Origin of the sequence: Enterovirga aerilata, from assembly GCF_013044135.1 — a bacterium.
In the GTDB taxonomy this organism is placed as follows: domain Bacteria; phylum Pseudomonadota; class Alphaproteobacteria; order Rhizobiales; family Beijerinckiaceae; genus Enterovirga; species Enterovirga aerilata.
Map to the genome: position 1 here is coordinate 1 of NZ_JABEPP010000004.1, position 395330 is coordinate 395330.

Below are 395330 nucleotides of genomic sequence, written 5' to 3' on the forward strand. Positions count from 1 at the left end.
GAGAACACTAGCCATGCTGCACTGGCGCCCGGGCCGTATTACCCGGAGGGCGGCGCTGGTCCGGCTCCCCGAGTGCGGGTTCGCGAAACCCGCCCGCAGGCGCCGCGTCAGCCGGCTCGGGCTCTCGCCCATTCCGGCCCAGTCAAGCTCTTCCGCTCTGTTGACGCCTCGCGAGAGCGCCCCTCGGCGAAGAGGACGAAGCCGATCTAGACTATATTCCTAACAATGTCAAGCCGCCTGTCATCCCCGGCGGCCCGCAGGGCCGGGAAGCCCTCGGCGTCATCCCCGGCGCCTGCGCAGCAGGCGGGAAGGGGATCCAGACACCCTAGCCAAAGCGCGACGCCTCTGGATTCCCTTCCCCTCCGCAGCGCTGACGCGCCGCTCCGGCCGGGAATGACAGTGGAGGCGGTCCGGTGTCATCCCCGGCGGGCGCGCAGCGCCCGGGAAGGGGATCCAGAAACCCACCTGACAGAAAAGCCCGTGGATTCCCGTCCCCTCCGGCGGCTCCGCCGCTCCGGCCGGGAATGACAGTGGAGAGGCTGGAGCCTCGGCGCCCCAGCGGACCGCAAGGCCGGGAAGCCCTCGGCGTCATCCCCGGCGCCTGCGCAGCAGGCGGGAAGGGGATCCAGCACACCTCCCACACGGACAACGCCCCTGGATTCCCTTCCCCTCCGGCGGCTCTGCCGCCTCCGGCCGGGAATGACAGTGAGCCTCACGGTCCCGCCGGTTCGTCATCGCGGGCGCAGCGAAGCAATCCGGCCCCTGCTGAACCAAAGACTGGATTGCCGCGTCGCCTTCTCCTCGCAAGGCAGGGCGAGCGCGCAGACTGGATGGTCGGGTCGAGCCCGACCATGACGGAGGGGCGTCTCTGCGCGCTTGCCTGCGCAGTGCTTCCCTCCTCTCCGGCCAGGAATGATGGTGGGAAGCCTTGCACGAGGCAGGCCCCCGCCTCGCGCGCGGCTCGGTTCAGGGGATCGCGTTAACCGACCGTTCGGCAACTGCCGAAGATTTCGACGGAGCCGGTGATTGCGGCGGGTTAGTTTCGCGCCAAGCCCAAAGAGTTAAGCCTTAGCCATCATGCTCGGGGAGCGAGAGACGCCGAGGCGGTTCAGGCGCGCCGCAACGCGCCTCGGCTGGTGAGTTGGGGACGGGTGCAGGCCGTGGTGGAAACCGCCCAGGACGGGAGGCCGAGCCGGACGATCGGCGGCAAGCTCAACCGGCTCGTCCTCCTTTCGGTCGGGGTCGCCCTGATCGTCGGAACGGCGCTCTCCTGCTGGGGCGAGGCGCAGAGGTTCCTCCGGTCGAAGCGCGACGTGATGCTCGCGACCGCGCAGGTCTTCGCCTCGGCCAGTTCCAGGGCCGTGGCCGGCTCCGACCGGGTCGCCGTCCTTCAGGCGATCCGCGCCGTCGCGCGCGTCCCGGGGCTCATCTATGTGGAGGTGCGCGGGAGGGACGGCCACCCGCTCGCCCAGATCGGCTCGGGCGAACGCCTGAACGCGGACCTCGTCCTTGCGGCCGCGGAGGACGCCTCGCCCCTTGCGCTGCTCGGGTCGCGGACCATGACCCTGACCGTGCCCGTGATCGACGGCGGCGTGGCCGTCGGCGAGATCGAGCTGGTGGGCGAGACGCGCGGGCTCGCCGGGCAGTTCTGGCGGACGATGCTCTATGCCGGCCTGAGCGCGGCTGCCGCGCTCGCGATCGGCCTCCTCTTCTCGGTGCGCCTCCAGCGCTCGATCACGGTGCCGCTCGGCCAGCTCACGGAGGCGATGCGCAGGGTGGGGCGCACGCGCGACTATTCGGTACCCGTCGAGGTCGCGAGCGACGACGAGACGGGGGTCCTGGCGGCGCGCTTCAACGGGATGATGGCCGAGATCCGGGAGGCGGTCGACCGGCTCCTGGCGCGCGAAAAGGAGATCGTCGAACGCCTCAGCCTGGCGGGCGAGTTGCGCGACGACCAGACCGGCCAGCACGTGCTGCGCGTGTCGGAGATCAGCCGGATCATCGCCACCGAGCTCGGGCTGCCGGCGGCCTTCGTGGACGACCTGTGCCGCGCCTCGCCGATGCACGACGTGGGCAAGATCGCCATCCCGGACTCGATCCTGCACAAGCCCGGGCCGCTCACCCCGGAGGAGCGCCGCATCATGGAAGGGCACGCCCGGTGCGGCTACGAGATCCTGAAGAGCAGCAGTTCGGAGCTCGTGCAGCTCGCCGCCGAGATCGCGATCTCGCATCACGAGCGGTGGGACGGAGCCGGCTATCCGAACAGGCTCGCCGGGGAGGCGATCCCGGTTTCCGGCCGCATCACGGCGGTGGCGGATGTCTGCGACGCCCTCCTGTCGGAGCGCCCGTACAAGAAGCCTTGGAGCTTCGAGCGCGTCCGCGATCTCCTGCGGCAGGAGGCGGGGGCGCATTTCGACCCGGCCTGCGTGGAGGCGCTGCTGGCGCGCTGGCCGGAGCTGGAGAGGATCTACGAGGGCCGCGCCCCGGTCGCGCAGGCGGCATAGCCCGCGGCCGCGAGCCGGGCACGTTCTGGCTCGACCCAATGGGGCTCGCGCGCGGCGAGCTGGATCCGCGAACGCGGGAGACCGCGCTCCACCATCCGCGCTGCCGCGTGTCGCGGCAGCATGAGGCCTTTCACGAGCCTGCTCGGCGAACCGAAGGCTGGATGGTCGGGCCAAGCCCGACCATGACAAGAGCCGCTCACGAATCCATCTTCAGCGCCGCGATGAACGCCTCCTGCGGGATCTCGACGCGGCCGAATTGGCGCATGCGCTTTTTGCCCTCCTTCTGCTTGTCGAGGAGCTTGCGCTTGCGCGTGGCGTCGCCGCCGTAGCACTTCGCGGTCACGTCCTTGCGCAGCGCCCGGATCGTCTCGCGGGCGATGATCTTGCCGCCGATCGCCGCCTGGACCGGGATCTGGAAGAGGTGCGGCGGGATGAGGTCCTTCAGCTTCTCGCACATCGCCCGCCCGCGGCTCTCGGCGCGGTCGCGGTGGACGAGCATCGAGAGCGCGTCGACCGGCTCGGCATTGACCAGGATCGACATCTTCACGAGGTCGCCCTCGCGATAATCCGTGATGTGGTAGTCGAAGGAGGCGTAGCCCTTCGAGATCGATTTCAGCCGGTCGTAGAAGTCGAACACGACCTCGTTCAGCGGCAGGTCGTAGACCACCATGGCGCGCTTGCCGACATAGTTCAGGTCGATCTGCACGCCGCGCCGGTCCTGGCAGAGCTTCAGGACGCCGCCGAGATACTCGTCCGGCGTGAGGATGGTGGCGCGGATCCAGGGCTCCTCGATCGCCTCGATCTTCATCACGTCCGGCATGTCGGCCGGGTTGTGCAGCTCCTTCACCGAGCCGTCCCGCATCTTCAGATGATAGACGACGGAGGGTGCGGTCGAGATCAGGTCGAGGTTGAACTCGCGCTCGAGCCGCTCCTGGATGATCTCGAGGTGGAGAAGCCCGAGAAAGCCGCAGCGGAAGCCGAAGCCGAGCGCCGCGCTCGTCTCCATCTCGTAGGAGAAGCTCGCGTCGTTCAGGCGCAGCTTGCCCATCGCGGCGCGCAGATTCTCGAACTCGGCCGCGTCGACCGGGAACAGGCCACAGAACACGACCGGCTGCACCGGCTTGAAGCCCGGCAGGGGCTCCTTGGCCGGCTTCTTGTCCTCGGTGATCGTGTCGCCGACGGCGGTGTCGGCCACCTCCTTGATGGAGGCGGTCAGGAAGCCGACCTCGCCCGGCCCGAGCTCGGCCACGTCCTGCATCTTCGGGCGGAAGACGCCGATCTTGTCGACCCCGTAGACGGCGCCGGTGCCCATCATCTTGATGGTCATGCCCTTGCGGAGCCTGCCGTCGACGATGCGGACGAGCACGACCACGCCGAGATAGGCGTCGTACCAGGAATCGACGAGCAGCGCCTTGAGGGGCGCCGTCTCGTCGCCCTTGGGCGGCGGCAGGCGGGTCACGATCGCCTCCAGCACCTCGTCGATGCCGAACCCGGTCTTGGCCGAGATCATCACGGCGTCCGAGGCGTCGAGCCCGATCACCTCCTCGATCTGCTCCTTCACCCGGTCGGGCTCGGCCGCCGGCAGGTCGATCTTGTTGAGGACGGGGACGATCTCGTGGTTCGCGTCGAGAGCCTGGTACACGTTGGCGAGCGTCTGCGCCTCGACGCCCTGGGAGGCGTCGACGACGAGCAGGGATCCCTCGCAGGCCGCCAGCGAGCGCGAGACCTCGTAGGCGAAATCGACATGGCCGGGCGTGTCCATCAGGTTGAGGATGTAGTCCCGCCCGTCCTTCGCCCTGTATTCGAGCCGGACGGTCTGCGCCTTGATGGTGATCCCGCGCTCCTTCTCGATCTCCATGTTGTCGAGGACCTGCTCGGTCATCTCGCGGGCGGAGAGGGCGCCGGTCTGCTGGATGAGGCGGTCCGCGAGCGTCGACTTGCCGTGGTCGATATGCGCCACGATCGAGAAGTTGCGGATGTTGTCGATCGGATGGCTGGTCATGAGGCGCTCTGGCGATGGCCAGGATCGCGCGCCGGCCACGCCGGGGCTCACTGGATCGCGGAAATCGGATCGAGCGCAGATAGCAGCGCCCGCCCCTTCCGCCAAGGGAAGCCGTCCTGCCGGGCGGCTGTCACATCGGCGCAATCGGAGGCTGTCACAGCCTCGGGCGTACCGACCCCGAATCACAGGGCGCGACGTGCAGGTTCAGAACCGGCGGTATCGGACCGTCTTCATCTCGGACGTCCATCTCGGGACCCGGGGCTGCCAGAGCGGCCTGCTGCTCGACTTCCTCCGCGAGGTCGAGAGCGACACCATCTACCTCGTGGGCGACATCGTCGACGCCTGGCGCCTCAAGCAGGGCTGGTATTGGCCGCAGGAGCACAACGACGTCGTCCAGAAGCTCCTGCGCAAGGTCAGGAAGCATGTCCGGCTCGTCTACATCCCGGGCAATCACGACGAGTTCCTGAAGGACTATCTCGGCACCCATTTCGGCGGGGTCGAGGTCGTGTCCCACGCCGTCCACGTCGCGGCCGACGGACGGCGCTATCTCGTGGTGCACGGGGACGATTTCGACGTCGTGGTCCGGCACGCGAAGTGGCTCGCGCTCCTCGGCGACTGGGCCTACGAGACGGCGCTCTGTGTCTCGAGCTGGATCAACCTCGTCCGCCGCCATCTCGGCCTGACCTACTGGTCGCTGTCGCAATGGGCGAAGCTGAAGGTGAAGAACGCCGTCAGCTTCATCGGCGATTACGAGGCCGCGCTCGTGAACGAGGCGAAGCGGCACGGCGTGGACGGCATCATCTGCGGCCATATCCACCATGCGGTGATCCACGACCGGCTCGGCATCCGCTACATGAATTGCGGCGACTGGGTGGAGAGCTGCACCGCGCTCGCCGAGACCTATGACGGCGAGTTCGAGCTGATCCGCTGGACGGCGCTCACGCCCCGCCGCGCGGCCCCGGAGCTGCGCCCGGAGGTCGCCACGGCAGCCGCCGCCTGAAGCGTGCCGATGCGTCTCCTGGTCGCGACGGATGCCGCACCGCCGCAGGTGAACGGCGTCGTGCGCTCGCTGGAGCAGACCGCGGCGGCGCTCGCCCGCATCGGCGTGGAGACCGTCTTCCTCGCGCCCGACCGCTTCCCGGCGGTCCCGCTCCCGAGCTATCCCGAGATCCGCCTGGCCCTGGTGCGCCCGGGGCAGGTCGCGCGCATCGTGGCGGCGGGCCGCTTCGACGCGATCCACGTCGCGACCGAAGGGCCGGTCGGGCTCGCGGCGCGACGGTTCTGCCTGCGCGAAGGCCTCGCCTTCACGACCAGCTACCATACGCGCTTTCCGGAATACCTCCGGGCGCGCGCTCCCATCCCGCTCTCCTGGAGCCATGCCTGGCTGCGCCGCTTCCACAATGCGGGAGCGGCCACCATGGTCTCGACGGAGAGCCTGCGGACGGAACTCGCCGGGCGCGGCTTCCGGCGGCTGAAGCTCTGGACGCGCGGCGTCGACACGGAGCTGTTCCGGCCGCGGCCGCCGGCCCTGGATCTTCCGCGCCCGATCTTCCTCTCGGTCGGCCGGCTGGCGGTGGAGAAGAACCTCGCGGCCTTCCTGCGGCTGGACCTGCCGGGCACGAAGGTGGTCGTCGGCGACGGGCCGCAGCGGGCGGGGCTCGAGGCCGCCTTCCCGGACGCCGTCTTCCTGGGCATACGGACGGGAGCCGAGCTCGCCGCGATCTACGCCTCCGCCGACGTCTTCGTGTTCCCCAGCCTGACGGACACCTACGGCATCGTGCTCCTGGAGGCGCTGGCCTCGGGCCTGCCGGTCGCGGCCTTCCCGGTGTCCGGCCCGAAGGACGTGGTCGGCGGCGCGCCCGTCGCGGCGCTCGGCCCGGACCTGCGCGAGGCGGCGCTCGCCGCGCTCGCCATCCCGCGCGAGCGCTGCCGCGCCTTCGCGCTCGCGCGGTCCTGGGAGCGGAGCGCGCGCGAGTTCCTGGCGCATGTCGCGCCGCTCTCCCGGCCCGTATCCCTGCCGCCGCGCCTCGTGCTACGGTCCGCCGGCTAGGCGAGCACCATGTCGGACCCGCGTGAGTTGGAGCTGAAGCTGGAGGTCGGGCCGCGCGGGCTCGCGCGCCTGAAATCCCGCGGCCTCAAGCAGCTGGGGGAGGCGAGCGCCCGCGAGCGCCTCGCCAGCGTCTATTTCGACACGGCGGACCGGCGCCTGCGCGAGAAGGGCCTGAGCCTGCGCGTGCGCTCCGTCGGCGGGCGCCATCTCCAGACCGTGAAGGGGATCGCGGACGGGCCCGGGATCGGCCTCTTCGAGCGTTCCGAATGGGAGAGCGAGGTCGCCGGTCCCAGGCCGGATCTCGCCGCCGCCGCCCGCACGCCCGTGCAGGAGGCGCTGGCCGAAAAGGGCGCGGGCGGCCTTCGCCCGGTCTTCGCCGCCGAGGTCGAGCGCACGATCTGGCTCGTCGAGAGCGAGGGCTCGACGATCGAGGTCGCGCTCGACGAGGGGACGATCGCGGCGGAGGGCGCGAGCCGGCAGGTCGCCGAGCTCGAGCTGGAGCTGAAGCGCGGCAGCGCCGCCGATCTCTTCGCGCTGGCCCGCCGGCTCGACGAGGCGGGCGCGCTCCGGCTCGGGGTGCTCACGAAATCCGAGCAGGGGTACCGGCTCGCCGAGGGCGAGGCGCAAGGCTTCCACAAGGCCGAGGCCGTGAAGCTGAAGCGCGGAACCCCGACCGCGGCGGCTTTCGCCGCGATCGTGCGGGCCTGCCTGCGCCATTTCCGCCTCAACGAGTCGGGAGTGGTCGAGGCCCGCCTGCCCGAGGCGCTGCACCAGGCCCGCGTGGCCATGCGGCGGCTCCGCTCGGCGCTGTCGCTCTTCAAGGAGCTGCTCGGCGATCCCGAATCGGACGAGATCAGGAAGCGGCTGCGCACGCTCTCGGGCCATCTCGGCCATGCCCGCAACCTCGACGTCTATCTCGCCCGCACCGGGACGGATGCCGCGGAGGGGCGGCCCGCCGACCCGGCCTGGATCGCCAGGCTCAGGGCCGAGCGCGAGGAGGCCTATGACCGGATCGCCAAGGTTCTGGCCTCCAAGAGGTTCCGGCGCCTGATGCTCGACCTTCTCGCCTGGGTGGAGGACGGCGCCTGGCGCAGGCCGGCCGATCCGGACGCCCGGGCCCGGTTGAAGCGGCCGATCGAGGTCTCCGCGGCCGCGATCCTCGACAAGCGGCGGCGCCGCGTGCGCCGGCGCGGCCGCGATCTCGCCGAGCTCGATCCGGAGATGCGCCACGAGGTCCGCATCGAGGCGAAGAAGCTCCGCTATGCGGCGGAATTCTTCTCGGGGCTCGTCGAGCACAAGGCGGGGAGGAAGGGGCTGAAGCGGTTCCTCTCGGCGCTGGAGGAGCTGCAGGAGGCCCTGGGCGACCTGAACGACCTGGAGACCGCCAGGACGCTCCACGCCGATGCGGAGGCGCGCGCGGAGGAGGGCGGCGCCCCGTCCCCGGACGACGAGGCCGGGCGGGAGGCGGAGCTGCTCGAGCGTGCCGTCGCGGCGCACCGGGCCTTCTCCGACGCGAAGCCCTTCTGGCGCGACTTCGCCTGAGCCGCGATATGAGGCTGCCGGCCTCGGCCGCGATCCAGCTTCCCTCGCCATGAACTACCGCCACGCCTTCCACGCCGGCAACTTCGCGGACGTGATGAAGCACGCGCTGCTCGCCCGCATCCTCGTGCATCTGCGCGGGAAGGAGACGCCGTTCCGGGTCGTCGACACGCATGCCGGGATCGGCCGCTACGACCTGGCAGGCCCGCAGGCCGAGCGCACCCTCGAATGGCGCGCCGGCATCGGCCGGATGGAGGAGCCGTTCGGGCCGGAGGTCGAGCCGCTCCTGGCGCCCTACCGGGAGGTGATCGGGGCGACACGGGCGCGCTACGGCGAGACGGTCTATCCCGGCTCCCCGGCGATCGTGCGCGAGCTGCTTCGCCCCGCCGACCGCGCCGTCTTCGTGGAAAAGCATCCGGAGGACGGGGCGGTCCTCGCCGAGCGCTTCAACGCCGTCCACAACATCAAGGTGATGCTGATGGACGGCTGGATCGCGCTGCGCGGCCTGATCCCGCCGAAGGAGCGGCGCGGCCTCGTGCTGATCGATCCGCCCTTCGAGGAGCCCGGCGAACTCGCCCGGGCTGCGTCGCGCCTGCGCGACGCCATGCGGCGCTGGCCGACGGGCATCTTCGCCGTCTGGTACCCGATCAAGGACATGGCCGAGATCGAGTCCTTCGTGGCCGCCGCATCCGGGGCGCAGGCGCGCGACCTGCTCAGGCTCGAGCTCCTGGTCGATCGCCCGGACGGGCTGCGGCTGGCCGGGAGCGGCCTCCTCGTCGCGAACCCGCCCTGGACGCTCGCCGGCGAGGCGGGCCTTCTGCTCCCGGCCTTGGCGGAACGGCTCGCGCGGCGTGACTACGGCGCGTTTCGGTGCGAGAGGCTGGAGCGCGAGCCTCCGCGCGAGACGCGCGGGCCGCATGTCCCGGGAGGATCCTGACCGATGCTGACCCTGCGCTTCTCGCCTGCCTCGCCCTATGCCCGCAAGGTGAGGATCGCGGCCGAGCTCGTAGGCCTCACGGACCGGATCACGCTCCTGCCGACCCAGACCGGCGACCCGAAAAGCGGCCTCACCGACGTCAATCCGCTGGGAAAGATCCCGACGCTCACCCTGGAGAACGGCGAGACCCTCTTCGATTCCCGCGTCATCGTCGACTATCTCGACCATCTCGGCGGCGGCCGGCTCGTCCCGCCGGGGGAGGAGCGCTTCCGGGTGCTGCGCCACCAGGCCCTCGCCGACGGGATCCTCGATGCCGCCCTGCTGCTCGTCTACGAAGGCCGCTACCGTCCCCCGGAGCACCACGTGCGGAGCTGGACGGACATGCAGGCCGGCAAGATCTCGCGCGCCCTCGACCATTGCGAGGCGGCGCTGTCCCGCCCTGCCGAGACGGTGCATATCGGACATGTCGCGCAGGCCTGCGTCCTGGGCTATCTCGACCTGCGCTTCGCGGGAGAATGGCGGAGGAGCTATCCGGCGCTGGTGGCCTGGCTCGAGGATTTCGCCGCCCGCGTTCCCGTCTACGATGCCACCCGCCCTCCAGCGGGCGCCTGACCGGATGGAAGCCTCGTCGTGAAGGGCCGTCCGCTCCTGGCGGTGGCGGCGGCTGCCGCCTCCTCGCTGGCGCTCGCGGCATGCCTGGAGGTGGGTCTCGCCTCCTCGGTCGCCTTCCCGCCGGACGTTCCGGGCCTCGATGCGGGCCAGCCCTGGCTCCGCCTGCCGGTCGATGCCTGGGTGACGGAGGGCGGCATCGAGCCTGTCGCGATCGCGGCCTGTTTCGCGTCGTCCTGCTCGCCTCCCGCGGCCGTCGGCCTGTTCCGGGCGCGCGGAACGGCCGCCGAACGCCTCGCGGCCGCGGCGGCCGAGCCGCAGCGGCTCGTCCGTGCGCTGCTGGAAGGCAGGCCGCGCCCGCGCAGTCTCGGCTCGGCCCCGCGGCCGAAGATCACGGCCGCGGCGGAGCCCCTGCGCGAGGCCGGATGGCGCGGCTTCACGCTCCACATGGCCCGGCAGGACGGCTCCCGCCCGGCTTATGCGGCCGTCCTGACCCGGATGGCGGGCGGGGCAGCGACGGCCGTCGTGGTGGTCGCAGCCGCGCCGGATGCGGCGCAGCGCCTCGCCCGCGAGGTCGCCGCGCGGCAGGGTTGATCGCAGGGTTGATCGCCGACCTTGCGCAAGGGCAGCCCGTGCGACTAGAAGGGGCGGCGCGCCGCAATAGCTCAGCTGGTAGAGCATCTCATTCGTAATGAGAGGGTCGGGGGTTCGAATCCCTCTTGCGGCACCACTCTCGCAGGCGGGATCGCGACGACCGTGGAGAGCGGGTCATCCTCCGTGCTGCCGCCCGGCTGGTCCGGCGACGAAAGGCGGATCGCGAAGATCTTCACGTTCGCGAGCTTCCCGCAGGCCATCGCCTTCATGGTCGAGGTGGCCTTCTTCTGCGAGGCGGCGAACCATCATCCGGACTGGACGAACACCTATCGCCGCGTCTCGGTCGAGCTCACGACGCATGATGCCGGTCGCGTGACGGAAAAGGACCTCAGGCTCGCGCGCCACATGGACGAGGTGCATGGGAGGCTGACGGGGCGCTGAGGCCCCTTCACATTGACATCGCGGCCGTTCCTCCGCATAAGCCCGCGCGAGCAGAGGGTGCCCTTGCGGCGCCCCGCCCGTCTTTTCGGACACAGTCGCAACACCACATAGCGGTCGGGAGCCCACCCGGACACGCGACCGGAGATGACACGTGAAGAGGACCTATCAACCCTCGAAGCTCGTCCGCAAGCGGCGGCACGGGTTCCGGGCCCGCATGGCGACGGTGGGGGGCCGCAAGGTCATCGCAGCGCGCCGGGCGCGCGGCCGCAAGCGCCTCTCGGCCTGAGATCGCGGGCCGCCCCCATGCGCGCCCGGCCTGAGGCGGCGCTGGGACGCCTGACCAAGCGACCCGAATTCCTGGCGGCGGCCACGGGCCGCCGCTTCCACACCGAGCGGATGAGCCTGCAGGGGCTGCGCCGCCCGGAACGGGACGGTGCGGCCGGCCTGAGAGTCGGGTTCACGGTCACCAAGCGCGTCGGGCATGCGACCGAGCGCAATCGCATCCGGCGGCGGCTGCGCAGCGCGGTGGCCGAGGCCGGCCTAGCCTTCGCGGCCGAGCCCGCCGACATCGTCGTGATCGGACGTCGCGACGCGCTGTCCGCTCCCTACGCCACCCTGATCGAGGACCTGTCGCGCGGCCTGGCGGCCGTCACGCGACCCGGGGCGCCGGGCCGTGGCCGCGGCCACGGTGCCAGGCCCGCTCGAGAGGCCGCCCCCGAGCGGACCTGACACCATGCGTGAAGACAACAAGAACCTGCTGCTCGCCATCGCCCTGTCGGTCGCCGTCCTGATCGGCTGGAACTATTTCTACGGCGTGCCGATGGTGGAGCGGCAGAAGCAGGCTGCCACCAGCCAGACCGCGCCGGGCCAGAACCCGCAGGTCCCGAGCCCGTCGCCGCGCGAGGGCCAGCCCTCGGCCCCGGCGCCCTCGACGGTCCCGTCCGTGCCGGGCACGCCCGTGGTCGAGACCCGGGAGGCGGCGCTCGCCCGCTCGCCGCGCATCGGCATCGACACGCCCTCGCTCGCCGGCTCCATCGCCCTGAAGGGCGGGCGCATCGACGACGTATCCCTCAAGAACTACCGCGAGACGGTCGACCCGAACTCGCCGCGCATCGTGCTCCTCTCGCCTTCGGGCAGCCCGACCCCCTACTACGCCGAGTTCGGCTGGGTCGGCCCCGGCGCGCCGAACCAGGACACGGTCTGGACGGCCGATGCGCAGACGCTCACGCCGGCCCGGCCGGTCACGCTGACCTGGGACAACGGCGCGGGACTGGTCTTCCGCCGGGTGATCTCGGTGGACGAGAAGTTCATGTTCTCGGTCCAGGACACGGTCGAGAACCGCGGCGCCGCAGCCGTGACGCTCTATCCCTACTCGCTCGTCTCCCGGCACGGAAAGCCGCCGACCCAGGGCTACTACGTCCTGCACGAGGGCCTGATCGGCGTCGTCGGCGACAGCGGGCTCCAGGAATGGGGCTACGCGGCGCTCGACAAGGAGGCCGTCATCCCGGGTCAGACGACCCGCGGCAAGATCTGGAACGCCGCGACCGGCGGCTTCCTCGGCATTACGGACAAGTACTGGGCCGCCGCCGTCATCCCGGAGCAGAGCCAGCCCTACCAGGGCAGCTTCACATCCCGCCAGGAGGGGAGCGGCTTCATCTACCAGGCGAACGCGCTCTCCGACGCGAGGACGGTCACGCCCGGCGCCACGGCCCAGCTCACCCAGCACCTCTTCGCGGGGGCCAAGGAGGTCGCGCAGGTCGACGCCTACGAGGCCTCGCTCGGCATTAAGAGGTTCGACCTCCTGATCGACTGGGGCTGGTTCTACTTCATCACCAAGCCGATGTTCAAAGCGCTGGACTTCTTCTTCCGGATGTTCGGCAATTTCGGCGTGTCGATCCTGCTCGTCACCCTCATCCTGAAGCTGTTCTTCGTGCCCTTGGCCAACCGGAGCTACGTCTCCATGGCGAAGATGAAGGCGGTGCAGCCCGAGATGATGGCGATCCGCGAGCGCTACAAGGACGATCGCGTCAAGCAGCAGCAGGAGATGATGGCGCTCTACAAGCGCGAGAAGATCAATCCGGTCGCCGGCTGCTGGCCGATCCTGATCCAGATCCCGGTCTTCTTCGCGCTCTACAAGGTGCTCTTCGTCACCATCGAGATGCGGCACGCGCCGTTCTTCGGCTGGATCAAGGACCTCGCGGCGCCCGACCCGACCTCGATCTTCAACCTGTTCGGTCTCCTGCCCTACGAGGTGCCGCAGTTCCTGCATATCGGCGTGTGGCCCATCATCATGGGCATCACGATGTTCCTGCAGATGAAGATGAATCCGGAGCCGCCGGACCCGGTCCAGAAGGCCATGTTCTCCTGGATGCCGGTGATCTTCACCTTCATGCTGGCGAGCTTCCCGGCGGGGCTGGTGATCTACTGGGCCTGGAACAACGCGCTCTCCGTGCTGCAGCAGGGCATCATCATGCGGCGCAACGGCGTGAAGATCGAGCTGTGGGACAACCTTCGCGCGACCTTCGCGAAGAAGCCGGCGACAGCCAAGGGGTAGCCGGATCGCTGTCGTCGCCGGGCTTGTCCCGGCGACCCCGATGTGAGCAGCCTCCCCCTCTCCAATCCAGGTGGCCGGGCAGCCCGGCCAAGACGCAGGCGTGACCGAGCCCACCGATACCGACGACTTCGCCGAGGCCGGCCGAAAGCTCTTCGCCGGCGCGGCCGACTTCGTCTGGGCGGCATCGCGCATCGACAACCTTCCCCCGATGGAGGGGGTCGAGATCGCCTTCGCCGGCCGCTCCAATGTCGGCAAGTCGAGCCTCGTCAACGCGCTCACCGGGCGCCGGACGCTGGCCCGCACCTCGCACACGCCCGGCCGGACGCAGGAGCTGAACTTCTTCGACATCGGCGGCCGGCTGCGGCTCGTCGACATGCCCGGCTACGGCTTCGCGGCGGCCGGCAAGGAGAAGGTCGAGGCCTGGACCAGGCTGATCCATGCCTATCTGCGCGGCCGCGCCAATCTCGCCCGGGTCTATGTCCTGATCGATGCCCGGCACGGCCTCAAGGCGAACGATGCCGGCGTCCTCGACGGGCTCGATACGGCCGCGGTCTCCTACCAGATCGTCCTCACCAAGGCGGACGAGCTGAAGGGCGGGGCGCTGGAGCGGCGCGTCGGCGAGACCGAGGAGGCGATCCGGCGCCGGCCCGCCGCCTTCCCGGCCGTGCAGCCGACCTCGAGCCGGACGGGCCTCGGCATCCCGGAACTGCGCGCCTCGATCGCCCGGCTCCTGGCCGAGCGGGGAGAGGCCCCGTGAGGGGCGGGCCGGAGCGCGCTCTCGTCGGCCTGGGCGCGCTGGCGGGCTGCCTCGGCGTCGCCCTCTCGGCGGCCGCCTCGCATGTGACCGGGGGCGGCACGCTGGAGATCTCGGCGCGCTTCCTCCTCGTCCATGCGCCGGCCCTGATCGGGGTCGCGGCCGGGGCCGCGACGGGCCTGCTCCACCGCGCGGCCGCGCTCGCGGCAGGCGCAATCCTCGTGCTCGGGCTCGCGCTCTTCTCGGGCGATCTCGCCGCGCGCGCCCTGCGCGGGGCCGCGCTGCTGCCGATGGCGGCGCCCGCGGGAGGCATCCTGATGATGGCGGGATGGCTGCTCGCCGCGCTCTCGGCCGTCATAGGTGGACGGAGGGCAGCGTGAAGCTTGCCCTTTCCCCGAGCTCGGCAATATAAGGCGGGAGACCTCGGCCGATCCCGCGCCGACCCGCCATCGCGCCACCGCGCCTTCTCGACCTGAACAGCTCGCTCGTCCGAGATGGCCCTCCAGACGCCGCGTCGGGTGACGCATTCGGCCTGTCGCAGCAGGGAGTACCGACATGGCGGAACATCGCTTCAACGTTGGCCAGCGCGTTCGCGTGAAGACCCGCTTCCTCGACCGCTCCGGCGAGGGCGTCTACGAGGTGGTCCGCCAGCTCCCGGCGACCCCGAACGGCGACTACCATTACCGCATCAAGAGCCCGAACGGGCAGGAAAGGGCGGTTGCGGAGACGGAGCTCGCCCCGGCCGGCTGACGCGCCGGATGGCCGCTCCCGCGAACCGCTTCGCCAGGGTGGCGGCGCCCGATCCGGACGCCGTCACGGTCACGATCCGCCAGGGCTCGGACGGCGTGATGCTGGGCGAGGTCGAGGGACCCGCATCTTCCGCGCCGGGCGGGCTGCCGCCGCTGAGCTTCGGCCGGGACGGCTCGCTCGGGGCGCACCAGGCGCTCGCGGTCGGCTGCCAGCTCGCCAACGAGCTCGGCCGGGAGGTCGTGGTGATCGACGAGGGCGGAAACTGGCGCCCCGCCTGGGGCCGGCTTGAGCCCGCGTGAGCCCGCCGGTTCCGTAGCCTTGCCAGGACGGCCCTCCCCATCCATGTCCCGGCTCGCGCCGCCCCTGCCCGACGGCCTCGACCTCGCCGAGCCGGGCACAGAGCCGGCGCCGCTCCGGCGCGGCATGTCCGTGCGCGGGCATCTCGGCATCTTCACCGCCGTCCTGGCGGCCCCGATCCTCATCTTCGTCGGTTTCCTGCTTTGGCAGATCGCGGCCCGCGAGCGCGCGCGGCTGGAGGACGAGGCGGGGCAGATCGCCCGCAGCGTCGCGATCGCGGTCGACCGCGACATCACCGGCCTTCTCGCCTCGCTCGACGTGCTGTCGCTCTCGGCGAACCTGCAGAGCGGAAACCTGCAGGCCTTCTACGAGCAGGCCAGGGAGGTCTCCGACCGGCAGGGCATCATGCCTGTCCTGTCCGACATGGCGGGGCAGCAGCTCGTCAATGTGCGGGTGCCATGGGGCACGCCGCTCCCGAAATCGGGGCTTCCGGTCGATCAGGCGGCCATCGCGGCCGGGCGCGCCTTCGTGACGGACGTCTTTCCCGGCCAGGTGTCCGGGCAGCCGGTCTTCGCGGTCGCCACGGCCGTCCGGCGGGACGGGCAGCCGCGCTACGTCCTGAACTTCAGCCTCGGGCTCGACCGGCTCCAGCGGGTGATCGGCCAGGTGGACGCGCCGCCCGGCTACACCGTCGCGATCGTGGACCGGAACGGGATCATCATGGCCCGGAACGTCCGGCCGGAGGAATTCGTCGGCAAGCTTGCCACGCGGGACCTGCGCGAGCTCACCACCGGCCAGCAGGGAACCTGGTCCGGCACGACGGCGGACGGGACGCCCGTCTTCGGCGCCTATGCCCGCTCCGGGCTGACAGGCTTCCGCGCGGCGGTGGGCATCCGATATTCCGAGCTGAACGAGCCGCTCTGGCGGTCCCTGTCGCTCTTCGCCGCGATCGGCCTCGCCATCCTGGCGCTCTCCGTCGTGCTCGGCGTCCTGTTCGGGCAGAGGATCACGGCCCCGATCCGGGCGCTGGCCGAGCGGGCCGCCGCGCTCGGCCGCGGCGAGCCGGTGCAGCCGCTCGAAACGACCCTCGCCGAAGCGAACCAGGTCGGCGCCGAGCTCGCCAGGGCCTCGGCCTCGCTGCGCGAGCGGGAGGCGGATCTGCGCGAGGCCAACGAGGAGGCGCAGCGCTTCGCCTATATCGTGAGCCACGACCTGCGCTCGCCCCTCGTCAACATCATGGGGTTCACGTCCGAGCTCGAGGCTCTGCGGCACGACGCCTTCCGCCGGCTCGAGGCCCTGCGCGGACCGGATGCGCCGGCGGCCGAGGTGAAGCAGGACAAGCAGCTCGGCGAGGATTTCGACGAGGCGATCGGCTTCATCCGCACCTCGATCGCCAAGATGGACCGGCTGATCAACGCGATCCTCAAGCTCTCGCGCGAGGGGCGCCGCGAATTCCGGCCGGAGCGCGTCGATATGACCGCCCTCATCGAGGCGATCAAAGCTAACGCCACCACGCAGGCGGAGGCCGCGAACGCCACCATCACCACCTCGCGCCTGCCGCCGATCGCCAGCGACCGGCTCGCGCTGGAGCAGATCTTCTCCAACCTCATCGAGAACGCGGTCAAATACCTGCGGCCCGGCGTTCCGGGGGTCGTCGAGGTGAGCGGCCGCGTGCAGGGCCCGAACGTGATCTACGAGGTGCGCGACAACGGCCGCGGCATCGACCCGAAGGACCGGGAGCGGATCTTCGAGCTGTTCCGCCGGGCGGGCACGCAGGACAAGCCGGGCGAGGGGATCGGGCTCGCCCATGTCCGGGCCCTGGTGCGGCGGCTCGGCGGCAACATAACCTTGACCTCGGAGCCGGGTCGAGGTTCGACTTTTTCGGTCGTCTTGCCTAAGCGGTGGTCGGCCGAGACGCGAAGGAAGGCAGCATGACGATGCCGGTGACCATCATCATGGTCGAGGATGACGAGGGCCATGCCCGGCTCATCGAGAAGAACATCCGCCGGGCGGGCGTGACCAACGAGATCGTCCCGTTCGCGGACGGAACGAGCGCGCTCGCCCACCTGCTCGGCCCCGACGGGAGCGGGCGCGAGAACGCGGGCAGGCCGCTCCTCATCCTGCTCGACCTGAACCTGCCCGATATGACGGGCGTCGACATCCTGAAGGTCGTCAAGGAGAACGAACATCTCAGGCGCGCGCCGGTCGTGATCCTGACGACGACGGACGACCAGCGCGAGATCCAGCGCTGCTACGATCTCGGCTGCAACGTCTACATCACCAAGCCCGTGAATTACGAAGGCTTCGCCAACGCGATCCGGCAGCTCGGCCTGTTCTTCTCCGTCATCCAGGTGCCCGAGGCGGCATGACCGACCGGCCGCTCCGCATTCTGTATGTCGACGACGATCCAGGCCTTGCACGTCTCGTCCAGAAGGGCCTGGAGCGGCGCGGCTGCGCCGTGGAGACGGCGCATGACGGCGAGAGCGGGCTGCGGCGCATCGAGGAGGGCGGCATCGACGTCGTCGCGCTCGACCATTACATGCCCGGCCAGGACGGGCTGGAGACGCTCGCCCGCATCCGCGCGCTGACCGACCCGCCGCCCGTCGTCTACGTGACCGGAACGCAGGAGAGCAGCGTCGCGGTGGCGGCGCTCAAGGCCGGCGCCTCCGACTACGTCGTCAAGACGATCGGCGAGGAGTTCATCCCGCTCCTTCTGGCGGCTATCGAGCAGGCGATGCATGCGGTCCGGCTCCGCCGCGCCAAGGAGGCGGCCGAGGCCGAGGTGAGGGCGGCCCGCGACCGCTTCGAGGCGCTCGCGGCCGAGCGCGCGCTCCTCATGCGGGAGGTCAATCACCGGGTCGGCAACTCGCTCCAGATCATCGCGGCGCTGCTGCACCTCCAGGCCTCCGCCAGCCAGAACGAGGACGTGAAATCGGCCCTCGCGGGTGCGAACCGGCGCGTGATGGCGGTCGCCCAGGTGCATCGCCGGCTCTACACGTCCGACGACGTGCAGACGGTCGCGCTCGACCAGTACCTGAAGGGTCTCGTGGAGGACCTGCGCAGCTCGGCAGAGGACGGCGAGGCGCACCGCATCTCGCTGCAGGCCGAGCCCGTCGAGGTCGATCCCGACAAGGCGGTCGCGGTGGGCGTCGTGGTCACCGAGCTCGTCCTCAATGCGATGAAATATGCCTATCCGGACGGGAAGGGGCCGATCCGGGTCAAGCTGCACAACGAGCCGTCGGGCCGCATCCTCCTCGTCGTCGAGGATGACGGGGTCGGGCGCGATGCCGTGCCCGCCGAGCCGCGCTCGCCGAAGGGCCTCGGCCGCATGATCGTCAAGGCGATGGCGACCAAGCTCGATGCGGAATGGGGCCAGGACGAGAGCCACCGGGGCATGCGCGTGACCTTCGGCTTCTCCGGCCAGTCGCGGCCGCGCCAGCACGCGGCCTGAACCTCGGCCCGCAGCACGCGCTCCAGCGGAGATTCGTCCATGACCGATAAGCTGCCCTCCGCACCCGTGCGGGCCGAGGTGCTCGTCCAGGCGCTGCCCCACATGCAGCGCTACGACCAGGAGATCGTGGTCATCAAGTATGGCGGCCACGCGATGGGCGACCCGGCCGCCGCGGAGGATTTCGCCGAGGACATCGTGCTCCTGGAGCAGTCCGGCGTGAAGCCGATCGTGGTCCATGGCGGCGGGCCGCAGATCGGCCGCATGCTCGACAAGCTCGGCATCAAGTCGACCTTCGAGGGCGGGCTGCGCGTCACGGACGAGGCCACCGTCGAGGTCGTCGAGATGGTCCTCGCCGGCTCCATCAACAAGCAGATCGTCGGCTGGATCTCGGGCGAGGGCGGCCGCGCGATCGGGCTCTGCGGCAAGGACGGCAACATGGTCACGGCCCGCAAGGCCGTGCGCACGGCGGTCGACCCCGCCTCGAACGAGGAGCGCGAGCTCGATCTCGGCTTCGTGGGCGAGCCGGAGGTGGTGGACCGGGCCGTGCTCGACGCGGTGCTGAAGGCGGAGCTCATCCCGGTCATCGCGCCGGTCGCGGCCGGAGCGGACGGCCAGACCTACAACGTCAACGCCGACACCTTCGCGGGCGCCATCGCGGGCGCCATGAACGCCAAGCGCTTCCTCCTCCTGACCGACGTGCCGGGCGTGCTCGACAAGGACAGGAACCTCATCCCGGAGCTGACCGTGGAGGATTGCCGCCGGCTGATCGCGGATGGCACCATCACGGGCGGCATGATCCCCAAGATCGAGACCTGCATCTACGCCATCGAGCGCGGCGTCGAGGCCGTGGTCATCCTGGACGGCAAGGTCCCGCACGCCGTGCTGCTGGAGCTCTTCACCGATTACGGCGCGGGCACGCTGGTGCGCGCCTGATCGGCGCAGCACTTCCTTAAGCGCAGCCGCGCTCCTATCTGAGACCGGACGGGGCCGGACGGCCCCCTTTTCGTCTCGCGATGGGCGCTTCGTCTTCTCCTCATCTGTCCGCGCCGGGCGCGCGCGGCTTTGCGCATGTCGAGACCTGGATCTTCGATCTCGACAACACACTCTACCCGCATGAGGCGCGCGTCTGGCCGCAGGTGGACGAGCGCATCACGCTCTACCTGATGCAGCATTTCGAGACCGACGGCCTGTCGGCCCGGGCGCTGCAGAAGCATTACTACCACCGCTACGGCACCACCCTGCGCGGCCTCATGGAGGAGGAGGGGATCGACGCGGCCGACTTCCTCGACTTCGCGCACGACATCGATCATTCGGCGATCGAGCTGAACCCGCTCCTCGGCGACGCGATCGAGAAGCTGCCGGGCCGCAAGCTCATCCTGACGAACGGCTCGCGGAAACACGCCCAGACCGTCGCCATGAAGCTCGGCATCTACGACCATTTCGAGGACGTCTTCGACATCGAGGCGGCGGGGTTCACGCCCAAGCCCGACCGGCGCGCCTACGAGCTCTTCCTGGCCAGGCACGGCGTCGCGCCGGCGCGCGCCGCGATGTTCGAGGACATCGCCAAGAACCTCGTCGTCCCGCACGAGCTCGGCATGACGACCTGCCTCGTCCTGCCCAAGACGGTCGATCCGTTCCGCGACGCCTTCGAGCAGGAGGCGGTCGAGGCGCCGCATATCGATCACGTCACGACCGACCTCGCGGGCTTCCTGTCCGGGCCGGTCTGCGGAAGCCTGTAGTGACGCGGGGCCGATTTCTCGGGCTAGGCGAACGGCCTCAGGCGAAACCCGAACTCTGGTCCGGCAGCGGCTTGTCGCCGCCCTCCAGAGCCGTCACGCGGGCCGCCAGCGCCTCGTTCTCGGCCCGCAGGGCCAGGACCATGTCGCGCAGGACCTCGACCTCCTCCCGGCTCGCGACGTCCATGTCGCGGAGCATGCGCTCGATCTGAGCCTTGACGGCGCTCTCGACCTCGCGGCGGACGCCCTGGGCGGCACCGGTCGCATCCGTGACGAGGCGCGCGAAATCGTCCATCAGGCGGCTTGATCCGGCCATGCTCGGTGTCTCCTTCTCCGCCGGCTCGGCCGGCCTCGATCCTAGATGCGCAGCGAGGGCGGCCTGCGCAACCGCCGCGCGGGGTTGACGCCCGGCACCGGCGCGGGAGACATCCCGCCCGCGGGCGACTCGCACCGGACCAGACATGCCGCTCCTCGCGATCCCCTTTCCTCATATCGATCCCGTCGCCATCGCGGTCGGGCCGTTCGCGATCCGCTGGTACGCGCTGTCCTACGTGGCCGGCATCGTGCTCGGCTGGTGGTATTCCCGCCGCCTCGCCGCCGACGCGGCCCTCTGGGGCGACATCCGTCGCCCGACCCGGGCCGACATGGACGACCAGATCGTCTGGATCGCGCTCGGCATCGTGCTGGGAGGGCGCCTTGGCTACGTGCTCTTCTACAACCTCGCCAGCTACCTCGAGCGCCCCGCCGAGATCTTCACGGTCTGGCGCGGCGGCATGTCGTTTCACGGCGGGTTTCTCGGCACGATCCTGGCCATCGTTCTCTTCGCCCGGGCGCGCGGCCTGAATCCACTGGCCATGCTGGACGTCGCCGCGGTCGTGGCCCCGATCGGGCTGTTCACGGGTCGGATCGCCAACTTCGTCAACGGCGAGCTGTGGGGCCGTCCCGCGCCCGACCTGCCTTGGGCGGTGGTGTTCCCGATGGGCGGCGATATCCCCCGCCATCCCAGCCAGCTCTACGAGGCCTTCGCCGAGGGGCTGCTTCTTCTCGCCCTCATGGCGGTCGTGGTGCGCCGGTTCGGCTTCCGCAGGCCGGGCCTGGTCGGGGGGATCTTCGTCGTGGGCTACGCTCTTGCGCGGATCGCCTGCGAGTTCTTCCGCGAGCCCGACGCGCAGCTCGGCTTCCTCCTCGGGGGCATCACCATGGGCCAGCTTCTGTCCGTCCCCATGGCGGCCGCGGGCCTCGCCGTGATCGTCGCTGCCGCGCGCGGCTGGACGCGTCCGCGCCATCGGGGAGCCGAGGCGCCCGCGTGACCGGGCTCGAGCGCGAGATCCGGGAGCTGATCGCGGCCGAAGGCCCGATCACGGTCGAGCGCTACATGGCGCTGGCGCTCGGCCATCCCCGCCTCGGCTACTACGTGACGCGCGATCCGCTCGGGGCCGCAGGCGATTTCACGACGGCGCCCGAGATCAGCCAGATGTTCGGCGAGCTGATCGGGCTCTGGGCGGCGGAGACCTGGTCCCTCCTGGGCCGGCCAGCACCGCTCCGGCTCGTCGAGCTCGGCCCCGGACGGGGCACGCTGATGAGCGATGCGCTGCGGGCCGCGGGCGTCCTGCCCGGCTTCCGCGAGGCCCTCACGGTGCATCTCGTCGAGACGAGCCCGGCCTTGCGCGAGGCCCAGGCCCGTACGCTCCAGCCCGCCGGCGTCGCGGTGACCTGGCACCTGCAGCTCGCCGAGGTTCCACCCGGCCCGGCCATCGTCATCGCGAACGAGTTCTTCGACGCGCTTCCGATCCGGCAGTTCGTCCGCGCCCGGACCGGCTGGCACGAGCGGATGGTCGGTCTCGGGCCGGACGGCGCGCTCTCCTTCGGGCTTGCGCCCGACCCGGACCCGCGTCTCGCCGCGCCCGGCCAGCCCGGCGACGTCCTGGAGGTCGGAGAAGCCGGACTTGCGATCGCGGCGGAGATCGGGGCGCGGCTCGCCCGGGGCGGCGGCGCTGCACTCGTGATCGATTACGGCCACCACCGGTCCGGACCGGGCGAAACGCTCCAGTCGGTCAGGCACCACGCCTTCGCGGACCCGCTCGCCGAGCCCGGCGAGGCCGACCTGACCGCGCATGTGGATTTCGAAGCCCTCGCCCGCGCAGCCGCGCGGGCGGGCGCATCCGTGCACGGCCCCGAGAGCCAGGGCGACTTCCTGCGGGCGCTCGGGATCGAGGCCAGGGCCGAGCGGCTGCGTCGGGGCGCCTCCGCGGAGCAGGCCGCCGAGATCGGGGCCGCCCTCCGGCGCCTGACCGGCCCGGGCCCGGACGGGATGGGCGACCTGTTCAAGGCGGTCGCATTCGCCCAGCCGGGCGTGACGCAGCTTCCGGGATTTGCGCCGCCTGCCGCAAGCGTCCGCGCGGCTCAGGAGCTCGAACAGACATGAAGATCGAGGCCCCGGACCTTTCGGCTCTCCCGGGCATCCGGCACGCCTTCTTCACGCGGGAGGGCGGAGCGTCTGCCGGCATCTACGCCTCGCTGAACGGCGGGGTCGGGTCGGCAGATGATCCACGGGCCGTCGCCGAGAACCGTGCCCGGATGGCGGCGGCGCTCGGGGTGGCGCCCGACCGGCTGGTGAGCCTCCACCAGATCCACTCGGCCGACATCGTGACGGTCGAAAAGCCGTGGCGGCCGGAGGAGCGGCCCAAGGCGGACGGCATGGCGACCCGGACGCCCGGCATTGCCATCGCGGTCGCAAGCGCCGATTGCGGTCCCGTGCTCTTCGCCGACGCGGAAGCGGGCGTCGTCGGCGCAGCCCATTCCGGCTGGAAGGGCGCCTTCACGGGCGTGCTGGAGGCGACCGTCGCGCGCATGGAGGAGCTCGGCGCCTCGCGCGCGCGGATCGTCGCCGTGCTCGGGCCGACGATCGGCCCCCAGGCCTACGAGGTCGGGCCGGAATTCGCGGCCCGCTTCGTGGAGGCGGACGGATCGTACCGGCGCTTCTTCCGCCCGAGCGGGCGCGAGGGGCACGCCTATTTCGACCTTCCGGCCTTCATCCTGCACCGGCTGGAAGCAGCGGCAATCGGGAAGGCCGCTTCGCTCGGGCTCTGCACCTATACGGACGGGACACGGTTCTACAGTTATCGCCGCGCCACCCACCGCGGCGAGCCGGATTACGGCCGGCTGATCTCGGCGATCGCCCTCGTCCCGCAAGACTAGGCAGCCCTGCCCCAGATTGCAGCCGGCAACAATGAAACCCGAAGCGTGGCCGTGGCGTTGTGCTGCCATCTTGACGACCGGCACGGTCGCACCACTCACTCGGGAATACTTCGACATGCGTCAAGCGCTTCTCGCGATGGCCGGCCTCGCCATCGGCTTTGCTGCCGCTACCCAGCCCGCCGCCGCCCAGTCGAGCTGGTGGTCCGATCCGATGAACAATCGTGAGATCGAGTATCTCGACGAGGGATACCGGCCGCAGGCTTCGCCGATCCCGCGGCAGCGCGTCGAGTTCTCGACGCAATACGCGCCCGGCACGATCGTGATCTCCACGAGCGAGCGCAGGCTCTACTACGTGACCCGCCCCGGCGAGGCGATCGAGTACGGGGTCGGCGTCGGCCGGCCCGGCTTCGAATGGACCGGCGTCAAGCGCGTCACGGCCAAGAAGGAATGGCCGAGCTGGACGCCGCCGGCCGAAATGCTGCGCCGCCGCCCCGACCTGCCCCGCTACATGTCGGGCGGGCCCGACAACCCGCTCGGTGCCAGGGCGCTCTATCTCGGCTCCTCCCTGTATCGCATCCACGGCTCCAACGAGCCGGAGACGATCGGCCAGGCCGTCTCCTCAGGCTGCATCCGGATGACCAACGAGGACGTCATCGACCTCTACAACCGCGTGAAGGTGGGCGCGAAGGTCGTCGTGCTCGACTGACGCTCCATTCTCGCGCAGGAGAAGCGGCCCGGAGAGTTCTCCGGGCCGCTTTGCGTATACGGCCTGCGCCGGTGCTTCCGGCAGGGAGTTCCCGCAGCGGGCCGAAGGTTCTAAGTCGGAGCGGCGGGCTCCTATGGCGCCGCTCGATCGCATCCGGAAGGAAGCAACTCGCATGGCCTTGAAGCAGAATGTCGAGCAGGCGCTCGAGCCGACGATCGGGGTCGGCGGACTGCCGCGCGCCGCCTTCGAGGCCGGACTTGCAGGCGCGACCTCGGCCCTGCGGCGGCTTCGCGAGGATCTCGAGACCGGCCGCCTCGCGCTCCTGCAGCTCCCCGGATCCGAGTCGGACCTCGCCGAAATCGAGGCGGCGGCGGCCGGCCTGAAGCAGGGTGCGTCCGACATCGTGCTGCTCGGCACCGGTGGGTCCAGCCTCGGCGGGCAGACCTTGGCCCAGCTCGCCGATTGGAACGTGCCCGGGCTCGGCCGTCTCGCCGAGGGGCCGCGCCTCCATTTCATGGACAATCTCGACCCGATCACCTTCGCGCGGCTGCTGGAGCGGCTGCCGCTTCCGGATACCCGCTTCGTGGCGATCTCCAAATCCGGCGGGACGGGCGAGACCCTGATGCAGGCGATGGCCGTCCTGTCGGCGCTCGATCGCGCGGGCCTGCGGGGCCGCGCCGGCGAGCTGCTTCTCGGCCTCTCCGAGCCCAGGAAGCCGAACGGCAGGAACGCCCTTCGCGACCTTCTCGAGCCGGAGGGCGTGCGCTTCCTGGAGCACCATACCGGGGTGGGCGGCCGCTACTCGGCCCTGACCAATGTCGGACTGCTTCCGGCCGCGATCCTGGGGCTCGATATCCGGGCGATCCGTTCCGGTGCCGCCGAGGCGCTGGCCCCGATCCGCGCCGGCGCCTCCGTCAACGACACGCCCGCCGCGGTCGGAGCGGCGCTCGCCATTGCGGCAGCGCTCGAACAGCGGGGCATCCACGTGATGATGGCCTATGCCGACAGGCTGGAGCGGCTTACGCGCTGGTGGGTCCAGCTCTGGGCGGAGAGCCTCGGCAAGGACGGCCGCGGCTCGCAGCCCGTCGCCGCGATCGGGCCGGTGGACCAGCATAGCCAGCTCCAGCTCTACCTCGCCGGCCCGAACGACAAGGTCTTCACCGTCGTGACGACCGGGGTCGCCGGCGAGGGTCCGGCGATCGATCCGGAGCTGGCTCGGCGGGCCGGCGAGCCGGGCTTCGCCGGCCGGCATATCGGCGATCTCGTCGCCGCCCAGGGTCGCGCCACGGCCGACACCCTCGCCCGCAACCGCCGCCCGGTCCGCCGGATCGAGGTCGACAGCCTCGATGCGCGCACCATGGGCGAGCTCATGATGCATTTCATGCTGGAGACGATCCTTACGGGCTACGGGATCGGCGTGGATCCCTTCGACCAGCCTGCCGTGGAGGAAGGCAAGATCCTGGCGAAGCAGTACCTGGCCGAGAGCCGGGCCTGATCTCCCCCGCATGGCGATGAGCGCCGTCCGCCGGCTCGATCCCGTCCTGGTCGATCGCATCGCGGCCGGCGAGGTGGTCGAGCGGCCGGCCGCCGTCGTCAAAGAGCTGGTGGAGAACGCGATCGATGCGGGCGCGCGCTCGATCGAGGTCACAATCGAGGCAGGGGGGCGCCGCCTCGTCCGGGTCGTCGACGACGGACGGGGTATGAGTCCCGAGGACCTCGACCTCGCGGTCGAGCGCCACGCGACCTCCAAGCTCCCCGACGGCGATCTCGCGACGATCCGCACGCTCGGCTTCCGCGGGGAGGCGCTGCCCTCCATCGGGGCGGTCGCGCATCTCGCCATCCTGAGCCGCCGGCCGGAGGATCCGATCGGCGCTTCGATCACGGTCGATGCCGGCCGGAAGGGCGCGGTGCGGCCCGCGCCCGCCTCCCCAGGCACCCGGATCGAGGTGACCGATCTCTTCGCCGCGACCCCGGCCCGGCTCAAGTTCCTGAAGTCCGACCGCGCCGAGGCGCTTGCCGCGGCCGAGATCGTCCGCCGTCTCGCGATCGCGCATCCGGAGATCCGGCTCTCGCTCAAGGGCGACGGCCTCTCCGCCCTCGCCTTTCCGCCCGAGCCGGCGACGCCGGAGGGCTTCCTCCGCCGGGCGGCCCGGGTGCTCGGGCAGGATTTCGCCGAGAATTCAGCCGCGCTCCGGGCGGAACGCGAGAACCTCGTCCTTGCCGGCCATGTCGGGCTGCCGACCTTCCACCGCGGGGCGGCGACGCATATCCATTTCGTCGTGAACGGCCGGCCGGTGCGCGACAAGCTGCTGCTCGGCGCGGTGCGCGGCGCCTACGCGGACACGATGGCCAGCGACCGCCATCCCGTCCTGGCGCTGGCGCTCGATTGCGATCCGCGCCTCGTCGACGTGAACGTTCATCCGGCCAAGACGGAGGTGCGGTTCCGCGATCCCGGCCTCGTCCGGGCGCTGGTGATCTCGGCCATCCGCGACGCACTCGCCCGCGCCGGCCACCGCGCCGCGACGACCGGCGGCCTGCGCACGCTGGACAGCCTGCGCGCCGGGTACCTGCCAGGCTGGACGCCCTCGCCTCCCCGGCACGCGCCGCAGCCGCCGGCCGAGAGCTGGCAGGCCCCGCTCGATTCTCGCGCGAACGGCTTCGGCGAGGCCGCGCAGGCAAGCTTCGCGTCCTTTCAGCCGAGCGCGGATGCACGCGCCCCGGCGCCCGCGGTCGAGGAACCGGACGCACCGCTCGGGGCAGCGCGCGCGCAGCTGCACGAGACCTATATCGTCGCCCAGACGCGGGACGGCATCGTCATCGTGGACCAGCACGCCGCGCATGAGCGGCTCGTCTACGAGCGGCTCAAGGCGGAGCGCGCCGGCAGCGGCATCGCGCGCCAGGGTCTGCTGATCCCGGAGGTGGTCGAGCTCGATCCGGTGGATGCGGCCCGCATCGCCGGCGAGGCGGAGGAGCTGCTCGGGCTGGGCCTCGCCGTCGAGCCCTTCGGGCCGGGCGCCGTGCTCGTGCGCGAGGTGCCGGCGGCACTCGCGGGGAGCTCGGCCGCCGCGCTCCTGCGCGACGTGGCCGACGCGCTCGCGGAAGGTGGAGCCAGCGGCACGCCCGTCGCCGAGCGGCTGGACGCCATCCTGTCCCGCATGTCGTGCCACGGCTCGATACGCGCCGGGCGGCGGCTCAGCCCGCCGGAGATGAACGCCCTGCTGCGCCAGATGGAAGCGACGCCGCTGTCCGGGCAGTGCAACCACGGGCGCCCGACCTATGTCGAGCTGAAGCTCGCCGACATCGAGCGCCTCTTCGGCAGGCGCTAGCTCTCCGGCTCCAGGGCAGCCCGGGCGATCGCATAGGGAAAGCCCGCCCGGCAGAGCGAGGCGAGATCCCTGTCCCGGGCTTTCGGATCGGGCCGGGTGCGCCACGGGCCGAGCCGCCTGCGCTCGGCATAACGCCGGGCCAAGGCGAGCTCGTCCGGGCTGTGCCCGGCCAGCGCCGCCGCGATCGTTTCCTCGCCGACCCCCTTCCCCCTCAGCTTACTGCGCACGGCGCGCAGGGAGGCGCCCCGACGCAGGAGGGAGCCGACCTTCGCCTCCGCATAGCTCCGGTCGTCCAGGAAGCCGCCCTGCGCGAGCCGTTGGATCACCTCGGCTATCGTCGAGGCCACCTCGCCGGCGACCGGTTCGCCCGGCCCGAGGCGGCGTCGCACCTTGTCGGTCAGCACCCGCCTCAGGTTCTCGGACGAGGAGGCGTACCGCTCCAGGTAATGCAGCGCGGCGCGTTCGAGACAGAGGCGGGTGACGGGACGCGGACGGTCGGATCTGCTGAGCTGAGTCACAGGCCCTTATGGCTCGGGGGAGAGCCGGGGTCACGCCCGCCCAAGCTCCGCCTTGTCGAGCCGGGCCGGGCGGGCCTATGTGGCCGCGCCATGTCCACCTTCCTGATCGATCACGCCTTCCTGCCATCCGGCTTCGCACGCGACGTCAGGGTCGAAGTCGAAGGCGGCTTGATCACGTCCGTCGAGCCGGACCGGCCGACGGGGGCGGCCGAGCGCCTCCGGGGCATCGCCGTCCCGGGGATGCCGAACCTCCACAGCCATGCCTTCCAGCGCGGGATGGCCGGGCTCGCCGAGCGGCGCGGGCCGGCTAACGACACGTTCTGGACCTGGCGCGAGGTCATGTACCGCTTCCTCGGCCGGCTCTCGCCCGAAGATGTCGAGGCGGTTGCGGCCCATGCCTATGCCGAGATGCTGGAGGGCGGATACACGCTCGTCGGGGAGTTCCACTACCTCCACCACGATACCGAGGGGCGGCCCTATTCCGACATCGCCGAGCTCGCCGGCCGGATCGCCGCTGCGGCCGCCGAGGCGGGGATCGGCCTCACGCTGCTGCCCTGCTTCTACGCGCAGGGCGGCTTCGGCGGGCGGCCTCCCGTCGAAGGGCAGCGGCGCTTCATCAACGACCCGGGTTCCTTCGCCCGCCTCCTGGACGGCGCACGGCGCCATCTCGAGCGGGTGCCGGGAGCCCGCATGGGCGTCGCGCCGCATTCTCTCAGGGCCGTCACGCCGGAAGCGCTGGAGACCGTGGTCGGGCTCGCGCCCGACGGACCGGTCCACATCCATGCGGCGGAGCAATGGCTGGAGGTCGAGGATTGCGTCGCCTGGTCCGGGCGGCGGCCGGTCGAGTGGCTCCTGGAGAATGCCGAGCTCGACCAGCGCTGGTGCCTGATCCACGCCACGCACATGACGGCCGACGAGACCGTCCGGCTTGCGGCCTCGGGCGCGGTGGCAGGGCTCTGTCCGCTGACCGAGGCCTCGCTCGGCGACGGCACCTTCGAGGGGCCGCGCTTCCTCCTCGGCGGCGGCGCCTTCGGGATCGGAACGGATTCGAACATCCAGATCGACGTCGCGGCAGAGCTCAGGCAGCTCGAATACAGCCAGCGCCTCCACCATCGGGGGCGGAACGTCATGACGCTGGAGGAGGGCGAATCGACGGGGCGGCGGCTCTTCACGGCGGCGCTGGCGGGCGGCGCACGGGCCATGGCGCAGCCGATGGGTGCGATCGAGCCGGGCCGCCGGGCCGATTTCGTGGTGCTCGATGCCGAGCACCCGGCGCTGGCGGCGGCGGGGCCGGAGAGCTGGCTCGATTGCTGGATCTTCTCCGCCGGGCGCGACCTGGTGAAGGACGTGATTGCAGGGGGGGAGCGCGTCGTCACCGACCGCCGTCACCATCGGCGCGACGCGATCGCCGCCCGCTACCGCGCCGCCCTCGCCCGGCTGGTGGGCGGGGTCTGAAGACCGGCAGCTGCGAGCTCTCTGCGCGACGGCCGTCCGCGAACCCTACCGCAGCCGCGCGATCGCCAGCGCGAGACCCTGCGCACGCGGCACGATGGTGTCGACCTCCAGATACTCCTCCGGCGAATGCGCCCGGCCGCCGACCGGCCCGATGGCGCAGATCGTCGGGCAGCCGACCGCCGAGGTGAAGCCGGAATCGGCGCAGCCGCCGGCGAACTCGCCCTCGACAGGGCGGCCGACCTCGCCCATGGCGGCCCGGTAGGCTTCGAACAGCTCGCGCGAGGCCGGGTCCTGCACCAGCGGCAGGAACTCGCCCTTGACGGCGAGCGTCGCGCTCGTCCCGGGCACGTTCGCGGTCGCGACGATCTCCTCGATCCGGACCAGGGACGCCCCCCGCTGCGGCGGCTCGACGTAGCGCAGGTCGATGCCGAGCTTGGCATAGGGCGCGACGGTGTTGACCGACTGGCCGCCCGAGACCAGCCCCACATTCAGCGTCACCCCGTGCTCCAGGTCCGTGATCTCCTTGAGCTGCAGGATCTTGTAGGCGGCCTCGTTGATCGCGCTCACCCCCTCGGAGAAGTTGCCCCCCGAATGCGCGGCCTTGCCGAAGATCTCGCATTCCATGAACACGCCGCCCTTGCGGCCGGTCACGACATTGCCGGACGGACGGCCGGGCTCGGCATTGAAGACGGCGCGGGCGCCGCGCGCGGTCTCCTCGATGATGTCGCGGCAGGCGGGCGAGCCGATCTCCTCGTCCGACGTGATGAGCTGCACGAGCGGCGCGGGCGCGCCGCCGAAGCGGTGATAGGCCGCGAGCACGAAGGCGTTCATGACCAGCCCGGCCTTCATGTCGGCGACGCCCGGCCCGTAGGCGCGCCCGTCCTCGATCCGGAACGGGCGCCGCGCCGCCTCGCCCTTCGGGAACACCGTGTCGCGATGGCCGAGAAGCACGATCGGCTTGTTGCCGCCCCCCGCACCCGCGACCTCGGCCGTGATCGCATCGCCGTAGGTCTCCCGCGGATGCACGGCGGTGCGGATGCCCTCGCGCTCGAAGAAGCGCAGGAAGCGCGCGCCGACGGCATCGACCCCCGGCTTGTCGTAGCTGCCGGAATCGAGGTTCACGACCTCCTGGAGGAGGCCCAGCATCGCGCCCTTCTGCTCGGCGAGCCAGGCGAGGATCTGCCGTTCGGATTCGGCCATGGAGGTCTCCGACAGGAACCGGGGAGGCGGTCAGACCGGCTTGTGCAGGCGCAGGACCTTGAAGAAGCCGCCCGGGAAGACGGGCTCGAGCGGCAGCGGTTCGAGCCCGCGCGAACGGGCCCAGCTCTCGATCCGGGAGGCCTTGAAATCGGAGCTCCAGCCGATCCTGGCGCAGAGCGGCGCGACGACGCGCTCGACGGTCGCGATCGGACCGGTATCCTGCCCGAAATGGTTCACGAGCACGATCTCGCCGCCTGGCCGGAGCACCCGCGCCATCTCGTCGAGCGCGCGTTCCGGATCGGGCACGAGCGTGATCAGGAACTGCGCCGTGACGCCGTCGAAGGACCTGTCCGGGAAGGTGAGGTGGCAGGCATCCATCACGTCCAGGCTTTTCACGTGGCGCAGGCCGCGGCGGGCCACCTTCTCGCGGGCGCGCTGCAGCATGTCCTCGGAGAGGTCGATGCCATGCACCTCCGAATTCGGCGAGTAGTAGCCGAGCGAGAGCCCCGTCCCGACGCCCACCTCCAGGATGCGCGGCCCGCAGGCCTCGACGGCGCGAACGGCCGCGCGCGCCGCCGGCTCGGTGAGCTTGTCGTAGACGATGTCGTAGACAGGCGCCCAGCGCTGATACGCCTTGCGCATCAGCGCTGTCGTCGGTTGTGCCCCCATGACCTCCCGTCCTTCTACGCCGCTGCCGCGACCGTGCCCGCCTCGGGCCGCATGATCGTCCCGCCGCCGAGCACGCGGGCGCGCAGGCCGTCGTCCTCGTAGAACACGCAGGCCTGTCCGGGCGAGACCCCCTCCTCGGGATCGAGCAGCTCCACCCCGATCCCGTCTGCAAGCGAACGCAGGACGGCGGGGCGGGCCGGCCGGGTGGAGCGCACCTTCGCGGCCACGGGAAGGCCCTCGGGTCCGATCTCGCCGAGCGGCAGGTCGCCGAGCCAGTTCACGTCCCGCAGCCGGACGAAGCGCGTCGCGAGCGCCTCGCGCGGGCCCACGACCACGCGTCCGCGCGCCGCGTCGAGCCGCACCACGTAGAGCGGCTCACCGCCGGCGACCCCGAGCCCGCGGCGCTGACCCACGGTAAAGTGTGCGACCCCGCGATGCCGTCCGAGCACCCGCCCGTCCAGGTGGACGATCTCGCCCTCCCGGGCGGCCTCGGGCCGGAGCTTCTCGAGCACGTCGGCATAGCGGCCCTGTGGCACGAAGCAGATGTCCTGGCTGTCAGGCTTGTCGGCGACCGGGAGGCCGAACTCGCGCGCGAGGCGGCGCGTCTCCGCCTTCGGCATGTCGCCGAGCGGAAAGCGCAGCATCGCGAGCTGCTCCGGCGTCGTGGCGTACAGGAAGTAGCTCTGGTCGCGGCCCGGATCGGCGGCCCGGACGAGCACGCGCCGGCCATCGGGCCCCGGGTGGCTCGCGACGTAATGGCCGGTCGCGAGCGCATGGGCGCCGAGATCGAGCGCGGTCCCGAGCAGGTCTCGGAACTTGACCGTGCGGTTGCAGTCCACGCAGGGGATCGGCGTCTCGCCCGCCACATAGCTCTCGGCGAAGCGGTCGATCACGGCGCGGCGGAAGCGCTCCTCGTAATCCAGCACGTAATGCGGGATGCCGATCGTCTCGGCGGCGCGGCGCGCATCCCGGATATCGGCGCCCGCGCAGCAGGCGCCCTTGCGGCCGGTCGCGGCGCCGTGGTCGTAGAGCTGCAACGTGACGCCGACGACGTCGTAACCCTCGCGCTTGAGGAGCGCGGCGACCACGGACGAGTCCACGCCGCCCGACATCGCGACGACGACGCGCGTCTCCGCGGGCGAGCCCGGCAGGTCGAGTGAGTTCAGCATATCCGCAGCGGCTTCAGGGCAGGGCATCATTATAGGGAGCCTCGGGAAGGGCGGCAAACATTGCCGAGCCGGAGGTGCCTTCCTGCCGGGACGCGAGCGATCCGGCCGTCTCGCCGGACGCGATAGATGCGGCGATTCAGAAACTTAGTCCGCCAGGGCGGCTGGCCCGCCGCTTGCGCCGGCCGCCTCCGGAACGGAACCCAGATGCCGAGCGTACCCAACTCGCGCAGCGTCGCCGCGCAGAGCCTCGCGGCGATGCCGCGAAACGAGCCCGCCAGCCGCGACCGGACGCAGCGGGCGAGCTTCAGCCTGCCCGAGCTCCTGAAGGAGAGCCCGACCGTCAAGGCTGCACGGCCAGTCGCTGCGACGGCGAGAGCCGGAACGCGGGCGCTCGATGACAGGCGGGAACCCGGGCGCGAAAGGGCCCGAACGGATACGGCCCGCGACAACGAGCGGGCTGGCCGGAACCGCGGGACGGACCGCGCCGGCGAGTCCCGGCCGCGCCCGGCGGAGCGATCGCGCGACGAGGCGCGACGGACCGCGCCCCGGGACGAGCCGCGCGACCTCTCCGGAGCGGGACGGAGTGACCGCGAAGGCGTCGACGATGCGGCAGCGGCCGAGACCGGTAAAGGCGAGCTCGAAGCGGCCGTGACGGGTGCCGAGACCGCGTCTGCCGCCGAAGGCGAAAGCCTGCCCGGTCTCGGCCAGGCCGGTCTGCTGGCTCTCAGCCTGCCGGCGCCCGCGGCCGGAGCGGAGGAAGGGCTCGCGTCCGGCGCGGCCCAGGGCGGAGCGGAGGGGGTCGAAGCGGCGGCCAAGCGGCGCGGAGGAGGCCCCCGGGACGGGGAAACCGCTTCCGCAAGCCATGCAGAGGGCCAGACCGAAGCGACCGCCGACGGGGCACCCGGCCGGGGTGGTGCTGCGGTCCCGGCCCTGGCGGCGATGGCCGGGAACGGCGGCCGCTCCAGACAAGCCAACGAGGCAGAGGCCGCGCCGGGGGATGCCGGGCCCGCGGACAAGGCCGCCGGGCCGGACGCCGCGTCCGCGAAGCCCGCCTTCGCCGACCTGCTCACGCAGGCGAATGCCGGCGAGCACAAGGCGGGCGCCGTCGCCCGGCACGCGGTCGTAAGCGACGTCGCGGTCGGCCGCGTGCCGATCGAGATCGGCCTGAAGGCCCTCGAAGGAACGAACCGTTTCGAGATCCGCCTCACGCCCGAGGAGCTCGGCCGCGTGGACGTGAGGCTCGATATCGGGGAAGGCGGCGAGGTCCGGGCGCACCTGATCGTGGAGCGGCCGGAGGCGCTGGCACTGCTGACGCGCGACCGGAGCCAGCTCGAACAGGCCCTCGAACAGGCGGGCCTGAAGCCGTCGGCCGAGGGCGTCGCCTTCTCGCTGCGGGACGGCGCGGCCGGACAGGACGGCCATGGCGGCCGGGACGGCCGGGCCGAAGCGCACCACCCCGCGGAGGCTCCCGCGGCACGAGATGACGCCGTGACCGCCGCCACGCCCGCCGGGGTGCCGCAAAGGCTCCTGGCGAGGCTCGGCGCGCTGGACCTGAGGATCTGAGGAGAGACCCATGGCAAGCGTCTCGGGCAGCTATTCGGCCCTGACCTCAACTCAGGCGACGAGCGCGGGCTCTGCCTCGAAGGAGATCGCCGGCAACTTCCAGGACTTTCTCCTTCTGCTCACCACCCAGCTCAAGAACCAGAGCCCGCTCGACCCGCTCGACACGAACCAGTTCACGCAGCAGCTCGTGCAGTTCGCGGGGGTGGAGCAGCAGCTGAAGAGCAACGACACGCTCGGCTCGATCCTCACGGCCATGCAGGCGACCTCCACGTCGAGCGCGGCGGGCTATGTCGGCATGAAGATCACGGCCGACGGCAGCACCGCCGCCCTCGCAAACGGCGCCGCAAGCTGGACGGTGACGCCGGCCAAGGACACGAAGAGCGCCACGGTCACGATCTCGGACCAGAACGGCGCGGCGGTCGCGACGAAAACCCTCGCGCTCAAGGCGGGCGCACAGACCTTCACCTGGGACGGGAGGGACGCGAGCGGCTCCGCCCTCCCGGACGGCATCTATGCCATCACCGTCCGGGCCGTCGACGCCTCGGGGCAGAGCGTCGCCGTCTCGACCGAACTCTCCGGCGTCGTCTCGGCCGTCAACGTGTCGAGCGGCTCGCCGGTCCTCACCGTGGGCACGAGCACGATCCCGCTCTCGAAGGTGAGGACCATCGCCTACCAGTAAGAGCCGGCCCGCCTGCGAGCGAATGTGGCAATTGGATGATTCGCTTCAGCAAATCTTAAGCGCGGCTGTCTAGGTTCAGCCTGAGTGGTCAGCGTAAGTGTATGTGAGCGTAAGATGACCGAGCCTTTACGACCGCGCGTCAAGTATGTGATCGGTCCAGACGGTTCCCCGCTGACCATCGCTGATCTTCCCCCGTCCAATACGCGCCGTTGGGTCATCCGCCGCAAGGCCGAGGTCGTGGCCGCCGTCCGCGGCGGGCTCCTGAGCCTGGAAGAGGCGTGCAGCCGCTACACGCTCACGGTCGAGGAATTCCTCTCCTGGCAGCAATCGATCGACGAGCACGGGCTGGCGGGCCTGCGCACGACGCGCATCCAGCACTATCGCCAGTAGGCAAGCAGCCCGGATCGGAGGCTGCTTAACCCGACGCTAACCACGAACCGGGAAATCTTTGCCGGGTGAGGGCCGCTCCGACGGCCCGGCAGGGTTTCCGTGGGTTCAACGTGGGCGGCGTCATAGAGCTCCTGACCAGGTTCGGTCCGGCCAGGCTGGCGGCGATGGGCGCCGTCACGCTGGCGCTGATCGGCTTTTTCGCATTCGTCATCCTGCGCGTCTCGCAGCCCGCCATGGGCGTGCTGTTCACCGATCTCGCGGGCGGCGACACCGGCAGCATCATCCGCGACCTCGACGCGCGCGGCATCCGCTACGAGACTCGCGACGACGGCCAGACCATCCTGGTGCCCAGGTCCGATATCGCGAAGATCCGCATGGAGCTCGCCGGCAAGGGCCTCCCGTCGGGCGGGGGCGTCGGCTACGAGATCTTCGACAAGGGCGACGCCTTCTCGACCACCAGCTTCGTCCAGAACATCAACCACCTTCGCGCCCTCGAAGGCGAGCTCGCACGCACGATCCGGACGATCGGACGCGTCCAGAGCGCCCGCGTGCACCTTGCCCTGCCGGAGCGGCGGCTCTTCGCGCGGGACAAGGAGGCGGCGCGCGCCTCCATCGTGCTGAAGCTGCGCGGCGAGCTCGCGGCCGACCAGGTCCAGGCCATCCGCCATCTCGTCGCCTCGGCGGTCGAGGGTCTGACGCCGGAGAACATCTCCATCATCGACGAACGCGGCCGCCTTCTCGCGAACGGGAGCGGCGGAGCGGATGCGCTCGGCACGGCGGCCACGGAAGAGAAGCGGGTCGCGCTCGAGCGCCGGCTCCGCGCCCAGGTCGAGGAGATCGTGGCGGGTGTGGTCGGGGTCGGGCGCTCCCGCGTCCAGGTCGCGGCCGAGTTCGATTTCTCCCGGATCGAGAGCCGGCTGGAGAGCTTCGATCCCGAAAGCCGCGTCGTGCGCTCGACCCAGACGCGCGGCGAGAACGCGTCCACCGCGAATGCCGAGAACCAGGTCAGCGTCGGCAACGAGCTGCCGGGCGCCCGTGACGCTCAGCCGGCGGCCCAGCCGGCGCCGAAGGACGTCTCCAGCAAGAACGAGGAGACGATCAACTACGAGATCTCGCGCACCACCCGGACGGAGATCCAGCAGGCGGGCCGCCTGAAGCGCCTCTCGGTGGCGGTGCTGGTCGACGGCGTGTATGGGCGCGGCCCCGGCGGCGAGACGGCCTATCAGCCGCGCGGCAAGGAGGAACTCGAGCGGATCGCGGCGCTCGTGCGCACGGCGGTCGGCTTCGACGGCAGCCGCGGCGACCAGGTCGAGGTGGTGAACCTGCCCTTCGCGGAGGGGCCGCAGATCGCCGAGGGCGAGAAGGCCTCGCTCCTGGCCTCCCTGCTCAACCCGACCAAGGAGGACATCCTGCACTGGGTGGAGCTCGGCATCATCTCGCTCCTGGTGCTCGTCGTCCTCCTGCTCGTCGTCCGGCCGATGGTGAAGCAGATCGTCGCGCCCGCCGCGGCGCTCCTCGCGCCCCCCCCGAGCCTGGCGCTCGCGGGCGACGGCGCGGATCTCGCGGCGCTGCCCCAGCCCGGGCAGGCGGAGAGCTACGGCAAGCTCGCGATCAACAGCCTGCAGAATGCGGAGCAGGTGGTGCGCATCAACGACCTCGCTGAAGGCAATCCGAAGCAGGCCGCCGCCGTGCTCCGCAGCTGGATGGCGCAGGGCTGATGTCGACCGCCCGCAAGTTCCTGTTCGGGGACGACCTCCGGGGGCCAAGTGCCGAGGAGGTCGCCGCGCGCGAGGCGGCCGATCGCGCCGCCCGCGACGAGGCGCTCCGGCGCGCCTTCGCGGACGGCGTGGAGGAGGGGCGGCGTCAGGCCGCCGCCGAGACGGAGCGCCGCCTGGCCCTCGCGATGGAGAGGCTTGCCGCCGAGGCCTCCGCGCGCTTCGCGGCGCTCGACATCGCCGTGACGCATATCGAGGACGAGGCGCTCGCCTATTTCGAGGCGCTCGCCCGCAAGCTCGCCGGCTCCGCCCTCGCCGCCCAGCCGCTCGCGGCCGTGGCGGATGCGGGCGCGGCAGCCTTCCGCCACCTGCGCGGCGTGCCGCATCTCGTTGCGCGCGTGGGGGCGCCGCTGGTGGAGGATGCCGAGGCGATGCTGCGTCGGATCGGCCGCGAACACGGCTTCGAGGGCCGCATCATCGTGATCGGCGACGAGGATTTCGGGCCGGGCGACGTCCGGCTGGAATGGGCGGACGGGGGCGTCGCGCGGGATCGCGCCGCCTTCGATCGGGCGATCGATGCCGCACTCGCGGCCGCGAGCGCGGCGCCCGCTGACCAGAGACACGAGAACGGGCCGGCAATGCCATGACAGCCTCATCCGACGTCCCCCTGCCGCAGCTCGGGGAGGGCGATCTCGCCTTCGGGTCCGGCGGGCGGCCCTCCGACGGCCCGGTCCCGCGCGACCCGGCCGACCTCGCGCAGATCCTGCACGTCCCGGTGACCCTGTCGGCCGTGCTCGGCCATGTCCGGGTTCCGGTCGGAGACCTCCTGTCGATCGGTCCCGGCGCGATCCTGGAGCTCGATCGCAAGGTCGGCGAGGCGATCGACATTCTGGTCAACGACCGGCTCGTCGCCCGCGGCGAGGTCGTCCTGGTCGAGGATCGCCTCGGCGTCACCATGACCGAGATCGTCAGGCCGGGCGCCTGAGCCCGATCGTCAACGGATAACCGCCCATCATGCGCCTTCTCATCATCGGCCGCCTCTCCGGCGAGCTCATCACGGCCTCCAAGATCGCGATCAGCCGCGGCGCCTCCGTCAGCCATGCGGACGGGATCGCGCAGGGGCTCGCCTTCCTGCGCACGCGCGGCGCGGACCTCGTCATGATGGAGGTCGCGCTTCCGATCCGGGAGCTGGTCGAGGCGCTGGACGCCGAGCGCATCCGCACGCCGGTCGTCGCCTGCGGCACCGGCACCGACGCGCGTGCGGCCGTCGCCGCCATCCAGGCGGGCGCCAAGGAATACATCCCGCTCCCTCCCGATCCGGAGATGATCGCAGCCGTGATCGAGGCGGTCGCGGCGGACACCCGCTCCTTCGTCTGGCGCGACCCGGCGATGGAGAAGGTGGTCAAGCTCGCCGAGCAGATCGCCCGTTCGGAAGCCTCCGTGCTGATTACGGGCGAGAGCGGCACGGGCAAGGAGGTCCTGGCCCGCCACATCCATGCGAAGTCGGGCCGGCGAGACAGGCCCTTCGTGTCGGTGAATTGTGCGGCGATCCCGGACAACCTGCTCGAATCCGAGCTCTTCGGCCACGAGAAGGGCGCCTTCACGGGCGCCGTCGCCCGGCGCATCGGCAAGTTCGAGGAGGCGCATGGTGGGACGCTCCTCCTCGACGAGATCTCCGAGATGGACGTCCGGCTCCAGGCGAAGCTGCTGCGCGCCCTGCAGGAGCGGGTGATCGACCGGGTCGGCGGCTCCCAGCCCGTCAAGGTCGACATCCGGGTGATCGCGACCTCGAACCGCAACCTCGCCGATGAGGTCCGCAAGGGCACCTTCCGGGAGGATCTGCTCTATCGTCTGAACGTCGTGAACCTGCGCATCCCGGCCCTCCGGGACAGGCCGGCCGACATCCTCGAGCTGGCGGCATTCTTCGGCAAGCGCTACGCCGAGCTGAACGGCCTCCCGGCCCGGGCGCTGTCGCTCGAAGCGAAGCGCCTCGTGGCCCGCAATGCCTGGCGCGGCAATGTTCGCGAGCTCGAGAACACCATGCACCGCGCGGTGCTGCTGGCCGCCGGCGAGCTGATCGAGGCGGAGGATATCCGCTCGCCGGATGGCGAAGCGCTCGGCGCCCCGCCCTCTCCGGCCGATCGCGCCGTCCAGACCGCCGAGGCGGTCACGCGCGGGCTCGTCGGCCGCACGGTCGCCGATGTCGAGCGCGACCTCATCCTGGACACGCTCGACCATTGCCTGGGCAACCGGACCCATGCGGCCCGGATCCTCGGCATCTCGATCCGGACGCTCCGCAACAAGCTGTCCGAATACATGGGCGCCGGCATCGCGGTGGCGGAGCCCGGCGCGACGCGCGCCGCCGTATAGGGCAGTCCCGCTACGAGTTGGTCCGGCCGACATGGCCGGGATCGACACCGCCCTGCGGCGTCGTCTCGTTCTCCACGTCGCCCTCGACGGTGGAATCGCCCGCGATGATATCCACGTCCTCGCCGGCCATCGTGGTTCCCTTGGACTGGCCGATGCCGGGATTGCCCTTCAGGTCGGCGTCCGACGGGATGCGGGTCTTCGGATGAGCGTTGCTCGTCATTGCCATCTCCTGGTTCGGGGTTCGGGGAGTGAACGGACGGGATCGGCGACCGTTCCTGCCCGTTCTGCCCCCGGAACGGGCGCGCGGGCCGGCCGTTAACCCGGCGAGCGGGCGCGCAGTCGCGCGCCCGGACGCATGCTCGGGAGGATGAGATGGCGGGATCTGGCCGCTGGGGAGACGAGCGCGAGCGCCATCGCGGCCATGGCGGGCGCGAACGCGGCCGGGACGATTGGGACCGTGGCGGGCCGGACCCCGATCGCTTTTCGCGCTACGACCGTGAGAGCTTCGCACGAGGGGAAGGGCTCGGCCGCGGCAGCCGCTACTATCCGGGCGGGCATGACTACTACAGCTACGGGCGTGACCGGGACAGCATGGGCCGCCGCGACGAGCCCGGCCGGGACTGGGATTCAGACTACCGCTCCGGCTACGGCCGCGGGCATGGCGGGTCGCCAAGCGGCGGCCGGCGGGAGGATACTTGGGGGGCCGGCCGGGTCTCGTATCGGGGCGGAGGACGCTCCGTGGGCGAGATGGCTTTCGGCCGTGACCAGAGCGGCCGGGACGATCCCGGGGATTTCGGCCGGGCGCGGGAGCGCGGCTGGCTGGACCGGGCCGGGGAGACGGTCGCGTCCTGGTTCGGCGGGGAGGATGACGAGGAGCGCATCCGCCGGCTGGACCTGCGCGACCGCGCCGGCGAGCATCGCGGACGCGGCCCGAAGAGCTATCAGCGGTCCGACGAGCGCATCCTGGAGGACGTGAACGACCGCCTGACGGACGATCCGCATCTCGACGCGTCCGACATAGAGGTCAGCGTGAGCGGACGCGAGGTCACGCTGACCGGGACGGTTGCGAACCGATTCGACAAGCGCCGGGCCGAGGATCTCGCCGACAGCGTGTCGGGCGTGATCCACGTCCAGAACAACTTGCGGGTCCGCGCCTCGGCCGGCGCCGCTGGCTGGTCGGACGAGCGGATATCGGGCGGAGCGGACGTCGCGGGCATGGGCCGGACGGACAAGACGACGGTCTGACGACCGGACGCTCTCCGGCGTGAGTCACCCTCCCCCGGAGGCGGGAGTTGCGGGCGCCAGACGATGCCGGCACCTGCACGCGGATCCCGAAGAGGCTCTCCCTCCGGCCGTTCCCGCCTTTCGGGCAGTGCTGGCCGGAAAAGCCGACCCGCACCGGCGATGTTCCGGAAGAGCGCGTGTGCTTCGAGTTGGTTCAGCCGCGGATCGTCCTCGCCTGGGCGACCAGCTTCAGGCGAGCGGCGGCTCGTCCGTCGCCGCCCGCCGCATGCTGCCCGGACGGGCGGTCGACAGCGGCCTGCGTGGGGCGGGAGCCCGTCGTTTCGCCGACGCGGAACAACCCGATCAATCCGGCGAGCTCGGCCGCCTCGGAGGCAAGCGCGCGGCTGGCGGCCGTCGATTGCTCGACCATGGCGGCGTTCTGCTGCGTGATCTGGTCCATCTGGTTGACCGCGGTGTTCACTTCCGCGAGGCCCATGGCCTGCTCCCTCGCGGAAGAGGAGATGGCAGTCACGATCTCCGTGATCTCGGCGACCTGCTCCGAGATCCGGGTCAGCGCCTTGCCTGCCTGACCCACGAGATCCACGCCGTCCGAGACTTGGCCCGTCGATGCCGAGATGAGCGCCTTGATCTCCTTTGCGGCCTCTGCCGAGCGCTGCGCTAGGGTTCGCACCTCGGACGCGACGACCGCGAAGCCTCTGCCCGCTTCTCCGGCGCGCGCCGCTTCCACACCCGCGTTCAGGGCCAGGAGGTTCGTCTGGAACGCGATCTCGTCGATGACGCCGATGATGCTCGATATCTGACCGGCCGAACGCTCGATCGCGCTCATGGCGCCCACGGCGTCCCGGACGACCTGTCCCGACTTCTCCGCATCCAGCTTGGCCGCCCGCACGATCTCTCGGGCGTGCGAGGCCGAATCCGCCGTCCGGTTCACCGTCGCCGTGATCTGGTCGAGGGCGGCGGCAGTTTCCTCCAGACTCGCGGCCTGCTGCTCCGTCCGTCTCGACAGGTCGTCGGAGGCCGAGGCGATCTCTGCGCTCGTCGACTGAATGGCCGCAGAGCCCTGAACGATGCGGGACAGGGTTGAGCGCAGGGTCTCGTTCGCGAGGTTGAAGTCCAGCCGAAGCTGTTCGAAGGCCGGTCCGAACGGCCGGTCGATGCCGCGCTCGATGTCGTTCTCGGCCAGCCGCGACAGCCCGGCGCCGATCTCCTTCAGGTCCGTGATGTCGGTGGCGAACTTCACGACCTTCATGACCTTCCCGTTCAGGTCGAAGATCGGGTTGTACGAAGCCTGGATCCAGACCTCCCTGCCGCCCTTGCCGAGGCGCCTGAAGGACGATGCGATGGCCTCGCCACGGTTCAGCTTCGCCCAGAACTCGGCATATTCGGAGGATCGGCCATAGGCCGGATCGACGAACATCCGGTGGTGCTGGCCACGTAGCTCTTCCAGACCATAGTCCATCAGATCGAGGAAGTTCCTGTTCGCGGTGATGATCTCGCCCGCCGGCGTGAATTCGATCACCGCCTGTACGAGCGAGAGCGCATTCAGCTTCGCTTCGTACTCGGCATTCCTAAGCTTCTGATCGGTGACCACGGTGGCCATCTTGACGACCTTCCGGACGCGGCCCCGGCGGTCAAGTACCGGATTGTACGAGGCTTGGATCCAGACCTCGCGTCCGTTCTTGCCCAAGCGCCTGTACTCGCGGGCGTCGTACTCACCCCGGCCAAGCTTCTCCCAGAATTGCCGGTAGTCAGCACTCTCGGCATAACTCGGGTCGACGAAGATCCTGTGGTGCTTGCCCTCGATCTCCGCCGGCTCGTAACCCATCGCGGCGCAAAAACTCTCGTTCGCCCGAAGGATCCTGCCTGTCGGCTCGAACTCGATGAGAGCAACCGCCCGTCCCAGCGCAGCAAGGACCGCCTCGGCTTCAAGCGCGCGCTTCATCTGCGAAATCACGATCTCGCTCCCACGTCGGAATGAAGCGGCCCAATGGAGGCGGCCGAGCCGCCGCGAACGAATCGCTCTAGACCTCACCATTCAGCCCTGCACCCCGTTAACCGAATGTCACCCCGGATAGGTCGTCAGCCCGAGCTGAATTGCATCTTTTCTCCCTGGATTGTCCATAATTTTCATTCATTTGCTGCATCATTTCGACAACGGACTGAGTTATATTTTGGCATAATTCAACGTTATATAATATGATCTTATCATATTCCGAATTTATTTATAATCACAACTTATCGTTAACCATATACAGCACAACAATTCGGCGTATGATTTTTTCGTGAGCCGATGATGCTGCTGAATTCCGCCTGTATCGCCGCTTTCCTGCCATCGCTCAGGATGAGTTCAGGCCTTCGACTTCGCCTGCTGGCGGGTGCCGCCGTAACCTCTGCAGCATTGGCGCAGGGGGGATACACACCGGCTGCCGCACAGAGCGCCCCGGTCGTGAGCCTGTGCTCCGGCGTGGCGGTCAACCTTCCGGTGCTGACCCCGGTCGTGAACTCCGCCAGCGGCCTTCTGGGAGGTCTTCTGGCGCCGCTGGATCCGATCCTGGATGGGCTTGTCGGCAACATCAACACGAACCTCGTGAGCGTTCTGAGCGGTCAGCCCCTTTCGGTCTCGGCCATCGACGCGAACGGCAACCTCATCAGCCTGCCGACGAGCGGATGCTCCGTATCGGTCACGAGCCCGAACGGCATCACGCTCGGCGGCGGCCAGATCGACGGGCTGGGCGGCAACGGCAATCCGAGGGCGAGCGCCGGGGACACGAGCGCGATCGCAATCGGAAACGGCGCGTCCACACCGACCGGCATCGTCGACGCCGTCGCCTTCGGAACGGGGGCCAGTGCAACGACCGCCGGTTCGGTCGCGCTGGGAGCGAACTCTGTGGCCGACCGCCTGAACGGTGCATCCGAGCTCTTCACCGGCACAGGTCTGCGCACGACGCTGGGCGTCGTCTCCGTCGGGTCGGCAGGCAATGAGCGCCAGATCACCAACCTGGCTGGCGGGACCGCAGACACGGATGCGGTGAACGTCCGGCAGCTCCGGTCCGTCGGCAACACCCTGGCCGGCGCGTTGGGGTCCGGCGCGGGCTTCAGCGCCCTCGGAGCTTTCACGTCTCCGAGCTACGTCGTCGGAAACAATACCTACACCGATGTCGGCTCCGCGATCGCGGCTCTCCAGGTCGGCACCACTCCGATCGGGCCTGGGCTCGTCGTGCAGGACACTCCCACATCGCCGATCACGGTGGGCGCAGCGACGGGCGGAGACACGGTCGACATCAACGGAACGGGCGGACCCCGGCGCCTGACCGGTGTCGCAGCCGGAACGGTCGCGAGCGGATCGACCGACGCGGTCACCGGCGGGCAGCTCAACGCCACGAACCAGGGCGTACTCGGCACGACCGCAGCGCTCGGAGGCGGCGCTTCGTTCTCGGCATCGACCGGGGGGTTCACCGGGCCGTCCTATGTGGTCGGCAACAACAGCTACTCGGATGTCGGCTCGGCCATCGCCGCGCTCCAGGTCGGCGCCAACCCGATCGGGCCCGGGCTCGTCGTGCAGGACACTCCCACATCGCCGATCACGGTGGGCGCCGCAACGGCGGGCACGGTCGTCAACATCGCCGGGACTGCCGGTCCTCGCGTGCTGACCGGCGTCGCCGGCGGCTCGATCGCGGCGGGATCGACGGACGCCGTCAACGGCGATCAAGTCTACGGCCTCTCCCGGACGACCGTTCGATACGATGTGGACCCGTCGACGGGCGGGCCGACGAATACGATCACGCTCGCCGGCGCCGACCCGAACACGCCGGTGCTGATCCGGAACGTTGCGCCGGGCACGAACACGACCGATGCGGCGAATGTCGGCCAAGTCAGGACGGCGGTTTCGGACCTGCGGACCTACGTGGACCAGCAGATCTCGAACCTTGCGGGCAACACGTCCACGGCGGTCAACCTCCTCGGGCAGGAGCTTCGCGAGGTGAGACGCGAAGCTCGCCAGGCCGCCGCCATCGGCCTCGCCGCGGGATCCCTCAGGTTCGATTCCACGCCCGGGAAGCTGAGCATCGCGGCCGGCGGAGGCGCTTGGCAGGGCGAAGCCGGCGCCGCCTTCGGCTTGGGCTACACGTCTCAGAACGGCCTCGCGCGGGTCAATGTCTCCGCAACAACCTCCGACGGCAAATGGGGCGTCGGCGGCGGCTTCAGCCTCACCCTGAACTGAGGCCGTCATGCGGCTCGTCCGATCGTCGGCCTTCGGGCTCGCGGCCGCGATGCTCTGCTCGGCCGCCCAGGTGGCGAGCGGGGCAGAACAGACCTACCGCATCAAGCCCTTCGACAATGCGCCGGGGGCCCAGAACGGCGAGATCCGCCGCTCCATCCAGCCCTTCGGGGGCTGGACCCTGATCTGCGACGAACAGGTCAGGCAGAGAACGAGGGTCTGCAACGTCTCGCAGGTCGTCGTGGATAGCTCGGGCGAGATGGCCTTCAGCTGGACCCTCGCCGGCACCAGGTCAGGCGAAGCCGTCATGATCGTCAGGATGCCTCGTGCCAACGAGACGCGACAATGGGTCGGGCTGAAGCTGGAGGGGGTGGCGAAAGCGGTCGATGTCCCCCTCACGTCTTGCGACGAGCGCGTGTGCCTCGGCTTCCTCGGCGTGAACCGGGAAATCACTCAGGCGCTGCGCAGAGGCGACCCCGCCGAGGTGATCTTTACCCAGAATGGGCGCTTCAGAACCATCCCGACGTCGACCGCCGGGCTGTCGGCAGCCCTGCGGTCGGTGCGATAGGCCGGGTGGCGCCGCCCCGAGCATCCACGCATGGTTTTAAATCAACGGTTGCATTCGCGAGCCGCCTGGATGATCATGCAGATTCTAATGCACCTCAGGACAATTCCGCTTGGACAGGAACGTTGCTCAAGTCTTAGACAATGTGACAGCTGACACGTCAGGTACACCGCAACCTTATATGCCTGACGATATATCGGATACCTTACCATGGATCCGTTTTGTTGGGAAAGACGTCATATGGTCTGACGGAATATACGCCCTTTTGGGTCTGAACAAAGCTGGCTTCGAGCCGTCTCTATCTCTTTTTATGAGCTTTGTTCACCCTGATGACCTTGCCGTCCGACAACTGTTGGTAGCGGGCGAGAGTCCACTGCCGGCCCGCGACGGGACATTCCGAATCGTTCGCCGGGACGGCACGATACGTTTGGTGTCTCTTGTCCGCCTGGAGAACTCTGCCGATCATCAGCCCGGCCTCGTCTGCATCTTCGACCACAATCGCAGGCTCGAAGAGATGCCTTCGGCTACCGCTCACGATCATTTGAACTGGTCCGACAGCAGCGGCGGGAGCGGGTTCCTGATGCTGCTGGATCGCAACGACCTCGCCCTGCCGTCGATCTCCCGGGGCATCCTCGGTGCCGGCTCCAGCGAGCGGATCGGAATCGAGACGATCATCCGGCACGTGCACGAGGAAGATCGAGAGCTTGCAAGGAGCGTGCTCGAAGGCAGCACCCTGGCTCGGCTGCCCGTCCGGGTGCGCTTTCATCGACTCGACGGAGGGCACGAGCGCAATCTCGAGATCGGACCGTTCAAGCCGATCGTGCCGCACTGCCCTCGGCTCGGCATCTGGGGGGCTCTGCGCGACGTTACCGTCGAGGTTCAGCGGGACGAGGAGCTACGGCGTTGCCGCAGCCAGCTCCGTGCGGTCCTGGAGAACGTGCCTGACGGTATAGCCCTGATCGAAAGCAATGGCCGGATCTGCGAGATAAATCAGGCAGCCCAGGCCATCCTCGACCTCGAGGTCGGCGACAGGCTGCTCGAAAGACATCCCGGTCTGAACCGTGATCCGCTGTTTCTCGGCATCGAGAAGGTGTTGGCGGGCGGCGGGCGCATCGAAGAAGAGCGTTTCGTCCCCGGCCTGTCGATGTGGCTGACCTACTCTGTCTCGCCAGTCGGCGCCTGCGCTCTGCTCGTCGTGCAGCGCCGGGACGACGTCTATCGGCTGAAGGCCGCAGTCGACGATATGTCGTCGCGCTGCAACACTGCCTTCGACCTGGGCCATGTCGGGCTCTGGGAGTTCGATGTGATGTCCAGGCGCTTGTGGCTCGCGCAATCGGCGCGGGAATTTCTGGGCGTCACGTCGCTGACGGTCGATGATTTCATGGCCCGGGTGCATGAGGAGGACGTCGCTCGGGTCAATCTGGCCCGCGAGACGGCGGTCTCGCGTCGCGGACCCATCGAGGTGGATTTCCGCTACACGACGGCGGACGGACGGGTGCGGCGGCTTCGTTGGCGAGGCGGATTCGTTCCGGGGCTGCACGATGGGGTGCTGCGTATGGCCGGGGTCGTCCTCGACCTGGATGATTTCGGAGCCGGCAGCGCGGGTGACGATCGGCCGACGGTGTCGGACGACGGTGTCGTGGGAGCTCAAATCAGGGCCGCGCGGGGGGCTCTGCGGTGGTCCGTTCGCGAGCTGGCGAGCCGCTCGGATGTTTCGGTTGCCACGATCAATCGCTTCGAGGCCGAGCGGCCCGCCTTCGACACCCGGGCTTCCAGCGTGGAGGCGCTTGTCTCGACCTTGAAGGCAAGAGGCATCGGCTTCCATCGCGGTCCGACCGGCAAGCCTGCAATCGAGATCGATCCGACAGGGCGCGGCAGCGAACGGCGGTGATCCTGACCGAGCCAGGGTCCGGACCGGGAAGGTCGCCATCAGGTGGCGAACGGCTCTCGTCTCATGATGAAGATCCCGTGTCCGTCCGTCGCGGCCAGTGCTCCGACCCGGGCAGCAGCATCGATGAGCGCGGTCCTTGCGGCGGAAACGTTCTCCAGAGTGGGTTCCCGCAGCGCCTCGTCGAGAGCCGAGCGGGCGACGCGCCATTCCCGGCAGGGACATCCGTCGTTCTTGAGGTTCTCGATCCCATACCGGTGTAGGGCCGCCAGCCCGTCGTGAACGTCCCGGATCAGCCGCATGCCGAGATCCGGTTGTCCGTTGAACAGCCACACGGCCACGGGCTCGGGGAACGGAATTCGCGGCACACGCATCTCGGTTACGACCGCCTCGTCAGGTGGGAGGCCGCGCGGCCCGCTCTACGGTGTCGAAGGCTACCTCTCGCTCCCATCGTCGCAGACACTTTCGAGGTGATGTGCCTCGTTATACTCCCAATCGGGTCCGATGTTTGCCGCGCTGTCGGTTTGAGGCACTCGATTCCTAACAGTTGACTGACGAGAACGAATGGGCCCGTTCGGATCTCGGCCGTGCCACGGATTCGATGATTGTGAGATGAACTGCCCCTGACGGATGCTGAATTCGTGGCGCGTCGGCAGATCGGTGACCTGAAGTTGCAGGCTTGATCACAGAGACCAGGGTCTGCCGGCCGCGCCCTTCGCAAGTTCAGGTGGGCCGCGCCGGGCCGCAGGTGGCCGAGCCGACGGGTATCTGCGTCAGCTCTCGCGGAAGACGAGTCGCACCTGGTCGGTGAGCGGCCTCAGGAGGTAGGACAGGATGGTCCGCTCGCTGGTCCGGATGAACACGTTCACCGGCATCCCTGGCACGAGCTGCACGTCGCCGAGCTTCCGTGCCTCGCCGGGAGCGAGTGCGATGCGCACGAGAAAGAAGCTGATGCCGGTCCGCTTGTCTTCCGTGATGTCCGCCCCGATGCGGATGACCTCGCCACGGAGTTCCGGGGTAGTCCTCTGGTTCAGGCCGGGAAAGCGCAGGACCGCGGCCTGCCCGGGCCGGACCTGATCGATGTCCTCGGGAGCGATCCGGGCGTCGACCACCAGCGAATCCGCATTCGGCACGATGAGCATGATCTGTTCGCCGGCACTCACCACGCCGCCCGGCGTATGCACCGCGAGCTCGTGCACGATGCCCGCCTGCGGCGCCCGGATGTCGACGCGCCGAAGCTGGTCCTCGGCCGTGACCTTCTGCTCCACCACGGTGGACAGCTTGGCGCGGATCTCCGCCAGCTCCGCCGCGACTTCGCTGCGATGGTTCTGGTCGAGCTGGATGATCTGAAGTTCCGTCTCCGAGATCTTCCCGCGGGCCTGTGCGGCCGCGGCAACGAGCCGGCCGCGTTCGCCTTTGAGGCGGGCCTGCTCGCGTTCGAGCGCGGTCACCCGGGTGATCTGGACGAGCTGCTTCTGCCAGAGCTCCCGAACCCCTTGCCACTCCCGGGCGACCAGCTCCAGCTCCTGCGCCTTTGCAGCGCTCTGCTCCTCGAGCCCCGATATTTCCTCTCGCAGCTGCGCGATCTGCTCCCTGAGCTGCCCCTTCTGCCCCGCCAGCGCATCCCGCCGGAGGCGGAACAGCCGCGCTTCTCCCGTGAGGATGCGCGCGAGGTCCGGCTCCTGCAGCGCCGTCGCCGTGAGGTCTTCCGGCATTCTGACCTCCTCGAGGCCGTCGCGCTCGGCTTCCAGGCGGGCGCGGCGGGCCGAGAGCTCCCAGACGGTCTTGGTAACGGCGTCGAGATTCGCCTTCGCGGTCGTCGCATCGAGGCGCATCAGGAGCTCTCCGGCCCGCACCGGGCGGCCGTTCTGGACCAGGAGCTCGCTCACCACGCCGCCCGTCGGATGCTGGACCTTCTTGACGCTCGACTCGACCACCAGCGAGCCCGCGGCGATGATCGCGCCCGACAACTCGACGGCCGCGCCGGCGATGGCGGCACCGCAGAGCAGGACGACCGCGCCGACCATCAGGGCGAGATGCCGGGTGACGGACTGCATGGTGGTTGTGGTAGGTGCGTCCATCAGGCGCTCCTTGCAGCGGGAGAAGGCTCGGCGGGCGCGGGAACCGTCGCCGGGCGGGCCGGCCCGAGCAGGCGCGGCAGGATCTCTTCCCGCGGCCCGAAGGCCTGGACCTGGCCCTCGTTCAGGACCAGGATCTTGTCCACGGCCGCAAGCGCGCTCGGCCGGTGCGCGATCACGACGGCGATCCCACCGCGGGCGCGGACGGAGTGGATCGCGGCCGTCAAGGCGCGCTCCCCTTCCGCGTCGAGGTTCGAGTTCGGCTCGTCAAGCACGACCAGGAAGGGCTCGCCATAAAGGGCACGCGCCAGCCCGATACGCTGCTTCTGGCCGCCCGACAGGCGCGCTCCGCTCTCGCCGACCGGCGTGTCGTAGCCGTTCGGCAGGCGCAGAATGACCTCGTGGACGCCGGCGACCTGAGCCGCCGCGATGAGCGCCCCATGATCGGGGTGATCTGCGAAACGGGCGATGTTCTGCGCGACCGTCCCGCGCAGGAGCTCGACGTCCTGCGGCATGTAGCCGATGAAGGACCCGAGCGCGTCGGGCTCCCATTGGTCGAGCGTCGCCCCATCGAGACGCACCACACCGCGCGCCGGGCGCCATAAGCCGACCAACGCCCGGGCGAGGGACGACTTGCCGGACCCGCTCGGCCAGATGACGCCCAACGCGCTCCCTGCCTCGATGGCGAAGCTGACATTGTGGACGATCAGCGTATCGGTGCCGGGCGGCGCCAGCGACACCGAGGCCAGCCGAAGGCTGCGGGAGGGGACAGGCAGAGGTGTCGGATCCTGAGTGGCGGGGGGATTGGCGAACCAGTCCCGGAGTCTGGACCAGCCCTGACGCGCGCTCACGAAGCTGCGCCAATTCGCGATGACCTGGTCGAGCGGCGCGAGGGCCCTGCTGCAGATGATCGTTGCGGCGAGCATCACGCCCGGCGTCGCTTCTCCCTTGATGACGAGGAAAGCCCCGAGCGCCAGGATACCCGATTGCAGAGCCGTCCGGAGAAACCGCGACAGACCGGCAGCCGCGCCCGCGACGTCGCCTCCGGCCTCGCTGCGGTCGAGGTAAGCCTGATTGTCCCGTCCCCAGAGCCGCGTCGTGCGATGCCGCATCCCGAGGGCGTGAACGAGTTCCGCGTTCCTGCAGACCGCATCGGCCGTGACCTGCCGGGTCGCGGCGGCCGCCACCATCGCTTCGGCCGGACCGCGGCTCAGCTTGTCCGTCGTGACCGTCACCGCAGCGAGCAGCAAGGCTCCCAGCAGCACCGCGATCCCGATCAGCGGGTGGAAGGCGAAGCAGACCGCCAGATAGAGCGGCATCCATGGCAGATCGAAGATCGCAACGGTCCCGCCGCCCGACAGGAACGACCTGCAGGTATCGAGATCCCGCAGAGCCTGCAGGCTCGACGAAGGTTCGCGCTTCTCCGCCGAAGCCTCCACGACCTTCCGGAACAGCCGGGCCGCCAGCCGTTCGTCGACGACCCTGGCCACCCTGCCGAGCGTCCGAGACCTCAGGATCTCGAGCGCGGCCTGGATCGCATAGAGCACCAGGGCGATCAGCCCCAGCGCCACCAGCGTCGGAACGCTCCGGCTCGGCAGTACGCGGTCATAGACCTGAAGCATGAAAAGCGGGCCGGTCAGCATCAGGAGGTTGATCAGCCCGCTGACGGCCGCGACGGCCACGATCACGTTTCTGCACGGCCGAAGTATCTCGGCGAGACTGATCTCGTGCGAAGGCCCGCGGCCGGTTTTTTGGGTCATGGAGGGCTTTGTCGGTGACGGCGCGGCCGGCCGTGGACACTGTGGTGAGAGCTCCGGGGCGAATCGCCCCGGAGCGGCATCGTCAGATCGCAAGCCCGCTCAGCAGCGAACCGGACCGGACATCTGCGTGCGGATCGGAATGCCCGAGATCCGCGATCGCGATGTCGAGCACGCCGAGGTCGAGGGACAGATCGCCATCGGCCGCGGGCGCGTCGACCGGTGCCGGGAGCGGCGCCGTGTCGAGCAGCCTGCCGACGAGCGAGTCCGCGCCGGTCCCGTCCAGGGCCGCGAAGGCGAGCTGATCGCCGCCCGTGATGGCATCGACGTCGAGCAGCGTCGGCTGCGCAGTGTCGAGCGCGTTGACCTCGATCGGAGAGGGCGAGCCGTCGCCCGCCGACAGCAGGTTCCCTGTGAGGATCGACGGTGCGCCGCCGCTGCCCACATCGGCCGTGACGAGAGGTTGCGTCTCGCCGCCCGTGCCGCCGCCTGGCACTCCGCCGAGAACGTCGCCCAGCGTGTCCACGGTGCCTCTCACGAGGTCGATGAGGATGGGCGAGCCTCCGTCGCCGCCGGGAAGCGCGCCGGTCAGCCCGTCCAAGGCGCCCGTCGCGCCGCCATCCACGACCTCCTGCACCAGACCCGTCACGGGCGTCGCAACGTCGCCCACACCGTCCAGCGTGCCGATCGCCGTGGAGACGAGCCCGCCCGCGGCGTCCAGCGTGTCCCCCAGGTTCTCGACGACCGGATCGAGGCTCGCCCCGAGATCGGCGCCCGATAGGACCGCCCCGGGCACCGCGATGACGGACGTGAGGAGGTTCGAGTCTCCGTCGGGGCCGTTCGTCCCGAGATGGCCGATCCCGACCGACTCGATCGTGTCCGTCAGGCTCCCGACCAGGCCACCCGCACCGGCGCCCGCGCCGATCCCGGCCAGCGTGTCGGTCAGGTCCAGACTGACGTCGTTGACGATCCCGGTGATCGACCCGAGCCCGATTCCGGTGCCGAGGGACAGGGACCCGAGCGAGTCGGCGACGTCGCCGGTCGCGTCGAGCACGCCGCCCGTCGCACCGAGGACCGACCCGAGCCCGCCGACCGACACCGCGGAGCCGAGCTCGCCCAGGACATCACCCGTATCGTCCAGGACATTCCCGACGCTGGTGAAGACCGGGTTGAGGGCGTTCCCGAGAGGCGCCCCTGACAGGATGGTCCCGGGGGCCGCAACGACGCTGCCGAGGAGGCTCGGACCGCTGCCGCCAGACGTCAGTCCCGTGTCGTCGAGGAGAGTCGACAGCGCCCCGCCGATCCCGCCAAGCCCCGCGCCGGCCACCACCTGGCCGATGGTTCCGCTTACGCCGCCGACCGCACCGGTCGCGATGTCGGTCACGCCGCCGAGCGAGACGCCCTGTCCGGGATTGATGCCGCCACCGCCCGCGACATCGCCGATGATCCCGCCGGTACCCGGCGAATCTCCCGATGCGACATCCCGGACCACCTCGGTGACCCCCTCGATCAGCCCGCCGCCGGCCGAGGGCTGGCCCGATCCGCCGGCGTCGCTGACCTCGGTCGTGGGCTGGCTGCCGCCCGTGTTGGATCCGCCGGCAGCCCCGGGCGGGGTCGTGCCGCCAGCATTGCCGGCATTGGCGGTCGGAGCTGGCTCGGCGGGAGCGCCCGTCGTGCCCGCATCGCTCCCCGCGGCGGGGGGCGGAGCGCTCGCCATGTCGGTGGAAGACTGGTTCTGGCTGCCGTCCTGGGGTTCGCTGGCGGCCGTTTCCGTCTGGGACGGCGTGGTGCCGGGCCCGGTCGACTGATCGCCCGCCGAGGGCTGATCCGGCGGCGGGACGTCCGATCCGCCGTAGAATTCGGTCTGACGACCCGGTCGATCGTAATAGACCTTGCCGCTACCGTTATCAGCGTAGCTGACGTAGGTACCGTCGGAATAACTCTCTGCCATCGTTCCTCTCTCGATAGAGACTTCGCAGCGACAAGTCTTTCCCGGAGAAGTTGTTTTCGATGGCTAAAATGCCCCCATGTATGTGGCTAACGGTGGGTAACCAAGCTACCTCGAAGGCGAGCAAAATCGAAGAACGCGCCTCGGCACGAGAGATTGCCGCGACGGCCCGCGGAGGGGTGTGCAGGTGGAAGCGCAGCACGCGATGCCGGCGCGACATGCGAGCACCGCAGACCGCGCCGATCACGGACCTGATCTGCCTCGCAATCAGCCCGAATCTTGCCCAGGACAGCCGGCGCGACCAGCGAAAAAACGTACCCCCGGGGGGGTTGGGGGCCCATACCCTGAATCCCGCGCCGCGGGCCGGGCGGCGCCAGCTACAGGCCGATCTCCCGGCCTGCACGCGCTCGCTCAGGTCATTCCGAGCGCCTGCATGTACAGCTCCAGGATGGCTTCCTCCTCCTGGCGCTCGGCATGATCCTTCTTGCGGATCCGGAGAATGGAGCGGACCGCCTTCGCGTCGAAGCCGCGGCCCTTCAGCTCGGCGAACACGTCCTTGATGTCGCCCGCGATGCCGGCCTTCTCTTCCTCGAGCCGCTCGATGCGCTCGATGAACTGCTTCAGCTCCTCGGCTGCGACACCGGTATCCGCGACGTCTGCGGCCATGATCCTCCAACTCCTCACATCCGGCAGATCGGCCGGTCAACGATTCGGAAAGCGAGGAAGCGGCCTGCCCGGCCGGTCCCGCGGCGTCAAGGTTTCGCAACGCGCCACCCTGCCCGCACGTTCTGTGCTAGGGTGGCTCGATGCTCGACCACCCGACCCGCGACGCCGGCTTCGCCGTCTATGTGCATTGGCCGTTCTGCCTCGCGAAATGCCCCTATTGCGACTTCAACAGCCATGTCCGGCAGACAGGGGTCGACGAGCCGCGTTTCGCGGCCGCATTCGCGCGCGAGATCGCGCATGCGGCCTCGCTCACCCCGGGGCGCCGGGTCACGAGCATCTTTCTCGGCGGCGGCACGCCCTCCCTGATGAGGCCGGAGACGGTCGGGGCGGTGCTCGACGCGGTCGGCGGAGCCTGGGAGGTCGCTCCGGACGCCGAGGTGACGCTGGAGGCCAATCCGACGAGCGTGGAGGCCGAGCGCTTCCGCGGCTACCGCGCCGCCGGCGTCAACCGCCTCTCGATCGGCGTCCAGGCGCTGAACGATGCCGACCTCAGCCGGCTCGGCCGCATGCATTCGGCCGCGGAGGCGCTCGCCGCGGTGGCGGTCGCGCGAAAGACCTTCGAGCGGTACTCGTTCGATCTGATCTATGCCCGCCCGAACCAGAAGCCGGAGGCCTGGGCGGAGGAGCTGCGGCAGGCGATCAGCCACGCGGCCGAGCACCTGTCGCTCTACCAGCTCACGATCGAGCCCGGGACCTGGTTCGAGAAGCTTCATGCCGCAGGCCGGCTCGTCGTGCCGGACGCCGAAACGGGGCGGGTTCTCTACGACCTGACGCAGGAGATCTGCGACGCCGCCGGCATGCCCGCCTACGAGATATCCAACCACGCCCGGCCCGGCGCCGAATCGCGGCACAACCTCGTGTATTGGCGCTACGGGGAATATGTCGGCGTGGGGCCCGGCGCGCACGGCCGGATCGTCGCGCCGGAGGGCCGGGTCGCGACCGCGACGGAGCGCAGCCCGGAGGAGTGGCTCGAACGGGTGGAGCGGCACGGCCATGGTCTGACGGAGTTCACGACCCTCTCGGCCGAGGAGGCCGCGGACGAGTTCCTCCTGATGGGCCTGCGCCTGCGCGAGGGGATCGATCCCGAGCGCTTCCGCGCCTTCGCGGGCCGCCGGCTCGACGCCCGCCGCATCTCGGACCTCGTCGGGGACGGCCTCCTTGCCGGCCATCTCGGCTCGCGCCTGGCGGTCACGCCGGCCGGCTTCCCGGTGCTGGACGCTGTGGTGGCCGACCTCGCGGCCTGACCGGCACGACGCGGGCCGCCACTGCCGCACCGCGTCCTCCCGAACCAAACCGTCCCCCGCGCGTAGACCGGGACAAGCCTGATCCGCACGAGGGCGGCCATGGACCCGGAGCTCGACCGATTGATCCGCGAGGAGATGCTGGCGAAGTCGCTCCAGGTGAGCCTGAGGCTCGCGACGCTCGCGGAACAGCTCGCGACATCGCTCGAAAGGGCAGCCGCAAGTTTCGAGCGGCTGGCAAACGCCCCCGCCGAGGCCGCGGCGCGCCGCGAAGCGTTCCGGCGGGCGGAATGCCCGGGCCGCTTCGAATAGCTATCCGAAGGCCTTGGGAGCCGGGCTGATCACGGCCGTCCCCTCGCCCCGCACCTCGTTCACGGCCAGCGCACGCTCGTTCGTTCCGTCCGGTCGGAACCGGAAGACGCCATCGACCCCGGCGAAACCGGTCGGAGCCAGGAGCGCCGCCTCCGAGTAGCGCGGCGTTCCCTGCATCCTGGCGAGCGCGGCCGCGAGCGACACGGCGTCATAGGCGAGCGTCGCGATGCGGGTCGGCTCGGCGTTGAACCGGGCGCGGTAGCGGCCCGCGAAAGCCGTGAAGCCCGCAATCTCCGGGGAGGCGAACCAGCCGCCCTGGATCGCCGCGACGCCGGCCGCTCGCGGATCGTTCCACAGCCCCGTCCCGAGCGGCTTCACGCGCCCGGGGCTGAAGCCCGCGGACTGGAGCGCGGAGCCGATCGCCGGCAGGTCGTCGCCGGGCGCCGGGATCAGGATGGCGTCGATCTGGCCGGAGAAGAGCGGCGCCAGGCGGGTCACGGCCGCGGCCGGCTGGCCCGGCGCATACCGCTCGAGCCCCGCGACCCGGATCCCGCGCCGCGCCGCAGCCTCCCGGAACGCGCCTTCGACGACGCTGCCGTAGGTCGTGTCGGGAACGAGCGCCGCGAAGGACCTCCGGCCCTGGGCGGCGGCGTAGTCGATGACGCGATCGACCTCGTTCTGCGGCAGGAAGCTCAGCAGATAGACGCCCCGGGAGGCGACCCCGGCATCCGTCGAGAAGCCGATCACCGGCCGTCCCTGCGCCTTGGCGACCGTACCGGCGGCCGCCACCGCGGAGGCGAAAAGCGGCCCGAGGATCAGCTCGGCCCCCTCGGCGAGCGCGGCCGTCGCCGCCTCCCGGGCCCCGTCGGCCGTCCCGCGATCGTCCTTCACCAGGATCGTGAGGTCAGGGTTCTGGAACTCGGCCATGGCGAGATCGGCCGCGTTGCGCAGCGAGGTCGCGGCCGAGGCGGCCTGCCCGGAAGCGCCGAGCGGCAGGATGAGTGCGACCTTCACGGCGCCGGTCCCGATCGTGGGTCCGGCGGAGGGCGCGGGAGCAGCCGGCGGATCGGCCAGCGGGTCGATCGCGGCGCTGGGGCGTCCGCGGCCCGGATCCATCACGCCGCCGCACGAGGCGAGGCCCGCGGCCGAGCCGCCGAGAAGCCCGGTCAGCACGATTCGGCGAGAGATCGGCTCGGTCACGGGAAGCCTCGTCGGAAAGCTCTCCTCCCCGTGGCCCGGGACGGAGGCCGCTCACTATCGCCAAGCATGGACAACAAAGGATGAAACTCCCGGCCGTTCCGTTCAACCGCGCCTCATGGCACAGATGGGCGATGGCGCAGGTGATCGACAACCGGACGCGGCGACCGGGAACCGGAGGACTGCCCTCCCCCGGCCGGGGCCCCGCGACCTTCACGGCCTTCGGCCTGGCGGCGGAAGCCGAGCCGCTGCCGCCGGGCCTCTATGTCGTCGCGACCCCCATCGGCAATCTGGGCGACATCTCGCTCCGGGCGCTGCAGACGCTCGCTGCCGCCGACGCGGTCCTGGCCGAGGACACGCGCGTGACCCGAACCCTTCTCGCCCATTACGGGATCACGACCCCGCTCGTCAGCTATCACGAACATTCCAACGACGCTGTGCGCGAGCGCATGATCCTGCGCATCCGCGAGGGGCAGGCACTCGCGCTCGTCTCCGATGCCGGCACGCCGCTGGTGTCAGATCCCGGATACAGGCTGGTCGAGGCCGCCATCGCGGAGGGCCTCCGCGTCGTCCCGCTCCCGGGCGCGTCGGCGGCGCTCGCCGCGCTCGTCGTCTCGGGCCTGCCGACCGACCGCTTCTTCTTCGAAGGCTTCCTTCCGGCGAAATCGGGCGCGCGAAGGACCCGGCTGGCGGAGCTCGCCTCTATTCCGGGCACGCTCGTGCTCTACGAGGCGCCGCACCGCCTCGCCGAATCGCTCGCCGACGCCGCCGCCGTCCTCGGGCCGCGGAACGCGGCCGTCGCGCGCGAGCTGACCAAGCTCTACGAGACCGTCAGGCGCGGCGCGCTCACCGATCTCGCCGAGGCCTACGCGGCCGAGCCGCAGCCCAAGGGCGAGATCGTGCTCCTGATCGCACCCGCGACCGCGGCGACGCGCGAGGCCGAGACACGTGCGACCGTCGACGGCAAACTGCGGGACGCCCTGCGCCAGCACAGCCTCAAGGACGCGGCGGCGCTCGTCGCCGGCGAGACCGGGCTGCCGAAGCGCGACGTCTATGCCCGAGCGCTCGCGCTGTCGAAGGAGGCGCCGGGGTGAGGACGGCCGCCGGTCGCCGCGTCTTCACCTACGGGCGCGGGCGCGGCGCCGAGCGCGTCGCTCTCCTCTGGCTGCTGGCGAAGGGCTACCGGCCTCTCGCGCGCCGCTTCTCGGCTGCGGGCGGCGAGATCGACCTCGTCGTCAGGCGGGGCGGCACCATCGCCTTCGTCGAGGTCAAGGCGCGGGGCAGCATGGAGGCGGCGCTCGCCTCCATCGACACCGCGAAGCGCCGCCGTTTCGGCCGCGCCGCCCGCGCCTGGCTCAGCCGCAATCCCGGCTTATCCGGCCTGACCTTCCGGGCCGACGCGGTCTTCATCGCGCCCGGAGCTTTTCCCCGGCACATGCCCGCCGCGTTCGAGCTCGATTTCGGCGGCTAACCCTGCGGCAGCCCGAGATGGGCGCGGAAACGGTTCTTGACGTGGACCGCATCGCGCGAGGGCAGCGATCGCGGCGGGTTCTCCTGCGATATCCGGATCACGAGGAGCCTCGGCCCGGCCGACGGCTCCGCGAGTGAGCGCCGCGCCGCCGCGATCTCGTCCATGCTGCGGACGGCCCGCGCCGCCGCGAAGCCGCACGCCTCCGCCACCTTCACGAGATCGATCGCAGCCGTGTGGCTCGCCTGCATGCCGGTCTCGCCATATTGCTGGTTGTCCAGCACCGCGAGGGTCAGGTTCCGAGGCCGCGCAACCCCGATCGTGGCGAGGGCGCCGAGCCCCATCAGCTGCTCGCCATCCCCCGTGATCACGAGTACCGGCCTGCCGGGCTGCGCCTGGGCGAGGCCGAGCCCGACCAGGGCGGCACCGCCCATCGCGCCCCAGAGATAGAAGTTGCCGTCGTGATCGCCGGCCGCGTGGACGTCGTAGGTCGGCGAGCCGAGCCCCGTCACGACCAGCAAGTGCTCGCGATCGGCGAGAAGCGCCGCGACCGCGTCGCGGCGGGCGAGGGTTCCGGGTCCGGTCATGCCTTCACCACTTCTTGCGGCCGAGAAGGCGTTGTCCGAGCAGCACCGCGACCTGCCCGTCGGCCTCGAAGGCGAGCGCCGCGGCGGCTTCGACGGTCTCGACGAGATCCTCGGGCGCCTCGGCCCGCATCACCCGCACTCCCATCGCCTCGAGCGTCGGCTGCGTCGCCCGGCTCATCGGCACCTGCCAGGGGTTGAACTCCGCCCACTCGCCCCGCATCGTCACCAGCATCAGCAGCGGAAAGCGCCCGATCGCCGGCAGCGACAGCATGTTGATGCAGTTCCCGACCCCGCTCGACTGCATCAGCAGGACGGAGCGCTGGCCGCCGAGCCAGGCGCCCGCCGCGATCGCGATGCCCTCCTCCTCGGTCGTCAGCACGTTGCAGATGACAGCGGGATCGGCCTCGAGAAGCTTGATGAGGGCGGTGTGGCCCGCATCCGGCACATAGGACATGTGCCCGATACCGGCCGCCTTGAGCGTGCGGTAGAGCCGAACCGGCCAGCCATTCTCTGCCGGAGCGGCTGTCCCGCTCTCTCCGGCCCCCGACGGAGCATCCACGCCCGTTCTCCCGCTTTGCTGCGCCTCCCTACAACCGGCAGCCCCGCGGAGAAACCCTCTCCGCTGGCGCGGGACGTCCGAGCCGCTATGGTCCGGCGCGACTGACCGGAGCATCCCATGACCCTCACCGTCGCGGTCCAGATGGACCCGATCCAGACGATCAAGATCGCGGGCGATTCGACCTTCGGGCTGCTGCTCGAGGCGGAGCGGCGCGGGCACAGGCTGCTCCATTACGGCCCGGAGCGGCTCTCCATGCGCGACGGCCGGGTCACGGCGCGCGTGGAGGAGCTCCGCGTCCGCGACGAGGAGGGCAACCACGCGACGCTTAGCGAGCCCTTCCGGATGAACCTCGCGGAGGCCGATGTCGTGCTGATGCGGCAGGATCCGCCCTTCGACATCGCCTATATCACGGCGACCCATCTCCTCGAGCGCATCCACCCGAAGACGCTGGTCGTGAACGACCCGGCCTCTGTCCGCAACGCGCCGGAGAAGCTCTTCGTCACCCACTTTCCGCAGCTCATGCCGCCGACGCTCATCAGCCGCGACAAGGCCGAGATCGAGGAGTTCCGGCGCGAGCACGGAGCCGTGGTCATGAAGCCGCTGCACGGCCATGGCGGCGCGGCCGTGATCCGCATCCTGCCGGACGATCCGAATTTCGGCTCGGTCTTCGACCTCTTCTCCGTGACCTTCAAGGAACCCTGGGTGATCCAGCGGTTCCTGCCGCGCATCACGGAGGGTGACAAGCGCATCGTGCTGGTCGAGGGCGAGCCGCTCGGCGCCGTGAACCGCGTCCCGGCCGCGAACGATCTCCGCTCCAACATGGTGCGGGGCGGCGCCGCGAACGCGACGGAGCTGACGGAGCGCGAGCGCGAGATCTGCGCGACGATCGGGCCGGAGCTGAGGGCGCGCGGGCTCGTCTTCGTCGGGATCGACGTGATCGACGGCAACCTCACGGAGATCAACGTCACGTCCCCGACCGGCATCCGGGCCATCCGGCGGCTCGGCGGGCCGGACATCGCGTCCGCGATCTGGGATGCGATCGAGGGGCGGCTCGGGCGGAGCTGAGGCGCGATTCCGCCGGGAGACGCCCTCAGCCGGCGGCCTGGCGCGCCCCGAAGGCCATCTTCAGGAGGTCCTGCTGGATCGAGACCGGGCTCGAGGCGCGCGGGGCGGGCGCCTCCTCGGCCTGGGCGATCAGCGCGTCGAGATGAACGAGGCGGGCGTGAAGACGCAGCGACAGCGCGACCAGCTCGCGGAAGCGCTCGGGCATCTCGTCGAAATCCCGCTGGCTGACGGTCGTCTCCTGCACGGCCAGGCGCACCCGGTCCTTCTCGCGCCGGGCCTGGGCCGGCGTGATCTCGCCCTCGGCGACCGCACGCTGCACCAGGAGCCATGAGGCGATCTGCATCAGCCGCGTCGTGAGCCGCATGCTCTCGCTGGCATAGGTGAGGGTGGCGTTGCGGCGGAGCAGGGCCGATTCGCTGCGGCCGGGACCGTCGAGATACTCGGCCGTGTCCTCGACCAGCGCCATGCCCTCTCGGAACAGGGCTTTGAAGGCGTCCGACTTGACGAAGCTCGTCCCGAAGCGGACGAGCCCGCGATCGGCCTCGAACGAGAACTCTGGCTGGCTCAACACGTAACGCCCCTCCTCGTGACGGAACCCTGCCCCGTTCCGGGTCGTTCGGGGCGGCTCCATCGGCGAAGAGCAACTCTAGCGCCGTCAACTCCGAGGCGCCTCGTTCACTCTCTGTCAAGGTTAACAGGGTGGGGGCGCGAAAGAAAAGCCGCCCTTGCGAGCGGCTTGAAAGTGGTAACAGGGAGGCATCAAACAGAGTGGCAGGCCACTCGAGATCCAGCAAAACTGGACGGCTCTGGTTATGAAGCGGAAAGCTTAAAGGGCGGTTAAGGCCCGGGACACGCTGGCCCAGAACGGAACGGGTGGTACAGGGCCCGTCGGTTCAGGTCCTGAAAAAGGCGCTCGCCGCCTCGCGCGAGGCGGCCTTCCGGCGCGCCTCCTCCTCGATCCGCGCGATCTCGGCCCTGAGAAGCTCGACGCGCTCCTTCAGCTCGTGCTCGGAGAGGCTCGCCAGGTCGCAGCCGATCTCGTGCGCGACCTGTTTCCTCGGGGCAAGACCGAACTCGTCCTCGCGCATGCTGCCCTCCCCGCTTCGCCGAAGGCTCGATTGCGCCGACCCTCGCCTTGCCTATATGAAGGAGCGACTTCCGTCACAATCAGGAACGATGCGCTCCGGTCGAGCCGCAGCCGGAGCACGAGGGAAATCCGGCTGCCGGGGACCCGCCGACCGTCCGAGGAGAACAAGATGTCGCAAGCACCGCTGATGCCGAAGGCGACCGCCGTGTGGCTGGTTGAGAACACCTCGCTTACCTTCGAGCAGATCGCCGAGTTCTGCCACCTGCACCCCCTGGAGGTGAAGGGCATCGCGGATGGCGAGGTCGCGCAGGGCATCAAGGGGGCCGACCCGATCACGGGCGGGCAGCTCACGCGCGAGGAGATCGATCGGGCGGCGGCCGATCCGAGCTATAGGCTCAAGATGGCGCCCCCTAAGGTGAAGCTGCCGGAGATCAAGCCGACCCGGCGCGGCCCCCGGTACACGCCGGTCTCGCGCCGCCACGACCGGCCGAACGCGATCCTCTGGCTCATCCGCAACCATCCGGAGCTGAAGGACGCGCAGATCATCCGCCTCGTCGGGACGACCAAGAGCACGATCCAGCAGATCCGCGAGCGCACCCACTGGAATTCGGCCAGCCTGCAGCCGATGGACCCGGTCACGCTCGGGCTATGCTCGCAGATCGACCTGGATTTCGAGGTGCAGCGCGCGGCCAAGGACCGGCCCGCCACGGAGCCGGCGGAATCAGGCCAGACGCTGTTGCCGGCCGAGGTCACGACCGCACCTGAGACGCGCACCGACCCCTTTGCCGACATGTCCCGCAAGACGAGCCCTGAGGAGGAGAAGATCGACGTCGATTCGGTCTTCGCCAAGCTCAAGCAGCTCAAGCGTACCGAGGACGAGGACGCCTGAGCGGAGCGCCGGACCATGGAACTGCGCCGCCTCGGCCGCTCGCCCCTGCAGGTGCCGCCGCTCTGCTTCGGCTGCAACATCTTCGGCTGGACGGCGGACGAGGCGACCTCGTTCACCCTGCTCGACGCCCTTCTCGATCACGGCGTCAATTTCCTCGACACGGCGGACGTCTATTCGCGCTGGGCGCCGGGGCATCAGGGCGGCGAATCGGAGACGATCATCGGGCGCTGGATGAAGGCCCGCGGCAACCGGGACCGCATCATCCTGGCCACCAAGGTCGGGATGGACATGGGCGAGGGCCGGGTCGGCCTGAAGGCCGGCTATATCGCGCAGGCCGTCGAGGCGTCCCTGAAGCGGCTTCAGACCGATTACATCGACCTCTACCAGTCCCATAAGGACGACCCGGACACGCCGCAGGAGGAGACCCTCGGCGCCTATGCGAAGCTGATCCAGGCCGGGAAGGTCCGCGTGATCGGCGCCTCGAACTTCTCGGCCGAGCGCCTCTCGGAGGCGCTCCGCCTGGCCGAGACGGAGAACCTGCCGCGCTACGAGAGCCTTCAGCCCGAATACAATCTCTACGAGAGGTCGATCTTCGAGGGGCCGCTGGAGCGGGTCTGCCGCGAGAACGAGATCGGCGTGATCACCTTCTTCTCGCTCGCGGCCGGCTTTCTCACGGGCAAGTACCGGTCGGAGGCGGATTTCTCCAAGAGCCCCCGCGGTGCGCGCTCGATCCCCCGCTACATGAACGAGCGCGGCATGCGCATCCTCGCGGCCCTCGACGAAATCGCGGCGGCGAAACGCACGGAGCCGGCGGCGGTCGCGCTCGCCTGGCTGATGGCGAAGCCCGCCGTCACGGCCCCGATTGCCAGCGCCACCTCGCCGAAGCAGCTCGAGACGCTGATCGCCGCCACCCGGCTGGAGCTCTCGCCGGACGAGATGGCGAAGCTCGACGCCACGGGGCCGTGACGGGCGGATGTCGAACCCGCACGAATCCTCGCTCCGGGCGGAGCGCGGGAGCGAGCTCGTCGAGATTGCGGGGGAGAAGGTGGCGCTCGGCTACGATCCGGACGGCGAGGTCTGGTTCGTCCGCGCCAGCAGCGTGCCCGGCCTCGCCGCAACGGCAGCCACGCGGGACGAGCTTCTCGACGAGCTGCCGCTGCTGATCCGGCAGGCGCTGCTGCCGTAACTGGCGGGCGACGGTTTTCGGTGAGACGTCACGGGCGCAGCCCGATCCTGACGAGAGTGACGAGCGCGCCCAGAATCACGATCGTCTGCAGGCCGATCGCGCCGAACATTCATTTCAGGATTTCGGCCTTCAACTCCGCGAGACCGGCTTTGGTCGCGAGCGAAGACGTGTGGACCGCGCTGGCCTCTCGGACGACGTCCGTGACCGCTTCGGCCTGATCCTCCGTGAAACCGGCAGCCCTCAACCGCTTGGCGAGCGACAGGGTATCGAGGGCCGCGACCGCCATGCCACAAATATGGCGGAGCTCCGTGTGTCTGTCGAGACTTCGGCGTCAGCCCGGCAGCCCATGCGAGCTCAGCGCTGCCGCGATCTCGTCGAAGATGGCCGGATCGTCGACCGTCGCCGGCACGGTCCAGCTATCCCCGTCGGCGAGCTTCTTCATCGTCCCGCGGAGGATCTTGCCCGAGCGGGTCTTCGGCAGCCGACCGACCGTGATGGCGATCTTGAAGGCCGCCACGGGCCCGATCTTCTCCCGCACGAGCCCGACGAGTTCCGTCTCGACCTCCTGGGGTGCCTTGCCGATGCCGGTCTTGAGCACGACGAAACCCGCCGGCACCTCGCCCTTGAGCGGGTCTTTCACGCCGATCACGGCGCATTCGGCGACGGCCGGATGCGAGGCGAGCACTTCTTCCATGGCGCCGGTCGAGAGCCTGTGGCCGGCGACGTTGATGACGTCGTCCGTCCGGCCCATCACGTAGACGTAGCCGTCCTCGTCGAGATAGCCGGCATCCGACGTCGTGTAGTAGCCCGGGAAGGTCGACAGGTAGGTGTGCCGGAAGCGCTCGTCGTCGTTGTAGAGCGTCGGCAGGCAGGCCGGCGGCAGTGGCAGCCTGATCGCCAGCGTGCCCATCTGGTTCGGCGGAAGCGGCTTTCCGCCCTCGTCCAGCGTCTCCAGCACGTAGCCCGGCATCGGCACGGTCGGCGAGCCGCGCTTGACCGGAAGGCGGCCCAGGCCGAGCGGATTGCCTGCGATGGGCCAGCCGGTCTCGGTCTGCCACCAATGGTCGATCACCGGGACCTCGAAGGTCTTCTCCGCCCAGGCGACCGTGTCGGGGTCCGCCCGCTCGCCCGCCAGGAACAGGGCGCGGAACCGCGACAGGTCGTGCTCGCGCACGAGGCGCCCGTCCGGATCTTCCTTGCGGATCGCGCGGAGCGCGGTCGGCGCGGTGAACAGCGTGACGACGCCATGTTCCGCGCAGACGCGCCAGAAGGCGCCCGCATCCGGGGTGCCGACGGGCTTGCCCTCGTAGAGGACGCTCGTGGCGCCGTGGAAGAGCGGCGCGTAGACGATGTAGGTGTGGCCCACGACCCAGCCGATGTCGGAGGCCGTCCAGAACACCTCGCCGGGCTGGATGCCGTAGAGGTTCGGCATCGACCAGAGCGGGGCGACGAGATGCCCGCCGGTGTCGCGGACGACGCCCTTGGGGCGGCCGGTCGTACCGGAGGTGTAGAGGATGTAGAGCGGATCGGTCGCGAGCACGCGGGCGCATTCGGCCGCGACGCCCCGCGAGGCGGCGTCCGCCACCGCCTCGGCCCAGTCGAGATCGCGGCCCGCGACGAGCTCGGCCGCGAGCTGCGGGCGCTGCAGCACGAGGCAGGTTCCGACCTTGTGCCCGGATAGGCGAAGCGCCTCGTCGAGCAGCGGCTTGTAGGCGACCAGCCGGTTCGTCTCGATCCCGCAGGAGGCCGTGAGCACGATCTTCGGACGCGCATCCTCGATGCGGGCCGCGAGCTCCCGCGACGCGAAACCGCCGAACACGACCGAGTGCACGGCACCGAGTCGCGCCGTCGCGTACATGGCGGCGACGGCTTCGGGAATCATCGGCATGTAGATGACGACGCGGTCGCCCTTCCCCACCCCGAGCTCGGCCAGCACGCCCGCCAGCATCTTCACGTCAGCCAGCATCTCGCCATAGGTGATGCGACGCTTCTGGCCGGTGACCGGGCTGTCGTAGAGGATGGCCGCCTGGTCGCCGCGCCCGGCCGCGACATGCCGGTCGAGCGCGTTGTGGCAGGTGTTCGTGACGCCGTCCGGGAACCAGCGGCCATAGATGCCGGCCTGCGGATCGAAGGCGCGGGAGGGCTTCTCGAACCAGTCGACCGCCCCGGCGGCCTCCATCCAGAACCCCTCGGGGTCTGCGGCGGCGCGCGCATAGACCTCGCGATAGCGGCTTCCCGCGATGGCGCTCATCTCCTCCCTCCCGTCCTGTTCGGACCATGGTGCGCGAGGGAGTGCGCCCGGACCTCGACCTGACGCAAGACGCCGATGGTCATCCATTCGGCGGATGCGAAAAGGGCGGCGCCGGAAGCGCCGCCCTCGATGTGGCTCTGCTCTCCGCGTTCAGGTCAGCGCGGCACGCCCGGGCCGTCCAGGCCGAGCTGCTCGTAGATCTTGCTCGCCTGGAGATCGAGCGACAGCGTGGCGACGACGGCATCGCCGCACCAGTTGGAGCGCCCGGTCCCGTTGATGACGCCGCGCGGATCGCCCGTGTTGATGAAGCACTCGGTCTTGTTCAGGTCCGTGAAGTGGCCGCGCACGTCGAGCGTGAAGGCCCTCCAGGTGTAGGACACGCCGACATTGCCGTAGTTGTAATCGATCAGGTTGGTCGGGACGCCGACACCGCCGGTCCAGGGCGCGGTCCGCCCGAGGAAGTAATGGCCGAACTCGCCGGACACGGCGAAACCCTCGACGCCCAGGAGATCCGTCGGGATCACGTATTTGGCCGTGCCCGAGACGTAGGTGCCGTCGGCATGGGTGCCGAGCCAGTTGCCCGCATAGAACACGTTCGCGCCCAGCGTGAAGGCGTCGTTCACCGCCCAGCTCGCCTTGGCGGCGAATTCCAGGAAGTCCGTATTCGCCGGAGCGACGCCCGGGAAGAGCGCCCGCTCGCCCGGATAGTTGTAGTAGATCACGCCGAGGTCGAAGGTGAGCGGGCCCCATTTCGGCCGGATGCCGGCCGTCAGGTCGAACTCCATCGCCGGCCGGGTCGGCAGGTCGACCTTGGCGGTGGCAAAGCCCGTGTAGAACAGGTTGTCGAGATATTGCGCCTCGAAATAGGTCTGGCCGCTCTCGCGGTGGTCGGACTGGCTGATGCCGCGGAAATTGTAGTCCGACTGGATGCGGGCGCCGAACACGAAGTCGATCAGCGGCGTCTGCGCCGGCGCTGGCGCGGCTTCCGGCGGCAACCTCTTGGCCGTGAGGTCGGCCGCGATGCTCTGGCCCGCAATCGCCAGCCCTGCCGCGACGCTCAGCCCTGCGAGCGCGCCCCTAATCCGGTTCGACCCCATCTGCAGCTCCATCGACGCGCTTGGTGCGTCTTTGATGCGAGGGTGCCGGGAGCCGTTATTTTGAACAAAGAGAAAAAGCAGGCAAATGCATATATCTTAGGCAGTTTATGCTTTGCACAACTTGCTAGCAAAGCAGTGTTGCAGAAGAGACACGAGTCTGTAGCAGACCGAACCCGCTCCTGCCGTCCCGGACAGCCGGGGAGGGCGCCCGGGTCTGATTCCGGCCTGACGGTCAGTTCCGGACGAAGCCGTTCGGCGTCGGACCGACCGAGCCCGCCTGGACGAAGCCGGCGGCGCTCGCATGCTTCTCGGGCCGCGCGGCGGAAGCCTGCGGCTTTGCGAATCCGGCCGGCGCAGCGGGAGCCGTCTTGGCGGGCACGGCGGAGACCGACTTGCGGCGAGGCGGCAGCGGCGATGCCGCCGAGGCGGGAGCGCCCGATGCGGCGGCGACCGGTTCCGCAGGCTTCGCAGGTTCGGCATTGCGCCCGAATACGCCCCCGAGCATGCGCTCGTAGAAGGGGCGGCTGTCGGCCGCGGAATTGGCCGTCTCCGGCTCGGCCTTGGCGACGACGATCGGGGCCGGCTCCGCCGTGCGGCTCGAGGCGACCCTGGCCGCCGCGGCAGGCTTGCGGGTGGAAGCGGCCGCGAGCAGCGTGGTGCCCCGGCCGGAGCCGGCCGCCGCCGGCCCCTCGACCGGGATCTCCTGCGGCCCCTGGGCCAGCGCTTCGGGACGGCTCACATCGCCCAGGTTGCGCGGCTTGCGCGAGTCGAGGATCGCAAAGCCGGAATCCCCGCCGAAAGCCGCAAACGCGGTCTGGCGGAAGCTCTCGTGCTGGCCCCCATCGGCATAGACGAGGCGGACGGCCGGCGTTCCCTTGGCGATGAGCTCGGCGACCTCCTGGCGGTCCCGCTCCTCCTTCTGGGCGAGTGCCGGGGCGAGCGTCGGGTCCGGCGTGCAGCTATTGGCCACGGTGTTGAAGGCGTAGCGGCCGTTGCAGACGGCGACCTTCGCTTCGCGCTTGGTGATCTCGAAGACGTCGTTGCCTTCCTTCAGGTTGCGCCAATAGGGCATGTTCGGGTCGTGCCGGAACTTGGCGAGGTTCTCGGCCGTCATGCGGAACGGATAGGCCTGGAACTGGAAGCCCTTCTGGCCGCCCGCGAAGGCCTCGCGCGCCAGCGCATAGACCTCGGCGATGCCCTCGTCCGTCATCGCGTAGCAGCCGCGCGAAGAGCAGCTTCCGTGCACCATGAGATAGGAGCCCGTGCCGCCATGGGCCCGATCATAGGCGTTCGGATAGCCCGTATCGAAGGACAGGTAGTAGGACGAGTTCGGGTTCATCTGCGCGGGCGTGATCGTATAGAAACCCTCCGGCGCCTGCCGGTCGCCCTCGCGCCGCTTCGGCCCGAGCTGCCCGGACCAGCGGCAGATCGGGTAGGTCTTCAGATGGGCGTAGTGCCCGTCGACGCTCCGCTTCCAGACCTCGAGCTCGGATTCCTTCTTGAACACCCGCACCAGGATGGGGTCGCTCTTCGTCATGCCCTTCTCGGACATGAGGGCGACCGTCTGCGGCGGGATGGGTGCGAGCGCGCGGCCTGTGGAAGCGTACTGGTCGTTGCAGGCGGCGAGCGCAAGCGAAAGTGCCGCTCCAACAAGGAGGCGCTTCATGGACTGACCCCGCTACTCGGGTCCGATCAGGTGCCGGACCTCGCTGCCCCGATACTTAGGTTCGTTAGCCTTACCTCGGCCTTACCGCAACGCAACCCTACCAAGGCGACTGGTTAACGCGGCGTTAACGGTTCAGGCCGGGCCGGATACTTGGCCCTGCTCACTCCGTGGCGGCACTTTGCGGCCGGACCGGGGCAGACGGGCGCGCGGCGCCTGTGGTTGCCGCAGCCGCATCAACCTCGGCCTCGACGGCCTGATGATCGTCCGCGTAACGATCCGTCGTCGCGATGTCTGCTTCGCGACACCTTCCGCGATCCTCGCGACCAGTCTGCCGACCTGACGGGACAGCCTGCCTCCCGCCACGCTCACGGGGAAGTCCGGGGGCTCTGTCCGCTCGCCCGGAACAGGCGCGAGGCGCGGGAATGCAGCGGGTCTCGTTCACAGCCGCCTAACCCGTCCATGCGAGGCTCGGGTCGCCTGCTGGAGCCCGCATGCCCACCGAGACAGCGCCTGCCCTCGCCATCCGGGGGTTGACCAAGACGTTCGACCGGCCGGCCGTCGACCGGCTCGACCTTACGGTCGAGGCGGGGCGCTTCTATGCGCTCCTCGGCCCGAACGGGGCCGGTAAGACGACGACGCTCAGGATGGTGGCGGGCCTGGTCCGGCCGGACGGGGGGTCGATCCATGTCTGCGGGGTGGACGCGCTGGCGGACCCGGTCGCCGCGAAGCGGCTCGTCGCCTGGGTCTCCGACGAGCCGATGATCTACGACAAGCTGACACCGCTCGAGTACCTCGAATTCGTGGCCGGGCTCTGGAGCCTCGACCCCGCCGCCGCGCAGGCGGGCGCGCATGAGCTGATCGGCCGCCTCGGCCTGGGACTCGAGGCGAACCGCCGCTGCGAGGGACTCTCCAAGGGCATGCGCCAGAAGGTGGCGCTCGCGGGGGCGCTGATCCACGAGCCGCGCCTGATCATCCTGGACGAGCCGCTCACCGGGCTCGACGCCGCAGCCGCGCGCGTCGTGAAGGACGTACTGCTCGAGCGTGTGCGGACCGGCGCCAGCGTCATCATGACGACGCATATCCTCGAGGTCGCCGAGCGCATGGCGGAGCGGATCGGCGTCATCGCCCAGGGCAGGCTCGTTGCGGAAGGAACCCTCGACGAGCTGCGCGGCCTCGCGGGACGGGCCGGGACAAGCCTGGAGGACATCTTCCTGGAGCTCGTGGACGCGCCCGGCCTGGCCGCATGAGCCTCGGCTCGCTCGCCTGGTTCGCCCGGCACGAGCTCAGGCTCGCCTGGCGGGACGCCGCCGCCATCCTGTTCGGAGGCTCCTTGCGGAGACGGATCGCCGGGGCCGCGATTCTCTTCCTGCTGATCGCCTTCGTCCACGCCCTCGCCTTCAGCCTGGTGAGCGCCGCCCTGCGCGGCGGGATCGGACCCGATCCGCGCACCCTGACCTTCCTGACCGGTTCCGCGCTCCTCGCCTGGTGCCTGCTTCTCTCGCAGGCCATCGAGTCGGTCACCCGCGCCTTCTACGCCCGCGGCGACATGGACCTGATCCTCGCCTCGCCGATGCCCGCCGCAGGCCTGTTCGCGGTGCGGATCGCCGGGATCGGCGCAGGTGCCTCCGCCATGGCGATGCTGCTCGCCACGCCCGTGATCGACATCCTGGTCCTGCTCGACGGGCCGCGATGGCTGCTCGCCTATCTGGCGCTCGCCGCCCTGGGGCTGCTCGCGGCCGCCGTCGCGGTCGCCGTCACGGCCTCCCTGTTCCGCCTTCTCGGCCCCGCGCGGACGCGTTTCGTCGCCCAGGTCGTGGCGGCGGTCATCGGGGCGGCCTTCGCGATCTCCGTCCAGGCCGCGGCGATCCTGTCCTTCGACGATCCCTCACGCCTCGCCGTTCTCTCCTCCGAGTGGCTCGTATCGCACGCGCCTGCCTCGGACAGCTCGCTGTGGATCCCGGCGCGGGCGCTCCTCGGCGAACCCGGGAGCCTCGCCCTGCTCATTGCCGGGTCGCTCGGCCTGCTTGCGGCGGTGCTGGGGATCGTGGCGCCGCATTTTGCCTCCGACGCGGCGACCGCGGCGGGCGCGATAGCGGCCGCCCCGAAACATGGCGAGGCGAGGGCCCGCTTCCGTCGCCGCTCGCCGGCCCGCATCCTGCGCGAGAAGGAATGGACGCTGCTGCGGCGCGATCCCTGGCTCATTTCGCAGACGCTGATGCAGATCCTCTATCTGCTCCCGGCCGCTCTCCTCCTGTGGCGCAGCTTCGGCGAGGGCGGAAACGGGCTCGCCGTGCTGGTGCCGGTTCTGGTGATGGCGTCCGGCCAGCTCGCGGGCGGGCTCGCCTGGCTCGCCGTCTCCGGCGAGGACGCGCCGGATCTCGTTCGGACCGCGCCGGTCGCGCCGAGCCAGATCGTGCGCGCCAAGATCGAGGCCGTGCTCGGCGCGGTCGGGATCGCGGTCGCGCCCATCATCGTCGTGGTCTCCGCCCTCTCGCTCGAGATCGCGCTCGTCGCGGCCGGAGGCATCGCGGTCGCGGCGGCCTCGGCCACCGCCATCCAGCTCTGGTTCCGCGCCCAGGCCAGGCGAAGCCAGTTCCGCCGGCGCCAGACCTCGTCCCGCATCGCGACCTTCGCGGAGGCGTTCTCGTCCATCCTCTGGGCCTGCGCGGCCGCCTTCGCGGCGCAGGGCATCTGGCCCGTAGCCGTCCTGACGGGCGCCGTCTGCGCCCTCGCCCTCCTCGCCGTGCGGGCCATGAGCCCCCGGGCGGCGGCCTGAGACATTCGCTCCGGCGCCCGGATGCTGTATCGGGCGCGGGTCACGCCCGAGGTTCCCCGTTGCAGCTTGCGGTCGACAATCTCGCCTGCCGGCGCGCCGGCCGCCGCGTCTTCGACGGCCTGTCCTTCAGGCTCGGACCGGGCGAGGCGCTCGCGGTCACGGGCCGCAACGGCGCCGGGAAGTCGACGCTGCTCGGCGCGATCGCCGGGCTCGTCGGGCGGCATGCCGGCGAGGTCAGCGCTTCCGGGATCGGCGACCGCACGCTGGCGGAATCGCTGCATCTGGTCGGCCATCGCGACGGCCTCAAGGGCTCGCTCACGGCGGAGGAGAATCTCGCCTTCGCGGCGGCGCTCCTCGGAAGCCAGGCGCTCGCGCCTGCCGACGCTTTGGCCCGGACCGGCCTGCCCGGCGCCGCGCAGCTGCCGGTCGCGTACCTGTCCGCCGGCCAGCGCCGGCGCGTCGCCCTGGCGCGGCTGCTCGTCGCGCATCGCCCGCTCTGGCTCCTCGACGAGCCGCTCACGGCCCTCGACACGGCCGGGCAAAGCCTGCTCGCCGGCATCATGGCCGAGCATCTCGCCGGCGGCGGGCTGATCCTTGCAGCCACCCACGCGCCGCTCCCGATCGAGGGCGCAGGCGAGCTGAGGCTCGGCGCCTGATGGGGACGTTCCTGGCGCTGGTCCGCCGCGACCTCGCGCTCGCGGCGCGCGTCGGCGGCGCCGGCGGCTTGAGCCTCGTCTTCTTCCTCATGGTTGTGACCCTGATCCCGTTCGGGCTCGGGCCGGACCTGAACCTCCTCTCGCGCATCGGACCGGCGATCCTGTGGATCGCGGGCGTGCTCGCGACCCTGATCGGGCTGGACCGGCTGTTCCAGGCGGACGAGGAGGACGGCTCGCTCGACCTGATGCGGCTTTCGCCCGCCCCCTTCGAGGTGGTCGTCCTCGCCAAGGCGACCGCGCACTGGATCGCGACCGGGCTTCCCCTCGCGCTGTTCGCGCCCCTCTTCGGACTGCTCGTCGCGCTGGAGCCCGCGGCGCTCGCCCGGACGGCGCTGTCCCTGCTGGTCGGCACGCCCGCCCTCACCTTCGCGGGCGCGATCGGGGCGGCGCTCGCGGCCTCCATCCGCCGGGGCGGGCTCGTGATCGCCATCCTGGTCGTGCCCCTGATGGTGCCGCCCCTCATCTTCGGGGTCGCGGCCGCCGACCCGGCCAATCCCGGCAGCGGCCAGGCCCTGAGCATCCTGGCGGCGCTCACCCTCGCCATGGGTGCCGTCGGCTGTCTCGGCGCCGCGGCCGCGCTCAGGGGCGGCGAGTGAGGCGCGACTAAGTATGATTCCGGGTTCCATTGCGGAGAGGGGCTTCCCAGATTAGCCACCCATCATGCTGACGCGGCTCGCCAATCCTGCGACCTTCATGCGCGTGTCGGGCTATGCGCTGCCGCCGCTCGCGACCGCGGCAGCGCTGCTGGCCGCCTACGGTCTCTACCTCGCCTTCCTGGCCTCCCCGGCCGACTACCAGCAGGGCGAGACCGTGCGCATCATGTATATCCACGTCCCGGCGGCGTGGCTGTCGCTGTTCTTCTACTCGATCATGACCGTCTCCGCCCTCGGCACTCTCGTCTGGCGCCATCCGCTGGCCGACGTGTCGCAGCGCGCCGCCGCGCCCATTGGAGCGGCCTTCACGCTCGTCTGCCTCGTCACGGGCTCGCTCTGGGGCAAGCCGATGTGGGGGACGTACTGGGTCTGGGATGCGCGGCTCACCTCCGTGCTCGTGCTGTTCCTCATGTATTGCGGGATCCTGACGCTCTGGCGCGCGCTCGACGATCCCGGCCGGGCCGCGAGGGCCGTCGCGATCCTGACGCTGGTCGGCGCCGTGAACGTCCCGATCGTCAAGTTCTCCGTCGAGTGGTGGAGCACCCTCCACCAGGGCGCCTCCGTGTTCCGGATCGGCGGGCCGCTGATAGACCCGGCGATGCTGCGGCCGCTCTTCTGCATGGCGCTCGCCTTCACGTGCTTCGGCTTGGCCCTGCATCTGGCCGGCATGCGGACCGAGATCCTGCGCCGGCGGGTGCGCACGCTCACCCTGCTCCAGGCCGAGCGGCTCGAGAGGGCGGCCGCATGATGGAGGAGGCGGGCCGCCACGCCGTGTTCATCTGGTCGGCCTACGGGGCGACGACGCTCATCGCGCTCGGGCTCGTGATCCGGGCCGTGCTGGACCATCGGGCGCAGCGCCGCGCGCTGGCCCGGTTGGAGGCCGCGGGCGCGGTCCCGCCGGGGCGGAAGGCCGCCCGTGGCTGAGCTACGGGCCGCGGATGAGGCCGCCTCCGCGCAGGACGACGCGCGGCGGGTGTCCCGCATCCTCTATCTCGTCCCGGTGCTGATCTTCGCCGGGCTCGCGGCCCTGTTCATGGCCCGCCTCCACTCGGGCGACCCGTCGCGGCTTCCCTCCGCGCTGATCGGCCGGCCGGTTCCCGCCTTCGAGCTGCCGCCGGTCGAGGGGCTGCGGACCGAGGCGGGCGAGCCGGTGCCGGGACTCTCCGCCGCCTCCCTGAAAGGCGGCAAGGTCACGATCCTGAACGTCTGGGCGTCCTGGTGCGCGCCGTGCCGCATCGAGCACCCCGTGCTCATGGAGCTCGCGAAGGACGCCTCCATCCGGCTCGTCGGCTTCAACTACAAGGACAAGCCGGAGAATGCCCGCCGCTTCCTGGGCAATTTCGGCAATCCCTTCGCGGCCGTCGGGGCCGACGAGACCGGCCGCACCGCGATCGATTTCGGCGTCTACGGCGTGCCGGAGACCTTCGTGATCGGGCGCGACGGCACCATCCGCCATAAGCATGTCGGGCCGCTGACCCCGGATGCGCTGCCCGGCTTCATGGCCGAGGTGAGGAAGGCTGGCGGCAGATAGGTCCGCCCTCCCGCTTCAAGGACTGGAAGCCGGGGCGGGCTCGCGCTTGGCCTCGTGCCGGATGATCAGCGGCGTCTGCGCGAGCGCGAAGAGAACGGTCAACGGCATGATGCCGAAGACCTTGAACTTGACCCAGAAATCCGTCGTCTGCGTCCGCCACACGACTTCGTTCAGCATTGCGAGCGCGAAGAAGAAGAGCGCCCAGCGCAGGGTCAGCTTGCGCCAGCCCTCCTCGGTCAGGTCGAGCATGGAATCGAGCACGACGGCGAGGATCGGCTTTCGCCAGTACAGGCCGGCAAGGAGGATGAGGCCGAACATCGTATTCACGATCGTCGGCTTCAGCTTGATGAAGAGCTCGTCCTGGAGGAGGAGCGTCAGCCCGCCGAAGACGAGCACCACCACGCCGGAGACCAGCGGCATGACCGGCAGCCGGCGGACGAGCCAGAAATGGACGGCGAGCGCCACGGCCGTCGCGACCACGAACAGGCCCGTCGCGGCGAAGATGCGCTGCGACTCGGCGAAACCGAGCCGGTCGCCATAGGCGTTCCCGAAGAAGAACAGCACCAGCGGCCCAAGTTCGAGGGCAAGCTTCACGACAGGATTCAGGCGCGATGGCCCCGTCTCGTCCATTTTTCTCAGCGGCTCGCTCGTCCTGCAGGCATCAAGTCCGTGCTGCGTAAGCTGGAGCCGGCCGCCTGTCCATCGACGTCAGGAGTTCGAGCGTCAGCGGCCGCGGCGCCTGCCCGGCGACGGCGACCGGACAGCTGCTCCCGTCGCAGCCTTCGCAACCACATGCTCCCTCCCCTGCCCCGGACAACCTCCATGGCAAGGACAGCTAGGCGCGTTCCAGGCAGGCCCGAGACAGGGCCAGGAAGGCACGGGCCCGGTGCGAGAGGGGTTGCGGATCGGGCGAGGCCCAGTCGATGCCGTGCTTCTCCTCGGACGACATCTCCCCGAAGGTTCGGCCATGGCCGTCCGGCCGGAACATGGGATCGTAGCCGAAGCCCCTCTGCCCGCGCGGCGGCCAGACCAGCTCGCCATGGACCCGGCCTTCGAACAGCTCCTCGTGCCCGTCCGGCCAGGCGATGACGAGGGCGGAGACGAAATGGCCGCGCCGCGCCTCCGGGGCCGCCGCGCCGCGCCGCGCGAGCTCGCTCTCGATCCGCCGCATGGCGGCCGCGAAATCCTTGCCGGGCCCGGCCCAGCGGGCCGAGAAGAGCCCGGGGGCGCCGTCGAGCGCCTCGACGCAGATGCCGGAATCGTCCGCGAAGGCCGGAAGGCCGGACGCCCTCGCGGCGGCATGCGCCTTGATCGCGGCATTCTCGGCGAACATGGTCCCGGTCTCGTCCGGCTCGGGCAGGCGGAGCTCGCCGGCCGACACCGTCGCGATCCCGAAGGGCGCAAGCAGCTCGGTCATCTCGGCGAGCTTGCCGGGATTGTGGGTCGCGATCACGACGCGACCGGTCAGGGTGCGGGGCACGTCCTCTCCGGGCAGCGGGTCTGGGCCCGCCCGGAATAGGGCAGCCGGGCAGGCGAGGCCAGCCCGCTTCCGTCAGAAGGCCTTCGGCAGGTTCAGCGCCTCGCCGATGGAGCTCACGGCGTTCTGCAGGTCGCGGCCGTTCGGCAGCTTCACGCCGAGGATCTCGACCCGGTCCTCCGGTGGAGGCGCGGGCGGCGCCGCGGTCTCGTCGGCAGGCGCCGCGACGGGCTGGACGGGCTGGCGCGTCGCGATCTGCGCCGGGCGAGCCGGCCTGTCCGGTCTCGTCTCGGGGGCACGGGCGGCCGCGCGCACGGGCGCCGGCGGCGGGAGCGGAGCCGCGGTCGCGGGCACGGAGGCCGTGGAGGCGGGCTCCGACCGCGGCTCCTCCCGGGCGACTGCCGCAGCCGGTGCGGACGGGGAGACCGCCGCGACCGCCGGAGGACGCGGCGCGGGCGCGGGCACGGCGGGAATCTCGGGCCGGGCGGCCAGGACGGGAGCCTGCGGCGCCGGCGGCATGAGCTGCGGAGCGGCCGACGTGAACGTGGTCGGCAGCGGCGCCGTCGGCAGGCCGGCTGCCGGGATCACCGTCGCGGCGACCGGCTTCGGGCCCGTGGCGGCCGGCGCGGCTTGCTCCACCGGTGCGGGCCTGGTGCCGACGACCGCCGGCACGCCGTCGCGGATCTCCGGCATGTCGGGGAGGCGGCCGATGCGGATCTCGCTGCGGCGCGGCGCCTCGGGCTTGGGCAGGAAGGCGAGGCCGGACAGGCTGGACGGGAGATGGATACTGGAGACGATGGCGGCAGCTGCGCCCCCGAGGGCCGCGAGGCCGAGCGTAACGCCGCCCGCGACGAGAAGGGTCCTGCGGCTGCGGGCGGGCTGATCCGCCGCCGCGGCGCTCTGTGCTGGTCTGATGTCGGTCGGATCGATGGCGAGGTCCGCCATGCAGCGATGTCTCCGGAAGGGGGCGAAGCTCCGCACCCGAGAACCATCAGTTCCACAAAGAATCGGGCGCGAACATGTCGAGCCCGAGACCGAGTTTAGAAGCGTTCACGTTACCAGAGCCTTGCCCGGGCGCAAGTCCGCCCGGAGCCATGGGCAAGCGCCGGACCGGACGTGACGGGAAACGGGCCCGCATCCTTGGGCCCGCCGTGGCCGATCAATACACCACCACGCTCCGGATGGACTTGCCCTCGTGCATCAGGTCGAAGCCGTGGTTGATCTCATCGAGCGGCATGGTGTGGGTGATCAGGTCGTCGATGTTGATCTTCCCGTCCATGTACCAGTCGACGATCTTCGGCACGTCCGTCCGGCCCCGGGCGCCCCCGAAGGCCGTCCCCTTCCAGACGCGCCCGGTCACGAGCTGGAAGGGACGCGTCGCGATCTCGCGCCCGGCCTCGGCCACCCCGATGATGATCGATTCACCCCAGCCGCGATGGCAGCATTCGAGCGCCTGCCGCATCACGTTCACGTTGCCGGTCGCGTCGAAGGAGAAATCGGCCCCGCCGCCCGTGAGGTCGATCACGGCCTGCACGACCTTGTCCGCCCCGACCTCGTTCGGGTTGATGAAGTGCGTCATGCCGAACTTCTCGGCCATGGCGCGCTTGTCGTTGTTGAGGTCGATGCCGACGATCTTGTCGGCGCCCACCATCCGGGCGCCCTGGATGACGTTGAGGCCGATCCCGCCGAGCCCGAAGACGGCGACGTTCGCGCCGGGCCAGACCTTCGCGGTGTTGATCACCGCCCCGATGCCGGTCGTGACGCCGCAGCCGATATAGCAGATCTTGTCGAAGGGCGCGTCCTCGCGGACCTTGGCGACCGCGATCTCGGGCAGGACGGTGAAGTTCGAGAAGGTCGAGCAGCCCATATAGTGGAAGATCACGCCGTCCGTGTTGCGGGTGCCGCCGACGGCCTCGCAGCGGAAGCGGCTCGTGCCGTCCGGCATCACGCCCTGGCCCTGGGTGGCGCGGATCGCCGTGCAGAGATTCGTCCGCTGCGACAGGCAGCTTTTGCACTGCCGGCATTCCGGCGTGTAGAGCGGGATGACGTGGTCGCCCGGCTTCACCGAAGTGACGCCCGCGCCGACATCGCGGACGATGCCTGCGCCCTCGTGGCCGAGGATCGCCGGGAACTTGCCCTCCGAATCCAGGCCGGAGAGCGTGTAGGCGTCCGTGTGGCAGATGCCGGTCGCCATGACCTCGACCAGGACCTCCCCGGCCTTGGGCCCGTCGAGATCGATCGTCTCGATCGTGAGCGGCTGTCCGGCCTCCCAGGCCACGGCGGCGCGCGTCTTCATGCGGTTCTCACCCTCCCCGATCTCGGTCGGGGAGGGTGGTAGCGGCAAACCGCCGAGGGGACAACGAGCGGCCGGCGAACCCGCAGCTCGTTGCCGCCGCGTTTCTACTGCTTGGCGACGGCCGCGGCGGTAACGCCGGTCGAGACCGGGCCCGTGATGGTGCTGATGAGCGTCAGGAACTTCTGCAGCTCGACGCTGCTCGCGTTCGCGACGTAGAGCACGTCCTTGTCGCGCATCCTGAAGGTGCGGGCGAGGAAGTAGCTCTTCGGGTCGCGCAGGCTCAGCCGGTACACGACCGGGATCAGCCGCTCGCGGGCGTCGATGTCCCGCCCGGGCACGAGCTCGCGCACGACGGAGGGCGGCTCGAAGCGCAGCAGGAAGATGCCGTCCGGATCCGACCGGAAGTCGCTCAGCCCGCCCGCCTTGGCGATGGCTTCCTCGAGCGAAAGGCCGATCTTGCCAAAGGGCACGACCGTATTGGCCCCGATCGCCCCGAAGGTCGTGTAGGTCTGCGGCTCGCGCACGAGGGTGAGGATGTCGCCCGGCCGCATGAAGACGTTCTCCTGGGGGTTGGCCAGGATGTTCTCCAGCGGGACCGTGATAGTGCTGTTGCCGCGGGTGAGGCGCACGAAGGTCTCGTGGACGGTGCCGCGCACGCCGCCGGCCGTGCCGATCACGTCCATGATGCGGTCGCCGCGCGGCGAGAGCGGGATGCGGGCGCCGTTCGTCACCTCGCCCGTGACGGTGACGCTGTTCGACAGGCTCCGGGTGACCGTCACGAGCGCCTGCGGCTCGATCGCCTTGCCGGCGAGGCCCGACAGGATCACCTGTTCGACCTCGGACGGCGTCTTGCCGACGACATTGATGCGGCCGGCATAGGGAACCGCGATGGTCCCGTCCTGCGTGACCATCTGGTCCGGGATGACGGCGCTGCGCGACCCCGCGCTGAATCGGTCCGTCACGGGCGCGGAGAACAGGCCGCCGGCCGCGGCTTCCCAGACCGTGACCCGCACCTCGTCGCCGATCCCGATGCGGATCTGCGGCGCCGGGCGGTAGTCGCCGAAGCGCGCGCGGAGAGATGGCCCCTGGTACTTCGACAGGATGGCGACCGTGCGGTCGTCGACATCCACCAGGACGTAGCGCTTCTCGATCTCGTTGTCGGCCAGCTTGACGACGTCATCGCTCAGCGGCCCGGTCGAAGGCAGGGCGGAACAGCCGGCCAGCGCCAGGGCGACCCCGAGCGTCGCGATCAAAACCCTCACGCGTTCAAACCTCGTCTCGCGAATGGTGATAGCGGACCCCCGCGGGACCTTTGCCACCAAAAGCCGGCTGCGGAAAGCAGGCCCGGTTCCGGGGTGCGCATCGCGGCGGCCGTTGTCTCCGGTTTGACACACCCTGTCATCGCGGCGGATTGAAGCCGGCGCCTCAACCACTTCTTGACCATTTCAGCCCGGGCTTAACGGAATGCGAAACCCGCTCGCGCAGCTACAGCCGCGCGAGGACGTGGTTAACGATCCCGAAATGCGCATCCCAGGTCGGAGGCGCGTAGCCGTCGGGGGCCGTCCGGGCGGGACCGGCCGCGAGCTCCTCGATGGCCGCTTTCCAGCCGGGGCCGTCGAGCGGGTGCAGGTAGCGCGCGCGCTCGCCCGCGACCTCGCGGTGGACCGGGATGTCGGAGGCGAGGACGGGCGTGCCCATGCTGAGCGCCTCGGCGATCGGGATGCCGTAGCCCTCGGCGAAGGACGGCATCAGCAGCGCACGCGCCCCCGCCACGAGCCGGGCCAGGCCGCCCGTCGAAAGCCCGCTTGCCTCGAAGACATGGCCGCGGAGCGCGGGACTGCGGTCGAGGAGGTCGACCGCAGCCTCGCTCTCCCAGCCGCGCCGGCCCACGATGACGAGGGCCGGGGTCTCCGCCCCGAGGCGCCAGGCGAGTTCGCGCCAGACCTGGAGCAGCAGCAGGTGGTTCTTGCGCGCCTCGATCGTGCTGCAGATCACGAAATAGGGCCGCCCGGCGGCGTCCTGCCGGGCGGTCCGGAGGAACACCTCCTCCACCCCGAGCGGCGCGACCGTGACGGGCGGGACCGGCACGCCCTCGTCCGCGCACCAGGCCGCGAACCGCGCGCCCACCGCCTCGGAATTGACGAGCGCCGCCGCGGCATGCCGCGCCACCGTCGCCATGCGCGTGCGGTGCCGAAGATCCTCGCCGGGAACCACATATTCGGGGAAGTCGATCGGGATCAGGTCGTGGATGAAGAACACGGCCCGGACGTCGGGGCGCTTCTCCAGCCAGGCGAAATGCTCCGGGCGGTCGAGCCGGAGATGGGAGGTGTGCAGGTAGATGGCGTCGCGCGGCGCCGCCTCGGCCGGACGCCAGCTCAGGCCGGCGAGCTTGATCGCCTGGTCGGCGATCTCGTGCTTCAGCCTCGGGAGCCTGCCTGCGGCGGCGCTCCGGGTCGGACCGGGAGCGGCCGGCTCGCCGCCGAGGCGGCGCCGCAGCTCCGCCAGAACCGGGTCGCGCTCGGCCGGCAGTTCCTCGCGCCACCTGTCCGCGATCGTGCGGACGAGATTGTCGCGCGTCCGATCGGGGAGGATGCGCGGGCCGAAATGGCCGATCCCCACCGCCAGCCGGTCCGGCGCGCCGGTCAGGAAGCAGCGCGCATAGGCGAGATCCACGCGGTCGATGCCGCTCGGGCTCGGATGTTTCAGGCGCGTGAGGAGCCGGGTCGCATCGACCAGGACGGGGCGCCCGCTCATGCAGCCGCCCCCGTGCGGGCGGGCTCGGCCGAGGCGCAGAGCCGGGCGAGGAGCCGGCCGAGGCCGTCGGCCGTCATGGGGCGGGCCTCGCCGGGGCCGGCCGGCGGACCGCCGTCGAACAGGAGCACGGCGTAGTCCGTCTCCGCCTCGCGCGAGGGCTGCAGGCCGGGCAGGATCGGCGGGTGGTCGCCGAAGATGCAGAGCAGGGTGCGGGCGCGGCGGCGCGAGAGCCCCTCGATCAGGAGGCCGATCGCCGCGTCGGCATTGCGCAGGTGGCGGAGATACTGGCGGGTCGGGTCCGGCTCGTCCGCAAGCCGGCCGGCGCCCCAGGGCCCGTGGTTCTCCATGGTGATGGCCGTGATCAGCGTCCGCCCGGCGCCCTCGTCCGCCTCGGCGAGGATCGTCTCCACCATGGCTCGGTCGCTGACATAGGGGCCGAAGCGCTCGGCCGAGCCGAACCCCTCCTCGAAGACGAGGCGGTCGAAGCCGAGCCGCGGCACGACCTTGTGCCGCCCGAAGAAGCCGGCGCGGAAGGGATGGATGAACACGGTCCGGAAGCCGCGCTCCTTCAGGCGGTGGGCCAGGCTCACCGGCGCGGGCCCGCTGCGCGCGAGATAGGGGTCGAAGGCCCGGAAGCCGAGATCGGCGTCGGAGAGGCCGGTCAGCACCGCATGTTCCGTCCGCATCGTGAAGGCGCCGCAGGCCGGGACGCGCAGCGCTCCATGGAACAGCGCGCGCTCGCGGGCGCGAGCGAGGGCCGGAAGCGCGGCGTCGGACAGCCCGAACCGCACCGGGTCGAGGAAGGATTCGAACTGGATCACGATCACCAGGTCCGGATCGAGCGGCGCGGCGGCGCCCTCGGCCTCGCTCGGGACCGGGAAGGGCGCCGCGATCTGGCCGCGCCAGCGCAGCGCATAGGCGGCCAGGGTCAGGAGAAGCCCCCACCGCCCGAGATGCCGCTCGGGATCGGGATGGGGCAGGAGGCGGGCGAGCCAACGCGCGACGGGGCCGCCGGATGCGGCGCGCCAGAGGAGCGCGATCCCGCCGATCACCGCCGCGACGGCGAACAGCGATCCGGCGGGCGACAGGACCGTGTAGGCCGGCTCCAGCCAGAGCCAGGCCGCGAGCGCGGCGAGGAACAGCGCGGCGGCGACGAGGAAGGGCGGCCGGAGCAGGAAGTCCGTATAGTAGAGGTCGGGATGGCGGACGATCATCTCGATCAGGCCGAAATCCGAGAAGGCGAGGGGCTCGCCCACGAGCTGGCGCTTGCGGATGCTGATCGCCGCGAGCACCGCGACCGTGACGAGACCGGCAAGGCCCGCGAGAAGCGGGCGGCCCCAGACGCCGAGCCAGAACAGATAGAGCGCGGCGAAGACGGCGAGCCTGGCCGGGAGGGAAGTGGCCGACGGGGCCGGCGCGCCCTTCAGGACGGCGAGACGCTCGACCGCGGCGCTTGCCGCGAAGGCGGCAAGGCAGGAGAGGACAGCGAGGATCATTCGGGCCGGGCGGGGTTGCGCACGGCACCCTTCATCTGCCGCAGCAGCCTGCCGATCGGCGTCAGCAGCGCGTGCCTGGCCCTGACATAGGCGGCGCGCGCCGCGGCTCTCGCGGCCGGCTTATGCTGCGCGGCATCCCGCGCCTCCGCGAGGCGCCGCACGAGCACCTCGGGCGGGCAGCGCTGCCCGGTCGCGGGGTCCACGTAGCGCGGATAGAGAATGAGCGCGCCGGCCACGAGCTCGTCGAGGGCGAGCCGTCGCGTCCGGCGCGGCGGCGGGTCGAGATCCTCGGTCAGGCCCCATCCGGCATAGAAGGGCCGGCCGTGCACCACCGTCCGGCGCCCGCGCAGCAGGGCCTCGAAACCGGCGAGCGACGTCATGGTCTCGACCGCGTCGACCCGGTCCAGCAGGTCGACGATGGCGACGTCGCGAACCACCCGGTCGGCGAACTCCGCCATCTGCGCCGGCGAGAGCCGGCCCCGCCGGAGCCCTGCCTCGACGTCCGGATGCGGCTTGAAGACGATGAAGGCGCCGGGATTCCTGGCGCGCGCCGCCCTGAGCAGGGCGAGGTTCCCCGGCGTGCGCGGCGATCCGAGCAGCACGGAGGCGTCATCCTCGACCTGCCCCGGCACGAGCACGACCTGCCCTCCGGCGGGGAAGTCGTCCAGGCTCGCATGGCGGCCGACATTGTACTTGCTCAGCCGGAGCGCCACGACTTCGCGCCGCAGCGCCGCAGCGCGCGCGAGGACGTCCGGCCCGAACTCGGCCGTGGCGAGGATGTGCTCGAGATCGCTCTCCCGGCGCGGGTCGTAATAGATGCCGCGGGAATCGAGCACGCAGGAGGCGCCCGGCAGGAAGGCCGCCCCGAGCCCGACCGAGCGCAGGAAGCCGTCCTCCATGCGGAGCAGGGGCAGGCCGGCCTCCGCGGCGGCGGCTTCGAGCCGGGCCGGCATCCGGGTCTCCCAGGCGACGATCCGGCCGCCGGCGGCCACGGCACGCCGCACGGCGGCGCGGTCGGACCGGACCTTCACGGCCGGCCCGTCCGGGCCGTCCAGGAACCGCGCCACCTGGCCCGCCTTCCAGCGCGAGACGCCGACGCAATAGGAGCGGCGATCGTTCTCGCGGAACCGGTCGCGCTGCCAAGCGAGCTGGTCCGCCGCGGTGAGGAAGTCGGTCTCGCGCCGGGTCCAAGCGTCGAGATAGACCGGCTCGTCGAGGAAGTGGCGGGCGAAGACGGCTTCCGCCGTCCCGCCGTCGGAGAGACCGTCCAGCTCCCGCCCGGCAAGCCGGGCGAGGACGGCGAGCTCGCCACCCGGCGGGGCGTAGACGCGGCGGGCGGCATCGAGCAGCGCCCATGGGCTCACGCCAGCTACGGCGAGAGCGCCCGCATGGGCCCGCGCCACCGTGGCCGCGAGGGCGGCGGGCCGGCGCGCATCGGCCATGACGGCGAGGCGCGACCCCGGATTGTCGAGGGCCGCGCGGCGAAGGAGGGCGCGGTCCCTCGCCGATCCGGCCCCGACGAGGACGAGGCCGCGCCCGGCCGGATCGAAGGGCAGCCGGTCGCGGCCGTCGTTCCGCCAGGACAGCCGAAGCCGCCGCAGAGCGGCCAAGCCTTCGGCCGGCCCGACGCGAGAGACCCGCGGCGGACGGCCCGCGACGACGAGGCTGAGAGGAGGCGAATCGGGTCGGGGCCGGACCGAGCGGAGCGGGCCGGTGCTCACCGGACGGAACGGCACGCGGGCAAGCGTGGCGAAGCGCCGCGCGAGCATACCCGTGCCGCCCGCCCAGCCGAGCACGCCGTCCAGCCTGCCGATCGCGGCCGGCGCCCAGACGATCTCGCAGCCGAGAAGGCCGGAGATGTCGTCCCGCAGCGCCCATAGATCGCGGGACAGGATGCCGAGCCGCTCATTCATCAGAGGTCGTTGCGGAAAAGCCCGGCCGCGCGAAAAACCTGGACAACGCGAGCGTCTTTCCACATGGTCCGTCAGTTCCGGGGTGCTTAGCCGTGGCGCCCCCTGTTGGAAACATCAAAGTCTGCCCGTTATGGTCCGATCGGAAGCTCCGGGACCGAGGCACGGGCAAAACGGACCTGTCCATTGAGCGTGGTTGAACCTGCACCTGCGAAGGCGGCGTCGCCGCGGACGTTCCTCTTCCTCCAGGGCCTGGCGTCTCCGTTCTTCGCCGAGCTGGGTCGGGCGCTCATCGCGCGGGGCCACCGCGTCCGCCGCATCAATATCTCGCTGGGCGACGAGATCTTCTGGCGGCTGCCGGCGACGAACTACCGCGGCAGCCTCGCGAACTGGCGCGGCTTCCTGGCGAGCTATCTGGCGAGCGAGACGGTCACGGACATCGTGCTGTTCGGCGATTGCCGGCCCTACCATCGGGTCGCGATCAGCCTCGCGGCGCATCGGCGCATCCAGGTCCATGTCTGCGAGGAAGGCTATATCCGGCCGAACTGGATCACGATCGAGCGCGGCGGCGTGAACGGCTATTCCTCCCTGCCCCGCGACCCGGCGACGGTGCGGGCGCTCGCGGCCGAGCTGCCGGATCCGGTCGAGGTGCCCTTCGCGAGCAACTTCGCCCGCCGGGCCCTCTGGGACGTGACCTACAACTTCGCCAACATGGCCGGCCGGCCCGTCTATATGGGCTACCGCCGGCACCGGCCGAACCACGTCCTGGTGGAGTATGCCGGCTGGCTCAAACGGCTGACGCGGCGCCGGCGCACCGTGACGCATGCCGAAGCGGAGTCCGCCAGGGCCCTCGCCCATCCGGGCGGGTTCTATCTCGTGCCGCTCCAGCTCGACAGCGACTACCAGATCAGGGTCCACTCGCAATACGCGGTCCTCGCCGAGTTCCTGGACGAGGTCTTCGGCTCCTTCGCGAAGCATGCGCCGCCCGAGCCCGAGCTCCTGGTCAAGGTGCATCCGCTCGACAACGGGCTGATCAACCGGCCGCGCCAGGTCGCCGAGCTTGCCGAGAAGCACGGCATCGCGCACCGGGTGCGCTGCATCGAGGGCGGCCATCTTCCGACGCTCCTCGAGAAGACCCTCGGGGTGGTGGTCGTGAACTCGACCGTCGGGCTCACGGCCATCGAGGTCGGCCGCCCTACCGTGGCCCTCGGGACCTCCATCTACGACATTCCCGGCCTCGCCTTTCAGGACGGGCTCGACCGGTTCTGGACCGAGCTGACGCCGCCCGACCGCGACCTCTTCTGGGCGTTCCGCAAGCTCGTCATCCACCGCACGCAGGTGAATGGCGGCTTCTTCTGCAAGACGGGCGTCGGGCTCGCGGTGAGGAACGCGGTCGAGAGGCTCGAGGCCGAAAAGCCCTATTGGCATTTCGCGCCCGTGGAGCAGGCGGCCGAGCTGCCGGACGCCGATATCTACGGCCGGCCGCTCCCGGCCGAATGAGGCCGCGCAGCGTCCTCATCACGGGCGCCTCGCGCGGGATCGGAGCGGCGCTCGCCAGGGCCTATGCCGCGCCAGGTGTCACGCTTGGGCTGCTGGCGCGGGACGAAACGGCGCTGCAGGCGGCGGCGGAGACATGCCGCAGGGCCGGCGCGGCGGCCGTGCCGATTCCCGCCGACATCCGCGACCGGAACGGAATGCGCGAGCGGCTCCTTGCCTTCGACGCCGAGCATCCGGTCGACCTCGCCATCGCCAATGCGGGCATGCAGCTCCCGACCGGCGACGACGCCGCGACGGAACGGGCGACCTATGGCGAGATCGAGGTCAATCTCCTCGGTGCTCTCAACAGCGTCCTCCCCCTGATCCCGCCCATGCGGGCGCGGGGCGCGGGGCAGATCGCCTTCGTCAGCTCGCTCGCCGGCCTGGCGCCGCTCCCCGATTCCCCGGGCTACAGCGCGTCAAAGGCGGCGCTCATCGCCTACGGGCTGGCGACCCGGGAGCGCCTGCGGGAGGCGGGCATCAAGGTCAGCATCGCCTGCCCGGGCTATGTCGTGACCGACATGGGTGACCGTTATAAGGGCTGGCGGCCGCTCTCGATGTCGGCCGAGAGGGCCGCCGAGCATATCCTCCGGGGTCTCGAGCGCGACCGGCCGATCATCGCCTTTCCGCGCTCGCTCGCCCTCCTGGCCAGGCTCTCGATGCTGGTGCCCGAGCCGGTGCGGCGACCCTTCATGGGCGGCTTCCGCTTCACCTACGAATAGGCCGGCTCACCACTCGTAATCGCCCCCGATCCCGACCGAGGTCGCGCCGTTCGCGCCGACCTCGCCCTTGAGCTTCAGCTCGTTGGTGACCCGGAAATCGATGCCGAGCCCCGTACCCGACGCGCCCGCGCCGGCCCGGACCCCGACCGAGAGACGGTCGTTCAGGGCGCGGTTGAGCCCGAGCCCCGGCCCGCCCGCGGCTCCGAGATTGACGTCGAGCCCCTGGAGGCCGAGATCGCGCCGCAGGCTCTCGAACGGGTCGTCGCCGCCGGCGGAAAACTGCGCCGCAGCCTGCGCGAGCGCGAGGGCCTGCGCCGTCGTGAGCTGCCCCGAGGGCGAATTGAAGAGAAGGCGGGACAGGATCTCGTCCCGCGGCAGGTCGGGATTCGACCGGAACTCGAAGGCGGGCTCGGAGGCCGGGCCCGTGATCGCGATCTCGATCGTCGCGCCGCCCGCGCTCGTCTGGGCCAGGAAGTCGAGCTCCGGCGTGAGCTCGCCCGAAAAGGTGAGCCGCCCGCGCGCGAAGTCGAGCCGCGCGGAGACGACCTGGAGGCGGCCGCTGCGCAGCTCGAAGGCCCCGACCGGGTTCGGCCTGGCCAGCGTGCCGGTGAGCCGCAATTCGCCGCCGAGCTCGGCGATGAGGCCGCGCCCATGCACGAAGATGCGGCCCGGCGCCGCGATCGCGAGATCAAGCGTGGCGTCGAAAGGAGGCGCTGCGCGCCCGCCCTTCCGGTTGCGCGCGTCCAGCGCAAGCCGCGCCCGCGCGGTGCGGGTCGGATTGACATGCCGCGTCCCCGGAAGCGGGCCCAGGGTCGCGGGCAGGCGCTCGGGGATGGCGACGTCCAGGGTCAGGACCTCGACCCGGCCGGAGACACGCGGATCCCGCACGAGCGGGCCCGATATCTGGACCGCAAGGTTCGCGACGAGCGTCGCGACGCCGCTGCGCACGAGTTCCGCACGCCGTCCCTCGACCCTGATCTGCCCGGGGAAGCCGGCGCCGGGATCGATGCGCACGCGGCCGGAGGCCGAGATCGCGCCCTCGTTCCGGGTCGTGGCGGAAGCCGACTCGATCACGATCTCCTCGCCGCGCGCGACGATGCGGGCGCGGAGATTGTCGAGCCGAGTGCCCTGGAGCGCGTCCGTGAAGGAGCCGCCGGAGAGCGTCGCGGTCCCGCTGGCCTGGGGCGCCGCGGGCGTCCCGCCGACGCGCGCATCCACCTCGACGCGCCCGGCGAGGCGCCGGCCGGCCGCGGCCAGGAGCCCGGCCGTGGCGGCGCCGGCGTCGATCCCGCCGCGGATCGTGAGATCGAGGGCGCCCGCGCCGACCGGGACCGAGCCTCCGACCCGGATCTGGCCGGCGCGGCCGGCCGCGAGCGTCGCGTCGATCGTCGCGCGCTCGCCGTTCAGCCGGCCCGACGCCGCGATATCGGCCGGGGGCAGGCCGAGATCGCGCGTCTGGGCCAGGACGAGCCGCGAGATGCGGGCCTGGTACTCGCCCGTCGGGGCGCTCGGCGAGCCCGCGATGCTCGCCTGCCCTTCGAGCGTGCCGGAGAGCCCGAGTCCGGGCGCGAAGATCTCGGCGGCCGAGAGCGGGACCGCCCGGGCGACCGCGCGCAGGGCCAGCCGCGGACCGGCGGTGCCGTCGACCGTGAGCCGGCCTGCCCCGAGCGCGACCGCAAGGCCGCGGATCTCGACGGTCCCGTCCGCGAGCGTGAAGGTCGCGGGCTGCGCGATGGCGATGCGGTCGCGCCCGCGGCTCGCGCCGAACTGGGTCAGCTCGACGCGGATGCGCTCGGCCGGTACGACGCGCGCCCGCGCATCCAGATCGAAGCCGCGCGCCGTGGCCGTAAGGATCACGTCGCTCGCCTGCGGGGTGCCGCGGGCGTTGAAGCGGATGCGCGAGATCCGCTCGCCCGCGACGAGGAGCTCGTCGACCGCGGCATCGCCCGAGATCACGGGCCGGCGGTAGAGATCGGTCGCGCTCACATCCGCGGTGACGCGGTCGAGCTGCGCACCATAGGCCGCGAGGCGGCTGCCGTCGGCCTTCACGGCCGCGTTCTGGCCGCCCTCGGCCAGGTCGAGCGCGATCTCCGCGTTCAGCGCACCCGACGCGCGGGTGAGGAGGAGCGGCGAGATATCGTCGAGATTGCCGGCCGCGACGTTCAGCTTGCCGCTCGCGAGCCAGTCCGGCTGGAGGGTCACGCCCCCCGTGACCGCGACGGATCCGATCGCGAGGTCGACATCGTCGGCCGTGATCTGGCCGTCCGGCGTGCGGGCGAGATGGAGGCCGCCGCGGGCCGGCTTGCGGTCGACCTCGCCGTCGAGCGCGAGCCTCACGTCGGGCGAGCGCACGAGGTCGCGGCCCGTCAGGTCGACCACGAGACGGGGCACCGGCCGCCCGAGCGCCGTTCCGTCCGTCACGGCGATCCGCAGCGTCGCATCGGGACTGGCGAGCGGGCCGGTGAGCTGCCCCGTGATCGAACCCCGGCCGGAGACGCGGGAATCGGCCCGGCGCAGGTCCGGCACGGTCACGGCGAGCGTCATGTTGGACGCGTCCGGCGCAGCGGTTCCGTCGAGGCGGATATTGGCGTTCCGGCCCGTGACGCGCATCTCCTGGAAGCCGAACCCGCCCTCCGGCGTGAGCCGGACCGTGCCGGCCGCATCGAGCCGGCCGCCCAGGAGACCGTCGGCCGGCTCGATTCCGGTGTCGAGACGGCTCGCATGCGCATCGATCACGGCGTTGTAGCGATTGGCGCGCGGCGTTCCCTCCACGTCCGCCTTCAGCGTCGCGGCGCCGCGCAGACCCGGCAGGCCGGCAAGGGCCGCGAAGCGCGACAGGTCGGCGGCGCCCGCTTCGAGCTGGCCGCGCAGTTCGCCCGAGCCGAGCCGGCCGGCATAGCGGGCGGACAGCGTCGGGGTGCGGAGCTCGAGACGCTCCACGTCGATGCGGCTCTCGGCCGCCGAGACGCCCTTCAGGGACAGCGTGAGCTCCGTCCCGACCGCGCGGGCGAGGGCCGGGTCGGCCGCCGCGAGGCCAGTCGCGCGTGCATCCGCCGTGAGTTCGATCCGGGTCCCGGCGCTCGTCACGGTTCCGGACGGGACGGCCGCGAAGCTGGCGTCGAGCCGGGCGAGGCGCCCGGCGGGCAGCTGCGCATCCTCGGCATTCAGCGTCGCGTCGATCCGGGGCGAGGTGATCGGCCCGGTCACCCGCCCATCGAAGGCGAGGCGGCGGATTTCCGCCCCGGACACGGCGGTCCGCTGCGCGGCATTCGGCAGGTTCGCGGCCGTGATGCGGAGGTCCGCCACCTGGTCGGGGTTCATCCCACCCGCGATGTCGAGGCGCGCGGCGGCCGCCGCGAGGGTGATGCCCGGGATCGTGACCGCGCCGTCGTCGCCGTAGGTGGCCGTGCCGGTGAGACGGGTCGTGCCGGCGAAGACCGGGGCGGCGATCTCCGGCAGAAGCCCTGCGATCTCAGCCGTCATGTCGAGGGCGAGCCGGCGAGCCGGCCCGTCCCGGCCCAGCGTCGCGCCGCCGCGCGCCCCGATGCCCTGGCCCGCGTCGAAGGTCAGCCGCGACTGGAAGGCGTCCAGCGTGCCGTCGCCGTCGAGGTCGAGCCGGACCGGTGGCAGGCCGGGGATGTTGATCGCCCGCGCGAGCAGCCCGCCGGCGGGTTCGTCGAGGTCGAGCGCGAGCGTCAGGCGCTCGCCCTGCGGCACGAGGCCGAGCCGGGCCGTGAACTGCCCCCCCGCGTCCAGCCGGCGGGCCTCGAAGCGGAGATCGAGGCCTTCGGAGGGGTTGCCGAGCCGAGCCGCCCCGGTCGCCGCAAGGCGGGCCGCGGTGCCGAAGATCGGCTCGCCCAGCCGGAGCTCGGCGAGCGCGAAGTCCTTGATCTCGACGCGGACCGGCAGTTCCGGCAGGAGCGGCTGGTCCTCCCCCTCGACGGGGATCTCGGCCGGAAGCGGCCGTCGGGCGACATCGAGAATGCCCACCTCCAGCCGATCGATCTCGAGACGGCGGGAAAGCAGGGCGAGCCGCCGCCAGACGATCCGCGCCCGGTCGAGACGGAGCCAGACGCCGTCCCGGTCCGAGATCTGGATGTCGCGGATCGTGGCGTCGGACGAGAGCGCGCCCTCGATGGTCCCGATGGAGACGCGGGTGGTCGGCGTGGAGAGCGCGCGCGAGATCAGGCTCGCCAGGATACCCTTCTCCTCGTCGGCCGCCCGCCCGGCCAGGGTCAGGCCGCCGAGCGCAGCCAGAGCGAGGCAGAGAAGCGCGAGGAAGGTTCGACGGAAGCGCATCAGAAGGCCTGCCCGATGCTGACGTAAAGCACCGCCTCCTTGTCGCCCCTGCGCGGATTGAGCGGGAAGGCGACGTCGAGGCGGACGGGCCCGATGGCCGTCACGTAGAAGACGCCGAGGCCCGCGGACATGCGGGTATCGCCGAAGAAGTCCGGGAACTGGGACGCATAGGCCCCACCCGCGTCGAAGAATGGCACGATGCCGATCGCGTCCGTCACCCTGATGCGCGCCTCGACGGAGCTGTCGAACATGGAGCGGCCGCCGACCGTGAACCCAAACGGCCCGAACGGGCTCACGCTCTGGAAACGGTAGCCGCGGATGGAGCCGGCGCCGCCCGCATAGAAGCGGTAATTCGACGGGATGAGCTGGATCTGGTTCGGCTCGTCCAGGAAGCCGCCGATGCGGCCGCGGGCCGCGAGCACGAAGCGTCCCTCCTCGTCGAAGGAGTAATAGGCGGATGCCGAGGCGGTCGCCTGGGTGAAGGCCACGGAGGAGCCCATGAAGGCCGGGTACGGCGTCACGGCCGCCGAGACCCGATAGCCGCGCGTCGGGTCGAGCGGCTTGTCCGTGTTGTCGAACTGCATCGTCAGCGGAAGGCCGATGAGCGTGTAGTCGACATTCGAGATCACGTCGCTGGTGCGGCCGCGCTCGCCCTTGATGCCGAAGGTGGCCGAGAGCGTCTCGTCGATCCGGTAGCGGGCGGCGGCCGTCGCACCGCCGAGACGGACCGTGTAGCCGCCGAAACGGCCGCCGCCGGTGCGGTTGCGCTCCACGAGCCCGTCGAGGAGGAAATCGAAGCGAGATCCTTCGATGGCGGGCTTCAGGAAGCTGAAGGTGAACCGGGCGCCGAGATCCGAGAGCCGCCAGTCGCCGATATCCTTGATGCGGGTGCCGTTGTTGCGCGGGGCCAGGAACATGTCCCCCTGCAGCCTGAGCCGCTCCGCCCCGCCGAACAGGTTCCGGTTCTCGTAATAGACCCGCCCGCTCGGCCCATCGATGGTGGAATAGCCGAGCGCGTAGCCGGCGGCGTTGAGCGCCCGGTCCGTGACCTCGACGAAGATCGGCAGGTTGCCGTTGCGGTCCAGCCTGTCGCCCTCGCGGATGCGCACGGAGCCGGCAGCCGGGATGGACGCGATCGACTTCCTGGTGGAGTCGAGCCGGTCCGGCGAATAGGGCTCGCCCTCCTCCAGATAGATGAAGGAGCGCACGATCTCCTGGTCGAATCCCTGTGGTCCGCGCAGCGCGACCTCGCCGATTCCGGCGGACGGGCCGGGATCCACCAGGAAGGTGACGTCCATCGTGTCTGCCGCGTGGTCGACCACGGGGGCGGGCGGCGGCGACTTGACGAGGGGGTGCGACCTCCGGCGGAAATGGTCGACCAGCCTCGCGCTCGCGGCGCGGATGCGGGCCGCCTCGGCGGGATCGCCTGGCCCGAGCCGCATGACGTGGGGAGGAAGCTCCTCCGGCGAGAAGGGCTGTCGCGTCCGCTGGTCCAGCACCTGGATGTTGCGCATCCGGAAAAGCGGACCCGTCTCGACGATGATCTTCACGGGCACGCGGGCGCGGCTGCGGAGCGCGTTCGCGGCCCGGACGGCTTCCGGGTTCTGGAACTGCCCGATCCGGACCGGCACTCCGGCTATCTCGATCGTCGGCGTCGCGTCGTAGTAGCCGGCGCCCCAGAGCGCATCGACGAGGGGTGCGAAATCGGCCACGGCGCGCTGGAGCAGCGTCTCCCCGTCGGGGGGCGCATCCTGCCGCAGGCGGTAGAGGTTTGACGCATCCCGAAGCCGGCTCTCGACATCCTCGTCGCCGCGGATCTCGAAGCTGAGCTCGTAGGGCAGCGCGGCGACCGAGGGCGCGGGCGGATCCTCCGACCCGAACAGGCCGAAGAAGTCAAAGGCCGAGGCCGGACCGGCGAGGCCCGCTCCGCCCAAACTCGCGATCACGAGGCCCGCGGCGATCCTCCGCCGCCAGGGCCGACGCCCGAAACTCATTCACCCTCCCGCCGCCGGTCCGCCCTCCAGGCAGGTCCGGCGGGTTCGCCACTCCGATCGTCAGCGCCCGGCCGAAGGCTAGCCCGGCCCGGGCGAGAAAGCCACGCGCGCCGCCGTCCGTTCTGAACCACGCCCGGAGCTGTCACCCGCGCACCACACAAATCCGGCCTGTTTGCTCTAGGCTTGGCGCGGCAAGAGGGAGCGCCCGGCAGCGGTTCGTCGGATGTCGGACACACGCAGCATGACGGCCGGCGAGCGGCCGAGCCAGGACTGGCGCTCGCGCGTCGAGAGGCGGGACACGGCCGAGCCGTCTCCCGAGGATTTCGCCCGCGCCCGGGAGCCGGGCCGGGGCCGGCAGGCGGAGGAGCCGCGGGACATTCCGCCGCTCGGCTGGCGCGACATCTTCTGGCGCGTCCTCTACGCGATCCCGGAGGACCGGATCCTGGCGACCGGGGGAAGCGTCGCCTTCTTCACCCTCCTGGCGGTGTTCCCGGCGGTCGCCGTGGTGGTATCGCTCTACGGGCTCTTCGCCGACGCACGGACGATCGGCGACCACCTCGTGCTCCTCGCCGGCATCCTGCCGGCAGGGGTGCTCGACCTCATCCGCGAGCAGATCATCGCGATCACGACGAAGCAGACGCCCGCTCTGTCGTTCGCCTTCGGGGTCAGCCTCGTGGTCGCCCTCTGGAGCGCCAATTCCGGGATGGGTGCGCTCTTCGACGCGCTCAACGTGGTCTATGGCGAACGGGAGCGGCGGAGCCTCCTCCGCTTCTACGGCACCACCTTCCTGTTCACGCTCGGAGCGGTGTTCTTCGCCATAGCGGCAGTCGGGGCCGTCGTGGTCCTGCCGGTCGTCCTCAAGTTCATCGGCTACCAGGGCTCGGCGGAGCTCATCCTCTCCGTCGCCCGGTGGCCGGTTCTGCTCCTCGTCGTGATGCTCGGGCTCGCGGCGATCTACCGCTTCGGCCCGAGCCGCCGCGCGCCGCGATGGCAATGGGTGTCGGTCGGCTCGATCGCGGCCGCGCTTCTCTGGATCGGCGGCTCGATGATCTTTTCCTGGTACGTCGCGAGCTTCGATTCCTACAACAAGACCTACGGCTCGCTCGGGGCGGCGGTCGGCTTCATGGTCTGGATCTGGCTCTCGGTGGTGATCGTGCTGGTCGGCGGCGAGATCAACGCGGAGATGGAGCACCAGACCGCCCGGGACACGACGGCCGGGCCGGAGAAGCCGCTCGGCGCGCGCGGCGCGACCATGGCGGACCATGTCGGGCCGGCCCAGGGGTGAGCGCGAGCATTCTTGACTCGGAAGGCCCCGCGTCCTGAGAGTGCATCCGCTCTCCCGACGAGGTTCTCCATGCGCCGCTGGTTAGGCCCCCTTTGCTTGTCCGCCGCCCTGGCTGCCGCACCTGTCGTGCTCGCGCCGTCGAACCCGGCACTGGCGGACAAGGCCTCCAACACGATCCGCTTCGCTTACGATCAGATCCCGGAGAACATCGACCCGTATTTCAACAACCTGCGGGCCGGCGTCATCATCAGCCAGCATGTCTGGGACACGCTGATCTACCGCGACCCGGTCAGCGGGCAGTACAAGGGCCAGCTCGCGACGGCCTGGAGGTACCTCGACGACAAGACGCTCGAGCTCGACCTCCGGACCGGCGTGAAGTTCCACGACGGGACCGAGTTCACGGCCGAGGACGTCGTCTTCACCCTCACCTATGCGTCCAGGCCCGAGAACAAGGCGACGACGCAGGCCAATGTCAGCTGGATCGACCGGGTCGAGGCCGTCACCCCGCAGAAGGTCCGGATCCACACCAAGCAGCCCTTCCCGGCGGCGATCGACTACCTGTCCGGGCCGCTCGTGATCCATCCCGCCAAGTACTATGAGAAGGTCGGGCCCAAGGGCATGAACGAGAAGCCGATCGGATCGGGGCCGTTCCGGGTCGCGAGCCATGTCGTCGGCAAGTCCCTGACGCTCGAGCGCAACCCGGACTACTTCAAGGACTCGCCCAAGCCCTCCGCCAAGATCGCCAAGCTCGAGATCCGCTTCATTCCCGACCGGCAGACCCAGATGGCCGAGGTGATGGCCGGCGGGCTCGACTTCATCATGAACGTCCCGAAGGATCAGGCCGAGCAGATCGGCGGGGTGCCGGGATTCCAGGCGCGCTCCGGGGAGACCATGCGGATCGCCTTCCTGAACATCAACACGCTTCCGGACGGGCCCGTGGAGGCGTTCAGGGACGTGCGCGTTCGGCGGGCTCTCAACCACGCGATCAACAAGGACGCGCTGACCAAGGAGCTCGTGGGCGGCGGCTCGCGTCCGCTCGTGACGCCCTGCTTCCCCGAGCAGTTCGGCTGCACGTCCGAGGGCGCGACCCGCTACCCGTACGATCCGGCCAAGGCGAAGGCGCTGCTGAAGGAGGCGGGCTTCGGAAACGGCCTGTCGATCGACTTCTACGCCTATCGCGAGCGGCAGCAGGCGGAGGCGATCATCAACGACCTGCGGGCGGTCGGGATCACGGCGAACCTGCGCTTCCTCCAATATGCCGCCATGCGCGACCAGGGCCGTGCCAACAAGGTCGGGCTCGCATTCCAGACCTGGGGCTCGAATTCGGTCAACGACGTCTCGGCCTCGACGCCGGTCTATTTTGGGGGCGGGGCCGATGACGTGAGCCGCGACCCCGAAATCCACGGCTTCCTGCGCACGGGCGACACCTCCGTCGACCCGGAGGCCCGCAAGGCCGCCTACAAGAAGGCGCTCGCATTGATCGCGGAGCGCGCCTATTCGGTACCGCTCTACACGGTGCCGAACCACTACGTCGCTTCTGCGGGCCTGGACTTCAAGGTCTATCCGGACGAGACGCCGCGCTTCTGGGAGATGACCTGGAAGTGAGTTTGGCGGAGATCGCCCTCCCCCTCGCGGGGAGGGCCGCGTCGCGCTACAGGCGCGAACCGGGGTGGGGGGCGCTCCGGCCGAAACGGAACGCATACCACCCCACCCGGCCCGGCTCCGCCCTCCCCTTTAAAGGGGAGAGAAGGCGCTCCTCATGATCGTCTTCGTCCTCAAGCGGCTCGGCCTCGCGCTTCTCGTCGCCTTCGCGGTCTCGATCCTGTCATTCATGCTCGTGCGCCTCACGGGCGACGTCGCGACCGCGATCGCGGGCGAGGGCGCGCGCGACGAGGATATCCGCCTCGTGCGCGAGACCTACGGGCTCGATCGCCCGATGATCGTCCAATATGTCGACTGGCTGTTCGGCCTCATGCGCGGCGAGTTCGGGACCTCGTATTTCTTCAAGTCGCCGGTGCTCGACCTCGTGCTCGACAAGCTGCCGGTCACCCTGAAGCTCGGCCTGTCGTCGCTCGCCTTCGCGCTGCTGGTCGCCGTGCCGCTCGGGGTGGTCGCGGCGCTGAAGCCCAACAGCTGGATCGACCGGCTGGCCCTCGGGATCGCGGTTCTGGGCCAGGCGCTGCCCAACTTCTTCTTCGCGCTCCTCCTCGTGATGCTGTTCTCCGTGACGCTTCGCTGGCTGCCCGTCTCGGGCTCCGGCACGCCGTGGCACTTCGTCATGCCGACGATCGCGCTCGGCTACTATGTCGCGCCAGCCTTCATGCGGCTCGTCCGGGCCGGCATGATCGAGGTGCTGGGGTCCGACTTCATCCGTACCGCAAGAGCCAAGGGCCTGCCTAAACGCCGGGTCGTCCTCAAGCACGCGCTCCGGAACGCGCTCACGCCCGTCGTGGCCCTGACCGTGGTGCAGCTCGGCTACCTGCTCGGCGGCTCGGTCGTGATCGAGACGATCTTCGCGCTCGACGGGCTGGGCTACCTCGCCTACCAGTCGATCAGCCACAAGGACCTGCCCGTGATGCAGGTGGTCGTGCTGATCCTGGCGGTGATCTATGTCCTGCTGACGCTCGCGGCGGACATCGTGAATGCCTGGCTCGATCCGCGCCTGAGGGCGAACCTGTGAGCGCCGAGATCGCGGTGCCGCCGCGCGTCGCGCCGCCCGCCGCCGGGCGGCGGCCGGGCTGGCTGAAGCACCGGAGCCTCGTCATCGGCGGCGGGATTCTCGCCGCGATCGTGGCCGTGGCGGTCTTCGCCCCGCTCCTCTCGCCGCACGACCCATACGCGCAGGACCTGGCGCGGCGCCTCGTGCCGCCTTTCTGGTACCCGAAAGGGGATTGGGCGCATCCGCTCGGGACGGACAATCTCGGGCGCGACTACCTCGCCCGCACGCTCTACGGGGCCCGCATCTCGCTCCTCATCGGCGGGGCCGTGGCGCTTCTTTCCGGCCTGATCGGCACCGTGCTCGGGGTCGCGGCGGGCTATTTCGGCGGCCGGGTCGATCTCGTGGTGACCTTCCTGATCACCGTCCGGCTCGCGCTCCCGGTGATCCTCGTCGCGCTGGCCGCGGTGGCCGTGCTGGGCGGCTCGCTGCCGCTGGTCATCCTGGTCCTGGGGCTCCTGAAGTGGGACCGCTTCGTCGTCGTGATGCGGAGCGCGACGCAGAAGGTCAGGGCGCTCGATTTCGTGTCCGCCGCGAAGGCGGCCGGGGCCTCGACCCCGCGCATCATCTGGCGCGAGGTGCTGCCCAACGTCGTGCCCTTCCTGATCGTCACGGCCACCCTGGAGGCCGCGAGCGCGATCCTGCTGGAGGCGGCACTCTCGTTCCTCGGCCTCGGCGTGCAGCCGCCGCTCCCCTCCTGGGGCCTGATGATCTCCGAGGCCAAGCCCTACATGTTCTTCTCCTTCTGGATGATCGCGATCCCGGGCACCTGCCTGGCCATCCTGATCTTCGCCGTGAACATGCTCGGGGACGGGCTACGCGACGCCATCTCGCCCGATGCCGGTGACAAGACATGAGCCGCGACGCCGCCATCGCCCGCGCCCACGCGCATTTCGACGGGGGCGAGTTCCTCGCCGACCTGAAGCGCCGCGTCGCGATCCCGACCGAGAGCCAGAACCCGGACCGGGCCCCCGAGCTCGTCCGCTACCTGACGGAGGAGATGGAGCCGGCATTCGCGAAGCTCGGCTTCAGGTGCCGCATCCTGGAGGAGCCGAAGGCCAAGGGCCCGTTCCTCTTCGCCGAACGCATCGAGGATCCGGCGCTCGTCACCGTGTTCGGCTATGGCCACGGCGACGTGATCCGAGGGTTGGACGAGTCCTGGGAGCCCGGCCTGTCGCCGTGGATCGTGACAGAGCGCGGCGACCGCTGGTACGGGCGCGGCGTCGTCGACAACAAGGGCCAGCACGGAATCAATCTCGCGGCTCAGGCCGCCGTCCTCGCCGAGCGGGGAAAACTCGGCTTCAACGCCAAGTGGCTGATCGAGATGGGCGAGGAGACGGGCTCGCCCGGCCTGCGCGAGGTCTGCGCGCGGCACAAGGATCTGCTTGCCTCGGACGTGCTGATCGCCTCCGACGGGCCGCGGCTCAATGCAGAGCGGCCGACCGTCTTCCTGGGCTCGCGCGGCGGCGCATCCTTCGATCTCTGGATCGATGCGCGCGAAGGCGGGCACCATTCCGGCAATTGGGGCGGGCTGCTCTCGAACCCGGCGATCCAGCTCAGCCACGCCATCGCCTCGCTCATAGGCCCGACGGGGCAGATCCGCGTGCACGAGCTCGTGCCGAAGCACGGACTGCCCGAGGCCGTCCGCCGCGCGCTCGCGGATTGCGAGCTGGAGAGCGGGCCGGGTGCCCCGGAGATCGACCCGAACTGGGGCGAGCCGGGCCTGACGGGACCGGAGAAGGTGTTCGGCTGGTGCTCGCTCGAGGTGCTGGCGATGGAGGCCGGGACGCCCAGGACGCCCGTGAACGCCATCCCGCCGCGCGCCTGGGCCCGGCTGCAGCTCCGCTTCGTGGTCGATGTCGACATGGACGGCATCGTGCCGGCCGTGCGACGCCATCTCGACCGCCACGGCTTCGCCTACGTCCAGGTCGCGCCGGCGCGCGAGGAGGTCTTTCCGGCAACCCGGCTCGACCCGGACAATCCCTGGGTCGCCTGGGCGCTCGACTCGATCGAGAACACGACCGGAAAGAAGCCGGCGCTGCTGCCCAATCTCGGCGGCTCGCTGCCGAACGACGCCTTTTCCGAGATCCTCGGCCTACCGACGATCTGGGTGCCGCATTCCTACCCGGGCTGCTCGCAGCATGCGCCGAACGAGCACGTTCCCGTCGCGCTGGTCCGGGAGGCCCTCGGCCTCATGGCCGGGCTCTACTGGGACCTGCCCGAGAGCGGGATCGGCACGCGTAGCTGAGGGAACTCGCTCCCGCCAAGCCCGGGGCAGGACCGCTCAGAACAGGAAATAGCGCTGCGCCATCGGCAGCACGTCGGCCGGCTCGCAGACCAGGAGCTCGCCATCGGCCCGCACGTCGTAGGTCTCGGGATCGACCTCGATGATGGGCGTCGCGTCGTTGTTGACCATGCTCTTCTTGGAGATGCCGCCGCGGACGTTCTCGACCGCGACGAGCTGCTTGCCGCAGCCGAGCCGGTGAGCGAGCCCGTCCTCGATCGCGGCGCCGGACACGAAGGTGATCGAGGTCGCGAGCCGGGCCTTGCCGTAAGTGCCGAACATCGGCCGGTAGTGAACGGGCTGCGGCGTTGGGATCGAGGCGTTGGGATCGCCCATCGGCGCCGCCGCGATCGCGCCGCCCTTGATGATGCAGTCCGGCTTCACGCCGAAGAAGGCAGGCGACCAGACGACGAGGTCGGCGAGCTTTCCGACTTCGACCGAGCCGATATGCTTCGACACGCCATGCGCGATGGCCGGGTTGATGGTGTATTTCGCCACGTAGCGCCGGGCGCGCAGGTTGTCGTTGTCTCCCCCCTCGCCCGGAAGCGGCCCGCGCTGGCGCTTCATCTTGTCGGCCGTCTGCCAGGTCCGGATGATCACCTCGCCGACGCGCCCCATGGCCTGGCTGTCCGACGACATCATCGAGAGCGCGCCGATGTCGTGCAGGATGTCCTCGGCCGCGATCGTCTCCTTGCGGATGCGGCTCTCCGCGAAGGCGAGATCCTCCGGGATCGACGGCGACAGGTGATGGCAGACCATCAGCATGTCGAGATGCTCGTCGATGGTGTTCTTGGTGTAGGGCCGGGTCGGGTTGGTGGAGGACGGCAGCACGTTCGGCAGGCCCGCCACCTTGATGATGTCCGGCGCGTGGCCCCCACCGGCGCCCTCGGTGTGGAAGGCATGGATGGTGCGTCCCTTGAAGGCCGCGATCGTGTCCTCGACGAAGCCCGATTCGTTCAGCGTGTCCGTGTGGATCATCACCTGGATGTCGAATCGGTCCGCGACCTCGAGGCAGCAATCGATCGCGCCCGGCGTCGTGCCCCAATCCTCGTGCAGCTTCATGGCGCAGGCGCCCGCCCGCACCATTTCCTCGAGGGCCGCAGGCTGGGACGCGTTCCCCTTTCCGGCGAAGCCGAGATTCATCGGGAAGGAATCCGCCGCCTCGATCATCCGGGCGAGGTGCCAGGGCCCGGGCGTGCAGGTCGTCGCGAAGGTGCCGTGCGCCGGCCCGGTGCCGCCGCCGAGCATGGAGGTGACGCCCGACATCAGCGCCTCCTCGATCTGCTGCGGGCAGATGAAGTGGATGTGGCTGTCGAAGCCGCCCGCCGTGACGATCTTGCCCTCGCCCGCGATCACCTCCGTGCCCGGCCCGACCACGATGTCGATTCCGGGCTGCACGTCCGGATTGCCGGCCTTGCCGATCGCCACGATGCGGCCGGCCGCGATGCCGATATCGGCCTTCACGATGCCCCAGTGATCGAGGATGACGGCGTTCGTGATAACCGTGTCGACGGCCCCAGCGGAGTTCGGGGCCTGGCTCTGCCCCATCCCGTCGCGGATCACTTTCCCGCCGCCGAACTTCACCTCCTCGCCATAGATCGTGTGGTCCCGCTCCACCTCGATCACGAGCGACGTGTCGGCAAGCCGGATGCGGTCGCCCGTCGTCGGCCCGAACATGTCGGCATAGGCCGAGCGCGGCAGGGAGGCGGGCCGAGGGACGTTGGCGGGCATGGTGAATCCTTCGGTACGCTTGCGAAATTCAGGCCACTTGGCCGGCATTCCTGGGCTGGGGTCGGTCGGGCGTGATCATGCCCGCATCTTTAAAAGCGCGATCGGCATTTCAAAGAACCCGTCCATGCCTTACATTTTGAACAGCCCGATATAGCGCTCGAACGCGTAAGCGCGGCCCCACTGCCGGCCCGTGATCTCTTTCACAAGATGGAGTTTCCGGAGCTCGCCGAGGACAGCGTTCGCTGTCGGGGATGTGATGTCGAGAGACGCGACCAGATCGCCCGAAGTCAGGATGGGTCGCTGGTAGAACAGGTCCAAGACTGCCCTGGCGGTCGGCGCGCGTTTCCCGAGCCCCATCACGGCGGAGTCAGCCTCCGTCCTCAGGGCTAGAATGGTCCGAAATACGTCTCGACCCTTCGTCGCCGTTTCAGCCACACCCGTCAGAAAGAAGCGCACCCAATGGCCGAGATCATCAGCGAGGCGAACCCTCATCAGCGCATCGTAATAATGAGCTCTGTGGCGCTCAAAAAAATCCGAGAGATAGAGCGACGGCTTGTCCAGCAGGTCGTGACTGATGAAGTACAGCGGCATTAGAAGCCGCCCGATACGGCCGTTGCCATCCAAAAACGGATGGATGGTCTCGAATTGGTAATGGCTGATTGCTGCCCGCACCAAGTGGGGCACTTGAATATTCTCATTGTGCCAAAACCGTTCAAGGTCCGCCATTAACTCCGGCACTTCATCCTGATGAGGCGGGATGAACGTTGCATCGGTCAAGCTCGAGCCACCAATCCAGTTCTGGGTTCTGCGGAACTCGCCTGGGGACTTGTGCTGCCCTCGTACGCCACGCATCAGGATCGCATGTGTGTCTCGTAGCAGCCGATTGGAGAGAGGAAGCCGGTCGAGCTTGGAAACGGCTTCATTGACAGCGTCGATGTAATTCTGCACCTCCCGCCAGTCGTCTCGGCGTTCGGGATCGATCTGATCCTCGCGCATCAACGCTTCGTCGATCCCAGTCTGCGTACCTTCGATCCGGCTCGACGTCTGCGCTTCCTTGACCACGTGCATGCGGATGAATCGGTCGACGTCCGGCACGATCAGCGAGAATGCATTCAGTTCCGCTAGGGCCCGCGTAGCGGCTTCCAGCAATGTATTGATGGCTGGATCATCCCACGTCCACTCCTCGTTGACGTGGCGCGGCTTGAAGCTACGATACTTATACCTTTGCCGCCATTCGCCGGCCTTGAAGGATTCAATCTTCACGACCCCTCCGGTCGCATCGTTGTTTCGGCCTCTCGCAACCGGGCTCCGAACTCTTCACCGCGCCCTTCCTTTCATAGCTCGGGTCGGAATTTAAGGCAATCGCGTCTCCGTTTAATTTCGTTGATGGTCGTCCGATCGACGCGCAGGTTCGAAGCTCGAATCAACCACCCCGCGGGAACCACCTTCAGAGCTTCACGCCCTCCAGATACCCCCTGTTCCAGGTCGGGCTGATCAGGATCTCGTTCACGCACACGCTCGCCGGCATGCGGGCGACGAACAGGATGGTCTCGGCTATGTCCTCCGCCTGGAGCATGCGGGCGCGGTCCTCGGCCGTGACGGGGACCGGGCGCTTGTCGATGATCGGGGTGGCGACCTCGCCCGGGCAGATGCAGCAGGACCGGATACCGTTGCCGCATTCCTCCTGGTTGATGCTCTCGGACAGCGCGACGAGCGCGTGCTTGGCGGCCGAGTAGGCGGGCCCCGTGAGCCGGGAGACGTAGCGGCCCGCCCAGGACGATATCTGGATGATGAGGCCGGCGCGGCGCTCGCGCATCATCGGCAGGACGGCGCGCGAGGTGTAGAAGGAGCCGTTCAGGTCCGCCCCGATCACGGCATCGATGCCGGCGACCTCGATCTCCTGCCAGCTGCGCTTGGGGACGTTCAGGCCCGCCGAGTTCACCAGGATGTCGCAGCGCCCGAAGCGCTCGCGGATCGTGCCCGCGACGCGTTCCACCTCGTCCGACCGGCTCATATCTGCCGGCGCGACGAGCGCCTCGCCGCCCGCCTCGCGGATCGTGGCTGCCGTCTGCTCCAGCGCCTCCGCCCTCCTGCCGCTCAGCACGAGCCTCGCGCCGCACCCGGCGAGCGCGACGGCGGCCGCGGCGCCGATTCCCGACCCCGCACCCGTGACCCAGGCGACTTCGCCCTCGATGGATCGCCGCATCGTTCCTCCCGCTCGCCCCGAGCCTCTTCGGGCCGGATTGCATGCCTGCCTTAGAGGGTCCCCATGACGTCCTGGCGGAAGCCGTAGACCTCGCGCTTGCCGCCGTAGGGCACGAGCACGACCTCGCGCGTCGAGCCCGGCTCGAAGCGCACGGCCGTGCCCGGCGCGATGTCGAGCCGTTTCCCGCGCGCCTGTTCGCGGTCGAAGCGAAGCGCCGGGTTCGTTTCGAAGAAATGGTAATGCGAGCCGACCTGGATCGGCCGGTCGCCGGTATTGGCGACGGCGAGCACAGTGCGTTCCGCGCCCTCGTTGAACACGATCTCGCCCGGCTGCGCCATGACCTTGCCGGGCACGTCGTCGGAAGCCGCGCCGCGGATCGGGTGGTGCACCGTGACGAGCTTGGTGCCGTCGGGAAAGGTCGCCTCGACCTGAATGTCGTGGATCATCTCGGGCACGCCCGGCATGACCTGCTCCGCAGTCAGCACATGCGCTCCGGCCTCCATCAGCTCGGCGACGCTCCGCCCGTCCCGCGCGCCCTCGACGACGAAATCGGTGATGAGCGCGACCGCCTCCGGATGGTTCAGCTTCACGCCCCGCGCGAGCCGGTTGCGCGCGACCATCGCGGCCATGGCGACCAGCAGCTTGTCCTTTTCGCGCGGCGTGAGGTTCACCCGGAAGCTCCCGTCAAAGATGCCAGACGCGCGGCATGGGCCTGCCGCGGAACGCCAGCATGAAGCGTGCGGTGTCCCGCCGCAACGTTTCCACGTCCGGCGACAGGAACCGCAGGGCGAGCAGGCCATTCCAGGCGCTCGCCCCGCACTCGCAGAGCGCGCCCTCGAGCGCCGCGCGGGCCTCTTCGATCCGGCTCTCGGCATCCGGCGCCACGTAGAGCAGCGTCGCAAGCGCCCGGCGGCCGGCCGCGACGCTCGGCTTCGCGAGCCGCTCGGCGATGGATCCAGTGATGCGCAGGGTGTCCGCAAAGACCAGCCGCCCGCCCCGCCGGATGCGCCAGCGCTCCTCATAGGCGCCGCTCCGCATCGCTTCGCCGAAAGCCGCACGGCCGAAGACGGTCGCTTCGAAGAGGAGGGCGGAGGCGCCGGGCTCGAGCTCGACCTCGAGGGAGCGGCGCAGCCGCGCCTCGTCGAACAGGATCGTCTCCTGCGGAATCCAGTCGAGCCGGCCGCCATGCGCGACGCGGACCGCCGTCGCGATCTCGGCCGTGTCGCCGTCCGACCGATACACCTTCTCCGCCGCCGCGGTCGTGACCACGAGTTCGGCGCCGGCACCGACCTCGATCTCGGCCGCGAAGCGATCGCCCGCCGCGATGCCGCCGCCCGTGTTGATGGTGACGGCTTCCAGCGCGGGCCCATCTGCTTTCGGCAGTCGCAGCCGCGCCGAGCCGCTCTCGGCGATCCGCGTGACGCGCGTGACCGCGCCGTCCAGACGGGCGACGGCGAGCGCAATGCGGGCATCCGCGCGTTGGCGGCGCGGGAGGAGCTGAATCTTGTCGTGGCCGGGCTTGGCCCGGCCACCCCGATCGGGAACGTAGGAGGTCAATCGAGCCGTCAGAACGGAGGGGCTACGAATGCTGCCCGGGCAGCGCGTGCAAACATCATCGCGATGGCCGGGACAAGCCCGACCATGACGCTGGCGGGTGGCCGACGCGCTCAGATCGCCATGCGGCGGCGGACGTCGTCGCCCTGGAGCTCGGCCCTGCCGCCTGAGGCGACGATCTCGCCGCGCTCCATCAGGACGAAGCTGTCCGCCAACTCGCGGGCGAAGTCGAAATACTGCTCCACTAGCAGGATCGCCATGTCGCCGCGCTGGCGCAGGAACGAGATCGCGCGGCCGATATCCTTGATGATGGAGGGCTGGATGCCCTCCGTCGGCTCGTCCAGCACGAGCAGCTTCGGACGGGTCGTGAGCGCCCGACCGATGGCGAGCTGCTGCTGCTGGCCGCCGGAGAGATCGCCGCCGCGGCGGTTGAGCATCGATTTCAGCACGGGAAAGATATCGAAGACCTCGTCCGGCACCCGGCGCTCGCTGCGCTTCAGCGGGGCGAATCCGGTCTCCAGGTTCTCCCGCACGGTCAGCAGCGGGAAGATCTCGCGCCCCTGCGGCACATAGGCGATGCCGCTGCGAGCACGCTCGTAGGGCTTCATGCGGGCGATATCCCGCCCTCCGAAGGTGATCGCCCCGCTTGCGATCGGGCGATGGCCGACGATGGCGCGCATGAGCGAGGACTTGCCGACGCCGTTGCGGCCGAGCACGCAGGTCACCTCGCCGGGCTTCGCCTCGATCGAGACGCCGCGCAAAGCCTGCGCGGCGCCGTAGAAGAGCGTGACGTTTTCGACGTTCAGCATGGGAGGCTCGACGCGCCCCCTCTCCCCGGCGGGGAGAGGGTTGGGGTGAGGGGGGCGCGCGACGTCCGGAGAGGGCGCAGCCCCCTCACCCGGTCGCCCGCTGCCGCGGTCGACTCGACCTCTCCCCGCCGAGGAGAGGGATGCCCGCGCGTTTCCGAGCTCGGTCGCATGACCCTCACCGTCCCAGATACACTTCGATCACGCGCTCGTTCGCGCTGACCTGGTCGAGCGGGCCTTCGGCGAGGACCGAGCCCTCGTGCAGGCAGGTGACCTTCACGCCGAGGTCGCGCACGAAGACCATGTCGTGCTCGACGACCACCACGGCGCGCGTCCTGGCGATCTCGCGCAGGAGGTCGGCCGTGTCCGCCGTCTCCTGGTCGGTCATGCCGGCCGCGGGCTCGTCGACGAGCAGCAGCTTCGGCTCCTGCGCCAGCAGCATGCCGATCTCCAGCCATTGCTTCTGGCCGTGGCTGAGCTCGGCCGCCTTGCGGGCGCGATGGTCCTTCAGCCGGATGCGCTCGAGCAGCGAATCCACGCGCTCGCGCTCCGCCCGGCTCTCGCGCCAGAACAGGGTCGGGACGGCGCGCCGGTCCGCCTTGAGGGCGAGGCGGAGATTGTCCTCGACGGTGTGCATTTCGAACACGGTCGGGGTCTGGAACTTCCGCCCGATCCCGAGCTGCGCGATCGAGGCCTCGTCGAGCTTCGTCAGGTCGTACTTGCCGCCCTCGAAGCTGGCCTGGCCGGAGGTCGGCCGCGTCTTGCCCGTGATCACGTCCATCATGGTCGTCTTGCCGGCGCCGTTCGGGCCGATGATGGCGCGCATCTCGTGCTGGTCGATGGCCAGGGACAGGTTGTTCAACGCCCGGAAGCCGTCGAACACGACAGAGACCGCGTCGAGATAAAGGAGAGATGGCGTGGTCGTGGTCTGCATGGCGCCTACTCGGCCGGCACCGGCGCGCCGCGGGAATCGATCGCCCGCGCCACGCCGTCCTCGTCCTCGATCTCCGCGACCGCCGGCCGGCGCCGCCCGGTCCACCACTCGGTGAAGGTGCCAAGGATGCCCTTGGGCAGGAACAGCGTGACCAGCACGAAGAGCGCGCCGAGCGCGAAGAGCCACAGTTCCGGCAGCATGCCGGTGAACCAGGTCTTGCCGGCGTTCACGACCACGCCGCCCAGCGCCGCCCCGGCGAGCGTGCCGCGCCCGCCGACCGCGACCCAGATCACCGTTTCGATGCTGTTGGCGGGCGCGAATTCGGACGGGTTGATGATGCCGACCTGCGGCACGTAGAGCGCGCCCGCCAGGCCCGCGAGCATGGCCGAGACGGTCCAGACGAAGAGCTTGTAGTTCTCGACCCGGTAGCCGATGAACCGCGTCCGGCTCTCCGCGTCGCGGATCGCGACCAGCACCTTGCCGAGCTTCGAGGTGACGATGAAGCGGCAGAGCAGGAACCCGCCCGCGAGCGCGAGCGCCGAGAGGGCGAAGAGCGCCGCGCGCGTGCCCTGCGCCTGGACGGGGAAGCCGAGGATGTCCTTGAAGTCGGTCAGCCCGTTATTGCCGCCGAACCCCATGTCGTTGCGGAAGAAGGCGAGCAGCAGGGCGAAGGTCATCGCCTGGGTGATGATGGACAGGTAGACGCCCGTCACCCGTGAGCGGAACGCGAACCAGCCGAACACGAAGGCGAGGAGCCCCGGCGCCGCGAGCACCATCAGGGCCGCGAAGGGGAAATGGTCGAAGCCCCACCAGTACCAGGGCAGTTCCTTCCAGTTCAGGAAGACCATGAAGTCGGGCAGGACCGGGTTCGCGTAGACGCCGCGCGTCCCGATCTGCCGCATCAGGTACATGCCCATGGCGTAGCCGCCGAGGGCGAAGAACGCGCCGTGGCCGAGCGACAGGATTCCGGCATAGCCCCAGACGAGATCCACCGAGAGGGCGAGCAGCGCGTAGCACAGGTACTTGCCCAGCAGCGGCATCATGTAGTCCGGCACGTGCAGGGGCGAGCCGACCGGGAGCAGGAGGTTCGACATCGGCACGAGCACGGCCACCGCGAGCACGATGGCGAGGAAGATGGTGCCGGTGCGGCCGAGAAGGCGGGCGGAGATCATGCGAGGAATCCCGCCGTGCATCCCTTTCCCCAACGGGGAGAGGTCGAGTCGATCGCGCCAGCGGGCGACCGGGTGAGGGGGAGAGCGCTTTCCGGGTGAGGGTGGTCCCCCTCACCCCATCCCTCTCCCCGGCGGGGAGAGGGGGCCCCTCGAGGATGCCCGAACGTCACCGCTAGGCCTCCACGAACCGGCCCTTGAGCGCGAACAGGCCGCGCGGGCGCTTCTGGATGAAGAGGATCACGGCCACGAGGAGCAGGATCTTGCCGAGGACGGCCCCCGCGACCGGCTCGAGGAGCTTGTTGGCGATGCCGATCGACATGGCGCCGACCAGCGTGCCCCAAAGGTTCCCGACGCCGCCGAAGACGACGACGAGGAAACTGTCGATGATGTAGCCCTGGCCGAGATTGGGCGAGACGTTGTCGATCTGGCTGAGCGCCACACCGGCGATGCCCGCCACCCCGGAGCCGAGCCCGAAGGTCATCGCATCCACCCAGTCGGTCCTGATGCCCATCGCGCCCGCCATGCGGCGGTTCTGGGTGACGGCGCGGATCTGCAGCCCGAGGCTCGTGTGCTTGAGCGCGACGAGCAGCGCCACGAAGACGGCCGTCGCGAAGAGCACGATGACGATGCGGTTCCAGGTGAGGGTCAGGCCCCAGAGATCGACCGAGCCCGACATCCAGGCCGGCGTGCCGACCTCCCGGTTCTGCGCGCCGAAGATCGACCGGACCGCCTGCTGCAGGATGAGCGAGATGCCCCAGGTGGCGAGCAGCGTCTCCAGCGGGCGGCCGTAGAGGAAGCGGATCACGCTGTGCTCGATGAGAACTCCGACCGCGCCGGCGACCAGGAAGGCGAGCGGCAGCGCGATGAAGAGCGAGGCGCCGAAGAGTTCGGGAAAGCGCGTGCGGATCACCTCCTGCACCATGAAGGTCGTGTAGGCGCCGAGCATGACCATCTCGCCATGCGCCATGTTGATGACCCCCATGACCCCGAAGGTGATGGCGAGGCCGATCGCGGCCAACAGCAGGACGGAGCCGAGGCTGACCCCGTAGGCGACGTCCTGCGCGCGCTGCAGCAGCGCGAGCCGGCTCTCGATCGAGGATGCAGCCAATTGGGCGAGACCCCTCACCTCGTCCGGGGCTGATGGCGGGATCTGGCGCAGCAGCGCGAGCGCGTCGCGGTCGCCCTTCGCGCGCAGAACCTCGACGGCGGCGACCTGGTCGGCGGCGGAGGCATCGGGCTTGGCGAGCGCGATGGAGGCGCGCGCCTCGCGGAAGGCGCGCAGCACGCCCGGATCCTGCTCGGCCGCGATGGCGCTCTCGATCGCGGCAAGCGCGCCGGCATCGCGGGACTTGAACACGGCCGCGGCAGCCTCGATCCGGCGGCGCGGGTCGGGAGCGCGCAGCGTGAGCTGGCCCATGGCGGCATCGGCGGCGCGGCGCACCCGGTTGTTCAGGCGAACCGCCTTGAGATCGGCCGCGTTCGCCGTCGTCGCCTCGCCGGTGCGGGCGTCCTTGAGCCCGCCCGCAGGGTCGCGGATGAACACGGCCCTGTCGGCGGCCCGCACGAGGAGGCGCCCGGCCTGGAGCGCCGACACCACCTCCGCGGCGAGCGGATGGCCGCTCGCGGCGACGCCCTCGATCGCAGCCTCCGTCTCGGAATAGCTGTCCGCCGCGAAGCGCGCGAGCGCGTCCGTGTAGGCGTCGGCGCGGGCAGAGCCGGCCCCGAGCACGATGAGGCAGAGCGCGAACGCAATCGCAGGGAAATTTCGCAGAACCATCAGACGCTCGTCTCGGGCGTCATGGCCGGGCTTGGCCCGGCCATCCACGTCGGGTCACGACGTCGCGCTTATCGTGGATGCCCGGGCCAAGCCCGGGCATGACGGTTCAGAGGCTTGGGAAGGCGGCACTCACGCGCCGCCGCACTTGCCGGTCTTGGTGTTGAAGTTGCCGCACTTCTTCTCGACCCAGTCGGCGACGAGGTCCTTCGAGCCATCGAGCTCCTTGGACCAGGCGTCGCCCGGGACGAGGCCCTCGGTCTTCCACACCACGTCGAACTGGCCGTTATCCTTGATCTCGCCGATGAAGACCGGCTTCGTGATGTGGTGGTTGGCGAGCATCTTCGAGACGCCGCCCGTCAGGTTCGGGGCCTCGGTGCCGGGCAGCGCGTCGATGACCTTGTCGGGATCGGTGGACTTCACCTTCTCGACCGCCTTCACCCACATGTTGAAGCCGATGACGTGCGCTTCCATCGGATCGTTGGTCACGGCCTTCGGGTTCTTCTTGAAGGCCTGCCACTTGGCGATGAACTCCTTGTTCGCCGGCGTGTCGATCGACTGGAAGTAGTTCCAGGCCGCGAGATGGCCGACGAGGGGCTTGGTGTCGATGCCCGCGAGCTCCTCCTCGCCGACCGAGAAGGCGACGACCGGGATGTCGGTGGCCTTGATGCCCTGGTTGCCGAGCTCCTTGTAGAAGGGCACGTTGGCATCGCCGTTTATGGTCGAGACGACCGCCGTCTTCTTCCCCGCAGAACCGAATTTCTTGATGTCGGCCACGATCGTCTGCCAGTCGGCATGGCCGAACGGGGTGTAGTTGATCAGGATGTCCTCGTCCTTGACGCCCTTCGACTTGAGGTAGGCTTCGAGGATCTTGTTGGTGGTGCGCGGGTAGACGTAGTCGGTGCCGGCCAGCACCCAGCGCTGCACCTTCTCCTCCTTGGCGAGGTAGTCCACCGCCGGGATCGCCTGCTGGTTCGGGGCCGCGCCCGTGTAGAAGACGTTCCGCTCGCTCTCCTCGCCCTCGTATTGCACGGGGTAGAAGAGGATGTTGTTGAGCTCCTTGAAGACCGGCAGGACGGACTTGCGGGAGACCGAGGTCCAGCAGCCGAACACGGCCGCGACCTTGTGCTGCGAGATGAGCTCGCGCGCCTTCTCGGCGAAGAGCGGCCAGTTGGAAGCCGGGTCGACCACGACCGCCTCGAGCTTCCTGCCGAGCAGGCCGCCCTTCTTGTTCTGCTCCTCGATGAGGAAGAGCATCGTGTCCTTCAGGGTCGTCTCGCTGATCGCCATCGTGCCCGAGAGCGAGTGGAGGACGCCGACCTTGATCGTGTCCTGCGCGAAGGCCGCGCCAGCCGAGCCCACCAGCATGGCCGCGCCCGCGAGCGCGCCGACCGCTCCCCTTCTCGTGATTGTCATTGCGTGAGTCTCCGATGCCCAACTCTGGCTGGCCAGCAGCCTGCTGAGCGAGCGCAAGCGCTGTGCCAGCGGAGACTCCGGGGAAGGGACGACAAGACGGCGCTGCACAACAACTCGGCAGCCGCCGCCTGCCTCAAAATTGGGCAGGGCGTCCCGATCTGCGGAGGAGACAGGCACGCGGCGGCGGCGGCCGCTGCAGGATCGACCTCGCCCGCGCCAGTCTCTAGATTGGCGCGACATCCGGGACCGAGACCATGCTCCGCGCCACCTCCATCGTCCGCCGCCCCGCCGTCAAGGCGGACCGTGTCGCCGACACGCTGACGCTCGACCACGAGGCCCGCCACCGGCGCCGCGTGGCGCTTACCGCGTCCGGCGGGCTCTCCTTCCTGCTCGACCTCGACAGGGCCGCCGTGCTCGACGACGGCGACGCCGTGAAGCTGGAGGACGGACGCCTCGTGCAGATCAGGGCGGCGCCCGAGAGGCTGATCGAGATCCGCACCGACAATCCGCTGAGGCTGATGAAGGTCGCCTGGCATATCGGGAACCGGCATGTGGCGGCCGAGATCACGGCGGACGCGATCTATATCGCGCATGATCACGTGCTCATGGAGATGGTGCGCGGGCTGGGTGCGAGCGCGACCGTCGTCGAGCGGCCCTTCCGGCCGGAGCGCGGCGCCTATCACGAGCACGGCCCGGATTGCGGGCACGATCACGGCCACGCCCAGGGTCACGGTCATGACCACGAGCACGGCCGCGACGGCCATGCGCCTCACGCGCATGCACATGATCACGGGGCGCATGATCATGGGGCGGGCTGCGGCTGCGGGCACGATCACCATCACCACGGCCACGATCACGCCCACCACGGCCACGATCACGCCCACCGGCATGGCTGAGGCGGGTTTCATCCCGCTGCTCTGCTGGCTGTCGCCGAGCTTCCCGGTCGGCGCCTATGCCTATTCCCACGGGCTCGAATGGGCCGTGGAGGCGGGCGATATCCGCGACGAAGGCTCGCTCGCGGCATGGCTCGGCAGCATCCTGCAGGACGGGCTCGGGCGAAACGACGCGATCCTCCTGTGCGCGGCGCACCGGGCGGCGTCGGCCCGGGACGGCGCGGCGATCGCGGAGACGAACGAACTCGCCCTCGCGCTGGCGGGCTCGGCCGAGTTCAGGCTGGAGACCGCGCAGCAGGGAAGGAGCTTCCTCGATGCCGTGCGGGCGGCCTGGCCGCAGGACGGGATCGAGGATCTCGCCGCCGATCTCGACGAGGTCGCCCTGCCTGTCGCGCTCGGCCTCGCGGCGGCCTGCCACGGCATCGATCGGGGCCAGACCGCGACCGCCTATCTGGCGGCGCTCGCCCAGAACCTCGTCTCCGCCGCGATCCGTCTGGCGCCGATCGGCCAGACCGCGGGGCAGCGCGTCGTGGCCCGATTGCTGCCTGATCTGGCGCGCCTGGCCGAGGAGGCCCTCGGCCAGGACCTGGACGACGTCGGCTCGTCGACCTTCCGGGCCGATCTCGGCTCCTTCAGACACGAGACGCAGTATACGAGGCTGTTCCGCTCATGAGCTCTTCCGCGCACGGGCCCCTGAGGGTGGGGATCGGCGGCCCCGTCGGGTCCGGCAAGACGGCCCTCATGGAGGCGCTCTGCAAGCGCTTTCGCGACCGCTACGACATCTGCGCGATCACGAACGACATCTACACCAAGGAGGATGCGCGGCTCCTGTCCGTCGCCGAGGCGCTGCCGCTCGAGCGCATCCTCGGGGTCGAGACGGGCGGCTGTCCGCACACGGCGATCCGCGAGGATTGCTCGATCAATCTCGCGGCCGTGGCCGAGATGCGCCGCAAGTTCCCGGCCCTCGACATGGTGCTGATCGAATCCGGCGGCGACAATCTGGCCGCGACCTTCTCGCCCGAGCTCGCCGACATCACGATCTACGTCATCGACGTCGCGGGGGGCGAGAAGATCCCGCGCAAGGGCGGCCCCGGCATCACCCGCTCCGACCTCCTCGTGGTCAACAAGATCGACCTCGCGCCGCTGGTCGGGGCCGATCTCGGGATCATGGAGGCCGACACGCGCCGGATGCGCGGCGAGCGGCCCTACGTCTTCGCCAACATCCGCGCCGGCCACGGGGTCGACGCCGTCGCGCGCTTCATCGAACGCTCCGGCGGTCTCGCCGCGGCGGCTTAACGGGAGAGATCAGGCATGTCGCGCATCGCCCTCTGGGCAGCTCTGGGCCTCGTTTCCGGCGCGGGACCGGCCCTCGCGCATACCGGCTTCGGGGGCGTGTCGGGCTTCGGGCATGGCTTTTCCCATCCGTTCGGCGGGGCGGACCACGTGCTCGCCATGGTGGCGGTCGGCCTCATGGCGGCGCAGCTGGGCGGCCGCGCGCTTTGGGCGCTGCCGCTCGCCTTCCTGTCGATGATGACGATCGGCGGCGCGCTGGGGCTCGCCGGGTTCGAGCTGCCCTATGTGGAGCTGGGCATCGGCCTCTCCGTGGTGGCGTTCGGGCTCGCGATCGCGCTCCGGGCGGATGCGCCCCTGGCGCTCGCCACGGCCCTGATCGGCGCCTTCGCGCTCTTCCACGGCCATGCCCACGGGGCGGAGATGCCGGACACCGCCTCGGGACTTGCCTATGGGGCGGGCTTCGTCGTCGCGACCGCGATCCTGCACGCGGCCGGAATCGCGATCGGGCTCATGCTCGGGCGGCTTTCCGCGCCGCGCATCCTCCGGGCCGCCGGCGGCGCCATCGCGCTTGCGGGGGTCGCGATCCTTGGGAAGCTCGTCTGAGGGCCGCGCCGCCGGGGCGGGCCGCCGTTTCTACTGCGAGGGCCCGGCCAGGGCGCGGTCGTAGACCCCGCAATAGCCGGCCGCGGACCGCGTCCAGCCATAGGTTTCGGACATCGCCGCGCGCCGCATGGCGTTGAGCTTGCGGCGGGACCCGAAGGCGTCCACCGCCCGGTAGATCGCGCTCAGCATGGCGCCGAGGGAAGGGTCGCGGAACAGGAAGCCGGTGACCCCGTCCTTGATCGTGTCCGCAAGACCGCCCGTCTGGCGGGCGATCGGCAGCGAACCCATGCGCTGCGCATACATCTGACTGAGCCCGCACGGCTCGAAACGCGACGGCATGAGCAGGAAGTCGCTGCCGGCAAACATGCGCCGCGCCCGCTGCTCCTCGAAGCCGATCCTGACGCCGACCTGGGCGGGATAGCGCTCGGCGAGCTTCTGCATGGCGCGCTCGAACCGCTCCTCGCCGCGCCCGGTCACCACCACCTGGCCGCCCTGGCGGACGATGCTCTCGGTCGATTCGATCGTGAGATCGACGCCCTTCTGGTGGACCAGACGCGAGACCACCGCGAAGAGGGGGCCGCGCGACACCGCGAGGCCGAATTCGCGCCGGACCTCGTCGGCATTGGCCTTCTTGCCTTTCAGGTCGTTGGGGTCGAACGGACTCTCGAGGTGGCGGTCGGTGCGCGGGTCCCAGGATTCGTCGATGCCGTTCAGGATGCCGGTGAGGCGCCCCTCGCCGTCGAGCTTGCGCAGGAGGCCGTCGAGCCCGCAGCCGAATTCGGGCGTGGTGATCTCGCGCGCATAGGTCTGCGACACGGTCGTGACGTGCGAGGCATAGACGATGCCGGCCTTCAGGAAGGACAGCTTGCCGTAGAATTCCACGCCTTCCACCCCGAAGGCGGAATCCGGCACGCCGAGGCCCGGCAGCCGACTCGGATCGAAGAGCCCCTGATAGGCGAGGTTGTGGATGGTGAGGACGCTCGGCGTCTGGAGGCCGGCCCAGGCGACATAGGCGGAGCCGAGCGCCGAGGGCCAGTCGTTCAGGTGCAGGAGCGAGGGCGTCCAGCCGAGATCCGGGACCCCGGCGGCGATCTGCGCGGCCGCGAGCCCCAGCCGGCCGAACCGGATGTCGTTGTCGGCCCAGTCCGCCCCGCTCTCGTCGCCATAGGGCGAGCCTTCGCGGTCGTAGAGGTCGGGGCAGAGGATCACATAGACCGTGAGCCCGTCGGGGCAGTCGATCCTGCCGAGTTCGCAGGCAGGCAGGCCATGCGCTGCCGGAAGCCGCGCCACGACAGGAATGTCTTCTTCCCTGGACGTGACCTGTCGGTAGCCCGGGATGAGGACCCGGACGTCGTAGCGCTGGCCGAGGCTCCGGGGCAGCGCCGCCGAGACGTCGCCAAGCCCGCCCGCCTTCACGTAGTCGGCCATCTCGGACGTGACGTAGAGGATGCGCTGGACGGCACGGCCTTCGGAGGGCGCGCCTCCCCGCCCGAGAGCGGCCACGAACTCGGGCACGCGGTCCTCGTCGGCTATCACCCGCGCGTCCATAACCTTCGTCCGCCCCCTCCACGCGTGGCCGAATGGCCCGTTCCTAGCCTAGGCTCGCTCCCAGGTGCGGCTTCGTACTGCACCGCACAATGGTTACGGTCAGATGACCGAACACCGCCTAGCCGAGGATCAGCCCTTCATTGGGCCGCAGCGCAACATTCGAGCCAACCCGTTCGTCCACGCGATCGAGGAAGGTCGAGAGCTTCACGCGCATCCCGTCGCAAGGCGAAACAAGCTTGACGGGGATTGGTTCCCCCGAGAGGTTGAGAAAGACGGCCAAACGCTCGCTTCCGTGCGAACGGAGGAAGCCGAAGACGTGGCCCTCCGTCCGGATCGGCTGGTAGTCGCCGATCGCGAGCGCCCGCGTGCCGCGCCGCAATCGGATGAGGGCGCGATAGAGGTTCAGGATCGAGCCCGGATCGGCCGAGAGGACTGCGACGTTCTGCCGCTCGTGGCCGGGGGCCAGCGGGAGCCAGGGTTCGACAGTGCTGAAGCCGGCGAACCGCGAGGCGTCCCATTGCATGGGAGTCCGCTCCGGATCGCGGTTGAAACCGAGGCCGGGCTCGTTCTTCTCCCAGGGATCCTGCACGCGGTCCGGCGGGATCTCGACCCGCCCGATCCCGATCTCGTCTCCGTAGTACATCGTGGGCGTGCCGCGCAGCGTGAGCAGAAGCATGGCCGCGACCCGCGCCTGCTCGGCCCCGACCCGCGCCGCGATGCGGGGCTGATCGTGGTTGCCCAGCACCCAGTTCGGCCAGCCGCCTTGCGGCAGCGCCGCCTCGTACTCGTCGACGAGCTTGGCGATCGCGCGCGCGTTCCAGGCCGTCTGGATGAGCTGGAAGTTGAAGGGCAGGTGCGCGCCCGACAGGTCCTTGCCGTAATAGGCGACGAGCCGCTCGGTCGGGAGATAGATCTCCCCGATCAGGACGCGGTCCCGGTAGCCGTCCAGCACCCGCCGCATCTCGGCGATCACCTCGTGCACCTCCTCCTGGTCGGAGGAATGGACCTGCAGCAGGCTCTCGATCTCGGGCCGCTCCGGATGCCAGGCGGGATTGGGCGGGTTGTCGCGGAACTCGGCATCCTTGATGAGGTGCCAGATCACGTCGACCCGGAACCCGTCGACGCCCCGGTCCAGCCAGAAGCGCAGCACGTCGTACATGGCTTCGCGCAGTTCCGGGTTGCGCCAGTTGAGGTCCGGCTGCTGCCTGAGGAAAGCGTGGTAGTAATACTGGCCCGTAGCCTCGTCGAACTCCCACGCCGAGCCGCCGAAATTCGACACCCAGTTGTTCGGCGGCGAGCCGTCCGGCCTGGGGTCGCGCCAGATGTACCAGTCCCGCTTCGGGTTGCTCCGGGAGGAGCGGCTCTCGACGAACCACGGGTGCTGGTCGGAGGTGTGGTTCGGGACGAAGTCGAGGATGAGCTTCAGCCCGCGGCGATGCACCTCCGCGACGAGCCTGTCGAAATCCGCGAGCGTGCCGAAGAGCGGATGCACGCCGCAATAGTCGGAGACGTCGTAGCCGAAATCGGCCATGGGCGAGGGATAGATCGGCGAGATCCAAACCGCGTCGATCCCGAGATCGACCAGATAGTCGAGCCGCGACGTGATGCCGGGCAGGTCTCCCACGCCGTCGCCGTTCGAGTCCTGAAACGAGCGCGGGTAGATCTGGTAGACGATGCCGTTCTTCCACCAGGTTTCGGCCGGCATGGATGCTCCTCGCAAGTGCAGACGGGAGGCGAAGCCGCGCGCTGGCGCGAGGTTCCGTCCGATTTGGAACTGGCGCCTTGGCGCGGGGTTCAAGGCGGGCGGCGGGACGGGACGGAGGAGGCCTGCATTGCCCAGGGTCGATGAGGGCGGCGGGCTCGCCTCGTCACCGCGGCGGATGCCGGTCGGAGCCGAGCCGGTCCGTGGCGGCGTGTCGTTCCGCGTCTGGGCTCCGAAACGCGGCCGCGTCGCGGTCGAGATCGACGGCAGGCGCCACGACCTCGTGCGCGAGGAAGGAGGCTACTTTTCCGGAACGGTGCCGGGCGCCGGGCCGGGCGCGCGCTACGGCTTCCGGCTCGACGACGACGAACGGCTGTATCCCGACCCCGCCTCGCGCTTCCAGCCGGAAGGACCGCACGGTCCGTCCGAGGTCGTCGATCCCGACGCCTTCCGGTGGACCGATGCCGGCTGGCCCGGGATCCGGCTCGACGGCCAGGTCGTCTACGAGATGCATGTCGGGACCTTCACGCCCGAAGGCACGTGGCGCGCCGCCATCGAGAAGCTGCCGCACCTGAAGGAGCTCGGCGTGACCGTCGTCGAGATGATGCCGGTCGCCGAGTTCCCCGGCCGCTTCGGCTGGGGCTATGACGGGGTGGACCTCTTCGCGCCGACCCGGCTCTACGGGCGGCCGGAGGACTTGAAGGCCTTCATCGACGCCGCCCACCGGATCGGGATCGGCGTCATCCACGACGTGGTCTACAACCACCTCGGGCCCGACGGGAACTATCTCGCCTGCTTCTCTCCGACCTACTTCAGCGATCGCTACGAGACCGAATGGGGCGACGCGATCAACTTCGACGGGCCGGATTCGGCGGAGGTCCGCACCTTCTTCCTTGCCAACGCGGCCTATTGGATCGGCGAGTTCCACTTCGACGGGCTGCGCCTGGACGCGACGCAGAGCATCTTCGATTCGTCTCCCGTGCATATCCTGCGCGAGATCGCCGAGACCTCGCGCCGCGCCGCCGGCCCGCGCTCGATCATCCTGATCGGCGAGAACGAGCCGCAGGAGACGCGCCTCGTCCGCCCGGTCGAGGCCGGCGGCTACGGCCTCGACGCGCTCTGGAACGACGACCTGCACCATTCCGCGATGGTCGCCCTCACGGGCCGGGCGGAGGCCTATTACGAGGACCATGACGGCTCGCCGCAGGAATTCATCTCCGCGGCGAAATACGGCTATCTCTTCCAGGGGCAGTTCTACTTCCACCAGGGCAAGAACCGGGGGACGCCCGGCCTCGACCTGCCGCCGGCGGCCTTCGTCAATTTCCTCCAGAACCACGACCAGATCGCGAATTCCGCCGCGGGGCTCCGGCTGCAGGCGCTCTCGCATCCGGGCCAGGCGCGGGCCCTGACGGCGCTGACCCTCCTTCTGCCCGGCACGCCGATGCTGTTCCAGGGGCAGGAATTCTGGGCCTCGACGCCCTTCTTCTATTTCGCCGATCACGAACAGGAGCTTGCGCGTCTCGTCCGCGACGGCCGCATCGAGTTCGTCGCGCAGTTTCCCAGCGTCGGCGAGGATGCGGAGACCAGGGCGCGCCTTGCGGATCCCGGATCCGAGGAGACGTTCCGGCGGAGCAAGCTCGACTGGTCTGAGGCCGCCTCCCATGCCGGAGCGCTCGCGCTGCACAGGGACCTGATCGCGCTGCGCCGGACCGAGCCGGCCCTCGCCCGGCAGGAGCGCGGCGCATTGGACGGGGCGGTGCTGGGCGAGCGCGCCTTCGTGCTCCGCTTCCTCGGCGCGGGCGGGGGCGACCGCCTTCTTCTGGTCAATCTCGGGCCCGATCTCGTGCGGCGCAGCATCGCGGAGCCGCTGCTCGCGCCGCCGCCCGCCGCCTCCGGCTGGGCGCTGCGTTTTTCGACCGAGAATCCGCGCTATGGTGGGCAGGGCACGCCGAAGATTATCACCGATTGCGGCTGGCGTATTCCCGCGCATTCCAGCGTTCTGCTCGCGCCGGCGCTCGACTAGAACGGTCAATGTATGGATTGTCCGACAGAATACCCCCTCGGGGTTTGCATCCGATTCACCCAATTGGCTTGACTTGACAGTTACCAGCGGGCAGCGCATTCCGACGTAGGGGACCAAATCGAAGCGGAAGTTTTCTTAGTCATGAGCAATACCGAAGCGGCCAGCGAGCTTAATTTTGTGGAGCTCACGGCGGGTGTGGTGGCCGCCTACGTCGCGCATAATGCGGTCCAGAAGAACGACATCCCGACCCTGATCGCCTCCGTTCATGCGTCCCTGGTCGGACTGAGCCGCCCTGCCGCGCCGGTTCAGGCCGAGCGCCCCGTCCCGCCGGTCCCGATCAAGAAGTCGATCGGCGACGACTACATCATCAGCATGGAGGACGGCCGGCGCTACAAGTCGCTCAAGCGGCACCTGTCCGGCCGCGGCCTGACGCCGGAGCAATATCGCGAGAAGTGGGGCCTGCCGATCGACTATCCGATGGTCGCGCCGAGCTACGCCCGGCAGCGCTCGGAGCTTGCGAAGTCGATGGGGCTGGGCCGGCAGCGCCGCCGGCCGGAGGCGGGCGAATCCCGCGCCGGGGGACGTCGCCGCAAGGGCGCCTGAGCGGCGCCCGGGGATAACCTCCCTCAGGCGCGGCGCTCGGACAGGATCTTCCACGAGCCCTGGCAGGAGGCGACGGGCCGTCTCCCCGAGCGGAGCAGCCCGCGCATGAAGACCATGGTCTTCGTGCGCTGCACCACCTCGCCTTCGAGCTCGATGAACGAGCCGATATGGCCGGCGCCGACGAACTGCATCTCGAAGCTGGTCGTGACGGCGGGGCGGCCCGCCGCTGCCCAGGCGAGGATGCCGAGCCCGCGATCGGCGAACGTCATCAGCATGCCGCCCTGCACCACGCCGACGAGGTTGGCATGGCGCGGTTCGGCCACGAAGCCGAAGCGCCGGACGTCGCCCTCCTCCTTGGACCAGAAGGGACCGACGAGGCCGATGAAACCATCCTCCTCGGCGGTGCGCCATCCCTCGTCCCGCAGGTCGTCCGGGGTGCGTCGGGCGCGGCTTGGCTGGGCTCGGGTCATCGCGGCAGGACGAGACGCCGGTCGGACCGGCATCGCACGGGTGGGAATCGAAGGCATGAAAAAGCCCGGCCGGGGCCGGGCTGGTGACGGGCCGGCGCCGCGGGGGCCTACTGGACGAGGCGCGGCCCGGTCGCCTGGATGTTCTCGTTCTCGCCGAGGATGCCGAGCCGGCGCGCCACCTCCGAATAGGCCTCGATGAGGCCGCCGAGGTCGCGGCGGAAGCGGTCCTTGTCGAGCTTGTCCTGGCTCTTGATGTCCCAGAGCCGGCACGAATCCGGCGAGATCTCGTCGGCGACGACGATCCGCATCATGTCGCCTTCCCAGAGACGCCCGGCTTCCATCTTGAAGTCGACGAGCCGGATGCCGACGCCGAGGAAGAGCCCGGACAGGAAGTCGTTGACCCGGATGGCGAGCGCCATGATGTCGTCGATCTCCTGCGGCGTCGCCCAGCCAAAGGCCGTGATGTGCTCCTCCGACACCATGGGGTCGTTCAGCGCGTCGTTCTTGTAGTAGAACTCGATGATGGAGCGGGGGAGCTGCGTTCCCTCCTCGAGCCCGAGACGCTGCGCGAGAGAGCCCGCGGCGACGTTGCGCACCACGATCTCGAGCGGGATGATCTCGACCTCGCGGATCAGCTGCTCGCGCATGTTGAGCCGCCGGATGAAGTGCGTCGGCACGCCGATGTCGTTGAGGTGCTGGAACAGGTACTCCGAGATCCGGTTGTTCAGGACTCCCTTGCCGTCGATCACCTCGTGCTTCTTGGCGTTGAACGCGGTCGCGTCGTCCTTGAAGTGCTGGATCAGCGTGCCCGGCTCGGGCCCCTCGTAGAGGACCTTCGCCTTGCCCTCGTATATGCGACGGCGGCGGTTCATGGGCGTGTACCGTGGTTTGAGGAAATCCATTTGGGGCCGGGGCTCCTGACGGGACGATCGGTCCGCGGCTGCGGCGCACGGTCGACAAAGGACGGTCGACCGGCGACCCGCAGGGCCGGAATCTAGACGATCGGATGGCGGCGCACAACGCGCCGCGCCTGTTCTCCGGACTGTATGGTGACCGAAAGCGACTTATCCAAGGCTGGCAAAAGCTTGGCCGGAACCGCATATAGCTGCCGCAACCAATCCGGAGGTCACGACCCGCTATGGCTCAGTTCGACGATCGGCGCGACGCGTTCGAGAAGAAGTTCGCGCATGACGAGGAGCTTCGCTTCAAGGCCACCGCACGGCGGAACAAGCTGCTCGGCCAGTGGGCCGCGGCCCGGCTCGGCAAGACCGGCGCGGAGGCGGAGGACTACGCGAAATCCGTCGTCATGGCCGATTTCGAGGAGGCCGGCGACGGCGACGTGATCCGGAAGGTCAAGGCCGACCTGGAGAAGGGCGGGCAGGCCATGTCGGAGGCCGAGATCAGGGCCAAGCTCGACGAGCTGCTCTCCCAGGCGATTACGGAGATCCAGGCCGGCCGCTGAGCCGGTCCTTGGCTTGACTCCCACCCGCCTCTCGCGTTCTGCGGGCCGGCGATCCCGGCAGCGACGCGGGACGCCGGGAGGAATTCGATGCCGTCATCCGTCCAGGCGCTCGCCGCAGGCTTGAGCGGCGGAAGGCCCGTCTTCACCGCCTGGTGCGGCCTGCCGGAGCCCTCGATCGCGGGCTATCTCGCCCGGGAGGCGGGGATCGACGCCGTGGTGCTCGACATGCAGCACGGCGTGATCGACTTCCTCAACGCGGCCCGGGCGATCCCGCTGGTGGCGGCGGCCGGCAAGCCCGCCATCCCGCGCATACCGGTCGTCGAGTTCGCGACGGCCTCCCGCCTGCTGGATGCCGGCGCGGCGGGCATCATCGCGCCGATGATCAACACGGTCGAGGATGCGCGCCGCTTCGCGAGCTTCGTCAAGTTCCCGCCGCAGGGCGAGCGGAGCTGGGGCCCGCATCCGGCCTTGACCCTGACCGGGCTGCAGCCGGCGGAGTATTTCCGCACCGCGAACGGATTCCTGCGCTCCTTCGCGATGGTCGAGACGCGCGAGGCGCTCGACCGCATCGACGCGATCCTGGCCGTGGACGGGATCGATGCCGTCTTCATCGGGCCCTCGGACCTGTCGATCGGGCTGTCGCGCGGCGCCGCCCTCGACCCGAACGGGGCCGAGGTGAACGCCGCCATCGACCATGCGCTCGCACGCGCCAAGGCAGCCGGCAAGCTCGCCGGCATCTATGCCCCGAACGGCGAGCGCGCGGCGGATTTCGCGAAGCGCGGCTACCACCTGGTCGCGGTCGGCAGCGACCTTGCCTTCCTGCGCGCCGGCGCTGCCGCCATGATGAAGGCGGCCACCGCCTGACCGGCCCGGCGGCTGCCGGACAGGTTGACGCATCTTGACGTGCCGGGAGGCCTTGGCCAGCGTCCGCCACCTCCCGCATCGCTTCAAGACGGAGCAGAATGGCATGCGATCCGTGATCGCGGCCGCCTCGGCGGCCCTCCTTCTCGCGGCCGGCTCACCGGCCCAGGCCTTCCTCGATTCCGGGCCGGTCGCGGATTTCTTCAACGAGTTCCGCGAGCAGGCGATCCCCCGCGAGATCGTCCGCTACACGGGCGGCGAGAAGCCGGGCACGATCGTCGTCTCCACGGGCCAGCGCCGGCTCTATTACGTGCTGCCGGGCGGCCGGGCGATCCGGTACGGCGTCGGGGTGGGACGCCAGGGCTTCTCCTGGTCGGGCGTGAAGACGGTCACGATGAAGAAGGAATGGCCGTCCTGGCGCCCGCCGGCGCAGATGCTGAAGCGCCGGCCCGACCTGCCGCGCTACATGGCGGGCGGGCAGGAGAACCCGCTCGGCGCGCGCGCCCTTTATCTCGGGTCGAGCCTGTACCGCATCCACGGCTCGAACGAGGCCGACACGATCGGTTCGGCCGTCTCCTCCGGCTGCATCCGCATGACCAACCGCGACGTGGTGGACCTTTACGACCGGGTCCGGATCGGCACCAAGGTGGTGGTCAAGGGCTAGCCGGAGGTCTGCGGCAGGACAGCCGGGAGGAGGCGACTCGACGATAGAACTCGCAAGTTCTATACGAATGTCGGGATCTCCGGAAACCTTGTCATGCACGCGGTCGGCGAGGAGCGGTGGCGCGAGGAGAGACGCGGCCGCATCCCCGAGGCGGCCGGGCGGGTCTTCGCCGCCCGATGCTTCGATCCCGCCTCGATGGACGGGACCGCGCAGGAGGCGCGTGTCGGCAAGCCGACGCTCTACCGCTACGTCCCGAGCAAGGATCCCCTGTTCTCGGCCGTCTTCGGCGAGGTGTTGAACGAACTCGAGACCCGGCTCGTCGCGCTCGTGCGCGAGGTCACGGACGTCATCCTGCACGGTCCCGTGGCCCGCGACATGCACCGCCACGCGGCGCCATGCGTCGGCCACGCCACCCTCGATGCGGATCGCCGCAACGGCGAGCTCCGTCTCCTCCCTGGAGCCTCGGCATGAGCCGCGTCATCTTCGCCGTCCTGGTCGTGGCCGCTTCCCTGCTGTGGTGGAAGCGCGAGGACGCCGGCCGCTTCGTGGCCGAGCGGGTGCCGGCCGCCGCGCCCTATCTTGCGGCCGCTCCCGCCTCCCAGGCGGCGGCCCAACGCGCCGCGCCCGCCGTCCCGGTGGTGCTGGCCAACGCCGACCGGAAGCCGCTGCCCGTCACCATCGACGCGGTCGGCACGGTGCAGCCGCTCGCCTCCATCCAGATCAAGGCGCGCGTCGACAGCCAGATCACCTCCATCGCCGTGCAGGAAGGCGCCAAGGTGAAGGAGGGCGACCTCCTGGTCACGCTGGACAACCGGGCCATCAAGGCACAGCTCGCCCAGGCGGAAGCGCTCGTCGCCAAGGACCGCGCACAGCTCGAGCAGGCGCGGCGCGACCTCGCCCGGGCCGAGGATCTCCTCGCCAAGCGCATCACGACCGAGGTGCAGCGCGACACCTACGCGACGGCCGTGAAGGTGCAGGAGGCGCAGCTCGCCGCGGACGAGGCCTCCCGGGCGAACCTCGCGACCGCCCTCTCCTATACGGAGATCCGGGCCCCCGTCTCCGGCCGGATCGGCTCGATCGCCCTCAAGGAGGGCACGATGGTCAAGGCCGTGGACACCCAGGCCATCATGACGGTGAACCAGCTCGATCCGATCTACGCGTCCTTCGCGGTACCGCAATCGCTCTTCGGGGACCTGCGCAGGGCGATGAGCGCCGGCAAGGTCGCGGTTGAGGCGCGTGTCGGCGACGGCGTCTCGACCGGGACGGTCGCCTTCACGGAGAACACCGTCGACCTCGCAACCGGGACCGTGCTCGCCAAGGCGCTGATGGACAATGCCGACGAGCGGCTCTGGCCGGGCGCCTTCGTGTCGGTTCGGGTCGTGCTCGGGATCCAGTCGGGGGCGGTCGCCGTCCCGTCCGCGGCGGTGCAGATCGGGCAGCAGGGCAACTACGTCTTCGTGGTGCGCGACGGCCGCAAGGCCGAGCTCGTGCCCGTCACGGTGGCCCGCACGGTCGGCAACGAGAGCGTGATCTCGTCCGGGCTCTCCGGCGGCGAGCGGGTGGTGGTCGACGGCCAGTTGCGGCTCGTCAACGGCGCGGCGGTGCAGGTCGTCCCGGCCCGGGGTTCGGAGGGCGTCGCCAAGGGGCTGGATCCCGAGGCGGGCGCGCAGCGGCGCAGCTGACGGAGGCGCCCCGCCATGGTGTCGGAGATCTGCATCCGCCGGCCGGTCATGACGATCCTGGTCATGATCGCCTTCGTGGCGGCCGGCCTCTTTGGCTACCGCCAGCTTCCGGTCGCGGCGGTGCCGCGCGTCGACTTTCCCACCATCCAGGTATCGGCGAGCCTCCCCGGCGCGAGCCCGGAGACCATGGCGTCCTCCGTCGCCTCCATCCTCGAGAAGCAGTTCTCGACGATCGCGGGCGTGGCGACGATGACCTCGACCTCCATCCTGGGCCAGACCTCGATCGTCCTTCAGTTCGACCTGAACCGGAACATCGACGGCGCCGCGCTGGACGTGCAGTCCGCGATCTCGACCGCGCAGCGCCGCCTGCCGGCCGAGATGACGACCCCGCCGAGCTTCCGGAAGGTCAATCCGGCGGACCAGCCGATCCTCTTCTTCGCCGTGAGCTCCGAACAGGTGCGGCTCTCGGATGTCGACCGCTTCGCCCAGTCCAATATCGTCCCCCGGCTCTCGACCTTGCCCGGTGTCGCGCAGGTCCTGATCTTCGGCACCCAGAAATACGCCGTCCGCGTCAAGGCCGACCTGAACCAGCTCGCCGCGCGCGGCTTGGGCCTCGCCGACATGCAGGCGGCGCTCGCCGCCGCGAACTCGTCGAAGCCCGTGGGCTCCGTCGACCAGGGCACGCGCAGCTCGATCCTGGACGCCACCGGCCCGATCATGAAGGCGGCCGACTACATGCCCGTCGTCGTGGCCTGGCAGAACGGCGCGCCGGTGCGCGTCGCGGATGTCGCGACCGCCGTGGACGGCGTGGAGAACGACAAGGTCGCGAGCTGGCTCAACGGCAAGCGCGCCATCGTGCTCGCGCTGTATCGGCAGCCCGACGCGAACACGGTCGAGGTGGTGGACCGCGCGCGCTCGCTTCTTCCGGCGATCGAGGCGGAGCTTCCGGCCGGCGTCTCCATCCACGTCCTGAACGACCGGTCGATCCCGATCCGTCACGCCATCGAGGACGTCGAGTTCACGCTCTTCCTGTCGATGGTCCTCGTCATCATCGTCATCTACCTGTTCCTGCAATCCTTCCGGGCGACCGTCATCCCGGCGATCGCGCTGCCGATCTCGCTCATCGGCACCTTCGCCGGGATGTACCTGTTCGGCCACTCGATCGACAACATCTCGCTGCTCGCGCTCACCTTGTCCGTCGGCTTCGTGGTCGACGACGCCATCGTGATGCTCGAGAACATCATGCGGCATGTCGAGAAGGGCGAGATGCCCTTCCCGGCCTCGCTGATCGGCTCGCGCGAGGTCGGCTTCACCATCATCTCGATGACGACCTCGCTCGTGGCCGTGTTCATCCCGGTCCTGTTCATGGGCGGGGTCGTCGGGCGGATGTTCACCGAGTTCGGCCTCGTCATCTCCATGGCGATCCTGATCTCGGGCGTGGTGTCGCTCACGCTGACGCCCATGCTGTGCTCGCGGCTGCTGCGGCCGGTCGACCATGGCAAGCGCCGCAACTTCGTGCTCCGGGGCTTCGAGGCGGGCTTCGCGGCCCTGTCGCGCGGCTATGCGTGGTCGCTGAAGCGGACGGTCGCGGTGCCGTCCCTCATGCTGCTCATCACGCTCGCGACCTTCGTGGTCACGGCGATCCTCTTCCGCGACATCCCGAAAGGCTTCTTCCCGACCGAGGATAACGGGCTGATCAGCGCCTCGACGGTCGGCCCCGACGACGCCTCGTTCGAGGCCATGGTCGAGCGCCAGAAAGCGCTGGCCGAGATCGTCCGGGCCGACCCCGACGTCATCTCCGTGATGTCGACCGTCGGCGGGGGCGGGCCGGCCGCGACGCAGAATTCCGGGCGCATGTTCATCGCGCTCCGCGACAGGCCGGAGCGCAGGACGGACGCGATCAGCGTGGTCGCCCGCCTGCGGCGCGCGGCGGCCGCCGTGCCGGGCATCAACATCTACATGCAGCCCGTCACGTCCATCAATATCGGGGCCGTGCAGTCGCGCAGCCAGTACCAGTACACGCTGCAATCGACGAACCTGGACGCGCTGCGCAAATTCGCGCCGCTCCTGCAGGACCGCATGGCGCAGATCCCGGGCGTGGTCGACGTCAATTCCGACCTGCAGATGCGGGCCCGCACCGCCTTTATCGAGATCGACCGCGACGTGGCCGCCCGGCTCGGCGTGACGGTCGACCAGGTGCGCGACCAGTTCTACTCGGCCTTCGGCACGCGCCAGGTCTCGACGATCTACGCGCCCGAGGACACCTACCAGGTCATCCTCGAGGCGGACCAGAAATACGCGGATGTCGGCGAAGTGCTGCGCAAGCTCGCGCTGCGCACGCCGGGCGGCAGCGTCGTGCCGATGGATTCGGTCGCGACGCTCAAGATCCTGCCGACCGCCCTCACCGTGAACCACCTCGCCCAGCTTCCCTCGGTCACCATCTCGTTCAACCTCGTGCCGGGGGTGGCACTTTCTCAGGCCGTGAGCGGGATCGAGGCGGCCAGCCGCGAGATCGGCCTGCCGGTGCAGATCCAGACGAGCTTCCAGGGCACCGCGCAGCTTTTCCAGGAGGCGCTCGCCAACCAGGGGCTCCTGCTCTTCGCCGCCGTGCTCGTGATCTACATCATCCTCGGCATCCTCTACGAGAGCTTCATCCACCCTCTGACCATCCTGTCCGGCCTGCCCGCGGCAGGCATCGGGGCGCTGCTCACGCTGAAGCTCTTCGGGATGGACCTCAGCGTGATCGCGATGATCGGCATCGTGATGCTGATCGGCATCGTGAAGAAGAACGCGATCATGATGGTCGACTTCGCGGTCGAGCGGCGGCGCGAGGGCGCGCCGCCCGAACAGGCGATCGTGGAGGCCGCGCTGCTCCGCTTCCGGCCGATCATGATGACGACGGCCGCCGCGGTGCTCGGCGCGATGCCGATCGCGGTGGGCTACGGGGCCGGCGCCGAGCTGCGCCAGCCGCTCGGCCTTGCGGTGGTTGGCGGCCTCTGCTTCTCGCAGCTCCTGACCCTCTACATCACGCCGGTCGTGTACATTATGTTCGAACGGCTGATCGCGCGGAGCAGGCGGCGCAATGCGCCGGAAACCTCCGTCGGGCAGCCTGCCGCGGTTCCAGCCGAATAGGCGGAACCGGGCAGAAGAGCGTTCGTTCACCCCCACGAGTGCCGAAGCGGGGTGGGGCGGTCCCGCTTCGGCCCGTATCTGCGTTCGGAACGGAAGGACATGATGACCACTTCGCTTCGCAAATGCCTCGGCGCCGGCGCCCTCGGCGCGGCACTCCTCGCGGGCAGCCTCGCGGCCCAGGCGGCCGAGGTCCCGGGAGACGGCCTCGCCCAGGCCGCCCGGCAGGCCCAGACCCGCACCTATCCGGGCGAGAGCTTCACGCAGGGCAAGATCTATTACGGCCGTCCCGGCTGGCGCGGCGGGTATCGCGGCGGCTATTACGGCCGCGGCTACCGGGGCGGCTACTACCGCCGCGGCTATGGCGGCGGCGCGGTGGCGGCCGGGGTGATCGGCGGCCTGGCGCTCGGAGCGATCGCGGCCGGCGCCGCCGCGAATGCGGCCCCGCCCCCCGCCTATCCGGGCGCGCCCGTCGGCAACATCTACGGCGCCGATCCGAACTGGGTGAATTACTGCGCCAGCAAGTACCGGTCGTTCGACCCGACGACCGGGACCTACCTGGCCCGGGACGGCCGCCGCTATCCCTGCCAGTAACGGCGGACAGTCTTCCTTCGGATGGGCCCTTCGGGGCCCATTCTCATGTGCGGCCTAGAGGATCCGCGTCCGCTCTAGGGCCGCGCCGCGACCCGCCGGCTCCGCCGCTCCCACCAGAGCAGATAGAGGCCCGAGCCGATCACGATCGCGGCACCGAGGAGCGTCCAGCCGTCCGGCACGTCCCCGAACACGACGTAGCCGAGCAGCGCCATCCACAGAAGCTGCGTGTAGATGAAGGGCGAGAGCACGGGCGCCGGCGCGCGTGCATGCGCCATCACGAGCAGCCCGTGCCCCGCGGCCGCGAAAATGCCGACGCCGACCATCAGGCCCCAATGCAGCGGGCCCGGCGGATTGCTCCAGACGAAAGGCAGGACGGGCGTCATGATGACGACGCCGACGAGGCCGGAATAGAACACGGTCGTCGCGGTACGGTCATGCGCCGCGAGCGTCCGGGTGACGATGGCGTAGAAGGCGTAGAGGATCGTGCTGCCGACCGTCAGGAAGGCGGCCGGATGGAGCGCGCCGGAGAGCGGCCGGGTCACCACGAGGACGCCCAGGAAGCCGATCCCGATCGCCGCCATGCGTCGCGGGCCGGCCCATTCGCCGAGGAACGGCCCGGCGAGCAGCGCGACGAGAAGCGGCATGGCGAACTGGATCGCCATGGACTGCGTGAGCTGGAGGTGCTGCAGAGCGAGGAAGTTGAGCACCGTGCAGCCCACCAGGATGGCGGAGCGCAGGATCTGGAGCCCGAGCCGGTTGCTGCGCGCCAGGCCCGGCACCGTGATCGGGTTCAGGAAGATGGAGACGATCGCGACGTTGAAGGCGTATCGGGCCCAGGCCGTCATCATCGGGTCGAGCGTCGCGTTGAGCCATTTCGCGCTCGCGTCGCACAGCGCGAAACAGGCGACGCCCCCGCACATCAAGAGGATGCCCGACAGCCGCGACCCTTCGGGCAGGCGCTGCCGCGGGGTGCCGCTCTCCCTCATGCCGGCCTCGGGCGCCGCCGGACCGGCCAGGAGCTCACGCGTGACCGGCGGGCGCGAGCGCCGAGGCCTCCACGATCGAGACGGTCGCTATCGCGGTGGCCGTCGGAACCTCCTCCGCGCCGCGCATGCACACGACATCGGCCGCCACCACGGAGGCGAGGCGCCCCGCCCGGACCACGCGGGCGCGGCAGACCAGCCTGTCCCCGCGCGCGGGCGCGATCAGGTTCAGCCGGCATTGGGCCTGGAGGCAGGCCTCGCCGTCCCCGAGCCAGGTCGCGGCGGCGATCCGCGCGCCCTGCTCGACCAGGATGGCCGTCACCTCATCGTGGAAGCGGCCTTCCTCGGCCAGGAGCTCCGGCCGGCACCCGACCGATACGGTCGCCCCGCCGGGCTCCAGCCCGGAGAGGTCCGCCCCCATCAGCCGCATCACCGTCTCGCCGGCAGCGCGCTCGCGGATCGCCCGGACGCGGCTCTGGAAGGGACTGGGCTCGCTCATGGGCGAAGTCTTAGCCGGCCTCCCCCGCTCGGCAAGTCCGCCGAGGCCCGCCGCAGACGATCTCCGGCCGCGGCGCGCTGAAATCCCCTCCTGTGACGCCCGTGCAACGGAGCGGGTTCCCGCGCGGCGCAGTTCGTGCGAGGCAGGGCTCGGAGAGAGATGCCGCAGCAGGCCGACGCGTGACCCCATCCGCCCCGCCCCGCCTGGAGCTCTCCGGGATCGCCAAGGCGTTCCCGGGCGTGGTCGCGAACGACAACGTGAGCCTGACGGTCGCGCCCGGCGAGATCCATGCGCTGCTCGGCGAGAACGGCGCCGGCAAGTCGACCCTCGTCAAGATCCTCTACGGCGTGCAGGCGGCCGACGAGGGCGAGATCCGGATCGACGGCCGCCCGGTCGTCATCGCGAGCCCGAAGGCCGCGAGGGCGCTCGGGATCGGGATGGTGTTCCAGCACTTCTCGCTCTTCGACGCGCTGACCGTCATCGAGAACATCGCGCTCGGCCTCGACGAGGCGGTCGACAGGGCGGAGCTGGCCCGGCGCGTCGACGCGATCCTGCGCGCCTACAGCCTGCCGCTCGACCTCGACCGGGCGGTCCACACCCTGTCGGTCGGCGAGCGCCAGCGCATCGAGATCGTCCGCTGCCTGCTCGTGAAGCCGCGGCTCCTCATCATGGACGAGCCGACCTCCGTCCTCACGCCGCAGGAGGCCGAGCGGCTCTTCGCCATGCTCCGGCAGCTCGCGCAGGAGGGGTGCTCGATCCTCTACATCTCGCACAAGCTCGCCGAGATCAAAGCCCTGTGCAGCCGCGCCACGATATTGCGGGCCGGCCGGGTCGTCGCGACCTGCGACCCGCGCGCCGAGAGCACGCGACGCATGGCGGAGCTGATGATCGGGACGGAGCTGCGCGAGGTCGCGCGGGGCGGGCGCGCCGCGCCGTCCGGCCCCGTCCGCCTCCAGGTCCGGCGCCTGTCGCTGCCGCGGGGCGGCCCCTTCTCGGTGCCGCTGCGCGAGGTGTCCTTCGAGGTCCGGGCCGGGGAGGTCTTCGGCATCGCCGGGGTCGCCGGAAACGGGCAGTCCGAGCTGCTGCTCGCGCTGTCGGGCGAGCGCCTGGCGCCGGAAGCCGCCATGATCCGGCTCGACGGGCGGCCCGTCGGGCGCGAGCGCGCCGGTATGCGGCGCCGCGCCGGTCTCTGCGCCGTCCCGGAGGAGCGCAACGGCCACGCCGCCGTTCCCGATCTGTCGCTGTCCGACAACGCGATCCTGACGGCCCGCCACCGCGTCCCGCTCACGGCGAACGGCTTTCTCCGCTTCGGCGCGTCCCGGAGCTTCGCCCGGAAGGTGATCGAGCGGTTCGGCGTGAAAGCGGTCGGGCCGGCCGCGGCAGCCCGAAGCCTGTCGGGCGGGAACCTGCAGAAATACGTGGTCGGGCGGGAGATCCTGCAGCTTCCGGAGGTGCTGGTCGTCTCCCAGCCGACCTGGGGGGTGGATGCTGGGGCGGGCGCCGCGATCCACCGCGCCATCCTCGATCTCGCCGAGAGCGGCTCGGCCATCGTGGTCATCAGCCAGGATCTGGACGAACTGCTGGCCCTGTCCGACCGCCTCGCTGTGCTGAACGAGGGGCAGCTCTCGCGCCCGATCGCGACCGCCGATGCCCGGGCCGACGAGATCGGGCTTCTCATGGGCGGGGTGCACGGGGAGCACGCGCGAGCCCGGGGCGCATCCCGTGCCTAAGCTCGAGCGGCGACCCGAGCCCTCGCGCGCAATGCTCTACGCCACGCCCTTCCTGGCGGTGGCGCTGACGGCGGCGGCCGGGACGATCGTCTTCGGTCTCATGGGCTACGACGGGCCGAGAGCCGTGCGCGACATCTTCGTGGCGCCCCTGGCGCATCCGGACCGCTGGCCGGAACTCCTGGTCAAGGCCGGGCCTCTCGCCCTCATCGCGACCGGCCTGTCGGTCGGGTTCCGCGCCAATGTCTGGAACATCGGCGCCGAGGGCCAGTACATCGCCGGCGCCATCGCCGGGACGGGAGTCGCGCTCGCGACCTGGGGCCTTTCGGGGGCCTGGATCCTGCCCGCCATGTGCCTCGCCGGCATGCTGGGCGGCATGGCCTGGGCGGCGGTTCCGGCCTTTCTCCGCACCCGGTTCGGCGTGAGCGAGATCCTCACCAGCCTGATGCTCACCTACGTGGCGGTGCAGCTCCTCTTCCTCCTCGTGCGCGGACCCTGGAAGGATCCGGAGGGCTTCAACTTTCCGCAGACCCGCATGTTCACGCCCGACCAGACCCTCCCGGCGATCTCCGAAGGATCGCTGATCCATCTCGGAATCCCGATCGCGCTTCTGGTCGCCTGCATCGCCTGGCTGCTGCTCGCCCGCACGGTGGCTGGCTACGAGGTGAAGGTGGTCGGCCTCGCGCCCGCGGCCGCACGGCACGGCGGCTTCTCCGAACGGCGGACGATCTGGCTCACCCTCCTCGGCGCGGGGGGCCTCGCGGGTCTCGCCGGCATCTTCGAAGCGGCCGGGCCCTTCGGCCAGCTCACGCCGCAATTCCCGGGCGGCTACGGCTATACGGCGATCATCGTCGCGTTTCTCGGCCGCCTGCACCCGGTCGGCATCATCCTTGCGGCGCTCGTGCTGGCGGTGACCCATGTCGGCGGCGAACTCGCCCAGACGGGGGTCGGGCTGCCTCAGGCCGCAACCGGCATGTTCCAGGCCATGCTGCTGTTCTTTCTTCTCGCGACCGACGTGCTGATCCGCTTCCGCCCGGTTCTCGCCCGCCCGGCCCGGGCCCGGGCCGCCGCATGAGCACGGCCCTTCTCGTCTCCTTCGCGATGACGGTCGCGATGGCCTCGACCCCGATCCTGCTCGCCTCGCTCGGCGAGCTCGTGGCCGAGAAGGCGGGCGTGCTCAATCTCGGCGTGGAGGGCATGATGCTCATCGGCGCGGTGACGGGCTTCGCGGCCGCGGCGCTGACCGGCTCCGCCTATCTGGGATTGCTTGCCGCCATGCTCGGCGGCCTCCTTACGTCCCTCATCTTCGCGGCGCTGACCCTCGGCCTCTCCGCGAACCAGGTCGCGACGGGCCTCGCCCTGACGATCTTCGGCGTCGGCGCCTCGGCCCTGATCGGAGCGCCCTTCGTCGGACGGACGATCGAGCGGCTCGGGCCCCTCCTGCCCCAGGCGCTCGCCGGACATCCCGTCCTTCGCGTCCTCTTCGGATACGATCTTCTGGTCTATCTGGCCCTCGGGCTGACGGCGGTGGTCGCCTGGTGGCTGAGGTACACCCGGCCCGGCCTGGTCCTAAGAGCGGTCGGCGAGTCCGACACCTCCGCCCACGCGATCGGCTATCCCGTGCTGGCCGTGCGGACTGGCGCGGTCGCGTTCGGGGGCGTGCTCGCCGGTCTTGCCGGAGCGTATTTCTCGCTCGAGCTGACCCCGATGTGGGCGGACCGCCTCACCGCCGGCCGCGGCTGGATCGCGCTCGCGCTGGTGGTCTTCGCCTCCTGGCGCCCGGCGCGGCTCCTCGCCGGCGCCTATCTGTTCGGCGCGGTGATGACCTTCGAGCTCCATGCCAAGGCCGCCGGCTTCGCGCTGCTGCCGCCCGAGATCCTGGCCATGCTGCCCTATCTGGCGACGATCCTTGTCCTCACGCTCATCTCGGTCAGACCGGGGCGGGTCTCCACCGCCGCGCCCGCCTGCCTGGGCAAGGCCTTCTCGCCCGCCTGAACGCCATCGCAACGAGGGAGAACATCATGGTCGCCGTCATCACCCGAAGGTCGCTCGTCGCCGGCGCGGCGGGCGCCGCCGCCCTGCCCTTCGCCGGCGCGGCGGGCAGCGCGCAGACGCCGCTCGGGATCGGGTTCGTCTATGTCGGCCCCACGGGCGATTACGGCTGGACCTATGCGCACGACCAGGGCCGCAAGGCGATCGAGGCCGAGTTCGGCTCCAAGGTGAAGACGAGCTATGTCGAGAACGTTGCCGAGGGACCGGACGCCGAACGGGTGCTGCGTCAGCTCGCGACGGCCGGCAACAAGCTGATCTTCGCCACCTCCTTCGGCTTCATGAACGCGACCGTGCGCGCGGCGCGGGCGCTGCCGAACGTCTGGTTCGAGCACGCCACGGGCTATCAGCGGGCCGCCAATCTGGCGACCTACAACGCCCGCTTCTACGAAGGGCGCGCCGTCTGCGGCACGATCGCGGGCCATCTCTCGAAGACCGGCACGGCCGGCTACATCGCGTCCTTCCCGATCCCGGAGGTCGTGATGGGCATCTCGGCCTTCACGCTCGCGGCCCAGAAGGTGAACCCGAACTTCAAGACCAAGGTGCTCTGGGTCTCGACATGGTACGACCCGGCCAAGGAGGCGGACGCCGCCAAGGCCCTGATGGACCAGGGCTGCGACATCCTCACCCAGCACACCGACTCGCCCGCGCCGCTCCAGGCCGCCGAGGCGCGGGGCATGCTCGGTTTCGGCCAGGCTTCGGACATGCGCACCTACGCGCCGAAGGCTCAGCTGACCTCCATCGTGGACGACTGGGCACCCTACTACATCCGCCGCGTGAGAATGGCGCTCGACGGCACCTGGAAGTCGGGCGACACCTGGGACGGGCTCAAGGAGGGCGCCGTGCGCATCGCGCCCTACGGCGACGCGGTGCCGGAGAACGTGCGCCGCGAGGCGGACCGCGTGAAGGAGGAGATCATCGCCGGCGCGCTCCACCCGCTGACGGGGCCGATCAAGGACCAGAAGGGCGAGCTCCGCGTGAAGGAGGGCGAGAGGATGACGGACGAGCAGCTCTCCAAGATGGATTGGTACCCGGCCGGCGTTCAGAGCTGACGACGGCGCCTTGCGGGATCGAGGCTCGGTGGCGTAAACGGAGCGCCGGCGGGCGGCCGTCTTCTCCGCCGACCTCGGTTATACTTGGTTGTCCCCAGCCGTCGCCAAGACGTTAAGTAATTCCGGCGGCGTTAACTTCCTATTAACGATGATCCGGTGTGATCGGGCTTAATTGGCCCGAAAGGATTCGTCATGCGCTCCGAATCGACCGCCCGGCAGGACAGACAGGACGAGCTCGGCGACCTCGCCCGGCAGATCGCCTCGCAGCTGAAGAACGACCAGGTCCGGCCCGAGAACGTGCTGCGGCCGAACTTCCCGCGCCCGCCGGCGCCCCGCCCGGATCAGGTCGCGGCGATCAACGCCATCCTCAAGGCGAGCGAACCCATGAGCACCCGGCGCGAGCAGGTGCTTCTGGCCGAGCGGCGAGCCGCTGAGGCCGAGGACAAGGTGGAGGCGCTGAAGCGCCACCTGATCGAGACGGAGGACCGCCTCGCCGCGGCCCTCGACGCGCTCGACCGCGAGCGCCGGCGCAACGAGGAGCTCGAGCGCCGCTCGGCCGAGATGCTCGACCGGACGCAGGCCATGATCACGGACGCCTCCGAGCGGCTGCAGGCGGCCGAGAAGCGCGCCTCGCTCGCAGAGGAATACCTCACCACGCTCCAGACGATGATCCGCGAGCGCCTGGAGGCGTGAGTTGCCCGGCCGCGGCTCAGTGCTGCGGCTTCGCGGCCTCGAACTTGGCCAGCTGCTCGGGGCGTGCCTCCGTCTGGTAGCGCGCCTTCCACTCCTCGTATGGCATGCCGTAGACGTGGGTCCGCATGTCGTCCTTGGAGAGCCCGAGGCCGCGCTCGTCGGCCGCGTCCTTCAGCCAGTTCGACAGGCAGTTGCGGCAGAAGCCCGCAAGGTTCATGAGATCCAGGTTCTGCACGTCCGTGCGGCTGCGGAGATGCGACACGAGCCGGCGAAACGCCGCCGCCTCGAGCTCCGTCCTGGTCCTCTCGTCGAGTTCCGTCATCCTCATGTCTCCGTTCCGGCAAGCCGGTCCGGGCGAAGCCGCGGGCGCTGCCACGGGATCGCCCCAATCGCCGGCTGAGCATCGCGCGCCCCGCCTGCACTTCCGCTCTCATATGCCACCGGCCTTCCGATCCCGCATCCCGCTCTCTTGCGTCCTGCTCGCCGCCGCCGCGCTCTCCGTCGCGGCGCCGCAGGCGGCGCGCGCCGACCTTCGGCTGTGCAACATGACGGACAGCCGGGTCGGGGTGTCGCTGGGCTACCGTGACGCTGCCGGCTGGGTGACGGAGGGCTGGTGGAACCTCGCCGCCCGCGGCTGCGAGACGCTCCTGCGCGGCGACCTCGCGGCGCGCTATTATTACGTCTACGCCGTGGATTACGACCGCGGCGGCGACTGGGGCGGGCGCTCGCTCATGTGCACCCGCGACCGCGAGTTCACCATCCGGGGCGTGGAAGACTGCCTCGCCCGCGGCTTCGACCGCTCCGGCTTTTTCGAGATCGACACGGGCGAGCAGAAGAGCTGGACCGTGCAGCTGACGGACCCGACCCGGGCGGCTCCGCCGGGGCTGCCGGGCGGCACGCCTCCCGCCCCGCGCTGAGCCGGACGGGCGGCCGGCTCCCGGCCGCGAAACCTCCGCCGGATCAAGCCGTTATCTCACGGCAGCCGGGAGTCGACGCCATGCCGAGCCGATCCATCGCCGCCCTCATTCTGGCCGGCGCCCTGCTGGCGCTTCCGGCGGCCGCGCAATCGCCGCCGGCTCCCGCGCCAGCGACGCCGCCACCCGGATCCGTCGGCTCGACCGTGGACGGCACGATCCCGGCCCGGGCCGCATCCACGACCGCGGTCGGCCGGACCAAGCCGCCGGGTGCGGCCGCGGACGGCACGCGCCCCGACCTCGAGGCGAAAAGCCGCCAGCTCGACAGGCGCATCCGCACCGGCATCTGCGCGGGCTGTTGATCCTAGCCGTTCAACGCCCGCTCGACGGCGTCGCAATAGACCTGCGCGCCGAGCACCAGGTCCTCGTCGGAGGTGTTCTCCGTCCAGTGGTGACTGATCCCACCGATCGACGGCACGAACATCATGGCGGCCGGCATGACCCGTGCGAGATACTGGGCGTCGTGCCCGGCGCCGCTGGGCATGCGGAGCACCTTGCCCGGCGCATGCGTCTCGCCCGCCGCCTCCAGCGCGGCCTGGAGCGTCTCGTCCATCAGGGCCGGCCGACTCTGGCCCATGACCTCGATCTCCATCGGGCAGCGTCCGGTCCGGTTGGCCTCGTCGACCAGGCGGCGCAGCTCGGCGTCGAGCCGGTCCAGAACGGCCTGATCGGCGTCGCGGAACTGGAACAGAACCTCGCCCCTGCCCGGGATGATGGAGGGCGCGCCGGGGTCGAGCGTGATCCGGCCCGTCGTCCAGACCGTCCGCGGCCCGGCGAGTTCCGGGAATCGGCGGTCGATTTCCGCGAGAAGGCGGACCAGGGCCAGCCCGGCGTCGCGCCGGCGCGACATCGAGGTCGTGCCGGCATGGTTCTGCTCGCCGGTCGCCGTGATGCGGTACTGCCAGATCGCCACGATCGCCGTGACCACGCCGATCTTGAGGCCGGAGGAGATCAGGGTATCGCCCTGTTCGATATGCGCCTCGATGAAGCCCTTGTAGCGGCCCGGCTCGACCTGCCGCCGCGGCACCCCGGCGAGCCCCGCCTTGGCGAGCGCGTCCCTGAGCGGCATGCCGTCATACTTGTTGGCGAGCCGGTCGATCTCGTCGTCGTCGAGAAGGCCCGTGAAGGAGCGCGACCCGATGAAGGACCCGAAATGGCCTTCCTCGTCGCACCAGCCCGCCACGTCGACGCCGCGCCCCACCGCGCGCGCGGCCTCCAGGCCGTAGATCATGCCCAGGGCGCCATCGAGCCAGCCCGCGTGGTTCTGGCTCTCGATATGGGAGCCGGTCAGGATCTTGGCGCCCGGCCCGTCCGAGAGGCCGTAGACGTTGCCGATCCCGTCGATCGAGCCCTGCAGGCCGGCCTCCTCCAGTTTGCCGACGAACCAGCGGCGGGCGGCGATGTCCTCGTCCGAGAAGGTCGGACGATGGACGCCCGTCTTATAGGCGCCGAACGTCGCAAGCTCCCTCAAGTCCCTGAGAACCCGCTCGCCATCGACCTTGGCCATCTTCGCCCTTTCCAGTTCCGGCCGGTTCCATAGCGCGGATGGGCGCGGCCGGCGACCAAAGTGCGATTCCGCTCGCCTTGCGGTGTCGCGATGCGAGGGCGTAGGTTCCGGACCATAAAGGGCCCGGCGAGCGGCCGGAGCCGAGACGCCGCGAGGACACGCCATGGAGCACGTGGTTCACCATCCCCTCCCGCACGACGTGCCGGCCGAGTGGGCGGCCCGAGCCTATGTGAACGAGGCCAAGTACCTGGAGATGTACGAGCGCTCGATCCGCGACCCCGAAGGGTTCTGGTACGAGCATGGCAGCCGCATCGACTGGTTCACCACCTATACGCGGGCTAAGAACGCGAGCTTCGGCGGGCCCGACGGCGGCGAGGTCTCGATCCGCTGGTTCGAGGACGGGGTGACCAACGTCGCCTATAACTGCATCGACCGGCATCTCGACACGCGCGGCGACCAGGTCGCGATCATCTGGGAGGGGGACGACCCGTCCGAGTCGAAGCACATCACCTACCGCCAGCTCCATGCGGAGGTCTGCCGCTTCGCGAACGTCCTGCGCAACCGCGGCGTGGAGAAGGGATCGACGGTCACGATCTACATGCCGATGATCCCGGAGGCCGCCTATGCCATGCTCGCCTGCGCGCGGCTCGGCGCGATCCATTCGGTGGTGTTCGGCGGCTTCTCGCCGGATTCCCTCGCCGACCGCATCCGCGACTGCGGCTCGAAGATGGTCATCACGGCGGACGAGGGTCTGCGCGGCGGCCGCAAGGTGCCGCTCAAGGCGAATGTCGACGCCGCGATCGCCAAGGTCGGCGGGGTGGACCACGTCGTCGTCGTGCGCCGGACGGGCGGGTCCGTCGACATGGAGGCCGGCCGCGACGTCTATTACCACGAGGCCGCCGAGCAGGTGACGGACGAGTGCCCGGCCGAGCACGTCGATGCGGAGGACCCGCTCTTCATCCTGTACACGTCCGGCTCGACGGGGAAGCCGAAGGGCGTGCTGCATACGACCGGCGGTTATCTGGTCTTCGCGTCGATGACGCACCAATACGTCTTCGACTACCACGACGGCGACATCTACTGGTGCACGGCCGATGTCGGCTGGGTGACCGGGCATTCCTACATCGTCTACGGCCCGCTCGCGAACGGCGCGACGACGCTGATGTTCGAGGGCGTGCCGAACTACCCGACCGTCTCCCGGTTCTGGGAGGTGATCGACAAGCACAAGGTCAACATCTTCTACACGGCCCCGACCGCGATCCGCTCGCTGATGGGCGCGGGCGACGCGCCCGTGAAGAAGACCTCGCGCGCGTCCCTGCGCCTGCTCGGCTCGGTCGGCGAGCCGATCAATCCCGAGGCCTGGGAATGGTACTACGAGGTGGTCGGCGAGAAGCGCTGCCCGATCGTGGATACCTGGTGGCAGACGGAAACGGGCGGGATCATGATCACGCCGCTCCCGGGCGCGACGCGGCTGAAGCCGGGCTCGGCGACCCGGCCCTTCTTCGGGGTCGTGCCCCAGGTGGTGGATGCGGAGGGCAAGGTCCTCGAGGGCGCCTGCGAGGGCAACCTCGTCATCGCCGAGAGCTGGCCCGGCCAGATGCGGACCGTGTTCGGCGATCACCAGCGCTTCGTGGACACCTACTTCTCCGCCTACAAGGGCAAGTACTTCACCGGCGACGGCTGCCGGCGCGACGCCGACGGCTATTACTGGATCACGGGCCGGGTCGACGACGTCATCAACGTCTCCGGCCACCGGATGGGCACGGCGGAAGTCGAGAGCGCGCTCGTCTCCCACCCGAAGGTCTCCGAGGCGGCCGTCGTCGGATATCCGCACGACATCAAGGGCCAGGGCATCTACGCCTATGTCACCCTGATGCAGGGCGAGGAGCCGAGCGAGTCGCTGCGCAAGGAACTGGTCGCCCATGTCCGCAAGGAGATCGGGCCGATCGCGACCCCGGACCTGATCCAGTTCGCACCCGGCCTGCCGAAGACCCGCTCCGGCAAGATCATGCGCCGCATCCTGCGCAAGATCGCCGAGGACGAGTTCTCCGCCCTGGGCGATACCTCGACGCTCGCCGATCCCGCTGTCGTCGACGACCTGATCGAGAACCGGCAGAACCGCGCGAAGCAGCCGGTCGCCAAGGCGTCCTGACGGTTGGCGGAGGACGGCGGCGGCCCCGCGACCTGCGCGTCCCCGGCCGATACGCTGGCCCTCTGGGACTGGCGGCGGCGGATCGCCGACCTCTACGGGGAGGTCCGACGCTCGGAGCCGCGGGCCGGCTGGGGCCTGTGGCGCGCCAGCCGCGACGCCCTGTTACGGGACCATCCGCAGAGCCCGCTGCCGGCAGCCGGGCGCGCCGCCTTCTCCGGCCTGCCGCTCTTCCCCTACGACCCGGCGCTGCGGTTCGAGGTCGGGACGGAGCCGGTGGGAGGCGTGCCCGCCATCCTGGTCGAGCTCAGGGATGACGGCCCGCTCGCGTTGACGCCTTTCGCCCGGACGCTCGGCCTGCGCGAGGCGCTCGGCGGCGAGCTGACCCTCTACTGGATCGGCGGCTATGGCGGGGGCGTGTTCCTGCCCTTCCGGGACGCGACCTCGGGACGCCAAAGCTATGGCGGCGGACGCTATCTGCTCGACACGATCAAGGGCGCCGATCTCGGCCAGGCCGGGAACGGCCGCGTGATCCTCGACTTCAACTTCGCCTACAATCCCTCCTGCGCCTATTCCGACCGCTGGGCCTGCCCTCTTTCCCCGGCCGAGAACGGGCTTCCCGCACCCGTCCGGACTGGCGAAATGATGGGGAAACGGGACTGAGGGATCTACGACCGCACGCCGGCCTGGGACCCGTGATCTGAGCCTCTCGGGCGGAAGCTTCACGTTCCAGAAATCATAGCCGTCGCTCGCGCCCCGTTCACTCGCCGTCAGCCATCTTTCCCAACCGCTTCGTCAGGGTTCGGCGCCCAGTCTGCAGCCCAAGGTTCACGCACAAGGACCTCGGGATGGACATCAAGCAGAGTGGCCGGGCCGCAACCCTCGCGGCCGCATCGCCGCATGCCGAGCCGCTGCGCGGCGGGCATCTTCGCCGCCTCGCGATTGCGCTGCTGATCGCGCTCGCGCTCTACGTGAGCGGGCGCGGCTACGCGCAAGCCGCCTACGATCCGGAACCGGGCGTGCAGCCCGGCACCATCGTGATCTCGACCTCGCAGCGGCGGCTCTACCTCATGGGGCATGGCGGGCCGGTGGCCAGCTACCCGGTCGCGGTCGGGAAACCCGGCAAGCAATGGTATGGCTGGGCCCGGATCGACGGGAAATATGTCGAGCCCGCCTGGTCGCCGCCGGCGGAGGTCAAGCGCGAGAATCCGCGCCTGCCGGACGTCATCCCGGGCGGATCCCCCCGCAATCCGATGGGCAAGCGGGCCCTCACCCTCGACCGGGACGAGATCGCCATCCACGGCACGAACCGGCCGGGCTCGATCGGGACCTATGCCTCCTACGGCTGCATCCGCATGCACAACCGGGACATCGTCGACCTCTTCGAGCGCGTCCGGGTCGGCACTCCGGTGCTGATGGTCCGATAGCCGGCGGGCCGGCCGTCAGGTCCCCGGGGCCGCCCGTACGGTTTGACCGCCGGAGGGCCGCGACTCTAGAGAAGGGCCATGCGCGCGTGGCTCACGATCGCCCGCCTCCGTCGCCCGGCGATCGCCGTCGCGGCGCTGTACGCGCTCGTCCTCGGCAGCTTCGTCACGGCGCTCAGCCCGCCGCCCTTCGCCGCGGCGGGGCAGCACGCCTTGTGCTCGCCTGCCGCGGAGGGCTCCCCGCGAGCGCCGGTCCCCGATGCCGGGCACCGCGAATGCTGCACGCTGGCCTGTCCGGGCGGCGCGCCGTTCGCTGCACCGGGAAGCGCGTTCCTCCCCGCCCCCCTCCCCTTGGTCGCAGCGCTGTCCTGGCTGCCGGGCCGCGACGCCGCGATCGGGCGGAGCGCGTTGCGCGACATCCGCTCCCGAGGTCCCCCGCCCGCCTGACCGGAATGCCTTTTCCGCTCCAGTCAGACGAGGATCTCATGAACAGCTCGCTTCTTCGCGGGGCCGCCTGCGCCGCCGCCATTGCCGCAATCTCATCCGCTGCTCACGCCCACGCGACCCTGGCCGTCCGGGAGGCCGCGCCGAATTCGACCTACCGGGCCGTCATCCAGATCAACCACGGCTGCGACGGCTCGCCGACCACGGCCGTCCGGGTCACCGTGCCAGACGGCGTGATCGCGGCGCGGCCGATGCCGAAGCCCGGCTGGACGCTCGCGACGACGAAAGGCCCCTACCCCAAGGCCTATCCGCACTTCCACGGCAAGACGCTGGCGGAGGGGGTGCGGGAGATCGCCTGGTCCGGCGGTCCGCTGGCCGACGAACATTACGACGAGTTCGTCTTCGTGGCCCGGATCACGGACGATTTCGCGCCGGGCGAGACGCTGCGCTTCCCCGTGGTGCAGGAATGCGAGGCAGGCGCGCATCGCTGGGTCGATGTGCCGGCTCCCGGCGGGGACCAGCATGCCCTGAAGAGCCCCGCCCCCGCCGTGCGGATCGTCCAGGCCGCCGCACCGGCCGCTCCGGCCCAGGGTGCCGCTTCGCATGGTACGGTCCTCCGGGCGGGCGCGCTCGTGATCGAGTCGCCATGGACCCGCGCGACGCCCGGCGGCGCCAAGGTCGCAGGCGGCTATCTGCGGGTCACCAATACCGGGACGGAGCCGGACCGGCTCGTCGGCGCCTCTGCCGAGATCGCCGGGCGCGGCGAGGTGCACGAGATGTCGACCGAGAACGGCGTGATGAAGATGCGCGAGCTCGCCGGCGGGATCGAGATCCGGCCCGGTCAGACCGTCGAGCTGAAGCCCGGCGGGCTCCACCTCATGTTCATGGACCTGAAGGCCGCGCTCAAGGAGGGCGACACGATCCGCGGCACGCTCGTCTTCGAGAAGGCCGGGACGGTCGCGGTCACGTTCCGGGTCGGCGGGCTGGGGGCCCGGGCCGCCCCGGAGCACCACGATCATTGAACGCGAAACGGGCGCGGATCTCGCGATCCGCGCCCTCCAACCAGGTCGGTACGAGGCCGGGCCGCCGCGCCCGGCGACCCTAGGGTTACTTCTTCAGGCCGAGATTGCCGAAGCGCGAGTTGAAGCGCGACAGCCGCCCGCCGCGATCCATCAGCTGCTGCTGGCCGCCCGTCCAGGCGGGATGCGTGTTCGGGTCGATGTCGAGGTTCAGCGTGTCGCCTTCCTTGCCCATCGTGGAGCGGGTGCGGAACTCGGTCCCGTTGGTCATCACGACCTTGATGAAGTGATAGTCGGGATGGACCGTCGGGCCCTTCTCGCGCTTCTCGACCTTAACGGCCTTCTGGTTCTGCTGGGTGTTCTCGGCCACTTGGGAGCTCCTGAATGCGGCGCCGGAGCGCCTGCGCGTCGTGCCCGCGGCGACAACCGACCATCTTCATGTCTCGGATCGGCGCGCTATAACGCAGGCGGGCATCTGGGACAAGCGACGTTGCTTCGCAACGCGGGAGGCTGCGCATCGTGATCGGGGCGGCATGGCGGGGATGAGACGATCGAGGCGCGGGGACGGCGGCTCGCGGGACGGCGACGGCCAACGCCCCTCCCTCCGTTCGCTGAAGCCGCTGATCCCCTTCGCGCTCCGCTACAAGGGGCGCATCCTCGCCGCCCTCGTCGCGCTCACGGTCGCGTCCGCCGCGACGCTGGCGCTTCCGGTCGCGGCGCGGCGCGTGATCGACCACGGCTTCTCCCACCAGGACGGCGGGCTGATCGACGCCTATTTCGGCGTGATGATCGCCGTGGTGGCCACGATCGCCGTGGCGAGCGCCGCCCGGTTCTACACGGTCGTGACGCTCGGCGAGCGCATCGTGGCGGATCTGCGCGCCGCCGTGTTCCGCAGGCTGACCGAGCTCGATCCCGCCTTCTTCGACCAGGCGAAATCCGGCGAGATCGTCTCGCGCCTCACGGCCGATGCCACCCAGGTGAAATCCGCCTTCGGGGTCTCGGTCTCGATGGCGCTCCGGAACACGCTCCTGTTCCTGGGCGCCCTCGGCATGATGGTCATCACGAGCCCCAAGCTGTCGGGGCTCGTGATCGCGGCGATCCCGCTCGTGGTCCTGCCGCTCGTCTTCTCCGGCCGGGCCGTGCAGCGCCGCTCGCGCGCCGCGCAGGATCGATTGGCCGACGCCTCCGCCTATGCGGCCGAGGCGGTGGGCGCCGTACGCACCATGCAGGCCTTCGGCATGGAGCAGGCGACCTCGCAGCGCTTCGCCGCAGCGGCCGAGGAGGCCTATCAGGCCGCCCGCGCCTCGAGCGCCGCCCGCGCCTGGCTCACGGGCGCGGTGATCTTCCTCGTCTCTGCCTCGATCGTCGGCATCCTGTGGTGGGGCGCTCAGGACGTGCTCGCCGGCCGCATGAGCTCCGGCCGCCTCTCGCAATTCGTCCTCTACGCGGTCTTCGCGGCGAGCGCGCTCGGGCAGCTCTCGGAGGTCTATGGCGAGCTCTCGGCCGCGGCGGGCGCGGCGGAGCGCCTCGGCGAGATCCTCGCGGCACGGCCCGCGATCACGGCCCCTCCCTCGCCCGTGCCGATGACGGGGCGCGACGCCGGCACGATCGCGCTGGAGGACGTCCGCTTCTCCTATCCGACCCGTGACTCGCAGTCGCTTCAGGGGGTCAGCCTCCGCGTCGAGGCGGGCGAGCGCGTCGCGCTCGTCGGGCCCTCCGGCGCCGGCAAGTCGACCGTCTTCCAGCTGCTCCTGCGCTTCTACGACCCGCAGGCCGGGCGCGTGCTGATCGACGGCCACGACCTGCGCGAGCTCGACCCGGCCGAGCTGCGCCGCCGCATCGCGCTGGTCCCGCAGGACCCGGTCATCTTCATGGGAACCGTGGCCGAGAACATCCGCTACGGCCGGCCGGAGGCGAGCGAGGCGGATGTGCGCCGCGCCGCGGCGCTCGCCTCGGCGGCGGAGTTCGTCGAGGCGCTGCCGCAGGGCTACGACACGCCGGTCGGCGAGCGGGGCGTCACCCTCTCCGGCGGCCAGCGCCAGCGCGTGGCGATCGCGCGGGCGATCCTGAAGGATGCGCCGATCCTCCTGCTCGACGAGGCCACCTCGGCGCTCGATGCGGAGAGCGAGCGCGCCGTGCAGCAGGCGCTCGACCGGCTGATGCGCGGCCGGACCACGCTCGTGATCGCCCACCGGCTTGCAACGGTCCGCGGAGCGGACCGCATCCTCGTGATGGAGGCCGGCCGCATCGTGGAGGAGGGGACGCACGACGAACTCGTGCGGAAGGGCGGCCTCTATTCGAGGCTCGCCGCCCTGCAGTTCGAGCCCGAACCGCTCCGCAGCGAGGCCGCTGAGTGACGGGGCCGCGCCGCCCTATGCGGCGCTTTTCGCCTGGATGCCCTTCTCGGCGAAGAGCTGCTGCAGCTCGCCGGCCTGGAACATCTCGCGTGTGATGTCGCAGCCGCCGATGAACTCGCCCTTCACGTAGAGCTGCGGAATGGTCGGCCAGTTGGAATAGGCCTTGATGCCGTCGCGCAGCGCCGGGTCCTCCAGGACGTTGATGCCCTTATAAGGCACGCCGAGATAGTTCAGGATCTGAACCACCTGGCCCGAGAACCCGCATTGCGGGAATTGCGGCGTGCCCTTCATGAACAGGACCACGTCGTTCGACTTCACCTCGTTGTCGATCTGGCTGTGTGCGTCGGTCAAGGCGTCTCTCCGGAATCCTGGGCCAGGATGATGGCCCTTAATCTACGGCGTCCGCGCTCGTAATCAAAGGAGGGGTCGAGGACCTCGTCGAGCGTGAACGGGCTCGTTGCGGGGATCCGCGGCGGAACGGCTACGTGGTGAACCTCCAATGCGGCCGTTGCCCTGGCGAAGGCTCGGCGCCAGATCGTGTCCATCCCCAGATGCGGCCGCATGGAGCTTCGGTAATCCTCTCGGGCTTCGGCCAGAGCGACCTTCACCTCTCCCGCCCACGCTTCGCTGGACAGCGAGTCCGGATCGCAGGCGCCCTTGATGATGTGTGCGAGGGCATGAACCAGTTGCGACCGCACGCCGCCCCACTCGCTCCGCCCTACGCTTTCGATCTCCTCGATCACGTTGGCCCAGTCGACGCTGTTGGCGATACCGGCCTCGGCTAGGCGGCGCAGTTCCTCGACCTGGCGGTCCGCCCAGGCGACGATGTCGGTCTCGTAGAGCGAGGTATCGGTCATGGCGCTACCCGGTGAATGTCGGGCAGATCCGGACCTGCGCAAGGCGTCAGCCGATAAAGCCGAGAGAGCCGAGAGAGCCGACATCGGCTGACAGCGGCGGACAGGATTGCTAAGCCGCACGGGCCAACAAGGACCCGCCTTGCGCTACTATATCGGGCTCGCGAGCACCTTCCACGATCCGGCGCTGGCGATCGTCGCGCCGGACGGCGAGGTGCTCTTCGCCGAAGCGGCCGAACGTTACCTGCAGTACAAGCGCGCGCCCAACTGCGAGCCGGACCTGGCGCCGCGCATGGCGGCGCTCATCCGGCGATACGTGCCCGAGGGCGCCGAGGTGGTCGTCGCGACCTCCTGGGGAGAAGAGTTCTCCGCCTTCCTGGACGGCTCGGCGCGGAGCGGCGCCTTCGACCTCGCGGCCCTGGCCGCGCTCTCGCCGGAGCTGAACCGCTCCTTCGTCCCCGAAAGGTCCGAGCGGGCGCTCGTCGCCTCTCTCCACCTCCAGCAGCGCAGGGCCGGGCTCGGCACGCTGCTCGGCCTCGATCGGGCGGGAGGCGGGAGGTGCTTCGGCGGGATCCGGCGCTACGGCCACCACCTCACCCACGCGGCCTATGCCTGCGGCTCGTCCCCGTTCGGGGATGCGGCCTGCCTCGTGGTGGACGGCATGGGCGAGACCGGCGCGGCCGCGCTCTTCGCCTATGAAGACGGGCGCCTCGGCGAGCTGAAGCGCTACCGCGGCCGCGGTTCTGTCGGCTTCTTCTTCGGCCTCGTGACGGACCTCGCCGGCTTCGACCAGGCGGCCGGCGAGGAATGGAAGATCATGGGGCTTGCGCCCTATGGCCGCCGCGATCCGGAGCTGGCCGGACTTCTCGGGCGGCTCTACCGGGTCGAGGGAAGCCGCCTCAGCTTCGCCGACGAGGGGACGATCCGCGCCGTCGCGGCCGAGCTTCTGCGACGCCGCCCGCCGGAGGCGTCTACCGAGGGGTGGGCCGACCTCGCCCGCTGCGGCCAGGATGCCTTCGAGGAGATGATGGCCGCCTATCTGGCCGAGGCGCGGGCGCTGTCCGGCTCGGAGAACCTCGTCCTGGCCGGCGGCTGCGCGCTGAACTCCTCGTTCAACGGCAAGATCGCCGGCCAGCACGGCTTCGCCCGCCTCCACGTACCCTCGGCGCCGGCCGATGACGGCAACGCGATCGGGGCGGCCTGGCTGGCACTCCGGCAGGACGAGCCCGGTTGGCGGCCCGCCCCAGGGCCGATGACACCTTATCTCGGCTCGCCCGTGTCGACGGAGCCGCTGGAGCGCATGACGGCCTGGGAGCCGCGCCTGAGGCGGCTCGGGCCCGAGGGGGTGGTGCAGGCCGCCGCCGAAATCCTGGCGGAGGGGAAGCTCGTCGGCTGGGTCCAGGGCCGGGCCGAGTTCGGCCCGCGCGCGCTCGGAAACCGTTCCATCCTGGCCGACCCGCGCCCTGCCGATGCGAAGGAGGTGCTCAATGCGAAGGTGAAGTACCGCGAGGCCTTCCGGCCTTTCGCGCCCTCGATCCTCGCCGAGCACGGGCCCGACTGGTTCGAGGGCTATCAGGACAGCCCCTACATGGAGCGGACGCTCGTCTGGCGCGAAGATGTCCGCGACCGGGTGCCGGCCGTCGTGCATGCGGACGGGACGGGGCGCCTCCAATCCGTCACGGCCGAGCGCAACCCGCTCTACGCCGCCCTGATCCGCGCCTTCGCCGAGCGGACCGGCGTGCCGATCCTGCTCAACACGAGCTTCAACGTGATGGGGAAGCCGATCCTGCACACGGCGGAGGACGCGATCCTCATGTTCTACACGACCGGCCTCGATGCCATCGCCGTGGAGGACTGGCTGCTCACGAAGGAGGCGCGGTAAGGGAGGCGGCGCGCAGCAGGTCGTCGAGGTCGAGCCTGCGCGTGAACATGGCGAGCCTGCCGTCCGCATCGACAGGCCAGCGCTCGCGCGGGCGGTCCCAGTAGAGCTCCACCCCGTTCTGGTCCGGGTCGCGCAGGTAGAGCGCCTCGCTCACGCCGTGATCCGAGGCGCCGTCGAGCGGGATGCCCGCCGCGAGAACGCGCCGCAGCGCGTCGGCCAGCGCCGCCCTGGTCGGGTAGAGGATCGCCGTGTGGAAGAGGCCCGTCGAGCCGGGTGGGGGCGGCGCGCCGCCCAGGCTCTCCCAGGTGTTCAGCCCGATATGGTGGTGGTAGCCGCCGGCCGACAGGAAGGCGGCCTGCGTCCCGTAGCGCTGGATCAGCTCGAAGCCGAGCACGCCGCAATAGAAGCCGAGCGCCCGGTCGAGATCGGCTACCTTCAGGTGGACATGCCCGATGCGCGCGCCGGGATCGATCGGACGCTCGGGCGAGTGGATCGGCTTCAGGGCATCCGGCATCGGGTTCTCCCTTGCGGAGGGCGCCGATCAGGTCGCAGGCGCATCCCTTTGGCAAGCTGCGTGCGCGCAAGCGCGCCCTTGCGCCGTCAGGCGACCGGCCGCTCGTCCGCGATCACCTTGCCGTCGTTCGGCAGCGCGCCGGGCGCCACCAGCTCGACCGTCCCCTTGAGCTTCGTCACGGCCTGCAGCGTGCCGGAGACGGCCTCGGCGAGGGCGGGGTCCTGCGCCGGTGCTTCGGCGCGCAGGACCATGCGGTCGGCCTCCATCTCGCGGGTCACGACGAGCCGGAGCCGGCCGAGCTCGGGATGCCGCCGTCCGACCTCGGCGATCTGCTCGGGCCGCACGAACATGCCCTTCACCTTCGCGGTCTGGTCGGCCCGGCCCATCCAGCCCTTGATGCGGCGGTTGGTGCGCCCGCAGGGGCTCGGCCCGGGCAGGAAGGCCGTGAGGTCTCCGACCGCGAGCCTGATCCAGGGATGGCGCGGATCGAGCGATGTGACGACGATCTCGCCGACATCGCCCTCCGGCACCGGATCGCCGGTGCCGGGGCGGACGAGCTCGACGATGATGTCCTCGTTCAGCACGAGGCCCGAACGTGCCTGCGTCTCGTACGCGATCGTGCCGAGATCGGCCGTCGCATAGGCCTGGTAGGCCTCGACGCCCCGCGCCGCGACCTCGTCCTGCAGCGATTTCGGGAAGGCCGCGCCGGAGACGAGCGCCTTGCGGATCGAGGGCCGTATCCCGGCCTTGCCGGCGGCGTCGAGCAGGATCTTCAGGAAGTCGGGCGTGCCGCAATAGGCGGAGGGCGCATAGGCGGCCATCAGCTCGATCTGCGTCTCGGTGTTTCCCGGCCCGGCCGGGATGACCGCGCAGCCGATGGCGCGCGCGGCCGAATCCATGATCATGCCGGCCGGGACGAGGTGGTAGCTGAAGGTGTTCAGCACGATGTCGCCCGGCCTGAACCCGGCCGCGAACAGCGCCCGGGCCGAGTGCCAGGCATCATGCCCCTCGGGCTCCGGCTCGAAGATCGGGCCGGGCGAGGTGTAGAGCCGCGCGAAGCCGGAGGGGGGGCCGGCGACGAACCCACCGAAGGGCGGCTTCGCCTTGTGCAGGGCCGGCAGCTCGGATTTGCGCAGCACGGGGAGGCGCGCCAGCGCGGCCCGGTCCGTCACCTGCGGCGGGTCGATCCCGGCGAGACGCTCCGCATAGGCCGGCGCCCGCATCGCGGCGGCGATCACCTCGGGGAGACGGCCGAACAGCTCGGCCTCCCGCTCCTCCGGGCTCCTGCTCTCGCGCGCGTCGAAATGCTCGGTCACGGTCTCCCCCCTTCGCACGCCACCATCGCGGCGGGCGGGCCCGGGGGCAAGAGGCGGGCGGGCCAGGTCCCGGGGCGGGAGATCAGTGGATCTCGTGCCCGCGCAGATAGGTCGGGTGCTTCTGGAGGCCGAATACCGCGGTCGCGAAGGAGATCGCGCACATGCCGGTCACGTACCAGAAGAACCAGGTCTCGTAGCCCATCTCCTTGAACTTGAGGGCCACCGCCTCGGCCGAGCCGCCGAAGATGGCATTGGCGAGGGCGTAGGAGAGGCCCACCCCGAGCGCGCGCACCTCGGCCGGGAACATCTCGGCTTTCACGAGCCCGCTGATCGAGGTGTAGAAGGACACGATTGCGAGCGCCGCCGTGATCAGGAAGTAGGCCATGATCGGGCTCTGCACGCTGCCGATCGCGTGCAGCAGCGGCACGGTGCAGAGCGTCGCGAGCCCCCCGAACAGCAGCATGGAGTTCTTGCGGCCGATGCGGTCGGAGAGCGCCCCGAAGGGGGGCTGCAGGCACATATAGGTGAACAGGACGGCCGTCATGACGACATTCGCCGTCTCCTTCGGCATATGCGCCGTGTTCACGAGGTATTTCTGCATATACGTCGTGAAGGTGTAGAAGATGAGCGAGCCGCCTGCCGTGTAGCCGATGACCGTCAGGAAGGCGCCCGGATGCTGCCGGAAGACGGCCGCGAGCGAGCCGGCCTCCTTGCGGGCGCGGGTCGTCTCCGACGTGGTCTCGGTCAGCGAGCGGCGCAGGTAGAAGGCGATCACGGCCGCGCCCGCCCCGATGAAGAACGGCACGCGCCAGCCCCAGGCCCGCATCTCCGCCTCGGACAGGAAGAGTTCGAGCAGCACGATGACGAGCGATGCGAGGAGCTGGCCGCCGATGAGTGTGACGTACTGGAAGGAGCCGAAGAAGCCGCGCCGTCCCGGCACCGCGACCTCGCTCATATAGGTCGCCGCGGTGCCGTACTCGCCCCCGACCGAAAGCCCCTGCAGCATGCGGAAGAGCAGCAGCAGGATCGGCGCCGCGATGCCGATGGTCGCGTAGGTGGGCAGGCAGCCGATCGCGAGCGAGCCTGCGCACATCATCAGGACCGAGATCATCATGGAGGTCTTGCGGCCGTAGCGGTCGGCGATCCAGCCGAAGAGCCAGCCGCCGACCGGCCGCATCAGGAAGCCGATCGCGAAGACGGCCGCGGAATAGAGAAGCTGCGTGGTTTGGTCGCTCTGTGCGACGAAGCCGAAGAAGGACGAGGAGAAGTACAGCGCCGTAAAGGCGTAGGCGTAGAAGTCGAACCACTCGACGAGATTGCCGGAGGAACTGCCGACGATGGCACGGATCCGGTCGCGGGTGTCGTGATCGTGGGGGGCGGCATGCGCCTCCGCCATTCCCGCCTGCGCCACACTTGTCATGCCCATCTCCGAACGCGAGGCCGATCCCGGGCAGAGATCGTCCGGTTTCAACGCGTTCCGAGGGCTAGAGATGCCGCGATGCGGACAAAAGCCTGCCTGCGGTCGGCCACACCGGCGTCAGGCGCATGGCTGAAGTCCCTGCCCCGCGATCGGGGCCGGCTGCCTTGATCGCGTCGCCCACCGCACGACGGCGGAGACGACGGGGCGGGACGGTCAGTCGTCCCGGTAGACGCGCTCGTTGCGCTCGTGGCGCTCCTGCGCCTCGATGGAGAGCGTCGCGATCGGCCGCGCCTCGAGGCGCCTCAGCGAGATCGGTTCGCCCGTTTCCTCGCAATAGCCGTAGGTTCCGTCCTCGATCCGAGAAATCGCGGCGTCGATCTTGGCGATGAGCTTGCGCTGCCTATCGCGCGCCCGGAGCTCGATCGCCCGATCGGCCTCCGAGGACGCCCGGTCGGCGAGATCCGGGTGATTCGGGTTCTCGCTCTGGAGCGCAGAGAGGGTCTCCTGCGACTCGCGCAGGATGTCGAGTTTCCACTGGGCCAGCTTGCGGCGGAAATATTCCCGCTGCCGCTCGTTCATGAAGGGCTCCGTCTCTTGCGGCCGGTAGCCCTGCAGCTCAATCGACTTCACCATCAGCCCCTCTGAGTTGAAGCCGCTGGGAGGCGGTTTAGGGCCGGGGATATATTCCAAACGTCGTTTTCGGACAACGGGTCTCGATGCCGCCATGGCCGCCGCGGCGGGCAGAGCGGGACCAAGTTTTCGGCAGGGGGCACAACGGACAGCCGCTTCGACGAGACCGCCGGAGCTACGGCGCCGCCCTCCGATGCGCCAGCTCGCCCGCGACATAGGTGGCCACGACGGAGCGGTCGTCGCCCATCGTGGTGAGCAGGAAGAGCTCCTCCTCGATCGTGCGGATGCGCACGCGGCGCCGCGCCATGGCCGGGGTCGCGGCCGAATCGAGCACGACGGCGTCACCTTCGTGGCCGGGCCCGAAGGACCCCACCAGGTCCTCCAGGCCGAGCGCGACCGCGTTGCCGCGCGTCATCGCGTGGAAGGCGGCGTCGGGCGAAAGGCTCTGGCCCTGAAGGTGCAGCACCTTGTAGGCCTCGCCCATCGTGGCGAGCATCGAATAGCTCGTGCCGCCGCCGATATCGGTCGCGACCGCGATTCGGATCGGGTGGCGCGGGTCGCGCATCCGGCCCCAGTCGAACAGCCCGCTGCCCAGGAACGTGTTGGAGGTCGGGCAGAACACCGCCACCGCGCCCCGCGCATGGATGAGGCCGAACTCCTCCTCGGCCAGATGGAGGCAGTGGCCGAGGAGAGAACGCGGCCCGAGCAGGCCGAAGCGGTCATAGATCGCGGCGTAGAGCCGGTCGGCCGGATAGAGCGCCGCGACGGCCTCAATCTCGCGCAGGTTCTCGGAGATGTGGGTCTGGACGAGACAGCCCGGGTGCTCGCGGGCGAGCCGGCCGGCGGCCTCGAGCTGCGCCTCGCTGGAGGTGAGCGCGAAGCGCGGCGAGATGACGTAGAGCTGCCGGCCCCGGCCGTGCCAGCGCTCGATGAGCGCGCGCGTGTCGCGGTAGCCGCTCTCGGCCGTGTCGAGGAGGGCCGGCGGCGCGCCCCGGTCCATCATGAGCTTGCCCGCCAGCATGCGGGTGCCGCGCCGCTCGGATTCGGCGAAGAATGCCTCGGCCGAACCCGGATGGACGGTGCAGTACACGCAGGCGGTCGTCGTCCCGTTCCGGAGCAGCTCGTCCAGGAAGAACCGCGCCGCTTCCGCCGCGTGCCCGGCATCGGCGAAACGCTGCTCCTCCACGAAGGTGTAGCGCTCGAGCCAGTCCAGCAGCGTCGCCCCGTAGGAGGCGACGACCTGGGTCTGCGGGTAGTGGATATGCGCGTCGATGAAGCCCGGCACGACGAGATGGGGCCGGTGGTCGGCGATCGGAGTGTCCTGGGGCAAGGTCCGGAGAAGGTCGGCAGCGTCGCCCGCCGCCCGGATCACGCCGTCCGCAACGACGAGCAGCCCGTCCTCATGGTAGCGCCGTGCGGCGGCGCCGTCCTGCTCCGGGTCCGACGCGTACCAGAGGAGTCGGCCGCGGATCGCCTTGATCATCGTGCTCCTTGATGGTCTCGCGCCCGCTGCAGCCTAGGGACATCCCGGGCGTGTCGAAAGCCGGGCGCTTGCCTCCGGCGAGGCCGCCGGGGCATGTTTCCGCCACGAACCGGACCTAGGCCGGGGCACGTCTTCGCCGCGGCCGAAGGTCGTCGCGACAAAAAGAACTCGCTTAACGGCGGGGTAACCGTTCTCGGAAACCCTCCGTTCACCTTCGAGGGCGGCACTCGCCCTGGGACGACAGGGGCAGGGGCAGAGTGGCGAAACCGCAAGGCAGCGGCCGGAGCGCGGCGCGTGTCGCGTCGAAGACGATGCTCGGCCTCCTGACGGCCGCGCTCGCGACCATGTGCGGCGCGCACGGCACCCAGGACGCGGTCGCCAACGGCGATACCCGCACCATCACCATCCTGCACGAGCATACCAAGGAAAGCGCCACCGTCACCTTCAAGCGGAACGGCTATTACGACCAGAACGGGCTGAATCAGCTCAACTGGCTCTTGCGCGACTGGCGCCTCGACGAGCCGACCCGGATGGAGCCGCGGCTCTTCGACATCGTCTGGGAGGTCTATCGCGAGGTGGGCTCGCAGGAGCCGATCCGCGTCGTCTCCGCCTACCGCTCGCCCCAGACAAATGCGATGCTGCGCCGCCGTTCGCGCGGCGTGGCCGAGCATTCCCAGCACATGGCCGGCAAGGCCATGGACTTCTATCTTCCGGACGTGCCGATGAGCCGCGTGCGGGAGATCGGGATGCGGCTGCAGAGCGGCGGGGTCGGCTTCTATCCCAACGCCTACAACCCCTTCGTCCACCTGGACGCGGGCAGCGTCCGCTCGTGGCCGCGGATGACGGCCGACCAGCTCGCCCGCCTCTTCCCGGACGGCCGCACCGTCCACCTGCCGCGGGACGGGAAGCCGCTCCCCGGCTACGAACTCGCCAAGGCCGAGATCCTGGCCCGCGGCGGCTCGGTCGCCGGACTGCAATACGCGGAGGCGGAGACCGGCGGCGGACGCAAGAGCCTCTGGGCGACGCTCTTCGGCTCCTTCGACGACGAAGACAGCGACTACTACCGCTCGGCCGCCTCGCGCACCCGCGCAGCGCCGGCCGCCCGTTCCCGCATCGCTTCGGCGGATGTCAGGGCCGGCGGCAACGGCGACGACGGCGGCGCCCGGAGCTTCGCGGCCGGCGCGCTCGCGGCGCCGGAACCGGTGGCCACGGCGCGGCTGCGCCGTGGCGCCGAGCCCGCCCCGCCTGCGGATGCTTCCGCTCCCGTCGCTGCGCCCGCCCTTGCTGCGGCGGCCGCTCCACCACCGCCGCCGGCGCCCCTTCCGCCCGCGGCTCCGGCAGAGACTCGCCTGACCCCCGAGGTTCCGATCGTCGTCGCGAACCTGCCGGCACCGCCGCGGCGGCCGGAGGAACTCGGGCCGCTGCTCGTCGCCGCACCGCTTCCGCCCATCCGGCCGGGCCCGGTCGTCGCCGGGGCGGCACCGCTGGTCGGCACCGACCTCAACGGGCAGATGCGCAGCCCGGCCAGACCGCAAGGCGGCGGGACGGCCGTCGCGGCACTCGACGAAAAGGCCGCCCTCAAGGCGCTGTTCGAAGCCGCCGCGACCCCGACCGCGCAGGCCCGGCTGCAGTTCTCGGCCGCGAGCCTCGACGAGATGCGGGCGGACCGCTTCCGCGGCCCGGCCGTCGCGCCGCGCGCCACGATCCGCTAGATTCGCGCCGGTGCGGCCGGCCACCGGAGGCTTTCGATGAGCGCGGATCTGGCGAGCGGAGATCGACGCCCGGCAGGGGCGGCCGCCTCCGAGGCGGCTGCGGGCTTCAAGCAGCTCCTGTTCCGCCGCGTTCCGGCCGAGGACCTTGCGCTGTGCGGGCCCGAGATCCTGGCCGTCCTCGCCCGCGGCGCGCTCGCCCACCTGGCCGAGCCGCGCGAAGCCGGCACGAGCTCGGTCCGGTTCACCGATCACGAGATCCCGGGCGGGGCCGGCACCCGGCACGTCACCGTGCTCGAGGCGGTGAACGACGACATGCCCTTCCTGCTCGATTCGACGCTCGCCGAGCTCGTCGAACGCGGGCTCGAGCCGAGGCTCGTCGCGCATCCGATCCTCGCGGTCGAGCGCGGGCCCGACCGGTCGCTCGCCCGTCTTCTCGGCGAGGCCGCGACCGAGCCGCGCGGCGTCGCGCGCGAAAGCCTGATCCACATCCATCTCGACCGACTGGACGAGGCCGAGCGCGACCGGCTCCGGGCCGGGCTCGACCGCGTCTACGCCGATGTCCGGGCGGCCGTCTCGGACGGCGAGCGCATGCGCTCTCAGCTCCAGGCGCTCGCGGCCGAGTACCGCCAGAGGCCGCCCGCCCTCGAACCAGCCGAAATCGACGAGGCCGCCTCGTTCCTCGAATGGCTGGCCGCGGGCAACTTCATCCTGCTCGGCGCCCGCGCGCACCGCATCCTGGAGGGCGAGGTCGCGTCCGAGGCGCTGGAGGGCTCGGGCCTCGGGCTCCTGAGCGACCCGGCCATCAACGTCCTGAAGCGCCGCGGCGAGCTCGTCGCGGTCACGCCCGAGCTGCGCGCCTTCCTCGACCGGCCGCGGCTGCTCTTCATCACCAAGGCGAGCGTGAAGTCGCGCGTCCATCGGCGCGCCTATCTCGACTATGTGGGCGCGAAACTGTTCAGCCCCTCGGGCCGGCTCTGGGGCGAGTTCGCGCTGGTCGGCCTGTTCACGGCGACCGCCTATACGAGCTCGATCGCAGGCGTCCCTTATCTGCGGCGCAAGGCCGCCCGCATCCTCGACCGCGCCGGCTTCGATCCCGCGAGCTTCGACGGACGCTCCCTGACGCAGGTGCTGGAGGTCTTCCCGCGCGACGAGCTGTTCCAGATCGACGAGGACACGCTCTTCGCCTTCGCGCTCGACGTGCTGCATCTCGCCGAGCATCCGCGCATCCGCGCGCTGATCCGGCCGGACCGGTTCGGCCGCTTCGTCTCGGCGATCGTCTACGTCCCCAAGGACCGCTACGATTCGGATGTCCGGCGCCGGGTCGGCGAGTATCTCGCGAAAAGCTTCGACGGGCGCGTCTCGGCCGCCTATCCGGCCTATCCGGAAGGGCCGCTCGCGCGCACCCACTTCATCATCGGGCGGGACGGCGACACGGTGCCGGACGTCCCGCGCGAGGAGATCGAGCGCGGCATCGCCGAGATCGTCCGCACCTGGTCGGACAAGCTCGCCCACGCGCTCGATTCCGCGCTGCCGCCGGCGCGGGCGCGCGAGCTCTCGGCCCGCTACGCGGAGGCCTTCGGGGCGGCCTACCGGGACGCCTTCGAGCCGGCGCAGGCGGTGACGGATATCGACACGATCGAGCGCCTGTCGGAGGCGCGGCCGCGCGCGGTCGATCTCTACCGGCGCGAGGGCGACCCCGCCGAGCGGGTGAACCTCAAGCTCTTCTCCCGCGGCGCGAGCCTGCCGCTCTCGGACCGCGTGCCCCTGCTCGAGCGACTCGGCTTCCGGGTGGTGAACGAGCGCACCTACCGGATCGCGCCGGCGGGCTCGGAGCCGTCCTCCCGCATCTGGCTGCACGACATGGCGCTGGAGCGCGCGACCGGGGCGCCGATCGCCATCGAGGAGATCGAGGCCCGCGTCGAGGCGGCGCTGCTCGCGATCTTCCGCGGCGTCACGGAATCGGACGGGTTCAACAAGCTCGTCCTGGAGGCGGGGCTCGGCTGGCGCGAGGCCGCGCTCATGCGCGCCTTCGGCCGCTATCTCCGCCAGGTCGTCATCCCCTACGGGCAGGAATATCTCGCCTCGGTCCTGGCCCGCCACCCGGCCATCGTCGGCCAGCTCCTGGCCCTGTTCTACGCCCGCTTCGACCCGCACCCGGCGGAAGGCCGGCCGGGCGAGGAGGAGGTGAGTCGCGAGCTCGCCGGGCTGCTCGCCGAGGTCGCCAGCCTGGAGGAGGACCGCATCCTCCGCCGCTTCCTGAACCTGATCGAGGCCTGCGTCCGGACCAATTTCTTCCGCATCGGCGAGAACGGGCTGCCGGTCGAGACGATCGCCTTTAAGTTCGAGGGCGCGCGCGTCGAGGAGCTGCCGAAGCCGCATCCCCTCTACGAGATCTTCATGAACTCGCCGCGGCTCGAGGCGCTGCATCTGCGCTTCGGCAAGGTGGCGCGCGGCGGCATCCGCTGGACCGACCGGCCGCAGGACTTCCGCACCGAGATCCTGGGCCTCGTGAAGGCGCAGCAGGTGAAGAACGCCGTGATCGTGCCGGTCGGCGCGAAGGGCGGCTTCTTCCCGAAGCTCCTGCCCCCTCCCGGCGATCGCGCGGCCTGGATGGAGGAAGGGACGCAAGCCTACCGTCTCTTCATCCGCACGCTCCTGGACGTCACGGACGACCTCGAGGGCGACCGCGTCGTGCCGCCGCCGGACGTGCTGCGCCGCGACGGCGACGACCCCTATCTCGTGGTCGCGGCCGACAAGGGCACGGCCACCTTCTCCGACACCGCCAACGCCATCTCGCTGGAGCGGGGATACTGGCTCGGCGACGCCTTCGCGTCAGGCGGCTCGCAGGGCTACGATCACAAGAGGATGGGCATCACGGCGCGCGGCGCCTGGGAGGCCGTGAAGCGCCATTTCCGCGAGATCGACATCGACATCCAGGCCGAACCCGTGACGGTCGTCGGCGTCGGCGACATGTCGGGCGACGTCTTCGGCAACGGCATGCTGCTCTCGCGCGCGATCAAGCTCGTCGCCGCCTTCGACCACCGCGACATCTTCATCGACCCCGATCCCGATCCGGCGCGCGCCTGGGCCGAGCGCAAGCGCCTGTTCGACCTGCCGCGCTCGAGCTGGGCCGATTACAACCGCGCGCTCATCTCGGCCGGCGGCGGCGTGTTTTCGCGCTCGTCGAAGTCGATCCCGCTCTCGCCGGAGGCCCGGAAGGTGCTCGGCCTGGACAAGGCGGACGCGACCCCGAACGAGGTGATGAGCGCGATCCTGTCTGCGCCGGTGGGGCTCCTCTTCTTCGGCGGCATCGGCACCTATATCCGCGCCTCCGACGAGACGGATGCCGCGGCCGGGGACCGCGCCAACGACCCGATCCGGATCGCCGGGTCCGCCGTGCGGGCCAGGGTGATCGGCGAGGGCGCCAATCTCGGCATGACCCAGCGCGGCCGGATCGAGGCCGCACGGCACGGCGTCCGGCTCAACACGGACGCGATCGACAACTCCGCCGGCGTGAACACCTCCGACGTGGAGGTGAACATCAAGATCGCGCTCGCCATGCCGGTCCGGGACGGACGGCTCGACGGGGAGGCGCGGAACGCGCTGCTCACCGGGATGACGGACGAGGTGGCCCGGCTCGTCCTGCGCAACAATTATCTCCAGACCCTCGCGCTCTCCCTCGCCGAGCGGCGCGGCATCGGCGATCTCGGCTTCCTGGAGCGCCTGATGAGCGTGCTGGAAGGCGCCGGGCGGCTCGACCGCCCGCTGGAATTCCTGCCCGGTACGGCCGAGATCGAGGCGCGACGGGCGCAGGGAGCCGGCCTGACCCGGCCCGAACTCGCGGTGCTTATCGCCTATGCCAAGCTCGCGCTGCACGACGAGCTGCTCGCGAGCGCGGTGCCCGACGACCCGTATCTCGGCCGCGAGCTCGAGCGCTATTTCCCGGTCCCCCTGCGCGAGCGTTTCCCGGACGCCGTGGCGGGCCATCGGCTGCGGCGCGAGATCATCGCGACCCAACTCGCCAATGCCATCGTCAACCGCGGCGGGCCGAGCGTCGTCACGCGTCTTGCGGACGAGACGGGCGCGGATGCCCCGACGATCGCGGCGGCCTATGCGGCGACCCGCGACACCTTCGGCCTGCTCGCGCTCAACAACGCGGTCGATGCGCTCGACGGCCGGATTCCGGGCGCGCTCCAGCTCGAACTCTATGCCGCGATCCAGGACCTGACGCTGTCCCGGATGGTCTGGTTCACGCGCAATGTCGATTTCCGGCAGCACCGGCTCGACGAGGTGGTCGGGCTCTATGCCGCCGGCATCGCGGAGGTCGCGGAAGTTCTGGATGCGGCGCTCGCGCCCGCCTCGCGGGAGGGATGGGCGGCGCGCACGGCGAGGCTCGTCGCCGGCGGCGTCCCCGACGACCTCGCCCGGCGGATCGCCGCGCTGCAGGACCTCGTCGCCGCGCCGGACATCGTGCTCGTCGCGAACCGCACGGGCCGGCCGGTGGTGGAGATCGCCCGCATCCATTTCGCGGCAGATGGCCTGTTCGGGCTCGGCGAGCTGGCGGGCTCCGCCGCAGCCATCCCGGTTACCGACCACTACGACCGGCTGGCGCGCGACCGGGCCGTGGACGCGCTGGCGGCAGCGCACCGCCGGCTCACGGCCGAAATCGCCGCACGGGACGGCGAGGCCGGTCCGGACCGCGTCCGGGCCTGGGCGACCACACGGGGCGGCGAGGTCGAGCGCATCCGCGGCGCCGTCCAGGCGATCGCGAGCTCCGGCCTCACCGTTTCGAAGCTCACGGTCGCGGCGAGCCTCCTGGCCGATCTCGCAAAGGAATGAGGCGGGCACAGGCGGCATCTTGATCGATGGCTGCCGAGGCAGCGCTCGCCAAGCTGGCCCCGGGCCCTGCCGCGCTTCGTCTTGCCTAATGCCGGAGCGGCTGAGCTACTCCGCCGGGGCGCTCGTGGTCAGGGCCAGCGCGTGCAGGACCCCGCCCATGTTCCCCTTCAGCGCGCCGTAGACCATCTGGTGCTGCTGCACGCGGCTCTTGCCGCGGAAGGCCGCGGACGTGACCGTCGCGGCGTAGTGGTTCCCGTCGCCGGCGAGATCGCGGATCTCAACGCTCGCATCCGGCAACGCCTCCTTGATCATGCGCTCGATCTCGGCCGCATCCATGGCCATGGGTGGAAGCTCCTCTATGCGTCAGGCCGCGAGCTCGAGCTCGGGCGCGGGCCCGGCCATGTAGTCCGGCAGCCAGGATTCATGCGCCTGCTTCAGCTCGGCGATCCCGATCGGCTCGTCGGCCCCGAGCGTGACCGTGTCCCCGCCCGTCACGCCGAGATACCAGGTCGGGATTCCGAGGGCATGCGCCTCCTGCCTCACCTCGTGCAGGTCGGCGGTGGCGACGGTGAGCACGTAGCGCGCCTGGTCCTCCCCGAAGAAGAAGGCGTGGGCAGGCACGCTGGAGGGCAGGTCGCGGGGCTGGACCGCGATCCCGATCCCGTTCGGCATCGCCATCTCGGCGAGGGCCACGGCGAGCCCGCCATCGGAAACGTCGTGCACCGTGTCGGTGCGCCTGGACCGGATCAGGCCGCGGACGAAATCGCCGGTCCGGCGCTCGGCCGCGAGGTCCACGGGCGGCGGCGCCCCCTCCTCCCGGCCGCAGACGTCGCGCAGATACACGGACTGGCCGAGCCAGCCGGCCGTCTCGCCGAGGAGCAGCACCGCATCCCCGGCGCGCTTGAAGGCGATCGAGGCGCGTACCGCAACATCGTCCACGAGCCCGACGCCGCCGATCGTCGGAGTCGGCAGGATGCCTGTGCCGTTGGTCTCGTTGTAGAGCGAGACGTTGCCGGACACGATCGGGAAGTCGAGCGCGCGCGCCGCCTCGCCGATGCCGCGGATGCAGCCGACGAGCTGGCCCATATATTCGGGCCGCTCGGGATTGCCGAAGTTGAGATTGTCCGTCAGCGCCAGCGGCAGGCCGCCCACCGCCGTGATGTTGCGCCAGGCCTCGGCCACGGCCTGCCGGCCGCCCTCGACCGGGTCGGCCTCGCAATAGCGGGGCGTGACGTCCGTCGTGAGCGCGAGGCCCTTCGGCCCGTCCTCCACCCGGACGATGGCGGCGTCGCCCCCGGGACCGCCCACCGTATTGCCGAGAATCAGGCTGTCATACTGCTCCCAGACCCAGCGCTTCGAGCAGAGGTCCGGCGAGGCGATCAGCCTAAGCAGCGCCTCGCGCTCCGAGACCGGCGGCTCGACGCTCTCGGGTGGAATGACAGGCTGATAGGTGTTCGACAGGTGCGGCCGGTCATAGACCGGCGCCTCGTCGCCCAGCTCCTTGATGGGGAGATCCGCGACCGTCTCGCCGCCGTGCTTCACCACGAAGCGGAGCGTGTCGGTCGTCCGGCCGATCACCGCGAAATCGAGTCCCCACTTGCGGAAGATGGCCTCCGCGACCTCCTCCATGCCGGGCTTGAGCACCATGAGCATGCGCTCCTGGCTCTCCGACAGCATCATCTCGTAGGCGGTCATTCCCGTCTCGCGGGTCGGCACCGCATCGAGATCGAGCTCGACGCCGAGATTGCCTTTGGCGCCCATCTCGACGGCCGAGCAGGTGAGGCCCGCCGCGCCCATGTCCTGGATCGCGACGACGGAGCCGGACTGCATCAATTCGAGACAGGCTTCCAGAAGCAGCTTTTCGGCGAAGGGATCGCCGACCTGCACGGTCGGGCGTTTCTCCTCCGAGGATTCGTCGAAGGCCGCCGAAGCCATGGTCGCGCCGTGGATGCCGTCCCGGCCGGTCTTCGAGCCCAGATAGACGATCGGGTTCCCGACCCCGGTCGCGGCCGCGTAGAAGATCGCGTCCGTCCGGGCGAGGCCGACCGCCATCGCGTTGACCAGGATGTTGCCGTCGTAGCGGCGGTGGAACCCGACCGAGCCGCCGACGGTCGGCACGCCGAACGAATTGCCGTAGCCGCCGATGCCCGCCACCACGCCCGCCACGAGATGGCGCGTGCGAGGATGGTCCGGCGAGCCAAAGCGGAGCGCGTTCAGGGCCGCGATCGGGCGCGCGCCCATGGTGAAGACGTCGCGCAGGATGCCGCCCACCCCCGTCGCCGCGCCCTGATAGGGCTCGATGAACGAGGGATGGTTGTGGCTCTCCATCTTGAAGACGCAGGCGAGGCCGTCGCCGATGTCGATGACGCCGGCATTCTCGCCCGGTCCCTGGATCACCCAGGGCGCGGTGGTCGGCAACGTGCGCAGATGGATGCGCGAGGACTTGTAGGAGCAGTGCTCGTTCCACATCGCCGACACGATGCCGAGCTCGACGATGGTCGGCTCGCGACCGATCAGGTCGCAGAAGCGCTTGTACTCGTCCTCGGTCAAGCCGTGCTCGCGCACGAGCTCGGGCGTGATCCGCACATCCTTCGAAGCCATGGACATCCGTTCAGACTGATCGGGGGCGATTAAGGCCTGACGCACCCGCTGGCAACGCGCGGCGAGGGTCGGTCGCCAGGGATCCGCGTCGGTCTGTGCCGAAACGGCACGGAATCGGCTGGCACGCGCATCGCTCAACTCCCTCCGCAGGCGGACGGAAGACCGGGAGGCGAGAGATGCGGGTGCTTCGGCGTTTCAAGGCGGACCAGCAGGGCGCGACCGCAATGCTCTTCGGCCTCGCCGCCCTTCCGCTCCTGGGCGCGGTGGGCGCCGCGGTCGATTACGGCCGGGCAGCGAATTACCAGAGCCGGATGCAGCTCGCGGCCGATGCGACGGCGCTCGCCATCGTGCGCGAGCCCTCGACCCTCAATGCCCGCGAGATCCAGCAGAAGGGCGAACTCTACCTGACCAACACGCTCCGGAGCGAGCCGAACACCCGGCTCGGCGCCGTCTCGGTGACGCGGGTCGGGAACACGGTCACGGTTTCGGCCGCGGCCACGATGGACACCGCGCTGATGAAGGCGGTCGGCATCAGGACGATGCCGATCGGCGCCAAGTCCGAAGCGGTCTGGGGCTCCGGGACGGAGAAGATCGAAGTCGCACTTGTCCTCGACAATACCGGCTCGATGGATCGGTATATCGGCGGGAAGCGCCGGATGGACGAGCTCAAGGCGGCCGCGAAGGACCTGCTCAAGAAGTTCCGCACCCTGGCGGACCAGCCGGACAGCGTGAAGGTCTCGATCGTGCCCTTCGACACCGAGGTTCGGCTCGACGCGAACGCTTACCGTTACAAGCCCTGGTTCCGCTGGAACAACGAGAAGAAGGACAGGCCCGCCTGGACCGGCTACGTCATCGACCGCTACGGCAGCTACGCGACCTCCGACGAGGCACCGACGAGTTCGGACACGAACTCGCTTTTCGTGCCGCAGCGCAAGTCGGACTACTCCGCAGATCTCCCGGCGATCCGTCCGCTCACGTCGCTGAAATCGTACAGCGACTACACACAACTGAACGGCGTCATCGACGGCATGCAGCCGCGCGGCAATACGAACATCGCGCTCGGAGCGATCTGGGGGCTCGCCACCCTCTCCCGGAGCGAGCCTTTCACCGAGGGCGCCGCGTCGGGAACGAAGGGCGTCAAGAAGTACATGATCGTCCTGACGGACGGGGACAACACCGAAAGCCACATCGACGGGAAGAGCTACAACTCGCTCGCGGAGAAGAATGAGGCGAAGGCCCGCGCCATGGTCGCCGTTATGGACAAGACCACGCTGGCGGCCTGCCAGGCGGCCAAGGACGCCAAGGTTGAGGTCTTCACCGTCAAGCTGCTCGACGGGAACGAGACGATGCTGAAGAGCTGCGCGTCGAATTCCGGCAACTACTTCGACGTCCAGAATTCGGGTCAGCTCTCCAAGGTCTTCGAGATCATCTTCAACGCCATCTCCGGCACCCGGATCTCGAGCTGAGCTCGGCTGGGTTTCCCGGTCGGCCGGCGGCGATGCCGGCCGCTTCCGTTTTGGGCGATCGTCCCATTGCGGAGCACAGGGATGGGGGCCACATCTCCCCGTGCAGGCGCAAGACGCCCCTGGAGGAGGTGATGGCAGTCTCTCAAACCGCGATGTTCGAAGCCGTCGAGACCGTCAGCCCCAGCCGGTCCGACAGGCTCGCCCGGCTCGACGCGCTCGCGAACCTGATGGACAGCGCCCTCCTGGTGCCCGGAACCCGCATCCGCATCGGCCTCGATTCGGTGATCGGCCTCGTGCCCGGGATCGGCGATCTCGCCTCCGCGCTGATCTCCAGCTACATCATCTGGGAGGCGCGCCAGCTCGGGCTCCCGCGCTGGAAGATCGCCCGCATGGCCGCGAACGTCGCGCTCGACACGACCGTCGGGGCCATCCCGGTGGTCGGGGACGTGCTCGACGTGTTCTACAAGTCGAACCGGCGCAACCTGAAGATCCTGCGCGACCATCTCGCCCGGGAAGGGCGGAACCGGGTCGGCGGGGACGAGGTCATCGAGGCGGACTACACGGTCGTGCGGAGAGGTCGATGAGGCGGCTTCTCTGGGCGGCGGGCTGGGTCGGCGTTTTCTTCTGGTCGCTCTTCGCCCTGGCCGCCTACGGCCTGATCGATCTCGTCGGCGGCGCCTTCATGCGCAACGCCGACGTGTTCTCGAGCGATCCCGGCACCGTCGAGTGGCTGTTCAACCTGTTCGGCTGGATCCGCGGCTTCTCGACCTCCGCGGTCCTGGTGGTCTGGGGCCTGGTCTCCCTCGCGATCCTCGCGGTGCCGTGGCTCTTCGACCGGCTCACGGCGAGCCCTCCGCAGACGGGAGCCTTCCCGCCGCCCTCGCCGGCCGGCCGGGACGGCGTCATCGATCTCGGTCCCGGCGATTACACGGTAAGGCATCCCGAGCCGGACCGGCGAGGCCCGACGCCGCGGATCGGCCCGCATCGCTGAGCACGCGCGGTTGCGTCTCGCGCTCTATCAGCCCGACATTCCCCAGAATGCCGGGACCATGATGCGAATGGCCGCCTGCCTCGGGATCCCCGTGGACCTGATCGAGCCCGCCGGGTTCGACGCCTCCGACCGCAACCTCCGCCGCGCCGCGCTGGATTATCTGGATCAGCTGGAGCTCTGCCGCCACGTCTCCTTCGCGGCCTTCGACGCGGCCCGGCGCACCTCCGGCGCCCGACTCGTGCTCGCCACCACGCGCGGGGCGACACCCTATGCCGATTTCGCGTTCCGGCCGTCCGACATCGTGATGGTCGGGCGCGAATCCGCCGGCGTCCCAGATCTCGTGCACGAAGTCTCGGATGCCAGGGTCGTAGTTCCGATGCGGCCGGGCCTGCGCTCCCTCAACGTAGCGGTCGCGGCCGCGATGATCATCGGCGAGGGGCTGCGCCAGACCGGCTTTCCGGCCAGCCCTCAGCCCGCCAGATAGGCCCGCTCCGGCTGTGCGGCGGCGGTCGCGTGCAGGAAGAAGCCGCGGCGCTCCGGGTCGGCGACGAGAGTGCGCGTGTAGCCGAGCACCGTCTCGCTCGTCCCGAGGCACAGGGCGCCGTCTGGGGCGAGCACGCGCGCGAGCCGCTCGAACAGGGCGGTCTTGGTCGGGGCGTCCAGGTAGATCGCGAGGTTGCGGCAGAGGATCACGTCGAACGTGCCGAGCCCGCCAAAGTCCCTGAGCAGGTTCAGCACGCGGAACTCGACAGCCGACCGGAGCGCCGGTGAGATGGTCCAATCCGTCCCCGCTTGGCTGAAATGATCGAGCAGGTGCCGGACCGGCAGCCCGCGCTGCACCTCGAAGGTCGAATAGGTGCCGGCGCGCGCCCGCTCGACCGCGCTCGGCGAGATATCCGTTCCGAGGATCTCGATGGTCCAGCCTGCGGCCGGGAGCCCCATCTCCTGTACGATCATCGCGACCGAATAGGCTTCCTGCCCGGTCGAGGCGGCGGCGGACCAGATGCGCAGGCGGCGGAGCTCGGACCGGGCCTCGACGAGCCGGGGCAGGATGTCGGTCCGGAGCGTCTCGAAAGGCGTGCGGTCGCGGAAGAACATGGTCTCGTGCGTCGCCATCGCGACCACGGCGGCGTCGGCGAGCCCGCGATCCTCGCCCGATCTCAGCTTGCGCACGAGCTCGCCGAGGCTGCCGAGACCCGCGTCGCGACAGAGCGGGCGCAGCCGGCTCTCCGCCAGGTAGCGTTTCTCCGGCCCGAGATCGAGGCCGGAGCGCTGCTTGAGGAAGGCGCGGAGGAAGGCGAATTCGGCCTCGGTGATCACGGGAGCGCCGCCTCCCGGATCGCGGCCGCAATGCCGTCGAGCGGCACCACGCGCCGGGCCAGGCCTGCCTTCACGATGCTGCCCGGCATGCCCCAGACGGTACTCGTCGCTTCGTCCTGCACGATCACGGACGCGCCCGCCTCCACCAGGGCGCGGGCCCCGTCCGTACCGTCCGTCCCCATCCCGGTCAGGACGACGCCGAGCGCAGCCGGTCCGAAAAGCCGGGCCACATCCGCGAAGGTGACGTCGAGGGCGGGCCGGCAATGATGCAGCGGCGGCCCGGTCCGGAGCCGGATCACGGCAGCGCCTTCGCCGGACCCGAGGCCCATATGCCGCCCGCCCGGAGCCAGATAGAGGCGGCCCGGCCTGATCTCCTCGCCCTCCTCGGCCTCCGCAACCGCGAGGCCGGTCTGGGTGCGGAGCTGCTCGGCGAAAACCCCCGTGAAGAGCTCCGGCATATGCTGGACCAGCAGGATCGGCATGCGGTCGCTCACCGGACTCAGCCCGCGCAGGATCCGGCAGAGCGCGGCGGGCCCGCCCGTCGACGCGCCGATCGCCAGGACCCGCGGTCGGACGGTCGCAGGCAGGGCCGCGCGACGGAGGAAGCCCGGGAGGGGAGGCATGCCCCGGCCCGGCGTGCGGCGATGGCGCGCTGCGAGCCCGCGGAGCTTCAGCATGAGCTCTCCCCGGAAGGCGGCCGGACCGGCCAGGTCGCGCTGACTCTCGGGCTTGGTGAGGATGTCGACCGCGCCCCGCGCAAGGCACCCGAGCGAGATTTCGGCATTGCGGCGGGTGAGCGTCGACACGACGACGACCGCCAGGTCCGGGCGGCGCGCGAGCAGCCGCGCGAGAGTCGCAGGCCCGTCCAGCACGGGCATGTCGATGTCCAGGAGGACGATGTCGGGCCGGAGCACGTCGAACAGATCGAGCGCCTCCTGCCCGTTGGCCGCCCCGCCGACCACGCTGAAGCCGGGCTCGGCCGCGATCCAGCGTGAGAGGAAGCCGCGCACCACCGCGGAATCGTCCACGAGCATGACACGGATCGGCGCCGGCTCGGGGAGCCAGGCCGCCGTCGCGCACGGAGCCATGGGGAAAGCCCGGTCGAGGGTCAGACGACGCCGACCTCCTGGAGTTTCGCCGTCATGGTCTCGCGGTCGAACGGCTTCATGACGTATTCGTCCGCGCCCGCATGCATGGCGCGGGCGATGCAGGCGACGTCGTTCTCCGTGGTGCAGAAGACGACCTTCGGCGCCTTCCCGCCGGGCATCTTCCGGAGCGCCTTCAGGAACTCGTAGCCGTCCATCACGGGCATGTTCCAGTCGAGGAGGACGACGTCCGGCATCTCGCGCCGGCAGGCCATCAGGGCCTGCTGGCCGTCCTCCGCCTCGGTGGTGCGCATGGCGAGGCCTTCCATGATGCGGCAGGCGACCTTCCGGATGACGGCGGAATCGTCGACGACGAGGGCGTGCTTCATTGCGGGCTCTCCGGTGCTCGCGGGATGTCTGAAGGAACGGGCGCGATTTCGAGGACGGCGTCCACGTCGAGCACGACGAGGAGTCCGTCGTCGAGGCGGTGGACCCTGCGGGACAGCGCGGCCCAGGCGGGATCGAGGTGGATCGGGTTGTCCTCGCCCGCGTCCCGATCGACCGAGACGATCTCGCCGATGCGGTCGACCACGAGCCCGAAGGAATCCTCGCCCGCCTCGATCCCGATCGCCAATCCGCCGGGCTGGGCGGCGGGATGGGGCGGTAGCCCGAGCCGGGAATGGATGTCGAGGACGGTCACCACCCGCCCCCGCAGATTCGTGAGGCCGAGAACATCTGAGGGCGCGAGCGGCACGGGCGTGAGGCCGCCCAGGTTGAACACGTCGCGCACCCGCCCGATCGGGATCCCGAAGAGCTGACCGGCGATCACGGCCGTCACATAGGCTTCGCGTTCCGCGGGCTCCGGCCCGACGCGCTGCCCCTCGTCCGCGAGCGGCTTCATGCGGCGAGATTCCCAGGGGCGGGCGGGGCGAGTTCGGACAGTGCGGCGAGCAGGCCGCTGCGGTCGAACTTCGCCACGGAACGGGTGACACCGAGATCCCGCGCTCGTCGCGCCGTCTCGCCCGTGAGACGGGAGCCGAGCGCAACGACCGGGATGCCTGAAATCGCCGCATGCCGGCGCATGGCCTCCACCAGGTCAAGTCCCGGCCGGTCCGGCAGCTCCAGATCCGTGACGACGGCCGTGATGGGATGGCGAAGCAGCGTGCGCAGCGCCTCGTCCGCTGTCGCGGCCGTCCGCACCTCGTGCCCGGCCGCCTTGAGGACGGGCGTAAGCATGTCGCGGAAGAACGCATTGTCCTCGACAAGCAGCACGGTGGTGCCGAAGCCCCTGTCCGACCAGCCCTCCGCCGACGCGCGCGGGAGGAAGTCTGCAAGGTCGACGATTTCGGTTGCGCGCCCGCGCACGATCGCCGTGCCGACGAGGTCCGGACGGCCCGGCGCCCGCGTGATGGCGATGGTCTCCTCGACCACGTCCACGACCTCGTCCACCGCCAGGCCGAGCAGCACGTCCCGACAGGCGACGACGATCACGGGCTGCACGCCGTCCCGGCGCAGTTCCGTCCGTTCGTCAATGGGCAGGAGCGGCATGAGGCGGCCGCGATACTGCACGCTCGCCTGCCCGCCGGCTTGCTCGATCGAGGATCCGGGGATCTCCTCCAGCCGCGTGACGAGGCTGAGCGGCACGGCTTTCAGGCTGCGGTCCCCGCCCCGGAACACGAGCAGCGTCACGACTTCGGACCCGCGGCCGGCGGGTTGCCCGAGCCGCTGGACGGGTGCGGGCTCGAGGCTTCCGCGGAGGAGTTCCGCACCGGCCCGGCGGGCAATGCCGTTCGGATCGAGAATAAGCGCGACGGCGCCGTCCCCCAGGATGGTGTTGCCGGAGAAGAGCTGCAGATGCTTCAGCCGCCGGCACATCGGCTTGACGACGATCTCCTCCGTCTCGATCACCGCCTCGACGAGGAGGCCGAACCGGAACCGGCCGGCCTCCGACACGACGACGAAACCCGAATCGGCTGCCTCTCCCCTTGCGAGCCCCAGGATGGCTGCGAGGTCGAGCACTGGAAGAAGCCCGCCGTGAAGCCGGAGCAGCAGGGCGCCGTTGATCCGTTCCAAGACATGCTCCGAGCCGGGCCGCACGCGCACGAGTTCCTGGATGGCGACCTGCGGAATGGCGAAGCGCTCTCCCGCCGAGCGCACGACCAGGGCCGCCACGATGGCAAGCGTGAGCGGGAGCTTGATCTTGAATTTCGTGCCCCGGCCCGGCTCCGACCCAGTCTCGATCGTACCGCCGATGAGCTCTACGTTGGTCTTGACCACGTCCATCCCGACGCCGCGGCCGGAGACGGAATCGGCGACCGCCGTGGTGGAGAATCCCGGATGGAAGATCAGATCCGCGACCTGGGGATCCGTCATCCGGACCGCCTCGGCGGCGCTCACGAGATTTGTCTCGATGGCACGCCGGCGGATCGCCTCGTAATCGAGCCCGCGGCCGTCGTCCGACACCTCGATCGCGATCGCCCCTCCCTCCTGGTATGATGTGAGGGTGATTGTGCCCTGAGCCGGCTTGCCGGCGGCGCGCCGCTCGGCCGGCATCTCGATCCCATGCGCGGCGCAGTTCCGCACCATGTGGATCAGGGGATCGCGTATGATCTCGAGTATCTGACGATCGAGCTCGGTTTCGGCGCCCCGGGTGACGAGCTCGATCTCCTTGCCGAGCTCCGCCGAGAGGTCGCGCAGGAGCCGCGGCAGCTTCGCCAAGGCATTCCCGATCGGCTGCATGCGGGTCTTCATGATCCCGTCCTGCAGTTCGGCCGTGACCTGCGAGAGGCGCTGCAGCGGCGCACTGAGCGAGCCATCGTTCTTGGCCCGGCGCGCCGCCTCCAGGAGCTGGTTGCGGGTAAGGACGAGCTCGGACACCGTCGTCATGAGCTGGTCGAGGGTGTCGAGGGCGACGCGAACGGTCTGCGTCCGAGAGCTCGCGGCCTCCACATCGCCCGACGCGACGGACTTCCCGGGCTCGATCGCGCGAGAATCGGCCGCTTCACCCGGTCCGGGCGTCTCGCGAAAGGCGCGCTCCAGCACGTCGAGCGGCACCTCGCCCGTCCGAAGCGGGCGAAGCAGGACCTGGTTCGGTTCGGACGCGGGCAGGCTTTCGCTTGCGAGGCTCGCCTGCTCCAGCGCGGCGATCAGATCGTTGTCAGACCCGGCCGGCTCCGCCCCGATCCGATCGAGCTCCGCCATGATCAGCTTGATGCGGTCGATGGTCGCGAGAATGAGCGTGACGAGTTCGCTCGTGACCGGGGCGCCCGACCGGACCTGGCCCATGAGCGTCTCGGCCGCATGCGCGAGCGCCTCGAGCCTCGGCAGGCCGAGGAAGCCGCAGGTTCCCTTAATGGTGTGGACCAGCCGGAAGATGTTCCGGAGGATGTCGCGATCGGTCGGGTTGCGCTCAAACCGGACAAGCTCGACGTCCACCATGTCCAGGTGTTCGCCGGTCTCGGCCAGAAAATCCCGCAGGAGATCGTCCATGACGATCGTCGGCTCGACGCAACTCAGGAATTTGAGTGGCGTCGACCATGGTCACGGAAGGTTGATGTTCCGTTGCCTTGGCGGCCTTTCGGCCTCTCAGGCGCGCTCGGCCCGGATCTCGACGGTGTCGCCGTCAAGTTTCATCGTGACGCCCATCCCGGCCGCCTTCGCGACAAGGCCCGTATAGAAGGGCTGGATCGCATGGGCGTCGACGACGCCGCTTTCCGGCTCGCCCCGGATCAGTGCCTCCGCATGGGCCGGGACGCGGGCGTTCAGCCCCTTGGCGGAGAGCACGAAGGTCGGGACGTCCTCGTCGGTCTCGCCGGCCTTCACGTCGACATCGATGGAGCCGCCGCGGGGGATGGCGTTCGTGGCGAGCATCACAAGGTTCAGGAGGAGCTTCACCCGATTTTTCGGCATGAGTATCCGCGGCGCTGACCAGGTCAGCCTGATCTTGTCGTCGCCGAACATCCCCTTGGCGACCGCTTCGGCATCGCCGAGATCGATCGCGGCTCCGGCCGAGCCCGCAGCCCCGAAGGCGAGCCGCGCGAACTGAAGCCGCGCCGAAGCCTGGGTCGCGCTCTTCCGGATGAGGTCGAGCGCGAAATCCTGCATGGAGGCGTCGTTGTCCTCCTCCAGCACCTCGAGCCCGTTCACGATGGCCCCCACGGGGCTGATCACGTCGTGGCAGACGCGCGAGCACAGAAGCGCCGCGAGGTCGAGAGGATCGAGCGTGACCGCTGCCATGCGAGAAGGCTCCGGCGGGGCGCCAGGTTGCCCCCGCGAATCGGACCTGGGATAACGGCCGCCCCTCGGCTTGAAAAGCGGCCCGGCAGCACGGTTCGTCGGCGCACCGCACGAAATGTGGATGAACGCCAATCCCCGACCCGACCCGGACGAAACCGCGCGCCGGCTCGGCGCCATCGCGGCGGAGGCCGGCCGCTTTCTCGCCTCCGTGGCCGACCGAGGCGGCGGCCGGAGGCTGAAGGAGGACGGCTCGCCCACCACCGCGGCCGATCTCGAATCCGAGCGGCTGATCCTTGCCCGGCTGCGGGAGGCCTGGCCCGCCATCCCGGTCGTGGCGGAGGAGAGCGCCGGCAGCACGGCCTGCGCCGAGCTCTTCTTCCTGGTCGACCCGCTGGACGGTACCCGCGACTACCTGACCGGCTCCGGCGAGTATTCGGTGAATATCGCGCTCGTTGCAGGAGCCCGCCCGATCGCGGCCGCGATCGCGGTGCCTGAAGCGGGGCGGGTCTGGACGGCGGGAACGGCCGCCACGGTCGGACGCATATCCGCAGAGGGCGTCGAGGACTGGGTTCCTGCCAGCGTCCGCCGGGCACCTGAGGACGGGCTTGTCGCCCTGGTCAGCCGACGGCACGGGGACGCGGCGACCGAGGCATGCCTGTCCGCCCTCCAGGTGGCCGAGCGTCGGGTCGCGTCCTCGGCTTACAAGTTCTGCCTGGTCGCCTCCGGAGAGGCCGATCTCTACGTCCGGTGCGGCGCGACCATGGAATGGGATACGGCCGCCGGCGATCACATCGCGACGATGGCGGGTGCGACGGTCACCGGACCGGCGGGACCGCTGACCTACGGCCATGCGGAGCGGGGATACCGGAACGGGCCCTTCGCGGTGCTGGGCGATGCTGCGCTGGCCCCTCGGCTGAAGCTGCCGGAGACGTGCCCCTAGCCGCGCACGAGCACCTTCTGCAGCCGCGACCAGTTCGACTCCGCGCGCGCCGCTTCCCCCGGATCGGCCTCGAACCGCGTCCGGGCCGCTCGCGTCCGAAACAGATACAGGCGCCCGGCCCTGACCAGGAAGATATCGGGATCGGCCTCCACGAGGCGGCCCTCGGCGGCAGCGGCTGCGTCGTAGCCTCCGATCTGCGGCGCGAAGACCTCGGGCGAGCGCAGGAAGGCGGCGCGGTTCGCCGCAGTCGCGAAGCGCCACCCCAGCCCGGCCCACACGGCCTCGTGCTCCCGGCCGCCTGCGGCGGGCGCACCTTCAAGCTGGTAGGTGACGGGGTCGCGACCGTGGAGCGCGAGGCCGGAGAGCGGGTCTGCGGCGTAGAATTCGGCCGCGCCGAGAACCTCCGGCAGGAGCGCAGTGGCTCCCGGCTTCGCGGATGCAGCGGGGAACGCAAGCAACAGCAGGCCGGACAGGAGCATGCGCGAAAGCGCGACAGATTTCATTAAGGTTGACGGTTTAGCTTCGCCGGATTCTCGGCCGACGCGGTATGCAGGACGGCGGCCGAAGGACTCGTAAACGCGGTCCGTGCAAGTCTCGCGACCGGGCCGCAGAGGGAGACAAGCCATGCGGCGCAACCTCACGCCCGGAGTGATCCTCGCGATCTGCCTCACCCTGCTGGCGAGCTCCGCCTTCGCGCGCGGGCCCCGCGCCGACAGCCCCGACACGTTCTCGGCCAACGAACTCCTCGATTCCGGCCATCAGTTTTTCGGTAGCGTCTCGCGCGGCCTCGCGCTGGCCATCAGGGAGGCGGTCCGCCGCTGGGGCGAGCCGGACGGGTACATCCTGGGCCAGGAGGGATCGGGCGCGTTCTTCGGGGGTGTCCGCTACGGCGAGGGCACGCTGTACAAGCGGCACGGGCAGCGCCACCGGGTCTTCTGGCAGGGCCCGACCCTCGGCTTCGACGTGGGCGGCGAGGGTGCCCGCACCATGATGCTGGTCTACAATCTCAACAGCCTGCCAGAGCTCTACAAGCGGTTCGCCGAGATCGACGGCTCCGCCTATCTCGTCGCGGGCGTCGGGCTGACGGCCGCCCGGGCCGACGACACGGTGATCGTGCCCATCCGGACGGGAGTCGGCCTGCGGCTGGGGGTGAATGTGGGATATCTGAAGTTCACCGACGCCCCGACCTGGAACCCCTTCTAGCTTCCGCTGGCGGACAGGGCCGCGGAATGCGACAGGCAGCCCGGCTCTGCGTACCGGTTTCCACGCGCCCGTGCCCGACATCCTCCTGCTTCTGACCGGCTTCCTCGCTGGCGCGTTCGCTGCGGCTGCCGCACTCGTGCCGAAGCTGAGGCAGGCGCGCACGACGGCGGCCTTGCTCGAGACGGAGCTCTCCGCTGCGCGGCGCGACCGGGGCGCGATGGAGGCCGAGCTCCAGGCCGCGCACGATGCCCTCGATGCGCGGGACCGCGAAATCAGGATCGAGAATGCCGAGCTGCGCCGCCGCATGGACGAGCTTGCGGACATGATCATGCGGCAGGAGGGCGCCGCACCGCCTCCCGCCGCGTCGGAGCCCTGACCCGCCTCGTTGCCCCGCCGGGCAGGGAACGGTAAGCCGCCCCCGACACGGGAGGACGGGATGGATCTGGGTCTCAAGGGCAAGCGGGCGCTGGTGCTTTCCTCAAGCCGCGGGCTCGGCCGGGGCATAGCCGAGGCGATCGCGGGGGAAGGCGCAGACGTCTTCATGACGGCGCGCAGCGAGGACAAGCTGAAGGCAGCGGCGGAAGCCATCAACGCGCGGGGCAGCGGCAAGGCCTCCTACATGGCGGCCGACCTGAAGACGGACCTGGAGGGCATTCACCGGAGGGCCGTCGAGGCGCTCGGAGGGCCGATCGACATCCTGGTCGCAAACACGGGCGGCCCGCCCGCCGGTACGGCGCTCGGCGTCGACCCAGAACTCTGGACGGCGCAGTTCGAGGCGATGGTGCTGCCGGTCATCAGGCTCGCCGGCCTGGTCATCGGCCCGATGCGCGAGCGCGGCTTCGGGCGGATTCTTGTCGTCGCCTCCTCCGGGGTCATTCAGCCGATCCCGAACCTGGTGATCTCGAATACGCTCCGCTCCTCGCTCGTCGGCTGGTCCAAGACCTTGTCGAACGAGGTCGCGGCGGACGGCGTCACCGTCAACATGATCCTGCCCGGCCGGATCGAAACGGACCGCACGGGCGAGCTCGACGCCGCCAACGCCAAGAAGCAGAACACGACCGTCGAGGAGATCGCGCGCGCCGCCCGTGCCTCCATTCCGGCCGGTCGCTACGGCCGGGTGCAGGAATTCGCCGATGTCGCGGCCTTCCTCGTCTCCGAGCGGGCGAGCTATGTCACGGGCAGCCTCATCCGGGTGGATGGCGGCGCGATCAGGTCGGTCTGAGCCCGCCGGGAGCTACTTCGGATCGAGGCGGGGATTGCCGCCGGGGCTGCCCGGCGGCGGGATCACGGGGGTCGTGCCCGGATTGGGGACCGGCGGCCTCACGGTCATGTCTGGACCCGTATCGGGCGGCCTGATGACGCCGTCCGTCCGGTCGAGCCGCTCGCTGAGAGACCCCGTCGAGCCGGTCGAATCGATCTTCTCGGGCACAGTATTGTGCGGGGCCGGCATATTTGGATCGCGCGGCTGCTGCTGAACCGGATTTGCGGGTGCCGTCCGCGTCTGCGCCGCCGCGCTGCCGGCCAGGGCGGCTGACAGCGCGATCGCCAGGGTTCCGGCCTTGATGATGCATCCGGACATCGGGACCTGCCATAGCTTGGGTGCGCTGCCGTCCGGCAGCGGACCGAGGGCGTTTGGCGGTCAACCGCGCGCCGAGCGCGCAGGTTCCGGGCAGAGAAGCCGTTCAGGCGGCCTTGGCCGGCGCCTCGGCGAGCTCGAAATAGAGCGCCCGCAGCCGGAGTGCGAGCGGGCCTGGCCTGCCCGTCCCGACGGGCTTCCCGTCGATCGCGACGACCGGCATGACGATGGAGGACGCGCTCGTGACGAAGGCCTCTTCCGCTCCATGCGCCTCCTCGACCGTGAAGAGCCGCTCCTCGACCGCAAGCCCCGCCTCCTTGGCGAGCTTCATGACCGCGAGGCGCGTGATCCCGGGCAGGACGGCGTTGGAGAGCGGCCGCGTGATGAGCCGCTTCTCGGGCGTGATGATGAAGGCCGTCGAGGACGAGCCTTCCGTGACGTAGCCGTCTTCCACCATCCAGGCGTCACCCACGCCGGCTTCGACCGCGGCCTGCTTGGCGAGCACCTGCCCGAGCAGTCCGACGGACTTGATGTCACGGCGTTTCCAGCGCTGGTCCGGCACGGTTATGACCGCGATCCCGGTCTGCGCGAGCGGCGAGTGGCGGATGTTCTTCGGCTGGGTGAACATGACCACCGTGGGCGGCGTGTCCGCGGGCGGAAAGGCGAAATCCCGCTCCGCCGCCCCGCGCGTCACCTCCATGTAGACGAGCCCTTCGGCCAGGTTGTTGCGCCGGACGAGCTCCTCCTCGAGCCTGGTCCATTCGGCGCTGGAGTAGGGATTGCGGATGCGGATCTCGCCGAGCGAGCGGTCGAGGCGTGCGAGGTGGGCCTCGTTGTCCACGAGCCGGCCGTCCAGCACCGCGGCCACCTCGTAGATCCCGTCCGCGAACAGGAAGCCCCGGTCCATCACCGGGATCTTGGCCTCCTCGAAGGGCACGAAGGACCCGTTGAGGAACACGATACGGGACATGAGGCTCTCCTGACGGCGGCAACGGCCTTAGCAACAGAGGTGCCGCACTGTGCGAGGGGCTGCAAGCCCGGCCGGCGCGGGTCACGGCTCCGGTGCGAGGGCGTTCGAGGCATGGCCGGCGAGATTGAGGCCAAGCAGCGCCTCCACATCCGGCACCACGCCCCGGATCGGCTTGGCCGCACGAGACAGATTTGCGATGCAATCCGCATAGGCTCGCGCGAGCTCCTGCGCCTCCTCGATCGGGATCGCCCTGAACCTGACCGGAGCGCCGGGGCGCCTTTGCGCCAGAATTCGGAGATCGGGCGTGATTACGGTCGCAATCTTAGGGTATCCCCCCGTGGTCTGGTGATCCACCATCATGACGATCGGCACGCCCGAGCCCGGCACCTGGACGGAGCCCGCGACGATCCCATCCGACACGATGTTGAAGCCGTGCAGATGGGCGATGGGAGGCCCGGCGAGGCGGTATCCCATCCGATCGGCCTCGGGGGAGACGACGTAGCTGGTGTCGAGGAAGGCCGCGACAGCTTCCTCGCCGAAATAGTCGGCCTGCGGCCCGAGCACGACCCGGATGGGCGCGTCCGGGTCCAAGAGGACCGGGTCGAGCGCGAGTTCGGGGCCGGCGGGCGCGATATCCCGGAGCGGCAGTTCGTCCCCTGCCCGGAGCGGACGGCCATGGAGCCCGCCGATCCCGGCTCGCGGATGGAGCGACAGGCTGTCGAGTTCCGGCGGAACCGCCAATCCGCCGGCCACCGCGAGATACATGAAGACGCCCGCCTGGGCCGGACCGACGGAGAGGGTTTCGCCCGGCTTCAGCGTGACGGAGGTCCCGGGCGCGACCGGCCGCCCAGCCGCGGAGACCGCCGCGGGTGCGCCCGCCACGGCCAGTCGCACCATTTCGTCGGCCGCCTCGTAGAGGCCGCCCATCAGGGTCATCTCGATCCCGGCCGCCCCCGGCCCGTTGCCCACGAGCACGTTGGCGTGCGCGAGCGCGAGCCGGTCCATGGCGCCCGAACTCGAGACACCGAACCGCCGCCAGCCGACCCGGCCTGCATCCTGCAGGCTCGTCATCGGCCCGCACGACCTGACGATCAACCGGGTCATGTAGCGGGTTCTGCCACGATCTCACCCGCGGCCGCCGCACGGTCGAGCTCGGAGAAGGTCTCGGGATCGATCCTGCGGAAGCGCACCCGGTCGCCGGGCCGGAGCAGGAAGACCGGGTCGCGGCCCGGCATGAAGTTTCGCACGGGCGTGCGGCCGAGGAGATGCCACCCAGAGGGCGCCTCGATGGAGGCAACGAGGGCCTGGACGCCCCCGATGGAGATGGTGCCCGGCGGCGTCCTGAGCCGCGGCGTCGTCCGGCGAGGCGTTGCGATCGTGGGATCTAGCCCGCCGAGATAGGCGAAACCCGGCAAGAAGCCGATCATGTAGACCCGATAGGTCGGCGCCGAATGGCGGCGCACCAGCTCGTCCGGCGTGATGCCGTGGACGGCCGCCGTCGCCTCCAGATCGATCCCGTGTTCGCCGCCATAAGCGACCGGGATGGTCCAGGTGGCGCCGCTCGCGGGCGCTGTGCCGGCCGTTCGAGACGCCTCGACGAGCGCTTCGGCCAGCTCTGCGAAGCCGATGGCGGTCGGGTCGTAATGGACGAGGAGAGAGCGGTAGGTCGGGACTGTCTCGACGAGCCAGGGACGACCGGCCAGCACGGCGTCGAGCGCCAGCACGTGCGCGTTCAGGGCCGGATCGATGGCGTCCCCGAACTCGACCGCGACCGCGGCGTCGCCGCAGGGGAGGATGCGAGGTTCGGGAGCGTCCGCCATTCCCCGCGAACCTAGCGGGGCAGCAGCCTTCTCGCTACCCGTTCTGGCCGGTCTTTTCGGCTGCGGGCTTGACCTCGGCCTGCTGCCGCAGCGCCTTCCAGCTGTTCGGCTGCGCTACCATCCGCTTGATGGATGCGAGCGTCTGGGTGGCCTCCTGGGGCGGCATGTCCTGCCGCAGCACGGCTTCGGCCTCCCCGAATTTGCCCTGCAGACCGAGTACGAGCGCGAGGTTCTGCCTGACCCGCCCGTCGGCCCGCGGATGGAGGGCCGCCTGCCGCAGGATCACCTCGCCCTCGGGCAGACGCTTCGCAAGCGCGTAGGAGAGGCCCTGATTGGTGAGGACCGAGGGCTCGCCCGGGACGATCCGGAGCGCGGCCTCGTAGTATCGCTGGGCTCCGACGAAGTCGCCGAGCTGATCGGCGACCGTACCCTGGACCGACAGGATGCGCCAGTCGGGCCGCTCGGGCAGATGCGCCTTGGCGAGGACCTCCTGCGCCTCCTTGAGCCGCCCGGCCTCGGCGAGCGCTTTTCCGTAGGCCGCCAGGACCGAGAGCGTGCGCGGATTGCGGATCGCCGCCTGCTGCAGCACGGCGACCGCCTGAGCGTGCTGGCCGAGCTTTCGCAGCGTGCCGGCATAGGCCACGGCCGTCTCGGCGTCGCCCGGATTGGCCTCGAACCTCTGCCCGAGCGCCTCGGAGGACTGGCGAAGCGAGCTCTCCGAGACCGGAGCGGTGGACGCGACGGAGCCCGTCGTCTCCGGCGCGCCCCGGCCGAGGCAGCCCCCGAGCCACAGCGCGAGGAGTCCCGCCCCGGCAAGGCGGGCGCATACGGCGAGCGGTTGCGGAGGGGTGAAGGCCATGACAGGAACCCCGGACGATCTCCGCTCCGGTCGTAGTTCGTTAACCCTAACGCCCCGTTAAGCTCCTCCGCCGATGCTCCACCACGCCTTCGCCCTTTCCGGCGAGAACGCCGTCCCTGTCCGGCTGACGACGGAGGAGCGGTGGCCGGCACTCGCGGCCGAGCTCGATCCGATCGGCCGCGCCTATGCGGAGGCGATCGGGTTCGACGGCAAGGCCGGCAGCCTCGCGCCCGTCCCCGACGCGTCCGGCGCGGTGGGATCCGTCCTGGTCGGGATGGGGGCGAAAGACGCGACGGATCCCTTCGATCTGGCCCGTCTGGCGACCTCTCTCCCCGAAGGAACGTACCGGCTCGCGGACCCGCCTGACGAGCCGGCGCTCGCGGCTCTCGGCTTCGCGCTCGGATCCTATCGGTTCGACCGCTATCGCGAGCGGCCCGGCAAGGATGTCCGGCTCTTGCTCCCGGAGGGCGTCGACGGCGAGGAGCTGAGCCGCATCGCGCAAGCCGTCGCGATGGGGCGCGACCTGATCAACACCCCGGCGAACGACCTCGGACCGGACGGAATCGAGGAGGCGGCGCGGCGTCTGGCCGAGCGGCACGGGGCGGAGATCCGCGTCACGACCGGCGACGACCTGCTCGACGCGGATCTCCCCATGATCCACGCGGTCGGGCGCGCCGCCGAGCGGGCGCCCCGCCTCGTCGACATGGTCTGGGGGGAGCAGGGGGCACCGCCGGTCACGCTCGTTGGCAAGGGCGTTGCCTTCGACACCGGCGGGCTCGACATCAAGCCCTCCTCGGCCATGCTGCTGATGAAGAAGGATATGGGCGGGGCGGCGACGGCGCTCGCGCTGGCCGACATGGTCATGGGCGCGGGCTTGAAGCTTCGCCTGCGCGTGCTCATCCCGGCTGTCGAGAACGCGATCTCGGGCGCATCCTTCCGGCCCGGCGACGTGCTTCGCAGCCGAAAGGGGCTCTCGGTCGAGATCGGCAACACGGACGCGGAGGGGAGGCTCATCCTGGCGGATGCGCTGGCGCTGGCCGACGAGGAGGCGCCGGAGCTGATGGTGGATTTCGCAACGCTCACCGGCGCGGCGCGCGTGGCGCTCGGGCCGGAGCTCCCCCCGTTCTATACGCGGGACGACGTTCTGGCCGAGGACGTCGCGCGTCTTGCCCGCACGGTGCGAGACCCCGTCTGGCGGCTGCCGCTGTGGCAGCCCTACGGCAAGATGCTCGAATCCAAGATCGCCGACACGAGCAACGTCTCGAGCGGCGGCTTTGCCGGCTCGATCACGGCGGCGCTCTTTCTGGCGCGCTTCGTGACGGCTGCGAGGGCCTACCTTCATTTCGACATCTATGGCTGGAACCCTTCAGCGAAGCCGGCTCGGCCGGAAGGGGGCGAAGTGCAGGCGGCGCGCCTCGTCTATGCCCTGCTGAAGGAGCGATATCCCGCCTCCTGAGCAGGCACGTTAACCCGTCATGCTGGATGGTCCCGGGGCAATGGCCACCTTCGACAAGCGCCTCACGCCGGCGCGCTCCGACCTCGCCGACGAGCGCCTGCGCGGCCTCGTCGACGCTCCGCGCTATGTCGCGGGCGCGGCACGCAGGGTCACGGCTCCCTCTGCTCCGCTCCGGCGCGAGCCCTATCCCGACGCGCCGCTCGACACCGAAGTTCTTATGGGCGATCCGGTGACCGTCTATGACGAGCATGAGGGCTATGCCTGGGTGCAACTCGGAAGCGACGGCTATGTCGGCTACATGCCGAGCGAGGCGCTCGGCCCGGCCGCCCCGGCCCCGACACACAGGGTCACGGCGCTGCGGAGCTTCGTTTACCCGGGTCCGAACCTGAAGCTGCCGCACAGCGCCTTCCTCTCGCTCGGCGCGGTCGTGACCCCGGTCGAGGTCAGGAACGAGTATGTCCGCCTGTCAACCGGCGGCTGGGTCTTCGGCGGTCACCTCAGCCAGATGCACGAACACGCGGCGGATTTCGTCGCGGTGGCCGAACGGCTCGTCGGAACGCCCTATCTCTGGGGCGGAAAGACCAGTCTGGGGCTAGACTGCTCCGGCCTGGTCCAGCTCTCGCTCGCTATGGCCGGGATGGCCGCGCCGCGCGACACTGACATGCAGCAGAGCGCCCTCGGGACCGAGGTCGGACCGGATCCGGGCCTCCGGCGGGGCGACCTCGTATTCTGGCACGGCCATGTCGGCATCATGCTGGACGAAGCACGGCTTCTGCATGCCAACGGCCATCACATGGCGGTCGCGATCGAGGAGCTGGCCGAAGCCGAGCACCGCATCCGGGAGAAGAGCTTCGGGCCGATCACGGCCGTGAAGCGTCTGGAGCGGCCCGGACGGACGGACGGCACCGTCGACCGCCCCGGGCATTGATGCTGGCCCGACCCGAGCCCGAGCATGCGAACGGCCCCATCTCTCCGCGCCATTATCCCGGCGACCTGCCTCCTACTTGCCGGCCCCGCCTTCGGGCAGAGCCTTGCGGAGATGCGGGAGCGCTCCGCCACGATCGCGGAACGCTATCTCGCGGTCTGGTCGTCCAGCGGCGATCTCTCGATCGAAGGCGTACCCTATGTCTATGGCCCGCGGGTCACCTTCTACGGCCGCAGCCTCGACTGGCGGGGACTCGCGGCCGAGAAGCGGCGGGCGGTGCGGCGCTGGCCCGTCCGGTCCTACCGGCACCGGCCCGGCTCCATGCAGGTGATCTGCAACGGCGAGACGCGGCGCTGCGCCGTCCGCTCGATCATCGACTACCGAGTGGCAAACCCCACAACAGGACGCCGGGCTAGCGGGGCGGCAAGCTTCGATCTCGGCATCAGCTTCGCCGGGCCGCGCCCGGTCATCCTCTACGAGACCGGCCGCCCGCTTCGGCGGGGCAACTGACGGCGCGGCCTATTCGCCGCTCAGCCAGCCCAGGATGCCGCCGACCGGACGCCGCACATAGTAGCCGCGCGGCGGCGCGCCCTCCGTGTAGTAGCGCCGGCGTTCGACATAGGTCCGGCTTCGGACCGGCGCATCCGGATAGACCCACTCGCCATAGGCCGGCCGCCCGCGGCGGCCTTCGTAGGGCGGATCGTAGCGGTGATGAGGGTTGTAGGCTTCCAGGTGGCGGCCGCGGCGTGCAGCGCGCGCCTCGCGCTGAGCATGCCTGCGCGCCTCCGCCTCAGCACGGGCGGTATCGCGGCGCGCGCGCCGCTCGGCTGCCGCCTTCTCCGCCTGGGCGGCCAGGCGGGTGCGCTCCGCTTCCCTTGCCCTCCTGTCGGCCTCGTGCTTGGCATCCGCTTCGGCGCGGGCGGCCTCCTGCTGGGCGAGACGAGTCTTTGCGGCTTCCTCCGCCTCGGCAGCGAGTCGGGCGCGTTCGGCTTCCTTGGCCTTCTGCTCGGCGAGCCGTTTGGCTTCAGCCTCGGCTCGCAGCGCCTCCCGCTCGGCCGCGAGCCGAACCTGTTCTTCCCGGGCGGCCTCCTTTGCCCTGGCAACCTGTTCGAGCCGAGCAGCCCTCTCTGCCCTGCGCCGCTCCTCGCGTTCGATGCGGGCGAGTTCGCGCCGCTCCCGCGCCGTGAGCCGCCGTTCGGAAGGCTGCGCCGATGCGGTCTCCCCTGCCGGGCCGGGCTGATCCGGTACCGTAACGGTCACGGGGCCTCCCGCCGGAGCACCGGCCTGGAGAGACGTCACGGCCACTGCCTCGCGGCTCTCATTGGCGAAAACGGGCGCCGATGTAGGAGCGGCCGGAGCGGCGGCGGTTCCCGCCGGGGCGACCATAACCGGGGGCACCGCCGCGACGTTTGCCCCCGGAGCAACGTCCGACGCGGGCGCGACGCTCTGGCCCGGCGCCGCCTGCGAGGGCACGAGCACGGTCGCGCCTGCTGTGGCCGGTACGAGCTGGGCCGGTGGGGCGGGCGCGATGACGGCAGGAGATGCCGCGGCCGGGCGGAGCTGCTGCGCTGCGAGAAGCGTCGAGGCGGCGACATCGCCCGGGGCGGCCGGCCGCTCGGCCTGCGCCGGTTGAGGCGAAGGGAGCCTTGCGGTGCCCGTGTCAGGCTCGCCGGCCGGAGAGCGACGGGCGGCCTCGGCCAAGGCCCGGGAGGGCTGGGCGGCCGGTACCAGGGGAGCGGCCGGAGTGGTCTGTGCCGTAGCTTCGAGTGGCCGGCCGACGCCGATGCGTGCCGGATTCCCGGGCTCGCTCGCCTCTACGAGCTCACTGCCCTCGCCCGGAACCACGGGCGGAACGGCGGAGAGGTAGGTCCGGTCGATCGGGATGATCCGGACGTTGCGAGCAGGAGGCTCCTTGCGTTCGCTCGCTGCCGGCTTCTCGGTCGGCTCGGCGAGCTTGATCGACTGAACCGGGCGGCGCGGCTTCGGCGGCGCGGCCGGTTCCAGGCTCTTGGCCGGCTCCGTCCTGGGCTCGGCGGGCGGCACGGATTCCGGGAGCGTGGGCGGCGGCGCCGGACGGGGCGCCTGCGCGATCTTGAGCGGCGCAGCCTCCGCGGGCTCGGCCGCAGCTGCTTCGGCCCGAGCAGGAACTGACGGCGCATCCGATGGACGGACCGATCCAGTCTCGGCGCCACGTGCCTCCTCGTAACGAGATATCGGTTGGGATGCCGCTGCCGGGGATGGAGAGGTCCGTTCGGCCGTCACGGGGGGGCGAGGCGACTCCGCCCTGGTGCCGGCACAGCCGCGCTGAACATAAGGAAAGACCCACTCGTCGCAGACGCCCGCGACGGCCTCCGGCGCGGCCGTCGTACCCGCCGGCTTCGGCTTGAGCTGGGCGATTCCGGCCGTCCAGAGAACGCCCGCGCTGAACACCGCCGCTACGGTCAGCACGAGGCTGATCGGGCCCGTCGAGCTGCTCATCTCACCGCCTCAACAGAAGTTAAGGAAGTGTTAACCGATCCCCCGCGGATTGCCACCGGGAAGTGAGCCATCGTCGGTTCCGGCTGCCGTGCACGTGGCGCGCAGATGCAGAGAGCGTGCCTTACCGGCCAAAGGTTCCGAGGATGCGGCAGCGGCGTGCTGTCGCCGGAACCTACGTCAGGCCGCCGCGTCCTTCTGGCGCTCGGCCCGCTTGCGGTCGTTCGGATCGAGGATCGCCTTGCGCAGCCGGATCGATTTCGGAGTGACCTCTACGAGTTCGTCGTCCTGGATCCAGGCCAGCGAGCGCTCGAGCGTCATCTTGATCGGCGGCGTAAGCCGCACGGCCTCGTCCTTCGAGGTCGTGCGGATGTTCGTCAGCTTCTTGCCTTTCAAGACATTGACCTCGAGGTCGTTGTCCCGGGTGTGGATGCCGACGATCATGCCCTGGTACACCTTCCAGCCGGGCTCGATCACCATCGGGCCGCGATCCTCGAGATTCCAGAGCGCATAGGCGACCGCTTCGCCGTTGTCGTTCGAGATCAGGACGCCGTTCGTGCGGCCGGCGATCTCGCCCTTGTACGGCTCGTAGGCCTTGAAGAGGCGGTTCATGATCGCGGTGCCGCGCGTGTCGGTCATCAGCTCGGCCTGATAGCCGATCAGGCCGCGGGTCGGGGCATGGAAGACGAGCCGGAGGCGGTTGCCCCCGGACGGGCGCATCTCGACCATCTCCGCCTTACGCTCCGACATCTTCTGCACGACGATGCCGGAATGCTCCTCGTCGACGTCGATGACCACCTCCTCGACCGGCTCGAGGAGATTGCCCGCCTCGTCCTTCTGCATGACGACGCGCGGGCGCGAGACGCCGAGCTCGAAGCCTTCGCGGCGCATCGTCTCGATCAGGATGGAGAGCTGCAGCTCGCCGCGGCCGGAGACGTAGAAGGAATCCTTGTCGGAGGATTCCTCGATCTTCAGGGTGATGTTTCCCTCGGCCTCCTTGAACAGCCGGTCGCGGATCATGCGGCTCGTGACTTTGTCGCCCTCGGTGCCGGCCAAGGGCGAGTCGTTCACGATGAAGGACATCGTCACGGTCGGCGGATCGATCGGCTGTGCCTGGATGGGCGTCTCGACCGAGGGATCGCAAAACGTATCCGCGACGGAGCCCTTCACGAGTCCGGCGATGGAGACGATGTCGCCCGCCTCTCCGACCTCGATGGGCTGACGCTCGATGCCGCGGAAGGCGAGAATCTTCGACACGCGGCCGGTCTCGACCACCTTGCCGTCGCGGTCCAGGACCTTCACGGTCTGGTTTGGCTTGACGGTGCCGGACGCGATGCGGCCGGTGATGATGCGACCCAGGAAAGGGTTCGCCTCCAGCAGCGTGCCGAGCATGCGGAACGGACCGTCCTCCACCTTCGGCGGGGGCACGTGCTCGAGCACGAGGTCGAAGAGCGGGGCAAGGCTCGCATCCTCCGGCTGCTCGGGGGCGGTCGACATCCAGCCGTTGCGGCCCGAGCCATAGAGGATCGGGAAGTCGAGCTGCTCGTCGGTGGCGTCGAGCGCCGCAAAGAGATCGAAGACCTCGTTGATCACTTCGGTCGGGCGAGCATCCGGGCGGTCGACCTTGTTGATCGCCACGATCGGACGAAGGCCGATCTTCAGCGCCTTGCCGACCACGAACTTGGTCTGCGGCATCGGGCCCTCGGCCGCGTCGACCAGCACGATCACGCCGTCCACCATGGAGAGGATGCGCTCCACCTCGCCGCCGAAATCGGCGTGGCCGGGCGTATCGACGATGTTGATGCGGGTGTCCTTCCAGACGACCGAGGTCGCCTTGGCCAGGATCGTGATGCCGCGCTCCTTCTCGAGGTCGTTGGAATCCATCACCCGCTCCGCCACGCGCTGGTTCTCGCGGAACGAGCCGGATTGCTGGAGAAGCTTGTCGACCAGAGTGGTCTTGCCGTGGTCGACGTGCGCGATGATCGCGATGTTACGCAGGCTCATGGGGTCTTTGCTGTCCGCGTGCGAACGGCCGGCCCGGCTCCCGGGGAGGGACCAGGCGAACGCAGCCGACGATGTGTTGACGCTGCACCGCACATAATACGTCCGGTCCGTTGCGGCAACGGGCCGCCGGACGCGCGGCTATTCTGCGGCCCGCCCGAGCCGCTGGCGGGACCGGCCGAGCGCGCGCCGCCGTTCCGCGATGGCATGGCGCGCCTGGTCGAGCCCGAGCGTGAAGGCGGAGACTCCGTGTTGGTCAAGCCGGCCGGTGCCGGCATGGGTGAGGGCGACCCCGAGGATATCGTCCGTCTCCCGCTCCAGCTCGTCCAGCTCGGAGAGACGGTCGGCCGTTCGCGCCTGCCGGACGATCTCCAGGACGCGGTCGAGCAGGCTCAGCGTGCTGGCCCGCTGGTGGGTGAAGGCTTGCGAGGCGATCCATGCGAGCCCGGAGCCGAGAATGGAAACGGCGAACAGGCCCAGATAGAACCAGTCGCTGTAGCGGTCGAAGAAGCTCAGGACCTCGTCTTCGTAATAGGCAACCGCGCCTGGATGGACGGTCAGCGTGGAGGGCCCGTTCTCCAGTTCCGGCGCCTCGATCCGATTCGCGAGCGGGATGTCGCGGGCGATCACCGGCCTGAGGGTGAAGAGAAGCCGGGTCAGCTCGGACACGTCCGCGTCCGGAAGGGAAGTGGCGGCAACCAGGACATGGTTGACGCCGAGCGTCTTCACCGTATCGGTCGGACGGGGCGGCGTGCCGCCGAAGGCGCCTCGGACGATGTCGAAGGTGTCATGGTGGGGCGAGGGCTGGGCGATCGCCTCGGCCTCGCCGACAGCGAGGAAGACGGGTCCGGCTCCGTCGCCGGCGGCAGTCACGGCCGTGACGGTCGCGATCACCGTCCGGCCGGTCACGGTCCCGACCGCGAGCGCGGCGTCGATCTGCCCCGATCTGAGCGCGGCTTCGACCTGCTCCGGCCCGTCCAGCATCATCGTCCGGACGCTCTCCTTCGGCAGCTCGTAATGGGCGAGCAGAAGCTCCAGAAGGCGCAGGTTCGCCGGCATGCGCCGGACGATCCCCACGGTGCGGTCCCGCAGATCGGAGATGGTCGCGATGCCTCGCGTGGGCGGAGCCACGATCACGACCGCGTCCCGGTGCAGGATGGCAACGGCCTGAGCCTTCTCGGGCATGGCGACGTCGGTCCGGACGACGGCCAGATCGGCCCTACCCTCGTCGAGAGCCCGCGCGCTCTCGGCCTCCCCTTCGGTCGCCACGATCTTCAACCGCAGCGCCTCGTGCTCGCGGGCGAGATACTGTCCCGCCGCAGCGACCAGCCGGGCGTCCTCGCTGGCCAGCGGACCAACCGCGACCCGCAGGACCGTCGGGGCGGAGATCAGGCGCCAGGCGACAAGGCTCGCGCCGAGCATGAGCAGCAGGGCCGCGAGGCTCAGCAATGTCGTGCGCCGCATGCTTCCGCGCCTTCGGATGCCGCATCAAAGGCAGCAGAATAAGGCGGAACGCTGTTCGGTTCCGCCCGACAGCGGCTCGCAAGGCCGGCCGGTCAGCGCGCCGGCAGGGCCTGCGCTTCGGCGTCCTCGGGCCTGGCCTCCCTCTCCTTCCGGAACGGATAGAGGAGCTGGGCCGTGAGCCCTTCCGGGAAGTGCTCGTCGTCCACGCCGTAGCGGTCCGGCAGCTCGCCCTTCGGCATGTAGAAGGTGCCGAAGATCAGGTCGAAGACCGGGAAGGTCGGGGCGAAGTTCGCCATGCCGCCCCGCGCCGGGTCTGTATGGTGCCAGCGGTGGAAGACCGGCCCGGCGATGACGTAGCGAAACGGCCCGAGCGTCCAGTCGAGATTGGCATGAACGAAGGCCGACATCGCGACGTTGAACGGTGCGAGATAGACGAGCACCTCCGGGGAGATGCCGAGGAGCAGCAGCACCGCATCCGCCAGCACGCTGTGGAAGAAGATGTTGACGGGGTGGAACCGCGTCGCGGAGGTCCAGTCGAGATGCTCCGGCGCGTGATGGATCGCGTGATAGCGCCAGAGGGACGCGCCGTGGAAGAGACGGTGCGTCCAGTACATCATCAGGTCGCCGAGCACGAGAAAGACCGCGACCTGAACCCAGAACGGAAGACCGGCCAACGGCCCGTGTCCACCTCTGAAGAAAGCCCCGAGTTCGTCCGGGCCGATCCGATAGATGAACAGCGCCCCGAAGATGAGGAAGAAGACCCGCACCCAGCCGCCGAGGATGGGCAGGCCGAACATGAAGACGAAGTCGGTCACGAGGCCGGGCTTCCGCCACCAGGGCAGGCCCCGGTTGCAAGGCTCGGCAAGCCAGTGAAGCACCGTGAAGATCACCGCGAGCGCGAGAGTGCCCGGAAGGATACTCACGATCGTGCCGCCGACATTCTCGGCGACGGGGAGGAGATAGGCCTCGATCATGGCCGGAATTGTCGTCGAGAGCCGTTAACGCGCCCCTGACCGCATCTGGAACATGCGGGATAAGGGACCGCTTCACCGCTCCTTAACCGGCGCAGAGGCTCGATCCGGAGCGTCCCACCTCGCGCCGCCCAGATGCTCAGAGCACAGAGCCGCAGCCCGGCAGCCGAACGCCAGCGCCGAATGTTCTTCCTGGCAGCCGCGACGGCACTCGCCGGCCTCCTCACGCTGTCTCCGAGAAGCCTGACGGCGCCCCTGCCGGACCAGGTCGAGCTCGCCGAGCTGACCTGGGTCGAGGTGCGCACCATGGTCGAGCACGGCTACACGACCGCCATCGTTCCGTCGGGCGGGATCGAGCAGAATGGGCCTCACCTCGTCCTCGGCAAGCACGACCGGATCGTCGCCTACACGGCCAAGCGGATCGCGGCGGCGCTCGGCCGCACGCTCGTCACCCCCGTAGTCTCCTTCGTGCCCCAGGGCGCGTACAATCCCCCCGCGGGTCACCTGCGCTTTCCGGGCACCCTCGGCGTTCCCGAGGAGGTGTTCGCCGGCACGCTGGAGGGAATCGCGCGCTCGCTCAAGGCGGCCGGCTTCCGGACGATCTGCTTCATCGCAGATCACGGCGGGAGCTTGCCGGCACAGAATGCGGTCGCGGAACGGCTCGGGCGCGAATGGGCCCGCGAGGGCGTTCGGGTGGTGAGCGTGCAGGGCTACGCGGCCGACGAGGCGCAACTCGCCTGGCTCAGGTCGCAGGGCGAGACCCCTGCCTCCATCGGCCGTCACGGCGGCATCCAGGATACGGCGGAGCTCCTGGCGGCGTATCCCGCCGGGGTGAAGCTGGAGCGCCGGGGCGGGCGGTCCGCCTGGTCCGAGCCCACCGGGGCGGACGGCGATCCGGCACGGGCTTCCCCGGAGCGCGGGCGGAAGCTGCTCGAGATGAAGATCGAGGCGGCCGTGGCCGCGATCAGGGCGGCGCGCGGCGATCTCGCGCTTCGCGGCTCGGCCAGCGACTGAGCTACTCCGCCGGCTGAAGCCGGAGGGCGGGCCGGACCGGGACGATATGCGCCCAGGCCGGGCGCCGGAACAGGAAGGCGAGCGGCGTGTGCCGGACGAGGCGCTCGAGGATCAGCGGCGCGGCGACGGCGGCGATCAGGACGAAAAGCGACACCAATCCGGCGTCCTGGATGATGCCCGTCTTGATCAGCACCGTCCGCGTCGCCGCCATCGGCAGGAAGAACGCGAGATAGATCGCGATGGAATTCTGGCCGCAATAGCGTAGCGGCTCGGCCGCCCGGCTCATGTGACTGGTGAGGATCGAGGCCGCCGCCACGATTGCCACGGCACCCGCCAGCCCGAGAAGCAGCCCGACTACCGGCAGCTCGGCCAGGGTCGGCACGCCTCCGAGCGAGGTCGGCGTGAGGGCGAGCGCCCCGTTCACCACCGCCCAGATCGCAATCCCGATGAGCGCCGGCCCCGGATTGGCCGGAGCCCAGGCGGCGAGCGCGAAGATTCGGGCGGACAGGAGGTAGCCTGCCAGAAAATAGACCCAGCGCTCGCAGAACTCGTCGAGCAGGAAGGAGCCGGTCTCGATGGGCAGGATCTGGAGGAGCGCCGCTCCGCCAAGCAGGACGGGCGCCGAGACGTGGCGCACGAGCTTCGTGACGACGGAGAAGACGGCCAGGATGTAGATGAACCACAGCGTCGAGTAAGGCTCGTAGAGCCCGTGCGCGAGATGCTGGAGGAAGCCCAGCGGCGAGCCGCCCGAGACCTGGCCGTATTTTGCGGCCGACTGGATCACGAGCCAGAGCAGGTAGAAATAGAAGAAGTGGACCACCCGCTTGTCGGCATAGCTGCGCCAATCGCGCGCGATCACCCTGCCCAGGAAGAGACCGGAGACGAGGAAGAAGTCCGGCATCCGGAACGGCTTCGCGAAGGCGACCACCCAATGCATGAAGCCTTCGCGGCCCATCTCGGCCCCGACCCCGAGCGTGGAATGCATCATCACGACGAGGATGATGCAGATGCCCTTCGCCGTATCGACCCAGGCGACGCGCGCGCCGTCCGGGTCCGGCCGCCCGGATGGGGAAGAAGCCGGATCGGTCTCGCCCCGACGGGCATAGGTCACCACGTCCATGGACGCGGAGAATACGAGCCCAATCGTTCAGGGACCCTTTCCCGATTCGGCGAGAGCGCGTCCTATTGTGCCAGGACAAGCGCCCAATAATGCCGGTAGCCGTGCTGCGGGCTGTCGGCGCGGGCGAGCCCGATCCGGCGCGCCTGCGGCATGAGGAGATTTTCGTTGTGGCCCGGGGAGGCCTTCCAGCGCGCGATCGCCCCCGCAACCGTGTCCGATCCTGCGGAGAGGTTCTCGGCCGAGTAGCCGCCGATCTTGAAGCTCTCCATCCGGCTCGCGAAGGCGCCGTGCGACAGACGGCCGGCCTCAGCGACTGCGCGCGCCTGGTGCTCTGCCGCACCGTTCAGGGCCGGGTCCGCCGTCACGGGCCCGAGCCCTCGGCTTTTCCGGTACTCCGAAATCAAGGCCGCGGCCTGAGCGGCATCCCGCGTCGAGGTCGTGACCTTGTCCGAGGGCACAATCTTCGTGAGGTCGTCGCCGGCGCAATGCGCGAGGAGCGGCGCAACAGCCAGCGCCGTGAGGAGAAGCCTGATCCGCATGGTCGAGCCGATTGGAGGGAGGCGCTCCTTCCGGCGTAAAGGTGGCGCATGCATGGCCAAAGATGCGGCAAGGGCGACCGACGCCACGCGACTCCTCAATCCGTGTAAGGACGAGGCAACGCTCCTCGGCTAGGTTGCGCCCGGCCGGCCCGATGACCCAGTTCCGCTCCGATCCCGCTTACGCCTCGCGGCCAGCTGCCGTCCGCTCATGATGCACGCGCTCTCGGCGGCCGGCGACACGGCCCTGCTCGCTCCTGTCTCGCTTGCGCTCCTGATCTATCTCGCGGCGCTGCGGCGCTGGGAGGAAGCACGCGCCTTCGCTGTCTCCCTGGCGCTGGGTCTCGCCGCGACGCTTGCGGCCAAGCTCCTTTTCAAGGCCTGCGGCGGCACGATCTCGGCCTTCGACATATCGAGTCCGAGCGGGCACGCGAGCTTCAGCGCGGTCGTCTATGGCTCGCTCGCCGCGATGGTCGCCGCGCGTCGGCCAGCGTGGCTTGCACTCACGCTGGCATGCGCGGCCGCCCTCTTGGTTGCCGGCATCGGCGTGAGCCGGGCGGCGCTCGACGTCCATAGCTGGCCCGAGGTCGTGCTCGGCTGGCTCATCGGTGCTGCCGCGGTCACGGTTTTCGTTGCGCTACGTCGCCGGAGCGACCGGCCTGCGCTCTCGCCGGTCCCGATGGCGATCGGCCTGGCGGCAGCCATCTTCATCGTGGACGGCCGGCACATCTCCGCCGAGCATCAGATCGGTCGCATCGCCCGAAAGCTGAGCGCTTCGCTGGACATCTGCACCGCCTCGCACGTGAGCGCGGCCCTGCCGAGGGGTGACGCCCGCCGCTGACGGGTTGCGGAGCCGCAGGTGGCTTGCGACCCTCTCGCCCGAGTCGCGGCTATCTCCCGGAGGACTGAATGCGACGTCGAAGACGGACCAGGATCGTCGCCACGCTCGGGCCGGCCTCGTCCGATGCGGAGACGATCGGCAGGCTGTTCATCGCGGGCGCCGACGTATTCCGGATCAACATGAGCCATACCAGTCACGAGCGTCTCGACGAGCTCGTACGCACCATCCGGGACGCGGAGGAGCATTTCGCTCGGCCCATCGCCATCCTGGCCGATCTGCAGGGCCCGAAGCTCCGCCTCGGCGCCTTCGCGGATGGGCGGGCGACGCTCGCGGCCGGGTCGACCTTCGTTCTGGATTCGGACGACGCGCCGGGCGATGCCGGCCGGGTGAAGCTGCCGCATCCCGAGATCCTCCAGGCGCTCCGGGTCGGAGACACGCTCCTCCTGGACGACGGAAAGATTCGTCTCGTGGCGACCGAGGTCGGGCCGGACCGGGCCGTGACCAACGTCGTGGTCGGCGGCGTGATCTCGGATCGGAAGGGCGTGTCCGTTCCGGACACCACGATCCCGGTCTCGGCCATGACCGCAAAGGACCGCTCGGATCTCGAGGCTGCCCTCCACGTCGGCGTGGACTGGATCGCGGTCTCTTTCGTGCAGCGACCGGAGGACGTCGCCGAGGTGAAGAAGGTCGCACGCGGCCGGGCCGGCGTGATGGCCAAGATCGAGAAGCCGCAAGGAGTGGCACGGCTCGACGAGATCATGGATTTCGCCGACGCGATCATGGTCGCGCGGGGCGATCTCGGGGTCGAGATGCCGCTCGAGACCGTTCCCGGCACGCAGAAGCGGATCACCCGCATGTGCCGCCGCTACGGCAAGCCGGTCGTGGTCGCAACGCAGATGCTCGAATCCATGATCACGAGTCCGGTTCCGACCCGGGCGGAGGTCTCGGACGTCGCGACCGCCATTTTCGAAGGCTCGGACGCCGTCATGCTGTCCGCCGAGAGCGCCGCCGGCAAATACCCGGTCGAGGCGGTGGGCACGATGAACCGGATCGCCGAGGAGGTCGAGCGCGATCCGACCTACCGGAGCGTCATCGCCAACCAACGCTCCGCACCCGAGCCGACCGGCGCGGACGCGATCGCGGCAGGCGCGCGGGACATGGCCGAGAACCTCGCCATGGCGGCCATCGTCTGCGCCACGGCGAGCGGCGCCACCGCACTTCGGGTGGCCCGGGAACGGCCGAAACCGCCCATCATAGCGGTGACCCCGAATGTCGCGACGGCGCGGCGGCTTTGCGTCGTCTGGGGCGTCCACCCAATCGTGACGCCCGATCCCGGCAACCTCGACGAGCTCGTCGAGCGCGCAACCGTCACCGCCGTGAAGGAGGGATTCGCCGATCCGGGAGAGCGCATCATCCTGGTCGCCGGGGTTCCCCTGGGCACTCCGGGCGCGACCAATATGATCCGCATCGCGCGCACGCCCGTCCGCTGACGGAGCGATGCACGACGGCAACCCTGTTTGCCCCGGATGATTGACCGGCGCCGCGCCGCGCGCGTTAAGTCCGAGCGGGAGGCGGATTCAGAATGAAAGGTTCCTCGATGAGACGAGTCGTCTTGGCCTTGGCTGCAGCCTTGGCCTTTCTTTTCGCAGCGCCCCTGATGTCCGGTTCGGCCCAGGCCGCCGCCGCTCCGGGCGCTGCGAAGAGCCTGGCCGAACGCCATGCCGCGACCCCGGCGGAGTATACGCAGTATCGCCGCTACCGCCATTATCGCCGGCATCATTGGCGTCCGCGCTACCACTACCACCGCCGTGTCTATCGGCCGCGATACTATTACCGGCCCTACTACCATCACCGGCCTTGGGGTTACCGCCGGTACCACTGGTGAGAGAGAGGGGCGGCAGCCGACAGGCACCGCCCCTACTTCATAGGAACCGAGGCTCGGCCGCGTCCGTTCTGACGGGGCCAGACGTCCTTCCGGACCGAGGCGCCGCGACACGCCAGGTCCCATGACGAACACGAGCCAGAAGCACGGACCCGTCATCTCCGCCCTTGCCACCGCAGGTCTCGCGCTCGTCCTCTCGGCCGCATTCGGGCGCCGGCCTGCGCCGGGCGCCACGCCGGACTACGTCTCCGATCCGACAGGCGGGACCTCGGCGCCTGACCCGCACCGGGCCGCAGGGGAACGCGACCGCGGTCGCACCGCGGCCCAACCGCAGGAGATCCCGCCGCGCGGCTGGTGGGACATCATGTGGCGCGTCTACGAGGAGATCGGGGACGACCGTATCCTCGCCGTCGCCGCAGGCGTCACTTTCTACGGGCTCCTGGCACTGTTTCCCGCCATCGGCGCCTTCGTGTCGCTCTACGGACTCGTGGCCGATCCCGCCACGATCTCCGAGCACCTCAACGCGCTCTCGGGCTTCCTGCCGGGCGGCGCGCTCGACGTCGTAGGCGAGCAGATCAAGCGCATCACGACCGGCAACGACACCGCACTCGGCTTCGCCTTCTTCTCCGGCCTCGCCATCTCGGTCTGGAGCGCGAATGCCGGCATGAAGGCCGTGTTCGACGCCCTGAACGTCGCCTACGAGGAGAAGGAGAAGCGCAGCTTCATAGCCCTCAACCTTACCTCCCTCGCCTTCACGTTCGGGGCGATCGTGTTCCTGGTGATCGCGATGAGCGGCGTGGTGGTCGTGCCTGTCCTCCTCAAGTTCATCGGTCTTGGGGCGGTGGCCGACTGGGTGGTCTGGATCGGGCGCTGGCCGGCGCTGCTCCTCGTGACCATGGTCTGGCTGGCTGTACTTTACCGCTACGGTCCGAGCCGCGACCGCGCCCGCTGGAGCTGGCTTGCGCCCGGGAGCATCCTCGCCGCCGCCGGCTGGATGATCTTCTCGATGATCTTCTCCTGGTATGTCGGAAGTTTCGGGAACTACAACGAGACCTATGGCTCGCTGGGCGCCGTGGTCGGCTTCATGACCTGGATGTGGCTGTCCGTGACGATCATCCTGGTCGGAGCCGAACTCAACGCCGAGACGGAGCATCAGACCGCTCACGACACGACCGAGGGCCCGCACGAGCCACTCGGCGCCAGGGGTGCCGAAATGGCCGATACCGTCGGGGCGGCAAGGGCCTGAGCGGCGCGGGACGGGAAGGAACCCCCTGCCGGGACACGCATTACCGGGACACCACGGCGGGGCAGAACGAGGATCGAACATGGCCGAACCAGCACAGACAAGCCGAACGATCGCCGAGGATTCGGGTGTGGCCGGAGCGACGCTCGGGCCGCAGGGCAGCAACGCGGGGACCCGCGGCGGGCCGAGCGGCGGCGGGTCGGGTGCCGGCGAGCCAGGCGATCTGAAATCCATCGCGTCCGATGTGGCGAGCGAGATTGCCAGCACGGCAAAGGAGCAGGGCCGTGGTCTCCTCCAGGCGGCGAAGGGCACGGCCACGAGCTTCGCCGACCAGAGGAAGGACACGGTCGCGCAGTCGATCGCGGACCTCGCGGCGTCGCTCCGCGAGACGGGCAACACCTTCGAGCAGCAGCCGAGCCTGAAGGCCTTTGTGGGAAGCGCCGCCGATGGGCTCGACCAGCTCGCGAGCGGCCTCCAGGAGCGCAGCTTCGCGGAGATCTACGGCGACATCGAATCGATGGCGCGGCGCCAGCCGCTGACCTTCGGGGCCGGCGCGGCAATCGCGGGATTCCTGCTGGCGCGCTTCATCAAGAGCTCGGCCGAGGAGCTCGCCGAGGCGAACGCCGCGCGCAACCAGGCGGCGGGCGCTCGCGGGACCGGACGAACGCGTTCAGCCGGTTCGGCTTCGCCTGCGGCCCGCGTCTGAGGAGAGCATCATGGCCGACGGGCAGGGCTCCAGCCTGCAGGGGCTGGTCGGAGACGCGCTCCGGGACGCAGCCGACCTCGCGAGCAAGGAATTCGCGCTGTTCCGGGCGGAGATGTCCGAGAACGTTGCAGGTTTCGCGAAAGGGGCCGGCATGTTCGGGGCGGCCGCCGTCTTTGCGGTGGCCTCGCTTATCTGGCTCACCCAGGCGCTGGTCTACGGACTCGAGCTGATCGTCCACTCGCGCTGGCTCTCGGCCCTGATCGTGGGCGCGGCGCTTGCGATCATCGCAGGCGCATTCGTCTTCGCCGGGAAGAGCCTCATCTCCGCCTCGAGTCTCGAGCCGAAGCGGACGATCCGGCAGATCAAGCGCGACACAGAGATCCTGACCGAGAGGACCTCCTGAGATGGCGTCGGAATCCTCGCGAGAGATCGAGGCCGAGATCGAGGCGACGCGTGCTCGCCTCTACGGCACGATCGACCGCATCCAGAGCAAGCTGACGGTGGCCGGCATCGTCGACGAGGTCATGGGGTCGGCCGGCGTTCCTCGCTACCAGAACGGGCACGACTTCGTGCTCGGGCTGATGCGGCGGCATCCCGTCCCGGTGATGATAGCGGCCGCCGGGCTCGGTTTTCTCGTGTACCGCATGAATAGGCAGCGTGCCCGAGCCGAGACGATCGCGGATGTCGACTACGTCGAGGTTCCCGCGCTGAACGAGGGCCAGGCCCGGATCTACGATCCCGACCTGCCTACCCGGCATCCAACGCTCGACGCGATCGAGGGCCGCAGGCCCGACGGCGCGAAGGCCTGACACAAGGATCGGAGAGCATCATGAACGAGGCAGAGAAGCACTATTCCGGCCAGGGCGGCGGCACCGGCGCCAGCGGCAGCGGCAGCGGCACGGCCAAACGCGAGTCGGGCGAGGATTCCGTTCTGGGCCAAGCGGCATCGACCGCACGCGAAGGCCTCAAGGGAGCCGCAGACACCGCACGGTCAGCGACGGAGGCCGCCCGCCAGACCGCGGGCGAATTCTACGGCCGGGCGAGCCGCACGGTGGACGACGCACGCCGCCGTTCCGCCGCCGAGCTTTCGCGCCGCCGCCGGGGCGTCGAGGCCTTCGTGGAGGAGAACCCGGTCATGGTCGGAGTGGTCGGCTTCGCGGCGGGCCTACTCATCGGCTCCCTCCTTCCCGCGACCCGGCGCGAGAACCAGATCTTCGGTCGCTACGCCGACGAGGTGCGCGACCAGGGGCTGCGCTATGCGCGCGAGCTGGCGGAGCAGGGCAAGAGCATGGTCGAGGAGAACCTTCAGGCCGTGGGCGGCCAGGCCGACGACCGGGACACCGGGGACGAAAGCCGCGCTGCCTGACGAAGTGGAGTCGGGCAGCCACAAGCGCGCGCCCCTGGCGCGCGCTTTCGTTTTGGCCGGCCGTTTCTGCTCAATTTTCGCTAAAGGCAAGCGACGGACGCAACGCTAACTCAACCTTAACCGTGCGGGCCGGAACCTCGCGAAACCGGCACATCTGCCAGGAACGGCCTTCCCTGCCTCGGCTTTTGCTGGGGTGCCCGTGAGACCGATCCGCGGCGGGGTCGGCCTGGTGGGGAGGAGCTGTCGTGCGTATTCTCATCCTCGAAGACGATCCCCTTACAGCTCTTGATCTGCAGTGCCTCGTCGAGGATTGCGGGCACGAGGTGGTCGGCTTGTGCCAAACGGTGGCCGATGCTGGCCGACGGATCGGCGACGGGCTCGATTTCGCCCTGCTGGACGTCGACCTGCCCGACGGCAAGAGCTTTGCCCTCGCCGAACGGCTGCATCGATCGCGCGTCCCTTTCGCGTTCGTATCGGCCTCACGCCGCAGCGAGGTGCCGGCTGATCTTCAGGGAGCTCCTTTCATCCCCAAGCCCTACCAGCACGCCGCGATCCGGAACTCGCTCGCGGAGGCAGGCGGGATGCCGCTCCGCCGAGCGGGGTAACGCACGCACGCGCCGCCATTGACGCGCGTTCAACCCTCCTCTTCCCCTCAGCCCGCCCTTGAGGCGGGCGTCATCGGGGCAAGGGAGGTGGAGGCAGATGAGCCCGCCTCGCCTTCAGGTATCCGTCCGGCCAGCCAGGATCGGGTCTGGGTTCTCGTCGGAGGCGGGAGCGCGCTCGCTCTCCTCTTTCTCGGCCACCCCTACTGGGGCATCACGTACGATGCCGATCTCTATATAGGCCGTGCCCTCGCAGATGCAGACCCGGCGGGCCTGGGCCGGGACATCATCTTCGCCCATGATGGCCAGTCCGGCTTCAGCCTCTTTCCCCCGGTAATCGCCGCCTGGATCGGGGTTCTCGGCCCGAGCACCGGGGCGCTGACGCTGACCGTGCTGGCGCTCGTGGCCTGGTTCACCGGAATGGCCGGCCTTGCCGCGACCCTCGCGCGAGGGCGGGTCCTATGGGCCTCCCTCGTCGCAGGTGCGGTCGTGCCCGGATTCTACGGTGGGCTCTTCCGGTATGCCGAGCAATTCGCGACCGCGCGGCCGTTTGCGGAGGCGGCCTCCCTGGCGGGCCTCGCGGCACTCGCGACCGGGCGAGCCGGGCTAAGCCTTGCCGTCCTGCTCGGCGCGGCGGCCATCCACCCCATCATGGCCGCTCCTGCCCTCCTCGTCTGGTGTCTGGTCCAGATCGCAGCCGACCGCCGGTGGCTGCTGCTGCCCGTCGTCACGGCCGCAACGATCCTCGCCGCAGCATCGGCCGGCCTGCCCCTTGCGGCGCGCCTCTTCACGGTGATGGACGCCGAGTGGCTTTCGGCCGTGTCGGCGAATGCGTATCTGTTCCCGAGCCGCTGGCGCGAGACGATCTGGGCGCCCGCAGCGGTCCGACCGGCAACTGTGTTGCTCGCCCTGCCTTTCCTGTCCGCGGCCCAGAGGCGGGTGCCCACCGGGATCCTGGTCGCGAGCCTCATCGGCCTCGGCGTCACCTATCTGGCGGCGGACAGATTCGTCCTGGTTCTGGTCGTCCAGGCGCAGCCCTGGCGAGCGCTCTGGTTGCTGTCACTCGCGGGCACTCTCACGCTGCCGATCGCGGCGGTCGGACTCTGGCGCTCGGGTAGGCAGGGGCAGCTTGCCCTGGCCTGCCTGACGCTTGGCTGGGTGCTTGCTCCCACCTCCGCCCTCGGCGCAGCCGCGGCAGGCGCTGCCCTCCTCGTCCCGCGGCTGCCAATCGGTCTGACCGGCGGCGCGGGGAAGACGCTCGTCCGCATCGCATGGGTTACCGTCTGCGCTGCCGCGGCCCTGACGCTCGGGCAGCGTTGGGCCCTGGTTCTCGAACTATGGACGGCCAAGCCGGCCGATGCCTCGATCCTCGGCCACGTCTGGCTGTTCTGGGTCCTCTCCGCTCCCCTCGTTCTGATCGGAATCCTGGTCGCGTTGAATACGCATTGGCGGCTGCACCCGGTACCGTCAGTCATCCTGACGACGGGGCTGATCGTTCTTGCGATCGCGACCTGGGACGACCGCTCCCGCCTGGACCGGATCACCGATAAGCGGATGCGGGACCCCGCGCTGTCAGCGTTGCTGCCGCCCGGTCCCGCGGAAGTGCTCTGGCTCCGGGACGGCGCCCGCTACGCCTGGGCGTTGGCCGGGCAGCCGAACTGGGTCAGCCATCTCCAGGGCGCCTCCATCGTCTTCTCGGCCGATCTCGCCCGCATATGGCAGGGCCGGATGGAGCGCCTGCTGGCCGCAGGTCTAGCCGATACCGCCGATCGCTCTCCATGGATCGGCGAACGCCAGGTGCTGCATCCGACTCTGGCTCAGATCCGAGCCTTTTGCGAGGCGCCGGACGCCCCGGTCGCGATCATCGCTCCTCTGGACGGCTCGGTGATGCTGCCAGCGGGTGTCGAAGGCGGAACCTATCGGCTTCCCGCCCCACTGTACGAACTCGCCGATCGAGGCGGCGGCTTCGGCTGGCAGCGCACGGACGAGGTCGCGATCGTGCCCTGCCGGGCACACCGCCAACCCTGAAGCCGCCATTCTCCGCACCGGCCGTGCGGCCCGACCGGCCTACCTGAGGCGTGCCAGCTCAGGCGAGCAGTGCCTCGCCCCGAGCGAGTTGCATCAGATCGGCCTGAGGACGTGCCCCGATATGAGAGATCACCTCGGCGGCTGCGATCCCGCCAAGCCGTGCGCAATCCCGCGAGGAGAGGCCGCGCACGAGACCGGCCAGGAACCCGGCCGCGAAGAGATCACCCGCGCCCGTGGTGTCCACCACTCGCTCGACCGGACTGGCCGGCACGGCCTCGATCCCGTCGCGGCTGACCAGAAGCGCGCCTTCCGCCGACCGGGTGACAACGCCGAGCACACCGTCCGCTGTCAACGCCGATACCGCGTCCCGCTCGTCAGCCGTCTCGTACAGACTCTTCAGCTCGTGGATATTGGCAAAGAGAATGTCGACGCTGCCGTCGCGAACGAGGCCCCTGAACTCCTCGCGATAGCGGTCCACGCAGAATGCGTCCGAGAGCGTGAGGGCGACCTTGTTGCCCGCCGCGTGCGCAATCCGGACGGCCGTTCTGAAAGCTTCCTTCGCGTCCGCGGGATCCCAGAGATAGCCCTCCAGATAGACGATGCGGGCGGAGCGGAGCGTCGCCTCGTCCAGATCGTTCGGGCCGAGCCTCTGGCAGGCGCCGAGATAGGTGTTCATGGTCCGCTCCCCGTCCGGCGTGACCAGGATGAAGGACCGGGCAGTAGCCGGGCCTTCGGTCGCCGGAGGCGTCCCGAACTTCACCCCAACGGCGTTCAGGTCGTGCGTAAAGAGCCGCCCGAGCTCGTCGTCGCGGACCTTGCCGACAAAGCCGACCTTGGCACCGAGCGAAGCAGCCCCGACAGCCGTATTCGCGGCCGAGCCGCCGGACACGATGGTGGCCGGCCCCATGGCGGCATAAAGGGCCTCGGCCCGTGCCTCGTCGATCAGCTGCATGGAGCCCTTCGCGAGCCCGTGCTCCACCAGGAAGCGCTCGTCCGTTTGGGCCAGCACGTCCACGATGGCGTTGCCGAGCGCCAGGATGTCGAGGCCGTTAGCCGTCATGAGATGTCCGCGCGGAGGGAGGGAGAGGCGCTTTGGCACCCGCCTCCCTGACGGTCAAGCGCGCGTGGCGGGCCGTCGAAGCCGGACATACAGCGCGCCGGAGCCTCCCTGGCGGGGAGCCGCCTCCGTCCAGCCCAGAACAAGGGGACGCAGTTCCGGCAAGCCGAGCCAGTGCGGCACCACGCGTCGCAGCACGCCGCGATCGCCGGATCCATGAACGTCCTCGGCCCGCCCCTTCCCGGTGACGATCAGGACGAGGCGGCGTCCGGATGCCTGCGCACGACGGAGAAAGCCGAGAAGTGCCGCATGCGCCTCCGCCTGCGTCATCCCATGCAGGTCGATGACCGCGTCGGGCCGGGCGCGGCCGCGGGCAAGCGCGCGTCTCGTCTTCGGCTCGATCGGGGCTAGCGGGGCGGCCTCGGCGTGTTGCGGGCGATGATCGATCCGGACGGCAGCCGGAATCTCGGACGGGGAAGCCGAGGCGGCATCTGGAAGCCGCCGAAGCTCCGGCGCCGTAGGAAGCGCTCGCCCGGGCAGCGGTGCGACCGATTTCGCCACCTCCGCCCAGAGGCGCCGCTCCTCTGAGCTGAGAAGCCGTCGTGGCCCTCTGTTCACGGCGCCGCAGCGGAAGCCGGCTCCAGCTTCGGCCATAGGACGACGAAGCGCACTTCGTTGCGCAGCAGGCCGGCCCTCAAGCCCGCATCCGCCCCGGAGCCGAAGAAGAGGTCGGCACGTGCCGGCCCCACGATTGCGCTTCCAGTATCCTGCGCGATGGTCAGGCGCCTGAGCGGGCGCGAGCCGCCGCCCGGCTCCGGCAGGTCACCCTCCAGCCAGACCGGCAGGCCATAGCCCCACAGGCTGCGGTCGATCGCGATCGTCCGCCCGGCCGTGACAGGAACTCCGGCGGCCCCGATCGGACCCTCTGCGGGATCGAGCTCGTCCGCGATGCGGAAAAACACGTAAGAGCGGTTCTGGCGCAGGAGATCCCTCGCCTGATCCGGATGCCGGCGCAGCCAGCCGGTCAGGGCGTCTGCCGTCATCTCGGCGGCCGGGATGCCGAGCTTCTGGACGAGAAGCCGGGCCACGGACGTGTAGGGAAGGCCATTCTTCCCGGCATAGGCCAGTCGCACCGCGCGCCCGTCCGGCAGCTTGAGCCGGGCCGAACCCTGGACCTGAATGATGAAGGCATCCACCGCATCGCGAACGAAGGCGACGGGACGAGTGCGGTCCGAGATGGCCCCATCCTCGATCGCCGAGCGGTCCGGATAGGGCTCCAGGCCGGAGTCGGTCCGGCGCGCCGCGGCAAGTCCGGGCGGAGCGCCCGGTACCACGTCGCCGGGCTCGAGCGTCACGAGATCGTCGGGGCGGGCCAGAAGTGGGACGGGAAAATCGGCTGTCGGCTTCAGTGAGCCCGGGAATTCCGGCTCGTAATAGCCGGTCAGAAAGCCCCGGCCGGTTCCTGCGGACACCTCGTAGGGCGTGAACCGGCTCTCGAAGAAGGTACGCGCGGCGGAAATGTCCGGCTCCGGCATCGCCACCGCAGCCCGGCACGCTTCAGCCAGACCGTCCAACATGGAAGACGCGGTGCGAAGGGCGGGAGCATCCTCGACAATCGCGGAGCAGCTCCTGGCGAAGGCGCGGAAGGCGGCAGTCTGATCATCCTCCCGCCAGGCCGGCAGATCGCGGAAGACGACCGGCTTCAGCTCGACACCTCGGATGGCCGGCTGGGCGGCTGCGGTCGAGGGCGCCGCCGCGACGAAAGCGGCCGAAGTCAGCGAGACGAGAACCCGCCCCACGGCATCATTGACCGGCTTCGGTCGCGACGAGCTGCCAGTTCGGGTCGCGCGATCCAAGCGTACGCGCAAAGGTCCAGACGTCCGTGACGTCCACCACCGTTTCCGGATTGCCGTCGATCACCTTGCCGGAGGCATCCCGCGTCGCAGTGATGAGCTTCGACAGGAAGCGCACGGAGACCTGAGCGACGCGATTGCGGGTCTCCACGGAGACGAGCTCGGCCTTGTCGATCGACACGAAGGTCGTCTCGGCCTTCTCGCCGCGCGACTCGCGGTCCGCGATCGCACGCTCGAAGCCGTCGAACACGTCCCGGGACAACAGGTTCTTCAGGGTCTCGCGGTCGCCCTGCGCGAATGCGGTCACGATCATCTCGTATGCCGCCTTGGCGCCCTCTACGAAGCCGCGGGCGTCGAAATCCGGCTCCGCCTTGGCGATCTCGTCGAGTCCCCGCGCCACCGCCGAATTCGGCTCCGCGACGCCGGCCCATCGATCCGCAGGAGGGGTGCTCGCGGGTGGGGCGGCCGGGCGGTCGATCCCCGCCGAGGGCAGCCGTACGACATTGTCCGCGCCGTTCGCACCCGGCCGGGCCGGATCGGCCGTCTCGCGACGCGTAAACGGGTCGATCGGCGGCCGCTCGTGACCGGTCTTCTGACCGAGCACGGACCGCAGACGCCAGATCACGAACACCGCGAGGGCGAGAAAGACGATCGTCGTGACGTCAAACGAGTCTTGCATCGTAGAACGGGTCTTCGGCGTCAGGAGCGACCGCGAACGCGGCCAATACGGCCCGGCGGCAGACGCCCGACCCTGCGCCTATGTGGGGGTCCCCTGTCGTAACATCCAGCCTCCCCTACCACAAGCAAACGGACCTGCCGCGGCCTTGTGACCGTGAACGAAGCGTGATAGCGCGACCCGCTGCTTTCCGCCGGACCCCGAGCGTGGCCGCGGATGCGCCTCAAGCCAAGAAACCGACAGGAACCTTCCATGGCCGAGAATCCGGCAGGCAATGGCGCTCAAGCTGCCGACCAGATGCCCTCCCTCAACGCGCTTGCGCAATACGCGAAGGACATCTCCTTCGAGAACCCGAACGCGCCGCGCTCCCTCACGCCACAGGAGGGCGGGCCGCAGATCTCGATCCAGGTGAACGTCAACGCCAAGCAGCTGGCCGAGACCGATTTCGAGGTCGATCTGTCGCTCGAGGGCAACGCCAAGATCGGCGACGAAGTGATGTTCGCCTTCGACCTTACCTATTCGGGGGTTTTCCGCGTACGCAACATCCCGCAGGACCAGCTTCATCCGGTCATCATGATCGAGTGCCCGCGGCTCCTGTTCCCGTTCGCGCGACAGATCGTGGCCGAGGCGGTGCGCAATGGCGGCTTCCCGCCCCTCTATATCGATCCGATCGACTTCGTCGGTCTCTATCGCCAGAAGATGGAAGCCGAGGCCGCCCAGAATCAGGCCGGAGCCCCGCAAGCGTCCAATCAGCCGGTCAACTGAGCGGGAAGACAGCGTCCTAACAGGCGGCCGCCGGGTCCGTGGCCTCTCACGTTCAGGCTGCGTTCGCGTCCGGCATCGCCTCCGCCACATAGTCCCGCCAGATCGGCGTGGCCCCGAACGAGTCGATGAAGGCGAGATGCGCGGCGACCGTGGCCTCGTCCAGCGGCGGGCGGACCGGGCGGGCAGTCCGCTCGTTACGCCGGTCCAGGGTAGCGCCCTGGACCAGAATGCGCGGGGCTGGGCCGACCGCCAGCCCGAGATCGGCCTGCTTTCCGCCGATCAGCTCGACATAGACCTCTGCCAGGAGCTCGGCGTCGAGAAGTGCGCCATGTTTCGTGCGGCGGGAATTGTCGATGCCGTAGCGCTGGCAGAGCGCATCGAGGCTGTTGGACGCGCCGGGATGCTTCCGGCGCGCGAGCGCAAGCGAATCGACAACCCGGTCCATCACGATCGTCGGGTGGCCGGTGCGCCCGAACTCGACATTCAGGAAGGCGATGTCGAAGGCGGCGTTGTGGGCGATCAGCTTCGCGTCGCCGAAGAAGTCACAGATCTCGTCCGCCAGCGCCGCGAAGACCGGATGGCCGGCCAGGAACTCGTCCGACAGGCCATGCACCCTGAAGGCCTCGGGATGGCAGGGCCGCTCGGGATTGATGTACCTGTGAAAGACGCGGCCGGTTGGGATGTGGTTCAGCAGCTCGACGCAGCCGATCTCGACGACCCGGTCGCCGCCGAGATGCTCGGTGCCCGTCGTCTCGGTGTCGAAGACGATCTCACGCAATACGCCCAGAACCTGCCTCCTCGTCCAGCCGCGAGCCGAGAACGCTGCCCGGCCGGCCGGCCAGCGCCCGCACGATATCAGAGACAGCCGCCTTCGCCCGAGGGAAGCCATGGCCCGTATCCACAATGAAGTGGGCGCGTCGGCGCTTCTCCTCGTCCGGCGTCTGCTTCGCCAGGATTGCCGCGAATTTCTGCGCCGTCATGCCCGGGCGCGCCAGGACGCGGCTTTCCTGCACCTCGGGTGCGGCCGTCACGACCAGGACCGCGTCGCAGCGCCGCTCGCCCCCCGTCTCGAACAGGAGTGGCACGTCGAGCACGGCAAGCGGCCGCCGCTCCGCGACCGCCCGGCGTAGGAACGCGATCTCCTCCTCCCGCACAAGCGGATGCACCACCGATTCGAGCCGCCGCATGGCGTGAGGTCGCCCGATCACCCGGTCGGACAGCTTCGAGCGGTCGACCACGCCGTCGACCACGGTACCCGGAAAGACCTCCTCGATCAGCGGGGCCGCCCGCCCGCGATAGAGCGCATGCACGGCGGCATCCGCATCGTGCACCGGAACGCCGAGCTCGCGAAACATGATCGCGGTTGCCGACTTTCCCATGCCGATCGAGCCGGTCAGGCCAAGGAGAAAGGTCATGCGGTCTTCCGGATGTCAGCCTCGACGACGGCGCGCAGCTCGGGCGTGACGTCCGGTCGCACGCCGAACCAGCGCTCGAACCCGGGCACGGCCTGGTGCAGGAGCATGCCCAGCCCATCCACGGTCCTCAGGCCGCGTGCCCGGGCGGAGGCAAGAAGCTCCGTCTCGAGCGGCACGTACACGATATCGGCGACGATCGCTTCTTCGGCGAGGCGCGCCAGGTCGAGCTCGAGCCGGGGCTGGCCCTTCATGCCGCATTGCGTCGTGTTCACGAGCAGATTCGCCCGGGGCAGAACGTTGGGAATCGCCTCCCAGGGCACTGCCTCGATCGCTGACGGCGCGAGCGAGGCGAGACCGCACGCCCTCGCCGCGGTTCGATTCGCGAGCACGATCCGGTTCGCGCCTGCATCCAGCAGGGCGCCCACGATGGCCCGCGCGGCGCCCCCCGCACCCAGGATCAGGACGGTCCCGACTTCGTCCATCCAGCAGGGCCCGACCGCGTCCGCGAGACTTGCCAGGAATCCTTCCCCGTCCGTCGTGTCGCCGTGGAGCCGGCCGTCGGCGAGCCACAGCGTGTTAACGGATCCGAGCCGTCTCGCCCGAGCCGTCGTCTCGCCGACCAGCCTACAGGCGGCTTCCTTGTGCGGCACCGTCACGTTCCCGCCGACCCAGCCATCCGTCTCGACGCGCGACAGGAAGGGAGCGAGGTCTTCAGGCGGAACCTCGACCCGCTCGTATGATCCGGCGATGCCGTAGCGGGCGAGCCAGTGTCCGTGGATCAGAGGCGAGCGCGAATGGCCGACCGGGTGGCCGATGACGAAGGCACGGCGAATCATAGGGCAAGAAGGTTCAGCTCGCGAAGCATCGCGAGGGTCGGCAGGAGGGGAAGGCCCAGAATGGTCGAGTGCTCGCCCTCGACCCGGCTGAACAGATGGATACCCAAGCCCTCGATCTCGTAACCTCCTGCCGAGTGAAGCGCCGCTTCTCCAGCGGCCTCGACGTAAAGCGCGATCGCGGCGTCATCGAGATCGCGCAATGTCAGCCGCGCAGTCTCGATCGCGGTCCCGCGGACCTGGCCGTCCACCGCCAGGGCGACGGCGCTGTGCAGGACGTGGCTGCGGCCCGCCAGCCGGGCGAGCTGGCGACGGGCAGCTTCCCGCGTGCCCGGCTTGCCGAGGCACTCCGCCTCGAACGCGAGAACCTGGTCGGCGCCGATCACCACGCGGTCGGGATGTTGCCGCGCCACGGCCTCCGCCTTTGCCCCGGCGAGATGCGCCGCAAGATCTCCAGCCGCGACCCCTGGCCCGATGGAATGCTGGAGCGCCCGCTCGTCGACACCGGGCGCGACCGCCTCGACCGGGATGCCCGCCCCTTCCAGCAGCTTGCGTCGTACCCGACTCGTCGATGCAAGAAGGAGCGGAGCTCTGCCCCGCCAGAGTACGGCCATGCTCAAACCGCGATGAAGCGCAGCGCGTGGTCGCGGTAGAGATCGAGGATCGCGGCCGCCGTCTCCTCGATCGAGCGGCGGGTCACGTCGATCACCGGCCAGTTATGCCGGGCGCAGAGCCGGCGCGAGAAGGCGATCTCCTCCGCCACCAGATCGCGATCGACATAGGACGTATCCTCGTCCGCTTTCAGCGAGAGGAGACGGTTCTGCCGGATCTGGACGATGCGCTCCGGCGAGGCGACGAGGCCGACCACGAGCGTCCTGCGCACCTTCTCCAGCGCAGGCGGAACGGGCATGTTCGGCACCAACGGGATGTTGGCGGTCTTCAGCCCGCGATTGGCCAGATAGATTGAGGTAGGCGTCTTGGAGGTGCGGCTCACTCCGACCAGCACGACATCGGCATCGTCCAGGTCCTCCGGAAGCTGGCCGTCGTCGTGCATCAGGGTGAAGTTCATCGCGTCGATGCGCTTGAAGTACTCGGCATTCAGCATGTGCTGGGCCCCGGGACGCGCGGTAGAGGCGGCACCCAGATACGACTCGAGCAGCGCGTGAACCGGAGCCAGCACGGAGAGGTGCGGGCAGCCGGTCGCCCGGCATGCCTCCTCGAGCCTGCCGGCGAGCTCGCGGTCGACGAGGGTGTAGAGGACGAGCCCGGGCGCGGCGTCGATCTCCGAGATCACGCGGTCGAGCTGCTTCGACGACCGCACGAGCGGATAGACGTGCTCGATCGCGGAAACGCCCTCGTACTGCGCCGCCGCGGCCCGCGCGACCGCGATAAGGGTCTCGCCGGTCGAGTCCGAGACGAGGTGGAGATGGAAGTAGCTGCGGCCCACGGGACAATCCGCGATCGGGGAGTCGACGAGTGTGGATAAGGGAGGCTGCAGGCCCGGTCCAGGGAAGCGGGCCCGCCGCTTGTCCCGGATCGGTTCAACAGCGCCGACGTCGGGAGACCTGGGACCTGGAATCGGTGATGCCGGAATTTCCCGCCGGCCGCGGGACCAGACAGGCCGGTTTAACCCTTTGGTAACCTTTACGGACCGTTAACCGGGCGCGCCGCGCATGCGGAACCGATCCGTGCTAGCTGGATTGTGGGCAGGCTGTGGAGCGCGTTGCGGCGGCGAATCCAGGCCCTCAAGCAAGAGAAGCAAAGATTCAGATTCAGGATTCCTTTTCAGAGAGCCCGGATGCGGACGCCACCGCCAAGCCGGTCTGCCGGGTCCTCGACGGCGCGCCCGTCTGGCCACCGCCCGTCTGGATGATGCGGCAGGCCGGTCGCTATCTTCCGGAGTACCGGGCGACCCGCGCGAAGGCAGGATCGTTCCTCGACCTCTGCTACAACCCGGAACTTGCCGCGGAAGTGACGCTCCAGCCCATTCGGCGGTTCGGCTTCGATGCCGCCATCATGTTCTCCGACATCCTGGTCGTCCCGCATGCGCTCGGGGCCGAGGTGACCTTTCAGGAAGGCGAGGGCCCGCGACTTTCCCAGACCAGGTCCATGGAGGATCTGGAAAGGCTCGCCCCGGCGCTGCCGCTCGAGAAGCTCGCGCCCGTCTTCGAGGTGCTGCAGCGCGTCCGGCAGGAGCTGCCGCAGGACACCGCGCTTCTCGGCTTCTGCGGCGCGCCCTGGACGGTGGCGAGCTACATGATCGCCGGGAAGGGTACGCCTGACCAGGCGCCGGCCCGCACGCTGGCCTATCGCGATCCGGCGCTCATGAACGCGCTGATCGACCGTCTGGTGGAAGCATCCACCGCCTATCTGATACGCCAGATCGAATCCGGGGCGGACGCGGTGCAGATCTTCGAATCATTCGGGGCGGCGCTGCCGCCGATCCTGTTCGGTCCGCTCTCCCTCGAGCCGATCTCGCGGATCGTTGCCGGCGTGAAGGCGGCCAAGCCGGGGGCGCGCGTGATCGTCTTCATCCGCGGCTCGGGCGGCCACATGACGCAGCTCGGCTGGAACTGTCCCGGCGATGCGCTCGGGCTCGACTGGACGGTCGACCTCGCGCATGTGCTGCCGACCTTTCCGGAGCATCTGCCGACGCAGGGCAACCTGGATCCTCTGGCTCTGCTCGCCGGCGGGGAGGCGCTGGACCGGGGCGTCGACGCCGTCCTCGACGCCGTCGAGGGCCGGCCGCACATCTTCAATCTCGGCCACGGCATCCTGCCGGAGACGCCCGTCGCCCATGTCGAGCGCATGATCGAGCGGGTGAGGAGGGCCGCAGCGCGCTACGGATCCGGACCCTGATGCTCTACCCGACGCTGAAGAGCCTGCACATCATATCGATGGTGGCCTGGATGGCGGGCATGTTCTACCTGCCCCGTCTCTTCGTCTACCACGCCGATGCGCCGCGCGGTTCGCCGCAATCGGAGACCTTCAAGGTCATGGAGCGGCGGCTCCTCAAGGCGATCATCAATCCCGCCATGGCGGCGACCTGGATCTTCGGGCTGTGGCTCGCCTGGGAGACCGAGGCGTACCGGCAGGGCTGGTTCCATGCCAAGTTCGCGATCGTGCTGTTGCTGTCAGGTCTCCATGGGATATTCGTCCGGCGGCTGCGCGAGTTCGCCGAGGATCGCAACGGGCACTCAGCTCGCTACTACCGCGTCATCAACGAGGTCCCGACGGCCTGCCTTGTGGCGATCGTCGTCCTGGTCGTTTTCAAGCCCTTCTGATTTTGCGGCCTAGCTCTTGAGGGCGGGCGGGAAAGGCCCTATAAGCAAGCTCTCCCAACCGACAGGTCGCTACGCGTGGTGGAGCCGAACGAGGCTCGTTGCCGCGAGCGCGCACAACCGGGCTGCCCTGTCGGCCATCCCCGCGAGTCCCGGCCCTTCCTCTACCCGCGAGAGTGTTCCCCGATGAGGGAAGTGAAACTTGAGGACCTGAAGTCCAAGTCCCCGACCGAGCTACTGGCTTTCGCCGAGGAGGTCGAGGTCGAGAACGCTTCGACCATGCGCAAGCAGGAGTTGATGTTCGCGATCCTCAAGCAGCTCGCGGCACGCGAGACGGAGATCGTCGGGCAGGGCGTGGTGGAGGTGCTGCAGGATGGATTCGGCTTCCTCCGCTCACCCGATTCGAATTATCTGCCGGGCCCGGACGACATCTATGTCTCGCCCTCGCAGATCCGCCGTTTCGGTCTGCGGACGGGCGATACCGTCGACGGGCCGATCCGCGGCCCCAAGGAAGGGGAACGGTATTTCGCTCTCCTCAAGGTCAACACGATCAATTTCGAGGACCCCGAGAAGCTCAAGCACAAGGTCCATTTCGACAACCTGACCCCGCTCTATCCCGACGAGCGCATCCGTCTCGAGGTCGTCGAGGAAACCGGCAAGCGCGATTTCTCCGCGCGAATCATCGACGTCGTCGCACCTATCGGTAAGGGCCAGCGCGCGCTGATCGTGGCCCCGCCGCGCACCGGCAAGACGGTCCTTCTCCAGAACGTCGCCAAGTCGGTCACCGCCAACCATCCCGAATGCTACCTCATCGTGCTGCTGATCGACGAGCGGCCGGAGGAGGTCACCGACATGCAGCGCTCGGTGAAGGGCGAGGTGATCTCCTCGACCTTCGACGAGCCGGCGGCACGCCACGTCCAGGTGGCCGAGATGGTGATCGAGAAGGCCAAGCGCCTCGTCGAGCACGGGCGCGACGTCGTCATCCTTCTCGATTCGATCACGCGCCTCGGCCGCGCCTACAACACGGTCGTGCCGAGCTCCGGCAAGGTGCTGACCGGCGGCGTCGACGCCAATGCGCTGCAGCGGCCCAAGCGCTTCTTCGGCGCAGCCCGCAACATCGAGGAGGGTGGCTCGCTCACCATCATCGCGACCGCGCTCATCGACACCGGCTCGCGCATGGACGAGGTGATCTTCGAGGAGTTCAAGGGGACCGGCAATTCGGAAATCATCCTGGACCGTAAGGTTTCGGACAAGCGCATATTCCCCGCGCTCGACATCACCCGCTCCGGCACGCGCAAGGAAGAGCTGCTGGTCCCGGCCGACGTTCTCAAGAAGATGTATGTGCTCCGCCGCATCCTGAATCCGATGGGAACGGTCGACGCTATGGAGTTCCTGCTCGACAAGCTCCGACAGACGAAGACGAATCAGGACTTCTTCGATTCGATGAATACGTGACGCCGGGTCAGCACTGCTGGCCGCAAGCAGGCCAGAGCGAAACCTGACCTTGGAGGCAAAGCTCCTGGCTCTTTCCGTTGCGGCCAGGCGGTCGGCACGGTTCGTAGGTCGCTCGCGCTTGACTCCAGCCTGCATCGGCCGATGATCGGGGTGCCGAGTCAATCGGCCGACGCCGGCCAGGCACCAGCCGGCGAATTCGCCCGAAGGAGGTCCTTGATGGAACCACCTCAGCAGGAAGCCGCGGCCTGACGGCTGCCGAGAGCGGACGGGCGGCAGCCCAGCGGCACGATCACTACGGACGACACGCCGGGAGCGGCCTCAGGAGCCGCACAGTGAGGCATGGCTCGACCTCGCCCCTCCCGGCGCTGTAACCCTCGATACACCGCCTCCTTCGCAGCTCCGCGCGTTTGCGCAGGAACCGATCCTTCATCTACACGAGAGCGATCTGTTCCGGTTCCCCTCGGTCGCGCGCCTGCCCTTCCCGCTCTCTGACGTTCAGATGACTTCCGGCGACACGATCTTCGCCGTGGCATCGGGTTTCGGCCGGGCCGGAATCGCCGTCATCCGGATCTCCGGACCGGGAACGGAAGCGGCGCTGCATGCTCTTGTCCGCGGGCCAGCGCCGCCGCCGCGCCGGGCGTCGCTGCGCCGCCTCCATCATCCTGTCACGGGCGAGGTGCTCGACCAGGCGCTCGTACTGCGCATGGCTGCGCCCGGGAGCTTCACGGGCGAAGACCAGGCGGAGCTCCATATTCATGGCGGCCTAGCCGTCAGGAGCGCAGTGCTGCGCGCTCTCTCCAGTCTGCCGGGATTAAGGGCGGCGGAGCCCGGCGAGTTCACGCGCCGCGCCTTTCTCAACGGCCGCATGGATCTGTCGGCCGTAGAAGGGCTCGCCGACCTCATCGATGCCGAGACGGAGGCACAGCGCCGCCAAGCGCTTCGGCAGCTCGAAGGTGCGCTGGCGAACAAGGTAGACGACTGGCGCGACCGCTTGGCCGACGCGCTCGCGCTCGCCGAGGCGGGTCTCGACTTTACCGACGAAGCAGATGTTTCCCATGCGGCAAGCTCTGAGGCCGCTGCTATCTTTCATGCCGTTCGGTTGGAGATCGAGGACGAACTCGCTCGCAGCTCCCGCGCGGAGCGTCTCCGGGAAGGGTTCGTGGCGGTCATCGCGGGTCCGCCGAACGCGGGCAAGTCGACGCTCCTGAACGCGCTTGCCCGCCGGGAAGTGGCGATCGTCTCGCCGCATCCAGGGACGACGCGGGATGCGATCGAGGTCCGCTGCGACCTCGATGGACTGCCGGTTACCTTCGTGGATACGGCCGGCTTGCGTGAAGCCGCCGATCCGGTCGAGGGGGAGGGGATCGCCAGGGCACGGCGGCATGCACGCGGCGCCGATCTCGTGCTATGGCTCGTCGCGCCCGACGCCGTTGCAGACGGCGAAAGCTTCGGACCCGTACCGGTGCTGAACGTGGCGACGAAATCCGATCTTGCAGATCGGCCGCCTAGCGCCGATCTGGCGGTCTCGGCTCGGACGGGCGACGGCATCGGGCGGTTGGTCGAGGCCGTTCGGGAGCGTGCCGAGGCGGTGCTGGCCGGTGCGGGAGATGCGGTGGTTACGCGTGAGCGGCATCGCAAAGCATTGGAGGAGGTCGTATCTGCCTTGTCCCGGGCCGAGGCGGCCCAAGCGGTGGGACATGAGGAATTGGCGGCCGAAGATCTGCGACTGGCCCTGCGCGCGCTGGGGCGGGTCACGGGCCGTGTGGACGTAGAGGAGATCCTGGATCGGATCTTCGGGCAGTTCTGCATCGGAAAGTAGATGGCGTTTCACGTGGAACACGGGCCTGGACAGAGGACGCGCTACGACGTCGTGGTCATCGGCGGCGGGCATGCGGGAGCCGAGGCTGCCTCGGCCGCAGCTCGGCTCGGGGCCCGGACGGTGCTCGTCACCCATGTGCGGCAGACCATCGGCGCGATGTCGTGCAATCCAGCCATCGGCGGGCTCGGCAAGGGCCATCTCGTACGCGAGATCGACGCGCTGGATGGCGTGATGGGGCGCGCCGCGGACGAGGCCGGCATCCAGTTTCGCCTGCTGAACCGGCGCAAGGGGCCGGCCGTGCGCGGGCCCCGCAGCCAGGCGGACCGCAAGCTCTATGCACGTGCCGTCCGGCGCATCCTGTCTGAGACCGCAGGCCTCGATATCATCGAGGGTGATGTCGAGGATCTCGAGTTCCGGGAAGGTCGGGTCGAAGCCGTACGGCTGGCCGACGGCCGCGACATCCGGGCCGGCGCGGTCGTCGTGACGACTGGAACATTCCTGGGCGGCTTGATTCATATCGGCGAGGTAAAAATCCCCGCCGGACGCTTCGGGGAACGGCCCTCGACAGGCCTGTCCCGCACGCTGGCCCGCCTCGGCCTGCCGCTCGGCCGGCTCAAGACCGGGACGCCGCCCCGGCTCGACGGCCGTACGATCGATTGGAGTTCGGTCGAGAAGCAGCCGGCCGATGATGACCCGGTTCCCTTCTCGGCGCTGACCGGGCGGATCACGGTTCCGCAGATCGAATGCGGGATCACGCGAACGAGCCGAGCGGTCCACGACCTCATCCGGGCGAACCTCGCACGGGCTCCGATGTTTTCCGGCGAGATCACCGGCCGCGGCCCGCGCTACTGTCCCTCTATCGAGGACAAGGTCGTGCGGTTCGGCGACCGTGAGGGTCACCAGATATTCCTGGAGCCCGAGGGGCTCGACGACCCGACCGTCTATCCGAACGGGATCTCGACCTCGCTCCCCGAGGACGTGCAGCGCGGGATACTGGCCGCCATCCCCGGACTGGAGCGCGTGCGCATGATCAGGCCGGGTTACGCGATCGAATACGATTACGTCGATCCGCGCAGCCTGACTCCGACGCTCGAGCTGAAGCGGGTAGCGGGACTGTTCCTGGCCGGTCAGATCAATGGCACCACCGGCTACGAGGAGGCCGCAGCCCAGGGCATCCTGGCCGGGTTCAACGCGACTTTGCGCGCCGCCGGGCGGGACGGGATCAGCTTCGACCGGTCGGAGAGCTATATCGGGGTCCTGGTCGACGACCTCATCACCCGCGGCGTCAGCGAGCCGTACCGCATGTTCACCTCGCGCTCGGAGTTCCGGCTGAGTCTGCGGGCGGATAATGCGGACGAGCGTCTCACGCCGAAAGCCGTGGCACTCGGTGCCGTCGGCCAGCAGCGCGCGGCCTGGTTCGATCGGTGGCAGCGGGATTACGCCGGGCTGCGGCACCGGCTTCTCGAGCTCTCGCTCACGCCGAACGAGGCGCTGCGGCACGGGCTCGCCTTGAACCGGGACGGCCAGCGCCGCACCGCCTTCCAGTTGCTCTCGCATCCCGAGGTGACGCTCCGGCGCCTCGCGGCGATCTGGCCGGAACTCGATACGGTGCCTGACCGGCTCGCCGAGCGGGTTGAGACGGAGGCCCGGTACGACGTCTATCTCGAACGGCAGGCGCAGGACGCAGCCGCGTTCCGGCGCGACGAGAGCTATGCCCTGCCAGCAGGCATCGACTTCTCGTCCCTTTCCGGTCTGTCGGCAGAGCTGCGCACGAAGCTGGACCTGATCCGCCCGGTCACCATCGGTCATGCCGCGCGGATCGAAGGCATGACGCCGGCTGCCCTTACGCTCCTTGCCGCGCATGCCAAACAGCGCGGGCGCAGCCTCGCGGGGCGGGATGGCTGACTGGGCAGGCCGCGCGGCCGAGATCCTCGCCGGCGTTTCACGTGAAACCAGGGCAAAGCTGGAGATCTACGAGGCCGAGCTGCACCGCTGGCAGACGGTGAAGAACCTCGTGGGCCCGAGCACGCTCGACGGGGTTTGGATCCGCCACTTCGCGGATTCGCTCCAGCTCGCAAACCTCGCCGACGGCGAGGTCTGGGCCGATCTCGGCTCTGGAGCCGGCTTCCCCGGACTCGTCGTGGCGATCGCCCGTCCCGGCACGCGCATGCACCTGGTCGAAAGCGATGGCCGCAAATGCGCTTTCCTGCGCCACGTCGCTCGCGCGACCGGCGCGTCCGCGCAGGTCTGGGAAGGCCGCATCGACGCCGTCCTTCCAAGGCTCGAGCCTACTCCCCAGGTGGTCACGGCGCGTGCGCTCGCAGGCCTCGATGAACTCTTGCGGCTTGCCTCTCCCCTGTTGACGAAGGGCGCAATCGGCCTGTTTCCCAAGGGCCGGGGCTACCTGTCCGAATTGACGAAGGCGGCCGAATCCTGGAGATTCGCCGCGGATGCGATCCCGAGCGCCGTCGATCCCGAAGGCCGCATCCTTCGCATTCGCCGCTTCGACGGTCCTATCACGAACCGGCCCACGGACCCCACGTGACCAGCATCTCCGCTGTCGGATCCTCCATGTCCGGCGTTCCTCGCGTCCTGGCGCTTGCCAACCAGAAGGGCGGCGTCGGCAAGACGACCACCGCCATCAATCTCGGCACCGCACTCGCCGCCATCGGCGAGCGCGTGCTCGTGATCGACCTCGATCCGCAGGGCAACGCCTCGACCGGGCTCGGCATCGACCGGAAGCGCCGCTCGCTCTCGACCTATCACGTGCTCGCCGGCGAGGCCGACCTGCGCAGCGTCGTTCAGGAAACCGCGGTCCCAAATCTCTTCGTTGCCCCTTCGACTATGGACCTGCTCGGGGTCGAACTCGAGATCGCGAAGGAGCGCGACCGCAACCAGCGGCTTCGGCGGGCCATCAACGAGCTCGCGCTCATGTCCCGGGACGAGGAACGCATCACCTATGTCCTGATCGACTGCCCTCCCTCGCTGAACCTGCTCACGATCAACGCGCTCGCGGCCGCCGATGCCGTCGTCGTGCCGCTGCAATGCGAGTTCTTCGCGCTGGAAGGCCTGAGCCAGCTGATCAAGACCGTCGAGCAGGTGCGCGCCAATCTGAACCCGAAGCTTTCGATCCACGGCGTCGTGCTGACTATGTTCGATCCGCGCAACAATCTCGCGAACCAGGTCGTGGCGGATGTGCGCGAGTTCATGGGCTCGGCGGTCTACGACACGGTGATCCCGCGCAACGTCCGCGTGTCGGAAGCCCCCTCGCACGGCAAGCCGGTGCTGCTCTACGACCTGCGCTGCGCCGGCAGCCAAGCCTATCTCAAGCTCGCATCAGAAGTGATCCAGCGTGAACGTGCGCTACAGGCCGTGGCCTGACGCGCCGATGGAGACCGAGACCGCCATGGCCGAGGAACTTGCGCGCTCGCGGCTCGGCAGAGGCCTGGCCGCGCTGCTGGGGGAAGCCGACGAGGAGCCCGTCGTCGAGCGGGCCCGCGGCCAACGCAAGGTGCCGATCGAGTTCCTTCGCCGCAATCCGCGCAACCCTCGCAGCCAGTTCCACGAGCCGGAGCTCGACGATCTCGCCGCCTCCATCCGGGAGCGCGGCATCATCCAGCCGATCGTCGTGCGGCCGGTGCCCAACCTCCCCGACGCCTACGAGATCATCGCCGGCGAGCGACGCTGGCGGGCGGCGCAGCGGGCCGGGCTGCACGACGTGCCGGTTGTCATCGTCGAGGCGGACGACAAGACGGCGCTCGAGCTCGCCATCATCGAGAACGTGCAGCGCTCCGACCTCAACGTGCTGGACGAGGCGGCCGGCTACGAGAAGCTCATCGCCGAGCACGGCTATACGCAGGCCGATCTCGGCTCGGTGCTCGGCAAGAGCCGAAGCCATGTCGCGAATACGTTGCGGCTCCTGAAGCTGCCCGCCTCGGTTCGCGAGATCGTCGCGCGGGGCGACATCACGGCCGGCCATGCCCGGGCGCTGCTGGCCGTGCGCAACCCCGAGGCGGTGGCGAGAACCATCGTCGAGCAGGGCCTCAACGTGCGCGATGTGGAGCGGATCGCGAAGGCGGAGGCCGAGGCGGCGGACGCGCCGGCGGAGGCTTCGAGGCGCCAGCCGCGCAGCCCGGATGCGGATACGCGCGCCCTGGAGCTCGCCCTGCAGGACGCGCTCGGTCTCGTGGTGAAGATCGACAACCGGGGCACGTCGGGCGAGCTGCGGATCAAATATCGCTCGCTCGAGCAGCTCGACGCCCTGTGCCAGCGGCTCAAGGCTCAGCCCGCGGAGGCCGATCGTGCCCGGGAGCCCAGGGCGAAGAGGGCCTGAGCGGCGGCGGCATCCGCGAGCGCCGGCGTCTGCCGGGCTGTCAGCGCCGCCGATTGCAGGATCGCGATCGCGCGCGTCAAGCGGTCCGGCGTCCACAGCTTGAGCTGGCGCGCGACCGCGTTCCTGCGCCGGAAATGCAGGCCGCGCCAGTTCCGGATCGCCGTCTCGACGTCGCCACCGCCCCCGAGCCGGACGACCTGGCCGAGGAGCGCGAGCCCGTGCCGCAGGGCAAGCGCGACGATGGCGGCCGCCACCGTGCCGTGACGCGACAATTGCTCCAGCCCGGCCTCCAGCGCTGTCCGGTCACCGAGGAAGGCCGCGTCGATCACCGCATCGACGCTCGGGCCGGACACGTCGCTGACCACGGCTTCGACATCCTCGATGCGGACCGAACTCTGGCCATGCGCGTAGAGCGCGAGCTTCTCCAGCTCGCCCCGCGTCGCGAGCCGGTCGCCGCCGAGGCTCTCAGCCAGGAACTCGCGCGCGTCTGGGTCGATCGCAAGTCCTTGCGCGCGCAGGGTCTCGGCGATCACGGCGGCGAGATCCCGCCCCTCGTCGGCGTAGCAGGGCAGCGCCAGGGCGCGCGGCGACGCTTCGCAGGCCGCACGCAGGGGCGAGCTCTTCGCGAGATCGCCCGCCTCGATCACGACCAGCGTATCGACGAGCGGCACGTCGAGGCAGGCCGTCACCGCGGGCGCGATGTTGCGGCCGCTCGGCCGCACCCAGATTGCACGCCGGCCGCCGAACATGCCGAAGGTCGAGGCCTCCTCGACGAGGCGCGCCGGCGCCTCGGCCAGCGCATCTCCGTCGATGCGGATCAGCTGGAACGGGTCCGACGGATCGGACACCGCCGCCTGGGCAGCGGCGCGGGCCCGCTCGGTCACGCGTCCGGCATCGGGCCCGTAGAACAGGAGCAGGCCGATGTCGCTCCGCCGGCTCGCCACCGCCCGGTCGACATCGCCCGCCTTGACCGCGACCATCGGAGGTTAGGGCGAGGTCGCGAAATAGGCCGCGAGCCGCTGCTTGATGTCGTCGGCGAGCAGCTTTGCCACCCGGATGTCCGCGTCGCGCGCGGCCCGTACGGAGGCGAAGCGCTGCTGGTCGCGCTGATAGGTGGCGTTGGCGCGCGCCGTTCCGGCAATGACGGTCCTGCCCTCGGTGTCCTTCAGGGTAAAGCGTGCGGTGCCGTTCAGCAGCGCCGCGTCGGCGCGGCCGGACAGGGTGTCGACCGAGATCGGCTGGATCGACTCGGCCGTGTCGAGCGCGAGCTTGTAGCGCTTCGGACGTGGCGTGCCGGAGCCGTCGAGGTCGAAGATCAGCTCGCTCCGCAGATAATGCCCGATCCGCTCCTGCCCGGCCGGGCTCGAGACCTTCTCGACCTCGATCGCCGCGAGGACGTCCTGCAGCCTCTCGCCCGAGGCGGTCGGGCCGTAGAGCGGGCGGAAGCAGCCGGCGAGAGCCAGGGTAAGCGCCAGAACGGCGGCGAGGCGGCTCGCGTCGCGATTCTCAAGCCACGACATTCACGATCCTCTGCGGGACGACGATCACCTTGCGGGCGGGCCTGCCTTCCATGGCACGCTTCACGGCCTCGTGCGAGAGCACGGCGGCCTCGATCGCCTCGTTGTCGGCATCTCGCGCCACCGTCACGTCGGCGCGCTTCTTCCCGTTCACCTGAACCGGCAGCGTGATCATATCCTCGACGAGGAGATCGCGCTCGACCTCCGGCCAGGCCGCCTCCGCGACGAGCCCCTTCTGGCCGAGCGCGCGCCAGCATTCCTCAGCGAGATGCGGCATCATGGGCGCGATGAGCTGGACGAGGATGCGGGTCGCCTCGCGGGCGGTCGCGGAGGCGCCCTTCCCCGCCTGGAGCTCGGCCCCGATCGCGTTGGCGAGCTCGTAGATGCGCGCCACAGCGCGGTTGAAGCGAAGGTCCTCGATGTCGTCCTGCACGGCGGCGAGCGCCCGGTGCGCGGCCCGGCGCAGCGGCAGCGGGCCGACGTCGCCGCTGCCCTTCCCGGCCTCCGCGACCTCGCTCACGAGGCGCCACACGCGCTGGACGAAGCGCCAGGCGCCCTGCACGCCCTCCTCCGTCCAGATCACGTCCCGCTCGGGCGGCGAGTCGGAGAGCATGAACCAGCGCGCCGTATCGGCGCCGTAGCTCGCGATGATGTCGTCGGGGTCGACCGTGTTCTTCTTCGACTTCGACATCTTCTCGATCGAGCCGATCTCGACCGGCTCGGATGTTTTCACGTGAAACGCGCGCCGGCTGCCGGCCTCGGTCTCGATGCGGACCTCGTTCGGCTGCACCCAGTTTCCGGCCCGGTCGCGGTAGGTCTCGTGCACCACCATGCCCTGGGTGAAGAGGCCGTCGAACGGCTCGTCGAGGCCGACGAGATCGGCCCGCCGCATGGCGCGGGTGAAGAAGCGCGAATAGAGGAGGTGCAGGATCGCGTGCTCGATGCCGCCGATATACTGGTCGACCGGCAGCCAGGAATCGGCGACCTCCGGATCGGTCGGAGCGTCGTCGAGCTTGGGGTCGGTGAAGCGGGCGAAGTACCAGGACGAATCCACGAAGGTGTCCATCGTGTCCGTCTCGCGCCGCGCCTCCGCCCGGCAGGTCGGGCAGGGCACCTTCAGCCATTCCGCATGCCGGTCGAGCGGGTTGCCGGGCTGGTCGAAGGAGACGTCCTCCGGCAGCGTGACCGGCAGGTCCTCGCGCGGCACCGGCACGACGCCGCAATTCGCGCAGTGGATCACCGGGATGGGGCAGCCCCAGTAGCGCTGGCGCGAGATGCCCCAATCCCTCAGGCGATAATTCACCTTGCGCTCGGCGACGGGCCTGTTCCCGCGCGTTTCGGCTTCGAGCCGCCGCGCCACCTCCTCCTTGGCGGCCGCGATCGTCATCCCGTCGAGGAAGCGGGAATTGATGAGCGTCCCCTCCCCGTCATAGGCCTCGTCCGTGATGGCGAAGGTCGCGGGGTCCTGTCCGGGCGGGCAGACGACCGGCGTGTTGCCGAGCCCGTACCGGTTGACGAAATCGAGGTCGCGCTGGTCGTGCGCCGGACAGCCGAAGATCGCGCCCGTGCCGTATTCCATCAGGATGAAGTTCGCCACATAGACCGGCAGCTGCCAGTCCGGGTCGAACGGGTGCGTGGCGCGGATTCCCGTGTCGAAGCCGAGCTTCTCGGCCTTGTCGATCGCCTCCTGGGCCGTGCCCATGCGGCGGCATTCCTCGATGAAGGCGGCGAGTTCGGGAGCCTTCGCGGCGGCCGCCTTGGCGAGCGGGTGGTCGGGCGCGACCGCCAGGAACTTGGCGCCGAACAGCGTGTCCGGGCGGGTCGTGTAGATCTCCAGCGTGTCCTCGCCGGCCGGCGTCGTCGCCGGGTCGAGCGCGAAGCGGACGAGCAGTCCCTCCGAGCGCCCGATCCAGTTGCGCTGCATCAGCCGCACCTTCTCCGGCCAGCGATCGAGCGTGTCGAGCCGGGCGTCGAGATCGGCCGCGAAGTCGGTGATCTTGAAGAACCACTGCGTCAGCTCGCGCTGCTCCACGAGCGCGCCCGAGCGCCAGCCGCGGCCGTCGATGACCTGCTCGTTGGCGAGCACGGTCTGGTCGACCGGATCCCAGTTCACCTTGGCGGTCTTGCGCGCGACGAGCCCGGCTTCCAGGAAGTCGAGGAACATGCGCTGCTGGTGCTTGTAGTAGGACGGGTCGCAGGTCGCGATCTCGCGCGACCAGTCGAGGGACAGCCCCATCGACTTGAGCTGTTTCCGCATCGTGGCGATATTCGCGTAGGTCCATTCCTTCGGGTGGACCTTGTTCTGCATCGCGGCGTTCTCGGCCGGCATGCCGAAGGCGTCCCAGCCCATCGGATGGAGCACGTTGAAGCCCCGCGCCCGCTTGTAGCGCGCCACCACGTCGCCCATCGTGTAGTTGCGGACATGGCCCATATGGATGCGCCCCGACGGGTAGGGGAACATCTCCAGCACGTAGTATTTCGGCCGCGGGTCGTCGTTGTGCGTGCGGAACAGCTCGCGCTCCGACCAGACCTCCTGCCAGCGCGGTTCGGTTTCCTTTGCGTTGTATCGCTCGACGGCCATTTCGGTGTGCTTGCGGTGTCGGGGGTGTCGGGCGCCTCTATGTCATTGTCAGGCTAAGAAATCGACCCGATTCAGGAGAGGGGAAGTGGGCCGGGATCTCTCCACTGCGTTTCCTCCTCTCGCGGGAGAAGGTGCGAGCCCGGTCGCGAGTCCGCGGCGCCGCGTCGACCCCGCCTGGTTACGGCCTCTCCCGCTCTGTCGACGCCCCGCAAGAGCGCCCCTCGGCGGCAGGAAAACGACGCTATAGACTATATTCCTATTTTCGTCGCAATGCCTGTCATCGCGAGCGCAGCGAAGCGATCCAGCCTCACGCCCGAAGCTCTGGAGCGCTTCGCCGGCGCGCGGCTCGCACCGACGGAAATCTCGTCCTCGGGCATGCCCAGGCGCTGCGGGGGACGAGCGCGCAGAGCGGATGGCCGGGTCAAGCCCGAGTTTTGACCGAGACTGACAATCGGGATGATGCGGTGTCGGTCGCGGGTTTGTAGCCGGGTTTGCCGACGCGGTCGATCCAGTCGAGGATGGTGTCGAGGTCGCCGTGCAGCGTGATCCGGAGATCGCCTCGCTTGTCGCCCGGCGTGATGACGATGCGGTCGATGACTTCGCGGATGGCGTCCGCCGCTTCAACGGCGTCGTCGGGATGGGCGAGCGCGGCAGTCAGGCGCTCGATCCTGCGGCGGTAGGTCTCGGCGACGTTCGGATGGATGTCGGGGATGTTCACCGGAGCCTCCGACAAGCGGGCGGCTAGCTCGTCCTGTTTCGCCTCAAGTTCCCTGAGCCGGTCGGACAGAGCACGGTGATAGCCGCCTTGCTCGATGACGCGGACAATCTCCTTGATGGCCTTGTCAGTCTCGGCAAGCTCGCGGCGGGTGGTGTCAGCCGAGCTTCGGCGCTCGCGATTGAGGCGATTGGTTTCCTCGGCGTAGGCGCGCATCGCCTCGGCGGCGATCTCCGGCGTCATCATGCGGTCGCGCAGGCCGGCGAGGACGCGTGTCTCCAGCACCTTGCGGTCTACTGTGCGGGCGTTGTCGCAGCCATGTGCCAGCACATGGTTGGTGCAGGCGTAGCGGTCCTGCCCGCGACGGGCGTAGGAGCCGTCGCAGCAGCCGCAGAACAACAGGCCGGAAAGAAGCGTGCGCGGCCGGTGCGTCGCATTCAACCCGCCATTGGCAGCCGCGATGCGGTTAACGGCGGCGCGGGAGCCTTCGATCTGTTTTTGGTAGAGGCTGGTCAACTCATCCTGCCGCACCTTGGCGGCATCCCATAGCTCTTGCGGCACGATGCGAAGCTCGGGGGCCTCTGAGCGTATCCATTCGGCTTCAGGATTGAGGCGGTAAGCCGCGCGGCCGGTATCGGGGTTCTTCAGCTTGCGCTGCCGATTCCAGCGGATGACGCCGATGTAAAGCTCGCAGTTGAGGATGCCGGAACTGATGATGCGGTTGCCTCGGATGGTGGTGTCTGACCAGCGCTTGCCGGTCGGACTCGGGATGCCCTCGCGGTTCAAATCGGCGGCGATGCGCTGCGGTCCCTTGCCGGCGACATATTCGCGGAAGATGCGACGGACGATCTCCGCCTGATCCTCGATGATCTCGCGATCACCCCGGATCGGCTCGCCGCGCGCGTCCAGCGTCTTGACGACGCGATAGCCATAGGCGTTGCCGCCGCCGATCTTGCCAGCCTCGACGCGGCCCCGGATGCCGCGATGGGTCTTGATGGCGAGGTCTTTCAGGAACAGGGCGTTCATGGTGCCTTTCAGGCCGACATGAAGCTCGCTGATCTCGCCTTCGGACAGGGTGAAGATCGTCACGCTCGCGAAGCGCAACCGCTTAAAGACACCCGCCACGTCTTCCTGGTCGCGGCTGATGCGGTCGAGCGCCTCGGACACCACCATGTCGAAGCGGCCGGCCTGCGCATCGGCAAGCAGCGACTGGATGCCTGAGCGGATGAGGGAAGCGCCCGAGATGGCACGGTCGGAATAGCTCTCCACGATGGTCCAGCCCTCGCGGGCTGCGCGTTCGCGGCACTGGCGCAACTGGTCTTCGATGGAAGCGTCGCGCTGGTTGTCGGAGGAATAGCGGGCATAGAGCGCAACGCGAGTCATGGACGGCTTCCTTTCACTGTTTGTCGGCCTCGCCCTCCGATTCTTCGGAAGCGACAGGCCGGTTGTCGTTTGCGGCGACGAGCGCCGCGAAATCTTCCCGCGCCATGCGGCGGCCAATTATGCGGGCCAGCGTCAGCGCCACACGGTCGATCTTGCGCCAAGTCTCAGCGCGCGGCTCTCCGTGCGGGCCGATATTGTCATTCGCCGGTTTGAACCGTTCTGGCTCAGTGTCGTCTTCCATGCCGTTTCCTGCACTGTTTTTCGAGACAAACAGGCATGAAGCGGCGGCGAAGCCAGAATGAAAAGACCTCATTTCCCTTCGTCGTACAGTCGGCGGCAAATACTTGCGAACGGCGGCATTTGCGTAGGTCGCTCCATACGCATCACGTCACTCATGCCGCGCGCTTTAACGGACGTGCGCGCTCTATTCGCTTGCGTTCCTTCGGCGTGTTCATCACCTCCCAAAGATCGCTGCGTCGCTGCACGTTGAGCCAGAAGTCCGGGCTATTGCCGAAGACGCGGGCCAGGATCAAAGCCGTCGCGGCGGTCACGTTCCTGCGGTTGCCGCACAGTTCGTTGACATGCTTGCGCTGAACGCCCATCGCCTCGGCGAGCGCGCCCTGCGTCAGGCCCATTGGCTCCATGAACTCTTCGGTCAAAATCTCACCGACAGTCGCCGGCTTGCGCTTGGTGGTCAGCATTGTTGCCTCGCTCTCATCGGTAGCTGTGATCGTCCAGATAAATCCCATCCGCCTCGCCGCGCTCGCCATCCCAGCGGAAAACCAGCCGCCATTGCTGGTTGACCCGGATCGAATGAAACCCCGCCAGATTGCCGCGCAGCTTCTCGAAGTGGTTGCTGGGCGGCACGCGCAAGTCCTGATCGGTCACGGCATCGTCGATCATCTGGAGTTTTCTGAACAACCGGGCTTCAAGATCGGGCGGGATGTTATGGGATTGGGCATCGTCCACGAAGAAAGCCTTAACCAGCCATCCCGAAAGCCGACGATCATTCCGTCACTCCAATTGCGAGTAATTGTACCACTCTATAACTCAACGTTCAAGGATAATTTCCGCTTCTCTGCAGCGCCGCTGTTTCTCCCCTCCGGAACGCGAGCGCGACCGCGCTCATGATCCGCCCTGGTCTGCTTGACAAGCCATCACCGGGGCGGCGGCATCCGGTCAATGCTGGCGCGAAGCGCCACCGCGCAGCGGCTCGGCATTGACGGGATGGCGGCGCTCCGGTCCCATATCCGCAAGCAGCACCGTCCGCGCCGGGAGCGCGCCACAACAACCTGCACCATCGTCATCCGCCTCGCCGTCAGTCATGGAGGTCGCACTCGCCTCTCGGACGCGGTGCCTATCCCGGTTGTCATCCACGGCTAGTCTTGCCGTTGGCGAGATCAACGATGAAGCCATTGGCTAGACGCACGCCGATATTCACGTCGTCCAATCGGTAGTTATTGTTGTTGCCTCTGAGGCGATAGCCTGTGTCCTCTACGACACGTACATCAAACCATTGATTGGGTGCGGTCTGGCCCCAGTATTTGCTACGTCGCTTGATGCGCGCTACGAGTTGCTGGTCCATCATGTCCGTCTCCGTTTGGGTGAAAACCGGATAGGCATGTCGGACGCCACGCCGCGGGATCGGCGATCCATCGGTTGATGTCGGATTCCCGCCAGCCAGCGCCGTTGACGCTGATCTTGATCTGGGGCGGGAACGTGCCCTCGGCGATTTTGCGGTAGATGGTGGACCGGGACAGGCCGGTACGGGCAAGAACAGTTTTCAGTCGGACGATACGGTCTGGTGCGGGCATGGCTGCGCTGCCTCCTGCTGGCTGTTTCTGGCGGCTTCTGAGACCAGACAAAACAACGATTTATCGTTGTGCAAGAGGTATTTAGCCGTCGTCGTGCTACGGCGTACAAACGGCGAAAAATAGGATGGTTCTACAGTCCGATGCTCCGGCCTCTGCCCAGGTCGATGCCGTGCGTCAAGGCCAGTTCCCGGCCAAGGCTGCGGCCGGTTTCGATCCCGATGCCGAGGTCTTTTTTGCGGCCCGCAAGGATGGATTCCAGTTGCGGATCGCGTTCGAGGCTTTTCGCCATGTCGCCCATCGCTGACCGCGTGGCCTTGTAGCCCGACAGGTCGCCCGACTGATACTGGCGCTGGCTGGTCAGGTCGAGCTTCTGCCAGCGCTCGACGAAGCGGTCGGCGCGGCGGCTCGGATCGGTGCGGATTTCGGTTTCGAGCTGGAGCGCGCGGATGGCGCGGGCGGTGCGACCGGAGGCGGCTTCGCTGACAAGACCCGGCTCCTTGACATAGGCTGCTTCCGCATCACGCCAGCCATGAGGCCGCACCTCCTCGAAGGCTTTGCGGGCCTCAGTCAGTTCGCGCATCTGCTCCGGGCTTCCCTTGCCGTCCGCATCCCCGGTGGCAAGGATCGCGTCCACCGCTCGCGCATGGCGCACGAGCGCCCGCGTGCGGGAGCGGCGCAGCGCCGCCTCAGGGTCATCGGCAACCTCCCTCGCGGGCGCTGCGGGTTCGCGCCGCGCCTCCACACCTGCGCTTCCCTTTTCCGGCTGCGGCACGCCATCTGGACCAGGCGCAGCGCCTGCGGACAGGCGCAGGCCATCGAACATGTCGCGCACCTTCTCAGGCACGATCTTCCTGACAATTTCGGCAACACGCTCGCGGAAGATGATGCCGCGCCGCTCGGCATAGCTCTGCGCCGGATCGTGTTGCTCGTAATCCGAGACCATGTCCTTGGCCCGGTCGCGCGACAGAGTGCGGACGAGCCGGTCCTGACCGGCGAAGTCGTCGCGGCCGTAATGCAGGTCCATGCCGTCGCGGTGCCGCGACAGGGCGACATAGCTGCCATGGGCGTCCATGCCCGGCGTCGCCAGCACATGGGTGTGATCCACCGTCATGCCCTGCGCCTTGTGGATGGTCGCGGCATAGCCGTGATCGATACGGTTGTAGTCTTTCAGGTCGAACGAAACGTTGCGCCCATCGTCGGTGCGCACGGTCATGCTCTGCACGCTGACCTGTTCGATGGTGCCGAGCGTGCCGTTCTTCACGCCAAGCCCGCGTTCGTTTTGCAGGAACATGACGCGATCCCCGCTGGCGAAGTTTCTCGCGCCGCGCTCGACCGTCAGGCGAACGTCATCGCCCAGATCGCCGGCTTCTCGCATCCGTTCCCGTGCGCTCTCGTTGAGCGCGCGCACCTCGTCATTGGTGTGGGTGAGGATGATGCGGCTGCTGTCAGGCGACGCCTGCCGCTCGCGGTCCCAGCGCTCGATCAGATTTTTGCGCGCGTGCTCGCGTGTCTCGGCGACATGCACCATGCCGTGGCCGTGATAGGCATGGATGGCCGCGCCGGTCCTGCCGGTCGCCAGATCGCGCGTGGCCTCGCGCTGCCAGTCCTCGCGCTGGCGGCGGACCTCGCCGATCTCCGCCCCGCCGTGACGCCCGTGGATCGAGCGGAACGCCGCGCCCGCTTCGATGGCTTGCAACTGCTGCGGATCGCCGACCAGCACGACCTTGGCCCCGGCCTCCGCCGCATGGGACAACACGCGCTCCAACTGCCGCGTGCCGACCATTCCGGCCTCGTCGATCACCAGCACATCGCGCGCGCTGAGCATGTCGCGGCCCTGTCCCCAGCCGTGTTCCATGCTGGCGATGGTGCGCGACGCGATGCCCGACCCGCTTTCCAGATTCTCGGCGGCGATGCCGGACAGAGCGACGCCCCGGACCTCGTAGCCCGCCGCTTCCCACGCCTCCCGCGCCACGCCCAGCATCGCGCTCTTGCCCGTCCCGGCATAGCCGACCACGATACCAAGATCGCGCCCATCCGTGACATGCGCCAGCGCGTCGGCTTGCTCTCCCGAAAGGACAAGGCCGCGCGCTTCTGCACGCGCCAATGCCGCTTGCCTGTCGGCGTCGCTCACCTGATGGCGTTCCCGCTCCACCATCAATTCGGCGGCGCGGTGCAGGCGCTGTTCCGCCTCGATCATCTCGCGGGTGGTGAAACGATCTTCGCCGCGTCCGTCCCGTCCGAGTTCAACCAGATCGGGCGCACTACGGATCGCGCCCATCACGTCGTTGAACTGGTCGACACCGTCGCTGTGCCGGTGCGCGAACTTCGCCATGTCGCGCCGCGTGAAGGTCGATTGCTGATGCGTGATCGCGTCCAGTGCGAGTGAAGGATCGGCGATGATCCGCGCGCCGTTGCCGCGCGCGATCTCGCGGTGCATCTCCGCGCGGTCGGCCTCGATCCCTTCGCCCTCGATGCGCTGCGCCGGTGCGCCGATCTGGCTTTGCGGTTCAAGCGCGATGCCCTGCGCTTCAAGGCTGCGATGGTCGATGCGCGCGTCTATGTCGAGTTCGGCCAGGCGTTCGTTGGTAAGCTCGGCCCAACGCTCGCGCCAGCGTTCGACCATCTCCGTGCGGTTCCACTCCCGCACTTTTTGGCCGAAGCCGTTCTCGTCCACCGCGCGCATCGTCAGCATGACATGGGCATGGGGTTTCGGCATGCCGTCTTCGCCCACATCCCAATGCACATTGAGGTCGGCGATCATGCCCCGGTCCACGAATTCCGCCTGCACGAAGTCGCGGGCGAGTTCGATGCCTTGGCGCTCCGTCATCTCGCGCGGCAGGGCGAACTCGACCTCGCGGGCAAGCTGGGCGTCCTTCCTGACCTCGAAGGCTTCGACATCGTTCCAAAGCCGCTCGCGGTCGCTCCACGCCTCGGGCGCATTCTCCGGCAGCAGCACCTCGGAATGGACGACGGCGCGCTTGCTGGAGAAGTCGTGGCTGCGCTGAAGCCGGTCGTCGCGCAGACGCGAGGCCGAGCGGTAGGCGGCGGACGCCACCGCGCTGCTCCCGGACTTACGGCCAATGACCTTGACGTGAAGATGATAGATCGCCATCGCGATCCGAACATCAGCACGATCAAGCGCACGTCGGAACGACGTATAAGCGCGCCCTCGAAATGAATTTCTCGGGACTGCTCGCGCCGTTTCAGCCTGTCTCGGCAACCTTACAGCATTGCGGCAGGCGCTCAACTATCATCGCTCCATCGACTGCTTATGGAGACGACGATGCGAAAGCCACGAGACTTCGACACGGAACTGAAGGCACTGGAGGACAAGGCGCGAGACTTGAAAGCCCGCAAGGTGCAGCAACTCGGCGAATTGGTGATCGCTACCGGAGCCGATGCGCTCACCACCGACGAGCTGGCCGGCGCGCTGATCGTGCTGGCCGAGACGAAAGACACCGGAAAGAGGGAGGCGTGGGCGAAGCGCGGGGCGGCATTCTTTCAAAGCCGGGCGCGGCGATCTGCGCCATCGCCTGACCGCGACGCTGTCGGCGCTCCGTCGCAACCGGACAGCGCGCAACAGGCATCAAGCGGCACTGGCGCGGCATGACATGCGAACCTGGCAGGTCGAGCGTCGCAAACGCACGCGGCATCTGATCGAACTCGGCGGCCTCGTCGTCAAAGCCGGCATTGTGGACCTGACCGGCGATGATCGGACGATGATCTACGGCGCGCTGCTCTGGATGGCCGACAAACTCCAAAGCGACCAGGGCGAACACGCACGAAGGCTTTGGACCGCGAAGGGGAAGCAGGCGTTTGCGGCGGACCCGGCAACAAACAAGGGGACAGATCGAACGGTTTAAGCAGTTCGTCGTTGATGCCACGACAATCGCATGTCAGCCGCGCGACTGCGTGCAGGGAGCGTCGTTCGAGCATGCGATGGGCACTGGAAGCGGGGCGATGGAACTCGCGATCCGCCAAGAGGATAATTTACTTCGCGCGCTCGTAAAACCGTACGTTGTCCGCCAAAAGAACGAAGGTGCAGACGCTGCCGCCATCTGCGAGGCTGTCACTCGGCCGAACGTCCGGACGACGCCGGTCAAGAGCACAGACCAACAGGCGGCGCGCGTCGTCCAGCGCACCCACGAACTGCTGTCGAGGCAAAGGGTGACGCTCATCCATGGTTGGGTCCGGTTGGCGCTCGCCGAGGAGTGACGTGGTCGGTTCACCGCAGGGCCGTTTCGTTTCAGCTGTCCTTGTCGTTGACAAGCAGTGGTGCATCCGCAGGGAGCTCATCGACAAAGATGATCTCGTCCGCGCGCAGGCGGGCATGGAGCTCAAACGCATTCTTGGCGGCGGCTTCAGCGGTGGCACGGTCCGCGTTCTCCTGGAGCACAATCGAGATGCGGATAAGGTCGCGGTTGTTTTCGCGCGTCGCCACGGCCTGAGCCGCTATTGCGCCGGGTGTGGCAATCACCACCTCCTCGATCACGCGTGGATAGACGAAGATCTCGCGCACCTTCACCGCCGCGCCCACTCGGCCCTGCAGCGCCGAAAGCCGGCGCACGCTGCCGTCTTCCTTGCTTTCCAGCGCAAAGGCGCTGTCACCAGTGCCAAAGCGGATCATCGGCCAGGTAGCATCGCGTGCGGTCACCACGATCTCGCCCGTCTCGCCGTGGGGGAGTTGGTCGCCGCGGACAGGATCGCAAATCTGCACCACCCGGTGTGGATGCACGACGTAACCTTCACCGCCGTCCTCATACGCGATAAGGCCAAGATCAGCGGTGGCATAGGCCGCCCATGTAGTGACCCCATAGTCGGCCTCGATCCGCCGGCGCTTGGCCATCCAGTCGCCCATTTCCCCGCCCAGAAGGGCGGTCTTCACTTTCCAGGCGCTGCGGCCATAGGTCTCGATCACTCTGTCGGCCAGCGTCAGGAAGAACGCCGTCGACGCGCAGATGGAAGTGACGCCGGTCTCGACGATGATCTGGGCTTGCAATTCGGTGTTGCCGACGCCGCCGGGAATGATGGTGGCGCCCGCCGCCTGCGCCGCCTCGTCAAAGAGAAGCCCAGCCGGCACGAGGTGATACATCCAAGTGTTCAGAATGACATCCCCCTTGCCGACCCCGGCCGTCTTGAACAGCAAGTCCAGCCCATGCCCCCCGCCACCCGGCAGCGCCGGCTCGAAGATCGGGCCGGGCGAGACATAGATTCGCGCTATCTCCTTAAGGTCAGCGGCGAGAAACCCGCCGAAAGGCGGGTTCTCTCTTTGGAGCTTCAGCAGCTCCTCTTTCTTCATCACCGGCAGACGGGAGAGATCGGCCAGCGACGAAACCTTGGCCGGGTCGAATCCGGCCGCAGCGAACCGTGCCTTCAGTCCCGGTGCCTTCGTTGCAGCCGCGCTGTAGGCGGTCGCGATGTCCTGATAGATGTCACTAGGCATTGCTTCTGATCACCTTTGCCAAGCTTGGCTCAGATCGGACAGTCCTTGCGGAAGTTCGGCGAGCGCTTCTCGCGGTGCGACAGTACGCCCTCTTTCACGTCCTCGCCCATGAAACCCAGCATCTCGAGGGCGGTGGAGGCGTCGAAGATCGGTCCGGCTTGACGCAGCCAGTTGTTGAGCGAGTATTTGGTCCAGCGGATCGCGCTTTGCGAGCCATTCGCAAGCTCGGTGGCGATGTCGAGCGCGGTCTGCTGTAGAACGTCGTCCTCGACGCACATCGACACCAGCCCGATCCGGTCAGCCTCCTCACCCGAGACCGGCCTGCAGGTCATCAGGTAGTATTTCGCCTTGGCCATGCCGCACAGCAGCGGCCAGATGATCGCGGCGACGTCACCGGCGGCGACGCCGAGACGGGGATGGCCGTCAACGATCTTGGCCTTTTTGCCGGCGATCGACACGTCGGCCAGGATGCCGACGACCAGGCCGGCGCCGGCCGCGGGACCGTTGATCGCCGAGATGATCGGCTTGTTGCAGTTGATGATGTTGTAGACGAGGTTCTTGGCCTCTTTCCACGTCTTCATGATCTCGTGCGAATTGCCGATCATGCTCTCGATCAGGCCGAAATCGCCGCCCGCCGAAAACGCCTTGCCTGCACCCGTGACGATCACCGCATTGATGTCGGGATCGCGATCGATGTCGATCCACATGTCGGTCATCTGCGTGTGGGTCTCGGCGTCGACCGAGTTGAAGGTGTCAGGCCGGTCGAAGGTGATGCGCAGCACGCGCTCGGCGGGGTAGTCGAATTTCAGCTTGTCGTATTTCGCGTAACGATCGGACATGATTAAATTCTCCCTCATGGTCAGCCCGGCAGGCCTAGGACAGCTTTGGATAGAATGTTGCGTTGGATCTCGTTCGACCCGCCGTAGATCGTGGTCGGCCGGGCCTTGTAGAAGGCCGCCAGAACATCGACGCCAGCATTGCCGACCTGCAGTGGGCCGAGGGTGCCGCCATCGGGTCCTGCCGCCTCGATCATGAGTTCGGTGATCTTCTGAAACGTCTCGGTCACCCAGATCTTGAGCATCGAGACATCCGCACCCAGCGGTTCGCCCCGCTTGAGCTGATCGGCGAAGCGTGCGTAAAGCGCCGCATGATCCTCGACATCGAGCGCGACCTCGGCGAACCGGTCGCGAAAGACCGGGTCGTCGAAGCGGCCGGCACCGCGGGCGTAGGTTTCAAGCTGACCAAGCGCGTTCTGGGCCAGATTCGGTGCGCCGATAAACACCCGCTCGAAGCTGAGCAGGGACTTGGCCATCGTCCAGCCCTTGTTCAGTTCGCCCACGAGGTTTTCGCACGGGGTGCGGGCATCGTTGAAGAAGACCTCGCAGAACTCGGTTTCGCCCGCCAGCGTGGTGATCGTTCGGACCTCGACCCCCGGCTGATCCATCGGCACGAGAATGAAGCTGATCCCCTGCTGTTTTTTGGGGGCTTTCGGATCGGTGCGCACCAGCATGAAAATGTGCGTCGAGTCATGCGCCATCGTCGTCCAGATCTTCTGTCCGTTGATCACGAACTCGTCCCCGTCGATCACGGCGTTCGTGCGCAGGTTCGCCAGATCGGACCCTGCGCCCGGCTCGGAATAGCCCTGGCACCAGATGTCCTCGCAGCTCAGGATGCGGGGCAGCCAGTATGCCTTCTGAGCATCGGTGCCGAACTTGATGATGAGCGGGCCAACCATCTGCACGCCCATGTCGCGGCCACGCACGACCCCCCAACGCTGCTGTTCCTCGTAGAAAATGAGAAGCTTGGCCGCGTTCAGCCCCATGCCGCCGTACTCCGCAGGCCAGGCCGGTGCGACCCAGCCCTTGGCATGGAGCTTGCGGTGCCAGTGCTCGATTTCGGCGAACTTCGGGCGATGCGAAAGATTGCGCAGCTCTTCGGGATATTCGGTTTCGAAGAACTGCCGGACCTGCCTGCGGAAGTCGGCGTCGCTCATGGCGTTGTAGTCGATCACTCGGCGGCCTCCTCTGCGTTGCGGGCGTTCAGCCAGAGCCGACGGTGATAGACGTCGTCGCCCAGCCAGGCCGAGAGCACCAGCGCCCTGTTCAGGTAAAGCCCGATGTCGAACTCGTCGGTGTAGCCAACCGCGCCATGCAGCTGGATCGCCTCGCGCGTGATCTTCCTGGCCGTGGTGCAAGCCCGGGCCTTGGCGCGGCTGGCCTGGCGTGCACGCAGGCGCGGGGTTTCTGTGGCGTCCATCAGGCCTAGCGCGTCGCGCACCCCCGCTTCGGCCACTTCCCGCATGACATGCATGTCCGCGGCGCGATGCTGGATGACCTGGAACGAACCGATCGGCTTGTCGAACTGCTCGCGCGTCTTGATGTAGTCGAGCGTGATCTCCAGCGCCTTGGCGCTGACCCCGACAAGCTCGGCCGCCGTCAACGCCGTCGTGTCGCTGATGGCAGCTTCCAGAGCCTTTGCGACGGCCGGACCTTCGGCGAGCAATTCGGCTGGCGCGCCCGACAGGTGTAGCTCGGCCAGTATACTGCCATCGGACTGACGCCGTTTGTCGATGGAAACGCCCTTGCCGCCGGGTTCAACCAAAGCGAGAGCCGGTCCGCCGCCGGCCTCCACCAAGACGAGGATGCCACTTGCAACAGCCACCCCCGCGACCCAGGATTTCGTCCCGGTCAGAGCGCCGTTCTCGAACCGAGATGACAGGGTGTCGGAGAGACCTTTGGCGTCACGCTCTTGCCATGCTGTTGCCAGGACCGTCGTGCCGGCCAGCGCCTCGGTCAGAAGCGCATGCGCGGGGCAGAGCCGGCGTAAAAGGCCAATTGCGAGCCCGACCGAGGCGACGACAGGTTCGGGCGCGATCACCCGGCCTACTTCTTCGGCGATGATGCCGGCGGCGGCCAGCCCCATGCCGAGGCCGCCCGCCTCTTCCGGCACCGCGGCGCCGAACACGCCGGCCTTGGCCAGTTCCGTCATTACGGGCGCATCCCAGCCGCCGTCTTCGTCCCTGATCTTACGCGCCCGCGCCACGCCGCCCGCGCGCTCCAACAGCGTGCGGACGCTTTCGCGCAATAGACGGAGATCGTCCTGGTCGTGATGCGCAGCGTTGCTCATTTTTCCTCCGAGGGCCGGCGCTTGATCATCACCGGAGTATCGGCAGTGAACACGACCTGTCCTGCGGGATTCATGGCTCTGAGCGTATAGGCCAGCACGCCCCTGTCCGGTTTGCTCTTCGAAGGCGTGACCGAAGAGACTTCCAGTTCGATGTCCAGTGCCTCGCCGGGCCGAATTGGCCGAGGCCATTTCAGCGAATCGAAACCCAACCCTCCGATATTGGCGATCTCCGGCATCATTCCGTGCATGACTGGCTTGAACACCTGCAGCATCGTCTGAAAGCCCGAGGCGATCAGGCTGCCGTGGATGGCCACGGCATAGTTCTCATCGGTGTGCAGCCGCTGCGGATCCCATTCTTGCGCAAACGCAACGATCTCCTCCTTGCTCAGCGGCTCTGCGCGGAATCTGTAGATCTGACCCGGCTGGAAATCTTCGAGATATTTCATGAGGCCTTGCCCGCTGCCGCAAACCCGGCGTCCACCCCTTCGGCGCTGCGCGAGATGCGCTCGCAATTGAATTGTTCGAGCCTGGGATAGGTCTTCTTGAACACGCGCAGGAATTCCTCCATCGGTGCGTCAACGTAGAGCCCCCGATCGTTCACATATTCCATGTGCCGCTGGTCTTTGACGTCGAATTCATGAAACAGCGCGTCGCTCTTGCCGTCGAAGACAAGCGGCCTGACCCCGAACCGCTCGCACAGCTCCATGTTGAACGCAGGCGTGATCTTATAGGTATTGCCGTCGAGCCAGAGCTGCACGTAGCCGTGATAGACGAACAGGTCGGTGCCCATCAGCTCCTGCAGCTTGGGCGTGTTCAGATGGTTGCGCACATCGGCGAACCCCAGCGCTGCGGGAATGCCGGCCGCGCGCAGGCAGGCCGCCAAGAGGATCGCCTTGGGCACACAGAAGGCGGCCTCCGCTCCGGCGATGGCGCTCGCGCGATAAGCATCGGCCGTCAAGGCGAAGGTGTAGGGATCATAGCGGATGCCGTCTCGCACCGCCTCGAACAGGCGGATGGCCTTGTCGGTCTGCGATGCATCGTCGCGTAGATCGCGCAGCGCCCGGGCGACGAACCGCTCGACCTCGGGGCTGTCGCTGTCCACGAAATACGTGGGCACGACGTATCTCGCGGCCTCTTCCGGAAGCGCTTCTTGGGAGGTCGTCATCATATCCACCTTCTGGACGGAGCAATTCTAACATCTGTTAGATTAGCGGGCCAGGCTGGCACCGTCAATGTTGGGCGCTCTTGGCGGTATCTCATGGGTCGGGCAACCCGAAATACCTGTTGTCACGGCCGAGATCGGGCGCGGCCTCGTCGCGGGAGGGCGGCGCGCGAAAAGCCGGCGCGATCGGCAGCGGCAGGGCGGGCACGCGCCGTTCCCCGATTCGCACCTGCCGGCCGTATACGCCACGCTTGGCAAAATGGTCGTCGGATGCCGCCTCGGCCGGGGTCTTGACCACCGTGCAGCAGCAATCGGCCTCGGCCAGAAGCGGGGCCCAATGCGAAGCCGGATGCGCTGCCAGCAGGCGGGCAACTTCGGCAGTGCTTGCTTGCGGATCGGCGAGGTCGTCGCGCAGCTCCGCCCTGAGACCGATCACCCCGCAGAAGGCCAGCCAGAACTTCTCTTCCAGTGCCGCCACGGCGATCTGCCGCCCGTCGGCTGCGGAATAGAGCTGGTAACGCGCCAGTCCGCCCGTCAACCGGTCGGCGCCGTTGCCAATCGGCTCTCCGGCGACAACGCCCTTGGCATGAGCCCAATAGGCGAAAACGAAGGCACCTTCGGCCATGGCGATATCGAGATGGGTGCCCTGCCCCGTACGGTCACGTTCGCGCAGGGCGAGCAGGATATTGAGCACCGCCGGGTAGCTGCCGCCCCCAATGTCGGCCACCAGCGCGAACGGCATTGTCGGCTGCTCGTCCGGACCGCGACTGAGCGACAGGATTCCGGCGTCGCCGACATAGTTCAGGTCGTGGCCGGCAAAGTCCCGTTTCGGTCCGGTCTGTCCGTAGCCGGTGATCGAGCAGTAGACGACGCCCGGATTGATGGCACGCACCGCCTCATATCCCAAGCCCAGCCGATCCATCACACCGGGACGGAACTGCTCGACCAGGACATCGACCTTCTCGATCAGCGGACGGAGGCTCTCCACCGCACCTTCAGCCTTCAAATCCAGCGCGATCGATTTCTTGCCGCGATTCAGCATCGCGTAACCGATGCTGACGCCGTCGATTTTCGGCTCCGTATGGCGCGCGTCCTCGCCCATGCCGGGGCGCTCCAGCTTGACTACTTCCGCCCCGGCCTCGGCCAGCATCAGGGTCGCCAAGGGGCCAGGCAGAAGCGTGCTGAAATCCAGCACGAGAATATCGCTGAGCGGCTGAGCCATGGTCGCTGGTCTCAGGCGAAGCGGGCCGCGCCGTTGTTCAGCACGACGACCTGACGCTCGGGGATCGAGGCTTTGAACCGGGCTTCGTCGCCTTCCCGCCAGATATGAAACCGCACCGTCTCGCCCGGATAGACCGGGGCGGAAAAGCGCACGTCTAGTCCGGTCAGCCGGCTCGCGTCATAGTCGCAGAGCGTCTTGAGAATGGCGCGGGCCGCCAGCCCGTAGGTGGCCAGGCCATGCAGGATCGGGCGCTCGAACCCTGCCGCACGGGCGACCTTGGGATCAGCGTGCAGCGGGTTGTAATCGCCCGACAGGCGATAGATCAGCGCCTGGCGCGGCAGCGTCGCAAGATCGCAAACATGGTCGGGCTCGCGCTCGGGGATGGACGCAGGCGTCGGTCCCGGCTTGTTTTCGCCGCCAAACCCGCCGTCGCCGCGGCAGAAGGTCGACATCGAGACCTTGGCCAGCGTCTCGCCGCTGGCCGCATCGATGATGTCACGGCTCAGATAGATGACCGCGCCGCGCTTTTCGCCCTTGTCGGAAATTTGATCGATCCTGGTACGGCCGATCAGTTTACCTTTGACCGGCAATGGCTTGTAGACATCCAGCCACTGCTCGCCGTGCAAGACCTTCTTCCAATCGATCCCGGTGCGCGGATCGCGCAGCCAGAAACCGGGATAGCCAAGCGTCACCGCCATTGACGGCACGGCCATCAGCCCGTCTTCATAGACATAGGCTAGTTCTTTTTCGTCGGTCGGATTCTCGCCAAAGCCCAGACCGAGCGCATAGAGCATGGTGTCGCGCTCGGTGAGGGTCTGCGTTACGTCTTCAAACTCCCAGTTCGAGAGAGCCTCATAATTGAGCGGCATCGCCTCGCCTCCCCAGTCGTTTCACAACGTGTTCTCCGAGCCCAGAATCGCGGTGACCTGGCTCGACAGCGTGCCGCCGTTGCCGTGGGCAAGCGCCAGATCAACATTTGCGATCTGAAGTCCCGGCGCATCGCCCCGGATCTGGCGGGTCGCCTCGATCACCGTGAAGATGCCGTACATGCCCGGGTGGACGCAGGAGAGCCCGCCGCCGTTGGTGTTGACCGGCAGCCCACCCCCCGGAGCGATCCGCCCGCCCTCGACGAAGGCCCCGCCCTCGCCCTTCTCGCAAAAGCCCAAATCCTCCAGAAAGAGGACTGTGTTGATGGTGAAGGCGTCGTAAAGTTCGACCACGTCGATGTCGGACGGAGATACCCCTGCTGCGGCAAAGGCGCGCGCACCCGACTCCCTGGCCGCCGTGACGGTGAAATCCGGCATCTGGGAAATCTGTCGATGCGTGCTCTCGGCGGCGCAACCAAGGACGTAAACCGGCGGCTTGGGGAAATCCCTCGCCCGCTCCGACCGCACCATCACGATCGCCCCACCGCCATCGGTGACGAGGCAGCAGTCGCGCACCGTCAGCGGATCGCTCACCATGCGCGCGGCGAGCACGTCCTCGCGTGTCAGATCGCCGCGCTCGAAGGCCTCGGGATTGTGCTGCGCCCAGGCCCGCGCGGCAACCGCCACATCGGCCAGCTGTTCGCGCGTGGTGCCGAATTCGTGCATGTGCCGCGCCGCCGCAAGAGCATAGGCGGAGATCGGATAGCGCGGGCGATAGATCTGTTCGTAAGGCGGCGGCCGCGAGGCCGTAACGAGCTTGCCCGACCCACTGCGCTGGTTCGAGCCGTAGACGATCAGCACCACATCACACAACCCCGCCGCGAGCGCCATGGTGGCCGCGGTGATGTAGTTGACGAACGAAGAGCCGCCGGTCATCGTCCCCTCGACGAAACGCGGGCGGATGCCAAGATATTCCGCCGCCATCAGCGCCGGCATGCTGTCTTCCATCATCGTGCAAAAGAGTCCGTCCACATCGGACAGTTTCAGCTGCGCGTCCGCCAGTGCCGCCAGGCCTGCCTCTGCCATGATGTCGTAGGCCGTCAGTCCGGGCGCCTCGCCGAAGCCGGCGTGTCCGGTTCCCACGATCGCAGATTTGCCGCGCAGCTTGTTCTCCATCTCTTCAGCCCCCTTCCGGCCTGCACAGCACGGCGGGGGTGCCGTCGATCTCTCCCGCATAGGCGATCACCGCCATGCCGATCTCCACGTCAGGAGGCGCAACGCCCTCAATGCGGCTCATCATCCGAACCCGTTCCTCCAGTTCGACGATGCAGACGTTGTAATCGCCGCCCCGATCGGGCGGGCGCCGGACGACCGTTGTGGTATGGATCTCGCCCTTGCCCGAAACCTCGTGTGACGTGAACGAGGTTGCGTAACAATGCGGACAGACCACGCGCGGGAAAAAGTGGAAACGCCCGCACGCGTTGCATTTGGGAAGAACCACCTTGCCTTCTGCCAGCCCCCTTCGAAAGGCTACATCCGGGCCTTCGTGCATTCTCAACTACCCTTCCCTAACTGCGCTTCCAGGCCATCTGAGTTGACGATATTTCTAACAGATGTTAGATTTCTGGCAAGCTCAAAATTCACGCGTTCGAGAAGAATATGAACATCGACGAAAAGGGCCCGCTGCATGGGCTGCTTGTGGTCGCGCTGGAACAGGCGGTTGCCGCGCCGTTCTGCTCGTCGCGCCTTGCAGATGCAGGTGCCCGGGTCATCAAGGTGGAGCGCAAGGGATCGGGCGATTTTGCTCGCGGATACGATAGAGCGGCGAACGGGGAAAGTGCCTATTTCGTCTGGCTTAACCGGGGCAAGGAATCGCTGGAGCTTGATATCAAGGACCGAGACGATCGTGCGCTGCTGGAACGGATTCTCGCCCGCGCCGATGTGTTTCTACAGAACCTCGCCCCCGGCTCGCTCGAAAAGCTGGAACTGGATTCGGCATCGCTGCGCGCGCGTTTCCCGCATCTCGTCACCTGCGATATCACGGGCTACGGCGACGATGGGCCGATGCGTAATGCCAAGGCCTATGACCTGCTTGTGCAATGCGAGAGCGGACTGGCATCGATCACCGGCACGCCGGACGGACCGGGACGGGTCGGCATTTCGGTCTGCGACATCGCGACGGGCATGACCGCCCATGCGGGGATTTGCGAAGCGCTGATCGAACGCCAGCGCACCGGGCGCGCCCGCGGCGTCAGCGTGGCGATGTTCGACACCATGGCCGATTGGATGGCGGTGCCGCTTATCTTTCACGATTGTGCCGGACGTCCAACGCCTCGGGTGGGCCTCAGTCATCCGGTGATCTGCCCCTATGGCGCCTATACCTGCCGCGATGGCGGCCAGATCGTACTGTCGGTGCAGAACGAGCGCGAATGGGGGCGCTTCTGCAACATGGTTCTGAAACGGCCCGAACTCGTTGAGGATCCGCGTTTCGACGGCAACGACAACCGCAATCGCAACCGGGATGTGCTGCAGCCGATGATCGAATCCGCTTTCGCCACCATGGACAGGCCGCAGATGCTAGCGCTCCTGAGTGAAGCCGACATCGCCTCAGGCGCGGTCAACGACGTTGCGACGCTTTCCGGCCACCCGCAGCTCGACCGGACGCTCATTCAGTGCCCTTCGGGCGAAATTGGTCTCCCGGCACCACCGATTCGCAGGTCGGGCGAAAATATGCCGCTGGGTGCCTCGCCTGCGCTGGGGGCGTATAATGCGGCGATCCGACGGGAGTTCGCCGCGCCCGTGGCGGTTGAGGACCAGACATGAGCGAAGCAAGACCCGCACTTCTGTCGGGGGTCCGGATCATTGACATGACCTCGGTCGTGTTCGGTCCCCTGGCCACGCAGATGCTGGGTGATCTGGGGGCCGACGTCATCAAGGTAGAAAGCCCCGAGGGCGATATGCTGCGCCAGGTACAACCCGCTCAAAGCCCCGGTATGGGGGCAGCCTTTCTGGGCGTGAATCGCAACAAGCGCAGCGTCGTGCTGGATCTCAAGACCGATGACGGCCGGCGGTCTTTGCGCCGGCTTTTACGCGACGCCGATGTCTTCATATCCAGCATTCGCCCTGCCGCACTGGCCCGCTTGTCCCTGGCACCGGACGCTCTGCGCCGCGAAAATCCCCGCCTCATTACCGTGGCTGCGGTGGGTTTCGGCTCGGATGGGCCGTACCGCGACAAGCCCGCCTATGATGACAGCGTTCAGGCGGTCTCGGGCATGGCAGGGCTGGCCACGATGCGCGACCCCGGCGCGCCGCCCTCCTATGCGCCAACCATTCTGGCCGACAAGCTGGGCGGAGTCACGGCGGCCTGGGCGGTCATGGCCGCGCTCTACCACCGGGAACGAACCGGCGAGGGGCAGCATGTCGAGGTACCGATGTTCGAAACGCTGGCGTCGTTTCTGCTGGTGGAGCACATGGCCGCCGCCACATTCGAAGACCTCCCCCAAAGCTTCGGCTACAGCCGTATGCTGGTGCCGCATCGCCGTCCGGTCCAGACGAAGGACGGGTATATCACCATCCTTCCCTATTCCAACGCGCAATGGGCTCGCTTTTTTCGCGCCATCGGGCGTGAAGACATGCTCTGTCATCCGTGGGTGACGAACATGGACGAACGTAGCCGCAATATCGGCGCGGTCTACGACATGGTCGGGCAGTTTGCGCCGTCGCGGACGACACAGGAATGGATCGACCTGATGGAGGGAGCCGACATCCCGGTCATGCCGGTGCGGATGCTGCCCGACCTGCCGCAGGATCCGCACATCGAGGCAATCGGATTCTTCCAGCGCGTGGCGCATCCGACCGAAGGCGCCATCTGGACAACCAAACCTCCGGTGAAGTTTTCGGTCACGCCGGCGCGGCACGATCTGCGCCCCGCGCCGCGCCTTGGTGAACATACCGAAGAGATCCTGAGCGGAGTGGTGGAGGACTGAACGGCTTTCCAGCTCCGGGAACGATCACGCGCGCATGAGCTGCTGGCGGCGGTTCTTCGCAAGTGTTTAGGAATGCCATCGCGTCAGATCGGTAGCAATTCTGCGTCGAACAGTTTTTCCCGCTTTCTCGCGGTGTCGGCAAACATCCTGTGTCCCTCGGCGATCCGGCTTGCAAAAAGGGCGGCTACCTAACTCAGGCGAGCTCCTCGAATAAGACCGAAGGCACTCCGCGCCTCAGAGCTTTTCGATCAGCTCGGGTACGGCTTGGAAGAGGTCGGCGACGAGGCCATAATCGGCGATCTGGAAGATCGGGGCGTCCGGATCCTTGTTGATTGCGACGATGATCTTGGAATCCTTCATCCCTGCAAGGTGCTGGATCGCCCCGGAAATGCCCACTGCAACATAGAGCTCGGGCGCCACGACTTTGCCGGTCTGGCCGACTTGCCAGTCGTTCGGCGCAAAGCCAGCGTCGACTGCGGCCCGCGAGGCGCCCACTGCTGCGCCGAGCTTGTCGGCCAGCTTCTCAATCAGCGCGAAATCTCCTTGCGAGCCGACGCCGCGGCCGCCAGAGACTACGACCCCGGCAGAGGTCAGTTCGGGGCGGTCGCTTTCGGCCACCTTGTCCTCGACCCATTCCGACAGGCCCGGATCACCGGGCACATCTACGGTCTCTACCTTGGCCGGACCGCCCTTGCCGGCGGCTTTGAACGCCGAGGTTCGGAGGGTCACGACCTTCTTGGCGTCCTTCGATCTCACCGTCTGGATTGCGTTGCCGGCATAGATCGGGCGCTCGAACGTATCCGCATCGACAACGCCCGAGACATCGGAGATTACCATCACGTCCAGTAGCGCGGCCACCCGCGGCATCACGTTCTTGGCGTCGCTGGTGGCCGGGGCCATTATATGCGAATAGTCGCCCGCGAGACTCACAATCATTGCCGCAGTCGGCTCGGCTAGGCGGTGGCTCAGCGCCGGATGCTCGGCCACCAGAACCTTCGCCACGCCCTCGATCTTCGCGGCTGCCGCGCCGGCAGCGGCTGCCGAAGCCCCGGCGCAGAGCACGGTGACCTCGCCCAGCGCCTTGGCGGCGTTCACCGCCTTGGCGGTGGGGTCCAGCGCCAGTTCGCCGTCATTCACTTCGCCCAGCAGAAGAACAGCCATCACACCACCCCCCTCTCTTTGAGTTTCGCCACCAGCGTATCGACATCCGGCACGATCTCGCCAGCCTGGCGCGCTTCCGGCTCGGCGGTCTTCACCACTTCGAGCCGAGGGCTCACGTCGACGCCGTAATCCGCCGCCGTCTTCTCGCCGAGCGGCTTCTTCTTGGCCTTCATGATGTTCGGCAGCGAAGCATAGCGGGGTTGGTTGAGGCGCAGATCCACCGTCACGATCGCCGGCAGCTTGACCTTGATCGTCTGCAGCCCGCCGTCGACCTCGCGGGTCACGACGGCATTGTCGCCGTTTACCTCCAGCTTCGAGGCGAAGGTCGCCTGGCTCCAGCCCAGCAGCGCCGAGAGCATCTGCCCGGTGGCATTCATATCGTTGTCGATCGCCTGCTTGCCGGCGAGCACCAGGTTCGGCTGCTCCTCGTCGATCACCGCCTTCAGGATCTTCGCCACCGCCAGGGGCTCGATGTCCTGATGCGCATCTGCGGCCGCCACAATCAGGATCGCGCGGTCCGCCCCCATCGCGAGCGCCGTCCGCAGCGTCTCCTGCGCCTGCTTCACCCCGATCGAAACTGCTACGACCTCGTCCGCCGTACCCGCTTCCTTCAGACGGATCGCCTCCTCAACCGCAATCTCGTCGAAAGGGTTCATCGACATCTTAACATTCGCGAGATCGACACCGCTGCCGTCCGCCTTCACGCGAACCTTCACGTTGTAGTCGATCACGCGTTTGACGGGCACGAGCACCTTCACCGGCGTTTCTCCTATGACTGTTTGGAGCGCTTTGCCGCAGTCAGCAGTCCTTGAACCGTGGCGGCCGCTTTTCTTGAAAAGCCTTCATGGCCTCGGGAAAATCATGGGCGCAAAGGAGCACACTTTGCGCATCGCGCTCGATCTCCAGAGCCTCGAGATAAGAGCATTCGGCAGCGGCCCGCATGACACGCTTGGCGGTCTGCATGCCGAAGGCGGGGTGGGCGGCGATCTCTCGCGCGATCTCGATGGCCCGGGTCTCGACCTCGCCGGCCGGCACGCATTCCTCCACAACACGCAGCTCGCGGGCCATGCGTCCATCGATCTCGCGGCCGGTGAACACCAGCATCCGGGCCACCCCGGCGCCGGCGCGCTGCTGAAGGAGCCAGCTCGACCCGGTGTCGGGGCAGCCGCCGACCTTGGCAAAGACCTCGCAGAGGCGCGCATCTTCGGCAGCCACGACAATATCGGCCGACAGCGCCAGGCTCAGCCCCGCGCCATAGGCAATTCCATTCACCGCGGCGATCAGTGGCTTTTTGAACTGATAGGCGGCACGACCGCCGGCGTGGACCATGTCGACCATCTCCGAGGTCGCGCGGGCGCCCTTGGCGATCTCGGCGCGGAAGCCGACAAGATCGCCGCCGCTTGAGAAATGCTCGCCGCCGGTCATCACCACGGCGCGAATCGCGTCGTCCTTCTCGGCCTGCCGCAGATTGGCGATGAGCGCCTCGACGAACGCAATGCTGTACGGGTTGCGCCGTTCGGGACGGAGAAAGCGCAGAACGCCCACAGGCCCATCCCGATCAAGCCGCATCAGGTCGCCCATGCCTCTCGTCTCCCTTACCGGCCTTGCCAGACGGGCGCACGTTTTTCGGCAAAGGCCCGCGGGCCCTCGATGGCATCCTGGCTGGCATAGACCACCTCGTGCAGGCGCTTGCCCTCCTCCAGCCCGCCGGCGCAGCCCAGATTCATGGTCGCGCGCACGCTGGCCTTCGCCGCGACTACCGAAAGCGGTGCGGCACTGGCGATCCGACGTGCGAGGTCGCGGGCCCGTTCGCGAACTAGATTAGGCGTGTCTTCGAGGTAATTGGTGAAACCGTAGTCGTGCAGCCGCTCGATCGGCATGAGATCGCCGGTCAGCACGATCTCCATCAGGATCGGCTGCGGCAGCATCCACAGCGCCGGCGCGGCCCAGGGCGAGCCGCGTCCGATCTTGACTTCGGTGATCCCGATCTTGGTTCCTTTGAGACCGACCCGCAAATCGCAGTTCAGCGCCAGCATCATGCCGCCAGCCATCAGAGAGCCGGTCATCGCGGCAATGATCGGTTTGCGACAGGCGCGCATCGTGTCGTGAAAGGGGTCGCGCATCTTGCTAAGGATGTCGACGCCCTCGTTTCGCGCGATCTCTGCCGCCTCCTTGAGGTCTAGCCCGGCGCTAAAGACACCGCAATCGGCCGAGGTCAGGATCGCAACGCTAACCGTGGCTTCGGCCTCGATCCGCTCCCATGCATCGGCCAATCCGTTCGCGGCGGCGACCGAGAGCGCGTTCTTGCGCTCAGGCCGGTTGATAAGGACAGTGGCCACGCCACCTTCGACGGACACCTCGATCGGGCTGTTTTCCATCGCTCGATCCCTCGCAGATTGACCTTGCATGACTGGTGAACCGGCTTGTGCCTGCGGGTCAGCGTGACCCGCAGGCGCGCCGTCAAGTCACTTGACAGTGAATTTGGACGAGCTTTCCTTGATCACTTTCCACACCACGTCGGTATAGTCCGCGCTCCAATCCGTGAGCGGCACCCAAGTCGAGCCGTCCCACCGCTCGACACGGGTCTTGCCGCCTCCGCCATGGTCCTCAAGTGTCACGGTCACCGGAGCCATGAGCCCGTTGGCGTCGAAATCCTTAATCGATTCAAAGCCAACCTTCATGCTTTCGGGGGTCAGCGGCGAGCCGTTCTTCTCGATAGCCAGCCGGGCGGCCTCGAAACCCACCGAAAAGACCGCCAACCCCAAATTGTAATAGACGTCGCGGACAAGCGATTCCGGGCCGCTGCCTTTGCCCTTCGCGTAGAAGGTTTCAAGCATGGTCTTGACGAGGGGCACCTCTTGGCCGCCGGCCACGTTGGTGCCACGCAGGATTCCCTTGGCCGCTTCGGCCCCGATATTCTTGATATCAACCTCGTTCAGCCAGTTGACCGACAGGTAGCGATCGATCGGAAAGCCATTGCGCTTCATCTCCTTCGAGGCCACGACGTGACCGCCGGCCAGAATCCAGCTGATCATGTAATCGGGCTTGTCGCGACGAACTTGTGTCCAAACGCTCGCCTGGTCGCTCCCGGGCAGCGGCACTGGATAGAGCTTGAGCTCAAAGCCTTCCTTCTCAGAGAGTGTCTTGAGGATCTCGATCGGCTCCTGACCGAAAGGGTAATCAAGATAGATGAAGCCAATTTTGGCTTTCCTCAGATCGCCGCCCATCTGCTTCTTGATGAAGGCGACGTCGTTGGCTGCCTGCTGCCAGTAGGTTGGACCGACCGGGAAGATCCAATCGAATACCTTCCCATCGACTGCGTCGCCTCTTCCGACGAAGGACTGCAGCACGATGTTGCCATCTTTCATGGCGCGTGGAAGAAGGGCATTCGTCACCGGCGTCGAAAGGAAGTAGAACAGAAACACGCCCTCGCGCCTTAGCTGTTCATAGCATTCAACACCGCGCTGGGGCTCGTTGCCGTGGTCGCGCACGATCATTTCGACTGGATAGCCTGCTATCCCGCCGTTGTCGTTTGTGTATTTGGCAAGATCCTGCGCTGCTTGCGCGACCTGCGGCGAGACGAAGGTGTAAGATTTGCTCAGATCGAAGCAAAGGCCGAAGCGGATCGGCTTCTTGTCTTGTGCCGCGGCTGCCTGGATTGCCAGTCCCAGCGCCGCTGCCAGTACAGCGGCAGTCACTCTGTTGAAGATGGTCATCTCGAACCTCCTGTTGGATATCGCTTCCTCATTGTCGGCCCGCCGGGCCGGTCTTTACAGGCCGCACGGTGCGGCCTCCACCTCCTTCACATCACTTGCCGTCGAACTTCGACGAACTCTCCTTCACAACCTCCCAGACGACATCCTGATAGGCCGCGATCCAGTCGGTCTGCGGCACCCATGTGGCCCCGTCCCACATTTCGATGCGCGTGCGGCCGCCGCCGCCATGGTCACTCGCCGTCACGGTGATCGGCGCCATCAGACCGTTTGCGTCGAAATTCTTGATCGCTTCCAGCCCGGCTTTGTACGTCTCGGCAGTGATCGGATGGCCGTGCAGCGAAACGGCCTGACGGGCCGCTTCAAACATGATCGAATACATCGCAAGGCCGGTATTGTAGAAAACGTCCCGGGTCTTTTCGACTGGGCCATTACCTTTGCCCTTGTCGTAGAGCTCGGTCATGATTTCCTTGTAGAGTGGGATGTCCTGACCGCCCACGACATTCGTGCCGCGCTTGAGCCCCTTCGCCGCCTCCGCGCCGATATTGGAGATGTCCACCTCGTTGAGCCAGTTGACCGAGATGTATTTCTCCATTGGAATGCCGTTACGTTTCATTTCCTTTGACGCAACCACGTGCGCACCGCCAAGCATCCAGCTGATGATGTGGTCAGGCTTGTCTCGGCGCACTTTGGACCAGACGCTCGCCTGGTCGCTGCCAGGCAATGGAACCGGATAGAGGATCAGCTCGAATCCTTCCTTACCCGACAGTGTTTTAAGGATCTCGATCGGCTCCTGGCCGAAGGGATAATCGAAGTAGACGAAGCCCACCTTTACATCCGAAAGATCTCCGTCGTGCAGCTGCTTGATATAGGCGATGTCGTTGGCCGCCTGGCCCCAGTAGGTCGGTCCGACCGGGTAGACCCAGTTGAACACCGTACCGTCGACGGCGTCGCCTCGCCCGACAAGCGATTGCATCAGGATGCGCTGGTCCTTCATTGCACGGGGCAGGATCGCCAGCGACACCGGAGTGGACAGCGTGTCGAAAACGAACACGCCCTCGCGGCTGAGCTTGCTGTAGCATTCGATGCCGCGCTGCGGCTCATTGCCGTGGTCGCGCACGATCACCTCGACCTGCGCCCCATTGATTCCGCCTTTCATGTTGACGAGATCGGCAAGATCGAGCGCCGCCTGCGAGACCTGTGGCGTAGCGAAGGTGTAGGCCTTGCTCAGATCGTAGCAAACCCCTATCCTGAATGGCTCGGGATCCGCCGCCTTGGCGGATGCCGAAAGGAGGCCTGTGGCTAGCAAGGCCAAAGCCAGTGTTCTTCCAATCGACGGCATTTTCTCCTCCCGGTCTCGTTTGGAACATTTCGAGTCAGCTCAGCCAGCGTTTGCGCCGACTGTAATGTTTGATGTCGTGGAAATTCGTTCCGGAACCTCCCCCAAGATAGAATTCCTGAATGTCTGAATTCGCTTTCAATGCCTGGGCCGTATCATGCATGACAACGCGGCCATTCTCGATCAGATACCCGTCCGAGACGATCTCCAGCGCCGCGAGTGCATTCTGCTCGACCAGCAAAACAGACAACTTCTCTTCTTTGTTGATCTTCTTGATGATGCTGAAGATCTCGGCCACCAGGAAAGGGGCCAATCCTAGACTCGGTTCATCGAGCATCAGAAGACGGGGCTGGGTCATCAACGCGCGGCCGATCGCCAGCATTTGCTGCTCCCCGCCCGAGAGATATCCCGCCTGAGAATTCTTTCGTTCCGCGAGACGCGGGAAATACTCATAGATCCTCTGCTTTTCCGTTTTGAGCGTGGCCCGGTTCATCGACAACGGCGCAGCCGCTTCGAGGTTTTCGTCGGGCGTCAGGTGTTCGAAAACACGACGGCCTTCGATCACATGGCAAATCCCCATCTCCACACGCCGCTGCGCTGGAAGACCGGTGATGACCGTGCCGTCGAAGCTGATCTCGCCCCGACTGACGCGGCCGCGCTCGGCCTTGAGAAGGCCGCTGATCGCCTTCAACGTCGTGCTCTTTCCGGCCCCGTTGGACCCGAGCAGCGCTACCATTCCTCCTTTTGGTACCTGGATGGAAACCCCCTTGATCGCCAACATGACGTTGTCATACAGGACCTCTACACTGTTCATCGACAGGATGTTGGTTGCTTCTTTGTCGGGAGCTTGGGTCATCTCCGGCCTATTTCTTGAATTGATCAAAGGGCCACACCCTCAGGTAGTCCCGGATGTTGCCATAAAGCTTGCCCAATCCCAGCGGCTCGATCATCAGGATGATGATAATGAGCGCTCCGTAGACCGCGTTAGGAATGTGGGCCAGCGATTCGACATTCAGTTGAAGCCCCAGTGCTCCGGCGCCTTCTGCCACGAGGCCATTGACGACGCCCGGCACCAGCAGGATCAGCGCGACACCAAAATAGGTGCCGATGATACTGCCGAGGCCCCCAACGATCACCATAGCCAGAACCTGGATCGACACGGCGACCGAGAACTGCTCGGGCGCGGCCAGGAAAAAGAACGTAGCGACAAGGATCGCTCCGCTGACTCCGGCGATGAAGGAGGAGGTCGCGAACGCAACAATCTTGTAGTAGAAGCTGTTTACTCCGAGAATGGCCGCCGCATAGTCCTTCTCGCGGACTGCCACCAGCGCGCGACCCAGACCGGTACGGCGCAGATTCAGCATAAAAATGGTGACAAGCAGACACCAGCCGAAGGCGACATAGTAAAGGCCTGTATCTGACGTAATCCGTTGGCCCAAAAGGGCGAAGGTGGGCGCCTGCAGCGAAGCGTGCGAGCCGCCCGAGATCGCCGGCGAATGGGTCAGCACCCAGTCCATGACGAACTGCATCGCCAGTGTGGTCAAAGCCAGATAGAGGCCCTTCACCCGCAGGGCCGCGAAGGCGAACAGGCTGCCGATAACCGCGGCGGAGATACCACCGATCAGGAGCGCGAATTCCCAGGGCAACCCGTACTTGGCCGCGTGGACAGCCGAATACGCGCCCACGGCCATCACCGCCGCATAGCCGAGGTGCAGTTGGCCGGCCCAACCCGTCACCAGGTTGAGCCCGAGCGCCGCTGCCGTCCAAACAAGCCAAGGTAACATATAGCTGTTGAGGTACAGCGACCCGACAAGGAACGGAGCTGCCAGGCCGAGCGCCAGGAGGAACAGTGCGAGATTCCTGTCGGCTGGGATCTTGTAGAGCCGAGTGTCGGATACGTAGTTGGTATGATGGATGCCAGATAGCCGGTAAAACATCGCATCAAACCCTTTCGATGTCTTGGCGGCCAAACAGACCGTGCGGCCGAAGCATGACAGTGAGGATGAGCACCGCGGCCACAATCAAGTCTCGGCTGCCACCGCCCACAAACGGATCCAAATAGGTTGACCCCACATTCTCGAGGATACCTAAAATCAGTCCGGCGAGCACCGCGCCAAATATGCTGTCCAGCCCGCCTAAAACGGCTACTGTCAATCCCTTGAGCAGCAGGAGCGACAGCGATTGGTCGACGCCCTGAATCTCGCCCCATATGACGCCTGCCGCCACCGCAACGATTGAAGCCAGTCCCCAGGACAGGCCAACCCCACGCTCGACAGATATGCCGACGGACCATGAGGCCATGTAATCGTCGGCTATTGCGCGCAGACGGATACCCAGGCGGCTGCGGAAAAACAGGACGAAGACCACAAACAACAGGAGGGCCACCGCAGCGCCAACCAAATGGATGCGGCTGATCAGAACGTCGCCGATGAAAAGCGGGTCATAGCCGACGCCGAGTTCGACCGAGCGCGACGTACCCCCCCAGATAGCAAGCGTTGTGCCGCGGAGAAAGATGTCTATACCGAGCGTCATCATGAGGATCATCACGATCGGTCGGCCTGCGAGCCGGCGCAGCGCAACCCGCTCGATCCCCATACCGAAACCGAACATGACCACCGCAGCCAGCGGAATCGCGACCCATAGCGGAAGCCCTATGTCGCGAGCTAGCGCCAGCACAATGTAGGCTCCCACCATGGTGAGCCCGCCCTGCGCGAGGTTTGGCACGGAAGAGGCCTTGTAGATCAGTACCAGGCCGATCGCGAACAACGAGTAGAGCAACCCCGTGAGAGCTCCGTTCGCCGCTAGCTCAGCCAAGAAAACTAGTTCCATCTAAACCTCCCTAACAGGGAGGGTGCGGTCGACCCTTCCCGTCTCACCCGTCTCGTAGGTCACTACGGCGCTGACGTGGACGTGCTTTGATCCGTCATAAAGCGCCGCGATCACGTTCTGGTAGCGGTCTTCCACCACCGCTCGGCGCAGCTTGCGCGTGCGCGTGATCTCTCCGTCGTCGGGATCGAATTCCTTGTGCAAACTGACAAACCTTTTGAGCCGCAGAGGCTCGGGGAGGACTTTGTTGACGCGCAGGAATGCTTCGCGCAGAAGCGCGGCCACCTCTTCGCGCTGAGACAGATCGGCATAGGACACATACGGTACGCCATTCACTTCGGCCCAGTGACCCACGGCATCGAGATCGATGCACACCATTGCCGTCAATTCGTGTCGGCCGGCGCCCACCACGGCCGCGTCCTTTATGTATGGACTGAACTTCAGGCGGTTCTCGATATAATTTGGCACATAGCGTTCACCGGCTTGTGTGTGCATCACTTCTGAAACGCGGCCAAGCACCACGAGATTGCCATCGTCTTCGAGGTAGCCGGCATCGCCTGAACGCAACCAGCCAGCGGAAAGCGTCTCGGCCGAAGCTTCGGGCTTGTTATAGTATCCGGCGAAAACGCTGTCCGACTTCAGGAGGATTTCGCCATTGTCGGCGATCTTCACTTCGACCCCCGGGGCAGCCTTGCCGACGGTGTGGAGCCGCACCTCATCAGGCGCCTGGATCGCGTTGATGGCACTGTTCTCCGTCTGACCATAGAGTTGGCGCAGCTTGATGCCGAGCGCCCGGTAGAATACGAAGGTGTCCTCTCCGATCGCCTCACCGCCGGTGAAGGCGTTCTTAAGACGGTGCATGCCGAACTGGTCCTTGATCGGGCCGAAGATCAGAATCTCGCCGATGAAACGGCCGATACGTTCCAACGCGCCAGCGCTCATGCCGTTGAGCTTGCGACGCTCGGCTGCCATGGCCCGCTCGATGAACAAGTGATAAAGCCGCTTCTTCAGCGGCGTCGAATTCTCGATGCCTACCTGAATGGTGGTCAGGATGTTGTCCCAGCTGCGTGGCGCGGCCAGATAAAATGTCGGCGCGATTTCTCGCATATCACGCAGCACGGTTTCCTGTCGTTCCGGCACGTTGACAATGAAGCGCAGCAGAAGCGCGGCGGCTACCGTAATCGCATAATCGCCCACCCAGGCCATCGGCAGATAGGCCAGCACCTCCTCTCCGAAATCGAAGGCCCCGGCGGCATGGCCGTTCCGCGCCGCCGCCAACACGTTCTTCTGGCTCAGCACAAGGCCCTTGGGCTTGCCCGTCGTGCCCGACGAATGCAGGAAAACCGCCGGATCGTCGGGCTTGGCCCGGCCGAGCAAGTCCTCGCGCAGCGCCGGCTCGCCGTTGAGACGGTGGCTGCCGATCTCGACGAGATGCTCCCATGACATCAGCCCGGGCGCCTCGTAGAAGCCGAGGCCCCGGCCGTCGTCATACACGATGTACTTCAACTGCGCGGCCCCGGCGTCACGCAGTTCCAATATCTTGTCCACCTGCTCCTGGTCCTCGGCGAGAGCGGCTACGACGTTCGCCTCCTCCGCGAAATGCTGGAGCTCTTCGAGTGTGGTGCCCGGATAGGCGGGCATTGCGTAAACTCCGAGCGTGGCCAGCGCCAGCATTCCGCAATAGAGGCGTACACGATTGTCGCCGAGAATGAGCACCGCGTCCCCCGGCTTCAGGCCGAGCCCGTCGAGGCCGGCCGCGCAGGCCAGCACCTCTTCCGTGTATTCAGCCCAGGTGGTTGCCTTCCAGATCCCACGCTCTTTTTCACGCAATGCGATGTCGCTGCCGTGTTCGGACGCGTTCCGCATCAGAACCGAGGCAATGGTTTCACCCGCGACCGTCGGGCTTTGTGTGTTCTCAGCCATGGGCGCCCCCGATATACGCCTCAACGACGCGCGGATCCTTGACGACCTCCTTCGGAATCCCGCTGGCGATCATCTCGCCATAATTGAGCGCCAGCATCCGGTCGCAGATGCCGGTAATGACGTCCATGTGGTGCTCGATCAGCAGGACGCTTATGCCCCGTTCAGCTCTCGCGTCGAGAATGAAACGGGCCATGTACCCCTTCTCCTCTTGGTTCATCCCGGCCATGGGCTCGTCGAGAATGAGAAGATGGGGTTCGGCGACCAGTGCCCGTGCCAGTTCCACACGCTTCTTGAGGCCGATTGGAATCCCGTCCACGAGCTCGTTGCGGATGCTTTCGAGCTGGAGAAATTCGATCACCTCCTCTACCACTTCGCGGTTCCTGATCTCGCTCGGTCGCGCCACCCACCAATACAGCGCAGTGGGAAGAACTCCGGGCTTCATGTGGATGTGGCGCCCCAAAAGAATGTTCTCGAGCACGCTCATGCCGTTGAAAAGCGCGAGGTTCTGAAAGGTCCGGGCGACGCCAAGCTTGGCCACCTTGTGAGGCGCGGTGCCCGTGATGTCCTTGCCATCGAGACATATCGAGCCTTTGTTCGGCGGATAGAACCCGGTGATCGCATTGGTCACCGTCGTCTTCCCGCTCCCGTTCGGTCCGACGAGGCCAAATATTTCGCCCTTATGAATACTGAAGTCCACGCCGCTAACGGCAACAATACCGCCGAATCGACGTTCGATCCCGCGGCACTCCAATACGGGAGGAGCTTTGGCATGTTGTTGCTCTCGAGTGTAATTGTTTGTCATTTCATTCATATCGCCGTCGAAGCTCTTGTTCTGGTATCACGCGATACGGAAATAGTCGGGCCGGCCTGTCGGCCAGGGATCACCCCACAGCTGCTGCCCGCCGTCCACGTTGAGCACTTCGCCAGTTACGAACTTGCCGGAGGGTGCGGCCAAATAGACCACCGCCTCGGCGACATCCCATTCGTCGCCGGCGTGACGCATCGGGTTCGACTCCTCAAACGTCGCCGCTCCCTCCTCGGGATATCGCGCAAACCCGGTGCTTTCGCAGCATCCCGGCGCCACGCAGTTGACGCGGATATCGTGCGGCGCCCATTCGACGGCCACCGATTTGGACAGGTAGATGACCCCGGCGCGCGCGGCGCAGCTATGTGCGATACCAGGCATCCCGCGCCAGATATCCGCGACAATGCTCACGATGGCGCCGGGACGCCCGGCCTTGACCCAGTTCCGGGCCGCAGCCTGCATCATCCACCAGGTGCCATTGAGGTTGGTGTCGATGACGGCGTTCCAGCCTTTCGGCGTGTAGTCAAGGGCGGGCTGCGGAAACTGTCCGCCCGCATTGTTCACCAGAATGTCGAACCCGCCGAAATGATCGCCGACTCCATCGACGAAATTCTGCACTTGTTCGGGATCCCGGATGGTCATGGGACGAGCGAGCACCTGGCCGCCAAAGCCACGCAGGAACTTCGCGGCTTCTTCGAGCTTTTCCGGGTTCCGCCCGTTGATGGCCAGATCGGCCCCGAGCCGTGCGAACAGGGTGGCGATCGCCAGGCCCAGCCCGCCTCCCGCGCCGGTCACGACAACGGTTTTTCCCGAAAACAGCCCATCAACATAGACCGTTGGATGATCGCGCAGTCGTTCACGGGAAAACCCGTAACCGGCTTCCGGCATTGACGTTCCTCCCAAAGCGGATCGGACTGTTGTCCTTGATCTGACCAAACCTAACGCACGTTAGAAAACTAGGCAACCCCCGACTCTGGAACGGCTTCGCTCCGAGATTTCAGTAGGATTTGGGCAGACCCAGCGCCTTCTCGGCGATGAACGACATCAGCATCTGCGGCGTGACCGGCACGATGTGAAAGAGAAGCGCTTCGCGCACCAGTCTCTCGATGTGATACTCCTTGGCGTAGCCGAAGCCGCCAAATGTCATCTGCGCCGTTTGCGTCGCCTCGACCGCGGCTTCGGCCGCCAGCAACTTGGCGGCATTGGCCTCGACCCCGCACGGCTCGCCCGCGTCGTAGAGCGCCGCGGCATGCATCACCATCAGGTTCGCAGCCTCGACCTTCGCCCAGGCCTTGGCAAGCGGGTGCTGCACCCCCTGGTTCTGTCCGATCGGGCGTCCGAAAACCTGGCGCTCCTTGGCATAGGCGGCGGCGCGTTTTAGAGCGATCCGGGCAATGCCCACGCATTCCCCGGCGACAAGGATGCGCTCGGGATTGAGCCCGTGCAGGATCTGCCTGAAACCCTGTCCTTCCTCGCCGATCAGGTCCTCTGCCGGGATCGGCAGCCCATCGATGAACAGTTCGTTCGAGTCGACCGCCTTGCGGCCCATCTTCTCGATCTCGCGCACATCGACGAAGGTCCGGTCCAGATCGGTATAGAAGAGCGACAGGCCCTCGGTCGGTTTTGCCACCTCCTCGAGCGGCGTCGTGCGCGCCAGAAGCAGGATCTTGTTGGCCACCTGCGCGGTGGAAATCCAGACTTTCTGGCCGTGGACGACATAGCGGTCCCCCTGTCGAACCGCGCGCGTCTTGAGCCTGGTCGTGTCGAGGCCGGTCGTCGGCTCGGTGACGCCGAAACAGGCCTTTTCGCGCCCATCGATCAGCGGCGGCAGCATCCGTGCCTTTTGCTCCGCGCTGCCGAAGACCACGACCGGGTTCAGCCCGAAGATGTTCATATGAACGGCCGAGGCCGCGCTAGCTCCGCCGCCAGATTCAGCGATGGCCTGCATCATGATCGTGGCCTCGGTGATCCCGAGACCGGCGCCTCCATATTCCTCCGGCATGGCGATTCCCAGCCAACCGCCTTCTGCCATCGCCCTGTGCAGTTCATGCGGAAAGCCACCGTTGCGGTCGCGTTCGAGCCAGTACGCGTCGTCGAACTCCACGCAGATCCTCAGGATCGTATCGCGGATGCCCTGCTGCTGTTCGGTCAGCCTGAAACTCATAGCATTTCCTCCCCGGCAGGACCAATTGCGATCAGACCTGCCTTCGCCAACCCTTCGATGGCCGCCTTGTCATAGCCGAGCTCCTGCATGATCGCGGCGGTATCCGCGCCGGGCCCCCGACCCAACCAGGAAACGCTGCCCGGCGTATCACTCAGATGAGGCACCGGGCCCACCACCTTCGTCACATCGCCTTCGACCGAAACGATGTCACCGCGATGGGCGATCTGGGGATGGGCCACGATATCCCGGGCACTCAACACCGGCGCAGCCACCGCATCGTGGCGTGCGAATTCCGCCTCGACCTCGGAAAATTCCCTTGCGGTGACGAATTCGTTGAGCCGGTCAAAGATCTCGCTCATATGCGCCGAGATTCCCTCCATCGTGGCAAAACGCGGATCCTCGGCAAAACTGTCCCCGCCCACCGCGCGCAACAGCCGTCTGGCCGTCTCCGCGCCCCCGGCCGAGACGGTCACCCAGACACCGTCCTTGGTGCGGAATGTGCCACCCGGCGCAAAATCCATCGGCTGACGCAGCCCGTTGCGCATCGGCGAGACGCCTGCTCCGGTCAGAACGGGAATATGATAATCGATCAGCCGTAACAGGGCTTCGAATACCGCCAGATCAATGACCTGACCGCGAACCGTGCCCCTCTCGCGGGCGAAAAGAGCGATCATGACGCCCAGGGCTCCCATCAACCCAGTCGTGCTGTCGGCGGCCGGGAACCCGGGATGCATGGGCGAGCCATCGGCGAAGCCCGTGAGGTGCGCCAGACCGCTCATTGCCTCGGCGGCGCGCCCGAAGGCCGGCGTCTTGCGCATCGGCCCATCCTGTCCGTAGCCCGAAACCCGTAAGATCACCAGGTCGGGGTTCCATTGATGCAGGACCTCTGGCCCGATCCCCGCTCGCTCGAGCACGCCGGGACGGAAATTTTCCACCAGAACATCCGCGCTTTCGACCAGCTTTTCCAGGACCTCGCGCCCGGGATCGCTCTTCCAGTCGAGCGCGAGGATTCGCTTGTTGCGGGCAAGCGTCTTCCACCAGACGCCGACCCCGTCCTGCGCCTTCGGGCCCAGTTCGCGCATCATGTCGCCCCGGCCGGGGGCTTCGATCTTGATCACCTCGGCACCGAAATCCGAAAGGAGTGCTGCCGCCAGCGGCCCTGCGATCACATGGCCAAGTTCAATGATCCGAATATCGCCGAGCGGCATCGCCATGTCAGCCCTCCCTGGTCGTCACGGCAGCCAGCATAATCTAACATATGTTAGATTTGAAGGAGGGAGTCTACGCGAAGGCCGCAAGAAAGGCGGCACGAAGCGACAAGTACAGGATTGCCCGTTTCCTCGACAGGTCACGTCGCCGGCGGAATGCAGCTGTGTGCGGGCATTTCGGCCAGGACGACACAAGGCGAAAGGCATCGCCCTCGAAACGCGGACACCGTCTTTGGTGTCCGCATCGTTCGCGGCCGAGAAGGGATGCTCTACATCGATTCCCCAGATGGGCGAAAAATGGCTTGCGGGTGAGCCGGGAAGCGATTCTTGTTGGCGGCATGATTCGCGGCGGCTTTCTTGATGCAGACATCCGGGCGGACCTGATCGCGCTGGTGCGGGATGGGAAGGCCGAGACGCGCCTGACACGACGCGCCAACGCGCTGTTGCTGCTCGACGATGGTATGAGCTGCGAGGCGATCGCGAAGGTTCTCTACCTGGACGATGACACGATCCGCTATTGGTACAAATTGTATGGCGAGAAAGGCCTGAGTTGGCTCACCGATTTCGGCTACAAAGGCCGCGCCTGCGAACTGACGGCGGCGCAACAGGAGGCGTTGCAAGACTGGGTGGCGCAAACGCTGCCGCGCACGACCGCCACGGTGGGGGAGTGGATCGAGAAGTCCTATGGCGTGAGCTACACGCGTTCCGCACTGGTCAAGCTGCTGGCGCGGCTGGAGATGGAATATCGCAAGCCCCAGGTGCTGCCGCGCAAGCTCGATCCCGCGAAGCAACAGGCCTTTATCGAGGCCTATGACAATCTGCTCAACACGCTCGGCGACGATGAAGCCGTGCTGTTTGCCGATGCCGTGCATCCCACGCACGAGGTGCGGCCGGCGGGCTGTTGGGCGCCGAGGGACGCCAAGGTTGCGCTCGAACAGACCAGCGGGCGGCAACGCTTGAACATTCATGGCGCCATCGATCTGGAAACGGGCGCGACCCGCATGATCGAAGCGACGACGGTTGACGCCTTGAGCACGATCGCGCTGTTGATGGCGATCGCGTTGATGTATCCCACCAAGCGGCTCATTCACGTCTTTCTCGACAATGCCAGGTACCATCACGCTGTCCTCGTTCAGCAATGGCTGGCGCGGCCTGGCTGCCGGATCAAGCTGCATTACATTCCAAGCTACTGCCCGCACCTCGACCCGATCGAGCGCTTGTGGGGATTGATGCATCGCCACGTGACCCACAACCGCTCCCACGCGACCTACAATGACTTCTGCCGATCCGTTCTACATTTCCTGCGCGAGGAGGTGCCAAAAAACTGGGCCGTCTTCTGCGATTCGGTCACCGACAACTTCCGCGTCATAGACCCTGCCGATTTTCGGGTTCTCAGGGCGTAGGGGTATCCATTATTTCTTCTCCGGCTTTCTTCCCGATTTGTGTCCAAGTCCCGGAACGACCGTGGATGCGGCAATGAAGAGCAGACCGGCGATGGCCGATTTGACCAAGTCACCCAACAGAAACGGATAGAAGCCGGCCGTGAGGAGGCGCTCCCCATAGCCGGTGAAGACACCCAGCCATGCAAGCCCTGGAGCGTAGATCAGCGCAGTTGCGACGACGGCAACAGTGACCGCGCCCGGGATTGTCTTGGCATATCCTTTTCTTGCCAGCCATCCAGCCACAAAGGCCGAAATCGCAAAGCCCGCAAGGTAGCCGCCCGTCGGCCCGGCAACATATGCCAGGCCAGAAGGCGCCGGTGGCGTGCCCGCGAAGACCGGAAAGCCTGCCAGCCCCTGCAGGATATAGGCAATGACAATGCCAGAACCGCGGACAGGCCCGAGGAACAGGCCAAGCCCGACGACCACCAGGGTCTGCAAGCTCATCGGAACTGGATAGAAAGGAACTTGCGCCTTCGCAGACGCCGTCAGAAGTATCGTACCGGCGATCAGGATAAGCGCCTCGCCGAGCAATGTTGCGACGATATTCCGTTCCACAAATGTCCTCTTGATATACATCTTGCTGGCTCCATTCATGCTTTGGACTGGGATCTTAGAGAGTTTTCTTTCAGAGGTTGGGGCTCAACTGGCGATTCACATGCGCTTGGCGACTTCTTCGAGCATCACCTCGGTCGCCCCCCCGCCGATAGCCTGTACACGAACGTCGCGCGACATGCGCTCGACCGGGGTTTCGCGCATGTAGCCCATGCCGCCATGGAACTGCACGCAATCATAGAGCACGCTGTTGACCAGCTCGCCGCAATAAGCCTTCACCATCGACACCTCGCGCACGCATTCGACGCCAGCCGCGTCGAGCCGCGCGGCGTGATAGACGAGTTGCCGGCCCGCCTCGATCCGTGTCCGGCAGTCCGCAAGACGCTGTCGGACGACCTGCTTGTTCCACAAAACGCCGCCGAAAGCCTTGCGCTGCTTGACATAGGCCACGGTCATGTCGAGCGCGGTCTGCGCCTCGGCGCAGGCCATCGCGCCCAGAACGATGCGTTCGTTCTGGAAGTTCTTCATCACCGAGTAGAAGCCCCTGTTGACCTCGCCCAGCACGTTCTCGGCCGGCACCCGCACCTCGTCGAAAATCAGCTCGGCCGTGTCGGAGCAGAGCCAGCCGGTCTTGTTCAGCGCGCGGCCCACGGAAAAGCCCTTCGTGCCCTTCTCGATTGCGAACATGGTGATCCCGCGCGAGCCCTTGGCGTCGGGATCGGTCTTGGCGCCGACGAAGTAAAGATCCGCATGGACGCCATTGGTGATGAACATCTTTGTGCCATTGAGCACCCAGTCGGACCCGTCCTGCACCGCGCGAGTGCGCATGCCGGCCACGTCCGAGCCGGCGCCGGGTTCGGTCACGGCGACGGCGGTGATCGTCTCGCCCGCGGTGATGCCGGGCATCCAGCGCACCTTCTGCTCGGGTGTGCCGGCGTTCTCCAGATGCGGCGAGGCCATGTCGGTATGCACCAGCACCGTGGCCGAAAAGCCGCCGAAGGTGGACCGGCCGACTTCCTCGGCCAGCATCACGCTCGACATAACGTCGAGCCCGGCGCCGCCATACTCTTCGTCATAGCGCATGCCGAGAACGCCGAGCGCGCCCATCTGGCGCAGCACCTCGCGCGGGACCATGCCTGCCTCTTCCCAGGCTTCGCCCTTGGGCTTCACCTCGGTCTCGATGAAGCGCCGCAGCTGAGCGCGGATCAATTCGAGATCCTCGCTGAACGGGCCGGTGGCCGCGTCGACGGTCTCATGTCGGGTCATGTCTTGTCCTCCGGATCGAGTCTCACCAGGGGCGCGCCGCCGGCGACCGTGTCGCCCGGCGCGCAGCAGATCTCGGCTACTAGGCCCGCGACGGGCGCGGGCAGGCTTTGCAAGAGTTTCATCGCTTCGAGCACCACCAGCGTCTCGCCCTTGCTCACCCGCTCGCCGGGGGCCACGCGGATCTCGACCACTGCGCCGGGCATGGGAGCTCTCAGCGTGTCGGCACCGCCGGCGGCGCCGGAGGCGCGTTGCAGGTGCCGGTCCTCGAGCGTGCGAAGTGGCACCATCGTCATGCCATCTGGCGCGAGAAGATGCACCTGCCAGCGGTCGCCCGACCGCAGCACATGGGCTTGGCGGGCGAAGGGCGCGCCGTCCATCCGCCCGCTCAGACGCTGGGCGGTCAGGCGCGCAGCCTCGACGCCAAGGGCGGTGCCGTCGGGCATTATCACCTCTAGCCGCGCGCCCTGCCCCGCGACTTCAATTGGAGCATCGGCGTCATCGCTCCAGTAGCAGGCCGCGCCCGGCCGCCCCGCAGCGCCGGTCAGCCGCCAGGCGCCGAGGCTCTGCCAGGGAGTGTCTAGCGTGGGGGCAAGATGCAGGTGCAGGGCCAGCGCGGCCAGAGCGCGGGTTTCGTCGTCGGGTACGGGGGCGGTCCAGCCGCAGGGGAACATCTCGGCCAGACTGGCGGTATAGTGCGCCACGGCGACGAAGTCGGGATGCGTAATCAGCGCTCGCTGAAACGCCAGGTTCACTCCCACTCCGCCGACCGCAAAGTCATCGAGCGCCGCGACCGCCTTGCGGATCGCCTCGTCACGGTCCGCACCGTGGACGATCAACTTGGCAAGCATCGAATCGTAGTGATGTCCCACGACCGATCCCTCTTCCACCCCGCTGTCAAGCCGCACGGTTCCCGGTGGCGCCCAGAGCGTGATCGTGCCGGTTTCGGGGCGGAAATTCTCGGCCGGGTTCTCGGCGGCAACGCGGACCTCGATAGCGTGGCCGTCAAACGAAACGTCCTCCTGCGCGAACCCCAGCGCCTCGCCACGCGCGATACGCAGCTGCCATTCCACAAGATCGAGCCCGGTAACCGCCTCGGTCACGGGATGCTCCACCTGAAGCCGGGTGTTCATCTCCAGAAAATAGAATTCGGCCCGCGCGGGGTCGTACAGATATTCCACCGTGCCCGCCGAGCGGTAGCCAATGGCCCGCGCCAGCCGGACGGCGGCATCGCGCATGGCCGAGCGCAAAGCGTCGGGGATATCCGGGGAGGGCGCTTCCTCGATCAGCTTCTGGTGGTTGCGCTGGAGCGAGCAGTCGCGGTCGCCCAGATGCAGCACATGGCCATGCGCGTCGCCCAGAACCTGCACCTCGACGTGGCGGGCGCGCGGCGCGTAGCGCTCCAGGAACACCGTCGGATCGCCAAAGGCGCCCTTCGCCTCGGCCCGCGCGGCGGCGATGGCCTCGCCTGCTGCGCCGGGATCGGTGACAAGCCGCATTCCGCGCCCGCCTCCGCCGGCGCTGGCCTTGACCAGGAAGGGCACGCCGAGCGCCTGCGCCTCCTTGAGAAGCCGGTCGTCGGACTGGTCGGCGCCGCGATAGCCGGGCAGCACCGGCACGCCGGCGGCCTCGGCCGCGGCCTTGGCCTCGATCTTCGATCCCATACGCGCAATGGCCTCGGACGAAGGCCCGATGAAGACCAATCCGGCTTCTTCCACGCGCGCAGCGAATTCGGCATTCTCCGACAGAAATCCATAGCCTGGATGAATGGCGCCTGCCCCGGTGGCGCGGGCCGCCTCAAGGATGGCGTCGATGTTCAGGTAGCTTTCCGCCGGGGCGGCCGGGCCGATGCAGACGGCGTGACTGGCCTCGGCCACGAAGGGCGCGTCGCGGTCAGCCTCGGAGAAGACGGCCACGCTTTCCAGCCCCAGCTTCCGGCAGGCGCGCTGGATCCGGCGGGCGATCTCGCCCCGGTTGGCGATCAGGACGCGGGTGAAGCTCAACTCACCCGCCATGAGGGCGTGCCCTTGTTCAGGAAGCTGTTGATCCCCTCAATGCCTTCCTCGGTCTCCCAGGCGTCGGCGAGACGGTCGGCGGTATAGATCATGCTGTCTTCGAGCGCATGGCTCGCGACATAGGCGATCAGCCGCTTGGTGTCGGCCACTGCGCCGGGCGCGGCCTGCAGATGGGCACAAACAACGCGCTCCACCGCCTCGTCCAGCGCCTCGGGGGCCACCACCTCGGTCAAAAGCCCGATCCGCTCGGCTCGCGCGGTGTCGAAGAGCGCGCCCGAGAGCATCGTTTCGCGCGAGGCCGCCGCGCCGATGCGGGCCACGACGTAAGGCGAGATGTTCGCGGGCAGGAGGCCGAGCCCCACCTCGGTTAGGCCGAATTTCGCGCCCTCGGCGCCGATCGTGTAGTCGCAGACCGAGATCATGCCCACGCCCCCGCCATAGGCCGCCCCGTTGATCCGCCCGATCAGCGGCTTGGGCAGCGTGTCGAGCCGGCGCAAGAGCCGAGCGAGCGTGGCACTCTGTTCCACCCGTTCCGCGCGGCTCTTTTGCACGTTCGAGGCGAACCAGTTGAAGTCGCCCCCCGCGCAGAAGCTCTTGCCCGCCCCGGTCAGCACCACGATGCGCACCGCCTTGTCCTCGGTAAGCGCCGCCGCCGCATCGGCGAGTTCCGAGATCAGCGCCGCGTTGAGCGAATTGTGCTTGTCGGGGCGATTGAGGATCACGGTGGCGACGCCGCGCGCGTCCACGTCGATCCGCAGCGTTTCATGGCGATCGTAAATCATTGCCTATCCTTACATTCTGAAGACGGGCGTGTGACGCCCCGCATCCGGGACCGAGCTCACGATGGCCAGGCACAGGCCCAGGATGTCGCGGGTCTGGCCAGGCTCGATCAGCCCGTCGTCCCAGAGCCGCGAGGTGGCGTAATAGGGGTCGGACTGTTTGGCATATTGCGCGCGCACCTCGGCCTCGATCCGTTCCAGATCGGCCTGCACTTTCGCGGGGTCTCCGCCCTTCCCGCGACGCAGTTCCAGCATCACATTCGAGGCGATGTCGGCCGACATGGTGGCCAACTCCGCTGTGGGCCATGAGAAGAGAAAGCGCGGCGCGAACCCCCGCCCGCACATGCCGTAGTTGCCGGCCCCGTAGGAGCCGCCCACGATGACCGACAGCCGGGGCACCTTGGCCACCGACATGGCGTAGACCAGCTTGGCGCTATTCTTGGCGATGCCGCCGCGCTCGGCCTCGGTGCCGACCATGAAGCCGGAAATGTTGTGCAGGAACAGAAGCGGAATGTTGCGCTGGTCGCACATCGACACGAAATGCGCGCCCTTCAGCGAGCTGTCGGAGAGAAGCGCGCCGTTGTTGCCGAGGATTCCGACGCGGTAGCCGTGGATGCGGGCGGTGCCGCAGACAAGCGTCTCGCCCCAACTCGGCTTGAATTCGCGGAACTCGCCCGCGTCGATCATGCGCAGCAGAAGCTCTCGTACATCATAGGGCTGCTTGCGATCGGCGCTGATAACCCCCAACAGCTCTTCGGGATCGTGCAGGGGCGCGGCGGCGGGTGCATCCGGGGCCATCGGTCGCGTGAGGCCCAGATTTCCGACGATGTCGCGCATCAGCGCCAGCGCATGATATTCGTCTTCGGCCAGATGGTCGTTGACGCCCGAGATGCGGGTATGCATCTCGGCCCCGCCCAGCGTTTCGCCGTCCACCTCTTCATTGATCGCCACCTTGACGATGGAAGGGCCGCCGAGATGGATGCGCCCATTGCCGCGGACCATGATGACCTCGTCCGAGAGCGCCGGAATGTAGGCACCTCCCGCCGTGCAGCCGCCGAAGACGGTCGAGATCTGCGGCAGGCCGGAGGCCGACATATTGGTCTGGCGGTAAAAGGAATTGCCGAAATGCCGGGCATCGGGGAAGACCCTGTCCTGCTCGGGCAGGTAGGCGCCGCCGCAATCAACGAGGTAAAGGCAGGGCAGACGGTTTTCCGCCGCGATCTCCTGGGCGCGGATGTGCTTCTTGACGGTTTCGTGGTAAAATGATCCACCTTTCACCGTGGCGTCGTTGGCGATCACCATGCAAGGCAGGCCGTGCACGATGCCAATGCCCGTGACGATCCCGGCGCCGGGCACGTCTCCGCCGTATTGTCCGTGGGCCGCCAGCGAAGAAAGCTCCATGAAGGCGGTGCCTGGATCCACCAGCAGGTCGATTCGTTCGCGGACCAGAAGCTTGCCGCGGCTGCGGTGGCGTTCGACCATGTCGGGGCGCCCGCCTGCGGTTGCTGCGGCGATCCGCGCACGCAATGTCTCGACGCGGGCTGTCTGTGCAGCGTGATTGCCCCTGAAGGTTTCCGAGCCGGCCAATATGGCCGATGTGAGTTCAGCCATGAATCAGACTTCCCGCTGTTCCAGCATTCCATTGAGAAAGACGTCGGCATATGCCGAGGCCAGTGCCTCGACGCTGCCGCGTTCGGGGTCGAACCACTCCAGCGTTGCATTCAGCGCGCCGATAAGCATCAGGCGCAGCCGGCGGATATCGACGTTGCGCCGCAAGGCTCCGTCCTTCTGAAGCCGGGTCAACAGATTGTCCCACTCGGCCTCGTAGGCCCGGCGCTTAGGCAGATTGGCGTCGCGGACGGATTGCGGCACCTGCCCGAAAATCCGCACATTGGCAGAAGAGTAGTCACTCACATCCAGCAACGCGCGCAGATGTGCCCTGATCGCGGCCCGTAGAATGGCGGCGGCAGCGGCGCCATCGGGATGCCCCAAAACAGCTTGGCGCATCTTTTCGTGGACGGCCCTGATACCCGCATCCAGAATGGCCACGACAATCTCGTCCTTAGAGCCGAAATGATAATAGATGCTACCCGCCTTGATGCCCGCTGCCTCGGCGACCTTTCTGAGCGAAACCGGGCCATAGCCCTGTTCGCGAAAAAGCCGCGCCGCGACATCCAGTATGCCGTCGCGCCCGACTGGGTTGCGAATGGAAGCAGCTGAAACTGTTCTTGAAGCGCGTTCGGCCACGGAAGGATCCAACTTAAGCTCCTTGCATAACTAACACTTGTTAGGTTGTTTCCATGGAAGTGTCAACCGTGCTTCAAGGGGCTCATTCTCCGTCAGCCTTTTGGGGGAACAGCCGGTATCCGTACCGCCCGGCCACAATGTCCGCGGTGTTCAAACCCCGCCATGCGGGCTTGCGACCGCATAGGTCAGATGGTGAAGCCGCCCCCGCAGATCACGTATTGGCCCGAGATGAAGTTCGATTCGGGCGAGCAGAAAAGATAGACGGCACCAGCCGCCTCTTCGGGCGTGCCGACCCGGCCCAGCGGGATCATCCGCTCCATCTGGCTCAGCAGGTCGGGGTTAACGCCGACCTTGATCTCCTTGTTCCCGACCGTGATCTTGTTGCCGCCGTCGGCGCTGCCCTCGGTCAGACGGGTGCGGATCGGTCCAAAGGCCACTGCGTTGACGTTCACTCTGTAGCGCCCCCATTCCTTCGCCATCGTCCGGGTCATGCCCAGGATTCCGGCCTTGGCGGCGGAATAGTTGATCTGGCCGGCATTGCCTCCGGTGCCGGCGATCGAGGAGATGTTGACGACCTTGCGGAACACCTCCTTACCGGCCGCGGCCTCTTCCTTGGCCATGGCTGCGATCACCGGCTGTGCGGCGCGCAGGATCTTGAACGGGGCGGTCAGGTGCACGTCAATGATCGCGTGCCACTGCTCGTCTGTCATCTTCTGGACCACGCGGTCCCAAGTGTAGCCCGCGTTATTCACGATGATGTCGAGCCCGCCGAAGCTGTCGACCCCGGTCTGCACGAAACGTTCGGCGAAGCCGTCCTCGGTGACGCTGCCCGCGCAAACCACGGCTTCGCCGCCGGCGGTGCGGATTGCCTCGGCGGTTTCGTTGGCCGGGTCGGCGTCGAGATCGTTCACCACAACCCGCGCGCCTTCCGAAGCCAGCTTCAGCGCGATCTCGCGCCCGATGCCGCGGCCCGAACCTGAAACCAGAGCCACGCGGCCTTTGAGCTTCCCCGCCATGTCGTCTCCTCCCGTTCGCCCGCCTCAGGCCTTTTCGTAAAGAGTCACCACACAGGCACCACCCACTCCCAGATTGTGCTGAAGCGCCAGACGTGCGCCCTCGACTTGGCGGGCCCCGGCTGCGCCACGCAACTGCTGCACGAGCTCGGCGCACTGCGCCAGGCCTGTCGCACCCAGCGGATGGCCCTTTGAAAGAAGCCCGCCCGAGGGGTTGGTGACATATTTGCCGCCATATGTGTTGTCGCCATCGTCGACGAGCTTCGCCGCCTCGCCGCGACCGCAGAGACCTAGCGCCTCATAGGTGATGAGCTCGTTGTGGGCGAAACAATCGTGCAGCTCGATCACGTCCACATCGTCGGGGCCGATCCCGGCCGCCTCGTAGACCTGCTCGGCAGCCCGCCGCGCCATGGACGAGCCGACGACCTCGCGCATGTCATGGGCATTGAAGGTTTCGGGGCCATCGGTTGTCATTGCCTGTGCGGCTATTCGCACAGAAGTATCGAGGCGGTTCTTTTCCGCGAATTCCTTCGAGCAGATGATCGCGGCCGCCGCGCCGCAGGTGGGCGGGCAGGCCATCAGCTTCGTCATGACGCCCGGCCAGACCACCTGCGCCTGCAACACCTCCTCGGGCGTTACCTCCTGGCGAAACAGCGCAACCGGGTTCTTCGCCGCGTGACGGCTGGCCTTGGCGCGGATCTTGGCGAAGGTCTCAAGTGTTGTCCCGAATTCATCCATATGCGCCTTGCCCGCGCCGCCGAAATACCGCAGCGCAAGCGGAATATCGGCATTGCCCACCAGATCGTCGGTTTCCTCGTCAAAGGCTGCAAAAGGGCTGACCCGGTCGCTGAACATCGCGCCGATGGCGCCGGGCTGCATCTGCTCGAACCCCAGAGCCAGAGCACAGTCCACCGCGCCGCTCTCGACCGCCTGGCGCGCCAGGAACAGCGCGGTCGAGCCGGTCGAGCAGTTGTTGTTGACGTTGATGACGGGTATCCCGGTCATCCCAACCCGATAGAGCGAGCGCTGGCCGCAGGTGCTGTCGCCATAGACATAGCCGGCATAGGCCTGCTGCACCTTGTCATAGGCTAGGCCTGCATCCTCCAGCGCCGTGCGCGCGGCCTTCGCGGCCATCACGTCGTAGCTCTCAGATTTGCCAGGTTTCTGAAAGGGCACCATTCCGATACCTACGACATAGGCTTTGTCACTCATTGAAATCTCCTCCAATCACATGGGTGTCCGGCTGAGCAGCGATTTCCAACAGCCGTCGCGACCAACAACTTCCTTCCGCGCTCCGGGCATCTGCCCAGCCGCACTGTCACATCCTGAAGACACCGTAATGCGGATCGTCAATCGGAGCATCAAGTGCGGCAGAGATCGACATCGCCAAAGCATTTCTGGTGTCGACTGGATCGAGAATGCCGTCGTCCCAAATCTCGGAGGTCGAGGTATAGGCCTCCACGTCGCGCTTGTAGCGCTCCAGCACCGGTTCTCGGATCGCGGCGATCTCCTCGTCGGTCAGTTCCAGGTCCTCGCGCTGCATCTGGCGAATCTTCACGTCGGCCATGGTGTTGGCGGCCTGTTCGGCACCCATAACGCCGATCTCGGCCTGCGGCCACATGAACAGCGTCCGCGCGTCCCAGGCCCGACCGCACATGCCGTAATTGCCGGCCCCGTAAGAGGCATTGGCGATCACCGTGAACTTCGGCACCACCGAGCCGCCCTGGGCCATCAGCATCTTTGCTCCGTCCTTGGTGATTCCGCGTTCCTCGTATTCGCGGCCGACCATGAAGCCGGTGATGTTCTGGAAGAAGATCAGCGGCGTGTGGTTCTGATTGCAGAGCTGGATGAAATGCGCAGCCTTGAGCGAGCTGTCGTTGAACAACACGCCATTATTGGCCAAAATCCCGACCTTGAAGCCCCAGATATGGGCGAAGCCGCAGACCAGGGTCGTGCCATAGTGGGGCTGATATTCGTGGAATCGTGACCCGTCCACGATGCGCGCGATCACCTCGCGCATGTCGAACTGGGTCTTGCGGTCCTTCGGAATGATGCCGTAGAGCTCCTGCGGGTCGTAGAAGGGCTCTTCGATCGGCGCGGTCTCGATCACCGCTTTCTGGGACCGCTTCCACTGACTCACGATTTCGCGAGCGAGCGCGAAGGCCTGCGCCTCGCTGGCGGCGCGGTAATCGCCGGTGCCCGACACGCTGGTATGCATGATCGCGCCACCCAGTTCCTGGACGCCAACCTCCTCACCGGTCGCCGCCTTCACGAGAGGCGGGCCGCCGAGAAAGATCGCGCCGGTGCCTTCGACGATGATGTTGTAGTCGCTCAGCGCCGGGACATAGGCACCGCCCGCGGTGCAATGCCCGCCGACGATAGCCAGCTGAGGCACGTTCATCCGGCTCAGGATCGTCTGGTTGCGGAACACCCGGCCACCGAGATAGCGGTCGGGAAAGACGCCGTGTTGGAGCGGCAGGAAGCCGCCCGCGCTGTCACATATGTGCACGACCGGCAGGCGGTTCTCGATGGCGATATCGAGGAGCCGCACGATCTTCTTCACGGTCAGCGGATACCAGGCGCCGCCCTTGACGCTTGCGTCATTGGCGTGGATCGCCACCTCACGCCCCTGCACGATGCCGATGCCCGTCACCACACCCGCACCAGGCACCGTGCCGTCATATGCGCGGCAGGCAGCGAGCGTGGAAAACTCCAGAAACGGCGTGCCGGGATCGAGCAGCATCTCGAGCCGCTCGCGCACGGTCAGCTTGTTCTGCCGCGCCAGACGGTCGAGATCGCGCTGCGGGCGTTCGTAGCGGGCGGCGTGCTGGCGCGCATGAAATTCTTTCAGCCGCCCGGTCATGGCGGCGTAGTTTTCCCTGTACTCGACGGCGTTGACATCGATCCGGCTCTGGATCCGGCGCATCTTATTCCTCCTCGGGCGCAAGGCGCGCCAGAACGTCCTTGAGACCGAAGCCTTCGCCGGGCGCAAACGGAACTTCGGCTACCACGCCGTCGCGGGGCGCGCTTAGCGTGGTCTCGAGCTTCATGCTCTCGATCACGAGGAGCGTCTGGCCCTTTTCGACGCGGTCGCCGGGTCCAACCGTGACCGAGACAACGACCCCCGGCATCGGGGCCACGATACTGTCCTGGCCGGCACCTGCGCCGCCCTCAACCAGCCGGTCCGCCGGATCGGTGCGCCTGATCTCGTAGGCGCGGCCGTACAGATGGATGAATGTCGCCGTCTCGCTCACCGCCAGACGCAGCGGGATGCTCCGCCCCTCGAGCTCCAGCACGTAAGCGCCCCTGCCCTGAGAGCAAGTCAGGGCGCAGGGTACGGCCCGATCCCGAGCGTGCACGACATATCCTTTGCCGGTATGGGCGAGCCACACCGGAATTTGCTCGCCGCCGATCTCGAGTAACCGCCGCATCAGTTTCTCCAGGCGCCCATCAGCCGGTGCATCTCGGGTATCTCGTCGACCGCGCGGACAAGCCGGCCGTCCGACAAGGCCGTTGCGGCCACAAGGATATCGGTAACGTCCTCACCGCGCGCGGTCAGCACTGCTGCCTCTTCGGCGAGAAACCCGGTCGAGACGTCGCCCGAGAGGAAGCGCGGATGTGCCAGAATCGCATCGAGATAGCCGGTATTGGTGGTCACACCCAGGATCACGTAACCCTGTACCGCAGCCCGCGCACGCGCGATGGCGCCGGCGCGATCAGAGCCATGGACGATGAGCTTGGCAAGCATCGGGTCGAAATCGGTCGTCACCTTGCCGCCTTCCAGAATGCCGCTATCTACACGAACGCCCGCGCCCTGCGGCTCTTCCACCAGAAGCACCTCGCCGATGGCCGGCCGGAAATCGGCGAATGCGTCCTCCGCACAGATGCGCAACTCGATGGCGTGACCGGTCTGGCGAATTTCCGCCTGGGCGTGGCTGAGTCCCCCACCGGCAGCGATGCGTAGTTGTTCAGCCACGAGGTCGATGCCGGTCACCATTTCCGTCACCGGATGTTCGACCTGCAGGCGAGTATTCATCTCAAGAAAATAGAATGCGCCGTCCGGCGCATAGATGAACTCCACCGTACCCGCGCCGCGATAGTTCACCGCGCGCGCGATCCCGGCGGCGGTCTCGCAAATCTCGGTCCGCTGCTCAGGGCTCAGCGCCGGCGAGGGCGTCTCCTCGATGATCTTCTGGAACCGGCGTTGGATCGAGCATTCGCGCTCCCAGCAGTGCACGACATTGCCGCAGCCATCGCCCATCACTTGTACCTCGATGTGGCGCGGGCGCTCGATATAGCGCTCCACGAACAGCCGTCCGTCGCCGAAATAGCGCTTGCCCTCGCGCCGCGCGGTCTCGATCTCCGCCTCGAGCGCGGCATCTTCGCGCACCACGCGCATTCCTTTGCCGCCGCCGCCGGCGGAGGGCTTGATCAGGAGCGGATAGCCGACGGCACGGGCGCGCTCGACGAAACTCGCCGGATCGTCATCCTCGATCGCGGCAGGCGCCACCGGGAATCCGCGTTCCGCGACGAAGGCGCGGGCGCGCACCTTGTCGCCCATCAGGTCGATCACGTCCTCGGTGGGCCCGACAAATGTTATGCCGGCGGCGTTCAGCGCCCTCACGAAGGCGGCGTTTTCTGCGAGAAAGCCATAACCGGGATGCACCGCATCCGCACCGACCCGCAGGGCTGCCGCAACGATCTGGTCGATATCCAGATAGGCCGCGACCGGCGTCGGGCCGTCGATCTCAACGATCTTGTCCGCGATGAGGTGCGCGGGGCCGGGCTGTTCGTTCGCATGCCGCAGAACGGAAGTTGCAATGCCCTGCGTCCGCGCGGTGCGCAGGATCCGCGCGGCGACTTCCCCGCGATTTGCGACGAGAAGCTTCTGGATAGGCATGCCTGGTTCGCCCCTCATGCCGCCTGCTGCGCCGACAATCCGTGGCGCGCGGCAAGCTCGGCCGGCACGGACACCCCGATGTCCAGCAGGATCTGCCCATAGCCTTGCCCTGGGGATCGATGCGGACAGAGGCGATGCCGCCGCCGCCGAGGGAGTCGTGCAGCAGGAAGTTCAGCGCATGAATGCCGGGCAGCTCGAACCGCTCGACCGGTCCGTTGCAGACATGCACGAAATACTTCTTCACCCGCTCCTCGGTCAGAGCGGCGCGGATCCAGGGCAGGTAGTCAGGCTTGCGCGCGATCACGCCGATATTGGCGATGTTGCCCTTGTCGCCCGAGCGTGCCCAGGCCAGCGCCACGAGCGGCACCGTCACCGAATCGGGGCCCGGATTGCCCGCCTCGCCGCGATGCAGCTTGGGCGCGGGAAGCCTCACCGCCTCCGTCGCTACCTTTACCGGCACCGTCTCGCCGTCCACCTCTACAATGACGGGCGTGTCGGCTTTAGGATGCAGGAACGAGAAAAGCCGCACGACCGGCTGCACCTTTGGCCGGCCTGCGAAGAAGCCGGTGAGCCCCTGCGCGGAGGAGACCGCCATCGGCGCGATTTCACCGGCGAAGATGTTCAGCGCGGCGCGGTCGTCATGAACCGCGCCGATCTTCAGCACCACCTCGCGCGTGCGGGCGCGGGCGTTTGCCCCATAGGCCGCCTCCGCACCCAGCACCTCCACGCTGACCTGCCAAAAATCACCGAGGTTGCGGCCGCGGAAAATACGGCGGCAGCGGGTCAGGATCGCCTCGGCCACACGTTCGGCCTTGGCGGGGGCCTCGATCGCGGCCAGCGTCAGCGTGGTGATCGCCCGCCAGCCGTCGGCATGGGTGGCCGACACCTTGTAGCTGTCGGTGCGTCCCAGCCCCCGCGCGCCCTTCACCATCACCCGGTCGGGCCCCACCTGCTCCAGTGTCACCTGCGACCAGTCGCAGATCACATCGGGCAGGATGTAGCGCTGCGGATCGCCGATTTCGTAGAGCATCTGCTCGCCGACCGAGGCCGGCACCACCAGCCCGCCGGTATCGGGGGTCTTGGTCATGATGAAGCTGCCGTCTTCCGACACTTCGACGATCGGCATCCCCATATCGTCCCAGCCTGGCACCTCCCGCCAGTCGGTAAAATTGCCGCCCGTGCCCTGCGGGCCGCATTCGATCAGATGGCCCGCAAGCGAACCCTGGGAGAGCCGGTCCCAGGCCTCGTCGCCCCAGCCAAATTCATGCATCAGCGGCCCAAGCGCTACCGCACTGTCAGCGCAGCGGCCGGTCACCACGATATCGGTACCCGCAGCGAGGGCGGCCGCAATCGGTCGCGCGCCGAGATAGGCGTTCATGCTCATCGGCTTGGCCGGGAAAGGCGCGCCCGAAAACATCTCGGTCACGCCGCGGGCGCGCAGTTCGTCCGACCGGTCCAGCAGATCATCACCCAGCACCGCACCTATGCTGATCTTGATGCCGGCCGCCTCCGCCGCCTTGGCCAGCGCCTCGCGGCAGCCGCGCGGATTGACCCCGCCGGCATTCGCGACAACCTTGATCCCCTTGCGCTTGAGCTCAGGCAAATAAGGCGCAACTGCTTGGACAAAGTCCGGGGCATAACCCGCTTCCGGTGACTTCGCCCGCGCCCGCGCAAGCAGCGACATCGTGATCTCGGCAAGATAGTCGAAGACCAGATAATCGATGTCGCCCTTCGTCACCAGTTGGCCAACCGCCTCGGGCGTGTCGCCCCAGAACCCCGAGGCGCAGCCGATGCGCACAGTTCGCCCAGTCATCGCAACCTCCCTGTCGCCCCGTCCATTCGGGTGGACGCCGATGGCAAGCTTCCCGTCTTTCCTCCCAAGCGCATGCCCAAAAAAGACACACGCAGCTCGACACCACTTGAAACGTTTTCTAACATATGTTTGATTCCGATCAATAGGCAAGTTGCGCAGCCATCGGGAGGATCAAAGATGAACGTCCAGGCTGGGCCAGGCATGGCCGCGCTCGCGGCCATAAAGGCCAACTATTCGCTGACGCCCGAACAACGGCAGATCGTGGATCACGTGGATCGGGTTGCGCGCGAGATTCTTCATCCATTGCAAGAGAAGATGGATGCGGAAGAATGGTGGCCCGAGGATTTGTTTCGGCAGATGGGCGAGCTCGGGCTGCTGGGCATTACCGCGCCCGAGGAGCTGGGCGGCAGCGGCCAGAACGAATTTACCCAGGCCCTGGTGTCAGAGACCATCTCGAAATGGAACCCGGCAGTCGGCCTTTCGCACGGCGCGCACGACAATCTGTGCCTCAACAACATCCTCAGGAACGGCTCGGATGAGCAGGTGCGGAAATACGTTCCCGGCCTGTGCTCGGGCGAGCTGGTCGGCGCACTTGGGCTGACCGAGCCCGGCGCGGGTTCGGACGCGCTGGGCTCGATGGCCACCAGCGCTGTGCGCGACGGCAATGATTATGTGATCAACGGCTCGAAGATCTACATCACCAACGGCCCGATCGCGGATGTCATCCTGGTTTACGCAAAAACCGATAAGGCGAAGGGCGCCAAGGGCATCTCGGCTTTCATCGTGGAGACCGACAATCCCGGCTTCAAGGTGGCACAGAAGCTCGACAAGATGGGCTTCCGTGGCTCGCCCACGGGCGAGCTGGTGTTCGAGGACTGCCGCGTGCCCGCCTCGGCCATGATCGGGGCCGAGAACAGCGGCGTTTCGGTCGTGATGAGTGGGCTCGACCTGGAGCGGGCGATGGTCGCTTCGGTTTGCGTGGGGATGGCCGAAAGGGCTCTGGAGCTGGCGCTCGACTACGCCAGGATCCGCGAACAGTTCGGCAAGCCGATCGCCAGCTTTCAGATGGTGCAGTCGAAGCTCGCGGAAATCTATGTCGAGGTCGAAACCGCACGCGCCTTCGGCTATCGCGCGCTCGCGGCTTGCGTCGGCCTGCCCAAGGGCGCCGGTGGACGCGGCGAAATCCATAAGCTCACCGCCGCCGCCTGCCTTTACGCTGGCGAAGCTTTCAACAAGGCCGTGACCGAAGCGTGCCATATCCATGGCGGCTCGGGCTACATGCAGGATACCGAGATCAACCGGCTCTACCGCGCCAACAAGCTGCTGGAAATCGGTGCAGGCACCAGCGAGGTGCGAAAAATTATCATTGCCGAAGAACTGCTACGCGCCTAAGCGAGGACACCAGCTATGAACGAGCGATTGCGCAACATCCCCGACCTGCCGACCCATTACCTGACAGAAGAGCAGCAGGCGCTGGCCGATCAGGCCAGCAAGTTCTTTTTTTCCGAGTTTCATCACCTGAACGCCGAAATGGACGACACCGACGACCTGTCGCCCTCCATCTTTCCCAAGCTGGGCGAGATGGGCTATCTGGGCCTCAACGTAGCGCCTGAATTCGGCGGTGCGGGGCTCGATTTCACCTCGGCCTGCATCATCACCGAGGAATTGTCGCGCGCCTCGGCGGCGATCGGGCTGAGCCACGCGGCCCATGACAATCTTTGCGTCAACAACATCTACCGTAACGCCAATGACGATCTGCGGCGGAAGTATCTGCCGGGCCTCTGCGACGGCTCGCTGATCGGCGCGCTGGGCCTGACGGAGCCGGGCGCGGGATCGGATGCGCTCGGTTCGATGCGGACGACCGCCCGGAAGGACGGCGACCACTACGTGCTCAACGGCTCCAAGATCTATATCACCAACGGCCCGATCGCCGATATCGTGCTGGTCTATGCCAAGACCTCGCCCGAGAAGGGCGCCAAGGGAATTTCTGCCTTCATCGTCGAGACCGACACACCGGGCTTCAAGGTGGCGCAGAAGCTCAACAAGATGGGGTTCCGCGGCTCGCCCACGGGCGAGTTGGTGTTCGAGGATTGCCGGGTGCCGGCGGCAAACATGGTGGGCAAGCTGGACGGCGGTGTGGCGGTGACCATGTCGGGGCTCGATCTTGAACGCGCCATTGTCTGCTTCAACGCCATCGGCATTGCGCGCCGGGCGCTGGAGATCTCGATCGATTATGCCAAGACGCGCCAGCAGTTCGGCAAGCCGATCGCCAATTTCCAGATGGTGCAGGCCATGCTGGCCGAGATGTATACCGCGATCGAGGCTGCGCGAAGCCTGTCGCTGCGCACCGCCGCCATGTGCGAGGGTCTGGAAGAAGGCGAAGGCGGGCGCGGCGAGATCCACAAGCTGACGGCCGCGGCAATCTTCAAGGCTGCGGCGGCGACCTCCTTCGTGCTGGATCGCGCGGTGCAGATTCACGGCGGATCGGGCTACATGCGCGACACCGAGGTCAACCGCCTCTATCGGACGGGGCGGGTGCTCGAGGTGGGTGCGGGCACGCAGGAGGTGCGCAAGCTCATCATCTCCGGCGAACTTCTGAAGAACTGAGGCCCGGTACATGGCAGAAAAACAAGTGCAGAGCCGTTACGCCCCCGACCTCATGGCAGGCCAGGTGGCTCTCGTGACCGGCTCGGGCTCCGGCATGGGCCGCGCCACAGCGCTCGAAATGGCTTCCTGCGGGGCCAGACTGGCGCTATTCGCCCGTCGCGAGGAGCCGCTTCAGGAAACCGCCGAGATGATCCGCGCGATGGGGGGCGAAGCCTTCATTGTGCCGGGCGACACTCGCGACGAGAAGAGCGTCGAGGCGGCAATGCTGAAGATCAAGGATCACTACGGTCGGCTCGACGTGCTTGTGAACAATGCCGGCGGCCAGTATATCGCCGCCGCCCGCGACATCACCAACAAAGGGTTCGAGGCGGTTATCCGCAACAATCTGATCGGCTCGTGGCAGATGACGCGCGCCGCCGCCGACCACTTCATGTTCGAGAACGGCGGCTCGATCGTATTCGTGACCGCGATCTCGACCCGCACCGCACTGACGGGCTTCGCCCATACCGTTGCCGCGCGCGCAGGCGTCACAGGCTTGATGAAGACGCTCGCCGCCGAATGGGGTGAATACGGCATCCGCCTGAACTGCGTAGCTCCCGGTACGATCAAGACAGAGGCGCTCGGCCGCTACCCGATACCGCCGGAAAAATGGCACGAGCTAAACCGGTCAGTTCTTAACCGCATGGGGGCGGCGGAAGACGTCGCAGGGACGATCATTTTTCTTGCCTCCAGGCTCGGTTCCTTCATTACCGGCGAGGATGTGTATGTGGACGGGGGAGAAACCCTGCACATGGGCCACGACGCCCGCGACATGATCCATCCTGACATGTTCCAGGAGCGTCAGCGGGGGGACGGAAAGAATGAGTGAATCCGTCGTCCTGCTCGAGATTGCCGATCGCATCGCAACGGTGACGCTCAACGACCCCGACAGGCGCAATCCCGTCACCGGCAATGAGATGATCGCGGGGCTGCTCGACGCGTTCGACCAGGCGCAGCGCGATCCCGGGGTGAGTGTCATGATCCTGACCGGCGCAGACCCGGCCTTCTGCGCTGGCGGCGATATCAAGGAAATGTCTGACCCCGAAAGCGTGTTCCGCAAGAATCCGCTGGCCGCGGCGGACAGCTACATCACCGGCATTCAGCGGATACCGCTCGCGCTCTACAATCTCGACATACCTACGATCGCGGCTGTCAACGGCCCGGCCGTGGGCGCGGGCTGCGACCTGACGATGATGTGCGACATGCGCATCGCATCGGAGAAGGCGAAATTCGGCGAGGTGTTCTTGAACCTCGGAATCATTCCTGGCGACGCAGGTACCTGGTTCCTACTGCGGCGGCTCGGTCACCAGAAAGCGGCCGAACTGACATTCACCGGACGGATGGTCGGGGCCGAGGAGGCGCTGGAGCTAGGAATGGTGCTTGAGGTGGTGCCGCATGGCGATCTCATGGCGCGGGCGCGGGAGCGTGCGGCCGTAATTGCGGCCAAGCCGCCCCGCGCACTGCGCGTCGCCAAGCGGCTGATGCGCAATGCCGAACGCATGGACCTGCCGGATTTCCTGAATACCGCCGCCGCCTACCAGGCACTGATGCACCAGACCAGGGACCACCACGAAGCTCTTGCCGCGTTCCTCGAGAAACGAAAGCCCGCATTCTTTGGCGACTGACAGATCGGCCTTACAGTTGACCCATCCGGACCAGAAGAAACTAGATCAGATCGCCAGGATGTGGAACCATCGCGGACGTGGTCTGATTACCGAGATGAACCTGAAGATTGAAAAGGTGGCGATTGATGGCGTTCTGGTCAGGATGCCGTACAACCCCGCTTTCTGCGCCGACGAGGACAAAACCCTGCTGCATGGCGGGGTGTTGACGGCCCTTCTGGACAGCGTGTTCGGACTAGCGAATTTCGTGGCGATCGACGGGATCAGCAGCATGGCGACACTCGACCTCCGCGTCGACTATCTGCGCCCGGCGAAATCGCGGGCCGACGTCATGGTGCGCGCAGAATGCATTCGGCAGACCCGGCATATCGCGTTCAATTCGGGCAGAATCTGGTTCGATGAGCCGGATCAGGCCGAAGTGGCCCGTGGCGCCGCCAGTTTTGCGCTCACACGGGGCGAGGTCAGCATTTTCGATGCGATGACGCAAAGCAGGTCCTCCAAATGACGCCGGATCTCGCAACTCAGCAGCTCAGGAAAGTACCGTTCTTCCAGTTTCTCGACTTCACGATCACCGAGCTTGCTGAAACGCATGCGGCCGCGACGATGCCGTTCGCCGAACGACTGATCGGAAATCCGATCATGGAATACTACCATGGCGGAATCATCGCGAGCTTCATGGAGGCGGTCGCCGCGATCAGCGTAAGCCATGGTCCCGATCTGCAGCCACCCAAGCCGATCAATCTGACGGTTGACTACTTGCGCCCGGCGGTCAAAGGGGCCCTGATGGCCGAAGCCACAGTGACGCGGAAGGGCAAGCGCATGGCAAGCGTGCGGACGGCCTGTTGGCAGGATGACGACTCCCGGCCGGTGGCCGAAGGGTTGTATCATTTTCTATTGGTCTGAGGCATGCTATTCTTCGCGCCCCGATTATGTGATCTTCGGGGCTGAGCCGTTGGCCGAAATACCGTCCAGCAGCATTTTGATGAGCAGATCCGTGAAAGCTGAAAGCGTATAATATCCGCGTTGGTCGCCCTTGCCGGGATCGAACCATTCGACCGTCCAATTCAGCGCGCCCAGCATGGCCTGCCGTAGCGGAACCACCTTGATGTCGGAGCGCAAGGCTCCGGCCGTCTGCGCCTCGCGCAACAGCTGATCCCAGACCTTCGCGTATTGGTGTCGAACAGGCCGGTGGCGCGAGCGGATCCCTTCCGGCAGCATCCCATAGATGCGGATGTTGGCGGAGGTAAACTCGCTGGCACGGAACAAATATGCCATATGCGTCGCGATCGCGGTCGCAATGCGGTTTCTATGATCCTCCTTGTTCGGCCATATGGCGGTCGCATGGCTGACGCCGTTCAAGAGATCACGCAGGCCCAGGTCGAGCACCTCATCGAGAATTTCCTCCTTCGAGCCGAAATGGTAGTAGACGCTGCCTGCCTCAAGGCCCGCTTCCGATGCGACACGTCGTATTGTAGCGGCCTTGTAGCCGCTCTCTCGCAAGATTTGCGCGGCCGTGCGAAGGATTTGATGGCGGGTTCGTTCGGCCTTCCCCGCTGGTTCGAGTCCATCTGTCAGGTCAAGAGATTCGACCGATTTTCTGACCGTTCCGCCACGTTTGGTGCACATGCCGTCGAGCAGCAGTTTCGACAAGCGTTCCGACAGCAGACTGATCGGATAACGTTCGCTGTCGTACCATTCCGCTGTCCAGTTCATAGCTCCGAGGATGAACTGGCTGACCAGGGTGACCGCGATGTCACCACGCAGATCGTCCTGATGGTGCTGCAAAAATGATCGCCAGAGCTGCGCATAGGCCTTTCGCAAGGGACGATGCGCTCTGCGGCGCTTGTCCGACAGCATAGGGAAGTTCCTGATATTCGCCGAAGTGAAATCACTTTCTTTCAAAAGGAAACAAAGGTGAGTGTCGACAAGCTGCGCGAACGTTTTCCGGAATGGGTCACCTTCCGCCGCCGACCGTTCGACGATCCCCCGAATTTGCTCGTAGAGTTGTCTAACCCCAATATCGAGGACCTCGTCCAGGATCTGATCCTTCGAGCCGAAATGATAGTAGATGCTACCGGCTTCCAGGTTCGCCGCCTCGGCGATCCGCCGCATGGTGGTCGCGTTGTATCCCTCTTTGCTAAACAGCTTCGCCGCCGCCAGGAGGATCGCGCGACGCGTCTGCACCGATTTCCCGTATGGCTCGTCGCCGGGGCTGTGGGGGAGGATTTCTTCCATGGATCTCTCTTTCGACGCTGGACATCAGTTTATCAGTTGAGGTAATTCGAACAAGCGTTAGAATGCGCGGTCATTCCACGGTGCCTGCGACACCGGCAAAAGGAGAAACGGGAATGCGCGGACTGAAAGGCAAGAGAGTAATCGTCACGGGTGGCGGAAGCGGAATCGGGCGGGCGATCTGCACCCGCTTCGCCGAGGAAGGAGCCGAGGTTGCGGTTTTCGACCTCAATGAAGAAGGTGCCCGGCAAACCGTCGGAACGATCGAAGATGCAGGCGGCAAGGCGCGTGCTTACACCGTCGACATCACCGACCGCAAGGCAGTGGACGCCGCAGTGGCCGAGTTCGAGGCCGGCGGGCCGATCGACGTGCTGGTCAACAACGCCGGATGGGATGAGATCAAGCCGTTCCTCGAGACCGATCTTGATCTGTGGAAGAAGATCATAGACATCAACCTCTACGGCCCTCTTCACATGCATCATGCTGTTCTTCCGGGCATGGTAAGGAATGGGTCCGGCCGCGTCGTGAACATCAGTTCGGATGCGGGCCGCGTCGGCTCTTCGGGCGAGGCGGTCTATTCGGCCTGCAAAGGCGGCATCATTTCCTTTACCAAGACTGTCGCGCGGGAACTGGCCCGCAAGGGCATTCAGCTCAACGCGGTCGCGCCCGGTCCGACAGACACCCCGCTATTCGCAGAAGTCGCCAAGGGCGAGGCCGGAGAGAAGATTGCGGAAGGCCTGAAACGGGCGATCCCCATGAAACGTCTCGCCCAGCCGACGGACTATCCCGGGATTGTGTGCTTCCTCGCCTCGGACGATGCCGGATTCATAACCGGACAGGTCATTTCCGTATCGGGCGGGCTGTCAATGCACGGTTGACAGGCCGCGCGGTGCTTTCCGGTTCCGAACGATGTCAAGGTTTCCTCCCCACCTGGCCGCATTTCAGTGCGGCCCCTTTTTATTAGGTCAGAAGATCGGTGATGTTCGAGGCCGACCAAACCATCAAGGAAACAAGTACGCTCGCGGCATTCATGAACCGTTGTGGCGTCGCGAACTACGAGGAATTGGTCGAACGCGCAGACAGTGACCCGGATTGGTTCTGGACGCAAATTCTCGACCTCACCCGCATTCGTTTCGCCCGCCCGTACGACCGTCTGCGCGAAATCGGCGCCGGACCGGAGAACATCCGCTGGGGAATCGGCGGCGCACTGAATCTCACCGAAACCTGTCTCGACGCGCACATCGAGAAGGGGCTCGGCGATAAGACAGCGATCGACTGGGTGGGCGAAGACGGCAGCCGCCAGCAATGGAGCTATTCCCGGCTTGCCGAGGAAGCCGCGCGCGTTGCCTCCGCCCTCTCGGCGCGTGGGGTGAAGCCCAGCCAGGGCGTCGGCATCTACATGCCGATGATCCCCGAGATCGAGGCCGCGCTTCTGGGCATCGCGCGGCTGGGCGCCGTGGCGGTCCCGCTATTTTCCGGGTTTGCGCCGCATGCCATCGTCACCCGCCTGAACGACGCCCGTGCCGTCGCCGTGCTGACTGCGGATGCGACGCCCCGGCGGGGCAAGCCGGTCTGGATGGAGGCCACCCTGGCCGAGGCACTGGCGGAGGTGCCCTCGGTGCATACCGTGTTCAGCCTGCGGCGCTTCGGCGGCCCAGTGGCGGATCCGGCCCGCGATCTCGACTGGCAGGAAACCATCGGTAAAGCCGACGCGACGCGGCCGGCGCATCCGGTGGAGACCGACGCACCGCTGCTCATCGCCTACACCTCGGGCACGACCGGCAAGCCCAAGGGAGTGGTTCACACGCATTTGGGCGTACAGGCCAAGGCCACGGCCGATTTTCTGCTGTGTCTCGACATGAAGCACGACGACCGCCACCTGTGGATGACGGACATGGGTTGGGTGATGGGGCCCCTCACGCTGATTTCGGTGCTGCTTGCGGGCGCCACATTGGTGCTCGCCGAAGGAGCGCCCTCGATGCCGGGCGATCCCTTCCGCCTACTGCGGCTGGCCGCCGAGAACAAAGTTACTCATATGGGCGCTGCACCAACGCTGGTGCGGCAATTCATGACGCAGGATCCCGCGCCGCTGCGGGGGTACGATCTTTCCGCACTGCGTATCGTCGCCTCGACCGGCGAGCCCTGGACCGACGATGCCTGGCTTTGGCACCTGGAGCATATCTGCCGGCACCACGCGGTACCGCTCAACATTTCGGGTGGAACCGAGCTCTTCGGCGCAATCCTTACCTCGACCGTGCTGCACGAGGTGAAGCCGGGCGGCTTTTCGGGTCAGGCGCTGGGCGTCGGCGCCAAGGTGCTGCGCGTGGACGGCAGCGAGGCTGCGCCGGGCGAGGTCGGCGAATTGGTCGTCACCCGGCCGCCGATGGGGCTGACGCCGACGATCTGGGGCGACAAAAAGCGCTATCTCGACACCTACTGGTCCACGTTTCCCGGCATCTGGCGCCATGGCGACTGGGCGCGGCGCGATCCGGACGGCACCTGGTTTATCCTCGGCCGTTCCGACGACACGCTGAACATTGCCGGCAAGCGCATCGGGCCACCGGAGATCGAGGCGGCGCTGACCGAAACGGGGAAAGTTGTGGATGCAGCGGCGATACCCGTCCCCGACCCCATAAAGGGTACAACGGTGATTTGCATCTGCGTCACGGCGCCCGGTGTGACGCCCGATGACAGGCTCGTCGAGCAGCTCAAGGACCGCGTCGGCGAGGTGGTTTCGAGGCCCTTCCGCCCGAGCGAGATCCATTTCGTCGAGGCGCTGCCCAAGACCCGCAGCATGAAGACGATGCGCCGGATCGTGCGCGCCGCCTTCCTGGACGAGGATCCGGGCGACCTCTCCTCGATCAGCAATCCCGAAACGATGGAGGCCATCGCGGCCCTGAGAAAGGACAAGCCATGATCACGGTCTTCGGAGCCACGGGCACCACCGGCGCGCCACTGGTGGAAGCGCTTCTCACCAGGGGCGCGAGGCTGCGTGCCGTCACCGGCCAGCCTGCGAAGGCTGCGGCGCTGGTGGCGAAGGGCTGCGATGCCGCCGTGGCGGATTTCGGCGACCGCGACGCTTTGGAACGCGCTTGCCAAGGAGCGGAGAAGGCCTATCTCGTGACGCCGCCGCATCAGGACATGCGCCGCTGGAAGGCCAATGCCATCGTCGCGGCCAAGGCGGCGGGCGTGCGCCATGTGGTCATGTCCACCGGACTCGGTGCTTCGCCCAGGGCGCGGCTGACCTTCGGCATGTGGCATTCCGAAAGCCAGGAACTGCTGAAGGACAGCGGCATGGACTGGACCCTGGTTCAGCCCACCTATTTCATGCAAAACCTTCTGTGGCAGGCTGAAAACATCGTCTCCGATGGCGTCTATTATGACGATCTGGGTGGGCCGGTGGCGTGGGTCGACGCCCGTGACATCGCCGATGTGGCGGTCGAGGCGCTGCTTGGCGCGGGCCATGCTGGCAAGGCCTATGGCCTGACGGGCGCGGAGGCGTTGACCGGCGAGGAGATCGCCTCGCTCATCAGCGAGGCGACAGGCCGCGCGGTGACATGCGCCTCCTTGCCGCCGAATCAGGCCAAGGCGCACATGATTGCGAACGGCATGCACCCCGACGTCGCCGCCGCCATGGTGGAGTTGGCCTCGCTCGCAGCCAAGGGCTATCTCGCCGGCATTGAGACCACGGTCAGCGAGGTGCTCGGCCGCCCGGCGCGCCGCTTCCGCGACTTTGTGGCCGAGAACAGGCATGCCTACGTCGGATAAGGCGGCGCCCGCGCCGCTTTATCTCGAGCTCGCGCCGCCGGCCGGGGCCCCCGCCCAGATCGACCATTTCTTCGTCTACTGCGATTGCGGCCTCTTGTCGGGTCCCGGCACCGGCCGCTTCGCCACCGATCTCTTTACGCTTTCCCTGACGCTGCGCGGCGGAGCCGATCGCGGCCCCCGCGCGCGCCTCGACCTCGAAACGCCCCGCCCCGCCTTCAGCCCGCGCCGCGCGCCCTTCGAGGGCGCGATCGCCGGAATGCGCCTCGAAGCCGCGCCCCACCTTCTCCCCTCCGAAAGGAATCTGGACGCACTGACCCGTGCCCTTCTGGCGATGGCGAGGAACGGTGAGGCCTGGGCGCCGCTTGTTGCGGCACTCGACCAGCTCGCCTGCGACCTGACCTTCTCCGGCAGCCACTCCGCCCCCGCCAGCGCGCGAAGTGAACGGCGTTGCGTTCGCGCGACCACCGGCATGTCGCGACGGCGGCTCGTCGCCACCCGGCGTTTCCGGACCCTGCTGGACGGGCTTGCGGCGCGCGATCAGGCGTTAAGCGAACTGGCGCTCGATGCAGGGTACTACGACCAGTCGCACATGTCGGCCGCCTGCCGCGCCTTCGCCGACGCCCCACCGGGCGTGCTCCGCCGCCTTGCCCGCGCGCGGCCCTCTGGCCGTTTCTTCCAAGATCAGGGACTCGAAACCCGCCTAAGACTGCTCATCGATCCCTGACGAGGAGCATACAGGCCATGCCCGGTTTCGAGCCGAAGAACCCCGATTTCGACGCACGCGTGCGCGACAGTTTCGGACGCCAAAAGGTGATGCACACGCTGGATATCACCATTGCCGACCTGTCGCCTGGGCGCATCGTTCTGGAGATGGCGCACAGCGACGCGCTGACCCAGCAGCACGGCTTCGTTCACGCCGGCATCGTCTCGACAGCGCTCGACAGCGCTTGCGGCTACGCCGCCTTCTCGCTGATGCCGACCGAAGCGGCGGTGCTGACCGTGGAGTTCAAGATCAACCTCCTCAACCCAGCCGACGGCGAGCGCTTCCGCTTCGAGGCCGAGGTGGTCAAGCTTGGCCGCACCCTCACCATCTGCGAGGCGCGCGCCCATGCGCTGAAGGGCGGGACCGAGAAGCTGGTCGCCACGATGACCGGCACGCTGATGGCGCTGTTTGGACGGACGGGCGTCAGCGGATAGGCGCAGTCGAGGCAGGCCTCAGTTGGCCTCGCCCTCAATCCAGGCTTGCAGGACGTGGCGCTGTATCTTGCCGCTGGTCGAGCGCGGGAAGTCCTCGGAAGCGATGAAGCGGATCTCGCGCGGCCGCTTATAGCCGGCCAGTTGCTCGCGGCAAAGCCGCATCAGCTCGTCGGCATCGGGGCCGTCGACGTGCCGTGCCACGAAGGCCACCGGGCGTTCGCCCCAGCGCAGGTCCCCGGCCTTTACGACGGCGGCATCGATCACCTGCGGATGCGCCAGCAGCACCCGCTCGATCTCGGCTGGATAGACGTTTTCCCCACCCGACTTGATGAGATACTTGGCGCGGTCCACGAAGTCGATGGTGCCGTCCGCATTGCGGCGGAAGACATCGCCCATATGAAAAAAGCCACCGCGAAAGTCGCGGGCGTTGGTCTCGTCGGCATTCCAGTACCCGGAAAACAGCGTGGGGCCGCGCACGGCCATTTCTCCGGGCGTTCCATCCGCCACCTCGCGCCCCTCCGGATCGACAAGCCGCACCTCGCAGAAGGCGCTGGCGCGCTTCGACAGACGTTTCGGCGCGACGCCCACCGGGATCAGCTCGGCCGTGGCCGGCGGCAGCCCCGTTTCGGTCGCGCCGAAGGAGTTGAGATAGGGCGCGCCGATCAGCGACGTGAGTTCTGCAATCTGATGCGGCGGCACCAGATCGGCCATAGCGCCGCAGACCCTGACGCCTCTGATCGGCAGAGGATTGGCGCGACGTTCCGCGATGAAGGCGTCGATCGCACCGGGCATCATTATGAACCAGCCGACCTTGTGGCGGCTCAGCGCCTCATTGATGACCGCCGGCTGCAGCCCATCGACCATCACCACGGGGCCACCGCGCAAGATCGTGGCTAGCGCATGGTCGGTCGACGCCATATGGAACATCGGCGCCCAGGCGATGAAGGCGTCATCAGGCTGGAGCGCGAGCTGCGCCGCAAAAACCATGGAACGCGCGATATGGGCGCGATGACTGATGAGTGCGCCCTTGGGCAGCCCCGTGGTGCCGGAGGTGTAGAGGATGGTCAGCCCCGCATCCACGTCATTCACCAGCGCGTCGATGCGCGGATCTGGCTCTGCTCCAGCCAGTGCGGCCTCCCAGTCGGGGCCGATTTCCAGAACCGGCAGGTGCGAGACCGCGTCCAAGGCCGCGCGCAACTCTGGCTCGACCACGGCCAGAACCGGTTCGACCAGGTCGATGCAGTGCTTGAGCTCCGGCGCGGCCAGCCTCCAGTTCAAACAGGCGACGATCGCCCCGATCCCGGCGGCGGCCAGTTGCAGTTCAAGGTACTCGGCGCGATTGTGCGACAGGATCACCAGCCGGTCCCCGGTCTTTACCCCCCGCGCCAGAAGCACCGCAGCGAGACGGTCCACACGGCCCAGAAGGGTGCCGTAGCTGTGTCTTATCTCTCCGTTCTCGAGCGCAAGCGCACCTTGTTGCTCGCGCGCTCTCGTGCGAAACATCGAATAGACATCTGCCCGCCCGGCGCGGGCCACCTCCGGCAGCATGATGCTCCTCCCTGGCAATCGATCCTGGTTGTTCACAAAGACTGGGCGAGGCGCACTCCTTCATCGATCGCACGCAGCGCATCGAGTTCAGCCGCCTCGGCCGCACCGCCGATCATCGTGGCGGAAATGCCGCGGGCCGCAAGCGCCTCGACCAGCGTCCGTACGGGTTCCTGTCCCGTACAGAGAACGATCGTATCGGCGGCGATAACTTTTGTCTCGCCGTTCGAAAGGACGTGGAGCCCCCCATCATCGATACGCTGGTAGACCACGCCCGCTAAGGTCTCGACTCCGTGTTTGCGTAACGCGTTGCGCAGGATCCAGCCGGTCGAAATGCCAAGCCCCTGTCCCACCTTGCTCGTCTTGCGCTGCAGCATCACCACTTTGCGCTTTGCAGGCACCGCGGCCAGTGGATCGCCCGCCAGCGCGCCGGCATTCCTGAACTGTCCGTCCACACCCCACGTGTCGAAAAAGGCCGCGTTCTCGTTGGCCTCAGCCGGATGGGTGACAAGGAATTCGGCCACGTCATGGCCGATCCCGCCGGCGCCCATGATGGCCACGGTTTGTCCGGCCTCGCGCGCGCCGGAGAGGATCTCGGCATAGGTGGCGACCTTGGGATGATCTATGCCCGGAATGTCCGGAATGCGAGGGGTCACGCCTGAGGCGATCACCACATGGTCGAACCCGGCAAGATCGTCGGCAGTGGCGCGACAGCCCAGCCGCAGGGTGACGCCGTGCCTGTCCATCTGAGCGGTGTAATAACGCAGCGTTTCGTCGAACTCGTGCTTGCCCGGGGCCGCACGTGCCAGGTTGAGCTGCCCGCCCAGCCGGTTCTCTGCCTCGAAAAGCGTGACCGCGTGCCCAAGCCGCGCGGCCTCGGCGGCCGTGGCCATACCCGCCGCCCCGCCGCCGACGATCGCCACCTTCTTCGGGGTCTCGCTCGGCGTGTCACGGAATTCCGTCTCGCGGCCGGCGCGCGGATTGACAAGGCAGCTTGCCGGACGGTCCGAGAAGATGAAATCCAGACATGCCTGATTGCAGGCGATGCAGGTGTTGATCTCATGGGCCCGACCCTCGCGCACCTTCTTCACGAAATGAGGGTCGGCGAGGAAGGGCCGCGCCATCGAGACCATGTCGGCATCCCCGGAGGCCAGGATATCCTCGGCGACCTCGGGGGTATTGATTCGGTTCGAGGCCACCACCGGGATCGACACCGCCGCCTTCACGTTGGCCGCCGCCTTCCGCCAGGCGCCACGCGGTACTGGGTAGGCGATCGTTGGCACGCGCGCCTCGTGCCAGCCGATTCCGGTGTTCAGAATGTCGGCGCCGGCGGCCTCGATCTTGCGGGCGAGCGCGGCGATCTCTTCGGCGGGCGCGCCGCCCTCGACAAGATCGGCCGCCGAAATACGGTAGATGACCAGCAAATCCGGTCCGCAGCGGTCGCGCACCGCGCGCACGATTTCGACCGCGAAGCGGTGCCGGTTGTCGGCGCTGCCACCCCACTCGTCCTCGCGTTTGTTGGTGTGGGTCACGGTGAATTCATTAATGAGATAGCCTTCGGAGCCCATGATTTCGACGCCATCGAAACCGGCAGATTGCGCGTTGAGCGCTGCCTGGGCGAAATCTTCAATGGTGTGCAGAATATCCTGTTCGCTCATCTCCCGCGGGGAATAGGGGTTTATCGGCGCCCGAATCGGCGAAGGTGCCACGCAACCTTCAAACTTGGCATAACGCCCCGCGTGGCAGATCTGCGCGCAAATCAGGCTGCCTTCCTGATGGACTGCATCGCAAATCGGCTTGAGGCTCAGCGCCTGCTGCGGATCGTCGAGCCGCGGACCTTCCGGATCGAACATGCCTTCGGCGTTGGGCGAAAAACCGCCAGTCACGATGACTGCCGCTTCGCCGTGCGCGCGTTCACGATAGAACGCGACCTGTCTTTCGATACCGTTGGCTTCGGTTTCAAGCCGCGTGTGCATCGAGCCCATAATGACCCGGTTTCGCAGATCGTGGACGCCTGCCCGGATCGGGGACAGCAATTTCTCGAAGGTTCTTCCGCGCCTGTCGGACATATCCACGTTACCTCCCATTGCATCTTGCCAAGCATTCTAACGTTTGTTAGGTTTTTTGGGAAGTGAGATTCACAGGCTCGGGAGGGCTATCACGTGCAGTTTCAACCGACAGATGACCAGCAGGCCTTTCGAGAGACAGCACAGCGTTTCGCACGTGAAAAGCTGGCCGAGAGTTATCAGAAGCGGGCAACCGAGCACGTGATGGATCGCGGGCTCATCAAGGAGATGGGGGCGCTTGGGCTGATCGGCGCCGATCTGCCCGAGGAGTTCGGCGGGTTGGGCGAGAGCTCCGTCACGGCCGGATTGATCGTCGAGGAAATCGCGCGGGCCGATTTCAATGTCAGCTACATCCAGCTTCTGGGGTCGCTGATGGGCGGCATGGTCGCGAAACACGCCTTGCCCGACATCGCCAAGGAATGGGTGCCCCGCGTCACGGCGGGTGAGGCGGTGATAGGGTTGGGATTGACCGAGCCGCGCGGCGGATCGGACGCGGCGAACCTGCAACTCAGGGCCGCCAAATCCGGCAACGGCTGGCGGCTGAACGGCGAGAAAACGTCGATGAGCTTTGCCGCGCAGGCCGACGCGGCGGTGGTCTTTGCCCGTACCGGCGATCCCGAGGGCGGATCGCGGGGCGTCAGTGCGTTCCTTGTGGACCTGAATGAAAAGGGCATCAACCGCACGCATTTCGACGACATTGGCACCAAGCCCGTGGGGCGCGGTTCGGTCTTCTTTGACGACGTCTTCGTCCCCTCCCAATGCCTGATGGCCGAGCAGGACCGTGCCTTCGGCACGATCATGGCGGGCTTCGACTATTCCCGAGCGCTGATCGGGCTGCAATGTCTGGGCGCGGCGCAGGCCTCAGTGGACGAAACCTGGACCTATGTGCAGGAACGCGAAGCCTTCGGCGCGCCGCTGGCGCAGTATCAGGGCGTCAGCTTCCCGCTGGCCGAGGCCGAAACGCAGCTCACCATGATGCGGCAGCTTTGCTACTACACGCTCGATCTGCGCGACCGTGACCTGCCGCACACCAAGGAGGCGGCGATGTGCAAGTGGTACGTGCCGAAGACCGCTTGCGAGATCATCCATCAGTGCCTGATCCTGCACGGCCACTACGGTTATACCACCGACCTGCCTCACCATCAGCGCTACAACGACGTCCTGGGCCTGCAGATCGGCGACGGTACCGCGCAAATCCAGAAGCTCGTCATCGCGCGCGAGAAGGTCGGCCGCATGGCGCTGCAATACGACAAGAAGGCCAAGGGAGGCGCGAAATGAGCGTTCCCGTCAATGTCAGCGTCGAGGGCAGCGTCGGCATTATCGAGCTCGCCCGCCCCGACAAGTTCAACTGCCTGTCGCTGGAGGTCCATGAGTGCATCTCCAGGGCCCGCGAAACGTTTGAGGCCGACCGCGACATTCGCTCGATCCTGATTTGCGCACAGGGAAAGCACTTCTGCACCGGCGCCGACCTGACCGAGGTGAAAGGCAAGATGAGCGATGCGCAGGCGCTGGACCATTTCATCGCCTTTGGCATGGAAGGGCTTCGCAAGCTGGAACAGAGCCGTCTCCCCGTGGTCGTCGCGGTGCAGGGGCTTTGCCTGGCCGGCGGGCTCGAGCTGATGCTGTCCTGCGATGTCTGTTTCGCCGCGGAAAGCGCTCAGCTCGGCGACCAGCACGCAAAGTACGGGCTGATCCCCGGCTGGGGCGGCAGCCAGCGGCTGACCCGGGTGATGGGCCTGCGCCGGGCGCTCGATCTGATGTTCTCGGCCCGCTGGCTGAAGGCGGACGAGGCGAAGGAGGCCGGACTGGTGAACTACGTCGTGCCGGACGAAGAGCTGCGCCAGGCGGCGTTGGACTACTGCCTGACGATCGCCACCCGCTCACGCCCCGGCATTGCCGAGATGAAGCGCCTGGCGCGCGAAGGCGCCGACATGGGCCTCGACCAGCAGATGCGGCTGGAGCGCGACGCTGCCGTGCGTGCGCTACGAAGCGAGGATGTGGCCGAAGGGCTGGACGCGTTCGAAAACCGGCGCGTGCCGGCCTTCAAAGCCTGACAAGAGGTGCGGGATGGACTTCACGCTCAACGATGAGCAGCGCCAGATCTACGACTACGGCGCCCAGCTCGCGCAGAAATTCGACAACGCCTACTGGCTGGATCACGCCCGCCGGCACGCCTTTCCCAAAGAGATGTTCCAGCAGATCGCCGAGGACGGCTTTCTCGGCATCATGGTACCCGAGGAATATGGCGGCGCCGGTCTCGGCATGACCGAGATGGCGCTCTTCATGGAGGGCACGGCGAACCACGGCATCCCGCTCCTGATGATGGTGGTCGGCCCCACCATGTCGCTGTCGCATATCGCCAGCCACGGGACCGAGTTCCACCGCAGGGAACTCCTGCCGGCCGCGTGCCGGGGCGAGATCCAGTTCTGCTTCGCGATCACCGAACCGGGCGCCGGGTCCAACACGATCAAGGCCACGACGCTTGCCAGGCGCAAGGGCAACCGTTTTGCGCTAACGGGGGAAAAGACCTTCATCACCGGCGCCGACGTCTCCGACTACTGCCTCGTGGTGGCGCGCACCAAGCCTCACACCGAGGTCTCCCGCAAGACCGACGGCTTCACGCTGTTCGCCGTGGACCTGAAGAAGAAGGGCGTAGAAATGCAGCGGGTGAAGGTCTCGATCCCACTGCCGGAAGAACAATGGACGCTGTTCTTCGACGAGGTGGATCTCGGTCCCGAGGATATCGTGGGCGAGGTGGACGATGGCTTTTCCATCCTGTTCGATTCGCTCAATCCCGAACGCATCATCCTGGCGGCGCTTTGCTGTGGCATTGGCCGGTTCGCCTTACGGAAGGCAGTGGCCTATGCTTGCGAGCGCAACGTCTTTGGCCAGCCGATCGGCGCGCATCAGGGCGTGCAGCATCCGATGGCCAAGGCCCACACGGCCGTGGAGATGGCGAGCCTGATGACCCGCCGCGCGGCCTGGGAATTCGACAACAAGCTTTCGGCCGGCGCCTCGTCGAACATGGCGAAATATGCCGCCGCCGAGGCCGGGATCGAAGCCGTGGACGCTGCCCTTCAGGCCCATGGCGGGTCGGGTTTCACGGAAGATACCGGGCTGTACGAGCTTTATCCGTTGGTGCGCCTGCTACGCACCGCGCCGGTGAACCGTGAACTGTGCCTCAGCTTTATTGGCGAGAAGGTTATGGGTCTGCCGCGGTCGTATTGATCGCGAAAGCCCAGGGAGGAAAGCATGCAACACGGAATGCGCTTCCGGCGGGCCGATGCCGGCGCGAAGGCCAACGACCGGTTCTGGCACGAGATCGAGGGCATGCCGCTCGACGAGGTGCGCCGCATCCAGGAGGAGCGGCTGGTCGAGCAGATGGCCTATCTCAAGGCCAACTCGCCCTTCTACCAAGACAAGTTCGCTGCGGCCAGCATCGATTTCGATGAGATCCGCACCATTGAGGATCTGCAGAGGCTGCCCTTCACCTACAAGACCGAGATACGCGAAAGCCTGTCGGCCGAGCCGCCTTTCGGCCGCCACCGCGCCGCGCCCATGGAAGACATCATCCAGATGCAGGCGTCCTCGGGGACGACCGGCAGCCCCTCCTACGTGGCGTTGACAGAATCCGATGCCGAGATGTGGCACGAGATGACGGCGCGCTGCTTCTTTGCCAACGGCGTGCGGCCCGGCGACATGGTGCTGCACGCCTTCTCGCTCGCCAAGGGCTTCGTGGGCGGCATCCCGGTGATGCAGGGCCTGCAATATATGGGCGCCATCGACGTGCCGGTGGGAGCCGACGGCGGCGCCGACCGGCTCCTGCGCGCCTGCGCCGACACGCGCCCGCGCTGCGTCGTCGGGGCGCCGAATTTCGTGATCCACCTGGCCGAAAAGGCCGAAGAGGTGCTGGGCGTTCCAGCGAGCAGACTGGGCGTGGAACGAGTCGTCGTCGGCGGGGAGCCGGGCGGCGGCATTCCGCCGATCCGCACCAAGATCGAAAAACTGTGGGGCGCCAAGTGCACCGAGATGCTGGGCGGTACCGACCTGGGCGTGACCTACTGGGCCGAGTGTGACCAGCAGTCGGGCATGCACATGGTCAACATGGACTACGTTTTGACCGAACTGCTCGACCCCGAGACCGGCAAGATCATCCCTTGGGCGGAGGGCGCCAGTGGCGAGATGATCTACACCGCCCTCGGCCGCCAGGCGAGCCCGCTGGTGCGCTTCCGCTCGGGTGATTTCATCGAGGTCCTGGGCACGACCTGCGCCTGCGGCCGGACGGGTCCCAAGATCCGCTGCACAGGGCGCACCGACGACATGCTGATCGTGCGCGGGGCCAACGTGTTTCCCTCGGCGATCAACAGCATCATCAACGAGATGGTGCCGCAAACGAACGGCGTGATGCGTGTGGTGGCCGATTTCGAGGGCCACACCACGCAGGGAGCACTGAAGATCATCGTCGAACGCGGTCCCGACCGAGACCGAGACGGTGACTCGGACCTGAAGAAGAAGATCGAGCAGCGCCTGCGCGACGCCCTGGTGTTCAGGGCCGATGTCCGGATCGTCGATGCCGACACCTTCGAAAAGCCGGGCGCGGCCAAAGTGGCCTTCGTGTTGAGAAAGTACCCCGATCTGCCATGACGAAGCTGAAATCCCTGCTTGACACCGGGTCGGAAGACTTCAGGGCTAACTGCGCGCATTACCGCGCCAAGGTGGCCGAGCTGCACGCGCTGCGGCGCAGCCAGCGCGTCGGCGGGCCGGAAAGCGCACGGGCGCGCCACGTGAAGAAGGACAAGATCCTGCCGCGCGAGCGCGTCGAGCGGCTGATCGACCCGGGCATGCCGTTCCTGGAACTCGGCGAACTCGCCGGCCTCGATAAGTATGACGGCCTGCCGCCCGGCGCGGGGATCATCACCGGCATCGGCGTGATCGAGGGCCGCCACTGCATGATCATCGCCAACGACGCCACCGTGAAGGGCGGCACCTATTTTGGCATGACCTGCCGTAAGCACGTGCGCGCCCAGCGGATCGCCTGGGCCAATCGCCTGCCGGTCGTCACACTGGTCGATTCCGGCGGCGCGTTTCTGCCTGACCAGGAGAACATCTTCCCCGACGAAGGCCAGTTCGGCACGATATTTCACAACCAGGTCGGGATGTCGGGCGACGGCGTGCCGCAGATCGCTGTGGTCATGGGCCCCTGCACCGCCGGCGGCGCCTATATCCCGGCGCTTTGCGACGAGGTGGTCATCGTGCGCGGCCAGGGATTCATGTATCTCGGCGGGCCGGAACTCACCTTCGCGGCCACTGGGGAGAAGGTCGACAACGAGACCCTCGGCGGCGGCAAGATGCACTGCTCGGTCTCGGGCGTGACCGACCATCTCGCAGAGGGCGACGCCCACGCGCTCGCCATCACGCGAGAGATCGTCAAGCACCTGGGCGAGAAGCCCTCCCCGCGCAAGACCCCGGCGCCGCCGCGCGCCCCGGCCTACCCGGTGGAAGAGATCTACGGCATCGTCAGCCGTGACCCCAAAGTACCCACCGAGAACCGCGAGATCGTCGCGCGGCTGGTCGACGGCAGCGAGTTTCATGAGTTCAAGCCGCTCTACGGCGACACCTTGATGACCGGCTGGGGCCGCATTCACGGGCATGAGGTGGGAATTCTCGCCAATACCGGCGTGCTGTTCGTCGAAGCGGCGCTGAAGGCCACGCATTTCATCAATCTGTGCGTGCAGCGCGACATCCCGCTGCTGTTCCTGGCCGATGTCAACGGCTTCATGGTGGGCCGCGAGGTCGAGCAGATGGGAATCGCCAAGGCGGGCGCCAAGATGATCACCGCCATGTCCTCGGCGCGGGTACCGAAGTTCACTATCATCACCGGCGGTTCGTACGGAGCAGGATACCTGGCCATGCTGGGCCGCCCCTTCCAGCCCGACGCGATGTTCGCCTGGCCGACCGGCCGCGCTGCGATCATGGGGCCGGAACAGGCGGCGAGCGTCCTGGCCCAGGTGCGCGCTCAGATCAACGAACGCGAGGGCAAGACATGGACAAAGGAGGAGGAAGAGGCCTTCAAGGCACCGATCCGCAAGGAATACGAGGACTTCCAGGGCGCCTACAACTTCGCCTCCAACCTCTGGATCGACAGCGTGATCGAACCCTGCGAGACCCGCGACATCATGGCGCTGCTGCTCGACATCACCTCACGGCGTCCAAAGGTCGAAACCCATTTCGGCGTGTTCAGGATGTGAGGCGGCCACAGTGAAGATCAAGACGCTTCTCATCGCCAACCGTGGCGAGATCGCTTGCCGGATCGCCCGCACGGCGCGGGCACGGGGCGTCCGGCCTGTCGCCATACATTCCGAAGCCGACGTTAACGCGCTCCACGTGCGCGAGATCGGCCATTCGATCTGCATCGGCGGCGGGCCGGCCTCGGAAAGCTATCTGCGCATCGACGCCGCGCTGGCCGCGGCGAAGGCCGCCGGGGCCGACGCCGTCCATCCCGGCTACGGCTTCCTCGCCGAGAACTCCGAATTCGCCCGCGCGGTCGAGGCCGCCGGCATGATCTTCATGGGGCCGACGCCGGAAACCCTGGAACGCTTCGGCGACAAGGCCAGCGCCAAGGATGCCGCCATCACCGCCGGCCTGCCGGTGATCTCGGGCGCCGCGGGCGCCCTGTCCGATCCCGACAAGATCGCCGCCGAAGTGCGCCGGATGGGGCTGCCCGTGCTGCTCAAGGCCGTAGGCGGCGGCGGCGGACGTGGACAGCGGTTGGTGGCAGACGAAAAGACCCTGATGGCCGACATCGAGGGCGCGCTGCGCGAAGCGAAGTCCACCTTCGGCTCGGAAGGTCTCCTGCTGGAACGGTTCCTGCCCGAGGCCCGCCATGTGGAGGTGCAGATCGCCGGAGATGGCAAGGGCCACGTCGTGCATCTTTTCGAGCGCGACTGCACATTGCAGCGCCGGCATCAGAAGGTGATCGAGGAGGCGCCCGCCTGGGGCCTGCCCCGCGCGCTTCTCGACGAGATCGCCCAGAACGCCGTGCGGCTGGGCGAGACGCAGCACTATCGCGGCCTGGGCACGGTGGAGTTCCTGGTCTCGGGCGAGGAATACTTTTTCCTCGAGGTGAACCCGCGCATCCAGGTGGAACATCCCGTGACCGAGGCGATCACCGGGCTCGACCTCGTGGCGCTGCAACTGCGTATTGCCGAGGGTGCGGGCCTTGGCCTGAAGCAAGGCGATCTGACGATTGACGGTCACGCCATCGAGGCACGGCTCTATGCCGAGGACCCGGCGATGCAGTTCGCTCCTTCCACCGGCACGCTGACCACGCTGAGCCTGCCCGACGATCTGCGCATCGACAGCGGCGTCGAGGCAGGCGATGTCGTGACCCCCTATTACGATCCGATGATCGCCAAGCTGATCATCCACGCGCCCGACCGCGAGACGGCGCTGGCGCGGCTCGCGCTGGCGCTGGATCATGTCGCGGTCGAAGGCGTCGAGACCAACCGCGCCTTCCTCGCCGCGCTCGCCCGCAACGCCGAATTCGAGAAAATGAACGTCCATACCCGCTGGATCGACGAGCGGCTGGACGATCTGACTGCGGCGGCGAAAGTGCCGGGCATCCGGCTCTGGAAGGCCATGGCAGCCGTGCTCTTCGTCACCCGCGGGCGCTCAGACGGTGCCGCCGAACCGTGGTCGAACCGCGACCTCTTCACCAACTGGCGGCTCGGCCTTGGCGGCGACGCGATGGAGGCGGGCCAGCGCGTGATGCTGACCGACGCAGCGGGAAGCGTCGAGGAGCTCTGCGTCGGCCCGGTCCGCTCCGGCGACACCTACACGGTCTACGGCAGTGATGGTGCCGCCCTCACTTTCTCCTGCCGTGAGATCGCGCCGGGCCGGTGGCGCGTGGCGCAGGGCGAGACGGTAGACGTGGCAACCGCGCGCCTTCATGCCGGGGTGATCGAGATCGACGCCGAGCCGGGCCGGCTTGTCTTCCGCCCGGCACCACCTTTGGCCGCGGCCGGCGGCGACACCGCTGCCGAACGGACCGTTGCCTCGCCGCTGACCGGAATGATCGTCGACGTCAAAGCGTCCGAGGGCGACGCGATAGCGGAAGGCGATGTCATAGCGGTCCTGGAGTCAATGAAGCTCGAGATCTCCATCAAGGCACCTGCCTCCGGCATCGCCGCGAATATTGCGGTCTCCAAAGGCATGATGGTGGATCGCGGCCAGATGATCGCCGAGATCATACCACCCGAAAAGGAACAGGCATGACCGATTTTCCCAAGTTCGTAGAGTTTCGTGAAGAAGGCCCGCGCGAGGGCTTTCAGATCGAAAGCAAGATCTATCCGATCGAACAGCGGATCGAACTGATCGACATGCTCAGCGATACCGGGCTGAAGCGCATCCAGGTGGGCAGCTTCGTCAGCCCCAGATACGTGCCGCAGATGGCTGATACGGGCGAGCTGTTCCAGCGCATCAAGCGCAAGCCGGGTGTGAAATACACCTCGCTTTGGCTGAACGAGAAGGGATTCCGCAAGGCGTTGACCGCGCATGAAGTCGATATCGACCCGCGTCTTTTGTTCTATCCGTCTGAAGCTTTCGCACAGGCAAACAACAACTGCTCCTCAGCGGAGATGCGCGAGCGGCAGCGCGAGTGGGTGCGGCTCTACAAGGAAGCGGGCTACACCGTCGATGCCGCCTATGTGATGACCGCGTTCGGCTGCAACCTGCAGGGACCGATTCCGCAGGAGCAGGTCCTGGACGACTTCCGCTTTGTCCTCCAACTTTGCGAGGAAGAGGATATTCCGGTACCTATCCTCGTGATCGCCGACACAATGGGCTGGGGCAACCCCGAGGCGGTCAAGCGCATGATCGGCGCCCTGCGCGAGCTTGCGCCCGGGGCGCGCATCGGAATGCATCTTCACGACACGCGCGGGCTGGGCATCGCCAACATCCATGCGGCGTTGTCGATGGGGGTGGACATGTTCGAAAGCTCGGTCGCCGGCCTTGGCGGCTGCCCCTTCGCCGGCCACGGCAACGCCCGCGCCGCGGGCAATGTCTGCACCGAGGACGCGGTTTTTCTGTGCCACGAGACGGGCATCGAGACGGGCATCGACCTGGACAAGCTGATCGCCGCCGCGGTCAAGGCCGAAGAGATCATCGGCGCGCCTCTGATGGGCCGGGTGATGCATTCCGGCGGCCTCGACAAATTTCGCAAGGCGAAATGAGGAGGATTGATATGGGAAAGACGCTGGATGGAAAGGTGGTGCTGGTCACCGGCGCGGGCGGCGGGATCGGCCGCGAGATCGCGCTAATGGCGGCAGCCGAGGGAGCGGCGGTCGTGGTCAACGATTTGGGCGCGACGCTCAAGGGCATCGGGCAAGCTATCACCGCTGCGCAAACGGTGGTGGACGAGATCAAGGCCGCCGGCGGCGACGCCATCGCCGATGGCGGCAGCGTAACCGACCCGGACGCCGCCCGAGCCATGGTCGAGGCCGCCGTGAAGGAGTTCGGCCGCATCGACGCAGTCGTGAACAATGCCGGAATCCTGCGCGACGGCTTCTTTCACAAGATGACATATGACGATTTCGATGCGGTGGTGAAGGTACATCTCTATGGCGCCTTCAACACCAGCCGCGCCGCCGCCGACTATTTCGGCGAGCAGCAAAGCGGCGCGCTGGTGCATATGACCTCGACCTCGGGCCTGATCGGCAATTATGCGCAGGCGAACTACTCTGCGGCCAAGCTGGGGATCGCTGCGTTCTCGAAGTCGCTCGCGCTCGACCTCAAGCGTTGGAATGTGAGGTCGAATTGCATCGCGCCCTTCGCCTGGAGCAGGATGATTTCGTCGATCAAGACCGAAACGCCTGAACAGGAGGCGCGGGTCGAGAAGATCAAGAAGATGACGCCCGCCAAGGTCGCGCCGATGGCTTGCTATCTGATGAGCGATCAGGCCGCAGAGATCTCGGGCCAGATCTTTGCCGTTCGGATGAACGAGATCTTCCTGATGAGCCAGCCGCGGCCGGTGCGTTCGGTGCATTCCGGCGACGGCTGGACCGTCGACAAGATCGCTGAGCATGCCATTCCCGCGCTCAAGTCGCATTTCACGCCGCTCGAAGTGTCGGCGGACGTCTTTTCCTGGGATCCGGTTTGATGAGCAAGCGAAAACAAAAAATTACGTCGAATATCGGCTGGAGCACACCCGACAAGATCTGCGTGCGCGGACTGGACCTGCCGAACGAGATCCTGGGCCACATGAACCTCGGCGATCTGGCGTTTCTGCAATTGACGGGCCGCAAGGCCACGCCCGCGGAGAGCCGGGTGTTCAACGCCATCGTCATCACGCTGGTCGAACATGGTATCACGCCGTCCGCCCTGGCCGCGCGCATGACCTATATGGGCGCGCCGGAATCGCTTCAGGCCGCAGTCGCGGCGGGGCTCTGTGGGCTGGGCACGGTGTTCGTCGGCTCGATGGAAGGCGCCTCAAAGATGCTGTACGAGGCGCTGCCGCAGGACACGCTGGGCACCGGCGCAAATCTGGATGCTATCGCCGCTGAAACGGTCGAAAAATTCCGCGCCCGTAGGGCGATCGTGCCGGGGCTGGGCCATCCGGTGCACAAGCCGGTCGATCCCCGCACGCCGCGGCTGTTCCAGATCGCCGCTGAGAATGGAAAGTCGGGCGAATATGTCGCGCTAATCCGGAAGATCCACGCCCGCGCGGAAGAGACATCGGGCAAGATGCTGCCGATCAACGCCACCGGCGCAATCGGCGCGATCTGCTGCGAGTTCGGGTTCCCATGGAAGATCGTGCGCGGCTTTGGCGTAATGGCGCGCGCGATCGGGCTAGTGGGCCATATCCTCGAGGAGAGCGAAAATCCGATTTCCTACGAAATCTGGCAGCGCGCTGAAGAGGAAATCCTAGAGACAAGCGGCCCCGGTGACAAGGCGAGGTGATGGATGCAGCAGGGCAATCGGGTGAATCTCCGCGTGACAATTCCCGCGAAGGCTGAATCTGTGGGTGTCCTCTTGATTCGCGGAGGACAGGACGATGGGGCAGGCCGAGACGCAAGCCGAGCGCGCATTTGACCAAGTCGTTGGGTGGCTGGAGCATTTCGAGCCCCTGGAAGACCCGCGCCAGGCCGGCAAGGTGTGGTATCGGCTCGACGAGGTGCTGCTCCTGTGCTTGGTTGCCGTCCTCGCCGCCGCCGAGAGCTGGGTGGAGATCGCCGAGTTCGGCAAGAAGAAGCTGGAGCTTCTGCGCTGCTTCCGGCCGTTCGCGAACGGCACGCCGTCGCACGACCAGCTGGGCGACCTGTTCGCGGCGCTCGATGCCGAGCAGTTCCAGAGCTGCTTCATCGCCTGGGTCGGCTCCCTCACCAAGTTCGGCCCCGATATCGTGGCTGTCGACGGCAAGACGCTGCGGCGCGCCTATCAGGAAGGCGGGGGCAAGGCGCCGATCCACATGATCTCGGCGTGGTCGAGCCGGCAGCGGCTGGTGCTGGGCCAGGCCAAGGTGGCGGAGAAGTCCAACGAGATCACCGCCATCCCTGAGCTCTTGAAGCTGCTGACGCTGAAGGGGGCGATCGTCACCATCGACGCCATAGGCTGCCAGAAGGAGATCGCCGCCACGATCGTTGAGAGGGAGGCCGACTACGTGCTGGCGCTGAAGGGCAACCAGGGCACGCTCAGCGCCGATGTGGAGCTGTTCTTCGCCGAGCAGAAGGCGTGCGACTTCCCGCGCTCGGCGCGACAACGCTGTCTCGCACACCGGATGCGCAATCTCGCCGTCAAGGTCCCGACCGACCTGTGGCCGGACTTCAAGGCGCGGGCGAGCGCCTGCTACCAGGCTCCCTCTGGGCCATCGCGCGCGAGCTGGCGAAGGGCATGCGGGCGGACTACGGGACAGTCTTGGCGAGCGCGGTCGCCTGCTTTGAGGATGACTTCGAGGCCTGCATCGCCCACCTGCGGCTCCCGGTGACGCATCGCCGCTCGACGCGGACCACGGATGAGATGGACAAGCGTTTTCTTCGCTGTCGTGGCATAATCCTGAGGCGCGGGCGACCTCGTGGCGAAGAGCGGCGCAGCGGCTGCAAGCGCCGCCGGGTTGCCTCATTCAGGCCCTGCCGGCTTGGGGCTTCCGCGCGCCCCAGCCTTCGGACGGCGTGGCCGCCAATGCGCGACCAGGTGGTCGTAGCTCCGCTCCGCCTGTTCCGCGAGGCGCATTTCCTGCTCGCGGAGCGCCTTGACGTTGTAGGCGTAGGCGGGCCCCCGCCGGTTCCCCTTCCTTTGTGGCTTGCCGGCTTGCAATTCCATGGCGCGCAGCTTGTTCGCGACCAGCGCCGGACGCGCCCAGAGATAGTCCTGCTGCTTGGTGAGCAGATGCCAGCACAGGACGGTGAGCTTGCGCGCGACCGCGACGGCGGCGACCTGATGGCCGCGCCTGGCGCGGAGGCGGACGAAGAAGGCGTGCAGCGGTCCCGGCGCCTTGGCTGTCAATCGGCATGGAAATCTTCCATGCCGAAACACACGCCAGTCCTCGATGCGGCAAGTCGTCGAGAATGCCGAGAGCGCCAGGCGGCAATATGCGCTTCGCGGGCGCGCCGTCGCCCTCGGATGGCACGACGAGCAGATTATCGTCATCGACAACGATCAGGGAGAATCCGGCGCATCGGCGGCCTGGCGCGAGGGGTTTCAGCGACTGGTAAGCGACGTCGGCATGGGGCATGCCGGGATCGTGATGGGCCTGGAGGTCTCCCGTCTGGCGCGCAACAATGCCGACTGGCAGCGTCTTCTGGAGATTTGCGCCCTTGCCGACACCCTGATCCTCGATGAAGACGGCGTCTACGATCCGGCCAGCTTCAACGACAGGCTTTTGTTGGGGTTGAAGGGAACAATGAGTGAGGCCGAACTGCATGTGATCAAGGCACGGCTGCGCGGCGGCATCCTCAACAAGGCGAGGCGCGGCGAGTTTCGCTGTCCCCTGCCAACCGGGCTGGTCTATGATCATGTCGGCAATGTGGCACTCGATCCGGACACGCAAGTCAGGGAGACGATCGTCCATTTCTTCGAGACGTTCTCTCGCGTCGGATCCGCCTCCCAGACTGTCAAGGCCTTTCGTACGGAAGGCCTTTTGTTCCCGTCACGCCTGCACAACAGCGGCACGGTGTTTCGGCCGCTGACCGCGTCAACGGCGGTGCGCGTCCTGAACAATCCGCGCTACGCCGGTGCCTACACCTATGGCCGACGACAGTTTCGGCGCACCATCGACGGCAAGAAGACCGTGCGAGCGCGAGGCAACGACGACTGGCTGGCCTGCATTCCCGATGCCCATCCTGGTTATATCAGCTGGGAGCAACATCAGGAGAACCTGAAGATCCTCAGGGAGATCAGGGAGAACGGCCACGGATACGAAGTCGCACGAGCGTCAATTCCAAGAGAAGGCCCGGCGCTGCTGCAAGGCCGGGCCGTGTGCGGGCAATGCGGCAGGCATTTCCGGGTTCGCTACGCTGCCCGGCGCGGCCGGCAGGAAGCCTGGTACGTCTGTGATCGCGCCCACACCTATCGCGGCGAGCCCGTGTGCCAGTCGATCGCCGGGCCTCCTGTCGACAAAGCCATCGGCATGCTGATTGCCGAGCAGATGACGCCGGCCGCCGTCGAACTGGCGCTCGAAGTCCGCAAAGAGATCGAAGCACGGCATGAAGAGGCGGATCGGCTGCGCTGTCGCGCGATCGAGCGCGCCCAGACCGAAGCCGATCTCGCCCAGCGCCGTTTCATGCTCGTCGATCCCAACAATCGCCTCGTCGCCGACACGCTCGAAGGCGAATGGAACGAGAAGCTCCGCATCTTGGCCAATGCCCGCGAAGAGCGCGAGCGCGCCCGAAAGCACGATCAATTCTTCCTCGATGAAGCCGTCCACGAGCGGCTGGTCGCAATGACAGCGGATTTCGACCAGCTCTGGGCGGATCCCAACACCCCAAACCGCAACCGCAAGCGGCTGCTTGCCCACATCATCGAGGACGTCACCCTCATCAAGCTGCCGGCAGAAGGAACCACCAAAGTTCACGTGCGCTTCAAGGGCGGCAAGATCCAGACGCTCACCACCATGAGCCCAAAATCCTCCGCCCAGCAGATCAAGACACAGCCCGGCATCGTCGAACAGGTCGACAAGCTCCTCGACGGCCACATCTACTCCGAGATCGCCGACCTCCTCAACCAGCAAGGATATCGCCCTGGCGAGGCCGCGCGCAGCGGTCGGCACGACGCCCGCTTCACGCCAAAACGGGTTGCCTATCTCGTCCACGAATATAAGCTGCGTTCGCGCTATGACCGGCTGCGAGAACGCGGAATGCTGACGAAACAGGAAGCGGCGGCGCGTCTCAATATCCACGAGCACACCGTCACCAGATGGGCCGAGTTCGGCCTCATCGCCAGCCATGCCTATAATGGGCACTATTGCCTGTACGAAGTTCCCGATTCAGACCCGCCGCAAAAGCATTGCAGCCGATGGGACCGGCTCGTCGATCGGGCAGCCGCGCAAAGGCAAAATGCCAGCCGGCAAAAGCTCTCAACTGAACACGAAAGGGACGCAGTATGAATGCAGATCGTTCGTGAACAGGCACGCCCCCTGGCCGTCATGCCAGATCACCTTGATGAGGTCGCCGCGCCGACCGCGGAACACGAACAGGTGCCCGCCATGGGGATCGTGCCGGAGGACCTCCTGCACCTGCAGCGAAAGCCCGGCGAAGCCTTTGCGCATGTCGGTATGGCCCGTCGCAAGCCACACCCGCACCCCACTCGGGATCGGAATCATCGCCGGTCCAGTACCGCGACGAGGCGCCCGATCGCTTCCGGGTCGACACCCACGTCCACGATGATCCGCCGACCGCACAAAAGGACGATCTCCATCCGTGCGCCAGCTGCGGTCTCCTCCTGGCCGTTGCCCATCTTCGCCGGGGCAATGACCGCAGGGACGAATGCGGGGCCAACCGACGCTGCCGCCCTCGTCGCCTGGAACGCGCGGCGCCAGCTCACAAGCTGCGAGCGCGACAACCCGTGGCGCCGCGCCGTCTCAGAAACGAGACGCGGGCCGGCCAGGCTCTCCAGAACTATCTTCAGCTTCGCATCGTAGCTCCACCGCCGGCGACGCCCTGTCTCGACAATATCGAGCCGCTCAACGTGACTGTGCATATAGCTGTCCATACGCACTGTTCTCTGCCCCCTGCCGCTTCGCAAACAAGACGGCCCTCACCGCAGGGATACCGCTGGACAGGGGCCGCCATGATCGAAGCCGCCAAGGGCTTCCGCCGGCTGAAGGCCCACAAACGGTTGCCCAGCCTGCGCGCCGCCCTTCTCGCCCATCAGGCCGAGTGCGCCCTCGGCGCCGGCCTTGACCCTGTCCGAGAGGCTGCATAGCCTCTTCAACCAGCGACGTCCGCCGCGCTCTTTTCAACATCAACCGGGACATCTCACCGCGGCCGGCCGCGGCAATTGCACTGGCTCGCTTCAAATCTGTACGCTCAGCATGTGTCGGTCCCGGTCAAAACCTGCCCGACCATGACGGAGGGTGTCCCGGCACGAGCCGGGCCGCTCCGCCTCCGCGCTGTGTTCTCTTCCGTGCCTCGGCACGGGCCCATCCCGGCGCGGGCGCTTTGGCGGCCGGCAGTCAGCCTGTAGAGGCAGGAGCATGTCCGACACCGCCAACAACCTCCGCAAGAACCTCGCCGAGATCCAGGCCGCCATCAGCCGGGCCGAGGCCGATTACGGCCGCGCGCCGGGCTCCGTCCAACTCGTCGCGGTGTCCAAGACCGTCCCGCCGGAGGGGATCCTGCCGGCCCTGGAGGCCGGACAGCGCGTCTTCGGCGAGAACTACGTCCAGGAGGCGAAGGAGAAATGGCCGGGGCTGCGCGAGCGCTTCCCGGATGTCGAGCTGCACATGATCGGGCCGCTCCAGTCCAACAAGGCCCGCGACGCGGTGCGCCTCTTCGACGTGATCGAGACCGTGGACCGCCTCTCGCTCGCCTCCGAGCTCGCCAAGGAGATCGCGAAGGCGGCCGGAGCGCGCCGGCCCCGTCTCCTCGTTCAGGTCAATACGGGCGAGGAGCCGCAGAAGGGCGGCGTCGCCCCGTCGGACGCGGACGCGTTCCTGCTCGCCTGCCGGGAACGCGGGCTGGAGATCGTGGGGCTGATGTGCATCCCGCCCGCCGACCAGCCGCCCTCCCCGCATTTCGGGCTGCTCGCGAAGATCGCCGCCCGGAACGGCCTGAAGACTCTCTCCATGGGCATGAGCGCGGATTTCGACGCCGCCATCCAGCTCGGCGCGACGCATGTCCGGGTCGGCACGGCCATCTTCGGCGCGCGCCCGGCGCGGGCCGCGTGAGCCAGACCTTATCCTTCCGGACGTCATCCAAAGGTCACACGGAACCTTTTTCGCCGGAGCCAGATTGTCTCGCTCCCCCCTTGGCATGTGCAATGCTCCCATAGGCGCGAAAGACGCTGAAAGGGGGCAGGGCGAATGTTCGAGATGCTTGTCGGCGGGTTTCTTCTCACCGGTTCGGTCTGCGCGGTCGACGGCACCGCCTATCGCGATTGCCGGGAGATCCCGGCGGCGCAGTTCGGGAACAAATATGTCTGCGACAAGCGGGCGGAGACGATCCGGGAGAGCTTCCCGGCGATCGCGCCCGAGCGGCTCGGCTTCGAGAAGGGCGAGCTGCTCAAGATCGAGCTGAAGTGCAGCGCGGCCCACATGGCGAGGATCTGAACGAGCGCCGCTCCCCAGGAGGCGGGAGAGCTCCGGGCATCCGAGCGGCCGCGCCGCCGCGGCCGCCTCATGCCGAAGACGGGCCGGTACCGTGGATCGGCCCGATAGGGCCGCCGCATACCCCACCCCGAAAGCAGAGCGCGGCTGCAGCTCCCTCGCGGTCACGACCGCGCATCTCCGTGAGCCGCCGGCGCTAAGCTTGATCCGTCGCAAGAAATCTCGGCCGTCGACGCCTAAATAGGGGACGGGGGCGAGAGAGGAGACGGATGTGACCATCGAGGGTGTGAAGAATCTGCTGGTCGGCTTCACCAAGGACGACGACAGGACGAGCTGCGCGGTCGCCTATGGCCTTGCCCTGGCGCAGGAGGCCGGGGCGCATGTGACGATCCAGGGCGTGTCGTCGAAGATCGTGGTGGCTCAGCCGATCGCGAGCTCCGTCGCGCAGGGCCTCGTGGCCGACGACAACCGCCGCCGCCTCGCACTCGCCGAAGCTGCGGCCGAGGCTGCCCGCCGGGACGCGGCCGCCAAGGGGGTGCCCTGCGTCGCGCAGACGGTGCAGATGCGGCTGACGGATGCCGCGGCCGTGTTCGGCCGCCAGGCCCGCCTGCACGATCTCACGATCATGGACCGTCCCTCCGACCTCCTGTCCTTCCCGCGCGCGCTGCTCGAGGAGGCGCTCTTCGCGAGCGGCCGGCCTGCGATCGTGCTGCCCGAAGGCCGGACGGATTTCCGGCTGGAGCACGTGATGGTGGCCTGGGACGGCAGCGCCCGCGCCGCGCGCGCACTGAACGAGGCGATGCCGTTTCTGAGGGCGGCGGAGAGCGTGAGCCTCGTGGCCGCCTCCGAGAAAGGCAAGGACGAGGCGATCCCGGGCTCCGAGATCGCGCCCCATCTCGCGCGACACGGGATCGAGGCGACGCTCGTCGATCTCCCGGTGGGGGCGGGCGGTGCAGCCGAGACCCTGCGCCAGCAGGCCCAGGTCCGGCGCACCGACCTGATCGTCATGGGCGCCTTCGTCCATTCCTGGTGGCGGCAGGTGACGCTCGGCGGCGTGACCGAGGACTTCCTGGAGAACCCGCCGGCCCCGCTCTTCCTCTCGCATTGACGAGGTGAGGCAGCCGGGTGACCCGGCTGCCTCACCCGAACGGGTCAGAGGGCGGGATGGTGCTCGGGCGTCGTGAGATCCTCGAACCGCATCTGCTCGACCGCCTTGGCCTGCATGGCCGCGAGCGCGCCCTCGACCTCGCTCTCCGGCAGGTTCAGGTCGGCGCGGCGGAGATCCGCGAAGACGCGCCGCAGCACGGCGTCGCCCTGCCTCTGGTCGAGGCCCAGGCGGACGATCTCGCCCGCATATGTCTCCGCCCGGCTCTCGTCGAAGCCCATCCTGTCCGCCGCCCAGAAGGCGAACAGCCGATGGCCTCTCGCGATGCCGATCAGCCGGCGGTCCTCGTCATGGGCGAACTTGGCCTCGAAGGCCCGCTCCCGCTCGTCGAAGAGGGTCATCTAGCGTCTCCCGCAGCTTTCCTCCCGCGGCGCCTGGACGGCGCTCGTCTGAGTTGGCTCGGGGATCGTCCGCCCATCGGGCGCGGCTGGCAAGCGGGCCGCTACACCTCGCCGCAGTCACCGGTTCCGAAGAGCGGGGCCAGGGCCCCTCGTTCAAGAGCCGGCGCCGCGCGAGAAGCGTGCGCCGAAGAACAGCGTCGCTCCGAAGGTCATGAACATCAGGACGACGCCCGTAACGACCAGGATGCTTTCCGTCGGCATTGCCGCCTCTCCCTTTTCGACCTGGCGATCGTGCCGGATCCGACGGCGGGCGCCTTGATCTCGCTCAAGGACGATCACGAACAGCCCAGGCATAGTCGGGGAGCCACGGGTTCATGCCCGGCGGGTGCGGGTCCATTCGTGCGGAGGGCGGCGAGGTGAATACCTTCCAGATTGCCGAGGTCGGGGAAGCGTGCGCATGAGGAAGGCTCGGGCTCTGGCGATCTCCGCCGCGCTCGGGGCCGCCGCCCTTGCCGGCGCGGGACCCGCCGCGGCGCTCGATGCGCGGGCGCAGCGCGGGCTCACCTTCGCGCGCACGCATTGCGCGCAGTGCCACGCGATCGGACGTGCCGGCCCTTCGCCTCTCGCGAAGGCGCCGGCCTTCCGGACGCTGCATACGCGCTACCCGGTCGAGGACCTCGCCGAATCCTTCGCGGAGGGCATCGTGACCGGCCATCCGACCATGCCCGAATGGCGGCTCGACCCGGCGCAGATCGGGGACCTCCTGGCCTATCTCAGGTCGCTGGAGGACTGAGCGCGTCGACCCCCCGGGGGCGGCATTCGGGCCAGGGGATGTGGGAAGGGGCGGCTCCGCCCGGCGCCGCGGCTCACTGGAGGCGACTGGTGGGCGCGACAGGGATTGAACCTGTGACCCCTACGATGTCAACGTAGTGCTCTCCCGCTGAGCTACGCGCCCTCTGGCACCAGTCCGTCGCCGGGAGCGGCCCGTATAAGGGCTCGGGCGTGGCTGCGCAAGCGGCGCAACGGGCGCGATCGCGGCCTGCCGGAACCTGAACCGGAGGGGCCGATTGTCTCTCCGGACCGATCGGACCCGACATGAGCGAACCCCGCATACCCCAGACGCCGGAGCCGGCGCCGACCACGCCCTCTCCGAACCCGCAGCAGCCGCTCCCGCCGGAGATCCCCGCGCCGCCCTCGACGGAGCCGATCGGCGTCCCGGATCCCGGCCCCGGGCCGGGCCCCAGCGTCGAGCCGCCCGGCTTCCCGGGGCCCTCGGTCCCCATCGGCCCGCAGCCGACGGCCTGAGCTTCCCGCTGGCGCGCGGCCGGGCCCGGCTCTATGGCTCCGGGCGTGAGTTCCGCGCCCGACATCGATGCGCTGTTCCAGGCCGCGGCGTCCGCACGCGAACGCGCCTATGCGCCCTATTCCGGCTACCAGGTCGGAGCGGCGCTGGCCGACGAGAGCGGCCGCGTCTTTGCCGGCTGCAATGTCGAGAACGCCGCCTATCCGGTCGGAACCTGCGCTGAGGCCGGCGCGATCGCCGCCATGGTGGCCGGAGGCGGGCGCCGGATCGCGGCGATCCTCGTCCTGGCGGACGGGCCGGAACTCGTCACCCCGTGCGGGGCCTGCCGCCAGCGGATCCGCGAATTCGGGACGGACCGGACGCCTGTCCACCTCGCCGATCCGGGCGGGGTGAAGCGCAGCCTCGCGCTGGGGGAGCTGCTGCCCTTGGCCTTCGGGCCGGACAGCCTTGCCGGAGCGGGCGGATGACCGTCCTGCCGCAAGAGGTGATCCGCCGCAAGCGCGACGGCGGGGCGCTGGACGATGCCGAGATCGCGGCCTTCGTCGAGGGGCTGACCGCCGGCCGCGTCACCGACGCCCAGGCGGCCGCGCTCGCCATGGCGATCCTCTGGCGCGGTCTGTCCATGCCGGAATGCGTCGCCCTCACCCTGGCCATGACGTGGTCCGGGACGGTGCTCGCCTGGGACCTGCCCGGCCCGGTGCTCGACAAGCATTCGACCGGCGGCGTCGGGGACACGGTGAGCCTCGCCCTCGCGCCGGCGGTCGCGGCCTGCGGCGGCTTCGTGCCGATGATTTCTGGCCGCGGTCTCGGGCATACCGGCGGCACGCTCGACAAGCTCGATGCGATCCCGGGCTACCGCTCGCAGCCCGATCTCGGCAGCTTCCGTAGCGTGGTGGCGGAAATCGGCTGCGCGGTCATCGGCCAGACGCTCGACCTCGCGCCGGCCGACCGGCGCCTCTACGCCATCCGCGACGTGACCGGGACGGTCGAATCGATCGACCTCATCACGGCCTCGATCCTGTCGAAGAAGCTCGCGGCCGGGCTCGACGCCCTGGTCATGGACGTGAAGGTCGGGTCCGGCGCCTTCATGGCGCACCTGCCGGACGCGACGGCGCTCGCGGAGCGCATCTGCACGGTCGCGAACGGGGCAGGGCTCCCGACATCGGCCCTCATCACCGACATGGACGAGCCGCTCGCCTCCGTGGCGGGCAACGCGCTCGAGGTCGCCTATGCCGTCGATTACCTGACCGGGCGCCGGCGCGAGGGGCGCTTTCACGAGGTCACGGTGGCGCTCGGTGCCGAGATGCTGCGCCTGGGCGGCCTGGCCGCCGATGAAGGGGACGGCCGCGAGCTGATCGAGGCCGCGGTCGCGAACGGACGGGCCGCGGAGCGCTTCGCCCGGATGGTCGCCGCGCTCGGCGGGCCGAACGACATCCTGGAGCACCCGACCCGGCATCTCGCGGCCGCGCCAGTCGTCCGCGCCGTCGAGCCGGCCGGGCCCGGCAAGGTCGCGGCCGTCGACGCCCGCGCGCTCGGGCTTGCGGTCGTGGCGCTCGGGGGCGGGCGTACCCACCCCGATCAGGCGATCGACCCGGCGGTCGGCCTGACGCAACTCGCCGGGATCGGGCAGGAGGTCGGGCCGGGCGCTCCCGTCGCCCTGGTGCACGCCCCCGACGAGGCCGCGGCGGCGCGGGCGGTCGAAACGGTCCGCCGAGCCTACAGCCTCGCAGATATCGATGTCGCATCCGCGCCCCTCATCCGGGGGCGCTGGACGCCGGAGAGCAGATGACACTTCTCGTCGCGATCAACGGCTGGGATCTCGCGCCCTGGCTGGACCGTTTTCGCCGCCTCCTTCCTGAGAGGCGGGTCATCGCAGCCGGCGAGGAATTCGACCCGGCCGAGATACGCTACGTCGCATCCTGGAAGCACACGCCGACGAGCCTTGCCGGCCTGCCGCAGCTCGAGGCGATCTTCTCGCTCGGGGCGGGCGTGGACCACCTGATCGGCGATCCACAGCTCCCGAAGGTGCCGATCGTCCGGGTGGTGGACGAGGATCTCACCGAGCGCATGAGCGAATACGTCGTCCTGCACTGCCTGATGCATCTTCGCCGGCAGAAGCAGTACGACGCGCAGCAGCGGGAGCGGCGCTGGTACGACGACCGCGACCAGCCATCCGCGCGAGAGCTCCGGGTCGGGCTCCTGGGTCTCGGCGTGCTCGGCGGCGACGCGGCGAGAAAGCTCAAGGTCATGGGGTTCGACGTCGCCGGCTGGAGCCGCTCGCCGAAGGCCATCGAGGGCATCCGCTCCTTCGCGGGCGAGGCGGAGCTGGACGCTTTCCTCGGCCGGACCGACATCCTGGTCTGTCTCCTGCCGCTCACGCCGGCGACGCGCGGCATCCTGAACCGCGCGCTCTTTGCGAAACTGGCCCGGGACGGGCGGCTCGGCGGCCCGATCCTGATCAATGCCGGGCGGGGCGGGTTGCAGGTCGAGGACGACATTCTCGACAGCCTGGACGACGGCACGCTCAAGGCCGCGACGCTCGATGTCTTCGCGACGGAGCCGCTGCCCGCCTCGTCCCCGCTCTGGACGCATCCCGGCGTGACGATCACGCCGCATAACGCGGCGACGAGCGACCCGGACGCGATCGCCGCCTCGATCGCCCGCCACATCCGCCGGCACGAGGCGGGGGAGCCGTGGCGGGACGTGGTCGACCCGGCGGTCGGCTACTGACGCATGATCGGCGAAAGCGGGACCCGTTTCGCGGCCGGATCGGGCGCCGACCGATGGTGGCCTATCGCTTCGCCGTGCCCGGCTCCGCCATGGAGCGGTGCATCTCGGCAAGCACGGTGTTCGGCGTCACGGTTGCCATTGTGGTCTGCAGCTTGTTCTTGAGGCCGTAGACCACGTCGGCGTCCCCGCGGAGCATCGCGTCGAAGCCGGTCTGCGCGACCGCCCCGGCATCGTCCTTCGTCTGCGTGCCGACCTTCGTATCCAGCATGTCGGCGCGCTCGAAGAACTCGGTCTCGGTCGGACCGGGCATCAGGAGCGTGATGCTCACCTCGGTGTCCTTCAGCTCGTTCCGGAGCGCGAAGGAGAACGAGTCGATGAAGGCCTTCGTGCCGTTATAGACCGCCTGGAACGAGCCCGGCATGAAGCCGGCCACCGAGCCGGTGATCAGGATCCGGCCGGCATTGCGGGCGCGCATGTCGCGGCCGACCTTCTGAAGCAGGTAGATCGTGCCCGTGATGTTGGTGTCGATCACGCGCCGGACCTCGCCGAAATCCTGGTCCAGGAAGGCGCGTCCGAGGCCGCGTCCGGCATTCGCCATGAGCGCCTCGACGGGACGGCCGCGGATGGCCGCATAGAGCTTGTCGACGCCGGCCAAGGTGGCGAGATCGGCCTGCACGGCCTCTGCCTCCACGCCATGCCGGCGGAACTCGGCCGCGGCCTGGTCGATCCTGGGCTCGTCGGCGCAGACGATGAGATCGTAACCGTTGCGGGCCGCGGTGTCGGCCAGGTGATAGCCGATCCCGGTCGAGGCGCCGGTCACGATCGCTAGGGGTTTCGCCATGGCTCGGCGCTCCGGAGGCTGTGGCTGGGCAACAGGTCCGCCCCGCCGCAGTTCCGGTGCAGGAACGGAGTGCCGCGACCGGGCTGCCGGCGTTCGGAACCGAACGCCAGCTCCGGCCCGTGGAGGCTGCGGTGCCGCTTTGATCTCGCGCAAGGCGTATCTCCTCCGACGGGCGGACCGTATGGCCGGAGGGAGGGAGCGATGCCGGTCTTCGAGCTGCGTTTCCTGAAACGGGTACCCGACGATACCGGGCACGATCACCTCACCTGCCAATGCGAGATGCAGGTCGAGGCCCCGGACGACGAGGAGGCGTGCCGCCGCGCCGCAGCCGAATTCTGCCGGCTGCGACGGGTGCGGGACTGGACGAGCCACGCCGATGCGCTGGAGACCCGGCCGTGCGCGGAGCCAAGTTCCGGTCCGGGAGCCCCGCAGGCGGCGTCCGAGGCTGCGGCCGGGCCTCAGTGCGACATGAGAACCGGGATCGTCATGGCCTCGAGGATGCCCCGGCTCGTCCCGCCGAGCAGGGCCTCGCGGATGCGCGAATGGCCGTAGGCGCCCATCACCAGGAAGTCCGACCCGGAATCCGCCACATGGGACAGGATCGTGTCGGCGATCGGGATCGCGCTCGGGAGGCGCCGGAACTCGGCGCTGACGCCGTGACGGGCGAGATGCCGGACCAGCCTCGGCCCGAAATCCTGTTCCTCCTCCTCCTCGCCCTCGCGCACGACGTTGACGACTTCCACCCGGTCGGCGCGACGCAGCAGGGGCAGCGCGTCCGCGAGTGCCCGGGCCGCCGTGGGACTGCCGTCCCAGGCGACCGTCGCCTGCGCGAAGCGCATCGGCCCCTTCTGGATGTAGGGCACGATCAGAGCGGGGCGGCCCGAGCGCAGGAGAACCGTCTCGAGCAGCGTATCGGACGGGCGCCTGCGCTCCCGGTCCGGCTGCTCGATCACGATCAGGTCCGAGATCCGGACCGCGTCGGCCAGTCTCTCGGCCGCGAGCGGGAGGGCGGCGCAGATCGAGCTGCATTCCACCGGCAGGCCGGCCTGGCGGGCCTGGTCCTCGAAGCGGCCCGAGGCTGCCTGGGCCGCCTCCTGCGCCTCCTCGCGGGCGGACGCGACCATCTCGTAGCTGACCTGGGCATAGGCGAAGGTGTCGAGCGGCGCCTCCGGCACGACGCAGATACCGGACAGGGCCGCATCGAAGGCGGCCGCGAGCGAGATCGCGATCGGGCCGGCGCGCTCGCCCTCCTCTCCGAGAACCACGACGATGTCCTTGATCATGCTAGCCTCACCTCAGGATGTGCGAGCGGGACATGGGGAACCCGGCGCATCGCTTCGAGCCTTCCGGCGGTTTCGCCGAAGCTTTGCCGGATGGTGGCGTGCGCCGCCGCCGGCGCATTGACCCAGCGCAAACCGCCGGCCCGCCGCGGCGGAGAGAGCCCCCGGGAAAGAATTCGTTGAGGACGCCCCTTGGCGGCCCGTTAAGCGCTGCTGCGCCAAAGCTTATGCAACCGGCAGTCGGGCAGCGCCGGCAGGGAGCCGTTGCTTGGAGAAGCCAGCCCTCATCCGTGGCCGCATCCGCGACGAGGCCGAGGCATTCGCGGCCGCATCCGGCGGCAACGTGGCGATGCTCTTCTCGCTCACGCTCATGCCGGTGGTGTTCCTGGCCGGAGCGGCAGTGGATTATTCCGGCGCCTCCAATCTCCGCGCCAAGCTTCAGAGAGCCACGGACGGCGCCAACATGCAGCTCTGCCAGATGGCCGTGAGCTCATCCCAGGCGCAGCTCGAGGCGGCGGCCCAGACCTACATGGCAGGCTATATGGATGGGCGCCCGTTCCGGATCGAGGCGGTGGTGCCGTCCACCAAGCCGCGCCAGATCGAGCTGACCACGAGCTCCGAATATCCCACCGCGATCGTGCGGGCGGTGAATTCCAGCTTCGCCAAGGTGCCGGTGAGGGCGCAGGCGCGCTGCTTCTCCGAGCAGCAGAGCTTCGAGATCGCGCTCGTGCTCGACAATACCGGATCGATGCTCAACTCGAGCGGCGGCGTCAGCAAGATGCAGGCGATGAAGACCGCTGCCACGAACTTCGTGAACTCGGTCTTCGCCGACCCCCTGATGGCCGGCAACACCAAGATGTCCCTGGTCCCGTTCGCCGCGATGGTGGCCGTCGATCCAAGCACCTACCGGACTGCGAGCTGGATCGATCAGAACGGGAAGTCGACGCATCACTGGTCGTTCATCCAGGGCGGCGCCGCCGCGGTGGCCGGGTTTTCCGCCTACGGGATCAAGAGCCGGCTCGACGTCTACAATCACCTGAAGGGCTTCGTGCCGTCCTGGGACTGGAACGGCTGCTTCGAGGCCCTGCCGTTCCCGCTCAACACCCAGGACACGAAGCCCAGCGCGTCCAACAAGGACAGCTACTACGTCCCGGCCTTCGCGGCGGACGAATCCGGGAATGGCGGCGAGTACCAGCACCAGAACGGCGCGAGCACCGTCCGCTCCTCCAACAGCTACATCAACGACACCACGGCATCCGCCCTCCCCGCGCCGCTGCCGGCCTGCACGACGGCGCCGGACGAGGCGACCCGGACCGGTCAGGCGTGCAAATACGCCCAGCCGACCAATCCGAGGACGAGCATGACGGTCCCGTATCTCGGGACCGTGGCTCTCGGGCCGAACGTCGCCTGCACGACCCGGCCGCTCACGCGCCTGACGACCAGCCAGTCGACGCTCACGAGCGAGATCGCGGCCCTCGTCGCCAACGGCTACACCAATATCCACGAGGGCTTCATGTGGGGGTGGCGCACGATCTCGCCGAACAGCGTCTTCGGCGACGGCGCGGCCTACACCAAGCCGTACAACAACAAGGTCGTCGTGCTGATGACCGACGGCGCGAATACCTGGACCTCGAACCCGCTCAACCCGACCTTGAAATCGAGTTATTCGGCCTACGGCTATTTCAGCAATCCGGACGGGTCGAACGTCAACGCGCGTCTGCCTGCCGGCAACGCCAACCCGACCAACGACGCGCAGTCGCGGGCGGCGATCGACGCGCTCACGCTTCAGTCGTGCGGGAACGCCCGCAACGCGGGTGTCATCATCTATACGGTCGGCTTCAGCGTCTCGGGAGATCCGATCGACCAGAAGGGGCTCGCCCTGCTGCGGGACTGCGCCGGGAATGCGAGCCGGTTCTTCGTGGCCAGCGACTCGAGCAGCATCGACCAGGTCTTCCAGCAGATCGCGCAGAGCATCGGCCGGCTCAGGCTGTCCATGTAGGGTCGCCCGTCACGGCCTGCTCTTGACCGGGGCCGGGTCGGGGGCCACGGGTGGCGGCAAGACAGAACCCGTCTCGGCCGAGTGAGCCCGTGAGCGAAGCCGCCCCGCAGCCCCCCTACGACCTCGCCATCATCGGCGGCGGCGTGAACGGGTGCGGCATCGCGCGCGATGCGGCGGGGCGCGGGGCCAGGGTGGTGCTGTTCGAGGCTGACGACCTGGGGCGCGGCACCTCCTCGGCCTCCACCAAGCTGATCCACGGCGGGCTGCGCTATCTCGAATATTACGAGTTCCGGCTGGTCCGCGAGGCGCTGCAGGAGCGCGACGTCCTCTGGCGCATCGCGCCGCACATTGTCTGGCCGCTGCGCTTCGTCCTGCCGCATCGGCGCGGCATGCGGCCGGCCTGGCTGCTGCGGGCGGGGCTCTTCCTCTACGACCATATCGGCGGCTCCTCGCTGCCGAAGACCCGGGCGCTCGACCTGCGCCGCGATCCCGCCGGCGAGCCGCTGCAGCGCGGCCTCGTGCGCGCGTTCGAGTATTCGGATTGCTGGGTCGAGGATGCGCGCCTCGTCGTGCTGAACGCGCGCGACGCCGCCGACCGGGGCGCCTCGATCCATACCCGCACGCGGGTGACCGCGGCCGAACGGGCCGGAGGGGCGTGGCGCGTCCGGGCGGAGCGGCAGGGCGGCGGCGCCGTCGAGGTCAGGGCCAAGGCGCTGGTCGACGCGTCCGGCGCCTGGATCGGCCGCGTCACCGGCACGCAGGGCGGGACGCGGCCCGTCCGGCTCGTGAAGGGCAGCCATATCGTGGTGCCGCAGCTCTTCACGCACGACCGGCCCTACATCTTCCAGAACGCGGACCGCCGGATCGTCTTCGCGATCCCGTACGAGCGCGACTTCACGCTGATCGGGACGACCGACATCGACTATGCGGGCGAGCCGGCCGAGGCCGCCGCGAGTCCGGAGGAGATCGCCTATCTGTGCGAGGCGGTGAACGCCTATTTCGCGCGCCGGATCGGGCCGGAGGACGTCGTCTGGACCTATGCGGGGGTGCGCTCGCTTTACGATGACGGAGCATCGAGCGCGCAGGAGGCCACGCGCGACTACGTCCTCGACCTCGACGAGACCGAGGGGGTGCCGCTCCTCTCCGTCTTCGGCGGCAAGATCACGACCTATCGCCGGCTCGCCGAAGCGGCGATCACCAGGCTGAAGGACCATCTTCCGGCAGCCGGGAAGCCGGCCTGGACCGGAGATGCGCCGCTGCCGGGGGGCGACTTCCCGAAGGAGGCCTTCGAGCCCGAGGTGGCAAGTCTCAGGGCCCGCCACCCCTTCCTCGATCCCGCGCTCGCCCGCCGGCTGGTGCGCGCCTACGGCACGCGGGCGGAGCGCATCCTGGCGGGGGCGCGGAGGGAGGCCGATCTGGGGCGCGTCTTCGGCTCGAACCTGACCGAGCGGGAGGTCCTATACCTGATGGACCAGGAATGGGCGGAGACCGCGCAGGACGTGCTCTGGCGCAGGTCCAAGCTCGGCCTGCGCCTGACGCCGGCCCAGGCGGCCGGGCTCGACGCCTTCATGCGCACGAGGCTGCCGCATCTGGCGGCGGCCGAATAGGAACGTCGCGGGGGAGGAACGCTTGTCTTTCGTGCTGGCCATCGACCAGGGGACGACCTCCTCCCGCGCCATCCTGTTCCGGCCGGACACCTCCATCGCGGCCCTGGCGCAGCGGGAATTCCCGCAGCATTTCCCCGCGCCGGGCTGGGTCGAGCACGAGCCCGAGGACCTCTGGACCAGCACGGTCGAGACCTGCCGGGAGGCGATGCGGCGCGGCGGGGTCCAGGCGTCCGACATCGCGGCGATCGGGATCACCAACCAGCGCGAGACCGCCCTTGTCTGGGACCGGCGCACGGGCGAGACCGTCGGCCGCGCCATCGTGTGGCAGGATCGCCGGACGGCGCCGCTCTGCGCGCGCCTGAAGGACGAGGGCCATGAGGCGAGGATCACGGCCCGGACCGGCCTGCTCGCCGATCCGTATTTCTCGGCGACGAAGATCGCCTGGATCCTGGACGAGGTGCCCGGCGCCCGCGCCCGGGCGGAGCGCGGCGAGCTCCTGTTCGGCACGGTCGACAGCTATCTCCTCTGGCGGCTGACCGGCGGCGCGGTCCATGCGACGGATGCCACGAACGCATCCCGCACCATGCTTTTCGACATCCACCGCGGCGAATGGGACGAGGAGTTGCTCCGGCTGCTCCGCATCCCGGCCTCGATGATGCCGCAGGTGCGCGACTGCGCGGCCGAGTTCGGCACGACGGAGCCGGAGATCCTCGGCGGCCCCATCGCGATCCGCGGGATCGCGGGCGACCAGCAGGCCGCCATGGTGGGCCAGGCCTGCTTCTCGCCCGGCATGGTGAAATCGACCTACGGCACCGGCTGCTTCGCCCTCCTCAACACGGGCGAGACGGCGATCGCCTCGCAGAACCGGCTGCTGACGACGATCGCCTACCAGCTCGGCGGAAGGCGGTCCTATGCCCTGGAGGGCTCGATCTTCGTGGCCGGGGCGGTGGTGCAGTGGCTCCGCGACGGGCTCGGCCTGATCGAGAGCGCGGCCGAAAGCGGGCGCAAGGCGGCCGCGGCCGACCCGGCGCAGGAGCTCTATCTCGTGCCGGCCTTCGTGGGGCTGGGCGCACCCTACTGGAACCCGGACGTGCGCGGGGCCCTGTTCGGGCTCTCGCGCGGCACGGGCCCGAACGAGCTCGCCAGGGCGGCGCTGGAGAGCGTGTGCTACCAGACGGTCGACCTGCTCGTCGCGATGCGGGCCGACTGGCCGGACGGGGAGGGGGCCGGGACCGTGCTCCGGGTCGACGGCGGCATGACGGCGTCGGACTGGACGATGCAGCGCATCGCGGACCTGATCGGCGCGCCCGTCGACCGGCCCGAGATCCTGGAGACGACGGCGCTGGGGGCCGCCTATCTGGCCGGCCTGCAGGCCGGGATCTACCCGGAACCCGAGCGCTTCTCCGACACCTGGCGTCTCGACCGGCGCTTCGGCCCGACGCTGGATCCCGGAACGCGCGAGCGCAGGATCGCGGGCTGGCGCAAGGCCGTGCAGGCGCTTCTCGCGACCGCGAGCTGACGATGCGCGCGACCTTCACCTGCATCGACGGCCATACCTGCGGGAACCCGGTGCGGGTCGTCGCCGGCGGCGCGATCCCGTCGCTCCGGGGCGCGACGATGTTCGAGCGCCGCCAGCACTTCCTTGCCGAGCACGACTGGATCCGCACGGCGCTGATGTTCGAGCCGCGCGGCCACGACATGATGTCGGGATCGATCCTCTATCCGCCGACCCGGGAGGATTGCGACCTGGGCATCCTGTTCATCGAGACGACGGGCTGCCTGCCGATGTGCGGACACGGCACGATCGGCACGGTCACGATCGCGATCGAGCACGGGCTCGTCCGGCCGAAGGTTCCGGGCCTGCTGCGGCTCGACGCGCCGGCGGGCGTGGTCGAGGCGCGCTACGTGCAGAACGGGCCGCATGTCGAGAGCGTCCGCATCACCAACGTGCCCTCGTTCCTGTACGGGCAGGGCTACCGGGTCGAGGTGGAGGGGCTCGGCGAGATCGTGGTCGATGTCGCCTATGGCGGCAACTTCTACGCGATCGTCGAACCGCAGGCGCTCTTCGCCGACGTCTCGGACGTGCAGCCATCCGACCTGGTCCGCTGGAGCCCGAAGCTCCGCGCCGCCTTCAACGAGAGCTACCGCATCGCGCATCCCGAAAACCCGGCCATCGACAGGCTGACCCACGTCCTCTGGACCGGCAGGCCGCGGAGCCCGGACGGGAGCGCCCGGAACGCCGTGTTCTACGGCGACAAGGCGATCGACCGCTCGCCCTGCGGCACGGGCACATCGGCCCGCATGGCGCAGCTCGCCGCGACCGGGCGGCTGAAGGAGGGCGAAGTCTTCGTCCACGAATCGATCATCGGCTCGACCTTCGCGGGCCGGATCGAGGGGCGTACCCGGATCGGCGAGCTGGACGCCATCGTGCCGTCCATCGAGGGTTGGGCGCGCGTGACCGGGCTCAACACGATCTTCGTCGACGAGCGCGACCCGTTCTGGCGCGGCTTCTCGGTCGCCGACAACTGAAGGACGCAAGCATGCCGGACGGACTTCCCGACCTGCCCGCCTCCCTCTCCGCCGAGCGAGACCGCGAGTTGCTGCGCGTGCGCCTGCGCAGGCCGGAGAAGCGCAACGCGCTGAACGACCCGACCGTGCTCGGTCTCGACGCGCTGTTCTCCGCCCTGCCCGGCGACATCCGCGCCGTGGTGCTGGAGGGGGAGGGGGCGCATTTCTGCGCCGGGCTCGACCTCTCGGAGCTGAGGGAGCGCGACGCCACGGCGGGCGTGCACCACTCGATGATGTGGCACCGGGCCTTCGAGAAGATCCAGTTCGGGCCCGTCCCGGTCATCGCCGTCCTGAACGGGGCCGTGATCGGCGGCGGGCTCGAACTCGCCTGCGCGGCCCATATCCGGGTGGCGGAGACAAACGCCTTCTATGCCCTGCCGGAGGGCCAGCGGGGCATCTTCGTCGGCGGAGGCGCCTCCGTGCGCCTGCCCCGCCTCATCGGCGTCGCCCGCATGATGGACATGATGCTCACCGGCCGCACCTACACGGCCGAGGAAGGCCTCGCGCTCGGCTTCTCGCAATACCTGGTCGAGACCGGGGAGGGCGCCGCGAAGGCGACCGAGCTCGCCCGCAGGGTCGCGGGCAACGCGCCCATGACCAATCTCGCGCTGCTCCAGGTTCTGCCGCGGATCGCGGAGGCCAATCCCGCGACCGGCTTCGTCACGGAAGCGCTCATGGCCGCGATCGCGCAGAGCGACCCCGAGGCGAAGGCTCGCCTGCGCGACTTCCTGGAGAAACGCGCGGCCAAGGTCGCGCCAGGCTGAGCATCGCGCATCAGCTCGCCGCCGAACCGGCTCGCATGTCGGCGGATGAATCCGAGGCCGCCTCGCAGCCGAGCGCCGCCAGGCGGTCGAGCATGTGCGGGGGCGGCGGCGCCTCGACGCGGATCGCCGGTTTCTTCGGATGGAGCGGGACCGTGAGGCTCCTGGCGTGGAGCTGCAGGCGCCCGCCGCCGGAGCCGTAGATCCGGTCGCCGAGGATCGGCCAGCCCTGGGCGGCGCAGTGGACCCGGAGTTGGTGGGTCCGGCCCGTGACCGGCCGCAGCTCGAGCCAGGTTTCGCCCTCCCCCCGGCCGAGCACGCGCCAGCGCGTCAGCGAGGGCTGGCCGGCCGGGTCGACCTTCATGAGCCAGCTCTTCGGGTCGGGCGAGCGCGGCCCGAGCGGCAGGTCGATCTCGCCCTCCTGCGCGTCCGGCCCGCCCTCCACGACGGCCCAGTAGACCTTCTCGACCTTGTTCTCGGAGAAGAGCTTGCCGAGGCGGGCCAGCGCCTGCCGGTGCCGGCCGAGGGCGAGGCAGCCCGAGGTCTCCCTGTCCAGCCGGTGCGCCGCCTCCGGCCGCCGCGGCAGGCCGAAGCGAAGCGCGTCGAGGGAGGCCGTCAGGCTCGGCCCGCCGCCCGGGCTCGGATGCACGGCCATGCCGGCCGGCTTGTCGATGACGAGCATCAGCGCATCGCGATAGAGCAGGGGAGGCACTATCTGTGTCGGACCCATCCGACTTCGCTAACCCGGGCCTTCGCGGCCCGGCAAGGATCGTTCATGGCGTTGCAAGGCAGGAAGCCCGGCTGGCTTCTCGACAAGATCCTCGGCCGCAGCACGGAAGAGCGCCTGCGCGAGGAGGCCGCGGCCGAGCACGCGGCCGACATGGCTCCGCAGGCCGCCAGCGAGGTCGAGCCGATACCGGAGCCGCCCGCGCTCTCGCCGGCATCGGTCTACGAGGGCCAGCCCGACTTCGTCCCGGCCGCGGAGCCGCGCCCGCTCCCGGCCGCGCCGCCCACCGTCGCCGAGGCCTCGCCGGATCGGGCCGCCTTCGAGAAGCCCGTGGACGAGCTGGAGGGCGCGACGCTGCAGCCGGTCGAAGGCCAGCCGGAAGGCGGCGGCCCGGCCGAACCGATCCCGCGGCTGGCCACGGATCCGGGCTCGCCCCGGTCCGAGCCGCTGCCGCCGACGTCCCCGGCGGCGCCCGCCGCGGAAGAGCGCGGATGGTGGCGCCGGCTGACGGAGGGGATGCGCCGCACCTCCTCCTCCATCGGCGAGAGCGTCACCGGCCTCTTCACCAAGCGGAAGCTCGACCGCGCCACGCTCGACGACCTCGAGGACGTCCTGATCGGCGCCGATCTCGGGGTGGAGACCGCGACCCGGATCACGGAGGCGATCGGGGCGGGGCGGTACGACCGCGAGATCTCGCCCGGCGAGGTCAAGGCCATCATGGCCGCGGAGATCGAGAAGGTGCTGGCCCCCGTCGCCGTGCCGCTCGCCATAGACCGGACGAAGAGGCCCTTCGTCCTGCTCATGGTGGGGGTCAACGGCGCCGGCAAGACGACCACGATCGGCAAGCTCGCGCAGAAATTCCGGCGCGACGGCCTCTCGGTCGTGATCGCGGCCGGCGACACGTTCCGGGCCGCCGCGATCGAGCAGCTCAAGGTCTGGGGCGAGCGCGTCGGCGCGCCCGTGATCGCGCGCGGGCAGGGTGCGGATGCGGCCGGCCTCGCCTTCGACGCCCTGACCGAGGCGCGCGAGCGCGGCGCCGACATGCTCATGATCGACACGGCCGGCCGTCTGCAGAACAAGGCCGGGCTCATGGCCGAGCTCGAGAAGATCATCCGGGTCATCCGGAAGGTCGACCCGGATGCGCCGCATGCGAGCCTCCTGGTCCTCGATGCGACCGTCGGCCAGAACGCGCTGTCCCAGGTCGAGCTCTTCGCCAGGACGGCCGGCGTCACGGGCCTGGTGATGACCAAGCTCGACGGCACGGCGCGCGGCGGCATCCTGGTCGCGCTCGCGGCGAAGTTCGGGCTGCCGGTGCATTACATCGGCGTCGGCGAAGGCGTGGAGGATCTGGAGCCCTTCACGGCCCGGGATTTCGCCCGCGCCATCGCCGGGCTGGACGAGAACCCGACCCTGCACTGAGGTCAGGGCGAGCGCGCGGGCCTCGGGCGACCCTGGCGGCTGTGCTCGAGCCCGGCCCCGGCGGTGCCGCTGGTCTTGCCGCAGATGAAGCAGGCAGAGGGCTTCCGTCGGTCCCAGTTCCGCTCCGGCGGGTCGGGTGAGCGGCGGCGCCCGCATCGCCCGAAGCGTCTTCAAGCCCGCCCAGGCGGCATGCATGCGCGCTCCGCCGCATCCGCCCCTTCGCGACGGGGATCTCCCGGAGTTGACCGAGGGTAGCTTGCGCCCTACAGCATCCTCGGATGCACCCGTAGCTCAGCTGGATAGAGCGCCGCCCTCCGAAGGCGGAGGTCACACGTTCGAATCGTGTCGGGTGCGCCATTTCGGTTCAAAGGCACGAACGCCTAGCACCGCCGCCTCTACGCCAGAGGCGGCGGTTAGCGTTCGGAGCAGTTCGCTCCGCAGCCCACGGATGCGGACCTCCTTTCGGCTCACCACTTCAACCCGCTGCGCGACCGCGCGAATCTGATCGCGGGCGAACGTCCCATCGCCGTTCCGCAGCTTCTTGCGCAGGGCCGCCGCAAACGCCCGGAGGGTTTCCGGCGTGATCGCTGGGCCGATCTTTACGATATGCGCCAAGGCGCGTTCGGAATCGCCCTTAGCCTGGTCGCGCGTCGCGGTCAGCTCGGTGATGCGATCCTTGAGCGACGGGTCGTTCACGTCGATCACGCCATTCTCGATCGCGTCATAGAGGCGCTTGAGCTTCGCTTCGGCCTCGGTCGCGCGCCGTTCAAGATCGGCGACATGCTCGCGGCGCTGGTTCACCCACTCGTCGCGCCGTTCGAGGATCTGATCCATCAGAGCTTCGAGCCGCGCCGGGTCGAGCAACCGGGCTTCGAGATGATCGACCACGGCCTCATTGAGCCGATCCATCGGCACGGTGATGCCGGGACAGCCGGTCGCTCCCTGCCGCGCCTTCGTCGAACAGGTGTAGTAGCGGTATTCCCGCCCGACGCTGCTGGTGCCGGTGCGCAGCGTCATCGCGCCGCCGCAGCACGCGCAGAAGCAGATGCCGGTGAGCAGCGTCGGGCCGCCCACCGCCATCGGCGGCATCATCTTCGGGCTGCGCGCCTTGAGCGACCGCTGGACAGCCTCGAACTCCGCTTCCGAGACAATCGCCGGCACTTCCATGACGGCATGTTCGCTCTCCGGCTTCGGCGTCTTCGTCTTGTGATCGCGGGTATTGAAGCGGTGCTGGCCGATATAGGTCGTCCGGGTGAGCACCTGATGCACCGCACCCAAGCCCCAGCGCCCGCCGTCGCGGGTGCGGATGTTGTTTTCATTGAGCCATGTGGCGATCGACTTGAGACCCATCGGCCCTTTGTTATCGACGCCGTTCAATGCCATGCGATAGATGCGCCGCACCGTCTCGGCCTGGATTGGGTCGATCTCCAGCTTCTTCTTGATCTTCGCTCCGCGCTCTCCGGCCGCGACCACGCGATAGCCGATCGGCGCACGCGCGCCGTTCCAGAAGCCTTGCCGCGCGTTCTCCTTCATCGCCCGCAACGTGTGCTTGCCGTTCTCCTTCGACTGATACTCGTCGAACAGCGTCATGATCTGGCGCATCATCACGCTCATGGGATCGTCGCCCAGGTCTTGCGTGATCGAGATGAGCTTCACCCCGTTCTTTGCCAGCTTGCGAACGTAGAACTCGAACTGGAACTGGTCGCGGAAGAACCGCGAGAAGCTGTGGACGAGGATGATGTTGAACGGCGACGGCTTTTGCATCGCCGCGTCGATCATCGCCTGGAAAGCGGGGCGACGATCGTCGGTCGCCGTGTTGCCCGGCTCGACGAACTCGGCCGTGACCTCCCAGCCGCGAGACAGGCAATAGCCCTCGATCTGGCGGCGCTGGTCCGGGATCGACAGATCGCTATCGGCTTGGCGGCCGGTCGAAACGCGCAGGTAGAGCGCCGCGCGGGCGGTCGCCACAACCGGTGCCCCATCCTCATCTCGTCGCAGGGCGGCGCTGGTCATGACGCTTCACTCCTCACTTCACGGCAGCGGTCCGAACAGCTTGTCCAGCGCTTGCCGCATGTGGCCTTCAATCGCGCGCAACTCGGCGTCGCCGATCGGAACTTGCTCCGGCCAGTCATCGGTGACGACGACCGGCCCATCATCTTCGCGCAACCGACGCGAAGCGCGGCGGGGTGCAAGCTGACTTGTGTAGTCGTGTAGGTCATCCGGGCACTCGGCCCAGCGACGAGGCGTGCGGCGGCGGAGCTTGCGAGGAAGGGCCATTCCAACAGGCTGCCTCGCACCCGCGCCTTGCACAAAGTTTCTGTCGCGTCGTAGCGCAGATAAGGGCGTGCTGCGGCGGACGTCATGCTTCCCCCCAAGGATCGACAACGGTGATGCCGCAGTCGGTGAAATCGCGGACATTGCGAGTCGCCAATCGTGCGCCGCGCGAGCGCACGATGGCGGCGATTTGCGCATCAATCTGGCTGATCGGCTTGCCGCCCTGTTTCCGCCCGGCGGCGATCTCTGGATAGGCGCCGGCCGCGTCGGTATCGAACGGCAGCACGCGTCCGGCAAGATCGACATCGAACATGGGGCGCGCCGCTGCCAGCAGGTCATCGCGGCGGCGTCCCTCGGGAAGCAGCGCCAGACCGTAGAAGATTTCCGCCTGCGTCAGCGTCGTCGTGAACACGCCTGCCATCGGCTGCTCGGCGATCCACGCCATGACCCTCGGGTCAGGCTCGCGCCGCATCAACTCGGAAATGACGTTGGTGTCGAGAACGATCATTCGCCGAAGTCCACCGCCCGGATCGGCTCGCGGGGCCGGTCAGGCAGATCGACGCCGCCCAGCGCGCCAAAGCGTTCATGGATCGCCTGGCCCAGATTGCGAGGCCGCGGGATTTCGGTCGAGAGCGCCGAACGCAGGATGTCACGGGCCTCATCTTCCATCGACCGGCCGTGCATCGCCGCGCGCAGGCGCAGGCGATTTTTGATCGCGTCGTCGATGTTTCGGATCGTCATGACCGCCATTACGCACCTCCATAAGTCATTGACTGCATGTTAGTCGATGAAGTGGGAAATTGCAAGGTTAGGGTTGGCGCCTCCCTACGGGACCGCCGCTCTATCTTCGCTTCGCTCCGACCGAGCCCCTGACGGGTCTCGTCCCTGCCGGGTGACGATCAGCATGGCGGAGCGGCGCTGGCGCGCCGGTCGGTCAATCCGCCCTGCGGATTGCGGGGTCGTTCGAGCTGCGGAGATCGGGCCAGGGCTGCGCCGGCCCGATCGCATTGTTTGTAGCTCTCCCCGTCGGTGGGGTGGGCGACGCTTCCCTCTAGGCCCGCCGCGCCGGGCCGCAACGCGCGTACCGCGCTTACCTCCTCTGCGTTCCGGCCCTGCGGGTGCTGCCCGGCTCCGCCGGCGGGCCTGCCGGTCCGCTCCTTCGCCGCCCACCCCATTCCGGGGTGAGTGCGGTTTGAAGGAGAAGTGTGATGAACGCTGTTACCGAAACCGTTGCCGCCGAGCCTGTGTCGGGCGTCGAGCTTTCCGTGCCTCTCGCTAAGCTCAAGAAGTCCCCCCGCAATGCCCGCAAGGTGCCGCATGGGGAGGCCGCTATCGAGGCGCTGGCCGCTTCGATCCAGCACAAGGGGCTGATCCAGAACCTTGTCGTGGAGCCGGAAACCAAGGAGGACGGAACCCCGACCGGCTATTATCTCGTCACCGCTGGCGAGGGCCGCAGGCTGGCGATGCTGCTGCGCGCCAAGCGCAAGCAGATCAAGAAATCGGAGCCCGTGCGCTGCTGGCTCGATACGGCGAACGACCCGTCCGAGATCAGTTTGGACGAGAACGTGACCCGGACCCCGATGCACCCCGCCGATCAGTTCGAGCGGTTCCGCGAGCTTGCGGACGGCAAGGGCTGGGGCGCGGAGGAAATCGGCGCGCGGTTCGGCGTGTCGGCTTCCGTGGTGAAGCAGCGGCTTCGCCTTGGCGCGGTCAGCCCCAAGCTGTTGCAGGTCTATCGGGAGGACGGCCTTACGCTCGATCAGCTTATGGCCTTCGCCATCACTGAGGACCATGCTCGGCAGGAGCAGGTTTTCGAGGGTCTGCATCACAACCGCGAACCGTGGATCATCCGGCGCGACATGACCGCTGCCAACGTCCCGGCGACCGACCGGCGCGCGGTGTTCGTCGGAGCCGACGCCTATGTGGAGGCGGGCGGCAGCATCATCCGCGACCTGTTCAGCGAGGACCGGGGCGGGTTCTTCGAGGATGCGGGCTTGCTCGATACGCTAACCACCGAGAAGCTGCGGGAGGTTGCCGAGCAGGTGCAAGCCGAGGGCTGGAAATGGGCCGAGGCGCATATCGACTATCCCCACGCCCACGGGATGCGCCGGTTCTATCCGCAGTCGGTTCCGCTGTCCGACGAGGACGAGGCGCGGCTGGAGGCGCTGTCCACCGAGCATGACGAGCTTGCCGAAGGCTATTCGTCCTATGACGATATGCCCGAGGACGTGGCGACGAAGCTGGAGGCGGTGTCCGACGAGATCGACGCCATTTCCGAGAAGCGCCATGCCTACGACGCCAACGTGGTCGCGTATGGCGGCGCGTTCGTGGTGCTTCACTATGACGGCAGTGTCAGGGTCGAGCGCGGTTTCGTCCGTCTTGAGGACGAGGCGCTGGCGGACCCGCAGCCCGAACCGGAAGCCAAAGGCGATGCGCCCGAACCGCAGGCCGGGGAGGACGAGCAGCCGGAGGACGGCGACGAGGACGTGCGGGAAATCGAGGAGGATGACGAGGAACCGGGCAAGCCCATTTCCGACAGCCTCACCCGCGACCTGTCCGCCTATCGGACGCTGGCGCTTCGCGTGGCGTTGGCCGACCAGCCGGACACGGCGTTGGTCGCGCTGACCCACACGCTCACCGCGCAACTGTTCTACAGCTATGCGGAGGCGGGTTGCCTTGAGGTCCGTCCGACCGTGACCCCCTTGGGGAGCCACGCGGACGGGATCGAGGATACGCCCTTGGCGGCGCGGTCGAGCGAGCAGCACGAGGCTTGGGCCGAGCGGATGCCGCGTGACATCGCGGGCCTGTGGGACTTCATCGTCGGACTGGACGAGGCGAAGCGGCTGGCGTTGCTGGCGCATTGCGCGGCTCGCACCGTCAACGCCCTGCGGCTGCCGTGGGACCGCAAGCCCCGGACGCTACAAACCGCCGACCGGCTGGCAAGCGCGCTGGCGCTGGACGTGGCGAAGGACTGGACGCCTACCGTGGACAGCTACCTTGGCCGCGTTACCAAGGCGCACATCGTCGAGGCCGTGACCGAAGGCGTGTCCGAGGATGCCGCCCGCCGTATCGCGGACATGAAGAAGCCGGACATGGCGCAAGCCGCCGAGCAGCTTCTGGCCGGGACCGGCTGGCTGCCTGCCGTGCTGCGGACGCCAACGCCGGAGGCCGAGCAGCCCGCGACCATCGAGGTCGACGACACCGAGGCCGTGGAGCAGCCGTCCGAAACGGAGGACGGCGAAGCGTTCTACGCCGTCGCCGCCGAGTAGCGGCACCGGGCCGGGGCCGCGCGAGCGGTCCCGGCCTTGCTCTCACCCTAAAAAAATCGGCCGCGCGCGGGCGCGCGGCCGACCTTGTTGCGTGTCGCCTTGCGTCGAACCATCCTCGCCGATAGCCAGCTTGGCAGGCGGAACGGGGATACGGGGTAGCAGTGGCAAAGGCGATCGATCTGTCGAACGGCAGAGCATGGAAGACCCAAAGCGCCGCCTTGGCTCATTTCAAGGATATGCTCGCCCGCTATTCCGATGAGGACGTGGTCGAAGACCGTGCCGACCATGACGACCTGATTGCCCTTCTCGAACGCTATGATGCCGTGATCGTCGATGGCCCCTCGAAGATCGGCGACGGGGTGGACTCCTTTTTCCGGCGCCGGAACACCGGCGACGGCTACTCGACGCCCGGTTTCTGGGTGCGGCGCGTTGACGGGAGTGAGACGGATTTCAGCTATCTGGCGGCCGTTCGGGGAGCCCCGAAATCAAACGCCCAGGAGTTCTATGACGCCTGCCGGGCGGCGGTGGCCGCAGATTTGAAAGCCGCCAAAGCCCGGCACTTCAAGACCTACGGCGACGAACTCGGCCGCGTTCCCTGCGAGCTGACCGATGAGCTTATCACCATCGACGCGGCTCATATCGACCACGCCTATCCGACATTCGGCCAACTGGTCCTGAGCTTTCGCGCCGCGCGGGGATGGCAGCACGAAGTGCCCCCCGGCACCGTCACCGTCCCGGCAGACAGCCAAACCACGACGACATTCGTCGATCCGGCCGTTGTCGCCGCGTTCCGGCAATTCCATCATGGCGCCGCCATTCTGAGAATCGTGGCCCGGACCCGCAATCTGGCGATGTCGGCCGGGCAGCGCAGGCCAAAGGTTCGCAGGCCGGTGGTTTTGACCTGAATCATCGCTGACCCTCGCGACGGAGAGCTTATGGTTGTGCCATCCATAGTATAGTGGCGGACCAAGGGGGGATTCGGCGTGGTCCAGGCAATTCAACTACTGCGGAATATTGGCCAGTTCGATTCGGTGAACGCTGGCGCTCAGATTCCGTTCGCGAAGCTCACGGTTGTCTATGGCGAGAATGGGCGCGGGAAGACGACGCTCACCGCCATCCTGCGCTCCCTCGCAACGGGGGCCGCCGCGCCGATCAGCGATCGGCATCGTCTCGGCGCCGCCAATCCCCCGCATGTGGTGATCGGCTTGGCCGCCGGAGCGCCCGCCGTCTTCGAAAACGGCGCCTGGTCCCGAACCGAGCCCAATGTCGCCGTTTTCGACGATGAGTTCGTTGCGCAGAACGTGTGCTCGGGCATTGAGGTTATTCCCGGCAATCGCCAGAACCTGCATGAGTTGATCGTCGGGAGCCAGGGTGTCGCGCTGAACGCCGCCGTGCAAACGCATGTCGATCGGATCGAGCAGCACAACCGTGATCTCCGCGCCAAGGCCGATGCGATTCCCGCCGCGCGGCGCGGCGGGCTCGACGCCGAGGCATTCTGCGCGCTGCAACCGATCCCCGACCTCGACCGGGAATTGGCCGACGCAGAAAAGCGCCTGGCCGCAGCGCGGTCGTCGGAGGTGGTCGCGACGGCAGCGATATTTCCAGCGCTCTCCCTGCCAGCCTTCGACCTCGACGCCTTGGACGGGCTTCTCGGCCGAGATTTGCCGGGTCTGGAAGAGGCGGCGGCCGAGCGGGTGCAGGCCCATATCGCGCTGCTTGCCCGTGGCGGTGAGCGCTGGATTGGCGAAGGGCTGACGCACGCCGACCATGCCGCGGCGGCAGGCCCGGCCATCTGTCCGTTCTGCGCCCAGGATCTCGCCGGCTCTTCCGTGATCGGGCACTACCGCGCCTATTTCGGTGACGCCTACAACGACTTGAAGCGCGACATCGCCAACGCGATCCAAGCCCTCACGACCACCCATGCCGGCGACGTGCCGGCCGCCTTCGAGCGCACCGTGCGCGAAGCGATCGAGCGCCGCGAATTTTGGCAGGCTTTCACGGAAGTCCCCGCCATCCAGATCGACACCGCGGAAATTGCGCGCGCCTGGAAAGCCGCCCGCGACGGCATCATGGAGCGTTTGAAAGCCAAGCAGGCCGCCCCGCTGGAGCCCTTGGCGCTAGGCGACGACGTGCGCGCCGCCGTCGCGACCTATGAGGAACAGCGGGTGGGCCTTGATCGGGTTGCTGCGGTCTTGGTGCAGGCGAATGAGGCTCTGGCACTCGTCAAGGAAGAAGCGCGCGCGGCCAACGTCGCCGCGCTTGCCGCCGATCTGACGCGGCTTCGCGCTGTCGAGGCCCGACATCAGCCGGACATGGCCGCGCTCTGCACCGCCTATGTTGACGAGCGCGATGAGAAGGGCCGGACCGAGACCGCGCGGGACCAAGCCCGCGAGGCGCTGAACCAATATCGTCAGAACGTCTTCCCGGCCTACCAAGACGCGGTGAACGACTATCTGCGTCGTTTCAACGCCGGCTTTCGCTTGGGCAACGTCGCCCCCGTGAACAATCGCGGCGGATCGGCCGCCAACTACAATGTGCTCATCAACAATATCGCCGTGGGGCTCAACGCTGCCGAGGGACCGTGTTTCCGGACCGCGCTGAGTGCTGGCGACCGCAACACCTTGGCGCTCGCCTTCTTTTTCGCCACGCTCGAACGTGACCAGGCGCTCGCGCAGAAGATTGTCGTGATCGACGATCCTATGAGCAGCCTTGATGAGCACCGCACCCTGCACACCGTGCAAGAGATTCACCGTCTCGCGGGCGCCGTGGGGCAGGTCATCGTCCTCTCGCACTCGAAGCCGTTCATCCTCAATGTCTGGGAAAAGTGCGGCGCGCTCCCGCGCGCCTCGCTCCAGGTTGTGCGCGCGCAGCAGGGCTCGACGCTGGTGGCCTGGGACGTCACCGGCGACATGATTACGCTGCACGACAAGAGACACGCCGATGCGCTCGCCTATCTCCAAGCGGCGGACCCGGCCGTCGAGCGCAAGATCGCGGAGTCGCTTCGCCCGATGCTCGAAACCTTTGTCCGCGTCGCCTTCCCCGCGCAGTTCAGGCCCGGCGGTAAGCTCGGTCAGTTCGCAGATATTTGCCGTCAACGGCTCGGAACGGCCGACGAGATACTGGGGCCAAACGACACCGCCGAGCTACGGGCGCTTCTCGACTTCGGCAACCGCTATCACCACGATGAGAACCCGGCTTACCAAACCGAGGCGATTAACGATCGCGAGCTGGCCGACTTCACGAGGCGAACGCTCGCCTTCGCTTCACGTCCTCGGCAGTGATGATCGCCCGGCCAAGCGGGGGACCGGCTAACGCCCGCTGATGCTCTTGGCCCGCGTGAGGCATGGCGCCGTCGATGCCATGTTCCGCCCCGATATTTGCCGACCACCCCGCACAGCCTCGTAATGGCCTGATCTGATCGGAGGACGCCTCCGTCTCGATCGTCTTGGCGCAACGGCGTCGCACGGCTTTTTTCCGCCGCCTCCGGCTTTGCATCGCGATCCAAAAAAGCCGCCCGCCGCCGTCCTGCACTTCGTTCCGGCCGCCCACGGTGCGCAGCCGCTCGCCACCGATCCGTCGATCGCCATCGAGGCCGCGATGGGCGTGGCTCGAGCAAATGGAGATTACGACATGGCTACGATCGGCACCTTCACCGCCAATGACAAGGGCGAGTTCAACGGCGTCATCAAGACGCTCACCCTCAACACCAAGGCCGTCTTCCGCCCGATTGAGAGGAATGGCGACAAGTCTCCCGACTTCCGCGTCACCGTCGGCAACCTCGACATTGGGGCCGCCTGGAAGAAGACCAGCCGCGAGGATCGCGCCTACTTCTCGGTCAAGCTCGACGATCCGACCTTCCCGGCACCGATCTACGCCACCCTCTCAGAGACCGATACCGCCGGCGAGTACGCGCTGATCTGGTCTCGCTGATCCGCCGCAGCGCCCCGCTCCACGGAGCGGGGCGCCTCTTGTCGGGAAAAGTTGGCTAGCCGGGCAGCGAATCGAACAGCGGAAGCGGCATCGGTGCGCGCTCCGGCAGCGCGCCGGCATCGTAGGGCGCAATCGCCACCCATTCGACAGCCCAGTCCAGCGTCAGCTTGCCGGGGCCGATGCGCGAGAAACCGGCACCGTCCACCACGACTCGGAAATCGAAGCGATCCTCCTCGGCTTCGAGGCGACCTTCGATCAGCGAACCGTCGCTTGCCGCCAGCAGGAAACGCTCCTCAACCGCGTCATAGGGCACGCGTAGCGTCTTGGTGATGTCGCCCGCGACCGCGATGCGCCGGCCGGGCTGTCCCGTGATCGTGATGCTCATACCGACTCCTTGCCGCCGGTTTGGATCAAAACAGGAACAAATGGCAAGGGCTGTTTGCTGGCGCCGCAGAGCGGCGCGGTGCTTGGGGCTCTGCCCCCGGCGCACTGCAAGCGGCTTCCGCCCAGCTTCCCTCGCTTCGCTCAGTGCAGCCGGTTCCCCGCGAAGCCGCCTTCCGTTTGCACCCCCGGTCTCGCCGACGGGCAGGGTTTCAGCGCGGCGCTCCGCTGCGCGGAAACCCAAGCTCAAGGAGTTCAGCCATGTATCATCAACTTGCCACGCGGTTTGGCCGGAACGCCCATCAGATCAGCGGTCGGGAGCCGCTCGACAACGAGGCGCTTTATCGGCACGTCCCGTCCATCTTCGCCCGTGAGGCGCACGACAGCCGTTCGGAGCGGTATGTTTATGTGCCCACTATCGACATTGTGGAGGGACTGCGCCGTGAAGGATGGTTCCCCTTCTTCGCTGTCCAGTCGGTGCCGCGTGATGGAAGCCGCCACGGCCACGCCAAGCATATGCTGCGCCTGCGCCGGGACGAGGGCATCGGCAAGGCCGAGGCCGCCGAAGTCATCATCGTGAACAGCCATGACGGGACCAGCGCCTATCAGATGTTCGCCGGGATGCTGCGGTTCGTTTGCACCAACAGCATGATCGCGGGCGAGCGGTTCGAGGAGGTCCGCGTTCCGCACAAGGGCAACATCGAGCACGACATTATCGAGGGCGTCTATGCCGTCGCCGAGGACTTCCCCCGGCTGATCGACGCCAGCGAGTCGATGAAGTCCATCCAGCTTTCCGAGGACGAGCGGCGGTTGCTCGGCGAGGTTAGCCTTGTCGCTCGCTACGGAGAGGATGAAAGCCCGCTGCGGCCCGAGCAGATCATCGAGCCGCGCCGGCGCGAGGATGTGGACCGCAGCTTGTGGACCACATTCAATGTCATTCAGGAGAATGTCATTCGGGGCGGATTGCAGGGCCGCAAGCGCAACGCCGAGGGCCGTATCCGCCGCGCACAGACTCGCGCGATCAACGGCATCGACCAGAATGTGACGCTGAACCGCGCGCTCTGGACGCTCGCCGAGGGAATGCAGCGCCTCAAGGCAGCCTAAGGTTCGCCGCCGCAGGGTCGAAGTTCCGGCCCTGCGGCTTCCGCGATTTCGCGCCGATCCGCTTCACCGGATCGGCGGCAGGCGCGCGCCCCATAGGTCCGCGCGACTGCAATGGCGCGCTCGCCGGGCTGGCGCCCGGCTCGCGCTGGGTAGTGGTAAAATCCCTGCCGCTGTCCTAAAAGGACAGCGGGCCGCTACGCGGCGGCCTGGGGTTGGTAGCCCCACGTTTAGCGGTTTGGTGTCGGCCGAAACGACGCCGCGAATCCTTGACCATGCGGTCGGGGAGCCTGCGACGTATGTCCAGGCGCTCCGGTGCTAAAGGTCGTAGGGCCGACTAAACGCGGTTTACCACTCCCCGATCACGGGTTCAGGAGCTGTTTGCGGGGGCGCACCGCAAACCAGCAGCTCCGTGAGTGATTGTCGAGCAATGCGGATTGCGCACCTAGTTATGCTGAGCAAGCGCATCGAAAATGCTTCGCCGAGGGTCTATTGGTTAACGCGGGCCAAGACGTGAGGGCATGATGGGCAACAACCATTTTCATGACCGAGCGCCTGATTCGCCGCAACTCACCGAGTACGACGAAGGCCATTTGACCGCTTATCTTCGCCTGCTCGATGCTGACGCAGAAGGGACCGACTGGCGGGAGATTGCCGCCGCTATTTTCGGCATCGACGTGGGCGCGGAACCCCATCGCGCCAAGGCGATGCACGAGAGTCATCTTGCCCGCGCGCGGTGGATGACAGAGATTGGATATGCGCATCTGCTCGGCTGCAACCGGCCGCTAAATCGTTAAGATTGAACCCCAAATTGGAAGTATTCGCGCCGCCTTCGCCGCACGGTTGATCGCTATCTTTGCGCTATAATAGCCAGGACAACCGGAAGATGTTGCGCTCCTGACGCGCGCTAAGCGCGGTTGGGAGGATGCAATGCCGACGCCGCCAAGGCGTCGCCAGCGGCGCGCCGACGGACTGTCCGGCGCCCTCGGGCGCGCCGATTTCGCCGCTGAGTTTCTACGCCGAAACCGCACCTATCGCGCCGAACACAAGCAGATGCAGCAGCGCATCGCAAGCGGCGCCGTCGCGCAAAGTGCCGCCGAGATGGCCTTCGCGCGGCGATGGGGGTTGTCCTTTCGCTACGGCGCCGGATGACCTCTCAGAGCCGGTCCCCTGGCGCCCGGAACTGACCGCCGTCACGGTCATCCTCGACGCAGCGCCGGAAGGATTCGACAGCGCTTCGCCGGTCGATCCTCGCGCACTCGGCGGGCTGCTCGCCGACCTAGCCGGCATCGACGGACGCCATGTCATCGTCGCCGACGCGGCGGGTGAGCATCGGCTGTGGCTGCGCGATCCGCAGCCCGGCCGGCCGCTCGCTGCCGTCATCCCGCTCGACAAGGATTTTGTCACCCGCATCGCCAGCTTGCTGCGCTTCCATCGCCGCCTGCTCGGCCGCGCCGCCGGGCCGCTGCCGCGCGGCTGGCCGCTGACCGCCTATCGGCTCGCCCGGCTCGACCTGATGCTCCGCGCGCTCGACCTGCGCGACGGCGGCGCGACCTATCGCGAGATCGCGGTGGCGCTCGGGCGCGACGAGGCGGCGCGGCTGTCCGCGAGCGATTGGAAGATGTCCGCCGCGCGGTCGTTCGTCGTCCGGCTGGTCCGCGACGGCATCGCCATGATGAACGGCGACTACCGCAAGCTGCTCCGCATCCGCTGATCCGCTCCCCGCTGCCACCCCGCGCGGGGGGGGGCACATCCGTGCAGCCGCACATCTTCATACCCCACCCGGCCGCCTCCCTTCTGACAATTACGCCTCCTGCCGCCACCGCCCGCAGGAGCCGTCACTTGTCCGATACGCCCACCAACCTGCCGCCCCGCTTTCTGCGCACGCCGGAAGCCGCGCGCTTTCTCGGCCTCTCCGGCCGCACCCTTGAGAAGCACCGCTATTTTGGGACCGGGCCGGCCTACCGCCGCATCGGCGGCCGGGTGGTTTATTCGGTCGATGACCTGCGCGCCTGGGCCGACATCGGCATCAAGCATTCGACCTCCGATCCGGGACAGGACGACCTCATGCCGCGCGCGGACTCGGCCATCGCCCGGAGCCGGCGATGACCGTCCCCCTGTCCCCGATGCGTCATCGCCAGCCGTCCGACGACGGTATGACTCGCGTCGAGTTGACCTGGATCGAGAAGCGGATTGAGCACTGGATCAGGTTCGGGCGCGTCGCCGTTGACGAGATCGTCGACCGCCGCCGCCGCATCGTCCGCTTCCGTCCCGGCGCCATCTTCGCGTTCGTCCGCTGGGCCGCCAACGACTACGGCACGGTCAGCTCGCGCATCGACATCGTGCGCGCGGTCGGCGTGGGCGAGCCGTTCACGACGCTGCCGTTCGTGCGGCCCGGCGGCGACATCCTGCTCAAGATCGAGGGCTGGCCGAAGGTCAGCCAAGTGCTCGCCGCAATCGACGCGGCCGAGGCCGCGGGCGTCGATCCCTGCGATGCCGCGCCCGATCATTGGCGACACGTCGCCAACCGCATCGCCGCCGGACATCAGCCGCGCCCCTATACGCTGGAGCGTCATCGCGCCTGGCTCAAGCGCCGGGAGATCGAAGGATGACGCGCCGTGGATGGACCATCGCGACGGCTTCCGCCGCGTCGCTGTTCGCCGTGTCGTTCACCGCCGTCGCGGTATTCGACCCGCTGCCGCGCGTCATCTGGAACGCCAGCGCGAGCGCGCCGCTCGGCCTCTACCGCATCGAGCCCGACCGCGATCCCGCTATCGGCGCGCTGGTCGCCGTGACGCCGCCCGCGCCGCTGGCGCGGTGGCTGGCCGAGCGCGGCTATCTCGGCGAGCGCGTGCCGCTGTTGAAGCATGTCGCGGCTAAGGCCGGGCAGCGCGTGTGCCGGATCGGCGCCGTGGTGAGCGTCGATGCACGGCCGGTCGTCGTCGCCTTGGCGCGTGATGGACGAGGCCGGTCGCTGCCTGTCTGGCAGGGCTGCCGCACGCTGCGCGCCGGCGAGCTGCTGATGCTCAATCCCGATCACGCCGACAGCATGGACGGCCGCTATTTCGGGCCGCTGCCGGCCTCGACCGTGCTCGGCCGCGCCATGCCCGTGCTCACCCGCGACACCCCGAACGCGCCGCTCGCGTGGCGCTGAACCCGCTTGTCCCTGCCAACCCTAAGGAGAGTCCCATGCAGATCGGCAGCTTTTTCCGTACCGCCAGCGGCTACGAAGGCATCATCGAGACGGCGACGCTCGACATCCGCATCTCGATCGTCCCGGCCGAGGCGAGCGACGCCGACAAGGCGCCGGACTGGCGCGTTCATCGCGGCGACGGCGGCGAAGGGCCAGAGATCGGCGCGGGCTGGAACGAGACCGGCGAACGCGCCGGGGACTACGTCTCGCTGCGCATCGACGATCCCGCCTTCGCGCAGCCGCTCCGCGCCGCGCTGTTCCAGAACACCGGCGACAAGTCGGCCTGGTCGCTGCGCTGGAACCGCCAGCCGAAGTCGCGCGAGCAGGACTGATCCGGTGCGCTTGTCCATCATCCCTTTGTTCGCGGGAAAGCCGTCTCATCCCTCCGTCCCGCTCGGTCGCAGGCCGGCCGGGGCGCGCAGCGAAGGTCAAGGGCGGCCGCAGGCCGGCGCAGCGCGCGCACCCTTGAGCGTAGCGAGCACGCTGGCAGGCTGGCGGCGGAGTGGAGTCGGATCGGCGTTGGCATTGGCCGTCGCGCTGCTGTCCGGCGGGGCTGCGCCGGTCGCGGCGACGGCGCAGGATTTGCCGGCCGCGCGATCGGCGGCGGTTCATCCCTACGCCGGCCACGTCGCCGATGCCGCGCGGCGGTTCGGCATCCCCGAGGCATGGATATGGGCGGTGATGCGCGTCGAGAGCGGCGGCAACTCGCGCGCCGTCTCGCGCGCGGGTGCGATGGGATTGATGCAGATCATGCCCGCGACCTGGACCGATCTTCGCGCGCGATATGGCCTCGGCGCTGACCCGTTCGACGTGCGCGACAACATCATGGCGGGCGCGGCCTATCTGCGCGCGATGCACGACCGATACGGCAACGCGAGCGCGATGCTGGCGGCCTATAATGCGGGACCGGGCCGCTACGACGACTTCGTGTCGCACGGCCGCCCGCTGCCGCCCGAGACGGTCGGCTACCTCGCCCAGCTCACCGCCGCCATCGGCACGTCGGGCGCTGCGGAGGTGGCGGTTAGCGCGCCGCCCGATCCGTTCGCCTGGCGACGTGCCGCACTGTTCGTCCGCACCGCGAGCGCCGCGTCCGAGGGCGTCTCCGTGCAGTCGGACGATGAAGAACCCGCGCCCGAACTGCCGACCGATGGGGCGACATCCGGCGACGTTAGCGCCGTCGCTCTTCCTGCCAGCGAGCCGGCGGACACGCTGTTCGTCCCCCGCGCCCGCGCGGGCCGACCGCAATGATCCGCGCGTCATCCCCATCATCCGTCCCGAGCAGGAAAGTGGCTGGGGAGGGAGAAAACGGCAGGGACAGACGAGGGCAAGATATAAGCCGCACCCCGTTTCGCCGAAAAGCCAAGGCTTTTCCGTGGCTTCATGCGGGGGCGTCGGTCGGCGCGCGTGCCGCGCGGAAGGGAAAAGCAAGCAAAATCAACGTCTCGAATGGCACCACGGGCCATTTACGGCCGAAAGCGGCCCGGCCGTGAGCGAGGACAGTGAGTTCCGCGTTCGGCCGGGCAAGGCCAAGCGCAGCAAGGCGCAGGGCCGCAATGCGCGCGGCCTGGTGGCCGAGGTGCTGCGCGTGGCCGCGATCCACAGCGGAGGCCGGCGCACCGGGGGCGGCTCGCGCCGAGGTCGCCAATCCAGTTTCGGGCGGGGACGAACAGCATTTGCCCGCAGCCGGTTATTCGGATCGGGCCGTCGAGTGATGGTGAAGGCGCTACCCGTGAACCATCGCAGTCGCGGGGGCCGACGCATGGCGCCGCTGTCCGCGCACGTCGCCTATTTGAAGCGCGAAGGCGTCACCCGTGACCGTTCCCCGACGCGCATGTTCGACGCGGCCGGAGACAATGCCGACGATCGCGCATTCACCGAGCGGTGCAAGGATGACCGGCATCATTTCCGCATCATCGTCTCGCCGGAGGATGCGGCCGAGCTGACCGACCTACGCGAATACACCCGCGATCTCGTGCGGCAGATGGAAACGGATTTGGGGACGCGGCTCGATTGGGTCGCGGTCGATCATTGGAACACCGACAACCCGCACGTTCATATGCTCGTGCGCGGTGTCACCGACACCGGCACCGATCTCGTCATGGCGCGGGACTATATCAGCCACAACCTGCGCTCCCACGCCGAGGAGCTGGCGCAGGCCGAACTTGGGCCGAAGCCTGAGCATGAAGTGCAGCGCGCGCTCGACCGAGAAGTGACGGCCGAGCGCTGGACGCGGCTCGATACCGAGATCGGCCGCGCGGCCGACGAACTGGGGGTCATCGACCTGCGCCCCGAGCGGCCCGGTCCGGCCGATCCGCGCCTCCGCCGGTTAATGGTCGGCCGCTTGCAGCATCTGGAGACGATGGGGCTCGCCGCTGAGGGTGAGCCCGGACAGTGGGCGGTTGCCGAAGGCGCGCAAGGCAAGCTGCGCGAGCTGGCCGCGCGCGGCGACATTATCCGCACCATCGGACAGGCTCTGAAAGATCACGGGCAGGACCGGCCGCTGGAAAGCTACGCGGTTGTGAGCGGCGCGCCGGAAAAGCCAATCGTCGGCCGGCTGATCGACAAGGGGTTGCACGACGAGCTGTATGGCGCGGCCTATGCCGTGATCGACGGCACGGACGGCCGCACCCATCATGTGCGGCTGCCCGGAATTGAAGCGCTGGAGCAAAGCCCGACGCTCGGCGGGATCGTCGAGCTGCGCGCTATAGGCAAGCCGGGCGAGCCGAAGCCCACCCTGATCCTCGCCACGCGATCGGACCTCGACCTCGCCGCGCAGGTGAAGGCGCCCGGCGCGACCTGGCTTGACCATCGGCTGATCGAGCGCGGCACGGGTGTCGCGGATGGCGGGTTCGGTGCGGAGGTGTGCCGTGCGATGGACGCGCGCACCGATCATCTTGTCCGCGAGGGGCTGGCGCGCCGCTATGGCCAACGCGCGGTGTTCGAGCGCGGCTTGCTCGACACGCTGCGCAAGCGCGAGCTGGACGCCGTTGGCGCGAAGATCGCGGGCGAAACGGGCCTTGCGTATCGCCCGACCACCTCCGGCGAGAAGATTGCCGGCGTAGTCCGCCAGCGCCTCGCACTCGCCTCCGGTCGCTTCGCCATGATCGACGACGGGCTCGGCTTCCGTCTCGTGCCCTGGGCCAGCGCGCTCGAACAGCAGCTCGGTCGCCAAGTGTCCGGTGTCGTTCGCGCTGGTGGCGGCATCGACCTAGCGCTCGGCCGCAAGCGCGGCCTCGGCCTCTGACAAGGAAACAGCCATGTCCGCGACGAAAATCCTGTGGGGCCAGATCATCGCTGTCTTTCTGATCGTGCTCGCAGGTGTGTGGGGCGCGACGCAATGGACCGCCGCGGCCTTGGCCTATCAACCCGAGCTGGGGCCGCCCTGGTTCATCGTCGGCGGCTGGCGTGTCTATCCGCCGCCGGCCTTCTTTTGGTGGTGGTTCTCGTTCGACGCATACGCGCCAGCCATCTTCAAGACCGGCGCATTCATCGCCGCGTCGGGCGGGTTCGTGTCAATCGCCGTCGCCATTGGAATGTCTGTGTGGCGTGCGCGCGAGTTGAAGAACGCCGAGACCTACGGCTCGGCACGCTGGGCGACAACGCGCGAGGTTCGGGCGGCCGGGCTGCTGGGCGCGAACGGCGTCGTGCTCGGCAGACTCGACCGGGACTATCTGCGCCACGATGGCCCCGAGCATGTGCTGTGCTTCGCTCCGACGCGGAGCGGCAAGGGCGTCGGGTTGGTTGTGCCGTCGCTACTCACCTGGCCGGCCTCCGCGATCGTCCACGACATAAAAGGCGAGAACTGGTCGCTGACCTCGGGCTTCCGCGCGCGACACGGCCGCGTGCTGCTGTTCGATCCGACCAATGCCGCATCGGCTGCCTACAACCCGTTGCTGGAAGTGCGGCGCGGCCAATGGGAGGTGCGCGATGTGCAGAATGTGGCGGACGTGCTGGTCGATCCCGAAGGCAGCCTGGAGCGCCGGAACCATTGGGAAAAAACGTCGCACTCGCTGCTGGTCGGCGCGATCCTTCACGTCCTCTATGCCGAGCCGGACAAGACGTTGGCCGGCGTCGCGTCGTACCTCTCCGATCCATCTCGCACGATCGAGCAGACGCTGGCCGCGATGATGGCGACGCCGCACCTTGGCGAAGCCGGCGTTCATCCCGTCGTCGCCAGCGCGGCGCGAGAGCTGCTGAACAAGTCGGATAACGAGCGGTCGGGCGTGCTCAGCACGGCCATGTCGTTCCTCGGTCTCTACCGCGATCCTGTTGTGGCGCAGGTCACGCGGGCCTGCCAGTGGCGCATATCGGATCTGGTGGGGGGCGAACGGCCGGCGACGCTCTATCTGGTCGTGCCGCCCAGCGACATATCGCGCACCAAGCCACTCATCCGCCTCATCCTCAACCAGATCGGGCGCCGTTTGACCGAGGAGCTGACCCCGAAGGGCAACCGCCACCGCGTGCTCCTGATGCTCGACGAGTTTCCCGCCTTAGGCCGGCTCGACTTCTTCGAGTCTGCCTTGGCGTTCATGGCCGGCTACGGGCTCAAGGCGTTCCTGATCGCGCAGAGCCTCAATCAGATCGAGAAGGCTTACGGCCCGAACAACGCGATCCTCGACAACTGCCACGTCCGCGTGAGCTTCGCCACCAACGATGAGCGGACCGCCAAGCGCGTCTCGGACGCGCTCGGCACCGCGACCGAGATGCGGGCGATGAAGAACTATGCGGGTCACAGGCTTTCGCCCTGGCTCGGGCATCTGATGGTGTCGCGGTCAGAGACCGCTCGCCAGCTCCTCACGCCGGGCGAGGTGATGCAGCTGCCGCCCGATGACGAGATCGTCATGGTGGCGGGCGTCCATCCGATCCGGGCGAAGAAGGCCCGCTACTACCGCGACGCACGGTTCGCCGAACGTATCATGTCCGCGCCCACCCCTGACGCCGCCCAGGTCCGGCGCGATGACTGGACGGGCCGCGCCGTCATCGCCGATCCCGCCGCCGTGGCGCAGATCGTCCGTTCGGCGGAGGACGCGGCGAACGGCGGATTGCGCCGCGAACCCGAACTGCCGGAGCATGTCGCCATCGCGCCCGAGACCTCGCCACCGCCCGCGCAGGAGTTTGCGATCATGGACGACGAACCCGACGACGCCGCGCGGCAGGCGGCGGTGCGGCGCCGGATGCAGGGGCTCGCGCGGCAAGCGTCGCTCGACCCCGGCGATGGTATCGAGCTGTAGGCGGCGATCATGCGCGTCCGGCTCAATGTCTATTTTCCGCCAGCGCTCGCCAAGCAGGTTGACGAGCTGGCGATCCGCCGCCGCATCTCTCGCTCGGCAATCGTGGAGGCGGCGGTCGCCTCCTACCTCTCGCCGGACGGCGCCGACCGGATGGAGGCGGCGTTCGCTCGACGGCTCGATCGCTTGTCGCGTCAGGTCCAGCGGCTTGAGCGCGACACCGGACTCACGATTGAGGCACTGACGTTGTTTGTGCGGTTCTGGCTGACGGTGACGCCGCCATTGCCCGACGAGGATCAAGCGGCCGCGCAGGTGAAGGGACGCAAGCGCTACGAGGGTTTCGTCGAGACGCTCGGCCGGCGCTTCGCCAGCGGCAAGAGCTTGAGGGACGAGATACCGGAAGATGTCTGGCCGCGCTCCACTTCGACTGAGTCGGACTGAATAGACACGCCAACCACCGCGTAGTCGAAAAGCAATTCCGCCGCCGACCACGTATCTGCCGCCCCCTCTACTACGCCAGCAAGTAGCTGTTGCGGCAGAAGTATTTATGCGTCTCTTGCTGTGCCCCGACAGCCGGGCGGCGGTTCGCCCGGCCCTTCGCAGGGCCAGTTCCTTGACCGTTCATCCGATCCGATCCGAGGCCAAGACGCGCGGCGCGCGGATGCTGCGCACCGCGCTCGGGCCGTCGATCTCGGCATGGCTGGACGACCCGACCGTGATCGAGGTGATGCTAAACCCGGACGGGAGGTTGTGGCTCGATCGGCTCGGCGAAGGCGTTAGCGATACCGGCGAGACGCTGACCGCCGCCGATGGCGAACGCATCGTGCGCCTGGTCGCTCATCATGTCGGCGTCGAGGTTCATGCGCGCAGTCCCCGCGTGTCGGCAGAACTGCCCGAGGGCGGCGAACGATTCGAGGGCTTGCTGCCGCCTGTCGTAGCGGCTCCCGCCTTCGCTATCCGCAAGCCCGCCGTCGCGGTGTTCACGCTTGACGACTACGCCACCGCCGGGATCATGTCGGCCGACGCGGCGACGGCGCTGCGCGAAGGCGTATCGGCTCGCGCCAACATTCTCGTCGCCGGCGGCACCGGCAGCGGCAAGACCACGCTGGTCAACGCGCTCTTGGCCGAAGTCGCCAAGACGACCGACCGCATCGTTCTGATCGAAGACACGCGCGAGCTGCAATGCGCTGCGCCCAACCTCGTCGCCATGCGGACGAAGGACGGCGTGGTGTCGCTGTCCGAGCTGGTCCGTTCGTCGTTACGGCTTAGGCCGGATCGCATCCCGATCGGAGAGGTGCGCGGCGCCGAGGCGCTCGACCTCATCAAAGCCTGGGGCACCGGCCATCCGGGCGGCATCGGAACCATTCACGCCGGCACCGCACTTGGCGCGCTCCGCCGCATGGAGCAACTCGTTCAAGAGGCGGTCGTGACAGTCCCTCGCGCGCTGATCGCCGAGACCATCGACCTGATCGCCGTGCTGGTCCGTGACGCGCACGGCCGGCGTCTCGCCGAGCTGGCCCGCGTCGAAGGACTCGACGCCGCGACCGGCGACTACCGCCTTACCCTGCTTCCCAAACCCCAGCCCGGAGACCTGCCATGATCCATGCCATTCGGCATGGCGCGCGTCGCGCCATGCTCGCCACCACCGCCAGCGTCGTCGCGCTGACCTTTGCCGTTCCGGCCCACGCGGGCGGATCGTCGATGCCGTGGGAAGCGCCGCTGCAAAGCATCCTCGAAAGCATCGAGGGGCCGGTGGCGAAAATCGTCGCGGTCATCATCATCATCGTGACCGGCCTGACGCTGGCTTTCGGCGATACTTCCGGCGGCTTCCGCCGGCTGATCCAGATCGTGTTCGGTCTCAGCATCGCCTTTGCCGCGTCGAGCTTCTTCCTGTCGTTCTTCTCGTTCGGCGGCGGGGCGCTCGTCTGATGCAGGACGCAGCCGAACCGATCGCGGGCTTCTATGCCCCCGTCCACCGGGCGCTGACCGAGCCGATTTTGCTCGGCGGCGCGCCGCGGTCGCTCGCCATCGTCAACGGGACGCTGGCCGGCGCGATCGGGCTCGGCCTGCGTCTCTGGATCGCCGGCCTGGTCATCTGGGCGATCGGCCACGCGCTTTCCGTATGGGTTGCACGACGCGATCCGCAGTTCGTGGACGTGGCCCGGCGCCATCTCCGCTTCCCGACATGGATGCAGCCATGATGAGCTTGCGCGAATATCGCAGCAAGGCCGCGTACCTTGCGGACTTCCTGCCTTGGGCCGCGTTGGTCGGCGAAGGTGTCGTGCTCAACAAGGACGGTTCGTTCCAGCGCACCGCACGCTTCCGCGGCCCTGATCTCGACAGTGCGACGCCGGCCGAGCTGGTCGCCACCACGGCACGCTTGAACAGTTCACTCCGGCGCCTGGGCTCCGGTTGGGCGATCTTCGTGGAGGCGCAGCGCAGTCCCGCGCTCGATTACCCCGAGTCCGAGTTTCCCGATCCCGTTTCTGCGCTGGTCGATATGGAGCGCCGCGAACAGTTCCGTGAGGAAGGCGCGCATTTCGAGAGCGCCTATTTCCTGACGTTGCTGTGGATGCCGCCGGCCGAGGACGCCGCGCGGGCCGAAGGCTGGCTTTACGAGGGCCGGTCCACCACCGGCGTCGATCCGTGGGAGCTGCTCAAAGGCTTCACCGATCGTAGCGACCGCGTGCTCAATTTGGTCGAGGGTTTCGTGCCCGAGGTCCGCTGGCTCGATGACGGCGAGACGCTGACCTACCTCCACTCGACGATCTCGACGCGGCGACAGCGTGTGCGCGTGCCGGAAACCCCGATGCACCTCGACGCGCTGCTCGCCGATGAGCCGTTGACCGGCGGGCTGGAACCTTGCCTGGGCGACCATCATCTCCGCATCCTCACCATTACCGGCTTTCCCAGCTCGACGTTTCCGGGGCTGCTCGACGAGCTGAACCGACTGGCGTTCGGCTATCGCTGGTCCACCCGCGCGATCATGCTCGACAAGACCGACGCGACGAAGCTGCTTACCCGCATCCGTCGCCAGTGGTTCGCCAAGCGCAAATCCGTCGCCGCCATCTTGAAGGAGGTGATGACCAACGAGGCGAGCACGCTGCTCGACAGCGACGCCTCGAACAAGGCCGCCGACGCCGACACCGCCTTGCAGGAGCTGGGCGCCGACTATGCCGGCATGGCCTATGTCACCGCCACGGTGACGGTGTGGGACCGCGATCCCGCCATCGCGGCCGAGAAGCTGAGGCTCGTCGAGAAGGTTATTCAGGGCCGCGATTTCACCGTCATTCCCGAGGGCATGAACGCGATCGAGGCGTGGCTGGGCAGCCTTCCCGGCCACACCTACGCCAATGTTCGCCAGCCCCCGATTTCCACCATCAATCTCGCCCACCTGATCCCCCTGTCAGCAGTATGGGCGGGGCCGGAACGGGACGAGCATTTCGGTGCAGCCCCCTTGCTCTACGCAAGAACCGAAGGCTCGACCCCGTTCCGGTTTTCCCTTCACGTCGGCGATGTCGGCCACACGCTGATTGTCGGCCCGACCGGCGCCGGCAAATCGGTCCTGCTCGCGCTGATGGCGATGCAGTTCCGCCGTTACGAGAACAGCCAGGTCTTTGCCTTCGACTTCGGCGGCAGCATCCGCGCCGCCTCGATCGGCATGGGCGGCGACTGGCAGGATCTCGGCGGAATGCTTGCCGACGAAACCGGCGACGGGGTGCAGCTCCAACCGCTCGCCCGCATCGACGATCCGGCCGAGCGAGCGTGGGCGGCGGAATGGCTGGCGGCGATCCTCGCGTCCGAAGGCGTCGCGGTCGATCCGCAGGCTAAGGAGCATATCTGGTCGGCGCTCAACTCCCTGGCGTCGGCGCCGGTTAGCGAACGCACGCTGACCGGCCTTGCCGTGCTGTTGCAGAACCAGCAGCTCAAACAGGCGCTCGCCTCGTATTGCATCGGCGGGCCGTGGGGCCGGCTTCTCGACGCCGAGGACGAGCGCTTGGGCGAAGCCGCCGTGCAGGCGTTCGAGACCGAAGGACTGGTCGGCGCCGGCTCCGCCGCCGCCGTTTTGTCCTACCTGTTCCACCGGATCGGCGGGCGGCTGGACGGCTCGCCCACACTCATCATCATCGACGAGGGCTGGCTGGTTCTCGACAGCCCGGACTTCGCAGCGCAGCTCCGCGAGTGGCTGAAGACCCTTCGCAAGAAGAACGCCAGCGTCGTCTTTGCCACGCAGAGCCTTGCGGACATCGAAACGTCGAGCATCGCCCCGGCCATCATCGAAAGCTGCCCGACGCGCATCTTCCTGCCGAACGAGCGCGCCGCCGAGCCGCAGATCGCCGCCATCTACGAGCGGTTCGGGCTTAACGCCCGCCAGATCGAAATCCTCAGCCGGGCGATACCCAAGCGCGACTATTATTGCCAGTCGCGGCGCGGCAACCGGCTGTTCGAGCTGGGGCTGGGCGAGGTCGCGCTGGCCTTCGCCGCCGCGTCGGCCAAGGCCGATCAGCTCCGCATCGCCGACATCATCGAGACTCACGGCCAAACCGCATTCGCGGCCGAATGGCTGCGCCATCGCGGCTGCGCCTGGGCGATCGAGCTTCTTCCCCCCCGCCAGCAGGAGTTACCGCTATGACCCGACTTCCCCTGCGCCGCGCCATTCTGGCCGGCGTCCTCGCCACCGCGACCATCGCGCCGATCGCGGCGCCCGTGCCGGCCTACGCGCAGTTCGGCGGGATCGTCTATGACCCGACCAACTATGCGCAGAACGTGCTGACCGCCGCGCGCACGCTGGAGCAGATCAACAATCAGATTCGCCAGATACAGAATCAGGCGACTTCGTTGCTCAACGAGGCCCGCAATCTGGCGAGCCTCCCGCAATCCTCGCTCGCCGAGTTGCAGGGCCAGGTGCGCCAGACCCAGCAGTTGCTCGGCCAGGCGCAGCGCATCGCCTATGACTTGGGCCAGATCGACCAGGCTTTCACCAGCCGATACACAGCCGGCGCCATGTCGGTCCCGCAACGGCAGCTCGTCGCAAATGCGCGCGAGCGGTGGGAGACCAGCGTAGGCGCGTTTCAGGACGCGCTCCGCGTTCAGGCCGGCGTCGTTGGAAATATCGACGGCTCGCGCGCGACGATGAACCGCCTCGTGTCGGCGAGCCAATCATCTCAAGGCGCGCTCCAAGCGGCTCAGGCCGGCAACCAGCTTCTCGCGCTGCAATCGCAGCAGCTCGCCGACATCGCGGCGTTGCTGGCCGCTCAAGGCCGAGCGCAATCGCTGGAGGCGGCGCGAAATGCAGCCGCCGAAGCCGAGGGGCGCGAGCGCCTCCGCCGCTTCCTCGGCAACTGAGCCGATGTCGGCAGCCGTCAAGATCGCCGGCGTCGCCACGCTGGCAGGGCTCATGATGACGGTGGCGGTGATCGCCGCCGTCACCGAGCCGCGCGTGCCGGAGGCGGCCAACGCCGTGGCGGCACGCGCCGAGCGCGATCCCTTAGCGGCGGAACTCGCGCGTTGCCGCGCGCTCACCATGCCGGATTCCGGCTGCGAGGCGGCATGGGCGGCGCATCAACGCCGGTTCTTCGGCAGGGAAGGCAATCAGCGGTGAACGACACCGGCATCATCGACAACTTCCTACAGGTTTTCACGACCTACATCGACAGCGGGTTCGGACTGCTCGGCGGCGAGATCGCGTTCCTTTCGACCACGCTGATCGCCATCGACCTGACGATTGCCGGTCTGTTCTGGGCATGGGGCGCCGACGAGGACGTGCTTCAGCGCCTCATCAAAAAGACGCTCTACATCGGCGTCTTTGCCTTCATCATCGGCAATTTCTCGACACTGGCGACGATCGTGTTCCAGTCTTTCGCCGGGCTGGGCTTGAAGGCGACGGGCGATGCCATGAGCATCGCCGACTTCATGCGCCCCGGCTTCATCGCCGCGACCGGCTTGGATGCGGGTGAGCCGCTGGTCGTTGCTGCGGGCGAGCTGGTCGGTCCAATCTCATTCTTCACCAACTTCGTTCAGATCGTCGTGTTGCTGCTCGCTTGGGCGCTTGTCGTCATCGCCTTCTTCATCCTGGCGATCCAGATTTTCGTGACGCTGATCGAGTTCAAGCTGGTGACGCTCGCCGGCTTCGTGCTGTTGCCGTTCGCCTTCTTCAGCAAGACCGCCTTCATGGCCGAGAAGGTGTTGGGCCATGTCGTCTCCACCGGCATCAAAGTTCTCGTGCTCGCCGTCATCACCGGCATCGGCACGACGTTGTTCAGTCAATTCACCGCCGCCGCTGGCCCAGAGCCCACGCTGGAGCAAGCGATGTCGATCGCGCTCGGCGCGCTGTCGCTGCTTGGCTTGGCGATCTTCGGCCCCGGCGTAGCGAACGGCATCGTCTCAGGCGGGCCGGCCCTCGGCGCGGGCGCAGCCGCCGGGACCGCGCTGGCCGCAAGCGGCGCGCTGGTTGGCGGTGCAGCCGCCGCACGCCTCGGCGCCGGCGCGGCTGCAAGCGCGATCGGCGGCGCGGCACGAGGGAGCGCCTTTGCTTCCGGCGCCGCCAGCAGCGCCTATGCGCTCGGCTCGGCAGGCAAGACCGGCGCAGCCGCCGTCGCGGGTGGCGCGGCCGGTGTCGGCCAAGCGGCGGCGGGTGCGGCGATTTCCCCGCTACGGAAAGCCGCCGCGTCCCTGAAAGACAGCTATCGCGCCGGCGGTCGCGCAGCAGTCACCGCGACGCGAGGCACGATTTCAGGAGGTGCTTCGCCATCGGCACCAGCCTCCGACGACAGGCCCGCTTGGGCATCGGCCATGAAGCGCCGCCAGACCATGACCCACGGCGCGACGATCGCCGCCCACACCCTACGTTCCGGCGACGGCGGGGGAAGCGGCTCGTCCGTCGATCTCCATCAGAAGGACTAGCTGCCATGTTCCGACGACCGACCATCCGCTACGGCCAGACCCCCGAACCGACCACGCCCTATCAGCGCGCCGCCCAAGCCTGGGACGACAGGATCGGTTCGGCGCGCGTGCAGGCGAAGAACTGGCGTCTCGCATTTTTCGGCACGCTCGCCCTTTCGGGCGGCCTGGCTGGCGGCCTCGTCTGGCAATCGGCCCGTGGCCATATCGTCCCTTGGGTGGTGCAGGTCGATCGGCTCGGCGAGGCGCAGGCGGTCGCGCCGGCCGAGGCCGGCTATCGCCCGACCGATCCGCAGATCGCGTTCCATCTCGCCCGCTTCATCGAGCAAGTCAGGAGCGTGCCGGCCGATCCGGTCATCGTTCGTCAGAACTGGCTTCGCGCCTATGACTTCACCACCGATCGGGGCGCGGTCGCGCTCAACGATTACGCTCGCGCCAACGACCCGTTCGCCAACGTCGGGCGGGTGCAGGTGGCGGTGGACGTATCAAGCGTCATCCGCGCGTCACCGGACAGCTTCCGCGTCGCCTGGACGGAGCGACGCTATCAGGACGGCAGCCTCGCCGCCACCGAACGCTGGTCGGCGATCCTCACCATCGTCGTGCAGCCGCCTCGCACGCCGGACGCACTCCGCAAGAATCCGCTCGGTGTGTTCGTCAATGCCCTCAACTGGTCAAAGGAGCTGTCGCAATGATCGGCATTCCCTTCCGGCGCGCCGTCACCGCCGCGCTGCTCGTTTCCGCCTCCGCGCTCGCCGGCTGTGCCACTACTTCCGCTCGGCCGCCCGCTATCGCATATGACGATCCACCGCGCGAAGTCGCCGCGACGCCGGCCGCCGAGCCGCCGCGCCCGGTGGAGATCGTTACGATTCCTGAACCGTTGCCGCTTCCCGGTCAGCTCAAGCCATTGCCGGATGCCCCTCGCGTGTCAGAGCCTGCCGATCCCCGTAGGCGCGTCGGCGATGCAAACGCCGCCGCGCGGGTGCAGCCGGCCCGTGACGGCTTCCTCAACGCCATCCAGCAATATCCCTGGACGGACGGCGCGCTCTATCAGATCTATACCGCGCCCGGCCAAGTGACGGACATCGCCTTACAGGAGGGCGAGCAGCTCGTTGGGCCGGGGCCGGTAGCAGCCGGCGACACCGTGCGCTGGATCATCGGCGATACTATCAGCGGCGGCGGGCCGGCAGCGCGAGTGCATATCCTCGTCAAACCGACGAGGCCGGACCTCGCCACCAACCTCGTCATCAACACCGATCGGCGCACCTATCATCTGGAGCTGCGCGCGACACCTGCGACCTACATGGCCTCAGTGTCGTGGACCTACCCGCAAGATCAGCTCATCGCGCTACGCGGCGGCAACATCGCCGCTGCGACGGTCGCGCCGGCCGCGACCGGCGTGGATGTGACTTCGCTCAATTTCCGTTATCGCATCGAGGGCGACCGCGCCCCGTGGCGTCCCATTCGTGCGTTCGACGACTCCCGGCAGGTGTTCATCGAGTTTCCGGCGGGGATCTCGCAGGGCGAGATGCCGCCGCTGTTCGTTACCGGCGCGGCCGGGGACGCCGAGCTAGTCAATTATCGCGTGCAGGGCCGCTACATGGTGGTGGACCGGCTGTTCGCCGCCGCCGAACTGCGCCTGGGCGATCGGCGCAATGAACAGCGCGTCCGCATCGTGCGCGACGACGGACGGGAGCGGCGGCCGTGAACGATCGCACCGACATTCCCTCCGCCGAGCCGGCCGCGCCGCAGCCCCTTCCCGCCGATCCAAAGCCATTCCAGCTTCGACGCGATCCGCCCCGCGTCATGCGTCTGTCCCGCAAGGCGCTGACAGTCATAGGCGTGGCCGCCGGCCTCGGTATCGGCGGCTCGCTGATCTACGCGCTCAAACCGGCTGGTGAACGGCAGGCGGAAGAACTCTACAACACCGAGAGCCGCGCCACGGCCGAGACCATCACCTCGGGACCGAGGGACTATGCTCAAGCGCCGCGCCTTGGGCCACCACTTCCCGGCGACCTCGGCGGCCCGATCGTGTCCGCCCAGCAGCGCGGCGAGAACGTGCCCGTGCCGCCGATCGGCACGCAGCCGGCCCAACCCGATCCGCGCGCGCAGGCCGAGGAGGCTGCGCGCCAGCGCGCCCAGCAGGAACGTGACGCTGCCCGAATGAGTGGCGTATTCCTCGGCGGCAACGCGGGCAACGCCGGAACGGCGCCGGCCCCGTCGCTGATCTTGCCCGACCAAGCCGCGCAGCTAACGCAGCAGGCGAGCGCAGCGCAGGGCGATCAAGCTGGCCGGCGCGCTTTCATGGCGCAAGCCTCGAACCAGCGAACGGTGAGCGCGGAGCGGCTGATCGCACCCCCGTCGCCCAACATCGTGCAGGCCGGAAGCATCATCCCGGCCGCGCTCATCACCGGGATCAGGTCCGATCTTCCCGGCCAGATAACGGCGCAGGTTACGCAGAACGTCTATGACAGCCCGACAGGCCGCATCTTGCTCATCCCGCAAGGTGCCCGGCTGATCGGCGAATACGACAGCGAGATCACCGCCGGGCAGACCCGTGTTCTCCTCGCCTGGGACCGGCTCATCATGCCGGACGGGCGCTCGATCGTTCTCGAGCGCCAGCCAGGCGCGGACGGCGCTGGGTTCGCCGGCCTACAGGATCGCGTGAATCAGCATTGGGGCAATCTGCTCAGGGCGGCGGCCGTCTCGACTCTGCTCGGCGTCGGCGCCGAGTTGGGCGCGGACAGCGAGGATGACTTGACCCGCGCGTTACGGCGCGGCTCGCAGGACACGATCAATCAGACCGGCCAGCAGATCGTTCGGCGGCAGCTCAACGTGCAGCCGACCCTTACCATCCGGCCGGGCCATCCGCTGCGCGTGGTCATCACCCGCGACCTAGTGCTCGAACCTTTGGGAGCGTCACGATGACGAAATTGAAGCTGGGGCCATTGGTGGACGATCGGCCTGTCAAACTGACGGTGGAGCTACCCGCCGGGGTCCACCGCGATCTTGTAGCCTACGCCGCCGCGCTCGCGGCGGAGACCGGCCAGCAACCTATGCCGCCTGAAAAGCTGGTGGCGCCTATGCTTGCGCGCTTCATGGACACCGACCGCGGCTTTCGTCGCCACCGCGCGCAAGGCAGTTAAGGGGTTCCCGGCTTCTCAGTTGCCGGTGAAACGCTTGAAGCGATCGCGGCTATCGGCCTCGATAACTGCCTGCTCGGCGTTGGCGCATTCATCACCGCGCACCGAACCGTCTCGACACGCTGCTACGATCTGCCGAGCCTCGTCGATATTGGCCGCAAAATACTGCGTCCCGCGCGCTGCGGTCGGCTGCGGCGCGGCCGGGGCCGGACTGACGGCGACGGCTGTTTGGCTAAGGGGGGCGATGACCGGCCGCAAGACAAAGCCGCCTGCGAAGCCGATGACCAAAGTGACAAGCACGATGATGATGGTCCTGCCTTGCGACATCAAAAATTTACTCCACCGACTGGCCGCCTAATTTACTGGAATCTTGGCGAGAAATCAAAAGAGAGCGCATAGCGGGCCTTGATAAATCCAAGAAAGCGCCGCAACGCTGGATTGCGATTGTCGTCTCGCCAGCAACCCGAGTATCCGGTCAGTGCCGGTCCTTGTTCGCCATGAATCGGCCGATAGACGACACTAGGATAGGTCGCTCCGGTCGATCCCTCGCAGACAATGGTAACACCCGAGTTGACGCCGAGGATGCTCAGCACGGTCTCACGGCTCGCCCGCGACATTCGGATGTCAGGCTTACCGCCCGAGATTGGAAGTCTGCCAAGCAACATGTCGCGGATTTCAGGGCCGGGATCGGCCGCGGGCAGAAGGAAGTGCTCGCCCCGAAGATCCGTCCAGTGAATTATGTCCCGTCTAGCCAACGGATGCGAGGCGGGCAACGCGGCTAGCATCCGCTCGCTCCATAGCGGCTCGCAGCGAAATCCGTTGTGGCTGGGCGTCCCCATCAGGATCGCTACGTCGATTTCGCCCGTGTCGAGCCCAGCGAGCAGAACGCTGCGATCAGCCTCGACGCATTCCAGTTCGACGTCAGGATGCGCCTCGCGCCAGCTAATGAGGGTCGCCCGGAGATTGCCGGCGGAGACCGAGCTATTGTACCCGAGCAATAGACCGCCAGCGCGGCCCTGGCCGGCTGCGAGCATCATGGTGACTAGCTTATCTGCCGTTGCCACCATTGGTCGCGCGCCACGAATGAACGCGGCTCCGGCCAGCGTCGTTTTGACCCCAGCCCGCGACCGCTCGAAGATAGACATTCCGATCGAGCGCTCCAACTTCGAGATGGAGCGACTGAGGGTCGATTGTTCAATATCAAGTGCCCGGGCGGCTCTGTAAAAACTACCATGGTCCGCCGCGGCGATAGCATAACAAAGCTGGCGGATTTCAAATGGCAAGCAGAACTCCTTACTCCGTTCGGTGATACCAGCTACCTGCCAGAAACAATTCCTATCTGAGCGCCGCTGTGGAGCGATTGGGATGATGCAACTTCTTCCTATCGTCGCGGCGCGCAAGGCCAAGCTTCAGCCAATGCTTGTTCGGCGCCAGCAACCATGTGAACGTCCATGAAGTAGCTGTTGTCTTCTGCCCAGCGCAGATAGGCTGAACGCAATCTATTCCGATCGTAACGCGGCGCCCCACACTCGCTACCCCGCGCCACTATCATCATGTCCAGCACGCCTTGAAGGTATGCGCCGCACGCTGGGTTGTTGGCGCGACAGCTTGCAACGAGTTCAGAGCCGTTTGTGTGAATCGGTTGTTCTTGCGCATAACTCGAAGCAGCGAGCACGACGGATGATACACACGCTCCGATGCAATAACCGACAGTCCTAAACATATTTGATCCTCGGATGGTGTTTTCAAAGAATGGGCCTTACCCCCATTCAGGCCCATTCAGACGACTGAGAGTTCAGTCGCCATCCTCATCGCTGTCGTTTTCATTCCCGAGGATTTGGCCTGTCGGCGTAACGAACAGCTCCACGTTCTTGCCAGCCTGATCCTTGCCTTCGATCTCGTAGAGCGTGCTGCCGTCCGCCTTTCTGGTTACCAGCTCGGCTTCGCGGACAGACGCGAGTCGTGTGCGCGCGGCGTTCATCGCGGCCACCGGCACCTGGTCGAGTGCGACTTCCTTCTCGCTATGCTCGCCGATAATGCGGTTCTCGTTCGCCTCATGGTTCTGCTGCGCCGCGAGCGCCACGCCTGCCACCGTCAACACAGCAGCGCTGGCTCCGATGACGAGAGTTCGTTTGCTAGCCATGTTCCGTTCCACTTCCTTCGGGGCCGGGGGATGAACGGGCGGCGGTCGCGGCCCGACTGGCCGTCGTCCGATTCTTAGTTTTTTCGATTGTTCATTGTGTCGAGTGCCGAGCGGAGACCGCGCGCCAGCTTTGCCGCGTCGTCATTGGCCCAGAAGTGCAGGAAGAACAGGCGCGGCTCGTCGTTCAACATATGGTTGTGAAGCGCTGTGACTTCGATGTCGTTCGCTCGAAGCGCTCGAAGGACGCGGTCTACTTCGCTCGCGATGAGGACGAAATCGCCCGTGATCGCCGCCTTGCCGCCGCCGGTGGGCTGAAAATTGATTGCGGTCGCAGTTCCCATTGATTGAGGCGTCACCATGCCGCCATCCATGAGCCGCTCCGCACGGGGAATACTGTATTGCAGAACGCCACCATTGACCCTGCCTTCGGCTCCCATCAGCTCGTCCAGAGCATCGGAGTTTAGATTGAGGCGAGACGGTGCTCCCGCTCCAAGAGACGGTGGAGAGATCGGTGTGCGGCTTGCGGAAATGGCTTGGCGCAGCGCCGCCGCCAGCCTTACCGGATCGCCATGCGCAGCTATGTGCATGTACATGGTGCCGGGCGCGGACCGCAGCAGGTGATTGTGGAGCGCGGTGATGGTGTATCCACCTTGCAAAAGGCGCGTCATCACAGGGTTCACTTCCTCGTGCGTGAGCACAAGATCGCCCATTACCATCACTTCGTCCCCCATAGGCTGAAACGCGGCCCAGGAGCCGAGCGCCAGCGAAGGCTCTATCGATACGCCATCCAGAACAACGCGCAGGTCGGAGCGAGGAAATCCGTAGCGACGAACTCCGTCCGGCTGCTCGACGCCGGGGCGTCCCAGCGCGGCGTCAACCTTCGCCCAGTCCGGTGCCGCCCAAGCAGGTGCGGCTAGTAGCAGCGTGGCCAACCCCGATAACAGCACCGTCCGCATAGTTTTGCTTCAACTCCTGATGCATAATGAGATCATGGTCGATGCCTCCTCGGGCACGCCAAAGCTGCGACACTCATGCATCGGCGCCGACCGCAAGGCACCTTGTAGATTCACAAGGTCCGCTGGCGGCATTCTGCACTAGAAGGCGATCGAACTCTTGTGCGAACGCAGCCGTCGGCAAACGACATTGGCGCACTGTCGGCACTGCTCGCACGCGGCTATGGTCGGCGCAAACAACAGAGGAGATGCCTCGGGCATTATGCGCCTACTACTGATCGAGGACGACGAGGACACGGGGAGCGCCGTTGTTGAAGCGCTGCGTGCTCGCGGTCACGCCGTCGATTGGGAGGACGACGGAAAAAGCGGACTTGATCGCGCCGTGAGCGGTGCTCACGCGTTGCTGATCGTTGACCGAATGCTGCCAGAGATGGATGGGCTATCGGTTGTCACCGAGCTGCGCCGTCGCCAAGTCGTAGCACCCGTGCTGATGCTCACGGCGCTAGGCTCCGTGGGCCAACGAGTCGAAGGTCTTGAAGGTGGAGCCGACGACTATCTTGTCAAACCGTTCGCGATCGCCGAACTGGTCGCGCGCGTTGAAGCGCTGCAGCGCCGGGCGGCCGGCCCGCCCAGCATCCTCTCGCTGGGCGATCTGACACTCGACCGTCTCGCTCGGACGGTGCGGAGAGGCAACACGCCCATCGAACTAATCCCACGCGAGTTCCAGCTTCTCGAACTACTGATGCTGAACTCGCCGGCCGTGCTTACGCGGTTGATGCTGCTGGAGACCGTGTGGAAGTTCCGTTTCGATCCTGGCAGGAACCTCGTCGAAAGCCACATCAGTCGGCTGCGGGCAAAGATCGATCGCGGTGACGATCCCCCCCTGATCCATACCGTGCGTGGGGAAGGCTATGCCGCTTGGAGTGATTAGCCGGCTGTTGCGCTCGACGGTGTCCCGTCTTGTTGCGCTCAACGCGCTGCTGCTCGTCATCAGCATGGTCGCCGGCGCGCTCGGCGGCTGGATCGCAACGCGCGGGGTGGTTGAGCGCGAGGCTCGAAATCGCATCGAGCTGGAGTCGCACGTGATCGCCCTCGAAGCGCAACGGGGAGGCCTTGATCGCGCACTGGAAATAATTCGAGCGAAGGCCGAGCGGCCGGGGTCGCCCGAGTATTATTTAGTTGGGCCAGATGGACGCACGCTGATCGGCGACATCCAAATTGTACCGCGAAAGGTCGGTTGGCACTTTATCGACCAGCCTCCGCCGCAACCCGGCGTCGAGGGCGTCCATCTGCTGGCGATGACGCGACGCCTTCCCGATGGATCCCTTCTCATCGTTGGAGAGGATATGGAGCGAAGCGAAGCAATCCGCGACGCTGTTTTCGGGGCCATTCTGACCGCTGGCGGAATCGCGTTGGTGTTCGGCATCATCGCAGGCCTCTTCGCCACGCGGCAGACGCTGCGCCAGATGAAGCGGATCAACGTTACCGTCCGAGCAGTCGAGCGTGGCGATCTCTCGGCGCGGACCGGCGCTCCGGTCGATGCGCGCACCGATCTTGATCAACTCGCGTTGGCCATCGACCGTATGCTCGATCGGATTGACACGCTGGTAGCCACGATCCGTCGCGTGTCGGCGGAGGTCGCCCACGACCTGCGCACGCCGCTCACGCGGGTGAGGCACTCTGTTGAATTGGCGTTGGCACAGCACGATGAAGAGCTCAGGTCTGCGGCGCTGGGTGAGGCGTTGGCCGGGCTGGACGAGGCGCTTCGGCTGTTCAGTGCGGTGCTGGATCTAGCGGAGATTGATGCCGGTAACGCGCGCGCGCGATTTCAGCCTATCGACCTGGCAGAGATCGTTGACCGGGTGGTGGATGCCTATCGTGCAGAGATCGAGGCTTCCGGCCGCAACATCTCTGTGAGCTTAGCGCGAGAAGCGCTGGTCGCCGGTGACGCCGACCTGCTGGCGCGTGCGCTCGCCAACCTGATTGAGAACGCGCTCAAATACTCCGGTGAGCACGCTCGTATCGATGTTTCGGTCACCGAGCAGGCCGACACGTTGACGATGGCGGTCGCCGACGACGGTCCCGGCGTATCCGATTGCGAGGTCTCCGAGATGCTGCGCCCGTTCGGGCGCTTGGACCGAGCGCGGCGTGCATCCGGCAACGGCCTTGGCCTCGCCATCGCCGACGCCGTTGCCCGACTGCACCGTGGAGCGCTGGCCTTTGCGCGGCTCCAGCCAGGGCTGGCGGTCGAAATCAGATTGCCGCGGGCACCGGCGGTGACGGCGGCTCGAATACTGGATCAAGTTGACTGAGCGTGACGAAAGGCGCTTCGCTGGTCCAGCGACCGACTAACGTATCCCGGAACGTGCGAACGTTTATGCCGGCGAAGCCGTGGTTCCTCGGCCGGCGACACGGCGTTCGTGCGCCGCGACCGCGCGACGGTATGCGGCATCCGCCACCTGTCGCACGGCGCTGGGCGGAAACGGCGCGACCGAACTGACGTTGATCTCGCACAAGACATAGCTGTCCGAGCCGCGATCGTCTTTCGGCCCGTAGAGGAAGTCCGCGTCCCACAGGAGCGGCAGCTCGTCATGCTCGATGGCGAGGATGTGCTGCAACCCGGGAATCCACGACTGTTCCATATCGTCTCTGAGCGACTGGAAAGCGCCGGCGTCGGCAGGCTGCATGACCCGCGGCCCCGGCTGCGCCTTCGGAGAATCGACCCCTTCCGCGGGTAGCGGCAATAGCGCGCGGATCAGTTGGTGGCCGAAACCGACGACCGTGCCCTCGCTCACATAGCAGCGGATCATGCCGTCCCCGAGCCGCGGTTGGAACGGTTGGTCGATGAGGCATTCGCCGCGCTCAAAATAGGGTGCGAACCGAGCGATCAGGGCATCGAGGGGGATCTTGAACGGAACGCTGTCCCGCGCGGCGTGAAGGACCGAAACGATCGGTTGGGCGCCACCCCCCCGGTCAGCAACTTCGACCCGCCACACGCCCCGGCCGCCATTGCTCCGATTTTCCTTGAGCACACGCGGCCCGGAAGCCAGGCGTTCAAGAAGCAGCGCGCGCAGTTCCTCCAGATCGGCGTAGCGGTGTGTGTCGGTGCCCCAACCCAGCGCCCGCGTGGCGTGAAGCACGCTTTTCACGCCCATTTTCGCGATGATATCGGGATGCGCGCTGATCGAGACGCCCGCCGCCGCGGCCTCGCGCAAAATCGGATCGAGCCTTGAGCGGTCACCGGCGTCGCTGATCGGGTCGGCCCAGACCATCACGCCATCGCACGTCAGCAGACGGTCGCGCGTTGTACCAGCCGTCTCGTCGGCATATCCAATCGCCTCGACCTCACCGCCCAACTCACGCAGCGCTGCCATGATCGGCCACTGGCGCGCGCTTTGCACGTCCAGAGGGCTGGTGGGGAGGTCGGTTCGCCACAACAGGCCGATCTTGGGGCAAGTGGTCAAGGCCGACTTCACTCGCCTCCCGTTCATCGCCGCTCTCCAACTCAGGCGCTGGCGGTGGCGATCGCCTGCGCATAACGGCGGTCGGTCGCTTCCCAGTCGAGGTTCTTGAACCACGCGTCGATATACCTGGCGGCTTGGGTGCCGTAATCCATGTGAAAGCTGTGTTCATACATATCGAGCGCGAGCAGCGGTATGCCGGCCGCAGCGCCGTGCATGTGATCCCAAGCCCAATGATTGTTGAGCGAGCGCGTGTGGACGTTGTAAGCGAGGATTGTCCAGCCAGAGCCGCCCGCAAGGCTCATGCCGGTGCGGCGGAATTCCGCCTCCCATGTCGCGAACGAGCCGAAGGCGGCGTCAATGGCGTCGCGGACCGAACCGGCCGCCCGGCCGTCGCCGCCCAACCCGTCGAAGTAGATTTCATGCAGCACCACCGAGCCGGTACGGTGCAGTTCCTCGCGTTTGAGGCCGCCGTAGATGGCAGGCGGCGCTTCGGTATCGGCGAGCGCGGCGGCCAGCCGTGGCCGCAATGCGTTCAGCGTCTTGACCGAGCCGGCATAGTTGTTCTCGTGGTGCGACGTGATCAATCGCTCGGACAAGCCCTCAAGCCTGGCCGGATCGAACTTGAGCGGCTTGATTTGATGGTTGCCGGCAAAGGCGGGGACGGTCGACGGCGTGGCGACCGGCGTCCGGGCGGAGGCTTCGTTGATCGTCATGGCGGCGGCTCCTATGCCTAGGGTTGCGATTGCACTGCGTCGGGAGAGATTGTCGATCGTCACATTCGGTCCTTTCCAATATGATTGATTAGGCTGCGTAAGAGTGACGGTGCGTCGCGATCATCCGAACAGGACGAGGCCCGCCCCCGCCGCGGCGAGAACAACCCACAGGATCGTCGTTTTGGCCTTGAACACGTAAAGGAGCGCGAGGGCGACGGCGAAGATCGCGAGCGGGATCACCACGCCGGGCACGTTCACGAGAGTCTTTTGCCCTAGTTCCAGCGTCGTGGCGGCGATCAGCCCGACGACCGCTGCTGATATTCCCTCTAGGAAGGTCTTGATCTTTTCGTTGTCCACCAGCCGTTCAAGCTGGTCATGAAAGAACAGAGAAAAGCTGAATGCCGGCAGGAAGATGCCGATCGTCATCACGATCGCTCCGAGTGGGCCGCCGCCGAAATATCCGATGAACGTCGAGAAGATGATCAGGGGTGCCGGCAGAATCCCCGATAGGGCGAGCCCGTCGAGGAACTGCGCATCCGTCATCCATCCATTGCCAACCGCATCGGCACGCAGGAACGGGATGACTGTGTAGGCCCCGCCAAAGGTGAGGAGCCCGGCCTTGAGGCCCGAGATGAAAAGATCCAGCAGCGACGGTTCTTGGTTTGCGACGGGTTGCGCCGAGACCGCATCTCCACCAACCGGACCGGCGAAAGTGACCCAGGCGAAGTAGAGCCCGAGCCCGACGAGCACGGCCATGAGCAGGCCGGCCGTCACCCGCTGACGGCGCGTCGCGAACATATAGACGAGGCCCGCGATCGGCAGGGTGAGCCAGAACGGCGTGCCGACGAGGGCCGCTAGGCCGGCGACGCCCGCGATACCCCAAAGCCAGCGGTCGAGCAGGATGTGACCGCCAATCCGGTGCACGGCGCGCACGATCAGGGCGATGACGGCCGGTTGCACTCCGAGAAATGCCGCGGTTGCGGCGGCAGTCTGCATGATCCCGGTGGAGAGATACAGCCAGGACAGCGCGAACATTAGGACAAAGCCCGGCATCATGAATCCCAGGCCTGCAAGAAGACCGCCGAGCTTTCCTTTAGGAAGCGTGCCGAAGAAGACGCATAGCTCGTGAGCCTCCGGACCGGGGAGCACCTGATACACGGCTAGGATGCGGTTGAACCTGGCACTTGAGACCCAGTGTTCCTCGTCGACCAACTCGCGGCGGATCATGGCGATTTGGGCGATCGGGCCACCCCATGCCAGGAAACCGAACCGCAAGAACTTGGCGAAGATCTGTGCATACGAAAGCTGCGGCAAAATGCCTTGACCTTCCGCAGAACCTACAGCCTCGCTCGGTACATTTGTCTGCATTCACCACGTTCCTCAAGCTATAACAGTCATCTCTCGGCCGAGGGCCGAGTGCCTTGCGCTGACTCCCGACTTCACGGGTTTTGCCGGGTGAAGTAGGCGTAGAAGCCATCGAGCGCGTCGCCGGCACCGGCGATGCGCTGGAGATCGTCATCGAACGTCGCGCACACGCCTGACAGCATCGCGCTGAGTCCCGGCGTTTCCGGCCGCTCAAACTTGTCGTCGCCGATGTCGAGGTCGTGGATGATCTCCCCGATCGCGGCTAATCCCGGATCGCCGTCCAGCTCGGCGCGTAGCAGCAGGGTCTCGAAGCTGCACCGATCGCCCTCATGGGTGAACTCGGCATCGGTCATATCGAAGCGCAGCTCGCCGGCATCGGACGTGTAGCTCCTGCCATCGACGAACTTGAAGCTCGCGTGGGGGTCGATGAATCGTCGGATCAGCCAAGCGCAGGCGATGCGATCGACGTGGACGCCGCGCCGCGTCACCCAGACGCGATGCTTGAGGTCAGCGGGCGACACCGCAGCCGCTTCGCCTGTGCGGCCGACGTCGGGATGGGCGTAACGCTTCTCGTCCAAATCCCGCAGCGCCGCCTCGGCACCTTGACGACCGTGCGCGCCAAAGAAGTCGAGCCGGACAATCTCAGAAAGCCGTCGCTGGAGTTTTGAGATCTCGGTCCCCGACGCCGGCCCAGTGTCGAGCAACTGCCGTGCGGCTTGGGCCAGCTCGTCATAATCGGCATCCCGCGCAGCGTCGAAAAGCTGGCGGAGCTCAACGTCGCTCTGGCCTTCGATCATCTGCGCGTCGATCAGCACCGCCTCGCCGCCGCTGGTCGTGATCTCTGCCAGCAGGTCGCGAAATGCGGTTTCGTTCTCCTCGCGACGGGGGAGCACATGAACAGCGTTCTTGAGCGGCACTGCGCCAATCGCCTGCAAGCGGCGCCAGATTTTCACACGCAGATAGGGCGGCTTCGCAGGGATTTGGTGCAGCAATGCTAGCCAATGCTCGGAGTCTTGCGAAGCGTCCATAACGCATATGTATCATTTCCGATGTTGAAATGAAACACGTATATCTCCATCCTGCAACGGTTCAGGAAGGGTGCGGATTGCGGGCGAAGCGCAAGCGACGTTCGACGGCGACGATCGCTGGCTCGTTTCGGTGTTTGGCGGCGCTACGGTAGTAGGAACAACGGGATGTATTCGTTATGTTTATCCTGCACGGGGCACCAAATTCCGCCGCCGGCCGCCGTTTGTGCGCGTCAGCCGCACAGGCTACGATCAGCGAAAACTCAGTGTTAACACGATCGTAGGCACGGCGGCCATCGACGGCAAAAAGTTCGAATCCTGTGGGTGCAACGAACTTTCACTACATGAAGAATCGGAATTGGTAGGGTGTGCTGCCTAGATTCGTCATGCGCTTGAGGACGCGCGCCAGCACCTTCGCATAACTCATCGTTACGGGTAGCGGATCATACAGCCCGTCATTGTTCCAGTTCATCTTCGACAAGGCGAGCGCCGCGCGGGCGCTGTCGTCCCACGTGCCGTGCCCGGCATGGCGGACAAGTCGGATCGGACGCGGCGTGCCGCGCTGACCCTGAAAATAGGTTTTCGGTCCCAAAGTCTCCACGGCACCGTGCATCCACAGTAGTGCCTCGCGCTCGCCAAGCCCGATCAGTGAGCCACGCTTAATTGGAAACGCCGCCGCCTTACCTCCCGAATTGGCTTGGTCGCGTTCCCAACGCGCGCCGCGCCAGCCCACATCCTCGACCACCTGAATCAAATCGACCGCCTCGCACAGCGGTAGTGCCTCGAAGCAGCCGAGCACTTCTGCGTCTTTGAACTCGGTCGATTTGTGGACCATGACCCGGCGCGGCGAGCGTCCGCCATGCCGGTGACGATACAGCGTCATCGACCGCGTGATGACACGGAACATCTCAGCCTGCGATAAAAAGGGATTATCGCGTTGCACCTGCACGTCGGCGGTATCGTAGGCGATAAACTCCAAGCCGGCGCCCTCCGCGTCGAACACCTGGCTGCAACAAGTCACAAATCGCGGTTTGTCGGCACCGTTCGACCGCACCGCATAGGAAATGCCGACATAGGCTGTTTCTGGGTCCACGTCGGCTAGCTTCCAGGGAACGCCGCCGGCCTTGGCATACAGCGCCAGCCCGACTCGCCACATCACGCTCGCACGGCAGCGATAAGCGAGCGCCTTGTCTTCGCGCACGATCTGGATCGGCATCCCGCGCGCGGCCGTATAGGCTTTGAGATGATCGTGGAGATCGAAATCGTCCCCCGCGCCGTAGAAGCCACGCTCCCACCGCTGCGGTAGGTAGATGAACAAGACATCGAAGTCGCTGCGGAACGCCTCAAGGGGCTGGATCGCACGAACGAGCTGTTCGGCGAGCAACACGTGCGGCATCGCCGATTGTGCCATCTCGCTCTCAAACGATCCGTCCAGCTCGACACGGCATTTCTTGGTTGCCGCCGTCACGCGCATGTCGAACACGGTATTGAAGCCCGGCCAATCCGGCAGATAGTCGGTTCGCTCGACCGGGCGCACGCTCTGGCTCAGCTCACGCATGAATGCGAACAGTCGCTCGGACTCGCCCTTCGGGGCCAGCGTCGCTACCCGGATCGGCGATTGCACCAATCCGCGCGAATGGGGGCCGAACCGCTTGAGCCCGCGCAGCGGATGAATGTCCCGCTCGCTCGTTCGCTCGGGATGGAACACCAGCTCGGGTTCGGGATACCATATGGTCGGGGCGATCTCGCTCGTCATGGCTGCACCAGCTTGGAGAAGGCCGTGTTCTTCCCGACTGCGAAGCGAGCATCGATCCCGTCGCCAATCGACAGCGCCAGAAGCGCTTCGCCGGCAAGGCGCTTTGCCCAAAAATCGATAAGCCGATCGAGATCACGATTATAGCGCTTCACCGTCCGTTCGCGCGCGAAGTCGGCGGTGATCGCTTTGGTCGCGTCCGTGACACCCTCAAACACGATCTTTGGATCAAGCAGCAGCCAAAGACCGTCGTCTGCCCAGTCAAGCCGGACCCCGACCCCCTCGTGCCATTTCAGGTCCGGGTGTTTGGGCACGGTGCCAGTCGTCTGATGAGTTATCGCGCGAAGCCCATCCCATGCGCTGTCGGCGGGATCTACTGGCACGAGCAAATCAGCGCTGCGGCGGCGGATCGCACGAACATTCTTGGCGGCACACAGCGCCTCTACCAAGGCATCGCGTAGCAGGCCGCGTTCGCCGGACTCATAGCGCAGGCGCCGCTTCTCGAAGGTGGCCAGATCGAACGCAGTGATTCCGAACGGGTCGAACACTCGACGGAACTCGGCATCGCTGCCGAAACCGAGCACGCCCGCTTGCGTGCGCGTCACGATCAGGCGCGCGTTCGCCTCGGCGACCGCCGAACGCGCCGCTGCGACACCCTCGATCGTGCATACCAGCTTGCGGCAATTGGCCGGGATGGTGACGGCAAGCCCGTTGAGCCGAATGAGGGGCCAGCCCCGCTGGCCCGAGGGCTCGGGAGCGCCCGACACGCGCGACCGTCCTGTTGCCAGCGCGTTGAGAGCGGATGTGTCGAGCGCGGGCAGCAGCCGCACGAGATCACGTAATATCTCATCGAAGCTCTCAATCCGCACCAGCCCGCACTCAACGCCCGCGTCGCTGGCGCGCTGGAGAAGTCGGATGACCCGCCCGAGCGGTGGATCGCTACCGCGATGCAGCCAGAACAGTCCGCCAGGATAACCGCCCGGCTGATTGAGCGCCGTTTCAAGCGCGTCCATCACTGAATCGTCGCGTCCGCTGTAGCCGGCGACTACGAGGCCGGATCGTCGGCAGGCATCCACGAGCTGCTGACGAAGCGCCGCATCCTGCTGGCGCAGCTCATCGGTCGTGTTCTTAAGCCGACGCGAGCGGAAATCGCCGTGCAGCTTCACTGCGATGGGCCATTTTTGCGCGCCGATCAATTGCCCCGCCAGTTCCGGAGCGTCGAGTGCAACGACGCTCAACGTGCCCGTTGTGCCATACGTTCTCGCGCAGGCATCTTCGATCAAGTGGTCGAAATTGGTCGTCCAGACGAGCTGAGTGTGGCCCGCTTTTAGAAGCGAGGCGAGGGCAAGATGGCCATAGGCCAGCTTCGCGCCGCTAATCATGCCTTGAATAAAAGTCGTGCGATCGCGCTCCACCGGGTAGGTTGCTTCGAAGAGCGCCGCGTATTCATCCGGTGAACCCGGCGACGGTAGTCGCTCGGAACTCGCAATGTGCGAGTCTAACAGCGCGCGGATCGCAGGATTACCGAGATCGGCGACACTCTGCGGCGACGCCTTGCGTTGGGCAACGAACAACGTTTGCTTGAATTGCCAGATCATATCCCAAGCGCTGGGGATGCCGGCTGAAACCGACGCACCCGCGCCAAGGAGCCACATTAATTGGCCGGGGCGCAGCGCGAAGCGCCGCACAAAGTCATCGCTCGATAGCTCGCTCGGGCTCGTTATGCTCTCCATCCGCCCATGCCTAACCGATCCACAAGCCTTCGCCAGCAGATTTTGTTCTCTAATGGTTCTCTAGGCTCAACCTTGTGATCGGCAGGTGCGGGAAGCGACGCCACCGTTGTAAGCGCCTGGGCTTCCGAGCAGCCGTAGCGCAGGTCATTCGGGGGGTGGTGGCAGCAGAGGCGGCGCCTCGTAGGCTTCTAGCTGCCACGGCCCCTGGTAGTTCTCAATGATGCCTTCGGTCGGCACGGGCATGCCGGCAATGAGCGCGATCTGCCCGAGACACCGGCTCAGGTGTCCGCGTAAGATTTCGAGGCCGTCGAAATAGGCTTGGCGCACGTCCGGCGGTCGATGAAACTCGCCGAAACGTGGATGCGGGGGCGCATCCTTGTCGCGCCGCAACAGCTCCTCGTAAGTCATAAACTGTCGAATACCAGTCGCCATCGCATCGAGCAGAAGGAACAGCGGTCCGTCCTGCAACTCGGCGAGTTCCACCTCTTTGTCGACGATCAACTGGCGGATTTCCTTGAGCGAAGTGAGAGCTCTCTCGATGCAATCGTCGCAACATTCCCACGCAGATAGGACGCGCCGATCGCGCAAACGGAGGACGATCTCGCGCGCCACACGGCGCTCGCGATCTTTAGGGCTGACCGCAATGCTGATGAAAGGCAAGTTCAAGGTGACGTCACCTATCCGGCCAGCGACTTGGCGGCGAGCGCGGGCGAGGAGATCGGTCAGATCGAACTTGAAGGGGATATCGCCACTTCGCACGGCTCAGGCCTCGCCCGGCAGGGTAATTGATGCAGCGAGAGCCGCCCCAATGGGCCCCGATCGGCGTTCGAGGAAATAGCGGACGCGATCGTCATTGCTGTCATCGAACTGCTGTCCAACCTGACAGGTCAGCAGCAGATCGGCAGCCCAGGTTTCGAGCGGCCAATCCCGCCCGACGCAGGCGGATTTCAGCAGGCTGAAGGTGGGAGATTGGCCGTCATTGAGTTCGACAAGAGCGCGGTGGAGGTTGTCGGCATCGACCACCCGATTTCCGACCGGCATGTCGCCAACGCGGATTCGTTTTCGCAGGGGGTAGGTAACTGCGTAGGGAAGCTCAGGCGGTGCGTAGAGCAGGTAGAAGACGGCCTTGCCGAAATCCCGATTGAGCGTGTCGATCAGTTCGACCTGTCGGTGTCCAGCCTGAATTGCGGCGAAGGTGCAGGTTTCGTCGAAGCTGTAGGTTCGGTGGAGTGCGGCGGCTGCTTGCTGCCCATCGCGGCGGATGAACGCATTCATGCCATGAAGGAAACCAATTTCATCTTCGTCTTCGACATCATGGTTAGTCGGAAAGAGACGTTTGGATTGGAGCAGGCCAATCTTCTTCGCCACCAGCTTGTCTTGTCGATAGACGAAGACGAGGATCGCAATATCCGCCGTTTCCCAACGCCGGCGTTGCGGAAAATCCCAATCCCAATGGGGAGCGCCTAGGCGCCGCAAACCACCGATGTTGTGAGTATCCATGCGGATGATCGCGCCCGAAGGCAGGAGCGTCGGCGCACTGTTGGGGATCAGCGCTTCAATCAATCCGTCATCGAGCGATGTCTCGCGGATATTGGGGAGATTGGCCAGGCGCTCACATACGTGGCGGTTTGCGTCCGCGAAGACGCCACGGAACCAGGCAACAACGTCGGCGGGTATCACTGGCCAAGGATTCAATCGCGTTCCCCTCATCTGCCGAGGTAATTGCACTACGCAATCCGACCAAGCGGTATCTACGGCGGCGGCAGAGGCAACTTGCCATCGGGAGGCTCGAAAGTGTGGGCCGTTGATCCTACCCCCGATGCTTCTCGAATAATCAGCGGCGTCGCACTACGCCATAGGGCGGCTACAGGCGCGCGGCGGCGGTTCTATAGGAGTGCAAACGGCGATGTGTATTCGTTATGTTTATCCAGGGCGGGGCGCCACTTCGTCTTGTACGCCACATAAGTCGCGACCGGGCGCCAGAAGATCCGACTTTTTCGCCCCGGCGCTCCGCCGCAGAGGTGGCCCGTCCTGCTGACCAGAGCGGGTCTCACCGTCTACTACGCTGCCCGCACCGACTTCGCGGACCGAAGCTCGTCGGGGATGATCGTCAAACCGTCAGCGAACGAATAGAGCGCTTCAATCTTCTGGCCGTTCCAGACGTACCTGAAGTGCTCGGATTGCGTTGCTCGGCCCAACGAATCAGGGTCGAGAACCGCGACGCATGACGCCCCCGGTCGTTCCGGGCACTCGAAGATTACGCCGGCGCAATGAGTCTCTGCGAGCTCACGGCCCAGTTTCCAGCGCTCCTCGGTAGGCATGTCGAGGGGCAGGCCGCGAAGGTCGGAGAACGTGCCCTCGACCGTTCGGACAAGAACTCGCATGTCCAGCTTGATGGCGGGTTCCGCGGTGCGCGCCAGAAAGGCTTCACGGCGCGCAACGGAGATCGACAGGGCAGTCTGGAGGTCCGCGGCAAGTTCGAGGACCGGGATGGTCGGCGGAAAGAAGCGGCTACCCTCCGGATTGCCATAGGCAAAGGCGGCATGGTTCCAGTTCTGAAGCCTTGCCGATGCCACGTCTGTGGCCCGGGTTCCGATAAGACGCTCCCGCTCCCGCAGCCTCGGATTGGTCAACGCTTCGATCTCGGCGACGTCGCTGCCGTCGCCGTTCCCGATCCGTTCAAAGAGGTTCACCGGCGGGAAGCGGGACGGGATCAAGTTGAAGTGCTGACCCCGAACCTTGATCCTGGACGGGTTAACCGCCTCGTTGGGCATCGAGATACTGTCTCACGCGGTAGATGTCGACGACCTGCCCCTTCAGCATAACGTCAAGCGCACTCTGGCCGTCGAAATAGCGGTTGGGCCGCCGCACCCAGCCATCCGCATTCTTCGGCTCCGGCAGCAGGATTTGCAAGGCCTTGTAGATCCCAAATAGATGCGAGATCCGCTCGACCGTGTCACGCGGGAGCGAGCCGCCGTCCTTTTTCCACTTAAAGAAAGTCGACCGCGCGGGAGATCCGAGCAACTTGATCTGTTCCTCGGTGGTCAAGCTCCAGAGGTCGGCAAGTCTGGCGAACGACGCGAATGCGGCGGCCTCCTGCTCCGAAGTTGTCGTCTTGTTGCGCTCCGGGGACGTGGGTTGGGCAGGCACGCGCACCCCCTTCCGAGCAGAGTCCAGATTCGGACTTGATACAGCCATTTGGTCCATATAGATACAAGTCCAGATCTGGACTCGAATCAAACCCTAGTCTCACCGGAACTCGGCATCAAGAGTCGAGCGTCCGGTGAGGTGAAACGGAGTATGAGATGAACGAGCGCGAGCGGTACACGGCCCAGGTCGATGGACGGCAGCTGATGTCGAAGGGGACACAGTTTGCTCCCTCCGGCGCACAGTTTATCGCCTCCACCGACAAGAGCTTGGCAAGCGGTTGAGGAAGCAGATCTTTCCGGAACTCTGCTTCCGGACGGAGCAAATGCAGCGGCTGGCTCGGGCCCACCGCAAAATGTCTCGCCGAACCAAACGGGATCAAGCGGCGGCCTGAAAGCCAGGCCAACGGAACTGCGATCAGGAGGCTTGCTATTGGGACCTGAGGAGACATCGTCTGCCGCGGCTTCGTCAGGCGACTTGAAGGCTGGAGCAGATCGCCGGCCCTATCGCGTCCTCAGCCTCGATGGCGGCGGGATGCGCGGCGTTTATACCGCTGAGTTTCTAGATCGGCTAACGAGTTACTTTGCCCGGATTCGGGGTGAGGAAGCGCTCGACCTCGGCAAGGGCTTCGACCTGATCACCGGTACTAGCACTGGTGCAATTGTCGCCTCTGCTCTCGCTGTGGGGAAGCCCCTGCATGAGGTTGTGGATCTCTATCGAGAGAAGGGAAAGGACATCTTCCCCCATCGAATTAAGGGCGTCTTGAGCGCGATGTTCCGCGCCTTTGTGCTCGGCAGCAGCCCGATCCGGTACGGCGACAAAGCGCTCCGCGAAGCGCTCGAAGACGTCCTCGGACAAATACGCGTAATCGATGTGTACGAGCGCAGAGGCATCTCGTTAGCGATCCCGACAGTGGCGATGAAGACGCATCGGTCATGGGTCTTCAAAAAGACGCCGACGAGCGGCCCCCGAGACGACCTGTACCCGCTCGTCGACGTTTGCATGGCTTCGAGTGCTGCGCCCATCTACCGGTCCCTCGCAGCCATCGATGATCCGCTTGCGAAGCATGGCCTCAAACAGGTGTTTGCCGATGGCGGGCTGTGGGCAAACAACCCGATCCTGGTGGGCATGATCGACGCCTTAGCGTCGGCTGCCCCTGGGCAACCCATTGAGATCTTCTCGCTTGGCACGTGCTCGCGGCCAGAGGGTGAGCACCTGACGGAAAGGCAGGTTCATCGTTCGATGCTCCGGTGGAAGCTTGGAGCAGACGTCGCTCCGCTAAGCATCACCGCGCAGGAGTTTGCCTTCGACAACATGGCGAGGTTCCTCGCCAACATCCTCACTAAGGCTGGCCGACCGGTGAGAACCTTGCGCTTCCCTAAGAAGGACGTCCCAGCCGACATGATGCCGTATCTCGCACTGGATGACGCGAGAAAGAAGGCGATCGACCGTCTCATCCAGCAGGCCAATTCCGATGCGGATGTGACGAAGAGCGCCTGCGATGATCCGCGAAACGAAGACGGGCGAATGGTGCGGGACCTGATGATGGACCTGCCTGGAATGCCGGCATCCGGCATCGACTGGAGCACGCTCCCATGAAAGACACGAACGAACAGCTCCGCCGTTTCCATGACGATTGTGTCTGGATGAACGCGGCGGGCCGCAGAGACATCCTAGCTAAGGCCCGGGCAAACCGTACGCGCCTTCGGAACGGCCTGGAGCGCGATAGCAAGCCTGCTCCAGTCGGTTCTGCGACCCAGGGGTCGTACGCCATGCGGACCATGATCCAGAACGATGAGGGCGATTACGACATTGACGACGGCGTATACTTCGCAAGGGACAAGCTCATCGGGCCGAACGGCGGCGAGATCACGGCACTTGCGGCTCGCCAGATGGTTTGCGACGCGCTTCAGGATCGCCGCTTCAGAGACAGCCCCGAAGTCAGAAACAACTGCGTCCGCATTTATTACTCGGCCCCGAACAACTATCATGTCGACGTGCCGGTGTACCGCCGCACACGGACCAAGGATGTATTCACGGGCGAAATTACGGACACGTACGAGCTTGCGAGTTCGGATTGGAAGACATCTGATGCACTCAGCGTAACGAAGTGGTTCAAGAAGCAGAATAAGGACAAGAGCTCCGACCCGTCTGAAAACGGCGACAGGGGGCAGTTCGTCAGGATCGTGCGCCTTGCGAAAGCCTTCGCACGTAGCCGCCCTCATTGGAGTGGTAAGATCGCGGGCGGCTTCGCCCTCTCGCGTTTGGTGAGCGACCACTTTACGGAAAACGTCGACCGCGACGACGTCGCATTCCGCCAGGTGCTTCGAGCCATCCATAACCGACTGGGATGGAAAACTTGGGTGGAGCACCCGACGCTGAACGAGGACATCCTTCCGGTCGATAGCGCCAAGTCGAGATTCCTCCGGAAGAAGCTCGGAGACAAGCTTCCGCTCCTGGACATCCTCGACGATCCGGGCTGCACCCACGAGGAGGCCATGTCGGCATGGGACGACTTCTTCTACAGCGACTGGTTCTCCAACCAGCCTGACCCGGAGGACGAAGAGGAGCTCGACAAAAAGACGAGCGGACCGGCGATAATCAAGATCGGTGGCCAGGGGTACGCATGACGGCTCACGTCCACCCCCTGCCGGTGGATGCGGTTGCTCTCGTCGACAGCTGGTTTTCACCCCTCAAGTCATTTCGGGGGCGATTGCCGTCGAATGATCCCCTCATCGCAGCGGGCGGGGCCGGCTGGCTCATCCGAACGCGCGGTCGCGAACTCGCGGTGGTCGTCGATGTCGCGTTCCCGTTCACGCGGCCACGAGTTTACCTCCGCGGGAACTGGCCCGCGATGCCGCATATTGAGCGGGACGGCCGCTTCTGCCTCAGGAACCCTGAGATCCCGGCATCACCAATCGCAGCCGTTGAGCGGGCGCTTGGCGAAGCTCGCGCCCTCCTAGCAGACATCGCTAGTGGATCTGAGGACCACGATTTCGAGGAGGACTTCGGACTGTACTGGCGACAGTCTGCAGAAGTGGGTCTCCGCGCGCGGCTGCTAATCCCGGGCGATCAAGCGTCGAGCATCATCGCTTGGTCTGCGACGCAAGCCGGCGCATATGGCTTCCTATCGACAGAGGCCCTCCAGCGATGGTGGGCCCATCGCTTCGACAGTGATCGGTCCCATGTTCGTCAAGGCGCTCTCGTTGCCCTGACGCGGCTGCCCCACCCGGACCTGTATCCGAGGACCGGATTGGAGCTCTGGGACCTAGTTGTCCAGTGTTCCAGGGACGGCGCCGAGGTACTGGCAGGGCTGCTTCGGCAAACACCCAAAAGCCTGCTCGTCGTGTTGGCGGGTACGGCCCTCTCGGGGCGGCATCACGCAGTCGGGGCGATGCTGACCAGGCATTCGGACGCCCGCGGCCGCCCTGTCACTCGTCGTGTGATCGAGCACGATTACCCGCGCGGCAAGACGCCGCCAGAGATAATCTGCGAACGATATCGTCTGAGCCGTCTGGAAACGGAGGCGCTCGATGCAGCCGGAACCCGGCTACCCTACGAGGAACGTGACCGGCTCGCGTCGGCGCGGGTCGCAGTAATCGGATGTGGCGCGCTGGGTTCAGGAGTTGCACGGCTCCTCGCGAAGTCCGGCGTAGGGCATCTTGTTCTCGTCGATCCGGAGAGGCTGGGTTGGGAGAACATCCGCCGTCACCAGCTCGGTGCCGGATTCGTCGGGTCGCCGAAAGCTACTGGTCTTGCTAAGGCTATCGCGCACGAAAACCCCGACATCGGGGGGACTATCGGTTATGACCTAGCGGTCGAGAAGTTGCTCCTGGCGAACGCGAAGTCCCTGGAGGGCCTCGACCTCGTTGTAGCTTGCACCGCGAGTTGGTCAGCAAATTCGGCTCTCGACGATTTCTTCGGCCGCCCCGGTAGACCTCCTGTTCTCTACGCCTGGATGGAGGCTCACGCCGTTGCCGCTCATGCGGTCCTGATCATGACCGGAAACTCGTATCGAAGCGGCTTCGACATCGTGGGCAACCCCAAGCTCATGGCGTCCCAAAGCAGTAAGGCAATACCTGCCGCATGTGGCGCACTGACGTCGCCCTTCGGCGCCATCGAACTGGCGCATGCAGAAACTCTGACTTCCCGCCTTGCTCTGGACTTCCTCCGGGGCAAGGCGGTTTCGACGACGTGGAGAACGTGGCTGACCGACTCCGAGACGCTCGCCGACGCAGAGGGGTCTTGGACGAAGGATTGGATCGCGGCGCGAGGCTCGCCTGACCCTCAGGGCCAAGTGTCCGCCGGACCATGGCTTGTATGACCATCGCACTCGTCTTCGACGTCGACCGAACCAGGGTTCGGATTGAGAGTGGCCCCGTCGCCTTGTTCGAGGCTCACCGTCAAACGCGCTTCTATCACCGCGAGGCCGGTGGGCAGCTATTTGGAAACGTCGGGCGCACTCGATGGACGGTCTCCCATGCGACAGGTCCGGATCAACGGGACCGAAGGAGCCGATTTGGTTTCAGACCTGACCGGGGTCGGGAGCAGCAAGAGATCGAAGCGTATCACGCGCACGGCTTCGACTATCTGGGCGACTGGCACACACATCCCGAAAACGTACCTAAGCCTTCCGAGCGAGACCTGCTCAGCATCGACGAGATCGTCAGGAGATCCACCCACCACCTCCCCGGGTTCCTGCTCTGCATTGTCGGCCGGCTCGACTTCCCGTCGGGCATTTGGTTGTCGTTCCATGATCAAGATGGGCAGGTCGTTCGGGGACGGCCGCTGACTAGCTGACCCGCCCCTGTCGGTTCCTCCCCCCGAGAACCAAGCCGCTAACCCTCAATCGTCGCCGGAACGCCGGACGTCATGTCGACGGTTTGTTGTCGTCTATGGACCCCAAGATGAAACTTGGTGTGGCAACCGTAAAGCCATTCAGCCCACAGGTGGTGAGCGCCGATCAGCGCGGTTAAGCGCTCATGAGGCCACTTCCTGATCGCATCAACTTTCCTGCCCGCAAGGCGAGCAGGTCGACGGTCCCACGCTGCATCTGCCAGGATGCCGACTTCATCGACGCTTACAGTAACAAGTACGCCTTGCGAGCCTCGTGGTCATCGAGAAATAGGTCTCCTTACCGACCATCACCGTAAAGCTGACGCAGCGCGTGCGCGTGAACGGCGTCACGGCAGCGGATGCTTGTGAACTTCAGGTCAGCCGCCTTCCCGCTATCCACCAGGAGCTTGAGGCGGTCCTGGCCCTTGGCGAGCAGCTGGCCAATGCCGTGCGGGCGTGATCTGTCTTGCCAGATAAGGTGGATCACCTCCGCGGCCTTGAAGACGTCCTCGTATGTTGTTGCACCTGATTTGATCAGGTCGCCGGTGGCGTTCGCCATGTCCACCAACTCGTCGAGGTGCTCCGCTTCCGCCGCCGCTTCGGCCCGAAGGCGGTCGAGGTGCGGCGCGACCTCGGGCGGTGTCGGGGCGTAGTTTTCCACCACCGTCGAACCGTCACCGAGGGCGTCGTTCATGGCTTCCGCCTCGAAGCGATGTCTGCAGGCCAGGCCCTCGACGACGTCGCGCCGAAGCGCGCTGCGCACCTGCGCGAGCGTGAGGTCCGCCCCACCTTTCACGACGATGTGATGGAGGGTCGTGCCGGAGCCGGGTCCGCCCTCGTTCCAGACCGCGACGAGCACCTCTGCCCTTTTGGCCACCTCTCCCATGTAGGACAGTGCCTGCGCTGGCGACGCGCCCGCGAGTTCGCGGAGATGAAGGTTCGCACGGTCGAGGACGCGGCGACGCAGCTTATGGTGCATCTACATGCTCCTGGGTTGAGGGATGAAGGAGGTGTAGGCCCGCGCAACTCCGCGGGCCGGAGGTCACGGGAGGCTCAGAAGCGCCTTCGCTTCCGACAGGCGGGCGAGTATTCGTTCCTGGATGGCCGGCCAGGCACTCGGGCTGGTAGCGGCTGGCGCGGGCAGCGATCTGGTCAGCCTGATGAAGGTGCCCTCACGCGAGACCGCCCACTCCTCGGCCCTCGTAGGAAGGTCGAGGCGTTTGCTTCGCGCGGAGATCTCAATGAGGTCCCGGCCCAGGTCCAGCACGACGGTCGCTCGGAGGTCCCCCTTCCCTGTTCGGAGGGACAGCCCTCGCTCCCGCCCGGCCAGGCTCCACTCGTTTCCCGTTGCGAGCCGGCGGAGAAATGCCGCCTCGAATGCCCGGACGCTTTCAACGGCGGCTGCATCCGGATCGCAAGAGAGTTGGAGCATCTTGCGAGCGCTCGCCCGGTCCACTGCCACCGTGGACGACCCGTCCGACAGCCGTAGCTCCAGGATGCGTACGCCGAGCCGGCGCAGCTGCGGAATGATCGGCCGCCCCGCGACTTGGGGAAGGTCGGCGTAGAGGGTTGGAGGAGCCCACGACTGGCAGGCGGCTTCGACCGACTCCGCCGAGAGGCGCCTCCAGGCTTTCCGTCCCGACGGCACGGGCTCGATCTCCCCTTTTTCGCACAGGGCATCGATGACGTAGACGCGGTCGCCATAGAGCGTCGCGGCCTGGTAGCGGCCGAGGCCGGGAAGTTCGGCGAGCGCGGCGCGTGCGGCGGACGTCTGTTCGCTTGTTCGCAAGGAGCGGCGCGGCGCGGCGACAAGCAGATCGCCCAGCTTGTCACCGACGCGCACGAGCATGGGTCCGTAGCTGCGCACGAGCGGTCCAAGCACGCGGCTCGGATTGCTCTTGCAGGTACGGTTCAGCACCCCGAAGCGCACGCTTCCCGGAGGCGCCGTGTCGATCCTCTTGGCGTGTCGCAGAATGCCGTCAGAGAAGCGCGCGATCTCCTCTGGGTCGAACCGATGCCGAGCGCCGCAACGGCCGAGTACGCAGAACACCCCGATATCGCCGTTCGCGACGAGTGCGTCGAAGCAGCTGCGGGTGATGCCAAGCAGGGCGGCCCCCTCGTCGCGCCCGACAAGCCGGCGCAAAGTTGAGCGCACCAGATCGGCTTGTTCGGGCGAGAACGCACGATACCGGTTCCGTGCGATGCCGAATTGCCGCTCGTGAATACCGAGCTTTTCGGAGATGCGGCGCAGCCTGCTCTCGGTGATGCCGAGTTCCTGCGCGAGCCGCGGAACTGAGATCCACCCCTCCGCGCCTCCTCGCCAGGCCTGGGACGTTGCCGTCGAGAAATGTCCGCGCTCGACTACGACCTGGAGCAAGAGTTCGTCGACGAGCTTGCGATGCGCGCTATGCTCTTCCTCCCGGAGCTGGTCGATCCAGCCGAAGGACGCGCCGCGACCTCGGCCGGCGTGCGCGCGCTCCCGGTGGTCGGCCACTCCGCGAAGAACCTCCAGCACGCCGTCTCGTCCCGCCGCGATGACCGGGTAGCCGGCCTTCATCACGGTCCCGAGCTCGAACCCGGGGGTGGCGTCGACCGTCGGCCGTCGGCGTTCCGTTCCGCCCAGCACGACGCGTCCCATGAACTCAACCAACTCGATGGCTTCACCGAGCGTCGGCAGGTCGTCGAGCAGCGGGACGGGAATTGCGTCCTCCGCTCCGAGGCGACCGAGGAGATACGCTTCGAAAGACGGGGTCGGGCTGGTGTTTCGGGGAATGCCGAAGCGCAAGATGCCGTTGCCCGTAGGCCCGTGCGTGAAGGACGGTGACCACCATGGGAGCGGCCGTCCGGACGGGTCGCGCCATTCCAGATCGACGTCGTGATAAGGGCAGCGGGCGAAGCTCGGCAGGTCCCACCAGGCTCGGTGATACGCGTCCTCCGCCAGACAGGCTGGGCAGAAGCGCCTGCGCAGCAGCTGCCAATGTTTGCGGCGGACCTCCTGCCCCATGATCTCGACGCGGTCGGGGAAAACCACGGGCGTGGCATGCGCGAGCCGGTCCTTGCCATGGATCGGGAAGGATGTCGCGAAGGCGAGGCACTCCGCCGGCTGGAGGGAGATCCCGTTGAGGCCGTGCGAGGCGAGCATGACGCTGACGCTCGGGCGCCGGTTGAGTGCGCCGAGGCGGACGACAAAGCCGTGGGCCGGCTCGCCGTGGCGGGGCTTGTCCCATTGCGGCAGCGGCGGCTCGTTTCGGCCGCCGAGGTCCCGGAAGGTGCGGGTGCCGGGCTGGTGCCCGGCCAGCGCCGCGCTCATCGGGTCGCTCCGGACGTGGCCGTGCCCTGCTCAGGGGTACGGCGGCGCGGAGCGCCGGACAGGTCGTCGCGGAACGGGTTGAAGGTGGTCCCGACCGGCTTGACGAGGTCCCAGGCCCGAACGAGGTGCGCAGTCTCGATCTTGGGGGCGCTCTCGTTCAAGGCATAGCTCGCGGCCCTGAAAACGAAAGCCTTCAATCGGCCGATCAGCCCGTCGCTGACCCAGTGCAGCCTGGCACTGCACCATTGGCTACCCAGCCCGGACTTCTCCAGGAACGGGAGCCGCGCATCGATGTAATCGCAGAGCAGCCGGAAGCCGGCGCGGTCTTCCTTGTTCTCCCAGGTGTAGGGCAGGACGATGTGGTGGGGCAGGAGCCCCCTGCCTTCGAGCTGCGCGTCGGCCTCCATCAGCGCGTAGGTTTCCATCAGGCCGGCCGCGACGATGTTCATCGAACCGAGGTCGAGCATCTTGCGCAGGTAGCCCTGGCAGCCGCGCAGGGCGGCAGGCCGCTGCGGGCTGAGCGCTTCCTGGACCTCGTCGAGGAGCAGGAGTTCGGTCCCCTGCTCCTGGAACCCGATCAGGATGTTCCCGAAGAGGGCCTCCGTATTCATCTTCGTGGCACGACCGACATTCAGCGCGGCGGCAATGCGCTCCACGAAGCCTCGCTCGTTACAGGCGACCGGAAGGTCCACGTAGACGACGCGGCGCATCAGCCCGGTCTCGCCCTGCTCGACCGGGAATTCGCGGGCGTAACGCTTCAGGACGTAGGTCTTGCCCGCGCGCGATTCTCCGGCCAGCGCAAACAGCGAGCCGGTGTCGTGCACACCGCCCTCCACGGGCATGTGGAAGGCGCGCACCTGCTTCGTCGCCTCCTCGAACCGGTCGTGGCCGACGAACATCTGCTTGATGATCGTCTGCCTAGCGGCGGCTGGGAGCGCCGCGCGTTCGGCGCGCTCCTTGTGGCTCAGGGCGGAATTACTCATCGGCGGTACTCCATTGTCTGCTCGCCCTCAGGAGCGAGAGGTCGTCTTCTTCGGGATCGAGGTCGGCGTAGGGGCCTTGCGGGTCAGGTCCCTGCGCATCGGGTTCGGCCACTTCCGCGGGCACGGCGTCCACGCCGTGCGCCGCGGGCGGGGGCAGGGCCGGAAGCCGGTTCGCGGGAGGCTGCGGCGGCTCATCCTCCTCGCGCTCGCCGCCGCGTCGCACGCGCTGTGCGATGGCGAGCGGATCGAGGTGCGCGGCCGTGCCGGCGTCCGCCGGCTTGCCGGGCGTGACGGTGCTTGCGAGCCGGCCCACGCGCTGGGCGTGCAGGAACCGCGCGAGCCGGCGCTGCACCCGTTTGCGCCCAGGCTTCGACCGGGCCGCCACCGCGAGGTCAGCCAGGTGGGCCAGGCTGTCCATCAGCCCGTCGAAGTCGAGCGCCTTCTTGACGCTGAGCTTCGCGTGCGCGACCGCCAGGTCGTGGACGTGCCGGTGGCGGCCCTCGGCGTAGGCGCGATGCGCTTTCGTGGCCGGGACGACGATGATGGCGCCGGTCGGGTCGTAGGGGTTTTCGACGTAGATCCGGCCGAGGTTGTTCGGGTCGCGCACGCACTTGTACTGCGTGCCCTTGCCGCTCTGCCTCGCGCTTCTGTGCTCCGGATGCGTCAGCAGTCTGCTGAGCTCGGGAGACTCGTACTTGATGTAGTCCCAGACGATGCCGTCGTTCTGGATCGTGCGCATCTCCCATTCGCCGCAGAGCGCGATGAAGAGCTCCGCCGGAGGCAGCGGCCCGCTGGGTTGGTTCTTCGCTTTCTCGTTCCAGACCCTGAGTGGGATATCGCCCACGCCGCGCAGAAGCCCGAGCCCCCGCGAGATGCGCGCATTGTGGATCTCCACCAGGAAGAAGACGAGGAGCGCCTCGAAGTCGCTGAACCTGATCTTGGCGTGTTCGACCGGGTTCTCGTCGTAGTCCTTGAGCTTGACGGCATTCGACTTTGTCGAGCCCGGGAGGAGATGGATCAGGCCGGTGTTCTGGTAGCCGAAGAAGCGTTCGAGGGCGCCCTTGTACCAGGGCGTCTTCGGGCGGAACCGCGGCTTGTTGATCTTCAATTCACGACATGCGGCCTCGATATCCTTGCCGATGAAGTGCAGGCCGTTGTCGACCCAGAGGTTCTCGATCTTGCCGAAGCAAGGCCAAGGAGTGTTGACCGCCGGAAAGCGCGCCATGTCCTTCGGGTACATCGCGTGGCGCAGGCCGGCGACGAAGGACGCGTAGCTCGGTGCCTCGTAGCCAACGGCGTAGCCGATGTGCATTCCGGTCGCCCGGCACCTGAACAGGATCAGGTCAGCGCGGCCCAAGACGATGTCGCTCTCGTCGTCGACCAGCAGGATGTCGAGCGTGCAGTTGTCCACCTCGACGTCCTGGTAGGGACGGTCGGGCAGGGGCTGCGTCTCGTAGGTCCGGTTCTTGGCAGCGAAGGACGGGCTGATGCGATAATAGTCGCGGGTGTATTGATCGAGGGCGGCGCAGCGGCGCTGGAACGTGCGGAGGGAGGGCGTCGAGATTCGCGCCAGCTCTTCGCAGGACAGAAAGCGGCGGTACGAGCGCTTGACGGCCTTCACCGTCGAGACGACCTTCGCGTAGGCGAGCTCGGTCGAGACGTCGGGGTTCAGCCAGTAGGACAGCCCGCGCCCGAGCGCGATCTCCCCGATGCCACCGAATGGCGTGCGCCGGTTGCCCTTGAGCGCGTGCAGGCCGACAAGACAGGCCGTGCCGTGGATGGACCCGTACTGGGTCCACAGGTCGATCCAGTTCAGAACCGTCGTGAAGTCGGGCGGGGTCTCGCCGCGGGCGGCCGCCACCTCCTCGATGAGCGGCATCAGCTTCCGCCTGGAGCGCTTGAACCGGTAGGGCGTCCGGGGGCCGTCGCCCTCAACGTGGCCGCGCAGGCACGGCTCCACGTAGGCGAGCTTGCGGTCCGCCTCGGCGTTCTGCGCATCCGTCAGGGTGATCCGATTGGGAAACGGCGCGCGGAACGCCGCATACCGCCCCTTCCCGACGATGATGCTCGCCTCTCCAGTGGAGGCCATGAACGCCAGTTGCTGGTCGGTGACGAACAGCAAGTCCCTGTCCGACAGGCAGAGGAACTGGAGGCGGTCGTCCAGCCTGCGCTCGAACTCCCACGTCCTGCCGCCGATCCGGAAGACATCCTTCGCGTGCAGGTCGAAGCGGAGGGTCGCCGCAGGCTTGTCCACGACGGGGAGAGCGGGCACGAGCGCCGGAGCCGGGATGTGTGCCGGGACGTTGGGCGTCATCGCGCGTACCCCCTGATTTCCGTGTTCGGGGAGAGCGGCCGCCCGAGGTCGAGCGCGATCTCGCCCGCGAGCGCGAGGTTCATGAGAGCGGTGTAGGCGCGGCACTCGCCGGGCTGGCCGGGGAGGCGAGCCGCGGCCGCCACCGCGGCGATGGTCGTCGGCGACGGGAGCTTGGCGAGGAGGTCGCGCACACGCAGGACGGCCGCCTCGTCTCGGACGATGTAGCGGTGCCGTTCCATGATCTGGGCGTTGCCGAGCCGGGGTTGCGCCCGGATCTCGTCCTCGCTGACGACGGCGAAGGTCACGCCGTGATCGACGGCATAGGCCTCCGTGATGAAGGGCTCGCGCGCCGTCCATTGAGGGAGTGTGGTGAAGAAGCGCGCCTTCGCGTCCAGGACGACGATCTCGCCGGACCGGTAGCGGACGGTAACGTCCGGCACGTAGGTCCGGGGGACGGACCCGCCGCGCCCGTCGGGTGTGAAATACCGCAGCTCGTGCGATTCGACGGCGTAATGCGCGATGTCGGGATTGGCCCCGAGCAGCGTGCGGAGATCGCGCTCCAGGAGCGAGCGAAAGGGCGCCGGGCCGAGGGCCTTGTGGTCGGCCCCCGCGCCGTCGAGGGCGTGGCCGTAGTTGAAGCGCGGCGTCTTGCGCACCACCGGCGCTCCCGGGAACAAGCCGAGATCGTCGGGGTGCACGGACGAGATCTTCCGCGCGGCGCTCACGCGATGGCTCCCTTGCCCACGCGCGTGGTTCCGTCGAACGGCTTGCTGAGGTCGAGGCTCACCTCGCCCCGGAGCGCGAGGTTCATGAGGCAGCCGAGCACCCGGTCGAGCACGGGCCGGGTCGTCAGCTTCGCCCGGCGATGGACGGCCTTCACGGTGGTCGGCACCCCGTGCAGGGCGAGAACCGCGCGCACCTTCTTCAGGTCGGCTTCGGTGGCTTCCGGAGCGCGCTGCAGCATCAGTTCACGGTTCCGGCGCGGGTGACGAGCGAATGGCTTGTGCTCGCTCCAGCGCAGGAAGGTGACGCCGTGGCGCTTGTACGCCGCCCGGATCGCCTCGGCTTCGAGCGCACGCCGGGCGCCGTTTGCGCCGGGCTCCCAGGACGGTGCGAGGGCCAGGGTCGAGACCTCGCCGCTCGTGCGGACGAACACGAAATCGGGCACGAAGGAGCGCATGACGGTCCGCCCGCCTTCCACGAAGGGGTAGGTCAGGACGTGAGCGCGGGGCAGGATGCGCGTGACCTGCGGGTCGCAGGCGAGCATCTGGACCGCAGCCGCTTCCAGGCTCGTCGCCGTCACGTGGTAGCCGTTCGGCAACTTCTCCGAACGGACCACGTCGGGAACCTCGTCGCGGCGGGCGGCCGCGGGGCAACGGAACGCGCGGTTCGGGTCGAGGCCGAGATGGTCCGGGTAGATCGACGAAACCAGGTGGCCCGCCACATCCCGCTTCACGACATCGGTCCTGGGATCGAGCACGGGGATGTCCAGGCGAACAATGTCCTGTTCTTCCGACAGGGGCGCCGCGGGCAGGGGAATGTGGCGGGTCTGGGCGAAGTGAAGAGCGGACATGCGGAAATCCTCAGCGGCGGACAAAGCGCGCGGGAGCGGCTCGCCCCGCTCGGGAGCGGCACGATGAGCTTCGACCGAATTGTCCGGCAGGTTGCCGAAGTAGACGGAAGTCGGATCCGGACGGACGCCCGACAGAACGATCGTCGGGAGGCGGAAGGCGCGCTCCCGGGTGGCTTGGTGGGCGGGCATCCCAACCGGGACGATGTTGGACCTGGACATGGGACAAGACCTCTCTGTCCGGCGCGCAGGGGCGCTCCGGGCGTGGCAGTCGTGGTCTGGTGGGGCCGGCGCGTGACGCCGGACGCGGCTAGGCGGTGATCACCCGCAGGATGTCCGTCCAGGGCATCCTGCGGGTCGAGCTCAGGCGGCGAGCCAGGGTCCGCTCAGCTTGAGCTTGCGCGCCAACAAGGGCGCGGTCGGGTGGTAATCGCCCCACTCGTCGAAGTCGGGATCGAGAACCCGGAGGGTGTCGAGCCAATACGGCGCGTCGTCGTGATCGAGGTCGGTCAGCATTCCTTATCCTTTCCGGTCGGAATGCCTCGGTCGTCCGGCTGCCCGGCCCTCATGGGCTTGCGGTGCAGCGCCTCCAGCTGTAGATGGGAGACACCAGGGACGGCTTACGCCGCCTCTGGCCGGATCGACCGAGGCTTGAAGATCGCGTTCCCCGGGTAGGGTGCGAAATCGGTGTCGGAGAAACGGACAAGGCTTCGACGGGGGTGCAATTTCGTCGAGGTCCATGCGTCCATTCCCGCGACGGGATGGGCTCACACAGGGCGCGCGACCGAGTCGTGCGCCTTTTGTGTTTTCGGCGGCCCGCGCGCCGGGTTGGCACCCGAATGCATGCTTGTTCTCCGTTGGAGACCGACAGCGATCAGGCGGCCGCGCTTGCCGGAATGCCGTGCACGGGCGGAGGGGGCGGGTAGAAGTCGCCGCCCTCGTCGGGGGCGAACGGGCAGGACAGATGGTCCATCGGCGAGATGCCGAGGTTGAGCTGGCTGTAGTTTTCGGACATTGTTAACCTTCCTCGGGCTATGACCCCCGATCAGGTCCGTCTCTGTTCAGAAAATGCTTGCAGCGACGCGCTAGCAGGCGTATAGAACAGATTCCAGGGACGGCTTACGCCGCCTCTGGCCGGATCGACCGAGGCTTGAAGATCGCGTTCCCCGGGTAGGGTGCGAAATCGGTGTCGGAGAAACGGACAGGGCTTCGACGGGGGTGCAATTTCGTCGAGGTCCATGCGTCCATTCCCGCGACGGGGATGGGCTCACACAGGGCGCGCGACCAAGTCGTGCGCCTTTTGTGTTTTCGGCGGCGCGCGCGCCGGTTTCGAGTGCTTCATACCCTAGCTCCCTGAGCTTTCAGCGTTTGTCGGTGTCTGAGCCCTGAGTTGCGGCGGCGCTCCGGCGAGCGAGAACCAGCGCTTTCCGTTATGGATGGCTAGCCGGTTGGCCTTCACGCGGGCCTTGGCCTTTTCTGCCGCATCTTTCGTCAGCCCTCCGTCCGTTACGACCTTGTTCAGTTCACCTCCCGACAGACCGGCCGGCCCGGCCTCTTCCAGCGCAGCGAGCATGAGACGCGCCGCTAGGCTTCTCAGCGGTCGCGCCGGGGCTGCAGGCCCCTCGGGGATTGCTGCCGTCGCGACCGAAGGGGCTGAAGGTCGGTAGTCGTCCCGCAGGACCAACTCGATTTCCACCTTCAACCGGACGATGTCGTCGTCCAAGTGGCGCCTCTTTTCCTCTAGAAAGGCGACGCTCCGCTTCAGGTCCTCCAGTCTGCGAATGCGCCCCTCGGGGATCATGTCTCTCTCCGTCGTCCCATTTTGAATCATAAGGTATCGCCCAGGCGCTTGCAATCGAAAAGTATAGGGACGGACGTTTGGGACTACACCTGGGCTTGCTGTTCCCGCTTTATACTTAATGATCGCTTGCCTGAGGCGTGGCTCCGGCAGCCGGCTCTGGCGTCAGAGCGTCAGAGCGGCCCAGCCAGTGGTCGAGGAAGATGCCAAGGTGCGGTCTGGCGATCCGCTCCCGCTGCAGGTATTCGGTCATCGACGCCGCGGATGCGTCATGTCCGGATCGGTTAGTCCGACCGGACAGAAGGGCGTAGCGATTGTAAAGGTAGAAGGTCTGGATAGTGTCCGTTTCGCAGTAGGCGCGGATACGCGGGAGGTCGCCGTTGGCGTAAAGGTCTGCGACCATGGCGCCATTCTCACCGATCTTGCCGGGCAGCCCGATGGCCTTTGCGGCTTCGTCCAGGCGCATCTTGGCCGCTGCACCGTGGGCGGACAGCAGGTCCATGACGTCGGCGTGGTATTCGTCGCTATAGCGCTGGCCGTATCCGTCCCACCGCCCGCCGCGCCGGTGCCAGACCCCGGTCGAGATGCCGTGTACAAAGGCACGCGCCCGCAGCACCGGCAGGTCGAAACTTCGTCCGTTCCAGGTCGCTAGCCGATAGTTTCCGCGTTCGAGGAGGCGCCAGAAGCCGGCGAGGATGCGGGGCTCGTCCCAATCGACGTCGCCGCCGCTCGCGACGCGCTCGACGGCATAGGTTTCGGGACCGTCGGGCGCGGCACGCTCGATGCGCGCCTCGACGAAGGACACGCACACGATCCGGTTCCAGAGGGGCTTTGGCATTTGGCTGCCCCAGTCCTCCGGGACGAGAGCGGCCGCAGGCACGGTTTCGACATCGATGCAGAGGAGCTTGTCCGGTCGGCGGAGATCCACAGCCGCTCGCGGCGGCTGCCAGGTTCGGCCGGCGGTCTCTGGGATGGTTGCGAGATGCATGTCAGACCTCCAGGACGAGGGCGGGATCGAACGAGCGATTGTGTTCGGCGCGTCCGCGGGGATTGGCGACGACGCGTGTGTCGCCGAGGCGGTAGGCAACCGGGCGCGGCACGTGACCGTGCAGCCAAAGGGCCGGGGCTCCCCAGCGGGTCATCACGGCCTCCAGGTTCGAGGCGAGGAAGGCTGCCCGCCAGGGCTCCCAGGTTCGCGCGGCGATGTCCGGCGGCAGCGAGGACACGGATGGTGCGAAGTGAGTAACCACCACCGCGCGGTCTCCTCTTCGCACTCCGGGGACGAGGGTGCGCGGCGACGCGCCGTGCCCGCCGGCCTGAACCACGATGCTGGCGAGGCAGTCCTCGATAAAGGCGCGCGAGCGCGCATGCAGGCCGGAGACGTCGTGTGGCGCGAGCGGCCGTCCGCGTCCGAGAAGGATCTGGCGTTCCCCGGGCCAGGCGTTGCGGGCGTAGGCTCGGGCTTGGCTGGCCGTGCACGGGTATCCGAGCGCCCAGTCGGTCCACAGGCACGCTCCGATGACATGGACGCCGCGTCCGTCCCGGCCTGAGAGGCGGACGAGGTCGTCGCAGAGCAGGGCGATACCGAGATCGCGAGCGCGTTTGCGTCCCCCCGCGATGGCCTCGCGGAGCGGGGTGTCGCCGGCGAGTTCCGCGTCGCCAGGCACGAGAACGAGCGGGCGGCCGCGCCGGACATGGTCGAATGTCTTCGCCAGCCAAGTGAGGGAGGCGTCGAGACCGCGGCGAACGTCGCCGGCGACCAGGATGGCGTCGAAATCCGGGAGGGGGTCGGGGATTTGGAACTCGGGCTCGCCGGCGAGGTCGGACATGACCCACAGGCGCATGTCCGGGCGCGGCTCGGCCACGACGGGCCGAGGGGCCATGGCGAGACGCAGGGCCGTTCTCATTGCAGCACCTGCGTGCGCGAGTGCTCGCGCGCCCGCAGCACGGCTTCGACCGCCCGTCGCAGGCGGCGCACGGAGCCGCCGGCCCAGCGCCGGCGCAGGGCGTCGATCTCGAACGCGGCGAGCGGCGGGATGAAGCGAGGGTCCTCGCCATTCGCGCTCGCGATGTCGCGCAGCACGGCGGCGGCGAGCGCAGGGAGGTGCTCGCGCCGCGGCGCAGGCAGAGTGATGATTTTCAGCCGGTCGAGAAGCGGCCCGGGCAGGCTGTCGCGGCGATTGGCCGTGAGCACGATCATCACGTGCGACAGGTCAAGTTCTGCCTGCAGACAAGGGTCCTGAAAGCGCGCGCTGTTCTCTCGATCCGTGAAGAGCAGGAGACTATCCCAAAGTCGTCCGTATTCACTCCTGGTTGCGGCTTTGTCCGCCTCTTCTACGAGGCACATCGGGTTTGCTGTTCCGGACCTGGCGACGGCCATGAATGGCCGGCAGGGCTCGGCCGAATACCATCGGCGTTCCGTGCCGCCGAAGGAGCCGCCCGCGTCGTTGGTTCCGTCAACGCGGAGCAACGTGACGTTCAGGGCATCGGCAAGGATACGGACGAGCATGGATTTTCCCGCGCCGGGCTCGCCCTCGATCAGGATGGGGTTGTCCAGCCGCAGGTAGCGGCCGCGCGAGACCTGGCCGAGGATGGTCTGGATCGCGTCCTCGGCCTGCGGGAAGTGGGCGAGGAGTTTTGCGCGGACGCGGGCGAGGTCCGGGACGGGGACGAGCGGGAGCGCGCGGCCAATCGCGTTTTCATAGCCTTTGGCCCATTCCGTCCGGCCGCTGCGTCCGGTGCCGCCGCCCACGCCCGCGCAGACGAGCACGTGGCCCTCTGGCACGGGTATGGCGGTGGTTTTGCCGGTGTCCGCCGGCTTCTCGGACGGAAGCGCTTTCAGGTCTGGCAGGGGTGAGCGGCCTTCGCGCCGAGCCCGCTCGCGTTTTGCAACGAAGGCTTCGATGGGATGCGTGGCGCTCCGGCCGAGGCTGACGGCGATGTAGGCGTGCGACTTGTCGCTGAGGTAGTCCGGCGTGCCGCCGGCGCCCATGATGGACAGGCCGAGTGCCAATTGGCGGGATTCGAGCTTGAGGGTGTCGAAGGCTCCCCCCAGGGCTTCTCGCCAGGCGACGACGGCGGCGGCCCGCCGTTCCCGGTCGGCGGGGAACGTTTGCGCGAACAGCGTGTCGAGGTCGGTGACGAAGGCGGCATCCAGTTCGTCCTCGTCGTCGCCCGTTTGCGCTGCGGCGGAGACGAGCGCGAGTTGGTGCAGCGTAGCGCCGACTTCCGACAGGCGGTCGATGGCTCGCCAGGTTGCACGGGCGAGGCGGCGCGCGACGGCGCTGTCCTCCGCCGGGCTCCCGAGCATGAGAAAGGCGTCGGCGATGTCGCGCGCGGCTTGGCTCTCCGTGCTGACGGCCAGGGCATCGAGGATGGCGATCTCGCCGGAGGGGAGCTTGCAGCCGTGTTCGATCCACTGCGCGAGCGGCGGTTCCAGGGACGGGTCGAGCGCGCCGGCTTCGGCGGCGAGGTCGTGTGCGAGAACGGTCGCCCTGGTTCCTTCGCCAAGGCCGGCGCGCAGGACCCGCGGGAACTCACGCAAGACGATTTGGCGGGCGACGAGGTGGGGGACGCTGGCCATCGGCACTCCTGCGAAGGTGATCGGACGGGGCGGGCTTTCTCTGCTCAGCGAGGTCGCCTCGGACGTGCGGCGTCGACCATCGGGCAGCGCCGCGCCCAGGCCTGGGCCAGGGCATCCGCACGGATGTCGCCGTTGGCTCGGGCAAGCGCTTCGAGGCCGTGGGCGAGCACGAGGGCGGCGGCGGGGTTGCCGCCGCATGCGGCCGGTACGAGCGCGGTCATGGCGAGGTCGAAGGATGCGGTTTGCGGACCGGCGCGGTCGTGTAGGCGCTCGACGCCGATGCCGACTGCGGCGAAAGCTTCCCCTCGAACGGCTGCGGGCCAGCGCCGGTCCAGCAGTTGCAGCTGTCCTTCAGCGAGGGTGTCCCGGACCGACCGGAGTTCTTTTGCGCCGATGTCGTCCGGGTGGAGGGAGCGCCAGACGGCGAGCGCGTGAATGGCCTTGTTCTTTCGCATGGGTCCTCCGGGCGCAAAGCTTCGCCGTCCCGGTCAGGAACCGGGCGCTGGGTAATGCTGGTTGTGGGAGAAGGTGCTAGTGCGAGGTCGGCGCGGCGCCGGCGGGCTCGCCCAGGCGATACCACCGGGACATGGTGCGGACCCACCCGCCTGCCGGGTCGGCGGCGTAGAGGTCGCTGGTCCAGATGCGGCGCCCGAGCGGGAAATCGGGGTGGCCGGTCACCTCGCCGGTGACGATCCGGAGGGGTTTGGTATCCGGGCTCCAGTTGCGGAGCACGGGCGCGTCGGCGAGGTCGGCCGGCGTCGGTCGCTCGCCATCGGCGATACCGTCGAGCACGTCCGACAGGTCGCGCAGGCGCTCGGATAGGGAGCGGCTGTCACGCTGGATGGGATGCGCGTTCGGGCCGCCCAGGGCGGCTGCGATCTCGGCGGCGTTGGCCTGCGGGTTTTGAGTAGCGGCGTCGAGTGCGGCGAGGAGGATTGCGCCGGTTCGGAGCGTGTGCGGCATGGGTTTGCCGTCGAAGAGTGCTGCCTCCTCCTCTCGGCTCGGGGCCGGGATGGCGACCGGCAGGCTGCGCGGCGCAGCGCCGATTCCGAGGCGACGGTTGAAGGCGGCCGCCGCGTGCGCGCCGCCGCCGCGGCCGCACGCGAGCAGTCGGGCAGGTGCGGGTGGACGGGAGTTTGCCGATGCCCATCCGGCCTGGACGGCACGTTCGGCGGGCGTGTCCAGGCTGTTGGTGGAGAGCGCGACTCGGGCGGCGTGCTCGTCGAGCGGGGTGGGCCCGACCGGGACGAGTGCGGCATCGAGCCGGGCGCGCAGGGCCTCGTGACGGATGAGGGTGCCAGGCAAGTCGAGCACGACGAGCCGGCCTTGCTGGAGGGCGGCTGCGATCTCTTCGTCCGCGCGAAAGGCGATCTCGGGCTCCGCGTCGATCTCGCGTTCGACGACCCGGACGGCGTCCCCGCGTCCAGGCGCAGGGGGAAGGGTTGTGTCGCCTGGCCGGACGATTCTGACCAGGGTGGTCGGGGTATCGGTTTCGGCGTGGTTTGCGTGGGCGAGCAGGAGGGCGGCGTAGGCGGCGTCGCTACGGCCCGCGAGGCTGAAGAGAGCGATGATGGAGATGGGTGATCCTCCTTCGCACGGAATCCGGCCGCGCTCGGGCGAGCGGAGCTCGTCCAAGTGCAGCCAGATTTCGTTGTCAGCAGAAGAAGCGAATTATCCCACGAAAACCGGCGACAATGCAATTGTTGATCTTTGCCGTCAATCCGGAATGCGGAAGTATAGTTAACGGTTTGACTACTGAAAGAACCAGTTATCTTCGTCGTCGCCGAAGGTGTCGGGCGCGAGCCCAAGGACCGCGTCCAGGGCCTCGCCGAAATCGTCGAAGTCCGGATCGATGGCGTAGCTCGTCGGCGAGGCGTGCAGGAGCTCGTCCTCGATGTTGGCCTCCAGGATTGTCGGGGGCGCGATCCGGGAGCGGCGGTCAGGCCGGGCGCGAACGGGCACACGCCGGCGCCGGTCAGTCGGGAGAGCGGGAGCGAAGGTGGGCTGGGGCCGGAATGTGCCCCTGGTCTGCGGCTTGGGCTCGGTCATGGCGTCCTCGTTCTTCGAACGAGCGAATAGTGCCACACTGAAACCTCTAGTGGCTAGAGGTATCCTTGAGGTTGTTAGACGGGACCCTGGGCGGATACGGACAAGTTTAGCGATCCGCCTGGGCGCAGTGCGACTCGCCGCCCGTAGCAGTAGCGGTAGCGCTACTTTGCTACTGCTACGGTTTGGCAACTTCGGGCGGACGATAGTCACCGTGGTTGTTGAAGGGGTGGCTATGCCGACGCGGGAGCAGGTGGAGACGGCGGCGCGGGCGTTGCGGCGTGCGGGGGACCGGGTTTCCGTTCGCAATGTTCGGCGGCTGCTGCCGAAGGGGGGATCGTACAGCAGCATCGGTCCGCTTCTGGCGACGTGGAAGCTGGATGCGGACTATCGCCCGGGGAAACTTCCGCCGGCGGCTCCCGCGGGGTTGGGCCGGGCCGTGGACGCGTTTGTGGCGCAGGTTTGGGCGGCGGCGACGGCGGAAGCTGAGAAGGTGGTGTTGCGGGAGCGGAGGCGGCTTGACGAGCGGGAGCGTATTTTCGAGCGCGAGGCGGTTGCGGCTTGGGCGGAGGTCGACCGGCTGAACGAGGAGGTTTCCAGGCTGGAGGGTGAGGTGCGCCGGCTGCGCTTGCAGGTTCCGAGGGCGCCGTCGTCGGCTTCTTCTCCGGCGGAGAAGGTGTGCCAGGAGACGCCGGAGGAGGCGGCTCAGTTTGAGCGCATGCGCGGCTTCATTGGTTCGTTGCCGGGGAATTGGCTCGCGCGGGCGGATGGCTCCGGGAACAGGAGGGCGCCGCCGCCGAGCGATGCCGAAATGGAGGCTTTGCTGCAACCGCTAGAGGCGCGGTGGGCGGCCGAGCGGGATGCGGACGCGGCGCGCTCGCGGGAGGAGCGGTTCTGGGACGGGGTGATGGAGGAGGCAGCTGCGGTGCTGCGGGCGTCGAGTGAGGGGGTGCTCGGGACGGCGGAGATCTTGGCGGGTTTGGGGCCGGATGTCGTGGCGGCGGCCGAGGTGTTTGGCGGGCTCGACGAGGATGTTCTTTGCCGGAAGCTGCGGTTGGCGGTGGGCGACGACAAGTTGTTTCGTCTGCTGCGCAACGACCGTTACGGGCTTTCCGGAGACGACGGATCGCCGGGACGTCGGGGCGGGCGAGGTTCGGGGCCGGCGCAAGGATCGGGCCGGACGGGTTCGTCTCGGCGCTAGAGCGGCGCGGAAGGGTGGAGCGAGGCTGGCCCTTCAGCGCCGGGTGATGTTGCCGGGTTCGGGCTCGTCGCTCCACTGGAAGCCGGGATAGACGAAGGCGGACCTGATCGACTCGCAATCGGCGGGCGAGACCCCTGCGGCCCGGCAGGTGCCGTACCAGCGCGTTTCGACGATGTCGCGCAGGTGATTGATGAGGTCCGATGCCTCTTCCTGCGCCATTGCGAAGCGGCCGCACTCCGACAGGAGATTGTCGCGGGTGGCAAGGCGTCCCTGTGCTCCGACCTCCATGGCAAGGGTTCGGCCATCCTGGGCGACCATGGGGGTAGGCACGAGATCGTATGCGGGGGCGAGCCGCCAGCCCCGTCCATCGCCGAGGACGGCGTGGTTGCGGGGATGATCGTCGACGTTTGAGATCAGGGCGTTGAAGATCACCCGCCGGAACAGTTCGCGCCGGGAGCTTTCCTCGTTGAGGTCGCGACGTCTGATTTCGTCCGCAAAGAGCGGGTAGGACCACCGGGTGCGGTCGGCAGAGGTTTCGCTGGCGTCGAGGAAGGTGACCCCGCTGATCATGCGGTGGCGCAGATAACCGTTATCGGCGCGCTCGCGGTCGAACCGCTTGACGAACAGGACGGGTCTGTTGCCGACCTCGACGACTTTGGACTGCGAGGCGGAGATCCCGCATTCGCGCGCGAGCTCCAGCATTGCGTGCTCGACGCGGGGGTTGTCCCAGGCATCGTCGGGCCGGCTGAACTTGGCCAGCCACAAGCCTTCGTCGTCTTCGACGACGGTTTTTGGTCGAGCGCCGCCCATGGAGGTGCCTAGGAGGTGCAGCTTCTGCACCTGACGATTGAGCGGCGTGTCCTTGATGGGGTCGCCGCGGAGAAGCGCGTCGGCTGCGTCGAGGAGCTCGGGCAGGCGCAGCGTCCGGTTGAAGTCTCGCAGGGGTGCGGGCGGGACCGGGTTCAATCCGAATCCCAGGGCTCCGGCGCGGTCGTCGGGCGAGTTCAGGAGGTAGCCCATTTCGTCGAGCTCCCCGCCGAATTCGCGTTCGATGACCAGACGGCCCCAGCGGTCGGGAGCGGCATCCCGGAGCGACGGGAAGATGGCGCTCGCTCCGGCGATCTCCTTCACGACGTCGTCTAGGACCGCGAGCCGTTGCGTGTCGATGGGCACCTTGTTCGGGCGGGCGAGATAGCTCCTGCCATAGATGAAGCGTCCGAGCGTGCTGCCGGAGCGCGCCGTCATGCGTTCGAACCGTCCGGCGACGACCGGTTCGACCGTGTCGGGCAGGGTGATGTAGACGAAGCAACCGCTAGAAGTCATTGCTCATGCCGCCGAGTGTCGGACGGGCACGCGAGCGGGCCTTGCTGGCTTCGAGGGCCAGCCCTTCGGCGTCGCGTTCGGGTGCGGCGAGTTCGGCAACGTCGTTCGCGAGGCCGTACACCCAACATGCTGTGACGTAGGTTCCCGCGGTGACGGTCGGATCGCCGCGTTCCGCTTGCGCCAGAGTGGTGCGGTGCACGCCGATGCGCTTTGCAACGTCATCGAGGGTGAGATTGCGGCGAAGGCGAGCCGTCCGCAGGTTCTTGCCGAGAGACTTGAGAGCGCGGTCGGCTTCGTAGGGGAGAGGTGTCCCCCGCTTCCGGTCCATGACCGTCATGTCAACTCTGCCCGACTTAGATGGCGATAAGGGCGCTTATAACCGACACAGAACCCAACACGCAAGCTTTCTTCTGCCGGCGTCGCCTTTAGCCGACAAAAAATCAGATAATGTCGGCGTTACAAAGCTGCTGCAGTTGGCAGGGCCTCCATCAACGGTCCAGCACTCAGGCATGTGGGTTTGCGCCGACCAGACACCTATCCAGGTCTCGAAGATGGAACGCGGCTATCGCGCGAGTCACCCGGTGCGACACCCCGCGACCTCGCGGAAGGTCTCAGCGCGTCTCGGCGACGACCGCGAGGGCGGCTGCATCGGCATCGTCGATCCAGGGACGGTTGGCGTCCGGTCTCGCGAGCAGATCAGCGAGCATCCTGAGGCCCCATCGGTATTCGCCGGTTCCCATCCAGACGTGGTTCCGGCTGAGCACGAGCAAGGTGTACGACCAGTCCATGGAAGGCTCGTCGCCGTCGAACGTGAGCGGCATGCTGAACTTGGCATCATAGGGCCAGTAGACGTTGTCTCCGCTGTACCGAACGATCAATCCGCAGGTCGGCCCGCCCTGGGCCAGGCGGACCTCCCAGCCTTTGCAATGGCGCCGGGCGAGGTTTTCTTTCGCCTCGAAGCTGAGACGAGATTCCGTCCAGAGGGGCTGATCTTGCAGGGCCCCCTGCCCGTCGAAGCGCCGTGTTTCGAAGTCGTACGTTCGCGGCTGTGTCAGCCCTTGCGCGTCGAGCGGGTGCATGGCTGTCGTCGCGGTCTGCCGCCGCCATGGACGTCTGGGCATGGTGCGCACTCTGCCGTGCGACCGGTTCTCAGGATCCTAACTCCGTAGCGGTCACCGCGGAGACCTCGCGGGGCGGACACGAACGATTGTCGCGATCCCGGCGTGTGCCGTCCTGGCCGCTGGCTAAGGCAAGCTCCTCTTCAGGCGGTCATGCAGTGCGGCGGCGCTTAACGCCCGCCCTGTTCATGGGCCAGAGAGCGAGCTCGCCACGCAGTGCCTCCTGGGGGGGCTTCAATCAAACCTGAAGCCGAAGAGCCCGCCATCCTCGGCATCTGTGAGCCGAACAGGGAGAACCGCGTCGGCGATCCCGGGGTCCGCGAGAAGGCCGCTCCTTGCCGCTTCGTCACTGTTCATCGTGATGAGATACTGCCCCTTGATCCGGCCGGCGACGGAGGAACCGAACTTGACGGCAGCTCTGACCTGTCGGGCATCCACTCCGTCGAACAAGTGGCTGTCGTGGAGGACGAAGCGCGGACCGCCCTCGAAGCGCTCGGCCGCCCGCTGCACCAGCATCATGTCGAAGCAGAAGACCTTCATCATGTCGATGCCGCCAAGGTTTCCGCCGCTGAGACGGCGGACGTGGCCGTGGGCGTCTTGAAGGCCATGGACCCGAGCCGTCACGCAAAGTGGCTGGTTGCCATGCGCCACCACGCCAGACCGGAAGGTGCGGCTCCCGGAACATTCCGGGGGTAGACGTTCGTAGTCGGCTCCCAAACGGACGCGTCCCGTCGCATAGGCGAGTTTCCGCCCCCGCTCATCTGCTGGGCGAGCGGGGGGTGACCGCCTCTCGCGGCGGTGGGCCACAAGCGACGTGCGGGAGGCGCGCCTGCCGCCGGAGGCAACGCGAGTGAAGCTTTCAACCCGGGGGCGCCCGCAAAGCCTTGTACAGGTTCTCTACCGCGTCGCTGAAGTCCGCCCCTCGGTTTGTCTCGCAGTACACCCGCAAGAACTCGGCCTGCTTCCGAAGCGGGAACGAGGCCGGCGACAGGTCGAGGTTCTCGTCCTTTCCTTCCGGTGCACGGATCAGGAGGCCGCTGAGGTATCCCTGCGCCCAGGCCATGTACTCGCGCCCGGCACGTGGGTCGGCCGAGGCCTGCTGGAGGAAGGTGGTGCACGGCACCGCGCCGATGCCGACGATCTTGACGGCTTGCGATGATGCCGGGGCCGGCGCGAAGAGCGCAGCCGCGATCAGAAGAGCGGAGCGGGTCATCGGTTCAGATCCTCGTGCTCAGGAGCCGCAGCGCGTTCGCGGTGACCAGGACGGTCGCGCCCGTGTCGGCGAGGATCGCCGGCCACAAGCCTGTCACGCCGAGGATGGTCGTCACCAGGAACACGGCCTTCAGGCCGAGCGACAGGCCGATGTTCGTCCTGATGTTGGCCATGGTGCGGCGGGACAGGTCGACCATGCGCGCGACATCCGCGACACGGCCGTGCAGCACCGCCGCGTCGGCGGTCTCTAAGGCGACATCAGTTCCGCCCCCCATGGCGATGCCGACGTCGGCCGCGGCGAGCGCCGGGGCGTCGTTGATGCCGTCCCCGACCTTGGCGACCTTCTCGCCACTGGCCTGAAGCTCGCGGACGATGCGCTGCTTGTCCTCTGGCAGGAGGTCGGCACGCGGCTCGATGCCGAGGCTCGACGCAATTGCCGCGGCGGTGCGGGCGTTGTCCCCGGTGACCATGACGGCGCGGATGCCGAGTTCGCGCAGACGCTCCAGCCCGGCCCTCGCGTCCGGACGAGGCTCGTCCCTCATGGCAATCAGGCCAGCAACCTCCCTGTCGACGAGGAGCACGGAAACGGTCTTGCCGTCGCCTCGAAGGTCTTCGATCCGCGCGCTCTGCTCTGCCTTCAAGCTGGACCGCTCAGACGCGGCACCGACGGAACCGAGGAACACGGACGCACCGCCAACCTTCGCGGTCACGCCCTTGCCGCCAAGCGCGGAGGCTTCGCTCGCCGGCGGAACGGGGGCGCCAGCCTCGGTGGCCTTGTCGAGGATCGCCTTCGCGAGCGGATGCGAGGAGCCCGTCTCCAGGGCCGCCGCCAACGACAACACCTCTCGGTCAGTTCGGCCGAACGGGACCACGTCCGTCACCTTCGGCCGGCCCTCGGTCAGGGTGCCTGTCTTGTCCAGCGCGGCGACCGTGATCCGGCCGAGGCTTTCCAGGACCCCCCCTCCCTTCATGAGCAGTCCGCGCCGGGCTCCTGCCGATAGCCCTGCGGCGATGGCTGCCGGCGTGGAAATGACCAGCGCACAGGGGCAGCCGATGAGCAGGATCGCGAGGCCCTTGTAGACCCACTCGCCCCAGGGCGCTCCGACAAGAAGGGGAGGGAGCAGGGCGACAAGCGCTGCCACGGCCACGACGCCGGGCGTGTAGTAGCGCGAGAAGCGGTCGATGAAGCGCTCGGTCGGAGCCTTCGCCTCCTGCGCCTCCTCGACCAGCCGCACCACGCGCGCAATCGTGTTGTCCCGGGCGGCTGCGGTCACCCTTACACGGAGCGCGCCGTCTCCGTTGATGGTGCCAGCGAAGACCGAGTCATCGACGCCCTTGCGCTTCGGCACGCTTTCGCCCGTGACGGGAGCCTCGTCGACGCCGCTCTCGCCCTCGACGACGGTGCCATCCGCGGGAATGCGGTCTCCCGGGCGGACGAGCACGGTCTGGCCCACGGACAGCCTCTCGGCCGGGATCTCCTCTGTTCGGCCCTCGCACTCGACGAGTGCCGTCTTCGGCACCAGCTTCGTCAGACCCTGGATCGATGCGCGGGCTCGCCCGGCGGCAACGCCTTCCAGGAGCTCGCCCACGAGGAACAGAAACACGACGGCCGCAGCTTCCTCGGTGGCCCCGATGATGACCGCACCGAGTGCGGCGATTGTCATGAGCATCTCGATGGAGAACGGAATGCCCAGCCGGACAGCCGCGAAGGCACGCCGGGCCACGGGCACGAGGCCGATGGCGAGCGCGGCCAGGAACGCCCAGCGGTCGGCAGCCGGGAAGGCGCGACCAACGAGGTAGGCGATCACGAGCGCAAGCCCGCATGAGGCGGTAAGATGCACCTTGGGGACGCGCCACCACGGTCCGGCGAAATCGTCGTGGTCGTGGCCGTGTAGGCCGGCCGCTTCGGCATCGTCTGATTGAGGTTCGGCAGGGTAGCCGGCAGCGCGGCTGGCCTTGGCAATCTCGCCAGGAGTTACAGCGGGATCGTGCCCCACGACCATGGTGCCTGCCGTGGCGGACACCCCGACATCCCTCACCCCGCGAACCCGCCTGACAGCGTTCTCCACCTTCGCCGCGCAGGACGCGCAATCCATCCCGGTCACCCGGAAGCGGGTCCGAGTGTCTCCGCCAAGTGCCGCGTCAGCCATGGTCGTCTCCTTCGACCAGCGCTTCTACGACCTCTAGTCGCTATAGAGGCAAGGGCGATCTCACCCGCTGCCGGGAGGACGTGGCGCAACCCTTGGCGCGGCTTTAGCCTGTGCCCCGCCGATTCTCTCGGGACCGCGGCAGCGAGGTTACCTGATGTTGGACTTCGGGCTTTTGGAAGTGGCGGTTTTCGGCGTCGCATTCCTGGCGTGCTTCGGCGCGAGGGCGCAGGAGGACGACCAGCGCCCGGCCAAAGGCATCCAGGACAACTCTTTCCTGCTGGAGGAGGCCTACAACCAGGAGCCTGGGGTCGTGCAGCACATCACGGCCGCCCAGAAGCAAGGGCGGGACTGGTTCCTGTCGTTTACACAGGAGATCCCGCTCGGAAGCCAGGACCACCAGTTCTCCTACACTCTGCCGTACTCGTTCCTGCGCTCGAACGGACGTCGCCCGAGCGGGTTCGGAGACGTGCAGGTCAACTACAGGCCGCAGGTCCTTTACGAGACCGACACCCAGCCCGCCTTCGCACCGCGCTTTAGTCTGATCCTGCCGACGGGCAACCAGTTCAAGGGCCTGGGGGAAGGCTCCCACGGCTTCGACACGAACCTTGCCTTCAGCAAGGTTGTGAGCGACCGGGTCACGCTGCACGCGAACGTGGGGTGGACGACCTTGCTCGACGTGAATGGCCGGCGCCCGACCAGCCCGTCCATAGGCGCGAGCGTCGTCTACGCTGTGACCCGCGACTTCAACGTTCTGTTCGAGGCGTTGGCCGAGAGCCAGGCGCAGGTCGACGAGCAGAGCAGGACGACGCGAGAGGGCACCCTGACGTTATCCCCGGGCTTTCGGTACGCCCTGAACTTCCCCCAGCTGAACGACCTGCAAGTCGTGGTGGGGGCCGCTGCCCCGATCACGCTGTCCAAGCAGAAGCCCGACTACGGCGCGTTTCTCTATCTTTCGTTCGAGCACAAGATGCTGAAGTCGCGTGAGCCGGATCGAACGCGGCTCGTGCGATAGTCGGTCGCAGAAGATGGTGACCTTGGTTCAGGCTGGCTCTTTGGGACCTCGCTCACCGCAGTGGCCCGTTGTACGACGACGCCCCTGACGAGCAGATCCGCGTCAGCTTCGGGCCTGCGCGATGAGGTCCTCTGCCTGGTTCCCTGACCCGGCGGCAGTCTCCTTCCGCTCGCTGTACCGGTCGACGAGGTACTCGGCATGGCCGCGGGTCAGCAGCGTGAAGCGGTAGAGTTCCTCCATCACGTCGACGACGCGGTCGTAATACGCTGACGGCTTCATTCGTCCGGCCTGGTCGAACTCCTGAAAGGCCTTTGGGACCGATGATTGGTTCGGAATGGTGATCATCCGCATCCAGCGTCCCAGTATCCGGAGCGCGTTCACTGCGTTGAACGACTGCGAACCACCCGACACCTGCATGACGGCGAGGGTCCGGCCTTGCGTCGGGCGTACCCCACCCGTTTCCAGCGGTACCCAGTCGATCTGCGACTTGAACACGCCGGAGATGGTGCCGTGCCGCTCCGGGCTGCACCAGACCTGACCTTCCGACCACAACGAGAGGTCCCTAAGCTCCTGCACCTTCGGATGCGTCGCCGGGCCATCGTCCGGGAGCGGCAGGCCGCGAGGATCGAAGATCCTGACCTCGCCGCCCATGCGCTTAAGCAGACGCCCGGCTTCCTCGACCAGGAGCCGACTGTAGGAGCGCTCCCGCAGCGAACCGTAGAGCAGCAGGAAGCGCGGCGGGTGCACCGGCCTGTCGCCGGCGAGATCCTCGACACGCGGAACCGTGAAGACGTCTTCCCGCAGGTTGGAGATGCCGTCCGATAGTTTTTGGGCCTTGTCCACGCCGGTCCTTGTGGCTACAACGTTTCAACGACAGTTGAGATATTGAGGAAATGGACGAACGGCAAGCCCTGACGGCATTCGCGGCCCTCTCGCAGGAGTCCCGCCTTCGGGTCGTGCGCCTGCTCGTCCAGGCCGGACCGGACGGAATGGCCGCCGGCATGCTTGCCGAGCGGCTCGGCGTTTCATCATCAAACCTGTCTTTCCACCTCAAGGACCTGGAGCATTCGGGGCTCGTTCAGTCCCGACGCGCGTCGCGCTCCATCATCTACAGCGCGAACCTCCCGGCCC

General features: G+C 67.9%; 380 protein-coding genes, 3 tRNA genes and 6 pseudogenes. 202 read left to right on the forward strand and 187 right to left on the reverse strand.

What is annotated here, in order from left to right; all coding sequences use genetic code 11:
- Positions 1–1136: 1136 nt before the first annotated feature.
- Positions 1137–2504, forward strand: coding sequence for an HD domain-containing phosphohydrolase (locus HJG44_RS24235; RefSeq protein WP_171219011.1), 1368 nt, complete (start codon positions 1137–1139; stop codon positions 2502–2504).
- A gap of 196 nt (positions 2505–2700) precedes the next feature.
- Here the strand turns inward: HJG44_RS24235 and lepA are convergent, their stop codons facing one another.
- The gene (gene lepA, locus HJG44_RS13960; RefSeq protein WP_171219012.1) at positions 2701–4506 is read right to left on the reverse strand and encodes a translation elongation factor 4; all 1806 of its coding nucleotides are present in this window, start codon (positions 4504–4506) and stop codon (positions 2701–2703) included.
- A 196-nt stretch (positions 4507–4702) separates the two neighbouring features.
- On the opposite strand from lepA, the gene HJG44_RS13965 reads away from it, so the two are divergent.
- The 20 genes from HJG44_RS13965 (at position 4703) to HJG44_RS14060 (ending at position 20221) form a co-directional block, all read left to right on the forward strand.
- Positions 4703–5506 (forward strand): metallophosphoesterase, encoded by an 804-nt coding sequence (locus tag HJG44_RS13965; protein WP_171219013.1) that lies wholly within the window; start codon positions 4703–4705, stop codon positions 5504–5506.
- Positions 5507–5515: 9 nt separating this feature from the next.
- Positions 5516–6556 (forward strand): glycosyltransferase family 4 protein, encoded by a 1041-nt coding sequence (locus HJG44_RS13970; RefSeq protein WP_171219014.1) that lies wholly within the window; start codon positions 5516–5518, stop codon positions 6554–6556.
- Between the two features lie 9 nt (positions 6557–6565).
- Complete coding sequence (locus tag HJG44_RS13975; RefSeq protein WP_171219015.1) at positions 6566–8098, forward strand: CYTH and CHAD domain-containing protein; 1533 nt, start codon at positions 6566–6568, stop codon at positions 8096–8098.
- Positions 8099–8147: 49 nt separating this feature from the next.
- Positions 8148–9032, forward strand: a complete 885-nt coding sequence (locus HJG44_RS13980; RefSeq protein WP_171219016.1) for a 23S rRNA (adenine(2030)-N(6))-methyltransferase RlmJ — start codon at positions 8148–8150, stop codon at positions 9030–9032.
- Between the two features lie 3 nt (positions 9033–9035).
- On the forward strand, positions 9036–9644 hold the full coding sequence (locus HJG44_RS13985) for a glutathione S-transferase family protein (RefSeq protein WP_171219017.1): 609 nt from the start codon (positions 9036–9038) through the stop codon (positions 9642–9644).
- 18 nt (positions 9645–9662) lie between these two features.
- Complete coding sequence (locus HJG44_RS13990; RefSeq protein ID WP_171219018.1) at positions 9663–10235, forward strand: hypothetical protein; 573 nt, start codon at positions 9663–9665, stop codon at positions 10233–10235.
- A 60-nt stretch (positions 10236–10295) separates the two neighbouring features.
- Positions 10296–10371 (forward strand) — tRNA-Thr (locus HJG44_RS13995).
- A gap of 26 nt (positions 10372–10397) precedes the next feature.
- Positions 10398–10676, forward strand: a complete 279-nt coding sequence (locus HJG44_RS14000) for a 4a-hydroxytetrahydrobiopterin dehydratase (protein WP_171219019.1) — start codon at positions 10398–10400, stop codon at positions 10674–10676.
- Between the two features lie 151 nt (positions 10677–10827).
- Positions 10828–10962, forward strand: coding sequence for a 50S ribosomal protein L34 (gene rpmH / locus HJG44_RS14005; RefSeq protein WP_010300405.1), 135 nt, complete (start codon positions 10828–10830; stop codon positions 10960–10962).
- Positions 10963–10979: 17 nt separating this feature from the next.
- On the forward strand, positions 10980–11405 hold the full coding sequence (gene rnpA, locus HJG44_RS14010) for a ribonuclease P protein component (RefSeq protein WP_171219020.1): 426 nt from the start codon (positions 10980–10982) through the stop codon (positions 11403–11405).
- A 4-nt stretch (positions 11406–11409) separates the two neighbouring features.
- A complete protein-coding gene (yidC, locus tag HJG44_RS14015) occupies positions 11410–13230 on the forward strand; it encodes a membrane protein insertase YidC (protein WP_171219021.1) in 1821 nt (606 codons plus the stop codon).
- Positions 13231–13330: 100 nt separating this feature from the next.
- A complete protein-coding gene (yihA, locus tag HJG44_RS14020; RefSeq protein ID WP_171219022.1) occupies positions 13331–13987 on the forward strand; it encodes a ribosome biogenesis GTP-binding protein YihA/YsxC in 657 nt (218 codons plus the stop codon).
- Entirely contained in the window at positions 13984–14364 is a 381-nt protein-coding gene (locus tag HJG44_RS14025) for a DUF423 domain-containing protein (RefSeq protein WP_171219023.1), read from the forward strand. Before yihA ends, HJG44_RS14025 begins: the two co-directional genes overlap by 4 nt.
- 175 nt (positions 14365–14539) lie before the next feature.
- Positions 14540–14734 carry a hypothetical protein gene (locus HJG44_RS14030; RefSeq protein ID WP_171219024.1) on the forward strand — a complete coding sequence of 65 codons (195 nt, stop codon included), beginning with the start codon at positions 14540–14542 and terminating at the stop codon, positions 14732–14734.
- Between the two features lie 8 nt (positions 14735–14742).
- Positions 14743–15033 carry a hypothetical protein gene (locus HJG44_RS14035; RefSeq protein WP_171219025.1) on the forward strand — a complete coding sequence of 97 codons (291 nt, stop codon included), beginning with the start codon at positions 14743–14745 and terminating at the stop codon, positions 15031–15033.
- Between the two features lie 43 nt (positions 15034–15076).
- Positions 15077–16966, forward strand: a complete 1890-nt coding sequence (locus tag HJG44_RS23740) for a sensor histidine kinase (RefSeq protein ID WP_246736257.1) — start codon at positions 15077–15079, stop codon at positions 16964–16966.
- Entirely contained in the window at positions 16963–17400 is a 438-nt protein-coding gene (locus HJG44_RS14045; protein ID WP_171219026.1) for a response regulator, read from the forward strand. Before HJG44_RS23740 ends, HJG44_RS14045 begins: the two co-directional genes overlap by 4 nt.
- On the forward strand, positions 17397–18482 hold the full coding sequence (locus HJG44_RS14050) for a sensor histidine kinase (protein WP_171219027.1): 1086 nt from the start codon (positions 17397–17399) through the stop codon (positions 18480–18482). Before HJG44_RS14045 ends, HJG44_RS14050 begins: the two co-directional genes overlap by 4 nt.
- Before the next feature lie 39 nt (positions 18483–18521).
- Complete coding sequence (argB, locus tag HJG44_RS14055) at positions 18522–19415, forward strand: acetylglutamate kinase (protein WP_171219028.1); 894 nt, start codon at positions 18522–18524, stop codon at positions 19413–19415.
- 80 nt (positions 19416–19495) lie between these two features.
- Positions 19496–20221 carry a pyrimidine 5'-nucleotidase gene (locus HJG44_RS14060; RefSeq protein ID WP_171219029.1) on the forward strand — a complete coding sequence of 242 codons (726 nt, stop codon included), beginning with the start codon at positions 19496–19498 and terminating at the stop codon, positions 20219–20221.
- Between the two features lie 37 nt (positions 20222–20258).
- Here HJG44_RS14060 and HJG44_RS14065 read toward each other — a convergent pair whose 3' ends face one another.
- A complete protein-coding gene (locus HJG44_RS14065; protein ID WP_171219030.1) occupies positions 20259–20534 on the reverse strand; it encodes an accessory factor UbiK family protein in 276 nt (91 codons plus the stop codon).
- Between the two features lie 145 nt (positions 20535–20679).
- On the opposite strand from HJG44_RS14065, the gene lgt reads away from it, so the two are divergent.
- The 6 genes from lgt (at position 20680) to mutL (ending at position 27448) form a co-directional block, all read left to right on the forward strand.
- Positions 20680–21528, forward strand: a complete 849-nt coding sequence (gene lgt, locus HJG44_RS14070; protein ID WP_171219031.1) for a prolipoprotein diacylglyceryl transferase — start codon at positions 20680–20682, stop codon at positions 21526–21528.
- Positions 21525–22643 carry a class I SAM-dependent methyltransferase gene (locus HJG44_RS14075; RefSeq protein ID WP_346767169.1) on the forward strand — a complete coding sequence of 373 codons (1119 nt, stop codon included), beginning with the start codon at positions 21525–21527 and terminating at the stop codon, positions 22641–22643. The genes lgt and HJG44_RS14075 overlap by 4 nt, the downstream gene beginning before the upstream one ends.
- A complete protein-coding gene (gene pgeF, locus HJG44_RS14080; protein ID WP_171219032.1) occupies positions 22640–23416 on the forward strand; it encodes a peptidoglycan editing factor PgeF in 777 nt (258 codons plus the stop codon). Before HJG44_RS14075 ends, pgeF begins: the two co-directional genes overlap by 4 nt.
- Before the next feature lie 115 nt (positions 23417–23531).
- Positions 23532–24122 carry a L,D-transpeptidase gene (locus HJG44_RS14085; RefSeq protein ID WP_171219033.1) on the forward strand — a complete coding sequence of 197 codons (591 nt, stop codon included), beginning with the start codon at positions 23532–23534 and terminating at the stop codon, positions 24120–24122.
- Between the two features lie 172 nt (positions 24123–24294).
- The gene (locus tag HJG44_RS14090) at positions 24295–25617 is read left to right on the forward strand and encodes a glucose-6-phosphate isomerase (RefSeq protein WP_171219034.1); all 1323 of its coding nucleotides are present in this window, start codon (positions 24295–24297) and stop codon (positions 25615–25617) included.
- A gap of 10 nt (positions 25618–25627) precedes the next feature.
- Entirely contained in the window at positions 25628–27448 is a 1821-nt protein-coding gene (mutL, locus tag HJG44_RS14095) for a DNA mismatch repair endonuclease MutL (RefSeq protein ID WP_246736258.1), read from the forward strand.
- Here mutL and HJG44_RS14100 read toward each other — a convergent pair.
- Positions 27445–27966: a RecX family transcriptional regulator gene (locus HJG44_RS14100; protein ID WP_171219035.1), complete on the reverse strand. Its 522-nt coding sequence runs from the start codon at positions 27964–27966 to the stop codon at positions 27445–27447. The two genes, mutL and HJG44_RS14100, sit on opposite strands and share 4 nt — an antisense overlap.
- Positions 27967–28056: 90 nt before the next feature.
- On the opposite strand from HJG44_RS14100, the gene HJG44_RS14105 reads away from it, so the two are divergent.
- A complete protein-coding gene (locus tag HJG44_RS14105; protein ID WP_171219036.1) occupies positions 28057–29421 on the forward strand; it encodes a formimidoylglutamate deiminase in 1365 nt (454 codons plus the stop codon).
- A gap of 45 nt (positions 29422–29466) precedes the next feature.
- Here HJG44_RS14105 and HJG44_RS14110 read toward each other — a convergent pair whose 3' ends face one another.
- From HJG44_RS14110 to mnmA, 3 genes are read right to left on the reverse strand one after another with little or no spacing between them, the layout of a single operon-like run.
- Positions 29467–30621, reverse strand: a complete 1155-nt coding sequence (locus HJG44_RS14110; protein WP_171219037.1) for a M20 family metallopeptidase — start codon at positions 30619–30621, stop codon at positions 29467–29469.
- Between the two features lie 30 nt (positions 30622–30651).
- On the reverse strand, positions 30652–31263 hold the full coding sequence (locus HJG44_RS14115; protein ID WP_246736259.1) for a class I SAM-dependent methyltransferase: 612 nt from the start codon (positions 31261–31263) through the stop codon (positions 30652–30654).
- A 41-nt stretch (positions 31264–31304) separates the two neighbouring features.
- Positions 31305–32456 carry a tRNA 2-thiouridine(34) synthase MnmA gene (mnmA, locus tag HJG44_RS14120; protein ID WP_171219535.1) on the reverse strand — a complete coding sequence of 384 codons (1152 nt, stop codon included), beginning with the start codon at positions 32454–32456 and terminating at the stop codon, positions 31305–31307.
- Between the two features lie 207 nt (positions 32457–32663).
- Between mnmA and HJG44_RS14125 the strand changes: the two genes are divergently transcribed.
- The 7 genes from HJG44_RS14125 (at position 32664) to flbD (ending at position 39176) form a co-directional block, all read left to right on the forward strand.
- Positions 32664–34022: a flagellar hook-length control protein FliK gene (locus HJG44_RS14125; protein ID WP_171219039.1), complete on the forward strand. Its 1359-nt coding sequence runs from the start codon at positions 32664–32666 to the stop codon at positions 34020–34022.
- Between the two features lie 10 nt (positions 34023–34032).
- Positions 34033–34701: a flagellar hook assembly protein FlgD gene (locus tag HJG44_RS14130; RefSeq protein ID WP_171219040.1), complete on the forward strand. Its 669-nt coding sequence runs from the start codon at positions 34033–34035 to the stop codon at positions 34699–34701.
- A 114-nt stretch (positions 34702–34815) separates the two neighbouring features.
- Positions 34816–35091: a CtrA inhibitor SciP gene (gene sciP, locus HJG44_RS14135; protein ID WP_171219041.1), complete on the forward strand. Its 276-nt coding sequence runs from the start codon at positions 34816–34818 to the stop codon at positions 35089–35091.
- A gap of 164 nt (positions 35092–35255) precedes the next feature.
- Positions 35256–36809, forward strand: coding sequence for a flagellar basal-body MS-ring/collar protein FliF (gene fliF / locus HJG44_RS14140; RefSeq protein ID WP_246736300.1), 1554 nt, complete (start codon positions 35256–35258; stop codon positions 36807–36809).
- On the forward strand, positions 36809–37453 hold the full coding sequence (locus HJG44_RS14145; RefSeq protein WP_171219042.1) for a FliH/SctL family protein: 645 nt from the start codon (positions 36809–36811) through the stop codon (positions 37451–37453). Before fliF ends, HJG44_RS14145 begins: the two co-directional genes overlap by 1 nt.
- Positions 37450–37791, forward strand: a complete 342-nt coding sequence (gene fliN / locus HJG44_RS14150) for a flagellar motor switch protein FliN (protein ID WP_171219043.1) — start codon at positions 37450–37452, stop codon at positions 37789–37791. The genes HJG44_RS14145 and fliN overlap by 4 nt, the downstream gene beginning before the upstream one ends.
- 29 nt (positions 37792–37820) lie before the next feature.
- Entirely contained in the window at positions 37821–39176 is a 1356-nt protein-coding gene (gene flbD, locus HJG44_RS14155) for a sigma-54-dependent transcriptional regulator FlbD (RefSeq protein WP_171219044.1), read from the forward strand.
- 10 nt (positions 39177–39186) lie between these two features.
- Here the strand turns inward: flbD and HJG44_RS14160 are convergent, their stop codons facing one another.
- A complete protein-coding gene (locus HJG44_RS14160; RefSeq protein WP_171219045.1) occupies positions 39187–39396 on the reverse strand; it encodes a hypothetical protein in 210 nt (69 codons plus the stop codon).
- Positions 39397–39548: 152 nt separating this feature from the next.
- Here HJG44_RS14160 and HJG44_RS14165 point away from each other — a divergent pair, with 152 nt between their 5' ends.
- A complete protein-coding gene (locus HJG44_RS14165) occupies positions 39549–40421 on the forward strand; it encodes a BON domain-containing protein (protein WP_171219046.1) in 873 nt (290 codons plus the stop codon).
- A 193-nt stretch (positions 40422–40614) separates the two neighbouring features.
- Here HJG44_RS14165 and HJG44_RS14170 read toward each other — a convergent pair whose 3' ends face one another.
- A complete protein-coding gene (locus HJG44_RS14170; RefSeq protein ID WP_171219047.1) occupies positions 40615–42363 on the reverse strand; it encodes a methyl-accepting chemotaxis protein in 1749 nt (582 codons plus the stop codon).
- A gap of 522 nt (positions 42364–42885) precedes the next feature.
- Here HJG44_RS14170 and HJG44_RS14175 point away from each other — a divergent pair.
- From HJG44_RS14175 to HJG44_RS14185, 3 genes are all read left to right on the forward strand, one after another.
- Complete coding sequence (locus tag HJG44_RS14175; RefSeq protein ID WP_171219048.1) at positions 42886–44640, forward strand: YadA-like family protein; 1755 nt, start codon at positions 42886–42888, stop codon at positions 44638–44640.
- Between the two features lie 7 nt (positions 44641–44647).
- Positions 44648–45205, forward strand: a complete 558-nt coding sequence (locus tag HJG44_RS14180) for an invasion associated locus B family protein (RefSeq protein ID WP_171219049.1) — start codon at positions 44648–44650, stop codon at positions 45203–45205.
- A 427-nt stretch (positions 45206–45632) separates the two neighbouring features.
- Positions 45633–47093: a PAS domain-containing protein gene (locus HJG44_RS14185; RefSeq protein ID WP_210261132.1), complete on the forward strand. Its 1461-nt coding sequence runs from the start codon at positions 45633–45635 to the stop codon at positions 47091–47093.
- A gap of 38 nt (positions 47094–47131) precedes the next feature.
- Here HJG44_RS14185 and HJG44_RS14190 read toward each other — a convergent pair whose 3' ends face one another.
- The 5 genes from HJG44_RS14190 to HJG44_RS14210 all read right to left on the reverse strand — a co-directional run bounded on the left by HJG44_RS14190 (position 47132) and on the right by HJG44_RS14210 (position 53539).
- Positions 47132–47458, reverse strand: a complete 327-nt coding sequence (locus HJG44_RS14190; RefSeq protein WP_171219051.1) for a hypothetical protein — start codon at positions 47456–47458, stop codon at positions 47132–47134.
- A gap of 405 nt (positions 47459–47863) precedes the next feature.
- Positions 47864–49171, reverse strand: coding sequence for an HlyD family type I secretion periplasmic adaptor subunit (locus tag HJG44_RS14195; protein ID WP_171219052.1), 1308 nt, complete (start codon positions 49169–49171; stop codon positions 47864–47866).
- The gene (locus tag HJG44_RS14200) at positions 49171–50928 is read right to left on the reverse strand and encodes a type I secretion system permease/ATPase (RefSeq protein ID WP_171219053.1); all 1758 of its coding nucleotides are present in this window, start codon (positions 50926–50928) and stop codon (positions 49171–49173) included. Before HJG44_RS14200 ends, HJG44_RS14195 begins: the two co-directional genes overlap by 1 nt.
- An 82-nt stretch (positions 50929–51010) precedes the next feature.
- Complete coding sequence (locus tag HJG44_RS14205) at positions 51011–52876, reverse strand: hypothetical protein (RefSeq protein ID WP_171219054.1); 1866 nt, start codon at positions 52874–52876, stop codon at positions 51011–51013.
- 408 nt (positions 52877–53284) lie between these two features.
- Positions 53285–53539, reverse strand: coding sequence for a DUF2312 domain-containing protein (locus HJG44_RS14210; protein ID WP_171219055.1), 255 nt, complete (start codon positions 53537–53539; stop codon positions 53285–53287).
- Positions 53540–53679: 140 nt separating this feature from the next.
- Here HJG44_RS14210 and hemW point away from each other — a divergent pair, with 140 nt between their 5' ends.
- Positions 53680–54843, forward strand: a complete 1164-nt coding sequence (hemW, locus tag HJG44_RS14215) for a radical SAM family heme chaperone HemW (RefSeq protein ID WP_171219056.1) — start codon at positions 53680–53682, stop codon at positions 54841–54843.
- A 99-nt stretch (positions 54844–54942) separates the two neighbouring features.
- Complete coding sequence (locus HJG44_RS14220; protein WP_171219057.1) at positions 54943–55152, forward strand: hypothetical protein; 210 nt, start codon at positions 54943–54945, stop codon at positions 55150–55152.
- Here the strand turns inward: HJG44_RS14220 and HJG44_RS14225 are convergent, their stop codons facing one another.
- Positions 55153–56352: a penicillin-binding protein activator gene (locus HJG44_RS14225; RefSeq protein WP_346767170.1), complete on the reverse strand. Its 1200-nt coding sequence runs from the start codon at positions 56350–56352 to the stop codon at positions 55153–55155.
- Positions 56353–56483: 131 nt separating this feature from the next.
- Here HJG44_RS14225 and rsmI point away from each other — a divergent pair, with 131 nt between their 5' ends.
- Together rsmI and HJG44_RS14235 are read left to right on the forward strand one after the other, a co-directional pair.
- On the forward strand, positions 56484–57443 hold the full coding sequence (rsmI, locus tag HJG44_RS14230) for a 16S rRNA (cytidine(1402)-2'-O)-methyltransferase (protein ID WP_171219538.1): 960 nt from the start codon (positions 56484–56486) through the stop codon (positions 57441–57443).
- A complete protein-coding gene (locus HJG44_RS14235; protein ID WP_171219058.1) occupies positions 57440–57820 on the forward strand; it encodes a YraN family protein in 381 nt (126 codons plus the stop codon). Before rsmI ends, HJG44_RS14235 begins: the two co-directional genes overlap by 4 nt.
- On the opposite strand, the gene HJG44_RS14240 is transcribed toward HJG44_RS14235, so the two are convergent.
- Together HJG44_RS14240 and HJG44_RS14245 are read right to left on the reverse strand one after the other, a co-directional pair.
- The gene (locus HJG44_RS14240; RefSeq protein ID WP_171219059.1) at positions 57817–58404 is read right to left on the reverse strand and encodes a thiamine pyrophosphate-dependent enzyme; all 588 of its coding nucleotides are present in this window, start codon (positions 58402–58404) and stop codon (positions 57817–57819) included. The two genes, HJG44_RS14235 and HJG44_RS14240, sit on opposite strands and share 4 nt — an antisense overlap.
- Positions 58405–58408: 4 nt before the next feature.
- The gene (locus tag HJG44_RS14245) at positions 58409–58963 is read right to left on the reverse strand and encodes a phosphonopyruvate decarboxylase (RefSeq protein ID WP_346767171.1); all 555 of its coding nucleotides are present in this window, start codon (positions 58961–58963) and stop codon (positions 58409–58411) included.
- 117 nt (positions 58964–59080) lie between these two features.
- On the opposite strand from HJG44_RS14245, the gene gshB reads away from it, so the two are divergent.
- Positions 59081–60028, forward strand: coding sequence for a glutathione synthase (gene gshB, locus HJG44_RS14250; RefSeq protein WP_171219061.1), 948 nt, complete (start codon positions 59081–59083; stop codon positions 60026–60028).
- Positions 60029–60053: 25 nt separating this feature from the next.
- On the opposite strand, the gene rcdA is transcribed toward gshB, so the two are convergent.
- Positions 60054–60596 (reverse strand): protease adaptor protein RcdA, encoded by a 543-nt coding sequence (gene rcdA / locus HJG44_RS14255; protein ID WP_171219539.1) that lies wholly within the window; start codon positions 60594–60596, stop codon positions 60054–60056.
- 325 nt (positions 60597–60921) lie between these two features.
- Positions 60922–61116, reverse strand: a complete 195-nt coding sequence (locus tag HJG44_RS14260) for a DUF1192 domain-containing protein (RefSeq protein ID WP_171219062.1) — start codon at positions 61114–61116, stop codon at positions 60922–60924.
- 168 nt (positions 61117–61284) lie between these two features.
- Between HJG44_RS14260 and HJG44_RS14265 the strand changes: the two genes are divergently transcribed.
- The 3 genes from HJG44_RS14265 to HJG44_RS14275 are packed head-to-tail and all read left to right on the forward strand — an operon-like array spanning position 61285 to position 63190.
- Complete coding sequence (locus tag HJG44_RS14265) at positions 61285–62004, forward strand: DUF1013 domain-containing protein (protein WP_171219063.1); 720 nt, start codon at positions 61285–61287, stop codon at positions 62002–62004.
- Positions 62005–62019: 15 nt separating this feature from the next.
- Positions 62020–62970: an aldo/keto reductase gene (locus tag HJG44_RS14270; protein WP_171219064.1), complete on the forward strand. Its 951-nt coding sequence runs from the start codon at positions 62020–62022 to the stop codon at positions 62968–62970.
- A 7-nt stretch (positions 62971–62977) separates the two neighbouring features.
- Positions 62978–63190 carry a DUF1902 domain-containing protein gene (locus HJG44_RS14275; protein ID WP_171219065.1) on the forward strand — a complete coding sequence of 71 codons (213 nt, stop codon included), beginning with the start codon at positions 62978–62980 and terminating at the stop codon, positions 63188–63190.
- A 109-nt stretch (positions 63191–63299) separates the two neighbouring features.
- Here the strand turns inward: HJG44_RS14275 and HJG44_RS14280 are convergent, their stop codons facing one another.
- The 4 genes from HJG44_RS14280 to HJG44_RS14295 form a co-directional block, all read right to left on the reverse strand.
- Positions 63300–63476 carry a CCDC90 family protein gene (locus HJG44_RS14280; protein WP_246736261.1) on the reverse strand — a complete coding sequence of 59 codons (177 nt, stop codon included), beginning with the start codon at positions 63474–63476 and terminating at the stop codon, positions 63300–63302.
- 45 nt (positions 63477–63521) lie between these two features.
- Positions 63522–65441 (reverse strand): propionyl-CoA synthetase, encoded by a 1920-nt coding sequence (locus HJG44_RS14285; RefSeq protein ID WP_171219066.1) that lies wholly within the window; start codon positions 65439–65441, stop codon positions 63522–63524.
- Between the two features lie 155 nt (positions 65442–65596).
- Entirely contained in the window at positions 65597–66538 is a 942-nt protein-coding gene (locus HJG44_RS14290) for a TorF family putative porin (RefSeq protein WP_171219067.1), read from the reverse strand.
- A 232-nt stretch (positions 66539–66770) separates the two neighbouring features.
- Complete coding sequence (locus HJG44_RS14295; protein WP_246736262.1) at positions 66771–68204, reverse strand: L,D-transpeptidase family protein; 1434 nt, start codon at positions 68202–68204, stop codon at positions 66771–66773.
- 491 nt (positions 68205–68695) lie between these two features.
- On the opposite strand from HJG44_RS14295, the gene HJG44_RS14300 reads away from it, so the two are divergent.
- The 7 genes from HJG44_RS14300 to HJG44_RS14330 all read left to right on the forward strand — a co-directional run bounded on the left by HJG44_RS14300 (position 68696) and on the right by HJG44_RS14330 (position 73880).
- Positions 68696–69451, forward strand: coding sequence for an ABC transporter ATP-binding protein (locus tag HJG44_RS14300; protein WP_171219068.1), 756 nt, complete (start codon positions 68696–68698; stop codon positions 69449–69451).
- Positions 69448–70980, forward strand: coding sequence for a permease (locus tag HJG44_RS14305; protein WP_171219069.1), 1533 nt, complete (start codon positions 69448–69450; stop codon positions 70978–70980). The genes HJG44_RS14300 and HJG44_RS14305 overlap by 4 nt, the downstream gene beginning before the upstream one ends.
- A gap of 59 nt (positions 70981–71039) precedes the next feature.
- The gene (gene ccmA / locus HJG44_RS14310) at positions 71040–71636 is read left to right on the forward strand and encodes a heme ABC exporter ATP-binding protein CcmA (protein WP_171219070.1); all 597 of its coding nucleotides are present in this window, start codon (positions 71040–71042) and stop codon (positions 71634–71636) included.
- Entirely contained in the window at positions 71636–72292 is a 657-nt protein-coding gene (gene ccmB, locus HJG44_RS14315; protein ID WP_171219071.1) for a heme exporter protein CcmB, read from the forward strand. Before ccmA ends, ccmB begins: the two co-directional genes overlap by 1 nt.
- 64 nt (positions 72293–72356) lie before the next feature.
- The gene (locus HJG44_RS14320; RefSeq protein WP_171219072.1) at positions 72357–73097 is read left to right on the forward strand and encodes a heme ABC transporter permease; all 741 of its coding nucleotides are present in this window, start codon (positions 72357–72359) and stop codon (positions 73095–73097) included.
- The gene (gene ccmD / locus HJG44_RS14325; RefSeq protein ID WP_246736263.1) at positions 73094–73273 is read left to right on the forward strand and encodes a heme exporter protein CcmD; all 180 of its coding nucleotides are present in this window, start codon (positions 73094–73096) and stop codon (positions 73271–73273) included. Before HJG44_RS14320 ends, ccmD begins: the two co-directional genes overlap by 4 nt.
- A gap of 49 nt (positions 73274–73322) precedes the next feature.
- The gene (locus HJG44_RS14330; RefSeq protein WP_430395070.1) at positions 73323–73880 is read left to right on the forward strand and encodes a DsbE family thiol:disulfide interchange protein; all 558 of its coding nucleotides are present in this window, start codon (positions 73323–73325) and stop codon (positions 73878–73880) included.
- A 15-nt stretch (positions 73881–73895) separates the two neighbouring features.
- On the opposite strand, the gene HJG44_RS14335 is transcribed toward HJG44_RS14330, so the two are convergent.
- The 8 genes from HJG44_RS14335 to HJG44_RS14370 all read right to left on the reverse strand — a co-directional run bounded on the left by HJG44_RS14335 (position 73896) and on the right by HJG44_RS14370 (position 83816).
- Entirely contained in the window at positions 73896–74510 is a 615-nt protein-coding gene (locus HJG44_RS14335; protein WP_171219074.1) for a septation protein A, read from the reverse strand.
- A gap of 205 nt (positions 74511–74715) precedes the next feature.
- Positions 74716–75360, reverse strand: coding sequence for an RdgB/HAM1 family non-canonical purine NTP pyrophosphatase (gene rdgB, locus HJG44_RS14340; RefSeq protein ID WP_171219075.1), 645 nt, complete (start codon positions 75358–75360; stop codon positions 74716–74718).
- A 72-nt stretch (positions 75361–75432) separates the two neighbouring features.
- Complete coding sequence (locus tag HJG44_RS14345; protein ID WP_171219076.1) at positions 75433–76302, reverse strand: hypothetical protein; 870 nt, start codon at positions 76300–76302, stop codon at positions 75433–75435.
- Between the two features lie 214 nt (positions 76303–76516).
- Positions 76517–77653: an S-(hydroxymethyl)glutathione dehydrogenase/class III alcohol dehydrogenase gene (locus HJG44_RS14350; protein WP_171219077.1), complete on the reverse strand. Its 1137-nt coding sequence runs from the start codon at positions 77651–77653 to the stop codon at positions 76517–76519.
- 104 nt (positions 77654–77757) lie between these two features.
- Positions 77758–78915 (reverse strand): polysaccharide biosynthesis/export family protein, encoded by a 1158-nt coding sequence (locus HJG44_RS14355; RefSeq protein WP_171219078.1) that lies wholly within the window; start codon positions 78913–78915, stop codon positions 77758–77760.
- Positions 78916–79138: 223 nt separating this feature from the next.
- Positions 79139–80407, reverse strand: coding sequence for a glycosyltransferase family 4 protein (locus HJG44_RS14360; protein WP_171219079.1), 1269 nt, complete (start codon positions 80405–80407; stop codon positions 79139–79141).
- Positions 80404–81903 (reverse strand): LTA synthase family protein, encoded by a 1500-nt coding sequence (locus HJG44_RS14365; RefSeq protein ID WP_171219080.1) that lies wholly within the window; start codon positions 81901–81903, stop codon positions 80404–80406. The genes HJG44_RS14360 and HJG44_RS14365 overlap by 4 nt, the downstream gene beginning before the upstream one ends.
- Positions 81900–83816 carry a capsular polysaccharide export protein, LipB/KpsS family gene (locus tag HJG44_RS14370; protein ID WP_171219081.1) on the reverse strand — a complete coding sequence of 639 codons (1917 nt, stop codon included), beginning with the start codon at positions 83814–83816 and terminating at the stop codon, positions 81900–81902. The genes HJG44_RS14365 and HJG44_RS14370 overlap by 4 nt, the downstream gene beginning before the upstream one ends.
- Positions 83817–84005: 189 nt before the next feature.
- Here HJG44_RS14370 and HJG44_RS14375 point away from each other — a divergent pair, with 189 nt between their 5' ends.
- Complete coding sequence (locus tag HJG44_RS14375) at positions 84006–85313, forward strand: capsular polysaccharide export protein, LipB/KpsS family (protein WP_171219542.1); 1308 nt, start codon at positions 84006–84008, stop codon at positions 85311–85313.
- Positions 85310–86071, forward strand: a complete 762-nt coding sequence (locus HJG44_RS14380; protein WP_171219082.1) for an SDR family NAD(P)-dependent oxidoreductase — start codon at positions 85310–85312, stop codon at positions 86069–86071. The genes HJG44_RS14375 and HJG44_RS14380 overlap by 4 nt, the downstream gene beginning before the upstream one ends.
- Before the next feature lie 6 nt (positions 86072–86077).
- On the opposite strand, the gene HJG44_RS14385 is transcribed toward HJG44_RS14380, so the two are convergent.
- Complete coding sequence (locus tag HJG44_RS14385) at positions 86078–90370, reverse strand: translocation/assembly module TamB domain-containing protein (protein ID WP_171219083.1); 4293 nt, start codon at positions 90368–90370, stop codon at positions 86078–86080.
- Positions 90370–92364 carry an autotransporter assembly complex protein TamA gene (locus tag HJG44_RS14390; protein WP_171219084.1) on the reverse strand — a complete coding sequence of 665 codons (1995 nt, stop codon included), beginning with the start codon at positions 92362–92364 and terminating at the stop codon, positions 90370–90372. The genes HJG44_RS14385 and HJG44_RS14390 overlap by 1 nt, the downstream gene beginning before the upstream one ends.
- Before the next feature lie 241 nt (positions 92365–92605).
- Between HJG44_RS14390 and HJG44_RS14395 the strand changes: the two genes are divergently transcribed.
- The 5 genes from HJG44_RS14395 to HJG44_RS14415 all read left to right on the forward strand — a co-directional run bounded on the left by HJG44_RS14395 (position 92606) and on the right by HJG44_RS14415 (position 98613).
- Positions 92606–93649 (forward strand): YihY/virulence factor BrkB family protein, encoded by a 1044-nt coding sequence (locus tag HJG44_RS14395; RefSeq protein ID WP_171219543.1) that lies wholly within the window; start codon positions 92606–92608, stop codon positions 93647–93649.
- 96 nt (positions 93650–93745) lie between these two features.
- On the forward strand, positions 93746–95254 hold the full coding sequence (locus tag HJG44_RS14400; protein ID WP_246736265.1) for an ABC transporter substrate-binding protein: 1509 nt from the start codon (positions 93746–93748) through the stop codon (positions 95252–95254).
- Positions 95255–95408: 154 nt separating this feature from the next.
- Positions 95409–96329 carry an ABC transporter permease gene (locus HJG44_RS14405; protein ID WP_171219086.1) on the forward strand — a complete coding sequence of 307 codons (921 nt, stop codon included), beginning with the start codon at positions 95409–95411 and terminating at the stop codon, positions 96327–96329.
- The gene (locus HJG44_RS14410; RefSeq protein ID WP_171219087.1) at positions 96326–97222 is read left to right on the forward strand and encodes an ABC transporter permease; all 897 of its coding nucleotides are present in this window, start codon (positions 96326–96328) and stop codon (positions 97220–97222) included. The genes HJG44_RS14405 and HJG44_RS14410 overlap by 4 nt, the downstream gene beginning before the upstream one ends.
- Positions 97219–98613: a M20 family metallopeptidase gene (locus tag HJG44_RS14415; protein WP_171219088.1), complete on the forward strand. Its 1395-nt coding sequence runs from the start codon at positions 97219–97221 to the stop codon at positions 98611–98613. Before HJG44_RS14410 ends, HJG44_RS14415 begins: the two co-directional genes overlap by 4 nt.
- 36 nt (positions 98614–98649) lie before the next feature.
- Here HJG44_RS14415 and ureC read toward each other — a convergent pair whose 3' ends face one another.
- From ureC to urtA, 10 genes are all read right to left on the reverse strand, one after another.
- Positions 98650–100380, reverse strand: a complete 1731-nt coding sequence (gene ureC, locus HJG44_RS14420; protein WP_171219089.1) for an urease subunit alpha — start codon at positions 100378–100380, stop codon at positions 98650–98652.
- Between the two features lie 129 nt (positions 100381–100509).
- Entirely contained in the window at positions 100510–101643 is a 1134-nt protein-coding gene (locus HJG44_RS14425; RefSeq protein ID WP_171219090.1) for a Fic/DOC family N-terminal domain-containing protein, read from the reverse strand.
- A gap of 184 nt (positions 101644–101827) precedes the next feature.
- Complete coding sequence (locus HJG44_RS14430) at positions 101828–102586, reverse strand: SDR family oxidoreductase (protein WP_171219091.1); 759 nt, start codon at positions 102584–102586, stop codon at positions 101828–101830.
- Positions 102587–102636: 50 nt separating this feature from the next.
- The gene (locus HJG44_RS14435; RefSeq protein WP_171219092.1) at positions 102637–103257 is read right to left on the reverse strand and encodes an urease subunit gamma; all 621 of its coding nucleotides are present in this window, start codon (positions 103255–103257) and stop codon (positions 102637–102639) included.
- A gap of 13 nt (positions 103258–103270) precedes the next feature.
- On the reverse strand, positions 103271–104143 hold the full coding sequence (locus tag HJG44_RS14440) for an urease accessory protein UreD (RefSeq protein ID WP_210261135.1): 873 nt from the start codon (positions 104141–104143) through the stop codon (positions 103271–103273).
- Positions 104144–104253: 110 nt separating this feature from the next.
- Positions 104254–104949, reverse strand: coding sequence for an urea ABC transporter ATP-binding subunit UrtE (gene urtE, locus HJG44_RS14445; RefSeq protein WP_171219093.1), 696 nt, complete (start codon positions 104947–104949; stop codon positions 104254–104256).
- A gap of 175 nt (positions 104950–105124) precedes the next feature.
- Positions 105125–105880, reverse strand: a complete 756-nt coding sequence (urtD, locus tag HJG44_RS14450; RefSeq protein WP_171219094.1) for an urea ABC transporter ATP-binding protein UrtD — start codon at positions 105878–105880, stop codon at positions 105125–105127.
- Positions 105881–105885: 5 nt separating this feature from the next.
- Positions 105886–107052, reverse strand: a complete 1167-nt coding sequence (urtC, locus tag HJG44_RS14455; protein WP_171219095.1) for an urea ABC transporter permease subunit UrtC — start codon at positions 107050–107052, stop codon at positions 105886–105888.
- 172 nt (positions 107053–107224) lie between these two features.
- Positions 107225–108829: an urea ABC transporter permease subunit UrtB gene (gene urtB / locus HJG44_RS14460; RefSeq protein WP_171219096.1), complete on the reverse strand. Its 1605-nt coding sequence runs from the start codon at positions 108827–108829 to the stop codon at positions 107225–107227.
- Positions 108830–108958: 129 nt separating this feature from the next.
- Positions 108959–110242 (reverse strand): urea ABC transporter substrate-binding protein, encoded by a 1284-nt coding sequence (urtA, locus tag HJG44_RS14465; RefSeq protein WP_171219097.1) that lies wholly within the window; start codon positions 110240–110242, stop codon positions 108959–108961.
- A 254-nt stretch (positions 110243–110496) separates the two neighbouring features.
- Here urtA and HJG44_RS14470 point away from each other — a divergent pair, with 254 nt between their 5' ends.
- Genes HJG44_RS14470 through HJG44_RS14485 form a run of 4 tightly spaced genes read left to right on the forward strand, consistent with a single transcriptional unit; the run spans position 110497 to position 113031 of the window.
- Positions 110497–111138 (forward strand): urease accessory protein UreE, encoded by a 642-nt coding sequence (locus HJG44_RS14470; RefSeq protein ID WP_171219098.1) that lies wholly within the window; start codon positions 110497–110499, stop codon positions 111136–111138.
- Entirely contained in the window at positions 111131–111808 is a 678-nt protein-coding gene (locus HJG44_RS14475) for an urease accessory protein UreF (RefSeq protein WP_171219545.1), read from the forward strand. Before HJG44_RS14470 ends, HJG44_RS14475 begins: the two co-directional genes overlap by 8 nt.
- Complete coding sequence (ureG, locus tag HJG44_RS14480; protein ID WP_171219099.1) at positions 111805–112431, forward strand: urease accessory protein UreG; 627 nt, start codon at positions 111805–111807, stop codon at positions 112429–112431. The genes HJG44_RS14475 and ureG overlap by 4 nt, the downstream gene beginning before the upstream one ends.
- A 15-nt stretch (positions 112432–112446) precedes the next feature.
- Positions 112447–113031, forward strand: coding sequence for a HupE/UreJ family protein (locus HJG44_RS14485; protein ID WP_171219100.1), 585 nt, complete (start codon positions 112447–112449; stop codon positions 113029–113031).
- A gap of 30 nt (positions 113032–113061) precedes the next feature.
- Here HJG44_RS14485 and glgA read toward each other — a convergent pair whose 3' ends face one another.
- Together glgA and HJG44_RS14495 are read right to left on the reverse strand one after the other, a co-directional pair.
- Positions 113062–114579, reverse strand: coding sequence for a glycogen synthase GlgA (glgA, locus tag HJG44_RS14490; RefSeq protein ID WP_171219101.1), 1518 nt, complete (start codon positions 114577–114579; stop codon positions 113062–113064).
- A 118-nt stretch (positions 114580–114697) separates the two neighbouring features.
- Positions 114698–116284, reverse strand: a complete 1587-nt coding sequence (locus tag HJG44_RS14495; RefSeq protein WP_171219102.1) for an alpha-amylase family glycosyl hydrolase — start codon at positions 116282–116284, stop codon at positions 114698–114700.
- Positions 116285–116411: 127 nt separating this feature from the next.
- On the opposite strand from HJG44_RS14495, the gene treZ reads away from it, so the two are divergent.
- Positions 116412–118304, forward strand: coding sequence for a malto-oligosyltrehalose trehalohydrolase (gene treZ / locus HJG44_RS14500; protein WP_210261136.1), 1893 nt, complete (start codon positions 116412–116414; stop codon positions 118302–118304).
- Between the two features lie 141 nt (positions 118305–118445).
- Positions 118446–118907: a Ros/MucR family transcriptional regulator gene (locus HJG44_RS14505; RefSeq protein ID WP_171219103.1), complete on the forward strand. Its 462-nt coding sequence runs from the start codon at positions 118446–118448 to the stop codon at positions 118905–118907.
- 23 nt (positions 118908–118930) lie between these two features.
- On the opposite strand, the gene HJG44_RS14510 is transcribed toward HJG44_RS14505, so the two are convergent.
- Entirely contained in the window at positions 118931–119377 is a 447-nt protein-coding gene (locus HJG44_RS14510; RefSeq protein WP_171219104.1) for a PaaI family thioesterase, read from the reverse strand.
- 107 nt (positions 119378–119484) lie between these two features.
- Positions 119485–120279, reverse strand: coding sequence for a phosphoribosylaminoimidazolesuccinocarboxamide synthase (gene purC, locus HJG44_RS14515; RefSeq protein WP_171219105.1), 795 nt, complete (start codon positions 120277–120279; stop codon positions 119485–119487).
- Between the two features lie 236 nt (positions 120280–120515).
- On the opposite strand from purC, the gene HJG44_RS14520 reads away from it, so the two are divergent.
- The 7 genes from HJG44_RS14520 to HJG44_RS14550 all read left to right on the forward strand — a co-directional run bounded on the left by HJG44_RS14520 (position 120516) and on the right by HJG44_RS14550 (position 127769).
- Positions 120516–120839: a DUF1476 domain-containing protein gene (locus HJG44_RS14520; protein ID WP_171219106.1), complete on the forward strand. Its 324-nt coding sequence runs from the start codon at positions 120516–120518 to the stop codon at positions 120837–120839.
- Positions 120840–120926: 87 nt separating this feature from the next.
- Entirely contained in the window at positions 120927–121703 is a 777-nt protein-coding gene (locus HJG44_RS14525) for an HpcH/HpaI aldolase family protein (RefSeq protein ID WP_171219107.1), read from the forward strand.
- Between the two features lie 103 nt (positions 121704–121806).
- On the forward strand, positions 121807–122364 hold the full coding sequence (locus tag HJG44_RS14530; RefSeq protein ID WP_171219108.1) for a L,D-transpeptidase: 558 nt from the start codon (positions 121807–121809) through the stop codon (positions 122362–122364).
- 93 nt (positions 122365–122457) lie between these two features.
- Complete coding sequence (locus HJG44_RS14535; RefSeq protein WP_171219109.1) at positions 122458–122835, forward strand: TetR/AcrR family transcriptional regulator; 378 nt, start codon at positions 122458–122460, stop codon at positions 122833–122835.
- Positions 122832–124046: an efflux RND transporter periplasmic adaptor subunit gene (locus tag HJG44_RS14540; RefSeq protein WP_171219110.1), complete on the forward strand. Its 1215-nt coding sequence runs from the start codon at positions 122832–122834 to the stop codon at positions 124044–124046. Before HJG44_RS14535 ends, HJG44_RS14540 begins: the two co-directional genes overlap by 4 nt.
- Before the next feature lie 15 nt (positions 124047–124061).
- Positions 124062–127178 carry an efflux RND transporter permease subunit gene (locus HJG44_RS14545; protein WP_171219111.1) on the forward strand — a complete coding sequence of 1039 codons (3117 nt, stop codon included), beginning with the start codon at positions 124062–124064 and terminating at the stop codon, positions 127176–127178.
- Between the two features lie 99 nt (positions 127179–127277).
- Positions 127278–127769 carry a BA14K family protein gene (locus HJG44_RS14550; protein ID WP_246736266.1) on the forward strand — a complete coding sequence of 164 codons (492 nt, stop codon included), beginning with the start codon at positions 127278–127280 and terminating at the stop codon, positions 127767–127769.
- A gap of 74 nt (positions 127770–127843) precedes the next feature.
- Here the strand turns inward: HJG44_RS14550 and HJG44_RS14555 are convergent, their stop codons facing one another.
- Positions 127844–128755, reverse strand: coding sequence for a DMT family transporter (locus tag HJG44_RS14555; RefSeq protein ID WP_171219113.1), 912 nt, complete (start codon positions 128753–128755; stop codon positions 127844–127846).
- Positions 128756–128789: 34 nt separating this feature from the next.
- Positions 128790–129251, reverse strand: coding sequence for a PaaI family thioesterase (locus HJG44_RS14560; protein WP_171219114.1), 462 nt, complete (start codon positions 129249–129251; stop codon positions 128790–128792).
- Positions 129252–129430: 179 nt separating this feature from the next.
- On the opposite strand from HJG44_RS14560, the gene HJG44_RS14565 reads away from it, so the two are divergent.
- The 5 genes from HJG44_RS14565 to HJG44_RS14585 all read left to right on the forward strand — a co-directional run bounded on the left by HJG44_RS14565 (position 129431) and on the right by HJG44_RS14585 (position 134772).
- Positions 129431–130981, forward strand: a complete 1551-nt coding sequence (locus HJG44_RS14565; protein ID WP_171219115.1) for an ATP-binding cassette domain-containing protein — start codon at positions 129431–129433, stop codon at positions 130979–130981.
- A 31-nt stretch (positions 130982–131012) separates the two neighbouring features.
- Positions 131013–132053, forward strand: a complete 1041-nt coding sequence (locus HJG44_RS14570) for an ABC transporter permease (RefSeq protein WP_171219547.1) — start codon at positions 131013–131015, stop codon at positions 132051–132053.
- Positions 132050–132973, forward strand: a complete 924-nt coding sequence (locus HJG44_RS14575; protein WP_171219116.1) for an ABC transporter permease — start codon at positions 132050–132052, stop codon at positions 132971–132973. Before HJG44_RS14570 ends, HJG44_RS14575 begins: the two co-directional genes overlap by 4 nt.
- Before the next feature lie 26 nt (positions 132974–132999).
- Complete coding sequence (locus tag HJG44_RS14580) at positions 133000–134079, forward strand: BMP family ABC transporter substrate-binding protein (RefSeq protein ID WP_171219117.1); 1080 nt, start codon at positions 133000–133002, stop codon at positions 134077–134079.
- A gap of 192 nt (positions 134080–134271) precedes the next feature.
- Complete coding sequence (locus HJG44_RS14585) at positions 134272–134772, forward strand: hypothetical protein (RefSeq protein WP_171219118.1); 501 nt, start codon at positions 134272–134274, stop codon at positions 134770–134772.
- Between the two features lie 16 nt (positions 134773–134788).
- On the opposite strand, the gene HJG44_RS14590 is transcribed toward HJG44_RS14585, so the two are convergent.
- Positions 134789–135094, reverse strand: coding sequence for a DUF1244 domain-containing protein (locus HJG44_RS14590; protein WP_171219119.1), 306 nt, complete (start codon positions 135092–135094; stop codon positions 134789–134791).
- Between the two features lie 112 nt (positions 135095–135206).
- Here HJG44_RS14590 and HJG44_RS14595 point away from each other — a divergent pair, with 112 nt between their 5' ends.
- Positions 135207–135689, forward strand: a complete 483-nt coding sequence (locus HJG44_RS14595; RefSeq protein WP_171219120.1) for a DUF1036 domain-containing protein — start codon at positions 135207–135209, stop codon at positions 135687–135689.
- A gap of 80 nt (positions 135690–135769) precedes the next feature.
- Positions 135770–136048 (forward strand): hypothetical protein, encoded by a 279-nt coding sequence (locus tag HJG44_RS14600; RefSeq protein WP_171219121.1) that lies wholly within the window; start codon positions 135770–135772, stop codon positions 136046–136048.
- Between the two features lie 2 nt (positions 136049–136050).
- On the opposite strand, the gene HJG44_RS14605 is transcribed toward HJG44_RS14600, so the two are convergent.
- A complete protein-coding gene (locus tag HJG44_RS14605; protein ID WP_171219122.1) occupies positions 136051–137253 on the reverse strand; it encodes a Zn-dependent hydrolase in 1203 nt (400 codons plus the stop codon).
- Positions 137254–137416: 163 nt separating this feature from the next.
- Between HJG44_RS14605 and acs the strand changes: the two genes are divergently transcribed.
- From acs to HJG44_RS14630, 5 genes are all read left to right on the forward strand, one after another.
- Entirely contained in the window at positions 137417–139405 is a 1989-nt protein-coding gene (gene acs, locus HJG44_RS14610) for an acetate--CoA ligase (protein ID WP_171219123.1), read from the forward strand.
- A 3-nt stretch (positions 139406–139408) separates the two neighbouring features.
- Complete coding sequence (locus tag HJG44_RS14615) at positions 139409–140065, forward strand: DUF1684 domain-containing protein (RefSeq protein WP_171219124.1); 657 nt, start codon at positions 139409–139411, stop codon at positions 140063–140065.
- Positions 140066–140250: 185 nt separating this feature from the next.
- Positions 140251–140829, forward strand: coding sequence for a L,D-transpeptidase (locus HJG44_RS14620; RefSeq protein ID WP_171219125.1), 579 nt, complete (start codon positions 140251–140253; stop codon positions 140827–140829).
- A 78-nt stretch (positions 140830–140907) separates the two neighbouring features.
- Complete coding sequence (locus tag HJG44_RS14625; RefSeq protein WP_171219126.1) at positions 140908–141273, forward strand: hypothetical protein; 366 nt, start codon at positions 140908–140910, stop codon at positions 141271–141273.
- A gap of 38 nt (positions 141274–141311) precedes the next feature.
- On the forward strand, positions 141312–142292 hold the full coding sequence (locus tag HJG44_RS14630) for a DUF1775 domain-containing protein (RefSeq protein ID WP_171219127.1): 981 nt from the start codon (positions 141312–141314) through the stop codon (positions 142290–142292).
- Between the two features lie 85 nt (positions 142293–142377).
- Here HJG44_RS14630 and rpmE read toward each other — a convergent pair whose 3' ends face one another.
- Positions 142378–142659 (reverse strand): 50S ribosomal protein L31, encoded by a 282-nt coding sequence (gene rpmE, locus HJG44_RS14635; RefSeq protein ID WP_346767172.1) that lies wholly within the window; start codon positions 142657–142659, stop codon positions 142378–142380.
- Positions 142660–142831: 172 nt separating this feature from the next.
- Here rpmE and HJG44_RS14640 point away from each other — a divergent pair, with 172 nt between their 5' ends.
- Positions 142832–144646, forward strand: coding sequence for an ABC transporter transmembrane domain-containing protein (locus HJG44_RS14640; protein WP_246736267.1), 1815 nt, complete (start codon positions 142832–142834; stop codon positions 144644–144646).
- 15 nt (positions 144647–144661) lie between these two features.
- Here the strand turns inward: HJG44_RS14640 and grxD are convergent, their stop codons facing one another.
- Together grxD and HJG44_RS14650 are read right to left on the reverse strand one after the other, a co-directional pair.
- Positions 144662–144997, reverse strand: a complete 336-nt coding sequence (grxD, locus tag HJG44_RS14645) for a Grx4 family monothiol glutaredoxin (RefSeq protein ID WP_171219129.1) — start codon at positions 144995–144997, stop codon at positions 144662–144664.
- Positions 144994–145503 (reverse strand): DUF29 family protein, encoded by a 510-nt coding sequence (locus HJG44_RS14650; RefSeq protein WP_171219130.1) that lies wholly within the window; start codon positions 145501–145503, stop codon positions 144994–144996. Before HJG44_RS14650 ends, grxD begins: the two co-directional genes overlap by 4 nt.
- 139 nt (positions 145504–145642) lie before the next feature.
- Between HJG44_RS14650 and HJG44_RS14655 the strand changes: the two genes are divergently transcribed.
- A complete protein-coding gene (locus HJG44_RS14655) occupies positions 145643–147382 on the forward strand; it encodes a carbamoyltransferase family protein (RefSeq protein ID WP_171219131.1) in 1740 nt (579 codons plus the stop codon).
- Here HJG44_RS14655 and HJG44_RS14660 read toward each other — a convergent pair.
- The 5 genes from HJG44_RS14660 to guaD all read right to left on the reverse strand — a co-directional run bounded on the left by HJG44_RS14660 (position 147363) and on the right by guaD (position 152745).
- Positions 147363–147896, reverse strand: a complete 534-nt coding sequence (locus HJG44_RS14660) for a VOC family protein (RefSeq protein ID WP_171219132.1) — start codon at positions 147894–147896, stop codon at positions 147363–147365. The genes HJG44_RS14655 and HJG44_RS14660 overlap by 20 nt on opposite strands.
- Before the next feature lie 86 nt (positions 147897–147982).
- Positions 147983–149212, reverse strand: a complete 1230-nt coding sequence (locus HJG44_RS14665) for an AMP-binding protein (RefSeq protein ID WP_171219133.1) — start codon at positions 149210–149212, stop codon at positions 147983–147985.
- A gap of 82 nt (positions 149213–149294) precedes the next feature.
- Positions 149295–150632, reverse strand: coding sequence for an MFS family transporter (locus HJG44_RS14670; protein WP_171219134.1), 1338 nt, complete (start codon positions 150630–150632; stop codon positions 149295–149297).
- A gap of 213 nt (positions 150633–150845) precedes the next feature.
- A complete protein-coding gene (gene dksA / locus HJG44_RS14675) occupies positions 150846–151265 on the reverse strand; it encodes an RNA polymerase-binding protein DksA (RefSeq protein WP_171219135.1) in 420 nt (139 codons plus the stop codon).
- A gap of 172 nt (positions 151266–151437) precedes the next feature.
- Positions 151438–152745 carry a guanine deaminase gene (gene guaD / locus HJG44_RS14680; RefSeq protein WP_171219136.1) on the reverse strand — a complete coding sequence of 436 codons (1308 nt, stop codon included), beginning with the start codon at positions 152743–152745 and terminating at the stop codon, positions 151438–151440.
- Between the two features lie 257 nt (positions 152746–153002).
- Between guaD and HJG44_RS14685 the strand changes: the two genes are divergently transcribed.
- The gene (locus HJG44_RS14685; RefSeq protein ID WP_346767173.1) at positions 153003–154457 is read left to right on the forward strand and encodes a peptidoglycan L,D-endopeptidase MepK; all 1455 of its coding nucleotides are present in this window, start codon (positions 153003–153005) and stop codon (positions 154455–154457) included.
- A gap of 36 nt (positions 154458–154493) precedes the next feature.
- Complete coding sequence (locus tag HJG44_RS14690; protein WP_171219137.1) at positions 154494–159296, forward strand: NAD-glutamate dehydrogenase; 4803 nt, start codon at positions 154494–154496, stop codon at positions 159294–159296.
- 105 nt (positions 159297–159401) lie between these two features.
- On the opposite strand, the gene HJG44_RS14695 is transcribed toward HJG44_RS14690, so the two are convergent.
- Both HJG44_RS14695 and purL read right to left on the reverse strand, forming a co-directional pair.
- A complete protein-coding gene (locus HJG44_RS14695; RefSeq protein ID WP_171219138.1) occupies positions 159402–159638 on the reverse strand; it encodes a BolA family protein in 237 nt (78 codons plus the stop codon).
- A 21-nt stretch (positions 159639–159659) separates the two neighbouring features.
- On the reverse strand, positions 159660–161897 hold the full coding sequence (purL, locus tag HJG44_RS14700) for a phosphoribosylformylglycinamidine synthase subunit PurL (RefSeq protein WP_171219139.1): 2238 nt from the start codon (positions 161895–161897) through the stop codon (positions 159660–159662).
- A gap of 176 nt (positions 161898–162073) precedes the next feature.
- Between purL and HJG44_RS14705 the strand changes: the two genes are divergently transcribed.
- The 4 genes from HJG44_RS14705 to HJG44_RS14720 all read left to right on the forward strand — a co-directional run bounded on the left by HJG44_RS14705 (position 162074) and on the right by HJG44_RS14720 (position 164838).
- A complete protein-coding gene (locus HJG44_RS14705) occupies positions 162074–163363 on the forward strand; it encodes a vWA domain-containing protein (RefSeq protein WP_171219140.1) in 1290 nt (429 codons plus the stop codon).
- A 131-nt stretch (positions 163364–163494) separates the two neighbouring features.
- Complete coding sequence (locus HJG44_RS14710) at positions 163495–163947, forward strand: DUF4112 domain-containing protein (protein WP_171219141.1); 453 nt, start codon at positions 163495–163497, stop codon at positions 163945–163947.
- Entirely contained in the window at positions 163944–164354 is a 411-nt protein-coding gene (locus HJG44_RS14715) for a hypothetical protein (RefSeq protein WP_171219142.1), read from the forward strand. Before HJG44_RS14710 ends, HJG44_RS14715 begins: the two co-directional genes overlap by 4 nt.
- Before the next feature lie 10 nt (positions 164355–164364).
- A complete protein-coding gene (locus tag HJG44_RS14720) occupies positions 164365–164838 on the forward strand; it encodes a TrmH family RNA methyltransferase (protein WP_171219143.1) in 474 nt (157 codons plus the stop codon).
- Here HJG44_RS14720 and HJG44_RS14725 read toward each other — a convergent pair.
- The 6 genes from HJG44_RS14725 to chpT form a co-directional block, all read right to left on the reverse strand.
- Positions 164823–165671, reverse strand: coding sequence for a CheR family methyltransferase (locus HJG44_RS14725; protein WP_171219550.1), 849 nt, complete (start codon positions 165669–165671; stop codon positions 164823–164825). The two genes, HJG44_RS14720 and HJG44_RS14725, sit on opposite strands and share 16 nt — an antisense overlap.
- Positions 165671–166708, reverse strand: a complete 1038-nt coding sequence (gene cheB / locus HJG44_RS14730) for a chemotaxis-specific protein-glutamate methyltransferase CheB (protein WP_171219144.1) — start codon at positions 166706–166708, stop codon at positions 165671–165673. Before cheB ends, HJG44_RS14725 begins: the two co-directional genes overlap by 1 nt.
- 74 nt (positions 166709–166782) lie before the next feature.
- The gene (locus tag HJG44_RS14735) at positions 166783–167148 is read right to left on the reverse strand and encodes a response regulator (RefSeq protein WP_171219145.1); all 366 of its coding nucleotides are present in this window, start codon (positions 167146–167148) and stop codon (positions 166783–166785) included.
- Positions 167145–167660, reverse strand: coding sequence for a chemotaxis protein CheW (locus HJG44_RS14740; RefSeq protein ID WP_171219146.1), 516 nt, complete (start codon positions 167658–167660; stop codon positions 167145–167147). Before HJG44_RS14740 ends, HJG44_RS14735 begins: the two co-directional genes overlap by 4 nt.
- Positions 167657–170248, reverse strand: a complete 2592-nt coding sequence (locus tag HJG44_RS14745; RefSeq protein WP_171219147.1) for a hybrid sensor histidine kinase/response regulator — start codon at positions 170246–170248, stop codon at positions 167657–167659. Before HJG44_RS14745 ends, HJG44_RS14740 begins: the two co-directional genes overlap by 4 nt.
- Positions 170249–170344: 96 nt before the next feature.
- Positions 170345–170995 carry a histidine phosphotransferase ChpT gene (gene chpT / locus HJG44_RS14750; protein WP_171219148.1) on the reverse strand — a complete coding sequence of 217 codons (651 nt, stop codon included), beginning with the start codon at positions 170993–170995 and terminating at the stop codon, positions 170345–170347.
- A gap of 121 nt (positions 170996–171116) precedes the next feature.
- Between chpT and HJG44_RS14755 the strand changes: the two genes are divergently transcribed.
- Positions 171117–171935, forward strand: coding sequence for a 3'(2'),5'-bisphosphate nucleotidase CysQ family protein (locus tag HJG44_RS14755; protein WP_246736268.1), 819 nt, complete (start codon positions 171117–171119; stop codon positions 171933–171935).
- On the opposite strand, the gene HJG44_RS14760 is transcribed toward HJG44_RS14755, so the two are convergent.
- A complete protein-coding gene (locus HJG44_RS14760) occupies positions 171932–172438 on the reverse strand; it encodes a YHS domain-containing (seleno)protein (protein ID WP_171219150.1) in 507 nt (168 codons plus the stop codon). The genes HJG44_RS14755 and HJG44_RS14760 overlap by 4 nt on opposite strands.
- A gap of 121 nt (positions 172439–172559) precedes the next feature.
- Between HJG44_RS14760 and HJG44_RS14765 the strand changes: the two genes are divergently transcribed.
- The 3 genes from HJG44_RS14765 (at position 172560) to HJG44_RS14775 (ending at position 174360) form a co-directional block, all read left to right on the forward strand.
- Positions 172560–173138, forward strand: a complete 579-nt coding sequence (locus tag HJG44_RS14765; RefSeq protein WP_171219151.1) for a DUF1134 domain-containing protein — start codon at positions 172560–172562, stop codon at positions 173136–173138.
- A gap of 70 nt (positions 173139–173208) precedes the next feature.
- Positions 173209–173514, forward strand: a complete 306-nt coding sequence (locus HJG44_RS14770; protein WP_171219152.1) for a hypothetical protein — start codon at positions 173209–173211, stop codon at positions 173512–173514.
- Positions 173515–173574: 60 nt separating this feature from the next.
- Entirely contained in the window at positions 173575–174360 is a 786-nt protein-coding gene (locus HJG44_RS14775) for an SDR family oxidoreductase (RefSeq protein WP_171219153.1), read from the forward strand.
- Positions 174361–174372: 12 nt separating this feature from the next.
- Here the strand turns inward: HJG44_RS14775 and HJG44_RS14780 are convergent, their stop codons facing one another.
- The 5 genes from HJG44_RS14780 to HJG44_RS14800 form a co-directional block, all read right to left on the reverse strand.
- The gene (locus HJG44_RS14780; RefSeq protein WP_171219154.1) at positions 174373–174717 is read right to left on the reverse strand and encodes a hypothetical protein; all 345 of its coding nucleotides are present in this window, start codon (positions 174715–174717) and stop codon (positions 174373–174375) included.
- 103 nt (positions 174718–174820) lie between these two features.
- The gene (locus HJG44_RS14785) at positions 174821–175684 is read right to left on the reverse strand and encodes a D-amino-acid transaminase (protein WP_171219155.1); all 864 of its coding nucleotides are present in this window, start codon (positions 175682–175684) and stop codon (positions 174821–174823) included.
- A gap of 81 nt (positions 175685–175765) precedes the next feature.
- Positions 175766–176788, reverse strand: coding sequence for a 5-oxoprolinase subunit C family protein (locus HJG44_RS14790; RefSeq protein ID WP_171219156.1), 1023 nt, complete (start codon positions 176786–176788; stop codon positions 175766–175768).
- Complete coding sequence (pxpB, locus tag HJG44_RS14795) at positions 176785–177504, reverse strand: 5-oxoprolinase subunit PxpB (RefSeq protein ID WP_171219157.1); 720 nt, start codon at positions 177502–177504, stop codon at positions 176785–176787. Before pxpB ends, HJG44_RS14790 begins: the two co-directional genes overlap by 4 nt.
- Positions 177505–177538: 34 nt before the next feature.
- Positions 177539–178363, reverse strand: coding sequence for a tetratricopeptide repeat protein (locus HJG44_RS14800; protein ID WP_171219158.1), 825 nt, complete (start codon positions 178361–178363; stop codon positions 177539–177541).
- Positions 178364–178436: 73 nt separating this feature from the next.
- Here HJG44_RS14800 and HJG44_RS14805 point away from each other — a divergent pair, with 73 nt between their 5' ends.
- From HJG44_RS14805 to HJG44_RS14815, 3 genes are read left to right on the forward strand one after another with little or no spacing between them, the layout of a single operon-like run.
- Positions 178437–179819 (forward strand): leucyl aminopeptidase family protein, encoded by a 1383-nt coding sequence (locus HJG44_RS14805; protein ID WP_171219159.1) that lies wholly within the window; start codon positions 178437–178439, stop codon positions 179817–179819.
- Positions 179820–179859: 40 nt separating this feature from the next.
- Positions 179860–180747 (forward strand): C40 family peptidase, encoded by an 888-nt coding sequence (locus HJG44_RS14810; RefSeq protein ID WP_171219160.1) that lies wholly within the window; start codon positions 179860–179862, stop codon positions 180745–180747.
- A gap of 24 nt (positions 180748–180771) precedes the next feature.
- Entirely contained in the window at positions 180772–181254 is a 483-nt protein-coding gene (locus HJG44_RS14815; protein WP_171219161.1) for a hypothetical protein, read from the forward strand.
- Positions 181255–181263: 9 nt separating this feature from the next.
- On the opposite strand, the gene HJG44_RS14820 is transcribed toward HJG44_RS14815, so the two are convergent.
- The 4 genes from HJG44_RS14820 to HJG44_RS14835 form a co-directional block, all read right to left on the reverse strand.
- Positions 181264–183222, reverse strand: coding sequence for a hypothetical protein (locus HJG44_RS14820; RefSeq protein ID WP_171219162.1), 1959 nt, complete (start codon positions 183220–183222; stop codon positions 181264–181266).
- A gap of 177 nt (positions 183223–183399) precedes the next feature.
- Positions 183400–185223 (reverse strand): translational GTPase TypA, encoded by a 1824-nt coding sequence (gene typA, locus HJG44_RS14825; RefSeq protein WP_171219163.1) that lies wholly within the window; start codon positions 185221–185223, stop codon positions 183400–183402.
- Positions 185224–185361: 138 nt separating this feature from the next.
- Positions 185362–186684: a TAXI family TRAP transporter solute-binding subunit gene (locus HJG44_RS14830; protein WP_171219164.1), complete on the reverse strand. Its 1323-nt coding sequence runs from the start codon at positions 186682–186684 to the stop codon at positions 185362–185364.
- 92 nt (positions 186685–186776) lie between these two features.
- Positions 186777–187655 (reverse strand): sterol desaturase family protein, encoded by an 879-nt coding sequence (locus HJG44_RS14835; protein WP_430395071.1) that lies wholly within the window; start codon positions 187653–187655, stop codon positions 186777–186779.
- Between the two features lie 183 nt (positions 187656–187838).
- On the opposite strand from HJG44_RS14835, the gene HJG44_RS14840 reads away from it, so the two are divergent.
- A complete protein-coding gene (locus tag HJG44_RS14840) occupies positions 187839–188669 on the forward strand; it encodes a creatininase family protein (protein WP_171219166.1) in 831 nt (276 codons plus the stop codon).
- 1 nt (position 188670) lies between these two features.
- Here HJG44_RS14840 and HJG44_RS14845 read toward each other — a convergent pair whose 3' ends face one another.
- Both HJG44_RS14845 and HJG44_RS14850 read right to left on the reverse strand, forming a co-directional pair.
- Positions 188671–189780: an acyltransferase family protein gene (locus tag HJG44_RS14845; RefSeq protein ID WP_346767175.1), complete on the reverse strand. Its 1110-nt coding sequence runs from the start codon at positions 189778–189780 to the stop codon at positions 188671–188673.
- A 71-nt stretch (positions 189781–189851) separates the two neighbouring features.
- Positions 189852–190328 carry a CAP domain-containing protein gene (locus HJG44_RS14850; protein ID WP_171219168.1) on the reverse strand — a complete coding sequence of 159 codons (477 nt, stop codon included), beginning with the start codon at positions 190326–190328 and terminating at the stop codon, positions 189852–189854.
- A gap of 208 nt (positions 190329–190536) precedes the next feature.
- Here HJG44_RS14850 and HJG44_RS14855 point away from each other — a divergent pair, with 208 nt between their 5' ends.
- From HJG44_RS14855 to HJG44_RS14900, 10 genes are all read left to right on the forward strand, one after another.
- Positions 190537–191166, forward strand: coding sequence for a phosphatase PAP2 family protein (locus HJG44_RS14855; RefSeq protein ID WP_171219169.1), 630 nt, complete (start codon positions 190537–190539; stop codon positions 191164–191166).
- Between the two features lie 68 nt (positions 191167–191234).
- On the forward strand, positions 191235–192656 hold the full coding sequence (gene pyk / locus HJG44_RS14860) for a pyruvate kinase (protein WP_171219170.1): 1422 nt from the start codon (positions 191235–191237) through the stop codon (positions 192654–192656).
- A 167-nt stretch (positions 192657–192823) separates the two neighbouring features.
- Positions 192824–193051 carry a hypothetical protein gene (locus tag HJG44_RS14865; protein WP_171219171.1) on the forward strand — a complete coding sequence of 76 codons (228 nt, stop codon included), beginning with the start codon at positions 192824–192826 and terminating at the stop codon, positions 193049–193051.
- Positions 193052–193172: 121 nt separating this feature from the next.
- Positions 193173–194294, forward strand: coding sequence for a YihY/virulence factor BrkB family protein (locus tag HJG44_RS14870; RefSeq protein ID WP_171219172.1), 1122 nt, complete (start codon positions 193173–193175; stop codon positions 194292–194294).
- Between the two features lie 79 nt (positions 194295–194373).
- The gene (locus HJG44_RS14875) at positions 194374–194997 is read left to right on the forward strand and encodes a hypothetical protein (RefSeq protein ID WP_171219173.1); all 624 of its coding nucleotides are present in this window, start codon (positions 194374–194376) and stop codon (positions 194995–194997) included.
- 10 nt (positions 194998–195007) lie between these two features.
- A complete protein-coding gene (locus HJG44_RS14880) occupies positions 195008–195400 on the forward strand; it encodes a phage holin family protein (RefSeq protein ID WP_171219174.1) in 393 nt (130 codons plus the stop codon).
- Between the two features lies 1 nt (position 195401).
- Positions 195402–195806, forward strand: coding sequence for a DUF3618 domain-containing protein (locus tag HJG44_RS14885; protein ID WP_171219175.1), 405 nt, complete (start codon positions 195402–195404; stop codon positions 195804–195806).
- Between the two features lie 20 nt (positions 195807–195826).
- Positions 195827–196363, forward strand: a complete 537-nt coding sequence (locus HJG44_RS14890) for a hypothetical protein (RefSeq protein WP_171219176.1) — start codon at positions 195827–195829, stop codon at positions 196361–196363.
- A gap of 245 nt (positions 196364–196608) precedes the next feature.
- Positions 196609–196968 carry a response regulator gene (locus tag HJG44_RS14895; protein ID WP_171219177.1) on the forward strand — a complete coding sequence of 120 codons (360 nt, stop codon included), beginning with the start codon at positions 196609–196611 and terminating at the stop codon, positions 196966–196968.
- An 87-nt stretch (positions 196969–197055) separates the two neighbouring features.
- A complete protein-coding gene (locus HJG44_RS14900; protein ID WP_171219178.1) occupies positions 197056–198993 on the forward strand; it encodes a hypothetical protein in 1938 nt (645 codons plus the stop codon).
- Between the two features lie 58 nt (positions 198994–199051).
- On the opposite strand, the gene HJG44_RS14905 is transcribed toward HJG44_RS14900, so the two are convergent.
- The 4 genes from HJG44_RS14905 to HJG44_RS14920 are packed head-to-tail and all read right to left on the reverse strand — an operon-like array spanning position 199052 to position 202582.
- A complete protein-coding gene (locus HJG44_RS14905; protein ID WP_171219179.1) occupies positions 199052–200053 on the reverse strand; it encodes an adenosine kinase in 1002 nt (333 codons plus the stop codon).
- A gap of 54 nt (positions 200054–200107) precedes the next feature.
- On the reverse strand, positions 200108–200704 hold the full coding sequence (locus HJG44_RS14910; protein ID WP_171219180.1) for a Smr/MutS family protein: 597 nt from the start codon (positions 200702–200704) through the stop codon (positions 200108–200110).
- Positions 200665–201849 carry a murein transglycosylase A gene (mltA, locus tag HJG44_RS14915; protein WP_346767176.1) on the reverse strand — a complete coding sequence of 395 codons (1185 nt, stop codon included), beginning with the start codon at positions 201847–201849 and terminating at the stop codon, positions 200665–200667. Before mltA ends, HJG44_RS14910 begins: the two co-directional genes overlap by 40 nt.
- A 4-nt stretch (positions 201850–201853) precedes the next feature.
- Positions 201854–202582, reverse strand: coding sequence for a Tim44/TimA family putative adaptor protein (locus tag HJG44_RS14920; RefSeq protein WP_171219181.1), 729 nt, complete (start codon positions 202580–202582; stop codon positions 201854–201856).
- 249 nt (positions 202583–202831) lie between these two features.
- On the opposite strand from HJG44_RS14920, the gene secB reads away from it, so the two are divergent.
- Positions 202832–203344, forward strand: a complete 513-nt coding sequence (gene secB / locus HJG44_RS14925; protein ID WP_171219182.1) for a protein-export chaperone SecB — start codon at positions 202832–202834, stop codon at positions 203342–203344.
- 52 nt (positions 203345–203396) lie between these two features.
- Here the strand turns inward: secB and dnaQ are convergent, their stop codons facing one another.
- Genes dnaQ through HJG44_RS14950 form a run of 5 tightly spaced genes read right to left on the reverse strand, consistent with a single transcriptional unit; the run spans position 203397 to position 207039 of the window.
- Positions 203397–204122 carry a DNA polymerase III subunit epsilon gene (gene dnaQ / locus HJG44_RS14930; RefSeq protein ID WP_246736269.1) on the reverse strand — a complete coding sequence of 242 codons (726 nt, stop codon included), beginning with the start codon at positions 204120–204122 and terminating at the stop codon, positions 203397–203399.
- Positions 204115–204759 (reverse strand): dephospho-CoA kinase, encoded by a 645-nt coding sequence (gene coaE / locus HJG44_RS14935; RefSeq protein WP_171219184.1) that lies wholly within the window; start codon positions 204757–204759, stop codon positions 204115–204117. The genes dnaQ and coaE overlap by 8 nt, the downstream gene beginning before the upstream one ends.
- Positions 204756–205595: a shikimate dehydrogenase gene (locus HJG44_RS14940; RefSeq protein ID WP_171219185.1), complete on the reverse strand. Its 840-nt coding sequence runs from the start codon at positions 205593–205595 to the stop codon at positions 204756–204758. The genes coaE and HJG44_RS14940 overlap by 4 nt, the downstream gene beginning before the upstream one ends.
- Positions 205592–206206 carry a Maf family protein gene (locus HJG44_RS14945; protein WP_171219186.1) on the reverse strand — a complete coding sequence of 205 codons (615 nt, stop codon included), beginning with the start codon at positions 206204–206206 and terminating at the stop codon, positions 205592–205594. Before HJG44_RS14945 ends, HJG44_RS14940 begins: the two co-directional genes overlap by 4 nt.
- Before the next feature lie 2 nt (positions 206207–206208).
- The gene (locus tag HJG44_RS14950) at positions 206209–207039 is read right to left on the reverse strand and encodes a pyruvate, phosphate dikinase/phosphoenolpyruvate synthase regulator (RefSeq protein WP_171219187.1); all 831 of its coding nucleotides are present in this window, start codon (positions 207037–207039) and stop codon (positions 206209–206211) included.
- Positions 207040–207362: 323 nt separating this feature from the next.
- Between HJG44_RS14950 and hemE the strand changes: the two genes are divergently transcribed.
- From hemE to HJG44_RS14990, 8 genes are all read left to right on the forward strand, one after another.
- Positions 207363–208451 carry a uroporphyrinogen decarboxylase gene (gene hemE, locus HJG44_RS14955; RefSeq protein WP_171219551.1) on the forward strand — a complete coding sequence of 363 codons (1089 nt, stop codon included), beginning with the start codon at positions 207363–207365 and terminating at the stop codon, positions 208449–208451.
- The gene (hemJ, locus tag HJG44_RS14960) at positions 208451–208876 is read left to right on the forward strand and encodes a protoporphyrinogen oxidase HemJ (RefSeq protein WP_171219188.1); all 426 of its coding nucleotides are present in this window, start codon (positions 208451–208453) and stop codon (positions 208874–208876) included. The genes hemE and hemJ overlap by 1 nt, the downstream gene beginning before the upstream one ends.
- 183 nt (positions 208877–209059) lie before the next feature.
- The gene (gene rho, locus HJG44_RS14965) at positions 209060–210328 is read left to right on the forward strand and encodes a transcription termination factor Rho (RefSeq protein WP_171219189.1); all 1269 of its coding nucleotides are present in this window, start codon (positions 209060–209062) and stop codon (positions 210326–210328) included.
- 499 nt (positions 210329–210827) lie between these two features.
- Complete coding sequence (mnmE, locus tag HJG44_RS14970; protein ID WP_171219190.1) at positions 210828–212147, forward strand: tRNA uridine-5-carboxymethylaminomethyl(34) synthesis GTPase MnmE; 1320 nt, start codon at positions 210828–210830, stop codon at positions 212145–212147.
- Positions 212148–214052, forward strand: a complete 1905-nt coding sequence (gene mnmG, locus HJG44_RS14975) for a tRNA uridine-5-carboxymethylaminomethyl(34) synthesis enzyme MnmG (RefSeq protein WP_171219191.1) — start codon at positions 212148–212150, stop codon at positions 214050–214052.
- Entirely contained in the window at positions 214045–214692 is a 648-nt protein-coding gene (gene rsmG / locus HJG44_RS14980; protein ID WP_171219192.1) for a 16S rRNA (guanine(527)-N(7))-methyltransferase RsmG, read from the forward strand. Before mnmG ends, rsmG begins: the two co-directional genes overlap by 8 nt.
- Before the next feature lie 26 nt (positions 214693–214718).
- Entirely contained in the window at positions 214719–215528 is an 810-nt protein-coding gene (locus HJG44_RS14985; protein ID WP_171219193.1) for a ParA family protein, read from the forward strand.
- A gap of 25 nt (positions 215529–215553) precedes the next feature.
- The gene (locus HJG44_RS14990) at positions 215554–216480 is read left to right on the forward strand and encodes a ParB/RepB/Spo0J family partition protein (protein WP_171219194.1); all 927 of its coding nucleotides are present in this window, start codon (positions 215554–215556) and stop codon (positions 216478–216480) included.
- Here the strand turns inward: HJG44_RS14990 and holA are convergent.
- From holA to traA, 10 genes and pseudogenes are all read right to left on the reverse strand, one after another.
- A complete protein-coding gene (holA, locus tag HJG44_RS14995) occupies positions 216429–217460 on the reverse strand; it encodes a DNA polymerase III subunit delta (RefSeq protein WP_171219195.1) in 1032 nt (343 codons plus the stop codon). The genes HJG44_RS14990 and holA overlap by 52 nt on opposite strands.
- 6 nt (positions 217461–217466) lie before the next feature.
- Complete coding sequence (locus tag HJG44_RS15000) at positions 217467–218000, reverse strand: LPS assembly lipoprotein LptE (protein ID WP_171219196.1); 534 nt, start codon at positions 217998–218000, stop codon at positions 217467–217469.
- Positions 217987–220578 (reverse strand): leucine--tRNA ligase, encoded by a 2592-nt coding sequence (gene leuS, locus HJG44_RS15005; RefSeq protein WP_171219197.1) that lies wholly within the window; start codon positions 220576–220578, stop codon positions 217987–217989. The genes HJG44_RS15000 and leuS overlap by 14 nt, the downstream gene beginning before the upstream one ends.
- Positions 220579–220999: 421 nt before the next feature.
- Positions 221000–222676, reverse strand: coding sequence for a recombinase family protein (locus HJG44_RS15010; protein WP_171219198.1), 1677 nt, complete (start codon positions 222674–222676; stop codon positions 221000–221002).
- A 13-nt stretch (positions 222677–222689) separates the two neighbouring features.
- On the reverse strand, positions 222690–222917 hold the full coding sequence (locus HJG44_RS15015; protein ID WP_210261138.1) for a hypothetical protein: 228 nt from the start codon (positions 222915–222917) through the stop codon (positions 222690–222692).
- A 151-nt stretch (positions 222918–223068) separates the two neighbouring features.
- Positions 223069–223377: a HigA family addiction module antitoxin gene (locus HJG44_RS15020; protein ID WP_171219199.1), complete on the reverse strand. Its 309-nt coding sequence runs from the start codon at positions 223375–223377 to the stop codon at positions 223069–223071.
- Between the two features lie 13 nt (positions 223378–223390).
- Positions 223391–223686 (reverse strand): annotated as a pseudogene (locus tag HJG44_RS15025) (type II toxin-antitoxin system RelE/ParE family toxin).
- 359 nt (positions 223687–224045) lie between these two features.
- Complete coding sequence (locus HJG44_RS15030) at positions 224046–224264, reverse strand: hypothetical protein (RefSeq protein ID WP_171219201.1); 219 nt, start codon at positions 224262–224264, stop codon at positions 224046–224048.
- The gene (locus HJG44_RS15035; RefSeq protein WP_246736271.1) at positions 224224–224490 is read right to left on the reverse strand and encodes a helix-turn-helix transcriptional regulator; all 267 of its coding nucleotides are present in this window, start codon (positions 224488–224490) and stop codon (positions 224224–224226) included. The genes HJG44_RS15030 and HJG44_RS15035 overlap by 41 nt, the downstream gene beginning before the upstream one ends.
- 130 nt (positions 224491–224620) lie before the next feature.
- Positions 224621–227602 carry a Ti-type conjugative transfer relaxase TraA gene (traA, locus tag HJG44_RS15040; protein ID WP_171219202.1) on the reverse strand — a complete coding sequence of 994 codons (2982 nt, stop codon included), beginning with the start codon at positions 227600–227602 and terminating at the stop codon, positions 224621–224623.
- Between the two features lie 171 nt (positions 227603–227773).
- Between traA and HJG44_RS15045 the strand changes: the two genes are divergently transcribed.
- The 3 genes and pseudogenes from HJG44_RS15045 to HJG44_RS15055 form a co-directional block, all read left to right on the forward strand.
- Positions 227774–228100 carry a conjugal transfer protein TraD gene (locus tag HJG44_RS15045; protein ID WP_171219203.1) on the forward strand — a complete coding sequence of 109 codons (327 nt, stop codon included), beginning with the start codon at positions 227774–227776 and terminating at the stop codon, positions 228098–228100.
- A 1-nt stretch (position 228101) separates the two neighbouring features.
- A complete protein-coding gene (locus HJG44_RS15050) occupies positions 228102–228353 on the forward strand; it encodes a conjugal transfer protein TraD (RefSeq protein WP_171219204.1) in 252 nt (83 codons plus the stop codon).
- 142 nt (positions 228354–228495) lie between these two features.
- A pseudogene (locus tag HJG44_RS15055) lies at positions 228496–228669 on the forward strand (IS110 family transposase); the annotation flags it as partial.
- Between the two features lie 67 nt (positions 228670–228736).
- Here HJG44_RS15055 and HJG44_RS15060 read toward each other — a convergent pair.
- From HJG44_RS15060 to HJG44_RS15105, 10 genes are all read right to left on the reverse strand, one after another.
- Entirely contained in the window at positions 228737–229933 is a 1197-nt protein-coding gene (locus tag HJG44_RS15060; protein WP_171219206.1) for a phenylacetate--CoA ligase family protein, read from the reverse strand.
- Positions 229934–229962: 29 nt separating this feature from the next.
- Positions 229963–230772 (reverse strand): enoyl-CoA hydratase/isomerase family protein, encoded by an 810-nt coding sequence (locus HJG44_RS15065; RefSeq protein ID WP_171219207.1) that lies wholly within the window; start codon positions 230770–230772, stop codon positions 229963–229965.
- Positions 230773–230792: 20 nt separating this feature from the next.
- Positions 230793–231944: an acyl-CoA dehydrogenase family protein gene (locus tag HJG44_RS15070; protein WP_171219208.1), complete on the reverse strand. Its 1152-nt coding sequence runs from the start codon at positions 231942–231944 to the stop codon at positions 230793–230795.
- Positions 231941–233059, reverse strand: coding sequence for an acyl-CoA dehydrogenase family protein (locus HJG44_RS15075; protein ID WP_171219209.1), 1119 nt, complete (start codon positions 233057–233059; stop codon positions 231941–231943). The genes HJG44_RS15070 and HJG44_RS15075 overlap by 4 nt, the downstream gene beginning before the upstream one ends.
- Positions 233056–233505 carry a MaoC/PaaZ C-terminal domain-containing protein gene (locus tag HJG44_RS15080; protein ID WP_171219210.1) on the reverse strand — a complete coding sequence of 150 codons (450 nt, stop codon included), beginning with the start codon at positions 233503–233505 and terminating at the stop codon, positions 233056–233058. Before HJG44_RS15080 ends, HJG44_RS15075 begins: the two co-directional genes overlap by 4 nt.
- Positions 233502–234227, reverse strand: a complete 726-nt coding sequence (locus HJG44_RS15085) for a transglutaminase-like domain-containing protein (protein ID WP_246736272.1) — start codon at positions 234225–234227, stop codon at positions 233502–233504. The genes HJG44_RS15080 and HJG44_RS15085 overlap by 4 nt, the downstream gene beginning before the upstream one ends.
- 88 nt (positions 234228–234315) lie before the next feature.
- A complete protein-coding gene (locus tag HJG44_RS15090; protein WP_171219211.1) occupies positions 234316–235443 on the reverse strand; it encodes a CaiB/BaiF CoA transferase family protein in 1128 nt (375 codons plus the stop codon).
- Positions 235444–235454: 11 nt separating this feature from the next.
- Positions 235455–236312: a MaoC/PaaZ C-terminal domain-containing protein gene (locus HJG44_RS15095; RefSeq protein WP_171219212.1), complete on the reverse strand. Its 858-nt coding sequence runs from the start codon at positions 236310–236312 to the stop codon at positions 235455–235457.
- A gap of 21 nt (positions 236313–236333) precedes the next feature.
- Positions 236334–237485, reverse strand: coding sequence for a thiolase (locus HJG44_RS15100; protein WP_171219213.1), 1152 nt, complete (start codon positions 237483–237485; stop codon positions 236334–236336).
- Between the two features lie 4 nt (positions 237486–237489).
- On the reverse strand, positions 237490–237861 hold the full coding sequence (locus HJG44_RS15105; protein WP_171219214.1) for a Zn-ribbon domain-containing OB-fold protein: 372 nt from the start codon (positions 237859–237861) through the stop codon (positions 237490–237492).
- A gap of 107 nt (positions 237862–237968) precedes the next feature.
- Between HJG44_RS15105 and HJG44_RS15110 the strand changes: the two genes are divergently transcribed.
- Positions 237969–239132 (forward strand): CaiB/BaiF CoA transferase family protein, encoded by a 1164-nt coding sequence (locus tag HJG44_RS15110; protein WP_171219215.1) that lies wholly within the window; start codon positions 237969–237971, stop codon positions 239130–239132.
- A complete protein-coding gene (locus tag HJG44_RS15115; RefSeq protein ID WP_171219216.1) occupies positions 239129–240295 on the forward strand; it encodes a CoA transferase in 1167 nt (388 codons plus the stop codon). The genes HJG44_RS15110 and HJG44_RS15115 overlap by 4 nt, the downstream gene beginning before the upstream one ends.
- A 234-nt stretch (positions 240296–240529) precedes the next feature.
- On the opposite strand, the gene HJG44_RS15120 is transcribed toward HJG44_RS15115, so the two are convergent.
- The 14 genes from HJG44_RS15120 to HJG44_RS15185 all read right to left on the reverse strand — a co-directional run bounded on the left by HJG44_RS15120 (position 240530) and on the right by HJG44_RS15185 (position 255440).
- Positions 240530–241456 (reverse strand): electron transfer flavoprotein subunit alpha/FixB family protein, encoded by a 927-nt coding sequence (locus HJG44_RS15120; RefSeq protein ID WP_171219217.1) that lies wholly within the window; start codon positions 241454–241456, stop codon positions 240530–240532.
- On the reverse strand, positions 241456–242214 hold the full coding sequence (locus HJG44_RS15125) for an electron transfer flavoprotein subunit beta/FixA family protein (protein WP_171219218.1): 759 nt from the start codon (positions 242212–242214) through the stop codon (positions 241456–241458). Before HJG44_RS15125 ends, HJG44_RS15120 begins: the two co-directional genes overlap by 1 nt.
- Positions 242215–242254: 40 nt before the next feature.
- A complete protein-coding gene (locus HJG44_RS15130) occupies positions 242255–243037 on the reverse strand; it encodes an enoyl-CoA hydratase/isomerase family protein (protein WP_171219219.1) in 783 nt (260 codons plus the stop codon).
- A 14-nt stretch (positions 243038–243051) separates the two neighbouring features.
- The gene (locus tag HJG44_RS15135) at positions 243052–243834 is read right to left on the reverse strand and encodes an enoyl-CoA hydratase-related protein (RefSeq protein ID WP_171219220.1); all 783 of its coding nucleotides are present in this window, start codon (positions 243832–243834) and stop codon (positions 243052–243054) included.
- Positions 243835–243921: 87 nt separating this feature from the next.
- A complete protein-coding gene (locus HJG44_RS15140) occupies positions 243922–245172 on the reverse strand; it encodes an ABC transporter substrate-binding protein (protein ID WP_171219221.1) in 1251 nt (416 codons plus the stop codon).
- A gap of 91 nt (positions 245173–245263) precedes the next feature.
- A complete protein-coding gene (locus HJG44_RS15145; protein WP_171219222.1) occupies positions 245264–246511 on the reverse strand; it encodes an ABC transporter substrate-binding protein in 1248 nt (415 codons plus the stop codon).
- A gap of 34 nt (positions 246512–246545) precedes the next feature.
- Positions 246546–247364, reverse strand: a complete 819-nt coding sequence (locus HJG44_RS15150) for an ABC transporter ATP-binding protein (RefSeq protein WP_171219223.1) — start codon at positions 247362–247364, stop codon at positions 246546–246548.
- 7 nt (positions 247365–247371) lie between these two features.
- Positions 247372–248478, reverse strand: coding sequence for a branched-chain amino acid ABC transporter permease (locus HJG44_RS15155; RefSeq protein ID WP_246736273.1), 1107 nt, complete (start codon positions 248476–248478; stop codon positions 247372–247374).
- Positions 248450–249337, reverse strand: coding sequence for an ABC transporter permease subunit (locus HJG44_RS15160; protein WP_171219224.1), 888 nt, complete (start codon positions 249335–249337; stop codon positions 248450–248452). Before HJG44_RS15160 ends, HJG44_RS15155 begins: the two co-directional genes overlap by 29 nt.
- Positions 249338–251257: an AMP-dependent synthetase/ligase gene (locus HJG44_RS15165; RefSeq protein WP_171219225.1), complete on the reverse strand. Its 1920-nt coding sequence runs from the start codon at positions 251255–251257 to the stop codon at positions 249338–249340.
- Positions 251250–252059: an ABC transporter ATP-binding protein gene (locus HJG44_RS15170; RefSeq protein ID WP_171219226.1), complete on the reverse strand. Its 810-nt coding sequence runs from the start codon at positions 252057–252059 to the stop codon at positions 251250–251252. Before HJG44_RS15170 ends, HJG44_RS15165 begins: the two co-directional genes overlap by 8 nt.
- A gap of 36 nt (positions 252060–252095) precedes the next feature.
- Positions 252096–252950 (reverse strand): SDR family oxidoreductase, encoded by an 855-nt coding sequence (locus HJG44_RS15175; RefSeq protein ID WP_171219227.1) that lies wholly within the window; start codon positions 252948–252950, stop codon positions 252096–252098.
- A 109-nt stretch (positions 252951–253059) separates the two neighbouring features.
- Complete coding sequence (locus tag HJG44_RS15180; RefSeq protein WP_171219228.1) at positions 253060–254226, reverse strand: acyl-CoA dehydrogenase family protein; 1167 nt, start codon at positions 254224–254226, stop codon at positions 253060–253062.
- Positions 254223–255440: a CaiB/BaiF CoA transferase family protein gene (locus tag HJG44_RS15185; RefSeq protein WP_171219229.1), complete on the reverse strand. Its 1218-nt coding sequence runs from the start codon at positions 255438–255440 to the stop codon at positions 254223–254225. The genes HJG44_RS15180 and HJG44_RS15185 overlap by 4 nt, the downstream gene beginning before the upstream one ends.
- Before the next feature lie 302 nt (positions 255441–255742).
- On the opposite strand from HJG44_RS15185, the gene HJG44_RS15190 reads away from it, so the two are divergent.
- On the forward strand, positions 255743–256837 hold the full coding sequence (locus HJG44_RS15190; RefSeq protein WP_171219230.1) for an IS630 family transposase: 1095 nt from the start codon (positions 255743–255745) through the stop codon (positions 256835–256837).
- 9 nt (positions 256838–256846) lie between these two features.
- Here the strand turns inward: HJG44_RS15190 and HJG44_RS15195 are convergent, their stop codons facing one another.
- The 12 genes from HJG44_RS15195 to HJG44_RS23745 form a co-directional block, all read right to left on the reverse strand.
- Positions 256847–257452, reverse strand: a complete 606-nt coding sequence (locus HJG44_RS15195) for a biotin transporter BioY (protein WP_171219231.1) — start codon at positions 257450–257452, stop codon at positions 256847–256849.
- A gap of 75 nt (positions 257453–257527) precedes the next feature.
- The gene (locus HJG44_RS15200; RefSeq protein ID WP_171219232.1) at positions 257528–258694 is read right to left on the reverse strand and encodes an acyl-CoA dehydrogenase family protein; all 1167 of its coding nucleotides are present in this window, start codon (positions 258692–258694) and stop codon (positions 257528–257530) included.
- On the reverse strand, positions 258691–260694 hold the full coding sequence (locus tag HJG44_RS15205) for an acetyl/propionyl/methylcrotonyl-CoA carboxylase subunit alpha (protein ID WP_246736275.1): 2004 nt from the start codon (positions 260692–260694) through the stop codon (positions 258691–258693). The genes HJG44_RS15200 and HJG44_RS15205 overlap by 4 nt, the downstream gene beginning before the upstream one ends.
- Positions 260691–261488, reverse strand: a complete 798-nt coding sequence (locus HJG44_RS15210; RefSeq protein WP_171219234.1) for a crotonase/enoyl-CoA hydratase family protein — start codon at positions 261486–261488, stop codon at positions 260691–260693. Before HJG44_RS15210 ends, HJG44_RS15205 begins: the two co-directional genes overlap by 4 nt.
- Before the next feature lie 9 nt (positions 261489–261497).
- Positions 261498–263096 carry an acyl-CoA carboxylase subunit beta gene (locus HJG44_RS15215; protein WP_171219235.1) on the reverse strand — a complete coding sequence of 533 codons (1599 nt, stop codon included), beginning with the start codon at positions 263094–263096 and terminating at the stop codon, positions 261498–261500.
- Between the two features lie 3 nt (positions 263097–263099).
- Positions 263100–263744: a TetR/AcrR family transcriptional regulator gene (locus tag HJG44_RS15220; protein WP_210261140.1), complete on the reverse strand. Its 645-nt coding sequence runs from the start codon at positions 263742–263744 to the stop codon at positions 263100–263102.
- A gap of 173 nt (positions 263745–263917) precedes the next feature.
- The gene (locus HJG44_RS15225; protein ID WP_171219236.1) at positions 263918–264748 is read right to left on the reverse strand and encodes an SDR family NAD(P)-dependent oxidoreductase; all 831 of its coding nucleotides are present in this window, start codon (positions 264746–264748) and stop codon (positions 263918–263920) included.
- 24 nt (positions 264749–264772) lie between these two features.
- Complete coding sequence (locus HJG44_RS15230) at positions 264773–265957, reverse strand: lipid-transfer protein (RefSeq protein WP_171219237.1); 1185 nt, start codon at positions 265955–265957, stop codon at positions 264773–264775.
- 106 nt (positions 265958–266063) lie between these two features.
- Entirely contained in the window at positions 266064–267671 is a 1608-nt protein-coding gene (locus HJG44_RS15235) for an acyl-CoA carboxylase subunit beta (RefSeq protein ID WP_171219238.1), read from the reverse strand.
- Between the two features lies 1 nt (position 267672).
- On the reverse strand, positions 267673–268176 hold the full coding sequence (locus HJG44_RS15240) for an acyl-CoA carboxylase biotin carboxyl carrier protein subunit (protein ID WP_171219239.1): 504 nt from the start codon (positions 268174–268176) through the stop codon (positions 267673–267675).
- Positions 268176–269594 carry an acetyl-CoA carboxylase biotin carboxylase subunit gene (locus tag HJG44_RS15245; protein WP_346767190.1) on the reverse strand — a complete coding sequence of 473 codons (1419 nt, stop codon included), beginning with the start codon at positions 269592–269594 and terminating at the stop codon, positions 268176–268178. The genes HJG44_RS15240 and HJG44_RS15245 overlap by 1 nt, the downstream gene beginning before the upstream one ends.
- Complete coding sequence (locus tag HJG44_RS23745) at positions 269494–271458, reverse strand: acyclic terpene utilization AtuA family protein (protein ID WP_246736276.1); 1965 nt, start codon at positions 271456–271458, stop codon at positions 269494–269496. Before HJG44_RS23745 ends, HJG44_RS15245 begins: the two co-directional genes overlap by 101 nt.
- Before the next feature lie 177 nt (positions 271459–271635).
- Between HJG44_RS23745 and HJG44_RS15255 the strand changes: the two genes are divergently transcribed.
- The 6 genes from HJG44_RS15255 to HJG44_RS15280 are packed head-to-tail and all read left to right on the forward strand — an operon-like array spanning position 271636 to position 276629.
- Positions 271636–272850, forward strand: coding sequence for an acyl-CoA dehydrogenase family protein (locus HJG44_RS15255; protein ID WP_171219241.1), 1215 nt, complete (start codon positions 271636–271638; stop codon positions 272848–272850).
- 15 nt (positions 272851–272865) lie between these two features.
- A complete protein-coding gene (locus tag HJG44_RS15260) occupies positions 272866–274065 on the forward strand; it encodes an acyl-CoA dehydrogenase family protein (RefSeq protein WP_171219242.1) in 1200 nt (399 codons plus the stop codon).
- Positions 274066–274075: 10 nt separating this feature from the next.
- Entirely contained in the window at positions 274076–274933 is an 858-nt protein-coding gene (locus HJG44_RS15265; protein ID WP_171219243.1) for an SDR family NAD(P)-dependent oxidoreductase, read from the forward strand.
- Positions 274926–275729, forward strand: coding sequence for an enoyl-CoA hydratase-related protein (locus HJG44_RS15270; protein WP_171219244.1), 804 nt, complete (start codon positions 274926–274928; stop codon positions 275727–275729). The genes HJG44_RS15265 and HJG44_RS15270 overlap by 8 nt, the downstream gene beginning before the upstream one ends.
- 16 nt (positions 275730–275745) lie before the next feature.
- Positions 275746–276231 carry a PaaI family thioesterase gene (locus HJG44_RS15275; RefSeq protein ID WP_210261141.1) on the forward strand — a complete coding sequence of 162 codons (486 nt, stop codon included), beginning with the start codon at positions 275746–275748 and terminating at the stop codon, positions 276229–276231.
- Complete coding sequence (locus tag HJG44_RS15280; RefSeq protein WP_171219245.1) at positions 276228–276629, forward strand: PaaI family thioesterase; 402 nt, start codon at positions 276228–276230, stop codon at positions 276627–276629. The genes HJG44_RS15275 and HJG44_RS15280 overlap by 4 nt, the downstream gene beginning before the upstream one ends.
- Before the next feature lie 24 nt (positions 276630–276653).
- Here HJG44_RS15280 and HJG44_RS15285 read toward each other — a convergent pair whose 3' ends face one another.
- Positions 276654–277961, reverse strand: a complete 1308-nt coding sequence (locus tag HJG44_RS15285; protein ID WP_171219246.1) for a TetR/AcrR family transcriptional regulator — start codon at positions 277959–277961, stop codon at positions 276654–276656.
- Positions 277962–278074: 113 nt separating this feature from the next.
- Here HJG44_RS15285 and HJG44_RS15290 point away from each other — a divergent pair, with 113 nt between their 5' ends.
- The 5 genes from HJG44_RS15290 (at position 278075) to HJG44_RS15310 (ending at position 282923) form a co-directional block, all read left to right on the forward strand.
- Positions 278075–278836 (forward strand): glucose 1-dehydrogenase, encoded by a 762-nt coding sequence (locus tag HJG44_RS15290; protein WP_171219247.1) that lies wholly within the window; start codon positions 278075–278077, stop codon positions 278834–278836.
- A gap of 101 nt (positions 278837–278937) precedes the next feature.
- A complete protein-coding gene (locus HJG44_RS15295; protein WP_171219248.1) occupies positions 278938–280875 on the forward strand; it encodes an AMP-binding protein in 1938 nt (645 codons plus the stop codon).
- Positions 280872–281726: an NmrA family NAD(P)-binding protein gene (locus HJG44_RS15300; protein ID WP_171219249.1), complete on the forward strand. Its 855-nt coding sequence runs from the start codon at positions 280872–280874 to the stop codon at positions 281724–281726. Before HJG44_RS15295 ends, HJG44_RS15300 begins: the two co-directional genes overlap by 4 nt.
- The gene (locus HJG44_RS15305) at positions 281710–282450 is read left to right on the forward strand and encodes a helix-turn-helix domain-containing protein (RefSeq protein ID WP_171219250.1); all 741 of its coding nucleotides are present in this window, start codon (positions 281710–281712) and stop codon (positions 282448–282450) included. Before HJG44_RS15300 ends, HJG44_RS15305 begins: the two co-directional genes overlap by 17 nt.
- A gap of 17 nt (positions 282451–282467) precedes the next feature.
- Positions 282468–282923: a PaaI family thioesterase gene (locus HJG44_RS15310; RefSeq protein WP_171219251.1), complete on the forward strand. Its 456-nt coding sequence runs from the start codon at positions 282468–282470 to the stop codon at positions 282921–282923.
- 18 nt (positions 282924–282941) lie between these two features.
- Here the strand turns inward: HJG44_RS15310 and HJG44_RS15315 are convergent, their stop codons facing one another.
- Entirely contained in the window at positions 282942–284471 is a 1530-nt protein-coding gene (locus HJG44_RS15315; protein WP_171219252.1) for a class I adenylate-forming enzyme family protein, read from the reverse strand.
- Between the two features lie 32 nt (positions 284472–284503).
- Positions 284504–286537, reverse strand: a complete 2034-nt coding sequence (locus tag HJG44_RS15320) for an FAD-dependent oxidoreductase (protein WP_171219556.1) — start codon at positions 286535–286537, stop codon at positions 284504–284506.
- A 93-nt stretch (positions 286538–286630) separates the two neighbouring features.
- Between HJG44_RS15320 and HJG44_RS24240 the strand changes: the two genes are divergently transcribed.
- From HJG44_RS24240 to HJG44_RS15370, 10 genes and pseudogenes are all read left to right on the forward strand, one after another.
- Entirely contained in the window at positions 286631–287812 is a 1182-nt protein-coding gene (locus tag HJG44_RS24240) for an acyl-CoA dehydrogenase family protein (RefSeq protein WP_171219253.1), read from the forward strand.
- Complete coding sequence (locus HJG44_RS15330) at positions 287809–288588, forward strand: enoyl-CoA hydratase/isomerase family protein (protein ID WP_171219254.1); 780 nt, start codon at positions 287809–287811, stop codon at positions 288586–288588. Before HJG44_RS24240 ends, HJG44_RS15330 begins: the two co-directional genes overlap by 4 nt.
- 13 nt (positions 288589–288601) lie before the next feature.
- On the forward strand, positions 288602–289762 hold the full coding sequence (locus HJG44_RS15335) for an acyl-CoA dehydrogenase family protein (protein ID WP_171219255.1): 1161 nt from the start codon (positions 288602–288604) through the stop codon (positions 289760–289762).
- A gap of 24 nt (positions 289763–289786) precedes the next feature.
- Positions 289787–291178, forward strand: coding sequence for a phenylacetate--CoA ligase family protein (locus tag HJG44_RS15340; RefSeq protein WP_171219256.1), 1392 nt, complete (start codon positions 289787–289789; stop codon positions 291176–291178).
- On the forward strand, positions 291175–292782 hold the full coding sequence (locus HJG44_RS15345) for an acyl-CoA carboxylase subunit beta (RefSeq protein ID WP_171219257.1): 1608 nt from the start codon (positions 291175–291177) through the stop codon (positions 292780–292782). Before HJG44_RS15340 ends, HJG44_RS15345 begins: the two co-directional genes overlap by 4 nt.
- Before the next feature lie 10 nt (positions 292783–292792).
- Positions 292793–294808 carry an ATP-binding protein gene (locus HJG44_RS24245; RefSeq protein WP_171219258.1) on the forward strand — a complete coding sequence of 672 codons (2016 nt, stop codon included), beginning with the start codon at positions 292793–292795 and terminating at the stop codon, positions 294806–294808.
- Positions 294805–295764 carry a hydroxymethylglutaryl-CoA lyase gene (locus HJG44_RS15355; protein ID WP_171219259.1) on the forward strand — a complete coding sequence of 320 codons (960 nt, stop codon included), beginning with the start codon at positions 294805–294807 and terminating at the stop codon, positions 295762–295764. Before HJG44_RS24245 ends, HJG44_RS15355 begins: the two co-directional genes overlap by 4 nt.
- A gap of 11 nt (positions 295765–295775) precedes the next feature.
- Positions 295776–296690: an SDR family NAD(P)-dependent oxidoreductase gene (locus tag HJG44_RS15360; protein WP_171219260.1), complete on the forward strand. Its 915-nt coding sequence runs from the start codon at positions 295776–295778 to the stop codon at positions 296688–296690.
- Entirely contained in the window at positions 296690–297490 is an 801-nt protein-coding gene (locus HJG44_RS15365; RefSeq protein ID WP_171219261.1) for a citryl-CoA lyase, read from the forward strand. Before HJG44_RS15360 ends, HJG44_RS15365 begins: the two co-directional genes overlap by 1 nt.
- A 94-nt stretch (positions 297491–297584) precedes the next feature.
- Positions 297585–298271: pseudogene (locus tag HJG44_RS15370) on the forward strand (ISAs1 family transposase); the annotation flags it as partial.
- Between the two features lie 374 nt (positions 298272–298645).
- Here HJG44_RS15370 and HJG44_RS15375 read toward each other — a convergent pair.
- Positions 298646–299026: pseudogene (locus tag HJG44_RS15375) on the reverse strand (IS110 family RNA-guided transposase); the annotation flags it as partial.
- Positions 299027–299075: 49 nt separating this feature from the next.
- On the opposite strand from HJG44_RS15375, the gene HJG44_RS15380 reads away from it, so the two are divergent.
- Positions 299076–301130: a recombinase family protein gene (locus tag HJG44_RS15380; RefSeq protein WP_171219263.1), complete on the forward strand. Its 2055-nt coding sequence runs from the start codon at positions 299076–299078 to the stop codon at positions 301128–301130.
- Here the strand turns inward: HJG44_RS15380 and tnpB are convergent.
- Positions 301101–301346 (reverse strand): IS66 family insertion sequence element accessory protein TnpB, encoded by a 246-nt coding sequence (gene tnpB / locus HJG44_RS15385; protein ID WP_171219264.1) that lies wholly within the window; start codon positions 301344–301346, stop codon positions 301101–301103. The two genes, HJG44_RS15380 and tnpB, sit on opposite strands and share 30 nt — an antisense overlap.
- The gene (tnpA, locus tag HJG44_RS15390; protein ID WP_171219265.1) at positions 301343–301735 is read right to left on the reverse strand and encodes an IS66-like element accessory protein TnpA; all 393 of its coding nucleotides are present in this window, start codon (positions 301733–301735) and stop codon (positions 301343–301345) included. The genes tnpB and tnpA overlap by 4 nt, the downstream gene beginning before the upstream one ends.
- A gap of 60 nt (positions 301736–301795) precedes the next feature.
- Between tnpA and HJG44_RS15395 the strand changes: the two are divergent.
- The 4 genes and pseudogenes from HJG44_RS15395 to HJG44_RS15410 all read left to right on the forward strand — a co-directional run.
- Positions 301796–301948 (forward strand): annotated as a pseudogene (locus tag HJG44_RS15395) (IS256 family transposase); the annotation flags it as partial.
- Between the two features lie 271 nt (positions 301949–302219).
- Complete coding sequence (locus HJG44_RS15400; RefSeq protein WP_171219266.1) at positions 302220–302912, forward strand: YggS family pyridoxal phosphate-dependent enzyme; 693 nt, start codon at positions 302220–302222, stop codon at positions 302910–302912.
- A gap of 135 nt (positions 302913–303047) precedes the next feature.
- Positions 303048–303293, forward strand: coding sequence for a hypothetical protein (locus HJG44_RS15405; protein WP_171219267.1), 246 nt, complete (start codon positions 303048–303050; stop codon positions 303291–303293).
- A gap of 268 nt (positions 303294–303561) precedes the next feature.
- Positions 303562–304398: a universal stress protein gene (locus tag HJG44_RS15410; RefSeq protein WP_346767177.1), complete on the forward strand. Its 837-nt coding sequence runs from the start codon at positions 303562–303564 to the stop codon at positions 304396–304398.
- A gap of 44 nt (positions 304399–304442) precedes the next feature.
- Here HJG44_RS15410 and HJG44_RS15415 read toward each other — a convergent pair whose 3' ends face one another.
- Positions 304443–304796 carry a DUF1476 domain-containing protein gene (locus tag HJG44_RS15415; protein WP_171219268.1) on the reverse strand — a complete coding sequence of 118 codons (354 nt, stop codon included), beginning with the start codon at positions 304794–304796 and terminating at the stop codon, positions 304443–304445.
- 457 nt (positions 304797–305253) lie between these two features.
- Between HJG44_RS15415 and HJG44_RS15420 the strand changes: the two genes are divergently transcribed.
- The gene (locus tag HJG44_RS15420) at positions 305254–305589 is read left to right on the forward strand and encodes a c-type cytochrome (protein ID WP_171219269.1); all 336 of its coding nucleotides are present in this window, start codon (positions 305254–305256) and stop codon (positions 305587–305589) included.
- Between the two features lie 87 nt (positions 305590–305676).
- Here HJG44_RS15420 and HJG44_RS15425 read toward each other — a convergent pair.
- Positions 305677–305751: transfer RNA gene (locus HJG44_RS15425), tRNA-Val, on the reverse strand.
- A gap of 140 nt (positions 305752–305891) precedes the next feature.
- On the opposite strand from HJG44_RS15425, the gene HJG44_RS23410 reads away from it, so the two are divergent.
- Genes HJG44_RS23410 through HJG44_RS15440 form a run of 4 tightly spaced genes read left to right on the forward strand, consistent with a single transcriptional unit; the run spans position 305892 to position 308829 of the window.
- The gene (locus HJG44_RS23410) at positions 305892–306101 is read left to right on the forward strand and encodes a hypothetical protein (protein WP_210261142.1); all 210 of its coding nucleotides are present in this window, start codon (positions 305892–305894) and stop codon (positions 306099–306101) included.
- Between the two features lie 45 nt (positions 306102–306146).
- Positions 306147–306566, forward strand: a complete 420-nt coding sequence (gene cdd, locus HJG44_RS15430; protein ID WP_346767178.1) for a cytidine deaminase — start codon at positions 306147–306149, stop codon at positions 306564–306566.
- A complete protein-coding gene (gene deoA, locus HJG44_RS15435) occupies positions 306563–307888 on the forward strand; it encodes a thymidine phosphorylase (protein ID WP_171219271.1) in 1326 nt (441 codons plus the stop codon). The genes cdd and deoA overlap by 4 nt, the downstream gene beginning before the upstream one ends.
- Positions 307885–308829 carry a 2-hydroxyacid dehydrogenase gene (locus HJG44_RS15440; protein ID WP_171219272.1) on the forward strand — a complete coding sequence of 315 codons (945 nt, stop codon included), beginning with the start codon at positions 307885–307887 and terminating at the stop codon, positions 308827–308829. Before deoA ends, HJG44_RS15440 begins: the two co-directional genes overlap by 4 nt.
- Positions 308830–308890: 61 nt before the next feature.
- On the opposite strand, the gene HJG44_RS15445 is transcribed toward HJG44_RS15440, so the two are convergent.
- Both HJG44_RS15445 and HJG44_RS15450 read right to left on the reverse strand, forming a co-directional pair.
- On the reverse strand, positions 308891–309670 hold the full coding sequence (locus HJG44_RS15445) for an SDR family NAD(P)-dependent oxidoreductase (protein WP_171219273.1): 780 nt from the start codon (positions 309668–309670) through the stop codon (positions 308891–308893).
- Between the two features lie 458 nt (positions 309671–310128).
- Positions 310129–310953: a universal stress protein gene (locus HJG44_RS15450; protein ID WP_171219274.1), complete on the reverse strand. Its 825-nt coding sequence runs from the start codon at positions 310951–310953 to the stop codon at positions 310129–310131.
- Positions 310954–311218: 265 nt separating this feature from the next.
- On the opposite strand from HJG44_RS15450, the gene HJG44_RS15455 reads away from it, so the two are divergent.
- From HJG44_RS15455 to HJG44_RS15475, 5 genes are all read left to right on the forward strand, one after another.
- Positions 311219–312949, forward strand: a complete 1731-nt coding sequence (locus HJG44_RS15455; RefSeq protein ID WP_171219275.1) for a pilus assembly protein TadG-related protein — start codon at positions 311219–311221, stop codon at positions 312947–312949.
- Between the two features lie 89 nt (positions 312950–313038).
- Entirely contained in the window at positions 313039–314556 is a 1518-nt protein-coding gene (gene glpD, locus HJG44_RS15460) for a glycerol-3-phosphate dehydrogenase (RefSeq protein ID WP_171219276.1), read from the forward strand.
- Positions 314557–314578: 22 nt separating this feature from the next.
- Positions 314579–316075 carry a glycerol kinase GlpK gene (gene glpK / locus HJG44_RS15465; protein ID WP_171219277.1) on the forward strand — a complete coding sequence of 499 codons (1497 nt, stop codon included), beginning with the start codon at positions 314579–314581 and terminating at the stop codon, positions 316073–316075.
- Positions 316076–316077: 2 nt separating this feature from the next.
- Positions 316078–317085, forward strand: coding sequence for a 4-hydroxyproline epimerase (locus HJG44_RS15470; RefSeq protein ID WP_171219278.1), 1008 nt, complete (start codon positions 316078–316080; stop codon positions 317083–317085).
- A gap of 11 nt (positions 317086–317096) precedes the next feature.
- Entirely contained in the window at positions 317097–317888 is a 792-nt protein-coding gene (locus HJG44_RS15475) for a crotonase/enoyl-CoA hydratase family protein (protein ID WP_171219279.1), read from the forward strand.
- Positions 317889–317898: 10 nt separating this feature from the next.
- On the opposite strand, the gene HJG44_RS15480 is transcribed toward HJG44_RS15475, so the two are convergent.
- A complete protein-coding gene (locus tag HJG44_RS15480) occupies positions 317899–318615 on the reverse strand; it encodes an RluA family pseudouridine synthase (protein WP_171219280.1) in 717 nt (238 codons plus the stop codon).
- A gap of 45 nt (positions 318616–318660) precedes the next feature.
- Here HJG44_RS15480 and ftsY point away from each other — a divergent pair, with 45 nt between their 5' ends.
- The gene (ftsY, locus tag HJG44_RS15485; RefSeq protein ID WP_171219281.1) at positions 318661–320031 is read left to right on the forward strand and encodes a signal recognition particle-docking protein FtsY; all 1371 of its coding nucleotides are present in this window, start codon (positions 318661–318663) and stop codon (positions 320029–320031) included.
- 280 nt (positions 320032–320311) lie between these two features.
- Positions 320312–320388, forward strand: a tRNA-Arg gene (locus HJG44_RS15490).
- Here the strand turns inward: HJG44_RS15490 and HJG44_RS15495 are convergent.
- From HJG44_RS15495 to HJG44_RS15505, 4 genes are all read right to left on the reverse strand, one after another.
- Positions 320359–322044: a recombinase family protein gene (locus tag HJG44_RS15495; RefSeq protein ID WP_171219282.1), complete on the reverse strand. Its 1686-nt coding sequence runs from the start codon at positions 322042–322044 to the stop codon at positions 320359–320361. The genes HJG44_RS15490 and HJG44_RS15495 overlap by 30 nt on opposite strands.
- A gap of 18 nt (positions 322045–322062) precedes the next feature.
- Positions 322063–322197, reverse strand: coding sequence for a hypothetical protein (locus tag HJG44_RS24030; protein WP_281380167.1), 135 nt, complete (start codon positions 322195–322197; stop codon positions 322063–322065).
- A 193-nt stretch (positions 322198–322390) separates the two neighbouring features.
- A complete protein-coding gene (locus HJG44_RS15500) occupies positions 322391–322813 on the reverse strand; it encodes a type II toxin-antitoxin system VapC family toxin (protein ID WP_088712607.1) in 423 nt (140 codons plus the stop codon).
- A complete protein-coding gene (locus HJG44_RS15505) occupies positions 322810–323055 on the reverse strand; it encodes a FitA-like ribbon-helix-helix domain-containing protein (protein ID WP_088712608.1) in 246 nt (81 codons plus the stop codon). The genes HJG44_RS15500 and HJG44_RS15505 overlap by 4 nt, the downstream gene beginning before the upstream one ends.
- A 458-nt stretch (positions 323056–323513) precedes the next feature.
- On the opposite strand from HJG44_RS15505, the gene HJG44_RS15510 reads away from it, so the two are divergent.
- The 4 genes from HJG44_RS15510 (at position 323514) to HJG44_RS15525 (ending at position 329504) form a co-directional block, all read left to right on the forward strand.
- Complete coding sequence (locus HJG44_RS15510) at positions 323514–325574, forward strand: ParB/RepB/Spo0J family partition protein (protein WP_171219283.1); 2061 nt, start codon at positions 323514–323516, stop codon at positions 325572–325574.
- 161 nt (positions 325575–325735) lie between these two features.
- Complete coding sequence (locus HJG44_RS15515; protein ID WP_088712610.1) at positions 325736–326479, forward strand: DCL family protein; 744 nt, start codon at positions 325736–325738, stop codon at positions 326477–326479.
- A 78-nt stretch (positions 326480–326557) separates the two neighbouring features.
- Positions 326558–328855 (forward strand): AAA family ATPase, encoded by a 2298-nt coding sequence (locus tag HJG44_RS15520; RefSeq protein ID WP_088712611.1) that lies wholly within the window; start codon positions 326558–326560, stop codon positions 328853–328855.
- A 349-nt stretch (positions 328856–329204) separates the two neighbouring features.
- Positions 329205–329504 carry a DUF736 domain-containing protein gene (locus HJG44_RS15525; RefSeq protein WP_088713446.1) on the forward strand — a complete coding sequence of 100 codons (300 nt, stop codon included), beginning with the start codon at positions 329205–329207 and terminating at the stop codon, positions 329502–329504.
- Positions 329505–329559: 55 nt separating this feature from the next.
- Here HJG44_RS15525 and HJG44_RS15530 read toward each other — a convergent pair whose 3' ends face one another.
- Positions 329560–329889 carry a hypothetical protein gene (locus HJG44_RS15530; protein WP_088712612.1) on the reverse strand — a complete coding sequence of 110 codons (330 nt, stop codon included), beginning with the start codon at positions 329887–329889 and terminating at the stop codon, positions 329560–329562.
- Between the two features lie 257 nt (positions 329890–330146).
- Here HJG44_RS15530 and HJG44_RS15535 point away from each other — a divergent pair, with 257 nt between their 5' ends.
- The 23 genes from HJG44_RS15535 to HJG44_RS15640 all read left to right on the forward strand — a co-directional run bounded on the left by HJG44_RS15535 (position 330147) and on the right by HJG44_RS15640 (position 349450).
- Positions 330147–330989, forward strand: a complete 843-nt coding sequence (locus HJG44_RS15535) for a DUF932 domain-containing protein (RefSeq protein ID WP_088712613.1) — start codon at positions 330147–330149, stop codon at positions 330987–330989.
- Between the two features lie 521 nt (positions 330990–331510).
- Positions 331511–331783, forward strand: a complete 273-nt coding sequence (locus tag HJG44_RS15540; RefSeq protein WP_088713447.1) for a DNA -binding domain-containing protein — start codon at positions 331511–331513, stop codon at positions 331781–331783.
- A gap of 133 nt (positions 331784–331916) precedes the next feature.
- Complete coding sequence (locus tag HJG44_RS23760; RefSeq protein WP_088712614.1) at positions 331917–332138, forward strand: transcriptional regulator domain-containing protein; 222 nt, start codon at positions 331917–331919, stop codon at positions 332136–332138.
- Positions 332077–332700, forward strand: a complete 624-nt coding sequence (locus HJG44_RS24250) for a DUF2285 domain-containing protein (RefSeq protein ID WP_210308524.1) — start codon at positions 332077–332079, stop codon at positions 332698–332700. Before HJG44_RS23760 ends, HJG44_RS24250 begins: the two co-directional genes overlap by 62 nt.
- Positions 332701–332828: 128 nt before the next feature.
- Positions 332829–333095 carry a helix-turn-helix transcriptional regulator gene (locus HJG44_RS15550; RefSeq protein WP_015459426.1) on the forward strand — a complete coding sequence of 89 codons (267 nt, stop codon included), beginning with the start codon at positions 332829–332831 and terminating at the stop codon, positions 333093–333095.
- Positions 333092–333598 carry a DUF2840 domain-containing protein gene (locus HJG44_RS15555; RefSeq protein WP_088712615.1) on the forward strand — a complete coding sequence of 169 codons (507 nt, stop codon included), beginning with the start codon at positions 333092–333094 and terminating at the stop codon, positions 333596–333598. Before HJG44_RS15550 ends, HJG44_RS15555 begins: the two co-directional genes overlap by 4 nt.
- Positions 333595–334140 (forward strand): S26 family signal peptidase, encoded by a 546-nt coding sequence (locus HJG44_RS15560; protein WP_088712616.1) that lies wholly within the window; start codon positions 333595–333597, stop codon positions 334138–334140. The genes HJG44_RS15555 and HJG44_RS15560 overlap by 4 nt, the downstream gene beginning before the upstream one ends.
- 35 nt (positions 334141–334175) lie before the next feature.
- Positions 334176–334511 carry a DUF736 domain-containing protein gene (locus HJG44_RS15565; protein WP_088712617.1) on the forward strand — a complete coding sequence of 112 codons (336 nt, stop codon included), beginning with the start codon at positions 334176–334178 and terminating at the stop codon, positions 334509–334511.
- A gap of 187 nt (positions 334512–334698) precedes the next feature.
- A complete protein-coding gene (locus tag HJG44_RS15570) occupies positions 334699–335427 on the forward strand; it encodes a lytic transglycosylase domain-containing protein (RefSeq protein WP_246429797.1) in 729 nt (242 codons plus the stop codon).
- Positions 335428–335665: 238 nt separating this feature from the next.
- A complete protein-coding gene (locus HJG44_RS15575; protein WP_054725789.1) occupies positions 335666–337423 on the forward strand; it encodes a relaxase/mobilization nuclease domain-containing protein in 1758 nt (585 codons plus the stop codon).
- Positions 337424–337436: 13 nt separating this feature from the next.
- Positions 337437–339410, forward strand: coding sequence for a conjugal transfer protein TraG (locus HJG44_RS15580; protein WP_054725794.1), 1974 nt, complete (start codon positions 337437–337439; stop codon positions 339408–339410).
- A gap of 9 nt (positions 339411–339419) precedes the next feature.
- A complete protein-coding gene (locus HJG44_RS15585; protein ID WP_054725797.1) occupies positions 339420–339848 on the forward strand; it encodes a ribbon-helix-helix domain-containing protein in 429 nt (142 codons plus the stop codon).
- Between the two features lie 220 nt (positions 339849–340068).
- A complete protein-coding gene (trbB, locus tag HJG44_RS15590; RefSeq protein ID WP_246429810.1) occupies positions 340069–341007 on the forward strand; it encodes a P-type conjugative transfer ATPase TrbB in 939 nt (312 codons plus the stop codon).
- 32 nt (positions 341008–341039) lie between these two features.
- Complete coding sequence (locus HJG44_RS15595) at positions 341040–341336, forward strand: TrbC/VirB2 family type IV secretion system protein (protein WP_224199687.1); 297 nt, start codon at positions 341040–341042, stop codon at positions 341334–341336.
- Positions 341336–341608, forward strand: a complete 273-nt coding sequence (locus tag HJG44_RS15600; RefSeq protein ID WP_054725812.1) for a VirB3 family type IV secretion system protein — start codon at positions 341336–341338, stop codon at positions 341606–341608. Before HJG44_RS15595 ends, HJG44_RS15600 begins: the two co-directional genes overlap by 1 nt.
- Complete coding sequence (gene trbE, locus HJG44_RS15605) at positions 341605–344040, forward strand: conjugal transfer protein TrbE (protein WP_054725815.1); 2436 nt, start codon at positions 341605–341607, stop codon at positions 344038–344040. The genes HJG44_RS15600 and trbE overlap by 4 nt, the downstream gene beginning before the upstream one ends.
- Positions 344037–344753, forward strand: a complete 717-nt coding sequence (gene trbJ / locus HJG44_RS15610) for a P-type conjugative transfer protein TrbJ (RefSeq protein WP_054725818.1) — start codon at positions 344037–344039, stop codon at positions 344751–344753. The genes trbE and trbJ overlap by 4 nt, the downstream gene beginning before the upstream one ends.
- Before the next feature lie 4 nt (positions 344754–344757).
- On the forward strand, positions 344758–345009 hold the full coding sequence (trbK-alt, locus tag HJG44_RS15615; protein ID WP_054725821.1) for a putative entry exclusion protein TrbK-alt: 252 nt from the start codon (positions 344758–344760) through the stop codon (positions 345007–345009).
- Positions 345006–346310, forward strand: a complete 1305-nt coding sequence (gene trbL, locus HJG44_RS15620) for a P-type conjugative transfer protein TrbL (RefSeq protein ID WP_088712619.1) — start codon at positions 345006–345008, stop codon at positions 346308–346310. Before trbK-alt ends, trbL begins: the two co-directional genes overlap by 4 nt.
- A 5-nt stretch (positions 346311–346315) precedes the next feature.
- Positions 346316–346999, forward strand: coding sequence for a conjugal transfer protein TrbF (trbF, locus tag HJG44_RS15625; protein ID WP_054725827.1), 684 nt, complete (start codon positions 346316–346318; stop codon positions 346997–346999).
- A complete protein-coding gene (trbG, locus tag HJG44_RS15630; protein WP_054725830.1) occupies positions 346996–348012 on the forward strand; it encodes a P-type conjugative transfer protein TrbG in 1017 nt (338 codons plus the stop codon). Before trbF ends, trbG begins: the two co-directional genes overlap by 4 nt.
- Positions 348009–349232: a TraB/TrbI/VirB10 family type IV secretion system protein gene (locus HJG44_RS15635; protein WP_088712620.1), complete on the forward strand. Its 1224-nt coding sequence runs from the start codon at positions 348009–348011 to the stop codon at positions 349230–349232. Before trbG ends, HJG44_RS15635 begins: the two co-directional genes overlap by 4 nt.
- The gene (locus HJG44_RS15640; protein WP_054725836.1) at positions 349229–349450 is read left to right on the forward strand and encodes a DUF2274 domain-containing protein; all 222 of its coding nucleotides are present in this window, start codon (positions 349229–349231) and stop codon (positions 349448–349450) included. The genes HJG44_RS15635 and HJG44_RS15640 overlap by 4 nt, the downstream gene beginning before the upstream one ends.
- A 15-nt stretch (positions 349451–349465) precedes the next feature.
- Here the strand turns inward: HJG44_RS15640 and HJG44_RS15645 are convergent, their stop codons facing one another.
- The 5 genes from HJG44_RS15645 to HJG44_RS15660 form a co-directional block, all read right to left on the reverse strand.
- Positions 349466–349774 carry a hypothetical protein gene (locus HJG44_RS15645; protein ID WP_054725841.1) on the reverse strand — a complete coding sequence of 103 codons (309 nt, stop codon included), beginning with the start codon at positions 349772–349774 and terminating at the stop codon, positions 349466–349468.
- A 32-nt stretch (positions 349775–349806) separates the two neighbouring features.
- Entirely contained in the window at positions 349807–350730 is a 924-nt protein-coding gene (locus HJG44_RS15650; protein WP_158514424.1) for a LysR family transcriptional regulator, read from the reverse strand.
- A gap of 98 nt (positions 350731–350828) precedes the next feature.
- Complete coding sequence (locus HJG44_RS24440) at positions 350829–351170, reverse strand: Rap1a/Tai family immunity protein (RefSeq protein ID WP_224199557.1); 342 nt, start codon at positions 351168–351170, stop codon at positions 350829–350831.
- A gap of 72 nt (positions 351171–351242) precedes the next feature.
- Positions 351243–351590 (reverse strand): hypothetical protein, encoded by a 348-nt coding sequence (locus HJG44_RS15655; protein ID WP_054725844.1) that lies wholly within the window; start codon positions 351588–351590, stop codon positions 351243–351245.
- 74 nt (positions 351591–351664) lie between these two features.
- Positions 351665–352546 (reverse strand): DUF1259 domain-containing protein, encoded by an 882-nt coding sequence (locus HJG44_RS15660; RefSeq protein ID WP_054725847.1) that lies wholly within the window; start codon positions 352544–352546, stop codon positions 351665–351667.
- A 220-nt stretch (positions 352547–352766) separates the two neighbouring features.
- On the opposite strand from HJG44_RS15660, the gene HJG44_RS15665 reads away from it, so the two are divergent.
- Positions 352767–353474 (forward strand): response regulator transcription factor, encoded by a 708-nt coding sequence (locus HJG44_RS15665; RefSeq protein WP_272936760.1) that lies wholly within the window; start codon positions 352767–352769, stop codon positions 353472–353474.
- The gene (locus tag HJG44_RS15670; RefSeq protein ID WP_054725851.1) at positions 353455–354855 is read left to right on the forward strand and encodes a sensor histidine kinase; all 1401 of its coding nucleotides are present in this window, start codon (positions 353455–353457) and stop codon (positions 354853–354855) included. Before HJG44_RS15665 ends, HJG44_RS15670 begins: the two co-directional genes overlap by 20 nt.
- A gap of 63 nt (positions 354856–354918) precedes the next feature.
- Here the strand turns inward: HJG44_RS15670 and HJG44_RS15675 are convergent, their stop codons facing one another.
- The 10 genes from HJG44_RS15675 to HJG44_RS15720 form a co-directional block, all read right to left on the reverse strand.
- On the reverse strand, positions 354919–356034 hold the full coding sequence (locus HJG44_RS15675) for a Cj0069 family protein (protein ID WP_143712235.1): 1116 nt from the start codon (positions 356032–356034) through the stop codon (positions 354919–354921).
- Positions 356035–356048: 14 nt separating this feature from the next.
- Positions 356049–356720 carry a superoxide dismutase gene (locus HJG44_RS15680; protein ID WP_153876138.1) on the reverse strand — a complete coding sequence of 224 codons (672 nt, stop codon included), beginning with the start codon at positions 356718–356720 and terminating at the stop codon, positions 356049–356051.
- A 120-nt stretch (positions 356721–356840) separates the two neighbouring features.
- Positions 356841–358088: a chromate efflux transporter gene (gene chrA / locus HJG44_RS15685; protein ID WP_082395458.1), complete on the reverse strand. Its 1248-nt coding sequence runs from the start codon at positions 358086–358088 to the stop codon at positions 356841–356843.
- A gap of 71 nt (positions 358089–358159) precedes the next feature.
- Entirely contained in the window at positions 358160–359113 is a 954-nt protein-coding gene (locus tag HJG44_RS15690) for a chromate resistance protein ChrB domain-containing protein (protein ID WP_054725861.1), read from the reverse strand.
- Positions 359114–359450: 337 nt separating this feature from the next.
- Positions 359451–360866 (reverse strand): argonaute/piwi family protein, encoded by a 1416-nt coding sequence (locus HJG44_RS15695; RefSeq protein WP_088712621.1) that lies wholly within the window; start codon positions 360864–360866, stop codon positions 359451–359453.
- A complete protein-coding gene (locus tag HJG44_RS15700) occupies positions 360863–362551 on the reverse strand; it encodes an SIR2 family protein (protein ID WP_346767179.1) in 1689 nt (562 codons plus the stop codon). Before HJG44_RS15700 ends, HJG44_RS15695 begins: the two co-directional genes overlap by 4 nt.
- Positions 362552–362740: 189 nt before the next feature.
- Entirely contained in the window at positions 362741–363355 is a 615-nt protein-coding gene (locus HJG44_RS15705) for a DUF6650 family protein (protein ID WP_054725869.1), read from the reverse strand.
- 3 nt (positions 363356–363358) lie between these two features.
- Positions 363359–364276 carry a hypothetical protein gene (locus tag HJG44_RS15710; protein ID WP_088712622.1) on the reverse strand — a complete coding sequence of 306 codons (918 nt, stop codon included), beginning with the start codon at positions 364274–364276 and terminating at the stop codon, positions 363359–363361.
- A 380-nt stretch (positions 364277–364656) separates the two neighbouring features.
- On the reverse strand, positions 364657–365370 hold the full coding sequence (locus HJG44_RS15715) for an RES family NAD+ phosphorylase (protein WP_171219284.1): 714 nt from the start codon (positions 365368–365370) through the stop codon (positions 364657–364659).
- Positions 365351–365752, reverse strand: a complete 402-nt coding sequence (locus tag HJG44_RS15720; protein ID WP_346767180.1) for an MbcA/ParS/Xre antitoxin family protein — start codon at positions 365750–365752, stop codon at positions 365351–365353. The genes HJG44_RS15715 and HJG44_RS15720 overlap by 20 nt, the downstream gene beginning before the upstream one ends.
- Positions 365753–365901: 149 nt before the next feature.
- Between HJG44_RS15720 and HJG44_RS24035 the strand changes: the two genes are divergently transcribed.
- The 5 genes from HJG44_RS24035 (at position 365902) to HJG44_RS15740 (ending at position 370543) form a co-directional block, all read left to right on the forward strand.
- The gene (locus tag HJG44_RS24035) at positions 365902–366027 is read left to right on the forward strand and encodes a hypothetical protein (RefSeq protein WP_281411522.1); all 126 of its coding nucleotides are present in this window, start codon (positions 365902–365904) and stop codon (positions 366025–366027) included.
- A gap of 148 nt (positions 366028–366175) precedes the next feature.
- Entirely contained in the window at positions 366176–367342 is a 1167-nt protein-coding gene (locus HJG44_RS15725; RefSeq protein ID WP_246736277.1) for a patatin-like phospholipase family protein, read from the forward strand.
- A complete protein-coding gene (locus HJG44_RS15730; RefSeq protein ID WP_171219286.1) occupies positions 367339–368373 on the forward strand; it encodes a cyclic GMP-AMP synthase DncV-like nucleotidyltransferase in 1035 nt (344 codons plus the stop codon). The genes HJG44_RS15725 and HJG44_RS15730 overlap by 4 nt, the downstream gene beginning before the upstream one ends.
- The gene (locus HJG44_RS15735) at positions 368370–370067 is read left to right on the forward strand and encodes a ThiF family adenylyltransferase (protein ID WP_171219287.1); all 1698 of its coding nucleotides are present in this window, start codon (positions 368370–368372) and stop codon (positions 370065–370067) included. The genes HJG44_RS15730 and HJG44_RS15735 overlap by 4 nt, the downstream gene beginning before the upstream one ends.
- Positions 370064–370543, forward strand: coding sequence for a Mov34/MPN/PAD-1 family protein (locus HJG44_RS15740; protein WP_171219288.1), 480 nt, complete (start codon positions 370064–370066; stop codon positions 370541–370543). Before HJG44_RS15735 ends, HJG44_RS15740 begins: the two co-directional genes overlap by 4 nt.
- Positions 370544–370877: 334 nt before the next feature.
- On the opposite strand, the gene HJG44_RS15745 is transcribed toward HJG44_RS15740, so the two are convergent.
- From HJG44_RS15745 to HJG44_RS15815, 16 genes and pseudogenes are all read right to left on the reverse strand, one after another.
- Positions 370878–371558, reverse strand: a complete 681-nt coding sequence (locus HJG44_RS15745; protein WP_171219289.1) for a hypothetical protein — start codon at positions 371556–371558, stop codon at positions 370878–370880.
- Between the two features lie 63 nt (positions 371559–371621).
- Positions 371622–373364 carry a hypothetical protein gene (locus HJG44_RS15750; RefSeq protein ID WP_246736278.1) on the reverse strand — a complete coding sequence of 581 codons (1743 nt, stop codon included), beginning with the start codon at positions 373362–373364 and terminating at the stop codon, positions 371622–371624.
- Between the two features lie 90 nt (positions 373365–373454).
- Positions 373455–373889: pseudogene (locus HJG44_RS24445) on the reverse strand (TniQ family protein); the annotation flags it as partial.
- Positions 373886–374872, reverse strand: a complete 987-nt coding sequence (locus HJG44_RS15755; RefSeq protein WP_171219291.1) for an ATP-binding protein — start codon at positions 374870–374872, stop codon at positions 373886–373888. The gene HJG44_RS15755 and the pseudogene HJG44_RS24445, both read right to left, overlap by 4 nt.
- On the reverse strand, positions 374865–377186 hold the full coding sequence (locus tag HJG44_RS15760) for a hypothetical protein (protein WP_171219292.1): 2322 nt from the start codon (positions 377184–377186) through the stop codon (positions 374865–374867). Before HJG44_RS15760 ends, HJG44_RS15755 begins: the two co-directional genes overlap by 8 nt.
- On the reverse strand, positions 377183–377911 hold the full coding sequence (locus HJG44_RS15765; RefSeq protein ID WP_171219293.1) for a hypothetical protein: 729 nt from the start codon (positions 377909–377911) through the stop codon (positions 377183–377185). Before HJG44_RS15765 ends, HJG44_RS15760 begins: the two co-directional genes overlap by 4 nt.
- The gene (locus HJG44_RS15770; protein WP_210261144.1) at positions 377908–378759 is read right to left on the reverse strand and encodes a hypothetical protein; all 852 of its coding nucleotides are present in this window, start codon (positions 378757–378759) and stop codon (positions 377908–377910) included. Before HJG44_RS15770 ends, HJG44_RS15765 begins: the two co-directional genes overlap by 4 nt.
- A 360-nt stretch (positions 378760–379119) precedes the next feature.
- The gene (locus HJG44_RS15775) at positions 379120–379272 is read right to left on the reverse strand and encodes a hypothetical protein (RefSeq protein ID WP_171219295.1); all 153 of its coding nucleotides are present in this window, start codon (positions 379270–379272) and stop codon (positions 379120–379122) included.
- 358 nt (positions 379273–379630) lie between these two features.
- Positions 379631–379771 carry a hypothetical protein gene (locus HJG44_RS15780; RefSeq protein ID WP_171219296.1) on the reverse strand — a complete coding sequence of 47 codons (141 nt, stop codon included), beginning with the start codon at positions 379769–379771 and terminating at the stop codon, positions 379631–379633.
- A gap of 330 nt (positions 379772–380101) precedes the next feature.
- Positions 380102–380557, reverse strand: a complete 456-nt coding sequence (locus HJG44_RS15785; protein WP_171219297.1) for a hypothetical protein — start codon at positions 380555–380557, stop codon at positions 380102–380104.
- A gap of 115 nt (positions 380558–380672) precedes the next feature.
- Positions 380673–381542 (reverse strand): ribonuclease H-like domain-containing protein, encoded by an 870-nt coding sequence (locus HJG44_RS15790; protein ID WP_346767181.1) that lies wholly within the window; start codon positions 381540–381542, stop codon positions 380673–380675.
- 1 nt (position 381543) lies between these two features.
- Entirely contained in the window at positions 381544–382461 is a 918-nt protein-coding gene (locus HJG44_RS15795; RefSeq protein ID WP_171219299.1) for a metallophosphoesterase family protein, read from the reverse strand.
- On the reverse strand, positions 382458–384137 hold the full coding sequence (locus HJG44_RS23775; RefSeq protein ID WP_246736280.1) for an AAA family ATPase: 1680 nt from the start codon (positions 384135–384137) through the stop codon (positions 382458–382460). Before HJG44_RS23775 ends, HJG44_RS15795 begins: the two co-directional genes overlap by 4 nt.
- 44 nt (positions 384138–384181) lie before the next feature.
- Entirely contained in the window at positions 384182–384592 is a 411-nt protein-coding gene (locus tag HJG44_RS15805; protein ID WP_171219300.1) for a hypothetical protein, read from the reverse strand.
- A gap of 76 nt (positions 384593–384668) precedes the next feature.
- Positions 384669–385772, reverse strand: coding sequence for a DUF6634 family protein (locus HJG44_RS15810; protein ID WP_171219301.1), 1104 nt, complete (start codon positions 385770–385772; stop codon positions 384669–384671).
- A 117-nt stretch (positions 385773–385889) separates the two neighbouring features.
- Complete coding sequence (locus tag HJG44_RS15815; protein WP_171219302.1) at positions 385890–386186, reverse strand: hypothetical protein; 297 nt, start codon at positions 386184–386186, stop codon at positions 385890–385892.
- Between the two features lie 211 nt (positions 386187–386397).
- On the opposite strand from HJG44_RS15815, the gene HJG44_RS15820 reads away from it, so the two are divergent.
- Positions 386398–387384, forward strand: a complete 987-nt coding sequence (locus tag HJG44_RS15820) for a DNA-binding protein (protein WP_210261145.1) — start codon at positions 386398–386400, stop codon at positions 387382–387384.
- A gap of 33 nt (positions 387385–387417) precedes the next feature.
- Here HJG44_RS15820 and HJG44_RS15825 read toward each other — a convergent pair whose 3' ends face one another.
- The 6 genes from HJG44_RS15825 to HJG44_RS15850 all read right to left on the reverse strand — a co-directional run bounded on the left by HJG44_RS15825 (position 387418) and on the right by HJG44_RS15850 (position 393187).
- The gene (locus HJG44_RS15825; protein WP_171219304.1) at positions 387418–388707 is read right to left on the reverse strand and encodes a type II toxin-antitoxin system HipA family toxin; all 1290 of its coding nucleotides are present in this window, start codon (positions 388705–388707) and stop codon (positions 387418–387420) included.
- Positions 388697–389044: a helix-turn-helix domain-containing protein gene (locus tag HJG44_RS15830; RefSeq protein ID WP_171219305.1), complete on the reverse strand. Its 348-nt coding sequence runs from the start codon at positions 389042–389044 to the stop codon at positions 388697–388699. The genes HJG44_RS15825 and HJG44_RS15830 overlap by 11 nt, the downstream gene beginning before the upstream one ends.
- A gap of 274 nt (positions 389045–389318) precedes the next feature.
- Positions 389319–389786 carry a hypothetical protein gene (locus HJG44_RS15835; RefSeq protein ID WP_171219306.1) on the reverse strand — a complete coding sequence of 156 codons (468 nt, stop codon included), beginning with the start codon at positions 389784–389786 and terminating at the stop codon, positions 389319–389321.
- Positions 389787–390059: 273 nt separating this feature from the next.
- On the reverse strand, positions 390060–390368 hold the full coding sequence (locus tag HJG44_RS15840) for a DUF2326 domain-containing protein (RefSeq protein WP_171219307.1): 309 nt from the start codon (positions 390366–390368) through the stop codon (positions 390060–390062).
- Between the two features lie 316 nt (positions 390369–390684).
- Entirely contained in the window at positions 390685–391038 is a 354-nt protein-coding gene (locus HJG44_RS15845; protein ID WP_246736281.1) for a hypothetical protein, read from the reverse strand.
- Positions 391039–391042: 4 nt separating this feature from the next.
- A complete protein-coding gene (locus HJG44_RS15850; protein ID WP_171219308.1) occupies positions 391043–393187 on the reverse strand; it encodes a heavy metal translocating P-type ATPase in 2145 nt (714 codons plus the stop codon).
- A 154-nt stretch (positions 393188–393341) separates the two neighbouring features.
- On the opposite strand from HJG44_RS15850, the gene HJG44_RS15855 reads away from it, so the two are divergent.
- A complete protein-coding gene (locus tag HJG44_RS15855) occupies positions 393342–394199 on the forward strand; it encodes a transporter (RefSeq protein ID WP_171219309.1) in 858 nt (285 codons plus the stop codon).
- 102 nt (positions 394200–394301) lie between these two features.
- Here the strand turns inward: HJG44_RS15855 and arsH are convergent, their stop codons facing one another.
- Positions 394302–395042 (reverse strand): arsenical resistance protein ArsH, encoded by a 741-nt coding sequence (gene arsH, locus HJG44_RS15860; protein WP_171219310.1) that lies wholly within the window; start codon positions 395040–395042, stop codon positions 394302–394304.
- 50 nt (positions 395043–395092) lie between these two features.
- On the opposite strand from arsH, the gene HJG44_RS15865 reads away from it, so the two are divergent.
- Positions 395093–395330, forward strand: a 238-nt coding sequence (locus HJG44_RS15865) for an ArsR/SmtB family transcription factor (RefSeq protein WP_171219311.1), incomplete at its 3' end; no start/stop codon positions are given.

Coding starts and splice junctions, on each gene's coding strand:
- lepA (WP_171219012.1), bottom strand. CDS start 4,506: ATGACCAGCCATCCGATCGACAACATCCGCAACTTCTCGATCGTGGCG.
- HJG44_RS13970 (WP_171219014.1), top strand. CDS start 5,516: ATGCGTCTCCTGGTCGCGACGGATGCCGCACCGCCGCAGGTGAACGGC.
- HJG44_RS13975 (WP_171219015.1), top strand. CDS start 6,566: ATGTCGGACCCGCGTGAGTTGGAGCTGAAGCTGGAGGTCGGGCCGCGC.
- HJG44_RS13980 (WP_171219016.1), top strand. CDS start 8,148: ATGAACTACCGCCACGCCTTCCACGCCGGCAACTTCGCGGACGTGATG.
- HJG44_RS13985 (WP_171219017.1), top strand. CDS start 9,036: ATGCTGACCCTGCGCTTCTCGCCTGCCTCGCCCTATGCCCGCAAGGTG.
- rnpA (WP_171219020.1), top strand. CDS start 10,980: ATGCGCGCCCGGCCTGAGGCGGCGCTGGGACGCCTGACCAAGCGACCC.
- yidC (WP_171219021.1), top strand. CDS start 11,410: ATGCGTGAAGACAACAAGAACCTGCTGCTCGCCATCGCCCTGTCGGTC.
- HJG44_RS14030 (WP_171219024.1), top strand. CDS start 14,540: ATGGCGGAACATCGCTTCAACGTTGGCCAGCGCGTTCGCGTGAAGACC.
- HJG44_RS14035 (WP_171219025.1), top strand. CDS start 14,743: ATGGCCGCTCCCGCGAACCGCTTCGCCAGGGTGGCGGCGCCCGATCCG.
- HJG44_RS23740 (WP_246736257.1), top strand. CDS start 15,077: ATGTCCCGGCTCGCGCCGCCCCTGCCCGACGGCCTCGACCTCGCCGAG.
- HJG44_RS14045 (WP_171219026.1), top strand. CDS start 16,963: ATGACGATGCCGGTGACCATCATCATGGTCGAGGATGACGAGGGCCAT.
- HJG44_RS14050 (WP_171219027.1), top strand. CDS start 17,397: ATGACCGACCGGCCGCTCCGCATTCTGTATGTCGACGACGATCCAGGC.
- argB (WP_171219028.1), top strand. CDS start 18,522: ATGACCGATAAGCTGCCCTCCGCACCCGTGCGGGCCGAGGTGCTCGTC.
- HJG44_RS14060 (WP_171219029.1), top strand. CDS start 19,496: ATGGGCGCTTCGTCTTCTCCTCATCTGTCCGCGCCGGGCGCGCGCGGC.
- HJG44_RS14065 (WP_171219030.1), bottom strand. CDS start 20,534: ATGGCCGGATCAAGCCGCCTGATGGACGATTTCGCGCGCCTCGTCACG.
- lgt (WP_171219031.1), top strand. CDS start 20,680: ATGCCGCTCCTCGCGATCCCCTTTCCTCATATCGATCCCGTCGCCATC.
- pgeF (WP_171219032.1), top strand. CDS start 22,640: ATGAAGATCGAGGCCCCGGACCTTTCGGCTCTCCCGGGCATCCGGCAC.
- HJG44_RS14085 (WP_171219033.1), top strand. CDS start 23,532: ATGCGTCAAGCGCTTCTCGCGATGGCCGGCCTCGCCATCGGCTTTGCT.
- HJG44_RS14090 (WP_171219034.1), top strand. CDS start 24,295: ATGGCCTTGAAGCAGAATGTCGAGCAGGCGCTCGAGCCGACGATCGGG.
- mutL (WP_246736258.1), top strand. CDS start 25,628: ATGGCGATGAGCGCCGTCCGCCGGCTCGATCCCGTCCTGGTCGATCGC.
- HJG44_RS14105 (WP_171219036.1), top strand. CDS start 28,057: ATGTCCACCTTCCTGATCGATCACGCCTTCCTGCCATCCGGCTTCGCA.
- HJG44_RS14110 (WP_171219037.1), bottom strand. CDS start 30,621: ATGGCCGAATCCGAACGGCAGATCCTCGCCTGGCTCGCCGAGCAGAAG.
- HJG44_RS14115 (WP_246736259.1), bottom strand. CDS start 31,263: ATGCGCAAGGCGTATCAGCGCTGGGCGCCTGTCTACGACATCGTCTAC.
- HJG44_RS14125 (WP_171219039.1), top strand. CDS start 32,664: ATGCCGAGCGTACCCAACTCGCGCAGCGTCGCCGCGCAGAGCCTCGCG.
- HJG44_RS14130 (WP_171219040.1), top strand. CDS start 34,033: ATGGCAAGCGTCTCGGGCAGCTATTCGGCCCTGACCTCAACTCAGGCG.
- sciP (WP_171219041.1), top strand. CDS start 34,816: ATGACCGAGCCTTTACGACCGCGCGTCAAGTATGTGATCGGTCCAGAC.
- fliF (WP_246736300.1), top strand. CDS start 35,256: ATGGGCGCCGTCACGCTGGCGCTGATCGGCTTTTTCGCATTCGTCATC.
- HJG44_RS14145 (WP_171219042.1), top strand. CDS start 36,809: ATGTCGACCGCCCGCAAGTTCCTGTTCGGGGACGACCTCCGGGGGCCA.
- fliN (WP_171219043.1), top strand. CDS start 37,450: ATGACAGCCTCATCCGACGTCCCCCTGCCGCAGCTCGGGGAGGGCGAT.
- flbD (WP_171219044.1), top strand. CDS start 37,821: ATGCGCCTTCTCATCATCGGCCGCCTCTCCGGCGAGCTCATCACGGCC.
- HJG44_RS14160 (WP_171219045.1), bottom strand. CDS start 39,396: ATGACGAGCAACGCTCATCCGAAGACCCGCATCCCGTCGGACGCCGAC.
- HJG44_RS14165 (WP_171219046.1), top strand. CDS start 39,549: ATGGCGGGATCTGGCCGCTGGGGAGACGAGCGCGAGCGCCATCGCGGC.
- HJG44_RS14170 (WP_171219047.1), bottom strand. CDS start 42,363: ATGAAGCGCGCGCTTGAAGCCGAGGCGGTCCTTGCTGCGCTGGGACGG.
- HJG44_RS14180 (WP_171219049.1), top strand. CDS start 44,648: ATGCGGCTCGTCCGATCGTCGGCCTTCGGGCTCGCGGCCGCGATGCTC.
- HJG44_RS14195 (WP_171219052.1), bottom strand. CDS start 49,171: ATGGACGCACCTACCACAACCACCATGCAGTCCGTCACCCGGCATCTC.
- HJG44_RS14200 (WP_171219053.1), bottom strand. CDS start 50,928: ATGACCCAAAAAACCGGCCGCGGGCCTTCGCACGAGATCAGTCTCGCC.
- HJG44_RS14205 (WP_171219054.1), bottom strand. CDS start 52,876: ATGGCAGAGAGTTATTCCGACGGTACCTACGTCAGCTACGCTGATAAC.
- HJG44_RS14210 (WP_171219055.1), bottom strand. CDS start 53,539: ATGGCCGCAGACGTCGCGGATACCGGTGTCGCAGCCGAGGAGCTGAAG.
- hemW (WP_171219056.1), top strand. CDS start 53,680: ATGCTCGACCACCCGACCCGCGACGCCGGCTTCGCCGTCTATGTGCAT.
- HJG44_RS14220 (WP_171219057.1), top strand. CDS start 54,943: ATGGACCCGGAGCTCGACCGATTGATCCGCGAGGAGATGCTGGCGAAG.
- rsmI (WP_171219538.1), top strand. CDS start 56,484: ATGGCGCAGGTGATCGACAACCGGACGCGGCGACCGGGAACCGGAGGA.
- HJG44_RS14240 (WP_171219059.1), bottom strand. CDS start 58,404: ATGACCGGACCCGGAACCCTCGCCCGCCGCGACGCGGTCGCGGCGCTT.
- gshB (WP_171219061.1), top strand. CDS start 59,081: ATGACCCTCACCGTCGCGGTCCAGATGGACCCGATCCAGACGATCAAG.
- HJG44_RS14260 (WP_171219062.1), bottom strand. CDS start 61,116: ATGCGCGAGGACGAGTTCGGTCTTGCCCCGAGGAAACAGGTCGCGCAC.
- HJG44_RS14265 (WP_171219063.1), top strand. CDS start 61,285: ATGTCGCAAGCACCGCTGATGCCGAAGGCGACCGCCGTGTGGCTGGTT.
- HJG44_RS14270 (WP_171219064.1), top strand. CDS start 62,020: ATGGAACTGCGCCGCCTCGGCCGCTCGCCCCTGCAGGTGCCGCCGCTC.
- HJG44_RS14275 (WP_171219065.1), top strand. CDS start 62,978: ATGTCGAACCCGCACGAATCCTCGCTCCGGGCGGAGCGCGGGAGCGAG.
- HJG44_RS14280 (WP_246736261.1), bottom strand. CDS start 63,476: ATGGCGGTCGCGGCCCTCGATACCCTGTCGCTCGCCAAGCGGTTGAGG.
- HJG44_RS14285 (WP_171219066.1), bottom strand. CDS start 65,441: ATGAGCGCCATCGCGGGAAGCCGCTATCGCGAGGTCTATGCGCGCGCC.
- HJG44_RS14290 (WP_171219067.1), bottom strand. CDS start 66,538: ATGGGGTCGAACCGGATTAGGGGCGCGCTCGCAGGGCTGAGCGTCGCG.
- HJG44_RS14295 (WP_246736262.1), bottom strand. CDS start 68,204: ATGAAGCGCCTCCTTGTTGGAGCGGCACTTTCGCTTGCGCTCGCCGCC.
- HJG44_RS14300 (WP_171219068.1), top strand. CDS start 68,696: ATGCCCACCGAGACAGCGCCTGCCCTCGCCATCCGGGGGTTGACCAAG.
- HJG44_RS14305 (WP_171219069.1), top strand. CDS start 69,448: ATGAGCCTCGGCTCGCTCGCCTGGTTCGCCCGGCACGAGCTCAGGCTC.
- ccmB (WP_171219071.1), top strand. CDS start 71,636: ATGGGGACGTTCCTGGCGCTGGTCCGCCGCGACCTCGCGCTCGCGGCG.
- HJG44_RS14320 (WP_171219072.1), top strand. CDS start 72,357: ATGCTGACGCGGCTCGCCAATCCTGCGACCTTCATGCGCGTGTCGGGC.
- ccmD (WP_246736263.1), top strand. CDS start 73,094: ATGATGGAGGAGGCGGGCCGCCACGCCGTGTTCATCTGGTCGGCCTAC.
- HJG44_RS14335 (WP_171219074.1), bottom strand. CDS start 74,510: ATGGACGAGACGGGGCCATCGCGCCTGAATCCTGTCGTGAAGCTTGCC.
- HJG44_RS14345 (WP_171219076.1), bottom strand. CDS start 76,302: ATGGCGGACCTCGCCATCGATCCGACCGACATCAGACCAGCACAGAGC.
- HJG44_RS14350 (WP_171219077.1), bottom strand. CDS start 77,653: ATGAAGACGCGCGCCGCCGTGGCCTGGGAGGCCGGACAGCCGCTCACG.
- HJG44_RS14360 (WP_171219079.1), bottom strand. CDS start 80,407: ATGAGCGGGCGCCCCGTCCTGGTCGATGCGACCCGGCTCCTCACGCGC.
- HJG44_RS14365 (WP_171219080.1), bottom strand. CDS start 81,903: ATGATCCTCGCTGTCCTCTCCTGCCTTGCCGCCTTCGCGGCAAGCGCC.
- HJG44_RS14370 (WP_171219081.1), bottom strand. CDS start 83,816: ATGAATGAGCGGCTCGGCATCCTGTCCCGCGATCTATGGGCGCTGCGG.
- HJG44_RS14380 (WP_171219082.1), top strand. CDS start 85,310: ATGAGGCCGCGCAGCGTCCTCATCACGGGCGCCTCGCGCGGGATCGGA.
- HJG44_RS14385 (WP_171219083.1), bottom strand. CDS start 90,370: ATGCGCTTCCGTCGAACCTTCCTCGCGCTTCTCTGCCTCGCTCTGGCT.
- HJG44_RS14390 (WP_171219084.1), bottom strand. CDS start 92,364: ATGAGTTTCGGGCGTCGGCCCTGGCGGCGGAGGATCGCCGCGGGCCTC.
- HJG44_RS14395 (WP_171219543.1), top strand. CDS start 92,606: ATGACGGCCGGCGAGCGGCCGAGCCAGGACTGGCGCTCGCGCGTCGAG.
- HJG44_RS14405 (WP_171219086.1), top strand. CDS start 95,409: ATGATCGTCTTCGTCCTCAAGCGGCTCGGCCTCGCGCTTCTCGTCGCC.
- HJG44_RS14415 (WP_171219088.1), top strand. CDS start 97,219: ATGAGCCGCGACGCCGCCATCGCCCGCGCCCACGCGCATTTCGACGGG.
- ureC (WP_171219089.1), bottom strand. CDS start 100,380: ATGCCCGCCAACGTCCCTCGGCCCGCCTCCCTGCCGCGCTCGGCCTAT.
- HJG44_RS14430 (WP_171219091.1), bottom strand. CDS start 102,586: ATGCGGCGATCCATCGAGGGCGAAGTCGCCTGGGTCACGGGTGCGGGG.
- urtE (WP_171219093.1), bottom strand. CDS start 104,949: ATGCTGAACGTCGAAAACGTCACGCTCTTCTACGGCGCCGCGCAGGCT.
- urtD (WP_171219094.1), bottom strand. CDS start 105,880: ATGCAGACCACGACCACGCCATCTCTCCTTTATCTCGACGCGGTCTCT.
- urtC (WP_171219095.1), bottom strand. CDS start 107,052: ATGATCTCCGCCCGCCTTCTCGGCCGCACCGGCACCATCTTCCTCGCC.
- urtB (WP_171219096.1), bottom strand. CDS start 108,829: ATGGTTCTGCGAAATTTCCCTGCGATTGCGTTCGCGCTCTGCCTCATC.
- urtA (WP_171219097.1), bottom strand. CDS start 110,242: ATGACAATCACGAGAAGGGGAGCGGTCGGCGCGCTCGCGGGCGCGGCC.
- HJG44_RS14470 (WP_171219098.1), top strand. CDS start 110,497: ATGCTCCGCGCCACCTCCATCGTCCGCCGCCCCGCCGTCAAGGCGGAC.
- HJG44_RS14475 (WP_171219545.1), top strand. CDS start 111,131: ATGGCTGAGGCGGGTTTCATCCCGCTGCTCTGCTGGCTGTCGCCGAGC.
- ureG (WP_171219099.1), top strand. CDS start 111,805: ATGAGCTCTTCCGCGCACGGGCCCCTGAGGGTGGGGATCGGCGGCCCC.
- HJG44_RS14485 (WP_171219100.1), top strand. CDS start 112,447: ATGTCGCGCATCGCCCTCTGGGCAGCTCTGGGCCTCGTTTCCGGCGCG.
- glgA (WP_171219101.1), bottom strand. CDS start 114,579: ATGGACGCGCGGGTGATAGCCGACGAGGACCGCGTGCCCGAGTTCGTG.
- HJG44_RS14495 (WP_171219102.1), bottom strand. CDS start 116,284: ATGCCGGCCGAAACCTGGTGGAAGAACGGCATCGTCTACCAGATCTAC.
- HJG44_RS14505 (WP_171219103.1), top strand. CDS start 118,446: ATGAGCAATACCGAAGCGGCCAGCGAGCTTAATTTTGTGGAGCTCACG.
- HJG44_RS14510 (WP_171219104.1), bottom strand. CDS start 119,377: ATGACCCGAGCCCAGCCAAGCCGCGCCCGACGCACCCCGGACGACCTG.
- purC (WP_171219105.1), bottom strand. CDS start 120,279: ATGGATTTCCTCAAACCACGGTACACGCCCATGAACCGCCGCCGTCGC.
- HJG44_RS14520 (WP_171219106.1), top strand. CDS start 120,516: ATGGCTCAGTTCGACGATCGGCGCGACGCGTTCGAGAAGAAGTTCGCG.
- HJG44_RS14525 (WP_171219107.1), top strand. CDS start 120,927: ATGCCGTCATCCGTCCAGGCGCTCGCCGCAGGCTTGAGCGGCGGAAGG.
- HJG44_RS14530 (WP_171219108.1), top strand. CDS start 121,807: ATGCGATCCGTGATCGCGGCCGCCTCGGCGGCCCTCCTTCTCGCGGCC.
- HJG44_RS14535 (WP_171219109.1), top strand. CDS start 122,458: ATGCACGCGGTCGGCGAGGAGCGGTGGCGCGAGGAGAGACGCGGCCGC.
- HJG44_RS14540 (WP_171219110.1), top strand. CDS start 122,832: ATGAGCCGCGTCATCTTCGCCGTCCTGGTCGTGGCCGCTTCCCTGCTG.
- HJG44_RS14545 (WP_171219111.1), top strand. CDS start 124,062: ATGGTGTCGGAGATCTGCATCCGCCGGCCGGTCATGACGATCCTGGTC.
- HJG44_RS14550 (WP_246736266.1), top strand. CDS start 127,278: ATGATGACCACTTCGCTTCGCAAATGCCTCGGCGCCGGCGCCCTCGGC.
- HJG44_RS14555 (WP_171219113.1), bottom strand. CDS start 128,755: ATGAGGGAGAGCGGCACCCCGCGGCAGCGCCTGCCCGAAGGGTCGCGG.
- HJG44_RS14560 (WP_171219114.1), bottom strand. CDS start 129,251: ATGAGCGAGCCCAGTCCCTTCCAGAGCCGCGTCCGGGCGATCCGCGAG.
- HJG44_RS14570 (WP_171219547.1), top strand. CDS start 131,013: ATGCTCTACGCCACGCCCTTCCTGGCGGTGGCGCTGACGGCGGCGGCC.
- HJG44_RS14575 (WP_171219116.1), top strand. CDS start 132,050: ATGAGCACGGCCCTTCTCGTCTCCTTCGCGATGACGGTCGCGATGGCC.
- HJG44_RS14580 (WP_171219117.1), top strand. CDS start 133,000: ATGGTCGCCGTCATCACCCGAAGGTCGCTCGTCGCCGGCGCGGCGGGC.
- HJG44_RS14585 (WP_171219118.1), top strand. CDS start 134,272: ATGCGCTCCGAATCGACCGCCCGGCAGGACAGACAGGACGAGCTCGGC.
- HJG44_RS14590 (WP_171219119.1), bottom strand. CDS start 135,094: ATGACGGAACTCGACGAGAGGACCAGGACGGAGCTCGAGGCGGCGGCG.
- HJG44_RS14595 (WP_171219120.1), top strand. CDS start 135,207: ATGCCACCGGCCTTCCGATCCCGCATCCCGCTCTCTTGCGTCCTGCTC.
- HJG44_RS14600 (WP_171219121.1), top strand. CDS start 135,770: ATGCCGAGCCGATCCATCGCCGCCCTCATTCTGGCCGGCGCCCTGCTG.
- HJG44_RS14605 (WP_171219122.1), bottom strand. CDS start 137,253: ATGGCCAAGGTCGATGGCGAGCGGGTTCTCAGGGACTTGAGGGAGCTT.
- acs (WP_171219123.1), top strand. CDS start 137,417: ATGGAGCACGTGGTTCACCATCCCCTCCCGCACGACGTGCCGGCCGAG.
- HJG44_RS14620 (WP_171219125.1), top strand. CDS start 140,251: ATGGACATCAAGCAGAGTGGCCGGGCCGCAACCCTCGCGGCCGCATCG.
- HJG44_RS14625 (WP_171219126.1), top strand. CDS start 140,908: ATGCGCGCGTGGCTCACGATCGCCCGCCTCCGTCGCCCGGCGATCGCC.
- HJG44_RS14630 (WP_171219127.1), top strand. CDS start 141,312: ATGAACAGCTCGCTTCTTCGCGGGGCCGCCTGCGCCGCCGCCATTGCC.
- HJG44_RS14640 (WP_246736267.1), top strand. CDS start 142,832: ATGAGACGATCGAGGCGCGGGGACGGCGGCTCGCGGGACGGCGACGGC.
- HJG44_RS14650 (WP_171219130.1), bottom strand. CDS start 145,503: ATGACCGATACCTCGCTCTACGAGACCGACATCGTCGCCTGGGCGGAC.
- HJG44_RS14660 (WP_171219132.1), bottom strand. CDS start 147,896: ATGCCGGATGCCCTGAAGCCGATCCACTCGCCCGAGCGTCCGATCGAT.
- HJG44_RS14670 (WP_171219134.1), bottom strand. CDS start 150,632: ATGACAAGTGTGGCGCAGGCGGGAATGGCGGAGGCGCATGCCGCCCCC.
- dksA (WP_171219135.1), bottom strand. CDS start 151,265: ATGGTGAAGTCGATTGAGCTGCAGGGCTACCGGCCGCAAGAGACGGAG.
- guaD (WP_171219136.1), bottom strand. CDS start 152,745: ATGATCAAGGCGATCCGCGGCCGACTCCTCTGGTACGCGTCGGACCCG.
- HJG44_RS14690 (WP_171219137.1), top strand. CDS start 154,494: ATGAGCGCGGATCTGGCGAGCGGAGATCGACGCCCGGCAGGGGCGGCC.
- HJG44_RS14695 (WP_171219138.1), bottom strand. CDS start 159,638: ATGGCCATGGATGCGGCCGAGATCGAGCGCATGATCAAGGAGGCGTTG.
- purL (WP_171219139.1), bottom strand. CDS start 161,897: ATGGCTTCGAAGGATGTGCGGATCACGCCCGAGCTCGTGCGCGAGCAC.
- HJG44_RS14705 (WP_171219140.1), top strand. CDS start 162,074: ATGCGGGTGCTTCGGCGTTTCAAGGCGGACCAGCAGGGCGCGACCGCA.
- HJG44_RS14710 (WP_171219141.1), top strand. CDS start 163,495: ATGGCAGTCTCTCAAACCGCGATGTTCGAAGCCGTCGAGACCGTCAGC.
- HJG44_RS14715 (WP_171219142.1), top strand. CDS start 163,944: ATGAGGCGGCTTCTCTGGGCGGCGGGCTGGGTCGGCGTTTTCTTCTGG.
- cheB (WP_171219144.1), bottom strand. CDS start 166,708: ATGCTCGTGGACGATTCCGCGGTGGTGCGCGGCTTCCTCTCACGCTGG.
- HJG44_RS14735 (WP_171219145.1), bottom strand. CDS start 167,148: ATGAAGCACGCCCTCGTCGTCGACGATTCCGCCGTCATCCGGAAGGTC.
- HJG44_RS14740 (WP_171219146.1), bottom strand. CDS start 167,660: ATGAAGCCGCTCGCGGACGAGGGGCAGCGCGTCGGGCCGGAGCCCGCG.
- HJG44_RS14745 (WP_171219147.1), bottom strand. CDS start 170,248: ATGGACGATCTCCTGCGGGATTTTCTGGCCGAGACCGGCGAACACCTG.
- chpT (WP_171219148.1), bottom strand. CDS start 170,995: ATGGCAGCGGTCACGCTCGATCCTCTCGACCTCGCGGCGCTTCTGTGC.
- HJG44_RS14755 (WP_246736268.1), top strand. CDS start 171,117: ATGAACGCCAATCCCCGACCCGACCCGGACGAAACCGCGCGCCGGCTC.
- HJG44_RS14760 (WP_171219150.1), bottom strand. CDS start 172,438: ATGAAATCTGTCGCGCTTTCGCGCATGCTCCTGTCCGGCCTGCTGTTG.
- HJG44_RS14765 (WP_171219151.1), top strand. CDS start 172,560: ATGCGGCGCAACCTCACGCCCGGAGTGATCCTCGCGATCTGCCTCACC.
- HJG44_RS14775 (WP_171219153.1), top strand. CDS start 173,575: ATGGATCTGGGTCTCAAGGGCAAGCGGGCGCTGGTGCTTTCCTCAAGC.
- HJG44_RS14780 (WP_171219154.1), bottom strand. CDS start 174,717: ATGTCCGGATGCATCATCAAGGCCGGAACCCTGGCGATCGCGCTGTCA.
- HJG44_RS14785 (WP_171219155.1), bottom strand. CDS start 175,684: ATGTCCCGTATCGTGTTCCTCAACGGGTCCTTCGTGCCCTTCGAGGAG.
- HJG44_RS14790 (WP_171219156.1), bottom strand. CDS start 176,788: ATGACCCGGTTGATCGTCAGGTCGTGCGGGCCGATGACGAGCCTGCAG.
- pxpB (WP_171219157.1), bottom strand. CDS start 177,504: ATGGCGGACGCTCCCGAACCTCGCATCCTCCCCTGCGGCGACGCCGCG.
- HJG44_RS14800 (WP_171219158.1), bottom strand. CDS start 178,363: ATGGCCTTCACCCCTCCGCAACCGCTCGCCGTATGCGCCCGCCTTGCC.
- HJG44_RS14805 (WP_171219159.1), top strand. CDS start 178,437: ATGCTCCACCACGCCTTCGCCCTTTCCGGCGAGAACGCCGTCCCTGTC.
- HJG44_RS14810 (WP_171219160.1), top strand. CDS start 179,860: ATGGCCACCTTCGACAAGCGCCTCACGCCGGCGCGCTCCGACCTCGCC.
- HJG44_RS14815 (WP_171219161.1), top strand. CDS start 180,772: ATGCGAACGGCCCCATCTCTCCGCGCCATTATCCCGGCGACCTGCCTC.
- HJG44_RS14820 (WP_171219162.1), bottom strand. CDS start 183,222: ATGAGCAGCTCGACGGGCCCGATCAGCCTCGTGCTGACCGTAGCGGCG.
- typA (WP_171219163.1), bottom strand. CDS start 185,223: ATGAGCCTGCGTAACATCGCGATCATCGCGCACGTCGACCACGGCAAG.
- HJG44_RS14830 (WP_171219164.1), bottom strand. CDS start 186,684: ATGCGGCGCACGACATTGCTGAGCCTCGCGGCCCTGCTGCTCATGCTC.
- HJG44_RS14840 (WP_171219166.1), top strand. CDS start 187,839: ATGTTCTTCCTGGCAGCCGCGACGGCACTCGCCGGCCTCCTCACGCTG.
- HJG44_RS14850 (WP_171219168.1), bottom strand. CDS start 190,328: ATGCGGATCAGGCTTCTCCTCACGGCGCTGGCTGTTGCGCCGCTCCTC.
- HJG44_RS14855 (WP_171219169.1), top strand. CDS start 190,537: ATGATGCACGCGCTCTCGGCGGCCGGCGACACGGCCCTGCTCGCTCCT.
- pyk (WP_171219170.1), top strand. CDS start 191,235: ATGCGACGTCGAAGACGGACCAGGATCGTCGCCACGCTCGGGCCGGCC.
- HJG44_RS14865 (WP_171219171.1), top strand. CDS start 192,824: ATGTCCGGTTCGGCCCAGGCCGCCGCCGCTCCGGGCGCTGCGAAGAGC.
- HJG44_RS14870 (WP_171219172.1), top strand. CDS start 193,173: ATGACGAACACGAGCCAGAAGCACGGACCCGTCATCTCCGCCCTTGCC.
- HJG44_RS14875 (WP_171219173.1), top strand. CDS start 194,374: ATGGCCGAACCAGCACAGACAAGCCGAACGATCGCCGAGGATTCGGGT.
- HJG44_RS14880 (WP_171219174.1), top strand. CDS start 195,008: ATGGCCGACGGGCAGGGCTCCAGCCTGCAGGGGCTGGTCGGAGACGCG.
- HJG44_RS14885 (WP_171219175.1), top strand. CDS start 195,402: ATGGCGTCGGAATCCTCGCGAGAGATCGAGGCCGAGATCGAGGCGACG.
- HJG44_RS14890 (WP_171219176.1), top strand. CDS start 195,827: ATGAACGAGGCAGAGAAGCACTATTCCGGCCAGGGCGGCGGCACCGGC.
- HJG44_RS14905 (WP_171219179.1), bottom strand. CDS start 200,053: ATGACGGCTAACGGCCTCGACATCCTGGCGCTCGGCAACGCCATCGTG.
- HJG44_RS14910 (WP_171219180.1), bottom strand. CDS start 200,704: ATGGCCGAAGCTGGAGCCGGCTTCCGCTGCGGCGCCGTGAACAGAGGG.
- HJG44_RS14920 (WP_171219181.1), bottom strand. CDS start 202,582: ATGCAAGACTCGTTTGACGTCACGACGATCGTCTTTCTCGCCCTCGCG.
- secB (WP_171219182.1), top strand. CDS start 202,832: ATGGCCGAGAATCCGGCAGGCAATGGCGCTCAAGCTGCCGACCAGATG.
- coaE (WP_171219184.1), bottom strand. CDS start 204,759: ATGACCTTTCTCCTTGGCCTGACCGGCTCGATCGGCATGGGAAAGTCG.
- HJG44_RS14940 (WP_171219185.1), bottom strand. CDS start 205,595: ATGATTCGCCGTGCCTTCGTCATCGGCCACCCGGTCGGCCATTCGCGC.
- HJG44_RS14945 (WP_171219186.1), bottom strand. CDS start 206,206: ATGGCCGTACTCTGGCGGGGCAGAGCTCCGCTCCTTCTTGCATCGACG.
- hemJ (WP_171219188.1), top strand. CDS start 208,451: ATGCTCTACCCGACGCTGAAGAGCCTGCACATCATATCGATGGTGGCC.
- rho (WP_171219189.1), top strand. CDS start 209,060: ATGAGGGAAGTGAAACTTGAGGACCTGAAGTCCAAGTCCCCGACCGAG.
- mnmE (WP_171219190.1), top strand. CDS start 210,828: ATGACTTCCGGCGACACGATCTTCGCCGTGGCATCGGGTTTCGGCCGG.
- mnmG (WP_171219191.1), top strand. CDS start 212,148: ATGGCGTTTCACGTGGAACACGGGCCTGGACAGAGGACGCGCTACGAC.
- rsmG (WP_171219192.1), top strand. CDS start 214,045: ATGGCTGACTGGGCAGGCCGCGCGGCCGAGATCCTCGCCGGCGTTTCA.
- HJG44_RS14985 (WP_171219193.1), top strand. CDS start 214,719: ATGTCCGGCGTTCCTCGCGTCCTGGCGCTTGCCAACCAGAAGGGCGGC.
- HJG44_RS14990 (WP_171219194.1), top strand. CDS start 215,554: ATGGCCGAGGAACTTGCGCGCTCGCGGCTCGGCAGAGGCCTGGCCGCG.
- holA (WP_171219195.1), bottom strand. CDS start 217,460: ATGGTCGCGGTCAAGGCGGGCGATGTCGACCGGGCGGTGGCGAGCCGG.
- HJG44_RS15000 (WP_171219196.1), bottom strand. CDS start 218,000: ATGTCGTGGCTTGAGAATCGCGACGCGAGCCGCCTCGCCGCCGTTCTG.
- leuS (WP_171219197.1), bottom strand. CDS start 220,578: ATGGCCGTCGAGCGATACAACGCAAAGGAAACCGAACCGCGCTGGCAG.
- HJG44_RS15010 (WP_171219198.1), bottom strand. CDS start 222,676: ATGACTCGCGTTGCGCTCTATGCCCGCTATTCCTCCGACAACCAGCGC.
- HJG44_RS15015 (WP_210261138.1), bottom strand. CDS start 222,917: ATGGAAGACGACACTGAGCCAGAACGGTTCAAACCGGCGAATGACAAT.
- HJG44_RS15020 (WP_171219199.1), bottom strand. CDS start 223,377: ATGCTGACCACCAAGCGCAAGCCGGCGACTGTCGGTGAGATTTTGACC.
- HJG44_RS15030 (WP_171219201.1), bottom strand. CDS start 224,264: ATGATGGACCAGCAACTCGTAGCGCGCATCAAGCGACGTAGCAAATAC.
- HJG44_RS15035 (WP_246736271.1), bottom strand. CDS start 224,490: ATGCCCGCACCAGACCGTATCGTCCGACTGAAAACTGTTCTTGCCCGT.
- traA (WP_171219202.1), bottom strand. CDS start 227,602: ATGGCGATCTATCATCTTCACGTCAAGGTCATTGGCCGTAAGTCCGGG.
- HJG44_RS15045 (WP_171219203.1), top strand. CDS start 227,774: ATGCGAAAGCCACGAGACTTCGACACGGAACTGAAGGCACTGGAGGAC.
- HJG44_RS15050 (WP_171219204.1), top strand. CDS start 228,102: ATGCGAACCTGGCAGGTCGAGCGTCGCAAACGCACGCGGCATCTGATC.
- HJG44_RS15060 (WP_171219206.1), bottom strand. CDS start 229,933: ATGCCTAGTGACATCTATCAGGACATCGCGACCGCCTACAGCGCGGCT.
- HJG44_RS15065 (WP_171219207.1), bottom strand. CDS start 230,772: ATGTCCGATCGTTACGCGAAATACGACAAGCTGAAATTCGACTACCCC.
- HJG44_RS15075 (WP_171219209.1), bottom strand. CDS start 233,059: ATGAGCAACGCTGCGCATCACGACCAGGACGATCTCCGTCTATTGCGC.
- HJG44_RS15080 (WP_171219210.1), bottom strand. CDS start 233,505: ATGAAATATCTCGAAGATTTCCAGCCGGGTCAGATCTACAGATTCCGC.
- HJG44_RS15085 (WP_246736272.1), bottom strand. CDS start 234,227: ATGATGACGACCTCCCAAGAAGCGCTTCCGGAAGAGGCCGCGAGATAC.
- HJG44_RS15090 (WP_171219211.1), bottom strand. CDS start 235,443: ATGGCTCAGCCGCTCAGCGATATTCTCGTGCTGGATTTCAGCACGCTT.
- HJG44_RS15095 (WP_171219212.1), bottom strand. CDS start 236,312: ATGCCGCTCAATTATGAGGCTCTCTCGAACTGGGAGTTTGAAGACGTA.
- HJG44_RS15100 (WP_171219213.1), bottom strand. CDS start 237,485: ATGGAGAACAAGCTGCGCGGCAAATCTGCGATCGTGGGAACCGGACAC.
- HJG44_RS15105 (WP_171219214.1), bottom strand. CDS start 237,861: ATGCACGAAGGCCCGGATGTAGCCTTTCGAAGGGGGCTGGCAGAAGGC.
- HJG44_RS15110 (WP_171219215.1), top strand. CDS start 237,969: ATGAACATCGACGAAAAGGGCCCGCTGCATGGGCTGCTTGTGGTCGCG.
- HJG44_RS15115 (WP_171219216.1), top strand. CDS start 239,129: ATGAGCGAAGCAAGACCCGCACTTCTGTCGGGGGTCCGGATCATTGAC.
- HJG44_RS15120 (WP_171219217.1), bottom strand. CDS start 241,456: ATGGCTGTTCTTCTGCTGGGCGAAGTGAATGACGGCGAACTGGCGCTG.
- HJG44_RS15130 (WP_171219219.1), bottom strand. CDS start 243,037: ATGGGCGACCTGATGCGGCTTGATCGGGATGGGCCTGTGGGCGTTCTG.
- HJG44_RS15135 (WP_171219220.1), bottom strand. CDS start 243,834: ATGGAAAACAGCCCGATCGAGGTGTCCGTCGAAGGTGGCGTGGCCACT.
- HJG44_RS15140 (WP_171219221.1), bottom strand. CDS start 245,172: ATGACCATCTTCAACAGAGTGACTGCCGCTGTACTGGCAGCGGCGCTG.
- HJG44_RS15145 (WP_171219222.1), bottom strand. CDS start 246,511: ATGCCGTCGATTGGAAGAACACTGGCTTTGGCCTTGCTAGCCACAGGC.
- HJG44_RS15150 (WP_171219223.1), bottom strand. CDS start 247,364: ATGACCCAAGCTCCCGACAAAGAAGCAACCAACATCCTGTCGATGAAC.
- HJG44_RS15160 (WP_171219224.1), bottom strand. CDS start 249,337: ATGGAACTAGTTTTCTTGGCTGAGCTAGCGGCGAACGGAGCTCTCACG.
- HJG44_RS15165 (WP_171219225.1), bottom strand. CDS start 251,257: ATGGCTGAGAACACACAAAGCCCGACGGTCGCGGGTGAAACCATTGCC.
- HJG44_RS15170 (WP_171219226.1), bottom strand. CDS start 252,059: ATGACAAACAATTACACTCGAGAGCAACAACATGCCAAAGCTCCTCCC.
- HJG44_RS15175 (WP_171219227.1), bottom strand. CDS start 252,950: ATGCCGGAAGCCGGTTACGGGTTTTCCCGTGAACGACTGCGCGATCAT.
- HJG44_RS15180 (WP_171219228.1), bottom strand. CDS start 254,226: ATGAGTTTCAGGCTGACCGAACAGCAGCAGGGCATCCGCGATACGATC.
- HJG44_RS15185 (WP_171219229.1), bottom strand. CDS start 255,440: ATGGCGATGCCGCTCGGCGATATTCGGATCATTGAACTTGGCCATGTG.
- HJG44_RS15195 (WP_171219231.1), bottom strand. CDS start 257,452: ATGTATATCAAGAGGACATTTGTGGAACGGAATATCGTCGCAACATTG.
- HJG44_RS15200 (WP_171219232.1), bottom strand. CDS start 258,694: ATGACCCGACATGAGACCGTCGACGCGGCCACCGGCCCGTTCAGCGAG.
- HJG44_RS15210 (WP_171219234.1), bottom strand. CDS start 261,488: ATGATTTACGATCGCCATGAAACGCTGCGGATCGACGTGGACGCGCGC.
- HJG44_RS15215 (WP_171219235.1), bottom strand. CDS start 263,096: ATGGCTGAACTCACATCGGCCATATTGGCCGGCTCGGAAACCTTCAGG.
- HJG44_RS15225 (WP_171219236.1), bottom strand. CDS start 264,748: ATGGCGGGGAAGCTCAAAGGCCGCGTGGCTCTGGTTTCAGGTTCGGGC.
- HJG44_RS15230 (WP_171219237.1), bottom strand. CDS start 265,957: ATGAGTGACAAAGCCTATGTCGTAGGTATCGGAATGGTGCCCTTTCAG.
- HJG44_RS15235 (WP_171219238.1), bottom strand. CDS start 267,671: ATGCGCCGGATCCAGAGCCGGATCGATGTCAACGCCGTCGAGTACAGG.
- HJG44_RS15240 (WP_171219239.1), bottom strand. CDS start 268,176: ATGCGGCGGTTACTCGAGATCGGCGGCGAGCAAATTCCGGTGTGGCTC.
- HJG44_RS23745 (WP_246736276.1), bottom strand. CDS start 271,458: ATGACTGGGCGAACTGTGCGCATCGGCTGCGCCTCGGGGTTCTGGGGC.
- HJG44_RS15255 (WP_171219241.1), top strand. CDS start 271,636: ATGAACGTCCAGGCTGGGCCAGGCATGGCCGCGCTCGCGGCCATAAAG.
- HJG44_RS15260 (WP_171219242.1), top strand. CDS start 272,866: ATGAACGAGCGATTGCGCAACATCCCCGACCTGCCGACCCATTACCTG.
- HJG44_RS15265 (WP_171219243.1), top strand. CDS start 274,076: ATGGCAGAAAAACAAGTGCAGAGCCGTTACGCCCCCGACCTCATGGCA.
- HJG44_RS15270 (WP_171219244.1), top strand. CDS start 274,926: ATGAGTGAATCCGTCGTCCTGCTCGAGATTGCCGATCGCATCGCAACG.
- HJG44_RS15280 (WP_171219245.1), top strand. CDS start 276,228: ATGACGCCGGATCTCGCAACTCAGCAGCTCAGGAAAGTACCGTTCTTC.
- HJG44_RS15285 (WP_171219246.1), bottom strand. CDS start 277,961: ATGGAAGAAATCCTCCCCCACAGCCCCGGCGACGAGCCATACGGGAAA.
- HJG44_RS15290 (WP_171219247.1), top strand. CDS start 278,075: ATGCGCGGACTGAAAGGCAAGAGAGTAATCGTCACGGGTGGCGGAAGC.
- HJG44_RS15295 (WP_171219248.1), top strand. CDS start 278,938: ATGTTCGAGGCCGACCAAACCATCAAGGAAACAAGTACGCTCGCGGCA.
- HJG44_RS15300 (WP_171219249.1), top strand. CDS start 280,872: ATGATCACGGTCTTCGGAGCCACGGGCACCACCGGCGCGCCACTGGTG.
- HJG44_RS15305 (WP_171219250.1), top strand. CDS start 281,710: ATGCCTACGTCGGATAAGGCGGCGCCCGCGCCGCTTTATCTCGAGCTC.
- HJG44_RS15310 (WP_171219251.1), top strand. CDS start 282,468: ATGCCCGGTTTCGAGCCGAAGAACCCCGATTTCGACGCACGCGTGCGC.
- HJG44_RS15315 (WP_171219252.1), bottom strand. CDS start 284,471: ATGCTGCCGGAGGTGGCCCGCGCCGGGCGGGCAGATGTCTATTCGATG.
- HJG44_RS15320 (WP_171219556.1), bottom strand. CDS start 286,537: ATGTCCGACAGGCGCGGAAGAACCTTCGAGAAATTGCTGTCCCCGATC.
- HJG44_RS15330 (WP_171219254.1), top strand. CDS start 287,809: ATGAGCGTTCCCGTCAATGTCAGCGTCGAGGGCAGCGTCGGCATTATC.
- HJG44_RS15335 (WP_171219255.1), top strand. CDS start 288,602: ATGGACTTCACGCTCAACGATGAGCAGCGCCAGATCTACGACTACGGC.
- HJG44_RS15340 (WP_171219256.1), top strand. CDS start 289,787: ATGCAACACGGAATGCGCTTCCGGCGGGCCGATGCCGGCGCGAAGGCC.
- HJG44_RS15345 (WP_171219257.1), top strand. CDS start 291,175: ATGACGAAGCTGAAATCCCTGCTTGACACCGGGTCGGAAGACTTCAGG.
- HJG44_RS15355 (WP_171219259.1), top strand. CDS start 294,805: ATGACCGATTTTCCCAAGTTCGTAGAGTTTCGTGAAGAAGGCCCGCGC.
- HJG44_RS15360 (WP_171219260.1), top strand. CDS start 295,776: ATGGGAAAGACGCTGGATGGAAAGGTGGTGCTGGTCACCGGCGCGGGC.
- HJG44_RS15365 (WP_171219261.1), top strand. CDS start 296,690: ATGAGCAAGCGAAAACAAAAAATTACGTCGAATATCGGCTGGAGCACA.
- HJG44_RS15380 (WP_171219263.1), top strand. CDS start 299,076: ATGCGGCAAGTCGTCGAGAATGCCGAGAGCGCCAGGCGGCAATATGCG.
- tnpB (WP_171219264.1), bottom strand. CDS start 301,346: ATGATTCCGATCCCGAGTGGGGTGCGGGTGTGGCTTGCGACGGGCCAT.
- tnpA (WP_171219265.1), bottom strand. CDS start 301,735: ATGGACAGCTATATGCACAGTCACGTTGAGCGGCTCGATATTGTCGAG.
- HJG44_RS15400 (WP_171219266.1), top strand. CDS start 302,220: ATGTCCGACACCGCCAACAACCTCCGCAAGAACCTCGCCGAGATCCAG.
- HJG44_RS15405 (WP_171219267.1), top strand. CDS start 303,048: ATGTTCGAGATGCTTGTCGGCGGGTTTCTTCTCACCGGTTCGGTCTGC.
- HJG44_RS15415 (WP_171219268.1), bottom strand. CDS start 304,796: ATGACCCTCTTCGACGAGCGGGAGCGGGCCTTCGAGGCCAAGTTCGCC.
- HJG44_RS15420 (WP_171219269.1), top strand. CDS start 305,254: ATGAGGAAGGCTCGGGCTCTGGCGATCTCCGCCGCGCTCGGGGCCGCC.
- HJG44_RS23410 (WP_210261142.1), top strand. CDS start 305,892: ATGAGCGAACCCCGCATACCCCAGACGCCGGAGCCGGCGCCGACCACG.
- deoA (WP_171219271.1), top strand. CDS start 306,563: ATGACCGTCCTGCCGCAAGAGGTGATCCGCCGCAAGCGCGACGGCGGG.
- HJG44_RS15440 (WP_171219272.1), top strand. CDS start 307,885: ATGACACTTCTCGTCGCGATCAACGGCTGGGATCTCGCGCCCTGGCTG.
- HJG44_RS15445 (WP_171219273.1), bottom strand. CDS start 309,670: ATGGCGAAACCCCTAGCGATCGTGACCGGCGCCTCGACCGGGATCGGC.
- HJG44_RS15450 (WP_171219274.1), bottom strand. CDS start 310,953: ATGATCAAGGACATCGTCGTGGTTCTCGGAGAGGAGGGCGAGCGCGCC.
- HJG44_RS15470 (WP_171219278.1), top strand. CDS start 316,078: ATGCGCGCGACCTTCACCTGCATCGACGGCCATACCTGCGGGAACCCG.
- HJG44_RS15475 (WP_171219279.1), top strand. CDS start 317,097: ATGCCGGACGGACTTCCCGACCTGCCCGCCTCCCTCTCCGCCGAGCGA.
- HJG44_RS15480 (WP_171219280.1), bottom strand. CDS start 318,615: ATGGGTCCGACACAGATAGTGCCTCCCCTGCTCTATCGCGATGCGCTG.
- ftsY (WP_171219281.1), top strand. CDS start 318,661: ATGGCGTTGCAAGGCAGGAAGCCCGGCTGGCTTCTCGACAAGATCCTC.
- HJG44_RS15495 (WP_171219282.1), bottom strand. CDS start 322,044: ATGACCAGCGCCGCCCTGCGACGAGATGAGGATGGGGCACCGGTTGTG.
- HJG44_RS15500 (WP_088712607.1), bottom strand. CDS start 322,813: ATGATCGTTCTCGACACCAACGTCATTTCCGAGTTGATGCGGCGCGAG.
- HJG44_RS15505 (WP_088712608.1), bottom strand. CDS start 323,055: ATGGCGGTCATGACGATCCGAAACATCGACGACGCGATCAAAAATCGC.
- HJG44_RS15510 (WP_171219283.1), top strand. CDS start 323,514: ATGAACGCTGTTACCGAAACCGTTGCCGCCGAGCCTGTGTCGGGCGTC.
- HJG44_RS15525 (WP_088713446.1), top strand. CDS start 329,205: ATGGCTACGATCGGCACCTTCACCGCCAATGACAAGGGCGAGTTCAAC.
- HJG44_RS15530 (WP_088712612.1), bottom strand. CDS start 329,889: ATGAGCATCACGATCACGGGACAGCCCGGCCGGCGCATCGCGGTCGCG.
- HJG44_RS15535 (WP_088712613.1), top strand. CDS start 330,147: ATGTATCATCAACTTGCCACGCGGTTTGGCCGGAACGCCCATCAGATC.
- HJG44_RS15540 (WP_088713447.1), top strand. CDS start 331,511: ATGGGCAACAACCATTTTCATGACCGAGCGCCTGATTCGCCGCAACTC.
- HJG44_RS23760 (WP_088712614.1), top strand. CDS start 331,917: ATGCCGACGCCGCCAAGGCGTCGCCAGCGGCGCGCCGACGGACTGTCC.
- HJG44_RS15555 (WP_088712615.1), top strand. CDS start 333,092: ATGACCGTCCCCCTGTCCCCGATGCGTCATCGCCAGCCGTCCGACGAC.
- HJG44_RS15560 (WP_088712616.1), top strand. CDS start 333,595: ATGACGCGCCGTGGATGGACCATCGCGACGGCTTCCGCCGCGTCGCTG.
- HJG44_RS15565 (WP_088712617.1), top strand. CDS start 334,176: ATGCAGATCGGCAGCTTTTTCCGTACCGCCAGCGGCTACGAAGGCATC.
- HJG44_RS15580 (WP_054725794.1), top strand. CDS start 337,437: ATGTCCGCGACGAAAATCCTGTGGGGCCAGATCATCGCTGTCTTTCTG.
- HJG44_RS15585 (WP_054725797.1), top strand. CDS start 339,420: ATGCGCGTCCGGCTCAATGTCTATTTTCCGCCAGCGCTCGCCAAGCAG.
- trbB (WP_246429810.1), top strand. CDS start 340,069: ATGCTGCGCACCGCGCTCGGGCCGTCGATCTCGGCATGGCTGGACGAC.
- HJG44_RS15595 (WP_224199687.1), top strand. CDS start 341,040: ATGCTCGCCACCACCGCCAGCGTCGTCGCGCTGACCTTTGCCGTTCCG.
- HJG44_RS15600 (WP_054725812.1), top strand. CDS start 341,336: ATGCAGGACGCAGCCGAACCGATCGCGGGCTTCTATGCCCCCGTCCAC.
- trbE (WP_054725815.1), top strand. CDS start 341,605: ATGATGAGCTTGCGCGAATATCGCAGCAAGGCCGCGTACCTTGCGGAC.
- trbJ (WP_054725818.1), top strand. CDS start 344,037: ATGACCCGACTTCCCCTGCGCCGCGCCATTCTGGCCGGCGTCCTCGCC.
- trbK-alt (WP_054725821.1), top strand. CDS start 344,758: ATGTCGGCAGCCGTCAAGATCGCCGGCGTCGCCACGCTGGCAGGGCTC.
- trbF (WP_054725827.1), top strand. CDS start 346,316: ATGTTCCGACGACCGACCATCCGCTACGGCCAGACCCCCGAACCGACC.
- trbG (WP_054725830.1), top strand. CDS start 346,996: ATGATCGGCATTCCCTTCCGGCGCGCCGTCACCGCCGCGCTGCTCGTT.
- HJG44_RS15640 (WP_054725836.1), top strand. CDS start 349,229: ATGACGAAATTGAAGCTGGGGCCATTGGTGGACGATCGGCCTGTCAAA.
- HJG44_RS15645 (WP_054725841.1), bottom strand. CDS start 349,774: ATGTCGCAAGGCAGGACCATCATCATCGTGCTTGTCACTTTGGTCATC.
- HJG44_RS24440 (WP_224199557.1), bottom strand. CDS start 351,170: ATGTTTAGGACTGTCGGTTATTGCATCGGAGCGTGTGTATCATCCGTC.
- HJG44_RS15655 (WP_054725844.1), bottom strand. CDS start 351,590: ATGGCTAGCAAACGAACTCTCGTCATCGGAGCCAGCGCTGCTGTGTTG.
- HJG44_RS15660 (WP_054725847.1), bottom strand. CDS start 352,546: ATGCGGACGGTGCTGTTATCGGGGTTGGCCACGCTGCTACTAGCCGCA.
- HJG44_RS15665 (WP_272936760.1), top strand. CDS start 352,767: ATGGTCGGCGCAAACAACAGAGGAGATGCCTCGGGCATTATGCGCCTA.
- HJG44_RS15670 (WP_054725851.1), top strand. CDS start 353,455: ATGCCGCTTGGAGTGATTAGCCGGCTGTTGCGCTCGACGGTGTCCCGT.
- HJG44_RS15675 (WP_143712235.1), bottom strand. CDS start 356,034: ATGAACGGGAGGCGAGTGAAGTCGGCCTTGACCACTTGCCCCAAGATC.
- HJG44_RS15680 (WP_153876138.1), bottom strand. CDS start 356,720: ATGACGATCAACGAAGCCTCCGCCCGGACGCCGGTCGCCACGCCGTCG.
- chrA (WP_082395458.1), bottom strand. CDS start 358,088: ATGCAGACAAATGTACCGAGCGAGGCTGTAGGTTCTGCGGAAGGTCAA.
- HJG44_RS15690 (WP_054725861.1), bottom strand. CDS start 359,113: ATGGACGCTTCGCAAGACTCCGAGCATTGGCTAGCATTGCTGCACCAA.
- HJG44_RS15695 (WP_088712621.1), bottom strand. CDS start 360,866: ATGACGAGCGAGATCGCCCCGACCATATGGTATCCCGAACCCGAGCTG.
- HJG44_RS15715 (WP_171219284.1), bottom strand. CDS start 365,370: ATGCCCAACGAGGCGGTTAACCCGTCCAGGATCAAGGTTCGGGGTCAG.
- HJG44_RS24035 (WP_281411522.1), top strand. CDS start 365,902: ATGAACGAGCGCGAGCGGTACACGGCCCAGGTCGATGGACGGCAGCTG.
- HJG44_RS15730 (WP_171219286.1), top strand. CDS start 367,339: ATGAAAGACACGAACGAACAGCTCCGCCGTTTCCATGACGATTGTGTC.
- HJG44_RS15735 (WP_171219287.1), top strand. CDS start 368,370: ATGACGGCTCACGTCCACCCCCTGCCGGTGGATGCGGTTGCTCTCGTC.
- HJG44_RS15740 (WP_171219288.1), top strand. CDS start 370,064: ATGACCATCGCACTCGTCTTCGACGTCGACCGAACCAGGGTTCGGATT.
- HJG44_RS15745 (WP_171219289.1), bottom strand. CDS start 371,558: ATGCACCATAAGCTGCGTCGCCGCGTCCTCGACCGTGCGAACCTTCAT.
- HJG44_RS15755 (WP_171219291.1), bottom strand. CDS start 374,872: ATGAGTAATTCCGCCCTGAGCCACAAGGAGCGCGCCGAACGCGCGGCG.
- HJG44_RS15760 (WP_171219292.1), bottom strand. CDS start 377,186: ATGACGCCCAACGTCCCGGCACACATCCCGGCTCCGGCGCTCGTGCCC.
- HJG44_RS15770 (WP_210261144.1), bottom strand. CDS start 378,759: ATGTCCGCTCTTCACTTCGCCCAGACCCGCCACATTCCCCTGCCCGCG.
- HJG44_RS15775 (WP_171219295.1), bottom strand. CDS start 379,272: ATGCTGACCGACCTCGATCACGACGACGCGCCGTATTGGCTCGACACC.
- HJG44_RS15780 (WP_171219296.1), bottom strand. CDS start 379,771: ATGTCCGAAAACTACAGCCAGCTCAACCTCGGCATCTCGCCGATGGAC.
- HJG44_RS15785 (WP_171219297.1), bottom strand. CDS start 380,557: ATGATCCCCGAGGGGCGCATTCGCAGACTGGAGGACCTGAAGCGGAGC.
- HJG44_RS15790 (WP_346767181.1), bottom strand. CDS start 381,542: ATGCATCTCGCAACCATCCCAGAGACCGCCGGCCGAACCTGGCAGCCG.
- HJG44_RS15795 (WP_171219299.1), bottom strand. CDS start 382,461: ATGAGAACGGCCCTGCGTCTCGCCATGGCCCCTCGGCCCGTCGTGGCC.
- HJG44_RS23775 (WP_246736280.1), bottom strand. CDS start 384,137: ATGGCCAGCGTCCCCCACCTCGTCGCCCGCCAAATCGTCTTGCGTGAG.
- HJG44_RS15805 (WP_171219300.1), bottom strand. CDS start 384,592: ATGCGAAAGAACAAGGCCATTCACGCGCTCGCCGTCTGGCGCTCCCTC.
- HJG44_RS15815 (WP_171219302.1), bottom strand. CDS start 386,186: ATGACCGAGCCCAAGCCGCAGACCAGGGGCACATTCCGGCCCCAGCCC.
- HJG44_RS15825 (WP_171219304.1), bottom strand. CDS start 388,707: ATGACTTCTAGCGGTTGCTTCGTCTACATCACCCTGCCCGACACGGTC.
- HJG44_RS15830 (WP_171219305.1), bottom strand. CDS start 389,044: ATGACGGTCATGGACCGGAAGCGGGGGACACCTCTCCCCTACGAAGCC.
- HJG44_RS15835 (WP_171219306.1), bottom strand. CDS start 389,786: ATGCACCCGCTCGACGCGCAAGGGCTGACACAGCCGCGAACGTACGAC.
- HJG44_RS15840 (WP_171219307.1), bottom strand. CDS start 390,368: ATGATGAAGGTCTTCTGCTTCGACATGATGCTGGTGCAGCGGGCGGCC.
- HJG44_RS15845 (WP_246736281.1), bottom strand. CDS start 391,038: ATGACCCGCTCCGCTCTTCTGATCGCGGCTGCGCTCTTCGCGCCGGCC.
- HJG44_RS15850 (WP_171219308.1), bottom strand. CDS start 393,187: ATGGCTGACGCGGCACTTGGCGGAGACACTCGGACCCGCTTCCGGGTG.
- HJG44_RS15855 (WP_171219309.1), top strand. CDS start 393,342: ATGTTGGACTTCGGGCTTTTGGAAGTGGCGGTTTTCGGCGTCGCATTC.